This window comes from Pseudomonas sp. S3_A03, from assembly GCF_054668275.1.
This window is the reverse complement of sequence record NZ_CP162753.1, coordinates 3,048,384-3,442,500: the sequence shown is the minus strand read 5'-3', so window position 1 is coordinate 3,442,500 and position 394,117 is coordinate 3,048,384. Positions and strand designations below refer to the sequence as shown.

The window sequence follows — 394,117 nt, the reverse complement described above, 5'->3', positions numbered from 1 at the left end:
GAAGATGTAACGGGGCTCAAACCATACACCGAAGCTACGGGTATCACGTAAGTGATGCGGTAGAGGAGCGTTCTGTAAGCCTGTGAAGGTGAGTTGAGAAGCTTGCTGGAGGTATCAGAAGTGCGAATGCTGACATGAGTAACGACAATGGGTGTGAAAAACACCCACGCCGAAAGACCAAGGTTTCCTGCGCAACGTTAATCGACGCAGGGTTAGTCGGTCCCTAAGGCGAGGCTGAAAAGCGTAGTCGATGGAAAACAGGTTAATATTCCTGTACTTCTGGTTATTGCGATGGAGGGACGGAGAAGGCTAGGCCAGCTTGGCGTTGGTTGTCCAAGTTTAAGGTGGTAGGCTGGAATCTTAGGTAAATCCGGGATTCTAAGGCCGAGAGCTGATGACGAGCTAACTTTTAGTTAGCGAAGTGGTTGATGCCATGCTTCCAAGAAAAGCTTCTAAGCTTCAGGTAACCAGGAACCGTACCCCAAACCGACACAGGTGGTTGGGTAGAGAATACCAAGGCGCTTGAGAGAACTCGGGTGAAGGAACTAGGCAAAATGGCACCGTAACTTCGGGAGAAGGTGCGCCGGTGAGGGTGAAGGACTTGCTCCGTAAGCCCATGCCGGTCGAAGATACCAGGCCGCTGCGACTGTTTATTAAAAACACAGCACTCTGCAAACACGAAAGTGGACGTATAGGGTGTGACGCCTGCCCGGTGCCGGAAGGTTAATTGATGGGGTTAGCTAACGCGAAGCTCTTGATCGAAGCCCCGGTAAACGGCGGCCGTAACTATAACGGTCCTAAGGTAGCGAAATTCCTTGTCGGGTAAGTTCCGACCTGCACGAATGGCGTAACGATGGCGGCGCTGTCTCCACCCGAGACTCAGTGAAATTGAAATCGCTGTGAAGATGCAGTGTATCCGCGGCTAGACGGAAAGACCCCGTGAACCTTTACTATAGCTTTGCACTGGACTTTGAATTTGCTTGTGTAGGATAGGTGGGAGGCTTTGAAGCGTGGACGCCAGTCTGCGTGGAGCCAACCTTGAAATACCACCCTGGCAACTTTGAGGTTCTAACTCAGGTCCGTTATCCGGATCGAGGACAGTGTATGGTGGGTAGTTTGACTGGGGCGGTCTCCTCCTAAAGAGTAACGGAGGAGTACGAAGGTGCGCTCAGACCGGTCGGAAATCGGTCGTAGAGTATAAAGGCAAAAGCGCGCTTGACTGCGAGACAGACACGTCGAGCAGGTACGAAAGTAGGTCTTAGTGATCCGGTGGTTCTGTATGGAAGGGCCATCGCTCAACGGATAAAAGGTACTCCGGGGATAACAGGCTGATACCGCCCAAGAGTTCATATCGACGGCGGTGTTTGGCACCTCGATGTCGGCTCATCACATCCTGGGGCTGAAGCCGGTCCCAAGGGTATGGCTGTTCGCCATTTAAAGTGGTACGCGAGCTGGGTTTAGAACGTCGTGAGACAGTTCGGTCCCTATCTGCCGTGGACGTTTGAGATTTGAGAGGGGCTGCTCCTAGTACGAGAGGACCGGAGTGGACGAACCTCTGGTGTTCCGGTTGTCACGCCAGTGGCATTGCCGGGTAGCTATGTTCGGAATAGATAACCGCTGAAAGCATCTAAGCGGGAAACTAGCCTCAAGATGAGATCTCACTGGAACCTTGAGTTCCCTGAAGGGCCGTCGAAGACTACGACGTTGATAGGTTGGGTGTGTAAGCGCTGTGAGGCGTTGAGCTAACCAATACTAATTGCCCGTGAGGCTTGACCATATAACACCCAAGCAATTTGACTACTCGAAAGAGCATCAGATTGCGGTGTGTGAAGACGAAACGAACCGAAAGTTTGTAACTCACAAAACACCGACTGCTGTCACATACCCAATTTGCTGAAGCGAGGCCATCTGGTCACGAGTCAGTACCCGAATTTCTTGACGACCATAGAGCATTGGAACCACCTGATCCCATCCCGAACTCAGTAGTGAAACGATGCATCGCCGATGGTAGTGTGGGGTTTCCCCATGTGAGAGTAGGTCATCGTCAAGATTAAATTCCAAAACCCCTGTTTGCTAACGCAGACAGGGGTTTTGTTTTGGGCGCTCGGAAAGTGCGAAGAAGCTCATCGCGGCTTGGCGATGTGCGGCCTTTCTATGCAATGCCTGCTCGCATGGCTATCATGCGTGCCTCATTGTGAGGCGATACTTGCATGCTTACGCTGTTAGAACTTCTGAAAGATGGCCGATTCCACTCCGGTGAGGCGCTGGGTGCGGCCTTGGGCGTTAGCCGCAGTGCTGTGTGGAAGCAGCTCCAGCTTCTTGAGGTCGAATTGAATCTACCTATTCATAAGGTGCGTGGTAAGGGGTATCAGTTGGCATCGCCGCTGGTATTTCTGAGTGCGCAAGAAATAGCGCTAAGTGCCCCGTCGTTAGCTTGGCCTATTCATATTTACGATTCCATTGATTCCACTAATGCAGAGGCGTTGCGCCTAGTAAGCACCTCGCACGCAACACCCTTCTTGGTGCTAGCCGAGCAGCAAATGGCCGGGAGGGGGAGGCGCGGCAGAAAATGGATCAGTCCATTCGCCCAAAATATCTATTACAGCCTTGCACTGCGCATTGAGGATGGCCTTCGCCAATTGGAGGGGCTAAGTCTTGTTGTAGGTTTGGCGGTGATTCAAGCCCTGCGTGAGTCGGGCGTGCAGGGGGCGGTTCTTGAAATGGCCGAACGACGTGTTGGTAGGGCAGAAGAAAATTGCCGGGATATTGCTGGAGTTGGTGGGGGATCCTGCTGACATCTGCCACGTTGTCCTCGGTATCGGAATTAATGTGAATATGCAAAAGGCTGATGAGGTTGATCAGCAATGGACTTCTGTGCGGCTTGAAACGGGTTCTGCTGCCAATCGTAACTCTCTGGTAGGGCGGGTCGGCCTGCAGCTCCAGAGCTATCTTGATCGACACAAGGCAGCTGGTTTTTCCGCCCTCCAGGAGGAGTGGGAGCAAAATCATGGCTGGCAGGGCCGGTCGGTGTCGCTCATAGCAGGTGTTAACCGTGTGGATGGCGTGGTGCTCGGTGTTGATCATCAAGGTGCGTTGCGCCTAAGTGTTAATGGCGTTGAGAAAACGTACAGCGGTGGGGAGTTAAGCCTGAGGTTGCGTGATGATTCTTGAGCTCGACTGTGGGAATAGCTTTATCAAGTGGCGTGTACTGGAGGCGGGCAGTGTAAGTGTCGTCGCTGAAGGTGTTGTCGGTTCGAATATCGCTTTGATCGAGAGTCTTCTGGCCGCCCCGGCCTTATTACTGACGCGGTGCCGGTTGGTGAGCGTTCGTGCTCTGGAAGAGACCAACAAGCTGATCGAGGCTTTGGTCGAGGCTTTTGATGTCACCGTTTGCTGCGCAACGTCTGCAGTTGAAATGGCGGGCGTGCGAAATGGTTATGAGGATTTCAAGCGGCTTGGTCTTGATCGCTGGTTGGCGATCCTTGGCGGGTACAAATTGGCATCAGGTGCTTGTCTGGTGCTGGATTTCGGTACTGCGGCGACCGCGGATTTCGTTACTGCGGACGGCGAGCATTTGGGGGGCTTTATTTGCCCTGGTATGCCTCTTATGCGCAACCAGTTGCGAACGCATACCCGCAAGATACGCTACGACGACGCTGCGGCTGGGCGGGCTCTTGAGCGAGTGTTGCCGGGGCGCACAACTGCCGAGGCGGTTGAGCGAGGCTGTATGCTAATGCTGAGAGGGTTTGTGCTAACCCAAGTCGAGCTTGCCAGGAGTTACTGGGGGGATGACTTCATGGTGTTTCTGACCGGTGGAGACGCTGACCTGGTCTCCGATGCCGTTCCGCAGGCGCGGCTCGTTCCTGATCTGGTATTTGTTGGTCTGGCAATGGCGTGTCCTTTGTCTTGAGGTGTTTATGCGTTGGCTGTTCTTGCTTCTACTGATTCTCAACGTTTTCTACTACATATGGCATCAGCAGGAGGCGCCATTGCGCGCCAAGGACGTAACCCCCCTGAGCCTTTATCGAGGTTCCCAGCAGGATATTCGCCTGCTAAGTGAGTCTTCTGAGGCGATGACTCGGCGGGATCGGGCGAAAGCGTCCGATACGTGCCTGTACATTGGTGGATTCGCCGATCAGCGTCAGGCGCAAACTGTCGAACAGCGTCTCACTAGCCTGGATATAAAGGTCAAGGTCCAGTTCTTGAGTGCGCCTGACGTTTCTGGGTACTGGCTTCGAGTGGCTCCTGAAAGCAGGCGCTTGGCCGACGATCTGTCCTTTGAAAACCTTGCCAAGGAATTCAATGAGTTAAAACATAAAATAATGCTGTGCGAAGGCATTGCAACTGCCGATTAGTTTGCATAGAATGGCGCCCGCTTCGCAGTGAAGACCTTTAAGGTCTGCATGGTGAGGCGAGTGTCAATGCAGCTAACCTCATAATTTAAATGAGAAAATGCTTGACAGAAGGTCGGCGTGATGTAAAATGCCGGCTCGCTTAGGAGGGGTTCCCGAGCGGCCAAAGGGATCAGACTGTAAATCTGACGTCTACGACTTCGAAGGTTCGAATCCTTCCCCCTCCACCATTTTAGCGTGAGCTGCAAGCTCCGCGGGTATAGTTTAGTGGTAGAACCTCAGCCTTCCAAGCTGATGATGCGGGTTCGATTCCCGCTACCCGCTCCAAGTTTGCAGGTTGTGCAAGTGTTTTGCTCTTGTAGCTCAGTTGGTAGAGCACACCCTTGGTAAGGGTGAGGTCAGCGGTTCAAATCCGCTCAAGAGCTCCATATGACAAGGCAGATATGAAAATATCTGCCTTTGTTTTAACAGCTGTACCGGCTTGATGGTGTCGCGCCCAGTGTTCTTGGGTGATTTCAAGTGTGTTGGTGGCGGTTGTTGTAAGTCTTTTTCAGGCCTGCATAATGGTCGGCCTGATTTTGTTTTAGGTCAGTAGCTCAATTGGCAGAGCGACGGTCTCCAAAACCGTAGGTTGGGGGTTCGATTCCCTCCTGACCTGCCAGATTCACGTGGTGTGTCTGGCTTTCTTTCACAGGATCTTCATAGATGACTCCTAAGGCTGAAGCTCAAAGCTCTCGTTTCGATCTGGTCAAGTGGCTCGCTGTAGTTGTCTTGGTGGTCGTAGGCGTTGTTGGCAATCAGTACTATTCTGCTTCGCCGATCCTGTACCGTGTGCTCGCTTTGCTTGCCCTTGCTGCTGTGGCTGCCTTTGTGGGCCTGCAGACTGCTAAGGGGAAATCTTTCGCGGTCCTGGTGAAGGAAGCTCGCACCGAGATCCGTAAAGTCGTTTGGCCGACTCGCCAAGAAACCACGCAGACCACGTTGATCGTTGTGGCTGTTGTTCTGGTTATGGCGTTGCTGTTGTGGGGGCTTGATTCCCTGCTCGGCTGGCTTGTTTCCTTGATTGTTGGCTAAGGGTGTCCCGTGGCTAAGCGTTGGTACGTTGTGCATGCTTACTCGGGTTACGAGAAGCATGTTATGCGCTCGTTGCTAGAGCGCGTAAAGCTGGCAGGCATGGAAGATGGCTTCGGCGAAATTCTGGTTCCCACTGAAGAAGTGGTTGAAATGCGGAATGGCCAGAAGCGCAAGAGTGAGCGCAAGTTCTTCCCTGGCTATGTGTTGGTACAGATGGACATGAACGAAGGTACTTGGCACTTGGTCAAGGATACCCCTCGTGTCATGGGCTTCATCGGTGGTACTGCCGATAAGCCTGCTCCTATCACCGACAAAGAGGCGGAAGCAATTCTGCGTCGTGTTGCTGATGGTAGCGACAAGCCTAAGCCGAAGACGCTTTTCGAGCCGGGTGAGGTTGTTCGTGTCACAGATGGTCCGTTCGCAGATTTCAACGGTACTGTCGAAGAAGTTAACTACGAGAAGAGCCGGATCCAAGTGGCAGTGCTCATTTTCGGTCGCTCTACTCCGGTAGAGCTGGAGTTCAGTCAGGTCGAAAAGGTCTAGCTGAGCAAGCATCCCAACCCCGCAGCTTAGGCTGTGGGGTTTTGTCGTCACTGGGATAAACGCGCAAGTAACCGGGGAGCCTTTCGAGGCGCTTGAACCCGTAATTGGAGTGCCTCATGGCCAAGAAAATTACCGCTTACATCAAGCTGCAAGTGAAGGCCGCTCAGGCCAACCCTAGCCCACCCGTCGGTCCAGCTCTGGGTCAGCACGGCGTGAACATCATGGAATTCTGCAAGGCCTTCAACGCCCGTACTCAGGGGCTTGAGCCAGGTCTGCCGACTCCAGTGATCATCACTGTATACAGCGACCGTAGCTTCACTTTCGAAACCAAGTCGACCCCGGCTTCGGTTCTGTTGAAGAAAGCTGCTGGTCTGACTAGCGGCTCCGCTCGTCCTAACACCGTTAAGGTTGGCACCGTGACTCGTGCTCAGCTGGAAGAAATCGCGAAAACCAAAAACGCGGATCTGACTGCAGCTGATATGGATGCAGCCGTGCGTACCATCGCCGGTTCTGCTCGTAGCATGGGCCTTAACGTGGAGGGTGTGTAATGGCTAAGCTGACCAAGCGCCAAAAGGCTATCGCCGGCAAAATCGAAGCGGGCAAGTCCTACAACTTTGTAGACGCTGCTGCTCTGCTGACCGAGCTGTCGACTGTCAAGTTCAGCGAGTCTGTTGACGTTGCTGTGAACCTGGGTGTTGACCCACGTAAATCCGACCAGGTCGTTCGTAGCGCTACTGTGCTGCCACACGGTACTGGTAAGACTGTACGTGTTGCTGTCTTCACCCAAGGCCCTGCAGCTGAAGCTGCTCTGGCTGCCGGCGCTGATCGCGTGGGTATGGACGACCTGGCTGCCGAAATGAAAGGCGGCGACCTGAACTATGACGTCGTTATTGCTTCCCCGGATGCAATGCGTGTTGTAGGTCAGTTGGGTCAGATCCTGGGTCCACGTGGCCTGATGCCTAACCCTAAAGTCGGCACTGTAACGCCAGACGTAGCTACCGCGGTTAAAAACGCCAAGGCTGGTCAGGTTCGTTATCGCACCGACAAAAACGGCATCATTCACACTTCCGTTGGCAAAGTCGGCTTCGATGCCGTCAAGCTGAAGGAAAACGTTGAAGCCCTGATCGCTGATCTGAAGCGTATCAAGCCTGCTTCCTCGAAAGGTATCTACGTCAAGCGCGTTACCCTGAGCACCACTATGGGCCCAGGTCTGGTCATCGACCAAGGCTCGCTGGACGTATAAGACACAAATTGGCGCAAGCGATTGCGCCGATTGGAAAAATTGGGGTCCCTGCCTGGCGGGGGCTATCCAAGACCGTAGGCGACGAAAGTCTTAAACCACAAGCCTACGCAGATGGTGCTCCCGGTTCCTTACCGAATCAGACACCAAAACGACATCCGGCTTCGGCCAGATGAAACGGTAACAAGCAGGAGTTAAACCCGTGGCAATTAATCTCGAAGACAAGAAGGCCATCGTCGCTGAAGTCAACGAGGCTGCCAAAGCTGCTCTGTCCGCTGTCGTGGCTGATGCCCGTGGTGTGACAGTAGGCGCTATGACCGGACTCCGTAAAGAGGCTCGTGAAGCTGGCGTATACGTACGTGTTGTACGTAACACCCTGCTCAAGCGCGCTGTTGCTGACACTGAATACAGTGTCCTCAACGACGTGTTCACTGGCCCGACTCTGATCGCGTTTTCCAAGGAACATCCAGGTGCTGCTGCCCGTTTGTTCAAGGAATTTGCCAAGAGTCAGGATAAGTTCGAGATCAAGGCAGCTGCGTTCGAGGGCAAGTTCCTCGCAGCTAACCAAATCGACGTACTGGCAACACTGCCGACCCGTAACGAAGCTATTTCTCAGCTGATGAGCGTGATTCAAGGCGCTACCAGCAAGTTGGCTCGTACTCTGGCCGCAGTTCGCGAGCAAAAAGAAGCTGCCGCAGCCTAAGGCTGAGCGACTTCTCTCGCGTATTTTTGTTTATTTCGATGGCCGCGTAGGCCGTCCCCCAATTCAGGAAATACAGCAATGTCTATCTCCCAAGACGATATCCTCAACGCCGTAGCTGAAATGTCGGTTCTGCAGGTTGTTGAGCTGATCAAAGCTTTCGAAGAAAAATTCGGCGTTTCCGCTGCCGCTGCTTCCGCTGGTCCAGCTGTTGCTGCTGTCGCTGCTGAAGAGCAAACCGAATTCAACGTCATGCTGCTGGAAGCTGGCGAGAAGAAAGTAAACGTGATCAAGGCAGTACGTGAGCTGACCGGTCTGGGCCTGAAAGAAGCCAAGGCTGTAGTTGACGGCGCTCCTGCCCAGGTTCTGGAAGCAGTGTCGAAAGACGCCGCTGACAAAGCCAAAGCTACTCTGGAAGAAGCAGGCGCTAAAGTCGAGCTGAAGTAAGCATCGACCTTGCGTCTCCAGCCCACGCGTTAAGCTGAAGGCTGATGGCTGGTGGCACTTGCCACCGGCCTTTTTCCGTTCTTGGTTGTCGACTCGGTCGCTACCATTAACGCGCTGTAGCCACCCGATGCGGTGGTGCAAACCATGGGGTTTGCGAGATTTTCTGGCTGCTCCCGTCGGAGGGGCCAAACAAGCAGGTGACCAAGCTGGGGAACGCTGATGGCTTACTCATATACTGAGAAAAAACGTATCCGCAAGGACTTTAGCAAGTTGCCGGACGTCATGGATGTCCCGTACCTTCTGGCTATCCAGCTGGATTCGTATCGTGAATTCTTGCAGGCGGGAGCGACCAAAGATCAGTTCCGCGACGTGGGCCTGCATGCGGCCTTCAAATCCGTTTTCCCGATCATCAGCTACTCCGGCAATGCTGCGCTGGAGTACGTCGGTTATCGCCTGGGCGAACCGGCATTTGATGTCAAAGAATGCGTATTGCGCGGTGTTACGTACGCCGTACCTTTGCGGGTAAAAGTCCGTTTGATCATTTTCGACAAAGAATCGTCGAACAAAGCGATCAAGGACATCAAAGAGCAAGAAGTCTACATGGGCGAAATCCCATTGATGACTGAGAACGGTACCTTCGTTATCAATGGTACCGAACGTGTGATCGTTTCCCAGCTGCACCGTTCGCCGGGCGTGTTCTTCGACCACGACCGCGGCAAGACGCACAGCTCCGGTAAGCTCCTGTACTCCGCGCGGATCATTCCGTACCGCGGTTCGTGGTTGGACTTCGAGTTCGATCCGAAAGACTGCGTGTTCGTGCGTATCGACCGTCGTCGCAAGCTGCCGGCCTCGGTACTGCTGCGCGCGCTCGGCTATACCACTGAGCAAGTGCTGGATGCTTTCTACACCACCAACGTATTCAGCCTGAAGGATGAAACCCTCAGCCTGGAACTGATTGCATCGCGTCTGCGTGGTGAAATTGCCGTTCTGGACATCCAGGATGAAAAAGGCAAGGTCATTGTTGAGGCGGGCCGCCGTATTACTGCGCGCCACATCAACCAGATCGAAAAAGCCGGTATCAAGTCGCTGGACGTGCCTCTGGACTACGTCCTGGGTCGCACGACCGCCAAGGTCATCGTTCATCCGGCTACAGGCGAAATCCTGGCTGAGTGCAACACCGAGCTGAACACCGAGATCCTGGCGAAGATCGCCAAGGCCCAGGTTGTTCGCATCGAGACCCTGTACACCAACGATATCGACTGCGGTCCGTTCATCTCCGACACACTGAAGATCGACTCCACCAGCAACCAATTGGAAGCGCTGGTCGAGATCTATCGCATGATGCGTCCTGGTGAGCCGCCAACCAAAGACGCTGCCGAGACCCTGTTCAACAACCTGTTCTTCAGCCCTGAGCGCTACGACCTGTCTGCGGTCGGCCGGATGAAGTTCAACCGTCGTATCGGTCGCACCGAGATCGAAGGTTCGGGCGTGTTGTGCAAGGAAGACATCGTTGCGGTCCTGAAGACCCTGGTCGACATCCGTAACGGTAAAGGCATCGTCGATGACATCGACCACTTGGGTAACCGTCGTGTTCGCTGCGTAGGCGAGATGGCTGAAAACCAGTTCCGCGTTGGCCTGGTACGTGTTGAGCGTGCGGTCAAAGAGCGTCTGTCGATGGCTGAAAGCGAAGGCCTGATGCCGCAAGACCTGATCAACGCCAAGCCAGTGGCTGCGGCGGTGAAAGAGTTCTTCGGTTCCAGCCAGCTTTCCCAGTTCATGGACCAGAACAACCCGCTCTCCGAGATCACCCACAAGCGCCGTGTATCCGCACTGGGCCCGGGCGGTCTGACGCGTGAGCGTGCAGGCTTTGAAGTTCGTGACGTACACCCGACGCACTACGGTCGTGTTTGCCCGATCGAAACGCCGGAAGGTCCGAACATTGGTCTGATCAACTCCTTGGCCGCTTATGCGCGCACCAACCAGTACGGCTTCCTTGAGAGCCCGTACCGTGTGGTGAAAGACGCTCTGGTCACCGACGAGATCGTTTTCCTGTCCGCCATCGAAGAAGCTGATCACGTGATCGCTCAGGCTTCGGCCACGATGAACGACAAGAAAGTCCTGATCGACGAGCTGGTAGCTGTTCGTCACTTGAACGAGTTCACCGTCAAGGCGCCGGAAGACGTCACCTTGATGGACGTATCGCCCAAGCAGGTAGTTTCTGTTGCGGCGTCGCTGATCCCGTTCCTGGAGCACGATGACGCCAACCGTGCGTTGATGGGTTCCAACATGCAGCGTCAAGCTGTACCGACCCTGCGCGCTGACAAGCCGCTGGTAGGTACCGGCATGGAGCGTAACGTAGCCCGTGACTCCGGCGTTTGCGTCGTGGCTCGTCGTGGCGGCGTGATCGACTCCGTTGATGCAAGCCGTATCGTGGTTCGTGTTGCGGATGATGAAGTTGAAACTGGCGAAGCCGGTGTCGACATCTACAACCTCACCAAATACACCCGCTCGAACCAGAACACCTGCATCAACCAGCGTCCGCTGGTGAGCAAGGGTGATCGCGTCCAGCGTAGCGACATCATGGCCGACGGCCCGTCCACCGATATGGGTGAGCTGGCACTGGGTCAGAACATGCGCATCGCGTTCATGGCATGGAACGGCTTCAACTTCGAAGACTCCATCTGCCTGTCCGAGCGTGTCGTTCAAGAAGACCGCTTCACCACGATCCACATTCAAGAACTGACCTGTGTGGCACGTGACACCAAGCTTGGGCCTGAGGAAATCACTGCAGACATCCCGAACGTGGGTGAAGCTGCACTGAACAAGCTGGATGAAGCCGGTATCGTTTATGTAGGTGCTGAAGTTGGCGCTGGCGACATCCTGGTCGGTAAGGTCACTCCGAAAGGCGAGACCCAACTGACTCCGGAAGAGAAGCTGCTGCGTGCCATCTTCGGTGAAAAAGCCAGCGACGTTAAAGACACTTCCCTGCGTGTACCTACCGGTACCAAGGGTACTGTCATCGACGTACAGGTCTTCACTCGTGACGGCGTTGAGCGTGATGCTCGCGCACTGTCCATCGAGAAGACTCAGCTCGACGAGATCCGTAAGGACCTGAACGAAGAGTTCCGTATCGTTGAAGGCGCGACCTTCGAACGTCTGCGCTCCGCTCTGGTAGGCCACAAGGCCGAAGGCGGCGCAGGCCTGAAGAAAGGTCAAGACATCACCGACGAAATCCTCGACGGTCTTGAACACGGCCAGTGGTTCAAACTGCGCATGGCTGAAGATGCTCTTAACGAGCAGCTCGAGAAGGCCCAGGCTTACATCGTTGATCGTCGCCGTCTGCTGGACGACAAGTTCGAAGACAAGAAGCGCAAACTGCAGCAGGGCGATGACCTGGCTCCAGGCGTGCTGAAAATCGTCAAGGTTTACCTGGCAATCCGTCGCCGCATTCAGCCGGGCGACAAGATGGCCGGTCGTCACGGTAACAAAGGTGTGGTCTCCGTGATCATGCCGGTTGAAGACATGCCGCACGATGCCAATGGCACCCCGGTCGATGTGGTCCTCAACCCGTTGGGCGTACCTTCGCGTATGAACGTTGGTCAGATCCTTGAAACCCACCTGGGCCTCGCGGCCAAAGGTCTGGGCGAAAAGATCAACCGCATGATCGAAGAGCAGCGCAAGGTCGCAGACCTGCGCAAGTTCCTGCACGAGATCTACAACGAGATCGGCGGTCGCAACGAAGAGCTGGACACCTTCTCCGATCAGGAAATCCTGGATCTGGCGAAGAACCTGCGCGGCGGCGTTCCAATGGCTACCCCGGTATTCGACGGTGCCAAGGAAAGCGAAATCAAGGCCATGCTGAAGCTGGCAGACCTGCCGGAAAGCGGCCAGATGCAGCTGTTCGACGGCCGCACCGGCAACAAGTTCGAGCGCCCGGTTACTGTTGGCTACATGTACATGCTGAAGCTGAACCACTTGGTAGACGACAAGATGCACGCTCGTTCTACCGGTTCGTACAGCCTGGTTACCCAGCAGCCGCTGGGTGGTAAGGCTCAGTTCGGTGGTCAGCGTTTCGGGGAGATGGAGGTCTGGGCACTGGAAGCATACGGTGCTGCATACACTCTGCAAGAAATGCTCACAGTGAAGTCGGACGATGTGAACGGTCGTACCAAGATGTACAAAAACATCGTGGACGGCGATCACCGTATGGAGCCGGGCATGCCCGAGTCCTTCAACGTGTTGATCAAAGAAATTCGTTCCCTCGGCATCGATATCGATCTGGAAACCGAATAACACGTGACGCGAATCGAGAGCGAGGCAGTGATGCCCGCTCTCTGCTCCGCCAGGAGGAAAGGCCTTGAAAGACCTACTGAATTTGCTGAAAAACCAGGGTCAAGTCGAAGAGTTCGACGCCATCCGTATTGGGTTGGCATCGCCTGAGATGATCCGTTCGTGGTCGTTCGGTGAAGTTAAAAAGCCGGAAACGATCAACTACCGTACGTTCAAACCTGAACGTGACGGCCTGTTCTGCGCCAAGATCTTTGGCCCGGTAAAGGATTACGAGTGCCTGTGCGGTAAGTACAAGCGCTTGAAGCATCGTGGTGTGATCTGCGAGAAGTGCGGCGTTGAAGTCGCATTGGCCAAGGTTCGTCGTGAGCGCATGGCGCACATCGAACTGGCTTCGCCAGTTGCCCACATCTGGTTCCTGAAATCGCTGCCGTCCCGTATCGGCCTGCTGATGGACATGACCCTGCGTGATATCGAGCGCGTTCTCTACTTCGAGAGCTACGTCGTTATCGATCCAGGCATGACCACCCTTGAAAAAGGTCAGTTGCTGAACGATGAGCAGTATTTTGAGGCGCTGGAAGAGTTCGGTGACGATTTCGATGCCCGCATGGGTGCCGAAGCTGTCCGTGAACTGCTGCACGCTATCGACCTGGAGCACGAGATTGGCCGTCTGCGCGAAGAAATTCCGCAAACCAACTCCGAAACCAAGATCAAGAAACTGTCCAAGCGTCTGAAGTTGATGGAAGCCTTCCAGGGTTCCGGCAACCTGCCAGAGTGGATGGTGCTGACCGTTCTGCCGGTTCTGCCGCCAGACCTGCGTCCGCTGGTGCCGTTGGACGGTGGTCGTTTCGCGACGTCCGACCTCAACGACCTGTACCGCCGCGTGATCAACCGTAACAACCGCTTGAAGCGCCTGCTCGATCTGTCCGCTCCGGACATCATCGTGCGCAACGAAAAGCGTATGTTGCAAGAAGCGGTCGATGCCCTGCTCGACAACGGTCGTCGTGGCCGCGCTATCACCGGTTCCAACAAGCGTCCTCTGAAATCCCTGGCTGACATGATCAAGGGTAAGCAAGGTCGTTTCCGTCAGAACCTGCTCGGTAAGCGTGTTGACTACTCCGGTCGTTCGGTAATTACTGTAGGCCCGACCCTGCGTCTGCACCAGTGCGGTCTGCCTAAGAAGATGGCACTCGAGCTGTTCAAGCCGTTCATCTTCGGCAAGCTGGAAATGCGCGGTCTCGCGACCACTATCAAAGCGGCCAAGAAAATGGTCGAGCGCGAACTGCCAGAGGTTTGGGACGTTCTCGCTGAAGTAATCCGCGAACACCCGGTCCTCCTCAACCGTGCGCCGACCCTTCACCGTCTGGGTATCCAGGCGTTTGAACCGGTTCTGATCGAAGGTAAGGCTATCCAGCTGCACCCTCTGGTCTGCGCCGCGTACAACGCCGACTTCGACGGCGACCAAATGGCCGTGCACGTACCGCTGACACTGGAAGCCCAGTTGGAAGCGCGTGCGTTGATGATGTCGACCAACAACATTCTGTCGCCAGCCAACGGTGAGCCAATCATCGTTCCGTCGCAGGACGTTGTATTGGGTCTGTACTACATGACCCGCGAAGCGATCAACGCCAAAGGCGAAGGTCGAGTATTCGCTGACCTGCAGGAAGTTGACCGTGTGTTCCGTGCCGGCGAAGCCGCACTGCACGCCAAGGTCAAAGTTCGGATCAACGAAACCGTCAACGACCGTGACGGCGGCAGCGTGAGCAACACCCGTATCGTCGACACTACTGTCGGCCGTGCGCTGTTGTACCAAGTTGTGCCAAAAGGTCTGTCGTACGACGTCGTCAACTTGCCGATGAAGAAAAAGGCGATCTCCAAGCTGATCAACCAGTGCTACCGCGTGGTTGGTTTGAAAGAGACCGTGATCTTCGCTGACCAGTTGATGTACACCGGTTTTGCTTACTCGACTATTTCCGGCGTTTCCATCGGCGTTAACGACTTCGTTATCCCGGATGAAAAAGCTCGCATCATCGCGGCTGCTACCGATGAAGTGAAAGAGATCGAAAGCCAGTACGCCTCGGGCCTGGTAACACAGGGCGAGAAGTACAACAAAGTGATCGACCTTTGGTCCAAGGCCAACGACGAAGTCTCCAAGGCGATGATGGCCAACCTCTCGAAAGAGAAGGTTATCGACCGTCACGGCGACGAAGTTGACCAGGAATCCTTCAACTCGATGTACATGATGGCCGACTCGGGCGCACGGGGTTCTGCTGCGCAGATCCGTCAGCTCGCCGGTATGCGTGGCCTGATGGCCAAGCCGGACGGTTCCATCATCGAGACGCCGATTACCGCGAACTTCCGTGAAGGTTTGAGCGTACTCCAATACTTCATCTCAACTCACGGTGCTCGTAAAGGTCTGGCGGATACCGCGTTGAAAACCGCTAACTCCGGTTACCTGACTCGTCGTCTGGTAGACGTTGCACAAGACTTGGTAGTAACCGAGATCGATTGTGGCACCGAGCACGGCCTGCTGATGACTCCGCACATTGAAGGCGGTGACGTTGTAGAGCCGCTGGGTGAGCGCGTATTGGGTCGTGTTATTGCCCGTGACGTATTCAAGCCAGGTACCGAGGAAGTTATCGTTCCTGCCGGCACTCTGGTCGACGAGAAGTGGGTCGAGTTCATCGAGCTCAACAGCATCGACGAAGTGATCGTTCGCTCGCCGATCAGCTGTGAAACCCGCTACGGCATCTGCGCCAAGTGCTACGGCCGTGATTTGGCTCGTGGTCACCAGGTGAACATCGGTGAAGCGGTCGGCGTTATTGCCGCACAGTCCATCGGTGAGCCGGGTACCCAGCTGACCATGCGTACGTTCCACATCGGTGGTGCGGCCAGCCGGACCTCCGCAGCCGACAGCGTTCAGGTGAAGAATGGCGGTACCGTCCGTCTGCACAACCTGAAGCACGTTGAGCGAGTGGATGGCCACTTGGTTGCTGTTTCCCGTTCGGGTGAGCTGGCCATCGCTGATGACTACGGTCGTGAGCGTGAGCGCTACAAGCTGCCGTACGGTGCTGTGATTTCGGTTAAAGAAGGTGACAAGGTCGACGCTGGCGCAATCGTGGCCAAGTGGGATCCGCACACTCACCCAATCGTTACCGAAATGAAAGGTACCGTGACCTACGTGGGCATGGAAGAAGGCATCACGATCAAGCGTCAGACTGACGAATTGACCGGTATGACCAACATTGAAGTACTCGACGCCAAAGATCGTCCAGCTGCCGGTAAGGACATTCGTCCTGCCGTGAAGATGGTCGATGACAACGGCAAGGATCTGTTGCTGCCAGGCACTGACGTAATCGCTCAGTACTTCCTGCCAGCCAACGCCCTGGTCGGTGTAGCGGACGGTGCGAAGATCGCGATCGGTGACGTTATCGCGCGTATCCCGCAAGAAACTTCGAAGACCCGTGACATCACCGGTGGTCTGCCGCGTGTTGCCGACTTGTTCGAAGCTCGTCGTCCGAAAGAAGCGTCGATTCTGGCTGAAGTCAGCGGCACCATCGCGTTTGGTAAAGAGACTAAAGGCAAGCGCCGTCTGGTCATTACCCCGAACGACGGTAGCGATCCGTATGAAGAGCTGATTCCGAAGTGGCGTCACCTGAACGTGTTCGAAGGCGAACAGGTAAACCGCGGCGAAGTTATCTCCGACGGCCCAAGCGATCCACACGACATTCTGCGTCTGCTGGGTGTGAGTGCGCTGGCCAAGTACATCGTTAACGAGATCCAGGACGTTTACCGTCTGCAAGGCGTGAAGATCAACGACAAGCACATCGAGACCATTCTGCGTCAGATGCTGCGTAAAGTTGAAATCGCTGAATCCGGCGATTCCAGTTTCATCAAGGGCGACCAGATGGAACTGACTCACGTACTGGTAGAAAACGAGCGCCTGGCGAACGAAGAGAAATTTGTCTCCAAGTTCACTCGCGTGCTGCTGGGTATCACCAAGGCGTCGTTGTCCACTGAGTCGTTCATCTCGGCGGCCTCCTTCCAGGAGACCACTCGCGTACTGACCGAAGCAGCGGTAACCGGCAAGCGCGATTACCTGCGCGGCCTGAAAGAAAACGTGGTTGTGGGTCGTCTGATCCCAGCCGGTACCGGTTTGGCTTACCACAGCGAGCGTAAGCGCCGCCGTGATGCGGACAAGCCGCTGCGCGTGAGCGCCAGTGAAGTGGAAGCTGCACTGACCGAAGCGCTGAACTCAAGCGGTAACTGAGTTCTGCGATAGATGAGTCTGGGCCCTGGCAGCCCCATTCGTCGGATCGAGGCATTTTTGCCCCGATTCGACGAGAGGGGAGGTCGGGGCCTTGCCTTGACTGGGGGCAAGATCCTCTTTAGACTCTTGTACCCCTAAATTTGGCGGGAATTCGTTCCTGCCATTTTGCTTTTCTTGCAAGACAATAGCGTCGCAAGACAACAGTGGAGCTAGTAGATGGCAACTATCAACCAGCTGGTACGTCAGCCGCGTAAGCGTATCGTCGAGAAATCCGACGTGCCTGCGCTGCAGAACTGCCCGCAACGTCGTGGCGTATGCACTCGTGTGTATACCACCACGCCGAAAAAACCTAACTCGGCACTGCGTAAAGTATGCCGTGTGCGCCTGACCAACGGTTTCGAGGTTTCCTCGTACATCGGTGGTGAAGGTCACAACCTGCAAGAGCACAGCGTGGTACTGATCCGCGGCGGTCGTGTAAAAGACTTGCCAGGTGTTCGTTACCACACCGTACGCGGTTCCTTGGATACTTCCGGCGTTAAAGGTCGTAACCAGGGTCGTTCGAAGTACGGTACCAAGAAGCCTAAGTAGTAGCGGCTTTTTGTAAAACTGAATCATCTTATTTTCTGAGTCGATAAGAGTAAGGTCGGAGGCGTCCCGCAAGGGCACCGATTCCGAACGAACCTGAAGACCGTTTGAGGGCTTATCCATGCCAAGAAGACGCGTAGCAGCCAAGCGCGAAGTGCTTGACGATCCAAAATACGGAAGCCAAATCCTGGCCAAGTTCATGAACCACGTGATGGAAAGCGGCAAGAAAGCCGTTGCCGAGCGTATCGTTTATGGCGCGCTGGAAAAGGTTAAAGAACGCAAGAACAGCGACCCCCTGGAAATCTTCGAGAAAGCTCTCGACGCCATCGCTCCGCTGGTCGAAGTGAAGTCGCGCCGTGTAGGCGGTGCTACTTACCAGGTTCCGGTTGAAGTTCGTCCGTCCCGTCGTAACGCTCTGGCAATGCGCTGGTTGGTAGACTTCGCCCGTAAGCGCGGCGAGAAGTCTATGGCTCTGCGTTTGGCTGGCGAACTGTTGGACGCTGCTGAAGGTAAAGGTGCTGCTGTTAAGAAGCGTGAAGACGTGCACCGTATGGCTGAAGCTAACAAAGCTTTCTCGCACTACCGCTTCTAATCTTAGCTTCACTAATTTTGCGAGGGCTTTATGGCTCGTACTACTCCGATTAGCCGCTACCGTAACATCGGTATCGTTGCTCACGTGGATGCTGGTAAAACCACCACCACTGAGCGCGTACTGTTTTACACCGGCAAAAGTCACAAAATGGGCGAGGTGCATGACGGCGCCGCGACCACAGACTGGATGGTTCAGGAGCAGGAGCGTGGTATTACCATTACTTCTGCTGCTATTACCGCCTTCTGGAAAGGTTCCGAGAAGCAGTACAAAGACGAGCATCGCTTCAACGTAATCGATACCCCGGGCCACGTAGACTTCACCATTGAAGTTGAGCGTTCTCTGCGCGTACTCGACGGCGCTGTCGTTGTGTTCTGCGGTACCTCGGGTGTTGAGCCTCAGTCGGAAACCGTATGGCGTCAAGCCAACAAATACGGCGTTCCACGTCTTGTTTACGTAAACAAGATGGACCGTGCTGGTGCCAACTTCCTGCGCGTGATCGGTCAGATCAAGCAGCGTCTGGGTCACACTCCGGTGCCAATCCAATTGGCGATCGGTTCCGAAGACAACTTCCAGGGTCAGATCGATCTGATCAACATGGAAGCTGTTTACTGGAACGACTCCGACAAAGGTATGGTTCCTGTTCGTAAGCCTATCCCTGCAGAGTTGCAGGAGCTGGCTGACGAGTGGCGTAACAACATGGTTGAGGCTGCTGCCGAAGCCAGCGAAGAGCTGATGAACAAGTACCTCGAAGGTGAAGAACTCACCAACGTGGAAATCAAGGCCGCTCTGCGTCAGCGTACTATTGCTGGCGAAATCGTCCTGGCTGTTTGCGGTTCTTCCTTCAAGAACAAGGGCGTTCCCCTGGTTCTCGACGCCGTTATCGACTACTTGCCTGCTCCAACCGACATTCCTGCTATCAAGGGTTCCAACCCTGATAACGAGGAAGAAGAGATGGAGCGTCACGCCGATGATAGCGAGCCGTTCTCGGCTCTGGCGTTCAAGATCGCTACCGACCCATTCGTGGGTACTTTGACCTTCGTCCGCGTTTACTCGGGCGTGTTGGCCTCCGGCGACGGCGTGATCAACTCGGTTAAAGGCAAGAAAGAGCGTGTGGGTCGTATGGTGCAAATGCACGCAAACGCCCGCGAAGAGATCAAGGAAGTACGCGCTGGTGACATCGCGGCCCTGATCGGCATGAAGGACGTCACCACTGGTGAGACTTTGTGCGACGCTGCCAAGCCAATCATCCTGGTTCGCATGGACTTCCCGGAGCCGGTTATTTCGGTTGCCGTAGAGCCTAAGACCAAGGATGACCAGGAAAAAATGGGTATCGCTCTGGGCAAGCTTGCTCAGGAAGATCCATCTTTCCGTGTCAAGACTGATGAAGAGACTGGTCAAACGATCATCTCCGGCATGGGCGAGCTGCACCTGGACATCCTGGTTGACCGGATGCGCCGTGAGTTCAACGTCGAAGCCAACATCGGTAAGCCTCAGGTTTCCTATCGTGAGCGCATCACGAAGAACTGTGAAATCGAAGGCAAGTTCGTTCGTCAGTCCGGCGGTCGTGGTCAGTTCGGTCACTGCTGGATCCGTTTTGCTCCTGCTGACGAAGGTCAGGAAGGTCTGCAATTCGTGAACGAAGTAGTGGGTGGTGTTGTTCCTAAGGAATACATCCCTGCTATCCAGAAGGGTATCGAAGAGCAGATGAAGAACGGTGTTGTTGCCGGCTATCCGCTGATCGGCCTGAAAGCAACCGTTTTTGACGGTTCTTACCACGACGTCGACTCCAACGAGATGGCGTTCAAGGTGGCTGCTTCCATGGCAACCAAGCAACTGGCCCAGAAGGGCGGTGGTGAGTTGCTTGAGCCAATCATGGCGGTAGAAGTTGTTACACCTGAAGACTATATGGGTGATGTCATGGGCGACCTTAACCGTCGTCGCGGCATGATCTTGGGTATGGAAGACACGGTTTCCGGCAAAGTGATTCGCGCCGAGGTTCCGTTGGGTGAGATGTTCGGTTATGCGACCGACGTTCGCTCCATGTCCCAGGGTCGCGCAAGCTACTCTATGGAATTCAAAAAATACAACACAGCTCCGGCGCACATCGCTGAAACTGTATCCAAAAAACAAGGCTGATTCAGTCCTTTAGGCAAGGAGTTAATTGTCGTGGCTAAAGAAAAATTTGATCGTTCCCTACCGCACGTCAACGTTGGCACCATCGGTCACGTTGACCACGGTAAAACCACTCTGACTGCTGCTCTGACTCGCGTTTGCTCCGAAGTATTCGGTTCTGCAATCGTTGATTTCGATAAAATCGACAGTGCACCAGAAGAAAAAGCTCGTGGTATCACCATCAACACCGCGCACGTTGAATACAACTCGCTGATCCGTCACTACGCTCACGTTGACTGCCCAGGTCACGCTGACTATGTGAAGAACATGATCACCGGTGCTGCCCAGATGGACGGCGCGATCCTGGTTTGCTCGGCCGCTGATGGTCCGATGCCACAAACCCGTGAGCACATCCTGCTGTCCCGTCAGGTAGGTGTTCCGTACATCGTGGTTTACCTGAACAAGGCTGACCTGGTAGACGACGCTGAGCTGCTGGAACTGGTTGAGATGGAAGTGCGCGATCTGCTGAGCACTTACGACTTCCCAGGCGACGACACTCCGATCATCATCGGTTCTGCTCGTATGGCTCTGGAAGGCAAAGATGACAACGAAATGGGCACCACGTCCGTTCGTAAACTGGTTGAAACTCTGGACAGCTACATCCCAGACCCAGTTCGTGTTATCGACAAGCCGTTCCTGATGCCAATCGAAGACGTATTCTCGATCTCTGGTCGCGGTACTGTTGTGACTGGTCGTATCGAGCGCGGTATCGTTAAGGTTCAAGATCCACTGGAAATCGTTGGTCTGCGTGACACTACCGTCACCACCTGCACCGGTGTTGAAATGTTCCGTAAGCTGCTCGACGAAGGTCGTGCTGGCGAGAACTGCGGCGTTCTGCTGCGTGGTACCAAGCGTGACGACGTTGAGCGTGGCCAGGTTCTGGTTAAGCCAGGTTCGGTTAAGCCGCACACCAAGTTCGAAGCTGAAGTGTACGTGCTGAGCAAAGAAGAAGGCGGTCGTCACACTCCGTTCTTCAAAGGCTACCGTCCACAGTTCTACTTCCGTACTACTGACGTGACTGGCAACTGCGAACTGCCGGAAGGCGTTGAGATGGTAATGCCGGGCGACAACATCAAAATGGTTGTTACCTTGATCAAAACCATCGCAATGGAAGACGGTCTGCGTTTCGCTATTCGCGAAGGCGGCCGTACCGTTGGTGCTGGCGTTGTAGCTAAAATCATCGAGTAATTATCTCTTTCGAGATAGCTCTTGGTTTTGAGAAGGCCCCCCGCTTAGCGGGGGCCTTTTTTATTGGGTTGACACCTATCTGGGGCGTCTATAGAATTGCGCCTCCTTTTAACGGGCGTATTGCGCTCGCTGGGAATAGCAGCCGGAGTCTGAAATCCAATGCAAAATCAGCAAATCCGTATCAGGTTGAAGGCTTTTGACCATCGCCTGATCGACCAATCCACCCAGGAAATCGTGGAAACCGCGAAACGTACTGGTGCACAAGTGCGTGGTCCAATTCCACTGCCTACCCGTAAAGAGCGGTTCACCGTTCTGGTCTCCCCGCACGTCAACAAAGACGCGCGTGACCAGTACGAGATCCGTACTCATAAGCGCGTACTGGACATCGTCCAGCCAACGGATAAAACCGTTGATGCACTTATGAAGCTCGATCTGGCGGCCGGTGTGGAAGTACAGATCAGCCTCGGCTAAGACTTGGGTCTTAGTCGTGTAACGCTCTGAAATGGGCGGCCATAGCGGGTGAAAGCCCCGTACACTCATGAGGTTTACAACATGACTATTGGTGTAGTCGGTCGTAAATGCGGTATGACCCGTATTTTCACCGAAGAAGGTGTCTCCATTCCGGTCACGGTCATTGAGATCGAGCCGAATCGCGTCACCCAGTTCAAAACTGAAGAAACCGATGGCTATCGTGCAGTGCAAGTCACTGTAGGCGAGCGTCGTGCTTCGCGTGTGACTGCTGCTCAAGCGGGGCACTTCGCTAAAGCAAACGTTGCAGCTGGTCGCACTGTTATGGAGTTCCGTCTTGAAGACGGCGACTACCAGGCTGGCGATCTGATCAACGCTGAAATCTTCGCCGCTGGTCAACTGGTTGATGTAACCGGTCAGTCCAAGGGTAAAGGCTTCCAGGGTACGATCAAGCGTTGGAATTTCCGTGGCCAAGACAACACTCACGGTAACTCCGTCTCCCACCGCGTCCCGGGCTCTATTGGCCAGTGCCAGACTCCTGGTCGTGTATTCAAGGGCAAAAAAATGTCCGGTCATATGGGCGCTGAGCGCGTGACCGTGCAGTCCCTCGAAGTAGTGCGCGTCGACGCTGAACGCAATCTGTTGTTGGTCAAGGGTGCTGTTCCTGGCGCTACTGGCGGCAACCTGGTTGTACGTCCAGCGGCCAAGGCTCGCGGTTAAGGGGAAGCTGACATGCAATTAAATGTAAATGACGCTCAAGCGATCGAAGTTTCCGAACTGACATTTGGCGGCGAATTCAACGAGACGCTGGTTCACCAAGCAGTCGTGGCCTACATGGCCGGCGGCCGTCAAGGTAGCAAGCAGCAAAAGACCCGTTCCGACGTTCGTGGTGGCGGTAAGCGCCCTTGGCGTCAGAAAGGCACTGGCCGTGCTCGTGCCGGTACTATCCGTAGCCCAATCTGGCGTGGCGGCGGTACCACTTTCGCAGCTCGTCCACAGGATCACTCTCAGAAGCTCAACAAGAAGATGTACCGCGCAGCTCTGCGCTCCATCCTTGCTGAACTCGTGCGTACTGATCGTCTGGTCGTGGTTCAGGACTTCGCTGTTGAAAGTCCAAAAACCAAAGATCTGCTGGGCAAACTGAACAACATGAGCCTGACCGACGTTTTGATCGTGTCTGAAGCTGTTGATCAGAACCTGTACCTGGCTGCTCGCAACCTGCCACACGTTGATGTGCGTGACGTGCAAGGTTCCGATCCAGTTAGTCTGATCGCATACGACAAGGTGTTGATCACCGTGTCGGCCGTGAAGAAATTCGAGGAGCTGCTGGGATGAACCAGGAACGCGTATTTAAAGTTCTGCTTGGCCCGCACGTTTCCGAAAAGGCTACGGTTCTGGCTGACAAGAAAGGCCAGTTCGTTTTCAAGGTTGCAACTGACGCAACCAAGCTGGAAATCAAGAAGGCCGTCGAAAGCCTGTTCAGCGTGAAAGTAGAGCGTGTTACTACCCTGAACGTTCTGGGTAAGAGCAAGCGCACTGCTCGCGGTCTGGGCAAGCGTAATGACTGGAAGAAGGCAGTTATCTCCCTTCAGCCAGGCCAAGATCTCGATTTCAGCAGCAGTGCTGAGTAAGGAAGGGGTGCATCATGGCAATCGTTAAATGCAAACCGACTTCCCCTGGCCGCCGTTTTGTGGTCAAGGTGGTCAACCAGGAGCTGCATAAAGGCGCTCCTCACGCACCGCTGCTCGAGAAAAAATCGAAGACTGGTGGTCGTAACAACAATGGTCGTATTACCACTCGTCACATCGGTGGTGGCCATAAGCAGCATTATCGTCTGGTCGACTTCCGTCGCAACGACAAAGATGGCATCTCTGCCACTGTCGAGCGTATTGAATACGATCCAAACCGTACTGCTCACATCGCTCTGCTGCTGTACGCAGATGGCGAGCGTCGCTACATCATCGCCCCTAAAGGCGTGAGCGCTGGCGACCAGCTGATCGCAGGTGCTCTGGCGCCGATCAAGCCGGGCAACGCTCTGCAACTGCGTAACATTCCAGTTGGTAGCACCGTACACGGCATCGAATTGAAGCCAGGTAAAGGCGCGCAAATCGCTCGTTCCGCTGGTGCTTCGGCTCAGCTGATCGCTCGTGAAGGTGTCTACGTGACCCTGCGTCTGCGTTCTGGTGAGATGCGTAAAGTGCTGGCTGAATGCCGCGCGACCCTGGGTGAAGTCTCGAACTCCGAGCACAGCCTGCGTTCGCTGGGTAAAGCTGGTGCCAAACGCTGGCGTGGCGTTCGCCCAACCGTTCGTGGTGTTGCCATGAACCCGGTTGACCACCCACACGGTGGTGGTGAAGGTCGTACCTCTGGTGGTCGTCATCCGGTATCGCCATGGGGCTTCCCGACTAAGGGCGCGAAGACTCGTGGTAATAAGCGTACCGACAAAATGATCGTCCGTCGTCGCAAGTAAATAGAGGGATACGACAGTGCCACGTTCTCTGAAAAAAGGTCCTTTTATTGATCTTCACCTACTGAAGAAGATCGAAGTGGCGGCGGAAAAGAACGATCGCAAACCGGTGAAAACCTGGTCGCGCCGTTCGATGATCCTGCCACAAATGGTCGGTCTGACCATCGCTGTACACAACGGTCGTCTGCACGTCCCAGTTCTCGTGAACGAAGACATGGTTGGCCACAAACTGGGCGAGTTCGCCGGTACCCGCACTTATCGTGGGCACGTGGCTGACAAGAAAGCCAAGCGTTAAGGGGTTAGGAAATGGAAGTAGCCGCTAAGTTGTCGGGCGCTCGAATCTCCGCCCAGAAAGCCCGCTTGGTCGCCGACCAGATCCGCGGGAAGAAGGTGGGCGAAGCGCTCAACCTGTTGGCTTTCAGCAGTAAGAAAGCCGCCGAGATCATGAAGAAAGTGCTGGAGTCGGCCGTAGCCAACGCCGAGCATAACGAAGGCGCAGACGTTGATGACCTGAAGGTCAGCACCGTTTTCGTCAACGAAGGGCGTTCGCTGAAGCGCATCATGCCACGTGCCAAAGGCCGTGCTGATCGCATCGTCAAGCGGTCTTGCCATATCACTGTCAAGGTTGCTGACAAGTAACGGAGTCGAAGAGATGGGTCAGAAAGTACATCCCATTGGCATTCGCCTGGGAATCGTCAAGGAGCACACCTCCGTCTGGTACGCAGACGGTCGGACTTATGCGGACTACTTGTTCGCTGATCTGAAGGTGCGTGAGTATCTCCAAGACAAACTAAAAAGCGCGTCCGTAAGCCGTATCGATATCCATCGTCCGGCCCAAACTGCACGTATCACCATCCACACCGCTCGTCCAGGTATCGTTATCGGGAAGAAAGGTGAAGATGTTGAGAAACTGCGTCAGGACCTGACCAAGCAAATGGGTGTGCCTGTGCACATCAATATCGAAGAGATCCGTAAGCCGGAACTCGACGGTATGCTGGTTGCGCAGAGCGTAGCTCAGCAGCTGGAGCGTCGCGTAATGTTCCGTCGCGCTATGAAGCGCGCTGTACAGAACGCCATGCGCATTGGTGCCAAAGGCATCAAAATCCAAGTGAGCGGTCGTCTCGGCGGTGCTGAAATCGCACGTACTGAATGGTATCGCGAAGGTCGTGTGCCACTGCACACCCTGCGTGCCGACATCGACTATGCCAACTACGAAGCTCACACCACTTATGGTGTGATCGGTGTAAAGGTTTGGATCTTCAAAGGCGAAGTAATTGGTGGTCGCCAAGAAGAACTGAAACCACAAGCACCAGCGCCTCGTAAAAAAGCTGCTAAGTAAGGGGTACGCCAAATGTTGCAACCAAAGCGTACGAAGTTCCGCAAGCAGATGACAGGCCACAACCGTGGTCTGGCTCAGCGCGGTAGCAAAGTCAGCTTCGGCGAGTTCGCGCTGAAGTCTGTAGCTCGTGGTCGTCTCACCGCTCGTCAGATCGAGTCAGCGCGTCGTGCACTGACCCGTCACGTTAAACGTGGCGGCAAGATCTGGATCCGTGTATTCCCGGACAAGCCGATCTCCAAAAAACCTCTCGAGGTTCGGATGGGTAAAGGTAAGGGTAACGTGGAATACTGGGTAGCCCAGATTCAGCCAGGCAAAGTCCTGTATGAAATCGAGGGTGTAACTGAAGAGCTGGCGCGTGAGGCTTTTGCCCTGGCTGCTGCAAAGCTGCCGCTCGCCACCGCCTTTGTTAAACGGACGGTGATGTGATGAAAGCGAATGAACTTCGTGAAAAATCCGCACAGCAGCTGAACGAGCAACTGCTCGGCCTGCTGCGCGACCAGTTCAATCTGCGTATGCAGAAAGCAACTGGCCAGTTGGGGCAGTCTCATCTGCTCTCGCAAGTTAAGCGTGACATTGCTCGCGTGAAGACTGTGCTCAACCAGCAGGCAGGTAAGTGATCATGGCTGAAGCCGAAAAGACTGTCCGTACGCTGACTGGCCGTGTTGTCAGCGACAAGATGGACAAAACCATCACCGTTCTGATCGAGCGTCGCGTTAAGCACCCGATCTACGGTAAATATGTTAAGCGTTCGACTAAGCTGCACGCGCACGACGAAACCAATCAGTGCCACATCGGCGACAAAGTCACTATTCGTGAAACTCGTCCGATGGCCAAGACCAAGTCTTGGGCGCTGGTTGATGTTCTCGAACGCGCTGTGGAAGTCTAAGGACTAGGGGTCGGAGAAATTATATGATTCAGACTCAATCCATGCTCGATGTGGCCGATAACAGCGGCGCTCGCCGTGTTATGTGCATCAAGGTGCTGGGTGGCTCCCATCGTCGTTACGCTGGTATCGGTGACATCATCAAAGTTACCGTCAAGGAAGCAATTCCTCGCGGTAAAGTGAAAAAAGGCCAAGTGATGACTGCTGTTGTAGTCCGCACTCGTCACGGCGTACGCCGTGCAGATGGCTCCATTATCCGCTTTGATGGCAACGCTGCTGTTCTTCTGAACAACAAGCAAGAGCCGATCGGCACCCGTATCTTTGGGCCAGTGACCCGTGAACTTCGTACTGAGAAGTTCATGAAGATCGTCTCGCTCGCCCCAGAAGTGCTGTAAGGAGATCCGACATGCAAAAGATTCGTCGTGACGACGAGATCATCGTGATCGCCGGCAAAGACAAAGGTAAGCGCGGTAAGGTGCTGAAGGTTCTCGCTGATGACCGTCTGGTCGTTGGTGGTTTGAACCTGGTCAAGCGTCATACCAAGCCTAACCCGATGTCGGGCGTACAGGGCGGTATCGTCGAAAAAGAAGCGCCACTGCACGCTTCTAACGTCGCCATTTTCAACGGCGAAACCAACAAGGCTGATCGTGTTGGTTTCAAAGTAGAAGACGGTAAGAAAATTCGTGTCTTCAAGTCGACCCAAAAAGCGGTTGATGCTTGAACACTGCTAGGTAGATAAGACCATGGCACGACTACAAGAGATTTACCGGAAGGAAATCGCCCCCAAGCTTAAGGAAGAACTTAAGCTCGGGAACGTGATGGAAGTTCCGCGCGTTACCAAAATCACCCTGAACATGGGTCTGGGCGAAGCGATCGGCGACAAAAAAGTCATCGAGCACGCTGTTGCTGACCTGGAAAAGATCACCGGCCAGAAAGTCGTTGTGACCTACGCTCGGAAATCCATCGCTGGCTTTAAAGTCCGTGAAGGTTGGCCGATCGGCGTCAAAGTGACCCTGCGCCGTGAGCGTATGTACGAATTCCTGGATCGTCTGCTGTCGATCTCCCTGCCTCGGGTTCGCGACTTCCGCGGCCTGAATGCCAAGTCCTTCGATGGTCGTGGTAACTACAGCATGGGCGTGAAAGAGCAGATCATCTTCCCGGAAATCGACTACGACAAGATCGATGCTCTCCGCGGTCTGGACATCACCCTGACCACCACTGCCAAGAACGATGATGAAGGTCGCGCCCTGTTGCGTGCTTTCAAATTCCCGTTCCGCAACTGATTGGAGTAGGACCATGGCCAAGATGAGCATGAAAAATCGCGAGCTGAAGCGTCAGCTCACGGTTGCCAAGTACGCCAAAAAGCGTGCAGCACTGAAAGCAATCATCGTTGATCTGAACGCAAGTCCAGAAGCGCGTTGGGAAGCTACAGTTGCCCTGCAGAAGCAGCCACGTGACGCAAGCGCCTCGCGCATGCGTAACCGCTGCCGCCTGACTGGTCGTCCGCACGGCGTTTACCGCAAGTTCGGCCTCGGCCGTAACAAGCTGCGTGAAGCGGCAATGCGTGGTGACGTACCAGGTCTGGTTAAAGCTAGCTGGTAAGTACTTTCAGCGTCCAGGTGGTCTGAATCGAAAGATACTGACCACCGGTGACCTTGAATCTGGAACAAGCCCCTTTTGGGGCTTGTTTCATTTCCGGAGTGTGTCTAGAATACCCGGCTCGCCTGAGCCCGTGTTTTCTATGCTCGGAGATTCTCGGCGACATATGTAGCCGTAAGGCTAATTTTTTTGTATTAGGAGCGTCTAGCCCATGAGTATGCAGGACCCGTTAGCGGACATGCTAACTCGTATCCGTAATGCCCAGATGGCTGAAAAGTCCGTCGTAAGCATGCCATCTTCCAAGTTGAAGGTAGCTGTTGCCAAAGTCCTGAAAGACGAAGGCTACATTGCGGGTTATCAGATCAGCAGCGAAATCAAACCACTGCTGTCCATCGAGCTGAAGTACTTCGAGGGCCGTTCGGTCATCGAGGAAGTTAAGCGCGTTAGCCGTCCAGGCCTGCGTCAGTACAAGTCCGCTGAAGATCTGCCGAAAGTTCGTGGCGGTCTGGGCGTGTCTATCGTCTCCACCAACAAAGGTGTGATGACGGATCGTGCTGCGCGCGCTGCCGGTGTCGGCGGCGAAGTTCTTTGCACTGTGTTCTAAGGGGGGATAAGCATGTCTCGCGTCGCTAAGAACCCCGTTAAGCTGCCAGCCGGTGTCGAAGTCAAATTCGCAGGCCAACAGCTTTCGGTGAAGGGTGCCAAGGGCACTCTTGAACTGAACATCCATTCGTCCGTTGAGATCGTTGAAGAAGCTGGTGAGCTGCGTTTCGCTGCTCGCAATGGCGATCAACAAACTCGCGCAATGGCCGGTACCACGCGTGCGTTGGTAAACAACATGGTCCAAGGCGTAAGCCAAGGCTTCGAGCGTAAGCTCCAGCTGGTCGGTGTTGGTTACAAAGCGCAAGCAAAAGGCACGGTTTTGAACCTGGCCCTTGGCTTCTCGCACCCAGTGGATTACGAACTGCCGGAAGGCATCACCGCTGAGACCCCTAGCCAAACCGATATCCTGATCAAGGGTATTGATAAGCAGCTGGTAGGTCAGGTGGCCGCTGAGATCCGCGACTTCCGTCCACCAGAGCCGTACAAAGGCAAAGGTGTGCGCTACGCGGACGAAGTCGTCCGTCGTAAAGAAGCCAAGAAGAAGTAGGGCATAGCAAATGACCGACAAAAAAGTTACTCGACTGCGTCGCGCTCGCAAAGCACGCCTGAAAATGCACGAACTCGAAGTCGTGCGTCTCTGCGTGTTCCGCTCGTCGCAGCACATCTACGCCCAGGTCATCTCGGCCGACGGCAACAAAGTTCTGGCAAGTGCCTCGACTTTGGATAAAGAACTGCGTGATGGTGCCACTGGCAACATCGACGCGGCCACAAAGGTTGGCCAGCTGGTCGCTACGCGTGCTAAGGCCGCTGGCGTCTCGCAAGTGGCTTTCGACCGCTCTGGCTTCAAGTACCATGGCCGCGTTAAAGCGCTGGCTGATGCTGCTCGTGAAGCTGGGCTGGAGTTCTAAGTTATGTCAAATAACGACCAAAAGCGCGACGAAGGCTACATTGAGAAGCTGGTTCAAGTTAACCGCGTAGCCAAAACCGTTAAAGGCGGCCGTATCTTCACTTTCACCGCGTTGACCGTGGTGGGTGATGGTAAAGGGCGTGTTGGCTTCGGCCGTGGCAAGTCGCGTGAAGTGCCTGCTGCGATCCAGAAGGCAATGGAAGCTGCTCGTCGCAACATGATCCAAGTTGATCTGAACGGCACCACTCTGCAGTACGCAATGAAATCCGCCCATGGCGCTTCGAAGGTGTACATGCAGCCTGCTTCTGAAGGTACCGGTATCATCGCTGGCGGCGCTATGCGTGCTGTTCTCGAAGTTGCTGGCGTTCAGAACGTTCTGGCCAAGTGCTACGGCTCGACTAACCCAGTAAACGTGGTTCACGCCACTTTCAAGGGTTTGAAAGCTATGCAATCTCCTGAATCCATTGCCGCCAAGCGTGGCAAAAGCGTCAAGGAGATCTTCTGATCATGGCTACCGTTAAAGTAACGCTGATCAAAAGCATGACCGGTCGCATCCCTAACCACAAATTGTGCGTTAAGGGTTTGGGTCTGCGTCGCATCGGTCACACTGTAGAAGTCCAGGATACTCCCGAGAATCGCGGGATGATCAACAAGGCTTACTACATGCTGCGTGTCGAGGGTTAATCGATGAAACTCAATGATCTGAGTCCAGCGCCGGGTTCCCGTCGTGAAAAGCATCGTCCGGGCCGTGGTATCGGTAGCGGTTTGGGTAAGACTGGTGGCCGTGGCCACAAAGGTCAAACCTCCCGCTCCGGTGGCACCATTGCTCCAGGCTTTGAAGGCGGTCAACAGCCGCTGCATCGTCGCCTGCCTAAGTTCGGTTTCGTATCCCTGAAAGCCATGGACCGCGCAGAAGTGCGTCTGTCCGAGCTGGCTAAAGTGGAAGGCGACATCGTTACTGTGCAGACCCTGAAAGATGCCAACGTGATCAACGTCAACGTACAACGTGTGAAAATCATGTTGTCCGGTGAAGTGACTCGCGCTGTCACTATCGGCAAGGGAATCGGCGCCACCAAAGGTGCGCGTTCGGCTATCGAAGCAGCTGGCGGCAAGTTCGAGGAATAAATGGCTAAGCAAGGTGCTCTCTCAGCGCTCGGCAAAGGCGGTATGTCTGAACTTTGGGCTCGTCTGCGTTTTCTGTTCCTGGCGATTATCGTCTACCGAATAGGCGCACACATCCCGGTTCCAGGTATCAACCCGGACCGACTCGCAGACCTGTTTCGACAGAATGAGGGGACCATTCTTAGCTTGTTCAACATGTTTTCCGGTGGCGCGCTGGAACGGATGAGCATCTTTGCGTTGGGGATCATGCCGTACATCTCGGCATCGATCATCATGCAGTTGATGACCGCCGTCAGTCCGCAACTGGAGCAGTTGAAGAAGGAAGGTGAAGCTGGTCGTCGCAAGATTAGCCAGTACACCCGCTACGGCACTGTCGTCCTCGCCCTGGTCCAAGCTATCGGCATGTCCGTTGGCTTGGCCGGGCAGGGCGTTGCGTTCACTGGTGACTTTGGCTTCCATTTCGTCGCGGTATCCACGTTTGTGGCTGGTGCGATGTTCATGATGTGGCTGGGTGAGCAGATTACTGAGCGTGGTGTTGGTAACGGTATCTCGATGTTGATTTTCGCAGGTATCGTCGCCGGTCTTCCGAGAGCGATAGGGCAGTCTTTCGAGTCTGCGCGTCAGGGTGATATCAACATTTTCGCCTTGGTTGCCATCGGTTTGCTGGCAGTAGCGATTATCGGTTTTGTGGTGTTCATTGAGCGTGGTCAGCGTCGTATTGCTGTTCACTACGCCAAGCGTCAGCAGGGCCGTAAGGTTTTTGCCGCGCAGACCAGCCACTTGCCGCTGAAAGTGAATATGGCCGGTGTTATTCCGGCAATTTTCGCGAGCAGCATTTTGCTGTTTCCGGCTTCGTTGGGTACCTGGTTTGGTCAGTCTGAAAATATGGGCTGGCTGCAGGACCTCTCTCAGTCGATCGCTCCTGGTCAGCCGTTGAATATTCTGCTGTTTAGTGCAGGGATTATTTTCTTCTGCTTCTTCTATACGGCGTTGATGTTCAATCCGAAAGACGTAGCGGAAAACCTGAAGAAGTCCGGTGCCTTTATTCCGGGCATTCGTCCAGGTGAGCAGTCTGCACGCTACATTGATGGCGTTCTGACCCGTTTAACCCTGTTCGGTGCTCTATATATGACGGCCGTGTGCTTGTTGCCCCAGTTCCTGGTGGTTGCAGCAAACGTTCCGTTCTACCTTGGCGGGACCTCGTTGCTGATCGTCGTCGTGGTTGTGATGGACTTCATGTCCCAAGTACAATCGCACCTCGTTTCGCACCAGTACGAATCCCTGATGAAGAAAGCCAACCTGAAGGGCTACGGCAGCGGCATGTTGCGCTGAGTACCCCATAAGGTTCGAGGAGTTGGTGATGAAAGTTCGTGCATCGGTGAAAAAGCTGTGCCGTAACTGCAAGATTATTCGCCGCGAAGGTGTTGTTCGAGTAATTTGCAGCGCGGAACCGCGTCACAAACAGCGCCAAGGCTGAGTGTGATCCGCTTGAAGCCCGGCAGCTAGTGCGCTGCCGGGTTGATTATTTGTTATTACAGCGATATTATCTCGCGCCCTATTTCTTGGCTTCCGGGGCGTAGGTAGCTGTCAATTGGAGTCCCACTGAATGGCCCGTATTGCAGGCGTTAACATTCCAGATAACAAGCACACTGTTATCTCGCTGACCTACATCTATGGTGTTGGTCGCACTACTGCGCAGAAAATTTGCGCAGTTGCTGGGGTAAACCCAGCCGCTAAGATCAAGGATCTGAGCGACGAGCAGATTGAACAGCTGCGTGGCGAAGTGGCGAAGTTCACCACTGAAGGTGACCTGCGTCGCGAAATCAACATGAAAATCAAGCGTTTGATGGACCTCGGTTGCTATCGCGGTCTGCGTCATCGTCGTGGTCTTCCAGTACGCGGTCAGCGTACCAAGACTAACGCGCGTACCCGTAAAGGTCCGCGTAAGCCGATCCGCAAGTAATCGCCCCAGCGAATCGACAGGAAAATTATCATGGCAAAACCTGCTGCTCGTCCTCGTAAAAAAGTTAAAAAGACAGTGGTTGATGGCATCGCCCACATCCATGCATCTTTTAACAACACCATCGTGACCATCACCGACCGTCAAGGTAACGCGCTTTCTTGGGCTACCTCCGGTGGTTCGGGTTTCCGCGGTTCCCGCAAGTCCACCCCGTTTGCTGCTCAAGTAGCTGCTGAACGTGCTGGTCAAGCTGCGCTGGAATACGGCCTGAAAAACCTCGACGTTAACGTCAAAGGTCCAGGTCCAGGTCGTGAGTCTGCTGTCCGTGCTTTGAACGGCTGTGGCTATAAGATCGCCAGCATCACCGACGTGACGCCAATCCCGCACAACGGGTGCCGTCCGCCGAAGAAGCGCCGCGTGTAATCCAGGAGATTGTAAAGAATGGCTCGTTACATTGGTCCAAAATGCAAACTCGCTCGTCGCGAAGGCACCGATCTCTTCCTGAAGAGCGGCGTGCGCGCGATCGAATCGAAGTGCAACATTGAAGCAGCACCTGGTATCCACGGCCAACGCCGCGGTCGCCAGTCCGATTACGGCACCCAACTGCGTGAAAAGCAGAAGGTCCGTCGTATCTACGGCGTTCTCGAGCGTCAGTTCAGCGGCTACTACAAAGAAGCTGCTGGCAAGAAAGGTGCAACCGGTGAAAACCTGCTGCAACTGCTCGAATGCCGTCTGGACAACGTTGTATACCGTATGGGCTTTGGTTCTACTCGTGCCGAATCCCGTCAGCTGGTATCGCACAAGTCGATCAGCGTTAACGGTCAGACCGTAAACGTTCCGTCCTACCAGGTTCGTGCTGGTGACGTGGTCGCAGTTCGCGAGAAAGCTAAAACCAACTTCGCATTGTCCAAGCTCTCGATCTGTGTGCCCAACGTGGCCGCGTAGAATGGGTAGAAGTAGACACTGAGAAGAAGTCGGGCGTTTTCAAGAACGTTCCAGCTCGCAGTGATCTGTCCGCCGACATCAACGAAAGCCTGATTGTCGAGCTCTACTCCAAGTAAGGGCTAGAAAATAGGTGCATCCATGCAGATTTCGGTAAATGAGTTCCTGACACCCCGCCACATTGATGTGCAGGTTGTCAGTCCAACCCGCGCCAAGATCACTCTCGAGCCTCTCGAGCGTGGTTTTGGCCACACCCTGGGCAACGCGCTGCGCCGCATCCTGTTGTCCTCAATGCCCGGCTGTGCAGTAGTCGAGGCCGAGATTGACGGTGTGCTCCACGAGTACAGCGCCATCGAAGGTGTACAGGAAGACGTAATTGAAATCCTGTTGAACCTTAAAGGTCTGGCTATCAAGCTGCACGGCCGTGACGAAGTTACGCTGACCTTGTCGAAGAAGGGTTCGGGGGTGGTTACCGCTGCCGATATTCAGCTGGATCATGATGTCGAGATCGTTAACCCCGATCACGTAATCGCTAACCTGGCGTCTAACGGCGCCCTGAACATGAAGCTCACTGTAGCTCGTGGTCGTGGTTATGAACCGGCCGACTCGCGTCAGAGCGATGAAGACGAAAGCCGCAGCATTGGTCGCTTGCAGCTTGACTCTTCGTTCAGCCCGGTTCGCCGTATCGCATACGTGGTGGAAAACGCCCGTGTCGAACAGCGTACTAACCTGGACAAGCTGGTTATTGATCTGGAAACCAACGGTACTCTGGATCCTGAAGAGGCTATTCGCCGCGCTGCAACCATTCTGCAACAGCAGTTGGCTGCGTTCGTCGACCTCAAAGGTGACAGCGAACCAGTGGTAATCGAGCAGGAAGACGAGATCGATCCGATCCTGCTTCGCCCGGTTGACGATCTGGAACTGACTGTACGTTCGGCTAACTGCCTTAAGGCGGAAAACATTTACTACATCGGTGACCTGATTCAGCGTACCGAAGTAGAACTGTTGAAGACTCCGAACCTGGGCAAGAAATCCTTGACTGAAATCAAGGACGTTCTGGCCTCCCGCGGTCTGTCCCTCGGCATGCGCCTCGACAACTGGCCGCCTGCAAGTCTTAAGAAGGACGACAAGGCGACTGCCTGATCGTCGTAATCACCGAACGTGAGTTTGGTAAGGAATGAACCATGCGTCATCGTAAAAGTGGTCGTCACCTGAGCCGTACCAGCTCGCACCGCAAGGCCATGTTTCAAAACATGGCGGTGTCGCTGTTCGAGCACGAGCTGATCAAAACTACACTGCCGAAAGCTAAAGAACTGCGTCGCGTTGCTGAGCCGCTGATCACTTTGGCCAAGACAGACAGCCTGGCTAACCGCCGTCTGGCTTTCGACCGTACTCGTTCGAAAGCTATCGTTGGTAAGCTCTTCAACGACCTGGGCAAGCGTTACGCTACCCGTGAGGGTGGCTACCTGCGCATCCTCAAGTGCGGTTTCCGCGCTGGTGACAACGCGCCTATGGCGTACGTTGAGTTGGTTGATCGTGCTACTGCCGGCGAAGCTGTAAGCGCCGAGTAAGACGACAAGCTGTAACGAAGAACCGGGCCTTAGTGCCCGGTTTTTTGTGGGCGATAGAAAAGCCATCTATATTATTCGGGTCGCTACCGGTTCTCTTTTAAGCAGACGCTATTCGCCCTGACGGGTAATTAGTTATTTTCTATCAAAGCCCATAATTTAATGCATTTGATGGTGTCATCTTGATGGTCAATACTCCCTCCAAGCCGATAGCCGGCAGTTAAGCCTGACCTGAGGAAGATTGAGCATGAGCCTGAAAACGCTTACGACCGCCAGTGGCGCTCCCGTTGCTGACAACCAGAACTCCCGCACTGCTGGCCCGCGCGGCCCGTTGCTGCTTGATGACTTTCATCTGATTGAAAAGCTTGCGCACTTCAACCGCGAAAACATTCCTGAGCGTCGTGTGCACGCCAAGGGTTCAGGTGCCTACGGAACGTTCACCGTTACACGCGACATCACTCAATACACACGTGCCAAGTTGTTCGAGACCGTTGGTAAACAAACGCCAACGTTCCTGCGCTTCTCTACCGTGGGTGGTGAGCGTGGTTCGGCAGACACTGCGCGTGACCCGCGGGGCTTCGCTTTGAAGTTCTATACCGAAGAAGGTAACTGGGACATCGTTGGCAATAACACCCCGGTATTCTTCATCCGCGATCCGCTCAAATTTCCCGATTTCATCCACACCCAGAAGCGACTGCCGCAGAGCAACCTTGGCAGTAACCAAGCCAAATGGGACTTCTGGTCACACTCGCCCGAGGCGCTGCATCAGATCACCATTCTGTTTTCGGACCGCGGTATCCCCGACGGCTACCGTCATATGCACGGCTTTGGTAGCCACACCTACAGCCTGATCAACGCTAAGGGTGAGCGTCATTGGGTGAAGTGGCACTACAAAACCAAACAAGGCATCAAGAACCTGGCGCCAGATGTGGCTGCGCGCTTGGCCGGTACCGATCCTGATTACGCTCAACGCGACCTGTTTGCTGCGATTGAGCGCGGCGACTTTCCGAAATGGAGTGTCAATATCCAAATCATGACCGAGGCTCAGGCTGCCGCTCACTATGAGAACCCCTTCGATGTGACCAAGACCTGGTCGCAGCAGGAGTTCCCACTGATCGAAGTCGGCGAGTTGGAGCTGAATCGCAATCCCTTGAATTATTTTGCCGAGGTCGAGCAGGCTACATTTGGCCCAAGCAACATGGTGCCTGGTGTTGGGTTGTCGCCGGATCGCATGCTGCAAGGTCGCGTGTTTGCCTATGCTGATGCACACCGCTATCGCGTAGGGACCAATCACCAGCAACTGCCGGTGAACGCCCCGCGAAGCCCGGTGAACAGCTATCAGCGTGACGGCTCCATGGCATTTGGTAGCAATGGCGCAGCTGCACCAAATTATGAGCCTAACAGTTACGCTGATGCTCCAAAGCAGGCACCCCAGTATGCAGAGCCGCCCCTGCCGTTGAACGGTGCAGCAGACCGGTATGATCAACGTGAAGACACCGATTACTACAGCCATGCAGGTGCGCTGTACCGGTTGATGGATGATGCCCAGAAAGCTCTGCTGGTCAGCAACATCGCCGGTGCGATGGAAGGCGTCACCAGCGCAGTGGTACAGGTCCAACTGCAACACTTCTACAAGGCCGACCCGGCTTATGGAGAAGCAATCGCAAAGGCGCTGGGTGTAACGCTTAGCTGACTCTAAACGAGAAGCAGAACCGCCCTCATTTGGGCGGTTTTTGCGTTATTTCAGCTACTTTTCTCCGGAAATCTGCACTTTTATGCCGTTGATCCCGTGACCTCCGAGTCATGATGGTTCAAACTACAGGCTTTCAAGCAGGGAGATGTAGGGCGATGCAAGGTCACCCCGACGTAATCGATTACCTCAACACGTTGCTGACGGGCGAACTGGCAGCTCGTGACCAATATTTCATCCACTCGCGTATGTACGAAGACTGGGGTTTTACCGAACTCTACGAGCGTATTAACCATGAGATGGAAGAAGAGGCACAGCACGCCGATGCATTGATGCGCCGGATTCTAATGCTCGAAGGCACGCCGCGTATGCGTCCCGACGATCTGGATGTGGGCACCAGCGTACCTGACATGCTTGCAGCTGATCTTCGTCTTGAATACAAGGTGCGTGCCGCACTCTGCAAGGGCATCGAGCTCTGCGAGCAGCACAGCGACTTCGTCACGCGGGAGATTCTGCGGGTGCAGTTGAACGACACCGAAGAAGATCACACCTATTGGCTGGAAAAGCAGTTGGGCCTGATCAAACTGATTGGCCTGGAAAACTACCTGCAATCGCAATTCTGATTTCCGCTTACAAAAAAGCCCCTGTCACCGCAACGTGACAGGGGCTTTTTCTTGGGCCTGAATCACTCAGGCCCGATCGCGTTCCAACAACGGTTTCAAGTAGTAACCGGTGTGGGACTGCTCCATCTCGCTGACCTGCTCCGGCGTACCTACCGCAATGATCTGGCCACCCTTGGAACCGCCTTCCGGCCCCAGATCCACCAGCCAATCCGCGGTCTTGATCACATCAAGGTTGTGCTCGATCACTACCACCGTATTGCCGTGGTCGCGCAACCGGTGCAACACGTCCAACAGTTGCTGGATATCCGCAAAATGCAGCCCCGTGGTCGGTTCGTCGAGGATATACAGAGTCTTGCCGGTATCGCGTTTGGACAGCTCGCGAGACAGCTTGACCCGTTGCGCCTCGCCACCAGACAGCGTGGTCGCCGATTGCCCCAGCTTGATATACGACAGGCCCACATCCATCAACGTTTGCAGCTTGCGCGCCAACGCTGGGACCGCGTCGAAAAACATACGAGCTTCCTCGATAGTCATCTCCAGGGTTTCGTGGATGCTCTTGCCTTTGTATTTGATCTCCAGGGTTTCACGGTTATAGCGTTTGCTCTTGCACACATCGCACGGCACGTAGATGTCCGGCAAAAAGTGCATCTCTACCTTGATCAAGCCATCGCCCTGGCATGCTTCGCATCGCCCGCCCTTGACGTTGAACGAGAACCGACCAGGCCCGTAACCGCGCGAGCGGGACTCCGGTACTCCGGCAAACAGCTCGCGAATCGGCGTAAACAGCCCGGTATAGGTTGCCGGGTTGGAGCGCGGTGTACGGCCGATCGGGCTCTGGTCGATGTCGACCACCTTGTCCAGGTGCTCCAGGCCCTTGATGCTGTCATGCGCAGCGGCTTCCAGGGTAGTCGCGCCGTTCAGGGCAGTGGCGCTCAAAGGGAACAGCGTGTTATTGATCAGCGTCGATTTGCCTGAGCCGGAAACACCGGTCACGCATGTCAGCAGGCCCAACGGAATCTCCAGGTCGACATTGCGCAGGTTGTTACCGCGCGCGCCCTTGAGGTGCAACGCCATCTTTTTGTTACGCGGTGTACGTTTGGCCGGTACTTCGATCTTGACGCGGCCGGACAGGTACTTGCCGGTCAACGAGTCGGGATGCGCCATCACTTCGGCCGGGGTGCCCTCGGCAACGATATGCCCACCATGCACACCGGCGCCCGGGCCGATATCGACTACATAGTCCGCCAGGCGGATCGCGTCTTCATCGTGCTCGACCACGATCACGGTGTTGCCAATATCGCGCAGGTGTTTCAGCGTACCCAGCAGGCGATCATTATCCCGTTGGTGCAAGCCAATCGACGGCTCATCGAGGATATACAACACACCCACCAGGCCGGCACCGATCTGGCTGGCCAGACGAATGCGCTGCGCCTCACCGCCGGACAACGTGTCGGCGCTACGATCCAGCGACAGGTAGTCGAGGCCCACGTTAACCAGGAACTGTAACCGCTCGCGGATTTCCTTGAGGATCTTGTCGGCAATTTCCCCGCGGCGTCCGGTCAGCTTGAGTACGCCAAAGTACTCGCAGGCATCGCCGATGGGCAGGTTGGTCACCGCTGGCAGCGTTTTCTCGCCTACCCACACATGCCGCGCCTCACGACGCAGGCGAGTGCCTCGGCAATCCGGGCAGGGCTGGGTGCTGAGGAATTTCGCCAGCTCTTCGCGCACGCTGGCCGATTCGGTCTCGCGGTAGCGCCGTTCCAGGTTCGGCACGATGCCTTCAAACGGATGCGAGCGCTTAACAATGTCGCCGCGGTCGTTCAAATATTTGAAATCGACATTCTGCGAGCCACTGCCGTGGAGGATGACTTTCTGCTGGTCCGCCGGCAGTTGATTGAAGGGCATTTCCAGGCTGAACTTATAGTGCGACGCCAGCGACCCCAGCATCTGGAAGTAATAGACGTTGCGCCTGTCCCATCCGCGTATCGCACCCTCCGCCAAGGTGAGTTCACCGTTAACCAGGCGCTTGATGTCAAAGAACTGCTTCACACCCAGGCCATCACACGTCGGGCAGGCGCCGGCCGGGTTGTTGAAGGAAAACAGCTTGGGTTCCAGTTCGCTGATGGCATGGCCACAGATCGGGCAGGCGAAGCGCGCGGAGAAGATGATCTCTTCGCCCGGCTCGTCATCCATCGGTGCTACCAGGGCGATGCCGTCCGCCAGCTTCAGCGCTGTCTCGAACGACTCCGCCAGGCGCTGCTGCAGGTCGGCACGTACTTTGAAACGGTCGACCACCACATCAATGGAGTGCTTCTTCTGCTTGTCGAGCTTGGGCGCTTCGTCCAGCTCATAGAGCTTGCCGTTGATGCGCGCGCGCACAAAACCCTGGGCGCGCAGCTCTTCGAAGACGGAAAGGTGTTCGCCCTTGCGCTCGCGAATCACCGGGGCCAGCAGCATCAGCTTGGCGCCTTCCGGCTGGGCCAGCACCAGGTCGACCATCTGGCTGACGGTCTGGGCTTCCAGGGGAATGTCGTGGTCCGGGCAGCGCGGAATACCGACTCGCGCATAGAGCAGGCGCAAGTAGTCGTAGATTTCGGTGATGGTGCCCACGGTGGAGCGCGGGTTATGGGAGGTCGACTTCTGTTCGATGGAAATCGCCGGCGACAGGCCCTCGATGGTGTCGACGTCGGGTTTTTCCATCATCGACAGGAACTGGCGGGCATAGGCCGACAGTGACTCCACATAGCGACGCTGGCCTTCGGCATACAGCGTATCGAACGCCAGGGACGATTTGCCGGAGCCGGACAGGCCGGTGATGACGATCAGTTTGTCCCGGGGCAGGGTCAGGTCGATGTTCTTCAGGTTGTGGGTTCTAGCCCCACGAATCAGGATCTTGTCCAAGATGGCCTCGCACGGCGGGCGTAAATAATGCGGGAGTATACGACGGAAGACTGGATGAATATACACTGTCAAAGTGCCGGGTGCAGCCTTACATGAAAGCTGCGCGGCAAAGCGCCGCATATACCCTCTCAATCGATGGGACTGGTAGAATCGCCGCCGGTTCACACGAGGTTTTTCCATGCACGATCCCCACAGCGAACGCATGAGTAGCGGCGAGACCCGAGCAGCAAGCGGTCTGGCCCTGGTGTTCGCCTTCCGTATGCTGGGCATGTTTATGGTGTTGCCGGTACTGGCGACCTATGGCATGGACCTCGCCGGTGCGACCCCGGCACTGATCGGCCTGGCCATTGGCGCCTATGGTCTGACCCAGGCGATTTTTCAGATTCCGTTCGGGATCATCTCCGACCGCATTGGCCGCCGCCCGGTGATTTACCTGGGGCTGATCGTCTTCGCCCTCGGCAGTGTGCTGGCGGCCCAGGCCGATTCGATCTGGGGCGTGATCGCCGGACGTATCCTGCAAGGCGCCGGCGCGATTTCCGCTGCGGTGATGGCACTGCTGTCGGACCTGACCCGCGAACAGCACCGTACCAAGGCCATGGCCATGATCGGCATGACCATAGGCCTGTCGTTTGCCGTGGCCATGGTGGTGGGCCCGTTGCTGACGCGTGCGTTCGGCTTGCACGGTTTGTTTCTCGCTACCGGTGGTATGGCGCTGATCGGTATCCTCATCGTGGCCTTCATGGTGCCGCGCTCCACCGGCACGTTGCAGCACCGCGAGTCCGGGGTTGCGCGCAAGGCGTTGTTACCGACGCTCAAGCACCCGGACCTGCTGCGCCTGGATTTAGGTATCTTCGTATTGCACGCCATGCTGATGTGCAGCTTCGTCGCCTTGCCTCTGGCACTGGTGCAAAAAGCCGGCCTGCCCAAGGAGCAGCACTGGTGGGTCTACCTCACCGCGCTGTTGATTTCGTTCTTCGCCATGATCCCGTTCATCATCTATGGCGAGAAAAAACGCAAAATGAAACGAGTTTTGCTGGGCGCCGTCGCGACATTGATGCTCACTGAACTATTCTTCTGGCAGTTCGGCGACAGCCTGCGGGCGCTGGTGATCGGCACGGTGGTGTTCTTCACCGCGTTCAACCTCCTGGAGGCTTCGCTGCCTTCGCTGATCAGTAAAGTTTCACCGGCCGGCGGCAAGGGCACGGCGATGGGGGTGTATTCCACCAGCCAGTTCCTGGGCTCCGCGCTCGGCGGCATCATGGGCGGCTGGATGTTCCAGCATGGCGGTTTGTCGGTTGTGTTCCTGGGATGCGCAGGTCTGGCTGCCCTCTGGTTGGCCTTTGCTGTTACCATGCGCGAACCTCCGTATGTGACGAGCCTACGCCTGCCGTTATCGCCTGAAGCGATTCGCGAAGCTGGCTTGGCCGAGCGCCTGAAGGCCGTCGTTGGAGTAACGGACGCAGTAGTGGTCGCAGAAGAAGCTGCGATCTACATCAAATTGGACACCGAATTATTGGACCGCGCGACGCTCGAGCAACTGGTCAACCCAGTGCCGACAGCGCGCCCAGCCTAGGAGAACGTTATGGCCCGTGGGGTTAACAAAGTCATATTGGTCGGTACGTGCGGCCAGGATCCCGAAGTTCGCTACTTGCCTAACGGTAACGCCGTGACCAACCTGAGTCTGGCGACCAGTGAACAGTGGACCGACAAGCAGACCGGTCAGAAGGTCGAAAAGACCGAATGGCACCGTGTTTCGATGTTCGGCAAGGTCGCGGAAATCGCCGGCGAATACCTGCGCAAAGGTTCGCAGGTCTACATCGAAGGCAAGCTGCAAACCCGCGAGTGGGAAAAGGACGGCATCAAGCGTTACACCACTGAAATCGTGGTCGACATGCAAGGCACCATGCAACTGTTGGGCGGTCGTCCACAGGGCGACCAACAGGGCCAGGGTGGCATGTCCAACTCGGCTCCGCGCCCACAGCAGTCGCGTCCACAGCCAAGCCAGCAGCCGCAGCGTGAGTCGCGTCCAGCGCCACAGCAGGCCGCTGCGCAACCGGCTCCTGACTTTGACAGCTTTGATGACGATATCCCGTTCTAAAACGGATAGTCGCAACGGTTGTCAATAACAAATAAAGCCCCTGTGTATTCACCAGGGGCTTTATTTTTGCCCGCGGAATACTGCGCAGGTCTGCACCCCTGCGCGGTCAGGCACGTCAGGGATAGCAGAATGGAACAGGAGTTGAAACGTGAGTACTGATACGTCCGCATCGGATGCGTTGGCCCAAGCCCTCAAGGCCTGCCGAGAGCAAACTCAGGATGCTGAGCAGCGCATCCAGGAAGCCCTCGAGAGGGTTCGCCAGTTGGAAGCGAACCAGGCGGCTCAAATAAGCCATCTGAAGTACGAACTGAGCAAAGAGATTCTAGAGCAGGCCAATGCGCCCATTACCCGGGCGACCCAGGCGCTGACCTTCATCATCTCGGTGGTTGTGGTCGGCGGGTCTGCGCTGACCTATTTCATCAGCAGCAATTTGCAGACGACATTTGAATCCCAGATGAAGCAGCGTGTGGAGTCGTGGCTTTCACTTGAGAACGAATCCTCAGTCGCCAGCAAGACGCTGGATACCTACCGCACCCGAGCATTGCTTGACTCCTACATGATCCAGTTGGCTCGCCGCAAGGCGCGCGGAGAGTCCATGGTTAACCTGGATTTCAGAAAGGGCGACGAAAACCGCCTGCTGTCGATTATCGAGTCGAAAGACTCGGACAGCTCGGATTTTCTCGATGCGCTCAAACTGCTCTCGGTGGCCCGTGGCGGCTGGGCCTTCGGCGCGCGTAACGACTCAATCAGCGTGCGGTTGAGAGCGCTCTTCCAGGATGTTGATTTCGACAACAACCGCAAGCTCTACATCCTCGAAATCATGGACCGCGATGAGGGATTGATGCCCGTGGCGGTCAGTATTCTCAAGCGTGCCGACTCCCCGAAGCCGTTTCGCTTCCAGGCCTTCAAGATGTTGCAGAACGAGCGTCTTGATTCCGAGGGCGGCGCGTTGGCGCACCAATACGCCCTTGAGCGGTTGGACGCCACTCAGGATCCCGACAGCACCGCTGAAGTTGCGCAATATCTGGCAAAGATCGATCCCTTCAACCCCGCACTCACCACGTTTGTGCAGCAGTTGCAAAAGCAGCCCCGAGCAACGCGGATTATCTTGCACACCTCGCTTGCCGCCGGATGGATCAGCTTGCTGCCACACCCGTCGTTTCAGTCAATGGCTGACCTTGACCCAGCGAATCCTCCGGCGGATCGAGCGAAGCTACGACGGATGATTGCCGAGAGTCTCTCTCTGGCCATGGCCGATGGGCTGGGCTTGGGCGTGATTGACAATATTGCCGGGAAACCGGGGCTATCGATGCAGTTCACTCACACCTCCGGCACCATTAATCACGTTGATTTCCCCCTTGATCGGCTGTTCGAAGATTCGCAGCTGCTAAGCGCGTTGTTCGCGCTTGAACAACCGAAAAACCTGGTCGCATTCGCGCGGTTTTTCAATACGGTTCATCAGGATGAGGTGGTTACCAGCCTGCGCTTGGAGGTACCTGCCGAGGCATTTGAGCCGGCGCAGCGACAACACCTGGGCGAGCAGGTCGAGGCCCAACTGAAAGTGTCGCCGCAGGGCTCCGCCTATTACCGGTGGACGGACAAGAACGGCGACGTTCATCAGGAACCACTGCTCCGCTCCTTCCACCCCAACGGCATCAAGGTTATGTTTGAGCGCGACTACCTGATCTTCAAGGCGCCTTACGATACGTGGATGTTTTAGCGCTATGCGCGGCTCCAGTACGGTCCACTACCACCACGGGTTAGAAGGAAAGCGGCAATGACCTGGTCTGCCAAGCAATACACCCTGTTTGAACAACAGCGCACCCGCCCCGTCCGGGACTTGGTTGCCGCCATTCCCGATACCAATGTGCGTACCGCTGTCGACCTGGGCTGCGGGCCCGGCAACTCCACCGAAGTCTTGGCCGAGCGGTTCCCTCAAGCCCGCGTCACCGGCCTGGACAGTTCCGATGACATGCTGGCCGACGCGCGCAAAAGGCTGCCCGCGTTGACTTTCGAACTGGCGGACATTGGTGCGTGGAGCCCCGCGCAACCATTCGACGTGATCCTGGCCAACGCCTCCCTGCAATGGCTGCCGGATCACGCCAAGCTGTACCCGCACCTGGTCAGGCAACTGAACCCCGGCGGCACGCTGGCGGTGCAAACCCCCGACAACCTCGACGAGCCGGCGCACCGCCTGGCTCGGCAAGTCGCGGCGGATGGCCCGTGGGCTGCCAAGGTTGGCACGATCAAACACAACGAGCGACACACCGCGAGCTACTACTACGAACTGCTGAGCCGGCATTGCAGCACTGTCGATGTATGGGGCACCACCTACCAGCATCCCCTGGCCGATCATGCCGCTGTGGTGGAGTGGTTCAAGGGCTCGGCGTTGCGCCCCTATCTCGCACCGCTCACGCAGAGCGAAAAAGTCGCGTTTCTGCAGGATTATCAAGCGCGGATTGCCCAGGCTTATCCTGCCCTGGCCGATGGCACGGTATTGCTGCCATTCCCGCGCCTGTTCGTCATCGCCACCTGCTAAAACCAGTGGTGGTCATGCCGTTGCGCGGGCCTGCACATACTCGTCCGCCGACACCACATTCGCATACCCAAACGCCAGCGCCGCCATATACGCGGCATGCACCTGCGCCGCCGGAATCACCTGCCCGTTGAACTCCAGGTCCAGGGTGGCGCAGGCGTCGTGGATCACCGTGACGGTGTAACCCAGGTCGGCCGCTGCCCGCACCACGGCATCGACGCACATATGGCTCATGCTGCCCACCACCACCAGTTCGGTGATGCTGCGTTTTTCCAGCAGGGTGCGCAGGTTGGTTTCGCGAAATGCATTCACGAAATGTTTAAGCACCACCGGCTCGTTGCCTTCGTTCAGCACTTTTGGATGCAGGTGCGCACCCTTGGACTCGGGTGTGAAGAACGGCGCGTCCTCGGAGGTGAATTCATGACGCACATGAATCACCGCATCCCCGGCCTCGCGGAAAGCCTGCAGCACCTGGGCGGCTTTGTCCGCAGCCGCTTCCACGCCGTCAAGCGGCCACTTGCCTTGGGGGAAGTAGTCGTTCTGGATATCGATTAGGATGAGCGCTTGCTTGGCCATGGGTAATTGCCTCGTGATGGGTTGATGGGCTCAGTATCTTAGCTGGCGCCGGCGCCGGGCATTGGCTGCACCGACAATAACAGGGGGAAAACTGACAATGGCTGTTGTTGAGTTGGGTGTGTTGATTTACCAAGGTGCGCAGTTGGCCGCCGTGCATGGCTTGACCGACCTGTTTGGGGTGGCCAACCGGATTGGCGCCGAGCACCAGTCGGCGCAATTGCCGCTGCTACGCGTCAGCCATTGGCAAGTGCAGGCCGATGGCCTACCGGCAAAAGTATTCGACACTCACCCAGGCCCCGAGCAGCCGCTGATGGCCGTGCTGGTACCGCCTTCGATCGGCGAGTTCACCGAAGCACAGGCGCCGGCGGCGCTGCTGGCATGGATCCGCCAACAACATGCGGCCGGCACCGTCCTCGGCGGCGTGTGCATCGGCTCAATCATGTTGGCGCGTAGCGGTTTATTGGATGGGCGCAGCGCCACCACTCATTGGTCATCCGCCGAATCCTTCGCCGCACGTTACCCGGCGGTGCGCCTGGAAGCGGACAAACCCATCGTCGATGACGGCGACTTGATCACCACGGCCGGGTTGATGGCCTGGTCCGAGCTGGGCTTGCGCCTGGTCGATCGGCTGATGGGGCCAAGCATCGCCGCCGACACGGCGCGCTTTCTGGTGATCGAACACAGCGACAGCGCCAGCCAGTGCGGCAGTAATTTTGCGCCGATCCTCGGCCATGGCGACGCGGCCATTCTCAAGGTTCAGCACTGGTTGCAGGCCAGCGGCGCGGTGGATGTGTCTGTCGCGGCCATGGCGCAGGAAGCGGGCCTGGAAGAACGTACCTTCCTGCGGCGTTTTCGCGGCGCCACCGGTCTGAAGCCCACCGAATACTGCCAGCACCTGCGCGTGGGCAAGGCGCGGCAGATGCTGGAGTTCACCAACGGCACCATCGACCATATCGCCTGGACCGTGGGCTACCAGGACCCCAGTGCCTTTCGTGCCACATTCAAAAAAATCACCGGCCTGGCGCCCAGTGATTACCGCAGCCGCTTTGGCGTGTAAGTCGTGCAGAACGCCGCGCCCTCGCATCGCCGTCGTGCAGAATAAAACAGGCCATCTGCCATCTTTTTTTCCACAACGGATGAAATTCCGGACCCTACGCGTCAATCAGCCTTGGCCTGATCCCTGCAACCCCTTGTTGTACACACACGGTGGGATAGCCAAGGGGGAAGCATGACCCCAAATCAATGTAAAAAACTGGTGGTTGCTCACTCCTCGCGAGCGGGCGCGCCACAGCATGAAGTCGACACCAACCGCGCCTTGGCCCGTTGGCTGGCGCAGGTCCTGGGGCTTGAATTCGGTGGTAGCTACGACCGGCAAAAACACGCAGGCCGCGAACTTTACCTGCTGCCCACCCAAACGTTGGTGGGGCCGGAGCAGGCGCTCGCCCTGAATATCAGAGGCCCGCAAGACTTGTGGGGCGGGTATGTCGAGCACGATTTCATCTGCACCAAAGCCATCAGCCATGGCCTGTTAGGTCCCGAAGCCAAGGCGCCCGAAGGCTGGTCGGCGTTGTTCTGTGAGCGTGTACGCGATGTGGTGCTCGACGGCCTCAGCGTATTTGCCCTGGACGATGCACGGCCCGCCGCCACGCGCTTGCTCTACAGCGGGCCCATTCGGCTGAAACCGGTGCATGCGTGTGCTGGGCGCGGTCAGGAAGTTATCCACAGCCTCGACGAATTCGATGCGCTGCTGGCGCGGCCCGATGCGGCGCAACTGTTCAACCAAGGCGTGGTGCTGGAACAAGACCTGCACGATGTGGTCACCCATAGTGTGGGCCACAGTTGTATCGGCGAGCGTGTGTTCAGCTATTGCGGCGAGCAATACCTCACCGAGGACGGGCAGGGCGAGAAGGTCTATGGCGGCTCCAACCTGCTGGTGGTGCCGGGTGATTACGCGGATTTGCTGAAGCTCGACCTGCCCGACGATGTGCGCCTGGCTATCGAGCAAGCCCAGGTCTTCGATGCCGCCGCGGATGAAGCCTACCCCGGCTTCTACGCCTCGCGGCGCAACTACGACATCGCCCAGGGCCTGGACAGTGATGGCCAGCGCCGCAGTGGCGTGCTTGAACAATCCTGGCGCATGGGCGGGGCCAGCAGCGCGGAAGTCGCGGCGCTGCAGAGCTTTGTCAATCAACCAGGTCTCAAGGCCATTCGTGTGTCCTCGGTAGAGACCTACGTGGAGCAGGCGCTGCCGGCGGACGCCATCGAGGTGTACCGCGGCCCGGCGCAAAACAGCGACTTTCTCCTTAAGTACGTAACGGTTAACTCTTATGACGGCTAGAAGCGAAAGCATTGCGATCGATATCGACGACGAACAGATGAGCGGGACGTTCCTGAGCCCCAAATCCAAAGTGCCGGGCGTGTTGTTCGTACACGGTTGGGGCGGTAGCCAGGAGCGCGACCTTGAGCGCGCCAAAGGCATCGCCGGCCTCGGCTGTGTGTGCCTCACCTTCGACCTGCGCGGCCATGCCGGCACCGGTATTCCGCTATCGCGCGTCACCCGCGAAGACAACCTGCGCGACCTGTTGGCCGCCTACGACCGGCTGCTCTCGCACCCGGCTATCGACACGTCGGCGGTGGCCGTGGTGGGCACCAGTTATGGCGGTTACCTGGCCGCGATCCTGACGTCGTTGCGCCCGGTACGCTGGCTGGCGCTGCGGGTGCCGGCGCTGTATCGCGACCAGGAATGGACCAAGCCCAAGCGTGACCTGGACAAGATGGACTTGATGGATTACCGCAGTACGCTGGTGCATGCGCAAACCAATCGCGCCTTGCAGGCGTGCTCGGCATTTACCGGGGATGTGCTGATCGTCGAATCGGAAACCGACGACCATGTGCCCCACGCCACCATCATGAGCTACCGCGCGGCGTGCCAGCAGACCCATTCCCTGACGCACCGCATCATCGACGGTGCCGACCATGCCTTGAGTGATCCGGTGTCGCAACAGGCTTACACGTCGATCCTGGTGGACTGGATCACCGAGATGGTAGTGGGGGAGCGCTTGAGCATCATCCAGTCCAGGTAATTCGTGTAGGTGGGCGTACCCGCGAAGGCGGTACGCCCGGCAACTCTTCCCTCACGTGGCGGTTTTCTTAACCCGCAACGCCTTCGCCTTGGCCTCCACCGCCAGGTACATCACCAGCGCAATCAGCAGCGGGCAAATAAAGTAGATCGCCCGATAAGCAATCAAGCCGGCCAACAAACTGCCCCGTGATGCTTCATGCTGCAACAAGCCGATGAACACCGCTTCCAGCACGCCGAGCCCGGCCGGGATATGCGTCAACACCCCGGCAATCGCGCTGATCAGCAACACGCCGAGTACCAGTGGATAGTCCAGCTTGGCGGGCAGCAGGGTAAAAATCACCGCGGCCATCAGCGACCAATTCAGCGCACCCAGGGCCAACTGCAAGCAGGCCATGCGCAGCGAGGGCAGGTTGATCTCGATGCCGCGAATCGACCAGGCGCGTTTTTTTGCAAACCGGCACGCCGCCAGGTAACCCAGACTGGCCAGCACCAACAGCACGCCCACCCCCTGCAAGGCGCCGCTGCTCAGCTTCCAGCCCGGCGGCATCGTCACCAGCCCGCTGCTGAACACCGCGCCGGCCAATGCCATGTAGCCAAACCAATTGGTGGCCAGGCTCAAGCCGAGGATCTTGGCGATATTGCCGGTGCTCACCCCCAGGCGCGAGTACAGCCGGTAGCGCATGGCGATGCCGCCGACCCACGCGCTCAGGTTGAGGTTGAACGCGTAGCTGATGATCCCCACCGGCAGGATCTGCTTCCAGCGCAAGGGCTGGCGGATGTAGGTGCGGCCGATCAGGTCGAAGCAGGCGTAGACGATAAAGCTGCATAAGGTCAGCGCGCTGGCGACCAACAACGTGCGCAGTTTGAAATCGCCCAAGGTCTGGACCACTTCGCTCCAGTCGATCCTGCGAGCGAGCAGGGTGAACAGCGCGATCAGCAGCAGGAAGAATGCGACGGTCAGGGGTTTCTTCCAGCGTTTGAAGCGTTCAGACGTCATGGGCCTGGCCCTCGTGTACAAAAGGTTTCAAGCGCGGTTTGTGCGCCGGCAGCCAGCCGGTCAGCGCCGGGAAGTGGCGCATCACATGGAACACCAGGAAACCCACGGTCAATCGCCACAGCCATAGGCGCGGCTTGCGCTTTTGCGGGATGGTCCGGCAGTGATTTTTCGCAAGGGCTTGCAGGCGTTCATACAACTGCTGGTTGAACGCACGGTCGCCAATCAGCACGTTGGCTTCCAGGTTCAGCGCCAGGCTCAACGGGTCCAGGTTGCTGGAGCCCACGGTGCTCCAGGCGTCGTCCACCAGCGCCACTTTGCCGTGCAGCGGGCGCTGGCAGTATTCGTGGATCACCACGCCATCCTTGAGCAGGTAGTCGTAGAGCATGCGCGCCGCCAGCTTGGCCAGCAGCACGTCGGGCTGGCCCTGCATGATCAGTTGCACCTGCACGCCACGGCGTGCGGCATTACGGATCTCGCGCAGCAGGCGGTAGCCGGGAAAGAAATACGCATTGGCGATCACCGCCCGTGTTTGGGCTTTGCTCAGTGCCTGGATATAGGCCTCTTCGATATCGTCGCGGTGTTGCAGGTTGTCGCGGTAAATCAAACGTACCCAGCCATCGCCCTGCTCGGTCGACCAAGGCGCAGGCCGTTGCTGGCGGCGCCGCCAACCGCGTCGCGTGCGCACTTGGCGGCCGCTTTGCGCCAGGGCGAAGTGATGCAGGTCGGCCACTGCCGGGCCAACCACTTGCACGGCGTAATCCTGTTTGGCTTCGGCGCCGAAATCGGCCAGGTGATCGGCCGAAAAATTGATCCCGCCGATAAACCCCACGCTGGCATCCACCACCACGATCTTGCGATGCAGGCGGCGAAACCAGTTGGTGCGGATGCCGAGGGTTTTGGCGGCGGGATCAAACATTTGCACCATCACCCCGGCGTCGGCCAATTCGCTCAGGAACGCCGGGCTCAGTTCGCCACAGCCAAAACCGTCAAGGCTCACCACCACCTTCACGCCACGCTGCGCCGCCGCGATCAGGATGCGTTGCAGCGCGTACCCCACCTTGTCTTCGAAGAGGATGAACGTCTCCAGCAGGATCTCGCGCTGGGCTTGGCGCATGGCCTCGAACACCCGTGGAAAGTAGGCCTCGCCGTTCTCCAGCAACTGGATCTGGTTGCCGCTTTGCCAGCCGTAGTCCAGGTCGCGGGCCTTGGTTTCATCCGGCGGTTGGTCGGTGGGGATGTGCTCTACCGCGACGTTCATAGTTCGACCTCCACCGAGAGCGGCACATGGTCCGACAGATGGGACCAGGGCCGTGTGTTCAGCACTTTCGGGTGATGGGCCTTTAAGTTGCGCACGTAAATGCGGTCCAGCGCGAGCAACGGCAGGCGCGCGGGAAAGGTGCGCGCCGGCTTGCCCAAGGCTTCGACGAACACTTCCTTGAGGCCGCTCTGGCTCAGGTCGGCGCGCTGGCGCCAATCGTTGAAATCCCCGGCCACCACCAACGGCGCATCGGCGGGAATCTCACTGATACGCTGCTCCAGCAGGCGCAGTTGCTGCTGGCGATGGACCTCGCGCAAGCCCAGGTGCATACAGATCGCGTGGACTTCTTGCCCGGTACCCGGCAGGCGCAGCACGCAATGCAGCAGGCCACGGTTTTCGTGCCCGCTTTGGGATATGTCCAGGTTGTCGTGGCGCACGATCTGGAATTTCGACAGCAGTGCATTGCCATGATCGCCATGGGGGTAAACCGCGTTGCGCCCGTAGGCAAACTGCGGCCAGATGCTGTCGGCGAGGAACTCATATTGCGGCATGCTCGGCCAGTCGCTGTAGCGCTGTGGATGGCGTTCATGAGTGCCGTGGATCTCCTGCAAAAACACCATGTCGGCGCCTACGCTGCGCACCGCCTCGCGCAACTCGGGCAGGATGAAACGCCGGTTCAGGGCGGTGAAGCCCTTGTGAATATTCACCGTCAGCACCGTAAAACGTCGGATGGCGGCGGAGGGCGGGGTGGGGATCAGTTCCGGGTGGGTCATGGCAATACCCCCCGGTTGCGGCAGTTGGCCGGGCTCGGTGGCGAGGTGTTTATCCAACCCGAAACGGTGGAGCAATTGGCGCGCGTCGAAGGGCGCCCGCACCTTGATGTCATTGTCGAAAAAACAGAACACATCACGCTGCTTACGCGCATGGGGCGTGTGATGCGGGTCGATCAGGTGAGCGTCCGGCGGTTGTTTGCCGTGGCGCCAGCACTCGATGCGGTCACCCCAGCGCTTGAGCGCCTCGCTCGTATAACCGCTGGCGTACAACTGCTTATCGCCGTGCAGGCGCAGGTACACGAAATCGGCGGTGACGTCTTCCAGATACGGCCACTTGCCGGCGGTGTCCGCCACCACCAAGGCTACGCCGTGCTGCTCAAGCAATTGCACAAAGGCCGGTTCGGCAAAACTTTTATGCCGTATCTCCACCGCATGGCGCAGCACGCGTTTGCCGTGGGCTTGCAGGCTCGCCTTGCCGTTCAGGCGCGGCTCATGCTGGCGGGCGAGGGCGGCGGCCTGTTGGGTGTCGGTGGGTAATTGCTTTAAAAAGCCTTCGAACAACGCGGGATCAAATTTGAAACTGGGCGGGAATTGCCAAAGGATGGCGCCCAGCTTTTCTTTGAGTTCAAGCACGCCGGAGGCAAAGAAATTGGCCATGGCCGCGTGTGCGTCCTTCAAGCGCAGGGTGTGCGTGATGTAGCGCGGCGCCTTGACGCTGAACATGAACGCTTCAGGCGTGTCGGCATACCACTCGGCGTAACGCTGGGGAGTTTGCAAGGCATAGAAGGAGCCGTTGATTTCGATACTGTTGACGGCACGCGAGGCAAACTGCAATTCGCGTTTCTGAGTCAGCCCCTGGGGGTAGAAGCCCCGCGCCAGGGCGTGTAGCGCCAGCCGGAAATGCCGATATGAATCGCCGCCATGGTTGCTCCCGTAGAGATAGGGTCGTTGTGGGATGACTGCGCTATTTGGCTGAAAGTTTCGCTGTTCCTACAGACGGCACATTCCCGGGAACGATCAGAGCGCAAATCCGTCAGTTCCTTACGGACCCGTCTGAAGGAGCTCGGAGTTTTGCTGAACTTAAAAACTGCCTTACTGCTCGGCGTGCTGCTGTGTTGCGGCAACGGCGCGTTGCACGCCGCGGCGACCGCGCCGGAACCGGAGGCGCCGGCCAAACCGGAGTTGCTGGTGGAGGGCGGGCTGCTTGGCGCCATCAGTTCCAGCATTGATGACGTACAGCAGAAGCTGGATCTCAATCAGAACGTCATTGACGAATGGCGCCTGCGTGCCGACCGGGCCGCGAACGAAGTCGGGCGCCTGGTCGACCAGACGGCTGCGCGTTCGCCGTGGAGCGTGGCCGGCGATTTCCTCTTGTTGTCGGGTGTGTGGCTGGGCGCCTTTGCGCTGCTGACGCTGCTGGGGCGACTGCTCGTGCGGCGCCTGAGCCAGCGCGCATTCGTCGAACGGCGCGGGCGCCTGCTGGGCGTGCTTGGCTATGTGCTGCCCTATACGATCCCGGCCCTGATTTGCCTGCCGCTGACCCTGTATGTCAGTCATTTTTTAGCCACTTCGGTCGGCCGCGCACTGGCGCTGTGTTTTGCCTATGCGACCAGCAGCGGCATCTTTACCACCTCGATGCTGCTGTGCGTGATCGTGATGTTCACTGTCGGCCATAAGCGCCGGGCGGTGCGGATTATTCGCGGCTACTGCCCCAAACCGCTGTTCCTGATCGGCTTTCTCGCCGCCCTCAGTGACGCGCTGACCAGCCCGCAAATCGCCCGTCAACTTGGCGGCAATATCACCAGCAGCGTCGCGGTATTTACCGCGCTGTTCGCGACGCTGATTTTCGGCGTGCTGGTGGTGCGCCTGCGCAGGCCTGTCGCGCATTTGATCCGCAACCGGCCACTGGCCCAGCGCCTCAAACACCCGGCTTTGCAGCAATCGCTGCGGATCTTCTCCGGGCTGTGGTACTGGCCGATTTTATTGATGGTGCTGGTCTCGGCGATCAACCTGATCGGCGCCGGTGATGATAATCAAAAGGTCCTGCGCTGCGCACTGTTCACCACCATCCTGCTGATCGGCACGGTATTTCTCAGCACAGTGTTGCAGCACCTGTTCAAATCCCGCAGCCAGGTGGCGATCCAGCGCAGCAGTGCCTACAAAGAGCGCTTCCTCAGCTTGTTGCACGCGGTCTTGCGCATTGTCATGGCCGTGGCTTTTATCGAAATCCTCGGGCGCATCTGGGGCGTGTCATTGTTTGAGTTTGCCGAGCGCAACTCCATAGGTCGCGCCATCAGCAACTCCTTGAGCAGCATCGGGCTGATCCTGCTGGTGACCTGGCTGTTCTGGGTGGTGCTCGACACGGCCATCCAGGAAGCGCTGAAACCACCGGTGAATAAACGCGCCAGCCGCCAACCGAGCACACGGGTCAAAACCATCCTGCCGCTGCTGCGCAATGCGGTGAAGATCATTCTGGTGGTGATCTGCGCGATCACCACCATGGCCAATCTGGGCATCAACGTCGCGCCGCTGCTGGCGGGCGCCGGCGTGGTCGGGCTGGCCATTGGCTTTGGCTCCCAGCAACTGGTGCAGGATGTGATCACCGGGCTGTTCATCATCATCGAAGACACATTGTCCATCGGCGATTGGGTGGTGCTCGACTCCGGCCACGCCGGCACGGTCGAAGGCCTGACCATTCGCACCCTGCGCCTGCGCGACGGCAAGGGCTTTGTCCACTCGGTTCCGTTTGGGCAGATCAAGGCGGTCACCAACCAGTCGCGGCAATTTGCTTATGCGTTCTTCTCGGTGCAGTTCACCTACGACACCGATGTGGACAAGGCCGTGGAGCTGATTCGCGAGGCCGGGCAGTCGATCCGCGACGATGTGTTCCTCAAGTACAACCTGCAAGGCCCGCTGGAAGTGTTTGGCGTCGACAGGATGGACCTCAACGGCGTCGTGCTCACGGCGCAGTTTCGTACCGTCTCGGGCGGGCAATATGCGGTGAGCCGGGCGTTTAACCAGCGCTTGAAAAAGCTTGTGGATAACTGCGCCGAGGTGCACTTCGCACAAATTTATCCACAGCAGGTTTTGTTGCCCCGGCGGATGGCGCAGGTGGATGAGGATAGGCCCGCCTCGGCGGCGCTGACCGAGCAGCCCGGGCAACAAGAATGAGGTTGGCTGCTCTGGCTTGCTCGCAATGACGGCCAACACGTTGCCAGTGCGTACTTTATCCGTGACGGTTGCGCTACAAACCCGCAAAATGCAACGATTCTGGCAAATGCCAACGGCAAGGCTCACGGGCCTGCCGACCATAACCATCGTTCCCAACAGACCGGGCCTGCTCAATCTATGCGAATGCGCCTTATGTTACTGGGCGGCGGGAATGCCCTCGGGCAGGCGCTGATTCGCCTCGGTGCGGAGGAAGACATCGGTTTCCTCGCCCCTAAACCGCCCCAAGACGGCTGGGATGCCGCGAGCCTCACCCAATTGCTCGACGACACCCGTCCCGATGCCTTGATCAACCTCGCCTACTATTTCGACTGGTTCCAGGCCGAAGCGGTCAGCGAAACCCGTTTGGCCGCCCAGGAGTTCGCCATCGAACGCCTGGCCGAACTCTGTCAGCACCACACCATCACCTTGGTGCAACCGTCCAGTTACCGCGTGTTCGATGGCTCCCGCGCCACCGCCTACAGCGAGAAGGACGAGCCGGTGCCCCTGGGCCTGCGCGGCCAGGCGTTGTGGCGTATCGAACAGAGCGTGCGTGCCACGTGCCCGCAGCATGTGCTGCTGCGCTTTGGCTGGTTGCTGGACGACAGTGTCGACGGCACCTTGGGGCGCTTTCTGGCCCAGGCCGAACAACCGGATCAATTGCTGATGGCGGACGACCGTCGCGGCAACCCGACACCGGTGGACGATGCGGCGCGGGTGATCATTTCGGTGCTCAAGCAACTCGATTGCGCGGCGCCGCTATGGGGCACCTACCACTACGCCGGGCATGAGGCGACCACGCCGCTGGCGCTGGGCCAGGCGATACTCACCGAAGCGCGCAGCTACCACGCGCTGGCCATCGAAGCGCCTACCGCCCAGGCCCACGCGGCCCGGCCGGACGCGGCGGACGAACCGCAGCACGCGGTGCTGGCCTGCAAGAAAATCCTGCATACCTTTGGCATCAAGCCACGGGCATGGCGGGCGGGGCTGCCGGCGTTGCTGGACAGGTTCTACCGCCACAGCTGAGCCACCGCAAAGCAAAATGTGGGAGGGAGCAAGCCCCCTCCCACATGGGTTATGCGGTGCCGATTAGAACTTGTAGCCAATACCCACCATGTAAACCATCGGGTCTACGTCCACATTTACCTTGGCGCGAGTGCCCGGCGCGACCGCGTTGTTTTCCACAGTGGCCTTGGTGCTGATGTCGATGTAACGCGCCTGGGCGTTGATCATCCACTTGTCGTTGATCATGTAGTCAGCACCGATCTGCGCGGCCCAACCCCAAGAGTTTTCGGCTTTGAAATTGCTGAAGCCGGCTTCGGAGGCGCGGCTGCCGACGTGTTCGTCGTAGATCCAGGTGTAGTTGATACCGGCGCCGACGTAGGGCTGGAAGGCGGACTTGTTGTCCAGCGGGTAGTACACGACGCTCAGGGTTGGCGGCAGGTGCTTCAGGGTGCCGAGCTTGCCGTTGGCGGCGCCGAGGGCGGTGCCTTTGATCTTCACGTCATGCTCGAAGGGCGTGGCCGCCAGCAGTTCGATACCCACGTGGTTGGTCAGCATATAGGCGAAGTTCAAGCCCAGTTGCGTGTCGCTGCTCATGGTCGCCTTACCGCCCAGGTTGGCGCCGGCCAGTGGGCCCTGGTCAACTTTGACAGTGCTGCTGTCGGCCTTCGGGTTCACGGTGATTGCACCGGCGCGAATCAGAATGTCACCCGCTTCGTGAGCGTGGGCAACGGGGGTGACGAGGGCGAGCGCGAAGAGGGACGCGCCGAGCAGAGACTTGTTCATGGGAGCTCCAAAGGACGTTTAAAAGTTGTACGTCCAATGGTAAAGATCGTTCCGTTCTGTCCGTTGACTCAGCTCAATGAAAGGGCGATCAGCGTTATTCCGGCAGTTCGTACATGTAAATTTTCTCGGCATCCATCTGGTAGCCGGCGTCGGCCAGTTCGCTGGTGGACGGTTTGACCTGCATCGCGCCTTCAATCCAATACGGCTGGTACAGCTCGTCGAGCTTCACGCCGACTTCGCTTTTTACATGCACGATCTGGTTCGACGGCGGCGGCGGCACGTGGATGCACGCGCCGAAATACGGCACCAGCAAGAACTCGGTGGTGCGGCCTTCTTCGCTGACTTCCAGCGGCACGATATAGCCCGGCAAGCGAATATGCTGACCATTGAGGCTTTGCACCACCGGCGCGTTGGGCAAATCCTGCTTGGCGGCCGGCGCGGCTTCCACCGACAAGGCATCGGCCATGTTCGACAGGTTGTGCAGCGGTTTCATATTGGGCACTTCCGGCGGGGCGTCCGGCGGGATCATCTCCTGCCAGGACAAATCCTTGGGCTGATCCTGCGCCCACGCGGGCACGGCCACCAGCAACAACAGCGCAAACAGGGCACGACGCATCGAAACCTTCCTCATAAACGGATGGACAGGCCATCGGCCAAAGACTGGCGGTAGGCGCGCCACGCGGGCACGCTGCCCATCAACAGCGCAGCGCCCAGGATACCGGCGAGCAAGGTCCATTCATATTCGCTCGGCCACGCCATCGGCAGGTCCAGGCCATAGTTGGCCTGCAAATACCCGCGCGAGGCGGCGATGCATACATACAGCAGACCGACGCCTGCGATCACGCCGGACAAGGCCAGGGCGAATGCTTCGAAGATCAGCAACGTAGCGATGTGCCAAGGCCGCGCGCCCACCGAACGCAAAATCGCCATTTCGCGGCGACGTTCGTTGAGGCTGGTGAGGATCGCCGTGAGCATGCCGATCAAACCGGTCAGCACCACGAACAGCGAGATCACGAACAGGGCTTTTTCGGCGGTGCCCATCATGCTCCACAGCTCTTGCAGCGCCACGCCCGGCAGGATCGCCAGCATCGGTTCACCGCGAAATTCGTTGATCTCCCGTTGCAGGGCGAAGGTGGAAATCTTGTTGTTCAGGCCGAGCATGAAGGCGGTGATGGCCTGCGGGGTCAGGTCCATGTTGCGCGCCTGGTCGGCGCTGATGCGGCCTTTGCCCTGGGCCGGCACGCCGTTGTGCCAGTCGATGTGGATGGCTTCCATGCCACCCAGGCTGATGTGCAACGTGCGGTCCACCGGCGTGCCGGTGCGCTTGAGAATGCCGACCACGGTGAACGGTTTGTCATCGTGCTTGACCAGGCTGACCACCGCCACACCGTGGGCCAGTACCAGTTTGTCGCCGAGTTTGTAGTGCAACGCGTCGGCGACTTCGGCGCCGAGTACCACCTCGAACGGGTCGGTGGCGAAGGCGCGGCCGCTGGCCAGTTCGAGGTGTTGTTTGCGCCCGTACTGGTAGTGCGCAAAGTAGGAATCGTTGGTGCCCATCACCCGGTAGCCGCGGTGAGAGTCGCCGAGGGAAATCGGGATCGCCCATTTCACCTGGGGGTTGGCGGCAAAATGCTCGAAGCTGTCCCAGCGGATATTGTTGGTGGCGTTGCCGATGCGAAATACCGAATACAGCAGCAGGTTCACCGAGCCGGAACGCGCACCGACGATCAGGTCGGTGCCGCTGATGGTGCTGGCGAAACTGTTGCGCGCCTCAACGCGTACGCGCTCCACCGCCAGCAACAGGCACACCGACAGGGCGATGGCGAAAGCGGTGAGGATCGCGGTAAAGCGGCGGTTAGCCAGGCTGGCCATGGCTAGACGAAACAAATACATCTCAAACCTCTGCGGGCGTGGCGGCGCGATTGAGTTCGGCCAGCGACAGGTTGCGGTCGAACAACGGCGCCAGGCTCTGGTCATGGCTGACAAACAACAGGCTCGCGCCGGCTTCGCGGCATTCGGCAAATAACAGTTGCAGGAAGGCTTCGCGGGCGTCGTAGTCCAGGGCCGAGGTGGGCTCGTCGGCAATCACCAGTTCCGGTTGGCCGATCAGCGCGCGGGCGGCGGCCACCCGTTGCTGCTGGCCGATGGACAGCGAGTCGGCGCGACGCTCCAGCAGCTCGTTGTCTTTCAACCCCAGGTGCGCAAGCAGGGCGGCGGCGGCCTGGGCCACGCTGCCGTGGCGCTGCCTGGCGCGTTGCGCGCGCAGCTTGGAAAAGTGACAAGGCAACTCGACGTTCTCGCGCACCGACAGAAACGGCAGCAGGTTGAACTGCTGGAAGATATAGCCGGTGTGGTCAACCCGGAAACGGTCGCGGGCGCCGGCCGACAGTGCGGTCAACTCCTGGTCGAGCAGGCGAATGCTGCCCCGGCTGGGTTTTTGCACCCCGCCGAGCAAACCCAGCAAGGTGGTCTTGCCACTCCCGCTGGGGCCTTTGAGAAATAGCGTTTCCCCGCGTTCCAGACGGAACGTGGGGATGTCCAGCAACTGTGGGTGACCGGGCCAGTTGAAGCCCAGGTCAGACAGTTCGATTAAGGCTTGAGTCATTGGGTATCTCAGAACTTCAGGGTGGCTGCCTGGGCCGTCGCATCAACACCCTGCTGGCCGCTTGGGCCGATCAGTTGTACCTGAATTTTCTGGGTGGCGGGGAAGGTCTTGAAGACCTGGCTCAGGTCCAGGTTGCTCAGCGCGGTCGGCGTGGCGCAGGTGAACTGGTAGTGGGCGTGGATTTCGCTGTGGTCGTGGTGATGCTCATGGGCGCCGTCCTTGGCGTCATGGTCATCATCATCGTCGTCGTGGTCGGCCTCGGGTTTGTCGCCGAACAGGGGGCTGTTCAGTTCCTGGCTGCTGACCACGCAACCGGCGGCCTCTGGCAGGTTGAACAGGGCCAGTGGGTTTTCAAGTTGTTTGCGCACGGCGGCGACCTTGGCTTTGTCCGCCGCGCTACTGGCGAGGTGTTCGAAGCCCACCAGGTTCATTGCCGGGCTGTCCAGCTCCAGCTCCAGGGCCTGGCCGTCGAGTGCCGCGTTGAGGCGGCCCACGCCATGTTCGTGGGCACCGAGGCTGCCGTGCTCATGGTCGTGATCATGTTCGTCTGCGGCATGGGCAATGGCCAGTGGCAGCAGGGCAAACGGCAAAGCGAGCAACAGACGGCGCATGAGTACACTCCAGAAGATGAAAGTTTTGTTATGTGATCTTATAACAATATGCCCGAGAGTTTGACCGCCTGCTTGGCGTTGCGCAAGCCGCATGGGAGCATGCCCGTCAGAAAAATGCAGGAGTGAGGACGATGTTGCGAATTCGTGGAACCGTCGGCAACCTGCCGGTGGACTTGACCCTGGAGCTGGACGACGGCGATTGGGCACGGCTGGGCGCGCAGTTGCAGGCGGCGCCCGTGGCCAACACGGCCACCGCGCCGGCGGCACCGGCTAAACACAACGATGAATTATGGCAGAGCGCCCAAGACCTGTTGCGCAACGCCGGGCAGCTCAGCGGCCTGGAACTGCTCGACCGGCTCGAAGGCCTGGCCGGCGACGCCTCGGCGGGTAAGCGCCTGCTCGTGCGCCTGCGCCACAGTGCCAAGGTCAAAGTCGCCAGCGGCGGGGATACGCCGCTGTACAGCTGGGTCGGCGATTAGTACAGCGCAGCGAATAATTTGCGGCGGTATGCAGTGACCAGCGGGTGATCGTTGCCCAGCAACTCGAACACCTGCAGCAAGGTCTTGTGCGGCAGGCCTTCACTGTAGCTGCGGTTGCGGATAAACAATTTGAGCAGTCCTTCCAGCGCCGCGTCGTATTGCTGGCGGGCCAGTTGCTGGATGCTCAGTTGATAGGCGGCTTCATCGTCCTGCGGGTTTTGCGCCAGGCGGCTTTTCAGGTCGGCGGCGTCCGGCAGGTCGGCAGCCTGGCGCAGGAAGGTGATTTGCGCCTTGGCGCCGGCGAGGGCGGCTTTATGGTCATCGCTTTTCACCGCGTCGAGCACGGTCTGGGCTTCACCCAGCTCACCGCGTTCGGCCAGGCAGCGGGCGTACAGAATCAGCGCGGCGGCGTTGCTGTTGTCCTCGCCCAGCAGCGCGACCAGCACGGCTTCGGCATCGCTGATGCGGCCTTCGGCGAACAATGCCTGGGCCTGTTCCAACGGATCTGCCGCCGCGGGCGGTGGCATCTGCACATGCGGCGCGAGCAGCGCGCGCACCGCTGATTCGGGCTGCGCCCCGGCAAAACCGTCGACCGGCTGGCCATCCTTGAACAGCACCACGGTCGGCAGGCTTTGGATGCCAAACCGCGCGACGATATCCTGCTCGGCTTCGCAATCGACCTTGGCCAATAGCAACTCACCCTGATAACTCTCGGCAATCTGCGCCAGCATCGGCATCAACGCCTTGCACGGCGCGCACCACTCGGCCCAGAAATCCACCAATACGGGTTTTTCGAAAGAGTTCTGAATCACGGCCTGGTCGAAGTTGGCGCTGGTGACGTCGAAGATGTACGGCGTGGGCTCACTCATGGGGCGTCTCGAATAAAGCGGGAATGGGGCAACTATAAGGGCTGGCGCCGCGAATGGTACAGGCTCACCTTGCGAAACTCCCAAGGCTCGGCCAGGTCGGGCAGGGTCAGGGCATCCAGGATTTCCAGGCGCTGATAGCTCGGATGCTGGAAGTCTCGCACTCGCGAATCCGCCACCAGCGCTTCGCGGCCACGGGTGAGGAACTGGTCCAGCAGCGGCAGGTTGGCGCGGTCATAGAGCACATCGGCCACCAGGATCAGGTCGAAGCGGTCAGCCTCGGCGAAAAAGTCCGCCGAATAGGTCAATGCCACGTTATTGAGCGCGGCATTTGCGCGGCAAGCGGCTAACGCCAGCGGGTCCAGGTCGCAGGCCACCACTTCCAATGCGCCTGCCTTGACGGCCGCAATCGCAGCCACGCCGGAGCCTGCGCCGAAATCCAGCACGCGTTTGCCGGCGACCCACTCGGGGTTGGCCGCCAGGTAGCGCGCCAATGCCAGGCCGCTCGCCCAGCAAAAGCTCCAGTAGGGCGGTTCGTGCAGGATGCGTCGGGTTTCTTCGGGGCTGAAGGCGCGGTCCATATTGTCGGCATCCAGCAGCCACAACGACAGCTGCGTGCCCGGCAGCGGGCAGGGCACCAAGTGGGCGTCGCCGATCAGCTCGCTCAGCGCGCGCTGCAAGTCCAACGGTGGCGTCATGGTGCCTTGACGAGTTCCAGTGGGCCGGTGGTCTGGGTGATCGCCTGGGTAATGCGCACGGCGGGCAGGTGCAGGATCAACTGGCCAGACTGGCTGGCGCGGCCGCGCAGTTCGACCCGCGCACCGGCCGGGAAGGCCTCGGGGTTGAAGCGCAGGCGGAACGCCAGGGGCTTGCCGTTGCCGGTGAGCACGCTGCTGGCGAGCAATTGTTGTGGGCGTGAACGGTCGTCGATCACCAGCAGGGCCATCTCGACTTCCGCGCCGGCAGGCACGTTGGTCAGGCTGCCATTGATTTCACGCTGGTACGCCGGCAACGGGCCGAGGTCTTCGATCCCTGGGACTTTTTTCTCTTGCGCGGGCACGGGTTGAGGCGTGGACGGTTTGGGGGCTTCGCTGCTGCAGGCGACCAGAACACTGAACAAAGCGAGCAAAACAAAGGGTCGTAACTGCATGTACGGCTCCAAAAAGGACAAAATCCGTGACGTGAAAGGTAACAAACATAATAGCCCGCCTGTATACCGGAAAGGCTATGGCTTGTCTTGCCACGGGGATGCGCTACCATGGCCCTCCCTTTTTTGTTGCCTGCCACCATGCACTGTCCCTTCTGCGGTGCCAACGACACCAAGGTCATTGACTCGCGTCTGGTCGCCGAGGGCGATCAAGTGCGTCGCCGGCGCGAATGCCTGGCCTCTGGCTGCGGTGAACGTTTCACCACCTTCGAAACCGCCGAACTGGTATTGCCGCGCCTGATCAAATCCGACGGCAGCCGCCAGCCCTTCGACGAAGAAAAACTGCGCGCCGGTATGCAGCGCGCCCTGGAAAAACGCCCGGTGAGTGTCGAGCGCCTGGAAGCGGCGCTGGCGCATATCAAGCACAAGCTGCGGGCGACCGGCGAGCGCGAGGTCAAGAGCCTGGTGGTAGGAGAGCTGGTGATGAGCGAGCTGCAAAAGCTCGACGAAGTCGCCTATATCCGTTTCGCTTCGGTGTATCGACGCTTCCAGGACCTCAATGAGTTCCGCGAAGAGATCGACCGCCTGGCCCGTGAGCCTGCCAAACAATGACCTCTGAACAGGCAGTGCTCGACGCCCACTACATGGCCCGCGCCCTAGAATTGGCGCGCAACGGCCTGTACACCACTCACCCCAACCCGCGAGTGGGCTGCGTGATCGTGCGCGATGGGCAGGTGGTCGGTGAAGGTTGGCACGAACGCACCGGCGAACCGCATGCCGAACCCAACGCCCTGCGCGCCGCCGGTGACAAGGCCCGTGGCGCCACGGTGTACGTGACGCTCGAACCGTGCAGCCACCACGGCCACACGCCGCCCTGCGCCGATGCGCTGGTGAGTGCCGGCGTCGCGCGCGTGGTGGCCGGCATGCAGGACCCGAACCCGGAAGTGGCGGGGCGCGGCATGCAGCGTCTGGCCCAGGCCGGGATCGAGGTTCGCAGCGGCGTGCTGGAAGCTCAGGCGCGGGCGTTGAACCCGGGGTTTCTCAAACGTATGGAACATGGCCTGCCGTTTGTGCGGGTCAAGCTGGCGATGAGCCTGGACGGGCGCACCGCCATGGCCAGCGGCGAAAGCCAATGGATCACCGGCCCCGCTGCCCGCGCGGCGGTGCAGCGCCTGCGTGCCGAGGCCAGCGTGGTACTGACCGGCGCCGACACGGTGTTGGCGGACGGCGCCCGCCTGACCGTGCGCGCCGCCGAGCTGGGCCTGGATGCCGCCACCACGGCCCTGGCCATGTCGCGCCCGCCGCTGCGCGTATTGATCGACGGCCGCCTGCGCGTGCCGCTCAATGCGCCATTCTTCAAGGCCGGCCCGGCACTGGTCATTACGTGCGTCACCCCGGAAAACCAGTTTCCCCGTGGCCCCGAGTGCCTGGTGGTGCCCGGCGTGGACGGCCAGGTCGACCTGCGCTCGGCCCTGGTCGCCCTCGCTGCGCGTGGCGTCAACGAGGTGCTGGTGGAAGCCGGCCCAAGCCTGGCAGGCGCATTTGCCCAACAAGGCCTGGTGGACGAATACGTGATTTTCATCGCCGGCAAGTTCCTCGGTTCCGCTGCGCGGCCGTTGCTCGACTGGCCGCTTGAGAAACTGGCCGATGCCCCCCAACTCAAGATCACTGAAGTGCGCGCTGTAGGCGATGACTGGCGAGTCACTGCCATCCCTGTGCCAGCAGCGAGCGTATAATTCCCGGCCTGCGCTTGAGCGTCAGCCCCCGTTTTCAGGAGAACGAAATGTTCACCGGCATTATCGAATCCATCGGCAGCATCCGTGCAATGACCCCCAAAGGCGGCGACGTGCGCCTGCTGGTTGAAACCGGCAAACTCGACCTCGGCGACGTCAAGCTGGGCGACAGCATCGCCGTCAGCGGTGTGTGCCTGACCGTCGTCGAGCTGCCTGGCAACGGCTTTGCCGCCGACGTCAGCCGGGAAACCCTGGACTGCACCGCGATGAACGACCTCAAGGCCGGCAGCCCGGTCAACCTGGAAAAAGCCCTGACCCCCACCACGCGCCTGGGCGGCCACCTGGTCAGCGGCCATGTCGACGGTGTCGGTGAAGTGGTCGCGCGCAGCGAAAACGCGCGCGCCGTGGAATTTCGCATCCGCGCGCCCAAAGAGCTGGCCAAGTACATCGCCCACAAAGGCTCGATCACCGTCGACGGCACCAGCCTGACCGTGAACGCCGTGAATGGCGCCGAATTCGAACTGACCATCATTCCCCACACCCTGAGCGAAACCATCATGGCGTCGTACCAGCCGGGTCGCCGGGTGAACCTGGAAGTCGACTTGCTTGCCCGTTACCTGGAACGCCTGCTGATGGGCGACAAGGCCGCAGAGCCTGCGTCCGGGAACATCACTGAAAGTTTTCTGGCCGCTAACGGCTACCTGAAATCCTGACCAAGGGGGTGCCACGTGGCGCTCAATAGCATCGAAGAACTGGTTGAAGACATCCGCCAAGGCAAGATGGTCATCCTGATGGATGACGAAGACCGCGAGAACGAAGGCGACATCATCATGGCCGCCGAGGCCTGCAAGCCCGAGCACATCAACTTCATGGCCAAGCACGCCCGTGGGCTGATCTGCATGCCCATGAGCCGCGAACGCTGCGAGCTGCTCAAGCTGCCGCTGATGGCGCCGCGCAATGGCTCTGGTTTTGGCACCAAGTTCACCGTATCGATCGAAGCGACCACCGGCGTCACCACCGGTATTTCCGCCGCCGACCGCGCCCGCACCGTGCAAGCCGCGGCCGCGAAGGACGCCAAGGCCGAAGACATCGTCAGCCCCGGCCATATCTTCCCGCTGATGGCCCAGCCGGGCGGCACCCTGGCCCGTGCCGGCCACACCGAAGCCGCCTGTGATTTGGCGCGCATGGCCGGTTTCGAGCCGAGCGGCGTGATCTGTGAAGTGATGAACGACGACGGCACCATGGCCCGTCGCGCCGAACTCGAAGCCTTTGCCGCCGAACATGGCATCAAGATCGGCACCATCGCCGACCTGATTCACTACCGGATGATCCACGAACGTACCGTTCAGCGGATTGCCGAGCAGCCGCTGGACAGCGAACTGGGCCAATTCAACCTGGTGACCTACCGTGATTCGGTGGAAGGCGATGTGCACATGGCACTGACCCTGGGCGCCATCAGCGGTGAAGAACCGACCCTGGTGCGCGTACACAACATGGACCCGCTACGCGACCTGTTGATGGTCAAGCAACCCGGCCGTTGGAGCCTGCGCGCCGCCATGGCTGCGGTGTCCGAGGCCGGCAGCGGCGTGGTGCTGCTGCTGGGCAACCCGGTGGATGGCGACGTGTTGCTGGCGCATATTCGCGAAACTGCCGAGCAGACCCAGGTGAAAACACCGACCACCTACAGCATCGTCGGTGCCGGTTCGCAGATCCTGCGCGACCTCGGGGTGCGCAAAATGCGCCTGATGAGCGCACCGATGAAATTTAATGCGATATCCGGATTCGATCTGGAAGTTGTAGAATACGTGCCCTCCGAATAAAGGCCGGCTATTTTTGCCCCTTGTTCGCGGTTAAATCATCACTGAGGGGCGCACTTTTCGCGTCCCGGCTCTTTAAGAGATTTGTCGAATGACCCTGAAGACCATCGAAGGTACCTTCATCGCCCCCAAAGGCCGCTATGCCCTGGTGGTTGGCCGCTTCAACAGCTTCGTGGTTGAAAGCCTGGTAAGCGGTGCCGTGGATGCCCTGGTTCGCCACGGTGTGAGCGAAAGCGACATCACCCTCATCCGCGCCCCTGGCGCCTTCGAAATTCCACTGGTTGCGCAAAAAGTTGCCCAACAGGGCGAATACGCGGCGATCATCGCCCTGGGCGCGGTCATTCGTGGCGGTACTCCGCACTTCGAATACGTGGCCGGTGAATGCACCAAGGGCCTGGCCCAGGTGTCCATGGAGTTCGGCGTGCCGGTCGCGTTCGGCGTACTGACCGTTGATTCCATCGAGCAAGCCATCGAGCGTTCCGGCACCAAGGCCGGTAACAAAGGCGCTGAAGCTGCCCTGTCCGCCCTGGAAATGGTCAGCCTGCTGTCGCAGTTGGAGGCCAAGTGATTTCCGACGAGAGCGATCAGTTCAACCCTCAGGACCCGCGCCCTGCGGATGCCGGCAAGCCATCCAAGAGCGAAAAGCGTCGTAAAGCGCGTCAGCTCGCGACCCAGGCGCTGTACCAGCGTCACCTGGCAGGCGCTTCGCTGAACGAAATCGAGGCGCAGTTTCGCGTCGATAACGACTTCACCTTCGCCGACCAGAGCTATTTCCACGACATCCTGCACGGTGTGCATGCCAACCTGACCGAGATCGATACAGCCCTGGCGCCCTGCCTGGACCTGACCCTCGAAGAACTCGACCCGGTTGAGCTGTGCGTACTGCGCCTGTCCACCTGGGAGCTGCTCAAGCGCGTCGACGTGCCGTACCGCGTGGTGATCAACGAAGGCATCGAACTGGCGAAAGTCTACGGTTCGACCGACGGCCACAAGTTCGTCAACGGCGTGCTCGACAAGCTGGCCCCGCGCCTGCGTGAAGCCGAAGTGAAGGAACACAAGCGCTAAGTTGCGCTTGAGTCCCGAATGGGTGAGTTTGAGCTGATCCGCACCTACTTCGCCGCCGCGCCCTGTGCGCAGGGTGGCGAAGGCATTGCCCTGGGGATCGGCGACGACTGCGCCTTGCTGGCACTCCCGCCTGGGGAGCAACTGGCAATTTCCACCGATACTCTGGTGGCCGGCGTGCATTTTGCCGACCCCTGCGATCCGTTCCTGCTCGGCCAGCGCTCGCTGGCCGTGGCGGTCAGCGACTTGGCTGCCATGGGCGCCAACCCCCTCGCATTCACCCTTGCCCTGACCACGCCGACGGTCGAAGCCGACTGGCTGCAACGCTATGCCCAAGGGTTGAACGCCATGGCGCAACGCTGCGGTGTGGGCCTGGTGGGCGGCGATACCACGCGCGGGCCGCTCAGCCTGACCCTGACGGTGTTCGGCCGTGTGCCGGCCGGGCAAGCGTTGACGCGGCGCGGTGCGCAACCGGGCGACCTGATGTGTGTCGGCGGCGCCTTGGGCAACGCCGCAGGTGCCTTGCCGCTGGTACTGGGCCAACGCAATGCCGATGCGAGCATTGCCGACCCGCTGCTGGCGCATTACTGGTCGCCGCAACCGCAATTGGCGCTGGGCCTGGCGCTGCGGGGCAGGGCGACAGCCGCCATGGATATTTCGGACGGTTTGTTGGCCGATTGCGGGCATATCGCCAAGGCGTCGGGCGTAAGCCTGTTGATCGAGCGTCAGCGCTTGCCGTTGTCCGAGGCCTTGCTCGCGTTTTTGGGGGATGAGCAGGCCAGGGTGGCCGCGTTAAGCGGCGGCGACGACTATGTGCTGGCGTTCACCCTGCCGCCCGTCGAGTTGGCGCCGTTACTGGCCGCCGGCTGGCCGGTGCATGTTATCGGCCGCGTCGAGGCCGGGCAGGGCGTAACGCTGCTTGATGCCGGCGGGCAAGACATCACTCCCGCTCTGCGTGGTTATCAACATTTTGGCCAGACGCCCTGAATCGGTGTGCTGGGCTACCCTCTATAACGTCATTACCGATGCAAGGCTTTGCAGGAGGTCGTACCGATGCACGTGCGCCGCTGGCTGCTGATACTGCTGTGTGTCGTTTCGACCTGTGGGCGGGCAGAGGATAGCGCGGTGCCTCCCGGCAACGTCATGTTGGCCAGTGAGGCCTGGGACGACTACACCAATGCCGACGGCAGCGGCCTGGCCTGGGACGTATTGCGACGGGTATTCGAACCGGCCGGGATCACCTTGCACACCCGCATCGAGCCCTACACCCGCTCCGTGGGCCTGGCCCAGTGCGGTGAAGTGGACGGCTGGGTCGGTTCTTACCGCGATGAGGTCAAGGGCGTGCTGTACCCGCGCTGGAACTTCGACTCCGACCGGATCTATGCCCTCGGGTTGGCCTCCTCACCGACGCCGAGCGCGGCAACGCTGGGCGACTACCGCCTGGCCTGGATGCGCGGTTACAAGTACGAAGGGTATTTGCCTAACATGCGGCGCTTTAAACAGATCGAGCGACGCGAGGGCATTTTGCCGATGCTCCAGCATGGCCGTGCCGACTTCTACATCGATGCCCTCGCCGAAGCCAACGAGGTTCTCAGCCAGGCGCAAGACCCCGCCACATTCCGGCTTACTCACATCATCGACTTGCCGCTCTACGTAGGTTTTGCCGATACCGAACGCGGGCGGGCATTGCGCACGGTGTTCGACCAGCGCATGGCCGTCCTGGTAAAAAGTGGCGAGCTCAAGCCGATCTTCCAGCGCTGGAAACTGCCGTATCCGTTCTAACCTGCATAGAACCGGGACGAAGGCCAATCAAACCGATTGATCTTTATCAGCGATCATTCAGCTTAAGCGTCTGTAGGAACCTGCTGTTACAATGCCCGCCTCTGTGAAATCTGAAATCAGGAGCACACGGTGCCCGTCGTTTTCGTCGCTGCTTCCAAGCTGCCTACCCCTTTTGCCACGTTCACCATGAATGGCTTTCTCGAAGAAGCCACTGGCCGCGAGCACGTTGTGCTCAGCCTGGGCGATATCGCCGATGGCGCGCCGGTGCTGGGGCGAGTGCACTCCGAGTGCCTGACCGGCGATGCGTTGTTCAGCCAGCGCTGTGACTGCGGCTCGCAACTGGAAGCCGCCATGCGCGCCATCGCCCGTGAAGGCCGTGGTGTGCTGCTGTATTTGCGCCAGGAAGGCCGTGGTATTGGCCTCATGAACAAGATCCGCGCCTACGAGCTGCAAGACGGCGGCGCCGATACCGTCGAGGCCAACGAGCGCCTGGGCTTCGCCGCCGACCAGCGTGACTACGCGATCTGCCTGCCGATGCTGGAACATCTGGGCGTGGAGATCCTGCGCCTGATGACCAACAACCCGCGCAAGGTCAAAGCCTTGACCGAAATGGGCATCACCGTGGCCGAGCGCGTGCCGCTGCACACCGGGCACAACCCGCACAACAAGCTCTACCTGGCCACTAAAGCCAGCAAGCTCGACCACATGATGGGCAATGAGCACCAAGGCGAGGTCGATCGCGCGTGACCCGTGGCCAGGTAAAGCGACGACTGTCCTTCAACTGGTGGCAATACCTGGCCCTCGCGCTGCTGCCATTGTTCGTGATCAACCTGGTGTTCGGCCGCGCCGAAGCCCTGCTGCCGGTGCTGGCCATGCCGTTCTTTATCGCCGGCGTGGCTTCGATGTTTCTCAGCCTGCGCTTCTTTAACGGCTATAAACACGCGTTGATCGCGACCTCCAAAGCCCTCGATACCCCTGAAGAACCGGCGGCCTGGATCACCTTGGCGGCGCGTCGTCGCATGGCGTTGCTGGTGGCGGCGCTCCCGGCCTGGGTCGGTGCGTTGGCGGTGTTTGTCGGCCTGGAGGCGGTACCGCTGTTTTTGCTGGCGCTGTCGACGCTGGTGCTGTTTTACCTCTATCGCATTCCGCGTCAGTTGGGATGATGCGCCACTGGCTGGCGGTTCTGCTGCTGGCATTGGGTACCCAGGCCTCGGCAGCCGAGCGGGTGGTGAGCCTGGCGCCGTCGCTTTCTGAAATGGTGCTGGAGCTGGGGGCCGCCGACCTGCTGGTGGGCGTGCTCGATGGCGGTGAGCGGCCGGCCGCGTTGACGCAGGTGCCGTCGGTGGGCGATTACGGCCAGTTGAATATGGAGCGCCTGCTCAGCCTCAAGCCCGACTTGATCCTGCTATGGCCTGGCAGCCTCGGCCCGGCCCAGCGTGAGCAGCTGCAACGCCTGAATATTCCCGTCTATACCGCTGACCCCCATAACCTTGAACAACTGACCACTCAGGTCGAAGCCATTGCCCAACAGCTGAATCGGGCCGAAGCCGGTCGCCAGTTGGCCGCCCAACTGCGCCAGCGCCTGGCCGAGTTGCGCCGACGTTATCAGCGCGCCGCGCCGTTGCGGGTGTTTTACCAAGTGTGGGACCAGCCGCTCTACACCGTTGGTGGTGGGCAGATCATCAGCGATGCGTTGACGGTCTGCGGTGCGCGCAACGTGTTCGACGACCTCGCGCTGCCTGCGCCGCAGGTCAACCTCGAGTCGGTGTTGCAGCGTGATCCCGAGGTCATCCTGGCCGCAGATCAGCCACAGCTGGATGCCTGGAAGGCCTGGCCCCAAGTGAGCGCGGTTGCGACCGGGCGATTACTGCAGGTGCCGGACAAAGGCCTGGAGCGGCCGAGCGCTCAGATGGTGGAGGCAGTGGCGAAGCTGTGCCAATTGATTGCGCCACAGCGCTAGCCTGAGCCTGGGCATTTTCCGACGGGTTATTAAGACCTGAACGTCGGCTTCACCGACAGGCGCGCCTAAGGCTTCATCACCTGTGCCGAGGCAATCAAAGCGGGTTACCTGAGCGACAACGAACCTATGCGCCAGGTCTATTGAGTCGAGTCGCTACAGGTGGGGCGTCCACGTGAGCCCCAACAGCCAGGTGCGGCCCTCTTCGCGGTAGTCGTGGTTGTTGGAAAAGTCCGCTGCGTCATAGCTGTAGCGGGCCCGCGCATAGCGGCGGTCCAGCAGGTTGTCGACTTTCAACGACACACTGACATCATGATTGATCGCCCAACTGCTGCGCAGACCGAGCAGCGCATAGCCGCCCAGACGGTTGCGGTTGTCTTCGTCGTCATAGCTGCGGCTGATTGCCTGCCAGTTGGCGCCCACCCCGAATCTGTCGAATTGCCGGTCCAGGTCCAGGCTCAACGTGCGCCGTGCGCGGCGGGCCAGGGTATGGCCGCTGTCGCGGTCACGCGGGTCGATGATCGAAAGCCCGAGGTTGCCCTGCCAGCCGAATAACGTCTGCTTGAGCGCCGCTTCAAAGCCATTGATGCGCGCCGACGCCACGTTCTGCGGCTTGCCGGAGCTGTCGAGGATAATCGCATCGCTCAAATCGGTGCGGTACAGCGAGGCTTCCAGCTGCGTGCTATCCGTCAGTTGACTGCGCCATTGCAGCTCGTAGCTTTTTGAGGTTTCGGGCAGCAGGTTGGGGTTGCTGTACTTCGTGTCCGGGTAATACAGGTCATTGAAGGTCGGCGCGCGAAAGCCTTCGCTGTAGGTCAGCAGCAGGTCATTGTCGGGGTTGATTGGCAAGGTCAGGGTGCCGCTCCAGCTGTTCTGGCTACCGAGCTGTTGGTTCTGGTCGCGGCGCAGGCCCAGTTCGGTGGAGAACCACTCGCTGCGGAAGCGGTGCTGCACAAATGCGGCGCGGTTCCAGCGGCTGTTTTCGCTGAAGGTGGTAGAGCCGTGGAAGCGGTCTTCGTACCAGTCGCCTCCAAGGATCAGGCGGTTTTGCTCGTCCAGCGTCAGATCGTTTTGCCAGTTGACCGAGTCGCGGTAGGTGTTGAATACGCTGAATTCATCACTGAGCGTATCGCGCTTGGTGTCGCGGTTTTCGCTGTGGCCCAGTTCCAGGCGCGACTGCCAGCGCTCACTGAGCGTGGCGTCCAGATAGCCGCTGGCGCTGCTCACGGCGTAATCGGTGTAGGGCTTTTGCCCCAACGTCTGCCCGCTGGCGGCGTCATAGCGACCGAAGCTGTTGTCGTATTCCGACTTGCCACGGTTATCCAGCAGGTTGAATCCCGCCTCCAATTCATCGCTGAACGAATGACTGAGGTTCAGGCTGATCGACTGGTTGCGATAGGCATCATGGTCGCCGTCGCTGGGGAAGGATCGGTGGGTTGAGTTGATACCGGCGGTGTCATCCAGGCTCGCCCCGAGGTTGAACCGCGTGCGTGCGTCGCCGCCCGACAGCCCCAGGCTGCGCTCCCAGGTCTGGCGGCTGCCAACACCCAGTTTCAGGCGCGGTTGCAGACCTTGTTCGGCGTTGCGCCGGGTGAACAGCTGGATCACCCCGCCGATTGCATCGCTGCCGTAGATCACCGAACGTGAGCCGCGCAGCACTTCCACACGCTCAATTTGGTCGACATTCAGGTATTGCAGGCCGCTGTCGCCGGACGTGGCGTTGGCGATGCGTTGGCCGTCCACCAGCACCAGGCTCTGGGCGGATTTGGTGCCGCGCAGGTAAATCCCCGGCAGGCTGCCGCGCCCGCCGGTGGGTGCCACTTGTACGCCGGGAACGCGGCTGAGCAGGTCGGCGAGGCTGGTGGGTTGCAGGCGGTCGATGTCGTCGCGGGTGAAGACGGTGTTGGCCGCACTGCTGTCATTGCGCGCCTGGACCTGGCGGTTGGCGCTGATGACCACATCGGGGAGTTTGAGGGCGGCGTCGCGGGTGTCGGCGAGCAGGTCGGGTGCGGGGAGAAGCAGCAGGGGCAGGGCGAGGCGCAGGCGGTTCATGGGTTGTACGTGGCTTTTAAAATTGACACAAAACCAAGGGTGGGAGGGGCAAGCCCCTCCCACCTTTCAGGTCCCGGTTTCTACAGGCCCAGCATCGCCATGCGCTCGCGCACCGAAGCCTCGATCCCTGCTTCATCCAGCCCACATTCCGCCAGCATCTGCGCCGGTTTGGCATGTTCGACATACACATCCGGCAAGCCCAGGTGCAGCACCGACTTGAGGATGTTTTCCCGCGCCAAAAACTCACTGACCGCCGCACCGGCACCGCCCATGATGGCGTTTTCTTCGACGGTCACCAGCAATTCATGGCTGCCGGCAATCTCACGAACCAGGGTTTCATCCAGCGGTTTGACGAAGCGCATGTCGACCACGGTTGCGTCGATCTTCTCGGCGACTTTCAACGCTTCGGCCAATTGCACGCCGAACACCAGGAACGCGACCTTGCTGCCTTGGCGCCGCACGATGCCTTTGCCGATCTCGATTGGCTCCAGGTGTTTTTCGATTACGGCATTCGGGCCGTTGCCGCGCGGGTAGCGCACGGCGGCCGGGCCGTTGTACAGGTGACCGGTGCTGAGCATCTTGCGCAGTTCGTTTTCGTCGCTCGGCGTCATCACCAGCATGCCGGGGATGCAGCGCAGATAAGACAAATCGAAGCTGCCGGCGTGGGTCGGGCCGTCTTCGCCGACTAAACCGGCGCGGTCGATGGCGAACAGCACATCGAGGTTTTGCACCGCGACGTCATGTACCAACTGGTCATAACCGCGCTGCAAGAACGTGGAATAGATCGCCACCACCGGCTTGGCGCCCTCACAGGCCATGCCGGCAGCGAAGGTGACCGCGTGCTGCTCGGCAATGGCCACGTCGAAGTAGCGCAGCGGGAAACGCTCGCTGAACGCCACCAGGTCGGAGCCTTCCTTCATCGCCGGGGTGATGCCGACCAGGCGCGGGTCGGCGGCGGCCATGTCACACAGCCATTCGCCGAACACACCGGAATACTTTGGCCCGCTGGGCTTTTTCGGCGCGGCGGCGGGGGCGTCCAGTGGTTCGAGCTTGGTGATGGCGTGGTAACCAATTGGGTCGACTTCCGCCGGGGCGAAGCCTTTGCCCTTCTTGGTAACGATGTGCAGGAACTGTGGGCCCTTGAGGTCGCGCATATTGCGCAGCGTGGCGATCAGGGTGGGCAGGTCATGACCGTCGATCGGGCCGATGTAGTTCCAGCCCAGCTCCTCGAACAGCGTGCCGGGTACCAGCATGCCCTTGGCATATTCTTCGGTGCGCCGGGCAATTTCCCACGCACCGGGCAGGCGCGACAGCACTTTCTTGCTGCCTTCGCGCATGCTGGCGTAGGTACGGCTGGAGAGAATTTTTGCCAGGTAATTGGACAAGCCACCGACGTTGCGCGAAATCGACATGTCGTTGTCGTTGAGGATCACCAACATGTTGGCGTCCACTTCCGGCGCATGGTTCAGCGCTTCAAACGCCATGCCGGCGGTCAGCGCGCCATCACCGATCACAGCAATCGCCTTGCGATCGCTGTTTTGCAGACGGGCGGCAATGGCCATGCCCAGCGCTGCGCTGATCGAGGTGCTGGAGTGGCCGACGCCAAAGGTGTCGTACTCGCTCTCGGAGCGACGCGGGAAGGCGGCGACGCCGTCCTTCTGGCGCAGGGTGCTCATGCGCTCGCGGCGGCCCGTGAGGATTTTATGCGGATACGCCTGATGACCCACGTCCCACACCAGCCGGTCGTCCGGCGTGTCGAACACGTAATGCAAGGCGATCGTCAGCTCGATGACGCCCAGGCCCGCGCCGAAATGCCCACCGGTCTGGCCGACCGTGTAGAGCAATTCCAGGCGCAGTTCATCGGCCAGGGTTTCCAGCTCGGCTTCACCCAGTCGACGCAGGCCGTCCGGCGTGGCAGCACGGTCGAGCAGGGGCGTGGACGGGCGCTTGCGGGGAATCTCTTGAAACGTCGTGGGCATCAGGCGAATCGTTATAGGTATAAGAAGAGGCGGCAGTTTACCTCAAGCATCGCAAACTGCCCACGCAGAGCACCGAAGTTGGCCGATATGCGGCCTTTATCAGTGGCGGCGTTCGACGATATACCGCGCCAGGTCACGCAATGGCTCGGCTGCCGCGTCGAATGGTCGCAGGGCGTCCAGGGCCTGATCGCGCAGTTCCAGGGCATAGGCCTTGGCGGCTTGCAGGCCGAGCAGTGCCGGATACGTCGGTTTATCCCGTGCGATATCGGCACCCTGGCGTTTGCCCAGGGTTGCGGTGTCACTTTCTACGTCGAGAATGTCGTCCTGCACCTGGAACGCCAGGCCGATGGCTCGGGAATAGGTCTGCAACGCCGCCAATTGGGCCGCGTCGGCACGACCACTGGCCAGGGCGCCCAACTGCACGGCGGCCTCGATCAGCGCGCCGGTCTTGTGGCGGTGCATGTGTTCGAGGGCGGTTTGATCCAACTTGAGGCTGACCGAGCCCATGTCGATCGCCTGCCCCCCGACCATGCCGGCCGGACCGGCGGCCAGGGCCAGGTCGGTGACCATGCGCAGACGGATCTCGGCGTTGACACTGCTCAGGCGCGGGTCCAGCAAGGCACTGAACGCCAGGCTTTGCAGGCCATCGCCGGCCAGAATCGCATAGGCTTCGTCAAAGGCTTTGTGGGTGGTCGGCTGGCCGCGACGCAGATCGTCATCGTCCATCGCCGGCAGATCGTCGTGCACCAGGGAATAGGCGTGGATCAACTCCACCGCACACGCCGCACCATTGGCCTGCTCGGCGGGCGCGCCCAGTGCTTCGCAGGCCGCATACGCCAGCAACGGGCGTACACGCTTGCCGCCATTCATCACGCTGTAGCGCATGGCCTCGTATAAACGCTTCATTTCCGGGCTTGGCGCAACAAACAAGGGCTCCAGCGCCGCATTCACCCGGGCTTGGCTACTGGCCTGGTACGCGTCGATCATTCCGGCTGTTCCGCATCGAAAGGTTCCTCGGCCAACTCGCCGTCACGCTCGAGCAACACCTGCACCTTCTGCTCGGCCTGCGCCAACGCGCTCTGGCAGTCACGGGTCAGGCCGATGCCTTGCTCAAACGCTGTCAGCGAGTCCTCCAGCGACAACTCGCCGTTCTCCAGACGCTCGACCAGGGTTTGCAGATCGGCGAGGGATTGTTCGAAATCGAGTGCAACTTTTTTGCGGGCCATGGCGGCTATTCCGGTAGACGGTAAACCGGCGCGACACTAGCAGACATGGGGGATGGGGGCAAATGAGTGGGGTGTCAGCGGTCCGCTGTATTGATCTGATAACGCGTGCTGCGGCCGCCTCCGGGGAGGCGGATCAGGCAGTTTTTTTGCCGTCATCGAACGGATGCAGCGTGGCAAACCAGAAATGCGCCACCAACGAGGAGCGAACGGAGCCAACATTCAGTTGCTCACCTTCGATCGCAGAAGTAGTCAGGACATTTTGCAGCAACGCATCCAATTCATTTTGCGCACTGACGGCCTGAGGCACGGAACCCAGCATGCCCAGCAGCCGACCTTTAGGGCTTGCCCGTATTCGCGTAATGAAGACGGCCAGTCGATGTGTTGCCAGATCCAGTGTGGATGGTCCATGAACGGACGCCTGGGTGCGTGAGCCGAATAGAGAGGTTATTCGGCTCGTCGGCTATGGCGACGCTTTATCGCAACGAAATAATTGCGGGTCGACGAACGGATGCTCGTAGTAGAAGTTGCTGCGTTTGTAAGAAAAATAATGAATTATCGTCGTTATCTAGAAATAGAAAAAAATCCCAGTTTTTCTGACGATTGCTACTTCGTTTATGTGAATCAGTTTTTTCAATAGGTCAGGGGCCGCTGGTAGGGAGGAGTTTCTTAGCACTTTAAGTGTTCGGACGAGGTCCTTCTGTATGGTGATGTGTTCATCTTCGTAGTTATCGATCATTTTTCCTAAGGCGTTGTTGATGACGTCGAATATGCCTGACTTCTCTAAATTTAGGTGTTCTGAGTCCGTAAGGCGTAAGCACTCTAATAGAGCGGATGGGCATCTATCATTATCGAGTAGTGACATTGCTTCTTCGGTTAGTGGTGTGCAAATTAGTTTCACTGATTGCCTCTTCCTTTTTTAAGACTTGTATGGATGGCTTAAAGTAGCGAGTGCGTCGGTCGATTTTAATATGGCTTATTGCTGTGGTTGTTGGTTTCTTTTAGGGTTTAGTGAGTTTTTTGATGTTTATGGTCTGAGGTGGATGGTATTTTTAATAAGCTTCAGTCTATTTGGTTGCGCGAAAAAGGCGTGTTCTAACACTGTCGTAATCAAGAATGTGCACGTAGAAATAGCTCGCCTAATGTATCAATTGAATGTGCGGTAAAAGTTGAAATAGGAGAGTCCCAGTCATGGTTCTTGACAATCTTTATTTGAAAGCGTCCCTTGGCATCGAATGAAGGAAACCAACCTGCGTCAAGTAAAAAACCATCCGGGTACTCCACCTGAAGCATGTCCTCCTTCAGGATTTGTACTTGATCTTCAATCGCAGAGTCTTCCAGTAATGAAAGCTCATCGTAGGTGATATTGCTTTGTATGAAATCTAACGAAATAATTTGCTAAATTTCCTGAATTCTTGCTTTGAAATAGGGTGGCCGTGAATTGTTTTTTGCGCTTAATCCTATGCGGATCCAGCGGCTCGGAGCCCCCTCGCTTGCGTCGATGCTTTTCGAGTACTCCATGACCTTCCAAGGTTTGCCATTTGTAGTCATCTTGACTTTTTTTATAGGCTTCTCTCTCCAGGCTTTCAATATCTATCCCTAGCCTGCACTTGGCCGGGCCAGATTTTGTCGTTGCCAAAATATCTTTCGGCGGTCCGCGTGGTGTTCGACGATGAGTTTGTCGCCTTGCCAGAAAAACTCCGTGGTGATGCCATCGATGGTTTTGTTGATGCGCCGCCCGAACGGCTCGTCACGGTAACTTGCGGTCTGTCCGTTGGGTTGGGTGATGCCTATCTTACGTGTACTAAATACTCAACGACCAAAGTGTTAGGGTTTTTGTAGAGTTAGTCATATTTTTTCAATACTATAACTGTCTGCAATTACTGTAAAAATACTTTCTATGTGGTCGCTTGTCTTAAAGCAGTAACTTTTCTTGTTTTGTAAGGTGGCAATGCGCTTCACGTTTTGCGAAAAACTAACGTCTTTTTCTTTATAGATGTCGTATATTTCGTGACCGGTCATGTTAACTCCCTTAAAGGCAAGAGGGCTGTGAAAAGTGATCAGTAGGAACTCATCTTGCTGGTTGGTAAAAACGACCAATAATTCGTCACGCTTGCAGGTTACTTGTTGAATGGTTCCCCTAGAGATTTCGAGCGTTTCTGCTCCACGAACTATTTTGTTCAGTGGTTGGTCAGGCTTCCAGAATTTCAAGTCAGAAAAATGTCTTTCTATATCATCCATATCATCATCGCCAAGAGAGTCGTCGAAGTGCTTGGAAATTATCGTTCGGACTTTTGCCAATCGCTGAGTGACGGCGCAATTGTCGATGAAGTCAGTGGTTGCTTTCCGATATTCGTCTAAGGCGCCAGGTTTTTCTCCGTAATAACTGCCCATTTTGTGTAAGGATATTAGTATATATTCAATCTCTTTGAGAGCGTCAAGTGCTTCCTCTCCGGATAGGGTTATTTTTTGATTTTGCTCTAACATTATTTTCTCCTCGTGAACTTAGGGTTGTTTAATATCAGGTTTCCTTTTACGGTTAGCTCCATAGTGTTGTATCTAGGGTTTCTCACGAGTTCTAGTTTTGATTTGAATACGTCTATCTCAATGTAATCTCGGCCCTTGCTTTTGTCGATGTGATATTTGTCTTGTGCGTCTTTAGGGCTCAGTACTTTGTTTTTTGCAGGCTCAAGATAAACTCTGTTGTTATCTTGAGCCAATATCACTCCTTCTTTTTCAATCCCTTTTGAGCCTGCTCTGCTTGTGTAATGCCGTACTCTGACAATGTTGTCTTGTTTTGACGCGGGAGCGGGTAGCGTTGGTTCGCCATCGACAGATTTTGAATGCCTCGTTGGACTCTCAGTGTCGTAGGCTGGTTTACACCCATTTCCTCCTGGGCATTTACTCAAACCTAGCGGATCTACCCACCCCGTCGGGTTGGGCACGTACTGGTAGGCGTTGATCCCACCCGCCAGCTTCACCGGATCCGGCGTCAGGTAACGACCAACATCCTGATTGTAGTAGCGATGGCGGTTGTAGTGCAGTCCGCTTTCCTGGTCGAAGTATTGGCCTTGGAAGCGCAGCGGGTTGTCGACTTTCCCGACTTCGAGTCGGCTGATTTGGCCGTAGGCGCGATAGTGCGCGGACCAGACGATCTCGCCGTCTGGAGCAGTGAGTTCCTGGGGCGTGCCGAGGTGGTCGAGTTGGTAGTGGTAGGGCTTGGTTTCGTTGGGGCCAAACCCTTCCAATAAGGCCAACGGCCGGAAGCTGTCCGGTTCATAGATAAAACTGCGATGGCGATCCGCATGGTGTTCGGCGATCAGTTTGTCGCCTTGCCAGAAAAACTCGGTCGTTATGCCATCAACGGTTTTGCTGATGCGCCGCCCAAACGGGTCGTAGCGGTAACTCGCGGTCTGGCCGTTGGGTTGTGTAATACCGATCAAGCGATGCTGGCAGTCGTAGCGGTACTCGGTAACGAGTTGATGGCCCTTGCCACGCCGTTCACGGATCAGGTTGCCGAAGGCGTCATAGTCGTAGTGCCGGTCGCCCTGAATCATCAACCGATTGCCCGCCACAATGTCCGGGCCGGGGCGGTCGTGCATCAGTAGATTGCCGGCTGGGGTGTGGCCGAAGCGTTCGTGCAGGTCTTGCGAATGGTCGGCGCGGGTGAGGCGGGCTAGTGGGTCGTAGCGGTAGTGGTGTTCGCCTTTGCGGGTGTCGTTGAGGCGGGTGAGGTTGCCGGATTTGTCGTAATCGTAATGGCGTTGGTAGAGGTGGTTTTCCTGTTGGGTGACGGTGTGGGCGTGCAGGCGGTGTTGGTCGTCGTAGTGGTAGTGGCTGAGGAGTTGGCCTTGTTGGCGCTGGTGTTCCTGGCCGGATTTGAAGAGATGCGAGGTCAGTAATGCGCCGTTGAGTTCGACGGTAGCGAGGTCGCCGCCTTTACCGTGGCTAAAAACCAGGCGGTTGTTGTCTGGCAGGCGTAAATGTTGAAGCTGACCGCAGGCGTCATAGCCATAGCGCAAAGTGCCCCAGCCCTGATGCTCGCCGGTGAGGCGGTTTTGCGAGTCGTACTCGTACGCCAGCGCCCAGTGGCCGTCGTCGACGCTGAGGAGGTTGCCCTGGCGGTCGTAGGTGTAATCGACCTTGTTGCCGTCGGGTAGGGTTTTTCGTACGAGTCGGCCGGCGTGGTCGCGCTGGTAAAAGGTAACTAGCTGACTGCTATCGTCGCCGTGTTCGGTTTTTTCCTGCAGGTTGCCGTTGAGGTCGTAGACGTAGGCGGTGCGTTGGCCGTCGAAGCCGATTTCCTGCTGGATCAGGCCGTTGGGGTGGTAGTTGAGCCGGTAGGTTTCGCCGACCTCGTTTTCGATTTCGGTGAGCAACAGCCGAGCGTTGTCGTAGCGGTAGTTGACCTGGCTGCCATCGGCGTTGAGGCGGCGGCTGATCAGGGTGCAGGCCGTCGGCGTATTCGTAGCGGGTGACGTGGCCGAGTTCGTCGCGTTCGGTAGTGATTTTGCCATAGGGGTTGTAGCTGTATTCGCGGGTTGCACCGCCCGGCAACACGATGCGAATCAACCGGCCAACGCTGTCCCACTGATACCCGGTCAGCCCGCCTTGTTCATCCTCGCGGGCAATCTGGCGGCCCAGATCATCGTAGCGATAGCGCTTGGCGCCGCCATTGGGCAGTTGCTCTTCAATGAGCTGGCCGCGTTCGTTCCACACCAGCCGATGACAACTGTGGTCGGGATACCAAACGCCCGTTAGTTGCCCGTACTTGTTGTAGCTGTAGTCCGTCACCTCACCATCGGGATCGGTCCTACGCGTCACGTCGCCCTGGTCGTTACGCTCGTATTTCCAGACCGCCTCACCACGCCGCACCACCCGTACGAAGCCGTTGTCATGCTCGTAGGACGTCGGTTCATCATCTCCCGGAAACAACGCCACCAAGCGTCCGGCATCGTCGTACTGATACGCCGTCACCGCCCCGAGCGGATCCTGCTCGACCGTCAGTCGACCCTTGTCATCGTAGGATTTGAAGTGCTGAGCGCCGTCCGGGTCGATACGCTGCACCAACCGCGCCCGGTCGTCATGCACATACACTTCCTGACTGCCATCGGCGTTATGCACGACCACGCGGCCGTCCTCGCCCCAGGCATACCGCGTATCCATCTGCGAAAAACTGGCCCAGTGCCGGACACAGCGGGCCGCCTTGCCGGAGCGTTCCCATTCCCAGAAGAAACTCGCCCCACCGGCCAAGCCCCGCTCCAGAATGACGTGCTGCTCGTCGTACCGATAAACCTCGCTTTCGCCGACGGCGTTGGTCGCGCAAACCAGTCGGCCCACGTCGTCATAGGCGTAGGAAACAACGTTCTGTTCCGTCACCCATTCGTAAGGCTCATACCCCTTGGCCCGCTGAACCTGGTAATCCACCGCCACAATGCGGCCCAGTTCATAACGCAAAAACAGCGAGCGCCCGACGCCGTTATCCAACCGTGCAATACGCCCCAACACATCCCGCGCAATCCGCAGGCGGTTGTCATACGCATCGCTGATCGAGACCAGCACCCCGTCGCGAAAGTGATAAAACCGTGAGGCCTGGGCCAGCACTAACTCATCCGGCGAAGCCCCCAAATAGATCGCCGCTTCGGCCAGGCTGTTGGTGATCGCCGGTCGCGCCTCGGTAGGCAGCGGAAACTCAGTCGACCGGTTTTCATGGTCGGTCCACACCACCGAATCGCCCGAAACAGAAAGCCGCTGCGCCAGCGAATGACTCCAGCCAAACCCCAGCCCAACATCCACTTCCACCGCGCTGGTGCGGTACAAACGGGTCCACTCAAACGGCAATATCCCGTCCAAAACACCATCGGTGAGGGTGAGCAATTCCTCCCCAGTGACCATCGACACCGGGCAGCCATTGGTCGCTGTTTTGTCCGCCGAAGCCGCCGCATCCCCGTTCGGGTTTTTCCCCGAAACAGGCACATCGTCGACATGCTCTTTTTGCTTCAGCACCGCGTTCTGCCGCGCCCGCCAGCGCATCTGCAGCGTGCCTTGCTTCACTCCACCGACGACCCCGCGCACCGCCACCGCTTTGTAGCGATCCACCGCTTGCATGAACTTCGCAAGAATCGCCAGCACGCTCTGAACAAAACCAACGGCCGCCTTCACAATCTGCGCGCCGTACCTGGCCAGCCGCAGGCTCAGATACGCCACAGCCGCCGCCGGCAATGCGATGGTCAGCACCGCGCCAATCACAAGGTCAATCAGCAGCGACACCACAAACCCAGCGGCCACTTGCGCAATCTCACTGGGCGGCAATGCGTCCAGCCAGATCATCGCCGTGCGCACCAGCAGAAACAGCGCCGCCTCGTCACTGGCGAGCAACATCGCCTGTTCCATGACCTTGGGCGCGTCGGTGGCGATTTGCGCCAATTTGGCGGCCTGATCACCGAGCTCTTCGACGTATTTAAGTGGGTCTTCAAGAACCGCCTGCACCCGCTTGACGCTGTCCCACACGTCCATGATCGCGGCCCAACTGCCCGCCAGCACGCCGCTGCCAATCGCACTCGCGGTGGACTGTTCCCAATAGGGCTTGAAGGTTCGCCACTGCTCGCGAAGCCACTGCTCCAGGTCCGCTGTCAGCCCGGCATAGGAGGTAAACAGTGCATCGACCTGTTCTGCCGACACGCCGCCCTGCACCCGCACTTGATAGCGCCCACCGGCAGCGCAGTGGTGCGAGCCCTTGCCGTGCTCATCCAGCATGACTGGCGTGGAGCTGCCGTCATCCAGCCCGACCACCTCGACCGCAATCCCGCCAATCGGCACGTCATACAGCGACTCGAATTTGCTCTCGATCTTCAGCTCGCCGCCCGCACGGCAGCGGGCCACGGTGGAAAAATCCGCATCGGAAATACTTACCGAACGCTGCGAGTCCCCGACCCGCACCACCCGATCCATCCCCAACAAGGACGGTATATCTGCCGCGTGGCTCACCGAATCCAGCGCCCGCGAATACCAGGCGCCCATCTGCTGGCGATAAATCATCAGGCTCTGATGAAAGCCATCCAGCTCATGTTCGATAGAGGCAATGTGGGAGGCGTGTGTCATCCGTGACGTCTCGGCAGAGGGCAAGGCGTCGGAGTCTGCCGCAGCAAAAAGCGGCTGGATGAACGGTTGGGAAAATCAGAATGGGCTGACGAGCAGGGTGTAAAAGTCGGCGTCAACTTGTGGGCAAGGGCTACTTAAAATAGCGACATTGCGCATAGGAAACAGGGCTTTCCAAGGTGGGAGGAGGGCAGCGTTGTTCGGCTTGCGTTCAGATCTGGGCAAGCCCTTGCACAGATGCGCAAAAAAGCCTGCTTTTCAGGGCAGGCTTATCGCGAATCTCGGCTGACTTACTTCTGATGAGCTGTCAGCGCCGCATACCCATTCATCAAGTTGCGATAGTTGGGAATGCGCTGGGACAACAGGTTGCCCAAGCCTTCGATATCGTTGCGCCAGTCGCGATGCAGCTCACACGCCACCGAGAACCAGTTCATCAACTGCGCACCGGCTTGCGTCATGCGGCTCCACGCGGCTTGCTGCACGGTGGTGTTGAACGTGCCGGAAGCATCCGTCACCACAAACACCTCAAACCCTTCCGCCAGCGCCGACAAGGTCGGGAACGCTACACACACATCGGTAACCACGCCGGCAATGATGATCTGTTTGCGGCCGGTGGCTTTGATCGCCTTGACGAAGTCTTCGTTGTCCCACGCGTTGATCTGGCCAGGGCGAGCGATGTAGGGCGCGTCCGGGAACATCTCTTTCAGCTCTGGTACCAGCGGGCCATTGGGGCCTTGTTCGAAGCTGGTGGTGAGGATCGTCGGCAGGTTGAAAAACTTGGCCAGGTCGGCCAGGGCCAGCACGTTGTTCTTGAACTCGTTGGGCGAGAAGTCCTGCACCAGGGAGATCAGGCCGGTCTGGTGGTCGACCAACAGAACTACGGCGTCGTCTTTGTTCAAGCGGTTATAGGTTGGAGCGCTCATGGTTGAATCCTTTTTTGTTTAGGTTGGTTGGGCGTTGCGTTCAACATGGGCATAGATTAATGGGTGAGCGAAGGGGGATAAATCGGCTGGTAGGTGTCTTACTGTCAACTTAAAAGCGACAATGTGCGTAAGCTGATGGTGTTGGCGTGGGCGAGGTGAATGAGCTGTTGTACAGGCATTGGCATCGATGACCAGTCGCTCCTGCAACGCCAAGCCCGGCCCACTCTTGCAATCAGGCTCCAATCACGCCACTATTGAGAATAGTTTTCATTAGCACGGACGCCTCCCGCTGTGTTTCCTACTCGCTCGGCAAACCAAGATCCCCGCCAGCAGGCGCTCCACCGCTTGTTCGGCGAGCACCACAGCTGGCTGCTCGAACGTCTGCGCCTGCGCCTGCACTGTCGTGAAGATGCTGCCGATATGGCCGCCGAAACCTTTGCCCAGGTTGTGGCGCTGCCGGATCCCCATGCCATTCGCGAGCCTCGGGCGTTGTTGAGCCTCATTGGCAAGCGGCTGATGTTCGCTCGCTGGCGACGCAATGATATCGAACGAGCCTATCTCGACGCCCTTACCTCTTTGCCCGAGCCGACCGTGCCTTCGCCCGAGGAACACTGGGTGGTGATGGAGGCGTTGATGGCGGTCGATCAGTTGCTCGATGGCTTGTCGTCCAAGGCCCGCGCGGCGTTTCTATATAGCCAGATTGATGGCCTGACTTACGCGCGCATCGCCGATGAGCTGGGAGTGTCGGTGACGCGGGTGCATCAGTACGTGGTGCAGGGACTGACTGCATGTTATCGAGCCGTTCCGTGACGACAGTGTCCGCAGCGGCGGCACAGGCGATCGAGTGGTATGCACGGCGTGCTTCGGGCGTGTTCACTGAGCAGGAGCAACAGCAATTGATGCTGTGGCTCGAAGCCGACCCTGGTCATCTGCATGCCTGGCAGACCTTGCAGCGGCAGTTGAGCCGTACGGTGGCACCGTTGGTGCAGCAGCAGGCCGCCGTCCATGCGCTGTGCGATGCCGGGCACAGTCGTCGACGTTTGCTGCGTGGCGCCCTCGGTCTGGGCGCGATGGCTGTCGGTGGGCAGTTGTTGACCATGCCGGGTGGGCCGTTACACGCACGTTTTCGCGCCGACCTGCGCACGTCAACGGCCCAACGCCGTAGTTTCACCCTCGAAGACGGTTCGACCTTGCAACTCAACGCCCAGAGTTCCGTCGACCTGAATTTCAACCCTCTGCAGCGTCACGTCCAGCTGTTGCGCGGCGCGGCCCAGGCCCAGGTGCGAAGTGATCCGGCGCGGCCGTTTGTGCTGGCGTGCCCGTGGGGCGAGGTCTGGCTCGACAGTGGGCAGTGCCTGCTGGCGATGCAGGCCGGCCAGCCACAAGTGTGGGCACTGGAAGGTTCCTTGCAGTTGCGCACGCCCCATGACAGCCAACACCTCGCCGCCGGCGAGGGCCTGGCGTTCGATGGCCACCGCTGGCGGGACCTCCCGTCGCGTTATGTTGACGAGCGCAGTTGGACCAGAGGGATGCTCGAAGTGCATGACCAGTCTCTGGGCCAGGTGGTTGAGCACCTGGCGCCTTACCACCAAGGGCTGCTGCATGTTTCGCCAGCGGCGGCGGTGTTGCGGATTTCCGGGGTGTTCGCCCTGGATGACACGCGTGGCGCGCTGGCCGCGCTTAGGGATGTGCTGCCGTTGCGCATCGATAACTGGCTGGGCGTATGGACGCGAATCGAGCGTGTTTGAGTTTTTTTTCCCACACCCCTGAAAATATCCCGGGCTTGCGTCACATACCTGTTAGACGCGCGTATTCCGCGCACTCGTTTCCGTACTTCTGCGAGCCCGCTCATGCATCCCAACCTCCTTTTGCCGGTGTTTGCCGGCTGCCTGGCCAGCTTTACCCTGCAAGCGGCCGAAACCGTCTATGACTTCAACCTGCCCGCCGGCGCCGTGGGCGCGACTCTGATAGGGATTGGCCAGGTGAGTGGCCAGCAGGTGCTGTTTATTCCGGCTGATGTGGCAGGTCGTCAGGCGCCTGGGGTGCGCGGCCTCCTGAGCGCGCGTGAAGCGGTACGCCAGAGCCTGGTGGGCACCGACCTGAGTGTGCTGGTCACCGCAAGCGGTGCCTTGAGCGTGCAACGAACTGGTGACGGCCTGACCCTGGATGCCACCACCATTAATGCAATCCGTCAGAGCGGGGAAACCGCTGACGCCGGCTATGTGGCTCAACGTTCCTCGGTCGGCACAAAAACCCGCACGGAACTGGTAAAAGTCCCACAATCCGTGTCGGTAGTGACTCGCGAAGAGCTCAACACGCGCAAAAGCGACAACCTCTCCGACGCGCTCAAGTACACCCCCGGGTTCAGCAGCCAGCCCGCCAGTTTCAGCCGCACCGCCGACGACTACACCCTACGCGGCTTCAACGTCGGCGCCGGTACCGGGGGTATCCTGCGCGATGGTATGAAACTGCAATCGAACCCTTACGATGGCAGCGTCGAAGCCTATGGCCTGGAGCGCGTCGAGGTACTCAAGGGCGCCTCGTCCGTGTTGTACGGCCAGCTCTCGCCGGGCGGCATGATCAATACCGTGAGCAAGCGTCCTACCGATACGCCGCTGCACGAAATCGGCCTGGAACTAGGCAATTACGACCGCCGCCAGTACACCATCGACCTCGGCGGCCCGCTGGATGACCAGGGTGAGTTCAGTTACCGCCTGACCGGCCTTTGGCGCGACAGCGGTACCCAGGTTGACCACGTCGATGATGACCGTCGTTACATTGCCCCGGCCGTGACCTGGAAACCCGACGACGATACCTCACTGACCGTCCTCGCCAGCCACCAGGACACCTATACCGGTTTCTCGCCGCCGATGAGCTATGCACTCAGCAGCTACAGCAACACCGCCGGCTATAAGATCGGCCGCAACCAGTTCGTGGGTGAACCCGGCTACGACCACTTCACCAACCGTATGGACACACTCGGCTACCTCTTCGAGCACCGCTTCAACGACAACCTCGCCGTCAACCACAGTCTTCGTTACTTCCAGGCCAATACCAATTGGGACTACCTGATTCCTGTGTCGGTCAGTGGCAGCCGACTGCTGCGCCGCTACAGCGCCCGCGAAGAGCGTTCCACTGGCTGGACCAGCGACAATAACCTCAACTTCACGTTCGACAGCGGGCGCTGGCAGCACGACCTGGTGCTGGGCGTCGACTACTACCACAAGACTTACGATTCGCACCGTTTTATCAGCTCGACCCTGGCCCAACTGGCACCGCCGCTGAACCTGGCCAACCCGCAATACACCGGTGTCGGTGCCAACACCGCCGCCGATACCGGCAGTGACCTGCACAGCAGCCAGGCCGGCATCTACCTGCAAGACCAGATCACCTTTGACGACAAATGGGTACTGCTGCTCGGCGGCCGCCAGGACTGGGCTGAGAGCGTCACCACTACCTTCGCCACTGAGGCTCGTGCCACCCGCAACGACAAAAAAGCCACCGGCCGTGTAGGCCTGGTCTACCTCGCGGACAACGGCCTGGCGCCCTATATCAGCTACAGCCAATCATTCCAGCCGGCCAGCGTCAGCAACCCGGCCTTCGGCAACGCGTTTGCCCCGCTGGAAGGCGAACAATACGAAATCGGTCTGCGCTACCAGCCTCCCGGCACCGATACCCTGCTCAGCGCCGCCGTCTACCAGCTCGACCAGGACAACTCACTGAGCCTCGACAGCCTCACCAACACCTACGTGCAATATGGCAAGACCCGCTCTAAAGGCCTGGAGCTCGAAGCCAAGGGCAACCTCACCGAGAACCTTCAACTCAGTGCCGGCTACGCCTACACCGATACCCACGTACTGGAAGACAAGACCGCGAGTAACGTAGGTAAGCGCATCGAGGGCGTGCCCTACAACACCGCGAGCCTGTGGGCCAGCTACCGCTTGGCGAGCCTTGGTCTTGAGCGCTTGCGCGTGGGTGCTGGCGCCCGCTACATAGGAACTACGCGGACGACACCGAGTGTTTATGACGGGAAAATTCCGGCTTACACGCTGGTAGATGCGCTGGTTAGTTATGATCTGGACAGCCATTGGCAGCTGCAGGCTAAAGCGCAGAACCTGTTTGATAGGAAGTATCTGTATTGCAATACCACGTGCCGGTATGGCGATGAGCGTAGCTTGATTGGTTCGGTTACGTATAAGTGGTGATAGCCCGCAGAGTGGGCATCTGTTGGCGGGTGAGCACGCATTCGCAAATTGCGATATTCCTGACTGGGCAGGTAAGGGGAGCTACGAGAGTGGCTTTCAAAAAGGCATTAAAAAGCCGGCTTGTGGCCGGCTTCTCGGGGACTGCCTCAGCTTGTTTTTGACAAGCCTCACCAGCCTTCAAATCGCTCAGCCCACGTTGCGTCGGGCTGAATAGTAGGGGCATCCGCGGGAACTCCTCCGCTTCGCCGAGCAGGGTGGATAAGCGTTTGCCACCCCCTGCCAAATGTGCGGCGCATAATACCCACATTCATTTCAAATGCCCACCTCCGGATCCGACTTAGAGCCTTCCCAGCCCAAAAGATGCTCATCCAGCGGCACGGGTGGACGGCGGTTGTTGAGGGTGGACCACCAGAATACCCAGCCGACGATAGTGAAGTTCTGTTCGAAGCGTTCCTCGTAGGTGAGGTATTCGTCCGGGTGTTCGCCGGCGTTGTGGCTACGCATGCGAAGGCCACCTCCCGGCCGGTTGTAGAGGTATTTGATGCGCAGCATGCCGTCGTGTTCGACGGCGTAGATTTCACCGTCGATGATTTGGGTGCGGCCTTTGTCGATGGCGAGGGTGGCGCCTTGTTGGATGATGTCGATCATGCTGTTGTCGACCATGTAGGCGCCTAGCGCGCGGTCGGGGTTTACGTTGAGCGCGTCGAGGGTGTGCAGGGCGACGCGGATGCGTTCGGTTGAGGTGAAGGTTTGGTGGAGGGGGATCTCCACGTCGAGTTTTTCTGGAGGGCAGGCAGGGCCTGTGAGGTACTTTCCGCTTCCTTCGCGGGTGGTGGGCAGTCCTTTACGTGTTTCCGGGCCTTCCAGGAGGAAGTTGGCCGGTGGGTGTTTGGGGCCTTCGCCGGTGCGCAGCCAACGGCTGGAGACGCAGAGCAGTTCTGCGAACTCGTTGAGTCGGCCCATGGGCACGCCGCGTTTGAACCAGTTGTTCACGTGTTGAGGCGTGACGCCGCGGTTCTTGGCGAAGTCGGAGGCGGAAAGATGCACTTCCCGTAACAGCGCTTTTAATCGATCACCTGATGTATTCATAAACGCAGAGTTTACTGGCCGAAAAAACCATTCAAATAAACCATGCGTTGAATTGCGCGTGTAGGTTTTTACTTAGTTGTGGCTTGATCTTTCAGTTGTGCAACTTAGGTCAACGTTATGTGTTACGCGTTTAACTGGGAGTTTAATTTTTTTCATAAAAAAGCCCCGAGCAGTCGGGGCTTTTTAACTTGCCTGGGCAAGAGGAGCAGGTATCAGCCTTTATAGGCAGCGACCGACTTCATGATCTCGGCGCGGGCGGCGTCTGCGTTGCCCCAACCGTCGATCTTCACCCATTTGCCTTTTTCGAGGTCTTTGTAGTTTTCAAAGAAGTGCTTGATCTGTTCCAGCAGCAATGGCGGCAGATCGGTGTATTCCTTCACGTCCACGTACAGCTGGGAGAGCTTGTCGTGCGGGACTGCGATCACTTTGGCATCGCCGCCGCCGTCGTCGGTCATGTTCAGGATGCCGACTGGGCGTGCGCGGATAACCGAGCCTGGGGTAACCGGGTAAGGGGTCACCACCAGCACGTCGAGGGGATCACCGTCGTCAGCCAGGGTGTTAGGGATGAAACCGTAGTTGGCCGGATAGAACATCGGGGTGGCCATGAAACGGTCAACGAACAGGCAGTCGCTGTCTTTGTCGATTTCGTATTTGATCGGCGCGTGGTTGGCCGGAATCTCGATGGCGACGTAGATGTCGTTCGGCAGGTCTTTGCCAGCCGGAATCTTGCTGTAGCTCATTGGGCGTTGCCCCCGTAGTTGGCCATATGACATGGCCGGATTGGCCTAAAAGTGGCGGCGATTATAGGCATATTCTGACGCCGATGCCATGCGCCAGACGTCGTACGGTCATTCGTCTTGTGGCTGATAACGTGGGTCGTGCGCCTGCAAATGGTTCAGGCGGGCCAGGGGATCCTGGCGATAAAAGCGGCTGAGCTGGGCGTACACCTGTGGATAACGGTTGACCAGTAAATCCGGGGCACTGAAAAAATATTCACTGGTCACGGCAAAGAACTCCGCCGGGTCTTGCGCCGCATACGGGTCTATGTCGGTTTCGGCATCCGGGTCGGCGTCCAACTGGCGATTGAGATCATCAAACGCGTTTTGCATCACGCTGGCCCACTCCTGCACGCGCATGTCGCTGTGCAGCGGCGGCAAGCCATTGGCGTCGCCGTTGAGCATGTCGAGCTTGTGCGCCAGTTCGTGAATCACCAGGTTGTAGCCTTCCCACTGGCCGCTGGCGAGCACGCCGGGCCAGGCGAGGATCACCGGGCCTTGTTGCCAGGCTTCGCCGCTGTGTTCGCCGTCCCACTCGTGTTCCACGCCGCTGGCATCGCGATGGCGCTGGGGGCTCAGGAAGTCGTCGGGGTACAGCACGATTTCGTGGAAGCCCTGGTACCAATCGAGATCGCCAAGGTGCATCAGCGGCAGTTGCGCCTGGGCGGCGAGCAGCAGGCGTTGCTCCTGGTGCAGCTTGACGCCGAGCAGTGCGGTGAGGTGTTTTTCGGCGAGAAATACTACGCAGGCTTCGCGCAGCCACTGGTCCTGCTCGGCGCTGATGCCGTCGAGGAAGGTCAGGTGGTGGCGCACCCGTTGCCAGGTGTCATCGGCAATCGGGTTCTTGGCCAGCAGTCGCCGGCGACGCCAAGCGCTGAAGGACCACATGGCCGGTTACTGCTGCTTGGCTTCGGAGGAGGTACGGCCAAAGCGGCTGCGCAATACGCTGATGATCATCGGCACCAGCGACAGCAGGATGATGAACACCACCAGCAGCGACAGGTTTTTCTTGATAAACGGCACGTTGCCGAAGAAGTAGCCCAGGGTCACCAGGCCGCCGACCCAGAGGATGGTGCCCAGCACGCTGAAACCGAAGAACCGCGGGTAGGGCATCTTCGCAATGCCGGCAACGAATGGCGCAAAGGTGCGCAGGATCGGCAGGAAACGCGCCAGGGTCACGGTTTTACCGCCGTGCTTGTCGTAGAAGTCGTGGGTTTTTTGCAGGTAGTCGCGGCGGAAGATTTTCGAGTTCGGGTTGTTGAACAGGCGCTCGCCGATGGTTCGCCCGATCACGTAGTTGGTGCTGTCACCGAGGATCGCCGCCAACATCAACAGACCGGCCAGCAACACCGGGTCCATGCCACCACCTGCAGCGACGGCGCCGGCGATAAACAGCAAGGAATCACCCGGCAGGAAGGGCATGACCACCAGGCCGGTTTCGCAAAAGATGACCAGAAACAGGATGGCGTAGATCCACGGACCGTAATTGGTTACCAGCAGGTCGAGGTAAACGTCGAGATGCAGGATAAGGTCGAGCGGGTTGAAATCCATGGATGACACCTGTGTGAACGGCCCGGCTCTGCAGGCCTGTGCGGAAGCTCGGGTAATAAGGCTACACCGGTATGCCGTATTTTCTTACAACCCTGAAAGGTCCGCATTATACGGATTGAACTGTGAAAAGCGTGTGGGTTTTGTAGCGAAGAGTGTCGTGGTGCACGGCGTGGGAACCGCTGGAGACTCAACTGTGGGAGGGGCTTGCTCCCGATTACGGTGGGTCAGTTATAAATAGTCTGACTGGCCCAGCGCAATTGGGAGCAAGCTCTCTCCCACGGGGATATGCGGTGTTTGGTCTGTCGAACTTAATCCTCGCTGATCGGCAGGGTGTAGTTCTTGAACTCCGTGTCTTCGCGAAAACCGATCGACTCATAGGTCTTCTGCGCCACTTCATTGTCACTGCTGGTAGACACCCGCAGCCGCACCGCGTGGGTCTCCTTGGCCATTTTTTTCGCCGTGCGCATCAGGTTGTCCGCCACCAGTTGCCGGCGTGCGTCCTCGGCTACATAGATATCGTTGAGGATCCACACCCGCTTGAGCGACAGCGACGAAAAGCTTGGGTACAGCTGGCAAAAGCCCAGCAGTTTTTTGTCGTCATCATCGGCCAGGGCCAGGTAAATCACCGACTCCTTGCGGCGCAGGCGCTTTTCCAGAAAGGCCCGCGACGAGTCCGGGAAGGGCAAGGCCCCGTAAAATTCACGGTATTTGACGAACAGGGGGGTCAGCAGGTCCAGGTGTTCCAGGGTCGCTTGAGTAATCCGCATGCCAGGCCTCGACTTCCAAAGGGGTATGACCACGCGCGCGGCCGTGACTCGATGCTGCCTAAAGACGCCAAAAAGCGCAATCGTGCCGGGATCAGTCTGCGGGTGGGCTGAGCAGGAAATTACCCTTCATCAGGTCCGGATCGTCGGACTCGATCGTTTGCACCTGCGCCTCGTCCTTGAGATTGACCCCTGATAACTGTCGGCGACATGCCTCGCGCATCAAGTACAGCAAACGATGGGCCGCCATGCCGTAACTCAAGCCTTCCAGGCGTACGTTGGAGATGCAATTGCGGTAGGCATCGGTGAGGCCGACCTTGGGGTTGTAGGTGAAATACAGTCCCAGGCTGTCCGGCGAACTGAGCCCTGGCCGCTCGCCGATCAGGATCACCACCATCTTTGCGCCGAGCAAGTGCCCGATCTCATCGGCCACGGCCACGCGGCCCTGTTCCACCAGTATGACGGGTGATAAGGACCAGCCTTCGGCGTGGGTCTGTTCCTCCATGCGTGTCAGAAACGGCAACGTGTGTTTATGCACCGCCAGCGCAGACAAGCCATCGGCCACCACCACCGCCAAGTCCACGCCGCCAGGGTTGGCCGCCGCATGGTCACGCAGGGTTTGCGCCGATTCATCGCTCAAGCGCCGGCCCAAATCTGGGCGTTGCAGGTAGCTGTGCCGGTCGGCGGCGGCGCTGTGCAGCAACAGGCTGTCGCGGCCGCGCTCGGCCAACTGGCTGCTCAGGCCTGCAGGGTCGAAGGGCAAATGCACGGCATCGCGCGCCTGGGCGTGGGCGAACTGGAAGTCCAACTGGGCGCTGGTTGGGATGCTGGTACCGGTACGGCCCAGGGCGATACGCGCCGGGGTCAGGCGGCGCAGTTCCAACCACGGGTTGTCAGGCAATTCTGGTTGCACGGTCGGCTCCTTCATCCCAATTGCGCCAAGGCGTGGCGAAACGCCGGTGGCAGGCTGTTGCCGAAGCGCACTTTACCGTCGGCTTGCGTGAAGATGCCCATTTTCGCCAGCCACTGTTCGAACTCCGGCGCCGGTTTTAAACCCAGGGTTTGGCGGGCGTATAAGGCGTCGTGGAACGACGTGGTCTGGTAGTTGAGCATGATGTCGTCGGAGCCGGGGATGCCCATGATGAAGTTGATGCCGGCCACGCCGAGCAGGGTCAGCAGGGTGTCCATGTCGTCCTGGTCGGCTTCGGCATGGTTGGTGTAGCAGATGTCGCAGCCCATCGGCACGCCGAGCAACTTGCCGCAGAAGTGGTCTTCGAGGCCGGCGCGGATGATCTGTTTGCCGTTGTACAGGTATTCGGGGCCGATAAACCCGACCACGGTATTGACCAAAAACGGCTTGAAGTGTCGGGCCACCGCATAGGCGCGGGTTTCGCAGGTTTGCTGGTCGACGCCAAAGTGCGCGTTGGCCGACAGGGCACTGCCCTGGCCGGTTTCGAAGTACATCAGGTTCTGGCCCAGGGTGCCGCGGTTCAGGCTCAAGCCCGCATCGTAGCCTTCCTGCAGCACGCTCAGGCTGATGCCGAAACTGGCGTTGGCCGCCTCGGTGCCGGCAATCGACTGGAACACCAGGTCCAGCGGCACGCCACGGTTGATCGCCTCGATGGAGGTGGTGACGTGGGTCAGCACGCAGGCCTGGGTGGGGATTTCGTAGCGCTGGATGATCGCGTCAAGCATCTCGAGCATGGCGCAGATCGAGGCGATGCTGTCGGTGGCCGGGTTGATGCCGATCATGGCGTCGCCGTTGCCATACAGCAGGCCGTCGAGAATGCTCGCGGCGATGCCGGCCGGTTCGTCCGTCGGGTGGTTGGGCTGCAGGCGGGTCGACAGGCGCCCGCGCAAACCCATGGTGCCGCGAAACTGGGTGACCACGCGGATCTTCTGCGCGACCAGCACCAGGTCCTGCACGCGCATGATCTTGGAGACGGCGGCGGCCATTTCCGGCGTCAGGCCGGGCGCCAAGGCGCGCAGGGATTGCTCATCGGCCGCGTCGCTCAGCAGCCAGTCGCGCAACCCGCCGACGGTGAGGTGGCTGACCGGGGTAAACGCCTGTTTATCGTGGGTGTCGATGATCAGCCGAGTGACTTCATCGCTTTCATAGGGGATCAGCGCTTCCTGCAGGAAGTGCTTGAGCGGGATATTCGCCAGCGCCATTTGCGCCGCCACCCGTTCACCGTCGTTTTGCGCGGCCACGCCGGCCAAAAAATCCCCGGAGCGCGCGGGGCTGGCCTTGGCCATCACGTCCTTGAGGCTGTCGAAGCGGTAGGTTTGTGTACCCACCGCGTGGGAAAAGCTTGCCATACAGTGTCTCCTTGGCGACGCGGGCAAGGCGCCCGCGCCGAGGTTTACGGCAGTTAGTGCAAGGCGGCCTCCGCGGCCTGGATCGCCGCGAATTCCTCTTCGGGCGTGCCTGCTACCAAGTGATGCCGGCTGTAGAAAGCAAAGTAAGCAATTAATACTCCATAGATGATCGCGGCGCCAATCACCACCCGTGGGTCCACCAGAAAGCCCGCCACCACGGCCACGCAGGCCAGTACCAGCGCTACGCCGGAAGTAAAGATGCCGCCCGGCGTACGGTAAGGACGTTCCATTTTGGGGCGGCGGATGCGCAGGGTGATGTGTGCGGCCATCATCAGCACGTAGGAAATGGTCGCGCCAAACACCGCCACCAGGATCAGCAAATCACCTTGGCCGGTCAGCGACAGGCCGAAGCCGATGATGCCGGGGATAACCAGCGCCAGCACCGGGGCCTTGCTTTTATTGGTCTGCGACAACTTGCGTGGGAGGTAACCGGCGCGCGACAAGGCAAAGATCTGCCGCGAATAGGCATAGATAATCGAGAAAAAGCTCGCAATCAGCCCGGCCAGGCCCACCAGGTTGACGAAGCTGCCCATCCAGGTCGAGCCGCCGTAGGACAACGCCAGCGCTTCTACCAGCGGGTTACCGGATTTGATCAGCGCATAAGTCCCCGCGCCGCCGGGTGCGATCACCAGGATCAACAGAGCAAAACTGGTCAGCACCACAATGGCGCCGATCAAGCCACGCGGCAGGTCGCGCTTGGGGTTCTTGGTTTCTTCGGCGGCCAGTGGCACCCCTTCTACCGCGAGGAAAAACCAGATGGCATAGGGGATCGCCGCCCACACGCCAACGTAGCCGAAGGGCAGGAAGGTGCTGGCGCCCTTGGCTTCGGTGACTGGGATGTCCAGCAGGTTGGCGACGTTGAAGTGCGGCACCATCGCCACCAGGAACACACCCAGCGCAATCGCGGCGATGGCGGTGATCACAAACATCAGCTTCAAGGCTTCACCGACGCCAAAGATATGGATGCCGATGAAGATGATGTAGAACGCCAGGTAGATCATCCAGCCGCCAATGCCGAACAACGACTCGCAATACGCGCCGATAAACACCGCAATGGCGGCGGGTGCGATGGCGTATTCGATCAGGATCGCGGTGCCGGTGAGGAACCCGCCCCAGGGGCCGAAGGCGCTGCGGGCAAAACCGTAGCCGCCACCGGCGGTGGGGATCATGGAAGACAGTTCGGCCAGGGAAAAACACATGCACAGGTACATGGTGGCCATCAGCAAGGTTGCGAGGAACATCCCGCCCCAGCCACCTTGGGCCAGGCCGAAGTTCCAGCCGGCGTAGTCGCCCGAGATCACATAGGCGACGCCGAGGCCGACCAGCAGCACCCAGCCGGCGGCGCCTTTTTTAAGTTCGCGTTGTTGGAAGTAGTCGGTGCCGACTTTTTCAAAGTCGACGGAAGAGCCAGTGGGTTCGCTAGGCATGGGAAAGTACCTTTCATTGTTATTGTTTTTAACTCGGCATCTTTGTGCCGGATGCACATCGCAAGTACTTATCAATATCCAAACCTGTGGGAGGGGGCTTGCTCCCGATGGCGGTGGGCCAGTGATATAAACATTGGCTGACACAATGCAATCGGGAGCAAGCCCCCTCCCACAGGTTTAACCGCATTTCAAAGTGGGTGGGGTGATGGGTTAGAAGAAGCCCAACGGATTAATGTCGTAACTCACCAGCAAGTTTTTAGTCTGCTGGTAATGGTCCAACATCATCTTGTGCGTTTCACGGCCCACGCCGGACTTCTTGTAACCACCGAACGCAGCATGCGCCGGGTACAGGTGATAGCAGTTGGTCCACACGCGCCCGGCCTTGATCGCCCGGCCCATGCGGTAGGCGCGGTTGATGTCGCGGGTCCACACGCCGGCGCCCAGGCCGAACTCGGTGTCGTTGGCAATCGCCAGGGCTTCGGCTTCGTCCTTGAAGGTGGTGATACTCACCACCGGGCCGAAGATTTCTTCCTGGAATACGCGCATGTCGTTGGTGCCCTTGAGCAGGGTCGGCTGGATGTAATAACCGCCGGCCATGTCGCCGGTGAGTTTTTCCACTTTGCCACCGGTGAGCAGTTGCGCGCCTTCACCCTTGGCGATTTCCAGGTAGGACAGGATCTTGTCGAACTGCTGCTCGGATGCCTGGGCGCCGACCATGGTGTCGGTGTCCAGCGGGTCGCCGCGCTTGATCTGTTCGATTTTCTTCATCACCACTTTCATGAAGTCGTCGTAGATCGACTCTTCCACCAGCGCGCGGGATGGGCAGGTGCACACTTCGCCCTGGTTGAAGAACGCCAGCACCAGGCCTTCAGCGGCTTTTTCGATAAACGACGGCTCGGCTTTCATGATGTCGGCGAAGAAGATGTTCGGCGACTTGCCGCCCAGCTCGACGGTCGACGGAATAATGTTCTCGGCCGCCGCATGCATGATGTGCGAGCCCACCGGGGTGGAGCCGGTGAAGGCGATCTTGGCGATGCGTTTGCTGGTGGCCAGGGCTTCGCCGGCTTCTTTGCCGAAGCCGTGCACGACGTTCAGCACGCCCGGTGGCAGCAAGTCGCCGATCACTTCCATCAGCACGTTGATGCCCAGCGGGGTCTGCTCGGCCGGCTTGAGAACCACGCAGTTACCGGCGGCGAGGGCCGGGGCGAGTTTCCAGGCGGCCATCAGCAGCGGGAAGTTCCACGGGATGATCTGGCCGACCACGCCGAGGGGTTCGTGGAAGTGATAGGACGCGGTGTGCTCGTTGATCTCGGCGCTGGTGCCTTCCTGGGCGCGCAGGCAGCCGGCGAAGTAGCGGAAGTGGTCGGCGGCCAGTGGGATGTCGGCGTTGAGGGTTTCACGCACGGCCTTGCCGTTGTCCCAGGTTTCGGTGATGGCCAGCAGTTCGAGGTTTTGTTCGATGCGGTCGGCGATTTTCAGCAGCACCAGCGAGCGGTCCTGCGCCGAGGTCTTGCCCCAGGCGTCAGCGGCGGCGTGGGCGGCGTCTAGCGCCTTGTCGATGTCTTTGGCAGTGGAGCGCGGGAATTCGGCGATAGGCTTGCCGTTGACCGGCGAGGTGTTGGTGAAGTAATTGCCGTCGACCGGCGCAACGAACTCGCCACCAATGAAGTTGCCGTACTTGGCTTTGAACGAAACGATCGCGCCTTCAGTACCGGGGTGTGCGTAACGCATGGTGGGTATCTCCTGGCTTTTATGTTTATTGGAGTGCAGCGCTCAAGCGCTTGATAAAGCGTAGAGCAAAGGTTGGGCCAGTGCTCTGCGGGTCAGTTAAATCAAGGGCTTGGGGTTTGTTGCAAGGCGTTGTTGTCACGTGCGCGGTACAGGCGCGTGACAGTTTGTGCCATAAACGGTACAGGCTGTGACCGGTGGGTCGGCGCGGGATTGCATCTGCCGCAGGGCTGGGGGATGCTGGGCGCTCTCACGCCGGGAGAATAATAAGAACATGCACAACGATCATTTCAGTCGCCATGCCCAGCAAGTCTTGACCGTGACCCGTGGGCAAGACCTGACCCAGGGCCCCGGCAGCGACCCGTCCATCGCCCGCTCCTGGTTGCGTTGCCTTCAGGACTACCACCTCGACCCTGCGCTGACCATCGCTCCCACCGTGCTTGAACACGCGCGCCTGCTGGAAAGCCGCGAGCGTCTGCAGCACGTGCTGCACATCGCCGGCAGCGAAATGAACAGCCTGCACCAACAACTCTCCGGCGCCGGCCACGCGGTGCTGCTGACCGATGCGCGCGGGGTGATCCTCAACTGTGTCACCGCGCCGTCCGAGCGCAAGATTTTCGAGCGCGCCGGGCTGTGGCTCGGTGCCGATTGGAGTGAAGCCTGCGAAGGTACCAATGGCATCGGCACCTGCCTGGTGGAGCGCCAGTCCCTGACCATCCACCGCGATGAACACTTTCGCGGCCGGCATACCGGGCTGACCTGTTCGGCCAGCCCGGTGTTCGACCCTCACGGTGAGCTGCTGGCGGTGCTGGATGTGTCGTCGGCGCGGGAGGCGGTGTCGCGCCAGAGCCAGTTTCACACCATGGCATTGGTCAATCTCTCCGCGAAGATGATCGAGAGCTGTTACTTCCTGCGTCATTTTGAGAACCACTGGCTGCTGCGGTTCCATTTGCAGGCCGAGTCCGTGGGGTTGTTCAGTGAAGGGCTGTTGGCGTTCGATGGCGAAGGTCGGGTGTGCGCGGTCAACCAAAGTGCGTTGAACCTGCTGGGGCAGGTGCGTGGGGGGTTGCTGGGCCAGCCGGTGGAAGCGTTTTTCGAGTGCTCCCTGGACCAATTGCTCGCTCGCTCCAGCGCCAATGCGACCGCCAGTTGGCCCCTGCGCACCCGTGATGGCCGGCATTTATTTGCGGCGTTGCGGGGGCAGGCACGCAATGTGCCGGTCGCCACCGCCAAGCCCGTGGCGCCGCGCCTTGCAGATATCTGCCTGGGCGACCCGGCCCTGCAAAATGATTTTCGTAAAGCACTGCGCGTATTTGAGCGCGACGTGCCGTTATTGATCAACGGCGAAACCGGCTGCGGTAAAGAAGCTTTTGCCAAGGCCGTGCATCAGGCCAGCTTGCGTGCCGACAAGCCCTTCGTGGCCCTCAACTGCGCCGCCATCCCCGAAAACCTGATTGAAAGTGAGTTGTTCGGTTATCGCGGTGGCAGTTTTACCGGTGCGCTCAAAGAAGGGATGCGCGGCAAGCTGCAACAGGCCGATGGTGGCACGTTGTTTCTCGATGAGATCGGTGACATGCCGTTCGCGTTGCAAACCCGTCTGCTGCGGGTGTTGGAAGATCGAGTGGTGGTGCCCATCGGCGGCGCGCCGCAGGCGGTGGATGTCAGAGTTATCAGCGCCACCCATCGTAACCTGTCAGCACGTGTTGCCAATGGCAGTTTCCGCGAAGATCTTTACTATCGTCTCAACGGCCTTGAAATTGCGGTGCCCCCCTTACGCGAGCGTAGCGACAAAGCACAATTGCTGGCGTTTTTGCTTGCAAATGAAGCTGCAGGACAGGTTGTGTCGCTTGATGAGACGGCGCACCACGCTCTGCTCGAATACGCTTGGCCTGGCAACGTTCGGCAATTGCGCAACGTACTTCGCACGTTGGCAGCGCTGTGCGAGAACGGGCAAATCGGTTTTGAAGACCTGCCGCCAATCATTCGCCAGGCGCGAGCGATGACGGTTGTCGAGTCTGGCCAAGAGCGCGCACTGGACGATGCAGAGCGGGTGGCGTTGCTCAACGCATTGAAGCAGCAACATTGGCACATGTCCCATACGGCAAAGAGCTTAGGGGTAAGCCGGAATACGCTTTACAGGAAGCTGCGCAAACACGGAATCGAACGTTGTTCACAAGTATGATCGCCACCTTGTCGCCACAAAATTTACGAAGCCTGAGGGAGGGGGTAGGGCCGAAATAATTGGATAAGAGTTTTCGAATTTTTTTGAATTACTTGTATGAAATCACACCACTCAGGGTACGAACAGTTACTGAATTTAATCGTACCCGAGTGTGGAAAGATGACGATTTTTGAAGGTGTAAAAGCAACACCGTCCTTTTCGAATAACATGGCGCGCGAATTACCATTGGTTGCCGCCAGGGCGACTAACGATAATGCATTCGTTACCAACCCCCCTCCGCGAAAATACCGGACACCCCCGAAGCGCGAGCTACTGCTGACGCTCAATTGGCCAAGCCCTACGCGATCGCATTGGCGACGCGCTCTTACCACACCTCAATTTCCCCTCCCGATGTTCCAGTTGCTCCCGAGTCGACGCTTGGGCGCTGGCGTACCCAATTGGACAGTGCTTTCAAGAGCCCCGGATTTATATCGTGGGCAAAAGAGCAGGGGCTTGATACCAAAAAACTCAAACTGGATCCGTTCCTCGGGGAGTTGACTGCAATTGTAAATGGCCAGTTGCAAACGTTCTCCCTGACCGACGATTCGGGTTGGTCAGATATTTCTCGAGTGCTGTTATCCATTGCAAAGGCGATCGCCCCAATGTCCGGGCAGGCGTTCGATTATCCCTGGCCCGAAGGGAAGGTGCCGTTGTACACGGTGGGGAGGTTTTATGGCGAACCTATCGACCTCTCGCCTTCACAAGCCGCCTCACACATTAAGCAATTGAAAGAAGGGCGCGCGTTTGAGTTTGCGCCTGTAAAGCAGGCACTGCAGCGATCTGTAGAGGCGCTGGCGGGGCACGAGGAGGCGCTGGGGAATGAAGCAAATCGTCATGCGCTTCTTGCTGCGCTGAGGTCACAGGTAGACGACGCCGAAGGGAAGATCGACCTGAGTAACGTCAGGGTTGCGATTGACCCACGTTCGAGTTTGTTCCTTCGCGAACAGCGCCGGGAAATAAGTGTTGCGCAACTGCTCGAAGAGCAAGGGCAGAAACCACCTGCGAGCAGCGAACTGGCGCATGACTTGGCCAACGCTATGTCCTTTGACCTTGCCCACCGGGTGCCTGGTGCCGATGCTGGGGGTAAGGCATATTGTTGGGCTGCTGAACAAAACCTCATTGCGCAAGATGAAAGCGGTGGTGGATCAGTGGAAGTTGGCGCATGCAAGTCAAGCTGCTGAACCGCAAGTGGGGGCAGGGGCAGGTAGCTTGTTACGTAGCCTGATTAGCACGCTTTCAGCATCTGAGAAGAAGGCAATTGCCGACAATCCTTCATGGGGAGTGGACCAGCTCATTCGGTCGCCCGATGCTCAGGCATTGGGCAGCGCTATACAAACGCGTATCAAACTAGCAGCATCGCCGACCGGTGCGCTTGAGGCCTTGACTGCGGCGCTCTTGCAAGAGCTCGATCCTAACCCAGAGCGGTCACGTTTCAACGTGGCGGGCTATAACCTTTATAAAAGCGAAAATGTGGGTGCCTGCGCTGCTGAAATCGTCAAACGCTTTACTGCTCACCTTGAAAGTAAAGTGGGAGTTGAAGCCGCCCCGCTTGCTGCGCAACTATTGCTATCAGCCGTCGCTCCTGAACTGCTGGTGAAGAACACGCCTGCGAACCTTGTGTATGGATCTCATACGTGGGCGGAGTTCTCTATAGCGGTTGCATTGGTAGAGCATGAGGCACCCGGTGCGTCGGGGAACATGACGTTCAGTCAAGTCATGAGCTATGCGGATGCGCAACTTCGTATTCTTGAAGGGAGGGAGGCGTTAGCCGCAGCGTCAACCGATCCGCTTATTGCGTGGGGCCTCGCTAATCAGGTGATTAAATGCAATCCAAAAGGGCAGTACACGTCCGAAGAGATTGAACAATCATTAAAGGTATTAAAAAAACAGAAAAAGGAATTGGAGTGGGCGCGCGCCGAGCTAATGAAACCAGCGCCTACTCGGCAGGAAGCGGCGTTGGCCGAGTTCAAACGGGTGTTCCCTGAGGTTGATCCGACGAAGGCGACGTTACGGAGTGTTCATGAAGCCGAGTATGTCGTATCGCCCCTGGATGTCTATATGACGAAGCCTCAGCATTTGGATTGGTGGAAGTCGCGAAATGAAAAGGAATTTTCGTGGGAACAGGTGAAAGCTCGCTTTTCTGAGCTTGATGACAATATCGATAAAAAGTTCTCTGATGAGTTTGAAGTGTATACGAAGACTCAAGCAGCTGCCTGGGCTATTCAGTTCAAGTATCAAGTGTCTTTGCTACCATGGGTGGAACAGGAGCGTATAAAAAACTCTGAGGTAACGTTCGTCGGTGTGTCTCGCCCGTTTTTGGGAACGAAGCTAAATAGTCGCGGCGGCCTGTTCCCTGAGCGCATACCACGAACGCCGACTCCGCATGAACTCAAAGAACTAGACGGGGTGTGCGGTTTACTTATGAAAGTGAAGGCAGCGGATGGCAAGGTGGAGTACTACAGTTATTTTCCAGGCCTAGGGAAAATAGTTAAGGAACAGGGCGTGCCGGAAGAACAGTCGAACTTTGACGATAGCAAGTATTTTCCCTCGGACTCAACGCCGCGTGTGCCGGGTACTAATAATGTGTTTACGATAGTTGATGCTGTTGATCCGAACCCAGCCTCGCCTGACGTAGCGGGTGAAGAAAGCGCACCTTATTTTTCTCGACGGACGGGTAGGCTGGCGACCGTCGTGGGTAAATTCTTCACCAAAGATTATGGCGACTTAAAGGCACGGGCTGCCGGTGAAACAATTATTGAAAAGAATAATAGAAAAATTAAGGCGATCAATGATTTTATTCTTTCGCTTGTCCCTTTTTATGACGGCATCAAAGATGCGATCAAGGGTAATGTTGCGGGCTCGGTTTTTAATATCGGGTTTGACCTCTTAGGGTTCTTTCTTCCTGGGGCGCGCGCCGCGAGCAGAGCGGCGAAACTTGGAAAATCAACCGGAAAAATACTCAAAAGCTCTTTCTTTGCTGGCCTTGGCGCTTCTACGGGTGTCACCGATACTATTGAGCTTCCGAAAAACCTCAAGCGGGGGGCAGTAGCATTGGGTCAGGATGCAAGATCGCTGCAAAAACATGCAGATGAGGTGCTCCCTCGATTAAAAGGGAATTATGGATCTTATGAAGTGACTAGGACTTATAAGGAAGGTGATATTGTCAAGGGGTTCTATCAAATAGAATCTGACGGCGTGTATAAGCCCATCGTCGCGATACTTAAAAAGGGGGGTGGTATGCGTACAGTAGTGTCACCAATACCCCGTTTGGCCCTCAGTTAGTGCAATTTGGTACGTTGAGCGCACTGCAGTCCTCGAATAAACCGAAATGATTTGCGGGTGGCTAATTGACTGCTCCTCACACGCTCCAGTGTCAGTGGTCAATGTTGGCGCGTTGTGTGTTAGTGATGAATTTTTAATTTTAATTTGGAACCGTTAAAGCTCTTTTAGTTACACAGTGGATGAAAGAAATGGATGGCTTTCTAATGTAAATCAATCATTAGGTAGGGCATTATGATATTTTCAAATTCAGTGACACGGCGGGTAGCTTTCTCAAAAATTGGGGATGTTTTTAGTGGGGGGTGGACCAGGACCCCCACCCCACCCCCTATCAAGGGGTTTGAACTTACAAAGATAGAAGTCCAGGCCGGGCCCAAGTCTGCAGGCAGCAGCAAGCACGATTTCGATCAGGACTTCGTCGATAAAAAAGTGAGTGGCTTTGAAGGGCCGGGGCACGTCAGTGGCAAGCGCCAGCCAGGGGATACCCCCGATGCAGATACTCCTGATTCTCCAGAAATCACTCAATACAGAGAGGCGAACAGGAAGAAGTGGCAGGCTGAACAAGATGCTAAAGCCCGGGATAAGTTGTTTGATCAGCCGACCCCAGGTCGAGTAGACGGAAGGGAGGCTGAGCCTTTTTCGCAGAGTGGCCTTGAAGACAACACCGAGGCGGTAGTAAAGGCTAAAACTGCGAAAGCGAATCGGGCGCTTCCGCTTGAGGCGCGAAATATAGCCAAGACCGCCGCGATTACGGCGGCGATCACAGCACCCATAACGGCGACCGCGACACTTGCCGCGAACGTCGTTCTGGAATTTCTCAAACCCAAAATCAATCCAGCGCAGACTCCAGCTACAGGGCAGCATGTGATGGAGTCGCGGCTGGTTGATAATGCTCAACGGAACGTATTTCTGTTAGCAAATACGCTGGGTAGTCTTCGTTCGGAAGAGGGCGTCAAACCCAGTGTGGAGTGGTTGGCAAAAACAAATGATGAACGCATGGATTACTTGGATGAGATGCTGGACTACCTTGAAAAGGAGTTTGCTGTAGAAGCGAACTCGCGGGGTATTCAAACTCAGCCTCCGTCAATCGGCGCGCAAGAAGAGGATATCAAGAGCCGGGCCACTGGCATGGAGTCCAGAATGGCATACATCAACGGTCTGTTGGGCGCCATAAAACCCAAGGTGTAGTTAATACGCGCCTCATACACGGTGTAATGGGCGGTTCCGACTGAACCGCTCATAAGCAGTTGCTCACTTAACAGGGGGGCAACTGCTTATCGTGTTGTTCATGCCATAAAGTCACGCTGCGGTTATCGGTGCATGCGTTAACGTTGGCGCATTTTACCAGGCGGCTGACCGTATAAAAGGTGCGATTTGCCCCTCCCTGCGCTAACCTGCCTCGATGTTTAAGAGGTCAACCATGCACATTCATATTCTCGGTATCTGCGGCACATTCATGGGCTCGATGGCCGTTCTGGCCAAGGAACTCGGCCATCACGTGACCGGCTCCGATGCCAATGTTTACCCGCCCATGAGCACGCAACTGGAGGCCCAGGGGATTGAGTTGACCCAGGGTTACGACCCGGCGCAATTCGACCCGGTCCCTGACCTGGTGGTCATCGGCAATGCCATGTCCCGTGGTAACCCTGCTGTTGAATACGTGCTTAACAAAGGTTTGCCTTATGTGTCCGGCCCGCAATGGCTGGCCGATCATGTGCTGCAAGGCCGCTGGGTGCTGGCTGTGGCCGGCACGCATGGCAAGACCACCACCAGCAGCATGCTGGCCTGGGTGCTGGAACACGCGGGCATGAGCCCGGGTTTCCTGATCGGCGGCGTACCGCAGAATTTCTCGGTGTCGGCGCGCCTGGGCGATACGCCGTTCTTCGTGATTGAGGCGGATGAATATGACAGCGCCTTCTTCGACAAGCGTTCCAAATTCGTTCATTACCGTCCGCGCACCGCGATCCTCAATAACCTGGAGTTCGATCACGCCGACATTTTCCCCGATCTACCGGCCATCGAGCGGCAGTTTCACCATTTGGTGCGCACCATTCCCAGCGAAGGCCTGGTGATTCACCCCACGACCGAGCCGGCCTTGCAGCGTGTCATTGACATGGGCTGCTGGACCCCGGTGCAAACCACCGGCGTCGGCGGGCAGTGGCAGGTCAAGTTGCTCAGCGACGACGGCTCGCGCTTTGAAGTGCTGTTCGAAGGCCAGGCCCAGGGCGTCGTCGAGTGGGACATGACCGGTCAGCACAACGTTGCCAATGCCTTGGTCACCTTGGCTGCCGCGCGCCATGTGGGTGTGCTGCCGTCCATGGGCATCGCGGCCTTGAGCGCGTTCAAAAGCGTGAAGCGGCGCATGGAAAAAGTCGCCGATGTGAATGGGATTACCCTCTACGACGACTTTGCCCACCACCCCACGGCGATCGCCACCACCCTTGATGGCCTGCGCAAGCGCGTCGGGGATGCCCAAGTGATCGCGATTGTCGAGCCGCGCTCCAACTCCATGAAGCTCGGCGCGCACCGCGATGGGTTGCCGCAAAGCGTCAATGACGCCGATCGGGTGGTGTGGTACGCCCCGGCCAACCTCGGCTGGGACCTGCCGGCCATTGCCGCGCTGTGCACCGTGCCATCGAAGGTGTGTGATTCCCTCGACGCCATCATCGAAGACGTCAAGCACCACGCCAAGCCCGGCACCCAGGTGGTGATCATGAGCAACGGCGGCTTCGGCGGCCTGCACGGCAAGCTGGCCGAGGCGCTCAAGTGAGCGGGCCGGAACGCGTTACCCTGGCGATGACCGGCGCCTCGGGCGCGCCTTACGGTCTGCGCCTGCTCGATTGTTTGGTGCGTGAAGACCGTGAGGTGCATTTCCTGATCTCCAAAGCGGCGCAATTGGTGCTGGCTACCGAGACGGAGGTGCAGCTGCCGCCCAAGGTGCAGATGATGCAAGCCTTCCTCACCGAATACACCGGTGCGGCGGCGGGGCAGATCAAGGTGTATGGCAAAGAGGACTGGATGTCGCCGGTGGCTTCGGGCTCCGGTGCGCCGGCCGCGATGGTGGTGGTGCCGTGCTCTACCGGCACCTTGTCGGCGATTGCCACGGGGGCCTGCAATAATTTGATCGAGCGCGCGGCGGACGTGACGTTGAAGGAGCGTCGCCAGTTGATCCTGGTACCGCGCGAGGCGCCATATTCGAGTATTCATCTGGAGCACATGCTCAAGCTGTCGAATATGGGCGTGACCATCTTGCCGGCATCGCCAGGCTTTTATCACCAGCCGCAAACCATCGATGACCTGGTGGATTTTGTGGTGGCTCGCATTCTCAACCTGCTGAGCATCCCCCAGGACATGCTGCCGCGTTGGGGCGAGCACCATCTGAGCAGCGATGAATAAGGCGCTGCTGCTGGTGTTGGCGCTGCACCTGAGCGGCTGCGCCACCGCGCGCACGCTGGACGCGGCGCAACCGGGCGCGCCGGTGGTATATGCCGGCACGCGGCTGGACGTGTATGCGATAAATGGTGGCTGCTGCGCCAAGGACCGGTTTGGCGCCGAGGCGCCGAGCTACCCCGGCGTCGACTTGCCGGCCAGTGCGTTGCTCGATACGCTGCTGTTGCCGTTGTCGGTGTTGACGGTGCTGGGAGTTGGATTCAACGCAACCGGCGGACTCTAGCCTGGGTTTTAAAGGCACCACATCACTCATGTGGGAGGGGCTTGCTCCCACAGTTGGATAGGTGCAGGTCTTTAGATCGCATTACTTACCGAGTTTGCGCAGCTCATCCGACTCGACGATCCGCACCCCATCCTGCTCTTCCAGTGCCAGGCGCCACATGGCGCGGGCCAGTTCGCACACTTCGATGCCGTGGTACTTGCCCGGAATCAAGCGCGACAACGGGCCGGCCAGTTGCTCGGCCAGGCGGGGTTCCAACCGTTCCCCCAGTAATAGAGACGGGCGCACGATGGTCAGTTGCGGCCAATCCTGCGCCTTCAGCGCCTGCTCCATTTCGCCTTTGACCCGGTTGTAGAACACCGAGGATTGCGGATCGGCGCCAATCGCACTGATCACGATCAGATGCCGCGCGCCCATTTCCCGTGCGCGCTTGGCGAAGGTCACGACCATGTCCAGGTCGACAGCCCGGAACGCCGCCTCGGAACCGGCCTTCTTGATGGTGGTGCCCAGGCAGCAGAAAGCAATATCCACGCGACCGCTCAGTTGCGCCAGCAATACCGCCGGGTCACCCACCGGGTTTTCCAGGTGCGGGTGTTCGGCCAAGGGCTTGCGGCTGGGCGCGAGTACGCGGGTGACGGTGGGTTCGTTGAGCAGGCGATCGAGCAGGTGTTCGCCGGTAAGGCCAGAGGCGCCAGCGAGCAAAATATGCTGAGGTGTCAGGTACATAGTGTTTCCCCCTTGTTACACGTTACAGCTTAGTTGCCTTTGGCTTCCTTGCTATTCATTGAGACGCTTTCGAGCGCCTTTCGTGCCTGCTGCTTGCGTAATAGTTGCCAGTGAGCGATCACCCCTTTAGGCGCCCACATCTGCGGTTCGGAGGGCTCGAAGTTGTCTGCCTGTTCGCGCTCGGTCACGTGCAGTTGCGCCAGCTTGAAGGCTTGCTGCAGGTCGTCGGTCTGGTTGAAGGCTTGGGCGAAGAGGGCGTCGCCGAAGTAGGTGAAGTCAGCCTCTTCGGAGCAGCCGAAGGACACGCGGTCGGCTCGCGAGGCGGTCATGATCAGCGTGCGATCGTCTTTGAGCGCGGGGATAAACCCTCCGGAGTAGCAGGCGGAAATTACCACGATTTTGTCGCGGTTCTTCAGCGGGGCGAGTACGGCCGCCAGCTCGTCGGCGGGCAGGTCGGCGAGTTCCATGCGCGGTTGGTCCAGGACCAGTTCGTGTTCGTGGGTGCCGTGGCTGGTCAGGTAAATAAACACCAGGTCTTCCGGCCCGGTGCGTTCGGCCAGGGTTTGCACGGCACGGCGCAGGCTTTCACGGGTGGCCAGCGGGCGATCGGCGATATGGTCGCGGTGGTTGACCAGGCGGATCTGCCCGCGCGCGCCGAAGCGTGAGGCGAGCATGTTGCTGACGTAGTCGGCTTCGCGCAGGAACACGCTTTGCTTGCCATCGCCGGCCAGCGCCAGGGTATACAGCTCGACGGCCGGCGTGGAGGTGGGCACGGCGGCGAGTGCCGCATCGAGCAGGCGACCCTGGGCCAATACGCCGATTTCCAGAGGGTCGGGCAGCAGCTTGCCGTCGGCGTCACGCACGCGCATGCCGTTGACCCATGTGCCGGCCTGTACGGTGCCGTCGGTGAGTACCAGGGTGCCCCGGCCTTGATAGTTGTCGCTGTCGAAGCCACCGATGTAGAAGCTGCCGTCCGTGAGGTTCAGGCGGCCTTCGCCGGTGAAGCGCCAGTCGCTGAACTGGCCGACGTAGTGGCTGCCATCCACCCCGATCAACTCGCCCTTGCCGCTGAGCGCGCCCTCCTTGAACTGGCCGATCCACACGTCGCCGTCGGCGTTTTCATAACGGCCCTTGCCGTTGAGTTGGTTCTGTTTGAACTGGCCGACATAGATGTCGCCGTCAGCGCTGTTGAAGGTGCCGTTACCCTCCAACTGGCCATCGACGAAATGGCCGCTGAACTGGTTGCCGCTGTCGTCGTTGCGCTGGCCTTCGCCGTTCGGCTTGCCGTGGGCGAACTGGCCCTGGTATTGGCTGCCGTCGGCCAGCTCCAGGCGGCCGAGGCCGGAATACTGGTCGTCCTTGAATTCGCCGCGATACGTCATCTGCCCCTCTTTGAGGGTGCCTTCGCCGTTGCGCCGGCCGTTGCTGAAACCGCCGACATAGTGGCTGCCCGCCGTGGTCAGGCTGCCCTGGCCGTCGAACAGGCCCTGCTTGAACTGGCCTTTATAGACTTCGCCGTTGCTGCCATGCCATTCGCCCTGGCCGTGCCACTGGCCCTTATCGAACTCACCGGCGTACCAACTGCCATTGGGGTAGTCGACGCGGCCCTGGCCTTGCAGCAAACCATTGACCACATCGCCCCGGTAACGGCCGCCATCGGGCAGGCGCGCATCGGGCGGCAACAGCGATTCGCCGTCTCCGCAAGCGGTGAGCAACAGGGCAAGGGCGAGGGGGGCGAGTGGGCGCATAGCGGGATCCGGATAATTGAGCGCCGAGTATGCCGCAGCTGCAGGTTTCATACATAAATTTACATACCCTGTGGTGAGTTTCAGTGCCTCACCACAGGGAAAACCTTATACGAAGCAGAGTGACAGCGACTCGGCGATGTAAGCCGGTTTTTCCTGGCCCTCGATCTCAAGGGTGGCGGTGGCCTTGAACAGCCACTGGCCAGGTTTTTTCTCGGTGACGCTTGTCAGGGTCACGTTAAGGCGCACCTTGGAGTCGACCTTCACCGGCTGGATAAAGCGCACGCTGTCCAGGCCGTAGTTGATCGCCATCTTCAGGCCTTCGGGCATGATCAGAATGTCTTCCATCAACATGGGCATCAGCGACAGCGACAGGAAACCGTGGGCGATGGTGCTGCCGAACGGGGTTTGCGCGGCCTTGACCGGGTCGACGTGGATGAACTGATGATCGCCGGTGGCCTCTGCGAACAGGTTGATACGGGCCTGGTCGATGGTGAGCCATTCGGAACGTCCCAGTTCCTTGCCGACATAATCGTTGAGCTGCGCTACGGGTACATAGGGCATTGCGTCTCTCCTTGGTCCATCGATGCTGTTTTTAGGGGTTACAGAGAACCAATGTAGATCATCATGGGCACCCGGCCCGGTCAACCCACCATGCTTTTGGCGAATGCCGATGCATAGCGCGGGCGTGCTTATAATGCGGGCGGGTCTTGAGGGGAGAGAGCGGATGCTGTTACGCGGGCTGACATGGCTGGTGTTGTTTCAATTGATCGGCACGGCCATCAATCATTTATTGCTGCCGGTGCTGCCGGGGCCGATCATCGGCCTGCTGCTGATGCTGGGTTATCTGGTGTGGCGTGGCGAAGTCGGCGAGCCCCTGAGCCTGGCGGCCAGCAGCCTGCTGCGTTACCTACCGTTGCTGCTGGTGCCGCCGGCGGTGGGGGTGATGGTGTACGCCAAGGATATCGCCGCCGACTTCTGGGCCATCGTCGGCGCGTTGGTGTTGTCGCTGGTGGTGGCCATGGCCTTTGTCGGTGTGCTGATGCAGCAGATGGTCAAGCGCAAGGAGAAGGACCAATGATGTTCGACTGGCACGGCGCGTGGACGGCGGTGATCCATCACCCGCTGTTCGGCATCGGCATCACCCTCGGCGCCTATCAGCTGGTGCTGGCGGGCTTTGAGAAAACCCGCTGGATCTTCCTGCAACCGGTGCTGGTCTCTATGCTTTTGGTGATCGGGGTGTTGCTCACTTGCGGCTTGAGTTACGCCGAGTACCGCAAGAGCACCGAGATCCTGGGGGTTCTGCTCGGCCCTGCGACAGTGGCCCTGGCCGTGCCGCTTTATCTGAACCTGCGACGGATTCGCCAATTGTTCTGGCCGATTTTTACTACGCTGGTAATAGGCGGGGTGCTGGCCACCGGCCTGTGTGTGCTGCTCGGCTGGTGGTTTGGCGCCGAACACATGATGTTGATGACCATGGCGCCCAAGTCGGTGACCTCGCCGATTGCCATGTTGGTGGCCGAGCAGATTGGCGGCGTGGCGGCCCTGGCGGCCGTGTTCGTACTGATAACCGGTGTGGTGGGCGCGATGGTCGGCCCGGCGCTGCTGACGCTTCTGCGCGTACACGGCCCCGAGGCGCGTGGCATGGCCCTGGGCATGACCGCCCACGCGGTCGGCACCTCGGTGGCCCTGCAGGAAAGCGAAGAGTGCGGTGCCTTTGCGGCGCTGGCCATGAGTCTGATGGGCGTGGCTACGGCGGTCTTCCTACCGCTGGCCGTGTCGGTAATTGTTTAAACCAGGTTTAAGGAAGCCTTTATGAGTCTGGCGCTGTTCCCGCTCAATACCGTGTTGTTCCCCGGTTGCACCCTCGACCTGCAAATATTTGAGGCGCGCTATCTGGATATGATCAGCCGCTGCATGAAAAAGGGCGAAAGCTTCGGCGTGGTCTGCATCCTTGGCGGCAAGGAGGTCGGCATGGCGGCGGATGGCTATGCATTGATTGGCTGCGAAGCGCTGATTCGCGACTTCAAGCAGCAGGACAACGGCCTGCTCGGCATTCGCGTCGAAGGCGGCCGCCGTTTCCGGGTGCGGGAGGCCGGGGTGCAGAAGGACCAACTGCTGGTGGCCGACGTGCAATGGCTTAAAGAGGTGCCGGACCAGCCACTGCACGAAGAAGATGCTGATTTGCTGGCCTTGCTTGAAGCACTGGCGGAGCACCCGATGGTCGCATCGTTGGACATGGACGCCAGTGCCGAAGGCCAGCAAGCCTTGGGCAATCAGTTGGCTTACCTCTTGCCCTTCACCGAAGCCGACAAGATCGACCTGTTGCAACTCGATGACCCGCAGCAGCGCCTGGACGCGATCCAGATGCTGCTCGACGAGTTGCAGGGTGAACTCTTCACTTAGTAGGCATAACGCAACAGTGCGTGGGAAGTGCCGGTGAGTGCGATAAAACTGAACACCGCCACAATCGCCGGCAACAGCAGCCACCAGGTTTTCTTGCGCATTGCCGGCAACGGGCTGCGGTACTGGATAGCGGTCAGGCTGAGCGCACACACGGTCATCGCCAGCAACGTGCCGGCGAGGATGTCGCTGGGCCAGTGCACGCCCAGGTACACGCGGGACAAGGCGATAAACGCGGCGGGAATGCAGCCCAGCAGTATCCAGGTCAGGCGCAGCCGTATCGGTTGGCCGCGACCCGCCAACACCGCCAGCGCCAGGAAAAACGCGAAGGCGCCGGATGCATGGCCGCTTGGCATGCTGAAACTGGTCAGTGGGTCGGTCAGGATTTCGGGGCGGCCACGCGCGAAAAACAGCTTGGTGCCGGTGTTGATGACCGCCGTACCCGCCAATGCTGCGCCGACAAAGATCGCGTGACGCCACTGCCGAGCCAGCAACAGCAGGCCGGTGAACACGGCGCTGGCGATAAACATCTTCTTGAACTCGCCCAGCTGCGTCACCCTCACCATGGTTTCATCCAGCCAAGGGCTGCGATGTTCTTGCACCAGCGCACTCAGGCCCTGGTCGAAGTCGTTCAGGTGCGGGTAGCCGATAAACAGCGCAATCAACAGAACCAGGCTGGCGCAACCGACCCATAAGGTAGCGCGTCGATGTTGGCGCAGGCTGCTGTTGAGGCTCAGGCCCAGCAGCAATGCCAGACACGCCGTGACCACGCCCGCTTCAGGCCAGAAACCTTCAGGCAACGGCAAGCGGAACGCGGCGCCGGTGGCCCAGCCGGGCAGCAGATACGCCACCGTCCAACCGGCTGCGGCGAGCATGCTGACCAGGGCAAAGCGCGGGAATGGCATATCGCACATACCCGCTACCATCGGCAGCATGGGGCGCAATGGGCCAATGAAACGTCCGACCAGCAGGCTGGCAATGCCGTACTTGTGGAAGTAGGTTTCGGCGCCGTTCATCCATTCCGGATGGTGGCGCAGGCCGGGCAGGCGGCGGATGTTCTGATGGAAATGGCGCCCTAAAAAGTAGGAAACCCCGTCGCCCAATAAGCCTCCCAGAAAGCCCATCAGCAAGGTTTCACTCAACGACAGCGCACCGCTGCCGGCCAGCGCGGCGATAGCGAACAACAACACCGTGCCGGGCACGATCAAGCCGGCAATGGCCAGGCACTCCACGCACGCGACGACAAACACCGCCATGGCCAGCCATTGGGGGTTCAGGGTCAGCCAGCCGGTAATGCTATCGAGCCATTGGCTCATACGATCCACTCCATCAATGCGATACAGGCTCTTCAGCGCTGCGGGTATCCATGTGCAGCACGAACAGCTGTGTTCAATTCATCCAATCAAAAAATAGTCGCGGCCTTCGACCTGGCCCCGACGCAGCGGGTTCCGTGTGCAGTAAGGCGCATAGCCAGCATCGACGAAGCGGTACATCAAATGCGCGTCACGCCCGCTGGGAATACCCAGCCGCGTGGTCTGGATAATCTGCGTGGGCACCTGGCCCACATCTTCTACATACAGCAGCTCCTGGTCGAACCGCTTGGCATCCCACATGGGCACTTTCAGCCCCAATGCCTTGCATAGCAGCGTCTGCCCCGCGCATAGCTTTTGCGAGGTGCGCGGGCTGCCGTCGGCGTTTGGGTTGTTCAGCAGCATCTGCGCGAGGCTGGCGGGGCCGGAGACATTATCGACCCACGGGTAGGCCGATTTGATCAGCACCGCATTGCCCGGGCCATGGGCACTGAAGTTCAGGGAGTCGCCGCCACGGGCGTAGTACATGTAGATATGGCCACCATCCAGAAACAAAGCCTTACGCTTTTCTGTGTAGCCGAGTGAGGCGTGGCTGCCTTTTTCGGCCAGGTAATAGGCTTCGGTTTCAATAATTCGCGCCGAAAGCCAGATTTCGCCGACGCGATGGCGTATGACTTTTCCGAGCAATTGGCACGCGAGTATCTGCGCGTCACGGTCGAAGAAGCTGTCGGGCAGGGCGCTGGCGGGGCGTTTGGGCAATGGGCTGGGCATGGTGGTCAGGAGAAATACGGCTAAATGTGACGGAATCATAACAACTCCCACCTTAATTACCGCTGAACCCCAAGTTTTTACAGTTCATTTCGACCATCCGCCCCTCACCGCTGTCAGTCGAGCGGCGTCACGGCTATAATCTGCCGCTTTCCTCTTTGCCAAGACTCCCTGACCATGACTGAGTCCGTTCTTGACTACATGACCCGCCTGGGTCGCGCTGCCCGGCAGGCCTCGCGGTTGATCGCCCGTGCGAGCACGGCGCAGAAGAACCGCGCCTTGCTGGCGGCCGCCGATGCTCTGGATGCTTCGCGCTCCGAGCTCGCCGCCGCCAACGAGCTGGACCTGGCCAACGGCCGCGCCAATGGCTTGGAGCCGGCCCTGCTGGACCGCCTGGCACTGACGCCGGCACGTATCGACGACATGATCGAAGGCCTGCGTCAGGTGGCCAAGCTGCCTGACCCCATCGGTGAAATCCGCGATATGCGCTACCTGCCGTCCGGCATCCAGGTCGGCAAGATGCGCGTGCCCCTGGGCGTGATCGGTATCATCTATGAGTCGCGTCCGAACGTGACCATCGACGCCGCGAGCCTGTGCCTCAAGTCCGGCAACGCCACCATCCTGCGTGGCGGCTCCGAGGCGATCAATTCCAACCGTGCCATTGCCGCCTGCATCCAGCAGGGCCTGGCCGTGGCCGAGTTGCCGGCCGAAGTGGTGCAAGTGGTCGAGACCACCGACCGCGCCGCCGTGGGGGCGCTGATCACCATGCCGGAGTACGTCGATGTGATCGTGCCGCGCGGTGGCAAGAGCCTGATCGAGCGTGTCAGCCGTGATGCCAAGGTGCCTGTCATCAAGCACCTGGACGGTGTATGCCACGTGTTCATCGACATCGCCGCCGACCTCGACAAGGCGATCCGTATCGCCGACAACGCCAAGACCCATCGCTACGCGCCGTGCAACACCATGGAAACCCTGCTGGTGCATGCCGGCATTGCCGAGCGCGTGCTGCCGCCGCTGGCTGCCATCTACCGCGATAAGGGTGTCGAGTTGCGAGGCTGCGAGCGCACCCGTGCGCTGTTGGGCGCGGACGTGATCGAGGCGACCGAGCAGGACTGGTACACCGAATACACGGCGCCGATCCTGTCGATCCGCATCGTTGACGACCTGGACCAAGCCATCGAACACATCAATAAGTACGGTTCCAAGCACACCGACGCCATTGTTTCCGAGCATTTCAGCGATGCGCGACGTTTCCTCAACGAAGTGGATTCCGCTTCGGTGATGGTCAACGCCTCGACGCGTTTTGCCGATGGCTTCGAGTATGGCCTGGGGGCGGAGATCGGTATTTCCACCGACAAGCTCCACGCCCGTGGCCCGGTTGGCCTCGAAGGCCTGACCAGCGAGAAGTACGTGGTGTTTGGCGACGGTCATGTGCGCACTTGATGGCTAAACGCATCGGGCTGCTCGGCGGTACTTTCGACCCCGTGCACATCGGCCATTTGCGCAGTGCCCTGGAAGTCGCGGATGCCCTGGCGCTGGATGAGCTGCGCCTGACCCCCAATTTCCGGCCGCCGCATCGCGACACGCCGCAAGTGTCACCGCAACAACGTTTGCAAATGGTACGCCTGGCCGTAGAGGGCATACCGCCGCTGGTGGTGGACGATCGTGAACTCAAGCGCGATAAACCGTCCTACACTGTCGACACCCTGGAACTGATGCGCGCCGAGTTGGCCGCGGATGACCAGCTGTTTCTGCTTTTGGGCTGGGACGCATTTTGCGGCCTGCCCTCTTGGCATCGCTGGGAGGAACTCCTCCAGCATTGCCACATCCTGGTGCTGCAACGCCCGGATGCCGACAGCGAACCGCCGGATGCCTTGCGCAACCTGCTGGCCGCGCGGTCGGTAAGTGACCCTCGGCCCTGACCGGGCCGAACGGGAATATTGCATTCGTCTGGCAAACCCCGCTTGCGGTGTCTGCCACCCAGATCCGTCAACTGCTGGCCAGCGGGAAGTCGGTACGTTTCCTGGTGCCTGACGCGGTCCTGGCCTACATCGATGCGCACGGGCTTTACCGTGCGTCGAACTGAAAAGGCGCGCTTGAACGCACGAACAGTCGTGCAGCGAGCGCCCGAACATACGAGCAAAACGAGTTTTATATGACGAACAAAGACGTAAGCAAAGTTAAGCGCAAAGGCACCTTCAAAAGCGCCCCGCTGCCGGTCGAAGCCCATGTTGGCCCGGAACTGGCTGGCGAAGAGCTGGTGAAAGTCGCCGTTGCCGCCCTGGAAGACGTGAAGGCCCAGGACATCCAGGTCCTGGACGTACGCGACAAGCAGAGCATCACCGATTTCATGATCATCGCCACCGGTACCTCCAACCGCCAGATCGGCGCGATGCTGGACAAGGTGCGCGAAGCCGTCAAAGCCCAGGGCGTCAAGCCACTGGGTGAAGAAGGCAAGGGCGACAGCGACTGGGTGTTGCTGGACATGGACGACGTGATCGTTCACATGATGACCTCCAACGCCCGCCAGTTCTACGACCTGGAGCGTCTGTGGAAAGGCGCCGAGCAGAGCCGTGCCGCCGATGGCAAGCACCACAGCCCGGAAGTGGGCCACGCACACTTCGACAAGCTCAACAAAGACCAGGAATAAGGAACGGCTGTGCGCCTGCGTCTGATCGCTGTCGGTTCACGCATGCCCAAGTGGGTGGAAGAAGGCTGGCACGAGTATGCCAAGCGTCTGCCCGCCGAGCTGTCGCTTGAGCTGGTGGAAATACCGCTCAATACCCGGGGCAAGAATGCCGACGTGGCGCGTTTTATCCGCCAGGAAGGCGAAGCCATGCTGGCCAAGGTCGGCCCCAACGAGCGCATCGTCACCCTCGAAGTGCACGGCAAGCCCTGGAGCACCGAGCAACTGGCGGTGGAACTGGATCGCTGGCGCCTGGATTCGCGCACGGTCAACTTCATGGTCGGTGGCCCCGAGGGGCTGGCGCCGGAAGTGTGCGCGCGGGCGGATCAGCGCTGGTCGCTCTCGGCGCTGACGCTGCCGCACCCGTTGGTAAGGATTCTGATCGGTGAACAGCTGTATCGCGCCTGGACAGTTCTGTCCGGGCACCCTTACCACAAATAATCTGCGCCCCTCCCGATGACCCAGCCGATCCGCATCAAGGACCATGAGAAAGACGCACGTCTTGTACGTGCGCGCGTGGTGTTTGGCGCGATCATGGTGGTGGCGTTGATTGGGGTGCTGATCGCCCGCCTGTATTTCCTGCAAGTGGTCCAGTACGACTATCACTCCACGCTGTCGGAAAACAATCGGGTGCATGTGCAACCGATTCCACCGACCCGTGGGTTGATCTTCGACCGCAACGGCGTGGTGGTCGCGGATAACCGGCCCAGTTTCAGCCTGAGCATGACCCGCGAACGCTCCGGCGATTGGCAGCAGGTACTCGATGTGATTGTCGAGGTGCTGCAGTTGACCCCGGAAGATCGAGTGGTCTTCGAAAAACGCATGAAGCAGGGGCGACGGCCATTCGAGCCGGTGCCGATCCTGTTCGAGCTGACCGAAGAGCAGATCGCACGTATCGCGGTCAACCAGTTCCGCCTGCCGGGTGTGGAAGTGGTGGCGCAGTTGGTGCGCCACTACCCGCAAGGGCCGCATTTTGCCCACTCGGTCGGCTATATGGGGCGTATCAACGAAAAAGAGCTCAAAAGCCTCGACCCCGTCAATTACAGCGGCACCCATCATATCGGCAAGACCGGCATCGAGCGTTTCTACGAGCCCGAGCTGCACGGCCAGGTGGGTTACGAAGAAGTCGAGACCAACGCCCGCGGCCGCGTATTGCGCGTGCTCAAGCGCACCGATCCGGTGCCCGGCAAAGACATTGTGCTGAGCCTGGACATCAAGTTGCAGGAAGCGGCCGAGATGGCCCTGGGCGGTCGGCGCGGCGCCGTGGTGGCGCTGGACCCGAAGACGGGTGAAGTGCTGGCCATGGTCAGCCAGCCGAGTTTCGACCCCAACCTGTTTGTCACCGGGATCAGCTTCAAGGCGTACGCCGAGTTGCGCGATTCCATCGACCGGCCATTGTTCAACCGCGTGCTGCGCGGCCTCTACCCGCCCGGCTCGACCATCAAGCCGGCCGTGGCGATTGCCGGCCTGGATGCCGGTGTGGTGACCGCATCGAGCCGGGTCTATGACCCCGGCTATTACATGCTGCCCAACTATGATCACAAATACCGTAACTGGAACCGCACCGGTGACGGCTATGTCGATTTGGATACGGCAATCATGCGGTCCAACGACACCTATTTCTACGACCTGGCCCACAAGCTGGGGATCGATCGTCTGTCTGCCTACATGGGCAAGTTCGGCCTTGGTCAGAAAGTTTCCCTGGATATGTTCGAAGAGTCCCCCGGACTGATGCCATCGCGGGAATGGAAGCGTGCCACCCGACGTCAGGCGTGGTTCCCTGGTGAAACGCTGATCCTCGGGATTGGCCAGGGCTATATGCAGGCAACGCCATTGCAACTGGCCCAGGCGACCGCGCTGGTGGCCAACAAAGGCATCTGGAATCGACCGCACCTGGCCAAGACCATCGAAGGCGAAAAGCCGGTGGATGACAATCCGATTCCGGACATCGTGCTGCGTGACCCGTCCGACTGGACCAAGGTCAACCATGGCATGCAGCAAGTGATGCACGGTGCCCGTGGTACCGCGCGCAAAGCGGCGATCGGCGCGCAATACCGCATTGCCGGCAAGAGTGGTACGGCCCAGGTGGTTGCGATCAAGCAGGGCGAGAAATACGACCGCTCCAAGGTCCAGGAACGCCACCGCGACCACGCGTTGTTTGTCGGCTTTGCCCCGGCGGACGACCCTAAAATCGTCGTGGCGGTGATGGTGGAAAACGGCGAGTCCGGCTCCGGCGTCGCCGCGCCCGTGGTGCGCCAGGTGATGGACGCCTGGCTGCTGGGCCCCGACGGCAGGCTCAAGCCCGAATATGGCGGCCCCCCTTCAACCCCCGAGGTTACGGCCAGTGAAGAGTAATTTTGACCGCATCCTCTCCAGCGAAGACGTGATGCGTCGCCGCGCGACGTTGCTGCAGCGCATGCACATTGATGGCCCGTTGTTGATCCTGCTGCTGACCCTGGCCGCCGGCAGCCTGTTCGTGCTGTATTCGGCCAGTGGTAAAAACTGGGACCTGCTGATCAAGCAAGCGTCCTCGTTTGGCCTTGGCCTGTTGTCGATGGTGGTCATCGCCCAGTTGGAGCCGCGCTTTATGGCGCGTTGGGTGCCGCTGGGGTATGTCGCCGGCGTGTTGCTGCTGGTGGTGGTGGATGTCATGGGCCACAACGCGATGGGGGCGACCCGCTGGATCAACATTCCAGGGGTGATTCGCTTCCAGCCGTCGGAATTCATGAAGATCCTGATGCCGGCCACTATTGCCTGGTATTTGTCCAAGCGCACACTACCGCCGCAGCTCAAGCACGTGGGTATCAGCCTGATCCTGATCGGCGTTCCCTTTGTGCTGATTGTGCGTCAGCCGGACCTCGGCACCTCGCTGCTGATCCTGGCCGGTGGTGCGTTCGTACTGTTTATGGGTGGGCTGCGCTGGCGCTGGATCCTCAGCGTGCTGGCCGCCGCGGTACCTGTGGCGGTGGCCATGTGGTTCTTTTTCATGCACGACTACCAGAAGCAGCGGATCCTCACCTTCCTCGACCCGGAAAGCGACCCGCTGGGTACCGGCTGGAACATTATCCAATCCAAGGCCGCCATTGGTTCCGGCGGAGTATTTGGTAAGGGCTGGTTACTGGGCACCCAATCCCATTTGGACTTTTTGCCCGAAAGCCACACCGACTTCATTATTGCGGTGCTGGGCGAAGAGTTCGGCCTGGTGGGCATTTGCGCGTTGTTGCTGATCTATTTGCTGCTGATCGGGCGGGGCCTGGTCATTACCGCCCAGGCGCAGACGCTGTTCGGCAAATTGCTCGCCGGCAGCCTGACCATGACTTTTTTTGTTTACGTTTTCGTCAACATCGGTATGGTCAGTGGCCTGTTGCCGGTGGTTGGGGTGCCGTTGCCGTTCATTAGCTACGGCGGAACTTCGCTGGTGACATTGCTGTCAGCGTTTGGGGTTTTGATGTCGATTCACACGCATCGCAAGTGGATCGCGCAGGTTTGAATAAGGTGAAGATGTCAATGCAAGTAATGCGCGGCTGGGCGACTCGGCATGCGTCCTGGATGAGCCTGATTGGGCTGCTGGGCGCAACGCAAGAGGCGCTGGCCGGTGACTACGATGGTTCACCCCAGGTCGCCGAATTTGTCGGTGAAATGACCCGCGACTACGGTTTCGCCGGTGAACAACTGATGGGCGTGTTCCGCGAAGCCCAGAAAAAGCAGGCGATCCTGGATGCCATTTCCCGTCCCGCCGAGCGCGTGAAGCAGTGGAAAGAATATCGCCCGATGTTCCTCACCGACGCCCGTGTGGCCCGGGGTGTGGACTTCTGGCGCCAGCATGAGGCCGTGCTGGCCCGCGCCGAGCAGGAATATGGCGTGCCAGCCCAGGTGATTGTCGCGATCATCGGCATCGAAACCTTTTACGGGCGCAATACCGGCAGTTACCGGGTGATCGACGCCTTGTCGACCCTGGGCTTCGACTACCCGCCGCGCGCCGACTTCTTTCGCAAGGAACTGCGCGAGTTCCTGCTGTTGGCCCGCGAAGAGCAACTCGACCCACTGACCCTCAAGGGTTCCTACGCCGGTGCGATGGGCTTGCCGCAGTTCATGCCGAGCAGCTTTCGCGCCTATGCGGTGGATTTTGACGGCGACGGCCATATCAATATCTGGAGCAACCCTGACGACGCCATCGGCAGCGTGGCCAGCTACTTCAAGCGCCACGGTTGGGTCGCCGGCGAGCCGGTCGTGATCCGCGCCGAGGTGACCGGGGACCGCGCCGATGAAGGGCTGACCCAGGGTATCGAACCGGCCAAGACGGTCGGGGAGTTGCGGGCGCTGGGCTGGTCGAGTCAGAATGCGCCACGCGATGACATGCCGGTCACGGCGTTCCGCCTGGAAGGCGAAAATGGCCCTGAATACTGGATGGGCCTGAAGAATTTTTACGCAATCACGCGTTATAACCGCAGTGTGATGTACGCCATGGCGGTGCATCAGCTGTCAGACATGCTTATCCAAGCACGGGGCAACAAGTAATGCGGGCATCGCTGTTCAATCAACCGCTCAAGCTGGTGGCGTTCGCCGCGTTGTCCCTGCTGGTCGTCAGTTGCTCCACCAGCCGGGCGCCGACGCAGAAGTCCGGCGGCACGGCAGTGCGTTCACAGCCGGGCCTGGACATCAACCGCGCGCACAAAGACGGCGCGCCGTGGTGGGATGTCGACGTGTCGAAAATCCCGGATGCCACCCCGACCCTGCACACCGGCCCCTATAAGGCCAACCCTTATACGGTGTTGGGCAAGTCCTATTTCCCGTTGCAGGATTCCAAGACCTACGTGCAATCGGGCACGGCGTCCTGGTATGGCACCAAGTTCCATGGCCAGAACACCGCCAACGGTGAAGTGTATGACCTGTATGGCATGAGCGCGGCGCATAAGACGCTGCCGCTGCCCAGCTATGTACGGGTGACCAACCTGGACAACAACCGCACGGTGATCCTGCGGGTCAACGACCGCGGGCCGTTCTATTCGGACCGCATCATCGACTTGTCCTACGCTGCCGCGAAGAAACTCGGCTATGCCGAAACCGGTACCGCGCGGGTCAAGGTCGAAGGTATCGACCCGGCGCAGTATTGGGCCCAGCGTGGCAAGCCGGCACCGTTGATGCTCAACGAACCGCAGACCCCGCAGCCCCAGGTGACCGCGTCGACCGGCAAGATCGAGCAGTGGACGCCGCCACCGCAGCAGCACGCGCCGGACACGGTGGTTGTGCCCCATGCGGCACCGGGCGCCTCGGCAGCGGGTGGGCAGTACTTGCAGGTCGGCGCTTTCGCCAACCCGGATGCGGCAGAGCTGTTAAGGTCCAAGCTCAGCGGCATGGTCAATGCCCCGGTGTTCATCAGCTCTATCGTGCGTAACCAGCAGACCCTGCACCGCGTGCGCATGGGGCCGATCGGTTCGCCGAGCGAAGTCGCCCAGGTACAGAACAGTGTGCGCCTGGCCAACCTGGGGCAACCCAGTGTAGTGACCGCCGAATAAAAAGATTGATGGTGCGGGCGCGTGCGCGTGCCCGAACCCTGGTTGTTGGCTCTTTGAACAATAAAAACCCGAAGGCAAGGGGAGAGCGGGCAACCGAACACGTGACAGTCTGGTAGCGGGCTGTCTGAATAAGTTTTGCCCGCGAGGGCAAGTTTCCATAAGCAATTTCGAGAGACGGATGAACATCACCACCTTAGCCAAACGCACGTGCCTGCTTCTTTCGCTGATCATCACCCCCGCCGCCTGGGCGGTTGAAATGGTGCCGGCTTCACCGCAACTGGCCGCCAAGGCCTGGGTGCTCATGGATGCCGCCAGCGGCAACGTGTTGGTCGAGAGCAACGGTGACCAGCGCCTGCCGCCGGCCAGCCTGACCAAGCTGATGACCGCCTACATTGCCACCCTGGAAATCCGTCGCGGCCAGATCGGTGAAAACGACCCGGTGACCGTCAGCGAAAACGCCTGGCGTACCGGCGGTTCGCGGATGTTCATCAAGGTGGGTTCGCAAGTCACCGTGAGTGACCTGCTGCACGGCATCATCATCCAGTCGGGTAACGATGCCAGCGTCGCCCTGGCCGAGCACATTGCCGGCAGCGAAGACGCGTTCGCCGACATGATGAACAAAACCGTGGCCGACCTGGGCATGACCAACAGCCACTTCATGAACCCGACCGGCCTGCCGAACCCTGAGCATTATTCGTCGGCTCACGACATGGCGATCCTGGCCCGCGCGATCATTCGTGTCGACCCGGTGCATTACGCGATCTACTCCCAGAAAGAGTTCTTCTGGAACAACATCAAACAGCCTAACCGCAACCTGCTGCTGTGGCGCGACAAGACCGTCGATGGTCTGAAAACCGGCCACACCGACGAAGCCGGCTACTGCATGGTGTCGTCCGCCGTGCGTGATGGCCAACGCCTGATCGCCGTAGTCTTCGGCACCAACAGCGAGCAGGCCCGTGCGGCCGAGACGCAAAAACTGCTGACCTACGGTTTCCGCTTCTTCGAAACCCAGACCTTCTACCAGAAGGGTGCAGAGCTTGCGACCGCGCCGGTGTGGAAAGGCGCCACCTCGCAAGTCAAGGCCGGCCTGGCCGAAGACCTGACCCTGACCATGCCTAAAGGCCAGCTGAAAAAGCTCGCTGCCAGCATGACCATGAACCCGCAATTGGTTGCGCCAATCGCCAAGGGCGACGTGATCGGTAAAGTCGAAGTCAAGCTGGACGACAAGGTCGTGCACAGCGCCGACCTGATCGCGCTGGACGCCGTCGACGAAGGTGGTATCTTCCGCCGCGTGTGGGATAGCATCCGTCTATTCTTCTACGGCTTGTTCAACTGATAGTGTGCACCTGCAGAGCCCCGTGTTGATCCGACACGGGGCTTTGCCCGTCGCCACGGCTTACGCTTACGAGGCCGTTACGCCATGACCGATAAAGAAGTAAAGGCGCCAAAGATCGAATTCCCGGTAACCGATTACCCTATCAAGGTGATCAGCGACACCGGTGTGGGCCGCAAAGACCAGATTCTCGACATCGTGCGTAAACACGCCACGATCAACGATAACCGTGTGGATGAGCGATCCAGCTCGACCGGTAAATACACCACGATCCAGTTGCACATCGTTGCGACCGGTCAAGACCAGCTCTACGACATCAACAGCGAACTGCGGGCCACCGGCTTCGTGCACATGGTGCTTTGATGTCACAGGTCCTGGGCTTTCGCGAGCTCGGCCAGATGGCTTACGAGCCGGTCTGGCACGCCATGCAGCGCTTCACCAATGAACGCGGCACGTCGGCCCCCGATGAAATCTGGTTGGTGGAGCACCCTGCGGTGTTCACCCAGGGGCAGGCCGGCAAGGCCGAGCATCTGCTGCTTCCGGGCGATATTCCGGTGGTGCAGGTCGACCGAGGTGGCCAAGTGACTTACCATGGCCCCGGTCAGCTTGTCGCTTATCTGTTGCTGGATGTGCGCAAACTGGGCTTTGGTGTGCGTGAACTGGTGAGCCGCATGGAGGCTTGCCTGATTGAACTGCTGGCCAGTTACGGCGTGACCGCCATGGCCAAGCCGGATGCACCGGGTGTGTACGTCGACGGCGCGAAAATCGCCTCCCTGGGGCTGCGCATTCGTCACGGTTGTTCCTTTCACGGCCTGGCCCTGAATGTGGACATGGACCTGGCGCCGTTCCGGCGGATCAACCCGTGTGGCTATGCCGGGTTGGCGATGACACAGTTGAGCGACCACGCGACACCGATTAAATTTGCCGAGGTAAGTGCCCGGCTGCGCGCGCAGCTCGTCAAACACCTCGACTATGCTGAGCAGACGACCCTTACGGGCGGAATCGACTGACTATGACTACTGATGCAGTGCAAACCATGATCCCGACGCTGGACGTCACCGAGCGTCCGGCTGCGGCCCCGCGTGCCAAGGTGGAAGCCGGCGTCAAGCTGCGCGGCGCCGAGAAGGTTGCACGCATCCCGGTGAAGATCATTCCGACCACCGAACTGCCGAAGAAACCCGACTGGATCCGCGTGCGCATCCCGGTTTCGCCGGAAGTCGACCGTATCAAGGCGCTGCTGCGCAAACACAAGCTGCACAGCGTGTGCGAAGAGGCGTCCTGCCCGAACCTCGGCGAGTGCTTCTCCGGCGGCACCGCGACCTTCATGATCATGGGTGATATCTGCACGCGTCGTTGCCCGTTCTGTGATGTCGGCCACGGCCGGCCGAAGCCACTGGACGTCAACGAGCCAGAAAGCCTGGCCATCGCCATCGCCGACCTCAAACTCAAATACGTGGTGATCACCTCGGTAGACCGCGATGACCTGCGCGACGGCGGTGCCCAGCACTTTGCCGACTGCATCCGCGAAATCCGCAAACTGTCGCCGAACGTGATGCTCGAAACCCTGGTCCCGGACTACCGTGGCCGTATGGACGTGGCGCTGGAAATCACCGCCGCCGAGCCACCGGACGTGTTCAACCACAACCTGGAAACCGTGCCGCGCCTGTACAAGGCCGCGCGTCCGGGTTCGGACTACCAGTGGTCGCTGACCCTGCTGCAGAAATTCAAGCAGATGATGCCGCACATCCCAACCAAGTCCGGGCTGATGCTGGGCCTGGGCGAAACCGACGAAGAAGTCATCGAAGTCATGAAGCGCATGCGCGAGCACGACATCGATATGCTGACCCTGGGCCAGTACCTGCAACCGTCGCGCAGCCACTTGCCGGTGCAGCGTTTCGTGCACCCGGACACCTTCGCCTGGTTCGCCGAGGAAGGCTACAAGATGGGCTTCAAGAACGTCGCTTCTGGCCCGCTGGTGCGTTCTTCGTACCACGCCGACGAACAGGCCAAGCTGGTCAAGGCGAGCCTGGTTTCGTAAAAAATCTGCGCCACACCGCAGATCCAATGTGGGAGGGGGGCTTGCCCCCGATAGCAGGGTGTCAGGCACTTATCTGTCACTGATACACCGCTATCGGGAACAAGCCCCCTCCCACATTTCGTTGCGCGTTAATTAGGGAGAGTTGTGTATGACCGCCGCCGTTCCAGCCCTTCGTGCTGAAGGCACCATCGCACTGATCGCGCCCGCCGGCCCCGCCGCGCTGGACGTTGAAAAGGCCGGGCAATGGATGCGCGCCCGCGGCTACGACCTGCATATCTTTCCTGGCGTCTACGAGCGCGACGGGTATCTTGCCGGCAGCGATGCAGTGCGCCTGCGCGACCTGCATGCCGCTTTCGCCAATCCCGATATCGATGCGATCTTCTGCCTGCGTGGTGGCTACGGCACGCCACGGCTGCTCGACGCGTTGGATTTCGACCTGCTGCGCGCCAACCCCAAACCATTGGTGGGCTACAGCGACATCACCGCCTTGCACCTGGCGATCAACCGCTACGCCGGGTTCGTGACCTTTCACGGCCCGATGCTTAATGCCGATCTGCTGGGCAACAAACAGCCCCCCACCGAGTCATCCCTGTTCAGCCTGCTACGCGGTGACCTTGGCGCCGGTAGTGTGCTCGCGCACCCGGTTGCCTACCCGTTGACCACCCTTGAGCCGGGCATCGCCTGTGGGCGCTTGCGGGGTGGCAACTTGTCGATGATTGCGGCCGTCATGGGCACGCCTTACGAAATCGACGCTGAAGGCATCATTCTGTTTATCGAAGACGTTAACGAGCCGATCTACCGCATCGACCGCTTGCTGACGCATCTGCGCCTGTCGGGCAAGCTCGCTCAGATCGCCGGTGTGCTGGTGGGGGATGTAGCCGGTGTGGATAACGCCGCGTTGCAGCAGCTGCTGAAACAGACCTTCGCACCGCTGCGCATTCCGGTGTTGTCCGGCTGGCGCAGCGGGCATTGTGATCCGAACCTGACGTTGCCGCTGGGCGCGCTGGTGCGGTTGGATGCGGGGGAGCAGCGGGTGGTGTTGGAGCAGGACGTGGTCGTGAGGTCCTGAATCGGTTGCTGACTGCTGAACCGCATCGGGGGCAAGCCCCCTGCCGCATGGACGCGCGCACTGTGGATGCGGTCAATGTGGGAGGGGGCTTGCTCCCGATAGCAGTAGGCGTCATAAGCCAATCTATCGGCCCTGCAACGACTCCAGCAATTTCACCGTTGGATACCCGTCCGCCGGCCAGCCCAGTGCCTGCTGCGCCGCACGAATCGCCTTACGCGTATTGGCGCCGATAATCCCGTCCGGGTTACCCGCGTCGTAGCCGTTGGCGCTGAGCGCCGTTTGCAAATCGATACGCTGGGAGCGGCTCAGCGGCAGCTCATCCTTGGGCCAATCGCCGCGAATCACACCACCGCCACCAAACCGCTCCGACAGCAGGCCAACGGCCAGCGCATAGGACGACGAGTTGTTGTACTTGAGGATTGCCCGGAAGTTATCCAATACCAGGAACGCCGGGCCACGGTAGCCCGCAGGCAGCAGCAGGGCGGCCGACAGTTGGTCGACGTTGGGCGGCAGGCTGGCCCCGGCTGGCAACTGGATGCCCAGTTTCAGCCATTCGCCTACGCTTTTGCGCACGCCACCGTCGGCCAGTGCGTAATCGAAGTTCGCTGGCAGTTGTTGCACCTCGAAGCCCCACGGCTGGCCTTTCTGCCAGCCGGAGCTTTGCAGGTAGTGCGCGGTAGACGCGAGGGCGTCGGCTGGGCTGTTCCAGATGTCGCGGCGGCCGTCGCCGTCGAAATCCACGGCGTGGGTGTTGTAAGTGGTCGGGATAAATTGCGTCTGGCCCATCGCACCGGCCCAGGAGCCTTTCATCTGGTCGGCCTGGATGTCGCCGTGCTGGATGATCTGCAGCGCCGCCAGCAGTTGCGCCTGGGCAAATGCCGGGCGACGGCCTTCATAGGCCAGGGTCGCCAGCGATCGGATCACTGAGTTATTGCCCTGGAACTGACCGAAGTTGCTCTCCATGCCCCATACCGACACCAGCGCCTGGCGGTCCACGCCATAACGTTGCTCGATGCTTTGCAGGATATCGGCGTACTTGATCAGCAGTGCCTGGCCGTTACGCACACGCACTGGCGACAGGGCGCCGTCGAGGTATTGCCACACAGGGCGGGAAAATTCCGGTTGGCTGCGGTCGGCACGAATCACCGCCATGTCCGGGGTGACGTTGGCGAAGGCGTTATCGAAGACGGCTGGGGTAATCCCGGCTTTCAGCGCATCCACGCGAAAGCCTGCCTGCCATTCGGCGAAAGTCTGGGTCGGTTGGATATCGAGATTGTCCACGGCCAGCGGGGCTACGACAGCGGGTGCTACCACCGGGGCGGCCTGGAGCTTGGGGAGTGGTTGGGCGTCGGCGGCGGTGGGTTTTTCGGCGCAGGCGACAAGCAGAATGAGGCTGGAGGCAGCGATCAGTTGGCGAAGGTGCCAACGACGAGAAAGACTAGAGGGCATGCACAGGTCCAGGGATTACAAATCAGGTACAGACCTTATCATGCCAGAGGGGCGCTTGCCTTCAGGCAGCCAGAAAGTAAGAAGCCTCCCAGCTATTAGACTGGAAGGCTTCGCGGCGGTAGCTGCCTTTGCCCTTGCCGGCGCGTTCCTGACGGCTGCGGAACAGTGGCTGGGCGATGATGGATTTGGCCTTGTTGGGGCCATGCTTGGATGGCTTTTTGCTCATGCTGATTACTCTCATGGGGTGTTTGAACGGCGCAAATAATCTGCCTAAGTCAGGTCGCTGTAAAGCCCATGAATGGTAAACACAATCAAAAATGTAGAAGGGGCAGTTGTCTTGAGGTTACTCGGCAGGCAGTGCCAGGCGCTGACCGGCCATCAGCAGCGACAAACGGCTGAGGCTCATCCATGGCGAACCGGCCGCCTGGCCCTTGATCTGCGCATCAATGCGCTGAGCCTCCAGCAAGAGCTGCGCCCAGCGTTGCGCCGATTGCCGTTGCAGGGCTTTGCTCATCAAGGGTTTGCGCTTGTCCCATACCGGCGGCCTGGCCTGGCTGAAGCACTTGTCGAGCGGCGTTCCCTGGCTGTATTGCAGGGAAATATTGGCCAGCACCCGTAACTCGCGCGCCAAGGCCCAGAGAATCACCGGTGGCTCCACGCCTTCGCCGCGCAGGCCTTCGAGCATGCGCAGGGCATGCGCGGGTTCGCCGTTAAGGATCGCATCCACCAACCCGAACACGTCAAAACGCGCACTGTCTGCCACGGCGCCCTGGACGGTTTCGACAGTAATCTGCCCATCTTCGGCCATCAGCTTGAGCTTTTCGATTTCCTGGGCGGCGGCAAGCAGGTTGCCTTCGACCCGGGCCGCGATCAGCTCGACCGCGTCTTGAGTCGCGGACAGCCCCGATTGCGACAGGCGCTGGCGAATCCATTGCGGTAACTGATTGCTGTCCACCGGCCAGATCTGGATGAACTGGGTCTGTGTCCCTTCCACCAGGGCCTTGCCCCACTTGGTTTTCTGCGCGCTGCCGTCGAGCTTGGGCAGGCTGATCAGCAGCACTGTGTCGTCCGCGGGGCGTGCGCAGTATTCCATCAAGGCCGCCGCGCCTTTGTCACCGGGCTTGCCCGAAGGCAGGCGCAGTTCCAGCAGGCGCTTTTCGGCAAACAGCGACATGCTCGCGCCGGCTTGCAGCAGCGTGCCCCAGTCGAAACTGGCGTCGGCGCTGAACACCTGGCGTTCATCAAAGCCTTGTTGGCGGGTGGCAAGGCGGATGGCGTCCGCGGCTTCCTGGCACAGCAGCGGGTCATCTCCGCTGACAATGTAGACGGGCGCAAGGCCACCTTGCAGGTGTTTGGCGAGTTGGGCGGGTGCGAGTTTCATAGGCAGGGCGAACGGGGCGCCTGTGGCGCCCCGTCTGGCTTACTCGACAGGGACTTCAACAGGCGATTGTTTCGGCGTGTTGTCTTCGTACTCTTTGGCGGCCTTCAACGCGTCGGCATCAGCCTTGGCCTTGTTGTCAGCCGCTTGCTGCAAGGTTTCGAGTTGTTCCGGGGTCAGCATCGACAGGCGCAGGACCAGGCGTTGCACCAGCTCGCGACGCATTTCCTTGCGAACCTGGGTGACTTCGGAATCCGAACCCACCAGGTTGTTACCGTCGTGGCTGACGATTTTTTGTATCTGGATCTTGTCACCCATCAATGGCTGATGGTCGCGGCCCTGGATCTCGAAGTTCAGTTCGGTGCTCACTTCGACATCGGACGCACGCCCGGCGCTGGCGTAGCTCAGGTTACGCTGGGTTTCTTTCTCGTTGGCCAGGAACAGCTTGTAGGTCGCGCCGGTGTAGACGTGCACGCCGCTGCTTTTTAGGACCTGGCGCAATTGGGTGACAGTCTCGCTGTAGGCGTCGCGGGCGCTGACGTCCAGTTCCTTGATCGTCAGGTCGGTAGTGCCGGTGCCGCGCAGCTGGAAGCCGCAAGCGCTCAGCAGTACGGCCAGGCCCATAACCAGCAGGTTGCGTTTGATCATTTTGTTGCTCCCCTTGAAACCATGTGGGCCTTATCGAGGCCCTGAAGGCTTTGTTCGGCGCAGGGCTCAAGCCCTGCGCCCGATCCGATTAGCTAGCGACGATATTGACCAGTTTGCCAGGCACCACGATCACTTTGCGGATCGTCAGGCCTTCGGTGAAGCGCAGCACGTTCTCGTTGCAGCGTGCGGCCGCTTCGACTTCTTCGCGGCTGGCGCTGGCCGGCATGTCGATATGGCCACGCAATTTACCGTTGACCTGGATAACCAGTTGCAGCGTGTCCTGTACCAGGGCGCTGTCATCCTGTACCGGCCAGCGCGCATCGATAACCGCGTCGCTGTGGCCCAGGCGGTTCCACAGTTCGTGACTGATGTGCGGCGTGATCGGCGCCAGTAGCAGGGTGACTGTTTCCAGGCCTTCCTGTACCAGTGCGCGGTCTTGTTCGGTGACCTGCGGGGCTTTTTCCAGCACGTTCATCAGGGTCATCACCTGGGCGATGGCGGTGTTGAACTTGTGGTTCTGGCCCACGTCCTGGCTGGCTTGCTTGATGGCCAGGTGAGTGCTGCGGCGAATGGCTTTCTGCTCGTCGTTCAGGGCCGCCACGTCCAGCTTGGCCGGCAGGCCCTGGCTGACATGGGCGTGCGCCAGGCGCCAGACGCGCTTGAGGAAACGGTGCGAACCTTCGACGCCGGAGTCGGACCATTCGGCGCTCATGTCGGGCGGCGAGGCGAACATCATGAACAGGCGGCAAGTGTCGGCACCGAACTGATCGATCATCGACTGCGGATCGACGCCGTTGTTCTTCGACTTGGCCATCTTCTCGGTGCCGCCGATTTCCACCGGCAGGCCGTCGGCGATCAGCTTGGCGCTGATGACCTTGGCTTTGCTGTCGCGCTCAAGTTGGACATCCGCCGGGTTGAACCAGGTGTAGGCGCCATTGGCTTCGCGGCGATAGTAAGTCTCGGCGATCACCATGCCCTGGGTCAGCAGGTTCTTGAACGGTTCGTTGGAGGTCACCAGGCCTTCGTCACGCATCAGCTTGTGGAAGAAGCGCGCGTACAGCAGGTGGAGGATGGCGTGTTCGATACCGCCGATGTACTGATCCACCGGCAGCCAATGGTCGGCCGCGGATTTCTCGACTAGGCCACCCTCGTAGTGCGGCGAGGCGTAGCGCGCGTAGTACCACGACGACTCGACGAAGGTGTCCATCGTGTCGGTTTCACGCTTGGCCGGCGCGCCGCATTTCGGGCAACTGCACTCGTAGAACTCAGGCATGCGCGCCAGTGGCGAACCGGCGCCGTCCGGCACCACGTCTTCCGGCAGCACGACCGGCAGTTGGTCTTCCGGTACCGGCACGTCGCCGCAGGTGTCGCAGTGGATGATCGGGATCGGGCAGCCCCAGTAGCGTTGGCGGCTGATACCCCAGTCGCGCAGGCGGAACTGGGTGCGCGAGGCACCGAGGTTTTTCTTGATCAGCGCCACTTCGATGGCGTCGAAGGCACCTTGGAAGTCCAGGCCGTCGAACTCGCCGGAGTTGATCAAAGTGCCGTGCTCGCCGTAGGCGTCCTGCCACGGGGCCGGGTTGGTGTCGCCCGAGCTGGTACGCACTACCGATTTGATCGGCAGGTTGTACTGGGTGGCGAATTCGAAGTCGCGCTCGTCGTGGGCCGGTACGGCCATGACGGCGCCATCGCCGTAGTGCATCAGCACGTAGTTGGCGACCCATACCGGCAGTTTCTCCGCCGTCAATGGGTGCTCGACGAACAGCCCGGTCGGCAGGCCTTTTTTCGCTTGGGTGGCGACGTCGGCTTCGGCCACGCTGCCGCCTTTGCATTCGGCGATGAACGCCGCAAGCTCAGGGTTGTTCTGTGCGGCTTGGGTGGCCAGCGGGTGTTCGGCGGCCACGGCGACGTAGGTCGCGCCCATCAGGGTATCCGGGCGGGTGGTGAAGACCTTGAGGGCACCGGCCTCGCCGATCGAGTCGACGTTGTACGGGAACTGTACTTCCATGCCCTTGGATTTGCCGATCCAGTTGCGCTGCATGGTCTTGACCTGTTCAGGCCAGCCCGGCAGGTCATCGAGGCCCGACAAGAGCTCATCGGCGTAGGCGGTGATCTTGAAGTAGTACATGGGGATCTGGCGCTTTTCGATCACCGCGCCGGAACGCCAGCCGCGACCGTCGATCACCTGTTCGTTGGCCAGTACGGTCTGGTCGACCGGGTCCCAGTTCACGGTGCCGTTCTTGCGATAGATCACGCCTTTTTCGAACAGGCGTGTGAACAGCCATTGCTCCCAGCGGTAGTAGTCCGGCTTGCAGGTGGTCACTTCGCGGGACCAGTCCACCGCCAGGCCCAGGCTGCGCAGTTGGGTCTTCATGTAGGCGATGTTCTCGTAGGTCCACTTGGCGGGAGCTACGTTGTTTTTCATCGCGGCGTTTTCCGCCGGCATGCCGAAGGCGTCCCAACCCATGGGTTGCAGGACATTCTTGCCTTGCATGCGCTGGTAACGGGAAATCACGTCACCGATGGTGTAGTTGCGCACGTGCCCCATGTGTAGCTTGCCGCTGGGGTAAGGGAACATCGATAGGCAGTAGTAAGTCTCCTTGCCCGGCTGTTCACTGACTTCAAAGGACTTTTGCTCGTCCCAGAAGGTTTGGGCGGCATTTTCTATTTCACGGGGCTGATATTGTTCGTGCATGGCTACTTTTGAACTGAATAGGGGTGGCCTAATCCTCTTCGGAGCATTGTCCAGGTAGATCGACACCAAAAAGCGGCGCGTCCGTGCCCAAACCTTGCGGGAAGTGGAGTTACAGGAAGCGCCGTAGCATACATGACCCCACTCTATCGAGGGAAACCCTGATTGCGCGGTCGAGGCCGTCTGTCGCGGCGCCAGGCAGGCGCAGCCACGGGGACTACGCTGTTTATTGGGGAGCAAGTCTTTCTTCAATGAGGTGAGGGGATGGTTGAATCGCAGCGAACCGCAACGAAACCGGAAATCTACGAAGGATTGATCGACCGATTGGGTCGTGCATTGGATGCAGCGAGGACTGCGGGCCGATTGCGTGATGAGCGGCCTGTGGAGTTGGAACTGCGCGGGTTGAGCCGCGCGGAGCTGGAGTTGATCAAGGCTTATCTGGAACGCAACAAGCGCAGTGCGCCTCCCTGGGTGGCAACCCCGCCAGCCAAAGAGCCCACGCACTCTGCCAAGGTGGTGTGGCTCAAGGACTTGCCGGCCGGCCGTGGCCCGGAAACACTCCGGTCCGCCCGCTACAAGTAATTCACTCCCCGCGCAGCCGCACCCGCGTGTATGTCACTGTAAAGATTGTCGCTAAACCCCGTTACACCTTAGGCTTCGGGCATCTTTGGAGATGCCCGATGCCTATTCGTTACTTCATCAAACAACTGCTCCTGCCGCCCGGCATTCTTTTGCTGCTGCTGGCGTTTGCCTGGTGGTTTCGCCGCAGTCGCCCACGGTTGGCGGGCTGTTGCTTCGCCTTGGGCCTGGGCGGCATGTGGTTGGTCAGTTTGCCGGTGATGGTGGAGTGGGGCGCGCGTGCCCTGGAGACCGAGCCGCCATTGGCGCCCGAGCAGTGGGCGACACTGGCGCAGCGTGCCGACGCCATTGTGGTGCTGGGGTCGGGGCGCGAGCGTGGGGACCCGGCGTGGGGCAGCGACCAGCCTACCGGTGTCGGCCTGGAGCGCCAGCGCTATGCCGCGCGACTGGCCAAGGCCTCCGGGTTGCCGGTGCTCACCACAGGCGGCTTGCATTACGGTACGCCGCCCAGCGAGGCGCAGTTGATGGCGGTGTCGATGCAGGACGATTTCGGCGTGAGCGTGCGCTGGAAGGAAGAGCGCAGCCGCACCACCTGGGAAAACGCGCAGATGAGCGCTGAAATCCTATTGCCGGCGGGCGTCAAGCGCGTGGTGGTTGTGTCTCAGGCCTGGCACATGTCGCGGGCGGTTTGGAGTTTTGAAAAGGCTGGCCTCACCGTGGTGCCGGCGCCTGTGGGGTTCCTGGGCGTGGACAACGCCCGGCCGCTGGGCGGCTGGATGCCGGAGTTCAAGGCGGTGTGGCAGAGCGGGCAGTTGATCAACGAGGCGGTGGGGCAGGTGGGTTATCGGTTGTTCTATCGCTGACCCTACTGATTAAAATGCAAAAAATGTGGGAGGGGGTTTGCCCCCTCCCACATTGAGTCAGACAGTTTTGGCCATCCGGGCCGCCAGCAGCGCCCAGCCAAACAGCACCAGGCACACAATAATCAACGGCCACGAACGCCATTGCAGGTACGGCGTGAGGTCGTGCATCGGCACTACTTCGCCATACAGGATGCCGCGTTCGAACTGCGGGATCTGCGCCGTGATCTGCCCAAACGGGTTGATCAGCCCGGTCACGCCATTATTGGTGGCGCGGATCATCCAGCGGCCGGCCTCCAGCGCGCGCATCTGCGCCATTTGCAAATGTTGCAACGGACCGATCGAGCGGCCGAACCAGGTGTCGTTGCTGATGGTCAGCAGCAGGTCGCTCTGGGCCGAGAGGCTGGCGGCGAATTCCGGGTACACCACTTCGTAGCAAATGAACGGCGCGATCTGATAGCCCTTGGCCTGCAACATGGCCTGGTCAGCGGGGCCGCGGGCGAAGTCCGACATCGGCAGATCGAAGAAGGCGATCAGCCCGCGCAGCATGTCCTGCAGCGGTACGTACTCACCGAAAGGCACCAGTTTCTGCTTCAAGTAGGTGCCGTCGCCTTCACCCACCACGGTGATGCCGTTGAAGTAGCGCTTCTGATGATGCACTTCCTGGCGAATGGGTACCCCGGTGATCAGCGCGGTATGCCGGTCGGCGGCGAACTTGCCCATCATGCCCAGGTAGCCCTCTACCGATTCCTTGAGCACCGGCACGGCGGTTTCCGGCCAAACCAGCAGGTCGACGGGCTTGGACGTGAAGCTCATGTCGCGGTACAGGGCCAATTGCGCGTTGAGCTGCTGCGGGTCCCATTTCATGCTTTGTTCGACGTTGCCCTGAATGGCCGCCACGGTGAGTGGGGCGCCGGAAGGGCTGGTCCAGGCGTGATGCTTGAGGGCCAAGCCGATAGCCCACGGCGCAACCAACAGCACCAGGCCCGCACCGATAAAAGCATTGCGCTTGGCGGCCAGCAGGCGCGGCAGGTTGCACAGCAAGGCGGCCGTGAGTGCCAGGGCAAAGGAAATCAGCCACATGCCGCCCACGGGCGCCAGGCCGGTGAGCGGGCCATCGAGTTGGCTGTAACCGGAATACAACCACGGGAAACCGGTGAGGAACCAACCGCGAAAGGCTTCCTGGCCCACCCATAACGCGGCGAACGTCAGCGCATCCGCCAACGGCGCTTCATTGCGACGTAACCAGCGTGCCCATAACCAGGCTGGCAGGGCGAAGAACCAGGCGATGGCGGCGGTAAACAACAGCATCAAAAAGCCAGCCAGCAGCACCGAAGCGCCACCGAAGTGGTGAATGCTGTAGTAGATCCAACTGGTGCCGGCGCCAAACAGGCCGAAACCGAAACACCAGCCACGGCCAAGCGCCTGACGCGGGGTGAGTTCCCGCAAGCCCACGTAGAACAATCCCGCCGCCACCAGTGCAAACGGCCACAGATCGAACGGCGCCAGCGCCAGGGTGGTGATGGCGCCGGCCACCACGGCCAGCAAGTTACCGGGCCAGCCGGGTGCGATCAAACGGCGCATGTCAGTCCTTAGCGGGCAATAGGTGTCAGGCGAATCAAATGGATCCTGCGGCTGTCCGCATTCAGGATGCGGAAGCGATAGGCGCCGATCTCGGTGGTTTCGTTACGCTTGGGCAGATGGCCAAACGCATTCATCACCAGGCCGCCAACGGTGTCGAACTCATCGTCGGAGAATTCGCTGTCGAAGAACTCGTTGAAGTTCTCGATCGGCGTCAGCGCCTTGATCAGGAAGTCACCGCTGGGCAGCGGCTTGATGTAGCTGTCTTCTTCGACGTCGTGTTCGTCTTCGATGTCGCCGACGATCTGTTCCAGCACGTCTTCGATGGTCACCAGGCCCGCCACGCCGCCGTATTCGTCGATCACAATGGCCATGTGATTGTGGTTGGCGCGAAATTCGCGCAGCAGCACATTCAGGCGCTTGGATTCGGGGACGAACGTGGCCGGACGCAGCAGGTCCTTGATGTTGAAGCTGTCACCGTTCTCCTTGAGGATCAGCGGCAGCAGGTCCTTGGCCAGCAGGACACCCATGACGTCGTCATGGCTTTCACCAATGACCGGGTAGCGCGAGTGCGCCGAGTCGATCACGGCCGGGAGGAACTCCCGTGGAGTCTGGGTCGCCTTGATGCTGATCATCTGCGAGCGCGGGACCATGATGTCACGCACTTGCAGGTCAGCCACCTGGATGGCGCCTTCGACGATGGCCAGCGCTTCGCTGTCCAGCAACTTGTTCTGATGGGCCTCGCGCAGCAGCTCCAGCAGCTCCTGGCGGTTTTTCGGCTCGTGGGCAAAAGCCTGGGTCAGTTTACCCAGCCACGACTTCTGCCCGTTGCTCGATCGGTCTTCGCTCATAGCGATTACTCTGAATCCTTTATCGTTACAGTTAGTAGGTGATGTTCAAGCTTCGTCAGCTGCATACGGGTCGGGATGACCCAGTTCTGCAAGCAACGTTCGTTCCAGTGCTTCCATTTCCTCGGCTTCCTCATCGTCTATATGGTCGTAACCCAAGAGATGCAAGCAACCGTGAATGACTAGATGAGCCCAGTGGGCTTCAAGTTCCTTGTTTTGCTCCTTCGCCTCACGCTCGACGACCGCGACGCAGATCACCAGATCGCCCAGCAAGGGAATGTCCAGTAACTCATCGGGTACGTCGGCGGGGAAGGACAGCACGTTGGTCGCGTAGTCCTTCTGGCGCCAGGTGTGGTTCAGTTCGCGGCCTTCGGGCTCGTCCACCAGGCGGATGGTCAGTTCCGAGTCGGCGCTGCGCTGGCGCAGGGCCAGCTCGCACCATTGGCGAAACTGCGCTTCGCTGGGGGCGGGCTTTGTGCTTTCAAGCTGCAGGTCTAGCTCAAGCATCGCGGCGAACGTCCTTTGACAGCCCGTCATCACGGTGTTCGAAGCGCTCGTAGGCCTCGACGATGCGCTGCACCAACGGGTGGCGCACCACGTCCTTGGGCATGAAGTGCGTAAAGCTGATGCCCGGCACGTCCTTGAGCACCTCGATCACCTGGCCCAGGCCCGACTTGGTGCCCTTGGGCAGGTCGACCTGGGTGATGTCGCCAGTGATCACGGCAGTGGAGCCGAAACCGATGCGGGTCAGGAACATCTTCATCTGCTCGACGGTGGTGTTCTGGCTTTCGTCGAGGATGATGAAGCTGTTGTTCAGCGTACGGCCGCGCATGTAGGCGAGCGGGGCGATCTCGATCACCTGGCGCTCGATCAGCTTGGCCACGTATTCGAAGCCGAGCATCTCGTAGAGCGCGTCGTAGAGCGGGCGCAGGTACGGGTCGATCTTCTGGGCCAGGTCGCCGGGCAGGAAACCGAGCTTTTCACCGGCTTCAACCGCTGGGCGCACCAGCAGGATGCGGCGTACTTGCTCGCGCTCCAGGGCATCGACCGCGCAGGCCACGGCCAAGTAGGTCTTGCCGGTACCGGCCGGGCCGATGCCGAAGTTGATGTCGTTGCCGAGGATTTCCTTGACGTAGCGCTGCTGATTCAAGCCGCGAGGGCGAATCATGCCTTTTTTGGTGCGCAGGGCCACGCTGGCTTCGGCCACGGGATTGTTGGCCAGGTCTTCCACGGCGGACTCTTGCAGGTACAAGTGCACCGTTTCCGGCGACAGTTCACTGCCTTTGGTCTCGCGATAGAGACGACGCAGCAGGTTCTCTGCGGACGTGGTGTGTTGGGGTTCACCAATAAGCTCGAACTGATTGCCGCGGTTGCGGATCTCGATGCTCAGGCGTTGTTCGATCAGACGCAGGTGCTCGTCGAACTGTCCGCACAGATTGGCGAAACGGCGAGCCTCAAACGGCTCGAGGAGAAAACGATGGGGTTCTACTATGGGTGCGTTCAAGGTCGCTTTTAGCCGCCCTTTGGCTGTTGATGTGAAAGAGAGAATAACGCCAGTGGCGCGGGTGCGAAAGCACTTACGTCATCGCAATGCTGCACGGTTCCAATGTGGGGGCTTGCTCCCGATAGCAATGGGTCAGTCAGTACATTTGATACTGACACACCGCTATCGGGAGCAAGCCCCCTGCCACACTGGATCACATTTATTGCACCAGCGAGCCGCGCAACGAGTGCGGTTGCGCCGCATCGATATGCACATCGGCAAACTGGCCGATCAAGGTCGGGTTGTCGCAGCGGAAATTGACGATGCGATTGTTCTCGGTGCGGCCCTGCAATTCACCGGGGTCTTTTTTGGAGTAATCGGTCACCAGAATGCGCTGGATCGAACCGACCATTTGTCGGCTGATCTCGAAGCCCTGCTGGTTCAAGCGATGTTGCAGCGCATTTAGCCGTTCCTTCTTCAGCGCCTCCGGTGTTTCGTCCAGCAGGTCGGCCGCCGGTGTGCCTGGGCGCTGGCTGTAGACGAACGAGTAGGAAAAGTCGAAACCAACGTCTTCGATCAGCTTCATGGTTTGCTGGAAGTCTTTCTCGGTTTCGCCGGGGAAGCCGACGATAAAGTCCGAACTGATGCAGATGCCCGGCACCGCTGCGCGTAACTTGCGCAGTTTGGATTTGTATTCCAAGGCCGTGTGGTTGCGCTTCATCGCCGACAGAATGCGGTCCGAACCCGATTGCACCGGCAAGTGCAGGTGTTTGACCAGTTCCGGTACCTCGGCGTGAGCCTGGATCAGGCTGTCGGAGAACTCCAGCGGGTGCGAGGTGGTGTAGCGAATGCGTTCGATACCGTCCACCGCCGCCACCACGCGGATCAGTTCCGCCAGGTCGGCCAGGCGCCCGTCATGGGTCTGGCCGCGATAGCCGTTGACGTTCTGGCCGAGCAGGGTCACCTCGCGCACGCCGTTTTCGGCCAGGTGGATGATTTCCGACAGCACGTCGTCAAACGGCCGGCTGACTTCTTCGCCACGGGTGTAGGGCACCACGCAGAACGTGCAGTACTTGCTGCAACCTTCCATGACCGACACATAGGCGCTTGGCCCGTCGATGCGTGGCTCGGGCAAATGGTCGAATTTTTCGATTTCGGGGAACGAGACGTCAACCTGCGGCAGCTTGGTAACGCGGGCGGCGTCGATCATTTCCGGCAGGCGGTGCAGGGTTTGCGGGCCGAACACCACATCTACGTAGGGCGCGCGATCGCGGATGGCGGCGCCTTCCTGGCTGGCCACGCAACCGCCGACAGCGATCACCATGTCCGGGTTGGCCAGTTTCAGTTCACGCCAGCGACCCAGTTGCGAGTACACACGGTCCTGGGCCCGTTCGCGGATCGAGCAGGTATTGAGCAGGATCACGTCGGCATCTTCGGCGCGGGCGGTGACTTCCAGGGCCTGGTGTTCGCCCAGCAGATCAACCATGCGCGAGCTGTCGTACTCGTTCATTTGGCAACCGTGGGTTTCGATATAAAGCTTCTTGGCCATGGGAATCGTCAACTGGTGGTAAAGAACCGCGCATTATAGGGGGCATGCCCATTGGTTCCTAGCGTTGTGCATCGGGTGCCATGCTATAGTTCGCGCCCTCTTTTATATCCCCGATGTGTTATTCGCCCACCATGACCAAACGTGAAGCTCCAATCTACAAGGTGATTTTCCTCAACCAGGGCCAGGTGTTCGAAATGTACGCCAAGCAGATCTATCAAAGTGATCTGTGGGGCTTCCTGGAGGTGGAAGAGTTCGTCTTTGGCGAGCGCACCCAGTTGGTCGTCGACCCGGGCGAAGAAAAGCTCAAGGCTCAGTTCGAAGGCGTTGTGCGCAGTTTTGTGCCGATGCATTCAATTGTGCGCATCGACGAAGTGGAGCGCCTGGGCACGCCGAAAATCAGCGAGGCGCGGGGCGTGAGCAATGTCATGCCGTTTCCGATGCCGATGCCTGAGAAGTAAGGCTGGTGGGTCAGGGCAGGGGCGAGAAGGGCGAGCGCCCATCGGCGCTCTGCAATTCCTGCAGGTAGTTGCGGAAAATCTGCCCCAGCACCTGGGTCGCCACTTCCAGTTCATCGCGTTGCATGTGCTCGGCGACCTCGTCGGCGGTGTCCAGCGCGTCTTCGGCGCCGTTGACCGCGGCCATTTTCAGCACGATGTACGCCTGAACGTTATTGGCCGGTACGCCTTCACCTTTGAAGAACATGGTGCCGAGCTGGAACTGTGCCTGAGCGTGGCCCTGCAACGAGGCTTTCTCGAAGTAACTCAAGGCCTTGTTAAGGTCACGGGCGGGGTTTTTGCTGTCGTGGTAGTACTCGCCCAACTCGTATTGCGCCTGCGCATCCCCACCGTCGGCCTGCTTCTGGCACGCGCTCAGGGCTTCGGCCTGGCTGTCCGGCTGGGTATTGAGGGTGCAACGACCCATCGCTGGGATTAACAACGAGTTGCCGCCTGCTTGTGCATGTGCCAGCAGCGGCTGAAGGAGCAACAGGCAGCCCAGAACCAGGGTGCGGCCGGTGCGTTTCATGGGAATCGACTTACCTCTGACGGGGCACGCGGACCCTCGTAGGGTCCAATAAGCGCGCATTATGAAATAAGCAGGCCCCTGCTTACAAAGTCTTTACTCGTTTTTCTGCTGGTCAGGCAAGTTATCTGCCGGATTACAGGTGAATTCTCAGACAAATAGGGAAATATCTGTAAGCAAGGTAGCAAATTTGACACCGCATGGGCGGTGTCAAACCTGCGCGGCTGTTTATTTCAGGGCTGCGAACGCGCGTTCAGCGGCATCCAGAGTCAGTTTCAACTCGGCATCACCATGGGCGATTGACGTAAAGCCTGCTTCAAAGGCGCTTGGTGCCAGGTACACACCGCCTTCCAGCATCAGGTGGAAGAAGCGCTTGAACAGGCCGGCGTCGCTGGCCATTACGTCATCGAACGTGACGATATCGTCGGCGCCGCTGAAGTACAGGCCGAACATACCGCCGGCCTGGGTCGTGACGAACGGGATACCGGCTGCATCCGCACGTAGTTGCAGGCCGTCGAGCAGGCGCGTGGTGTAGTCGGTCAGCTCGGCATGGAAGCCCGGGCGGCTGATCAGGCGCAGGGTGGTCAGGCCGGCGGCCATGGCCAACGGGTTACCGGACAGGGTGCCGGCCTGGTAGACCGGGCCCAGCGGCGCGATGTGCTGCATGATGTCGCGCTTGCCGCCGAAGCAGCCGACCGGCATGCCGCCGCCGATGATCTTGCCGAAGGTGCTCAGGTCCGGCGTGACGCCGTAGTGCGCCTGGGCGCCGCCGAGGGCAACACGAAAACCGGTCATCACTTCGTCGAAAATCAGCACCACGCCATACTTGTCGCACTGCGCGCGCAGGCCTTCGAGGAAGCCCGGCGCCGGCGGTACGCAGTTCATGTTGCCGGCTACCGGCTCGACGATGATGCACGCCACCTCCTGGCCCACTTCGCTGAGCATCTGCTCGACGGCGCCGATGTCGTTGAAGGGCAGGGTCAGGGTGTGTTTGGCGAACGCCGCCGGCACGCCGGCCGAGCTTGGCACGCCCTGCGTCAGCGCGCCGGAGCCGGCTTTGACCAGCAGGCTGTCGGAGTGACCGTGGTAGCAGCCTTCGAACTTGATGATGCTGTCGCGGCCGGTGAAACCGCGCGCCAGGCGGATCGCGCTCATGGTGGCTTCGGTGCCGGAGCTGACCATGCGCACCATTTCCATCGACGGCACGATTGAGCACACCAGGTCAGCCATTTCGGTTTCCATGGCAGTCGGCGCGCCATAGGACAAACCGTGTTCCAACTGTTTGCGCACCGCATCGAGCACGTCCGGGTGGCTGTGGCCCAGGATCATCGGGCCCCAGGAACCCACGTAGTCCACATAGCGTTTGTCGTCTTCGTCGGTGACGTAGGCGCCTTCGGCATGTTTGAAGAACAACGGCGTGCCGCCGACGCTTTTGAACGCACGCACGGGCGAGTTCACACCGCCGGGGATGTGCTTCTGGGCATTGGCAAACAGGGTTTCGGAACGTGACATGTGCGGGCTCTCTAAACTGAATATTTAAGAAGGTCGTTAAAGGCGCGGGCGCGGCGCGTCACTTCCTGGGTGGTGTCGGCACCGAATAGGCCGTGCACCACCGCGAGCAGGTCGGCGCCGTGGGCCACCAGGGGTTCGGCGTTCTCCAGGGTGACGCCGCCGATCACGCAGATCGGCAGGTGCAGGCGCTTGCGCGCATCGGCCAGCATTTCAACGGTGGCGGCCGGGGCGCCGGGCTTGGTCGTGGAATTGAAGAAGCGACCGAAGGCGACATAACTGGCGCCTTCCTGTGCGGCCTGCTCGGCCAGTTCGATCCGGCTATGACAGGTGGCACCAATGATCGCCTTGGACCCGAGCAGCGCACGGGCTGGCGTCAATGGGCCGTCGGTCTGGCCCAGATGCACGCCGACGCCCAGGCGCGCGGCCAATTCGGCGTCGTCGTTGATGATCAGCTGGGTTTTATAGCGCGCGCACAACTCCTTGAGCTTTTGCGCTTCACGCAGGCGCCGGGCGTCATCGCTGCTTTTGTCGCGGTATTGCAGCAGGGTCACGCCACCTTCCAGCGCCGCTTCGACGTAGGCGAGGAATTTGCCGGCCAACAGTTGGCTGTCGGTAATGGCGTAAAGGCCACGTAATTTCATCGTGCAGGCCTCTCGGTATCAGGAGCAGAAATCCAGTGGCAGGCGGCGCGGTACAAATTGGCCCTGCCCGAGTTGCTCGGCGTCACGCAGGGTGCGCCAAGTGTAGTTGAGCGCCGATTGCACCGCGCTGGCCAGGCTTTCGCCCTGGGCGATCCGCCCGGCCAGGGCGCTGGCCAACGTGCAGCCCGAACCGTGATAGCTGCCCGGCAGGCGCTGGCAGGTAAAGGTCTGGCGCGTGCCATCGCGGCTGTACAAGCGGTTATGCACTTCATGCTCATCGCCATGGCCACCGGTGATCAACAGGTGCTTGATAAACGGCAGCAGCTTGTCGGCGCATTCGTCCGCCGTGCCGTGCGGCAGTTCGGCAAGGATGCGCGCTTCGGGCAGGTTGGGCGTGGCGATCAGCGACAAGGGCAGCAGCCGCTCGCGCATGGCGTAACCCACTTCATCCTTGCCCAGGCTGCCGCCGCCGCCGGCCCGCAGCACTGGGTCGCATACCACCGGCAGGTGCGGGTGCGCCTGCAGCAGTTCGACCACGGTGTCGACCATCGCGGTGGAGCCGAGCATGCCCAGCTTGACCGCCGCCACTTCGGAGTCGCCCAGCACGGCATTGGCCTGGGCCAGCACCCACTCGCGGTCGAGCACGCGGAAATCGCTGACATTGACGGTGTTCTGCACGGTCAGCGCGGTGACGGCCGGAGCCGCGTGGCAACCCTGCGCGAGCAGGGCTTCGATATCTGCCTGCAAGCCGGCGCCACCACTGGGATCATGGCCGGAGAGACAGAGAACAACAGGGCGAGAGCTGTAGATATTCATGGTGCGCGAGCTTACCACCAAACGCTTTTTGCGTGGCTGTCGGGCGAAGGGGGATTTTTGACGGGAAATAGTGCTTTTGGATGCGCAATTAATCGTTACAGCGCTCTGTAAGCCTTGTACTAGAGCCTTTGTGGGAAATCTTCAATGGTGTCCAATGGCCTTTACCGGCTATGCTAGAGTGGATCCAAACAACTTAACTGTATTGCCGGTGTACGTCTGCTCAAAAGGAATGGGGGCTTTTGACACGACCGGACAGGCCACGCTGGGGCTCTATGCGCTATTTGCTGATTTTATTGTTGTGCGGGCTACCGATGCTCGCCAGCGCCATCGAGTTCAACCAGGACACGCGCAGCCTGCCGCTGGGCCGAGCCATGCAAGTGCTCGAAGACCCGACCGATGCCCTCACCATTGCCCAGGTCAGCGCACCTTCCGCCGCCCGGCAGTTCAAGCCCCACGATAAAGACACGCTCAACGCCGGCTACTCGCGCTCGGTGTTCTGGCTCAAGGTCGACCTGCACTACCTGCCTCAGAACCGCGAGGCCCAGCGCACCTGGTTGCTGGAACTGGCTTACCCGCCGCTGGACCACCTCGACCTGTACCAGCCCGACAGCACCGGCACCTATCGCCTGGCCGGGCGCACCGGGGATGCGTTGCCGTTTTCGGCTCGTGAGATTCGCCAGAACAACTACCTGTTCAAGCTCGACTTCACCCCCGGCGAGGCGAAAACCGTTTACCTGCGCCTGCAAAGCGAAGGCTCGATCCAGGCGCCGCTGACCCTCTGGTCCAGCACGGCGTACCTTGAGCAACAGCCGTTGCGCCTTTACGTCCTGGGCCTGATCTATGGCGTGCTGCTGGGAATGCTGGTGTACAACCTGTTTATCTACCTCAGCGTGCGCGACATCAGCTACCTCTATTACATCTTCTATATCGCCTCGTTCGGCATGTACCAGTTGTCGGTCAACGGCGCGGCGGTGGAGTACTTCTGGCCGAACAACCCCTGGTGGGCGAATGCCGCGACGCCTTTTCTGATCGGTGCATCGGCGCTGTTTGGCAGCCTGTTTGCGCGCAGTTTCCTGCACACCGCGCAACACAGTCGCTGGATCAACCGCCTGCTGCTGGCGCTGGTGGCCTGCGGCGCGGTGGTGATGTTGCTGTCGCTAATGACCAGCTACGCACTGGCGCTGCGCCTGGCTACGGGCCTGGCGCTGGTCTTCACCCTGAGCATTTTTGTGGCCGCCATCAATGCCTGGTACTGCGGCCAGCGGGTGGCGCGCTATTTCATCATCGCCTGGTCGGCGTTCCTGCTGGGCGGGGTGGTGAACACACTGATGGTGCTGGGCTACCTGCCTAATGTGTTCCTGACGATGTACGCCAGCCAGATCGGCTCGGCGATTGAAGTGGCGCTGCTTTCCCTGGCCCTGGCCGACCGCATCAACGCAATGCGTGAACAACAGGCGCAGATTCTGCTCGACGCGAGCCAGAAGCTCGAAGTGCTCAACCAACAGTTGGCGCGCAGCAACCGGCTCAAGGATGAATTCCTCGCCACCCTGACCCACGAACTGCGCACGCCGATGAACGGGGTGATCGGCTCGTTGGAGCTGATGCAAACCGTGCCCCTGGACAGCGACCTGGCGCAGTACCAGCAAACCGCCGCCGGTTCGGCGCGGGACATGATGCGCATGGTCAACGGCATCCTCACCCTGACCGAATTGCAGGCCGGGCGCTTGAGTGCCCAGCCTCAGGTGTTCAGCCTGCGCGGCGTGCTCGACAGCCTGCGCCAGCAATTCAATGCCAGCGCCCAGAGCAAAGGCCTGGCGTTTTCCATCGACGTGGCCGATGAACTGCCGGACCGCGTGCGCGGTGACGCCGACAAGCTGCTTCAGTGTCTGGACTGCCTGCTGGACAACGCCTTCAAGTTCACCCACCAAGGTGCCGTGCGCCTGCGTGTGGTGGGCGTGCCGGAGAGTGATGGCGGCTTGCGCCTGAGCTTTATCGTCACGGACACCGGTATCGGTTTTGCCTTTCTCGACGAGGCCACGCTGTATCAGCGCTTCTTCCAGCTTGATGGTTCCACTACCCGCGAATACGGTGGCCTAGGCATCGGCCTGGCCATCTGCCGGCAACTGATCGAGTTGTTGGGCGGGCGGCTCACCCATCACTCCGAACCGCGCAAAGGCAGCCGGTTCCAGTTGGACCTGTGCGTCAGCCCGGTGGCGTCCGAGCCTAAACCCGCGCCCGATCACCAGCGCTCGCCCCAGGAGTGCACGGTGCTGTTGGTAGATGACAACAGTGTCGGGCAACTGGTGGTGCGCGGCATGTTGCTCAAGCTTGGTTACCGGGTGAAAACCGTGGACAGCGGCCCGAGTGCTTTAGGGGCGTTGCAGGCGGGCAATTTCGACGGCGTGCTGTTGGATATGCCTGAAGGTGATTTCTCGTTGTGCTGCCAGATCCGTGCACTGCCGGGCTGCGGCGAGCTGCCGGTGATCGCTGTGAGCCCATCGCTGAACGTGGCTGAGCGTGAGCACTGCGAGGGCATCGGCATCTCCGAGCGCCTCGCCAAACCCGTACGCTTCGACGCGTTGCAGAGGGTATTGGAGCGCCGGGTTCTGGCTGTAATGGAGGGTGAAAGCGCCGTCAATTCGGCAGGTATGCCACTTTTTTAAGCCAGGTTACGGTGCTTAACTGACCTTCAGGCCCCATCCAAACGCGGCCTTTTTTCCAGGAGGCCCGTCATGCACCCGCACCCGTTTGCCGAAACCCACGACGTCACCAACCAGCCGCCGTCCCTGGACGGCACCAACCTGTACCGCATCGATCTGCCCTTGCAAGACTGGTCGCGCCGCTTTGGTGCCGGCTGGGCAGAGCCACGCATCAATGCCTACGGTGCACTGGCCGGTGGGCCGTTGATGGCGGCCGGGTTCCTGGCGAATCAGTACAAGCCGGTGTTCAGCAGCCATGACCGCTATGGCCATCGCATTGACCTGGTGGAGTTTCATCCGGCCTACCACGAGCTGATGCGCACCGCCGTCGAACACGGCCTGCCGTCGCTGCCCTGGGCCCATCCGCAATCCGGCGCCCACGTGGCTCGCGCCGCCCTGACGTATCTGCACAGCCAGGCCGAAGCCGGCACCGGTTGCCCGCTGACCATGACCTTCGCCTGCGTCCCGGCGCTGCGCCTGCAACCGGACCTGGCGAAGACCTGGCTGCCAAAAGTCCTCAGCACCGAATACGACCCGCGCAACGTCGGCATCGCCCACAAACCGGGCGCCACCATCGGCATGGCCATGACCGAGAAACAGGGCGGTACCGACGTGCGCGCCAACACCACCCGCGCCTATCCGGTAGGCGCGAGCGGCCCTGGGCAAGCCTATGAACTGGTTGGCCATAAGTGGTTTTGCTCGGCGCCGATGTGCGATGCGTTCCTGACCCTGGCGCAGACCGACAAGGGCCTTACCTGTTTCCTACTGCCCAGGCAGCGTCCGGATGACACTCGCAACGAGTTCTACATCCAACGCCTGAAAAACAAGCTCGGCAATTGCTCCAATGCTTCCAGCGAGGTGGAATTGCGTGGCGCACTGGCCTGGATGGTGGGTGAAGAAGGCCGTGGCGTACCCACCATCATCGAGATGGTCGCCATGACCCGCTTCGATTGCATGGTCGGCTCCAGCGCCTTGATGCGCCAGGCGTTGACCCAGGCCAGCCATCATTGTGCCCATCGCTCGGTCAGCGGGCGCGTGCTCAGCGAACAACCGCTGATGCAAAACGTGCTCGCCGACCTGGCGTTGGAAAGCGAGGCCTCGCTGGCCTTGAGCATGCGCATGGGGCGCGCCCTGGACCACTTGGGCGATGAGCGGGAAGCCAAGTTCGCCCGGTTGGTGACGGCGGTGGGCAAGTATTGGATCTGCAAGCGCGCGCCGGCGATGATCAACGAAGCTGCCGAATGCATGGGCGGTGCCGGCTACGTGGAGGACAGCATCCTGCCGCGCCTCTACCGTGAGGCGCCGGTGAATTCCACGTGGGAAGGTTCCGGCAATGTGCAGTGCCTGGACGTGTTGCGTGCGCTGTCGAAAGAGCCGGGCGTGCTGGAGGTGTTGTTTGTCGAGCTTGGTGATGGACACGGCGACAGGCAACTGGCGCGGCGTATCGAGCAGCTCAAGTCGGCGTTTATGGACACTCAGGATATTCAATACCGTGCACGCCAACTGACCGAGGATATTGCCGTGGCGTTGCAGGCCAAGTTGTTGCTGGAAGCCGGGAATGCGGCGGTCAGTGATGGGTTTAGTGCCAGTCGGTTGGGCGAGTCGTCCGGGCGGGTGTATGGGGCGTTGCCGCGTGGTGTGGATGTGGCAGCCATCGTCGCCCGCTCAACCCCTCATTCACCTATGTAAACACGGTCCACATTGGATTGCATTCCAACTCTGCTGTTTCGGTGAGCCCTGGATACAGGCAAGATAAAGGCCTGCACGTCAGAACACAGGATGCTTACCGTGACCGAAGCTTTTGTTGTCGTTCAAACCGCCGAAGAAGCCGTGGACCGGCTGGCCGCTCTGCATGAGCGGGCCACCGGCGCGCTCAACCAGGCCCTCAAGCAATATCTCAAGGACCGCGTCGAACCCGACGCCGCGCAACGCGCACTGTTTCGCTACCCGGAACTGCGTTTGACCTACCACTGCCACGGCGAAGTCCCACAGACCACCCGGGCATATGCCAAGGTGCAATTGCCGGGCACCTACAGCGTTACCGTCACCCATCCGTCGGCGTTCCGTAAATATTTGCTGGAGCAACTGGTGCCATTGATGCACGACTTCACCGTGACGGTCGAAGTGGGCGTCAGCCAGCAGAACATTCCCTACCCGTACGTGGTGGAGCAGGGCGACGAACTGGCCGGTTCCGGCGTGACCGCTGCGACCCTGGCCCGCGTGTTCCCCAGCACCGACTTGTCGGCCGCCACCGATGGCATCGCCGATGGCCTCTATGACTGGGAAAACACCGACCCCCTGCCGCTGGCGTTGTTCGATGCGGCGCGCGTGGACTTTTCCCTGCGCCGCCTGGTGCACTACACCGGCAGCGACTGGCGCCATGTGCAACCGTGGATCCTGCTGACCAACTACCACCGCTATGTCGACCAGTTCATCCTGCATGGCCTGGAGCAACTGCGCAGCGACCCGCGGTTTATCCGCATGGTGTTGCCGGGCAACGTGGTGATCGACAAGAGCATGGACCACGGCGAAGCGTCGGCCATCGCCGCCGGCGTGGTCTGGCACCGCTACCAAATGCCGGCCTATCACCTGCAGGCCACTGATGGCCACGGCGTGACCCTGGTGAACATCGGCGTAGGCCCGTCCAACGCCAAGAACATCACCGACCACCTCGCCGTGCTGCGCCCACATTGCTGGCTGATGATCGGCCACTGTGGCGGCCTGCGCCAATCCCAGACCATCGGTGACTACGTACTGGCCCACGCTTATATGCGCCGCGACGGAATCCTCGACCGCGTGGTGCCGCCGAACATTCCGATCCCGGCCCTGGCCGAAGTGCAGATGGCGTTGCAGCAGGCGGCGGCGAATGTCACCGGCGAAAAAGGTGAAGAGCTGAAAAAACGTCTGCGCACCGGCACCGTGCTGACCTACGACGACCGCAATTGGGAACTGCGCTGGGCCCAGGAACGGCCGCTGATCAACCTGTCCCGCGCCGTGGCCGTGGACATGGAAAGCGGCACCATCGCCGCGCAGGGCTATCGTTTGCGTGTGCCGTACGGCACGTTGCTGTGTGTCTCGGATAAACCGTTGCACAGCGAGATCAAGCTGCCGGGTTCGGCCAACGCGTTCTATGAGCGTGCGGTGAGCCAGCACTTGAAGATCGGCATTGAAGCGGTGGACCTGTTGCGCACCGAACTCAACTCGCTGCATTCGCGCAAACTGCGCAGCTTCGACGAGCCCCCGTTCCGCTAAGCGGTTGGGATGGTTATTTAACGGTCAGGCCACTAGCATTGTCGGCCCTGACCGTTAGATGTTCCTTTGCCATGTCCCGTCCTGCTCGCCCTGATTCGCGCCGCCCTGGCGTGAAACCTCCGCACTCCGCTGCCCGTCGTGTCGCCAAGGCGCCGCCGGCCGAGCCCAAGCTGATCCTGTTCAACAAGCCTTTCGATGTGCTGACCCAGTTCAGCGACGAAGGCGGGCGGGCGACTCTCAAGGATTTCATCGATATTCCCGGCATCTACCCGGCGGGCCGTCTGGACCGTGACAGTGAAGGCCTGTTGTTGCTGACCAACGATGGCCAGTTGCAGGCGCGTATTGCCGACCCCAAGCACAAGTTGGCGAAAACCTACTGGGTGCAAGTCGAGGGCGAGCCGACGGAAGAACAATTGCAACGCCTGCGCGACGGCGTGCAGCTCAATGACGGCATGACCTTGCCCGCCGAAGCGTGGCCATTGGAAGAGCCCCAGTTATGGCCGCGCAACCCGCCGGTGCGCTTTCGTAAAAGCGTGCCGACCCATTGGCTGGAGCTGGTGATTCGCGAGGGGCGCAACCGTCAGGTGCGGCGTATGACGGCGGCGGTAGGGTTGCCGACGTTACGCCTGGTGCGCGTGCGCATTGGCGATTGGTCGATCGAAGGCCTCGATCAGGGCCAATGGAAAGCCGTGCCGGCGCGCTTATAAGGCGCCGGACTCGATCAGGCCGATCACCACGCTCTTGATGATAAACGCGGCCACGCCCAGCCCCAGCACAAAAAACAGGATGAACGAACCAAAGCGCCCGGCCTTGGACTTCTTCGCCAGGTCCCAGACGATAAAACCCATGAAAATGATCAGGATCGTGACCAGGCCGGTCATCATCCATTCTTCGAAGAGGGCGGGGTCGATGTTGTCCATGGGCTATTCCGTTGGGGCAGGCGGCAAGTATAGGGCAGCGCTACAGGCGCAACATTGATCTGGATCGAAGCGCAATCCAAATGTGGGAGGGGCAAGCCCCTCCCACATTTGACCTTCACTGATCTTAGGTGCGCAGGTGGGTCAGGGGAAGCTCGGTACTGTTGAGCACCTGGTTGAGCACAAAGCTCGACCGCACGCTGGTCACGCCCTCAATCCGCGTGAGGTGTCCCAGCAGCAGTTTCTGGTAGTGATCCATGTCCGGGACCACCACCTTCAGTTGATAGTCCGCATCCATGCCGGTCACCAGGCTGCACTCCAACACCTGGGGCAGGGTGCGGATGGCCGCTTCGAAGTTCTCGAAACGCTCGGGAGTGTGCCGGTCCATGCCGATCAGCACATAAGCCGTGAGGCTCAGGCCGAGCATCTTGCGGTCGAGCAGGGCGACCTGGCGGGCGATGTAGCCGTCGTCCTCCAGTTGCTTGACCCGGCGCGAGCAGGGCGACGGTGACAGGCCGATGCGTTCGGCCAACTCCTGGTTGGAGATCCTCGCGTCGCGCTGCAATTCCGCCAAAATACTCAGATCGTATCGGTCAAGCTTGCTCATTGGGTTAGCCTTTGTCGTAACTATTGCGATGAATTATCCATGAAGGGTTAAAAATTGCGCAAGCACTGTTTATTGACGCAATCTTCGCAATCCTCTGTCGGGCGCGGGCGGGTATCTTTATCAACAGAATCACCGCCTGGACAACAGTCCACGCAGCGCGCCCAATCAGGCCTGCTGCGGCCGCCACCCCAGCAGGGTTGAGCCGGCCTCCAGGCTGCACACTGTCCACCAGACGGCGTGAGGTGAGCCAACGTCAAAAGCGTTGAGCATGGACGAAGTTCTCAAGGGGTGGCCGACGGGTCGCCCCTTTTCTTTTTGCCTTTGTCCCGTCCTGAATAAGGTTTACACCTTCTGATCTGCTTTTCAGGAGGACGTAATGGAATCAGTAAAAAGGCGCAGTCAGCGAGACTACACGTTGACCTTCAAATTATCGGTCGTCGATCAGGTCGAAAAAGGCGAGCTGAGTTATAAAGAGGCTCAGGAGCGCTACGGGATTCAAGGCAAAACGACCGTTCTGACCTGGTTACGCAAGCACGGTCGGCAGGATTGGAGCCCGGGCACATACATTGGCTCGCCGAGGATGGGGTCTATGCCCGACAAAAACCGACCATTAACGCCAGAGCAACGCATCAAAGAGCTTGAAGAGCAGTTGGCGCTGTCCAATCAGAAAGCGCAGTTTTTTGAGGCAGTCGTGGATGTCTTGAAAAATGACTACGGTCTCTCTGTCGTAAAAAAGCGTCCCGGCAAGTCCTCGCCCAAAAACGAATCCAAAACCTGAGCATCAGCAGGGCTTGCCAGTTCATGGGGATAAGCCGCCAGGCTTACTACAAACGCAATCGCGCCGATGCGGCACGTCTCGCTCTGGATCAGAAAGTTGCCGATTTCGTTCAGCAAAAACGTCAGCGGCAGCCACGTTTGGGCACCCGAAAGCTGCATTACTTGCTGCAGTGCCAACCTCAGCTTGAGCTGCAAGTGGGTCGAGATCGCCTGTTTTCGATTCTGCGTGAACGGCGTTTATTGGTAGCCCGCAAGCGGGCGTATCACAAGACAACCGACAGCCATCACCGCTTTCGGCGTCATCCAAACCTGCTCAAACCCGGCCCTGATCAAGTTATTCCCAGCGGCCCGGAACAAGTCTGGGTGGCTGACATCACCTATCTGCCCACTCAGGAAGGTGTGGCCTATTTGAGCCTTGTGACGGATGCTTTTTCACGAAAGATCGTGGGCTATCACGTCCATGAAAGCCTGCACACCGAGTCGGTCGCGCAGGCGCTGCGCCGAGCGGTGAAATATCGTCGAACGGAGCAGCCGCTGGTGCATCACTCAGATAGAGGCAGCCAATATTGCTCGGGAATGTATCAGGAGTTGCATGCGAAGCACGGCATCAGGTGTTCGATGACGGATGGCTATGACTGCTACCAAAACGCCTTGGCAGAGCGGGTCAACGGGATATTGAAGACAGAGCTTTTGCTCCAGCGGCCACAGGATTTAACGCAGGCGAAGAAGATGGTCAGCGAGTCGGTATCGATCTACAACCGTGAGCGTCCACACCTGTCTTTGAAATACAAAACGCCCGATGCGATGCATCGGGCGTTAGGGTGAAACAGGTGTAAACCTATTTCAGGACTAGACACTTAAGAAAATACTTCTCGTGACTGATAACCTGTCTCAGAACCGGGCGAGGCTTTTCCAGTCTCATCTGTAAGCCCTAACCCGCAGTGAGGAAAAGCATGAAGCGCATCTGGCGTATGGCAGGTGTTGGTTTGCTGGTGGTCAGCGTCGGCGCGCAGGTAATGGCCGATGAGCGCGATAACGCACCTCGCGAGGGCCAAGGGCCGCAGGGCCAGCATGAGCGAGGTCCCGAAGGCGGGCGACGGCCGGAAAACGCGCCGCCGCGCCCCGAGAACAATCAGCCACGCCCGCAGAACCCTCACGGTGAACGCGCCGGCCAGTGGCAAGGTCGCCCGCAAGGCAATGAGCCGAGCCGGCCGGCACCGCAACCGCAACCGTCGAACAACCTGCCGATCCAGAGCCGGCCCGACACCGTGCGTCAGACCCAGGAGCCGCGCCAGGGTTACTACCGCGACATCCCCCGGCGCAATGACGACAACCGACATTGGGAGGCTGGCGGCCCTGGCCAGCGCCCCGGCAATAACGGCGGCGGTTTCAACAATGGCCGCCCCGATGACCATCGCTGGCCCGGTCGCCCCGACGGTCATGGCAATGGCTGGGGGCCGGGCCCGCAGTATCGGCCCGGCTATGTGGTGGATCGTTTCCCCGAGCGCAATTTCCGCGTGCCGTATCGCGGGCAGGACTACTTTTTTTCCGGGGGCTACTGGTACCGTCCACAGGGGCCGCGCTACGTCGTAGTGGCGCCGCCCTATGGCATCCGCGTGCATTACCTGCCGGACTATGCGCGTGAAGTGTGGGTGGGGGGCTCGTTGTTGTTTCTTGCCGCGGGTGCCTACTACGCCTACGAAGAAAGCTCCCAGCAATACGTGGTGGTGCAACCGCCGGCGCAAGTGCCGTCGGCACCGCCCGCGCCGCAAGGCAACGGCTATGACGTGGTGGCTTATCCCGCCAACGGCCAGTCACCGGCCCAAGTGCAGCAGGACGGTTACGACTGTTATCGCTGGGCCGTGCAGCAAAGCGGTTTCGACCCGCAGGCCGCCACGTACGCCCCGGACCCGGCGGTGGTGCAAACCTACCGCCAGGCCCAGGGTAACTGCCTGAGCAGTCGCGGTTACCAGGTGCAGTATTAAGCCTTGTTGCCGGTGACCACTTCCCGTGGGTCGGCGTGTACCAGCACTTCGGCGCGCGGGTAGGCGTTGTGAATGGCATCGGCGGCCTGGTCGCTGATGCCATGGGCCACAGACAGCGTCAACTCGCCCGGCAACTCCAGGTGCAGTTGCACAAACCAATGGTTGCCCGACACGCGCGTGCGCAAGTCATGGGCACCCAATACCCCCGGCACGCCACGGGCCAGTTCGAGCATGTGCTGGCTTACGTCCGGCGGCAGTTCCTCATCCATCAGCACCGCGAAGCTTTCCTTGGCGATGTGGATCGCGCTCCACAAAATATAAGCCGCGATGCCCAGGCCGAACCAGGCGTCCACCTGATGCAAACCGATGGCGGCCAGTACCAGCGCCACCAGGATGCTGCCGTTGAGCAGCAGGTCCGAGCGATAGTGCAGCGAGTCCGCGCGCACGGCGTTGGAACCGGTTTCGCGGATTACCCGGTGTTGCAGCATCAGCAGCGCAACGGTCAGCACCAGCGAAAATACGATCACCCCGATGCTCAACCACGGCGCACCGACCGGTTGCGGGTTGTGCAACCGCTCGTAGGCTTGCAGCGCGATCAACACCGCACTGCCACCAATAAACAACGCCTGGGCCATGCCCGCCAGTGACTCCGCCTTGCCGTGGCCATAGCGGTGGTCATCGTCCGCCGGGCGTAGCGCGTAATGCACCGCCAGCAGGTTCAGCAACGAGGTCACGCCATCGAGCAGCGAGTCGGTCAGCCCGGCGAGCATGCTCACCGAGCCGCTGAACCACCAGGCGATCGCCTTGGTAATGATCAGCACACAGGCCACACCGACAGAGGCGCGGGTGGCCAGGCGCAGGAGCCTGGCGTGTTCGGGACTGCTGGTCATAAGCAGTCCTTACGCGGCAGGTTGCAGGCCCAGGGCGGCGAGTTGCTGCACGCTGCCCTTGAACTGGATCAGGCGCGGGTCGTCCAGCGGCAAGCTGTGGCCGGTTTCTTTCTGGATGATCGATTGCAGCTTGGCGTTGTCGACCTGGCCGTCGGCGCCGATGGCTTCGTGGAGTTTTTCCGGCGCGACTTGGGCGGTCTTGCCCGGCTCGAAATAAATCGCGCCGGTGGCGAAGTCGACGCCAAACGCAATCAGGCCTGGGATCACATAAAACAGCAGGCCTACGGCATCGAGCACGGCGATGGTCGGGTCGATTTTGCCTTCGATCTGGCCACGGCGGTCCGGGTAGAAAATCGAACCGCAGGCGGTGAGTTGGCTCAACAGGGTGACGGCTAAAACACCGCCGATAACACGGGAAGCGATACGCATGGAAACTCTCCTGAACTCGGTTGGTACGCGACTATATAACACTGACCTTGAGACCAGCGTCGGCATGCGGCAGTTCGCCGTTATACTCGCGGCTCTGCTTTGGAGCCAGTATGAATTCGTTGCCCATTGATGATGTTTTACCCGCCCTGCGTGACGCCTTGGCGAACCGCCATGAAGCCGTGCTGGAAGCACCGCCCGGCGCCGGTAAAACCACCCGCGTGCCCTTGGCATTGTTAAATGAGCCCTGGCTGGCCGGGCAAACCATCCTGATGCTCGAACCGCGCCGCCTGGCTGCCCGCGCCGCCGCTGAACGCCTGGCCAGCGAACTGGGGGAAAAAGTCGGTGAGACAGTGGGTTATCGCATCCGCCTGGATAGCAAAGTCGGCCCCAACACGCGGATCGAGGTGGTCACCGAAGGCATCCTCACCCGCCGCCTGCAGGACGACCCGGCGCTGGACGGCGTGGGGCTTTTGATCTTCGACGAATTCCACGAACGCAGCCTCGACGCCGACCTGGCGCTGGCCCTGAGCCTGAACGGCCGCGAGCTGTTTCGCGATGAACAACCGCTGAAAATCTTGCTGATGTCCGCCACCCTCGAAGGCGAGCGCCTGGCCAGCCTGCTGGATGACGCACCGATCCTGCGCAGCGAAGGGCGTATGTTCCCGGTGCAGATGCGCTGGGGCCGGCCGTACCAGCCGGGCGAATTCATTGAGCCTCGGGTGGTGCAGACCCTCCTCGAAGCCTTGCAAGACCAGACCGGCAGCGTGCTGGTGTTTTTGCCGGGGCAGGCCGAGATCCGCCGCGTCCATCAGCAACTGGCCGACGCGCTGGGTGATCGCCAGGATGTGCTGCTGTGCCCGCTGCACGGTGAACTGGACCTCAACGCCCAACGCGCCGCCATCGACCCGGCGCCGGCCGGCAAGCGCAAAGTAGTGCTCGCCACCAACATCGCCGAGACCAGCCTGACCATCAACGGCGTGCGCGTGGTGATCGACGCCGGGCTGGCGCGGGTACCGCGTTTCGACCCCGGCAGCGGCATGACCCGCCTCGACACCCAACGCATCTCCCGCGCCAGCGCCACCCAGCGTGCCGGCCGGGCAGGGCGTTTGGAGCCGGGGGTGTGTTATCGCTTGTGGTCCGAGGACCAGCACGAAGGGCTCGCCGCCTATGGCAGTGCCGAAATCCTCGCCGCCGACCTCGCAGGCCTGGCCTTGCAACTGGCGCGCTGGGGCGTCACGCCCGCGCAACTGGTGTGGCTGGATGTGCCGCCGGCCGCCGCGTATGCCCAGGCCCAGGATCTGCTGGTGCGCCTTGGCGCGTTGAATGAGGAAAAACTCACCGCCCATGGGCACAAAATGGCCGAACTGCCGGCGCACCCGCGTATCGCGCATCTACTGCTGCGCGGGCAGGCTTTGGGGCTGGCGGCAACGGCCTGTGACGTCGCCGCGTTGTTGGGCGAGCGCGATATTTTGCGCGGTGGCGGTGCGGATTTGCACAGCCGTCTGGCGCTGTTGTCTGGTGAAGAACGCGCACGCGCCACTCAAAGTGGCGTGCAACGGGCCAAGCAACTGGCGCGGCAATATCGCGGTTATTTGCGGGGCCAGGCCGTGCAGCCCGTGGCCGATCCTGACCACCCACGCTGGCTGGGCGCCTTGCTGGCACTGGCCTACCCGGACCGCGTCGCCCAGCAACGTCGTCCCGGTGGCGCCGAATATCGCTTGGCCAACGGCCGCGCGGCGCTGTTCGCCGAAGCCGACAGCCTGATGAAACAACCCTGGCTGGTGATCGCCGACCTCGGCAGCCGCCAGGGCCAGCGCGAAGAACGCATCTACCTCGCGGCGGATTTTGACCCGGCGTTGTTTGATACGGTACTCGCCGAGCAAGTGCGCAACGTCGATCAGCTCGATTGGGATGAGCGTGAAGGCGTGCTGCGCGCCGAGCGCCAGCGCAAAGTCGGCGAACTGGTACTCAGCCGCGAACCCCTTACCGGCCTCGACGAAAACGCCCGCAGCCAGGCGCTGGTCAACCTGGTGCGCCGCAAAGGCCTGGAACTGCTGCCCTGGACCCCCGAACTGCGCCAATGGCAGGCCCGCGTGATGCTGCTGCGCCAATTGGACGCGGGTAAAACCAGCGAATGGCCGGACGTCAGCGACAAGGCGTTGCTCGCCGGCCTGGAGCATTGGCTGATGCCCTACCTGGGCAAAGTTTCGCGCCTGAGCCATTTCGCCCACCTGGATATTTCCAGCTACTTGCACAACCTGCTGCCCTGGCCGCTGCCCCAGCGCCTGGACGAACTGGCGCCGCAGCATGTGAAAGTGCCGTCGGGGTCATCGGTGCGGGTGGACTACAGCGAACAGCCGCCGATCCTGGCGGTGCGCCTACAGGAACTGTTCGGGCTGGCGGATACTCCGCGCATTGCCGGTGGGCGCCAGGTGGTGAAGCTGCACCTGCTGTCGCCGGCGCGGCGGCCGGTGCAGGTTACCCAGGATCTGGCGAACTTCTGGCGCAGTACCTACGCTGAAGTGAAGAAGGATCTGAAGGGGCGGTACCCGAAACATTATTGGCCGGATGATCCGCTGATCGCAGAGCCGACTGCCAGGATCAAACCCCGAAAGCCGTAACGCCAAAGATCCAAAAGTGGGAGGGGGCTTGCTCCCAATAGCGGTGTATCAGTCACTGTATTGTTGACTGAACCATTGCTATCGGGAGCAAGCCCCTCCCACTTTTGGTTGTGTGTTGTTTGCTATTGCGCGGCGGGCAACAGGAACCGGGCAATCACCGGCAGATGGTTGGAGATACGCAAGGTATCCTCCTGCCGCACCTTGGTGTCCACCCGTTTGATCCGCGGGCTGTAGAACAGGTAATCCAAGGTGCGATCCGGGCCATCCAGGCTTGGGTCATTGGGGAAGTGCGTCAGCCATTTTTCGCGATCGATACCGCTGGACTGGCTGTTGCTCGGGATCATCGGGTATTTATCCCACAGCAGGTGCAGCTCGCTGTCCGGCGAATACTGCCCGCGTTTGCTGGCGTCCAACCGCAGGAATTGGCCCAGGGGCAGCAGGTTGAAATCGCCGCCGATCAGCCAGGGCGTACCGCGGCCTTCGAATTTATCCAGCAGCTTGACCGTGGTTTTCACCTGTTCCTGCACCGCGCTGCGCCCCGGCGCGCCAGCGTCCAAACGGGTGTTGAGCACCGCCAGTTGGCCGCCGTCGCTCAGCGGCAGGTAGGTCAGCAGCAAGGCCGGCTTGGGTTGGAATTGGCGGCTGATCAGGTTGGCCTCCGGTGCCGGCAATTGCAGGCGCTCGGCGTGTTCGATCTGGTAACGGCTCAGGGTCGCGAGTTTGCGTCCGACGCTGCCGAAGATATGCAGGTCGGGCACAAAATCGGCCTTCCAGTCGAACGCCTGGGCGCTGCAGGGGTAGAGGTCGACCAGGCGCTCTTGCAACAGGGCAAGCTGGTCCTGGTAGTGGGAGGGCTTGGCGTTTTCGTCGAGTTCCTGCAACAGCAGAATGTCGGGCTGTTCGTCGCGGATCACCCGTGCCACTTCGTCCAGGCTCACGGCCATGTCTTCCACGGTGGGGCGATCATCGGGGCCGCTGCCGTCGGCGGTGTCGTACCAAAACACATAGTTCTTGCCGGCCAGATATTGCACGTTCCACGTCATCACCTTGAGCGCCTGCCCCGGCAGCAGGGTCGGCGCACGCGGCGCGACGCAGCTTACCGGCAAGGTCTCCTTGGCGGCGGGGCGCCAGGTCAGGCTGTAGATAAGGGCGGTGAGCAGGCCTGCGATGATCAACAGGCCCAGCAAGGTGATGCGCAATAAACGGGTCATCGGCTCGGCTTATGGCGTTTCAGGAATGGCACGGAGCATATCACCGTGCGTCGGCATCGCCACCGATCAACATGAATAAACGGAACAACACCACACTGGTAAACAATTGCAGGAAGCTGTGGGCGCTATCCATCAACAGGCCCAGCCATGGCGCCGGGTTGGGATAGGCCGCGACGCTGGCGCCCTTGAGCAGCCACAGCGGGGTCATCACGCACAGCAGGCACACCAGGATTCGCCAGAAATGCCCGCGTGTCAGGCGAAAGCTTTCCTTCATCGCCTCCAGCGCCGACAGGCCGCGCAGCACCAGTAAATACTCGGCAAACGCCAGCACCACCATCAGCCACAGGCCCGGCAGCAAATACATCGACAAGCCCAGCAGGATCAGCAGGGTGCTCATGGCCGTCAACACCGCAAAACGCGGCCACAGCGTGAGCGCCATGGCCCATACGTCTTTGGTACGCGGCGACTCGCCACGGGTGCGCGCGTCGAGGAACAGGATCAAGGCGCCGGTGTACAGCGGGTACACCAATAACCCCACCACCACGCTGTAACCCGGGAAGGCATCCGGGCCGAGCGTGTGGTCGAGTACCTGTTGCAACAGGGCCTCGAGGATCACCAGCGGCAGGCACAACTGCACGATGGCGCCCAGGTTATGCCGGGTAAAACGGAAGGAGTCGCGCAATACATCTAACGGATTCATCGGGTTCATCGCTGGCTTAAAAGCAAGGGCGACACTTTAACCGATCAGGGTCTGTAGGGCGCAAACGTAAACCTTGCGTAAAGACCATTGAAACAACTCGTAACACCCCCATAACTAGAGCGCACCTGGCCTGATCACAGGCAGGACCACGATTTTTACCGGCAATCTAACGAGGTCGCCATGAACAGCGAAGAGCAAACCCTGATCGATGGACTGTTTTCACGGTTGCAGCAAGCCGAAACGGACTCAGCCCCCCGCGACGCCCAGGCCGAAGCGCGGATCAAGGAGCACATGACTCGCCAACCCGCCGCCGGGTACTACATGACCCAGTCGATCCTGGTGCAGGAACACGCACTCAAAAGCCTCGACGCGCAGAACAAGCAACAGGCGCAACAGATCGAGCAATTGCAGCAGGAGCTGCAGCGCGCCAGATCCCCGCAGGCGGCCGCGCCAAGCGGTGGCGGTTTTTTGTCGAGCATCTTTGGCGGTGGCTCGCGAGAGGCGCAACCTGCGCCGAGCAACGCGGGAGGTGGCTGGCGTGAACCGGCGCGGCCGGCATTCAGCCAACCCGCACCGCAGCAGAACTATCAGCAACCGCCGCAACAACCGGCCGCCGCCGCGCCCGTGGGCAGCGGTTTCCTCGGCGGTGCGATGAAAACCGCCGCCGGTGTGGCCGGCGGTGTGTTGCTGGCCGAAGGCATCAGCAGCCTGTTCCATCACAACCAGCAGCCGCAGGTGGTGGAAGAAATCATCGAACAACCGGCACCGGCCAGCGACCAGGGTGGCTGGGGCAATGACGACCAGAAGTTCGCCGGTAATGACAGCTGGGGCGCCAACAACTCGGACAGCTTCGCCGACAGCGACTATTCCGACGACTCATCCTCCTTTGGCGACGACGATTCCTTCGTCTGACCCTCCCCACGCCCGGTGCGCTTCGTCGCGCCGGGCTGATTTTTCCCGGAAACCTTCTCGCGGCTGGCATACTGGCACCCTTTCCGGGCGCTGGCGCCTGGCTGTCATGGGGAAGTGCGGTGAAAAAAATTGCAGTGTTCGCCGATGTGCAAAACCTCTATTACACCGTGCGCCAGGCCTATGGCTGCCACTTCAATTACGCGGCCCTGTGGGCTGACATCAGCGCACGCGGGCAAATCGTCGAGGCGTACGCCTATGCCATCGACCGAGGCGACAGCAAGCAGCAGCAATTCCAGCAGATCCTGCGCAACCTGGGCTTTACGGTAAAACTCAAACCGTATATCCAGCGTGCCGACGGCTCGGCCAAGGGCGACTGGGACGTGGGCATCACGCTTGACATCATGGACGCCGCCGACCATGTCGACGAAGTGGTGCTGGCCTCCGGCGACGGTGATTTCGACATGCTGCTCGAACGCATCATCCAAAAGCATGGCGTACACGCCGTGGCCTACGGCGTGCCGGGGCTCACGGCCAATTCATTGATACGCGCCGCCAGCCGCTACGTGCCGATCGAAGGCGCGCTGCTGCTCAAGTAAGCGCTGCGGCTCAATCAATCGTTAACGGAGTTGAAACAGGTTTGGAACGTATAGCGGTCATCGACTTTGAAACCACCGGCATCACCCCGAGCAGCCACTGCCGGGCCACGGAAATTGGCGTGGTCATCCTTGAGCGCGGGCAAATCGTTGATCGCTACCAGAGCCTCATGAATGCCGGCGTACGCGTGCCGGGCTTTATCGAACAACTCACCGGCATCAGCAACGCCATGCTGCGCAGCGCGCCGTCGGCCGAGCGGGTGATGAACGAGGTCAACGAATTCGTCGGCACCACGCCGCTGATGGCGCATAACGCCGCGTTCGACCAGAAGTTCTGGGACTTTGAGCTGGGCCTGATCCGCCGCACCCGCCTGCAAAAATTTGCCTGCTCGCTGCTGCTGGCCCGGCGCCTCATGCCGGCGGCACCGAACCACAAACTCGGCACTCTCAACACCTACGCCAAACTGCCCCACACCGGCCAGGCTCACCGGGCGCTGGCGGATGCGGAAATGGCCGCCAACCTCACCGCGCACCTGGCCCGGGAACTGCGCCAGACCCACGGCCTGCGCGAGTTGTCCCATGATTTGCTATGTACCTTGCAGAAAGTGCCGGCGGCGAAGATCAATGAGCATTTGAAGAAACATCGCGGGTTCTAAGCCAGCCACGACCTCAAGAACACTGGAGGTCCAAATGTGGGAGGGGCTTGCTCCCGATAGCAGTGTGTCAGGCAATGTATTTGTCACTGACCCACCGCCATCGGGAGCAAGCCCCCTCCCACATTAAGTTATGCGGCGCCTATCGAGGCTGCACACAGCCCAAGGCTTGGTCCACCACGCCTTTGGCCATCTCCACCAAATGCATCACCGCCCGCTGCGGCGCCTTCATCACTTCACCCGAGGCATGCGCCGCCTCCACCGCGCAATGCAGCAAATCCGCCGCATGGGCGAGGGCGTCTTCCAGGCTCAGGTTGTCATTCAGGATGAAGGTCGGCGCATCCGGGGCGCACGCTTTGCGGTAATAGTCGATGGCACGGCGATGGAGCAGGGCGTCTTCGCTGGGGAAGTCGGCGTTGGGCTTGGGTGGATCGGGGGTGATTTTGACCATGTTGAAACTTCTCCGTCAGTTAAGAAGCTGCAACCGTTCGCTTGCACACGAATTAGGGTGGCAGCAGTACGCGGGTGTGCAAGACCGAGACGGAGTCCGGTAGATCCGAAGACCTCCCGCGTACAGCTGCCATGACACTTAGCGCCTGAGATAAACCCAGGCGTAGAGAGTTAAGGCTATGCGTATTACCGTCGTCGGACTTGCACGTCCGATCACCGAAAACTCGATGACGGAGCGAGACTAGCTACCGAATCCGACGGAAACAAGGCCGTGGAATTCTCTCGGAAACGTCCCGCAAATGAAAGGGATTGGTCTTGCTGGCCATCGAAACACTGCGCGGTGGATGGCTTTTTTATGTGTCGTCAGAACAGTCAGTAGGTTAAGTCCTGCACTGCTATCGGAGCCTTCCGTTTTTTTAATCGAGGGCGATTTCAACAGACCTTTTGAAGGAGTTCACAAGTGTGGGAGGGGGCTTGCTCCCGATCGCGATCGCTCAGCCACCACTTTTCCCATTGCCCTCCATGTAGTGGTCTAATGAAACCGGACACCCATTTAGGCGAGAATGCTCGCCAGATCGAGGTGTCAGATGACCAAACAACGCCGCTCCTTTACTCCTGAATTCAAACGCGAGGCTGCCGACCTCGTGCTCAAACAAAACTACAGCTACATCGAAGCCAGCCGTTCACTCGGCATTGGTGAGTCGGCATTGCGCCGCTGGGTTGACCAGATTCAGAAAGAACATAAAGGCATCACCCCGCAGAGCAAGGCTCTGACTCCGGAACAGCAAAAAATTCAGGAGCTGGAAGCCCGGATTGCTCGGCTTGAGCGAGAGAAATCAATACTAAAAAAGGCTACCGCGCTCTTGATGTCGGAAGATCACGAGCGTTCGCGCTGATTGACCAGTTGAGTGCACATGAGCCGGTTGATTGGCTGTGCAAGGTGTTTGACGTCACGCGCTCGTGTTACTACGCCCAGCGCCTGCGGCGCCGCACGCCCGATGTTGAACGGCTTCGATTGCGAAGTCGCGTCAGTGAGCTGTTCTCGCAAAGTCGCAGCTCTGCGGGCAGTCGCAGCATCTTGTCGCTGATGCGTGAAGACGGTGAGCAACTCGGTCGATTCAAAGTGCGTAGCTTGATGCGCGAGCTTGATTTAGTCAGCAAACAACCTGGCTCCCATGCCTACAAACGAGCAACAGTAGAAAGACTGGATATCCCGAACACATTGAACCGCGAGTTCGACGTGCCAGCGCCCAATCAAGTCTGGTGCGGCGATATCACCTACATTTGGGCGCAAGGAAAGTGGCATTACCTGGCTGTCGTCCTGGATCTTTGTACGCGTCGGATCGTGGGCTGGGCGCTGTCGGAAAAGCCAGACGCTGAGCTGGTGATCAAAGCGCTGGATATGGCTTACGAGCAGCGTGGCAGGCCTTCGGATCTGCTATTCCACTCGGACCAGGGATCGCAATATGCAAGCCGACTCTTTCGCCAGCGGTTGTGGCGATACCGCATGCGCCAGAGCATGAGCCGACGAGGAAACTGCTGGGATAACGCACCGATGGAGCGCGTATTTCGCAGCTTGAAAACAGAATGGATACCGACCGTGGGCTATCGAACTGCGCAGGAAGCACAGCGCGATATCAGCCATTTTTTGATGCATCGCTACAACTGGATTAGGCCTCATCAATTCAACGATGGGTTGGCCCCAGCGCGGGCCGAGGAAAAACTTAACGTCGTGTCCGGGATTAGTTGACCACTACACCAACTGCCCCAACGGCACGCGCCGTTCTATCGCGCTCGACAAAATAATCGAAGTTTTGCTGAAGCCGAACTTGGCTATCCGGTTGATCAAATTCTCAAGCTCAGGCATCGAGCCCACCGCGGCTTGCATGATCACGCACGGGTCGCCGGTTACCCGGTGGCATTCGGTCAGTTCGGGGATTTCGGCGAGGGCGTCGTAGACCTTTTGGCTGCCATGATTGGTCAGCCGCAGTTCAATCACGCATTGAATCGGCAACCCCACTTTGGATAAGTCCACCTTGGCCTGGTACCCGGTGATCACCCCACTGGCCTCCAGCTTGGCCACGCGCTCGGCCACGGCGGGGGCGGAGAGGTTTACCGTGCGGGCCAGTTGCGCATAGGAGGCGCGGCCGTCTTCGAGCAGGGCGCTGAGGAGCATACGATCGTATTTGTCCATAATAAGGCTCCAATTGCGCGTGGCTTTCGAAAGCACGGGTTATAGCCTTCATAACCATGCTTTGAAAAGTGTATGGGCGGTTTAAACAGGTTTTGTAACTTATGTTTATTCTCCTTCGTTTCTAGAATAAGCCTCCCACTCCTGCCATAGAGCCGCCCAATGCCTGGCCCACGTCGCTTTCCCTTACCGTTGATCGCCGCCTTTTTTGCGCTGTATGTGATCTGGGGTTCCACCTACCTGGTGATTCGCATCGGCGTGGAATACTGGCCGCCGCTGTTGCTAGCGGGTATCCGGTTCTGCACGGCGGGGGCGTTGATGTACGGCTACCTCAGGTGGCGCGGGGTGCCGGCGCCGACCTGGGCGCAATGGAAGGCAGCCGCGATGATCGGCATCTTGCTGCTCACCTTCGGTAATGGCGCGGTCAGCGTGGCCGAACACACGGGCGTGTCATCCGGGGTGGCCGCGCTAGCGGTGGCGACGGTGCCGCTGTTCACCTTGCTGTGCGGGTACTTCTGGGGCGCGCGTAATACGCGCCTGGAATGGGCCGGGGTGATCCTGGGCATTGTCGGCATTGCCATGCTCAACATGGGCAGCACCTTGCAATCGAGCCCGATGGGCGCCGCGTTGCTGTTGTTCGCGGCGGCCTCCTGGGCGTTCGGCTCGGTATGGAGCCGGCATTTGCCGCTGCCCCAGGGCGCCATGGCCAGCGCGGCGGAGATGCTGGTGGCCGGTGTGGCACTGTTGATCGGCAGCGCGGTGTCCGGTGAACACCTGCAGGCCATGCCGCCGCTGGAAGGCTGGCTGGCGCTGGCCTACTTGACGGTGTTCGGTTCGATCATCGCCTTCAACGCCTATATGTACCTGCTCAAGCACGTGCGCCCGGCGGCGGCGACCAGCTATGCCTATGTGAACCCGGCGGTGGCAGTGTTGCTGGGGATCGTGTTCGTGGGCGAAACCATCGGCGTGGAAGAAGCCCTGGCGATGCTGGTGATCATCAGCGCGGTGCTGCTGATCAGCCTGCCGCAGTGGCGCAAGCCGAAGCCGGAAATAAGGTAAACTGCGGCGCAATTGCGACCTTGCGCTGAATTTTCCTACGGTAACTACATGACTTTCGCCACCCTTGGCCTGATCGAACCCTTGCTGCGCGCCCTTGAGACGCTTGGCTACCAGACCCCGACGCCGGTGCAGGCGCAAGCCATTCCGGCGGTGCTGGCCGGTCGCGACCTGATGGCCGCGGCCCAGACCGGCACCGGCAAGACCGCCGGTTTCGCCTTGCCGCTGCTGCAACTGCTGACCATGGAAGGGCCGAAAGTCGCCGCTAACTCGGCGCGCGCGTTAATCCTCTGCCCCACCCGGGAGCTGGCCGAGCAAGTACACGCCAGCGTCGCCGAATACGCGCAACACCTGCCGCTGACCACCTACGCGGTGTACGGCGGCGTGAGCATCAACCCGCAGATGATGAAGCTGCGCAAGGGCGTCGACATTTTGGTCGCCACGCCTGGCCGCCTGATCGACCTGTTCCGCCAGAACGCGCTGAAACTCAACCAGCTGCAAACCCTGGTGCTGGATGAAGCCGACCGCATGCTCGACCTGGGCTTTTCCGAAGAGCTGGCGAACATCTATCGCATGCTGCCGAAAAAGCGCCAGACCCTGCTGTTCTCCGCGACCTTCTCCGACGACATCCGCCTGCTGGCCGGGCAGATGCTCAACGACCCGCTGAGCATCGAAGTCAGCCCGCGCAACGTCGCCGCCAACACCGTGAAGCAATGGGTGGTGCCGGTGGACAAGAAGCGCAAGCCGGAGTTGTTCGTCCACCTGATGCGCAAAGGTCGCTGGAAGCAGGTGCTGGTGTTCGCCAAGACCCGCAACGGCGTGGATGCGCTGGTGGACAAGTTACAGGGCTTGGGCATCAACGCCGACGGCATCCATGGCGACAAACCTCAAGCGACCCGCCAGCGTGCCCTGGACCGTTTCAAAGCCAGCGAAGTGCAGATCCTGGTAGCCACCGACGTAGCCGCCCGTGGCCTGGATATCGAAGACCTGCCGCTGGTGGTCAATTTCGACCTGCCGATCGTCGCCGAAGACTACATCCACCGCATCGGCCGTACCGGTCGTGCGGGTAACACCGGTGAGGCGATTTCCCTGGTGTGCGCTGATGAAGTGAATATGCTGTCGGCCATCGAGATGCTCACTCGTCAGACCCTGACCCGCAAAATGGAAGCCGACTTCGAACCGGAACACCGCGTGCCGGACACCGATGCCAGCGGGCAAGTGGTGAAGAAGCCGAAAAAACCGAAGAAGCCTAAAACCTCCGGTGGCGGCGGTAAGCGCAACCTGGGCAAGTGGGTGGACAGTGGGGACGCCGCGCCGGTGGAGCCGTCGATCAAGCCGGTGCGCAAGGTGCCAGTGTTTAACACGGGGCCGCGTAAGAAGAAGTGAAGCAGTTATAAGCCGCAAGCTGCAAGTCGGCGCCGTGGTGCCTTTACTTGTAGCTTGTCGCTTATAGCTTGTGGCTGCTTCTAAGCCACTCCAACATCCCCCGTCCAGCCGCCCGCCCGCTGGCAAAGCACCCCGTCAGCAAATACCCCCCAGTCGGCGCCTCCCAATCCAGCATCTCCCCCGCACAAAACACCCCCGGCAATTGCTTGAGCATCAACCGCTCATCCAGCGCCTCAAACGGCACGCCACCGGCGGTACTGATCGCCTCATCTATCGGCCGCGTCTTCACCAGCCTCAACGGCAACGCCTTGATATCCACCGCCAACTGCGCCGGATCGTTGAAGTGCTCAGCCGGCGTCAGTTCGCGCAACAACGCGGCCTTGACCCCATCCAACCCCAACTGGCTGTGCAAATGCTTGCTCATCGACCGCGAGCCACGCGGCTTGGCCAGGGCGGCCCGGACCTTGTCCAACGGTTTGCTCGGCAACAAATCGATATGCACCGTCGCCGAACCGTCGCGGTTGATCGTCTCGCGAATCGGCGCCGACAGCGCATAGATCAGGCTGCCTTCGATGCCCGTGGCGGTGATGACACACTCGCCCAGTCGAGGGCGCGTCGTCCCCCAGGCCGATGGCGACGTTCTTCAACGGCGCGCCGGCGAATTTGCTGACCATCAGTTCGCTCCAGGCCGACACGTCGAAGCCGCAATTGCTCGGCTGCAGGCGAACATAGGGCACGCCTTTGCCCTCCAGCAGGTTAAGCCACGCCCCGTCGGAGCCCAGGCGCGACCAGCTGCCACCGCCCAACGCCAACAGCACGGCAGCGCTGTGGACAACTTTTCGCCGTCCGGGCTGTGGATAAGTAAACCGCCCTCGGCATTCCAGCCCACCCAGCGATGCCGGGTGTGGATAACCACGCCCTGGTCGCGCAGGCGTTTGAGCCAGGCACGCAACAGCGGGGCGGCTTTCATATCGGTAGGAAATACGCGGCCGGAAGTGCCGACAAAGGTTTGGATGCCCAGACCATGGATCCATTCGCACAATGCCTGGGCACCAAACCCAAGCAGCAACGGCGCCATCTGCGGTGCGCGTTCGGCGTAGCGCGACACAAAAGCCGGGTACGCCTCGGAGTGGGTGATGTTCATGCCGCCCACGCCGGCCAGCAGGAACTTGCGCCCCACCGAAGGCATGCCGTCGTACAGGTCCACGCGCACCCCGGCCTGGCTCAAGACTTCGGCGGCCATCAGCCCGGCTGGGCCGCCGCCGATAATAGTGACGTGTGGAGGTGCGGTGTGAGGCATGGGCAAGGCTACACGGGCTGTGAATAAGCCGAGCATTCTACCGGACGGAGCGGCGGCTGCCTGATCAAAAAAATGTACACTTTCCTACAAGCCTTATGGCGGCTCGCTCTCAGCCGCTTACGCTCAAGTTATCCACAGGCCGTTCCACAGCCATTGTGGGTAACGCTCACAGCTCAATGACAACCTGATGACGTCCACACCCGTTGCGCGCTGTGGTGCAGGATGCCGTGGCGGCGCGCCAGGGCGGGGCGATCCTTGCTGTAGCCGCCGCCGATCACGCCCATCACCGGAATGTCGCGGCCCAGGCAATGGCGCATCACGCTTTCATCGCGGGCGGCCACGCCGGCGTCTGTCAGTTTGAGGTAGCCCAGGGCGTCGTCTTTATGCACATCCACACCGGCGTCGTACAGCACCAGGTCGGGCTGGTAGAGCGGCAGCAGGTAGTTGAGGGCATCGTCGACCACCTTGAGGTAGTCGGCGTCGCCCATGCCCATGGGCAACGGGATGTCCCAGTCGCTGTGGGCCTTGCGTGCCGGGAAGTTCTTTTCGCAGTGCAGCGACACGGTGATCGCCTCCGGCGTGTCGTGCAGGATGCGTGCGGTGCCGTCCCCTTGATGCACGTCGCAGTCGAAGATCAGCACGCGGTTGACCCGGCCGCTGGCCAGCAGGTAGCGGCTGATCACCGCGAGGTCATTGAAGATGCAAAAGCCCGCCGGGTAATCGTAATGCGCGTGATGGGTACCGCCCGCCAGGTGACAGGCCAGGCCGTGTTCCAGCGCCTGCTCGGCGGCCAGTATCGAACCGCCCACCGCCCGTACGGTGCGCCGGGCCAGGGCTTCGCTCCAGGGCAGGCCGAGGCGGCGCTGGTCTTCGCGGGACAACTCGCCGCTCATGTAGCGCTCGATATACCCAGGTTCATGGGCCAGGGCCAGAATGTCCGCCGGGCATAGCGGCGGGCGCAGCAGTTGGCTGTCCTGGGTCAGGCCGCTGTCCACCAGGTGGTCGCGCAACAGGCGAAATTTGTCCATGGGGAACCGGTGGTCCGGCGGGAACTCGGGGCTGTAGTCGTCGTGGTAGATCAATGGCAAAGGCATGGGATTTTCTGACGGGAAACTGCGAAGGATCTTACCAGCGCTGTACACTCACGCACATGGCAAGGGGAGGGGACCCATGGAGCCGATACTCGAATTGGAAAGCGCGCGTCTGGTGCTGCGCCCATGGCGCGACACCGACTTGCCGGAGTTTGCGCGCATGTGCGCCGACCCGCAGGTGATGCGCTATTTCCCGGCCAAACTCAGCCACCTGGAAAGCGCTGCGCTGATAGGGCGGATCCGCGGCCACTTCGCCGAATACGGCTTTGGCTTTTGGGCGTTGCAGCGTAAGGACACTGGTGAGTTCATCGGCCTGACCGGTTTGCAGAACGTCAACTTTGAAGCCGGTTTTACCCCGGCAGTGGAAATTGGCTGGCGCCTGGCTCGCGAGCATTGGGGCCTGGGTTACGCCAGTGAGGCGGCCTGGACCGCACTGCGCTGTGGTTTCGACCGTTTGCAGTTGGATGAAATTGTCGCCTTTACCACGGAGGCCAATCAGCCCTCACAAAAAGTCATGCAGGCCATCGGTATGCATTACGATCCGCAGGCAGATTTTGCACACCCCAAGGTCGCAGTCGATGACCCGCTGCGCCCGCATGTTTTGTACCGCATCACCCGCGCCCAATGGTTGGACACGCTGCACGGATAAGCAGCCCGGAATGCCCCATAGATTGTAGGAGTTGCTCTATGAGCCAAGTATTGGAAGATCTGGTGGACTTGCTGACCCTGGAGCCGATCGAGGAAAACCTCTTTCGCGGCCGCAGCCAGGACCTGGGTTTTCGTCAACTGTTCGGCGGCCAGGTGCTCGGCCAGTCGTTGTCGGCGGCCAGCCAGACCGTCGAAGAAGCACGCCACGTGCATTCGTTGCACGGTTATTTCCTGCGCCCCGGCGATGCGGCGTTGCCGGTGGTGTACTCGGTGGACCGCGTGCGCGATGGCGGCAGTTTCAGCACGCGCCGCGTCACGGCGATCCAGAAGGGCCACCCGATCTTCACCTGCAGCGCATCGTTCCAGTACGACGAAAAAGGCTTTGAGCATCAAACCACCATGCCCGTGGTGGTCGGCCCGGAAAACCTGCCGTCGGAGCTTGAGCTGACCCAGCAGCGCGCGCACCTGATCCCCGAGCACATGCGCGAAAAGCTGCTGTGCCCCAAGCCGATCGAAGTGCGCCCGGTCACCGAAAAAGACCCGTTCAACCCGCAGCCGTCCGACCCGGTCAAATACGTGTGGTTTCGCGCCGACGGTGCGCTGGCCGACACGCCGGCGCTGCATAAATACCTGTTGGCGTACGCCTCGGACTTCGGCCTGTTGACCACCTCGCTACTGCCGCATGGCAAGACCGTGTGGCAAAAAGACATGCAGGTCGCCAGCCTCGACCATGCGCTGTGGTTCCACGCCGACCTGCGCGCCGATGACTGGTTGCTGTATGCCATGGACAGCCCGTGGGCCGGCAATTCCCGCGGATTCTCGCGTGGCAGTGTGTACAACCGCGCCGGCCAACTGGTGGCATCGGTGACCCAGGAAGGGTTGATTCGCCATCGCAAGGATTGGGCATGAGCCTGAGCGACGTTAAGCACTGGGTATTTGATATGGACGGCACCCTCACGGTGGCCGTGCATGACTTTGCGGCCATCCGCGTGGCGCTGGAGATACCGCCCGAGGACGACATCCTCACCCATCTGGCCGCATTGCCCGCCGATGTCGCGGCGGCCAAGCATGCCTGGTTGCTGGAGCATGAGCGTGAGTTGGCGCTGGGCTCGGTGGCGGCCACTGGCGCGGTGGAGTTGGTGCGCGAATTGGCCAGTCGTGGGTATCGCCTGGGGATTCTGACGCGCAATGCGCAGGCATTGGCGCATGTGACGCTGGAAGCGATTGGCCTGGCAGAGTGTTTTGCCATCGACGACATACTCGGCAGAGAGGATGCGCCGCCCAAGCCCGACCCGGGTGGGTTGTTGAAACTGGCGGCCGCGTGGGACGTGGCGCCGAGTGAGTTGGTGATGGTCGGCGATTACCGTTTTGACCTGGATTGCGGTCGGGCGGCGGGCGCCCGCACGGTGCTGGTCAACCTGCCGGACAACCCCTGGCCGGAGTTGGCGGATTGGCATGCACCAGACTGCACGGTACTGCGCCGAATGATTTAGCCCAGTCAATAAAGATCAAATGTGGGGGCAAGCCCCTCCCACATTTTGAGCCGGTTTCTTCAGGGGTTATTGGGGAACAGCGCCTTTTGCCCCTCCGGCGAGGTAAACATCCTATCCCCGTCATGCCCCACCCCCGGCACTTCCACCAGCTTCTGGCGCAGTTGCGGATGGCGCAGCGTGAGATAGTCAAAGTAGTGGTGTCCGCGAATCAATCGATACGCGCCCTGGGTCTCGGCTTCGCAGCCTTTGTCCAGCGCCGGGTGGTTGGGGTTGGTGTCTTGCTGGCCCAGCAGGTAGGTGATGTCCCGTGACACATAGACCTGTTCCAGATGTTGCGGGCTCTGGCCATGGGCGTAGGCGGGCAGGTGCTGCATGCCGTACTTCCAGTCGTTGAAACCCGGGCACAGGGTTGCGTCGAACTGGACCGGGCGTTGCGGGCTGAAGTAGGCGTAGGACGAAGGGTTGGCCACCACATAGCGCAGGCGGATGCCTTCGGCTTGCAGAGTCGGGTGGTCGTGACCGGTGAGGGCGAAGCGCTGGACGACTTGCCCGCCGCCGGAATGCCCGGCCACTACGATTTCCTTGAGCGCCGGGAACAGTGTGCGGTTGCCCAGGTGCTTGATGAGTTGGTCCAGCACGCCGTAAGAACTGAGTTGGCCAGGGCCGACCGACGGCTCGCCAGCCATCCAGCTGTTGCCGTTCCAGCGCAATACCTGTTGACCCAACGCGTGGCGCCTCACATCGGCGTTGTTGAGAAACTGCGGTGCAATCACCAGGGTCGCGGCGCCAACCCCCGCGTGTTCAGCGGCCTCCTTGCCGCTTTGCAGGTAGGTCTGCGCATTGCGCAAGCGGCCATGCACGATGATCAACGCGCGGGTCACGCGGGGCAGCGGCTGGCGCCAGTCCTGGCTCAGGCCCAGGCTGAGGTCGCCGGCCTGCAGGTGGAACCGCTCGGGGCTGACCACCGCGACGCCATGCTCGGCGGCCAGGGTTGAACACGAGACCAGAACCCCCAGCAGCACACCCCATGGTTTATTCATTCAAAGGCTCTTGGCGGCAAACGTATCGCATTGAGTGATCTGGCCCTGGGCGAAGCCGGTCTTGAACCAGCGCACCCGCTGCGCCGAAGTGCCGTGGGTAAACGAGTCCGGCACCACGCGGCCCTGACCCTGCTGTTGCAAATGGTCATCGCCAATGGCGTTGGCCGCGTTCAGGGCTTCTTCGATGTCGCCGGGCTCCAGCCAGTTCAAGCGTTTTTGCGCGCGGTTGGCCCACACGCCGGCAAAGCAGTCGGCTTGCAGTTCCTGGCGTACCAATAGGCCGCCGTCGCCTTGCATCTGTCGGCCTTGCTGGCGCGCGGCCTGGATCTTGGACGAGATGCCCAGCAGGGTCTGCACGTGGTGCCCCACTTCGTGAGCGATCACGTAAGCCTGGGCAAAGTCGCCGGCGGCCTGGAAGCGTTGCGACATTTCCCGGAAGAAGTCCAGGTCCAGGTACACCTGTTGATCCGCCGGGCAATAAAACGGGCCAGTGGCCGAGGTGGCGCCACCGCAGGCGGAATTGACCCGGCCACGGAACAGGATCAGTTTCGGGTTCTTGTAGGCCAGGCCGTTTTCCTGGAACACCTGGGCCCAGGTGTCTTCAGTGTCGCCCAGCACCGCACGCACGAAATCGGCCTGCTCATCGTTGGCCGGCGGCGCCTGGCGCGTCTGTGTGCTGACCGACGGCGCCTGTTCCATCTGGCCGGTCAACTGGCCGAGGATCTGCAGCGGGTCCTGGCCGGTCAGCCAGCCGATGCCGACGATCAGCACAATCGCCGTGAGGCTCAGGCCCTTGCCGCCACCAAAGCGCATGCCGCCACCACCGCCGCCACTGTCATCCCGCGCATCCACCACGTTGTCGCTGCGTCGGCCTTTTTCCATAGCATGGGGCAATCCTCTTGATGAACGGTCCTACAAAGTTATGGGTGGAGTATGGCCGTTATTAGCGGCAATACCCTTCACCGGTGTTCACGATCAAACAGTCTTTTTTATCGGCCAGCCACTTCAGGCCGGTGGCTTCGCCGTCGCCGGCCCGCAGCAGTTGTGGGCCGTCCGGGCGTACGAAGGCGATGCCCTCTTCATTGGCTTCACCCTTGAAGGTGCCGCTGTCGGTGGCGTCGAGGCCGTATTGCATGGTGAGCCGATAATGGCCACGGCCGATGGCGTCGTCCTTGGCGATGGTCAGGTTCAGGCCTTCGACGCCAACCCATTGGCCGACCCACTTATCGGTGGGCGGGTGTTCCGGTACCAGGGTGGCTTGTACCGACGCCGGCGCGGGTTTTGGCGCGTCCTTGGCTTGCTCGTTACAGGCGGTAAGCAGGGCAAGGGCAGACACAACAAAGAAGATTTTTTTCATAGCAAAGCCTTGGTTGAAAAGTGTGCAGCGCGGGGGCGGGCGTGCAGGGTTGGACTCGAATCCGCTGATTTAGTGCGCTGTTCGCCCGGTGTTTGGTTATGCTCTTGGGGCAGACTCCGGCCCGGCTGCTAGATTACCGGGTTAGCGCTACCTCGTTCAGTGCTCAGTGTTCCGCTCGCCACGCAAGAGAATTCCATGACTGTCAGTACCCCACTTTCCGGCGTCAACCACCCCTTTAAAGGCATCCTGCTGATTGTGCTGGCGACGTTCCTGTTTTCCAGCCACGACGCCTTGTCCAAATACCTGGCCGGGTTCTACCCGATCGTGATGGTGGTGTGGGCGCGGTATGTGGTGCACACCTTGCTGATGGCCGGCATCTTCCTGCCGCAATCGGGCCTGCGCGTGCTGCGCAGCAAACGGCCCGGTATGCAGGTGGTGCGGGCGTTGTGCCTGTTGGGCACCAGTCTGTTTTTTACCAGCGCCTTGCATTACATCCCCCTGGCGGAAGCCACGGCGGTGAACTTCCTCGCACCGATCCTGGTGACGGCTCTCTCGGTGCCGCTGCTGGGCGAACACGTCACGCGCGGCCAATGGCTGGCGGTGATCTGCGGGTTTGTCGGCGTGCTGGTGATCATCCATCCCGGCGGCGAGCTGTTCACCCCGGCGGTGCTGCTGCCATTGTGTTCGGCGATGTTCTTCTGCTTTTACCAGTTGCTCACACGCATCCTCAGCCAATACGACACGCCCACTACCAGCAACTTCTTTGCCGGGCTGTGCAATACCCTGGTGATGAGTGCGATGGTGCCGTTCTTCTGGCAGGTGCCGACGCTGTGGCACGGCGTGTTGATGCTGGCGCTGGGCACGTGCGGGATGACCGCGCACTTGATGCTGACCCAGGCGTTCCGCTTTGCGGCGCCGGCCTTGCTGGCGCCGTTCGGCTATTGCCAGATCGTGTTTGCGGGGTTGTTGGGCTGGCTGGTATTCAGCCATACCCCCGACATGACCACGGTGGCCGGTATCGGGGTGATCTGCATGAGCGGGTTGGCCGCTGCCTGGCAGCAGCGGCGTCGTTGAATTACACGTCTACCGTAGGAATCTTGCGCGGCGCCATGAAGTACATCCACGTCAGCGCAATGAAGTACATCGCCGGAATCAGGGTGAACAACACGGTGTAGTTGTTGTTGGTCACGGTGAGGATATGGCCGACGATCTGGGTCATGAACATGCCGCCGATGGCCGCGCACATGCCGCCGAAGCCGAACACCGTGCTCATCATGTGCTTGGGCGTGTAGTCCATCACCAGGCTCCAGATGTTGGCCGTCCAGGCCTGATGCGCGCCGATGGCCAGGGAGATCGCAAATACCGCGACCCACAGTTGGCTGGAACCGGCCGCCATGATCACGCCCACGATGCAGCAGGCAAACAGCAGCATCGATAGCAGCCGCGCCTTGATTGGGTTCATCCCGCGGCCGATCAGGAATGACGACAGGATGCCACCGCCCACACTGCCGAAGTCGGCGGTCAGGTAGATGATGATCAGCGGGATGCCCATTTGGGTCACGTTGATGCCCAGGTTGTATTGCTGGTTCAGGAACGGCGGCAGCCAATACAGGTAGAACCAGAACACCGGCGCGGTCAGCGCATAGGCGATGGCGAACGCCCAGGTGCCGCGCATGCGCAGGATGCGGCTGAACGGGACGCCGGGTTGTTCCGGCTCGGCGTGCTGTTGCACGTAGTCCAGTTCCGATTGTTTGACGGTTGGGTGCTCTTCCGGGTTGTAGTATTTCAGCCCCCAGAACACCAGCCAGATCGCGCCGAGCGATGCCATGCACAAGAACGCCGCCTGCCAGCCCCACACATGCAGGATCAACGGCAGCAGCATCGGCGTCATCATCGCGCCGACGTTGGTGCCGGCGTTGAAGATACCGGTGGCCACCGCGCGCTCACCCGCCGGGAACCACAGGCGTGTGGTCTTGACGCAGGCCGGGTAGTTGGCGGCCTCGGTCAGCCCGAGGATAAAGCGGCACACCATAAAGCCGACGGCCGAGGTGGCCAGGCCGTGGGCGCCGGTGGCCAGGCTCCACAGCAGCACCGCGCAAAAGAACACGCGTTTCACGCCGACGCGGTCGATCAAGCGGCCTTGCAGCACAAAGCCGATCGCATAACCCACCTGGAACCAGAAGTTGATGTTGGCGTAGTCCATCGCCGTCCAGCTCATTTCTTTGGCGAGGATAGGTTGCATCACGCCCAACGCGGCGCGGTCGATGTAGTTGAGGGTGGTGGCGAAAAACACCAGGGCCAGCATGCCCCAGCGGGTTTTGCCTACGGCCATGGCGCCGCGGATCTTGTCGCCGATGCCGGCGTGCGGGGTGCCGGGGCGCGAGGCCAGGGCGGAGTTTTGCAGAGGCATGTGGTTGTACCCGTTTTTTGAAATTTTTATGGTGTGTTCTGGGTCTTTTTCTTACAGGTAGAAGCGAAGTCGATGGTGCGCAGTGGCTAAAAAATCGTCAATTCGCTATGGGGCATTGTGTTCGATAATCGCACTGAAAACTAACCGGTTCGTACATTTTAATTGCTGCGCGTAGGCTGGCGGCGAATAATTTGCCACAAACAACAATTGCCGGGAGTCGCCCATGCAACGTTCCATCGCCACTGTGTCCTTGAGCGGCACCCTGCCGGAAAAGCTCGAAGCCATTGCCGCCGCCGGGTTTGATGGGGTCGAGATCTTTGAAAACGACTTGTTGTATTACGACGGCAGCCCGCGCGAAGTTAAACAAATGTGCGCCGACCTGGGTATCGCTATCACGCTGTTCCAGCCGTTCCGCGACTTTGAAGGCTGCCGACGCGACCGCCTGGCGCGCAACCTGGAGCGCGCCGAGCGCAAGTTCGACCTGATGCAGGAACTGGGCACCGACCTGGTGCTGGTGTGCAGCAACGCCGCGGCGGATTCGGTGGGCGATGAACGTATTCTGCTCGACGACCTCAGCCTGTTGGCCGAACATGCCGGCCGCCGAGGTTTGCGCATCGGCTATGAAGCGCTGGCCTGGGGCAGGCATGTGAACACCTGGCAGCAGGTGTGGAACCTGGTGCGTCAGGTCGATCACCCCAGCCTGGGCGTGTTGCTCGACAGTTTCCACACCTTGTCGCTCAAGGGCGACCCGAGTGCCATCGCCCAGATCCCCGGCGATAAGATCTTCTTCGTGCAAATGGCCGACGCGCCGATCCTGGCCATGGACGTGCTGGAGTGGAGCCGGCATTTTCGCTGCTTCCCTGGCCAGGGTGAATTTGACCTGGCGGGCTTCCTCGCGCCGATCATCAAGAGTGGCTACACCGGGCCGTTGTCCCTGGAAATTTTCAACGATGGCTTCCGCGCCGCGCCGAACCGCGCGAATGCCGCCGATGGCCTGCGATCGCTGCTGTACCTGGAAGAGAAAACCCGCGAACGGCTGGCCGAGGAGCAGCCCGCCGCGCCGCTGGATATTCTCTTCGAAACCCCGGCGGCCAGCGAGTACGACGGCATTGAGTTTCTTGAGTTCGCCGTGGATGAAAACCTTGGCGCCAAGCTGACCCATTGGCTGGAGCGTCTGGGTTTCGTCAAGGCCGGGCAGCACCGTTCCAAGAGCGTGAGCCTGTTGCGCCAGGGCGATATCAACTTGATCCTCAATTGCGAGCCCTATTCCTTCGCGCATAATTTTTTCGAAGCCCATGGGCCGTCGTTGTGCGCCACCGCCATCCGGGTCAAGGACAGTGCCAAGGCCCTGGAACGAGCGGTGGCCTACAAGGGCCAGCCCTATCGTGGCCTGGTCGGGCCCAACGAACTGGAACTTGCGGCCGTGCGCGCGCCGGATGGCAGCCTGATTTACCTGGTAGACCAAGGCGAAGGCGGGCTGTACGACACCGATTTCAACCTGCAACCGGCCGCGACCGATGGCGGTGGCCTGCTGCGCATCGACCATATGGCCATGGCCTTGCCGGCCGACAGCCTCGACAGTTGGGTGCTGTTCTACAAGAGCCTGCTGGATTTCGAAGCCGATGACGAAGTGGTGCTGCCCGACCCGTATGGCCTGGTTAAAAGCCGCGCATTGCGTAGCCGCTGCAGCTCGATTCGCCTGCCCCTGAACATCTCCGAGAACCGCAACACCGCCATTTCCCACGCGCTGTCGAGCTATCGCGGCTCTGGCGTGCACCATATTGCCTTCGACTGTGCGGATATTTTCGCCGAGGTGCGCCGCGCCAAAGAGGCCGGCGTACCGCTGCTGGACATCCCGCTCAACTACTACGACGACCTGGCGGCGCGTTTCGACTTTGACGATGAGTTCCTCAGCGAACTGGCGTACTACAACGTGTTGTACGACCGTGACGCCCAGGGCGGTGAGTTATTTCACGTGTACACCGAACCGTTCGAAGGGCGGTTTTTCTTCGAAATCATCCAGCGCAAGCACGGCTATGCCGGCTACGGAGCGGCCAACGTGGCCGTGCGTCTGGCGGCGATGGCCAAATCGCGCAGCGGTGCCTTGCGCCAGGCGCGTTTATAACGGCGAGTCGAGCGCTTCCTTCGGCAGGCGCCGCGGCCCATAATCAGCGCCTGCACAACAATGGCCGTGAGCGCACCATGACCTCGAGTCCCGAACTCCCTGCGGTGTCAGACGCACCGCGCAAGAGTCGTAAGAACAACCCGGAAAAGACCCGCGAAAACATACTCCAGGAGGCTATTGCGGAGTTTGTCCAGCAGGGCCTTTCCGGGGCTCGAGGTGGACGCCATCGCCGAGCGCATTCACACCTCCAAGCGCATGATCTATTACTACTTCGGTAGCAAGGAGCAGCTGTACGTCGAGGTGCTGGAGAAGCTCTACGGCGATATCCGCAATACCGAAACGCGCATGAACCTCACCGCGCTTGAACCGCGTGAGGCGATCCGGCGGTTGGTGGAATTCACCTTTGATCACCATGACCAGAACGTGGATTTTGTGCGGATCGTCAGCATCGAAAATATCCACAATGCCGAGTACGTGAAGCGCACCGACACGATCAAGGCGATGAACAGCAAGATCCTGGAAGGGCTGGGGGAGACCTTGCGCCGCGGGGCTGAAATGGGCGTATTCCGGGAAGGGCTGGAGCCGTTGGATGTGCACTTGCTGATCAACTCATTCAGCTTTTACCGGGTGTCCAACCGCCACACGTTCAGTGAGATCTTTCAGATCGAGCTGTCGGATGAGGCGGTTAAACAACGGCATCGCGAGATGATCTGTGAGTCGGTGTTGCGGTACCTGCAGGCCTGAATTCACCGCAGAACCTCATGTGAAAACTGGCTCAAAATGTGGGAGGGAGCAAGCCCCCTCCCACATTTGGATTTGGTTTCTACAGTCAGGTATTCATGCTCTTGAAGTGCGCCAACATCCGTTGCGCATCCGCCACCTCGCCACTGAACAACTCAAACGCCTTCACCGCCTGGAACACCGCCATGTTGCCGCCATCCAGCGTGCGGCAACCCAGGGCGCGGGCGTTGCGCAGCAGTTCGGTTTCGAGTGGGAAATACACGATTTCCGCAACCCACAATTGCGCCCGCAAGAAGGCTGCCGGCACCGGCATACCGGGCAGTTTGGCCATGCCCATTGGCGTGGTGTTGACCAGGCCATCCGCCTCGGCCAGGGCGTTTTCCAAATCCTGACCCACTTGCGCGCGGCCGCTGCCGAAACGCTGGGCGAGGTTATCCACAAGCTCGCGGGCACGCTGGGCATCCACGTCAAAAATACTCAAGTGCTCCACGCCTTCGGCCAGCAGTGCATGGGCCACCGCAGCGCCCGCGCCACCGGCGCCCATCTGCACCACGCGCCGGCGCGGCGCATCACTCAGGTTGCGTCGAAACCCTTCAGCAAACCCCAGGCAATCGGTGTTGTGGCCGATGCGTTTGCCGTCTTTGAACACCACCGTATTCACCGCGCCAATGCCCCTGGCTTCGTCGGACAGTTCATCGAGCAACGGCAGGATCGCCTGTTTGCACGGGTAGGTAATGTTCAGCCCGGTAAAGTGCATCTGCTCGGCGGCGCGTAGGAGGTCGGGCAGGGCGTTGATGTCCAGGCCCAGGGGCTCAAGGTCGATGAGACGGTACAGGTAACGCAAGCCTTGGGCGTCGCCTTCCTGTTCATGCAGGGCTGGGGTGCGGGAGGCTTGGATACCGGCGCCGATCAGGCCGGCGAGGATGCGCGATTTCATTGAGCTGAACCCTTGAGCAACCGGCTGAAATGTTCCAGGGCCAGGTGGTAACCATGGCTGCCAAAGCCTGCGAGCACTGCCTTGGCGATGGGCGACACGAACGAGTGATGACGAAACGCCTCACGTGCATGCACGTTGGATAAATGCACTTCGATCACCGGCACTTCACTGGCCACCAGCGCATCGCGGATCGCTACCGAGGTGTGGGTCCAGGCCGCCGGGTTGATCACGATGCCGGCGCAACGTTCGCGGGCGCCGTGGATCCACTCGAGCAATTCACCTTCGTGGTTGGTCTGGCGAAATTCGATCTTCAGCCCGAGTTTCTCGGCGCTGCGCCCGCACAGGGCGGCGACGTCGGCCAGGGTTTCGTGGCCATAGGTGGCGGGCTCGCGGGTGCCGAGCAGGTTGAGGTTGGGGCCGTTGAGCACCAGCACGATAGGCGGCATCAGATGTATCTCCACAGGTCTTGTTCGTTGTGGGGATAAAATGTACTGAATGGTTAATTTGGTCAATTAAAGGCGGCGGATGTGTTCGATTATCGAACCTTTAATCAGCCGCCGGAACAGCGCCGCTCTCACATGTCGGGCGGCGGTGTGCGTCGGGTTTATCGCCGGGTCAGCAACACCCCGGATTCCATATGGTGCGTCCATGGGAACTGGTCAAACAGCGCACAGCGGGTAATGCGGTGCGTGTCATGCAGTTGCGCGATGTTCGCCGCCAAGGTTTGCGGGTTGCAGGAGATGTACAGGATGTTGTCGAAGCGTCGGGTCAGTTCGCAGGTGTCCGGGTCCATGCCGGCGCGTGGCGGGTCGACGAATACGCTACCGAACTCGTAACTCTTCAGGTCGATGCCGTGCAAGCGCCGGAAGGGGCGCACGTCGTTGAGCGCTTCGGTGAGTTCTTCGGCGGAGAGGCGCACCAGGTTGACGTTACCCACCGCGTTTTCATCGAGGTTGCTCAAGGCTGCGTTGACCGAAGTCTTGCTGATTTCGGTGGCCAGCACTTTGCGTACGCGGGTCGCCAGCGGCAGGGTGAAGTTGCCGTTGCCGCAATACAGCTCCAGCAAGTCATCCGGGCGCTCGCCCAACGCTTCGTAGGCCCAGTTGAGCATCTTCTGGTTTACCGTGCCGTTGGGCTGGGTGAACGCGCCTTCAGGTTGGCGGTAGCTGAAGGTGCGCCCGCCAACCTCGAGTTTTTCCACCACGTAGTCGTGGCCGATCACATCGCGCTTGCCCTTGGAGCGGCCGATGATGCTCACGTTCAGGTCGGCCGCGAGTTTGTTCGCCGCCGTGTGCCAATGCTCATCCAGCGGGCGGTGATAGCACAGGGTGATCATTGCGTCGCCCGCCAGTGTGGTGAGGAACTCCACCTGGAACAGCTTGTGGCTCAGGGCGGCGCTGGCCTGCCAGGCGGCCTTGAGCTGCGGCATCAATTGGTTGATGCGCTGGCTGGCGATGGGGAACTCTTCGATCAGGATCGGCGTGCGCTTGTCGTCCTGGGAAAACATCGCGTAGTGGCGCTCGCCGGCTTCGCGCCACAGGCGGAACTCCGCCCGCAGGCGAAAGTGCTGCAGGGGCGAGTCGAATACCTGCGGTTCGGGCGCGTCGAACGGTGCCAGCAGGTCACGCAGGCGCGTGACCTTGTCTTGCAGTTGCGCGGTGTAGTGTGCGGCGTCAAAAGTCATGCGTTGAACCAGCCCAGCTTGATCACAAACAGAATCGACAGAATCACCAGCGCCGGGTTCAGCTCACGGTAGCGGCCCGAAAGCAGCTTGATGGCGGTCCAGGCGATGAAACCGAAGGCGATGCCGTTGGCGATGGAGTAAGTGAAGGGCATCGCCAGGGCGGTGATCACCACCGGCGCGGCCACAGTAATGTCATCCCAGTCGATTTCGGCCAGGCCCTGGGTCATCAGCACCGCCACGAACAGCAGCGCCGGCGCGGTGGCGAAGGCCGGTACGCTGGCGGCCAGCGGCGAGAAGAACAACGCCAGCAGGAACAGGATCGCGACCACGATGGCCGTCAGGCCGGTTCGGCCACCGGCACTCACGCCCGCGGCGGATTCGATGTAACTGGTGGTGGTCGAGGTGCCCAGCAGCGAGCCGGCCATGGCGGCGGTGCTGTCGGCGATCAGCGCACGGCCCATTTTCGGCATGTGGCCGTCCTTGCTCATCAGGCCGGCGCGCTTGGCGACGCCGATCAGGGTGCCGGAGTTGTCGAACAGGTCGACGAACAGGAAGGCGAAGATCACGCTGACCAGGCCGATATCCAGCGCGCCCTTGATATCCAGCTGCAGGAAGGTCGGGGCCAGGGAGGGTGGCATCGAGGTCACGCCGCCGAACGGGGTCACGCCCAATACGATGGAGGCGATGGTGACCGCGAGAATACCGATCAACACCGCACCGCGCACGGCCAAGGCTTCCAGTGCGACGATCAGCACGAAACCGAGGGTGGCGAGGATGGGGGCGGCTTTTGTCAGGTCGCCCAGGCCAACCATGGTGGCCGGGTTGCTGACCACGATCTGCGCGTTGTGCAGTGCGATCAACGCGAGGAACAGGCCGATACCGGCGGCAATCGCCGAGCGCAGGGGCAGGGGGATGGCGTTGATGATCCACTCACGGATACGGAAGATCGACAGCAGGAAGAACAGCACCGCCGAAATAAAGACCGCCCCCAACGCCACCTGCCAGGTGTGGCCCATGTGCAGCACCACGGTGTAGGTAAAGAAGGCGTTGAGGCCCATGCCCGGCGCGAGCGCAATCGGGTAGTTGGCGATCAGGCCCATCACGGTGGAACCGATGGCGGCCGCCAGGCAAGTCGCGACGAACACCGCGCCCTTGTCCATGCCGGTTTCGCCGAGGATGCTCGGGTTCACGAACAGGATGTAGGCCATGGCCAGGAATGTCGTGATACCCGCGAGGATCTCGGTGCGCACGTTGGTGTTGTGTGCCTTGAGTTGAAACAGCTTTTCCAGCATGCCGGCTCCCTGTGACGCTATTTTGCGTCGTGATTTGTTGACCTCTAAGTCAAAGCACAAACTGCGCCAAGCGCCTGTGGTTTCAGAGAGGATCGGAAAAAGCGGCGCATCATACCAGCAGCCGAGGCTGTGTGGCGCATGGCCTTGAGGCATACTGCGCCGACGTTCAACAGCGGGTCATCGACAGCATGAAAAAAGCCAACGCGTGGAGTCTAGCCCTGATCCCTTGTCTCGGCCTGTGGCTGGGCGCGGCACCAGCGTGGAGCGCGACTGCACCGGCCTTGAGCGAGGTGCGCGTGTTCAAGGTCGAATCGGCGCGGTGCACGGAAACCATCCCGGAGCGCGCCGGCAGCACCCAGATGTGTACCCACCGTGGGCCCACCAAGGTGTCGGTGATGGAGGTGGGCCTGGGCAACAACCCGGTCGGCCTGTTCAACGGCGCGGTACTCAACGGCCAGCGCACGGCGGTGTGCCAGGTCGGTAACATCAGCCAGGCCTGCAATGGCGCGGGCACCTTGATGGGCTACATCTATGTGTTTGACCTGGACGTCGAGGCCCAGGGCTGGTTCGAATACAGCAACTCCTCGATCAACCCCCCGCGCAACACCCTGAAAACCCAGCTCAATATCCACTGATCAATCAGCTTGAACGCTCAAAACCCCGGGAAGTCGTACCCCTTGAGACGGCGGTTTCCCTGAACGCCGCGGACGTACACCAACCGTGAGGTGTTTATGAGCGCGACCCCCAATGGCGCGGCGGCCCAACCGTTCGTCGCCCACTCGATACGCTTGAGCTTGAATGGCCAGGATCGCCAATTGGACGTCCTGCCCTGGACCACCTTGCTCGACCTGCTGCGCGAACAACTCGACCTGGTCGGCAGTAAAAAGGGCTGCGATCACGGCCAATGTGGCGCCTGCACCGTGTTGCGCGACGGCAAGCGCATCAATGCCTGCCTGACCCTGGCGGTGATGTGCGATGGCGCCGAGCTGACCACCATCGAAGGCCTGGCCAACGGCGACCAACTGCACCCGATGCAGCAAGCCTTCATCAAGCATGACGCCTTCCAATGTGGCTACTGCACCCCCGGCCAGATCTGCTCCGCCGTCGGCCTGGCCAATGAAGGCCGTGCCCACGACACGGCGCAAATCCAGGAATTGATGAGCGGCAACCTGTGCCGCTGCGGCGCCTATTCCAATATCCGCGATGCCATTGAAGATGCCCTGGGAGGTGAGCGATGAATCCCTTCCATTACAGCAAGCCCGTTAATGTGCAGGAAGCTGTGCACCTGAGCAGCGGTGTGTCGCGCTTCATCGCCGGCGGCACCAACCTGCTGGACCTGATGAAAGAGAACATCAGCCACCCTGAGCACCTGATCGACATCACTGGCCTGCCGCTGCATGACATCCAGCAAACCGCCGACGGCGGCCTGCGCATCGGCGCGCTGGTGAGCAATGCCGACCTGGCCTGGCACCCCTTGATCGAACAGCGTTACCCCTTGCTGTCCCAGGCCATCCTGGCCGGGGCGTCGCCGCAACTGCGCAATATGGCCAGTACCGGTGGCAACCTGTTGCAACGCACCCGTTGCTATTACTTCTATGACGCCACGGTGCCCTGCAATAAGCGCGAGCCCGGCAGCGGCTGCCCGGCGCGCAGCGGTTTGAACCGCATCCATGCGATCCTCGGTGCCAGCGAGCAGTGTGTGGCCACTCACCCATCGGACATGTGCGTGGCCCTGGCGGCGCTGGAGGCGCGAGTGCATGTCGAAGGCCGCGCCGGCGCCAGGGTGATCGAGTTCGCCGACTTCCACCGCTTGCCCGGCGATGCACCGCAACGCGACAACCAATTGGCCGACGATGAACTGATCACCGCCATTGAACTGCCCGCCGATCAGTTGGCGCGGCACAGCCATTACCTCAAGGTCCGCGATCGCGCCTCCTATGCCTTCGCCTTGGTTTCCGTCGCCGCCGCGCTTGAACTGAACGGCGATGTGATCACCGATGCGCGCCTGGCCCTCGGCGGCGTGGCCCACAAACCCTGGCGTGACCGCGCAGTGGAAACCGCGTTGATCGGCCAGGCCGTCAGCCGCGAAACCTTCAGCAACGCCGCTGATGCCTTATTGCAAGACGCCGAGCCGCTGGAACACAACGGCTTCAAGATCAAGCTGGCGCGCCGTGCAATTATTCGCGCCTTGAGCGACGCCGCTGTCGCAGGAGAACAGCCATGAGTGCCATCGGCAAACCCCTGGACCGTGTCGACGGTGTGCTCAAGGTCACGGGCCAGGCGCGTTATGCAGCGGAATTTCCCGAAGACGGCCTGCTGCATGGCAGCGTGGTGTCCAGCAGCATTGCCAAAGGCCGGGTAACCCGTATCGATGCTTCAAAAGCCCTGGCACTGCCGGGTGTGGTGGACGTTATCCATCACCTCAACCGGCCGACAATCGCCAGCTACGACGACGCTTTTGCCGACGCCGATGCCGCCGATGGCTCGCCGTTTCGCCCGCTCTACAACGACCGCGTGCTCTACAGCGGGCAGCCGTTGGCCCTGGTGGTGGCAGACAACCTGGAACTGGCCCGGCATGCGGGCTCCCTGGTCGAAATCGAGTACGACCGCGACGCCTTCGAGACGGACCTGCTCACCCAGCAGGAGCGGGCCCACCCCTCACCGCAAACGCCGCCCGCGCCGCGCGGCGACTTCCAGGCCGAGTGGGCCGGCGCGGCCATCAGCCTCGATCTGCACTACAGCACGCCCATCGAACACCACAACCCCATGGAACCCCATGCCAGTACCGTGCTGTATCAGCCGGACGGCACGTTGCATATCCATGAAAAAACCCAGGGGCCGCAGAACTGCCAGGCCTATGTGCAAAAAGTCTTCGGCCTGGATAAAAGCCAGGTGCGCGTCTTCGCCGCGTTTGTCGGTGGTGCGTTCGGCTCGGGCCTGCGCCCGCAGTACCAACTGCCGCTGGCGGTGATGGCCGCGCTGGCGCTCAAGCGTTCGGTGCGTGTCACCCTCACGCGCCAGCAGATGTTCACCTTCGGCTACCGCCCACGCACCTTGCAGCGCCTGCAAATGGGCGCGGCGGCCAACGGTCGGTTGCTGGCGCTGGGGCGCACGGCGATTGGCCAGACCTCGCGCTTCGAAGACTTCAGCGAGCACGTGGTGGAGTGGAGCGGCATGCTCTACCACTGCGACAACGTGCAACTGACCTACAAACTGGTGCCGCTGGACGTGTTCACGCCGCTGGACATGCGCGCACCCGGCGCCGCCCTGGGGTTGATCGGCCTGGAATGCGCCATGGATGAACTGGCCTGCGCCCTGGCCATCGACCCGGTGCAACTGCGGCTGATCAACTATGCAGAGCGCAACGGCAACGAAGACAAACCCTGGTCGAGCAAAGCCCTGCGCGAATGCTACCGCGAGGGCGCCGAGCGGTTCGGCTGGAAGCAGCGCAACCCGGAACCGCGCAGCATGCGCGATGGCCGCCAGTTGATCGGCTGGGGCATGGCCGGCGGCGTGTGGGAGGCCATGCAAATGAAGGCCAGCGCCAAGGCGCGTATCGACACTGAAGGCAAACTGACGGTCAGCAGCGCGACCACGGATATCGGCACCGGTACCTACACGGTGATGACCCAGATTGCGGCGCAAGCCAGCGGTGTGGCCATGGGTGATGTGAGCTTCCTGCTCGGCGATTCCTCACTGCCCCCCGCGCCGCTGCAGGGCGGCTCGTTTACCGTGTCGTCGGTGGGCACCGCCGTGCAGCAAGCCTGCGAAGCGTTGACGGCCAAACTGCTGGGCATCGCTCGGCAGACGTACCCGGTATTCAAGGAGGCCGAGTCCGTGCGCTTTGAAGACGGCCAACTGCATACCGGTGATGTGAGTGTGTCGCTGGCGCAACTGGTCAAGGACAGTGGTCAAGCGACGCTGGAGGCACAGGTGGACAGCCAGCCCGACAAAAAACGCGAGGGCTATGCCACCGCCACTCATTCGGCGGTTTTTGTGGAAGTTCGCGTCGACGAAGACCTGGGCACTATCAAGGTCAGCCGGGTGGTCAGCGCGATTGCCGCCGGGCGGGTGGTCAATCCGAAAATGGCGCGCAGCCAGATCCTCGGCGGCGTGGTGTGGGGCATCGGCATGGCGTTGCATGAAGAAACCCAGGTCGACCACCGGTTGGGGCGCTACATGAACCACAGCCTGGCCGAGTATCACATCCCGGTGAATGCCGATATCGGCGAGATTGACGTGGTGTTTGTTCAAGAGCACGACGAGATCGTCAACGCCCTGGGGTCCAAGGGCGTGGGGGAGATCGGCATTGTCGGCGTGGCGGCGGCGGTGGCGAATGCGATCTACCACGCCACCGGCAAGCGGGTGCGGGAGTTTCCGATCACGTTGGATAAGGTGCTCTGAAAACACCGCACAACCCTTGTGGGAGGGGGCTTATTACCCAATAAGGTCGCGTGGTGACGCTCAGACTTTGGCTTCTTCCACCGGCACATGCATCCGGTCCCGATTCGCCAGCGTCGGAAACAGTTTGATCCACACCCCGGTCACCACCAGCGTACCGATGCCGCCCATCACCACCGCCGGCACGGTGCCGAACCAGTGCGCGGTGATGCCGGATTCGAACTCGCCCAATTGATTGGAGGCGCCGATAAACAGGCCGTTGACCGCACTGACCCGCCCGCGCATTTCGTCCGGTGTTTCCAGTTGCACGAACGACGCACGGATAACCATGCTGATCATGTCCGCCGCGCCCAGCACCACCAGCACCGCGAGGGAAAACCAGAACGAGGTGGACAGGCCGAAGGCAATGGTCGCCACGCCGAACACGCCGACGGCGGTGAACATCACGCGGCCCACCTGGCGGTCGACCGAGAAGCGCGCCAGCCACAATGACATCAACAACGCGCCCACCGCCGGTGCCGAACGCAACAGGCCCAGGCCCCAGGCGCCGGTCAGCAGGATGTCCTTGGCGAACACCGGCAGCAGCGCGGTGGCGCCGCCCAGCAGCACGGCGAACAGGTCGAGGGAAATCGCCCCGAGGATGTCGGGGCGGCTGCGGATAAAACGGATGCCGGCCAGCAGCGAATCCAGGGTCGCCTTGCCTTTGTTCAGCGGGGTCTGGCGGGCGGGCAGGTTGAGGGTCAGCAGGCAGGCGATGAGGTACAGCGCCACCGTGGGGCCATACACCCAGACGCTGCCGAACGCATAAAGCAAACCGCCGAGGGCCGGGGCCACGATGGTTGCCAGTTGCTGGGCTGATTGCGACGAAGCCACGGCCCTGGGGAACAGCGCGCTGGGCACAATGCTCGGCAGCAGCGCCTGGGTGGTGGGCATTTCGAACGAGCGTGCGGCGCCGAGCACGAAGGCCAGGATAAAAATCATCTCGCGGGTCACATTGCCGGTCAGGCCGCCGATGGCCAGGGACAGCGCGATCAACGCCTGCACGGTCTGGCAGATGGCCGCGACTTTGCGTCGCTCATAGCGATCGGCCACATGCCCGGTGTGCAGCATGAACAACACGCGGGGCACAAATTCCACCAGGCCGACCAAGCCTAGGTCCAGCACGTTGCCGGTCAGTTGGTAAAGGTTCCAGCCGATGGCCACGGTTAGCATCTGGAAGCCGCTGGCGGTGAAGATCCGCGCCAGCCAGAACGCGATGAAAGGGCGGTGGTGACGCAACAGCAACGCGGGTTCACTAGGCATCGGGAGTTCAGGTCAAGGCGGGAGGGAATGGCCAGATTAGCATCAAGCTGTAACAAATAGTTGCAAAGACTGATTCGATGAAAGCCCCCATGAGGCAAGCTGTCACGCGGCAAAAGACCACATAACTGCACACACAAAATGGGACTACTCTTTGAGCAATGCTTGATCCAGATCAAAACCTTCAGAGGAACTGATCGGGCGGCCGCAAGGCCAGAATCCCTACGTGGCTGGTTTAAAAAAGAAACGAATTGAAATTCGCCACACTCCATATCCGTGGGGGCAGTGGGTGCAGGCTCCCGCCAGCAGCCGGTATTACCTGACAGAGGAAAACTTATGTTCGGTTTGGAGGCGCTAGATCTCGCCCGAATTCAATTTGCGTTCACCATCTCGTTTCACATCCTGTTCCCGGCGATCACTATCGGCCTGGCCAGTTACCTCGCGGTGCTGGAAGGGTTGTGGCTCAAGACCCGCAACGACACCTACCGTGACCTCTACCATTTCTGGTCGAAGATATTTGCCGTCAACTTTGGCATGGGCGTGGTCTCGGGCCTGGTCATGGCCTATCAGTTCGGCACCAACTGGAGTCGCTTCTCGGACTTTGCCGGCGCTGTCACGGGGCCACTGCTTACCTATGAAGTGCTGACGGCCTTCTTCCTCGAGGCCGGTTTCCTTGGCGTGATGCTGTTCGGCTGGAACAAGGTGGGGCGCAAGCTGCACTTCTTCTCCACTGTGATGGTGGCTGTCGGTACGTTGATTTCCACGTTCTGGATCCTCGCGTCCAACAGCTGGATGCAGACGCCGCAAGGTTTCGAAATCATCGACGGCCGGGTGATTCCTACCGATTGGCTGGCGGTGATCTTCAACCCGTCGTTCCCCTACCGCCTGATGCACATGGCCACGGCCGCTTTTGTGGCCACCGCGTTCTTTGTCGGTTCCTCGGCGGCCTGGCACTTGCTGCGCGGCAAGGACAACCCGGCGATCCGCAAAATGCTCTCGATGGCGATGTGGATGGCCCTGATCGTGGCGCCTATCCAGGCCGTGATCGGTGACTTCCACGGCCTCAATACCCTTGAGCACCAGCCGGCGAAAATCGCGGCGATTGAAGGTCACTGGGAAAACAAAGGCAATGAGCCCACGCCGCTGATCCTGTTCGGCTGGCCGGACATGCAGGCCGAAAAAACCAAATACGCGGTGGAAATCCCGTACCTGGGCAGCCTGATCCTGACCCACTCGCTGGACAAACAGGTGCCGGCGCTCAAGGAGTTCCCGCCTGAGGATCGCCCGAACTCGACCGTTGTGTTCTGGTCGTTCCGGGTCATGGTCGGCCTGGGCTTGCTGATGATCTTCACCGGGCTGTTCAGCTTGTGGCTGCGTCGGGGCGACAAGATGTACACGTCCAAACCGTTCCTGTACCTGGCGTTGTGGATGGGGCCGTCCGGCCTGATCGCGATTCTTGCCGGTTGGTTCACCACCGAAATCGGCCGCCAGCCGTGGGTGGTCTACGGGCTGATGCGCACAGCGGATGCGTCCTCCGGGCATAGCCTGGCGCAGATGACCATCACCCTGGTGTTGTTCGTGGTGGTGTACTTCGCGCTGTTCGGCGCCGGCTTGGGCTACATGATGCGCCTGGTGCGCAAAGGCCCGGTGATTCACGAAGGCAGCGAGTCGACCCACGGTGGCCCTGGCCAGAAACGCACACCGGCGCGTCCGTTGTCGGCTGCCGACGATGGCACCGACCAAGACCACGACCACATCCAGCACAAGGGGCATTGAGATGGGTATTGATCTTCCGCTGATCTGGGCTGTGATCATCATCTTCGGGATCATGATGTACGTGGTCATGGACGGCTTCGACCTGGGCATCGGCATCCTGTTTCCATTCGTGAAGGGCAAGACCGACCGCGACGTGATGATGAACACCGTGGCGCCCGTATGGGACGGCAACGAAACCTGGCTGGTATTGGGCGGCGCGGGGTTGTTCGGCGCGTTCCCGCTGGCCTACTCGGTGGTGTTGTCGGCGCTGTACCTGCCGTTGATCCTGATGTTGATCGGGCTGATCTTCCGGGGTGTGGCGTTCGAGTTCCGCTTCAAGGCCAAGGACCACAAGCGGCACCTGTGGGACAAGGCGTTTATCGGCGGCTCGATTGCCGCCACCTTCTTCCAGGGCGTGGCGCTGGGGGCGTTCATTGACGGCTTCCCGGTGGTCAACCGGCAGTTCGCCGGCGGCTCGCTGGACTGGTTCACACCGTTCACGATGTTCTGCGGCGTGGCGCTGATCGTGGCGTATGCCTTGCTCGGCTGCACCTGGCTGATCATGAAGACCGAAGGCAAGTTGCAAGAGCAGATGCACAACCTGGCGCGGCCGTTGGCCTTCGTGGTGTTGGCGGTGATCGGCATCGTCAGTATCTGGACCCCGTTGTCGCACCCGGAAATCGCTTCGCGCTGGTTCACCCTGCCGAACCTGTTCTGGTTCCTGCCGGTGCCGCTCCTGGTGCTGGTGACCATGTACGGGCTGGTTCGCGCCGTGGCGCGCAATGCGCACTACACGCCGTTCCTGCTGACGTTGGTGCTGATCTTCCTCGGCTACAGCGGGCTGGGCATCAGCCTGTGGCCGAACATCATTCCGCCTTCAGTGTCGATCTGGGACGCCGCCGCGCCGCCGCAAAGCCAGGGCTTCATGCTGGTGGGCACCTTGTTCATCATCCCGTTCATCCTGGGCTACACCTTCTGGAGCTACTACGTGTTCCGCGGCAAGGTCACCCATGAAGACGGTTATCACTAGGAGGGTCGTCGCATGTCCGGCAAACCTTCGTTGCACGATATCGAACAGGCCGAGAAACAGCCGTTGTGGCGGCGCCTGGGGTGGCTCGCGATGATCTGGACCGGCAGTGTGCTGGCCCTGTTTATGGTCGCCAGCCTGATGCGCATGTTTATGAATGCGGCCGGCCTGACCACGCATTGACATCCCGATCCGGGCCTCGCGGCCCGGTTTTCCAACCCTGCCGTTCGCGAGATCGGCAGGGTTTTTTTATTTGCGTGCCTTGAGGATGACGAATTTCGGCGTCGCGGCCACCTGCTCGACACCCCGGAACAGGCGCGCCAGCTTGCTGTGATAACCCAGGTGACGGTTGCCGACGATATACAGCGCGCCTCCGACCACCAGCGCTTCGCGGGCTTGCTGGAACATGCGCCAGGCAAGGAAGTCACCCACTACCTGCTGCTGGTGGAACGGTGGGTTGCACAGCACCACGTCCAGGGACTGCGGTTCCTGGCCGGCCAGGCCATCGCCGGCGCGGACCGTCACCGCGCGGTCGCCCAGCGCGGCCTGCCAGTTCTCGGCGGCGGACTGCACGGCCATATACGACTCGTCCAGCAAGGTGTACTGCGCGTCAGGGTTGTACAGCGCGCTGGCAATCGCCAACACGCCGTTGCCGCAGCCCAGGTCCGCCACGCGCGCGTTGCCCAGGCCCTTGGGCAGGTGCGGCAGGAACGCGCGGGTGCCGATGTCCAGGCCTTCGCGGCAGAACACGTTGGCGTGGTTGAGCAGTTCGATGGCGGGGGTTTCCAGGGTATAGCGCGTCGGGTAGGGCGAGACCGCCGCCGGCCGATCCGCAAGGGTCGCGATCAGCAGTCGTGCTTTCTTCACGGCCAATGAAGCATGCATCGGCCCGATATAGCGCTCCAGCAATTCACCGGCCGCCCGTGGCAGATGCTTGACCATTGCCCCGGCAATCACTTCGGCGCCCGGTGCCAGTTGGCCTTGCAGGCGGATCAGTTGCTCCTCCAACAACGCCAGGGTCTTGGGCACACGGACCAGCACGCGGTCGAAAGGGCCGGTGGGGGTTTGGCTGGCAGGTACGAACGTCACGGCATCAAACGTCTTGCCGTTGCGTACCAGGTTTTTCTCCAGCCCTTGCGCGGCGAGGAATGAGTCGCCACTGGACGTCACCTGCACCCGGCCTGCCAGGCTGGCGGCCAGGGCGCCGAAGCTGTCGTTGAGCACCAGCACGCGGGTTGCCGCATCAGGCTGTTGTTCGGCCAAGTGGCTGAGCAAGTACTCATCGGCGGCATCGAAGGCTTGCAGCGGATCGTTATGCTGTTCGGGCTGGCGGATCAGATCGAGCTGGGCGAAGGGGCTTTCGAGCAGGGGCATGGCGGGGGAAACTCTGGGTAATCGAACCATCCGGGGGAACGGCGGCGCGAGATTGCTAACTGCGTCATCACCCGGAACTGGTCGAGAATGTTACGTTTTTTCCGCAAGGATTACATGAGGCGTTTAAAGAAACCCGGCCTTCGCTGCCACCATGACGGCGGCGATCTTATTATTGACGCCCAGCTTTCGCATCGAACTGCAGTTGTGAAAACCGACGGTACGTTCAGACAAACACAAAATCTTGGCGATCTCGCCCGCGGTCTTGCCCAATGCCGACCAACGGAGCACTTCGATCTCACGCGGCGTCAAGTTACCGCAGGGCTTATCAGCGGGTTCGTTCGTGTATTTGTGCGCTACAACGGTGTGCATTGCGTGGCACAGCCACAGGGCATTGCCGGCTTTTTCGTAAAGCTCCTCCGGGGTGATCTCACGTTTACTTCGGCCCAGCGTCAGCATACTGAACACGCCCCTTGGCCCGTGCAGCGGTTGGGTCCACCCCAAGTGCACACCATGGGTCTTGGCCAATGCCCACAGATTAGGAGCGCCGTTGAAAGAGGTTTCGTGCCAGACGAAAGGCAGTACGGAGCGCTGGCAGTGGGCTACAACCGGGTCGTCGTCAGAGAAGGCTGCTTGTTTATAAAGGTGGTTCCACTCATCTGGATAGTTGTTTTTTTCAAACAGATTTTTTGGGTGCGTAAGTTGATGGGTACTCATCTTAAAGGAACAGAATTGGAAGCCGAGTGCGAATGTCTCGTTGATAACCATTTCAAAAACATCGGTGATCTGGTCTTCCTCTTCCTGTCTTGGGAGCCGTGTGTTGCGCCAGTTGACCATCTATAACTCTCCATGAATGTCTGTGTGACTTGGGTACGTCCTGAATCCCAACGAAGCACGGAAATGATTGTAGGATAACGGCTACTTGTTGGTGGGAAAAAAGTTTATCTCCCCGCAGTATTTAAAAAATCTGATTTTGTACAAGGTGTTTTGTTTTGTATAAGAGGGTTTAGGCATCAGTAAAAATTTTATTTAATTTAAGGCGTTGTAAGTGATGCCAAATTGATGGCTAGTTAAATCATTTACGTCATCTGGCGGTATAGGCCGGCCCATTAATAGCGAAATGATTAGTTGATTTTAAACAAGGTTTTTGCGGTGAATTCCCGCAAAAAAATAAAGGTTTTTACAACGTATCAGCGCGTAAAAGATGCGGGGCCGCAATACCGCACAAATCACCGGTGTTAGCCGGTGCGACTTTGAGGGACACTAGGGCTCTGTGCAAAACGGAGTTCCCCATGACGGCCAGTGCTGAAAAATTCACCCGCCAGACATTGCTCGATGTGCAATCGCTGACCCCCAGCCTGTTTACCCTGCGTACCACCCGCGATCCGGGTTTTCGGTTTACCGCCGGCCAGTTCGTGCGCCTGGGTGTGACCAAGGCCGACGGCACTACGGTGTGGCGCGCCTATTCCGTGGTGTCTTCACCCTTTGATGAACATTTGGATTTCTTCTCGATTGTGGTTCCAGGAGGCGAGTTCACCAGTGAGCTGAGTCGCCTGCGGGTAGGCGACACGCTGATGGTGGAACGCCAGGCCACGGGCTTCCTGACCCTGAACCGCTTCGTGGACGGCCGCGACTTGTGGCTGCTGGGCACCGGCACCGGGGTAGCGCCATTTCTTTCGATCCTGCAGGACTTCGAGGCCTGGGAAAAATTCGAGCGCATCATTCTGGTGTACAGCGCCCGGGAAGCCAAAGAGCTGGCCTATCAATCGTTGATCAACGAGCTGGGGCAGCGTGAGTACCTGGCCGAATACGCACATAAGTTGACCTACCTACCGATTGTCACCCGTGAACAGCATCCGGGCGCGCTGAATGGGCGCATTACCGCGTTGATTGAAAATGGCGAACTGGAACGCGCAGCCGGCGTTGAACTGACCCCTGAGCATTCCCGCGTGCTGATTTGCGGTAACCCGCAAATGGTCGATGACACCCGCCAGTTGCTCAAACAACGTGACCTGCAACTGAGCCTGAGCCGCCGCCCAGGGCAAGTGGCGGTGGAAAACTACTGGTAATAAAAAAGGCGCCTGCAAACAGGCGCCTTTTTTGCTAGCTCAGGCGGATTAAAGCGGTTTGTCGTTCTGTGCCTTGAGCAGGTCGCGAATCTCGCCCAGCAGCACCTCTTCCTTGCTCGGCGTCGGCGGCAGGCTTGGCGCCACGGCTTCTTCGCGCTTGAGGCGGTTGATGGCCTTCACGCCCATAAGAGATCGCAAACGCGACAATCACGAAGTCGATCACGCTCTGGATAAACTTGCCGTACGCCAGCACCACGGCGGGCGCATCGCCCTGGGCCGCTTTGAGCGTCACCGCCAGGTCACCGAAATCCACGCCGCCGATCAACAGGCCAATCGGGGGCATCACCACGTCGCCTACGAACGAGGAAACAATTTTGCCGAAGGCGGCGCCGATGATGATACCGACGGCCATGTCGACCACATTACCTTTGACCGCGAAGGCCTTGAACTCACTGATCACGCCCATAGGTTATTCCTTGTTACAGATGAGAAGGGTGGAGCCCAGTGTAAGTCAGACGTAGCAGGCTTGCCCGACACAACTGTTAACACTGTTAGTTTTTATCGACACATTAAATCGCAAATAGTTTGCAAAGTGCCATCAATCGCGCGCGGAATACCCGTCATTTCAGTGGGTTACTACACTATTTTCTCAATCGCCCTGGTGGGCTATTTCTATTTATCTTCTGACTCGCGGGTCACTAGCCTCTGGCAAGCACAACTGAATGTGCATTAAAAAAACCAGAGGAAACCTCGATGAACAAGTCAATGAGCCGCGGGCCGTTGCTGGCGCGTCACGTAGTGGCGCTGGCGACCGCCAGCCTGCTTTCCCTGTCGGTGCAGGCCGCCAACCTGACCCGCGATAACGGCGCCGCGGTAGGCGACAACCAGAACTCGCAAACCGCCGGCGCCAACGGCCCGGTGCTGCTGCAAGACGTGCAGTTGATCCAGAAACTGCAGCGCTTTGACCGCGAGCGTATCCCGGAGCGCGTGGTGCACGCACGTGGCACCGGTGCCCACGGTACCTTCACCGTCACCGATAACCTCAGCGACCTGACCAAGGCCAAAGTCTTTGCCGCCGGCGAAGCGACCCCGGTATTCGTGCGCTTCTCGGCCGTGGTGCATGGCAACCACTCGCCGGAAACACTGCGTGATCCACGCGGCTTCGCCACCAAGTTCTACACCGCCGAGGGTAATTGGGACTTAGTGGGTAATAACTTCCCGACGTTCTTTATCCGCGACGCCATCAAGTTCCCGGACATGGTCCACGCCTTTAAACCGGACCCCCGCACTAACCTGGATGACGACTCCCGCCGTTTTGACTTCTTCTCCCATGTTCCCGAGTCCACGCGTACGCTCACCGAGTTGTATTCCGATGCCGGCACGCCTGCCAGTTATCGGGAAATGGACGGCAACGGCGTACATGCCTACAAGTTGATTAACGCCAAGGGCGAAGTGCACTACGTCAAGTTCCATTGGAAGAGCCTGCAGGGCATCAAGAACCTTGACCCAAAACAAGTCACCGAGGTACAGGGCCGTGACTACAGCCATATGACTAACGACTTGGTCACGCACATCAACAAGGGCGACTTCCCCAAGTGGGATCTGTATGTGCAAGTGCTCAAACCTGAAGACTTGGCCAAGTTCGACTTCGACCCGCTGGACGCGACCAAGATCTGGCCGAATGTGCCCGAGCGCAAAGTCGGGCAAATGGTGCTGAACCGCAACCCGGCGAATGTGTTCCAGGAAACCGAGCAAGTAGCCATGGCCCCCGCCAACCTGGTGCCGGGTATCGAGCCGTCGGAAGACCGCCTGCTGCAAGGCCGGGTGTTCTCCTACGCCGACACGCAGATGTACCGCCTGGGTGCCAACGCGTTGCAATTGCCGATCAACGCCCCACGGGCCACCGTCAACAACGGTAACCAGGATGGCGCGATGAACGTCGGCAAAACCACCACGGGTGTGAATTACCAGCCAAGCCGCCTGATGCCGCGCGAAGAGCCGCAAGCCGCGCGATACAGCCAGTCGGCGCTGGTGGGCAGTACCCAGCAGGCGAAGATCCAGCGCGAGCAGAACTTCAAGCAGGCCGGTGACCTGTACCGCTCCTACAACCAGAAGGAGCGCCAGGACTTGATCGACAACTTCGGCGGCTCCCTGGCCACCACCGATGACGAGAGCAAGCACATCATCCTGTCGTTCCTCTACAAGGCAGACCCGGAGTACGGCACGGGCGTGACCAAGGTTGCCAAGGGTGACCTGGCGCGCGTGAAGGCGCTGGCTGAAAAACTGACGGACTGACCCGTTGGTTCCGGTCGACGCCCAAGGGGGCGTCGACCTCTGACAGGAGAACCCTATGCGTATTTCTATCGGTTTATTGATGGCCATGCTGGCCCTTGTCGCCCATGCCGAGCCACCCGAGCCAGCGGCACTCAAGGCACAGCTGCAGGATTATTACTTCGACGCCGCCCGCCGTGGCGACGTCGACATGCTCAATACCTTTATCGAGGCCGGCTACAGCCTCAACGCCCAGGACGACAAGGGTTATACCGCCCTGATCCTCGCCGCGTACCACGGTGAAGGCGCCTATGTGGACCGCCTGCTCGCCGCCGGCGCCGATGCCTGCGTGCAGGACAATCGCGGCAATACGGCGTTGATGGGCGCAATCTTCAAGGGCGAGCTGAAAATCGCCCAGCGCCTGCTGGCCACTGACTGCAACCCCGACCAACGCAACGGTGCCGGGCAGACGGCAGCCATGTACGCCGGCTTGTTCAAGCGCGTGGAGTTGCTCGACGCCTTGAAAGCCAAGGGCGCTGACCTGAATGCCGAAGACCCGGTCGGCAACAGTGCTTCACGATTGGCCGGCGGTGAAATCCGGACCCCGGCGTCGCGCTGAGCTATCATCGCGGTTTTTCGGTTGGAGGTTCTCAAATGGCAAAGGCCAAGCGCATGTACGGCTGCACCGAGTGCGGCGCGACCTTTCCCAAGTGGGCCGGCCAGTGCGGCGAGTGTGGGGCCTGGAACACGCTCACCGAAACCATGATCGAGAGCGGCGGCGCGGCAGCCCCTACCGGCCGTGCCGGCTGGACCGGGCAACAGGCGCAGATCAAGACCCTGGCCGAAGTCAGCGTCGAAGAGATCCCAAGGTTTTCCACCGCCTCCGGCGAGCTGGACCGGGTGTTGGGCGGCGGCCTGGTGGACGGTTCGGTGGTACTGATCGGCGGCGACCCCGGTATCGGCAAATCCACCATCCTGCTGCAAACCCTGTGCAGCATCGCCAGCCGCATGCCGGCGCTGTACGTCACCGGCGAAGAGTCTCAGCAGCAAGTGGCCATGCGCGCGCGCCGCCTGGGCTTGCCCCAGGATCAACTGCGGGTCATGACCGAAACCTGCATCGAAAGCATCATCGCCACGGCCCGCATCGAAAAACCCAAGGTCATGGTGATCGACTCGATCCAGACGATTTTCACCGAGCAACTGCAATCGGCGCCCGGCGGCGTGTCCCAGGTGCGCGAGAGTGCGGCGCTGCTGGTGCGTTATGCCAAGCAGAGCGGCACGGCGATCTTCCTCGTCGGCCATGTGACCAAGGAGGGCGCGTTGGCCGGGCCACGGGTGTTGGAGCATATGGTCGATACCGTGCTGTATTTCGAAGGCGAATCCGACGGCCGCTTGCGCTTGCTGCGGGCGGTGAAGAACCGCTTCGGCGCCGTGAACGAGTTGGGCGTATTCGCCATGACCGACCGGGGGCTGAAAGAAGTCTCCAACCCGTCGGCGATTTTTCTGACCCGTGCCCAGGAAGAAGTCCCGGGGAGCGTGGTGATGGCAACGTGGGAAGGTACCCGGCCGATGCTGGTGGAAGTGCAGGCGCTGGTGGATGACAGTCACCTGGCCAACCCTCGCCGGGTAACGCTTGGCCTGGATCAGAACCGACTGGCAATGTTGCTGGCGGTATTGCACCGGCACGGCGGCATTCCTACCCACGACCAGGATGTATTCCTCAACGTGGTGGGCGGGGTCAAAGTGCTGGAAACCGCTTCCGACCTGGCCTTGATGGCAGCGGTGATGTCCAGCCTGCGTAACCGGCCGTTGCCCCACGACTTGCTGGTGTTTGGCGAGGTTGGCCTGTCCGGCGAAGTACGCCCGGTACCCAGCGGCCAGGAACGCCTCAAGGAGGCCGCCAAGCACGGCTTCAAGCGCGCCATCGTGCCCAAGGGCAATGCGCCGAAGGAGGCGCCGGCGGGCTTGCAGATTATTGCGGTAACACGCCTGGAGCAGGCATTGGATGCACTTTTCGAATGAATCAGGAAGGCACGCTATGCAACGTTTGAACTACCGGGCAATCGCTGCCCTGTGTGTCGCCCTGGCCGTATCGCCGGCCATGGCGTGGGCGGCTGAACTGCCCGCGGGTTATCGCCTGGCGCAAAAACTGTCGATGGAAGATGGCAGCGCGTTGCAAGTGCTGGAAGACCAGCGCATCAGCGCGCAGATGCATAAAGACAGCTGGGGCAGCGGGCTGGATGCGGACTCGTTCGACGACACCGCCGATCTGCTGGAGAACCCGCTGCTTGAGGCGCAAGTGCGCCTGGTATCGCCTGCCGGTGATGTGATCGCACACCAGAACCTGGGCTATCCGTTGGCCAAGGTCAAGAAAGCGCCGCTTAAAGGGCAGCCTGAACCTGTGTATTTTCTGACCATCGACCAGACCGCGCCGATGGGCAGTTACAGCGGGCCTGCCACCCAATTGCTGCTGCCGGCCAAACAGCAACTCAAACCGGTGAATTACACCGGCGCCGACGGCAAGGTCGAGCCCTTGACCCTGGCGCGTACCGGCAAGGCCGAGTGGAAGGTCGTGAGCGCCAGCGGCGGCGCGGATGAACTGTTGCAGGTGTCGTCCTTCATGGACGGCGAGGGCGAGGACGATTTTGCCACCCGATACGAGACCTATCGTTTTGTCGATGGGCAATGGCGGGGCGTGTCCAGCCAGAAAAAAGGCTATTGGGACACGGAAAGCGAGTTTCCCGCGCGTAAGGCGTTTCCCTGAGCCATCACACGTGCAGCAACGCGCCGAGTTCCCGCTCTAGTTCTTGCTGATCACCCAGGTTCAACTCGACCAGCCGCCGCAGGTGGCTGATCGAGTCCAGATCGATTTCCTTGCACTCAAAGCCTAATTGGCCGTGGTCGTCGTGGGTCAGTTTTACCCGCATCTTTATATGCGCCTTCGGGTCCAGGCGGATGTCGACTTCGAAGGGGAGTGCGTTATTGCCTTTCCAGGACTCGGGCCGTTTTATCGCCAAGCCTTTCAGCGACAGATCCAGCAATTTAACCGGCCATTCCTGGCCGTTTTGTCGAACTTCGGTCTTGGCGTCAATCGCAATCCGGCGGAAACAGCGGCGGTCGGACGGGTGATCGGTCATGGTGAAACCCTCGATGGATAGAAGCAGTGTAGCCCTGCGCCATCACTTAGCCTTTATTTCGGCTTTTTTTGCCGTTGCAAGGCTCTAGACCAACGTAGGGGGGTGGCCTTTAAAGCCAACAGCGCTAAACTCCGGATGCTGTCCTTTCTGTCCACCCTGGCTGGAATATAAAAATGAAAAATAATAATAGCCTGCTACGCCACCTACCCTGGCTGGTGCTGGCAATCGTAGGAGCGTGCGCCCTTGGCGTAGTGGCATTGCGCCGCGGCGAGGCGATCAACGCCTTGTGGATTGTGGTTGCCGCAGTGGCCATCTACCTGGTTGCTTATCGCTACTACAGCCTGTTCATCGCGAATAACGTGATGCAACTCGACCCACGGCGGGCCACCCCCGCAGTGATCAATAACGACGGTCTGGACTATGTGCCGACCAACAAACACATTCTGTTCGGTCACCACTTTGCGGCGATTGCCGGCGCAGGCCCGTTGGTCGGCCCGGTACTGGCGGCGCAAATGGGCTACCTGCCCGGCACGCTCTGGCTGATCGCCGGCGTGGTGCTGGCCGGTGCGGTGCAGGACTTCATGATCCTGTTCCTGTCCACCCGTCGCAACGGCCGTTCCCTGGGGGACATGGTTCGCGAAGAGATGGGCCGCATTCCGGGCACCATCGCGCTGTTTGGCTGCTTCCTGATCATGATCATCATCCTCGCGGTGCTGGCGCTGATCGTGGTCAAGGCCCTGGCCGAGAGCCCATGGGGCATTTTCACGGTGATGGCGACCATCCCGATCGCGATGTTCATGGGCATTTACATGCGCTACATCCGCCCGGGCCGCATCGGTGAAATTTCGGTCATCGGCGTGGCGTTGCTGCTGGGTTCGATCTGGCTGGGCGGGCAGATTGCCGCTGACCCGGTCTGGGCCAAGGCGTTCAGCTTCACCGGGATCCAGATCACCTGGATGCTGATCGGCTACGGTTTCGTCGCGGCAGTGCTGCCGGTCTGGCTGATTCTGGCACCGCGTGACTACCTCTCCACGTTCCTGAAAATCGGCACCATCATTGCCCTGGCAATCGGCATCCTGGTGACCATGCCCGACCTGAAAATGCCGGCGCTGACCCAGTTCATCGATGGCACTGGCCCGGTGTGGAAGGGCGGCCTGTTCCCATTCCTGTTCATCACCATCGCCTGCGGCGCGGTCTCGGGCTTCCACGCGCTGATCTCCTCGGGCACCACGCCCAAGTTGCTGGCCAGTGAAAGCCATGCCCGCTATATCGGTTATGGCGGCATGTTGATGGAGTCGTTCGTCGCCATCATGGCGATGGTTGCCGCGTCGGTGATCGAGCCTGGCGTGTACTTCGCCATGAACAGCCCTGCGGCGATTGTCGGGACCGACGTGGTGACCGTGGCGCAGACCGTCAGCAACTGGGGCTTTGCAATTACCCCTGAGGCGTTGTCGGCCGTGGCCCATGACATCGGTGAAACCACCATCCTGGCACGTGCCGGCGGTGCGCCGACATTGGCCGTGGGTATCGCGCAGATCCTGCACAGTGTGCTGCCGGGTGAAAACACCATGGCGTTCTGGTACCACTTTGCGATCCTGTTCGAAGCGCTGTTCATCCTGACCGCGGTTGACGCCGGCACCCGTGCCGGTCGCTTCATGTTGCAGGACCTGCTGGGTTCCTTCGTGCCGGCGCTCAAGCGCACCGAATCCTGGACCGCCAACCTGATCGCAACGGCCGGTTGCGTGGCGATGTGGGGCTACCTGCTGTACCAAGGCGTGATCGACCCACTGGGCGGCATCAACACCTTGTGGCCGCTGTTCGGTATCTCCAACCAGATGCTGGCGGGTATCGCGCTGATGCTGGCGACCGTTGTGCTGATCAAAATGAAGCGCCAACGCTACATCTGGGTGACCATGCTGCCGGCGGTCTGGCTGCTGATCTGCACCACCACAGCGGGCTTCATCAAGCTGTTCGACGCTAACCCGGCGATCGGCTTCCTGTCGCTGGCCAAGAAGTACAGCGATGCCCTGGCAGGCGGCCAGATCCTGGCGCCGGCCAAGAGCATCGACCAGATGCAGCACGTGATCTGGAACGCCTACACCAACGCAACGCTGACGGCGCTGTTCCTGTTCGTGGTATTCAGCATCCTGTTCTATGCGCTCAAGGTCGGTGTCGCCGCCTGGGGCAACAAAGAACGCACGGATAAAGAAGCCCCGTTCCAGGCCGTACCGGACGCTTGATCGAGGATTGCAGCGATGTTCAATGACATCAGTCGCCTCGGTAAATACCTCGGTCAGGCCGCGCGCCTGATGGTCGGCATGCCCGACTACGACACTTACGTCGAGCATATGCAGACCAAACACCCGGACAAACCGGTGATGGACTACAAGGCGTTCTTCCGGGAACGCCAGGAAGCCCGTTACGGTGGCAAGGGTGGGCCCAAGTGCTGCTGACCCGATAGTTCGGGCCAGTGGTGATCTATTGTGGGAGGGGGCTTGCTCCCGATAGCGGTGTGTCAGTGACAGATAACTGCCTGACACACTGCTATCGGGAGCAGGCCCTCTCCCACATTTGTTTTGTGTTTCTTCAGTCATAAGGAGAACTGTCTTTGTCCTCTCCCATCCCCGTCACCGTCCTCAGTGGCTTCCTCGGCGCCGGCAAGACCACCTTGCTGCGCCACCTGCTCAAAGCCGAGCACGGCCTTAAAATCGCCGTGATCGAAAACGAATTCAGCGACGCCGGCATCGACACCCAACTGTTGGGCGCAGAACCGGTGCAAGTCATGACCCTGTCCAACGGTTGCGTGTGCTGCACCATCCACACCGACCTGACCAAAGCCCTTTACCTGCTGCTGGAGCGCCTGGACAGCGGTGAAATTGCCTTCGACCGCCTGGTCATCGAATGCACCGGCCTGGCTGACCCCGCTCCCGTGGCCCAGACCTTTTTCATCGATGAAGACCTGCGCGAGCGTTACATCCTCGACGGCATCATCACCCTGGTCGATGCGGCCCACGCCGAGCATCACCTGACCCAAACCATCGCCCAGGCGCAGATCGGTTTCGCCGACCGCCTGCTGGTCAGCAAACGTGATCTGGTAGACGACGCGACCTTCGACGCCCTCAGCGAACGCCTGACGCGTATCAACCGTCGCGCGCCGATCCGTGTGGTAAACCACGGCAACATCGACCTCGCCGAGTTGCTCGATGTGCGCGGCTTCAACCTCAACGCCGGCATGAGCCTGCGCCCGGTGAGCAAGGCGCCGTCCATCGACCGTATCTCCAGCCTGGTGCTGCGCACCAACCAACCGCTGGATATCGACCGCCTCAGTGAATTCATGAACGAGTTGTTGGAAGACCACGGCAAGCAACTGCTGCGCTACAAGGGCGTGCTGAACATTGCCGGGGAGGATCGGCGCATGGTGTTCCAGGGGGTGTTGAAGCTCTATGGCTTCGACTGGGATACCGAATGGGCCGAAGGCGAGACGCGGGAAAGTGTGATTGTGTTTATTGCCGATGAGTTGCCGGAAGACAAGATTCGCCAAGGCTTTGCCAAGGTCTACCAGTCCTGATTTGGGGATTGCATTTCAAACGGGCATAAATAAAAAAGCCCGGCTCAAGAGCCGGGCTTCTTATTCAGGCAGCTACTATCAAGCGCCGTACACCGGCAGCTTTTTGCAAATGGCCTTGACCTTCTCACGGACCGCGTCGATCACGGCTTCGTTGTTCAGGTCTGCCAGGATGTCGCAGATCCAGCCGGCCAGTTCCTTGCACTCTGTTTCCTTGAAGCCACGAGTGGTCACGGCCGGGGTGCCGAAGCGCAGGCCCGAGGTGACGAACGGCGAGCGTGGGTCGTTTGGCACGGAGTTCTTGTTCACGGTGATGAAGGCTTTGCCCAGGGCAGCGTCCGCATCTTTACCGGAAATGTCCTGCTTGATCAGCGACAGCAGGAACAGGTGGTTCTCGGTACCGCCGGACACGACATCAAAGCCGCGCTCGATAAACACGCCGGCCATGGCCTTGGCGTTCTTCACCACTTGTTGCTGGTAGGTCTTGAACTCAGGCTGCAGGGCTTCCTTGAAGCAGATCGCTTTAGCGGCGATCACGTGCTCCAGCGGGCCACCCTGGGCGCCAGGGAATACGGCGGAGTTCAGCTTCTTCTCGATCTCGGCGTTGGCGCGCGCCAGGATCAGGCCGCCACGTGGACCGCGCAGGGTCTTGTGCGTGGTGGTGGTGACCACGTCAGCGAAAGGCACCGGGTTCGGGTAGACGCCAGCGGCGACCAGACCGGCCACGTGGGCCATGTCGACGAACAGGTAGGCGCCGACTTTGTCGGCGATTGCGCGAAAGCGCGGGAAATCCAGGATCTGCGAGTAGGCCGAGAAACCGGCCACGATCATTTTTGGCTTGTGCTCGACCGCCAGGCGCTCGACTTCGTCGTAGTCGATCAGGCCGTTGGCATCGATACCGTATTGAACGGCGTTGTACAGCTTGCCGGAGGAGGAAACGCTGGCGCCGTGGGTCAGGTGACCGCCGTGGGCCAGGCTCATGCCCAGGATGGTGTCGCCGCCTTGCAGCAGGGCCAGGTACACCGCGCTGTTGGCTTGGGAGCCGGCGTGCGGCTGGACGTTGGCGTAATCGGCGCCGAACAGCTCTTTTGCACGGTCGATGGCCAACTGCTCAACCACGTCGACGTACTCGCAACCGCCGTAGTAGCGCTTGCCTGGGTAGCCTTCGGCGTACTTGTTGGTCAGAACCGAACCTTGAGCCTCCATGACCGCAGGGCTGGTGTAGTTTTCCGAAGCGATCAGCTCGATGTGCTCTTCCTGGCGCACGGCTTCTTGCTCCATGGCGGCGAAGAGATCGGCGTCGTACTTGGCAATGGTCAAATCACGGCTGAACATGGCGGTCCTCAAGGATCGGGGGCAGAAAAGGAGGGCATTCTAACCCAATGGGTTTTAGATGGCATATGAAAGGACATCATGTCGCGGACAAGTGGGGCTCATCTGGGGGTGGGCGGTGTCTGTGCCGGCCTCATCGGGAGCAAGCCCCACCACAGCAGCATGTCAGTCGAACATGAACAGCGCGTCATTGCTGAACTGCGCCTCGAACCGATTCGCCGGCATCGGTCGCCCAAACAGGTAGCCCTGTACTTCATCGCAGCCATGCTCGCGCAGGAAGTCCAGTTGTTCATGGGTTTCCACACCCTCGGCGATCACCGCCAGGTTCAGGCTGTGGGCCATGGCGATAATCGCGCGGGCGATCTGCGCGTCCTGCTCGCCGGACGGCAGGCCGTCGACGAAGGTACGGTCGATCTTCAAGACGTCGATAGGGAACTGCTTGAGGTAGTTGAGCGAGGAATAACCGGTGCCGAAGTCGTCCACCGCGATGCTCAGGCCCAGGTTTTTCAGGCTGTCGAGGATGTGCATGGCTTCGTTGACTTCGCGCATCAGGATGCTTTCGGTCAGCTCCAGTTCCAGGCACGCCGGCGGCAGGCCGGTGTCTTTGAGGATAGTGGCGATGCGCGTGCCCAGTTGCCCGTCGGAGAACTGCCGCGCCGAGATGTTCACCGACACTTTCGGCACGCGGACCTTGTTCTGATGCCAGGTCTTGAGCTGGCGACAGGCTTCGCTGATCACCCAGTCGCCGACATCCACGACCAGGCCCAATTCTTCCAGCACCGGGATAAAGTCCCCCGGCGGCACCAGCCCGCGACGTGGATGGCGCCAGCGCAGCAAAGCCTCGGCGCCGGTGAGGCGTTTGCCGTCGCCGCTGAACTGCGGTTGGTAATAAAGCACGAATTCGTTCTGGTCCAGGGCGTGGCGCAGGTCGCTTTCCAGCTCCAGGCGTTCCAGGGCGCTGGCGTTCATGTCGGCCTGGTAGAACTGGAAGTTGTTCTTGCCGCGCTCCTTGGCGTGATACATCGCGGTGTCGGCGTTTTTCATCAGTTGGCTCAGCTCGTTGCCGTCCTGGGGGCTGAGGGCGATGCCGATACTGGCGGTCACGAAGAATTCGCGGCCTTCGAGCACGAAGGGTTTTACCAGGCTGGCGAGGATCTGCTCGGCCACGTGAATCGCACGGTTCAGCGCCATCTCGCGGCTCAGGCGCGGTTGCAGCAGCAAGGTAAACTCGTCACCCCCCATGCGCGCCACCGTATCGTCTTCGGCCACGCAGCCGAGCAGGCGGGTGGCCATTTCCTTGAGCATGCGGTCGCCGGCGGCGTGGCCCAGGGAGTCGTTGATCGGCTTGAAACGGTCGAGGTCGAGGAACATCAGCACCACCCACGACTTCTGCCGCTCTGCCGACTGCAACGCGGTGTGCAGGCGGTCCTGGAACAGTGTGCGGTTGGGCAGGTGGGTCAGGGCGTCGTAATACGCCAGGCGGTGGATGCGTTGTTCGCTGGCCTTGCGCTCGCTGATATCACTGAAAAAGCACACGTAGCTGGCCAAATCGCCTTCATCGTCGAACACGGCGGTAATGCCGACCCAGGCAGGGTAGTGCTCGCCATTGCGGCGCTTGAGCCACACTTCGCCTTCCCAGGTGCTGTGCTGGTGCAGTTGTTTGAGCACGTAGCGCAAGTGCGCTTCCTGTTGCTCGTCAACGGTGAGCATGTTCGGCAATTGGTCGAGTACGTCACTCACCTCATAGCCGCTGACCCGGCTGAACGCCTCGTTGGCCTGCACGATATAGCCCGCCGGGTCGGTGATCAGGATCGCCGACGTGGAGTGCTCGAATACCGTGGCCGCCATGCGCAGGTCTTTTTCGGCCCGGCGTTGCTGGCTGATATCGCGGCCTACCCCCAGGATGCCCTCGAAGGCGCCGTGTTCATCCCACACCAGCACCAGGCGCAACTCGATCGGTACTTTACGACCGTCGGCGCGCAAGCAATCGAACAGGAACAGTTGGGTCTGCACGTCATCGCGCAGCTTGTTCAGCGCCTCGGTATCGCCCAGCGCACGGCTGACTTGCTCCACCAGGCTATAAATGCCGGCCAGTTGCTTTGGGTTGGCGATGATCGACTGCCAGCCGTTCTTGAACACCCAGTCCACGTCGTACCCCAGCACGGCATTCACCGACGGGCTGATGTAGTTGAGCGCCAACTGGCTGTCGGTGGAGCAGATCACGTCGCTGATGCTTTCGGCCAGCATGCGGTAACGCTGTTCACTGTCGCGCAGGGATTCGCTGGCTTCGATCTGGTCGGTGATGTCCTTGGCCACGCCGATGATGCGCGTGACTTGGGTGGTCGTGTCCCGCGCCAGGGCCTGTTCGCGAATATCGAAGCGTCGCCATTGATTGTTGCGATGGCGAAAGCGCAACTGGCATTGCAGTTGGGCGCTATAGCCGGCCTGGCGCTGTTGCAGGCGCAAATCGTGGTAGTGCTCGGCATCTTCGGGGTGCAGCAGGATTTCCCAGAAGTACTCGCCCATTTGCTGCAGTTCGGCCTTTGTGTAGCCGAGGGTGTGCCCGAGGTGGTGGTTGCTGAAAATCATGCGCTGGCTGATCACATCCTGTACGTACAGGTGGTCGGGCACTGTGCGTACGACGTCCGACCAGAAACCTTCACGCTCGACCAGCGACAGTTCGATCAGCTTGCGGCTGGTGATATCGCTGATGCTGAGGATCACCGCATTGAAGTCGTCTTGCTGCTCCGGCAGGCGCATGACCAGCCACAGGTATTGCTCGTTGCCGGCGATGTCCTTGCACTGGATTTCCAGCTCCAGCTGGTTCTGGTGAGTGCGCACCGCTTCGAGTATCTGATGACCGATGGACGTGGCGTTGTCCGGGCAATCATTGATAAGCCGTTCCCAGGCGTCTTCGCAGGACGACACGTTCAGCAGGCGCACCGCCACCTGGTTGACCTCGGTGATGCGCAATTCCTTGAGCAATTGCTTATGCCCATCGGGATGGTCCTGCAACCACAGACGCAGTTGCTCACGGGTCTGCATGTACGGCTTGTCAAAAAAGCTGTTCAGGCCCGAGAGGTCAAGTACACAGAGGGCGACGCCGGTGCCTTCGAAAATATCCTGGTAGCGCCGGCGGCCTTCGTGCACTTGGCGTTGGCGGCGGCGCATGTTCAGCAGCACGATCACCGGGATCAGCGAAAAAGCCAGGCCTAGCAGGCACTTGCCGATAAACGCCGGCAACAGTTGCTCCAGCACGGCCGTACGGTCGAACATCCCGCGCAGTTGCCAGTCGCTTTTGCTTAACGGGGTGACCAGCACGCTTTTATTCAGGTCGTCCGGGGTCAGGGCCCCGTCCCATTGCATCGGCATGCCGCTGTCACGGCTGACTACGCGGTGGTTCAGGCGGTTCTCGATGGCCCACATCGGCCGCTGGCCCTGACTGTCCTGGCGGGTCAGGTTGGCCAGGTAGGCGGGTGCCAGGCGCAGCGCCCAGTACACCCGCGAGCCGCCGCTGGGCTGGTGCAGGAGCAGATAAATGAGGGTGCCGTCGTCGTTGTTGCTCAGGTAATAGGACTGGCCGTGGCTGCGTTGAACCAAGTTTTCGAGCCAGGCGCCGTCCTGGCTGTCGGTGGCGCTGTCGCTGATGATCGCGCCGCTGGGGGCGAGCAGGGCGATACTGCGCAGCTCCGGCAGCGAGCGCTGCAAGGTGCGCATCAAGGCTTGTTGCTGTTCGTTGTCGCGCGGCGGTTCGAGCATCGGGAGCAGGTTGAGGGCGATTTTTGCGCTCAGGGCCATATTCAGGCTGATCTGCTCCGCCAGGTCGGCGCTGTAGTCGATGGTGTATTGCTGCTGGTTTTTCTGGTTTTGCTGCAGTTGATCCAGCAGTTGCCAGAACAATAACGCGAGCAGCATGAGGACGAGCGTCGCCAACGCGCCTTTGAGGGTGCCGTGCAGGGGTGCTCCCGGCGCTATATGAGCGGCGCGCAGAGGAGTGGGCGGCGTGACTTTGGACAAGCTGTGATCCTGCGGTTTGGCTGGATTGGCGCGCGACGTGCACTATAAGCCGGACGCCCAAAGGGCGGCTAGCATGCCTTGAGTTGTGGCAAAGTGCCAGTCCCGCTCGGCTGGACTGACCAAGCGCATTCAGGTAGCTTTGCCGGTTACGCGGGGCGTTCCAGCCCCAAACATTCAGGCCTTTTCCGCTCGCTGGCATTGATGATAGTCAAAGGCCCGCGCGGCGCATGGTCTGGCACGGGCTTCGCCCGCTCAATTCATCAGTCACTGACGCTAGGTTCACCATGGCTCAATACGTCTTCACCATGCATCGGCTGGGCAAAGTTGTCCCACCGAAGCGGGAAATCCTGAAAAACATTTCATTGTCCTTCTTCCCCGGCGCCAAGATCGGTGTGCTCGGCCTCAACGGTTCGGGTAAGTCCACGCTGCTGAAAATCATGGCCGGCGTCGACACCGAGTTCGAAGGCGAAGCCCGTCCGATGCCCGAACTGAACATCGGCTACCTGCCCCAGGAGCCGCAGCTGGATCCGGCCAAGACCGTGCGTGAAGTGGTCGAAGAGGCCGTCAGCGTGATCAAGGACGCCCAGGCTCGCCTGGATGAGGTCTACGCCGCCTACGCCGAGCCGGATGCCGATTTCGACAAGCTGGCCGCCGAACAAGCCAAGCTCGAAGCCATCCTGCAGGCCGGCGACGGTCATAACCTGGAGCGCCAGCTGGAAGTTGCCGCCGACGCGCTGCGCCTGCCGGCGTGGGACGCCAAGGTCGAACACCTGTCCGGTGGTGAAAAACGTCGCGTGGCCCTGTGCCGCCTGCTGCTGTCGGCTCCCGATATGTTGCTGCTCGACGAACCGACCAACCACTTGGACGCCGATTCCGTCGCGTGGCTGGAACATTTCCTTCACGACTTCCCAGGCACCGTGGTTGCGATCACGCACGACCGCTACTTCCTGGACAACGTTGCCGGCTGGATCCTCGAACTCGACCGCGGCGCCGGTATCCCTTACGAGGGCAACTACTCCGGTTGGCTGGAAGCCAAGTCCGACCGTCTGGCCGCCGAATCCAAGCAGCAATCGGCCCACGAAAAAGCCATGAAGGAAGAACTGGAATGGGTGCGCAAAGGCGCCAAGGCCCGCCAGTCCAAATCCAAGGCCCGTCTGCAGCGCTTTGAAGAAATGCAGTCGCAGGAATTCCAGAAACGCAGCGAAACCAACGAGATCTACATCCCGGCCGGCCCGCGCCTGGGTGACAAGGTCATCGAATTCAAAAACGTGTGCAAAGGCTATGGCGACCGCGTGTTGATCGACAACCTGTCGTTCTCCATGCCAAAAGGCGCGATCGTCGGCGTTATCGGCGGTAACGGTGCGGGTAAGTCCACGCTGTTCCGCATGCTGATGGGCAAGGAAACGCCGGACTCCGGCAGCATCGAGATCGGCGAAACCGTGCAACTGGCCTGTGTGGACCAGAGCCGCGACGACCTCGACGGCAGCAAGACCGTGTTCCAGCAGATCTCCGATGGCTCCGACCAGATCCGCATCGGCAACTATGAAATCCCGTCGCGCACCTACGTCGGCCGTTTCAACTTCAAGGGCGGCGACCAACAGAAGTTCGTCAAGGACCTGTCCGGCGGTGAGCGCGGCCGCTTGCACCTGGCGCTGACGCTGAAAGAGGGCGGCAACGTGTTGCTGCTCGACGAACCGTCCAACGACCTCGACGTGGAAACCCTGCGTTCCCTGGAAGAAGCCCTGCTGGACTTCCCGGGCGCCGCCATTGTGATCTCTCACGATCGGTGGTTCCTTGACCGCGTCGCGACCCACATCCTGGCGTACGAAGACGACTCCCAAGCGGTGTTCTTCGAAGGCAACTACACCGAGTACGAAGCCGACCGTAAGAAGCGCCTGGGCGAAGCGGCTGCCCAGCCGCACCGCGTACGCCACAAAAAACTGGCCTGATCCGGCTGGTTTGAAACAAGCGGAGCCTTCGGGCTCCGTTTTTTTTGGGTGTTTTCAGGAATACCGCGTTCAATTCATTCGCGAGCAAGCCCCACATTTGATCGCGTTCCAACCTTGAAATGCAGTCGAATGCGGGAGGGGGCTTGCCCCCGATAGCGATCTACCTGTTGGTGCATCCCTCAGATTTTAAATCCTCTTTTAAGTGCATAAACCGCCAAAAAACTGGATACAGTTATATCCAATGCACCATTTAAATTCACAAAAGCGACATTTTGCCCTGTCGCGGTGCGACATGAATTGATAAAGTCCGGCCCAATCTCACTTAAAAACAATCAATTTGCCGAGACTGTTCATGACCGAATCCGTCGAATCCTTCCTCGCCCGCCTCAAGAAACGCGACCCAGACCAGCCGGAATTCCACCAGGCTGTTGAAGAAGTCCTACGCAGCCTGTGGCCGTTTCTCGAAGCCAATCCGCATTACCTGACCTCGGGCATTCTGGAACGCATCTGCGAGCCGGAACGCGCAATCACCTTCCGAGTGTCATGGGTGGATGACCACGGCAAGGTCCAGGTCAATCGCGGTTTCCGGATCCAGATGAACAGCGCCATTGGCCCGTACAAGGGCGGCCTGCGTTTCCACCCGTCGGTGAACCTGGGGGTGCTGAAATTCCTCGCGTTCGAGCAGACCTTCAAAAATTCCCTGACCTCGCTGCCCATGGGCGGCGGCAAAGGCGGCTCGGACTTTGATCCAAAAGTAAAAGCGATGCCGAAGTCATGCGCTTCTGCCAGGCGTTCATGAGCGAGTTGTACCGCCATATCGGCGCAGACGTGGACGTACCCGCCGGTGATATCGGCGTGGGCGCTCGCGAAATCGGCTTTCTGTTCGGCCAGTACAAGCGCTTGAGCAACCAGTTCACGTCTGTGCTCACCGGCAAAGGCATGACCTACGGCGGCAGCCTGATCCGTCCGGAGGCCACCGGGTTTGGTTGCGTGTACTTCGCCGAAGAGATGCTCAAGCGCAACGGCCAGCGCGTTGAAGGCAAGCGCGTGGCGGTGTCCGGCTCCGGCAACGTGGCGCAGTATGCCGCACGCAAGGTCATGGACCTGGGCGGCAAAGTGGTTTCACTGTCTGACTCCGAAGGGACGCTGTACGCCGAAAGTGGTTTGACCGAAGAGCAATGGTCGGCCCTGCTGGCACTGAAAAACGTACAGCGCGGCCGCATCAGCGAACTGGCCGAGCGTTTCGGCCTGGAATTTCGCAAAGGCCAAACGCCTTGGGAGTTGGCGTGCGATATCGCACTGCCGTGCGCTACCCAGAACGAGCTGGACGCCGACGCCGCCCGCACGCTGTTGCGCAACGGCTGCATCTGCGTGGCCGAAGGCGCCAACATGCCGACCACGCTTGAGGCTGTGGATATCTTTATCGAGGCGGGCATTCTGTTCGCACCGGGCAAGGCGTCCAATGCCGGTGGTGTGGCCGTCAGTGGCCTGGAAATGTCGCAGAACGCCATGCGTTTGCTGTGGACCGCCGGGGAGGTGGACAGCAAGCTGCATAACATCATGCAATCCATCCACCACGCCTGCGTGCACTACGGCGAAGAAAACGGCCGGATCAATTATGTGAAGGGCGCCAACATCGCAGGCTTCGTGAAAGTGGCCGATGCAATGCTGGCCCAAGGCATCGTCTAGGCTTCGGCGTCGATGCGCAGCACTTCGATCAACTGATCGCCGACGGGGCGCTTCCACAGCACCTCGTCACCGACCTGGGCGCCCAGCAAGGCGCGACCCAGGGGCGAACCCCAATTGATCAGGCCGGCGCTGGCGTCCGCCTGGTCTTCACCGACCAACTGGATGCGCTGCTGCTCATCCTGCTCGTTGGCAAAGCTCACCCAACTGCCAATCCGGACCTTGTCGGTGGCGGTGGCCGGCGCGACTACCTGGGCGCTCTGCACCCGCTGGTTGAAATAGCGCAGGTCCCGCTCAAGGTCGGCCTGGCGCTGTTTATCGGCCTGCTCGCCCTTGGCGGATTCGGCGCCGTATTCAGACTGCAGTTGCGCAACCTTGGCCTGCAACTGCGCCAAACCCTGCGCGGTCAGGCGATTGGGTTGCTCACTGACCTGGCGCTCCACCGGCTGATCGGCCTGAGCGGCGGCGTTGTCTTCATTCACAAAAGCTCGGCTCATGGTGTTCTCCCTCTCTGGAGCTTGGGCCATGGTCGCCGTGCTTTAGTTTCGATGAATGTCTGAAAGCGACCTATTGCGAGCGATAGGCCCGCGCCGCATCGCGATCCTTCTCTTGCTGCCAGGCGCGTTCGCGGTCATCCCAGTGGTTGTTCTTGTAGTCGCGCAGTTCCTCGTTTTCGCGCATGGCCTTGCACTGGCGGAAACCGTCCTCCCAGCCTTCGGCGTATAGCCGGTCCTTCAGGTAACGCGGCACGTTCTTGCGAAACGTCCCGCTAATCACCCCGGCAGCCTGGCGACCGCTGCTGCAACCGTCGTCAAAGCCATCGGCAAAAGCGGGTGGATAACCGCGGGCGAGTAATTCCTGATGGGTGGACTGGCAACCCGACAATCCCACCACCGCACACAGCAATACCGCATACCGCCACATGACATACTCCCTGGCCGTTTCACGGCTGATAAGGGAAGTTTAGAAGGGGATTTGTCGGGAGGGTGTGAAGGCGAGGTGATAACGGTGTCGGGGTAACGCTCAATTCAACGTCAACGGGCTACCTAGGGGGTGTCAGTGCCGCATGCTCAGCCAACTCCTGCTGGATAAACGCTGCAATCATCGCCCGATACACCTGTTCGGTAACGTCCGGATTGGCGCCCAGCGTGTGCGACAAGTCCCGCACCTTGGCGATCACCTGTTCGACCCGCTGCGGCGCCTTGACGCCATCGGTGTCCTTTTTGAAGCGGGCGGCTTGGGATACGTAGTGGCCACGCTCAGCCAGCAGGCTGACGATTTGCTGGTCGAGTCGGTCGATATTGTCGCGGACTTCTTCGAGACTGCTGCAGTTAACGGCCATGTTGGTTGAACTCCTTGAGATAAAGCTGAATAAATGCAGGCCAAATGTGGGAGGGGCAAGCCCTCCCACATTTTGGGTCCTGGTCTGGCTGTGGTCAGTAGTGATACCACTTCACTTCAAGCATCACCTCATTGACTGGCGTCGATAAGTGGCTGTACTCGCGCTGTGCGCTCAGGCGCAGGCCCAGGTTGCGGGACAATTCCCATTGTTGGTTCAGGCTGATGCTGCGGCGCACTTCGCCATTGGTGAAGAAGTCGCCCTTGGCTTCCAGGCTCAGGTTGCCCAGCGGGTTTTTCCACAGCACGCCAGTGTTGAAGCCAGCAGCGGGGGAGATGGCTTCGCTGAAGTCATTGTTGTGCTCCACCCGCACGGTGCCGAGGGCGAAGCCGAGCATGTCGTCGCTCAGTTGCCAGGTGCCGCCGGCGCCGCCATTGACGTGCGCCACCAGGGTTTCGTCGTCGTGTTTGCCCGGTACGCGTTCCAGGCCGCCGGTGACTTGCCATGACCAGGGTTGCAACAGGGCGTTGCGTGGCGTCAGGGAGCGGATGGTGGCCAGGTCCAGTTGTTGCAGTTGCCAGTGGTTGCCTTCGTACTGGCGCAACTTCATTTGCAGGATTTCGATCTGCGCACCGAGGGGGAAGCCTTCGGCGTTGTCGTTGAGGTCGTGATAGGCCATGCGCAGGCCGTATTCGCCAAAGGTTTTGTCGCCCCGGGTGCCGATGCCGGCTTGCCAGGTACGGGATTCATGGCCGTTTTCCGGCAGGCCGGGGGGCGTGATCTCAAGGTCCGGCGCGGGGTTTTGGTTGATCGCGCGTAAGAGTTCGAAGCTGCGCTGGGAGCGTGCGGTGTCGCGTTCCAGGCCATTGGCGCGGTAGCGGCCCAGGCGATAGGCGGCGTCGATGATCAGCGCCTGGCGGTCGCGAGGCAGGGCTTTGAATGCGGGCTCTTGCAATTGGTTCTGGTCGTCGCTGACCTTCAATACCCATTGTTGCTCGTCGCTGTCCAGCGGTTTGGCGCGCTCCAGCAGTTCGCGCTCGCGGGAAGGCCGGTAGTCGATTTTCTCGACCAGCCCCGCATCTTTAACGGCTTTGACCGTGTCGGTAGGAATGGCGGTCAGCGGGAACTGTTCGGTCAGGCGCAGGCCTGGGCGGGCCACTTGCAGCAGCTCCAGCAGGCGGTAGGAGCAGTTTTCGTCGAAGAAGAAGTAGTCGAACTGGATTTGCTTGAGCTCCCACACGTGCTCGACCATGCGCTCGGTTTCGACTTGGGTGAGGTTGAGGCGGTATTCCCACAGGTCGCGGTTTTCGAGGCTACGGTATTCGGAGAGTTTTTCCTGGTAGGGCACCAGCGCGAACAGGCCGGGATAGCCGCCCATCAGGCCTTTCCAGGCGTAGAGGATGCTGTTGTCCGAGCCTTCAATGTACGCGCCGAAGTTGATCGCGTAGCTGAGCAGCGCCGTATTGTTGCTTTGCACGTCGGCCTGGTCGATACGCAGCAGGGTGTGGCCGAACATCGATGACGGGCTGTTGAGGTAGGCCGCCGGGAAGATCATCACCGCGCTGTGGGGGGCGACGTCCTTGAACCATTGCTTGAATTCCTTGCAGTCCACGGCCGGCAGGTCGGCCAGGTGCAACTGGTCCTTGAGCCAGCGGGTACGTGCGGGGTAGACGCATTGGGCATGTTTTTCACCCAGGCTGGCCGGCGCATAGAGGGCGTCAACGGTAGCCTTGAGCTCCGCATCCGGGTGGTGGGCACCATCGGCTGCGAGGAAGAATTTCTGCTCGCTGACATAACTGCGCCAGCCTTTTAGCTTGCCGGCTTCGTAATGGCCCAGCGACAGCCAGAACGGATCATTGGCCAGTTGCTGCAAACGTTGATCATCAAGATGCGGTGCCGCGTACAGCGGGGCGCAGGCGAAGAGTGCCATCCAGGCAAAGCGTTTGAGCATAGGGGCAACTTAAGTCGGATATTTAGACAGACCCAAAGGGGAGGCGGGCCCAAAAATAAAACCCGCGCCTCGGGAGGCGCGGGCAGGTCGAGCTTAAGCCTGGGTAGCGTATTTCGCCAGGCGGGCATCGCCTTTGAGTACAGCCAGTGTGTTGTTGTGCACGTCTTCAGCGGTCACGTCGGCCTTGCTGAAGATTTGCTGGAAGTGTTCGTGCGCCACGGCCGCGAAGTGCGCGCGATCTTCCGGTGCAACGCCCAGTACCACGGCGTAGGTGGTCAGTGCTTCGCCATTACCCTTGGCCATGTCTTCGGACAGCTCGTTCATCATGCCATTCATGGCAATCCAGGACTTGCCGCCGTAGGTCAGCGCGCTGTTGGTGCTGCAACCGTTGGTGCCCGAGGTCATGCCGAAGGTGGCGTTACCCGAAGTGCCGTTGGTGGTGGAAGCCAGGAAGTGAGCCGGAGTACCGCGCTGGCCTTCGAACAACATGTTGCCCCAACCGCAGTTCGGGCCACCTGGTGATTCTGCCATTGCATTGAGGGAGACAACGGTGAAGAGAGTACCGAGAAGGATCCGTTTCATAGCTTTGTTCTCTTTGTGTGCAAACCAATGGACAAGGGTTCAGGCACTTCATAGCGCCCTAGGGATCGGTTATTAGTCCAACCCGCGCAGTTTGGAGTTTAGGCAGGTTCCAAGGGTTCCGTGGGTTTTTATAAAACAATCAGCATTGTCGCGATTTTTTGTAGGACGCGTCCCGTACCTGTGCTTTCCCTACGGCGCGCCTTGCCAGAGCGCGCAAGGGGGAGCCAGAATGCCGTCATCTGCCCCGCCTGATGTAAGGAAGCCCGATGCCCTGATCCTGTTGCTGCCAGCTTGCGCCTAGCGCCCGAAGCGCTGACTCGCCCTTTCTCCGCTGAACAGTTCAGCTTCTCGACCACCAATGAATTGGAGCCCTTTCGCGGTGTGCTTGGCCAGGAACGCGCGGTTGAAGCGTTGCAGTTCGGTGTGGCGATGCCACGCCCCGGTTACAACGTGTTTGTCATGGGCGAGCCGGGCACTGGCCGCTTTTCGTTCGTCAAACGTTACCTGAAGGCCGAAGGCAAGCGCCTGCAGACCCCGGCGGACTGGGTCTACGTGAATAATTTCGATGAGCCTCGCGAACCCCGCGCCCTGGAATTGCCTGGCGGCGCGGCGGCGGCGTTCATCGCAGATATCAATGGCCTGGTCGACAACCTGGTGGCGACGTTCCCGGCTGCCTTCGAGCACCCGACCTATCAACAGCGCAAAAGCGCCATCGACCGTGCCTTCAACCAGCGTTACGACAAGGCCCTGGACGTGATCGAACGGCTGGCCCTGGAAAAAGACGTGGCGCTGTACCGTGACAGTTCCAACATCGCGTTCACGCCGATGCTCGACGGCAAGGCGCTGGACGAGGCTGAGTTCTCGCAGCTGCCGGAAGTGGATCGCGAACGTTTCCACACGGACATCTCCGAGCTGGAAGAGCGCCTCAACGAAGAGTTGGCCAGCCTGCCGCAGTGGAAGCGCGAGTCCAACAACCAACTGCGCCAGTTCAACGAAGAAACCATCACCCTGGCCCTGCAACCTTTGCTGGCGCCGCTGTCGGAAAAATACGCGGAAAACGCCGCAGTCTGCGGTTATCTGCAAGCCATGCAGGTGTACCTGCTCAAAACCGTGGTCGAGCAATTGGTGGACGACGCCAAGACCGACGCCCAGGCGCGCAAGCTGCTTGAAGAGCAATACTGCCCGAGCCTGGTGGTGGGCCATGCGGTCAACGGCGGCGCACCGGTGGTGTTCGAACCGCACCCGACCTACGACAACCTGTTCGGCCGTATCGAGTACAGCACCGACCAGGGCGCGCTCTACACCACATACCGTCAGTTGCGCCCGGGCGCCCTGCACCGTGCCAATGGCGGTTTTCTGATTCTTGAAGCCGAAAAAATGCTCAGCGAACCGTTTGTATGGGACGCGCTCAAGCGCTCCCTGCAATCGCGCAAGCTGAAGATGGAATCGCCCCTGGGCGAGCTGGGCCGCCTGGCCACCGTCACCCTCAACCCGCAAATGATTCCGTTGCAGGTCAAGGTGATCATCATCGGTTCGCGCCAGTTGTATTACGCATTGCAGGACGCCGATCCGGACTTCCAGGAGATGTTCCGGGTGCTGGTGGACTTCGACGAAGACATCCCGATGGTGGACGAGAGCCTGGAGCAGTTCGCCCAGTTGCTTAAAACCCGCACCTCGGAAGAAGGCATGGCGCCGCTGACTTCGGACGCAGTGGCGCGGTTGGCCACCTACAGCGCCCGGCTGGCCGAGCACCAGGGGCGCTTGTCGGCACGCATTGGCGACCTGTTCCAACTGGTCAGCGAGGCGGACTTTATCCGCCACCTGGCGGGCGATGACATGACCGACGCCGGCCACATCGAGCGCGCGCTCAAGGCCAAGGCCACGCGGACCGGGCGCGTGTCGGCACGGATTCTCGATGACATGCTCGCCGGGGTGATCCTGATCGATACCGCGGGTGCGGCCGTCGGCAAATGCAACGGGCTGACGGTACTGGAGGTGGGCGATTCGGCGTTCGGCGTGCCGGCACGCATTTCCGCCACGGTGTACCCCGGCGGCAGCGGTATTGTCGACATCGAGCGCGAGGTTAACCTCGGCCAGCCGATTCACTCCAAGGGCGTGATGATCCTCACCGGTTACCTGGGCAGCCGTTATGCCCAGGAATTCCCGTTGGCGATTTCGGCGAGTATCGCGCTGGAGCAGTCCTACGGGTATGTGGATGGTGACAGTGCGTCCTTGGGCGAAGCCTGCACGCTGATCTCGGCGCTGTCGAAAACGCCGCTCAAGCAGTGTTTTGCCATCACCGGCTCGATCAACCAGTTTGGTGAAGTGCAGGCGGTGGGTGGGGTCAACGAGAAAATCGAAGGCTTCTTCCGCCTCTGCGAAGCGCGCGGCTTGACCGGCGAGCAAGGGGCGATCATCCCCCAGGCCAACGTCGCCACGCTGATGCTCGATGAGAAGGTGTTGCAGGCCGTACGCGCCGGGCAATTCCACATCTACGCGGTACGCCAGGCGGACGAGGCCTTGAGCCTGCTGGTGGGTGAACCTGCCGGCGAGCCGGATGCCGAGGGGCAATTCCCCGAAGGCAGCGTCAACGCGCGGGTGGTTGAGCGTTTGCGTGCGATTGCCGAGATGATCAGCGAGGAAGACTTGAAGGAGGCGGAGAAGGAGTTGGCGCAGCAGGCGTTGGCTGAGGCCAAGCCGAGCTGACGTGTGGTAAGTAGGATCTGTAGAACGAAGCAGATCCCAATGTGGGAGGGGCTTGCTCCCGATGGCGGTGGGTCAGCCAGCTTATGGGTAGCTGGTACACCGCTATCGGGAGCAAGCCCCCTCCCCACAATGGATGTCAGTGCCTTCAGACCTGTGGCCGCCATAAAATTGACTCGATTCCGGTGGCCGCCACCGTTGGTCTCTAGCGCCTTGGTTTGTCGTGTTTTTCTTCTATTCTCTGTTTTAGGGATATCCACAGGAGTCGCTGGATAGAAACAGCCTCGCCATTGGCCGGGGTTGAACACCGATCTACCGAGGGGCGCCGCCATGTCGCGCAACCTTTGCCTTACCCGCCAGTGCTTTGGCCTGGTCACCCGTATCGAATGTTCCATTCGCCCGCTCGCGGGGGATACCGGCATGTGGACCTTATTGTTTGCCGCCGGCATGTCCGGTGAACAGCCGTCCACCATCAAGTCCCAAGGCCCGTTTCATGGGCCGATTGCGGCGCAGACCATTCTGGAATCAATCGTCGACAGCCTGACCCTGCATGGCTACGAGCTGGCGGGCGATCCGCAGATCTGGTGCCTGCACATGCAGGCCCACCTGCGACAGCTCAACGGCAACCATGAGCAGCTTGCGCTGTAGGCCGGGTCATTTGCCCTCGGGCTTGTCCAGCTTGACCTCGAAGCCGTATTGCACGGTCGTCAGGTCGGTGCGCTGGTAGCTTTCCAGCGCCGTCGGCTTGCCATAGAAATAATGCACGTCAAACATCGCCGTGCCGTACTCCTGCGCACGGTGGCTGACGCCGAGGATTTCCTTGAGGTAATGGCCGCTGGCGTCCTTGGCGTAGAAGCGCCAGCTGTCGGCGGGGAATGCCTTCTGGTCGACGATCAGCGCGTTGTCCTTGAGCAACAGGCCCTTGGGCAGCTTGGCCACGTCAATCTCGCCTTTCTCGATGGTCGCCAGGAACAGCGGGATCGAGCCCACCACGAACGCCGGGTTTTCCGGGAACAGGTTGAGGTCGTAGGTGAGCGTGCCGCGCGCCGGGGTCAGCTCGTAGGCTTCGCTGGGCAATTCGATGGGCTCGCCGCGTTCGCCCTTGTCGTCGGCGGTAAAGAACGTCACTGGCGATTCGCTGCTGTTGCGCTCGGCGCCCACCAATTCGTCGTTGAAGGTGAAGGGGTGATCGAAGGTGATATGCGCGGCACTGGCGTCTTCGACGGACTGAGTGATCGTCACGCTGTTTTTCAGTTGTTCCTCGCTGAGCGTGGCGCCCTTGAGCCAGTTGGCGGCGCCGTCGTCGTACACGGTGACTGGCATCGGCAAGGCTTGTACGGTTTTTTGCAGGCTGTTCTTGTCGAAACGCAGTATCGGCAGGTCGAGGTCCTTGCGGGTGACGGAGGCTGTGGAAAAGTCCAGCACGTTGACCTGCACGCTATCGATCAGGCCATTGAAATATACCTTGGCGTAATGGCTGCCCTGTTTGTGCTCGAAGGCTTTTTGTTCGTCGATAAGCTGTTTTTCGAAGGCTTCGGACCAAGTGTTCTGTTTTTGCATCTCGGCCAATTGTTTCTGGTAAAACGCCACCTGCGCGGCGCTTTCATTGATCGAGCCCGAACGTGTGAGGAATTGCCCGGTGCTATCGCGTGCCTGTACCAGCAACGGGTTCGGCGAATCGTCGCCCACTTGCGGAGCGAGCGGCTGGCTGTTGGTCAGTTCGATTTCGGCGTAGTTTTTTTCCAGGAGCAGCAGGTTGACGGTGATATTGCCCTCGGTGCGCTTATGGCCCACGTCTTTTTTCGACAGGTCGAACGTCAACACCCTGCCCGGCGCGATCACTTCCACGCGGCCCTTGAGGCTCACAGGCTGAGGCTGGCTCTTGTTTTCGGTTTCGAGGCCATCGATGAACGGATAGGTCACCGTCAGGTCATCGGGGTTGGTCAGGTTGGAGCTGCTGGGGCTCAGTTGGATACCTGGGTCGGTTTCCGACCATTCCGGCTGGAAGGGGATGACTTTGTTGTTGCTCAACGTGACCGATTGCCACTCCAGGCCATGTGGGAAGGGGAATTGGTCGGGCATGTTGAAGCTGAACGGGAAGACCGGCTGCAAATCCGTCAGGTAGTCGGAGTGAGAGGTCTTGCGCAGCACGAACAGGCCATTGATGTAGGTGTCCACCAGCGCTTGCGGCGTGGGGTAGTGCTTGAGCAGGGCCAGGGTGTCGTCGCCGTACTCGGCCTCAATGGGCTTGGTGGCGAGCTTGGCCTGGGCCCGCTCCAGCAATAACAGCGAGCCGCCGAGGTCGGCGATGGCGTCGCGCAGCTTGGGGTCCTGGATGCTGTCGAGGGATTGTTCGAACTTGGCGGTTTTCTCTTCGAGGGTCGTCTGTTTCTGCTCATCACTGGGGGAGCAACCGCTGCCCATCAGCAACGCCGCACACAGGCCAACACCGGCCAAGGGGGAGCGCACATCCATCATCTGAGTTTTTCCTGTCCGACGTCATCGAGCCGAGTTGATGGGCTCGACACTAGCAGAAAAATTCTCTTACAGAAGCCGCCTGGGTCAGTTTTCTCGCGGTTACAGGTGACTTGTGGCGGCTGGTATACTCGCCGCCATTTCTAGCCAAGCTGTGTGAGACCCCCATGGAACGCTTTATCGAAAATACTATGTACGCTTCACGCTGGCTGTTGGCGCCGATCTACCTCGGCTTGTCCCTGGGCCTGCTGATCCTGGCATTGAAATTCTTTCAGGAAATCATCCACGTTCTGCCGAATGTGTTCAGCATGCTGGAGGCGGACGTCATCTTGCTGCTGCTGTCGTTGATCGACATGGCGCTGGTCGGTGGCTTGCTGGTGATGGTGATGATTTCCGGCTACGAGAACTTCGTCTCGCAGCTGGATATCGATGACAACAAAGAGAAACTCAACTGGCTGGGCACCATGGACTCTTCGTCGCTGAAGATGAAAGTGGCGGCCTCCATCGTGGCGATTTCCTCGATCCACTTGCTGCGCATCTTCATGGATGCCAAGAACGTCGATCCGCAGCACCTGATGTGGTACGTGATCATCCACATGACCTTCGTGATCTCCGCGTTCGCGATGGGCTACCTGGACAAACTCACCAAGCACTGATGCCTTGCGCCGGCCCTACTGCTCGACGAAGTAGTAGGGCTGGCGGTTGATCGCCATGTGTTTGATCACCTTCACCTGGGGATTCAAGCCGTTGGTGTGGTCCAGCAGCGCAACGTTGCCGGGCTTGGCCGCCAGGTAACGGTGCAGCTCGGGTTCTGTCTGCAGCATCTTCAAATAGCCCTGCATGTAGAACACGCCGGCGCCGGCGATGCGTTCATTGGGCTGGAACAATACGACTTCTTTGCCTTCGGCTTGCAGTGCCTGGATCTGGCGGATGACCGGCACGAATGACTGGCGCACATCAGCCTTGGGCGCAAACCAGAAGGCAGCGATCAGGTAGCTGGCAATGGCCAGGGTGAACACGCCGCCCACCAGAGGTCGGTGGTGTTTATACAGGGCGGGTTTGTGCTCTTTGAGCCATTGCAGCAGTACCCGTGCATATTCGGCGGCCAACACGGCGGCGGCCGGGGCCAGCGTCATCAGGTACACCGTGCGCTTACTGGACGCCAGGGTCAGCAAGGTGAATTGCGCCACCAGCCATACGCTGAAAAACAGGTGATAGCGATTGCGCGCCAGGCTTTTACGCAAATGCCACAGCCCCAGGTACACCAGGATGTTCCAGGGCAGGAACGCCTCCGGCAGTTTGGCGATGTAGTAGTAGAACGGCTCGTAATGCCCGGCTTCGACAAACGAGCCGCTGAACCGGCCGACGCTGTTGGTCCACAGTACTTCGCCTACAGCCTGCATGCCGCCACGTTGGTACAGGAAGCACAGCCATATCAGCAGCGGCACCAATGCCAATAGGGTGCACAGCGCGGGTTTGAGCCAGTTGCCGATGCGCAGGCGTTTGTCCATCACGCTGGTAGCGGCCAGGTACACAAAAATCACAATGCCCGGCATGGCCAGCCCCAGCACACCTTTGCTTAGCGTGGCGATCGCCATCCCGACGGTAAACAGCGCCCAATGGCCCATGTTGGGGCCTTCGCGGTCCGGCCGCACCGCCTGATAGAACGCCAGCAGCGCAGTGGTCACGCCGAGGCTGAGCAACGAGTCCTCACCCACGCCGCGCACGTTGCTCCAGTAACTGGCCATGGTCGCCAGGATCAAGGCTGCGCTGAACGCCAATGTCTGCGGCCGGCCGAACCTGCGCAGCATTGCGTAGAGCAGCATTACGCTGAACAACCCGGCAAACGCCGACGCCAGGCGCACAGCCCAGGTGGTGCCGCCAAACAGGCGAATCGCCCCGGCATCCAGCCACAGGCTCAAGGGCGGCTTTTCCAAAAAAGGCTCGCGAAATAACTGTGGCACCACCCAGTTATTGTCCAGATGCATGGCCATGGCGATCCCGGCGACGCGGGCTTCGGTGGAGCCTTGCAGGTCGTGGCTACCTAGGGCGAAAAAAAATAAAAAGACCGGCGAGCAGAAACAATAAAGAGGCGGGGCGTGTCATGGGTTGTGGCTACCGAGGCAGTGGGCCGCTCGGGGGAGCGGCCGTGGCATTCGGCTAGTATCTGTCGGCGTTTCTGAATGTTTCGTGAACGAGTGTAGGGTTTTTGTATTCAGGTATTCACGGCGCCTTCAAGCTGGGCAGCGCGGCTTTACCCTCGGCTGTCAACACGGCTGCCAATTGCTCCCAGGTAAAGCTCAGTTCGTTGTCGCACCCGTCACCGTTGGCGGGTGTCGACAGCTGCAATCCTTGGGTGTTGAAGCTCAGGTCGAACGTGGAATAGCTGTTGATCGCCGGGCATCCCTCGTCGGTGGTGGTTTGTTTGGCCAGCCATGTCTTGAACGGGGTCGACAGCTTCACTTCGCCGGAATAGGCGTCATACCACTGCTGGTGCCCGCCCAGCCACGTCCAGGGGTCAACCGCTTCGCCGGTCTGCAGGTTCCAGGAATGCTGCCCCCAACTGATGCCCCGGGCGCCCATGCCCGCGGTCCAGCGGTAGAACTTCACGGTGATCCACTGCGACGACCAATACGTCGGCTCAACCGTGATTTCACTGGTGAGGGCCGAGCCGTTTCGTCCCAGATACTCGCGACGCTCGCGCAAATAGTCGGCCTGATCGTCGTCGTTGACCGCCAGCGCCGCGAGTTGCCGATTGATTTTCTGCACCGCCGGGCCATCACCCTCAAGCTTGAGCGTGACTCGGGCGCCTTGGGTCTTGAGCACGTAGCGGTGACCGCCGAAGGATTTTTCCTGCGTCTTGACCGGCAGCGGCGCCGCTTCCAGGGCGGCGTTATAGGCATCGCTGCCGCAGCCGTCGTTTGGCGTACCGACGCGTTTCAGGGTGATCGGCAGCGGTTTGCCGCCTTGCGTTTTACGCCAAGCGCCCGCCAGCGTATCGCCGGAGCGATTGTCCAGCGTCCAGAACCCGGTATCGCCTTCCTCCGCCCACGGCGCGCTGTCGCTGGCTTGGGTCAGTTGAATGGGGGTGAGGATGCGTTGGTAGTAATAACTGCCGTGCTCCCCGTCAGCTCCGTTGAAACAGGCGGTAATGGCGGATTTGCCCAGCGTGCCGGTCCAGACGCCGGCGAGGTCGGCGGCGTTGGCGAGCAAAGGTGTGCAGGCAAGAGCGATAGCAGCGACGGGCTTGAACACGGGTATCTGACTTCCGGTTGTCTGATGGGGCGCTCAGGGTAATGGGAAGTCGGGTGGAGTCCAAGTGGTTGCGCCTGCGTGGCGGTCAGTGCGCGCCGGTTAACACCTTAGGCTTTGACTTTAAAACGCCCCAACCCCTGCTGCATTGCATTGGCCCGCTCTGACAGGTTCCTGGCCGCGATCGCGCATTGCTGGGAGTTGGCCTGGTTTTGCTGGGTGACCTCGTCGATCTGCTCCAGCCCAATACTCGCCTGTTGCAAGCCGGACGCCTGTTCGCTGGACGCCTGATAGATCAGTGACACCAGACTTGAGACGGTGCCGGTGCCGGTGACAATGTTGCGCAGCGAGTCGGCGGTGCGGCCGGCGATGATCATGCCGCGTTGCGTCTTGGTCGACGAGTCGGCAATCAGCGCTGCGGTCTGTTGTGCCGCCTCGGCACTGCGTGCCGCGAGGCTGCGCACTTCATCGGCCACCACGGCAAAGCCGCGGCCCAGCTCCCCGGCACGTGCGGCTTCGATCGCGGCGTTCAACGCCAGCAGGTTGGTCTGCGCGGCAATGTTGTCGATGGTGGTGATGATGGCGGTAATGTCTTTGCCCGAATTATCGATCTCGGCCATGGCCGCGATCAGTTCGCTCATCAGCTTGTCACTTTCCCCCGCGTCGGCGCGCGCCGCCTGGGATTGTTCGTCGGCCTTTTTGGCATTGGCGGCGTTGTCGGTGGTCTGCGCCGCCATTTGGGTCATGACGGCACTGATTTCAGTGATCGACGACGCCGAATTGGATGCGCCGTCGGACAGCGACTGGCTCAACTGCGTGACCTGTGCAGAGCTGCCGGTGATTTGCGTGGCGCTGGCCTGCACCTGGGAAATCAAGGTGTTCAGGTTGCCGACCATTTTTTCCAAGGATTTGCCCAGCGTGTCATTGGGCGAGGACAGACGTACCTCCAGGTCCAGATCACCCTCGGAAATGCGTTCGGCCACGCGCACCTGGCGTTGCAGGCTTTCCGACATATCGTTCAGGGCAAAGGACAATTGGCCGACCTCATCTTCAGATGTTTGCACCAGCCGACGCGAAAAGTCGCCCAGGCTGATGTTAGCGGCCAGGTGGGCGGCTTCACGAATCGGGCCGACGATTTTGGCGGTAGCCAACCACAGGGTAAGCAAAGCCAATATGGAGATGACTATGCCGACTGCGACCTGCCAGATGCTGCTGTTGACGCCGCGCGATTGAAGTTCTTGTTCCAGGGCCAGGGCCTGGCTCATGACAACCGCCTTCGGCAGGTGAATCACGATTGCCCAAGGCTTGCCGGTGCGGCCCAGGTTGATGGGCATCTGCACCTCGATTTCCTGGGTGCCCTGGTTGATTTGGCTGTCGCCCTGGCCTTTTTGAACATTGGCCAACACCTTCTCCCAAGCGTCGGGCAGCAAGGCTTTGAGCGGCTGGCCGATCAGTTCCGGCCGTTTGCTGTCGGCCACCACCAGCCCTTGATGGCTGAGGATCGATACGGAGCCGTTGCCGCCATAAAGGTCGGCGGACATCTGCTCGCTGAGTTTCTGGATAAACGAGATATCGAAGTCAGCACCGACCACGCCGTAGAACTTGCCATTGGCGGTGATCGGCACCGACAGGGTGGTCAGCCATACATTCTTGCCTTGCACCACGTAGGGGAGGGGGTCGAGTACGCTTTCTTTCAGGGTATCCCGGGGGCCGGAGTACCAGCCGCCCTTCAACACACCGTTGGGGTGGCGGGCATCGGAGTCATATTCGACCAGTGGTTGCACGGCGATATGACCGTCTGAACTGCGTGTCCAATAAGGGGTGAAGCGGCCAGTCAAGGGGTTGTTACCGCCCTCGTTATTACGAAAGGCTTGATCCTGGCCGTCCAGTGCGTCGGGCTCCCAGCAGGAGTACGTGCCGTTGAAGTCGGGGTTGTCCTTGAGCACGCTGAGCAACATTGTATTGATTGAGTCCCGACCCAATACCAGCGGGCTTTGGGCGCTTTTGCCCGCGCCCAGCGTATTGGCCAGTGTGCGTGCCGAGTCCAGCGCGTTTTGCAGCTTCGCCTGGATGGCGGTAGCACGAGACTCTGCCAGATTCTGCACTTCGCGGATGGTGGCGGTTTCAATCAATGCCGATACTTGCGCGCCCACATAGGCTTCGTTGGCCTTTGAGGAATACAGCCCATATAACACCAGACTTGCGCAGGAAATAAACAGGCAGAGTCCGGCCGTAAAACAGATTCGAGTCTGCAATGATTTGAATTTCATGATGTTTTCGCCCACGCTCATAACGACCAAAATAATCGGATGTCGACATTCCAGTGTCTTTGTATTCGCACGGCTTATTGGATCATCGGCTGCTTTGGCATTGGCATGCTGTACAGCGCTGTAAGTTGCTTAACGCGTTTTGGGTGCGGCGTCGTCGAGCCATAAACGCTCGGTATTTTTGAAACCATAACGTTGCGGCGCTACCCGCGCAATAATACGATCGTGTTGGTTGGGGGTGCCCAGGTCTATTATTTGGTAGGGGATAGAGACATTTAAAGCCGGCAGGAAAAACACTTTGATTTTTGGCGTCAATAATGAGTCGGCATGTTGTTCTATCACTACACCGATACCGCCGCTTTGCAATTGAACGATAGAACCGACGGGGTAAATACCCACGGACTTTAAAAACGCGCGGAATACGTCATCGTCAAAATGCCCTTCCCATGTCGACATTTGTTGAATAGCCACGGCAGGGTCCCAGCCCTGGTTGTACGAACGGTCCGAGGTAATTGCGTCGTAGACATCGCAGACCGCGGCCATCCGAGCCACAAGGCTGATCTGGTCGCCAGCCAACTGATGGGGGTAGCCGGTGCCGTCGATTTTCTCGTGGTGATGCAGGCATACATCCACGACCATCTCGCATACTTGCGCGGTGGCCAGCAATGTTTTTTCCCCTTCAAGCGGATGCGTTCGCACCACCTGTAATTCGTCATCGCTCAAGCGGCCGGGCTTGTTGAGAATGGCACCGGGAATCGCCATTTTGCCGATGTCGTGCAGCAGTCCGGCCAGCCCGACCTTGCGAATCAGGGCGGTGGGCAGGCCTAACTGATTGCCCAGGGCGATCATCAACGCACACACCGCGACCGAATGCATGTAGGTGTAGTCATCGATGCTTTTCAGACGTGCCAGGCTGATAAAAGCATTGGGATGGCGTGCAATGGAGCTTGAAATATCGTCGACCAATGCGCCGATATGCTCCAACTCCAACGCCCGGCCCATGCGGGCATGGCCGAACATTTCGACCACCGCGGACTTGGCGCGACCACAAATCGCCTGCGCGGCGATCAGTTCGTCTTTCATGGACGTTAGAGGAGCCAAGGTGGCCGGTTCTGCCGGGTCAGAGGCGGGTTGAACATCGCACTCCTGGATACACGGTGCCTCCACGCGATCTCGCCAAAATGGCTTCGCCTCGCCGGCAGCCCGATCATTGGGTCCATTGCACTTCAACATGGTATGCCCTCTGCTGATGGTCTTCTTATTACGCGTCTAGAAGAGGATGCGCGCGCCTCGAATATTGGTGACTCCACAAATATCGTTATTAGACTTTGGTAGTAGAGAGAATGTGGGGCAACGAATAACCTCCCAGGCCTGCTTAAACAGCACTGATATCGTAATGACATTAGCATGGGTGTGGGTATTTGAAATGCATTTGAAAACAAAATAACGAGGGGGTTTATCGTTAAAGCAATGGGTGGTTTGTGTTTGTCTATCCAGTTGATGGGGTGGAATAGATAGTTCGCTAACTTGCTATTTGGGATGTTGAGAATGATTAAGGTTGAAAGGGGGTTGTAATAAGTTTGCGAGGGGGCGTTTTTTGTGGTTCGCAATGCGCCATGTTCTGGACTTTATGGCGCTAAGGAGCTTGCTGAGCATAGGCACTGTGATATCCGCGAATGGTGTGGTTTTCAAGCGGGGAAAACATGCAGAGTGAGTGAGACACCAAATGTCTTCGGTGCGGGCTGGGGTGACGGCGTTTTTTCAACTTGAACCCGGTCGTGGCGACATTCTCGAATCTGTCTTCGGCCTCCGACAGACTGGCTTGCCTCGGCGCCTCGCGGTGAGGTTTGGGAGCAGTGCGTTGCACCAGCGGTCCACATGCCCAAAATGGGACGCCAAAATGCTTAGAGTTTAAAAAACCTAGAAAGCTCCCATAAGCGCTGAAGCCCCTGTATTTATTGGATTTCAGGCACCAAAAAAGACGTCCGTGGACGTCTTTAGAGCCGGGGTAAGTTGAACGCGCTACTTAATTTAATGATTGTAATAGATTTCTTCAGTTTAGAAATTTCACTGGAACACTCTTTGGAATACCCACCCAGCGCGTTTGCCCGGCAGGGTGATTGGCGAGACCGGGTACAACGCTGAGTCGTCCCAACCATTTTAATCTACCGCCTTCCGCCAGTGTTTACGTGGGGTACGGTACAGTCATAACGCCACCAACACCTTTCACCGAGCGGCGGGGGTAGGGCAACGGCCACGTGCACTGCAGCTGAGCTGCGCGCGCCGTATTTCGCGTTTTATGGATACCGCGCCAATGTTTTGCAGTGCAACTGATCGAGGTTTGTATCAAAAATCTAGACGAATCAACCGCAGTTGCTTAGGGTGTGGCCATTCAATATCGCGCTTTCAGGGAATGAAAATGGAATTGAGCGTCGACGAGGTCGTAGGCGCTTTGGAGCGAGCGGGCTTCCGGCTGATCCCTTGACCGGCAACAATGTATTCCGCTTGACCCATTCAGTACACACTAAGCCCCTCTGTGTAAAGCGAGGTGTTGGCTAAAGCGGCACTGTTTCGGCGCCCAATTCTAAAAGGGATTTTCGATGGCTCAGTTGGCAGTTAACCATCTACCAGCCAAAGCATGGCTGACCGAATTTCTGTTCACTCGCGTCTTGTTCACAGGGCCTACTGGTCAGCCGCTCTATAGCTACCATGTCACGGAGGACGAATATACCGGGCTGGCAGCCATGCTGAAAATGGCGCTTACAGCTAATAGCCCGACGCAGGAGCTGTATGTGGCGGCTTGTTTTTGTCTATTCGTCAGCGAAAATTACCGTCGCCATTACGACGGCAATTGGTCGTGGCAGGGGGCTGAGTCTCGTATAGGCATAACCCTCACACCGGCGCAGCACGCCAGCCTGACCGGAAAGGGCTTAGGTTACTGGAAGCGGAAAGTGCGCATCCGAGACCAAGGTCGGGATTGGCTGGGCACATTGTTTACGGAGGGTGGACTGCCTTGGCCGCTGCTCAGCAGCGAGTCCCACGGGTTTGGCCGAGCGGTGCGCCGTGGTATCAAGCACTTTTACCGTACCGAGGGGCACCGGCGCACCACCGCTGATCTGCTGGCCGACTTTGAAGATGGGCTGCCGCTGTCGTTCCGCAATCTGGAAACACGCACGTTGCTGGCTGGAATCGTCGATCAACTGATGACGCTGGTTGATCGTTACCCTATCAAGGACGAGGTTGATCCGGCGGCCTATCTGGATCGAGTTGATCCCCATTGGCACGAAGCCTTTCCCATACCGTTGGACGAGACCAACGCCCGTCATCTACTCAACGAGTGGCTACGTGACGCAGGCATTAAAAGGCAGGAACGCAAAGAGGCGTTAGCCAAAGCACGAGCGTTTACCTGCGAACACATTCAGCAGGGACAGTTACCGCACTGGACAATCTTGACCGAGCTTAATCTGCCCCCAGAGACTTTACTGCCGATCAATCCATCCTCACTTCGTAATACCCGCCTCGAGCTGGCTTATTTCGAAGGTGAAACCCTGCTTGAGCGGGGGCCTGCTGTTTATGCCCAGCTGGCGGAGAAAGCAGTAAAGATCCGCTTTGCCAATGTGCAGGTCTCCCTGCGGCGTCGATATCTGAACAAACCTGTGAGTTTGCGGGTTATGGAAAGCGGTAGCACCATCCACACCCTCCTATTCGAGAACAGCGCTCTGGATTATCAGGATGTACCGCTGGTGTTCGAGTGCCGAGCGGATCGTTGGCATCTAGTAGGGACATCCAGCTGCAAGCTCGCCAGCAGCAAGGTTAGGGTACGAGTGCCCGAGCGTTTTACCTTCAGTGATGCACTGGAGTCGACCGTACCGGTGCTAACTGACGTCGAGTCCGGGCAATGGATCGAAACCACTGGCAACCTGATTCTCAAGGATGATGCTGAGCGCTACGAGATATGCCTTTCGCAGCCTGGCGGCGATGTTGCGCCTTTAATGTTGACGGGGGTTTACGCGCTGTTCGAATGCTCGCCATCTACCGTTTATCTGGGCTGGCCCACCTTGGAGTTGGCCGAAGGTAGCACCTGGCGAAGGGATGAATTGATCGAATTCGCCAACGGCCGGCCACTCGATCGACGCAACGCTCTAGTGTTCGGCGCAATCAACTATATCGTTCGCAGCCGTAAAGGAGAAACGCTGCTACGGCGCCGATTTGGTGTGTTGCCCCGCGGCTTCGAGCTGGGGCTATACCCTGCTTACGGCCGCCGTCCGGCCAGGTTACAGGTCAAGAACGCCGATAACCTGTCTTTGCATGTAGCGGGTGAGGGATTGCTGTGCTCGGTCAGTCAGGGCAGCTACCAGATGGAGCTGAGCGGCCAGCATTGTCCGCAGGCGTTTACGTTGCAGATCGGCCCCGCAGCGGGTCTATTGCACCTGCGATTGCCCTTTCCTTATCAGGGTGCACGCCTGCTTGGTGTCGACGGCCAGCATACTGCAGTGAAGACTTTGAACCTTGCCGAGCTGACTGGGCACCGGTTGCAGCTAAGCTCCGGTCTGCCACAAGGACAGATGTTCTATCTGCAATTCGAACTTATGTGCCGAGAGCAGTCTCACCCCAAAAGGGTCTTCGCGGTACGCGTTGGTCAGATGCCGATGGTCCTCAATCTCTTCAGCTATGTCGCTGACCTGCAAACTATGCTAGCTGCAGTTGATGAGCAAGATGCCTATGTACACTTGACGGTAGAAACCGAACAGTTACTGATGCAATTGGACATCAGAAGATACGGTGGTCGAGTGTTGATGGAGGAGGCCAGCGCTTTTTACGTATGCGGAGTCGATGGCACCGATATCCTTGATGACGCGCGTGCCGAAGCCATGCTGCTGTCGGACCCTAAGCAAGCTCCGTTGCAATTGGTTGAAAACACCACGGAAGGGGTCGGAACGGATCGCTTCGCTATCCCTCAATCGATGCTGATTGATGGCCCTTGGTTGATCTACCCAGGCAAGGAATCACCGATTCAATTCCGCCCCCAGCTATACTTGCCTGCGTCTATGAGCGTGCCCGTCGATTTGCAAGTGCGTTCATTGCACCGTGCCGCACAAGTGTTCCATCCGATCCACCGTCCGGACGTCATCGAAGAGCAGATCCGCGCGATGGCGAATGATTTCGCTCACAGTGGTTGGCAATACCTCGCGGACTTGAAGCGCCAATACGCTCACTTGCCATTGTCTTCATTCGAAGCCTGGAAAGCCTTGGCTAAAAATCCTCAGGCATTAGGGCTGGCGGTATTCCGACTGGAAATGGACGAAGCCTTTTGCGCTCGCATTGCCGATGAGCTGGCGCTGATGTGGGAAACCATACCGTTGCCCATGTGGGCCTCTGCTTACCAGATATTTGCTGAGGGGCTCAAGTTGACAGGCCTGCCGTCTGAGCATGTCGAGCGGCTGGTGAAAGATCGTGCGATTGTATTGCGCTACATCGTTTCCGGCTTTGACTATGTAGGCAATTATCTGGGTACCGGTGATTGTTGTGAACTCAGGCGCTTGTCGGCCGAAGATATCTTGCCAATGTGGTATCAGGACCTGCGCCGTCTTCATGCGGCTAACCTGGACTGGCCGAACGTCCTTGGAGAGGCATTGGCCCATTGGGTGGCCGAGCAACCGTTGCCACTCCGCGTTAAGGCTATGAGCCTGGCCGAGTTTACCGACGCAGTGACCTATCTGCCTATCTTCATGGCTTACGTAACGGCCGGCAAAGCCTCGGTCAACGACCTCGGCATACCGACGGCCTATTTCAAGTTTGCCGCGCGTTGGCTAGCTGATTTTGATCGGCATGGCTGGTTCAACCCTGTTCATGCACTTACCGTTTCCTACCTGCTTGCTGCCCATACAGATCGCTAAGGAATAGCCATGCGTAACTTCTCTGAGCTTGTCGAGCAAACCCTGGATCGTACGCGCGAAGCAACCCTCGGCGTATTGGGAATCAGCGATGGAGGTCTGCGGCGTCATTTGCACCAGAGCCTGTGCAACGAACTAGGTGCCGATGGCTGCATGCTGGCCCCGCCCGTGTTCGAGCATACTTTTGGCTGGCACGAAGCCAACCTGCAGCTGCAGGATCTGCAAGCAGAGAAGCTTCTCAGCGCTGAGCTACTTGAAACTCTGGCGACGGCGCCTGCTTATGTTTTTCCAAAAACAGCGCGGCCCTACGTCCATCAGGTGCAGGCTTGGCGTTCACTCCTCAATGAGAAACCTCGTTCGGCAATCGTTACCACGGGCACTGGTTCTGGTAAAACCGAGTGCTTCATGGTGCCAATCCTGGAGGACTTGATTTGTGAATATCAGCGCAGTCAGCAAGCGTTGGTTGGCGTGCGCGCGCTATTTCTCTACCCGCTCAATGCCCTCATCAATTCACAGCAGGAGCGTCTGGACGCCTGGACCCAGCGCTATGGCGATAACATCCGCTTTTGTTTGTATAACGGCAAAACTGCGGAAAAGGCGTCGTCCAAACGCAATGAGCAAAAGCTCAAGCCGAACCAAATCCTCTCTCGCGAATTGCTTCGCCGCGAGCCTGCGCCAATTCTGATGACCAATGCGACCATGTTGGAGTACATGCTGGTCCGTCAGGTTGACAGCCCCATATTGGAGATCTCGCGCGCGAGCCAATCGTTGCGCTGGATCGTCTTGGACGAGGCACATACCTATGTGGGTTCGCAGGCCGCGGAGCTTTCGATGTTGTTGCGTCGGGTGGTGCACGCTTTCGGCCGAAGCCCGGAGCAGCTGCGCTTTGTTGCCACATCTGCAACCATTGCCGGGGCTGAAGCCACCGACCGGCTGCGCCGTTACCTGGCTCGTCTGGCTGGGGTTGCGGAAGAGCAAGTGGATGTCATTGATGGTTCGCGTAAATGGCCCGACTTGCCTGAGGCTGGCAGCCAGCAAACTTTGAGTCTCGCTGGGCTGCAGGCCATGCAGCCTGCAGAGGAGACTTCCAGCGAGCGCTATCAGGCGTTGTGCGCACATCCGATAGCCCGGCAACTGCGCCACGCCGTGGTCAGCTCAGGAAAACCGCTCGGGCTCAATGACCTCGTGGCCGAAGTTGCCGATCAGCTCGAGAGCAAGGAGCGCGTTGGGCAGCAGCGTGAAGTGTTGCAGTGGCTGGATGTGCTGACTGGTACACGGCCGGCTGCCAAGCAGCCTCCCTTTCTCAAGTTACGTATCCACATGTACCAGCGCATGCTGCACGGGCTCTGGTCATGTATCGATCCGCAATGCAGCAGCAAGTCCGAGCATCTGCGTGACTGGCCTTTCGGCAACGTATATGTGTCGCAAAAGACAAGATGCGCATGCGAGGCCCCTGTCTACGAGATAGGCTTCTGCGAGGAGTGCAAGGCGCCGCACCTCTTGGCTGAGGACCGGAATGGAGAGCTGTTGCAGCCGCGGGCTTACGCTGGCGACGAGTTTGCGCTGAACGACGATGACGCTGGCGCTGATGATGGCGACGCAGGTGGTACTGGCCCTTCGAAACGAGTACGAACTGCTGCGCAACGCGTTGTAATTGCTGGGGGTAGTACGCTTGCCAAGCCGTTTCACCGCCAGCCGCTGGATCTTGTCAGCCTTAAACTGGGGACGGTCAATGCTCAGCGACCTTTGTCCATCGCGTTTGCGCTGGAAGGGCGTGAGCCAAAGGGCGGCGAGCCGGAACATTTCTCCTGCTGCAGCGTTTGCGAACACGCAAAGTCGGGCACCAGTCGTTTTCTGCGAGGCGCCTATCTAGGCGCCCCGTTCTATGTGGCTAACGCCGTCCCCACCTTACTGGAGTTTTGCCCGGATCCGGAAAAAGCTGACTCGGAGGGGCGCTCCCCTGAAGAGCTGCCGGGCCGTGGTCGTAAGCTGATTACCTTTACCGACAGCCGCCAAGGCACAGCGCGCATGGCGGTACGCATGCAGCAGGAAGCAGAGCGTTCGCGGCTGCGCGGCCTGGTGTTCGAGACCTTGAGAAACGCCCAGGCGAAAGCTGATGCACAGCCGCAGGACGTGCCAACTGCCACCGCGGAAGAGTTGCTGACTAAAGCTATCGAGCTTGAAGGTTTCGGTTTGGCTGCCGCGGCTGTGGACCTTCGGCAAATGGCTGCAAAGATGCAAAGCGGCGTTGCTGCGGCGTCATCTTCCGTTTCCCTGACGTGGTCTCAAATTATTCATGAGTTGGCTTCCGCCAAGGATATCGACCCTTTCATCATCAAGTACAATCGCCACGCCAACCCGGCATTGTTCGATGGCCATGAGGGCGGCCTGACCATGGCGCGGCTGTTGATGAGCCGTGAGTTTTCCAGAAGGCCGAAGTATCAGAACAGTTCCGAGACCCTGGGCCTTATCAAAGTGGGCTATACGGGCTTGGAAAAGGTCGCCACTACGCCATCACACTGGACGACTACGCAGGCTTACGCTGCCACTGGTCAGACCGAGGCGCCCCGCACTGCCTTGACCCTGCAAGACTGGCGCGACTTTCTGCATGTGGCGCTGGACTTCTTTGTGAGGGAAAACACGTTCATTCCCATGGAAAACAAGCTGCGTCGCTGGATGGGCAGTCGGCTCAGTCCGAAGTCACTCTATGCACCCACCAGTGATGTGCAGGAAAGCAGCAACATCAAGAAATGGCCACAGGTCAAATTGCACAGCGCACACAGGCTAGTCAAATTACTGGAAGCCGCTACGGGACTGGACCGTCGCCACCCTGGCGATGCCGATACGATGAGCTGCTGGTTGGAGGGTACATGGGCTGCGTTGGTGGGAGCGCAGATTCTTGAAGGCTCCGACACCGGCCACCGGTTGAAATTGGAAACTCTCAACTTTTCACTACCCACCAACGCCTGGCTTTGCCCTGTTACCCATAGGCTGCTGGAAACTACGTTCCGGGGGCTCACCCCTTACTTACCACGAACCATGGGTACGCGTAGTTATCGCTGCACGCGGGTCGACATGCCAAGGTTCGCTATGTTGGGCGCCGGCGCCAGTGCTCAGTCGAAGCAACAGCAAGTTCGCAAGCTAGTCAACGCCGACGCCACCGTTGCTGACTTGCGTGAGCAAGGACTATGGAGCGACATTTGCGATCGCACGCTGGAGGGCGGTTTCTACTACCGCGTTGCCGAGCACTCAGCGCAACAGCCAGCTGAATTATTGGACAAATATGTCGAATGGTTCAAACGTGGCGATATCAATGTGCTGAACTGTTCGACCACCATGGAAATGGGTGTGGACATTGGCGGTATCTCAGCAGTGGTGATGAATAACCTCCCGCCTCATCCCGCCAATTACCTGCAGCGAGCTGGTCGAGCTGGCCGTCGCGACGAAGCGCGAGCCATTGCCTACACCCTGTGCAAAGCCGACCCGCATAACCAGCGTGCATTTGCCAATCCCAAATGGCCTTTCGTGACCGCAATTCCTGCACCGGCAATTACCTTGAGTTCGACCCGCATCGTGCAGCGCCATGTCAACTCACTACTGCTGGGCATTTTTCTGCGAGCACACAGCAGCGCCGACGGCGATCGCACCAAACTGACCTTGCATTGGTTTTTCGGCACAGACGACTCGCCCTGCCAAATCATGGCGGGCTGGCTGCGGGCATGCCCGGAGGAGTTCACCCAGGCCGTTCGACATCTCGTGGCGGGTACGAGCCTCGCTGGGCGGGCAATGATCTATGTGGTGGAGAGCACGCTAGGCGCGCTCAAGGCTTTGGAGCATCGCTGGCTGGACGAATACCGCAACCTCAACGAAAAAATTCAAGGCGCCAAGGACGAGGCCTACAAGCGTGCGCTCACTCTCGAGAAGCAGCGCCATGAAGGTGAGTACTTGTTACGTGACCTCGCTTCGCGGGCCTTCCTGCCAGGTTATGGCTTCCCGACCGATGTGGTCACGCTCAAGACCTACAACATCGAGGACTTCGTGCAAAAGCGCAACGAGAAAAAGGAAAGCCGCGAGGACAGTTTGGCCAGCAGTCGGGAAATGCCATCTCGCGGGTTGAACATCGCTATTCGCGAATACGCACCAGGCGCGCAAATCGTAATCGATGGACGAGTGTTCCGCTCGGCCGGAATAAGCCTGCAATGGCATGCTAACGGCGAGATCAACGAGGCACAGAAATTCGATCTGGCCTGGCGCTGCCCGGAGTGCGGGAACAGCGGCATGATCGAAAACGCTTATGCCAACAGTGACAACGTGCGCTGCACCTACTGCAGTACCTTGATATCGGCCGATCTACGTCGCCGCGTGCTGCGTCCCGCGGGTTTCGTAACCGATTTTTATGAAGAAACCACCAATGACGTCAGCTCACAGAAATTCATCCGCGTTGAGGACCCACGTATCCAGCTGAGTGGGGAGAGCTGTGCATTACCCGATCCTCGTTGCGGATTCTTCCACTTCGGTCACGACGGCACCGTATTCCACCATTCCTCTGGCGAGCACGAGCAAGGGTATGCCGTGTGTCTGAGTTGCGGGCGGGCAGGGTCAATGCTTCCGGGAGCGGAGGTGCCGCCTGGTTTGCGCGCTGATCAAATGCATCGACCGGTCGGCGGTCTGGCGGGCAGTCGCAAGGACAAGGATTGCTCCGGCGCGGCGGTCACTCACCACGTACATCTCGGCTACCAAATTCATACCGACGTACTTGAGCTTTATCTGCGTAATCCATTGACCGGCCACTGGTTGCCCGACTCGGCTGATGGCCGCGTCATCGCCTCGACTCTGGGCGCAGCGCTGCGAGATGTTATCGCAGATCAACTGGGAATCGTCAGTACGGAAATGGGTTTCAGCCATCGAGTCGATCGCGACCGCGAAAGCCGTCAGGGCAGAGCCGTGATTCAACTGTACGACGAGGTCAGCGGCGGCGCAGGCTTTGTTCTTGAGGGGCTCAACGACATTACCAGCCTGCTGAAAAAAGCCATGCAGCGCCTTCATTGCCCTGCCGATTGCGAAACGGTGTGCTCGCATTGCCTCGCCGGCCAGGACAGCCGAGTCGAACGGGAGGAGCTTGATCGGCGTCTTGCCCTACAGTGGCTGCAGGATGCCGCCTTGATCGACCATCTAGGTCTGCCCTCTGTGTTCGATCCAATCCCCGGCGCGCGCTATTGCCCGGTCGGGCCCTTGCGCTATCTTGCCAGTGCACTCAACAGCCATGAGCAGGGCGCCGCCCCCGCTCGGTTGCTGCTGTGTCTGCAGGGCGATCCACAGGAATGGGACTTGGATAACCCGCGTTTCAGGCAGCAGGTACTCACTTGGGCAATTTCCGATGGGCTCAAAGTGACCTTGGGCATAGCTGTGGACTGTGCGCTGCACTCCGACCAGAAAAGCGTACTGCTGCAACTGGCGCGAATGGGCATAGACCTTGCCGTACTGCCCAGAAGCGACGTGCCAACTCGTTCGCTTCTGCTTGCTCAGCTGGAGACTTGCAACCTTTGCCACAGCGTCTACGCGAGCGGACAGTCCGCAGCACTACCGGGGGCCGGTTGGCTGAGCGGCCAAGGCGACATCACCTGGGTTGCTACCAGCGCGGAGTCAGCAATACAAGGGCAGCCCCTCAGCACCAGCAGATGGCAGAGCGACAACCAGGCGGCACGCATCGTTGAAGTCACCGCTGAACTTGATGGGCCGGTCAACACGTTGAGCAAGCGTCTGGCCGTCTTGATTGAAGACAAAATGCCAGAGCTGGCGCAGTTGCTGGCAAGCGATCACGCGATGAGCATCAGCTACTCCGATCGTTACCTTAAATCGCCATGGTCGTTGATGTTGTTTACTGGTTTTCTGAAGTTGTTCGAGGGGCCGGAGCTCAAGACTATCTCTTTGGCCACTCTGGCCGTCGGTAATGGCCCAGCCAGCACGTTGATGCACCATGATTGGCAACGAGCCGAGGATCAGAAGGCGCTCATGGTTGATTGGTTGTCAGAGCTGGTCGGTATCGAACCCCAACTTACCTTGGAGCGTAATAGCCGTGACGTGCTGCACGGCAGAGCCTTGACGGTTACATGGCAATCGGGACGGGTCAGCCAGATTCTATTTGATCAGGGCATGGGCTATTGGCGGCCACGCATGCCTTACCGCGATGAGCTGGAGTTTGATTTCCAGGCGCCTGCGCAGCGGCAGATGGATGATATGAGCGAGAAGTATTCTCGGGCGCAAATGCAACAAGGTGGGGAGTGGCCGACCTTTATGAGCTGGAAGAATAACGTCTAGGAGGGGGCGTCACCTGAGTCTGGGGTGGCGTTCTAGTTATTGGGGCTATGGGTGGAAAAGATTATCTGTCAGGCGTATTGATCCAGTCGGCTATCGCCCGGCGAAGAGCGTTTTTTGGAATCTCTGGAAAATCATGAATAGTAGCTCTGTAAGTGGGAACCATCTATACCTCGCCCTCCGAGCCCAAGGGAAAGTTTTCGTGGACGTGCAGGCCCTTGAGGACTCGATCTTAAATGGCGAGGCGGGGTCATCGCTGTATCAGCTCATGGCGATTTTACCAGGAGCGCGAATAATTGCTGCGTAAACCTGCTTCTCATGGATGATGCTTGTTGAGCTCAGTCTCTATCAGGATTCGAGATCGAAGTGTAGCCGACGGCTTTTGCTAACTACGATCATCCCTGATTTTAAGGTACGTAGGAGCGACACCCAGTTGCGCTCAGGTGTTTGGGCTGCAACGTCGGCTCAGCCGAGTGATTCGTCAAAGTAATCGCTGTCGAGCCTGGGCACCTTGTAAAGCTGCGAGCTGATGCCCACCTCGTGGTCGAGCATCAGATTGACCAGGCGTTTGCCGTCGACCAGCACCAGCCCCTCGACCGAGCGCGCGAAGTCAACGGCCTGCGCGGTGAAGCCGGAAGTGGTGATGAATACACCGCGTTTGGCTTTCTGCCCGGCCAGAGCGCCATAGAACGCCTGCAAATCGGGGCGGCCGACGGTGTTCTGCCAGCGCTTGGCCTGCACATAGACTTTCTCCAGCCCTAGCGCGTCGAGTGAGATCACGCCGTCAATGCCACCGTCGCCACTACCGCCGACTTGCTGCAGCGCCTGACGGTTCGCGCCGTAGCCCAAGCTGTGCAAAACGTCGAGAACAATGTGCTCGAAGCGCGTCGGGCTCGCTTGCAGCAGGCTGTCCAGCAGGTCGCCCGCGACGCTGGTACGCAGCTCAAGGATGGCTTGGTTCAAGCGCTCCTGCGGGCTGCTAGTGGCGAGGTCGGTTTTGGCAATTGACGTCGAAGTGTCGTTGTTTTCATCCAATGAGGCCGCATCCGGTGCTGTCTTCAGCTTCACGCTCATGAAGTTCACGGCTAGATGCTCGACCTGCTCTGCGCTCAACGGGGCCGGGTTGGCCTGGGCGAAGATGCGGCCGGTGTCGGTCAGCTGCCAGTAGCCACGCTTGGCGCTGCTGGAATAGCCGGCGCGCTTGAGGCGGTCATGCGCCCAACCGGAGCGGTTCTTGTAAGTTGCCTGGCCGCTGGCGATGGTCTCCTGCCTCTGTGCCTCGCTAAGGCCTAATGTCTGTGCGGCCGCTTCGTGGGTTTCACCCGCCGTAGCGCCATCCGGGTGGGCCGCGAGAAAATGCAGAATCGGCTCGATGAACTTGTCGTAGGTCGGGACAGACATGGTTCGTTTTCTTCCTGATGTAAGGGCTTAGCTTAGCTGAGCGGCCTTGCGACCACGCCTGGCTTTGGGCGCGGTGGCGCGTTGGGCCTTGATGCGCACCAATAGCACGCTGGCTGGTTCGTCGTTCGGGGCCTGGGGCTCTAGTTCGCCACGGAACGCCTTGGCTAGGATGCTTTGGGTCAGGCGGTCGATACGGTTTTGGGCCGAAGCGACCTTTGCTTCCAGTTGATCAGCTATGGCGAAGAGCTGTTCAACGCGGCTGACGATTTCGTTCTGCTCAGGAAGTGGAGGCATAGTGAATATCAGTGACTTAATCTCTTCACTGTTGATATTGTTGACGCCACTTGTAGATCTTGCAGTCATTTCGACGATCTGTCGAACTGCAGGTGATTTAAGCCAGTAGTTAATATATCCAGCAATGGCTTTTTCAGCGTTCGGACGTACGCGAATCAAGTAGCCAGCAAAAAGTAATCCTTCTTCTCTAGAGACCTACTACTGCTGATTTTCCGACTAGCTCGACACTGCCATTAGAACGAATTAGTAGAATATCCCCTTTTTTTAGGGATAATTTATTGGTTTCGGCTGGGGAAAAGTTTGAAGATTTTAGGTCGTTAAGTCTTATGCCGTTGTCGCCAATATTAGGGATCCGCAGTACACCTGTTTCTCCTCCATTGTAATCACATTTTTGAGCGGTCCCATACCTTAGGTCACTCACTACGGTGGAAAACTTTACTAGCTGCCATCCTGGTGGCAGATCAGAGCCGTCTATGTTTTTCGTCAATCGTCCTGAAACTGCTGCAGCCAATACCGATTGGCGGAAGCGCTTGAGCAGCGCAGGAATAGCATCGATGCGGGCTTTCAGGGTGTCGACTTGAGTAAGCAGTTTGTCGAGCTTGGCGGCGATGCGGGTTTGTTCTGCGAGCGGCGGCAGATGCATACGAACATTTCTCAGCGCCTGCTGAGAAATGTTGCGCATCGACAATTGATTTCCCGTTGCCGAGCTTTCGATTTCCTTCCGGCCAAACTGTGAGCGCAGGCAGACCAGTAGCCACGGTTTTGCCTCGTCGGGAAGCACAAGGCGTAATACCTTGTCACTAAGATAGAGATTCTTCGAGATTTTCTTAACAATTACGCAGGAGCCAACTAATTCAAGCGTATTGGCTCGCGAGATCAGGAAATCACCGAGTTGAATTTTTTCCTCCGGTTTGAGATGCGATGAGTCGAACAGTGTCTTGCTTTCCTGCTCATCAAACTCTCCCCAAGTAACTGCACTGATCTTCACAAGCCCATTTTCCAATCCTTGCGGCGGTCGCTCGTCACACTTGACACTTTTACCCGTCTCGATGCGCTCGACAAGATCCCCGAGTGTGCAAGCAGCCCAGCCAGCCGGCAGTTCCCTAATCATTCTCCCGTCTCCACCGCCAACCCCATCACCTCAGCCATCAACTGCTTCTGCGCCATCACCTCATCCCCCGCCCCCAAAGCCTTCATCAGCTCTTCCAGCTCACGCAGTGCCTCGGTCAGTTCAGCCATGGCCTCACCCGCCAGCACTTCCGGGGCGGGCAGATCGGCGGCATCCAAGCTGCTTTCGTCCTTCAGCCAGCTGAGATCCAGCGAGTCACCACGTTCATTGCGAATGTAATCGCGGGTAAAACAGCGGAAGCGGCTAGTCTCACCAATACCCTCGACGTTCTCGGCGCGTGGGCTTTCTCCGTCGGGGGTGTCGCCATAGGCGTCCTCGAACGGTTTGAGGTGCGTAGAGCCGAAGGGAGTACGCTTGCCGAAGCTAGGCATATTGCTGCGCAGGTCATAGATCCACACGCGCTTGGTGCAACCTTCCTCCTGGCGTGGGTTTTCCATGGTGCCCTTCTGAAAGAACAGTACGTTGGTCTTCACGCCCTGGGCATAGAAGATGCCGGTTGGCAGACGCAGGATGGTGTGCAGGTTGCACTTGTTCATCAGGTCGCGGCGTACATCAGTGCCGACGCCGGCCTCAAATAGCACGTTGTCCGGCAACACCACAGCGGCGCGGCCACCGGGCTTGAGGCCACGGTAGATGTGTTGGAGAAAGGCCAACTGCTTGTTACTGGTGCGGTACGTAAGGTCATCACGAGTCGGGCCACCGCCACCCTTGGCAGTGCCGAACGGTGGGTTGGAGAGGATGACGTCGACCTTGGGCAAGTTAGCTCCGGTCTGACCTAGTGCGTTACCCAGATGTACCACGCCTTCTTCGTCGCCTTCCATGCCATGCAGCAGTGTGTTCATTAGCGCCAGACGACGAGTGCCGGGCACCAGTTCTACGCCAACAAAGGCGCGATTGCGCTGGAATGCCTGGGCTCTGGCGTCGAGGTCGTAGTAATCGTCGGTTTGACTTTTGATATAGGCGTCAGCAGCGATCAAAAAGCCCGCAGTACCGGCGGCCGGGTCTTGTATGGTCTCGCCCGGCTGCGGCTTGATGCAGCGGATGATGCTGTCGATCAGCGAGCGCGGGGTGAAGTACTGGCCGGCGCCGGACTTGGTCTCGCTGGCGTTCTTTTCCAGCAGGCCTTCATAAAGATCGCCGAGGCCGTCTTGGCGGGCGCTGAACCAGTCGATACCGTCGAGGCTCTTGATCAACTGCTCGAGGTGGCGCGGTTCCTTGAGGCGAGTCTGGGCGTCGGCGTAGATGGCGGCAATCAGCGGGTCAGGGTTTTTGCCAAGGTCCAGCAGCATCTGCCGGTAGTGATCGAGCAGGTTAACGCCGGACTTGCCAGCCAGGTCTGGCCAGCGCGCGCCTTCGGGCAGCTTGTGGCCGAAGCTGTCGTTGTTTTGCACCTGTTCGAATTCCATCTTGATGAACAGCAGCAGCACGAGCTCGGTGACGTAGTCGCTGTAGTTGATGCCATCGTCGCGCAGGACGTCGCAAAGGTTCCAGAGTTTTTGGACGATATCGGAGTTGGTCATGTGGTACCTGTGGCGAAGTGTTTAAAGCACCAGATCGCGCTGGCGCAAAGAAATGATTGTCTGGGCTCAGTCGTCTGAGGAGCGTTGTTCGGCCTTTAGCGCTCGGCCCGTCGCAGTAAGGCGATAGCGTTGCTTGCTGCTGTTGGGCTTGTCTGGAATGGTCATCTCGACAACGCCAAGCCTCAGTAGTGGGGTCAAAACCTGCTCGCGGAACTTGCTGCGGTTGCTGCGCCCGACGAAGGTCATTAGCTCTGGCGCAGTGTGATCGCCTGTCATCTTGCGCAGCAGCGTTATCTGCTCTTGCTGCAAAGACAGGCGAGTTTCGGCTTGTTCTTCTTCGACAGCGGACTCAGTCCCTACTTGGTCCCTACTTGGTCCCGACTTAGTCCCTACTTGGTCCCCACTTGGGCCCGAAAGAGGCCCTTTTTCAACGGCGCGCTGAATCACCACCTTGAACTGATTACTTTGCCGGTCGTCCTCCAGCCGGATCATTGGCCAAGCATCGATAGCGCGCGGGATGCCGGTGCCCAAACCGCGATAGGGGAGAATGTGCACAGCATGGGAGGTGAGCGTCGGGTTACGACGGTTGGACAGGCCGAATCGAATTTTCTCGGTATCGAGCACGTCAGGCAGGTGCCCGGGGCTGATCAGTTCGATGCGATCGGCGAAGATCATGATCCGGATGGAGGCGCTGACAAAGTAATCGCGGTGGATCAGGGCATTGACCAGCAGTTCTTCAAACACCTCCTCCGGCACTTCCAGTTGGCCGAGGGTATTGAAGCCCTGCTGGCGCTGCACGTGGTGTAGGTTGCGCTTTATGAAGGCAAGGCTGCGTCGGTACTGCTCCTGCAGATTACCGTCGATATCTTCGCTGTCTAGATAGTGGCGGTCATGCAGAACCGTGCCCGGAAACGCCACGGCCTTGATATCGAACGCCGGGCACAGGCGTTGTGGCGCCTGGCCGAAGAGCAGCAAACCGGCCAAATTGGGTGTGTCGCCACTGGCGAGGCCAAGATTTTCCAGGATGCGGGTGGTTTCCAAACCTGTCTGTTCGGGGCTTTGCCGAAAGCGTCTTTGAAAGTACTCGCCGAGCGCCTTGGCATCGATATCCGCCACGCTGCTGCCCGCGACCGGTACCGCATCGGCGCACACCAGCCCGGCCTGCTGGAACAAACGCTGCAGTTCTTCACGGGCCGTGACCCGACGCTTGTCGGCGCCGTTCTTTACCCAGATGCGACCCTGGTTGTCGACGTAGGGTTTATTCAGCCCTTGTTCGACTGTCACCACCATGACCAGCCCGTGCTCGGTCTGAAGGTTGCTGGACAATGGATTGATCGCCGGACGGACATTTTGTGAGGCCGCGTTGGAGAGCAGTTGATTGAGTCGCGAAATGTCGGCGCTACTCAACCCGCTCACCGTGCCGGAGTCGTCTACGCCAATCAGCAAGTAGCCACCGCACGTATTGGCAAACGCCACCAACTCGGCTGCCAAGGCATCGATATTGCTGAAATCGCGCTTGAACTGATGGCGGCTGTCTTCACCACGGGCAAGGATCTGATGAAGCTCAGCAGGGGTCATGAGGCATCTCTAAGTAGCGCGGCGATAAGTCGTAGTGCCGGGGCATTATCCCTTATGAACGAGCACGCTGGCCAATCCGGCGTTCCAGATCGGTCTCATCCCGTTTGTGCCCAAAGGTTGTCATTCAGGGCATCCAGCACCACGCCCAGGTTGCCGCCGAGCATTTTGTCCAGCCGCGTGCTGCCGCCATCGTTCTTGAACGCTTCACCAATCTGTTTCTTGTCAATAACGACTTCGTGAACCAGCTGCTTAGCCAGGCGATCCAGCCACTTACGCTGGACTTGAGTCCAAGGCTGCAAGGTGTAAATCGTCCCCATTGCCTTGGTTACGCGCTGCTCGAATGGCAGCAGCGCCTCTCCGAGGGCAGCGCGGCGGATGAAGCCGACGATACTGGCAGCGATTTCCTGGTTCGTCTGGTTGCGCCAGGCGCTTTGCAGGTTCACCTCACTGTAGCCATGCCCGTCGAGCAGCAGGCGTACTTCGCGCAATTGTTCACGGGTCAGGTCTTGCGGGCGGTTGACCACTACGCCGAGGGCCACTGACTGGTTCAACTGATTCTTAATGAAGTCGTTGAAGCTTTCCAGATAGTCCGCGGGCTTTTGGTAATCGCCGTAGTTCTGCTCACGGACCATCAGTTCGTCCGTGTGAGTGGAGATCACCGGGTAGTTCAGCGATCCCAGCAGGGCATTAACCGTGGCGAGCTGATCGAGCAGTTGGGCATGCTGTTGGATGAACTGGGCAGCTTGCTGTGGGCCGAGCTGGTGCAGGTGCTGATGCAGTTTGTCCGGGGCTACACCCCAGGTGTTCTCCAGTTCGGCGAGCTTGGCCTTTAGGGTTGGCTTTTGCTCGGCCTTATGGCTGGCCTTGCGCAGAATACGCATAACCCGCTGGCTGAGCTGGTCCAGGACGTCGTGGGCATGGCTAGTGTCTGGCTGGCTACCAGGAGCATCGAGGCTGGCTGGGTTGGTTAGCTCGCTGACCAGTTGTTCGAGGCTGATGCTTGGGTCTTTCACTAGCGGCTTCATTGTATCTACTGGTTCGAGGGCAGCGTACAGGTCAACTGGGTCGTAGATCTTAAATACCGTCTTGCCGATTTCATCGCAGCGGCGAGTCGCGCGGCCCTTCATCTGTTCGTAGAGGATGCGCGAACGCACCCGGCGCATGAACACCAAGTGGCAAATGCGCGGTACGTCGATACCGGTGGTCAACAGGTCAACCGTGATGGCAATGCTCGGGTAGCGCTCGTTCTTGTACTGGCGGATCAGTTGTTTGACCTTGTCACTTTGCCCGGTGATGATCTGTACAGCCGCCTGGTTGTAATCTTCGCCGTGAACGTCCTTGAAGGTTTCGTCGAGGAGGTTTTTGACCCGCTCGGCATGGGCTTGGTTAACGCAGAAGATCATCGTTTTTTCGTCGCCCGACGGGTCGAGTTCGTGTGCCAGTTGCTCGCAGATGACCCTGTCGAAGCCGGGCGTAATCACGCGGCGATTGAAGGACTCGATTTCGAAGTCGAGTTCGTCCTCGAGCTCGGCGACATCTACTTCGCCGGTGCTCGTATCGATGACGCTGACACTCTCGCCCTTGGCAAAGTGGATGCCATTCTGGCTCAGCAGGGTTTGGTAGCGGATTGGAGGTTCGTGATCAATCAGCCAGTCGTCAGCAACGGCCTCACGGTAGCTGTAGGTGTATATCGGAGCCCCGAAGACCTCGCTGGTGTGCTTGGCTGGGGTAGCGGTGAGCCCGACGCGGCAGGCGTCGAAATAGTCGAGCACGCGACGATACTGCGATAGATACTGGTTGAAGTCGCGCACTGCCAGCTCGCCTTCAGTCATTTCCTGATCGAGGGTGTAACCGCGGTGGGCTTCGTCGACGATGATGCAGTCGAAGGCATCGATGGGGGGCGGAGTGTCCGACTGGAAGATGCGCTTGACCATGGCCTGCACAGTGGCGACCTGAACCCGTGTTTCAGCTTCGGCAGCCATGTCACCTAGTTCTTTGACATCGTAGATCTGCGCCAGCGTGTGGTTCTGTTCCAGCGTCGCCTCATTGAAGGCTTCGATGGCCTGTTCCCCCAAGGCGCTGCGATCGACCAGGAAAAGAATACGGCGAAAGCGCTCGGCCTTCAGCAGGCGGTACATCAAGCCAATGATAGTGCGCGTTTTACCGGTTCCGGTCGCCATGGCCAGCAGACAGTTGCGGCGATTTGCGGCTAGGGCCTGTTCGACGGCGCGGATGGCGTTTTCCTGATAGTCACGCAGCTTGAGATAGGCGAAGCCTTCTTGCTGTAGTTTCGCCTCGGCGTCCTCACGGCTGCGTTTGAGCAGGTCGAGTAGGCCGCCCGGCGTGTGGAAGTCCTGCAGCGGCCGGCGCAGGTTGGCCGGGCTGCGCAAGTCACGAAACCAGATGCCAGAAAGCTCGGCGAGCTGCTTAATGAAGGGCCGGCCATTGCAGGCAAAGGCAAACGGGACTTTGAAGTGGCCGCCCTGGCCATCCGCCCAGCCCGTGTTCTGCCCGGCCGGTTGCAGATTATCGGTAACGATCAGTTGGCGTGAATAGCGCTCGGCTTGGGGAATGCGGTCCGCTATGTTGACGCGCTTGCGCTTGGCTTCGACGATGGCGACTGGGATTAGGCCGGCGAACAGCACGTAATCAGCGTTTTCTTTCGGCTTGCTGGTTGGCCATTCGGCGATGGCCTTGTTCTTGCCCTTTTCGGGCCGAGCGCCCTTGCTGTAGGTAAGATCGAGCGAATCGGCTTCCCAGCCGGTATCGTTCAACTGTTGATCGATGAGAATACGGGTGAGGTCTTCATTGAGGTCGAACTGGCTGCTTGCCTGCTGAGTTTTACGCGTGACCTGCTGGGCAGCTTGCGGCTGATCTTCAAGCTGTTGTTGCAGCACTTTCAGCCGTGCCTCGAAATCGACTCGGGCCTTCGATAGTTCTGCCTCGCGTTCAAGGGCAATCTGCTCGTAGACGCGAGCTTCCTCGTTCATCTGCCCAACAAGACTGGCTTGCTCATGCTTTTCTTGCGCCAGTAGCTCGGCTAATTGGTGGTTGTTCTCCAATTGCTGGCGACTGTCGCCCAGCTCTGCGCGAAGTTTTTCGATCTGCCCCTGCAGCTCACGTAGAGGCTCACTCGGATCGGCCGGAACCATGAAAGGCCCAGGTTTGAAGGTGCTACCGCCCGTGCCAAATGACTGGTGATACCAGATCGCCAAGGCGCGTGCGACCCTCAGTCCGTCCAGTGCCTCACGATGCTGGGTGCGGAATTCGTGGGTAGCCTTATTGCCTTCGATGCGCAGCGTATGGAGCAGGTTGCGGATGTTGCCGTCGAGCTGGATTTCACGGCTTAGGCGGAATAGCAGATCAGCTTGGGAAGTAGTGGCGTCGAACTCAATGCCTGCTCTTACCGCCAGATCCTGGGCGAGCGCTTCGCCCAACTGGCGCAGTTTGATCAGCGTCGTGTTGGGGTCGCTGGAAAATACTCGCTCGGCCGCATTGGCAAGTTGGAAAAAAACCGGATCGTGTTCTTTGAAAAAGGCGAAGTTGCTGTTCTCTGCCATGTTCCATCCCTTGAGTTCGTCACCAGCCATCCCGAGAATGGTGGCGCTATAAGGGCATAATGCCAGACGAAGCGTGGTGCGTGTATAACCATATGCCGTCGGTCCAGCGTGATCAGCTACTGGCCGAGGGCGAGACGTTACGCTTGTATGCGGCGCGATTTGCGCATAACCGGGCTGACTTTAAAAGTCATGATTTCCTCAGCACTGAGGAGGTTGCTAATAGGCGCGTCGACGCCGTGATTTTCCGAGGCGGTGGCGAATACCGATGGTTAGGAACGGGAGCTCCACTCAACGCTTAAAAACCCATGGCCTTTCCAGGCGTCGTGCGAGCAGTTGGACAGTAAGCAAATAGTAATACTGTGTTGCCTCACTGCGGCCGGTGAGGGAATGTTCAAGAAACCAAACCAAATGCTTTCGCTGCCAGGCCCAAGGAGTTGAACGCTGCCAGCGTTTTGCGATTTCAGATTGGATGATTCTTGCCTGCCGCAAATGCCGGTGCCGCGTCGCATGCGACCCTGTCAGCACGGCACTCAAAAACAACTCCATATCAAACGCCTTAGTCATACCCTGCCCCCTATGTAGGCAGCGACCACCTCAATCCGTCCATGCCCCAGCTCATTGCTGATCTGCATGCGAGCCTCAAGATCTAGGCGCCGGTCTATGGCGTAGCACTGACCACCATTTACAGGCGCATGGTGATGTGTGATCTGTTCATAGCGCTCACATGCAAACGCCGCCCGAAGTTCGTGAAAGCCTTTGAGGTCGTGTGCTTTCAGGACCTCTCTCGCTGGCCGGGCTATTTCCTGCAGAACGTTCAGATAGCTCTCGTTTGGAGCAATCAGGTTGCGGCTATCCGCGGGGGATACTTGCAATGCAAATCTAAGTGCGCCACGAATATGGTCATCCACCTTAATCCAGCGGGGTGCAGATGCACCGGCGCGGCCGCCTTTGGTGCCATCCTGGATATTGATTTTGCCGTAGAGCGCGGCTTCACGGCTCAGCCGTGACAGGTCAGCCAGGATGGCCTCGCGCAAACGCATCCCCGTGGCTCGCGTCAACTGAACTATCGCTGCTGCCCGCATCTGATCACGGCTACAAAGCGTCTCGACGATCTGCTGTATCTGTTCGCGGTCTTGGCCTTGCGGCACCGATTGACGGACCCCGGTGCGCTGCATACCTAACGCCTTGCTCGGACTTGGCAATTTCACGTATTGATCACCGCGAAGCGCTGCCATGGTTCTGTTAACGCTGGATAGCCGGTTTTGTGCAGTGCTGATTGCTAGGTCTCCGTGCTCAACCAGGCCGCGAAGGTATGCGGCATAGTCCGACAACACCTGGCGATCAATCTGCCGCGCATCATTGACCCCGGGCCCCGCTTCAGACCGATACCACTTCACGAATGCCAACCACCGATCAGAGTGCGCCTTGACCGTGCCGTAGTGGCCTCCGCCGAACATGTCTTTCAGCGCCTGCGGCCCTGCGTAGCTCAATTGCCTGCCGTAGCCAAAATTGCGGCCTTCTCGCCTGCCTACTAATACCATTTCGGTTCCCTCGCCTAATTCACCAGGTCTTCGTCCCACGTCATCCCGCCAAGAATGCTGAGTGTTATCAGGGATCAAGGCCCCTGCGGCCTGTGGGATGTCCACTTACGCGGGACTGGCGGCTCCTTACGGCCGAGAGCTTGGGCATCTCATGATCTGGCCCCCCTGAGCACCGAAACCGGTGGGCGGGTGGAGGCTGCGTTGGGTGACGAAACCATCGCCGCGAGATCCTGAGTCGGTTGAAGGCAACGACGCGATGACAGGGGCGTGCCTGGCTGTCAGCCAGGCGCAGTCCAGTTAAGGTCTGCGGCGCCATCATCTACATCGTTGTTGTAGGTGGCTTCGGCGTTTGTCACGCCGATTGTCACGAGGAGGATTGTGGCAAAGCCACGTATTACCTTGCCGGCAGCGGTGGTATGTGCGCCCGTCTCTTTCCTTAGAAAGAGACGGGCAAAGGGATGGCGCATATGAAATGGCGATGCGAATGGGTTGCTACAAGGCAGCAAGAGGGTAGGGTGGTTGCCGCATGGGCAACGAAGTGAAGTGGGCATCCATCACGAGGGTAGTGACCGTACGAGCTGCCGGACGCGAATCGTACTTAGGTTGAGCCACCGCGTTAGCGGCATGACCTTGAAGGCTCTGGCCATCTGGGGTGCTGCCAACGGCAGCGTTTGGAAGCTTCGTTTTAATGGCGATGGGGGTATGGGTCAATGGCGAAACGCGCCTGGAATTGCGCCAATTGAAAGCGTTGGCGTGGAGTGGAAATCGGTGGCATTCAGTAGCGGCGCGGCCGCTCGTCGCTTTTATAGTGTTAGCCCCTGGGTATGGGGATGCGAAGCCTCCCCATACCCAGGGGCTGGGCCGGAGAAGCTTAGAGCAAAGTGAGTTGGCCACTGCCGCCGGTGAGTCTGACGGCGCGTTTTCTGCCACCGATGCCGCAGCGCTACCGGATCGGCACCACGATGCGATCACGCGTCACGTTGATCGCGGTTGCCAAAAGGTTGCCCGTCGCCGCTTTCTGAATGTATTCACTCCACCACGCCATCATCGGCCGTCGGCGCTCGATATAATCCGCACGGTTGTACGCACTGCGCACTTCATCCTTGTCCACATGCGCCAGCGCGACCTCGATCAACTCGGGGTCCCAGCCATGCTCGTTAAGAATGGTGCTGGCCATCGAGCGCAGACCGTGGCTGACCAGGCGGTCTTGGAAGCCCATCCTCTTGAGCGCCATATTCGCGGTCTGGCTATTGGCGTGGGTGCGGGGATTGCGGTCAGAGGGAAATACATATTCACGATTGCCGCTGTGCGGCCTAACCGTGGCAAGCAGTGCGAGCGCCTGCTCGGTGAGGGGGACCGCGTGGGGGCGGCGCTTCTTCATGCGCTCGGCGGGGATCACCCATAACGCTTTATCGAAGTCGATATCGACCCATCGAGTGGTGGCCGCTTCGGCGGGGCGGGTCATGGTGTGCAGTTGCCATTCGAGCAGGCAGCGGGTGATGCGCTTAATACTGGCGTTGGCGATTTCCATCATAAGCTCGGGAAGCTCTTCGGGCGGAAGCGCGGCCATGTTTTCTTTCTTGGGCTTTTTGAACACTGCGCGAATGCCACTGAGCGGGTTGGCGAAGATCAGCCCGGAGTTAACGCCGTAGGTCATGATCTCGTTGAGCCGCTGGGTCAAGCGTTTCACCGTTTCCAAGCTGCCTTTGGCTTCGAGCGGGCGAAGCAGCTCGATCACCATCGGGGCAGTGATTTTCACCAGTGGCGTGATTCTCATACTCGGCAGCACGTGCAGCGTGAGCGAGCGCCAAATATCTTCGGCGTAGGCCGGGGTGACCGAGTCTTTTTTGAGCTCGAACCAGGCGAGAGCGACGTTCTCGAAGGTGTGTTCAGTTTCGGCTCGCCTGGTTTCATTTAGCATGTTGCGCTGCACTTTGGGGTCGATGCCTTGCGCGAGCAGTTCGCGCGCTTCGACAGCCTTCTTTCGTGCATTCGCTAGTGACAGCTCGGGGTAGGTCCCGAAGCCCATGTTGATGCGTTTTTTGGTCACCGGTTCGCGGTAATTGAAATTCCACAGCAACGAGCCGTTGCTGCGTACGCGGAGCTGCAAACCGTCGCCGTCGGTGAGGACGTAATCCTTGGACGCCGGTTTGACTCCCTTGAGTTGTCGGTCGGAGAGACGGAGGGCTGGAGCAGGCATGAGATCTACCTCAGGCGCTGTTTGGGTATTCCAGAGATTAACCCCGGAGGGGCTGGAATACCACTTGGAATACCTGAACGGTCAGAACTCGGCGGATGCCAAAAAACCTAAGAAGCGCTGAAACCCTTGATTTCACTAAGTTTCAGGCACAAAAAAAGACGTCCGTGGACGTCTTTAGATGATGAAGTGGTGGAGCCGGGGGGATTTGAACCCCCGTCCGCCAGTACTCCGCTGTCGGTACTACATGCTTAGCCGTGTCTATTAAGTTAACCCTCAGCGACCCGACTGGCAGGGTGCTTTGGGCGAGTTGTGTAAGTTTTAGCCGCTTCGTCCACAACGTACTGCACGGCGATTCTGTTCTATATGACAATCACTTTGGGTTTACAGACATCCCCTGGTGATTGCTGGACCCGAAGGTACCAGAAGCTCAGGTCTAAGGCTGCTTACGCAGCGATAGCGAATTCCTGGCCGTAGTTTTCGTCATTGGCAACTATAAGTAGTTGCAACAGTGGATTTACGAGTTCTGTTACCAACTCGGCATGCACCTAAAGTTTCGCGACCGGCGTCGAATCCTAAACGGCCCCGTGCTTGTAACTCGTTGTTTCCAGTGAGTGACAAGCCTGTGCAGTGTACGCCAAATGCTCACGGAAGGCCAACCCGTAGGTTGGCCCATCGTTTACTGACCGCCTTTCTCGTTGTTCTGCAAATCTTGCAGGGCTTTGGACGTGATCTCGATGCACTTCTTGTCGTCACCGGCGGCGTGGGCGGCTTTGGCCTGGGAGACGGCGGTGTCGATTTCGCCGCTTTTGCCCGTGGTGTCGGTCGCGAGCAGCGCCTTGCCGTTGTTGATTTTATCCAGGTTGATCTTGCACAGATCGGGCTCGCCCGCCGCGAAAACAGGGGAGGCCAGCATTGCCGCGGTAATGAACAAGCCAGCAAGAGCGGAACGCTTCATAGGGTATCTCCTTGCGCAAAAGGGCTCGACGCTGCTGGCGTTCAAGTGCTGCCAGCGACATCACTGATGGGCCTCGTTCGCCGAGGCCTATGCAGATGACTGCGCCGGAGCGCAGGGGTTCTGTTTTTTTGCAGGATTAGTGGAGGGCGCGGGCCTGGGTAACGCGGTCCACGAGGTATACCAACCCGTGGTAGTCGATGCCGCCATGTTGGCTCAGGCCGATCTCGCAGGTGCGGCTGGTGGAGATACCTTCGCTGCAATGTTGCACCGCGTCTTTGAGGGAGCGCAGCGAGTGGGCGTTGAGTTCCGGCGTGGTGAAGCCTTTGTCACCGGCAAAGCCACAGCAGTGGATGCCTTCCGGGATCACTACGGTTTTAGCGCAGCGCCGGGCCAGGTCGATCAATGCCTGGCTCTCGCCAAGGTGCTGGGTGCTGCAGGTGACGTGCACGGCGATTGGCGCATCCTGAGGTGTGAAATCAAGGCGGTCGATCAGGTGCGTGCGGATAAAACGCACGGGGTCGTAGAGGTCCAGCCGCGTTTCGCCGAGGTCTTGCACCAGGCGCAGGGTGCAGGGGCTGGTGTCGCAATAGATGGGGTCAAGGCCACCACGGCTGGCGTGGAGCAGGGCGCCGATCAGTTCCTGGCGTTTGTGTTCGGCCTGTTCGGTGTAGCCTTTGGAGGCGAACGGCTGGCCGCAGCACAAGCTGTCCTGGTTGTCGGGAAGTACCACCTGGTAACCGGCTTTTTCCAGCAGGCCACGAGTTTTGTCGTACAGCGACATTTGCTCTTTATCATCGGCAGCCGGGCCCATGGCACGTGACACGCAAGCCGCGAGGTAGACCACGCGAGGGCGTTCGTCCATCACCGGCGGGCTGAAGCGAATGGCTTTTTCCGGCTGAGGCATGGCGTTGGTCCACTGCGGGATTTGCCCGTTGGACAGTTTGGTCACCTTAGCCGATAGCTTCGCCAGGCGAGGTGCGCCCAGCAGCATGCGTGCGCCATTAGCCACGTGCAGGGTAAAGCGTGCTCCCTGCAATGCGGTGGCGAAATGGGTGGCAAGCCATTCGGCCGTTTTCGTACGGTCGGCGTTACGGCTGCGCAACTTTTTCACCAGATCGCCGGTATTTATTCCCACAGGACAGCGTTGGGCACACAGCCCGGTAGCCGCGCAGGTGTCGATGCCTTGATAGTGGTAGGCCTCTTCCAGTTTTGCGGTATCGATGCCGGCGCGTTTCTTCGCCTGGATATCACGCCAGATCACGATGCGCTGGCGCGGGCTCAAGGTCAGCCCCTTGGATGGGCAGACCGGCTCGCAGAACCCGCACTCGATGCATTTGTCCACCAGTTCATCGGCGGCAGGCAGCGGTTTGAGGTGCTTGAGGTGAATCTGCGGGTCTTCGCTGAGCACCACATCCGGGTTGAGGATGCCGCTGGGGTCGAGCAGGCGCTTGAGCTGCCACATCAACTGGTAAGCCTCGCTGCCCCATTCCAACTCCACGAAAGGCGCCATATTGCGGCCGGTGCCGTGCTCGGCTTTCAATGAGCCGCCGAACTCCACGGCTACCAACTGTGCGACGTCGTCCATGAACGCTTGATAGCGTGCGACTTCTTGCGCGCTGTTGAAGCCTTGGGTGAACACGAAGTGCAGATTGCCTTCCAGGGCGTGTCCGAAAAGGATGGCTTCGTCGTAGTGATGTTTGTCGAACAGCTCGATCAAACGGTTCACGCCGATGGCCAGTTGTTCGACCGGGAAGGTCACGTCTTCGATAATTACCGTGGTGCCGGTTTTGCGCACCGCGCCGACGGCGGGGAAGGTGTCTTTGCGGATTGCCCACAGCCGCGCGTTTTCTGTGGAGTCTTCGGTGAAATCGACCTGTTTCTCAACCGGAAAAACGGCCAGGGACGCCATGATCAGCGCCAGTTGTTCGTGCAGCAGGGAGGGCGACGCAGCGCGGGACTCGATGAGCAGGGCGCAGGCATTTTCCGAAAGGTGCTGTACGAAAGGCGGCATGCCCGGTTTGTCCTGCACCGAGCGCATGCTGCGTCGATCCAATAATTCTACGGCTGAGACTGGTTGGGTTTTCAGAACGGTCACTGCGTTGCAGCAGGTTTCAACGTCCGGAAACACGATTAATGCCGACGCCTTGTTCGGGTGATCGACCACAGTGTCGTAGGTGATGGCGCTGATAAACCCCAAGGTCCCTTCGGAACCTACCAGCAGATGGCTGAGAATATCCAGCGGCTCGTCAAAATCGACCAGGGCGTTGAGTGACAGGCCGGTGGTATTTTTCAGGCGATATTTGTGGCGGATTTTCGCAGCCAGTTCGGCATTTGCCCGCGTCTCGCGCCCCAATGTCGCCAGGCGCTCAAGCAGAGCGCCGTGCTGTTCGCGAAAGGCACTGACGCTGGCCGCGTCTTCGGTGTCCAGGCGACTGCCGTCGGCCAGCACCAGGCGGATGCCGGCGAGGGTGTGATAGGTGTTTTGAGCGGTACCACAACACATGCCGCTGGCATTGTTGGCGGCGATTCCGCCGATCTTGCAGGCATTGATCGACGCCGGGTCCGGCCCGATCTTGCGCCCGAACGGTGCCAGCCACGCATTGGCCTGGGCGCCGATCACGCCGGGCTGCAAGCGGATCTGCGTGCCTTGCCCGCGAATTTCGCGGCCGTTCCAGTTATCCCCCAGCACGATCAGCACCGAGTCGCTTATCGCTTGCCCGGACAGGCTGGTGCCGGCTGCGCGAAAAGTCACCGGCACGCGGTCGCGCTGGGCCAGTTGCAGCAGAGCGACCACTTCGTCTTCCGACTCCACGCGGATAACCAGTTGTGGGATCAGTCGGTAAAAGCTGGCGTCTGTGCCGAATGCGAGGGTGGAAAGCGGGTCGTCAAAGCACCGCTGTTTCGGAATCAGCTGTGCGACGTCAGCAAGGAAAGCGGCAGGCAGGCTCATGGGTCCTCCAGAAGTAGCTGACGCCGGTATAAGGGACCGGCGTCGGTTCTTACCCTATTACGTGCAGGTCTCAGTGCACCAGCATGCCGGTAAACCAGTAGGCCTGGGCCAGCGTGATCAGCCCGACGATCGTGGCGAAAAACAGGCTGTGCTTGAGGGTGAAGCGGAACAGGTCGGATTCTTTGCCGACCAGCCCGGTGGCGGCGCAGGCCACGGCGATTGATTGTGGTGAGATCATTTTGCCGGTCACGCCGCCGCTGGTGTTCGCGGCCACCAGCAGCGTGTCGTTGACGCCGATCTGGTGCGCGGTGGTGGCTTGCAGCGAGCTGAACAAGGCGTTGGAGGATGTGTCGGAGCCTGTCAGGAAAACCCCCAGCCAGCCAAGGAACGGCGAGAAGAACGGGAAGGCTGCGCCGGTGCCGGCCAATACCAAGGCCATGGTCGAGGACATGCCGGAGTAGTTGGTGACAAAGGCGAATGCCAACACCATGCCGATAGACAAGATTGGCCAGCGCAGTTCGTAAAAGGTCTCTTTAAAAGTGGTAAGACCAGTTTTTATGTCGATCTTCAGGACCAGCATTGAGATCAGGGCAGAGAAGAAGATCGCGGTGCCGGTCGCTGAAATCGGGTCCAGCTTGAAGACGGCCGCAACGGCGGTCGGGGCGGTGACGATCGGCGCGACTTTGACCACCAATTGGTCCAGATGTGGGATCGCGAAGTTGAACACCCAGCTGTACATCGACCCGCCGGCGGCGAACATCGCCTTGAACGGTTTGAGGGTCCAGATGGTGACGAGTACGGTGAGGATCAGGAACGGCGACCAGGCTTTGAAGATCTGGCCCAAGCTGTAAGGCGAGGCGACGGTGCTGCGGGGTAAGCCGAAGCCGCCGGCGCTGGCGGTGATCGCTACGCCGGAGGTGGCGCCGGCAATCTGCGCGCCTGCGGTGCGCTTGGGTTGCCAGACTTTCAGAAATAGGGTGAGGGAAATCAGGCTGGCCAGGGCCGAGGTGATGTCCGGCAGTTCGGGGCCGATGAAGTTGGAGGTGAAGTATTGGGTGATAGCAAAGCTCAAGCCTGCCACCAGTGCTGCCGGCCAGGTTTCGCGCACGCCGCGCAGGCCGTCCATCATGAACACTAGCCAGAACGGCACGAACAGTGACAGCAGGGGCAGTTGCCGGCCTGTCATGGCGCCAATCTTGAACGCATCGATGCCGGTCACTTGGCCGGCAACGATGATCGGGATGCCCAGGGCGCCGAAGGCAACGGGCGCGGTGTTGGCAATCAGGCACAGCCCGGCTGCGTACAGCGGGTTGAAACCCAGGCCTACCAGCAATGCGGCGGTGATCGCCACGGGAGCGCCGAAGCCGGCGGCACCTTCGAGGAAGGCCCCGAAGCAGAAGCCGATCAGCAGGACTTGCAGGCGCTGGTCGTCAGTGATCGACAGGACTGAGCTGCGAATGATCTCGAACTGGCCGCTCTTGACGGTGAGTTTGTAGAGGAACACGGCCGCGACGATGATCCACGCGATAGGCCAGAGGCCATAGGCGAAGCCATAACCGGCGGCTGCGAACGCCATGTCCACCGGCATCTGGAAGGCAAAGATTGCGACCAGGATCGACAGCGCGAGCGTGATGCTGCCAGCTACATGGCCTTTGAGGCGGAACACGGCCAGGGCCAGGAAGAAGAATACGATCGGAATGACGGCGGCCAATGCGGACAGGCCGAGGCTGCCGAGTGGGCTGTAGAGCTGTTGCCAGGTTTGCATATGGGGTGGCCCCTGATTGTTGTTGTTTGGTCAGCTTGGGTAATTGGTAATACCAATTTACAATCGCTGTCGGCTAGGTTAAAAGCCTTCGGAAGATGTGTCAATTTGCCGCCTGCGAAACTTTGGTCGTAGGTCGCTGCTGGAAGCCTCTGATCGGGTAAAACGAAGGTGTTCTGATAGGTGCTGGAAGTTTGGCGATAGGCCAGAATAAAGGGCCCGGCGAGTGGTCGGGATGGTGGAGAGCGAGTTATGGGGTTTGATCAGGTGCGTCAGCGCCGTTTGTCTGACGATATTGTCGAGCAACTTGAGGGCATGATTCTCGAGGGCACGTTGAAGTCGGGCGAGCGCTTGCCGGCCGAGCGCGCCTTGGCTGAGCGGTTTGGCGTATCGCGCCCATCGTTGCGGGAGGCTATCCAGAAGCTGGCGGCCAAAGGGCTGTTGGTGAGTCGTCAGGGCGGCGGCAATTATGTCGCAGAGTCCCTGGGGTCGACCTTCAGCGATCCGCTGCTGCACTTGCTGGAAAACAACCCTGAAGCGCAGCGCGACCTGCTGGAGTTTCGTCAGACGCTTGAAGCGTCCTGTGCCTATTACGCCGCGTTGCGTGCGACCGAAGTCGATCGCGAGCGGCTGACCGCTGCGTTTGATGCCCTTCAGGATTGCTACACCCGTGTCGACGAAGTGAGCCGGGCCGAGGAGGGGGTGGCGGATGCGAGGTTCCACTTGGCAATTGCCGAGGCCAGCCATAATGCGGTGTTGCTGCACACCATTCGCGGTTTGTTCGACCTGCTCAAGCGTAACGTGGTGACCAACATTGGTGGCATGTACCAGCAGCGTACGGAAACCCGCGACATGCTGATCAGTCAGCACCGGGATTTGTACCTGGCGATTATCGAAGGGCGGGCCGAGCAGGCGCGAGAAGTCTCAACGCGTCATTTGGAGTATGTGCAGGAGGTGTTGGAGGAAGTGCGTCAGGAGGTTCAGCGGGTAGCGCGTGCGGAGCGGCGTAAAGGAATGTAGCCGAGGGGTTACCCAGGGCTACATCGTGGCAACGGCTATTCTTCCTTGCCTTTGTTGCGTACCGCGCGGTGCAGCTCGCGGTTGGAATCGCGCTCGCGCTCGGTATCACGCTTGTCGTATTCCTTCTTGCCCTTGCCCAGGGCGATCTCGCACTTGACCAGATGCTTGCTCCAATACCAGGACAGGCAGATGCAGGCATAGCCCTTCTGCTGTACGGCGGCAGCGAGTTTTTCCAGTTCGCGGGCATTGAGCAATAGCTTGCGCGTGCGCACCGGGTCGGCAATCACGTGGGTGCTCGCGGTGGTCAGCGGGGTGATATGACTGCCGAGCAGCCATGCCTCGCCATCTTTGAGCAGTACGTAGCTGTCGACCAGTTGCAGCTTGCTGGCGCGCAGACTTTTTACTTCCCAGCCGGCCAGGACCAGACCAGCCTCGAAACGATGTTCGATGAAGTAATCGTGTCGCGCCTTTTTATTTTGCGCGATGGTCCCTGTGGGGTGTTTCTTTTGTTTAGCCATAGGGGCGGCATTATAGGGAGTTGCGAGCGTATCGGCTACGGTCAACCTGCGTGCTTGAGCGTGTTGGACGAATCCCGGACAATGCGGGCAGTTCTTTGGTTTTTTTCTCTCGCGAATCGGCCTGTTCTTTCGCGATGTTTGCTGCTCAGCTGTGGAAATAACGCACACATGACGACGCATATTCAACGCTCGGCCCTGCTGCCTTACCCGGCGCAGGCGCTATATGACCTGGTCAACGACGTGGCGCGTTACCCGGAATTCTTGCCGTGGTGCTCCACCGCCGAAGTGTTGGAAGGCAGTGAGGAGCACATGGTCGCCAGTGTCGGGGTGGCCAAGGGTGGCCTTAGCCAGCATTTTGTGACGCGCAATGTGCTGGTGCCGGGCAAGTCCATTGAAATGAATCTGCAGGAAGGGCCATTTACCCAACTGCACGGCGTGTGGGTGTTCAAGGCGCTGACCGACAAGGCTTGCAAGATCAGTCTGGACCTCTCGTTCGATTACGCGGGGCCGATTGTGCGCGCGACGTTGGGGCCTTTGTTCAATCAGGCGGCCAACACCTTGGTCGATGCATTCTGCCAGCGAGCCAAGCAACTGCATGGTTGAGATTGAGGTGGTGTACGCCGCTGTTGATCGTCAGGTTCTGTTGGCGGTTGCGGTGGCGCCGGGAACCAGTCTGCGAGCCGCGGTGCTGGCGTCGGGGATGGCGGCGCAATTTCCTGGAGTGGACCTGGCGGGCTGCCCTTTGGGGGTCTTCGGCAAGGTAGTCGCAGACGCTGATGCGCGCGCTGTGCAAGCGGGGGATCGTATTGAAATCTACCGCCCCTTGCTGGTAGACCCTAAGGAAGTCCGCAGGCTACGTGCGGCCAAGGCGGCGCTGGCCAAGCAGCAGTCTTTATAAAGTCGCCAAACCACAGGCAACAAAAAGCCCGGCATGCCGGGCTTTTTGTTGAGCACCACGAAGTTACTGCGGGCTGGTGTCCAGAGGCTGAGGCGTCGGGACTGGAACGGTTTCGACCCCGTCGACGTCCTTCTGGATCTTGTCGAGCAAGGACCCAGGCTTGGCCGGTACTTCGGACTTCGGCTTCTCGCTTTCCTGCGCTGGCGCGGTCACGTTAGTGCCGTTGTCCTTGCCGAGCAGGGCTTCGTCACGGCTTACGCCAGGCATGAAGTCGCCGGACAGGCTGACGAGCTGGTCATTGCCATTGAAAATGACGCTGACGCGCTCCTGTTGGCGTTCACCGCCACCAGGCTGGAGGCTATAGAGATAATCCCAGCGATCGGCATGGAAAGTGTCGGTCAGCAGGGGATTGCCCATGATAAACCTTACTTGCCGTCGGGTCATTCCCGGGCGTAACTGGTCTATCATGTCCTGCGTGACGACATTGCCCTGCTGGATGTCGATTTTGTAAACCCCGGGGAATGAACAACCGGCGAGTGCGAGCAGTCCCACAAAGGTGAAACTGGTTAGCAAGAGCTTGGTGTTTTGCATCGGTGGGCGACTTCCACTATCTTGGCTGGGACAACGTAAACGCCGATCATACCCGTATTAAGAGAAGCTGCGAAGCAGCATCCGCGAGAAAGCTAACCATGGTTGAAAATAGCGAACTACGCAAAGCCGGTCTTAAAGTGACTCTGCCACGAGTCAAGATTCTACAAATGCTCGATTCTGCTGAGCAGCGTCACATGAGTGCCGAGGATGTTTACAAGGCGCTGATGGAGTCTAACGAGGATGTCGGCCTGGCCACGGTTTACCGTGTACTGACCCAGTTTGAAGCCGCAGGGCTGGTGGTTCGTCATAATTTCGACGGCGGTCATGCGGTGTTCGAATTGGCTGACGGTGGTCATCACGATCACATGGTTGACCTGGATACCAACGAGGTTATCGAGTTCACCAGCCCCGAAATCGAAGCGCTGCAGCATAAGATTGCTGAAGAGCATGGCTTCGATCTGGTCGACCACAATCTGGTGTTGTACATCCGTAAGAAAAAGTAAAAACGACGCAGAATTGCTCTGCGAAACGATCGAAGGCGACCTTAGGGTCGCCTTCGTGCTTTCTATAGGAGAGGTATTCAGGCCTTGGCGGCTACAACCATTTTTTTGGCGTGAGCCAAAGACTCTTTGGTCAAGTCTATCCCGCCGAGCATTCGCGCCACTTCTTCCACTCGCTCCGACTTGTTCAGCTTGGATACCGCAGTATGTGTCGCATCGCTGCCTCTTACCTTGTGCACAAACAAGTGCTGGTGCCCTTGGGCTGCCACTTGTGGCAGGTGCGTGACCGTAAGCACCTGGCCCCGGTCCCCCAGGCGGCGCAACAGCTGGCCAACAATTTCCGCAGTCGGCCCGCCGATACCGACGTCAACTTCGTCGAATACCAATGTCGGTACCCGTGAGGTTTGCGCGGTAATCACCTGGATCGCCAGGCTGATTCGCGACAGCTCGCCACCAGACGCCACTTTTGCCAGTGCCTTGAGCGGTTGGCCTGGGTTGGCGCTGACCAGTAGTTCTACCTGTTCCAGTCCGTGGGGCTGCAGCTCATGGCCGGCGTTGGCGCGCAGCTCAATGGTGAAGCGCCCACCCGGCATGCCCAGGCGCTGAATTTCCTGCTCTACGGCGCTGGCCAGGCTTGTGGCGGCCTGTTGGCGCAGGTCGCTCAGTTCCCGGGCTTTCTCTTGATAGTGGCGGGCAAAAGAGGTGAGCTCTTCGCCCAGTCGCTCAATGGATTCGTCATTGGCATTCAACGTCTCGATTTCATCGAGCAGTTTTTGCTGCATCGTTGCCACTTCAGTGGGCTGGATTCGATGTTTGCGCGCCAGGGTATAGATGGTGTCCAGGCGCTCTTCTATTTCTTGCAGGCGCGCCGGGTCGGCATCGAAGTGGTCCAGAAAACGATTCAGTTCGCCCACAGCCTCCTCGACTTGTATTTGCGCACTGGTCAGCAGCGTGGTCGCCTCGCTTAGCGACCCCGAGGCGCTATTTACGCTGGATAGCCGATTGAGGCTGGCGGTAAGTGCGTTGAGCACATTGCCAGAATCGCTTTCGCTGCATTGCTCCACCACCTGGCGGCAGATACCCAGCAGGGTTTCGGCATTGGTCAGGTTTTTGTGTTCCTGCTCCAGTTGCTCCAGCTCCGTCTCGCCAAGACCCAGGCTTTCCAATTCTTCAAGCTGGTAGCTGAGAAGTTGATGCCGAGCACGTTGTTCATCGCCCGAGTTGGAGAGGCGTTCCAGCTCTTGGCGCGTTTGGCGCCAGCGTTGGGCAGCCAACTGGACTTGGCGCGCAAGGTCAGTGGCGCCTGCGTATTCATCGAGCAGCCGGCGATGGGTATCGGTTTTGAGCAGTGACTGGTGTTCGTGCTGGCTGTGGATGTCGATCAACAACTCGCCCAGGGCTTTCAAATCGCCAAGAGGGCAGGGGGTGCCGTTGATGTAGCCGCGGGAGCGCCCTTCGGCGGTGATGACCCGGCGCAGAATGCAGGGGCCTTCATTATTGAGGTCGCGCTCGGTCAGCCAGGTTTCGGCTTCGGGAATGTCTGATAGATCGAAGGTGGCGAGGATGTCGGCCTTTTCTGCACCGGGGCGCACTACGCCACTGTCGGCGCGGTCGCCCAGGGTCAGGCCCAGGGCGTCGAGCATGATCGACTTGCCGGCGCCGGTTTCGCCTGTGATTACGCTCATCCCGCGATCCAGTTCGAGATCCAGATGTTCAACGATGGCGTAGTTATGTACAGACAGGTGCACGAGCATGACGGCCGCTCCCAGATGTTAGGTCTGGTTATTTATACAGTGTTTTGTCTGGAGCTGACAATCCTCGCGCTTAGCTCGATTCGTTTGATGTGAACGTTTTTTAAGCGCGACGGGGAATGTAAGGAGCAGGAATTGATCCTGGGCACCGGAAAGACTTTTGCTGACGTTCGCGCTCTTGAACCTGGAAATTGTGACCCCATATACCGGAACAGAAGCGCGAGTTGAGCTCGTGCATGATTTTGAAAGGAGAAAACTATGGCTGACGAACAGACGCAGGATACGCAAGCTCCAGACGCCAATTCGGCCGTCGGTGATGAACTGGCAACTCGCGTGCAAGTGCTCGAAGAGCAGTTGGTCGCTGCGCAGGATCAGTCTTTGCGTGTTGCCGCCGATCTGCAGAACGTCCGCCGCCGTGCCGAGCAGGATGTAGAAAAAGCGCACAAGTTCGCGCTGGAAAAATTTGCCAGTGATTTGCTGCCGATCATCGACAGCCTGGAGCGTGGTCTTGAGCTGTCCAACCCGGACGACGAAAACATCCGTCCGATGCGCGAAGGGATCGAGCTGACGCTGAAAATGTTCCAGGACACCCTGAAGCGTTATCAGTTGGAAGCCATCGATCCGCAAGGCGGCGAGCCATTCAATGCTGAACATCACCAGGCAATGGCCATGCAGGAAAGCCATGACCTTGAGCCAAACAGCGTGTTGAAAGTGTTCCAGAAGGGTTATCTGCTCAACGGCCGCTTGCTGCGCCCGGCGATGGTAGTGGTGAGCAAGGCTCCTGCACCCGTTTCGCCTTCTATTGATGAGCAGGCTTGAAATCTGCCGCAAGGCCCCCATTTATAAGTCAAGCGTTTAAGTGCTACCGCAGTTAGCCACCACTGCTGCGGCAACCAAATTCAAGTTTCGGGAGAGTAAATCATGGGCAAAATCATCGGTATCGACCTGGGGACCACCAACTCCTGCGTCTCCGTCATGGAAAACGGCAAAGCCAAAGTTATCGAAAACGCCGAAGGTGCGCGTACTACGCCGTCGATCATTGCTTACGCCAACGATGGCGAGATCCTCGTTGGTCAGTCGGCCAAGCGTCAGGCTGTCACCAACCCGCACAACACCCTGTACGCGGTAAAGCGTCTGATCGGTCGTAAGTTCGACGAAGAAGTCGTACAAAAAGACATCAAGATGGTGCCGTACAAAATCGCCAAGGCTGACAATGGTGACGCCTGGGTTGAAGTAAACGGCAACAAAATGTCTGCACCGCAGATCTCGGCTGAAGTCTTGAAAAAGATGAAGAAGACAGCCGAAGACTATCTGGGCGAAGCCGTCACCGAGGCGGTGATCACCGTTCCGGCCTATTTTAACGACAGCCAGCGCCAGGCGACCAAAGACGCCGGCCGCATCGCGGGCCTGGACGTAAAACGTATCATCAACGAACCTACCGCGGCTGCTCTGGCCTACGGCATGGACAAGGCCAAGGGCGATCACACCGTGATCGTTTATGACCTGGGTGGCGGTACCTTCGACGTTTCCGTGATCGAGATCGCTGAAGTGGACGGCGAGCACCAGTTCGAAGTGTTGGCCACCAACGGTGACACCTTCCTGGGTGGCGAGGACTTTGACATTCGTCTGATCGACTACCTCGTTGACGAATTCAAGAAAGAAAGCGGCATGAACCTCAAGGGCGACCCGCTGGCGATGCAGCGCCTGAAAGAAGCTGCCGAGAAAGCCAAGATCGAACTGTCTTCCGCTCAGTCGACCGACGTGAACCTGCCGTACATCACTGCAGACGCCACGGGTCCTAAGCACTTGAACGTGAAAATTTCCCGCGCCAAGCTGGAAGCGCTCGTTGAAGACTTGGTGCAGCGCACCATCGAGCCTTGCCGTATCGCACTGAAAGACGCCGGTATCGACGTTGGCTCCATCAATGACGTCATCCTCGTTGGTGGTCAGACTCGTATGCCGCTGGTGCAGCAGAAAGTCACCGAGTTCTTCGGTAAAGAAGCGCGTAAAGATGTGAACCCGGACGAAGCAGTTGCCATGGGTGCTGCCATCCAGGGCGCGGTATTGGCCGGTGACGTGAAAGACGTGCTGCTGCTGGACGTCAGCCCGCTGACCCTGGGTATCGAAACCATGGGCGGCGTGATGACTGCGCTGATCGAGAAAAACACCACGATTCCTACCAAGAAATCCCAGGTGTTCTCGACGGCTGATGACAACCAGGGCGCTGTGACCATCCACGTGCTGCAAGGTGAGCGTAAGCAGGCTGCGCAGAACAAGTCCCTGGGCAAGTTCGACTTGGCCGAGATTCCACCGGCTCCACGTGGCGTGCCGCAAATCGAAGTGACCTTCGACATCGATGCCAACGGCATCCTGCACGTCGGCGCGAAAGACAAGGCGACCGGCAAAGAGCAGAAGATCACCATCAAGGCCAACTCCGGTCTGTCTGATGAAGAAATTCAACAGATGATTCGTGATGCTGAAGCCAACGCCGAAGCGGATGCCAAGTTCGCAGAGCTGGCCGGTGCGCGTAACCAGGGTGATGCGCTTGTTCACTCGACGCGCAAAATGGTTGCGGATGCTGGCGACAAAGTGACCGCTGAAGAGAAGACCGCGATTGAAGCTGCCGTGGTTGCCCTGGAAGCTGCCATCAAGGGCGACGACAAGGCCGCCATCGAAGCCAAGGTCGAGGAGTTGTCGAAAGTCTCCGCGCCGGTTGCCCAAAAGATGTACGCCGAGCAAGGCCAGCCGGCTGAAGGTGCTGCGCAGCAAGCAGAGCCTGAAGCCAAGCATGATGACGTTGTCGATGCTGAGTTTGAAGAAGTCAAAGACCACAAGTAAGTTGGTCGCCCGGTTGACCGCTGTCCAGCGGTGACTGGTAGGATGTCGCCGCGCGGGAGCTTGCTCCCGCGTTGGTGTGTCTGGGGTATGCGAATTTTTACAGCATGCGACAACGTTCGGATGCTGGCGGTGTGATCGGGAATGCTCCTGCTTTCCGAGCAATAAATACCGCTTTTTTGGCCGGGTCCCTGGCTAAAAGCAGTAATGTCCAGGATCGTTGAATTGACGTGAGTTGGGTCCGGGCCTGTATTGGGGCTCAACGAGTTTGGCGAGGCTCAGGAGGGTCTGGCTGAACGTCCTTAAGAGTGCAAAGACTTATGGCAAAGCGTGACTATTACGAAGTATTGGGTGTGGAGCGTGGCTCCAGCGAGGCGGACCTGAAAAAGGCTTACCGTCGCCTGGCGATGAAGCATCACCCAGACCGTAATCCGGATAGCAAAGAATCCGAAGAAATGTTCAAGGAGGCCAACGAGGCCTACGAATGCCTGTCTGATCCCAACAAACGTGCGGCCTACGACCAGTATGGCCATGCTGGTGTCGATCCAAGCATGGGCGGCGGCGGTGCCGGTTTTGGTGGTCAGAATTTCTCCGATATTTTTGGCGATGTATTCAGCGACTTCTTCGGTGGTGGTCGGGGTGGCCAGCGTGGTGGCGCCCAGCGTGGCAGCGACTTGCGCTACACCCTTGAGCTGAACCTGGAAGAAGCCGTGCGCGGTACCAGCGTCAATATCCGTGTGCCGACGCTGGTGAACTGCAAGCCGTGCGACGGTTCGGGTGCCAAAAAAGGCTCCGCGCCGATTACGTGTCCGACCTGTGGCGGTATTGGCCAGGTGCGGATGCAGCAGGGCTTCTTCTCGGTGCAGCAGACCTGCCCGCGCTGCCATGGCCAGGGCAAAATCATTTCCGATCCGTGCGACTCCTGCCACGGCGAAGGTCGTGTCGAAGAGTACAAGACGTTGTCGGTGAAAGTGCCGGCCGGCGTGGATACCGGGGATCGTATTCGTCTGTCGGGCGAAGGCGAGGCGGGTGCTCAGGGTGGCCCAACGGGCGACCTGTACGTGGTGATCAATGTGCGCGAGCATTCGATCTTCCAGCGCGACGGCAAGCACCTGTTCTGTGAAGTGCCAATCAGCTTTGTCGATGCGGCCTTGGGTGGCGAGCTGGAGATCCCGACTCTTGATGGTCGCGTGAAGCTCAAGATCCCTGAGGGGACGCAGACCGGCAAGCAGTTCCGTATTCGCGGCAAGGGCGTTGCCCCGGTGCGTGGCGGCGGTGCTGGCGACCTGATGTGTCGGGTGGCGGTGGAGACACCGGTCAATCTGAATCGCCGTCAACGCGAGCTGCTTGAGGAGTTTCGCAGTTCGCTGGAAGGCGACGACACCCATTCGCCGAAAACCACTGGCTTCTTCGAAGGCGTGAAGCGCTTCTTCGGCGACCTGTAAGGAAGTGAGTATGCGACGTATAGCCGTAATGGGTGCCGCCGGGCGCATGGGCAAAACATTGGTCGAGGCGGTGCAGCAGCGCTCGCCGGCCTCGGGGCTGACAGCGGCCATTGTTCGCCCTGGCAGCACGTTGATCGGTGCGGACGCCGGTGAGTTGGCCTCGTTGGGTCGTATCGGGGTGTCGATGTCCGGCAGTCTTGAGCAGGTGGTTGAGGAGTTCGACGTACTGATCGATTTCACCTTGCCCGACGTCATGCTCAAAAATCTTGCATTCTGCCGCAAGGCAGGCAAGGCCATGGTCATTGGTACCACCGGCTTGACGGCTGAGCAAAAGCAATTGCTGGTGGAGGCGGGCAAGGATATCCCTGTCGTCTTCGCCGCCAACTTCAGTGTCGGCGTGAACCTGTCGCTCAAGTTGCTGGATATGGCGGCTCGTGTGCTTGGGGATGAAGCGGATATCGAGATCATCGAAACTCATCACCGTCACAAGATCGATGCCCCGTCCGGGACTGCGCTGCGTATGGGAGAAGCGATTGCCGATGCGCTGGGTCGCGACCTGTCGAAGGTGGCGGTGTACGGTCGTGAAGGTCATACCGGCGCACGTGCGCGTGACACCATTGGTTTTGCAACTGTTCGCGGTGGTGATGTGGTGGGTGACCATACCGTGCTGTTCGCCACAGAAGGCGAGCGGCTGGAAATCACTCATAAGGCCTCCAGCCGCATGACATTTGCCAAGGGCGCGGTGCGTGCGGCGCTCTGGTTGGAAGGTCGCGAACCTGGCCTGTACGACATGCGCGATGTGCTGGATTTGCACTAATCAGTAGCTAAAACAGGGCCTCGGGATTATCCTGAGGCCCCGTTTTTACCCGCTAAGCGACGCCCTGTCGCATTCTCCTGCCTTTAAGGCTCTTTAGCGGTGGACCAAAAAACCCTTTTTCTGTAAGCTACAGCTTTAGTGTGTCCACTAAAAGCGCGCAGAATAATTCAGTGAAGAAGCGGGGTGACGTGTCCATACGTCACTCCGCTTTTTTACAACCTGCGATCGCCCTTTCAGGCTTTATTTACGGGAGGTCTTCTTGACTAAGCCAGCCATACTCGCCCTTGCTGATGGCAGCATTTTTCGCGGCGAAGCCATTGGAGCCGACGGTCAGACCGTTGGAGAGGTGGTGTTTAACACCGCCATGACCGGCTATCAGGAAATCCTTACCGATCCTTCCTACGCCCAACAGATTGTTACCCTGACCTATCCGCACATCGGCAACACCGGTACTACGCCGGAAGACGTCGAGTCTGATCGTGTCTGGTCGGCCGGCCTGGTGATCCGTGACTTGCCGCTGGTTGCAAGCAACTGGCGTAACACGATGTCGCTGTCGGACTACCTGAAAGCCAACAACGTTGTGGCGATTGCCGGTATCGATACGCGCCGCCTCACGCGCATCCTGCGTGAAAAAGGCTCGCAGAACGGCTGCATCATGGTCGGCGACGATATTTCCGAAGAGGCGGCGATTGCCGCGGCGCAAGGCTTCCCTGGCCTGAAAGGCATGGACCTGGCGAAAGTCGTCAGCACCAAGGAACAGTACGAGTGGCGCTCCACCGTCTGGGATCTGAAGACTGACAGCCACGCGACCATCGAGTCCGCGGACCTGCCTTACCACGTTGTCGCTTATGACTACGGTGTGAAGTACAACATCCTGCGCATGCTGGTCGAGCGTGGCTGTCGCGTTACCGTGGTGCCGGCGCAAACGCCTGCCAGCGACGTACTGGCCCTGCAGCCGGACGGTGTGTTCCTGTCCAACGGGCCGGGTGACCCGGAACCTTGCGACTATGCCATCCAGGCAATCAAGGAAGTGCTGGATACCGAGATTCCGGTATTCGGTATCTGCCTCGGCCACCAGTTGCTGGCCCTGGCCTCCGGCGCCAAAACCCTGAAAATGGGTCACGGCCATCATGGTGCCAACCATCCCGTGCAAGACCTGGACACCGGCGTTGTAATGATCACCAGCCAGAACCACGGTTTTGCGGTGGATGAGGCGACTTTGCCGGGCAACGTCCGCGCCATTCACAAGTCGCTGTTCGACGGCTCCCTGCAAGGCATCGAGCGCACCGACAAGAGCGCGTTCAGCTTCCAGGGCCACCCTGAAGCCAGCCCGGGCCCGAACGACGTCGCGCCGCTGTTCGACCGTTTCATCAATGAGATGGCCAAGCGACGCTGAGTGAGCGGCCTGCGGGCGGCCCCGAACCTCGGTGGCCCCCGCTGGCTCTTCAAAGATTGTTCAAGACGGCTTGCCGACTGACCTGCGGATTTGAGTGACAAACCCATGCCAAAACGTACAGACATAAAAAGCATCCTGATTCTCGGCGCTGGCCCGATTGTGATCGGCCAGGCCTGCGAATTCGACTACTCCGGCGCCCAGGCCTGTAAAGCCCTGCGCGAAGAGGGCTACCGCGTCATCCTGGTGAACTCCAACCCGGCCACCATCATGACCGACCCGGACATGGCCGACGCCACCTACATCGAACCGATCAAATGGCAGACCGTTGCCAAGATCATCGAAAAAGAGCGCCCGGACGCGTTGTTGCCAACCATGGGTGGCCAGACTGCCCTGAACTGCGCCCTGGACCTGGAGCGCGAAGGCGTCCTGGAGAAGTTTGGCGTAGAGATGATCGGCGCCAACGCCGATACCATCGACAAAGCTGAAGACCGCTCGCGTTTCGACAAAGCCATGAAGTCCATCGGCCTTGACTGCCCGCGTTCCGGAATCGCCCACAGCATGGAAGAGGCCAACGCGGTTCTCGAAAAACTGGGCTTCCCGTGCATTATCCGTCCGTCCTTCACCATGGGCGGCACCGGCGGTGGCATTGCTTACAACCGTGAAGAGTTCGAAGAAATCTGCGCCCGTGGTCTGGATCTGTCGCCGACCAAAGAGCTGCTGATCGACGAGTCCCTGATCGGCTGGAAAGAGTATGAGATGGAGGTTGTCCGCGACAAAAAGGACAACTGCATCATCGTCTGCTCCATCGAAAACTTCGACCCGATGGGTGTGCACACCGGCGATTCGATCACCGTTGCTCCGGCGCAGACCCTGACGGACAAGGAATACCAGATCATGCGTAACGCCTCGCTGGCGGTATTGCGTGAGATCGGCGTTGAAACCGGTGGTTCCAACGTTCAGTTTGGCATCTGCCCGGATACCGGCCGCATGGTCGTGATCGAGATGAACCCGCGTGTATCGCGTTCTTCGGCGCTTGCCTCGAAAGCTACTGGCTTCCCGATTGCGCGTATCGCTGCCAAGCTGGCTATCGGCTATACCCTGGACGAGCTGCAAAACGAAATCACGGGCGGCGCTACGCCGGCCTCTTTCGAGCCGTCCATCGACTACGTTGTGACCAAGCTGCCGCGCTTTGCCTTCGAGAAATTCGCCAAGGCTGACGCGCGCCTGACCACCCAGATGAAGTCTGTGGGTGAAGTCATGGCCATCGGCCGCACTTTCCAGGAATCCCTGCAGAAAGCCCTGCGTGGCCTGGAAGTGGGCGTTTGCGGTCTGGACGAGAAGCTTGACCTGAGCAACCCGGAGAGCATGAGCGTGCTCAAGCGCGAGCTGACCGTGCCGGGTGCCGAGCGTATCTGGTACGTGGCTGACGCCTTCCGTGCGGGCATGACCGTCGAAGATATCTTTGGCATGAACATGATTGACCCTTGGTTCCTGGTGCAGATCGAAGATCTGATCAAGGAAGAAGAGAAGGTCAAGACCCTAGGTCTGTCGTCTATCGACCGCGACCTGATGTTCCGCCTCAAGCGCAAAGGCTTCTCCGACCAGCGCCTGGCCAAATTGCTGGGTGTGACCGAGAAAAACCTGCGCACGCATCGCCATAAGCTGGATATCTTTCCGGTCTACAAGCGCGTTGACACCTGCGCCGCCGAATTTGCCACCGACACTGCGTACCTTTACTCCACCTACGAGGAAGAGTGCGAAGCCGCACCGTCGGGCCGCGACAAGATCATTATCCTGGGCGGCGGTCCGAACCGTATCGGCCAGGGCATCGAGTTCGACTATTGCTGCGTACACGCCGCGCTTGCGCTGCGCGAAGACGGGTACGAGACCATCATGGTCAACTGCAACCCGGAAACTGTTTCAACTGACTACGACACGTCCGACCGTTTGTATTTCGAGCCGGTAACGCTGGAAGACGTGCTGGAAATCTGTCGCGTCGAGAAGCCTAAAGGCGTGATCGTCCAGTATGGCGGCCAGACACCGCTGAAACTGGCGCGTGCCCTTGAGGCCGCCGGCGTGCCGATCATCGGTACCAGCCCGGATGCAATCGACCGTGCCGAAGACCGTGAGCGCTTCCAGCAGATGGTTGAGCGCCTGAACCTGCGTCAGCCGCCGAACGCCACCGTGCGCAGCGAAGACGAAGCCATCCGTGCAGCCAGCAAGATCGGCTACCCGTTGGTGGTGCGCCCGTCCTACGTACTGGGCGGTCGTGCGATGGAAATCGTCTACGAGGAAGAAGAGCTCAAGCGTTACCTGCGTGATGCGGTGAAAGTATCCAACGACAGCCCGGTGCTGCTGGATCACTTCCTCAACTGTGCTATCGAAATGGACGTAGATGCGGTCTGCGACGGTACCGACGTGGTGATCGGCGCGATCATGCAGCACATCGAGCAGGCCGGTGTTCACTCCGGTGACTCCGCGTGCTCGCTGCCACCTTACTCGCTGCCGCTGCATATCCAGGACGAGATGCGTGAACAGGTCAAGAAGATGGCGCTGGAGTTGGGCGTGGTCGGCCTGATGAACGTACAGTTGGCGCTGCAAGGCGAAGACATCTACGTCATCGAAGTCAACCCGCGCGCTTCGCGTACCGTGCCGTTCGTTTCCAAGTGCATCGGTGTGTCCCTGGCCATGATCGCTGCCCGCGTGATGGCTGGTAAGACCTTGAAGGAAATCGGCTTCACCAAGGAAATCATCCCGAACTTCTACAGCGTGAAAGAGGCGGTGTTCCCATTCGCCAAATTCCCTGGCGTGGACCCGATCCTGGGCCCAGAGATGAAGTCCACCGGTGAAGTGATGGGCGTGGGCGATACCTTTGGCGAGGCGTTCGCCAAGGCTCAGATGGGCGCAAGCGAAGTGCTGCCGACCGGCGGTACCGCGTTCATCAGCGTGCGTGATGACGACAAGCCACTGGTTGCAGGTGTGGCGCGTGATCTGATCAACTTGGGCTTCGAAGTCGTCGCCACTGCCGGGACCGCCAAGCTGATCGAAGCTGCCGGTCTGAAAGTGCGTCGCGTGAACAAGGTAACGGAAGGCCGTCCGCATGTGGTCGACATGATCAAGAATGACGAAGTCACCCTGATCATCAACACCACCGAAGGTCGCCAGTCGATCGCGGACTCCTACTCCATTCGTCGTAACGCCCTGCAGCACAAGATTTACTGCACCACCACCATTGCTGCTGGCGAAGCTATCTGCGAAGCGCTCAAGTTCGGTCCGGAAAAGACCGTGCGTCGCTTGCAGGATCTACACGCAGGATTGAAGGCATGACCAAATACCCAATGACAGTCCAGGGCTTCAAGGCGCTGGAAGAGGAGCACGCCCATCTGACCAAGGTCGTACGTCCAAAGCTGAGCCAGGACATCGGTACGGCCCGCGAGCTGGGTGACTTAAAGGAAAACGCCGAATACCACGCTGCTCGCGAGCAGCAAGGTATGGTCGAGGCGCGGATCCGTGACATCGAAGGCCGCCTGCAAAATTCGGTGGTGATTGATGTGACGACCATTCCTCGCACCGGCAAGGTGATTTTCGGTACTACCGTGGAAATCGCCAACGTTGAGACTGACGAAAGCGTTGTCTGCCACATCGTTGGAGAGGATGAAGCTGACTTCAAGCTCGGCAAGATCTCTGTGGGTTCACCGCTGGCCCGCGCCTTGATTGCCAAGGAAGAGGGTGATGTGGTGGCCGTCAAGACGCCTGGCGGCGTGATCGAGTACGAGATCGTTGAAGTTCGTCACATCTGAAAGGCGGCGCCCGCTTCGTGCGGGCGCCATGCTTTGGCAGCTTGTCCAGATGTTGTGGGTGGGCGGCCTTTGGCTGTTGCACATCGGTGTATTGCCGGCGCTGGGTCTGATAGGCCTGGCTCCGCTGCTCATCGATGAAATCGATGGATTGCTGAGCGGGTTGCTGGTGGGTTTTTCGGCGGCGTGCGTGACGATCCAGGCATTGGTGCTGGTCAAGGCTGAAGGCTTGGGGAGTTTATGGCGGGATATTCGCGGCCAACTGCTGTTGATGGCGCTGTATGCATGCGCATTGTTTTGCGTATTGCATGTGTGGCTGCCGGAAGCGTTGCGCTGGCAGTTATTCAGCTATCTTGTGCTAGGGTTCTCTGGCTTGGTGCTGATTATGCAGCCTGCACCGGGGTGGAGTGGCGGGGCGCGCGAAGCACGCCCTTGACCCTTTTCATCACTTGAAGCGATGGACGTTCGACAATTGCTTATTGGCGCTGAAATTCTTGCGATACAGCAGCGCCATCTTGCCGATGACTTGAACCAAGTCTGCCTTGCCCACCTTGCACAGTTCTGCAACGGCGGCCAGGCGCGCTTCGCGATCAAGGATATTGACCTTGATCTTGATCAGTTCATGATCATTGAGTGCGCGTTCAAATTCGGCTAACACACCTTCAGTCAAACCGTTGTCTGCCACAATCAGAACTGGTTTCAGATGGTGGCCAATGGATTTGTACTGTTTCTTCTGCTCTTGAGTGAGCGGCATAATCTGACCCCTGCGTCTGATCTTGTAAAAAGCGGCGGCCAGTTTACCCGAGCGAGTCCGGGACCGCCCAGTTAATCACGACCCGTTTTATTTTCGAGGTGGCCCGTGGCCCGTTCCAAAACCAGCCTTAAGTGGCTACAAGAGCATTTCAACGATCCTTACGTCAAAAAGGCGCAAAAGGATGGTTACCGTTCCCGGGCCAGCTACAAGCTGCTGGAGCTGCAGGACAAGGACAAATTGTTTCGCCCCGGCATGAGCGTGATAGACCTGGGCGCTGCGCCGGGTGGCTGGTCCCAGGTGGCCAGTCGTCTGATTGGTGGGCAAGGTCGGTTGATCGCTTCCGATATCCTGGAGATGGACAGCATCCCCGATGTGACCTTCGTGCACGGCGATTTTACCCAGGATGCCGTTCTGGCCGAGATCCTGGAGGCTGTGGGAAATTCACAGGTTGACCTTGTGATTTCCGACATGGCCCCCAATATGAGTGGATTACCGGCTGTTGATATGCCGCGAGCCATGTTCCTTTGCGAGCTGGCGCTGGACCTGGCCGGGCGGGTATTGCGTCCGGGTGGGGATTTCCTGGTCAAGGTCTTCCAAGGGGAAGGCTTCGACGAATATCACAAGAACATCCGCAAGCTGTTCGACAAGGTTCAGATGCGTAAGCCGGACTCTTCCCGAGACCGCTCGCGCGAGCAATACCTGTTGGCGCGGGGGTACCGCGGCATCGAAGGTGCCGCCAGTGATGAGCGTCTTTGAAGGTTTGAAGGGAGTCGATAGGTTTTTTTACATCGCTTTCGTCACGAAGCTTTACGAATATTGTGTAGTCAAAGTTTCACAAAGGGTTACAGACGGCGCCTGCCAGAGTTGTAGGTAATGTAGTAAGTTAGGCCGGTGAATATCATGCGAAGCACGCGCCAGTAGCGGAGCTTGCTTCAGAGGGTAGTTAATTGAACGATATGGCAAAGAATCTGATCCTGTGGTTGATCATCGCGGCTGTCCTTGTGACGGTGATGAACAACTTCTCCAGCCCTAACGAGCCACAGACCCTCAACTATTCCGACTTCATCCAGCAAGTCAAGGATGGCAAGGTAGAGCGCGTGACGGTCGATGGCGCGGTTATCACCGGCAAGCGCAACGATGGCGATGGCTTCAAGACCATTCGCCCGAATATCCCAGACAATGGCTTGATCGGCGACCTGGTGGATAACCACGTGGTTGTCGAGGGCAAGCAGCCTGAGCAGCAGAGCATCTGGACTCAACTGCTTGTAGCCAGCTTTCCTATCCTGGTGATTATTGCTGTGTTCATGTTCTTCATGCGCCAGATGCAAGGCGGTGCTGGAGGCAAGGGCGGGCCGATGAGCTTTGGCAAGAGTAAGGCGCGCCTGCTCTCCGAAGATCAGGTAAAGACTACCCTGGCGGACGTTGCCGGTTGCGACGAAGCCAAGGAGGAAGTCGGCGAACTGGTCGAGTTCCTGCGCGATCCAGGCAAGTTCCAGCGTCTGGGCGGTCGTATTCCCCGTGGCGTACTGATGGTTGGACCTCCGGGTACCGGTAAAACCTTGCTGGCCAAGGCGATTGCCGGCGAGGCCAAGGTGCCGTTCTTCACTATTTCCGGTTCTGACTTCGTAGAAATGTTTGTCGGTGTGGGCGCCAGCCGTGTTCGCGATATGTTCGAGCAGGCCAAGAAGCATGCTCCCTGCATCATTTTTATCGACGAAATCGATGCCGTAGGTCGCCATCGTGGCGCCGGCATGGGTGGCGGTCATGATGAGCGTGAGCAGACTCTCAACCAGTTGCTGGTCGAGATGGATGGCTTCGAAATGAATGACGGCATCATCGTTATTGCCGCAACCAACCGACCAGACGTACTGGACCCGGCGTTGCTGCGTCCAGGCCGTTTCGACCGGCAGGTCGTGGTGGGCTTGCCAGATATTCGTGGGCGTGAGCAGATTTTGAAAGTGCACATGCGCAAAGTGCCAATGGGTGATGACGTAGCCCCAGCGGTGATTGCGCGGGGTACGCCAGGCTTCTCTGGTGCTGACCTGGCCAACCTGGTGAACGAAGCGTCGCTGTTTGCTGCCCGTACCGGCAAGCGCATCGTTGAGATGAAGGAGTTCGAGCTGGCTAAAGACAAGATCATGATGGGCGCTGAGCGTAAATCCATGGTCATGTCTGAAAAAGAGAAGCAGAACACTGCTTATCATGAGGCGGGTCATGCCATTGTCGGTCGCGTAGTGCCTGAGCACGATCCGGTCTACAAAGTGTCGATCATTCCTCGTGGTCGGGCGCTGGGTGTCACCATGTTTCTGCCGGAAGAAGATCGTTACAGCCTCTCCAAGCGTGCGCTGATCAGCCAAATCTGTTCTTTGTATGGCGGTCGTATCGCTGAAGAGATGACCTTGGGTTTCGACGGCGTAACCACCGGCGCTTCCAACGACATCATGCGGGCCAGTCAGATTGCACGAAATATGGTGACGAAATGGGGCTTGTCGGAAAAGCTGGGCCCTCTGATGTATGCCGAGGAAGAAGGTGAAGTGTTCTTGGGGCGTGGCGGTGGCGGTCAGAGTGCCAGCTTCTCCGGTGAAACAGCCAAGCTGATCGACTCCGAAGTGCGCAGCATCATTGACCAGTGCTATGGCACGGCCAAGCAGATCCTGACCGATAACCGCGACAAGCTGGACGCAATGGCTGATGCGCTGATGAAGTACGAAACCATAGATGCCGATCAGATCGATGACATCATGGCGGGTCGCGAGCCTCGTGAGCCTCGCGATTGGGAAGGCGGTTCGGGCACTTCTGGCACCCCGCCAGTCGTTCAGAATGAGCGGCCTGAAACCCCTATCGGCGGCCCTGCAGCTGATCACTAAGGTTTGAAATGACTTCTGTGTTGTCCTCCACCCGGTTGCCTTGCGGCAACCGGGTTCTTGATTTGGCCCATACGCATGTCATGGGCATTCTCAATGTCACCCCCGATTCCTTTTCCGATGGTGGCCGCTTCAGCCAGTTGGATGCCGCGTTACGTCATGCCGAGGCGATGATGAACGCTGGCGCGACCTTGATTGATGTCGGTGGTGAGTCCACCCGGCCGGGCGCTCGCGTAGTTTCTCCTGTGGAGGAGCTTGAGCGAGTGGCTCCAATAGTAGAGCTTATCGCCCGTGAGCTGGATGTGATCATCTCGGTTGATACATCGACGCCTGCCGTGATGCGCGAAACGGCGCGTCTGGGGGCGGGGCTGATCAATGATGTGCGTTCCCTTCAGCGTGACGGCGCCTTGGATGCGGCTGCGGCTACCGGCTTGCCCGTGTGCCTTATGCATATGCTGGGAGAGCCCGGCAATATGCAGGACAGTCCGCACTATGATGATCTCGTTGGTGAAGTAAGTGGGTTTCTTGCTGAAAGGATGACTCAATGTGCCAGCGTAGGAATTGCGCCGGAGAAAATCATCCTTGATCCCGGATTTGGTTTCGCCAAGACCCTGCAACATAACTTAAGCCTGTTCAAGCATATGGAATCCCTGCATGCCCTTGGTCGGCCTTTGTTGGTCGGTGTTTCGCGCAAGAGCATGATAGGGCTCGCGTTGAATCGCCCGGTGGGTGAGCGGCTGTACGGTGGTCTTGCACTGGCAGCGCTTGCGATGACCAAGGGCGCGCGTATTTTGCGTGTACATGACGTCGCCGAAACCGTGGATGTGGTGCGCATGCTTGCCGCAGTAGAATCAGCCGAATAAGAATGATGGAGCACTTATGACTAAAAAATACTTTGGCACCGACGGTATCCGTGGTCGGGTCGGCGAATTTCCGATTACTCCTGATTTTATGCTCAAGCTGGGTTGGGCGGCAGGCATGGCGTTCCGCAGCATGGGCGCTTGCCGCATCCTGGTGGGCAAGGACACCCGAATTTCGGGATACATGTTTGAGTCCGCGCTGGAGGCTGGTCTGTCTGCCGCAGGTGCTGATGTGATGTTGCTGGGGCCAATGCCGACACCGGCGATCGCTTACCTGACGCGTACCTTTCACGCTGAAGCCGGTATCGTGATCAGCGCCTCGCACAACCCCCATGATGACAATGGCATCAAGTTCTTCTCGGGGCAGGGCACCAAGCTGCCGGACGAAATCGAGCTGATGATCGAAGAGCTGCTGGATGCGCCGATGACGGTGGTTGAGTCCAGTAAATTGGGCAAGGTGTCGCGTATTAATGACGCGTCCGGCCGCTATATCGAATTCTGCAAGAGCAGTGTGCCAACCAGCACCAACTTCGCAGGCCTGAAAGTCGTGGTGGACTGTGCTCATGGCGCCACCTACAAAGTGGCGCCAAGCGTATTCAGAGAATTGGGTGCGGATGTGACGGTGCTGTCGGCCCAGCCAAACGGGTTGAACATCAACGAAAACTGCGGTTCCACCCATATGGAGCAGTTGCAGGCAGCCGTGCTTGCTGAGCATGCCGATCTGGGTATCGCCTTCGATGGTGACGGTGATCGTGTCTTGATGGTCGATCATACGGGTGCAGTGGTCGATGGGGACGACCTGTTGTTTATCATTGCTCGCGATTTGCATGAGCGTAACAAGCTGCAAGGTGGTGTCGTCGGGACGCTGATGAGCAATCTCGGTCTCGAGTTGGCGCTGGCAGACCTGGGTATTCCCTTTGTGCGCGCCAATGTCGGTGACCGTTATGTCATTGCCGAACTGTTGGAGCGTAACTGGCAAGTAGGTGGTGAGAACTCCGGGCATGTCGTGTGCTTCCAGCACACCACCACGGGCGATGCGATTATTGCGGCATTGCAGGTGTTGCTGGCCTTGCGTCGTCGAGACGAGAGCCTGGCCCAGGCGCGTCAGGCGCTGCGTAAATGCCCTCAAGTCTTGCTTAATGTGCGTTTTGCGGGCGGTGAAAACCCGATTGAGCACCCAGCTGTCAAAGAAGCGTGCGAGCGTGTGACCCTGGCAATGGCGGGGCGTGGCCGGGTGCTGTTGCGCAAGTCCGGCACAGAGCCTTTGGTGCGCGTTATGGTCGAGGGTGACGATGAAATACAGGTTCGTGGCCATGCCGAAGACTTGGCAAAACTAGTAACTGAAGTTTGCGTCTGAATTCGGCTTGCCAGTGATGATGTGGTTGGGTAACATCTGCGCCCACTTTGACCGACGAGGTACAGCATGCGTCGCACTATGGTAGCTGGTAACTGGAAGATGCACGGTACCCGCGCCAGTGTCGCTGAGCTGATCAACGGCCTTCGTCACTTGGCCTTGCCTAGCGGTGTTGATATCGCGGTTTTCCCGCCTTGCTTGCATATCACCCAAGTGGTTGATGGCTTGAAAGGTAAGTCGATCCAGGTCGGCGCGCAGAATTCTGCGGTGGAAGCCATGCAAGGTGCCTTGACCGGTGAGATTGCACCGAGTCAGCTGGTTGATGCGGGTTGTTCCTATGTGCTTGTCGGGCACTCCGAACGCCGTCAGATGATGGGCGAGCGTGATGGGACACTCAATCGCAAGTTCGCAGCGGCACAGGCTTGTGGCTTGATTCCGGTGTTGTGCATAGGGGAAACCCTTGAGCAGCGCGAATCGGGCAAAACTCTTGAGGTTGTCTCGCGTCAGCTTGGCAGCATTATCGAGGAGCTGGGTGTTGGTGCGTTTGCAAAGGCAGTAATTGCTTACGAGCCGGTCTGGGCCATTGGTACCGGGCTGACTGCTACACCACAACAAGCGCAGGATGTGCATGCAGCCATTCGCGCTCAGTTGGCGGCAGAGAATTCTGAAGTCGCACAAGGTGTGCGTCTTCTATACGGCGGCAGCGTGAAGGCGGCCAATGCGGTCGAACTGTTCGGCATGCCGGATATCGATGGGGGGCTCATTGGTGGAGCCTCCCTGAATGCAGATGAGTTCGGTGCGATCTGTCGCGCCGCGGGAAACTGAAAAAATGCTGGAAACAGTCGTAGTCGTTTTTCATCTGTTGGCTGCCCTGGGCGTAGTTGCCCTGGTTTTGTTGCAACAGGGTAAAGGTGCGGATGCTGGTGCGTCTTTCGGTGCAGGTGCTTCAAATACTGTGTTCGGAAGCCAAGGTTCCTCTACCTTTCTTAGTAAGTTTACTGCTATACTTGCCGCCGGTTTCTTCATAACCAGCTTAGGGTTAGGTTACTTTGCTAAAGAGAAAGCTCATGTGCTGACTCAGGCAGGTTTGCCAAACCCGGCAGTGTTGGAAGTACCAAAAGCAAAACCGGCTTCTGATGATGTCCCGGTGCTTCAAGAGCAAAAGTCGGCTACTCCAGCGACTGACGTGCCTCCAGCTCAAGAGCAGAAGTAAGAAGGGTTGTAAACGCTGTATTGCCGAGGTGGTGGAATTGGTAGACACGCAACCTTGAGGTGGTTGTGCCCATAGGGTGTAGGGGTTCGAGTCCCCTTCTCGGTACCAATTATCAGGAGAGCCCGCTGTTGCGGGCTTTCTTGTAGGTGGAAGGTTACATTGACCCTGTAAGGGATCGGTCGTATACTTCCGCCCCAGCTTTGTCGCGGGGTGGAGCAGTCTGGTAGCTCGTCGGGCTCATAACCCGAAGGTCGTCGGTTCAAATCCGGCCCCCGCAACCAGTTTTAGCGGAGCCCCTTTTAAGGGGCTTTTTGTTAGCTGGACACTTTCAACGCCGCTATTCGACGGCGTTTCAAGGATGGGCGTTTCGCCCATTTTTTTATTTTGCACAGCATGCACATACATGCACGAGGGGGTTCAGGTGTCGAGCAAGCTAGAAGAGTTGCAGGCCTTGTTGGCCCCGGTGGTCGTGGCCCTAGGCTATGAATGCTGGGGTATTGAGTTTTCGGCTCAAGGTCGCCACTCAATGTTGCGCGTTTATATCGATAAAGAGGGCGGCGTGCTGGTGGACGATTGTGCCATTGTCAGCCGTCAGATCAGCGGTGTCCTGGATGTTGAAGATCCGATCGCCGTTGAGTACACCCTCGAAGTTTCCTCGCCAGGCATGGAACGCCCACTGTTCACTATTGATCAGTTTGCAAAATTTGCCGGTGAACAAGTGAAGATCAAGCTGCGATCTCCCTTTGAGGGGCGACGCAACTTTCAGGGCCTTCTGCGTGGTGTAGAAGAGCAGGATGTCGTGGTGCAGGTAGAAGACCATGAGTTCCTGTTGCCGATCGATATGATCGACAAGGCCAACATTATTCCCAGTTTTGACTGAGACGCGGATCCCGCGGATCCAATGGCTTGCGAAAGGCGAGGCGTACGATGAGCAAAGAAGTACTGCTGGTTGTTGAGTCGGTATCCAATGAAAAGGGCGTACCGGCAAGCGTGATTTTTGAAGCGTTGGAGCTGGCCCTGGCCACTGCTACCAAGAAACGTTTTGAAGACGAAGTAGATCTGCGTGTGGAAATCAACCGTCACACGGGTGCCTATGAGACTTTCCGTCGTTGGACGGTGGTTGAAGAGGACGATCTTGATGATCCGGCGATCGAGACCTGGCCGAGCAAGGTTGCGCAAACGCACCCGGGCGCCAAGGTGGGGGACGTCGTCGAAGAAAAGATCGAGTCGATCGAATTCGGCCGTATTGCTGCACAGACCGCCAAGCAGGTGATCGTGCAAAAGGTTCGCGAAGCCGAGCGCGCTCAAGTCGTTGACGCCTATCGCGAACGCCTGGGTGAAATCATCTCCGGCACCGTGAAAAAAGTAACTCGCGACAACGTGATCGTTGACCTGGGCAACAACGCTGAGGCGCTGCTGGCTCGCGAAGACATCATCTCTCGCGAAACTTTCCGAGTTGGCGTGCGTCTGCGTGCGCTGCTCAAGGAAATCCGCACCGAGAACCGTGGCCCTCAGTTGATCCTGTCGCGCACTGCGCCGGAAATGCTGATCGAGCTGTTCCGTATCGAAGTGCCGGAAATCGCCGAAGGCCTGATCGAAGTCATGGCTGCGTCCCGCGACCCGGGTTCGCGCGCCAAGATCGCGGTTCGCTCCAAGGACAAACGCATCGACCCGCAAGGCGCGTGCATTGGTATGCGCGGTTCGCGCGTCCAGGCCGTGTCGGGCGAGTTGGGTGGTGAGCGTGTGGACATCGTCCTGTGGGACGATAACCCGGCGCAGTTCGTGATCAACGCCATGTCGCCAGCTGAAGTGGCGGCAATTATCGTTGACGAAGATGCCCATGCAATGGACATCGCCGTTGGCGCAGACAATCTGGCTCAGGCCATTGGTCGTGGTGGTCAGAACGTGCGTCTGGCCAGCCAACTGACCGGTTGGACCCTGAACGTGATGACCGAATCGGACATCCAGGCTAAGCAGCAAGCTGAAACCGGCGACATCCTGCGCAACTTTATCGAAGAGCTTGAAGTCGATGAAGAACTGGCACAGGTGCTGGTGGACGAAGGCTTTACCAGCCTGGAAGAGATTGCCTACGTACCGGTGGAGGAAATGCTCAACATCGACGGCTTTGACGAGGATATCGTCAACGAGCTTCGCGCTCGGGCCAAGGATCGTTTGTTGACCAAAGCCATCGCTACTGAGGAAAAGCTGGCAGACGCCCATCCGGCCGAAGACCTGCTCTCGCTTGAGGGTATGGACAAGGATTTGGCGATGGAACTGGCGGTGCGCGGCGTAATTACCCGCGAAGACCTGGCCGAGCAGTCTATTGACGATCTGCTCGACATCGACGGCATTGACGATGATCGTGCCGGCAAGTTGATCATGGCCGCCCGAGCCCATTGGTTCGAGTAATTAGGCGCGGCCTGAGGAGAGAAGTGCATGACGCAAGTCACGGTGAAACAACTGGCCGATGAGGTCAAAACACCGGTAGAGCGCCTGTTGCAGCAGATGCGTGAGGCAGGTCTGCCGCACACCGCCGCCGATGAAGGTGTGAGCGATAGTGAGAAGCAGTCTTTGCTGACTCACTTGAAGAGCAGCCACAAGGCGAAAGTGGAAGAACCGCGCAAGATTACATTGCAGCGCAAAACCACCAGCACCCTGCGTGTTGCTGGTAGCAAAAGCATCAGCGTTGAAGTACGCAAGAAGAAAGTCTTCGTACAGCGCAGCCCGGAAGAAATCGAAGCCGAGCGCAAACGCGAACTGGAAGAACGTCGCGCAGTAGAAAATGCTGCTCGTCAGAAGGCTGAAGAAGAAGCCAAGCGTCGCGCCGAAGAAGAAGCGCGTCGCCAGCCTGCTGCTGCGCAACCTGCTTCCACTGGAAGCGGTCGCCGCGCCCGGCGCTCCTGCAGAGGCTGTACGCGAGGCCGCTCCGGTTGCCGCTGCGCCGGCACCTGCTGCCGATGCGCGCAAGCGCGACGAACCTCGTCGCCCGGACAAACCACGTGCCGACGATAACAATCGTCGTGGCGGTGGTGGCGATGGCGAGCGCAAAAACGCTCCGCATCGTGCGTCGGTCAAAGAAAAAGCGCCCGCACCACGCGTTGCTCCACGTACTACCGACGAAGAAAGCGATGGCTTCCGTCGTGGTGGTCGCGGCAAGGCCAAACTGAAAAAGCGCAACGCCCACGGTTTCCAGAGCCCAACCGGCCCTGTCGTGCGTGATGTGCAGATCGGCGAGACCATCACGGTTGGCGACCTCGCCAACCAGATGTCGGTCAAGGCTGCTGAAATCATCAAGTTCATGTTCAAACTGGGTACTCCAGCGACCATCAACCAGGTGCTTGATCAGGAAACTGCTCAACTGGTAGCCGAAGAGCTGGGCCACAAAGTGACCCTGGTCAGCGACACGGCCCTGGAAGACTCCCTGGCCGAGTCCCTGAAGTTTGAAGGCGAGACGTTCTCTCGTGCGCCAGTTGTGACCGTAATGGGTCACGTTGACCATGGTAAGACATCGCTGCTCGACTATATCCGTCGTGCCAAGGTAGCTGCGGGCGAAGCCGGCGGCATCACCCAGCACATCGGTGCCTACCACGTTGAAACCGAGCGCGGCATGGTCACCTTCCTCGACACCCCAGGTCACGCCGCGTTTACCGCGATGCGTGCCCGTGGTGCCAAGGCGACTGACATTGTGATCCTGGTAGTTGCAGCGGACGACGGCGTGATGCCGCAGACCATTGAAGCTGTCCAGCATGCCAAGGCCGCAGGTGTTCCATTGGTTGTTGCCGTGAACAAGATCGACAAGCCGGGCGCCGATCTGGATCGCATCCGTAGCGAACTGTCGGTTCACGGTGTGACCTCTGAGGAGTGGGGCGGTGATACGCCGTTCGTTTCGGTCTCGGCCAAAGTCGGTACCGGCGTAGACGAACTGCTCGAAGCGGTCCTGCTGCAAGCTGAAGTACTCGAACTCAAGGCAACCCCATCGGCCCCAGGCCGCGGTGTTGTGGTTGAATCGCGTCTCGACAAAGGTCGTGGCCCGGTTGCTACCGTACTGGTTCAAGACGGTACCCTGCGCCAAGGCGACATGGTTCTGGTCGGTTCGAACTACGGCCGTGTACGTGCCATGCTCGACGAAAACGGTAAGCCGATCAAAGAGGCCGGTCCTTCCATCCCTGTCGAGATCCTCGGCCTGGACGGTACCCCGGACGCTGGCGACGAGATGAGCGTGGTTGCGGACGAGAAGAAAGCCCGTGAAGTGGCTCTGTTCCGTCAAGGCAAGTTCCGCGAAGTCAAACTGGCTCGTGCTCACGCCGGCAAGCTGGAAAATATCTTCGAGAACATGGGTCAGGCAGAGAAGAAGACGCTCAATATCGTCCTCAAATCTGACGTCCGCGGTTCTCTCGAAGCGTTGAACGGCGCCTTGAATGGCCTGGGTAACGACGAAGTGCAAGTGCGTGTGGTGGGTGGCGGTGTCGGTGGTATCACCGAATCCGACGCCAACCTGGCACTGGCTTCGAACGCTGTACTGTTCGGCTTCAACGTGCGTGCCGATGCCGGCGCTCGCAAGATCGTCGAGCAGGAAGGCCTGGACATGCGTTACTACAACGTCATCTACGACATCATCGAAGACGTCAAGAAAGCCCTCACCGGTATGCTTGGCAGCGACGTTCGGGAAAATATCCTGGGTGTTGCCGAGGTGCGTGATGTGTTCCGTTCGCCGAAGTTCGGCGCGATCGCCGGTTGCATGGTTATCGAAGGTGTTGTGCACCGTAACCGTCCAATCCGTGTACTGCGTGAAGACATCGTTATTTTTGAAGGCGAGCTGGAATCCCTGCGCCGCTTCAAGGATGACGCTTCCGAAGTGCGTGCCGGTATGGAATGCGGTATTGGCGTCAAGAGCTACAACGACGTCAAAGCTGGCGACAAGATCGAAGTGTACGAGAAGGTCCAGGTTGCTCGCAGCCTCTAACTCGCGCACTTCAGGAGCCACGCAGCGTGTGGGCATGCACATGCCCCGCGCCGTGTCAGGACTCTAAACGCAACGCCCGGTCTGGCTTTTGTCAGGCCGGGCGTTTGCCGCTTTCAGACCCCATGGGTTTCACCATGTGGCAGTAACAGGTAACAAGACATGGCAAAAGAATACAGCCGCACCCAACGTATCGGCGATCAGATGCAGCGTGAGCTGGCCCAACTGATCCGTCGCGAAGTCAAAGACCCGCGCGTTGGCCTGGTCACCATCACCGCCGTTGAAGTGAGCCGTGACGTGGGTCACGCCAAAATCTTCATCACCGTGATGGGCCAGGACAACAGCGAAGAAATCGCGCAAAGCATCAAGGTGCTCAACTCGGCTGCAGGCTTCCTGCGCATGCAGTTGGCCCGTGAAATGAAGCTGCGCAGCGTGCCTCAGTTGCACTTCCACTACGACGAAAGCGTCGTGCGGGGGGCGCACCTGTCGGCACTGATCGAGCGTGCGGTGGCTGAAGACAGCCAACATCCGTCCACACCTGAAGACGCCAAGGAGTAAGCGGTGGCTCAGGTCAAACGTATCCGTCGCAACGTCAGCGGCATTATTCTGCTCGACAAGCCCATTGGCTTTACCTCCAATGCCGCTTTGCAGAAGGTTCGCTGGCTGCTCAATGCCGAGAAGGCCGGGCACACCGGCAGCCTCGACCCCCTGGCCACCGGTGTGTTGCCGTTGTGCTTTGGCGAAGCTACCAAGTTCTCGCAATACCTGCTCGATTCCGACAAGGGTTACGAAACCCTGATGCAACTGGGCAAGACCACCACCACGGCCGATGCTGAAGGTGACGTCTTGCAGGTTCGCGACGTGACCGTTGGTCGCGCTGATATCGAAGCGGCTTTACCCGCTTTTCGTGGGCAAATCAGCCAGATACCGCCGATGTACTCGGCTCTCAAGCGCGACGGGCAGCCTCTTTACAAGCTGGCACGTGCAGGCGAAGTGGTGGAGCGTGAACCGCGTTCTGTTACTATTGCCCGGCTGGAATTGCTCGCCTGTGAGGGTGACACTGCCCGATTGGCGGTGGACTGCAGCAAAGGCACCTATATCCGTACCCTGGTAGAGGATATTGGTGAGCAACTGGGCTGCGGCGCATACGTTGCCGAACTGCGACGTACACAAGCCGGTCCTTTCACCTTGGCCCAGACGGTCACGCTGGAAGAGTTGGAAGCGGTACACGCCGAAGGCGGCAACGAAGCGGTTGATCGCTTCCTGATGCCTTCGGACAGCGGTTTGCTCGATTGGCCATTGCTGCACTTCTCGGAGCACAGCGCGTTCTACTGGCTCAACGGCCAGCCGGTACGCGCCCCGGATGCCCCGAAGTTCGGCATGGTGCGAGTACAGGATCACAACGGTCGCTTTATCGGTATCGGTGAAGTGAGCGAAGACGGGCGTATCGCGCCGCGTCGACTGATTCGGTCAGAATGACCGAACGAGTGTGGCTGTTAACAGGCACGGTCACTACTCATTTTTAGATACAGGGATTTGTCCCTGGCCTGTTGAAACTGCCCTTTGGGTGGTTTCCTGAAAAAAGGATTGCCTCATGGCTCTCGACGTTCAAGAAAAAGCACAAATCGTAGCTGACTATCAGCAAGCTGTTGGTGACACTGGTTCGCCAGAAGTGCAAGTTGCACTGCTGACCCACAACATCAACAAACTGCAAGGTCACTTCAAGGCCAACGGTAAAGACCACCACTCCCGTCGTGGTCTGATCCGCATGGTAAACCAGCGCCGTAAGCTGCTGGACTACCTGAAAGGCAAGGATCTGGGTCGTTATCAGACTCTGATCGGTCGCCTGGGTCTGCGTCGCTAATCAGCGATTGCGCTAGAGGTTGGTTGTCTGCCGTGTGTCATCGGGATTCCCGTTGGCCCATGGTAGGCTCCCAGCCTCAAGTTTTATCTGGATGCATGTTTTACCCCTGGACAAGGGTTGGGCCGATTCCCGACATTGCCCAAGAATTTCGCAAGAAGACACGTTCCCCCAAGAGCCACAAAGAAGGTAGGACACCGTGAACCCGGTTATCAAAAAATTCCAGTTCGGTCAGTCGACCGTTACCCTCGAGACAGGCCGTATCGCCCGTCAAGCCTCCGGCGCAGTGCTGGTTACCGTTGACGATGACGTGACCGTATTGGTGACCGTTGTTGGCGCCAAGACCGCTGACCCGAGCAAGGGCTTCTTCCCTCTGTCCGTTCACTACCAGGAAAAGACTTACGCTGCCGGTAAGATCCCTGGCGGTTTCTTCAAGCGCGAAGGCCGTCCTTCCGAGAAAGAAACCCTGACTTCCCGACTGATCGACCGTCCGATCCGTCCGCTGTTCCCAGAAGGCTTCATGAACGAAGTGCAGGTTGTCTGCACCGTCGTTTCCACCAGCAAGAAGACTGATCCGGACATCGCTGCGATGATCGGTACTTCGGCGGCCCTGGCCATCTCCGGCATTCCTTTCGATGGCCCGATTGGCGCTGCCCGCGTTGCGTTCCACGAAAGCACTGGTTACCTGCTGAACCCGACTTACGAGCAACTGAAAGCATCGAGCCTGGACATGGTCGTTGCCGGTACCTCGGAAGCCGTCCTGATGGTTGAATCGGAAGCCAAAGAGCTGACCGAAGACCAGATGCTGGGCGCCGTACTGTTTGCCCATGACGAGTTCCAAGCGGTTATCAAGGCTGTCACCGAGCTGGCTGCCGAAGCTGCCAAGCCAACCTGGACCTGGGCTGCTGCCCCGGAAGCCACCGAACTGCTGGGCGCTATCCGCTCCGAGTTCGGCGCTGCCATCTCCGATGCCTACACCATCACCGTCAAGGCCGACCGTTATGCTCGCCTGGGCGAGTTGAAAGACCAGGTTGTAGCCAAACTGTCCGGTGAAGAAGGTCAGCCTTCGGCCAGCGACGTTAAAGCTGCATTCGGTGAAATCGAATACCGCACCGTTCGCGAGAACATCGTTAACGGCAAGCCACGTATCGACGGTCGCGACACCCGCACCGTACGTCCGCTGAACATCGAAGTCGGCGTTCTGCCGAAAACTCACGGTTCGGCACTGTTCACCCGTGGCGAAACTCAGGCTCTGGTAGTTGCGACCCTGGGTACTGCCCGTGACGCACAGCTGCTGGACACCCTGGAAGGCGAGAAAAAAGACCCGTTCATGCTGCACTACAACTTCCCTCCGTTCTCGGTGGGCGAGTGTGGTCGCATGGGCGGTGCTGGTCGTCGCGAAATCGGTCACGGCCGTTTGGCGCGTCGTTCGGTCCAGGCCATGCTGCCTGCCGCTGACGTGTTCCCGTACACCATCCGTGTTGTGTCGGAAATCACCGAGTCCAACGGTTCCAGCTCCATGGCTTCCGTTTGCGGTGCTTCCCTGGCCCTGATGGATGCCGGTGTGCCGATGAAGGCACCGGTTGCCGGTATCGCCATGGGCCTGGTTAAAGAAGGCGAGAAGTTCGCCATCCTGACCGACATCCTGGGTGACGAAGACCACCTGGGCGACATGGACTTCAAAGTAGCCGGTACCGCTAAAGGTGTTACCGCGCTGCAGATGGACATCAAGATCAAGGGCATCACCGAAGAAATCATGGAGATCGCCCTGGGCCAAGCCCTGGAAGCGCGCCTGAACATCCTCGGTCAGATGAACCAGATCATTGGTCAGTCGCGTACCGAGCTGTCGGAAAATGCTCCGACCATGATCGCGATGAAAATCGACACCGACAAAATCCGCGATGTTATCGGTAAAGGCGGCGCGACCATTCGTGCGATCTGTGAAGAGACCAAGGCTTCGATCGACATCGAAGACGACGGCTCGATCAAGATCTTCGGCGAAACCAAGGAAGCGGCTGAAGCAGCACGTCAGCGCGTTCTGGGCATCACCGCTGAAGCCGAAATCGGCAAGATCTACGTTGGTAAGGTTGAGCGCATCGTCGACTTCGGCGCATTCGTCAACATCCTGCCTGGCAAAGACGGTCTGGTTCACATCTCCATGCTGAGCGACGCTCGCGTTGAGAAAGTGACCGACATTCTGAAAGAAGGCCAGGAAGTGGAAGTGCTGGTACTGGACGTGGACAACCGCGGTCGTATCAAGCTGTCCATCAAGGACGTAGCAGCAGCCAAGGCTTCGGGCGTTTAATCACCCCACAGCTCAAGCTGAAAAAAGGACTCTTCGGAGTCCTTTTTTTATGGGGACCGGAAAGTGCCTAAAAATCAGTCGCTTAATACACTGCAAAACCCGCAACTTGCATGCAGGCGCGATCCACTTCATGCAAGTTGCACGATTTCAAAAAGCACATGTTTTTGTAACCTGTTGATTTAAAAGGTTTTTATGGGTGGTTGGGAGTTGGCACAGTGCCTGCAATATCCCTGTTAACGCTGCAGCATCAAGGTTCACACACTGCAGACTTTTAATAAAACAGGAGTTACTCGTATGAAGAAGTTCGCTCTCGCTACCGCAACTGCTACTGCCCTGACCCTGGCCATGGCTAACGCCGCCTTTGCTCAGCCTACCCAAGCGCCAATGACCCTGGCCGCTGGCGAAATGACCAAAGCCAAAGAGTCCACTTCGGATACCTGGATCACCACCAAAGTCAAAGCCGACCTGCTGACTGAAAAAGGCATCCCAGGTTCGGACATCAAGGTTGAGACCAACAAAGGTGTGGTTTCCCTGTCGTCGGACGTAGCTATCTCGGACGCGCAGAAAGCGACTGCTGTAGCGATCACCAAAAAAATCAAAGGTGTGACTGCCGTATCCGCTGATGGCCTGCTGGCTGGCGGCGCTACCAAAGCAGACGGCATCGACAAAACCAAAGGCGCAGCCCATGACGCCAAAGAGACCACCAGCGACACCTGGATTACCACCAAAGTGAAAGCTGACTTGGTGACCGAGAAGGGTATTCCTGGCACCGACATCAAGGTCGAGACCAATAAAGGCGTGGTTTCCCTGTCGTCCGCCACTGCCGTGACGGAGTCGCAGAAAGCCACCGCTGTAGCGATCACCAAGAAAATCAAAGGCGTTAAAGCTGTATCGGCTGACGGTCTGAAAGCCGAGTAACGCCTGACACTGAGTTTGAACTAAACAGCGGCGGCGGCGCGTGAGTTAGATATCCACTCAATGCACCTCTGAGGTTCATGCGACCGACCACACGGATGTGGTCATTACAGGCCCCGGCACTTTGTGTCGGGGCCTGTTCTATTGCGGGGCGGTTATTCGGCGTCCAGGTGCAGCGGCGTGACCACCCGGCCGTCTTTCTCTGCCTGGCCCAGGTTGGCATCGATGAAGTACACCCGGTCATCTTCCAGTTGGCCCTTGTCGACCAGGTAGTCTTTGATGGTGCTGGCACGGTCCTGGCCGAGTTGGCGCAGCAGCACATCGCTGCCGCTCCAGAACTTGATCACACCTTCACGCAGCTTGGCGGCGCGGTCGTCACGGCTCAGGTCCTTCCACTCGGCCGGGGGCTGTTGTTTCACGCGGGTCCGGAAGATACCTTCGAGCAACGGTGCTTTTTCGCTTTCCGGAACTTCCAGCAACGAGGCCTGGGCCGGAACCTTGTCGCCGCGACGCTGGAGCATCTTGTAATAGTTGTATTGGTATTCACGTTCCAGTCGCTGGGCGGCCAGGAAGGGGCCATCGCTGCTGGCAGCGGCCGTGCCTTCGATTTCCAGGCGCAGGGCAGGACGTTCCTTGAGCGCCTTGGCCAGCGTGTTAAGAGCGCCTTCGGCATCTTTGTTCAATTCGCTGGACCCGGCGGCGAATGACACGTTGCCAAGGTCCTCCGCGCCGCCGCCGGTGACCAGCCCGCCGATAAACTTGAACGGCGCGGTGGCCGCGCGTGCCACCAGGTTGCGCAGGGTCTGCCACACAATCGGCATCACGCTGAATTGCGGGTTATTCAGGTCGCCGCTCACCGGCAGTTCGATGGAGATCTTGCCGTCAGTGTCCTTGAGCAGGGCGATTGCCAGGCGAATCGGCAAATCCACGGCATCGGCGCTGTCGACTTTCTCACCCAGTTGCAGCTGCTCGATCACCACTTTGTTTTCGGCCTTCAGCTGGCCCTTGGTGATCACGTAGTGCAGGTCGAGGTTGAGACGGCCCTTGCGGATACGGAAGCCGGCGAATTTGCCGGAGTAAGGCGTCAGTGTGGTCAGCTCTACGCGCTTGAAGCTGGTGGCGATATCCAGCGCGGCCATAGGATCAAACGGATTCACGCTGCCTTTGATGGTCACCGGGGCATAGCGATCCACCTTGCCCTTGATATCGACGCTGGCCGGTTTGTTCTGGCGACTGTCAATGGTGCCGATCTGGCCGTTGAGCTGTTGAATCGCCGTGGCAAAGTTGGGCGTGAGGCTGAAGTCGGCAAAGTTGGCCGAACCGTCGTTGATCGCAACCTGCCCGATATGAATGCCCAGGGGCTTCTCTTTGCTCGCGGGGGCTTTGCTCGACGACTTGGCGCCACTGTCGGCCGGCTGCGGAATCAGCAAGTCGTCAACGTTGGTGGTGCGGTCGTCGTTGATCATGAAGCGCGCATAAGGTTGCAACAGGTTGACCTTGTCGATCGACAGGCTGTCCCCGTGTTGATAGTTCAGGCCCTCGATGACCAACCGCTGCCATTTGAGAAAATCACGGGTCTTGAGCGTATCAAGGGTGTGCAGTTGGTCGACCTGCGCACGGCCGGTGATCTGCAAGGCCAGTGGCGCGGTGCTTTTCAGGTTCACGTCGAGGTCGCTGCCGAGCATACCGCTACGCAGTTCCAGGCGGATAAACGGGCTGATGTAGGACTGCGCAACCCGCAGGTCGATGTCTTTGGTATTGACCTTCAGTTTGGCGCTGACTGGGTTGAGGTTGACCACGCCGGCGGCCTGGAGCTTGCCTTGCTTGCCCACGCCGCTGTCGATCTTGAGTGTGAAGGGGTTCTGGTTGAGGCTATCGAAGTTCTGCACATCGACGTTCAATGGGCCCAACTCCAGTGCCACAGCGGGCTTAGCCTGGCGGTCAGCCAAGTGCACTTGATAGTTGCGCAGCTGTACGTCCTTGAGCAGTACTTGCCAGGGTTTGCTTGGCGCAGCGGGCTCGGGCTTTGGCGAGTCAGCGGTGGCGGGGGCCGTCGCCGGCTCCGGCGCCTTGGCGGGTTTGCTCGGTTGGCTGGCGAACAGTTTTTGCCAATCCAGTTGACCATCGGCTTCAAGGGCGGCCCAGGTTTCCAGCTTATTGCTGCGAATCTTGCCGACTAGCACCTGCTGCTTGGCCAGGTCTACGGAGGCTTCGCTGACGTCCAGACGCTCCAGGCGTACCAGCGGACGGCCATCCGGTGCCTTGATGGCGAATGGCGCGATGCTGGCGGCGGTGTTGGTCAGGTTCAGTTCGGTTTGTTTGGCCAGGCTGAATTTATACTCGGTGCTGAAATTGAGCACGCCGTCTTCCAGTACCAGAGGCAGTGCGTCGCGCACGTAGGGCCACCAGGCTTTCATCTTGCCGCCGGTGACTTTCAAGGTGCCTTCGGAGGTGATCGGCACCAGGCTGAAGTTGCCCTTCCAGTCGATCTGCCCGCCTTCAGGGCCTGCCGCCACGAGGGTCATGTCGGCATTGTCTTCGGGCAGGGTGCTGAGGTTCTTCAGTTCGAAGTCGAGTGTGTCGTAGAGGAACTCGATGGGCTCGCTGGGGCGCAGGTCTTCGAAATGCACGTAGCCGCCGGCCAGCTTGATGCTGTCGATGCGCAGCGGGAACGGCTTGGCATCGGGGTCAGTCGGCGTTGGTTCGCTTGGTGGCAGTTTGAACAGCTGCGCCAGGTTCAACTTCCCGCTCTTGTCGAACAACAGCTCGGTCTTGGGTTTGTCCAGTTGCACGTCAGCCAGGTGCAGGGCGCGGGTCCACAGGCTGTCGATCTGCAGGTTGGCATAGAGCCGTTCGAAACCCACCTGCTCCTTGCCGGGTTCGCCGATTTTCAGGCCCCAGAGCGTCAGTTCCAGGCTGAATGGGTTGAGTTCGATACGCTCGATGCGTGCAGGTGTCGTGGCGTAATGGGCCAACTGTTGGTTGGCAACGCGAAGGGCGATGCCGGGCAGAATCAAAAAGCCCAGCAAGCTGTACAGAGCAAGGGCAGTCAACAAGGCGCCAGTGGCGCGGATCAATCCTTTGGGCATGGGGCGGCGCCATCTATGTCGAACAAGAGTGCCTTGGAGTATGGCACGGGTTTTCGGTTCCGAAGAACCGAGCCTATGGGAAGAGTCCTACAGCTGAAGTATCAGAGTTTTCAGGGGAGGCTGCTGGTCCAGTGAAGGAAAATCCGCCCCCGGCGTCATGATTTTCCAGTCACGTACCGGTCGCCCGGCTTTTTCCGCGCAACGCAGGACCTGTTCGCGCCACTCGTGCATGCTGACTTTTGCCAGGTTGTTGCAGCAGATCAGCACGCCGTTGTCGGCAGTGGCGAGCAGGGCGGGCTTGAGCAGGCTCTGGTAGTCGCGCAACAGGTCGACGGTGCCGAATGCACTCTTGGCCCAGGCGGGTGGGTCGAGCAGCACCAGGTCGTATTGGCGTTGTTCCAGGCGCGGATAGCTCGGCAGTTTCTGCCCTCGACGCTGGGTGATCGGCAAGCCGGCCAACTGGCGAATCGCCGGGAAGTAGTCCGATTGCACGAACTCCATGGCCGGCAACTGCGGGTTGAGCAGGCCGTTCTCACGGCCGACCGCCAGGTTGCTTTCGGCGAAGTCCAGGTTGCACACCTCGCGTGCGCCCCCGGCGGCTGCGCTCAGGCCCACGCCGCAGGTGTAGGCGAACAGGTTCAGCACGCTTTTGCCGGCGCTGTGGGCTTTGACCCAGCCGCGGGTGTTGCGCAGGTCCAGAAACAGCAGCGGGTCTTGCCCGACATGGCGCCCACGTACGCGGTAATTCAGGCCCCATTCGTGACCGACCAGGTCTTGCAGCGCGGCGGGTTCTGCGCGGTACACCGAGTCTTCGCGATCGATCCGCGAGTTGCCGCGGGAGCGGTCGTTGTACACCAACAGTAATTCCAAACCCATGTACTGGTTGATCAGTTGGTGCAGGTCCAGCAGCTCTGCGGTTTCCAGCGACTGGTGAAAGCTTTGCACCAGCAACTGCGGGCCATAGCGGTCGATGGTCAGGCCGCCGGCGCCTTCCTGGCTGCCGTGGAACAGGCGATAACAATCGGTACCCTGGGCGTGCAGTTCGCTGATCAGGTCTTGGCGATGATCGAGGGCGGCGCGCAGCGCCTGATTCAAGGAAGACATGGAGCGCGCCTTGCTAAGTAAGGGGGGGCAGTGAGGGCGCGGAGTTTAACAGCTATGGGGCCTTGGCTACATCAACCCCATCCGTCGGTGTGCCCGTTGCACCGAACCATTGCGCATTGCCCAGCGCAACAATGGCGCGCTGCGCTTGACCCCGGCACGAATCAGATGGCGCTGCAGCGGGCTTTGGTGCTGGTCGAGCAGGGCGCTGGCCCAGTCCGGCAGCAGGTCGATACCGGCTTGCATCATTAATGCGCCAAACGGCTTGGCCAGCGGACTTGGCGCGGGCGCATTCAATAGCAGGCGCAGCACTTCGCGGCTGCGCTCGTCGCACAGCAATTGCGGGCGGATGCGTGCCAGGTAAGTGGAAACTTCCTGCCGTGAGTGCGGTACTTGCCGTGCGCCCAAGCGTTCCGCCACCAGGGCGATTTCACTGTAGTAACGGTCTTGGTCGCGCCCCGAAAGCCCGGGGTTGCGGTAGCGCAGGTGAGCGGCCAGAAAGTTGCTCACTTCGGCAACATGCACCCAGGTCAGCAGTTCCGGGTCGCTTGCCGCATATGGCCGCCCGTCCGGTGCATGGCCGACGACCTGCAAGTGAATGGTGCGCACCTTTTCGATCAGCCAGTCGGCGTCCTTGCGCGAACCGAAGGTGGTGCCGGAAATGAACTGTGATGTGCGCCGCAAGCGCCCAAGCATGTCCTGCCGAAAGTTCGAATGGTCCCACACGCCCGCCAGGGCCAGCGGGTGCAAGGCTTGCAGCATCAAGGCGCTGATGCCGCCGATGAGCATGCTGCTGAAGTCGCCATGCACTTGCCAACTGACCGAATCCGGTCCGAACAGGCCGGGGTCGCCCTTGGGGTTTTCCAGGTCCAGTTGGCCCAGTGACAAACCGGTAAGGCTCATCAACTGGGTTTCGATACGGCTGCGGATAAATTCCATGGCGACTCGGGGTGTCTCCTAGCGGTTCAGGCGTTTGTCGATAAGACCGTCCACCACGCTGGGGTCGGCCAGGGTTGAGGTATCACCGAGGCTGTCCAGTTCGTTGCAGGCGATCTTGCGCAGAATCCTGCGCATGATCTTGCCGGAGCGGGTTTTCGGCAAGGCCGGTGCCCATTGAATCAGTTCCGGTTTGGCAAAGCTGCCGATTTCCTTGCTGACCAGTTCCAGCAGGTGTTTTTTCAGCGCTTCGCTGGGCTCCACGCCATTCATCGGGGTGACGAAGGCGTAGATGCCCTGGCCTTTGACATCGTGGGGGTAGCCGACCACGGCGGCCTCGGCGACCTGGTCGTGCAGCACCAGTGCGCTTTCCACCTCGGCCGTGCCGATACGGTGGCCGGACACGTTGATCACATCATCGATGCGTCCGGTGATCCAGTAGTCGCCGTCCTCGTCGCGGCGCGCGCCATCGCCGGTGAAGTAATAGCCGGGGTAGGGTTTGAAATAAGTGTCGACCATGCGCTGCGGGTCACCATAGACGCTGCGGATCTGCCCCGGCCAGCTGGCTTTGATGACGAGTACGCCGCTGCCGGCGCCGCTGATTGCTTTGCCGTGCTCATCCAGCAGCACAGGCTGTACGCCAAACATCGGTTGGGTCGCGCAACCCGGTTTGATCCGTTGGGCGCTGACCAGTGGGCTGAGCATGATGCCGCCGGTTTCGGTCTGCCACCAGGTGTCCACAATCGGGCAGCGCTGTTCGCCTACCGCATTGAAATACCAGTCCCAGGCCTCCGGGTTGATCGGCTCACCCACACTGCCGAGCAGCCGCAGGCTGGCGCGGGAGGTGTTCTCCAGCGGGCCGTGGCCCTCACGCATCAAGGCGCGCAGGGCGGTGGGCGCGGTGTAGAAGATATTCACCTGATGTTTATCGATCACCTGCCAGAAGCGCGAATTGTCCGGGTAGCTCGGCACGCCTTCGAACATCAGCGAGGTCGCGCCATTGGCCAGCGGGCCGTAGACGATATAGCTGTGGCCGGTGACCCATCCCACATCCGCCGTACACCAGAACACTTCGCCATCACGGTAATCGAGTACGTACTTGAAGGTCATCGCGGCCTGCAGCAGATAGCCGCCGGTGGTATGCAGCACGCCCTTGGGTTTACCGGTGCTACCCGAGGTGTACAGGATGAACAGCGGGTCTTCGGCGCCCATCGGCTCGGGGGGGCAGTCATCGCTGGCGGCATCCAGGGCTTGCTGGTACTTGAGGTCGCGGCCTTCGCTCCAGTCCAAGGGCGCACCGGTACGCTCCACTATCAGCACGGTATTGACCCCCGGGCAGCTTGCCAGGGCCTTGTCGACGTTCTTTTTCAAGGCCACTGGCTTACCGCCGCGCACGCCTTCATCGGCGGTGATCACGGTGCGGCAGTCGGCATCGAGGATGCGGTCGCGCAGGGCATCCGGCGAGAAGCCCCCGAACACCACCGAATGCACCGCGCCAATCCGCGTGCAGGCCAGCATGGCGTAGGCCGCTTCCGGGATCATCGGCATGTAGATGCACACGCGGTCGCCTTTCTTCACGCCACGGCTTTTCAGCACATTGGCCAGGCGGCAAACGTTTTGGTGCAGTTGGCGGTAGGTGATTTTGGCAGACTTTGTCGGATCGTCGCCCTCCCAGATGAAGGCCACTTGATCGGCGCGTTGCGCCAGGTGACGGTCGATGCAGTTGTAGCTGACGTTCAGTTGGCCGCCGGCAAACCATTGGGCTGCGCCGGTGTGGATATCCGAGTGTTGAACGGTGTGCCAGGGGGTTATCCAGTCGAGAAAGCCCTTGGCCTGTTCGCCCCAGAAGGTATCGGGTTGCTCGATGGATTGACGATAGAGGCGCTGGTAGTCCTCTTGACTGAGTTGCGCAGCCCGGCGGACGGCATCGGCGGTTGGAAACGTGCTGATATCGAACATGAGCGATCCTTATTCTTGTTTTTGCGACAAGTGATAAAGATGCACCCTGTGGGAGGAGGGTTCAAGGCCAACGTCCAAACGGATGTTGGCCTTGCGTTACCTGCATCAGCCGCGGTGACGACCGCGGAAGTAGTTGATCAGGCCCTGGGTCGAGGCATCCTCGGCTGAGGTTTCTTCAGCGCCGGTCAGGCGGTTGTACACGCCCTTGCCCAGCTCTTTGCCCAGCTCAACGCCCCATTGGTCGAAGGCATTGATGCCCCAGATCACGCTCTGCACGAACACCTTGTGCTCATACATTGCCACCAGCGCGCCCAGGCGACGTGGGCTGATGCGCTCTACCACCAGGGTGTTGCTTGGACGGTTGCCCGGGATCACCTTGTGCGGGGCGAGCTTCTGCACGTCGTCTTCGGCGATGCCCTTGTCGCGCAGCTCGGCTTCGGCTTCGCTGCGGGTCTTGCCGAGCATCAGCGCCTGGCTTTGCGACAGGCAGTTGGCGTACAGCCACTGATGGTGGTCGGACACCGGGTTGAAGCTGACGATCGGCACGATGAAGTCGGCCGGGATCAGTTGGGTGCCTTGGTGCAGCAGTTGGTGGTACGCGTGCTGACCGTTGCAGCCCACGCCCCCCCAGATCACCGGGCCGGTGTCGGTGGACACCGGTTTACCGTCCTGGCGCACGCTCTTGCCGTTGGATTCCATGTCCAACTGTTGCAAGTGTTTGGTGATGTTACGCAGGTAGTGGTCGTACGGCAGGATCGCATGGCTCTGCGCGCCCCAGAAGTTGCCGTACCAGACACCCAGCAGGCCCAGCAACACGGGCATGTTTTGCTCGAACGGCGCGTTCTGGAAATGCTGGTCCATGGTGTAGGCACCGGACAGCAGTTCCTTGAAGTTGGACATGCCAATGGCCAGGGCGATTGGCAAGCCGATGGCCGACCACAGCGAGTAGCGGCCGCCGACCCAGTCCCACATCGGGAAGATGTTTTCTTCACGGATGCCGAACGCCACGGCTGCCGCGTTGTTGCTCGATACGGCGATAAAGTGGCGGTACAACTCGGCTTCCGAGCCACCCTGGGCCAGATACCAGGCGCGGGCGGCCTGGGCGTTTTTCAGGGTTTCCAGGGTGTTGAAGGATTTCGACGAGACGATAAACAGCGTGGTCTCGGCGCGCAGCTTCATGGTCAGCTCGTGGAACTCGCTGCCGTCGATGTTCGCCAGGTAGTGGCAGCGCACGCCTTTATGGGCGTAGGACAACAGCGCTTCAGAGACCAGCTCCGGGCCGAGGAACGAACCACCAATGCCGATGTTCACCACGTCGGTAATCGGCTTTTCGGTGTAGCCACGCCACAGACCATCGTGGATGCGGCCGACCAGATCGGTGATCTGGTTCAGCACCTTATGCACGTCCGGCATGATGTTCACGCCGTTTACCGACAGCTTGTCGCCCACCGGGCGGCGCAGGGCGGTGTGTAGGGCAGGGCGGCCTTCGGACGAGTTGACCGGCTCGCCGGCGTACAGCGAATCGATCGCGTCTTTCAGACCGACTTCCTTGGCCAAACCCACCAGCAGGTCGCGGGTTTCGCTGGTAATCAGGTTTTTTGAGTAATCGAGGAAAAGTCCGCAGCTGCTCAAGGTGAACTGGGAGAAGCGCTGGGGATCGGCATTGAACGCTTCGCGCATGCTGAAATCCTGCATGGCTTGGCGGTGTTGGTTAAGCGCTTGCCAGGCGGGCAGAGCGGTAACGTCATGAGGGGTGCGGTAGTACGCCATCGCTGCGGGTTTCCTTTTATTACGGGGACTGCCTTTAGGACACTTCAAAGTCCGGAACATCCAGTCTTTCTATCAATGATTGGGTTCCAGACAGCGCTAACCTTAGCGCCGGGCGATTACATTAAACCTAGCGTGTCGATATGTCTTGGCTTTGTCTGCGCTGTGGCCGGTACTTTTTTATACCGGCGCAGCATTCAGGGCAACAGGCGAGCTGTTCGGAGGGGGTCAGTTGAGGTTCAGGTGCAAGTTGTCGATGAGGCGGGTCGTACCCAGAAAGGCCGCGACCAGAATCACAATGTCCCGATCTTCAGGCGTGGCGGGGCGCAGGTGCAGGCCTTGGCGAACTTCCAGGTAGTCCAGGCGCAGTCCGGCGGCTTGGATCTGTTGTACCTGTTGCGCGCGCAATTTGGCGAAATCGAGGTCACCGTCCTTGATGGCGGCGGCAATCTGGCTGAGGCTGCGAAACAGCACCGGCGCAATCGCACGTTGCTCTTCGCTGAGAAAGCCATTGCGTGAAGACAGCGCGAGGCCGTCGTCGGCGCGCACGGTAGGTTCGCCGATGATCTGGATCGGCATGTTCAGGTCGTGGACCATGGCGCGGATCACCGCCAGTTGCTGGTAGTCCTTTTGGCCAAACACCGCGATGTCCGGCTGCACCATGTTGAACAGCTTGCTGACCACCGTGGCCACGCCTTCGAAGTGCCCGGGACGGCTGGCGCCGCACAAGCCTTCGGACAATTGCGGAACGCTGACGCGGGTCTGGCCGGTCATGCCGCCGGGGTACATTTCTTCGACGGTGGGCGCGAACAGCAGGTTGCACCCGGCTTGCAGGAGTTTTTCCTGGTCGGCGGCGAGGGTGCGGGGGTATTTGTCCAAGTCTTCGCCGGCGCCAAATTGCAGCGGGTTGACGAAGATGCTCGCGACGACAAAGTCGGCCTGCTGCACCGCCTTGTTCACCAGGGTCGCATGGCCGCTGTGCAGGTTGCCCATGGTGGGCACGAAGCCGATGCGTTTGCCGGCTTTGCGGGCGTGGGCGACGGCAGCGCGTAGTTCGCGTACGGTTTTTACGGTGTTCATGCAGAGAATCCGTGTTCGGCGCCTGGGAAGGTCACGCCTTTGACTTCAGCGACGTAAGCACTCAACGCAGCATGGATGCTGTCCTGGCCGGTCATGAAGTTCTTTACGAACTTCGGCACGCGGCCGGTGATCGACAGGCCGAGCATGTCGTGCAATACCAGCACCTGGCCATCCGTTGCCGAGCCTGCGCCAATACCGATCACCGGCACCTTAACGGCCTGGGTGATTTCCGCGGCCAATTCGCTGGGCACACATTCAAGCAGGATCATCGCCACGCCCGCTTGCTCCAGGGCGATGGCATCGGCACGCATCTGGCGCGCCTGGGCTTCATTGCGACCTTGCACTTTATAGCCGCCGAGGATGTTCACCGACTGCGGCGTAAGGCCCATGTGCGCACACACCGGCACGCCGCGTTCAGCCAGCAGGCGGATCGATTCGGCAAGCCATACGGCACCTTCCACCTTGATCATGTGTGCGCCGGCCTGCATGAGTTTGCCGGCGTTCAGGAGGGTCTGTTCAAGCGTGGCATAGCCCATGAACGGCAGGTCGGCGATGATGAACGCGCCCTCATTGCCGCGCTTGACGCTGGCGGTGTGGTAGGCGAGTTCATCGGTGGTCACGGGCAGGGTGCTGTCATTCCCTTGAAGAACCATGCCCAGGGAGTCGCCTACCAATAACACTTCAACCCCAGCCTGGCAGCAGGCGTTGGCGAAGGTGGCGTCATAGCAGGTCAGCATGGTGATTTTTTCACCTTTGAGCTTGAGGCTCTGCAAGGTGGTCAGGGTAATGTCTGGCATGAAAAGGGTCCTCGTTCAGGCGCTTGGAAACAGCGAGTAACGCGCGTGAGTCTTCGTTTATACAGGCGCACCGTCTTGAGAGCAGTGCTTATAAGGCCTGGATTGCGCCCTTTAGCGCCGGGTTGGCGGCAGCGGGACGCCTATAGTCGTGAGGAGGACACGGGAAGTCAATTGGATGTGTTACCGCATTGTTACGACGGGGGTGTTACCGCTGTTACTGATGCGATTCAGCAGCGCGAAGGCGTTCCAGGCCGACAAACGGGCAGGCTTCAAGCAGGGCACCGAGGCATGTGCCATCCGGCAGTTGCAATGCCGCGGGCGCCAGTTCGGCCAGCGGATACAACACAAACGCACGCAGGTGCATCTGGTAGTGGGGCACCTTCAGGCGCGGTTCATCGATCAGGCGATCGCCAAACAGCAGAATGTCCAAGTCAAGCGTGCGTGGGCCCCAGCGCTCCAGGCGCTCGCGGCCTTGGTCGTTTTCGATGGCTTGCAGCGCATCCAGCAAGTCGAGAGGCGCAAGGCTGCTGTCCAGGGCGGCAACCGCGTTGGTGTAGCGCGGTTGGCCAGGGAGCAGGGAGTCACTTTGGTAAAAGGCGGACACACCCGCGACGCAAGTGCCTGGCAACTGAGCCAGCGCTTGGATAGCGCTGCGCAATTGCTGGTCCGGGGCGGCCAGGTTGCTGCCCATGCCGATGTAGATGCGTTCCACGGTTATTCGCCTGCGGCGCCCGAGGCATCGGCTGCGCTGCGCTTGCGCTTGGTACCGCTGCGCCGGCGCTTCTTCGGCCCTTCGCCGGTTGCTTCACCTTTGCTGCCCAGCTCGCGAATCATCTCGCGACGCTCGCTGTCATTGGCGTCCTGGTAATCGGTCCACCATTCGCCCAGGCCGTCGGTCTGTTCGCCGGCGCTTTCGCGCAGCAGCAGGAAATCGTAGCCGGCGCGGAAGCGTGGGTTGTCCAACAGCAGGTCGGCGCGTTTTCCGCTGCGGCGCGGCAGGCGCTCCTGCATGTCCCAAATCTCTCGGATCGGCATGGTGAAGCGCTTTGGAATGGCGATGCGCTGGCACTGTTCGGCAATCAGTTCGTGAGCGGCTTCCTGCATGGCCGGAATCGGCGGCATGCCACGGTCCTGCAAACGCAGTACACGTTTTGGCAGGGCTGGCCACAACAGGGCGGCAAACAGGAACGCCGGGGTGACCGGTTTGTTCTGCTTGATGCGCAGGTCGGTGTTGATCAGCGCTTCGCTGATCAGCGTGTGGGTATAGGTTGGGTTGTATTCCAATGCTTCGGCGCTGGCCGGGAACAGAGGGTCGAACAACTGCAGGTCGACGAGCATCTCGAACGTGTCGGCGGCGTAGCCCGAGAGGAACAGCTTGAGCACTTCTTCGAACAGACGTGCCGAGGGAATTTCCCGCAGCATGGGCGCCAGTTCGCGAATCGGCGCAGCGGTATGCTTCTCGATGCCGAAGTTGAGCTTGGCGGCAAAGCGCACGGCCCGCAGCATACGTACCGGGTCTTCCTGGTAGCGTTGCGTCGGGTCGCCGATGAGGCGGATCAGGTTGTTGCGGATGTCGTGTACGCCGTTGGCGTAATCGAGGATGCGTTCGCTGACCGGGTCGTAGTAAAGGGCATTGATGGTGAAGTCGCGGCGTTGCGCGTCTTCTTCCAGGGTGCCATAAACGTTGTCACGCAGGATGCGACCGCTCTCGTTGCGGGAGGACTGATTGGTGTCTTCCTCTTCATCGTTTTGCGGGTGGCCGGCGCGGAACGTTGCGACTTCGATGATTTCGCGCCCGAAATGGATGTGCACCAGCTTAAAGCGGCGGCCGATGATGCGCGCATTGCGAAACTCGGCGCGCACCTGTTCAGGCGTGGCACTGGTGGCGACGTCGAAATCCTTGGGCGTGATATTAAGTAGCATGTCGCGTACGCAACCGCCGACCAGATAGGCCTGGTAACCGGCGTTCTGCAAACGTTCGACGATATTCACCGCATAACGGCTGAACTGAGCGCGTTGCAGCGAATGTTGGCTGCTATTGAGCACTTCAGGCGTGCTGCGTTTGTGTTGCGTACGACGCAAGGGAGAACGGAATGACTGGAACAACTTCTTCAGCATGGGATGCACTGTTTGAAGGAATGTTCGGCCATAACGAAGAATGACCGCATGATGGGCGGGGATTCTAGCATTTAGTCGGGGGATGGTGTAGGAACAAGCTGCAGGCTTTGCGCCAGAAGCCTTTGAGCGTCGAATTCGTAGCTATTTACCAGAAACTACAAGGGGAGCCGAAGCTCCCCCAGAAGTAGTTGCGTGCTCTATTTTTATTATTGGTTTCGGGCTTCTTGTTTTTGTTGATCGCCCTCGCCATGAAGCTTCACCTTCATGACACTCCCAATCGGGAGTCAAGAGCAAACGGATTGCTTTGGTCGCTGTGTTGCTGATCTATGATCCAACCAGTTCAGGCTCTGCCTTAGGGCAGTTTTTGTTGTTCTCGGCCTGGTTGCGGGGCAAGCCCCAAATGCAACGCCTCTCCAAAAGAATCAGTTAGCTGCGCCTCCGCCGTGTTGTTTTTGTTATGCGTGAGTCGATTCGTCTTATTTTTATTGTCTTGTACAAAGCTTGTTATTGTTTTTGTACTAAGCATATAGCAGGGTGCGTGCCAACTTTTTTCGCCGCCTAACAAAACCGGGGGTTTGAGGGGTTTTTGGGTTTTTGACGGGCCAAAAAAAGCCGGGGCTTCGTTACCGTAAGCCCCGGCTTTTGTTACGCAAAAAATCAGCGGTAACAGTTTTTTCACATCTGTGGGTGTTACCTAAGGGCGCGCGCCCTCAACTTTCGCTGGCCACACCGGTCTTGCGCCGTGGGATGCCCAGGCGCTGGCGCCGCTCCCACAGGCATTTACGGCTCACGCCCAGTTTGCGCGCCAGTTCGGTTTCGGTCATATGGTCCTGATGTTCCAGAACAAAATGCTGGAAGTAATCTTCCAGTGACAAATCTTCGGTTGGCTCATGGCTGGTATTGCTACCGCCCTGTTGCGGGGCCAGGCCGATGAAATCGTCATCCTCCAGGTCGCTGAGTTCGATATCGATGCCCAGCAGCTCGGCGGAAATTTCCGGGCTCTCGGACAGGATCACCGCGCGCTCGACCGCATTCTCCAGTTCCCGCACGTTACCCGGCCACGAGTAGTGCCTGATCGCCTGCTCGGCATCCGGCGCAAACCTCAGGTCGGTACGGTTGATGCGCGCACTCTGGCGCAGCAGGAACGCGTTGGCGATCTCGTTGACGTCGGCACCACGCTCGCGCAAGGCCGGCAGCTTGAGCGCGATCACATGCAGGCGGTAATACAAGTCTTCACGGAACTGGCCGATCTTGGCCAGGCTCTTGAGGTCACGGTGGGTGGCCGCGATCAGGCGAACATCGACCTTCTGCGACTGCACCGAACCCACGCGGCGGATCTCGCCTTCCTGCAGCACGCGCAGCAATCGCGCCTGTGCTTCCAATGGCAACTCGCCAATTTCGTCGAGGAACAATGTACCGCCGTCCGCCGCTTCCACCAGGCCCGCACGCCCGGCGCTGGCACCGGTAAACGCGCCTTTTTCGTGGCCGAACAATTCGGACTCGATCAGGGATTCGGGGATTGCCGCGCAGTTCACCGAGATCATCGGTGCCTTGGCGCGCTTGGACAGGTTGTGCAGGGCGCGAGCCACCAGTTCCTTACCGGTGCCCGACTCGCCCTGGATCAGCACATTGGAGTCGGTAGGCGCCACTTTGCGGATCTTGCCGTACAGGTCCTGCATCGGTGGGCAGGAGCCGATGATGCCGATCTCGCCATTACTGTTGTCGACGCCCGGTTTGTCGGCGCCGCCGGCGGCTTTGCCGGTGGGGCGTTGTTCGGCCGGTGCGCTGCTGGCCGACTGACGGTCGCGCAGGATGCGCGCCACGGCCTGGAGCATTTCATCGTGATCGAAAGGCTTGGCAATGTAGTCCACCGCGCCCATCTTCATCGAGTCTACCGCCGAGCGCAGGCTCGCGTAGCTGGTCATGATCAGCACCGGGGTGCCTTGGCCAAGCTTGATCAACTCGGTGCCAGGTGCGCCAGGCAGGCGCAGGTCGCTGACAATCAGGTCGAACGTGGGGATGCTGAAACGCTCTTGTGCTTCCTGCACCGAGCCGGCTTCGCTGACCTGGTACTGATTGCGTTCAAGCAGGCGACGCAAGGCAGAGCGGATAATGGTTTCGTCTTCGACGATCAAAATGTGCGGCATTGATTCAATTCTCTCGACGGTCTCAGTTCACAGCGGACGTCGCTTCGACATGACGCGGCAAGGTCACCCGAATACGGGTGCCGCGTTGGCTTTCGGTGTCAGCCGGGCTGTCGATGGTGATTTGTCCATAATGCTCTTCAACGATGGAATAGACCAGTGCAAGGCCCAGACCGGTGCCTTCACCCGGATCCTTGGTGGTGAAGAAGGGTTCGAACAATCGGTCCATGATGTTCTGTGGAATGCCGCTGCCTTCGTCCTCCACGATCAGGTCGACCGTGTGCTCGAAAGCCTCACTCTTGACCCGTACTGCGCCACCGGCGGGCGTCGCATCGCGGGCGTTTGACAGCAGGTTGATCAACACTTGGGCCAAGCGTTGTGAGTCGCCGTCGACCCAATGGTCCGGGTCGCACAGGTTGAAAAACTGTACTTCGAAATTGCGCCGGTTCAAGGCCAGCAGCCCAATGGCGTCCTGTGCCACTTCGGCCAGGCACACGGCCTCATCAAGGTTCTGATGGGCGCCGGCGTGGGCAAAACTCATCAGCGACTGCACGATGCGTGACACGCGTTTGGTCTGTTCGAGGATCTGCCCGCTGATTTCGATGATTTCGCCATCTTCCTCGCGTTCTTCGCGCAGGTTTTGCGCCAGGCAGGCAATCCCGGTAATCGGGTTGCCGATCTCGTGGGCCACGCCCGCCGCCAGCCGCCCGATGCTGGCCAAACGTTCGGAGTGTACCAGTTTGTCTTCGAGCATCTGGGTTTCGGTCAGGTCCTCGACCAGCAGCACCAAGCCGCTGTTACCGGGGGCCAGGGGCTCGTCGATGGCCGCTTTGTGCAGGTTGAGCCAGCGGGTCTGGCCATCGAGGGCCAGGTGCTGCTTGTGCAAATGCTCATCGGGCACGTCGATAAAGCCTTGCAGCAGTTCTTTCCACGGCTCGCCCAGGGTGTTCAGGCGCGACCCCACGACCCGTTGCGCGGCGATACCGGTGAGTTCTTCCATGGCTTTGTTCCACATCAGGATCTCTTGATCCTTGGCCAGTGAGCACACGCCCATCGGCAGTTCCTGCAGGGTCTGGCGGTGGTAGCGGCGCAAGGCGTCGAGTTCGGCGGCAAGGCCGGTAAGGCGTGAGTGGTAATCCTCCAGCCGGCTCTCGATGAAGTGGATGTCTTCGGTGACATAGTTTTCGCCGCCAGCCTTGTAGGGCAGGAAGGTTTCCACCATGTCCTGGGACACGCTGGGGCCCATCAGGCCGGACAAGTTGGCCTCGATCCTGTCGCGCAAGCGGCGCAGCGCATAGGGGCGCCGCTCGTCGAACGGCAGGTACAGATCGCGCAGCGCCTGCTCGACTTCCTTTTGTGCGGCCTTGGCGCCCAGTGGCTTGGCCAACTGCGTGGCGAACTCCTGGGGCGAGGCGGCGTGCAATTCGCGACGTTGCGGGCGACGCACGTTATCCACGGCGCAGGCTTCGGCGGCGCTGGTTTCCTCGGGGCTGGCATTGGTGAACAGCGAGATCAGGGTGAACATCAGTACGTTGGCGGCCAACGAAGCAATCGCGGCCATGTGCCAACTGGTGTCGTCCAGCACATAGATCATATTCAGCAGCGGGATGTAGAAGCCCTGCAGGTTCCCGACCAGCGGTAGCAGCATGGTCACGACCCAGACCAGAATCCCGGCGAGCAGACCGGCGATAAACCCACGGCGATTGGCGGTCGGCCAGTACAGCACCGACAACACGCCCGGCAAGAACTGCAGGGTGGCGACAAACGCAACGATGCCAAGGTTGGCGAGGTCTTGCCCGGCGCCCAGCAACAGGTAGAAGCCGTAGCCGGCCATGATGATCGCGACAATCAGCGCGCGACGCGTCCACTTCAGCCAACGGTAGATATTGCCTTCGGCGGGTGGCTGGTACAGCGGCAGCACCAGGTGGTTAAGCGCCATGCCCGACAGCGCCAGGGTGGTGACGATGATCAAGCCGCTGGCGGCCGACAAACCACCTACATACGCGAGCAGGGCCAGCGCGGGACTATTGGCGGCAATGCCGATGCCGAGCGTGAAATATTCGGGGTTGGTGGTGGCGCCCAGCTTGAGGCCCGCCCACAGAATCAACGGCACCGCCAGGCTCATCAGCAGCAGGAACAGCGGCAAGCCCCAACTGGCGCTGACCAGCGAGCGTGGGTTGAGGTTCTCGGTAAATGTCATGTGGTACATGTGCGGCATCACGATTGCCGAGGCGAAGAACACCAGCAGCAGCGTACGCCAAGGGCCCTCCTGCAATGGCGTGTGCAGGGCGGCGAGGGCGGTCTGGTTTTGCAGCAGCCACAGTTCCAGCTGTTGGGGACCATCGAATACGCCGTAAAGCGCATAGAGGCCCACGCCGCCGATGGCGATCAGCTTGATCACCGACTCGAAGGCAATCGCAAATACCAGGCCTTCGTGCTTCTCGCGGGTGGCGATATGGCGCGAGCCGAAGAAAATCGTAAACAGGCTGATCAGTGCACAGAAGGCCAGGGCAACCACATGTTGCACCGGTGCGCGGGTGAGGATGCTGATGGAGTCCGCCACGGCCTGGATTTGCAAGGCCAGCAAGGGCAATACGCCAATCAGCATGAACACGGTTGTCAATGCGCCGGCCCAGGTGCTGCGAAAGCGGAAGGCAAACAGGTCGGCCAGGGACGACAGTTGGTAGGTGCGGGTGATCTTCAGGATCGGGTACAGCAGCACCGGCGCCAGCAAAAAGGCGCCGGATACGCCGAGGTAGCTGGACAGGAAACCGTAGCCGTACTGATAGGCCAGACCGACCGTGCCATAAAACGCCCAGGCGCTGGCGTACACGCCAAGGGACAAGGTGTAGGTCAACGGATGGCGAATGATCGCCCGCGGGATCATTCCGCGCTCACTGATCCAGGCGACGCCGAACAGCGCGGCCAGGTAGGCGGCGCTGATCAGCAACATCTGGGTGAGGCTAAAGCTCATCGGCATCTTTTTGGCTCTGCAGGATGAAAGTCACGACGATCAGGATCAGCCACAGCAGATAGGGGCGATACCAGGCGCCCGTGGCGTCGATCCACCAATCCATGATGGCGGGGGAAAACAGGTAGATCCCGACGACCAGCAGCAGGACCAATCGATAGATGTACATGTTGGCCTCTGATTAAAAAACTGCGGCGATGGTAACGGATGCCGGGCAAGCTGCAAGCGCCTTCAGCTCAATTGCGCCTCGGCCAGCGTCAGTGTGCGTGGGATCAGTGTGGCATCCCAGTGCTCGATGCCCCAGTCGAGCAGCTCCCGCGGGCTGGCATGAAGCAGTTCGGCCGCCGGTTGCTGGCCGAGCGCGCGCAAGGCCCTGACCAGCAAGGGGGTGGCCTGGCCTGGCGTCAACGGCGGTGAACGGTAGGACTTGCCCAGCTTGTTACCGTCCGGCTGGACGATCAATGGCACGTGCAAATAGCGTGGTTGGCGCAGGCCCAGCAGCTCTTGCAGGTACAGCTGGCGCGGGGTGGAATCGAGCAGGTCGGCGCCGCGCACGATATCGGTAACGCCTTGCCAGGCATCATCCAGCACCACGGCCAGTTGGTAGGCGTAGAGACCGTCACGGCGACGGATAACGAAGTCTCCTGCATCGCGGCCCAAGTGTTGTCGGAATTCGCCTTGCACGCGGTCGGTAAAGTGGTATTCCAGCTCAGGAACACGCAAGCGGATGGCCGCATTCTGCTGCTCATGGCCGGCATTGCGGCACAGGCCGGGATAGATCCCGTTATAGGGTTCCAGCTGTTTGCGCGAGCAGGTGCAGGCGTAGGCCAAGCCATGGTTGAACAGGTCGTTCAATACCTTGGCGTAGGCATCATGCCGCTCGCTTTGTCGGACCAGTTCACCGTCCCATTCGAAACCATAGCTTTCCAATGCATGAAGAATCGCAGCCTGTGCGCCGGGCTCTTCGCGGGGAGGGTCAAGGTCTTCCATGCGCATCAGCCAACGGCCTTTGTGGGCGCGGGCGTCAAGGTAAGAAGCGAGGGCGGCGACCAGTGAGCCGAAATGCAAATGGCCGCTGGGCGTGGGGGCAAAACGCCCGATATAGGTAGAGGCTGTCATGGGCCGGATACTACTGGAAAATCGGTAAACGCCAGAAACAAAAATGGGGCGTTCGCACGCCCCATTCGTTCAGCCCGGCAGGATTACTTGCCGACCTGTTTTTCCTTGATTTCGGCCAAGGTCTTGCAGTCTACGCACAGGTCCGCAGTCGGGCGGGCTTCCAGGCGGCGAATGCCGATCTCGACGCCGCAGGATTCGCACCAGCCGTATTCTTCGTCCTTGATCAGTTGCAGGGTCTTGTCGATCTTCTTGATCAGCTTGCGCTCGCGGTCACGGGCGCGCAGTTCGAGGGCAAATTCTTCCTCCTGGCTGGCACGGTCGGCCGGGTCAGGAAAATTGGCTGCTTCGTCCTTCATGTGGTCAACGGTGCGGTCAACTTCCTGCATCAAGTCCTGTTTCCACTTGTTCAGGATCTTGGTGAAATGCGCGCGCATGGGCTCGCCCATGTACTCCTCACCTTTCTTTTCTACGTAAGGTTCGAAGCCGCTGATGTTTTGCTTGTCTTGGGTGGACATGAATAGACCGCCTCTCACTCTTCTAATCCATTGCGCAGGATTGCAACGTCACCGACACCTGCCGGCCCTGCGGCTGCAAGCGGGCGAACTTACCAGATAGATTCGGGGTGCGCCACTCCCGGTTGTCGAGGCCCGTCGCGCAGAGGTTGCAAACTGCAATCGCCTGTCGTGGCTGGGTATGTCTCGGCTCGGATGTTGATTTTAGTCGTTTTGTACGCGCTTGCCCGGACCACACTGGCGGCCGAACAGGCAATAGAGCATGTTTTAGCGCCAGGGTTCGGTAGAATCCGGATTTTGTCCTCACCGTTAAGGAAGGCTAATGGCTCAGCCCTACAGTGCGCGCAGTCGCGCCATCGAACCTTTTCATGTCATGGCATTGCTGGCGCGGGCCAATGAGCTGCAGGCTGCTGGCCATGATGTGATCCACCTGGAAATCGGCGAGCCGGATTTCACTACCGCCGAGCCGATTATCCAGGCCGGCCAGGCGGCGCTGGCCAATGGCAAGACCCGTTACACGGCCGCTCGTGGCTTGCCGGAGTTGCGCGAAGCCATCAGCGGGTTTTACCAGCAGCGTTACGGATTGTGCGTAGACCCCGAGCGCATTCTGATCACGCCTGGCGGTTCCGGCGCGTTGTTGTTGGCCAGCAGCCTGCTGGTCGATCCGGGTAAGCACTGGCTGCTGGCAGATCCCGGTTACCCCTGTAACCGGCACTTTCTGCGGCTGGTTGAAGGTGCCGCCCAACTGGTGCCCGTGGGCCCTGAAGTGCGCTACCAGTTGACTGCCGACCTGGTCGCCAAGCACTGGGACCAGGACAGCGTAGGCGCGCTGGTCGCCTCTCCGGCCAACCCTACCGGGACGATGCTCACGCGGGACGAGTTGGCTGGGCTTTCGAGCGCGATCAAGGCACGTGACGGCCATCTGGTGGTGGACGAGATCTATCACGGTCTGACTTACGGCACAGACGCCGCGAGTGTGCTGGAAGTCGACGACGATGCCTTCGTGCTCAATAGTTTTTCCAAGTATTTCGGTATGACCGGCTGGCGCCTGGGGTGGCTGGTAGCCCCGCCGGCGGCGGTAAGTGAACTGGAAAAACTGGCGCAGAACCTCTATATCAGCGCACCCAGCATGGCTCAGCATGCGGCGCTGGCCTGCTTTACCCCGCAAACCCTGAGCATTCTGGAAGAGCGCCGCACCGAATTTGGCCGCCGTCGCGACTTTCTATTGCCGGCCCTGCGCGAACTGGGTTTCGGCATCGCGATAGAGCCGCAAGGTGCATTCTATTTGTACGCCGATATCAGCGCGTTCGGCGGTGATGCCTTCGCGTTTTGTCGTCACTTCCTGGAAACCGAACACGTCGCCTTTACCCCCGGATTGGATTTTGGTCGCTATCAAGCCGGCCACCACGTGCGTTTTGCCTACACCCAAAACCTTGAGCGCCTACAGGAAGCCGTAGAGCGAATTGCCCGTGGTCTGCGGAGTTGGCAAGGCTGATGCGTTTTTATCCTCCCCTCGAAGAGGGTCGGCTGATCCGGCGCTACAAGCGCTTTCTCACCGATATCGAAACCGTTACCGGCGAGTTGCTCACCATTCACTGTCCAAACACCGGTTCCATGCTCAATTGCATGGTCGAAGGCGGGCAGGTCTGGTTCAGCCGTTCCAGTGACCCCAAGCGTAAATTGCCTGGTACCTGGGAAATTGCCGAAACACCGCAAGGGCGCCTGGCATGTGTGAACACGGCGCGCGCCAATCAGTTGGTGGAGGAAGCGTTGCGCGCGGGCGTGATCACGGAACTCAACGGCTTCACCGCATTGAAGCGTGAAGTGCCCTACGGTCAGGAGAAAAGTCGGATCGACTTCCGGCTGGAATACCCGGACGGCGCGGCCTACGTGGAAGTTAAAAGCGTCACCCTAGGCTTTGACGACAGCAGGGTTGCCGCTTTCCCCGATGCGGTGACCCAGCGTGGCGCCAAGCATCTGCGCGAGCTGGCGCACCTGGCGCGGCAGGGTGTGCGGGCGGTGCAGTTGTATTGCGTCAACCTGTCGGGCATTGATGCGGTGCGCCCGGCGGTGGAAATCGACGCCATCTACGCTGCGGCCCTGCGCGAAGCCAAGGCGGCCGGCGTGGAAGTGCTGGCCTATGGCGTACGGGTGACATCCGAGGAAATTGGCGTGGACCGCCGATTGGACGTGCTGCTCGACTAGACGTCTACCCACAGGCCTTGTTCGTCTTCACGGCCGGGCAGCGCAATGAGACTCTTGCCGGCGCACGGGCCTGCGATGCATTCGCCGCTCTCGATCAGGAACAGTGCACCGTGGGTGGCGCACTGGATCAGGCTGGCGCTGTCGTCGAGGAAGCGATCAGGGTGCCATTCCAGGGGGATGCCTCGATGGGGGCAGCGGTTGATATAGAAGTAGGCAATGCCCTCCCGGCGCACCGCCAATAGCTTGCAGCCGTCGATATCAAACCCGCGGCTGCTGTCTGGCGCTAGCTCATCAGAGGGGCAGAGAAACTTCATTACAATCCTTAAGTGCCTTGACGTTCAAATGCAAACAATTATCAAATGCGGGCTTCGCCCGTTTGCTGACTGAGTACTCGGTTCGATGCCTGGCAGGGATTATCTGTCACATTCGTGAGCGCTCAAGAGGCCCTGCTTCTGGAAGGAAACCCTGTTATGCGCCTGAGTGCCAGCGCTATTGCGCTTGTTGTCGGACTGCTGGTCAACCCCGGGGCGCAAGCCTCTGAGCCGCCACAACGCTGGGTGAGTGCCGGTGGGGCGCTGTCTGAATGGGTGACGGCGTTGGGCGGCGAGTCGAAACTGGTGGGGGTGGATACCACCAGTCAGCATCCTGAATCGCTCAAGGCCCTACCCAGCATTGGTTATCAGCGGCAGTTGTCGGCCGAAGGTATTCTCAGCCTGCGCCCCCAGGTGTTGGTGGGTACCGAAGAGATGGGGCCGCCGCCGGTGCTGGCGCAGATTCGCAACGCAGGTGTCCAGGTCGAAATGTTCTCCGCGCAGCCAGATCTGCCGAGCTTGAACGGCAATCTTCAACACCTGGGCAAATTACTCGGGGACGAAACCAAGGCCCGCGAATTGTTTGCCGAATATGAACAGGCGCTGGTTCAGCAAAAAAACTGGGTTGCCAAGGCCCGGTCCACGCAAAAGGCGCCGGGTGTGTTGTTGCTGATCGGCCATGCCGGGGGCAAGCCGTTGATCGCCGGTAAAGACACGGCGGGCGATTGGGTGCTGCGGCAGGCGGGTGGGCATAACTTGGCCACCCATAGTGGTTACAAACCGTTTTCCGTGGAGTCGCTGGCAGGGTTGAGCCCGGATGTACTGGTATTTGCTGACCGTGCCCTTACGGGGGATGCGGCACGCGCGGCGTTGTTCAAGGAAAATCCGATCCTGGCTTCAACGCCTGCCGCAAAGAATGGGCGAGTATTTGAATTGGATCCGACGCTGTTGGTGGGCGGGCTTGGGCCGCGCCTGCCGCAAAGCCTGGTGCATTTATCCAGCGGCTTTTATCCGCCTCAGGCCAAGCCTTCCCCATGACCTCTCTGGTTAAACCGAAAACACTGTTTGTCGGGCTGTCGCTGTTGTGTGTGTTAGCGACCTGGCTCTCGTTGGCACTGGGGCCGGTGAGTTTGCCGTTGCTGGATACGCTCAAGGCGGCGTTGCGGTTGGTCGGCGTGCCGATCGAAGCGCAAGGTTTGGAGCAGGCTGAACTGATCCTGGGGCAGATTCGTCTGCCGCGAACCTTGCTGGGCCTGGCGGTGGGTGGCGTATTGGCCTTGTCGGGCGTGGCGATGCAGGGGCTGTTTCGCAACCCGCTGGCAGATCCGGGTTTGGTGGGCGTTTCCAGTGGCGCGGCGCTGGGGGCGGCTATCGCGATTGTCGGCGGTTCGCTGTTGGGTGGGCTGCCGGATGCACTCGGGCCCTACTTGCTGTCGTTGTGCGCTTTTTTGGGCGGGTTGGGCGTTACCGCGCTGGTCTATCGCCTGGGGCGGCATAACGGCCAGACCAATGTCGCGACGATGCTGCTCGCGGGTATCGCCCTTACGGCGTTGGCCGGTTCGGCGGTAGGCCTGTTCACCTACCTGGCGGATGACGCCACTCTGCGCACTCTGGCGTTCTGGAATCTGGGCAGTCTCAACGGTGCCAGTTATTCGCGGTTGTGGCCGTTGCTGCTGGTCAGCGCTGGGGTGGCGCTGTGGTTGCCGCGCCGGGCGAAAGCACTGAATGCATTGTTGCTGGGTGAATCCGAGGCCAATCATCTTGGAATTGACGTTGAAAGGCTCAAGCGTGAATTGGTGTTTTGCACTGCCTTGGGGGTAGGGGCTGCGGTGGCGGCGGCGGGCATGATTGGTTTTGTCGGGCTGGTAGTGCCGCATTTGGTGCGGTTGCTGGCGGGGCCTGATCACCGGGTGTTGTTGCCGGCTTCGGTATTGGCGGGCGCGAGTTTGCTGTTGTTTGCCGATCTGGTCGCGCGGCTGGCCTTGGCACCGGCTGAACTGCCCATCGGTATCGTGACCGCGTTCATTGGCGCGCCGTTTTTTCTTTACCTGTTGTTGCGGGGGCGTGCCTGATGTTGAGTGTGCAAGACCTGCAGATTCGTCGCGGCGGCAAGACTGTGCTGGCGGATATCACCCTGGACCTGCTGCCGCGCGAAGTGCTCGGCGTGCTGGGCCCCAACGGCGCCGGGAAAAGTACGCTGCTCGGTGCGTTATGCGGTGAGTTACGCCCCAATCAGGGCAAGGTGTGGCTGGATCAGCAAGCGCTGGAAAACTGGAGCGGATCGCAGCGTGCACAGCGACTGGCGGTGTTGCCGCAAACCTCGACCCTGGATTTTGCGTTCCGTGTCGAAGAGGTGGTCGGCATGGGCCGTCTACCTCATCAAACCGGCCGCGTACGCGATGACGAGATCATCCAGGCGGCCTTGCAGGCGGCGGATGTCGCGCACTTGAAGGGCCGCAGTTACCTGGCGTTATCCGGCGGGGAGCGTCAACGCGTGCACCTGGCGCGCGTGCTGGCGCAGCTATGGCCTGGAGAGGCGGGGCAGACCTTGTTGCTGGATGAGCCCACATCAATGCTTGATCCTCTACACCAACACACGACCTTGCAGGCTATTCGGGCGTTTGCCGATCGCGGGGCGGCGGTGCTGGTAATCCTTCACGACTTGAACCTGGCCGCGCGTTACTGTGACCGCATTTTGCTGCTGGAGAAGGGGCGCCCGCATACTCTGGATATGCCGGCACAGGTGATGCGGCCCGAGCCGCTTAAAGCGGTGTTTGGGCTGGATGTGTTGGTGCAGCCGCATCCGGAACGTGGGCATCCGTTGATTATCACGCGGTGATGCCAGCTTTCGCGCAGGCAAAAAAAGACCCGGCAAGAGCCGGGTCAAATAACCGTGATTAGCCTGATGAGGAGATAATCTGAGAGTCCGAACCAATGGTCTTTCAGTTATCGGCTGATCTCGCGACCAGTTGTGATAATCATAACGATTCTCATTTGTGAGTCAACAGTTGTTTTTGCCTGCTTTTGGTTTTTTCTCAAACATCTGTTCGAAACCCGCGTAGACCTTGGGTTTGCCGGCCATTTTAAATTTTCTGGCGCGCTGCAATCGCCTCCAGTTGCCGGTTCAATGCTTCCTTGCGCTCCGCAGGAATGTCGTTCCAGTGCACATCCATCAAGGCGCCTTCAATGGCGTACAACAAAACCTTGGAGGCCCGGAAGCCACGGGTCCTTACGGCTCGATACGCATCGACCGCCCCCAGGCGACGCAAGTCCGATGCACTGTGGATGCCCACCGCATGCAGCCATTGTGCTGATGTCTTGCCGAGGTTCTTCAGGTGTTGCAGCTCATCGTTCATCAAGCCTCCTTGCAACGGCCGAATGGTGCGGTGGGTATCGTGACCAGGCAAGCCTGAAAGGGAGTGTAGCGCTCAGTAGGAAAAGCGTGGTTCTTTGGTCCGAAACGGCCCAAAAGCTTATAAGAATGGCGCGGGGATTTTGACGGCGGGCAGGGTAAAGCGCCCGCTACGCATTGCGCGTAGTCGGGCCTTGGGCGGATGTATTACTTGGTGCGATAGCGCAGGCGGGTGCCGAAGTTGACCGACATAAGGATTTCGTCGGCGGTCAACTCAGGCGGGAAGTAGGTGCCCGAAATCTGTGCATGGGCCAGGCTGGCGCCCTCCAGCGAGCAGTGACGCAAATCCAGGCCGCGCAGATCGGCGGAGCGGAAGTACGCATCAGTGAAATCCACGTCATCCGCGTGCAGGTCGCGTAAGTCCAGCCCACGGAAGTCGCCACCGCGCATGTCGATGACGCCTTCTTTCGGGCGTTGATGATTGAAGCCTCGAATATCGTCTTTATGCAGGAGCGCGTAGAGCGGGGTATCAAGAAGCTTAGGCTGACTCATGAGGGCACCTCCTGTTGGATTTATGACGCCATTATAGTGCCACTATTGCTGGGGCGTGCGCCCAAGAAGACGACACGCCCAAGAAATTTTTCTTACAGACCAGGCAGGCGTTGACGAATTTGTGCAACCAACGCATCGAGGGTTCCGCTTTGGTTGGTCTCGACACATTTGCTCAGCAGCAGCTCTTCAGCGGTCAGCGGGTCACGGTTGGCCTGCTGTTCTTCAATAACGGCCAGCGTAGCGTCAGACGGATCATTTTTATCTGTCTGACGTTGTGCCAGCCAACTGGCGATAACAGCTGATGGCGCGTTGCAATCCAGGATCAGGAAGGGAGCGCCAGTGGCTTCGGCAACCTTGGCGGCTGCGTCGCGCTGCTCGCGCTTGAGGAAAGTGGCATCCAGCACCACCGGGAAACCGGCGCGTAGCACGGTGTCGGCGATTTCATTCAGGCGAGCGTAGGTCTTGGCGCTGGCATCTGTGGTGTAAATACCCGCCTGCGGGGTGTTTTCTACCTGCTGCTCGCCGAACAGGCGCTTGCGCTCCACGTCCGACCGCAAGCGTATGGCCCCCAGTGCTTCTACCAGGCGCATGGCGACGTGGCTTTTGCCCACTGCGGACACGCCGTGGGTAATCGCCAGGAAACGCGACGGAATGGTGCTGTAGCTTTCCGCCAGGTTGGCGTAGTTGCGGTATTGACGCAGGGTGGTGGCGCGCTGCACCGGGCTTGCCTCGCTCGGCATACTGAACAGCGACACCTTGGCGCGTACCAGTGCGCGGTAGGCTTTGTAGAAATTCAGCAGTTCAAGGCCCTGATAATCGCCGGTCAGCTCCAGGTATTGGCTGATGAAGCGGCGAGCGAGGGACTTGAGGCCGCGGTCTTCCAGGTCCATGGCCAGGAACGCGGTGTCGGCGTACACGTCGGTAAAACGGAACGGTTCGTTGAACTCGATGCAGTCGAAGATCACTACGTGGCCATCGATCAAGGTGGCGTTACCCAGGTGAATGTCACCGTGGCACTCGCGAGTGAAACCGTCGATTTTGCGCTGTGCCAGCAGGGGTCTAAGGCGTTCGAAGCTGCTTTCGGCCCAGGCTTGGAGCGCTTCCAGTTGGGCCAGGTCGGCTTTATCGCTGAGAAACGGGCGAATCTGATCGAAGTTCTGCCGAACCGGTGCCATCACTTCGTTCGCGGTACCGGCGGGGTGTTCCTGCGGGACCTTTGGTGCGGTGAGATGAAAGTGCGCAATTTGTTTGGCCATCTCATCGATGTGTACGCTGGTCAGCTCGCCGTTGGCCTGCAAAGTGCTGAGCAATTGGCTTTGCGGGAACTGACGCATCTTCAGTGCGTACTCGATCACCGGCCCTTCACCGCCCAATCGAGGTGCGTCGGCCGTACCGGTAATCGGCAGCACGTCCAGATACAAATCCTGGGTCAAGCGTTGGTTGAGGCGCAGTTCTTCGTTGCAAAAGTGGCCGCGTTTTTCCAGATCGGTGAAATCCAGAAAGCCGAAGTTCATCGGCTTCTTCAATTTATAAGCGTAAGGCCCCGTGAGCACTACCCACGAAATATGGGTTTCGATGACGTGGAACGCTTCAACCGGATGCGGGTATAAAGCCGGGTTTTGCAGGGCAGCGATCAGTGTTTGGCTCACGGGCGATCCTTCAGAGTCTGGGGGAAATCATGGCGGGCATTATGGCCGCTACGGGCGGTCGTGCAAACCGCTGTCGGGCTCATGTTGAACATCAATAAAGTGCGTATAATCCGCCGCCATGACTCGAACCCGATCTCCCCGTTCCCGTAAAAACCTCCTTCCAGTGGCCTGCGTCCGTGGCTCGGCTGGGCGCTCAAGCTCGGCCTTGTGGGCCTTGTGGTGCTCGCAGGCGTCGCGGTGTACCTCGACGCCGTGGTCCAGGAGAAGTTCTCCGGCAAGCGCTGGACCATTCCGGCCAAGGTGTACGCGCGCCCGCTGGAGCTGTTCACTGGCCAGAAGCTGAGCAAGGATGACTTCCTCACTGAGCTCGATGCCCTGGGCTACCGTCGTGAACCCGTGAGCAACGGGCCGGGCGCGGCGGCTGTCAGCGGTAATACGGTCGACCTGAATACCCGCGGCTTTCAATTCTATGAAGGCCTGGAAAAAGCCCAGCCGGTACGCGTGCGTTTTTCCGGTGACTATGTGGCGGAGCTGTCATCGCTCAACGGCTCTAAGCTACCGGTGGTGCGCCTCGAACCACTGATGATCGGTGGGATTTACCCGAAGAACCTTGAAGATCGCATCTTGATCAAGCTTGATCAGGTGCCGCCGTATCTGCTTGAAACCCTGGTTGCCGTCGAGGACCGCGACTTTTATAGCCACTGGGGCGTCTCGCCGAAGTCGATTGCCCGCGCGATCTGGATCAACACCTCCGGCGGCAAGATGACTCAGGGCGGCAGTACGCTGACCCAGCAGTTGGTCAAGAACTTCTACCTGACCAGCGAGCGCAGCCTGACCCGCAAACTCACCGAAGCCATGATGGCGATGCTGCTTGAGCTGCACTACAGCAAGCAGGAAATCCTCGAGGCGTACCTCAACGAGGTCTTCGTCGGCCAGGATGGCCAGCGTGCGGTACACGGTTTCGGTCTGGCCAGCCAGTTCTTCTTCGGTCAGCCGCTGTCCGAGCTGAAGTTGCATCAGGTCGCCTTGTTGGTGGGCATGGTCAAGGGCCCGTCCTACTACAACCCGCGCCGCAACCCTGAGCGTGCGTTGGAGCGTCGCAACCTGGTGCTTGATGTGTTGGAGCAGCAGGGTGTGGCCACCGCTGAGCAAGTTGCAGCAGCGAAGAAAATGCCATTGGGTGTGACCACTCGTGGCAAATTGGCGGACAGCTCTTTCCCCGGCTTCATCGATTTGGTTAAACGCCAGTTACGTGAAGATTACCGCGACGAAGACTTGACCGAAGAAGGCCTGCGGATCTTTACCAGTTTTGACCCGATCCTGCAGATGAAAGCGGAAGCGTCGGTCAACGACACCTTCAAGCGTCTGACGGGCCGTAAAGGTTCCGATGAAGTAGAAGCGGCGATGGTGGTGACCAACCCGGAAACGGGTGAAGTCCAGGCCATGATCGGCAGTCGCCAGGCCAGCTTTGCCGGCTTCAACCGTGCTCTGGATGCGGTGCGGCCGATCGGCTCGCTGGTCAAGCCGGCGGTCTACCTGACGGCGTTGGAAAAACCGAGCAAATACACCCTGACCAGTTGGCTGTCGGATGACCCATTGTCGGTCAAAGGCGGGGATGGCCAGGTGTGGACGCCGCAGAACTTCGATCGCCGCTCCCATGGCACCGTATTCCTGTACCAGGGGCTGGCGCATTCCTACAACATTTCCACTTCGCGCCTGGGCCTTGAAGTGGGCGTGCCGAATGTTCTCAAGACCCTGGCGCGACTGGGTATTACCCGTGAGTTCCCGGCCTTTCCGTCGATCCTGCTGGGTGCTGGCGCAATGACGCCGATGGAAGTCGCGACCATGTATCAGACCCTCGCCAACGGCGGTTTCAATACCCCTATGCGCGGGATTCGCAGTGTGCTGACCGCTGAAGGTGAGCCGCTCAAGCGCTACCCGTTCCAGATCCAGCAGCGTTTCGATGCGGGTTCGATCTACCTGATCCAGAACGCGATGCAGCGCGTGATGCGCGAAGGTACCGGCAGTTCTGTCTATAAAGTGCTGCCGTCCAACCTCACGTTGGCGGGCAAGACCGGTACCAGTAACGACTCACGTGACAGTTGGTTCGCCGGTTTTGGTCAGGACGTGCTGGCGGTGGTGTGGCTGGGTCGTGACGATAATGGCAAGACGCCGTTTACCGGTGCGACCGGTGCGCTGCAGGTCTGGACCAGTTTCATGCGCAAGGCCGACCCGCTGCCGTTAAACATGCCGCAGCCGGATAACATCGTGCAGGCCTGGATTGATCCGCACACAGGTCAAGGCTCCGATGCCAACTGCCCGGGCGCGGTGCAGATGCCGTATATTCGCGGCAGCGAACCACCTCCTGGAGCTGCGTGCGGTGGCGGTGCCCCCGCTGACGCGGAATCGGTGATGGACTGGGTCAAGGGCTGGATGAATTAAGCAAAGAGGGTTTCAAGTGAACAAGTGGTGTATTCCAGCGATTACAGTTCTGGCTTTGCTCGGCGGCTGTTCCAGCGTGCAGCGCGGCTCCATTCCCGTGGTGGACTCGAGCACGGCCGTTTCCAATAACGACCGCATCTCGGCCAATGGCGGTTTCCGCCAGACCGTGACCAACCGTCCGGCGCAAGCCAAGCCGCAGGCCATGCCTCAGGATTCGGGCGTTGTAGTGATGGTGCCGGGCGGCGGTGCTGCCACGTCGGCGCCGATCAGTGCGGAGCCGTGGACGCCAGGGCCAAGCACTTCCGGGCCGATCGACGCTGCGCCGATTCAGGCGGCGCCGGTCAACCAAGGCACCTACACGATGCCGTCGACGCCGAGTGGCATTCCTTCGTCTTCCAATGCGGGCGGCCTGTCGGCTGATGAGCAGTTGGATGGCCCGGTGCTGGCGCTGCTGACCACTGCGCAGCAACAACAGGCGGGGGGCGATTTGAACGGTGCGTCGTCCAGCCTTGAGCGCGCGCAACGCGTTGCGCCTCGCGAGCCGCAAGTGCTGTACCGCCTGGCACAGGTCCGCATGGCCCAGGGGGATGCGCCGCAAGCCGAGCAGTTCGCTCGTCGTGGGCTCTCGCTGGCCAATGGTCGTCCCGACCTGCAAGCCAGCCTGTGGGCTCTGATTGGTGATGCACGTGCTGCGCAAGGCGATGCCGCCGGCGCTGCGCAGGCCCGTCAAAAAGCCAAGGTCAACCTCTGATGGATGCACGGTTTCCCGCGATAGCCGAACAGTTATTGCTGATCGAGCGCGAGTTGCGCGTGCAGGGCTGGTGGGACGAAGTGTCCCCCAGTGCGCAGGCGCTCAGCAGCGTCGAGCCGTTTTCGGTGGACACACTGGATTTCCATCAGTGGCTGCAGTGGATCTTCCTGGCACGTATGAAGCAGATCCTCGAACAGGACCTGCCGTTGCCCAATGCCTCGGGCATCCTCGAAATGGCAGAGATGGTTTACGCCGATCGGCCACGCGAGAGCCTTGGATTGCGCAATGCGCTGAAAAAGTTCGATCAATTGATCGTCGACGCTCGTTAATTGCCTGACTGCCGGGTTTTTCGGCAGTCTTGCGCATATTTCTACCGCTTGACGACATTCAGGCGAGTTTTATCCCTCCTCAAAGGCCTTTCTTCTACGTTCTCATGCGCTTAGTTGGAAAAAAGCGCAATTATTGCTTGACTTGAAGGGCCTGAAACACAAGAATCCAAAGTCCGCTGTATCGGGACTGCCAGAAGCAGGCCCGCTCGGCAGATCATGAGGCGCACATCCGCGCCGACCTGTTACACCCGCAACGCGTTACCTCGCGCTGGGTGGGAAAAGCCCGCAACACTTGGGACGATCCCAATACTTGCTCAGTCAGTGCTGACGTAGTCGGCGACCACCGTCGCTCATGCTCTGTTGAGAAGTAAACCTATTAAGACCCGTCGGTTTTCAACGGACGGTATTCTGGCGTTTTAGAGGTGAACAACGTGGAGCTTTTATCTGGCGGTGAGATGCTCGTCCGCTTTTTGCGTGACGAAGGCGTCGACTATATCTACGGGTACCCAGGTGGTGCTCTGCTGCATGTTTACGACGCACTGTTCAAGGAGCCGGCTGTTACCCACATCCTGGTTCGCCACGAACAGGCCGCGACCCATATGGCTGACGGTTATGCCCGTGCCACCGGTAAAGCCGGTGTGGTACTGGTGACCTCTGGCCCAGGCGCAACCAATGCCATTACCGGCATCGCGACTGCGTATATGGACTCTATCCCGATGGTGATCATCTCTGGCCAGGTGCCTAGCACCATGGTCGGTACCGATGCATTCCAGGAAACCGACATGATCGGTATCTCCCGGCCGATCGTGAAACACAGCTTCATGATCAAGCATGCGTCGGAAATCCCGGAAGTCATGAAAAAGGCCTTCTACCTCGCTCAGTCCGGTCGTCCGGGTCCTGTAGTGGTCGATATCCCGAAAGACATGACCAACCCGGCTGAAAAATTCGAATACGTTTTCCCGAAGAAAGCCAAGCTGCGCTCCTACAGCCCGGCCGTGCGTGGGCACTCTGGGCAAATCCGCAAGGCAGCAGAAATGCTTCTGGCGGCCAAGCGCCCAGTGCTGTACTCGGGCGGTGGCGTGATTCTGGGCGGCGGTTCCGCACCGTTGACCGAACTGGCCAAGATGCTCAACCTGCCGGTCACGAATACCCTGATGGGCCTCGGCGCATTTCCAGGCACGGATCGTCAGTTTGTCGGCATGCTCGGCATGCACGGCAGCTACACCGCCAACCTGACCATGCACCACGCCGACGTGATCCTGGCGGTGGGCGCACGGTTTGATGACCGTGTGATCAACGGCGCGAGCAAGTTCTGCCCGAATGCCAAGATCATTCACATCGACATCGACCCGGCGTCCATTTCCAAGACCATCAAGGCCGACGTGCCGATCGTTGGGCCGGTGGAAAGCGTGTTGACAGAAATGGTCGCCGCGCTCAAGGACATCGGCGAGACGCCGAACAAGGAATCCGTTGCCAGTTGGTGGAAGCAGATCGATGAATGGCGCGGCGATCGCGGCTTGTTCCCTTACGACAAGGGCGACGGCAGCATCATCAAGCCACAAACCGTGATTGAGACCCTGTGCGAAGTGACCAAGGGCGATGCCTTTGTGACCTCCGACGTAGGCCAGCACCAAATGTTCGCCGCGCAGTATTACAAGTTCGACAAGCCCAACCGCTGGATCAACTCCGGTGGCCTGGGCACGATGGGCTTCGGTTTTCCCGCGGCCATGGGGGTGAAACTGAGCTTCCCGGATGCCGACGTTGCCTGCGTCACCGGCGAAGGCAGCATCCAGATGAACATCCAGGAGTTGTCGACGTGCCTGCAGTACGGCCTTCCGGTGAAGATCGTCTGCTTGAACAATGGCGTACTGGGCATGGTTCGTCAGTGGCAGGACATGAGCTACGGTAGCCGTCACTCCCATTCCTACATGGAATCGTTGCCGGATTTCATCAAGTTGGTTGAAGCCTATGGCCATGTCGGCATTCGCATCACTGATTTGAAAGATCTAAAGCCGAAGATGGAAGAAGCGTTCGCCATGAAAGACCGCCTGGTGTTCATCGATATTCAGGTGGATACCAGCGAGCACGTCTATCCGATGCAGATCAAAGACGGCTCTATGCGCGACATGTGGCTGAACAAGACGGAGCGTACTTAATCATGCGGCATATTATCTCCCTGCTTCTGGAGAACGAACCCGGCGCTCTGTCTCGTGTTGTCGGCCTGTTTTCGCAACGCAACTACAACATCGAAAGCCTCACCGTGGCCCCGACCGAAGACCCGACCCTGTCGCGCCTGACGTTGACCACCGTGGGTCATGATGAAGTGATCGAACAGATCACCAAGAACCTCAACAAGCTGATCGAAGTGGTCAAGCTGGTCGACCTGTCGGAAAGTGCCCACATCGAGCGCGAGCTGATGCTGGTTAAAGTCAAGGCCACGGGTGCTCAACGTGCCGAGATCAAGCGCACTACCGACATCTATCGCGGGCAGATCGTCGATGTGAGTGCCAGCGTTTATACCGTTCAACTGACCGGTACAAGCGACAAGCTGGACAGCTTCATCCAGTCGATCGGGACGGCCTCGATTCTGGAAACGGTACGCAGTGGTGTCACCGGGATTGCCCGTGGCGACAAAGTACTCAGCATCTAACCCAAATTAGTGAATGGCCTTACGGCCTGGATATATAGAGGAACCTCATGAAAGTTTATTACGATAAAGATTGTGACCTGTCGATCATCCAGGGCAAGAAAGTCGCCATCATCGGCTACGGCTCCCAAGGTCACGCGCAAGCCTGCAACCTGAAAGATTCCGGCGTTGACGTGACTGTTGGCCTGCGTAAAGGCTCGGCCACTGTTGCCAAGGCTGAAGCTCACGGCCTGAAAGTGACTGACGTTGCTTCCGCTGTTGCGGCTGCCGACCTGGTCATGATCCTGACTCCGGACGAGTTCCAGTCCTCGCTGTACAAAAACGAAATCGAGCCGAACATCAAGAAAGGCGCCACCCTGGCCTTTTCCCACGGCTTCGCGATTCACTACAACCAGGTTGTGCCGCGCGCTGACCTGGACGTGATCATGATCGCGCCAAAAGCGCCAGGTCACACCGTACGTTCCGAGTTCGTGAAAGGCGGCGGTATTCCAGACCTGATCGCTATCTACCAGGACGCCTCCGGCAACGCCAAGAACGTTGCGTTGTCCTACGCTGCCGGCGTGGGTGGCGGTCGTACCGGCATCATCGAAACTACCTTCAAGGACGAGACCGAAACCGACCTGTTCGGCGAGCAAGCCGTTCTGTGTGGCGGTACCGTTGAGCTGGTCAAAGCAGGTTTCGAAACCCTGGTTGAAGCTGGCTATGCGCCGGAAATGGCCTACTTCGAATGCCTGCACGAACTGAAGCTGATCGTTGACCTCATGTACGAAGGCGGTATCGCCAACATGAACTACTCGATCTCCAACAACGCCGAATACGGCGAGTACGTGACTGGCCCGGAAGTGATCAACGCCGAGTCCCGTCAGGCCATGCGCAACGCCCTGAAACGTATTCAGGACGGCGAGTACGCCAAAATGTTCATCAGCGAAGGCGCTACCGGCTACCCTTCGATGACCGCCAAGCGTCGTAACAACGCTGCTCACGGTATCGAAGTGATCGGCGAGCAACTACGCTCGATGATGCCGTGGATCGGTGCCAACAAGATCGTCGACAAAGCCAAAAACTAAGTCGAGCGCATCAAGAGAAAACGCGGCCTAGGCCGCGTTTTTTCGTTTGAGAGGCTGGTTCTGGTATAAAGCTGCATCGTTTGCGTGCGAACACTCGCCGCGAGTATTTGTCGAATTTTTTCACACCGTTGCAAGGTAAAGTCCATGAGCGAACGTCCCGAAGAGCCAAGCCAGGCTTCTGACGCCGAAAGCCTGCTGCCGATCGATGAGCATGTCGAAGAAGGGCATGACGCGGAAGGCCGCAAGGTCCGGCATCGTGGCATCTATCTTTTGCCCAACCTGTTCACCACGGCGAACCTGTTCGCCGGGTTCTATTCCATTATCAACTCCATGAGTGCTCAGAGCGCGCTGGCGGCGGGTGATGCTGCGAGTGCCAGCAAGTATTTCGGCTTTGCTGCCATTGCGATCTTTGTCGCCATGGTGCTCGACGGCCTGGATGGTCGCGTGGCGCGTATGACCAATACTCAAAGTGCCTTCGGTGCCGAGTACGACTCGCTCTCGGACATGGTTGCCTTTGGTGTCGCTCCGGCGCTTTTGGCATTCGCCTGGGCGCTGGGTGATATGGGCAAGGTGGGGTGGATGGTTGCCTTTATTTATGTCGCGGGCGCGGCGTTGCGTCTGGCACGCTTCAATACCCAGGTAGGAACTGCCGACAAGCGTTACTTCATCGGCCTGGCCAGTCCGGCGGCGGCGGGTGTAGTGGCGGGGATCGTCTGGGCGTTTAGTGACTATGGCATCCAGGGATCGAAAATGTCGTTCCTGGTGGCCTTGATGGTCGCTGCGGCCGGGATGTTGATGGTCAGTAACATCAAGTACAACAGCTTCAAGGAGCTGGACCTTAAGGGGCGCGTTCCCTTCGTGGCTATCCTGGTGGTCGTGCTGGCGTTCGCCGTGGTCTTCAGTGATCCGCCGCGTATCCTGCTGTTGGCATTTCTGGTTTATGCCGTCTCGGGGCCGATTCAGTACCTGCTGCATCTGCGTCGGGACAAAACGTTGCCTTAATGTAATTTCCCCCATACTCCGCAGTCTATTGGTGCATCAGTCCTCCAATGCTGCGGAGTTGCCATGTTAATCAAATTGTCTAAAGCGTCCGATTGTCATGAATCGGATGTCACGCCTGAATCTTTTTATCTCTCTCGCCGCAGCTTGCTCGGTGGTGCGTTGGCGGGTATTGCCGCCAGCAGCTTGCCGCGTTGGGCCAGTGCCGAGGATGCTGCGCGTTATGCCGACGTTGAACCGGGCAAAGCGCCTGATTGGTTTGCCGAGAAACTGCCGGCTACCAAATGGCAGGCAGTGACGGTTAAAGACGAAGCCATTACGCCATTCAAGGATGCCACCCACTACAACAACTTCTATGAGTTCGGCACAGATAAGGGCGACCCTGCGAACAATGCAGGCTCACTCAAGACCGAGCCCTGGAGCGTGGTGATTGATGGTGAGGTTGCAAAACCGGGGCGTTATGCCTTGGAAGACTTCATGAAACCCTATCAATTGGAAGAGCGGATCTATCGTTTGCGCTGTGTGGAAGCTTGGTCGATGGTCATTCCATGGATAGGCTTTCCAATCTCTGCCTTGCTCAAGCAGGTTGAGCCAACTTCCAAGGCCAAATACATTCGTTTCGAAACCCTTCAGGATCCCAAGAGCATGCCTGGGCAGCGTTCGAGTTTCGGCTTGATCGACTGGCCGTATGTAGAAGGGTTGCGTCTGGATGAAGCAATGAATCCCTTGGCGATTCTTGCTGTTGGTATGTATGGGCGGGAGCTGCCGAATCAGAACGGCGCGCCGTTGCGTCTGGTTGTGCCGTGGAAGTACGGTTTCAAGAGCGTGAAGTCAATCGTGCGGATCAGCTTGGTAAGCGAGCAGCCGAAAACCACCTGGCAGAGCATTGCGGCGGATGAGTATGGGTTTTATGCAAATGTGAACCCGACAGTCGATCATCCTCGTTGGACCCAAGCGCGCGAGCGTCGCTTGCCGAGTGGCCTGTTCAGTCCCAATGTGCGTGAAACGCAGATGTTCAATGGCTACTCAGAGGAGGTTGCTTCTCTTTATAGCGGTCTCGATCTCGCGGAAGAACTACTGATGCGTTACCCCATCTGGCGCATTGGCATCTTTATCGCTGCGGCGGTGTGGCCGTTGTTATGGCTATATCAAGCGTGGAGCTTTGCGCTGGGGCCGGATCCGGGCAAGGTATTGGTTGATCGACTCGGCTTGGGTACGTTGATCCTGTTGTTGGTTACCCTGGGTATGACGCCACTGCAGAAGCTCAGTGGTTGGGCGGGGTGGATTGCTGTGCGCCGCCAGCTTGGTTTGTGGTGCTTCGCTTATGTCGTGCTGCACCTGGCTGCCTATTGTGTGTTTGTCCTGGGCCTTGATTGGTCACAGTTGGGCGTGGAGTTACGTAAGCGGCCTTACATTATTGTCGGGGCGTTGGGCTTCTTGGCGTTGTTGGTGTTGGCGGTAACGTCCAATCGCTATAGCCAGCGTCGGCTGGGTAGCCGCTGGAAGAAATTGCATCGCCTTGTTTATGTGATTCTGGGGCTTGGCCTACTGCATATGTTGTGGATTGTGCGGGCTGATCTGAAGGAGTGGGCTATCTATGCTTCTATAGGTACGCTGCTCCTCGTATTACGGATTCCGCCCTTGATGCGTCGAATCCCTCGCCTTATTGCAAAAAAGCACCTTCTGCAACGAAAGTGTAATTAACGCTTGACCGCAGATTCTGGAAGCCTATAATTCTCCCCACTTCCGGCGCAGTCGAAACTGAAAACTCCTTGGTAAACAATGAGTTACGCAGTTTTCGACAGCAAGTTGCTTCAGTTTATCGAAGCCAAAAGGAAGTTGAAAAAAGAGGTGTTGACAGCAGCGTGTAACGCTGTAGAATTCGCCTCCCGCTGACGAGAGATCGGAAGCGCAAGTGGTTGAAGTTGTTGAAGAAATCTTCGAAAGCTTCTGAAAATAACCGCTTGACAGCAAATGAGGCTGCTGTAGAATGCGCGCCTCGGTTGAGACGAAAGCTCTTAACCAACCGCTCTTTAACAACTGAATCAAGCAATTCGTGTGGGTGCTTGTGGAGTCAGACTGATAGTCAACAAGATTATCAGCATCACAAGTTACTCCGCGAGAAATCAAAGATGTAACCAACGATTGCTGAGCCAAGTTTAGGGTTTCTTAAAAACCCAAAGATGTTTGAACTGAAGAGTTTGATCATGGCTCAGATTGAACGCTGGCGGCAGGCCTAACACATGCAAGTCGAGCGGTAGAGAGAAGCTTGCTTCTCTTGAGAGCGGCGGACGGGTGAGTAATGCCTAGGAATCTGCCTGGTAGTGGGGGATAACGTTCGGAAACGGACGCTAATACCGCATACGTCCTACGGGAGAAAGCAGGGGACCTTCGGGCCTTGCGCTATCAGATGAGCCTAGGTCGGATTAGCTAGTTGGTGAGGTAATGGCTCACCAAGGCGACGATCCGTAACTGGTCTGAGAGGATGATCAGTCACACTGGAACTGAGACACGGTCCAGACTCCTACGGGAGGCAGCAGTGGGGAATATTGGACAATGGGCGAAAGCCTGATCCAGCCATGCCGCGTGTGTGAAGAAGGTCTTCGGATTGTAAAGCACTTTAAGTTGGGAGGAAGGGCAGTTACCTAATACGTGATTGTTTTGACGTTACCGACAGAATAAGCACCGGCTAACTCTGTGCCAGCAGCCGCGGTAATACAGAGGGTGCAAGCGTTAATCGGAATTACTGGGCGTAAAGCGCGCGTAGGTGGTTTGTTAAGTTGGATGTGAAATCCCCGGGCTCAACCTGGGAACTGCATTCAAAACTGACTGACTAGAGTATGGTAGAGGGTGGTGGAATTTCCTGTGTAGCGGTGAAATGCGTAGATATAGGAAGGAACACCAGTGGCGAAGGCGACCACCTGGACTGATACTGACACTGAGGTGCGAAAGCGTGGGGAGCAAACAGGATTAGATACCCTGGTAGTCCACGCCGTAAACGATGTCAACTAGCCGTTGGGAGCCTTGAGCTCTTAGTGGCGCAGCTAACGCATTAAGTTGACCGCCTGGGGAGTACGGCCGCAAGGTTAAAACTCAAATGAATTGACGGGGGCCCGCACAAGCGGTGGAGCATGTGGTTTAATTCGAAGCAACGCGAAGAACCTTACCAGGCCTTGACATCCAATGAACTTTCTAGAGATAGATTGGTGCCTTCGGGAACATTGAGACAGGTGCTGCATGGCTGTCGTCAGCTCGTGTCGTGAGATGTTGGGTTAAGTCCCGTAACGAGCGCAACCCTTGTCCTTAGTTACCAGCACGTCATGGTGGGCACTCTAAGGAGACTGCCGGTGACAAACCGGAGGAAGGTGGGGATGACGTCAAGTCATCATGGCCCTTACGGCCTGGGCTACACACGTGCTACAATGGTCGGTACAGAGGGTTGCCAAGCCGCGAGGTGGAGCTAATCCCATAAAACCGATCGTAGTCCGGATCGCAGTCTGCAACTCGACTGCGTGAAGTCGGAATCGCTAGTAATCGCGAATCAGAATGTCGCGGTGAATACGTTCCCGGGCCTTGTACACACCGCCCGTCACACCATGGGAGTGGGTTGCACCAGAAGTAGCTAGTCTAACCTTCGGGAGGACGGTTACCACGGTGTGATTCATGACTGGGGTGAAGTCGTAACAAGGTAGCCGTAGGGGAACCTGCGGCTGGATCACCTCCTTAATCGACGACATCAGCTGCTCCATAAGTTCCCACACGAATTGCTTGATTCATTGAAGAAGACGATAAGAAGCAGCCCGAAATTGGGTCTGTAGCTCAGTTGGTTAGAGCGCACCCCTGATAAGGGTGAGGTCGGCAGTTCGAATCTGCCCAGACCCACCAATTTTGTGTGGGAAACGCCTGTAGAAATATGGGGCCATAGCTCAGCTGGGAGAGCGCCTGCCTTGCACGCAGGAGGTCAACGGTTCGATCCCGTTTGGCTCCACCACTACTGCTTCTGACGTATGAAAGCTTAGAAATGAGCATTCCATCCTGGCGATGGTGAATGTTGATTTCTAGTCTTTGATTAGATCGTTCTTTAAAAATTTGGGTATGTGATAGAAAGATAGACTGAACGTTACTTTCACTGGTAACGGATCAGGCTAAGGTAAAATTTGTGAGTGATTACAGATTTTCGGCGAATGTCGTCTTCACAGTATAACCAGATTGCTTGGGGTTATATGGTCAAGTGAAGAAGCGCATACGGTGGATGCCTTGGCAGTCAGAGGCGATGAAAGACGTGGTAGCCTGCGAAAAGCTTCGGGGAGTCGGCAAACAGACTTTGATCCGGAGATGTCTGAATGGGGGAACCCAGCCATCATAAGATGGTTATCTTGTACTGAATACATAGGTGCAAGAGGCGAACCAGGGGAACTGAAACATCTAAGTACCCTGAGGAAAAGAAATCAACCGAGATTCCCTTAGTAGTGGCGAGCGAACGGGGACTAGCCCTTAAGTGGCTTTGAGATTAGCGGAACGCTCTGGAAAGTGCGGCCATAGTGGGTGATAGCCCTGTACGCGAAAGTCTCTTAGTCATGAAATCGAGTAGGACGGAGCACGAGAAACTTTGTCTGAATATGGGGGGACCATCCTCCAAGGCTAAATACTACTGACTGACCGATAGTGAACTAGTACCGTGAGGGAAAGGCGAAAAGAACCCCGGAGAGGGGAGTGAAATAGATCCTGAAACCGTATGCGTACAAGCAGTGGGAGCCCACTTTGTTGGGTGACTGCGTACCTTTTGTATAATGGGTCAGCGACTTATTTTCAGTGGCGAGCTTAACCGAATAGGGGAGGCGTAGCGAAAGCGAGTCTTAATAGGGCGTCTAGTCGCTGGGAATAGACCCGAAACCGGGCGATCTATCCATGGGCAGGTTGAAGGTTGGGTAACACTAACTGGAGGACCGAACCGACTACCGTTGAAAAGTTAGCGGATGACCTGTGGATCGGAGTGAAAGGCTAATCAAGCTCGGAGATAGCTGGTTCTCCTCGAAAGCTATTTAGGTAGCGCCTCATGTATCACTGTAGGGGGTAGAGCACTGTTTCGGCTAGGGGGTCATCCCGACTTACCAAACCGATGCAAACTCCGAATACCTACAAGTGCCGAGCATGGGAGACACACGGCGGGTGCTAACGTCCGTCGTGAAAAGGGAAACAACCCAGACCGTCAGCTAAGGTCCCAAAGTTATGGTTAAGTGGGAAACGATGTGGGAAGGCTTAGACAGCTAGGAGGTTGGCTTAGAAGCAGCCACCCTTTAAAGAAAGCGTAATAGCTCACTAGTCGAGTCGGCCTGCGCGGAAGATGTAACGGGGCTCAAACCATACACCGAAGCTACGGGTATCACGTAAGTGATGCGGTAGAGGAGCGTTCTGTAAGCCTGTGAAGGTGAGTTGAGAAGCTTGCTGGAGGTATCAGAAGTGCGAATGCTGACATGAGTAACGACAATGGGTGTGAAAAACACCCACGCCGAAAGACCAAGGTTTCCTGCGCAACGTTAATCGACGCAGGGTTAGTCGGTCCCTAAGGCGAGGCTGAAAAGCGTAGTCGATGGAAAACAGGTTAATATTCCTGTACTTCTGGTTATTGCGATGGAGGGACGGAGAAGGCTAGGCCAGCTTGGCGTTGGTTGTCCAAGTTTAAGGTGGTAGGCTGGAATCTTAGGTAAATCCGGGATTCTAAGGCCGAGAGCTGATGACGAGCTAACTTTTAGTTAGCGAAGTGGTTGATGCCATGCTTCCAAGAAAAGCTTCTAAGCTTCAGGTAACCAGGAACCGTACCCCAAACCGACACAGGTGGTTGGGTAGAGAATACCAAGGCGCTTGAGAGAACTCGGGTGAAGGAACTAGGCAAAATGGCACCGTAACTTCGGGAGAAGGTGCGCCGGTGAGGGTGAAGGACTTGCTCCGTAAGCCCATGCCGGTCGAAGATACCAGGCCGCTGCGACTGTTTATTAAAAACACAGCACTCTGCAAACACGAAAGTGGACGTATAGGGTGTGACGCCTGCCCGGTGCCGGAAGGTTAATTGATGGGGTTAGCTAACGCGAAGCTCTTGATCGAAGCCCCGGTAAACGGCGGCCGTAACTATAACGGTCCTAAGGTAGCGAAATTCCTTGTCGGGTAAGTTCCGACCTGCACGAATGGCGTAACGATGGCGGCGCTGTCTCCACCCGAGACTCAGTGAAATTGAAATCGCTGTGAAGATGCAGTGTATCCGCGGCTAGACGGAAAGACCCCGTGAACCTTTACTATAGCTTTGCACTGGACTTTGAATTTGCTTGTGTAGGATAGGTGGGAGGCTTTGAAGCGTGGACGCCAGTCTGCGTGGAGCCAACCTTGAAATACCACCCTGGCAACTTTGAGGTTCTAACTCAGGTCCGTTATCCGGATCGAGGACAGTGTATGGTGGGTAGTTTGACTGGGGCGGTCTCCTCCTAAAGAGTAACGGAGGAGTACGAAGGTGCGCTCAGACCGGTCGGAAATCGGTCGTAGAGTATAAAGGCAAAAGCGCGCTTGACTGCGAGACAGACACGTCGAGCAGGTACGAAAGTAGGTCTTAGTGATCCGGTGGTTCTGTATGGAAGGGCCATCGCTCAACGGATAAAAGGTACTCCGGGGATAACAGGCTGATACCGCCCAAGAGTTCATATCGACGGCGGTGTTTGGCACCTCGATGTCGGCTCATCACATCCTGGGGCTGAAGCCGGTCCCAAGGGTATGGCTGTTCGCCATTTAAAGTGGTACGCGAGCTGGGTTTAGAACGTCGTGAGACAGTTCGGTCCCTATCTGCCGTGGACGTTTGAGATTTGAGAGGGGCTGCTCCTAGTACGAGAGGACCGGAGTGGACGAACCTCTGGTGTTCCGGTTGTCACGCCAGTGGCATTGCCGGGTAGCTATGTTCGGAATAGATAACCGCTGAAAGCATCTAAGCGGGAAACTAGCCTCAAGATGAGATCTCACTGGAACCTTGAGTTCCCTGAAGGGCCGTCGAAGACTACGACGTTGATAGGTTGGGTGTGTAAGCGCTGTGAGGCGTTGAGCTAACCAATACTAATTGCCCGTGAGGCTTGACCATATAACACCCAAGCAATTTGACTACTCGAAAGAGCATCAGATTGCGGTGTGTGAAGACGAAACGAACCGAAAGTTTGTAACTCACAAAACACCGACTGCTGTCACATACCCAATTTGCTGAAGCGAGGCCATCTGGTCACGAGTCAGTACCCGAATTTCTTGACGACCATAGAGCATTGGAACCACCTGATCCCATCCCGAACTCAGTAGTGAAACGATGCATCGCCGATGGTAGTGTGGGGTTTCCCCATGTGAGAGTAGGTCATCGTCAAGATTAAATTCCGAAACCCCATTTGCGAAAGCAGATGGGGTTTTGTTTTGGGCGCTCGGAAAGTGCGAAGAAGCTCATCAGAGCGACCTTCAATGCTAAAGTCCTTTCCTCGATTTAGCTTTTCCCAAGGAAGCCGTTATGCCGGATGCGACGTCACTCAGCGCTGGATTCATGGTGGTTCACGGCAATCGCCTGGACGAACTGCGCAGCTTGGTGGTGAGTTGGATGCGCCGTTACCCTCTGGCGCCCCTGGAAAACGAAATCGCGTTGGTACAAAGCAACGGCATTGCTCAATGGCTCAAGTTGGCCCTGGCGGAAGACCCGCAAGAGGACGATATGGGCGGCTGCGGCATCGCCGCCGCCATCGACGTGCAACTTCCCGGCAGCTTCATGTGGCAGCTCTATCGCATGGTCTTGGGACGTGACGAAATCCCCCCCAAGTCTCTGCTCGATAAAGCTCCACTCACATGGCGCTTGATGCGCTTGCTTCCGGAACTCATCGATCGACCGCATTTCGAGCCATTACAACGCTTTTTGACCCACGACACGGATCTACGTAAACGCTACCAACTGGCGGAGCGCCTGGCCGACTTGTTCGACCAATATCAGGTCTACCGCGCCGACTGGCTGGAAGACTGGGCTGCCGGTCGCCACCAATTGCGCAACGGTCGAGGCGAACCCAAGCCACTCAACCCCTCCAACTGCTGGCAAGCTGAGTTATGGCGCGCATTGCTACTGGATGTAGGGGCAGAGGGCATGGCCCAAAGCCGGGCCGGTGTTCATCAGCGCTTCATCGAACGCATCAATGCCCTTGCGCAAGCACCTAATGGGCTGCCTTCGCGGGTGATCGTTTTCGGGATTTCTTCCCTGCCTGCCCAAGCGCTCGAAGCCCTTGCCGGACTCGCCCGTTTCAGCCAAGTCCTGCTGTGCGTGCACAACCCTTGTCGCCATCATTGGTCCGACATCGTTGCCGACAAAGACCTACTGCGTAACGAATACAAACGCCAAGCGCGCAAAGCTGGCATGCCGCTCACGCTCGATTCACAGACCCTGCACCAGCACGCCCACCCGTTACTCGCTGCCTGGGGCAAGCAAGGCCGCGACTACATCAGCCTGCTGGACAGTTATGACGACCCCAACAGTTACCGCGCAGCCTTCCACGACGGTCGCATCGACCTGTTCAGCGACAGCGTCCCCACCACACTGCTCAACCAACTCCAGGACGATATCCTCGAGCTACGCCCACTCAATGAAACGCGTGAGCGATGGGCTGCTGTCGATCTGCAACGTGATACGTCAATCCGCTTCCACATTGCCCACAGCGCTCAACGCGAAGTGGAAATTCTCCACGACCAATTGCTTCAACGCTTCAGCGACGATCCGTCACTGCGCCCCCGTGACATCATCGTCATGGTCCCCGATGTCGACAGCTACGCGCCGCATATTCGCGCCGTGTTCGGCCAGTTGGAAAGAAGCGACTCCCGCTTCATCCCCTTCACCCTTACCGATCAAGGCCAGCGTGGCCGCGACCCGCTGCTGATCGCCGTTGAACACCTGCTCAAACTCCCTGACAGCCGCTTCCCCGTCAGCGAAATTCTTGACCTGCTCGACGTTCCCGCGCTGCGCGAACGTTTCGCCATCAAGGAGCGCGACCTGCCCACGCTGCACCGCTGGATCGAAGGCGCCGGCATTCGTTGGGGCCTCAACGCCGAACAACGTGCCGGCCTCGGTCTGCCGGTAGACCTGGAGCAGAACAGCTGGCGATTTGGCCTGCGTCGTATGCTGTTGGGGTACGCCGTCGGCACCGGTGCCGCTTGCAACGGCATTGAACCCTACGATGAAATCGGTGGCCTCGACGCGGCGTTGATTGGCCCCTTGGTCGCTCTGCTCGACGCATTGCATGACGCGCATCAAACGCTCTCCCAACCGGCCGCGCCCCAAGAGTGGGGCGAACGTCTACGACGATTGATGCAACTTTTCTTCCTGCCCAGCAGCGAGCACGACGACTACCTGCTCGGCCAACTCGAACAACTCCGGGAAACGTGGCTGGAAACCTGCGAGTCCGTTGGCCTGCAGGACCAATTACCTCTCACTGTAGTGCGCGAAGCCTGGCTGGCCGGTCTCGATCAAGGCCGCTTGTCCCAGCGTTTCCTCGCCGGTGCTGTCAATTTTTGTACCCTGATGCCTATGCGAGCGATCCCGTTCAAGCTCGTTTGCCTGCTCGGCATGAACGACGGCGACTACCCTCGCGCGCAACCGCCGCTGGATTTCGACCTGATGGGCAGCGACTACCGCCCCGGTGATCGTTCACGCCGCGAAGACGACCGCTACCTGCTACTCGAAGCCTTGCTGTCCGCCCGCGATCAGCTCTATATCAGTTGGGTGGGCCGCAGCATCCGCGACAATAGCGAGCGCCCCGCATCAGTACTGATCGGCCAACTGCGCGATCATATCGCCAGCGGCTGGCATAACGCACAAGCAACCCCCCTAGTGGAGGCGATGACCCAGGAACACCCTCTTCAACCTTTCAGCGCCCGCTATTTCCACGAAGACGACCCGCTGTTCAGTTATGCCCGCGAGTGGCAATTGCTCCACCAAACGGCCGACGCCGTGGTTAATGCAGATGAGCTGGCGCAGCACCACCAGGAGGAACCGCTGAGCCTTGGCCAGCTACAAGACTTCCTGCGCAACCCGGTCAAACACTTCTTCAGCCAGCGCCTCAAGGTATTTTTCGAAGCTGCCGAAGTGCCTTTGGCTGATGAAGAACCCTTCGTCCTCGATGCATTGCAACGCTACAGCTTGAGTGACAGCCTGTTGAACGCCGCGCTGTCACAGCCGGCTCAGCTCGACCAAGCCCTCAACGCCCAGGCCTTGCGTTTGCAAGGCAGCGGTCTGTTGCCCATGGTCGGTTTCGGCGAGTGCCTGCGCAACGAACTGATCGAGCCTTTGCCCGACCTGCTACAGCGCTACCACCAATTACTGGCCCTCTGGCCAACCCCGCATCCCGGTGCCGAACCGATCAGTTTCGAGCATCAAGGCATTGCGCTGGAGGGCTGGATCAGTGGGCTGCATCGACGCAGTGATGGCGGGTTGCTAAGCATCACCACCATCCCCAACAGCATTGGCTCGGTCAAAACGCGCAAGTGGCATCGCCTGATCCGTCCGTGGGTCAATCACCTGGTGGCGTGTGCCTGCGGTCTGCCGCTGAGCACCGGTCTGGTGGCCAGCGACGACACCTTGCTGCTGGCCCCGCTGGATAAAGCCGCCGCCCGGGAAACCCTCGGCGAACTGCTGCTGGCCTGGCGCTACGGCATGCAAAAACCACTTGCGGTAGCCGTTAAAACTGCCTTCGCCTGGCTCAGCCAAACCGACCCGGACAAGGCCCACGCCGCAGCGCGCAAAGCCTACGAAGGCGACGGCTTGACCTCCGACGGCGAGCGCCGCGAAACCCCCGCGCTCACCCGACAATTCCCCGATTACAGCGCCTTGATCGCGAATGAAGAATTCGAAGGTTGGTGCGAAACCCTCTATCGCCCACTGCTCAATGCTCCCTGGCGATCACTTACAGGCGAGGAGGTCGGCACATGAACAACAAACCCTTGGCCCTGGCCTTCCCGCTAAAAGGCAGCCAACTGATTGAAGCCAGCGCCGGTACCGGCAAAACCTTCACCATCTCCGCGTTGTACCTGCGCCTGGTGCTTGGCCACGGCGGTCAAGAGTCCGGCTTTGGCCGCGAACTGCTGCCGCCGCAAATCCTGGTGGTGACCTTCACGGATGCGGCAACGAAAGAGTTGCGTGAACGTATCCGCATTCGCCTGGCTGAAGCCGCGCGGTTTTTTCGCGACGAAATCGATCAGCCCGATGCCCTGATCGCAGAGCTGCGCGAAGAATACCCACCCGAGCAATGGCCCGGCTGCGCCAACCGCTTGGACATTGCCGCGCAGTGGATGGACGAGGCCGCCGTTTCGACCATTCATAGTTGGTGCCAGCGCATGCTGCGCGAACATGCGTTCGACAGCGGCAGCCTGTTTACCCAGACCCTGGAGACCGACCACAGCGACCTGCTGGGCCAAGTGCTGCGCGATTACTGGCGGTTGTTCTGCTACCCCATGCACGACGACGCCCTCAACTGGGTGCGCAGCAACTGGGGTGGCCCCGCTGCGTTGATGCCACGCGTGCGCGCACTGTTCGGCAGCGAACGGCCGACAGATGAAAACCGCGAACCCGCCGAGTTGATCAGCGCTTGCCTGCAAGAACGCCGCGAAGCGTTGATCAACATCAAAGCTCCCTGGCAACAATGGGCCGCTGAGCTACGCGATATCTGCCTGCAAGCGGTGGCCGCCAAAGCGGTCGACGGCCGCAAGATGCAAGCTCGCTACTTTGAGCCCTGGTTCGAGAAGATCAGCGCCTGGGCCGCAGACGACACCCTGGAACAACTGGACATCGGCACCGGTTTTACCCGGCTCACCCCCGACGGTATAGCCGAAGCCTGGAAGGGCGACCCACCGCAGCATCCCGGCATTGACGCCATGGCCAGCCTTAAAGCCAGCCTTGACGCCCTGCCTACCCCCGATGCCGCCGTGTTGCAACACGCCGCCGGCTGGGTGAGCAAGCGCTTCGAAGAAGAAAAACGCCGCCGCGCCGAAATGGGCTTCGACGACATGCTGATCCGCCTCAACGCGGCCTTGCAAGCCGACGGCGGCGAGCGCCTGGCTAACGTGATTCGTGAGCAGTTCCCGGTAGCCCTGATCGATGAATTCCAAGACACCGACCCCGTGCAATACAACATCTTCGACAGCATTTACCGCATCGAAGAAAACCACCCCGACAGCGGCTTGTTCCTGATCGGCGACCCCAAGCAGGCGATCTACGCCTTCCGTGGTGCCGATATCTATACCTACTTGCGTGCGCGGCAGTCCACCACCGGACGGCACCACACCTTGGGCACCAACTTCCGCTCCAGCCATGCGATGGTCGAGGCGGTAAACCATGTATTCCAGCGCGCGGAAACAGGTCGCGGTGCGTTCTTGTTCCGTGAACCCAATGGTGATAACCCGGTGCCGTTCCAGCCGGTGCTGTCCCAAGGACGCAAGGAAAAACTCCAGGTCGATGGCCAAACGCTGCCGGCGATGAACCTCTGGCACCTGCCTACCGACCAACCCGTATCCAACGCGGTGTACCGCCAGCAATTGGCCGGCGCGTGCGCCACGCAGATTGTCGCGTTGCTCAACGGCGGCCAGCAGGGCACGGCCGGCTTCCTACACTCAGATGACAGCTACAAAGGCGTACTACCGTCAGACATCGCCATCCTCGTGCGCGACGGTAAAGAAGCCCAGGCCGTGCGCGCCGAGTTGGCTGCTCGTGGTGTGCGTAGCGTGTACCTGTCCGATAAGGACTCGGTGTTCGCCGCCCAAGAAGCCCACGACCTGCTGGCCTGGCTCAAGGCCTGCGCAGAGCCCGACGTCGAGCGCCCGCTGCGCGCCGCGCTGGCCTGCGTCACGCTCAACCTTTCCCTGCCGGAACTGGAGCGTCTGAACCAGGACGAACTGGCGTGGGAAACCCGTGTGATGCAATTTCGTGGCTATCGCGCGATCTGGCGTACCCAAGGCGTGCTGCCGATGCTGCGTCGCCTGCTCCACGATTTCAAACTGCCACAAACCCTGATCGCCCGCAGCGACGGCGAGCGCGTGTTGACCAACCTGCTGCACCTGAGTGAACTGCTGCAACAGGCCGCTTCGGAGCTGGATGGCGAACAGGCGCTGATCCGCCATCTGGCCGAACACCTGGCGTCGTCCGGCCAGGCCGGCGAAGAGCAGATCCTGCGGCTGGAAAGTGATGAGCAATTGGTCAAGGTAGTGACCATCCACAAATCCAAGGGCCTGGAGTACGACTTGGTGTTCCTGCCGTTCATTTGTTCGGCCAAACCGGTAGACGGCAGCCGATTGCCGCTGCACTACCACGACGAACACGGTAAATCCCAGGTCAGCCTGCGCCCAACCGCCGAGTTGATTGCCCAGGCCGATGACGAGCGTCTGGCCGAAGACCTGCGTCTGTTCTACGTAGCCCTGACGCGCGCCAAACATGCCTGCTGGCTTGGCGTTGCCGACCTCAAGCGCGGCAACAGCGCCAGTTCGGTATTGCACCTGTCGGCGCTGGGCTATTTGCTCGCCGGCGGGGCCTCGTTGGCGGAATCGGCAGGCCTGGCGCGTTGGCTGCTGGACCTGCAGCAAGGCTGCCCGGCCATCCACTACGCCCACGTACCCGAAGCGCAAGAAAGCCTGTTTCACCCACCGCGCAACCAGGCCACCTTGCTCGCGCCGTTATTGCCCAAGCGCAAGGCCGCCGAAAACTGGTGGATCGCGTCCTACAGCGCCTTGCGCATTGGCGACAGCATGAGCGTCGCCAATCTCGAGGCACCAGAAAGCCCGCAAGCGCAAAAGCTGTTCGATGACGAACGCCTCGACCCCGACGCACCGCGTGAAGTGGCGGTGTCCGGCGGCGACATACACCGTTTCCCACGCGGCCCCAACCCCGGCACCTTCCTCCACGGCTTGCTGGAGTGGGCCGGCGAAGAAGGCTTCAACGTGTCACCGCAGGCCATCGAAAACGCCGTAGGCGCCCGTTGCAATCGCCGCAACTGGGAAGGCTGGATCATCACCCTCAGCGGTTGGCTGGGCCATTTGCTGCAAACGCCGCTGCCGGTGGATAACGCTCACGTTACCCTCAGCAGCCTGCAGCAATACCAGATCGAAATGGAGTTCTGGTTCGCCAGCCATAAAGTCGACGTGCTCGCCCTCGATAAGCTGGTGTGCCAGTACACCCACAACGGTGTCGCGCGGGTAGCCGCCGAGCCGGTGCTGCTCAACGGTATGTTCAAGGGCTTTATCGACCTGACTTTCGAACATGACGGCCGCTATTACGTGGCCGACTATAAATCCAACTGGCTCGGCCCAGACGATTCGGCCTACACCCTCGATGCCATGGAGCGTTCGATCCTTGAGCATCGGTATGACTTGCAATACGTGCTTTACCTGCTGGCCCTGCACCGCCAACTGAAGGCTCGTCTGCCGGACTATGACTACGACCGTCACGTCGGTGGTGCGCTGTATGTGTTTCTGCGCGGCACCCAGTCCGCGAGCCGGGGCGCGTATTTCACCCGGCCGCCACGAGAACTGATCGAAGGCCTGGACCTGTTGTTCCAGGGCAAGCCCATCCCGCCCAAGGTTGAGCCCGCCTGGGAACAAGGAGTGTTGTTATGAGCCTGTCGCCGTTACCGCTTGAAGCGCTGGAGCCCCTGGGCCGCGCCGCCGACCTGGTGCAGTTGCTTGAGCGATGGGTTGACCGTGGTTGGCTGCGGGCGTTGGACAAGGCCTTTGTCGGTTTCCTGCATGAACTCGACCCGCAGGCCGACCCCTTGGTGCTGCTGGCGGCGGCCTTGACCAGCCATCAATTGGGCCACGGTCACGTGTGCCTCGACCTGTTTGAAACCCTCAAGGCGCCGGATTTCGCCTTGTCCTTGCCGCCCGAAGGCGACCTGCAAACCGGTGCCATGCTACTGCCGTCGCAATTGCTTGATGGTCTCGACGGTGCCCATTGGTGCCATGCCCTGGCCGCGAGCCCGCTGGTCGCCCTGGCGTTGGACGCCAGCGAAGCCGCGCAAAGCCGTCCGCTGGTGCTGTCCGGCAAACGCTTGTACCTGCGCCGCTACTGGGCCTACGAGCGCCGCATCGACAGCGCTCTACGCCAGCGGCTGGCGAGCGAAGAAGCGGTCGCCGCCGATTTGCCCGAACGCCTCAACGGTCTGTTTGACCAGCCGGCGCCCGATGGCGTCATCGACTGGCAAAAGCTCGCCTGCGCCCTGGCTACCCGAGGTGCCTTCAGCATCGTCACCGGCGGCCCCGGTACCGGCAAGACCACCACCGTGGTGCGCTTGCTCGCCTTGTTGCAGGCGCCTGCCGTCGAGGCCGGCAGCCCGTTGCGCATCCGTCTTGCCGCGCCCACCGGTAAAGCCGCCGCGCGCCTTACCGAGTCCATCAGCCAGCAAGTGCTGTCGCTGAAAGTGCCGCAAAGCGTGAAGGAAAAGATCCCGACCCAAGTCACCACTGTTCACCGTTTACTGGGCAGTCGCCCCGGCACCCGGCACTTCCGTCATCACCTGGGCAACCCATTGCCATTGGATGTGCTGGTGGTGGACGAAGCCTCGATGATCGACCTGGAGATGATGGCCAACCTGTTGGACGCGTTGCCGCCCCATGCGCGCCTGGTGCTGTTGGGCGACAAGGACCAACTCGCCTCGGTGGAGGCCGGCGCCGTACTCGGCGACTTGTGCCGCGACGCCGAAGCCGGCTGGTACAGCCCCCAGACCCGCCAATGGCTGCAAACCGTCAGCGGCGAAGACCTCAGCGCCGGCGGCCTGCGCGAAGACCTCGACGGTAGCCATCCCCTGGCCCAGCAAGTGGTGATGCTGCGTTACTCGCGACGTTTCGGCGAAGGCAGCGGCATCGGCCAACTGGCACGCTGGGTTAACCAGCAGAACGCCGAAGAGGCGCGCAAACTGCTGGCCGCGCGCAGCCACCGCGACCTGTTCTGCGTAGGCCTTAAGGGTGAGCACGACCACGCCTTGGAACGTCTGGTTTTGGACGGGCAGGGTGAGGGTGCCGAGGGCTATCGCTATTACCTCAAGCTGCTGCACAGCGCCCGTCCGTCCCTCGACACCCCGCGTGAAGACGCCGCCTGGACCCACTGGGCGCAGCAATTGTTGCAAGCCTTCGATGCGTTTCAGCTGCTCTGCGCGGTGCGCAAGGGCCCGTGGGGCGTGGAAGGGCTGAACCTGCGCATCACCGCGGCCTTGCGCAAAGTTCGGCTGATCGAGGGCGAAGAGCAATGGTATGAAGGCCGCCCGGTACTCATGACCCGTAATGACTATGGCCTGGGCCTGATGAACGGCGACATCGGCATCGCCCTCAAACTCCCCGAAAGCAACGGCGGCCCCCACGTGTTGCGCGTGGCGTTCCCACGTAACGACGGCCAGGGCGGCGTGCGATTTGTGCTGCCCAGCCGGCTTAACGATGTGGAAACCGTGTACGCCATGACCGTGCACAAATCCCAGGGCTCGGAGTTCACTCACACGGCATTGATCCTGCCAGACGCCTTGAACCCGGTATTGACCAAGGAGCTGATCTACACCGGCATTACCCGCGCCAAGCGCTGGTTCAGCCTGATCGAACCGCGTGGCGGGGTGTTTGAGGAGGCCGTACGGCGCAAGGTCAAGCGCTTGAGTGGGTTGATGCTGGAGCTGGGCCAGGAAGCAGACAAAACTGACTGAACGGTTATTTAATCTTTCTGGTTGAGTTGTAGGTGTTTTCTGAAAAAATAGCAGGACCCTTCGAGGTGGCACCCTCACGGGGTTTTCCTGCCGTGTGCTATCGTTGCGGCATCATCCCAACAAGACCAAAGAGAATCGCTGCATGAACGTGGCTGTCTCGCCCATAGGCCGTAGCTTGAGCTGGAGACGCGTGTGGTTGGTGGCGATTCTCTGCCTGCTGGCACCGTGCGCGTTTGCCGAGGCGCCGAGCGCAGCGGACCAGCGTGCCCAGGCGGTCACCCAGGTGGTGCTCGGTATTCTCAGCTATGCCCGCTGGCCGGTAGAACCCACCCAACTGCACCTGTGCATTGTCGGCCCGACCCAATACACCGATGACCTGATCAAAGGCACCACCCAAGCCACCGGGCGCCCGGTGGAGGTGCGGCGCTTGTTGGCCGACCATCCCGATATCGTCAATGCCTGTGACGCGGTGTACATCGGCAAGCTCAGCAATGACGAACGCAGCCGCCTGTTTACCTCCTTGATCGGCCACCCGGTGCTCAGCATCAGCGAAGGCGGCGACCAATGCACCGTGGGCAGTTTGTTCTGCCTGCGAGTGGGCGATGAGCAGGTGTCGTTTGAGGTCAACCTCGACTCGGTGGCGCGCAGCGGCGTGCGCATTCATCCCAGTGTGCTGCAACTGTCACGTCGTCGGGCACCCGGTTCATGACAGCCGTGAAAGCGCGACCGACCCTGCGTTCCGTCATCGGTCGAGGGCACTTGATCCTGGCTCTGGTGGCAGTGACCCTGGCCAGTGTGTCGCTGACCCTGCTCGGCGTATTGGCGCTTAGGGTCTACGCCGAACACAACCTGCACCTGATCGCTCGCTCCATCAACTACACCGTGGAAGCCGCCGTGGTGTTCAACGACCGCGCCGCTGCCACCGAGGCGCTCAGCCTGATTGCGTCTACCGAGGAAGTGGCCGAGGCCCAAGTGCTGGATGCCAACGGCAAGTCACTGGCGAACTGGGAACGCCCGGAAACCGGCATGCTCTCGCGGCTGGAACTGGCGCTGGCGCACACCCTGCTCGAACAGCCCATCAGCCAGCCGATACTGCACCAGGGGCGTACCATCGGCAGCATCCACCTGAGCGGCCACGGCGGCAGCCTGTTGCGCTTTTTGCTCAGCGGCCTGGCCGGCATTCTGGTGTGTACCGCCCTCAGCGCCTGGGTGGCCCTGCACTTGGCGCGGCGCCTGCTGCGGGGCATCACCGAGCCGCTGCAAAGCCTTGCCGCCGTGGCCCACGCCGCACGCAGCGAGCGCGATTTTAACCGCCGCGTGCCGCCGGCGCGCATCGCCGAACTCGACAGCCTGGGCAGCGACTTCAATGCCTTGCTGGGCGAAATGCAAGCCTGGCAAAACCACCTGCAAAGCGAAAACGAAACCCTGGCGCACCAGGCCAATCACGACAGCCTCACCGGCCTGCCCAACCGCGCGTTCTTCGAAGGCCGGCTGATCCGCGCCCTGCGCAGCGCCGCGAAGCTCGACGAAAAAGTGGCGGTGCTGTTCCTCGACAGCGACCGTTTCAAAGAAATCAACGACAGCTTTGGCCACGCCGCCGGCGATACCGTCCTCGTCGCCGTGGCCAACCGCGTGCGTGCGCAGCTGCGTGAAGACGACCTGGTGGCGCGTCTGGGCGGTGATGAGTTCGCCATCCTGCTGGCACCCTTGCACACGGTCGAGGATGCCCAAGGCATCGCCGACAAGATCATCGCCAGCATGGATTTACCCATCGTTGTACCTGGCGACGCCCAGGTGCTGACCTCACTGAGCATCGGTATCGCGATCTATCCCGACCATGGCGCGACACCCGGCGCCTTACTCAATGCCGCCGACACGGCGATGTACCAGGCCAAACGGTTTTTCCAGGGCGGCCATCAAACGGCAGAGTCGGAGCACTCCGCCGTCAATGTTCAACACAGGAGTTGATCCCTTGTTTTCGACTGCACGCGTTATGTTCTTCATGTTATGGGTGGCGCTGCTGGCCCTCGGCGGCTGTCAGACACCACCCCCCAAAGGCCTGACCCCGGCGCAGGTGGCGGTCCTCAAACAACAAGGTTTCGAACTCACCGACGAAGGCTGGGCATTCGGCTTGTCGGGCAAAGTGCTGTTTGGCAGCGACGTCGAAACCCTCAACCCACCCAGCACCGAGATCGTCCAACGCATCGGCAAGGCCCTGCTGGGCGTCGGCATCGAACGTGTGCGCATCGACGGCCATACCGACACCTCGGGCAAGGAAATCTACAACCAACAACTCTCCTTGCGCCGCGCCAAAAGCGTGGCCACGGTGTTGACGGGCGTAGGCATGAAAGAAGAAAACGTCCAACTGCGCGGGTTGGGCAGCAGCGAGCCGGTGGCATCCAACGACACCGCAGCAGGGCGTACCGAGAATCGGCGGGTGTCGATCGTGGTGATTGCCGACTGAGCGCACTCGCCAGTTCTTATCTGAAATGCAATCAACTGTGGGAGGGGGCTTGCTCCCGATAGCAATGCATCAGTCACTACCTCCAGTGACTGACACACTGCTATCGGCGGCAAGCCCCTCCCACATTTCAACCGCCGAATGCTGGCCTTCAATCTGCAAACCTCATCTCCCGCGTCTCCCCCATCAACAACCCCTGGTTCTGCTCCGTCACCTCGCGGATGTAATCCCACAGCAACGTAATGCGCTTCAACTTCCTCAGATCCTCGCGGCAATACATCCAAAACTGTCTGGTAATCGCAATCTGCTCCCCCAGCACCGGCAATAACCGCGGGTCCTGCGCCGCCAGAAAGCACGGCAGTATCGCCATCGACCGGCCCTGCTGCGCCGCCACGTATTGCGCGATTACGCTGGTACTGCGCAGGCTGGCGCTGGCGCCGGGCACCACGTTCGCCAGGTACAGCAACTCCGAGCTGAACGCCAAGTCGTCCACGTAGCTGATAAACGGATGCTCGGCCAAATCCGCCGGGCGTTGGATGGGGGGATGTTGGTCGAGGTAGCCCTGGGTGGCGTACAACTGCAATTTGTAGTCGCACAGTTTGCAGCACACATAGGGCCCGTGTTCCGGGCGTTCCAGGGCGATGACGATGTCGGCTTCGCGCTTGGACAGGCTGATGAAGTGGGGCAGGGGCAGGATGTCTACCGAAATCGCCGGGTAGGTGTCGACGAAGTGGCTCAACTGCGGGGTAACAAAGAAACTGCCGAAGCCCTCGGTGCACCCCATGCGCACATGCCCGGACAGCGCCACGCCAGAGCCGGAGACTTGCTCGCAGGCCATGTGCAGGGTGCTTTCGATGGACTCGGCGTAGCCCAGCAAACGCTGGCCTTCGGCGGTGAGCACGAAGCCGTTGGTCCGGGATTTTTCGAACAGCAGCGTGCCGAGCGACACTTCCAGTGAACTGATGCGCCGCGACACGGTGGTGTAGTCCACCGCCAGGCGCTTGGCGGCGACGCTGGCCTTGCGGGTGCGCGCCACTTCGAGGAAAAACTTCAGGTCATCCCAGTTCAGGGAACCCAGTGATGTGATGTTTTTTTGCATATTGGACCGGCTTTTATGTGCGTTCTTATTAGAGATTTGCACATCTATACTCCAAAAACAGTCCGAACGCCTCATTCTTCAAGGCGATTCAAGCGCCTTGTCTCTAGATAAATATAAGAGTTGGAGACCCCATGAACGCATCTGCCGATATTTCCGTACAACAGGTCAAATTGCTGATCAATGGCGAGTGGGTCGAGTCCAAGACCACCCACTGGCAAGACATCGTCAACCCGGCCACCCAGCAGGTACTGGCCAAAGTCCCGTTTGCCACGGCCGAGGAAGTCAACGCCGCCATCGACGCCGCCCATCGCGCCTTCCAGACCTGGAAGCTCACGCCGATCGGCGCACGCATGCGCATCATGCTCAAGCTGCAAGCCTTGATCCGTGAACATTCCAAACGTATCGCCGTCGTCCTCAGCGCCGAGCAGGGCAAGACTATTGCCGACGCCGAGGGCGATATTTTCCGTGGCCTGGAAGTGGTGGAACACGCCTGTTCCATTGGCACCCTGCAAATGGGCGAGTTCGCCGAGAACGTCGCGGGCGGGGTCGACACCTATACCCTGCGCCAGCCCATCGGCGTGTGCGCCGGCATCACCCCGTTCAACTTCCCGGCGATGATCCCGCTGTGGATGTTCCCGATGGCCATCGCCTGCGGTAACACCTTCGTCCTCAAGCCATCCGAGCAGGACCCGCTGTCGACCCTGCTGCTGGTGGAGCTGGCGCTGGAAGCCGGTGTACCGGCCGGCGTGCTCAACGTGGTGCATGGCGGCAAGGACGTGGTGGATGCGCTCTGTACCCACAAAGACATCAAGGCCGTCTCCTTCGTCGGTTCGACGGCGGTCGGCACTCACGTCTATGACCTGGCCGGCAAACACGGCAAGCGCGTGCAGTCGATGATGGGCGCGAAGAACCACGCGGTGGTGCTGCCGGATGCCAATCGCGAACACACGCTCAACGCCTTGGTGGGAGCCGGTTTCGGCGCGGCGGGCCAGCGCTGCATGGCCACCTCGGTGGTGGTGCTGGTGGGCGCCGCCAAGCAATGGCTGCCGGACCTCAAGGCGCTGGCGCAGAAACTCAAGGTCAACGCGGGCAGCGAAGCCGGCACCGATGTGGGCCCGGTGATCTCCAAGCGCGCCAAAGCGCGCATCCTGGAGCTGATCGAAAGCGGCGTCAAAGAAGGCGCCAAGCTGGAGCTGGACGGCCGTGACATTCAAGTGCCGGGCTTCGAGCAAGGCAACTTCGTCGGCCCGACCCTGTTCTCGGGCGTGACCACGGACATGCAGATCTACACCCAGGAAATCTTCGGCCCGGTGCTGGTGGTGCTGGAAGTCGACACCCTCGACCAGGCCATTGCGCTGGTCAACGCCAACCCGTTCGGCAACGGCACCGGTCTGTTCACCCAGAGTGGGGCGGCGGCGCGCAAGTTCCAGAGCGAGATCGACGTAGGCCAGGTCGGCATCAACATTCCGATCCCGGTGCCGGTGCCGTTCTTCAGCTTTACCGGCTCGCGTGGCTCCAAGCTCGGCGACCTCGGCCCTTACGGCAAGCAAGTGGTGCAGTTCTATACCCAGACCAAAACCGTCACCAGCCGCTGGTTCGATGACGACACGGTCAACGATGGCGTCAACACCACCATCAACCTGCGCTGATTTTGGAGACGACCATGAAAATTGCATTTATCGGCCTGGGCAACATGGGCGCGCCCATGGCCCGCAACCTGATCAAGGCCGGCCATGCGCTGAACCTGTTCGACCTGAACCAGGCCGTGCTCAAGGAACTCGCCGAACTGGGCGGCCGCATCAGCGACTCACCGCGTGATGCGGCCAGTGGCGCCGAGCTGGTCATTACCATGCTGCCGGCCGCCGCCCATGTGCGCAGCGTCTGGTTGAACGAAGATGGCGTACTCGCCGGTATCGGCAAGGGCGTGCCGGCGGTGGATTGCAGCACCATCGACCCGCAAACCGCGCGCGAGGTGGCGGCGGCTGCCGCCAAACACGGTGTAGTGATGGCCGACGCACCGGTCTCCGGCGGTACCGGCGGGGCACAAGCCGGCACCCTGACCTTCATGGTCGGCGCCACCCCGGAACTGTTCGCCACCCTGCAACCGGTGCTGGCGCAGATGGGTCGTAACATCGTGCATTGCGGTGATGTGGGCACCGGGCAGATCGCCAAGATCTGCAACAACCTGCTGCTGGGCATCAGCATGGTCGGCGTCAGCGAAGCCATGGCGCTGGGCGACGCGCTGGGTATCGACACCCAGGTGCTGGCCGGCATCATCAACAGCTCCACCGGGCGTTGCTGGAGCTCCGACACCTACAACCCATGGCCGGGCGTGATTGAAACCGCGCCGTCATCGCGCGGCTATACCGGCGGGTTCGGCGCGGACTTGATGCTCAAGGACCTGGGGCTGGCCACCGAAGCGGCGCGCCAAGCCAGGCAACCGGTGATTCTCGGCGCGGTGGCCCAGCAGTTGTATCAATCGATGAGCCAGCGCGGGGAGGGGGGCAAGGACTTCTCGGCGATCATCAACAGCTATCGCAAGCCCAAATAACCCGTTGTGGTGAGCGGGCTTGCGGTGGCAAGCCCGCTCACTACAAAACAGCTTCAGGCAAACACAAAATACTTACGCACCGTTTCGACCACTTCCCACGTTCCCTTCATCCCCGGCTCCACCACAAAGATATCCCCAGCCCGCAGGTGGATCGGCGCCATCCCTTCAGGGGTGATGATGCAGTAGCCTTCCTGGAAGTGGCAGTATTCCCACTTCACGTAGTCCACATACCACTTGCCCGGGGTGCAGATCCACGTGCCCATGATCTTGCTGCCGTCTTCGCTGGTGTAGGCATTGAGGTTGACGGTGTGCGGGTCGCCTTCGAGCTTTTCCCATTTGCAGGCGTCCAGGACCGGCAGGGGATGGGTGTCGCGCAATACAGTGATGGGCTTGGGCATGATGACTCCGAGGCAGGGAATTAAAAGAAGCACCCTAAAGCCTTGGGCGCGGGGCCGGTGGTCTGAACTCGACACTGGGATACCCAGAAGCGCAGGCGCATACGGTTCTACTGGCACAGCGAGGACAATGTGGGGGCTTTGGTGGCAGCTCCCCTGTGGTTGGGCGGCACTTTCGAGCGTAAACCAGGCATTTCCTCGCAGTAACTGCGAAAGATTTCCCGCTCTGCGCCAGAATTCGCAAGAAAATTCACGACAGGCCCTCGTATCATTCACTTCAGTAACCGCCGAGAGCCTGCAAATGAACCCAATAAAAACGTGGTGGGATATCAGCCCGCCCTTGAGTACGGCGACCCCGACGTGGCCGGGTGATACGCCGTTCCAGGAAGAACGCGTGTGGCAGTTCGGCCCCGAGTGCCCGGTGAATGTAGGGCGCATTACCCTGTCGCCGCACACCGGCGCCCATGTGGATGCGCCGCTGCATTACAGCGCCGACGGTGCGCCGATCGGCGAAGTGTCGCTGGATGTGTACATGGGGCCTTGTCGCGTGCTGCATTGCCTGGACAGCGGCGCGCTGGTGCAGCCGCATCAGTTGCAAGGGCGTGTGGATAACTTGCCGGAACGTGTGCTGTTGCGCACTTATCCACAAGCGCCGCTGACCGAGTGGGATTCAAACTTCACCGCCATCGCGCCGCAAACCATCGAGCTGCTCGCCAGCCTGGGCGTGCGCTTGATCGGCATCGATACCCCGTCCCTGGACCCGCAGCAGTCCAAGACCATGGATTCCCACAACGCCGTGGCCCGTCATGGCATGGCGATTCTTGAAGGCATCGTGCTTGATGACGTGCCGGAGGGCGACTACGAGTTGATCGCCCTGCCGCTGCGCTTTGCCAACCTCGACGCCAGCCCCGTCCGCGCAATCCTGCGCCCGCTTCTGGAGCCCACGCGATGAGCCAATGTCCCTTCTCTGCCGATTACCAACCCCCGGAAGAATGGCATAACGCCGAACTGAATTTTTCCGAGTCCATGAGCTATGGCGACTATCTGGACCTGGGCAAAGTGCTCAGTGCCCAGCACCCGCTGTCGCCGGACCACAACGAAATGCTCTTCATCATCCAGCACCAGACCTCCGAGCTGTGGATGAAACTGATGCTCCACGAACTCAAGGCCGCCCGCGAACATGTGCGCCTGGGCGAGTTGCCGCCGGCGTTCAAGATGCTGGCGCGGGTCTCGCGCATCTTTGATCAATTGGTACATGCCTGGGCGGTGCTGGCGACCATGACGCCGTCCGAGTACAAGGCGATCCGCCCGTTCCTGGGGCAGTCGTCGGGGTTCCAGTCGTTCCAGTACCGCGAGATCGAATTTATCCTCGGTAACAAAAGCCCAGCGCTGCTGCGTCCGCACGCCCATCGCCCGGAGCTGCTGCAACAGCTGCAAGTGGCGATTGCCACGCCGTCGCTGTATGACGAGGCGATCAACCTGATGATCAAGGCGGGCCTGGCGATTGATCCGAAGCGTGCCGAGCGCGACCCGACGGCGGCCACGGTGCATGATGAGTCGGTGGAGGCGGCGTGGCGCGAGGTGTATCGCGATCCGAACCGGTATTGGGATTTGTATCAGTTGGCCGAGAAGTTTATCGACCTGGAAGATTCGTTCCGCCAGTGGCGTTTTCGGCATGTGACCACGGTGGAGCGGATTATTGGCTTCCAGCCAGGCACCGGTGGTACCGAAGGCGTGGGGTATCTGCGCAAGATGCTCGACACGGTGTTGTTCCCCGAACTGTGGCGAGTACGCTCTACTCTGTAAACGCAATCAAATGTGGGAGGGAGCAAGCCCCCTCCCACATGGGTATTACTGCGCTGCGGCTACCGCTTTCGCCTTATTCGTGCGCAACCGGTAGGCCATATAGATAACCCCCACCCAAATCGGCATCGCATACACCGACTCGCGGATGCCCGGGATCGCCAGCATCACGCTGATGATCATCAGCATGAACGCCAGGCACAGGTAGTTGCTGAACGGGAACCAGAAGGTCTTGAACGACGGCGTCACGCCTTGCTCGCCCATGGCCTTGCGGAACTTGATGTGGGTGATGCTGATCAGCGCCCAGTTGATCATCAGTGAGGCAACCACCAGCGCAAACAGCAATTCCAGGGCGCTTTGCGGCGCGACGTAGTTGACCACCACGCACAGCATCGTCACCAATGCCGAAATCGCCAGCGCCCGCAGCGGTACGCCCTGCTTGTTGAGCTTCATCAGTGCCTTGGGCGCATCGCCCTGTTCGGCCAGGCCGAACAGCATGCGGCTATTGCAGTACACGCCGCTGTTGTACACCGACAGCGCCGCGGTCAGCACCACGAAGTTGAGGATGTGCGCGGCGGTGTCGTTGCCGATCAGCGAGAAGATCTGCACAAACGGGCTGCCGCTGTAGGCGTCGCCCGAGGCGCCGAGGGTTTGCAGCAGTTGGTCCCATGGGTACAGCGACAGCAGCACGGTCAGGGCACCGACGTAGAAAATCAGGATCCGGTACACCACCTGGTTGATCGCCTTGGGGATCACCTTGCGCGGTTCGCTGGCTTCGGCGGCGGTGATGCCCACCAGCTCCAGGCCACCGAACGAGAACATGATGAACGCCATCGACATCAACAGCCCCATGCCGCCATTGGGGAAGAACCCGCCGTGGCTCCACAGGTTGCTGATGGACGCCTGCGGGCCGCCGGTACCGCTGAACAGCAGGTAGCAGCCGAGCACGATCATGCCGACGATCGCCACGACCTTGATGATCGCGAACCAGAACTCGGTCTCGCCGAAGAACTTCACATTCAGCGTGTTGATCAGGTTCACCGCGACAAAGAACACCAGCGCGCTGACCCAGGTCGGGATTTCAGGCCACCAGAACTGGATGTATTTGCCCACGGCCGTCAATTCGGCCATGCCCACCAGCACGTACAGCACCCAGTAGTTCCAGCCCGCCAGAAAGCCCGCGTAGCCGCCCCAATATTTATGCGCGAAATGGCTGAAGGACCCGGCCACCGGCTCTTCGACGATCATCTCACCGAGCTGGCGCATGATCAGGAACGCAATGAAACCGGCAATCGCGTAACCGAGGATCATCGACGGCCCCGCCGACTTGAGTACCCCGGCCGAGCCGAGGAACAACCCCGTACCAATCGCCCCTCCCAAGGCGATCAACTGAATATGCCGGTTCTTCAGGCCACGCTTGAGGCCCACCGGGTTAACCATGTCATCCGCCATTAAGGTTCCCTTTTACTTTGTTTTTCTTGGGGTTGATTGCACGCCACACCAGCCCCTCAGTGCTGAGGGGTCAGATATTACTCTGCGTAAACTTTTCGTAATACAGCTGAACGCTATCAAGTGCCTGATCCGCCAACCATTGTTGGATGGATTCAACCATCGGCGGGGGGCCGCACACGTACATATCCGCCGAACTGTCGCGCAAGGGAGCCAGGTCAACATGTTCGGTGAGGTAACCGCGCTTGCCGGCCCACTCGGGTGAGGCGTCGCTGAGCACCTCGGTGTAGCGAAAACCCGCCAGTGTCGAGGCGTAGGCGGCGATGCGCGCGGCCTCGCATAAGTCCTCGGCGCCGCGTACGCCGTAATAGAGGTGCACAGGTTGCTCGCAGCCTGAGGCGACCAGTTCGTCGAGCATGCCCAGCATTGCCGACAAGCCGGTGCCGCCGGCCACCAGCACCAACGGCTGAGTGACGTGGCGCAGGTAGAACGCACCCAAAGGCGCCTCCATCAGCAGCTCGTCGCCGACCTGGCAACGTTCACGCAGATAGTTGCTCATGACCCCGTCCGGCAGCAGGCGGATCAGGAATTGCACTTGATTACCCGGCCGATTGGCGAAGGAGTACGAGCGCCAACTGGATGTGCCCGGCACCGCCAGCCGCGCATATTGGCCCGGCAGAAAATCCAGCGGTGCGTCCAATTGCACCTGCAGGATCGCGGTACTGGCCGATACCAACTGCATTGCGCTCAACGTGCCGCGCACCTGCGCCGGCCCAGGCGCGTTGCACAGGCTCGAATCAAAGTCGAAGTAGAACGTGGCGTCGGACTTCACCCGGGTCTGGCAACTGAGCATTTTGCGCTGTTGCAGGTCGAGGCTGGAAAGCGCTTCGTCGTCCACGTAATCCTGGGTGTATTCGCCGGATTCGCAACGGCCCTGACAGGTGCCGCATACGCCCTCGCGGCAGTCCAGCGGGATCTTGATGCCGTTGCGCAGTGCGGCATCCAGCAGGATCTCATTGGCGCCCACCGGGAAAAACAGGGTCTTGCCGTCGGCAAAACTGAAGGCAACTTTGTGATTCATGGGTTGAACTCCGTACAAACGTGCAACAGCCGCGGTCAGAGGTGATAGAAATCCAGCACCGAATTGATGGTGTCGTTGAGCAGCAAGGCATGCTTGCGCGTGATCAACCAGCTGTCGCCATCGGGCTTTAATGTGTAAGTGGCCTGCCCGTAAAACTGCTCCGAGGTCGCCAGCCGATAGAACAACGTGTGCCAGTTCAGCTTCACTTCCAGCGTGCCGCCGGCTTGCTCGGCGATGCGCACGTTGTTGATCAGGTGCACCGTGCGTGGCATCGGCGTGGCCGACGCGGCCTTGCCGGTGCGCAAGCGAAACACGCGATCTTCCAGGCCGGAACGGTTGGCGTAATAGATCAATGACATCTCGCGCTTGGGGTCACGGGTGTACGCGTGTTCCGAGTCCCACTGCGGCAGGTGGAACTCGCTCAGCGGGTCGAACAGCTGCACATAGGCGTCCCAGTCCTGGGCGTCGCACAGCTCGGATTTACGATAAAAAAACTGCTCGATCCGGTATTGCAACTCGGCGTTCATCATTCCACCTCCCGCAGTGTCAGCGCTTGTTTGTCCAGGCCCTTGAGCAGGAACTGTTGCCAGTTGCGGTGCTGGTTGACGTACAGCCCTTCGTGGGTGAATTCGGTGCCGGTCATGGCCGGTTGAATACCGATGGCTTCGCTGTTGGGCGTCGGCCCGGTGGCCCAACGGTGGCTGCCGCGCGAGATGTCGCTCCAGCGCTCCAGGCGGCCCTGGAAACCGCGCTGGGCTTCACGAAATTCCACCAGGTCATCCGGCGTGCCCATGCCCGAGACGTTGAAGAAATCTTCGAACTGGCGAATCCGGTTTTCGCGGTCGGCGTCCGACTCGTTCTTCACCCCCAGGCACTGGCTGATGATCTCGGTCTTGTTCCACGCCACCGGGCGGATGATGCGCAGCTGCGAGCTGATCTGGTCGAGAAAAAACAAGCTGGGGTAGATGTTCAGGTTGCGCAGGCGGTGCATCATCCATTCGGCTTTTTGCTGGCCGTGTTCTTCCACCAGGCGCGGCATGATGGTGGCGTAGCCGGAGCGCACGCTGGGGTTGGGCATGTCGCTGAACAGCACACTGTGGCCATTGTTGAAGGCGAACCAGCCGTCGTCGGTATTCGCATCGCCCGCGCCGAGTTTGCTGTAGTCCAACGTGGTGCCCGAGGCCGTGCCGTTCTCGGTATTCACCTGTTGGCGATGCTGCACCGTGGCCACGTAGTTGTAGTGCACGGTGCTGACGTGATAACCGTCCAGGCCGTTTTCGTTCTGCAGCTTCCAGTTGCCGTCGTAGGTGTAGGCGGATTTACCCGGCAGCACTTCCAGCTCGCCAGTGGCGGACTGCGCGACCATCATGTCGAAGAACACTTTGGCGTCGCCGAGGAAGTCTTCCAGGCTGTCGGTGCCGTTCACGTCCAGGCTGATGAACACAAAGCCCTTGTAGCTCTCGATGCGCGCCTTTTTCAGGCCGCGCGTGGCCTTGTCGAAGCCTTCCGGGTATTCCCCCGGCGCCTTGACCTTCACCAGCCGGCCATCGCTCTTGTAGCACCAGGCATGGAAGGGGCAGGTGAAGGTGGACTGGTTGCCCTTGCCGACGCGGGTGAGGGTGGTGCCGCGATGCTGGCAGGCGTTGATCAACGCATTCAGGCGGCCCTCGCCGTCGCGGGTGATGATCATCGGCTGGCGCCCGGCGCGCATTGTCACAAAGTCATGGTTATTGGCCAGTTCGCTTTCGTGGCAGGCGTAGATCCAGTTCTTCTCGAAGATCAATTCCATCTCCAGGTCAAACAGCGCAGGCTCGGTGAACATGTCGCGGGCGATGCGGAACACCTCATCGGCCGGACGAAAATCCAGGCAGCTTTCGATAAAGCTCTTCCACTGCTCGACGCTTCTTGCACCACTCATGGGAGGCACCTTTATTTGATAGGGGCTGATCGGGTGGGGTATTAGAGGCAGCCGGGCAGGGCGCGGGCTATCCGCTTAATGGGGGAAGATGGGCCGCAAAGTTGGGCAGCAAATACTCATAACGGTGCGGCGCGGTGACGCAATGCGCTACCGTCCCGCTGGGCGATTGTGGGAAACGTCTGTGTTTTATCCACATAGTCGGCCGTTGCTATCCACCTGGTTGCCCCCGCGCCGCGTGGCGTGGAACTTGCTGTCCAACAACCATGACGCGCCGCCAGAGCGCGCAAACGCCTAACCGCCGTGGGTGCCCCCTGATGAGTAGCCAGACACGCGATATCAGTATTCAACGCTTCGACCTTGAAGGCGCTTGCCGCTGGATGTCCGGCATCTGCGGGCCGCACCGCCTGGCGACAAGTACGCCGGAACGCCTGCGTTTTCATCACAGCGCCAACGTATTCAAGTCCCGCGCGACCACCCTGGGCGTGATCGAATACGGCACCGACGTGACCATCGACATCGAAGACGCCGAGCACTTCAGCAGCTACAGCCTGAGCCTGCCGCTGGTGGGCGAGCAGGAACTCTGCAAGAACGGCGAGCGCCTCAGTTCCAACCGCGATCAAGGGGTCATCATCGCGCCCAACGAGCACCAGGTGCTGGCGATTTCCGGTGACTGTCGCAAGCTGCAAGTGGTGATCACCCGGGCGGCGATGAGTGAATCCCTGGAAGGTCTGCTGCAACGGCCCATCGATGCGCCGCTGCGCTTTGAACCGGTGATGGATGCGGTGGACGGCGCGCCGGCCTCGTGGTGGCGCATGGCGCGCTACTTCATCGCCGAGCTGGAACGCAGCAGCGAGTTATACGAACAGGCCGCGTTTACCCGCGACCTGGAAAGCTCGCTGATCAAGGGCCTGATCCTGGCCCAGCCGAACAACTATTCCGAAGAACTGCGCGCTGTCCTCGGCGTGAAACTGCCGCATTACTTGATTCGGGCGCGCCAATACATTCACGACAACGCCCGCGAGCCGGTGCATCTGGAAGACCTGGAAGCGGCTGCGGGCGTGTCGCGGTTCAAGTTGTTCGATGCGTTCCGCAAGTACTTCGCGCTGTCGCCCATGGCCTACGTGAAGAAATACCGACTGGTGGGGGTGCGCCAGGACATTCTTGAACAGGGCTGCACGAGCACCATCTCCGAGATCGCCCTGGGCTGGGGGTTTACCCACCTGGGGCGGTTTTCGGCAGAGTACAGAAAGCTGTTCGATGAATCCCCCAGCCAGACGTTGCAGCGCAAGCGCCTGCGCAGTCTTTGAAAGCAATGAAGATCAAAATGTGGGAGGGGGCTTGGCGTTTGAATGAACTCAGATCAGCTCTTCAACCAACTGCAAACAATGCCTCACCCCCGGCGACTGATCATTCACCCTTCGGCTCAGAATAATCGGCGACGTCGCCGTGGCCTCCACCACGGGCGTGTAGCCGATATCCGCCCGATGCAGCACCTGCACCGACGCGGGCACCAGCGTTACGCCCATGCCCGCGCCGACCAGGCCGATGGCGGTTTGCAGTTCGTTGGTCCACTGCGCCACCTTGAGGCTCAAGCCATGGGCGTCGAACAGTGCGATCACGTGGTCGGCATAGCTGGGGCGCGGATTGCCGGGGTACAGCACGAACGGCTCGGCGGCCAATTGGGCGAGGGTGGCGGGCGCGGCGAGCAACGGGTGACCGGCGGGCAACACGGCCACCAACCGGTCCTCCACCAGCACGCGTTGCACGATGGCCGGGTCGTCGATGCGGATCCGCCCAAAACCCACATCGATGCGCCCGGCCTTGAGTGCGTCGACCTGCTGCAACGTGGTCATTTCCGACAGGCCCAACTCCAACTCCAGCGCCTCGTGGGTACGCAGCCGTCGGATCAGCTCGGGCAGCACGCCATACAGCGTCGACGGCGCAAAACCGATGCCCAGCCAGGTTTTTTCGCCCTGGCCGATACGCCGCGTGCTGTCGCAGATTTTGTTCAACTGTTCGAGCAACACATTGGCATGCTCATAGAAGAATCGCCCGGCCTCGGTCAGCCGCAAGGGCCGGCCACGTTCCAGCAGGACCACGCCCAGTTCCTCTTCCAATTGCTGGATCTGCCGGCTCAACGGCGGCTGGGCGATATGCAGGCGTTCGGCGGCGCGGGTGAAGTTGAGGGTTTCGCCCAACACCTGGAAGTAGCGCAGGTGACGCAGTTCCATGACGGCTCCTTTGATACCTTAAAAGTATTGTTCGAGACTAATTCTATATTGGCTGCTTGGAAAGCACGGGCACAGAATCAGCGCAGACCTATAAAGAACCCAACGGGTATTGCCATGCCGATTTGCGCCATCGAGTCGATCGAGACGATTATCGTCGACCTCCCCACCATCCGCCCGCACAAGCTGGCGATGCACACCCTGCAAAACCAGACGCTGGTGATCATCCGCATTCGCTGCGCCGATGGCATCGAAGGCATCGGCGAGTCCACCACCATTGGTGGCCTGAGCTACGGCAACGAAAGCCCCGACAGCATCAAGATCAACATCGACCGGCACTTTGCACCGCTGTTGGTCGGCCAGGACGCCAGCAATATCAACGCCGCCATGTTGCGCTTGGAGCGCAGTATCCGCGGCAATACCTTTGCCAAGTCCGGCGTGGAAAGCGCCTTGCTCGACGCATTGGGCAAACGCCTGAATCTTCCCGTGAGCGAACTGCTCGGCGGCCGTGTGCGAGACGCCTTGCCGGTGGCCTGGACCCTGGCCAGCGGCAATACCGAACAAGACATCGCCGAAGCCGAGAAGATGCTCGACCTGCGCCGCCACCGTATCTTCAAACTGAAGATCGGTGCCGGTGAAGTGAGCCGCGACCTGGCCCACGTCATCGCGATCAAGAAGGCCCTGGGCGAGCGCGCCAGTGTGCGCGTCGACGTCAACCAGGCCTGGGACGAAGCCGTGGCGCTGCGGGCGTGCAAGGTGCTGGGCGATAACGGCATCGACCTGATCGAGCAGCCGATCTCGCGCAACAACCGTGGCGGCATGGCGCGGCTGAACCTGTCGAGCCCGGCGCCGATCATGGCCGATGAGTCCATCGAGTGTGTCGAAGATGCCTTCAACCTGGCCCGTGACGGTGCGGCCTCGGTGTTTGCGCTCAAGATCGCCAAGAATGGCGGCCCGCGTGCCGTATTGCGCACGGCGGCCATTGCCGAAGCGGCGGGTATCGGCCTGTACGGCGGCACCATGCTGGAGGGCGGTATCGGCACCCTGGCCTCGGCCCACGCCTTCCTGACCCTGAACAAACTGGCTTGGGATACCGAGCTGTTCGGCCCGCTTTTGCTCACCGAAGACATCCTCACCGAGCCGCTGGTGTACCGCGATTTCCATCTGCATGTCTCCACCGCGCCGGGCCTGGGCCTGGCCATCGACGAAGAGCGCCTGGCGTTCTTCCGCCGTGATAAACACTAAGAGGCGCCCGCCATGCTGTTCCACGTAAAAATGACTGTGAACCTGCCCGTCGACATGAACCCCGAGCGCGCCGCCCACCTCAAGGCCGACGAAAAAGCGCTTGCCCAGCGGTTGCAACAGGAGGGCAAATGGCGCCACCTGTGGCGCATTGCCGGGCTTTACGCCAACTACAGCGTGTTCGATGTCGATAGCGTGCAGGAACTGCATGACCTGCTGATGCAACTGCCGCTTTACCCTTACATGGCCATCGAAGTGAACGCCCTGTGCCGCCACCCTTCGTCGATCCATGAGGACGACCGTTAAGCCGGTCCTACACCTGATAACTACAAGATGAGGAGTGCACCATGTCCATTCGACTGTCCCAGACTGCCCATGCCCAACAGTTTCTCGAAGAAGCCAGCGGCAACCTTAATGACGGCGGTAACCCGCGCACCAAGGCGCTGATCTACCGCATATTGCGCGACACCGTGAACATCATCGAAGACCTGGAGGTGACGCCCGAAGAGTTCTGGAAGGCAGTCAACTACCTCAACGAACTGGGCAAGAACCAAGAGGCCGGGCTACTCGTCGCCGGGCTGGGCCTGGAGCATTACCTGGACATGTTGATGGATGCCGCCGATGAAGAGGCCGGCAAGACCGGCGGCACTCCGCGCACCATCGAAGGCCCGCTGTACGTAGCCGGCGCGCCACTCTCCCAGTACGAAGCGCGCTTGGATGATGGGACCGACGCCGCAGTGCCGCTGTTCATGCGCGGCCAGGTGCGCGATACCAATGGCAAACCGTTGGCCGGCGCGATTGTCGATGTGTGGCAGGCCAATACCGGCGGCACTTATTCCTGGTTCGATGGCACTCAATCGGAGTTCAACCTGCGCCGCCGTATCCAGACCGATGCCCAGGGCAACTACCGTTTTCGCAGCATCGTGCCGTCGGGCTACGGCTGCCCGCCGACCGGTCCGACCCAGCAGTTGCTCGACCAACTGGGGCGCCATGGGCAGCGGCCGGCGCATATCCACTTCTTCATCTCGGCGCCGGGCTATCGGCACCTGACCACGCAGATCAACCTGTCGGACGACCCCTACCTGCACGACGACTTTGCGTATGCGACACGCGATGAATTGATCGCCGAGATCCGCTTCAGTGACGACCAGCAACTGGCGCGGGAGTTTGGGGTGCAAGGGCGCCTCGCGCAGATTGATTTTGATTTTGAGCTGCAGGTGGCTGATGCACCGCTGGAACAGAAACGCATGCAGCGAGTGCGAGCCCTCGAAGACTGATAAGCGCGGTCAAAATGTGGGAGGGGCGGTGCGACGATTCGACTTGCTCCCGATAGCAGCGTGTCAGTCACTTAAATGTCTACTGATCCGCCGTTATCGGGAGCAAGCCCCACACACATTTGATCTTTGTTGCTGTCGCTATTTGCGTACGACCAGATCCAGCACCTCATCGCGATCCTTGATCTTCTGCAACACGATCTCCGACCGTATATCCATCACCCCCGCCGTGCGGTTCAGGTGGTTCACGATAAAGTCCGAAAAATGCTTGAGGTTCCTCGCCTGCACCCGCAGCACGTAGTTGCTCGCGCCGGTGATCACATAGGCGCTGGCCACCTCCGGCCAGCCTTGCACTTTCTTGATGAACGTTTCGTGCCAGTCCTCGACATCCTGGCGTAACGACAGGTGCACGATGGCTTCCAGCTCGATGCCCAGTTGCTCGGCATTCAACACCGCGCGGTAACCGCTGATGACTCCCTCGCTCTCCAGCAGGCGCAAACGGCGCAGGCAGGCGGAGGGAGACAGCGCGACTTTTTCCGCCAGTTCCTGGTTGCTGATACGGCCATCCTGTTGCAGGAAATGCAGGAGGCGCAGGTCGGTGGCGTCGAGAATCATGGTTAGAATAAATCCGCGTGTTTAGGTGTTAAATTCGAATTTCCTACAGCTTAATTAGCTTGTTGCCCACCACTTTGCACGAAAATTCTGCAAATCTTCGTTCATTATTTGCTTCGTCTTCACTGATAAGAACCAGGACCTGTCATGACCTCCCGAAGCCATTGCCAAACCCTCGACGCCCAGGACCCGCTGGCGCCTCTGCGCGATCAGTTCGCGCTGCCGGCGGGGGTGATCTACCTCGACGGTAACTCCCTCGGCGCGCGCCCGGTGGCCTCGCTGGCGCGGGCGCAACAGGTGATCGCCGAGGAGTGGGGCAATGGCTTGATCCGCAGTTGGAACAGCGCCGGCTGGGCCGACCTGTCGCTGCGCCTGGGCAATCGCCTGGCCCCCCTGATCGGCGCGGGTGCGGGCGAAGTGGCGATCACCGATACCACGTCGATCAACCTGTTCAAAGTACTCAGCGCCGCCTTGACCGTGCAGCGCGAACGCGAACCCGCGCGCAAGGTGATCGTCAGCGAAGCGAGCAACTTTCCCACCGACCTGTACATCGCCGAAGGCCTGGCCGAGCTGCTGCAACAGGGCTATTGCCTGCGTCTGGTGAACAGCCCGGACGAACTGCCCCAGGCGATCGACGCCGACGTGGCGGTGGTGATGCTTACCCACGTCAACTACAAAACCGGCTACATGTACGACATGCAGGCGCTCACTGCCCTGAGCCATGAGTGCGGCGCCCTGAGCATCTGGGACCTGGCGCATTCGGCTGGCGCGGTGCCTATCGACCTGCGCGCCGCCGGGGCGGATTACGCCATTGGCTGTACCTACAAATACCTCAACGGCGGGCCCGGTTCCCAGGCGTTCGTATGGGTCAACCCGGCGTTGGTCGACCAGGTGCGTCAGCCGCTGTCGGGCTGGTTCGGGCATACCCGGCAGTTCGCCATGGAGTCCAACTACGCGCCGAGTGCCGGCATCGCCCGCTACCTGTGCGGTACCCAGCCGATCACTTCGCTGGCCATGGTCGAGTGCGGGCTGCAGATTTTTGAACAGACCGACATGGCCAGCCTGCGCCGTAAATCCCTGGCGTTGACGGACCTGTTTATCGCGTTGGTCGAAGCGCGTTGCGCCGCCCATGGTCTTGTGCTGATCACCCCGCGTGAACACGCCCGGCGCGGCAGCCATGTGAGCTTCGAACATCCTGAAGGTTATGCGGTGATCCAGGCGCTGATCGCGCGCGGGGTGATCGGCGATTACCGCGAGCCGCGCATCATGCGCTTTGGGTTTACGCCGCTCTACACCCGTTTCAGTGAGGTGTGGGACGCGGTGGAAATCCTCGGTGAAATCCTCGATGAAAGCACCTGGGACCAACCGCAGTTCAAAGTGCGCCACAGCGTCACCTGAATTAGACACAGGGGATCGGCGCCAATATCCAAACAGTGCAATCACAATAATAAAGAGGCACACCAACGTGACCACGCCAGACCAAGGCTTTGCAGAAATCACCCACCGCGAACTGGGCCTGAGGCGCCAGCTCACTTCTGGCCAGATGAGCATGATCGCCATCGGTGGCGCCATCGGCACCGGGCTGTTCATGGGCAGTGCCTATGCCATCGGCTATGCCGGGCCCAGCGTGCTGGTGAGCTACGCCATCGGCGCATTGATCACCTTGCTATTGATGGGCTGCCTGGCGGAGATGACGGTGGCGCATTCCACCTCGGGGTCGTTTGGCGCGTACGCCGAGTTCTACATAAGCCCACTCGCCGGGTTCCTGGTGCGTTATGCGTACTGGGCGGCGATTGTGCTGGCGGTGGGCGCCGAGGTCACGGCGGTGGCGATGTACATGAAGTACTGGTTCGCCAACGTGCCGGAGTGGGTGTGGATCGTGGCGTTTTCCAGTGTGCTGATTGTGCTCAACGCCATCAGCGTGAAGACCTTCGGCAATTTTGAATACTGGTTCTCCACCATCAAGATCAGCGCGATTGTCGGCTTCATCATCCTGGCGGTGTACGTGGTGTTCGGTTCCGGCAACCCGGAATACGGCGTGCATCACTACACGGCTCACGGCGGTTTTTTCCCGCATGGGTTGAGCGGCATGTGGATCGCGGTGATCGTATCGATCTTCAGCTACCTCAGCGTCGAAATGATTGCCGTGGCCGCCGGTGAAGCCGCCGACCCGGAGCAGGCCGTGAAGAAGGCCTTTCGCGCCACCATCGTGCGCCTGGTGGTGTTTTACCTGCTGACCCTGGCGCTGATGCTGGCCATCGTGCCGTGGAACCAGGCCGGTCAGGCCCAGAGCCCGTTCGTCACGGTGATGCAGACCATCGGCATTCCCGGCGCTACCGGGGTGATGAACTTCGTGATCCTGATTGCCGCGTTGTCGGCGATGAACAGCCAGCTCTACATCACCACGCGCATGATGTTCAGCTTGTCCCGCGCCGGCTTTGCGCCCAAGTCCATGGGCGCCCTGACCAAGAGCGGCATCCCGTTGAACGCGTTGCTGCTGTCCAGCTCGGGCATTGCGCTGGCGACCTTGCTCAACGTGCTGTACCCGCAAAGCTCGTTCACCCTGATGATGGCGATCTCGATGTTTGGCGCGATCTTCACCTGGTTCATGATCTTTCTCACGCACCTGTTCTTCCGCCGCTATCGCAAGCGCCATGGCGGGGCGAAGTTGTCCTTCGAGCTGCGCCTGTTTCCCTACAGTACGCTGCTGGGCCTGGTGCTGATGGGCGCGGTGATGATCACCACGTATTTCACCGACGCGTTCAGGATGACCTTGGTCTTTGGCGTGCCGTTCCTGTTGATTCTGAGCGCGGTGTATTACGGGTTTTTCCGCAAGGGCAGGGCCAAGGCCTCGAACAAGGCTTTGGCGTAACCCGGCAACTGCTCGAACGAACGCGCGCAGAGCAACAACTGGCGGCAGGCCCAGCCTTCTTGCAGAGGCTGGGCCGTGAAGGCGCGTTGCAACGGCCAGCGGTCCAGTGCCGCCTGGGGCACGATGCCCAGGCCCGCGCCCCGGGCGACCATGCGAATCACCCCCTCAAACCCCTCGGCACGGACGCGCGTCTGCAAGCGAAAGCCGGCGTGCAGCGCTTGTTCCTCCAGGTACGACGCGAGTGCACTGTGGGCGGCCAGGCCGACGTAATCGTGTGACAGGCTGTCGATAAAACTCACCGTTTTATTCGCCAGGGGATGCTCCAGGGGCAGGATCAGCACCAGCGGGTCATCGCGAAAGGGCAATGTCTGCAAGCCATGGGTGTCGACGGCGTCGGAAATAATCCCCAGGTCCGCCGTGCCCTGGCGCAGGGCCTGGGTGATACGCAGGCTGGGCAACTCCTGCAGGTCGATCTCAAGGTTGGGGTGTTCGCACAGAAAGTCCGCCAGCAGTTCCGGCAGGTATTCCGTCAGCGCCGTGGTGTTGCACAGCAGGCGCACCTGGCCTTTGATGCCCTTGGCGTACTCGGCCAGGTCCTGTTGCAAATGGTCGGCCTGTTGCAGCAGCAGACGCGCGTGGCGGGCCAGCGCCTTGCCCGCGGCGGTTGGCGTGACGCCACGGCGACCGCGCGCCAGCAACTCGATGCCCAGCGACGCTTCCATGGCGCGAATGCGGGCGCTGGCGGCGGCCAGGGATAAATGGCTGCGGCCGGCGCCGGCGGTGATATTGCCGGTGTCGAGGGTGTGCAGGTATAGGCGCAGGTCGATCAGGTCAAAGTGCATGGCTGGGGTTCTCGAATGGCGTTACTGGCCTCATCGGGGGCAAGCCCCTTCCCACATGTTGATTTGCGAATACATTCAAATGTGGGAGGGGGGCTTGCCCCCGATGAGGCCCTCAGCCTCACATAAAACAAGAGGCTGCCTCAGTATATGGCGAATATCCAGCCCAGCTCCAAACCCGCACAATCGCCCCATGAATACCTTCCTCGCGCTCTACCAAAACCTCGGCCCCGCCCTGACTTTGCTGGTGATCGGCACCTTCCTGCTGGCCGGCACCGTCAAGGGTGTGATCGGCCTGGGCTTGCCGACCGTCGCAATGGGCCTGCTCGGCCTGGCTATGCTGCCGGCGCAGGCTGCGGCGTTGCTGATCATTCCGTCAACGGTGACCAACCTGTGGCAACTGGCATTCGGCGGCCACCTGAGTGGCTTGCTCAAGCGGCTGTGGCCAATGCTCGTGCTGATTTTCCTCGGCACGGGGCTTGGCACGGTGTGGCTGGGCATGGATGGCGGGCGTTGGGTGGTGCGGGCGCTGGGCGGGGCACTGCTGTTGTACGCGCTGAGCGGGTTGTTCCTGCCCGCCTTCAGGGTCAAGCCTGAAACCGAGCGCTGGCTGGCCCCGCTGTGTGGGCTGGTCACTGGCGTGATCACCTCAACGACCGGGGTGTTTGTGATTCCTGCGGTGCCGTACCTGCAAGCGCTGGGCTTGAATCGCGATCAACTGGTGCAGGCGTTGGGGCTGTCGTTCAGCGTGTCGACGCTGGCGCTGGCGGCGGGGTTGGCCTGGCGCGGCATGCTGGGCACGGGTGAAATCAGCGCCTCGCTGCTGGCGCTGGTGCCGGCGCTGTTGGGCATGTGGCTGGGCCAGGCACTGCGCCAGCGCATCAGTGCGGTGCTGTTCAAGCGCCTGTTTTTTATCGGCATGGCACTGTTGGGCGGGCATCTGCTGATCAGCGGTTAACAATGCGCTGGGTATTCGTGCTTTTTGGTCAAAGGTATTTTGCCGCGTGGCGGCTTATTCCCAGGGGCTGAGGTCGATAGTCTGCGTCCAGACATTTCAACCTTCTGGATGCCCTCCCATGAAAAAAGTACTCCTGCTCAACGGCGGCAAAAAGTTCGCCCACTCCGATGGCCGCTACAACAACACCCTGCATGATGCCGCGTTGGCCGTGCTGGACCGTGGCGGCGTCGACGTCAAGGTCACGCACATCGACCAGGGCTACGACGTGGCTGAAGAGGTCGCCAAGTTTCTCTGGGCCGACGTGATCATCTACCAGATGCCCGGCTGGTGGATGGGCGCACCGTGGATCGTCAAGAAATACATCGACGAAGTCTTCACCGAAGGCCACGGCAGCCTGTATGCCAGCGACGGTCGTACGCGTTCCGATGCCTCGCAGAAGTACGGCAGTGGCGGTCTTATTCAGGGCAAGCAGTACATGCTCTCGCTGACCTGGAATGCACCGCAGCAAGCCTTCGACGATCCGAGCGATTTCTTCGAGGCCAAGGGCGTGGATGCGGTGTACTTCCCGTTCCACAAGGCCAATGAGTTCCTCGGCATGCGCCGCCTGCCGACCTTCCTCTGCGTGGACGTGATGAAACGCCCGGCGATCGAGGCCGACGTGGCGCGCTACGAGCAGCATCTGGCGCAGGTGTTCAGCCTCTCGGTGTAAGCTGCGCGCAACCGACACCGAGGACCGCCCATGAAAGCCCGATCCGATGAGCTACAGACCTTCGTCAGCGTGATCGAGTGCGGCTCGATTTCCGCTGCGGCGGAGCAGGTCGGGCAGACGCCCTCGGCGGTCAGCCGCACGTTGTCGCGTCTGGAAGCCAAGCTCGACACCACGCTGATCAACCGCACCACACGGCGCATGGACCTGACCGAGGAGGGCAAGTACTTTTTCGAGCAGGCCAAGCTGATCCTGGCGCAGATGGATGAGCTGCAAGAGCGCATGTCATCGCGCCGCCAGAACCCCGCCGGGCGCTTGCGCATCAACGCTGCCGTGCCATTCATGCTGCATGGGATCGTGCCGTACATCGCCGAGTTTCGCAGCCTCTACCCGGATATCCAGCTGGAGCTGAACAGCGATGACCTGATCATCGACCTGCTTGAGCAAAGCACCGACATCGCCATTCGCATCGGTGCCCTGGCGGATTCCACCCTGCACGCACGCTCACTTGGCTGCACCCCGTTGCACATCCTCGCCAGCCCCGGTTACCTCAAGCAGTACGGCGCACCGCAGGCCGTTGCCGAACTGGCGGAACACACGTTGCTTGGCTTCACCCACACCGAAACCCTCAACCACTGGCCGTTGCGCCATGGGGAGGGCGACCGCTGGCTGATCGAACCGGGTATTGCTGCGTCCAGCGGTGAAACCCTGCGTCAGTTGGCGCTGGAAGGGCAGGGCATTTGTTGCCTGTCGAACTTCATGACCAGCGCCGACATCGACGCCGGGCGCCTGGTGCCGGTGCTGGAGGCGTTCAACAGTGGCTATCGCCAGCCGATCCATGCGGTGTTCTATCGCAACTCGCAGTTGGCGTTGCGGATCCAGTGCTTCCTGGACTTTATCCAGGCCAAGTTGGCGCGGTATGCCTGCTGAATGGGCGGCTACCGGGTTCATCTGTTGTTACACATTACTGGCCCCACCCGCTGCAATTTCGTACCATTCCCCGCCTAATCCCCCGCAATTCCCTGGTACCTCATGAACCTCACCCGTCTGCGCGCCGATGCCCTGGCCGGCCTCACCACGTCTTTCGCGCTGCTGCCCGAGTGCATCGCCTTTGCGTTGGTCGCTCACCTCAACCCGCTGATGGGGCTGTATGGCGCCTTTATCATCTGCACCCTCACCGCGTTGTTCGGTGGGCGCCCGGGCATGGTCTCGGGCGCGGCGGGGTCGATGGCGGTGGTGATCGTCGCGCTGGTGGTGCAGCACGGCGTGGGCTACCTGCTCGCCACGGTGCTGCTGGGCGGGTTGATCATGCTCACGTTCGGCCTGTTGCGCCTGGGCAAACTGGTGCGCATGGTGCCGCATCCGGTGATGCTGGGTTTCGTCAACGGCTTGGCGATCATCATCGCGCTGGCGCAGTTGGAGCATTTCAAGAGCGGCGAGCACTGGCTCAGCGGGACGCCGTTGTATGTGATGAGCGGGCTGGTCGTGGCGACCATGGCCATCGTCTACGTGCTGCCACGCATCACCCGCGCGGTGCCACCGGCGCTGGTGGCGATCCTCGGCGTAGGCCTGGCGGTGTATCTGCTGGGGTTGCCGACCCGCACCCTCGGCGACATGGCGCACATCGCCGGCGGCCTGCCGGGCTTCGCGCTGCCGCAGGTGCCCTGGACCCTGGAAACCCTGGGCATCATTGCGCCTTATGCGTTCCTGATGGCCATGGTCGGCCTGCTGGAAACCCTGCTGACCCTCAACCTCACCGACGAAATCACCGAGACCCGTGGCTACCCGGACCGCGAAAGCGTGGCCCTGGGCGCGGCGAATATGGTGTCGGGCCTGTTCGGCGGCATGGGCGGTTGCGCGATGATCGGGCAAACCGTGATCAACCTCAGTTCCGGCGGGCGCGGGCGTTTCTCCGGGGTGTTTGCCGGGGTGATGATCCTACTGTTCATTCTGTTTCTGTCGCCGCTGATCGAGCGCATCCCGCTGGCGGCGCTGGTGGGGGTGATGTTCGTGGTATCCCAGCAGACGTTCGCCTGGGCGTCGCTGCGGGTGATCAACAAAGTACCGGCCAATGACGTGCTGGTGATTATTGCGGTAACGGTGATCACGGTATTCACCGACCTGGCAACCGCCGTGCTGTGCGGGATCGTCATCGCAGCGTTGAACTTTGCCTGGCAACAGGCCCGTGAGCTGTACGCCGATGAACATCTGGAGGCTGATGGCAGCAAGCTCTATCGCCTGCACGGCACGTTGTTCTTTGCCTCTACCACCGGGTTTTTGAACCAGTTCGATCCTGCCAACGACCCGGCGCAGGTCACACTGGATTGCCGCCACCTGAGCTTTGTCGACTACTCGGCAATTGCCGCGCTGATGACCCTGCGCGAGCGGTACACCAAGGCCGGCAAGCATTTACGCGTGCTGCACTTGTCGGAGCGCTGCAAGAAGCTGCTCAAGCGCGCTCGCGTTCATCCTGAATAAGTGATCACGGCCCGACCAGGTCTTCCAGTTCCTGGGCGCGTGCCTGGGTCATGTCCAGCACGCAGCCGGTGCCATTGACCTGATCGATGGTGCCGCCGGTGGCCGAGCCGATAAATTGGCAATTGGCATCGCGGTACTTTATCCACAGGCGCTGCACGTCTTGCAGTTGCTGCCGGCGGTTGCCTTCCTGCGCCGCGAGTGCGGTTGTGTAGGCGGTGTTCAGGCGCGTGTCCTGCACTTTGGTTTCCTTGATATTGCACGTGACCATCTCGGCGGTGGTGTTGGCGCCGTCCATGCATTTTTTCAGGGCCGGGTTCTCGGCGGCGGTGGCAGTAGTACCGCACAGGGCGAGCAGCAAGATACTGGCGGCGAATGGCGTACGAATCATCTGCGTTTTTCCTGGGCATCAAGGGATGTGAGTTTTATGACTCAAGCGCGTCCGTTGAGTTTCCAGCCGTGTGATCTTCATGTAAGAACGCCCCGCGAATTTTCATCCGCGGGTGTCGCGCATATCCCGACGCGACAGCACTTATCCGTGGGCGAAACTTACTTTCATAAAAATTGAAAACCCTCCTCGGTAATGATTTATGAGTTTCACAACCTATTCGACGTGACCCTTTTACGAGGAGTACCGCATGGCCGCATCACCGGGCTTCGGGCTACTGGCATATGCTGCCATCGCCATCATTGCTTTGATCGTGCTGATCGCACGCTACCGGCTCAACCCATTTATCGTCATCACCCTGGTGTCCATCGGCCTGGCGCTGATGGCCGGGATGCCGGCGGACACCATCATGGGCTCCTATGAAGCGGGCGTGGGCAAGACCCTGGGGCACATTGCCCTGGTGGTGGCGCTGGGCACCATGCTCGGCAAGATGATGGCCGAGTCCGGTGGCGCCGAGCAGGTGGCGCGCACCTTGATCAACCGTTTCGGTGAGCGCAATGCCCATTGGGCGATGGTCTGCATCGCGTTCCTGGTGGGGCTGCCGCTGTTTTTCGAAGTGGGTTTTGTGTTGCTGGTGCCGATCGCCTTTACCGTGGCGCGGCGCGTCGGTGTGTCGATCCTGATGGTCGGCTTGCCGATGGTCGCCGGCCTGTCGGTGGTGCATGCGCTGGTGCCGCCGCACCCGGCCGCGATGATGGCGGTGCTGGCGTATAACGCGTCGGTGGGGCAGACCGTGTTGTACGCGATCTTGATCGGCATCCCTACGGCGATCATCGCCGGCCCGGTGTATGCCAAGTTCATCGTGCCGCGCATTCAACTGCCGGCGGAAAACCCGCTGGAGCGCCAGTTTATCGAGCGTGAACCGCGCACCCGTCTACCGAGTTTTGCCCTGACCATGGGCACTATCCTGTTGCCGGTGGTGCTGATGATGATCGGCGGTTGGGCCAACGTGATCTCAGCGCCGGGCACGGGCTTTAACCAGTTCCTGGCCTTTATCGGCAACTCGGTGATCGCGCTGTTGCTGGCGACCCTGGTGAGTTTCTGGACCCTGGGCCTGGCCCAGGGCTTGAACCGCGAATCGATCCTCAAATTCACCAATGAATGCCTGGCACCGACCGCCAGCATTACCTTGCTGGTGGGCGCGGGCGGCGGGTTGAACCGCATTCTGGTGGATGCCGGCGTGACCCACGAAATTCTTGGCCTGGCCCATGCCTTCCAGCTGTCGCCGCTGGTGATGGGCTGGCTGTTCGCGGCCTTGATGCGCATCGCCACCGGCTCGGCCACCGTGGCGATGACGACGGCGTCCGGCGTGGTCGCGCCGGTCGCCCTGGGCCTGGGTTATCCACACCCGGAATTGCTGGTGTTGGCCACGGGCGCAGGCTCGGTGATTTTTTCCCACGTCAATGACGGCGGCTTCTGGCTGATCAAGGAATACTTCAATATGACGGTGATCCAAACCTTCAAGACCTGGACCGTATTGGAGACGCTGATTTCGGTGGTTGCCTTCGCTCTGACCTACGGCCTGTCTTGCCTTCTGTAACCCGGAGCCTCGATGGACATCCTCTACCAGATCCGCGCCCGCCAAGCCTCGTTCAGCGCTGGCGAAGGGCGTATTGCCCAACTGATGCTGGAGGACGTGGGCTTTGCCGCGTCCGCCAGCCTGGAAGAACTGTCCCAGCGGGCCGAGGTGAGCACGGCGACGTTGTCGCGCTTTGCCCGCAGCGTGGGATGTCGGGATTTACGCGATCTGCGCCTGCAACTGGCCCAGGCCAGCGGCGTCGGCAGCCGCTTCCTGGACCCGGCGGGGTTGCCCGAGCAGTCGGCGTTCCATCGGCAGATTCTCGGCGATATCGAGGCGACGTTGCGTCAGCACCTGTCTGGGTTCAGTCAGGCGAGCTTTGCCGATGCGGTCAGCCTGTTGGGCAAGGCGCGGATGATCCATGCGTTCGGCATGGGCGGCCCATCGAGCCTGTGCAGCGATGAATTGCAAGTGCGCCTGGTGCGCCTGGGCTATCCGATTGCAGCCTGTCATGACCCGGTGATGATGCGCGTCACCGCCGCCACCTTGGGCGCGGAGCACGCGCTGATCGTGTGTTCCCTCACCGGCCTCACCCCCGAGTTACTGGCGGTGACGGAGCTGGCGCGCAACTACGATGTGCGCATCCTCGCCATCACCCTGGCCGACTCGCCCCTGGCACGCTTGGCAGACGTTGTGCTGGCGCTGCAACCGGCCGAAACCAGCTTTATCTACAAACCCACGGCGGCGCGCTACGGCATGCTGCTGGCCATTGACCTGCTCGCCACCGAGCTGGCGCTGGCCCTACCCGACGCCAACCAGGAACGCCTGCGCCGAATCAAGCTGGCCCTGGACGATTACCGTGGCGGCCCCGATAGCCTGCCGCTTGGAGACTGATATGAAGTACGACACGCTGATTCGCCAGGCGATGGTCATTGATGGCAGCAACACGCCTGGCTACGTCGCCGATGTGGGGCTGCGCGAGGGGCGTATCGAGGCGATCGGTGACTTGTCCACCGCCGTGGCCGCGCATGATATCGACGCCCGTGACCGCGTATTGGCGCCAGGTTTTATCGACGTGCATACCCACGACGACACTGTAGTGATCCGCCAGCCGCAGATGTTGCCCAAGCTCAGCCAGGGAGTGACCACGGTGATCGTCGGCAACTGCGGCATCAGTGCCTCGCCGGTCAGTTTGCGCCGTGATCCGCCAGACCCGATGAACCTGCTGGGCACGCGTAAGGCGTTCACCTATCCGCGTTTCGCCGACTACCGCGCCGCGGTGCAACGCGCCCACCCAGCCGTCAACGTTGCGGCGCTGGTCGGCCACACGGCGCTGCGCAGCAACCATATGGACGACCTGCACCGTACCGCCACGGCGGAGGAAATTACCGCCATGCGCGTGCAGTTGCGACAGAGCCTTGAAGCTGGCGCGCTGGGTTTATCCACAGGGCTTGCCTACGCCAGCGCGTTTAATGCCAAGACCGATGAGGTGCTGCAACTCAGTGAAGAGCTGACCGCCAGCGGCGCGGTGTACACCACCCATTTGCGCAGCGAATTCGAACCGGTGCTGGAGGCCATGGGCGAGGCGTTCTTGATTGGCCGGCATGCCAGGGCGCCGGTGATTATTTCCCACCTCAAATGTGCCGGCGCGGGGAACTGGGGGCGTAGCCCGCAGCTGTTGGCGGCGTTGGAACATGCCGCGAAAAGCCATCCGGTGGGCTGCGATTGTTATCCCTATGCGGCCAGCTCTTCGACCCTGGACCTCAAGCAAGTGACCGATGCGTTTCGCATCACCATCACCTGGTCCACGCCGCACCCTGACATGGGCGGGCGTGATCTGCAGGCTATCGCGGCAGAGTGGGGCGTTTCGCTGATGAACGCCGCGCGTCGCCTGCAACCGGCGGGCGCGGTGTATTACGGCATGGACGAGGCGGATGTACGACGCATCCTGGCGCATCCATTGTCGATGGTGGGCTCTGATGGCTTGCCGGAAGATCCGTTTCCGCACCCGCGATTGTGGGGCGCGTTTCCACGCGTGTTGGGGCATTTCAGCCGGGATGTGGGGTTGTTCCCGTTGCACACGGCGGTGCACAAAATGACCGGCTTGTCGGCCGCGCGTTTCGGGTTGTCGGAGCGCGGCGAAATTCGTGTAGGGCACCGGGCGGATCTGGTGTTGTTTGATCCCTTGCGGGTGCGCGATGTAGCGGATTTCAAAACGCCGCAGCGTGCGGCGCAGGGCATTGATGAGGTGTGGGTCAACGGCGTTCTGAGCTACCACGAAGGTCAGGCAAACGGGCAGCGGGGCGGGGTTTTCCTGGCGCGTTCCGGCAATTTGAACGCGGGTTTCCAGTAGGTTTCACGGCCGTTGTCGGCGCGGTTGAAACGCGCGTGCAGAGCTGGATATCGGGCTAATGAGCGCTTACAAAGGCCCGTTGCCCCTGAAAGGGCACTGCTTATGATGCAGGCCCTTTCATGGAGAACCTGTATGCGAGCACCCCTGGCTGAAATGCGTTGCTTCAACAAAGATTATGCGAGCCACCTTCCCCGTCGCGCCGCTGCGCCCACCAAGTCGGCCCCAACGCCCCTCGCTGAAGGCATGGGGGCATTTCCTTTTCCTCGCGACACGATCAAGGCCTGGATCCAGGACAAAGTCTTCGCTGCCACCGGCCAGCGAATTGATCCGGACAAAACCTACCTGCATCAGTTTTCCAGCACTCATACCGTAGCGTCCGGCGGCACGTCTACGGGTTGGCAGCACAACGGCCGCCCCGAAAAAACCATGACGCTGACCGACGCTGTCGCCAGTGATTTCTTTTCGGCGGAGCGTTATGGCGCAATCGGCGAAGCCCAGGCGGTGACGCATTTTCTGTCGTCCAATGTCAGTCCGTTCTCCATCTTCCACAGCGAAAGCGTGTCGGATTTCTTCAGTCGCCTGGGGCGAACGATCTTTGATAGAACCGGGCCTGGTTATATCTATTCGAAAATCCATGACGATGTGCCGCAACTGACGGAAAGCTGGCGTGATCTGGATGCCGCCTATGGCCTCTATCTGGATGGCCCGGAAAAGGGCCGTTATGACGCCGACAACGAATTGCGCCTCAAGCCCAGCGAACTGTTGAACATCGTGCGCGAGGGCGACCTGCAAAAGAAGGTGCTGGCCAAGCTCGATGCGTTTTGGTCAGGGCACATGCCGCAATGGCGAGCCATGGCCAAGGGGCAATTCGTCAAGGAGGCCAAGGCGGCCTTGGCGCTTCACCAGGCAAACCCTGCTGAAGGCCTGAGCCCGCAGGATTATCAAAGCGTGATGAGGGCGGCGGCTGCGAATGTGCCACTGGAGGGGCCGGCGACCCCGGCACAGTGTCTGGCGCTGGCGGCCCCTGATCCGGATAGCAAAGTGTTGGGTTTTGACATCAATGGGTACGTCGCCAGCGATATTCTGCGGTTTGTCTCTAGGGACGGCTCCGAGGTGTTGTATGTACCCGGCGCGACGCCTGCGCTCCTCAAATTCAATGACCGCGCGGCGTTGAACCGCTGGGTGGCGGAGCAAGGCAAGGACCCGGCCAAGGCCATGTCGCTGGCCCAGCACTTCTCCCTCAAGGATCGCCAGCAAGGTATTTTCGGGGCTCTGAGTGTCAACGGCGTCGACAGCGCGCTACAGAAAATAGGCGCCGGGACCATGGCGGCGAACGGTAACCACATCAACAGCCGCAACTACCCGATTGCCGAGGACGTGTTTTCGGTGATGGCCAGGCAAACGCGAGAGCGGATTGCCAGCGACACCGACACTGAAATGAAATCCAACGCAGAGGTCTACAAGGACAACGCGCTGGGCATGCTACAGGCGGGGAATGCGCTGCTTTCCATTCCCTTGGCGTTACTGGGGCCTATCGGCCTCGCCATCGGCGGCGCGGCACTCGGCGCCCAGGTGGGGATGGAAGTCGACAAAGCCTTAGAGGGTGATACCCAGGCCGAGCGGCAGGCCGGGTTGCAGGGGGCGGTCATGGACGTTGCCACGCTTGCGTTCTTTCATGCGGCGGGCAAAGCAGGGGCTTCGTTGGGTGCCGCCCGGGCGCCTGCTGAACGGGTTTCTGCCGGCATGAATAGTGGGGGTGCCAAGCCGTTCTTCAATTACAGGCGGGTCAACGGGCAGGTCGGCGTATTGATGAGCCCGACCCGGCCGCATGCGCTGGCGCTGCCCGAGCCCGAGTTGAACCCGGCCTGGGATCCGACCATGGAGGTTTACCTTGAGCCAGGCCGCAGGCGCGCCGCTTCCGGCCCTCGTGTTGATGAAGAGCAGGCAGGCTCCGGAAAAAGGCTGAAACTGCACGAGCCGCAGGCGCAGTCGCCGGCCTCGCCTGACTCGCCTGACTCGCCGGATTCTGTGGCATCCGACGCCACATCATCGGCGGACTACAGGCCCTACGATGATAGCGATGTCATACGGGAAAACCCGTTCCAGGCCAATGTCCAGTTGCCGGCCGGTGGGTATTTCAACAGTCGGGGCATGATCGAACGCACCGACTTGCCCAAGGTTTATCGCGTAGAGAAGGCCGAGCGTGTAGAGCGCCGTGGCGACCCCGAGCATTACGGTTTCATGAACTCCAACTATTTTGCCGGAGCGGAAAAAATGCGCGACGGCAATGTGCTGGTCACGTCGCGTTCCATGGAGGGCGCCATGCAATTCGGGGACAGCGAATTCGGTGGCAACTACAACCTCTATGAAATCGACAGCCAGGGCATTCCGGCCGTTTCCTTGAATGAAAATATCGACCTCAACCCGCAATTTTATGAGCTTCGCGAGCACATGGATCCGGGTGAGATCGCACACGCGCGTGCGAATGGAGGGCTCAAAGGGTTCTCCGAAGGGGCCTTTGATTTTGATGAGGTCCATCTGGATAACGACTTGGTGGGCAGCAGCAGGATCCGCCGCATTCGCCAGCGGTAGGCGCGCCTGGCCTGACGTTCACACACGCCTGTTTCTCGGTTAGTGTGGCGGTCCATCAATAGGGAGTACTGACGTCATGGAGCAGCCTGTGCAGTGCGGGAAAGTCGTTCCGATTTTGCGCATATTCGACGAAGCCAAGGCGCTGGAGTTCTACGTGGACTTCCTCGGGTTCAAGGTTGATTGGCAGCATCGTTTCGAGGCGAACTTCCCGTTGTATCTGCAGGTGTCGTTGGGGGAGTGCGTGCTGCATCTGTCCGAACACCATGGCGATGCCTCACCGGGTGCGGCGGTGCGGATTCAGGCGCAAGGCGTGGATGTGTACCAGCAGCAATTGCAGGGCAAGAGCTACCGTTACGCCAAGCCCGGGGTTGAGCAAACGCCCTGGGGCTCGCGGGAGATGAGCATCAAGGACCCATTTGGCAATCGGGTGGTGTTTGTCGAGGAAGGCGAGGGCTGAGCGGCAGGTAATGCCGGTCAGTTAACGGCGGTGGCGAGGGAACAAGCTCCCTCGCCACGGTGATTGGCCGGGTTTAAACGCGGAAGTGGCTGACCATCTGCTGCAACTGGCTACCCAAGCGTGCCAGTTCCACACTCGACTTGGCGGTCTCATCACTCGCCGTGGCCGTCTGCTCCGACACATCGCGCACATTCACGATGCTGCGGCTGATCTCTTCGGCCACGGCACTTTGCTGTTCGGCCGCGGCGGCGATCTGCTGGTTCATTGACTGGATGTTCGAGACGGTACGGGTGATGTTCTCCAGCGATACACCGGCCTTGCGCGTCAGCTCAACGCTACTGTCGGTGAGGCTGCGGCTGTTGTTCATCACGTTGGCCACTTGCTGGGTGCCGTTCTGCAAACCGGCGACCAGGCCTTCGATTTCTTCGGTGGACTTCTGCGTGCGCTGCGCCAGGCCCCGCACTTCGTCGGCCACTACCGCAAACCCACGGCCGGCTTCACCGGCACGCGCCGCTTCGATCGCCGCATTGAGCGCCAGCAGGTTGGTCTGTTCGGCCACGGCCTTGATCACATCCATCACGCTGCCGATCTTATTGCTCTCTTGTTGCAGATGGCTCATGGCGTCTGTGGAGCGCGCCACTTCGGCGGCCAGGCGCTCGATCTGGGCGATCGCTTCGGCCACCACCTTGTCGCCTGCACGCGCTTGGCCGTCGGCATCCGCCGCCGCCAGCGAAGCCTGTTCGGCGTTGCGCGCTACTTCCTGCACCGTGGCGGTCATTTCATGCATCGCGGTGGCGACTTGATCGGTCTCGATCTTCTGGCTGTTGACGCCGGCGCTGGTTTGCTCGGTCACGGCCGATAACTCTTCGGCGGCGCTGGCGATTTGCGTCACGCCGTCGCGAATCCCGCTGATCAGTTCACGCAAGGTGCTGCCCATGCGCTGGATGCCTTGTTGCAACACACCCAGTTCATCGCGGCGGGTGACTTGGATGTTGTGGCTCAGATCGCCCGAGGCAATACGCTCGACCACGGCCAGGGTGTCTTGCAATGGGCGGGTGATTTGGCGGGTGATAACCAGGGCAGCGATGATGCCAACCAGCAGGGCCAGCAAGGTACTGGTCAATTGCAGGCTGCGGGCCTGGGCGCTTTCGGCGTCGCGGCGGTTGAGCTGGATCTCGTAGAGCTTGTCGCTGATGGTGACGATATCTGCGCCTTGAGTGGTCATTTCGGCACGGGCGGCGACGATGTTGGCGTTGGCCGCCTTGTAGTTCTGCACGGCGGTGCGGTACGCGCCCAGGGCGGTTTCCAACGCGCTCAGTGCGCTTTGCTGGCTGGCACCGAAGGCGCTGCCGAGGTCTTTCAGGCCAGTGATGGTTTTTTCGATCTGCGCGGCAGCGCGGGCTTCGGTGTCGGGGTTGACGTTAGCGGTATAGCCACGCACTTCGTAGCGGGCCGACAGGAATTCGAATTTGGCATTGGTCACGGCCTGGAACTGAGCGAAGCGTTCCGGGCTGTCTGGCATCTGCTGCACCGTGGCATCCAGTGCATTGATCTGGGCGTTGGCGATGTCGGCCTTGTCGCCCATCACCTGGCGAGAGGCGTTGCCGTTACGGTAAGCCTCGCGCATTTTGTTCAGGGACTGCTGGTAGGCGGTGATGATCGCTTTCTGTTCGTTGAGCAGCTTGACGTTTTCCGGGCTCTTGAAACTGTCGAGCAGTTTCTGTTGCTGGGCGGCGAAGGCGTCTAGGCTGGTCTGTACGTTTTGGGCCACGGCTTCGTCGCCGTTGGCCAGCATGTATTGCAAGCGCACGATACGCAGTTTGGTCAGCGACGCATTGAGCTGGGTGATGTCGCTCATCCAGTTGCTGCGGTCGATCAGGCCGCCCAGGCTGGTCCAGCCGGTAAGGGCCAGGATCGAGGTGAGGACGAGCACCAGGCCAAAACCCAGGCCCAGTTTGAGGTTGACGCTGATGTTACCGAACCAGCTGTTCATTACTATGCCTCCAGGCACGCAGTCGATTTGTTTTCTGGAGCTGGAAGTTTTTGTTCTTGATGCCAGCACACAAAGGTGTACGCCCGTATCGGCCGCAAAATCTTGAGCTGTAGTAATTTTTTAGCCGCGCAGGGGTGGCCCCCGACGAATGGGTAAGATTGCCTCCGGGTGGAGGCAATCAATGAGGGGCGGTTACGGTGCGGGTGTCAGTTGTATGACGAACCTCAGTGCATAAATCAGGCTGTCCTGCGACAGGAAGCGCTGATCTTTGAGCGCCTCCCAGCGGTCAATGAAAAAGTGCCCGGTGTCATCCATCTGGATGGGCGTGGAGACCACCTGACCGCTGTTGGATTTGTGCAGAAGGTTGGTTTGCTCAGGCGTGGGGCGCTCGATCAGGAAATGGCCGGTATCCCTCAGCCGCGAGCGGTCCAACGGCACGAACGGCTCAGGGGCTTTTATACGCTCAAAGCCCATATTCAGTACGAAGTCACTGCGCAAGGCACGCCATTTGGTTTCGCTGAATACCTGCCAACTACCCGGCTCAATACCTTTTGCGAGGTGGGTGGCGCTGTCGCGTATGTGCAAACTCAATACGCCGTGTATCGGCGCCAGGCCCGGGATGCCGAGGTAAGTATCGGTATGCGCGGAGCCCACGAACGCCACCCACTTGTGCGCACCGCGCGCGGCCTGGTCGGCCGCTATCACGCGCGATGCGAAGTAGCTGAACATCACGTTGCGTAGGGCATCCGGGTCGCCGAGTGGCGCCGAGGTGCGTTTGAGCCCTTTGAGGTTATAGCTCGCCGCGCAGTCAATGGCCTGCACGCGAATCCCGTACTTGTTGGCCGCCTGCAGCACGTTGGTGTAGGTGTACGGGCCGGTGTAGTTGACGGTCTTGCCATCGTAAAAACGCATCTGCCCCAGGTCTTGGCTTTGCACAAATGCTTTGAGGCTGTCGGCCAGTGTTGCTGTCTGGTTGAAGGCGCTGAGCTCGAGCTGGTGCAAATCGGTTTGCAAGTGCTCGAAGTAGAGGGTTTGAACGCCCTGTTTTTTCAGGTCGGCCATGTGCTCTATGAAGAATTTCTTGGCCGCTTCCGAAGAATGGGCTTCGCCGATCACCAAGCCCGAAGAATAAGCGTACGCCTGCTCGATAAAGTCTTTTTCCATGCGCAGCAACGTTGGGTCGGGTAGCGAGGGCCTGGCAGGCGCCGTGTAATCACTGAAGAACTCATCGGCGGTGGTGAGAAGGCGCCGCCGGGTTTCGATAAAGGCGGTGTAAGCCGCTTGCGCTTCAGGAAGCGCCAGCGTGTAGTTTGAGTCCAGGCCTCTGCGCATCATCTGCAGTTTGCGCAGTTGTTCCCTGAGGGCTGGGGCAACATCGAATGTGTTGAAGTGGGCCGGCTCGGGTAACGCAGCCACGGTCGGCACAAGGGGCGGCGGCAGCGTCGGCGAAGGGGGGCGGGCGGCCGGTTGGTAAGTGGTTTTCAGCGTCAGCCTGAAATCCACCGGGTCGCTCCAGATGCCCACTGCCGAGTCCGTGGCGACGTCGTCGATACGCAGGCCAATGGCGTTGTTCAAATCGGCCAGCCCGGGGATTTGCTCCGAGGTGCGTACACGGCTGTGTTCCACCAGCGCCACCCAGCGTGTTCCCGGCTGGTCGGCCAGATCGGCGCTGATCGCTTTATGTGAATAGAAATTGCGCAGGGCGTTGGCGCGTGGCGGGGCCTTGGCGTTTTCGATGATATGGAAGGCGTGGGTCAAGTCATAAGAGGTCGCGGCGTCGAGGGCCTTGAGTTCAATGCCGTGCTTGCGGGCCGTTTTCATCAGGTTCAGGTAGGACGGCGCAGACCCGCCGGCGAGGTTGAAGGTACGGTCCACGCTGCCCAGGTGTTTTTCGATATGCCGGGATGAACCCTTGGTGTTGAGTTTATGCAGCTTCTCGCGGAACACGTCGTTAGGCAGGTGTTCGATGTACAGGCGCTTGACGCCCTGACGGGCCAGCACGCCCATGTTATCGATCAGGAACTGCTTGCTGGCGATCGACTCGCTCACCTCGCCGAGCACCAACCCGTCGCTGTGTTTGAACAGCGCATCAAGGATCTGCGGGTGCGCGGCGTCGCTGGCCAGTGGCGGCAATGAAGGGCGCGCAACGCTGGGCCTGGAGGCGGAGAAAAACGCTTCGGCGTCTCGGCTCAACGTGTCGACCTGCTTGAGGTACGCCTGATGAATGGGTGCCATGTGTTCACGATGTTTGTCGACGAAATACAGGCGTGGAAGCACCGGGTCATCGCTGATCAGTGAGCGCCTGAAGTCCGGCTTGAGCAGGCGCTCGACATCCCGCCAATGGTGCGCATCGATTTCATAAGGCTTGAGTGCGTTGTATGTGTCGGGCAGTTTTTCATATTTGGGCGCGCCCCCCACGACGCCTGAACGTCGCCAACCGTCTGTGGTTTTTTCCACCAGTCGTGCGGTTGAACGCAACTGGCCGCTGGCGGGGTCAAGGCGAAACAGCAGGAAGCGCCCCAACGGATCGGGCGTGGCGGGCGCCCAGTACCAATCGCCACGGAACAGCACAGGCTGCATGTGTTCGCGTGATGGGAGTGGGGTTTGCAGAGAACGCGTCTGCGCGATGGCCTGGCTGGCAGGCGTACCTTGCAAGCTTGGGCGTATGCGCTTGCTGAACGCCTTGATCGAGCCGAGGGCGGGGCGCAGGTCGGTGAACAAGGCGCCGCCTGCGTTGAGCAAGTAACCGATCAGGTGTTGCAGGGCGGCATCGTTATCGCCTTGAACGTAAGCCTCCAGTGCCAACATGGCGTCCTTGAAGGCCAGCAGCAGGCCCGTGCCCAGGCTCAGGACTGGAAAGGGCGCGGTCGCGACCGCCACGACCCATTCAACGCAGGTCCACACAATCCCCATGATCATCTGTGTGCGGTTATGGGTGGTGGCGAACACATCATCAATGCGGCGTTGCAGCTTCATGTTGTACAGCTCGTGGCGCAAGTCCATGAGCGGGGCGACGCGTTCGAGGCTGTCGTAGCGCGGCGCGCTGGGGGTGGTTCTATTGATGTGCTCGGGCAACTGCTCGCGGGCGTTTTTAAGAAATTGCCCGACGCGAGCCTGGGACTGGATGGGCGCGCGCTCGGTCAGGTAGCCCACCATCCCACTGATCGTTTTCAGTGTGTGGTTGAACAGGCGTGCTTCGCGAAACACGATGTGATCGGGGGCTTTTGGGGTGTAGAGCAGCACCGGGTTATCCGCGTGGCTGAACAGCAAAGTGTCGATGATCCAGTCACCGTCTATCACCAGGCGATGGATCTTGTACTGCTGGCGAACGGCTGCCGATTTATCGCCCATGCTTTGAATGGAGGCTTCAAGCCAAGCCAGATCCATGCTGCTGATATGGCCATTGAGCTGGCATTCCAGGGCGGCATTGCGCATTTGCAGTTGCGTGATTGCCAGGGTCGCCTCGCGGCGTTTGTCGTAGCCGGGGCTGTTGGCGTTTTGCAGCTTGGCACGCACTTGGTTGATATAGCGTTCGCCGATCCAGGTACCGCGCACCGACGCCGCGACCTTTTGCGCAGTCAGTGGGCTCAGGTCGATACCTTCCGGGCCTTTGAAGGATGCGGATTCAGCGAATGCCTCGTTCAGAAAACCGATGCTGTCGTCATACCCATCGCGGTACAGCGTGGTGTAGTTGACCGGCGCCGGTGTCGAGGTCACAAAGTGCTTGGGGTAATAGGCCCACACCTTGTCCGGGTCGACATCGTTTTGTCGACGCCCAAGCAATCGGTTAAGGGCGGTTTTCGCCTGTTGATGCACATAGGCCTTGAAGCCGGCAAAGGCGTTGTCCGATTGCGGGTCGGCGTTGTAGGTGCGCAGCGCGCCTTCGGCGTCGTCGGCCAGTGTCAGCAACTTGCTGCGGTTGGCCGCGGTCGTCGATCGGTACCACGGCGCAGTGCTGGAGTCGTGGTCGTCCAACTGGGTGGCGATGAAATGTGCGGCCATGCTTGCAAGGCAATCGGCATGGCTGCAGGGGGGGGGCGAATGTGACTTCTTTGTATTCCTGTTCGTGGGGCGTGAAGCTCAGGCCCATCAAGGTTTTTGCCATGGCCTCGCGAAACCGTAGGGCAACGCGTTCCAGCAGGTAATCGCTCATGGTTTTGCCGGCAGCGGAGCCGCTGTTTCGGCTCCAGCTCAGCACGTGGGTCTGACAGGCGATCTCACTGTCGAACGCCATGAATTGTTCTGGCCTGGGCGCGGAGGGCGTACACAGCAACAGGCGAATGGGCTTGCCGTTGCTGTCGACCTGGCGCAGTACCCACAGGTCCTGGAGTTGGGCCCCATGCAGCGAGAGGGTCGATGCACTCAGGCGCGGATCGTTGCCCAGGCGCAGGTTCTGGATCAGTTGGTAGTCCGGCTCGCTGATGTGCTGTTGCAGCAGGGCGGCGTAGGCCAGGCAATTGATGCGTTGATCCAGCATGTGCTGGATGGCCTCCTTGAGCCCGGGCCTGCCATGAATTTCACGCTGGAGCTGGGTGAACGCCATGCGGGGCTGCACGGTTTTGAGCAGTTGCGCCAGATAGCGCGGCGTCAGGTCTTGGTAACGCTCGGGCAGTGGGGCGCCAGCGTAACTGAGCGTGGTTTTTTCGAGAAAGGCCGAGCCGGGATTTTCGTCGCCGGTATGCAGGCCGCGAAGGGCCAGGTCGGTCAGGGACTTTTTATGCTCGTAGGCACCGACCTGCGGCACGTGGCGTTGCGTGGTAACTATCAGTTGATCGGGGTCCAAGTCCTGGATGTCGAGATCGACATCCAACTGTTCGATCAGTTGATAGTGTGCCAGCGCCTGCGGTGAGGCGGCGGGGCCAAAAAACTCGGCCAGTGCCTGGCGGGCCTGGTTGTAGTGCTGAACATGCTCGGCGAGCGAGGTGCGCCTGGCTGTATCGGCGCTGCGGTACCAGTCCGGTGCGCTGTAGCGCAGGCTGCGTTCCAACAAGGCTTGGGCGCGCATCTCAAGACGCTGGTCGTAGGTGGGCAGGGCGGCGCCGACGGCTTTGTCCAGGTATTGATAGAGCTGCCTTGCGCTGTGCTCGGGGTTGTCGATAAGGCTCAGTGCCCGTTCGATGTCCTGCGTGCGCTTGCTGATGCGGGCGTTGTAGAGGTGTTCAAAAAGGGGCGCGTCGTCGATTTTTTCCAAGGCCAGGGGCCAGATTCCTGCCACGCTGAGCGCTTGGTACTGCTGCGCCAGGCAGTCGGCGAATGCTGGGCGCAGGCTGGCGCTGTGAACGGCGTGTTGTAGCCAGGTATCGAGTTGCGCCAACGAATCGAAGGCTTCCAGGCCGCGGGAAGGCAGGAACAGCAGGAGGGGGCCAACGTTGGCGTCGCCGCTCAGGTTTGTAACCACGGGTGTGGGTTTTTCAGTCAGCACAAAGGCGCCGGCGACTTCGACACGTGTGTCCTGGTAGGTGAAGGTCAGTGCATACAGGCCGGGGCGCGCGTCGGGGCCCAGGGATATGTTCTGGATCGTTGTGCTCCAGTCCGGATGAAGCAGACGATCCTTGGCGAGCAGCTTGGCCTCGTGTTCCAGGGCCAAAATGCCGGCCTCGAAGGTGAGGTAGGTCTTGCGACTTTTGTTCTCGATCTGGGTGCGCTCGTCCAGCTCCTTGAGTGCTGGGTTCAGCTCAGCCTTCAGCCGGGTGATCAGTGCCTTACCCTGCGCCGTCTGCAGGTCGCTGTTTTCAACGGGTTGATACAGGGCGCGGGCACTGTGCAGCAGGGTCTGGTTATGGGGTTTGAGGGCCTGGTTCAGGCGCTCCAACTCAACGAGTTCCTCAGGTTTGGCCTGAGCCTTGATCAGGGCGCCCTGCAACAGGTAATCACTGATCTGTCCCAGGTCGTTGCGTATCTCCTGGAACGTCGGTGGGCGGTCAAGTGGGGTGGGGGTCATGTCTGAAGCTCCTTGATATTGAGGGGCTCAGCTTGTCGCCCGGTACCCGGGGCTCGGTAGTAGATACATAGCCGCCAGACGCGGGGCTCATCAGGAAGGGGGCTTGTGTGCTAGTCTGCGGGCCCTTTTAGTTTTGGATGGCGCGGGAAATCGTGTCGTCCTACAGCGGAGCCTCTTCATGTCCGAAGTTAATCTGTCCACCGACGAAACCCGCGTCAGCTACGGTATTGGCCGTCAATTGGGCGACCAACTGCGCGACAACCCGCCACCGGGTGTGAGCCTGGACGCGATCCTGGCCGGCCTGACCGACGCGTTCGCAGGCAAGCCAAGCCGTGTTGACCAAGAGCAAATGGCGGCCAGCTTCAAGGTTATCCGCGAAGTCATGCAAGCCGAAGCAGCTGCCAAGGCTGAAGCGGCGGCTGGCGCCGGTCTGGCGTTCCTGGCTGAAAACGCCAAGCGTGATGGCATCACCACCCTGGCTTCCGGCCTGCAATTTGAGGTGTTGACTGCCGGTGACGGCGCCAAGCCGACCCGTGAAGACCAAGTGCGTACCCACTACCACGGCACCCTGATCGACGGCACTGTGTTCGACAGCTCCTACGAGCGCGGCCAGCCTGCAGAATTCCCGGTAGGCGGCGTGATCGCCGGCTGGACCGAAGCCCTGCAACTGATGAATGCCGGGAGCAAATGGCGCCTGTACGTGCCGAGCGAACTGGCCTACGGCGCTCAAGGCGTTGGCAGCATCCCGCCGCACAGTGTTCTGGTGTTCGACGTCGAGCTGCTCGACGTTCTGTAAGACCTGCTGAAGCGGTGGGAGCGAGCCCGCTCGTTCCCACCGTTGTTGGCTGGTTTTTTCATGGATGGAATTTGCCATTCAGCTCTGTCGCCGGGCGCAACGCACGGGCATAGCAGAACAGAAACAGATTACGCACCACCTCTTTCAACACACTCGGTTCACTCGAACTCAGGCCATTGACGTCCAGGTCGCCCTGGTCCTGTAGCTCATTCAGCGCTTCTTCTTCCAGCACCGCACAGACTTCACCGGTTTCCCGATGCAGGATGCGCAGGTAAGGGTGTGGACGGTCCAGCCAGGCATCGATCAAATAAGTCATGGGGCGCATCTCCTTGATGGGTTTCAATGAGAATAATTCTTATTCGTGGAATAGCAAGAGCCTATTGGCGGTTTCCGGTTTTTTTCTGTGTGGATATTGAGAAGGGTCAACGGAGAGGGCAAAACGCCATCCCGCGGCGGGCGCGGGATGGAAGCAACGTATTCAGACTTTGCGCACGAATTCGGACTTGAGCTTCATCGGGCCGATACCGTCGATCTTGCAATCGATATCGTGGTCACCGTCACACAAGCGGATGTTCTTGACCTTGGTGCCGACTTTCACGACCAGAGACGTGCCCTTGACCTTGAGGTCTTTGATCACGGTAATGGTGTCGCCGTCCTGCAGGACGTTGCCCACAGAGTCTTTCTTCACGGTTTCATCGCCGGCCACTTCGGCCTCGCCGTTGGCGGACCACTCATGGGCGCATTCCGGGCAGATCAGTTGGGCGCCGTCTTCGTAGGTGAATTCGGAATTGCATTTCGGGCAGGGTGGCAACGTGCTCACTAAAGCTCCTCGGGAGTCAGGGATGGCTAAAAGTCGCACATTATATAGGGTTTTGTGCGCTGGGCGGTCTGGAATTGGCAATACACACTAAATGTGGGAGGGGGGCTTGCTCCCGATGGCGGTGTGTCAGCCAGCAGATCCGGTGACTGACATACCGCCATCGGGAGCAAACCCCTCCTACATGCAACTATTTTAGTGCGTACGCGCCACCGCAAATTCACTCAGCTCAACCAGGGCATCCCGGTATTCGCTGGCCGGCAGGGCTTGCAGGCATTTGATTGCGCGGGCCACGTAGTCACGCGCCAGTTGCGCGGTGTAGTCCAGCGAGCCCGAGGCTTCCACGGCAGCGCGGATGCTTTCCAGGTCTTCGATGCCGCCTTTCTGGATCGCCTTGCGCACCAGGGCGGCCTGTTCCGGCGTGCCTTCGCGCATGGTGTAGATCAGCGGCAGGGTCGGCTTGCCTTCTGCCAGGTCGTCACCGACGTTCTTGCCCAGGGTTTCGGCGTCGCCACGGTAGTCGAGCAGGTCGTCCACCAGTTGGAACGCCACGCCCAGGTGATCACCAAAGGTGCGCAGGGCTTCGGCCTGTTCGACGGTGGCGCCACACAGCGCGGCGGCGCTGTGGGTGGAGGCTTCGAAGAGCATGGCGGTCTTGCCGCGAATGACTTCCATATAGGTTTCTTCGGTGGTGCTGGCGTCACGCACCTTCGACAGTTGCAAGACTTCGCCTTCGGCGATGATGCGCGTGGCCTGGGAGAGAATCTTCATCACCGGCATCGAGCCCAGCTCGACCATCATTTCGAACGAGCGCGAGTACAGGAAGTCGCCCACCAGCACGCTCGGGGCGTTGCCCCACATCGCGTTGGCGGTCTCGCGGCCACGGCGCATGCCGGACATGTCGACCACGTCGTCATGCAGCAGGGTGGCGGTGTGCAGGAATTCGATGGTGGCGGCGAGCAGGCGCAGGTCATCGCCTTCACGGCCCAGGGCCTTGCCACACAGCAACACTAATAAAGGACGCAGGCGTTTACCGCCCGCCGACGTAATGTAGTCGCCAATTTTGGAGACCAGCGGCACTTTAGACGTCAGCTGCTGCTTGATGATGCCGTCGACGGCGCTAAAATCGTCCGCGACCGCGCGGTAGAAAGCTTGGGGTTGCATCAGCGACAGTCGCTCCAGAAGGGTTGCGCGGCATGCTAGGACCCTGACCCCGCAGTGTCAAGGCGCGATAGACGGCCACTTGCAAGGCCTCAATAGCTTGCGTACAATCGCGCACCCTGAACTTCCTGGGCAGCACCTGCCTTACGCAATTGCATTCGGGACGTCCATCCCATGCAGCCATGCCAGCCAATACCTCTTCTTATAAAGAGCTGGGTGAGCAGGATTATCGGAGAAATACCATGTCGTACGCAGTAATTGTTACTGGTGGCAAGCAATACAAGGTCGCCCCAGGTGAATACCTGAAGATCGAAAAACTGGAACTCGCTACTGGCGACTCCGTGACATTTGATCGCGTTCTGTTGGTCGCCAATGGCGATGACGTGAACATCGGCGCTCCAGTTGTTGCTGGCGCTACCGTTGTGGCTGAAGTGATCTCCCAAGGTCGTCACGATAAAGTCCGCATCATCAAGTTCCGTCGTCGTAAGCACCACATGAAGCGTATGGGCCACCGCCAGTGGTACACCGAGATCAAAATCACCGGTATTCAGGCTTAATTTCAGCCTAATTCCTCACTAGGAGAATTGACTCATGGCACACAAAAAAGCTGGTGGTAGTACCCGTAACGGTCGCGACTCAGAAGCCAAACGCCTTGGCGTTAAGATGTATGGCGGCCAGAAAATCATTCCGGGCAACATCATCGTGCGTCAGCGCGGCACCCAATTCCACGCCGGTTACGGTGTAGGCATGGGTAAAGATCACACCCTCTTCGCGAAAATCGAAGGCGTGATCAAGTTTGAAGTAAAAGGCGCGTTCAACCGCCGTTACGTGAGCGTTGTCGCAGCTTAATTGCGAGATCGCTGGAAAAGCCCTGTCTTGCGACGGGGCTTTTTCGTTTGTGGAGTGAGTCTCTTGCAAAGCTGTTTGTAATGGGCTCAGGCGCTGGATAGGCGGTCGCTGTTTGAGGTCGCTGCGCTCATTTTTGCAAGAGTCTTATGTCTTGGTTTTTTAAGCTCGTCCGTGCGGCGAGAGGCGTTTTGTTATGAAGTTCGTTGATGAAGTTTCCATCCGAGTAAAAGCAGGCGACGGCGGTAACGGTTGCATGAGTTTCCGTCGCGAAAAATTCATCGAAAACGGTGGCCCCAACGGCGGTGACGGCGGTGACGGCGGTTCCATCTACATGATGGCCGACGAAAACCTCAACACCCTGGTCGACTACCGTTACACCCGGCACTTCGATGCCGAGCGTGGCTCCAACGGCGGCAGCACCGATTGCACCGGTAAAAAAGGTGAAGACCTGGTACTGCGCGTACCGGTCGGCACCACGATCATCGACTCCGCGACCCAGGAAGTGATCGGTGACCTGACCAAGGCCGGCCAGAAGCTGATGGTGGTGCAGGGCGGCTGGCACGGTCTGGGTAACACCCGATTCAAATCCAGTACCAACCGTGCGCCACGCCAGACCACGCCGGGCAAGCCGGGCGAGCAGCGTGACCTCAAGCTGGAAATGAAAGTACTGGCGGACGTTGGCCTGTTGGGCCTGCCGAACGCCGGCAAAAGTACCTTCATTCGCTCGGTCTCGGCCGCCAAGCCGAAAGTCGCCGACTACCCGTTCACCACCCTGGTGCCAAACCTGGGCGTGGTCAGCGTCGACCGCTGGAAAAGCTTTGTGATCGCCGATATTCCCGGCCTGATCGAAGGTGCTTCCGATGGCGCGGGCCTGGGGATTCGCTTCCTCAAGCACTTGTCGCGCACGCGTTTGCTGCTGCACCTCGTCGACATGGCGCCGCTGGATGAAACCAGCGCAGCGGATGCGGCCGAAGTGATCGTCAGCGAACTAACCAAGTTCAGCCCGGCTCTGGCCGAGCGTGATCGTTGGCTGGTGCTGAACAAGTGCGACCAGATCCTCGAAGAAGAGCACGAGGAGCGCGTCAAGGAAATCGTCGACCGCCTGGAGTGGACGGGTCCGGTCTACGTGATCTCGGCCATTGCCAAAGAAGGCACCGAACGCCTGACCCGCGACATCATGCGCTACCTGGAAGACCGCGCCGACCGCCTGGCGGCCGACCCGGTGTACAAGGCCGAACTCGCCGAACTCGACCAGCAGATCGAAGACGAAGCCCGCGCCCAGTTGCAAGCCCTGGACGACCAGCGTGCCCTGCGCCGCAGCGGCGTGAAGTCGGTCCATGACATCGGCGACGACGATTGGGACGAAGAAGACGTGGATGATGAAGACGGTCCGGAAATCATTTACGTGCGCGACTGATTCGTTGCAGTAAACTTAAGCGCCGCTCACATGAGCGGCGTTTTGGTATCTGGGTATACGTAGTCACTAATAACGTTATGGGGCGCGCTGGGTCGCGCGGCCCTCACTCTAAGGTTGAAGATGATGCGGAGCAAAGTGACAGGTGCGCAGCGCTGGGTCGTAAAGATCGGCAGTGCATTGCTGACGGCAGATGGCAAGGGCCTGGATCGGGCAGCCATGAGCGTCTGGGTTGAACAGATGGTGGCCTTGCATGAAGCGGGCGTGGAGTTGGTGCTGGTGTCGTCCGGAGCGGTTGCCGCCGGGATGAGCCGCCTCGGCTGGACCGCGCGACCCAGCGCGATGCACGAACTGCAAGCCGCCGCCGCCATCGGCCAGATGGGCCTGGTGCAAGCCTGGGAATCGAGCTTCGCCGAGCACGGCCGCCACACGGCGCAGATCCTGCTGACTCACGACGACCTGTCCGACCGCAAGCGCTACCTCAACGCCCGCAGCACCTTGCGCGCGTTGGTGGAGCTCAAGGTGATTCCGGTGATCAACGAGAACGACACGGTGGTCACCGACGAAATCCGCTTCGGCGACAACGACACCCTGGCCGCCCTGGTGGCCAACCTGGTGGAAGCCGACCTGCTGGTGATCCTCACCGACCGCGACGGCATGTACGACGCCGACCCGCGCAACAACCCCGATGCCCAGCTTATCTATGAAGCGCGTGCCGATGACCCGGCGCTGGACGCCGTGGCCGGCAGCGTCGGCGGTGCCCTGGGCCGTGGCGGCATGCAGACCAAGCTGCGCGCCGCGCGCCTGGCCGCGCGTTCCGGTGCCCACACCATCATCGTCGGTGGCCGCCTGGCGCGCGTACTGGACCGTCTCAAGGCCGGTGAGCGCATTGGCACGCTGCTGTCACCGGAGCGCGGCATGCTGGCGGCGCGCAAGCAGTGGCTGGCCGGGCATCTGCAGACCCGTGGCACCCTGGTGCTGGACGATGGTGCGGTCTCGGCACTTTCCCAGGGCAACAAAAGCCTGCTGCCGGTGGGCGTCAAGCTGGTGCAGGGCAGCTTCCGCCGTGGCGAAATGGTGGTGTGTGTCGCGCCGGACGGTCGCGAGATCGCCCGTGGCCTGGCCAACTACAGCGCCCTGGAAGCGCAGAAAATTATTGGGCAATCGTCTGACGCCATTGTCGGGCTTTTGGGGTATATGGCCGAACCGGAACTGGTTCACCGCGACAACCTGATCCTGGTTTAACCATAGGAAGTACACGATGCGCGTGATGAAGGGATTACTCGGCCTGCTGTTGGCCATGCCGCTGCTGGCCTCGGCCGAAGAGATTGGCCAGGTGTCGACGGTGTTCAAGTTTGTCGGCCCCAATGACCGGATCGTCGTTGAAGCCTTTGACGACCCCAAGGTCGAAGGCGTGACGTGCTACCTGTCGCGCGCCAAGACCGGCGGGGTCAAAGGCGGCCTGGGCCTGGCCGAAGACCGTGCCGAAGCCTCGATCGCCTGCCGTCAGGTGGGGCCGATCCGCTTCAAGGGCGAACTCAAGGACGGCGACGAAGTGTTCAAAGAGCGCACCTCGCTGGTGTTCAAGACCATGCAAGTGGTGCGTTTCCTCGACAAGAAGCGCAACACCCTGGTGTACCTGGTCTACAGCGATCGCCTCATCGAAGGCAGCCCGCAGAACGCCGTCACCGCGATTCCGATTTTGCCGTGGGCGACCGCTCAGTAACCCGCAGGCGAGTTTTGTAATCGGCGTCTATGATTGCAGGCTTGCGGGTTGTAATCTCGAATCACTGCAATGCAAAGACCTGGAATATCTGGAGTTCGTCATGAGTGCTTTCCACGACCTTAAACTCAAAGCTTTAGACGGACAGGAACTGCCGCTGGCGCCCTTCAAGGGGCAAGTCGTGCTGGTGGTCAATGTGGCGTCCAAGTGTGGCTTGACCCCGCAATATGCGGCGTTGGAAAACCTCTATCAGCAATACAAGGACCAGGGGTTTACCGTGCTGGGCCTTCCCTGCAACCAATTTGCAGGCCAGGAGCCGGGTACCGAGCAAGAGATTCAGGCGTTCTGCAGCCGGAACTACGGCGTGACCTTCCCCCTGGGCAGCAAACTCGACGTCAACGGCCCTGATCGTCACCAACTGTACCGCTTGCTGGCAGGCGAGGGCGCCGAGTTTCCAGGGGATATCACCTGGAACTTCGAGAAATTCCTGCTCGGCAAAGACGGTCGCGTACTCGCGCGTTTCTCGCCACGCACGGCGCCGGATGATCCCACAGTCATCCAGGCCATCGAAAAAGCCCTGATCTGACCCTTCCCACTGGGCTTTTGGGGTGAGCGGGCTTGCCCGCGTTGGGCTGCGCAGCAGCCCCGTCTAACCTTTGCCGCTTTTACCCTTTAATCACCCAGATCAATAGTGCTACTCAGCACCGGGCACGGCCCATATTATCCGCGTCATAAACCTCGTCTTTCGTGGAGTGCCCGCATGCCTGTCCAAGCCCTGTTCAAACCCTTCCAGCTCGGTGCACTGCAGCTGTCGACCCGTGTGGTCATGGCGCCGATGACGCGCTCGTTTTCTCCTGGCGGCGTTCCCAATTCCAACGTCATCGAGTACTACCGTCGCCGCGCGGCGGCCGGCGTAGGCCTGATCATCACCGAAGGCACCGTGGTCGGTCACCAGGCCTCCAATGGGTACCCGAATGTGCCGCATTTTTACGGCGAGGCTGCGTTGGCCGGTTGGAAGAAGGTGGTGGATGCCGTCCACGCCGAGGGTGGCAAGATCGTCCCGCAACTCTGGCACGTGGGCAGCGTGCGGCGTATCGGCACCGAGCCGGATGCCAGCGTGCCGGCTTATGGCCCGATGGAAAAACTCAAAGATGGCACGGTGGTCGTCCACGGCATGAGCGCCCAGGACATCAAGGACGTGATCAATGCCTTCGCTCAAGCCGCCAAGGATGCACAAAGCATCGGCATGGACGGTGTAGAGATCCACGGCGCCCACGGCTATCTGGTGGACCAGTTCTTCTGGGAAGGCAGCAACCAGCGTACCGACGAATATGGCGGCAGCCTGGCCAACCGTTCGCGGTTTGCCATCGAATTGATCCAGGCCACGCGCGCAGCCGTCGGCCCGGACTTCCCTATCATCTTCCGTTTCTCCCAGTGGAAGCAGCAGGATTACACCGCACGCCTGGTGCAAACCCCTGAAGCGCTGGGTGAGTTCCTGAAGCCGTTGTCCGACGCGGGCGTGGATATTTTCCACTGCTCCACCCGCCGTTTTTGGGAGCCGGAATTCGAAGGCTCCGACCTCAACCTGGCCGGCTGGACCCGCCAACTCACCGGCAAACCGACCATTACGGTGGGCAGCGTCGGCCTGGATGGCGAATTCCTGCAGTTCATGGTCAACACCGACAAAGTTGCGCAGCCAGCCAGCCTGGAGAAACTGCTGGAGCGCCTGAACAACGATGAGTTCGATCTGGTTGCCGTGGGCCGTGCGCTGCTGGTTGATCCGGAGTGGGCGTTGAAGGTACGGGAAGGTCGCGAGGGCGATATTCTGCCGTTCAGTCGTGAGGCGTTGACGACCCTGGTCTAAGCGGCGCCAGCGATCTGACAAGCCTCACGCGTGTCAGATCAGGCGCGAGGCCCCCGCAAG

General features: G+C 59.6%; 327 protein-coding genes, 8 tRNA genes, 5 rRNA genes, 1 other RNA gene and 20 pseudogenes (2 of these 361 only partly in view). 221 read left to right on the top strand and 140 right to left on the bottom strand.

Going from position 1 to position 394,117, the window contains the following annotated elements; all coding sequences use genetic code 11:
* The 51 genes and pseudogenes from AB4O25_RS15725 to bfr all read left to right on the top strand — a co-directional run.
* Window positions 1–1,777: ribosomal RNA gene (locus AB4O25_RS15725) — 23S ribosomal RNA — on the top strand (it extends 1,115 nt beyond the left edge of the window).
* 157 nt (window positions 1,778–1,934) lie between these two features.
* A 5S ribosomal RNA gene (gene rrf, locus AB4O25_RS15720) occupies window positions 1,935–2,050 on the top strand.
* A gap of 160 nt (window positions 2,051–2,210) precedes the next feature.
* Window positions 2,211–3,171, top strand: a pseudogene (gene birA, locus AB4O25_RS15715) (bifunctional biotin--[acetyl-CoA-carboxylase] ligase/biotin operon repressor BirA).
* Entirely contained in the window at window positions 3,161–3,910 is a 750-nt protein-coding gene (locus AB4O25_RS15710; protein WP_460149747.1) for a pantothenate kinase, read from the top strand. Before birA ends, AB4O25_RS15710 begins: the two are co-directional and overlap by 11 nt.
* A 7-nt stretch (window positions 3,911–3,917) precedes the next feature.
* Entirely contained in the window at window positions 3,918–4,355 is a 438-nt protein-coding gene (locus AB4O25_RS15705) for a hypothetical protein (protein ID WP_017525954.1), read from the top strand.
* Window positions 4,356–4,497: 142 nt separating this feature from the next.
* A tRNA-Tyr gene (locus AB4O25_RS15700) sits at window positions 4,498–4,582 on the top strand.
* 23 nt (window positions 4,583–4,605) lie between these two features.
* A tRNA-Gly gene (locus AB4O25_RS15695) sits at window positions 4,606–4,679 on the top strand.
* 25 nt (window positions 4,680–4,704) lie between these two features.
* A tRNA-Thr gene (locus tag AB4O25_RS15690) sits at window positions 4,705–4,780 on the top strand.
* A 157-nt stretch (window positions 4,781–4,937) separates the two neighbouring features.
* Window positions 4,938–5,013 (top strand) — tRNA-Trp (locus AB4O25_RS15685).
* Between the two features lie 44 nt (window positions 5,014–5,057).
* Window positions 5,058–5,426: a preprotein translocase subunit SecE gene (gene secE / locus AB4O25_RS15680; protein ID WP_016969478.1), complete on the top strand. Its 369-nt coding sequence runs from the start codon at window positions 5,058–5,060 to the stop codon at window positions 5,424–5,426.
* Window positions 5,427–5,435: 9 nt separating this feature from the next.
* Entirely contained in the window at window positions 5,436–5,969 is a 534-nt protein-coding gene (gene nusG / locus AB4O25_RS15675; RefSeq protein ID WP_003176436.1) for a transcription termination/antitermination protein NusG, read from the top strand.
* 116 nt (window positions 5,970–6,085) lie between these two features.
* Entirely contained in the window at window positions 6,086–6,517 is a 432-nt protein-coding gene (rplK, locus tag AB4O25_RS15670; RefSeq protein ID WP_003176435.1) for a 50S ribosomal protein L11, read from the top strand.
* Window positions 6,517–7,212, top strand: a complete 696-nt coding sequence (gene rplA / locus AB4O25_RS15665; protein ID WP_003176434.1) for a 50S ribosomal protein L1 — start codon at window positions 6,517–6,519, stop codon at window positions 7,210–7,212. The genes rplK and rplA overlap by 1 nt, the downstream gene beginning before the upstream one ends.
* A gap of 199 nt (window positions 7,213–7,411) precedes the next feature.
* Window positions 7,412–7,912 (top strand): 50S ribosomal protein L10, encoded by a 501-nt coding sequence (rplJ, locus tag AB4O25_RS15660; RefSeq protein ID WP_010174464.1) that lies wholly within the window; start codon window positions 7,412–7,414, stop codon window positions 7,910–7,912.
* Window positions 7,913–7,990: 78 nt separating this feature from the next.
* Window positions 7,991–8,356 (top strand): 50S ribosomal protein L7/L12, encoded by a 366-nt coding sequence (gene rplL / locus AB4O25_RS15655; protein ID WP_003176432.1) that lies wholly within the window; start codon window positions 7,991–7,993, stop codon window positions 8,354–8,356.
* 219 nt (window positions 8,357–8,575) lie between these two features.
* Window positions 8,576–12,649, top strand: coding sequence for a DNA-directed RNA polymerase subunit beta (rpoB, locus tag AB4O25_RS15650; protein ID WP_017525955.1), 4,074 nt, complete (start codon window positions 8,576–8,578; stop codon window positions 12,647–12,649).
* Between the two features lie 64 nt (window positions 12,650–12,713).
* The gene (gene rpoC / locus AB4O25_RS15645; protein WP_017525956.1) at window positions 12,714–16,913 is read left to right on the top strand and encodes a DNA-directed RNA polymerase subunit beta'; all 4,200 of its coding nucleotides are present in this window, start codon (window positions 12,714–12,716) and stop codon (window positions 16,911–16,913) included.
* A gap of 216 nt (window positions 16,914–17,129) precedes the next feature.
* On the top strand, window positions 17,130–17,501 hold the full coding sequence (gene rpsL / locus AB4O25_RS15640; RefSeq protein ID WP_002555494.1) for a 30S ribosomal protein S12: 372 nt from the start codon (window positions 17,130–17,132) through the stop codon (window positions 17,499–17,501).
* Between the two features lie 118 nt (window positions 17,502–17,619).
* Window positions 17,620–18,090: a 30S ribosomal protein S7 gene (rpsG, locus tag AB4O25_RS15635; RefSeq protein WP_002555493.1), complete on the top strand. Its 471-nt coding sequence runs from the start codon at window positions 17,620–17,622 to the stop codon at window positions 18,088–18,090.
* A 30-nt stretch (window positions 18,091–18,120) separates the two neighbouring features.
* Window positions 18,121–20,226 carry an elongation factor G gene (gene fusA, locus AB4O25_RS15630; protein WP_017525957.1) on the top strand — a complete coding sequence of 702 codons (2,106 nt, stop codon included), beginning with the start codon at window positions 18,121–18,123 and terminating at the stop codon, window positions 20,224–20,226.
* Between the two features lie 30 nt (window positions 20,227–20,256).
* Window positions 20,257–21,450, top strand: a complete 1,194-nt coding sequence (gene tuf / locus AB4O25_RS15625; RefSeq protein ID WP_003176426.1) for an elongation factor Tu — start codon at window positions 20,257–20,259, stop codon at window positions 21,448–21,450.
* Between the two features lie 159 nt (window positions 21,451–21,609).
* Window positions 21,610–21,921, top strand: a complete 312-nt coding sequence (rpsJ, locus tag AB4O25_RS15620) for a 30S ribosomal protein S10 (protein WP_003186070.1) — start codon at window positions 21,610–21,612, stop codon at window positions 21,919–21,921.
* Between the two features lie 81 nt (window positions 21,922–22,002).
* A complete protein-coding gene (gene rplC / locus AB4O25_RS15615) occupies window positions 22,003–22,638 on the top strand; it encodes a 50S ribosomal protein L3 (RefSeq protein WP_003194649.1) in 636 nt (211 codons plus the stop codon).
* 12 nt (window positions 22,639–22,650) lie between these two features.
* Window positions 22,651–23,253 carry a 50S ribosomal protein L4 gene (gene rplD, locus AB4O25_RS15610; RefSeq protein WP_003176424.1) on the top strand — a complete coding sequence of 201 codons (603 nt, stop codon included), beginning with the start codon at window positions 22,651–22,653 and terminating at the stop codon, window positions 23,251–23,253.
* The gene (gene rplW / locus AB4O25_RS15605; RefSeq protein WP_002555488.1) at window positions 23,250–23,549 is read left to right on the top strand and encodes a 50S ribosomal protein L23; all 300 of its coding nucleotides are present in this window, start codon (window positions 23,250–23,252) and stop codon (window positions 23,547–23,549) included. The genes rplD and rplW overlap by 4 nt, the downstream gene beginning before the upstream one ends.
* Window positions 23,550–23,563: 14 nt before the next feature.
* On the top strand, window positions 23,564–24,388 hold the full coding sequence (gene rplB / locus AB4O25_RS15600) for a 50S ribosomal protein L2 (protein WP_003176423.1): 825 nt from the start codon (window positions 23,564–23,566) through the stop codon (window positions 24,386–24,388).
* Window positions 24,389–24,404: 16 nt separating this feature from the next.
* A complete protein-coding gene (rpsS, locus tag AB4O25_RS15595) occupies window positions 24,405–24,680 on the top strand; it encodes a 30S ribosomal protein S19 (protein ID WP_003232420.1) in 276 nt (91 codons plus the stop codon).
* Between the two features lie 11 nt (window positions 24,681–24,691).
* Window positions 24,692–25,024 (top strand): 50S ribosomal protein L22, encoded by a 333-nt coding sequence (rplV, locus tag AB4O25_RS15590; protein WP_003103908.1) that lies wholly within the window; start codon window positions 24,692–24,694, stop codon window positions 25,022–25,024.
* Window positions 25,025–25,037: 13 nt separating this feature from the next.
* Complete coding sequence (gene rpsC, locus AB4O25_RS15585; RefSeq protein ID WP_003176422.1) at window positions 25,038–25,724, top strand: 30S ribosomal protein S3; 687 nt, start codon at window positions 25,038–25,040, stop codon at window positions 25,722–25,724.
* A 12-nt stretch (window positions 25,725–25,736) separates the two neighbouring features.
* A complete protein-coding gene (rplP, locus tag AB4O25_RS15580; protein WP_003232424.1) occupies window positions 25,737–26,150 on the top strand; it encodes a 50S ribosomal protein L16 in 414 nt (137 codons plus the stop codon).
* Window positions 26,150–26,341 (top strand): 50S ribosomal protein L29, encoded by a 192-nt coding sequence (gene rpmC, locus AB4O25_RS15575; RefSeq protein WP_002555481.1) that lies wholly within the window; start codon window positions 26,150–26,152, stop codon window positions 26,339–26,341. The genes rplP and rpmC overlap by 1 nt, the downstream gene beginning before the upstream one ends.
* Before the next feature lie 2 nt (window positions 26,342–26,343).
* Entirely contained in the window at window positions 26,344–26,610 is a 267-nt protein-coding gene (gene rpsQ, locus AB4O25_RS15570) for a 30S ribosomal protein S17 (protein ID WP_003194644.1), read from the top strand.
* Between the two features lie 23 nt (window positions 26,611–26,633).
* Window positions 26,634–27,002, top strand: a complete 369-nt coding sequence (gene rplN, locus AB4O25_RS15565) for a 50S ribosomal protein L14 (protein WP_002555479.1) — start codon at window positions 26,634–26,636, stop codon at window positions 27,000–27,002.
* Between the two features lie 11 nt (window positions 27,003–27,013).
* Entirely contained in the window at window positions 27,014–27,328 is a 315-nt protein-coding gene (rplX, locus tag AB4O25_RS15560) for a 50S ribosomal protein L24 (protein WP_007896770.1), read from the top strand.
* Between the two features lie 22 nt (window positions 27,329–27,350).
* Window positions 27,351–27,890: a 50S ribosomal protein L5 gene (gene rplE, locus AB4O25_RS15555; RefSeq protein WP_003194642.1), complete on the top strand. Its 540-nt coding sequence runs from the start codon at window positions 27,351–27,353 to the stop codon at window positions 27,888–27,890.
* Window positions 27,891–27,903: 13 nt separating this feature from the next.
* Entirely contained in the window at window positions 27,904–28,209 is a 306-nt protein-coding gene (gene rpsN, locus AB4O25_RS15550; RefSeq protein ID WP_003176414.1) for a 30S ribosomal protein S14, read from the top strand.
* Between the two features lie 208 nt (window positions 28,210–28,417).
* On the top strand, window positions 28,418–28,810 hold the full coding sequence (gene rpsH, locus AB4O25_RS15545) for a 30S ribosomal protein S8 (RefSeq protein ID WP_003176413.1): 393 nt from the start codon (window positions 28,418–28,420) through the stop codon (window positions 28,808–28,810).
* A gap of 12 nt (window positions 28,811–28,822) precedes the next feature.
* On the top strand, window positions 28,823–29,356 hold the full coding sequence (gene rplF, locus AB4O25_RS15540; protein WP_003176412.1) for a 50S ribosomal protein L6: 534 nt from the start codon (window positions 28,823–28,825) through the stop codon (window positions 29,354–29,356).
* 10 nt (window positions 29,357–29,366) lie between these two features.
* Window positions 29,367–29,717, top strand: coding sequence for a 50S ribosomal protein L18 (rplR, locus tag AB4O25_RS15535; RefSeq protein WP_003186037.1), 351 nt, complete (start codon window positions 29,367–29,369; stop codon window positions 29,715–29,717).
* Between the two features lie 3 nt (window positions 29,718–29,720).
* Window positions 29,721–30,221: a 30S ribosomal protein S5 gene (gene rpsE, locus AB4O25_RS15530; RefSeq protein WP_003186035.1), complete on the top strand. Its 501-nt coding sequence runs from the start codon at window positions 29,721–29,723 to the stop codon at window positions 30,219–30,221.
* 2 nt (window positions 30,222–30,223) lie between these two features.
* Window positions 30,224–30,400, top strand: coding sequence for a 50S ribosomal protein L30 (gene rpmD, locus AB4O25_RS15525; RefSeq protein ID WP_003176408.1), 177 nt, complete (start codon window positions 30,224–30,226; stop codon window positions 30,398–30,400).
* A 3-nt stretch (window positions 30,401–30,403) separates the two neighbouring features.
* Window positions 30,404–30,841, top strand: a complete 438-nt coding sequence (rplO, locus tag AB4O25_RS15520; RefSeq protein WP_003176407.1) for a 50S ribosomal protein L15 — start codon at window positions 30,404–30,406, stop codon at window positions 30,839–30,841.
* A complete protein-coding gene (gene secY / locus AB4O25_RS15515) occupies window positions 30,842–32,170 on the top strand; it encodes a preprotein translocase subunit SecY (protein ID WP_003194637.1) in 1,329 nt (442 codons plus the stop codon).
* A gap of 28 nt (window positions 32,171–32,198) precedes the next feature.
* A complete protein-coding gene (rpmJ, locus tag AB4O25_RS15510; protein ID WP_002555468.1) occupies window positions 32,199–32,315 on the top strand; it encodes a 50S ribosomal protein L36 in 117 nt (38 codons plus the stop codon).
* 129 nt (window positions 32,316–32,444) lie between these two features.
* Complete coding sequence (rpsM, locus tag AB4O25_RS15505; protein ID WP_003194635.1) at window positions 32,445–32,801, top strand: 30S ribosomal protein S13; 357 nt, start codon at window positions 32,445–32,447, stop codon at window positions 32,799–32,801.
* Between the two features lie 30 nt (window positions 32,802–32,831).
* On the top strand, window positions 32,832–33,221 hold the full coding sequence (gene rpsK, locus AB4O25_RS15500; RefSeq protein WP_002555466.1) for a 30S ribosomal protein S11: 390 nt from the start codon (window positions 32,832–32,834) through the stop codon (window positions 33,219–33,221).
* An 18-nt stretch (window positions 33,222–33,239) separates the two neighbouring features.
* A pseudogene (gene rpsD / locus AB4O25_RS15495) lies at window positions 33,240–33,859 on the top strand (30S ribosomal protein S4).
* A gap of 22 nt (window positions 33,860–33,881) precedes the next feature.
* Complete coding sequence (locus AB4O25_RS15490; protein WP_003176403.1) at window positions 33,882–34,883, top strand: DNA-directed RNA polymerase subunit alpha; 1,002 nt, start codon at window positions 33,882–33,884, stop codon at window positions 34,881–34,883.
* A 41-nt stretch (window positions 34,884–34,924) separates the two neighbouring features.
* A complete protein-coding gene (gene rplQ / locus AB4O25_RS15485; protein ID WP_003176402.1) occupies window positions 34,925–35,311 on the top strand; it encodes a 50S ribosomal protein L17 in 387 nt (128 codons plus the stop codon).
* A 244-nt stretch (window positions 35,312–35,555) separates the two neighbouring features.
* Window positions 35,556–37,001 carry a catalase gene (locus AB4O25_RS15480; protein WP_068931681.1) on the top strand — a complete coding sequence of 482 codons (1,446 nt, stop codon included), beginning with the start codon at window positions 35,556–35,558 and terminating at the stop codon, window positions 36,999–37,001.
* Between the two features lie 155 nt (window positions 37,002–37,156).
* Window positions 37,157–37,621: a bacterioferritin gene (gene bfr / locus AB4O25_RS15475; RefSeq protein ID WP_017525959.1), complete on the top strand. Its 465-nt coding sequence runs from the start codon at window positions 37,157–37,159 to the stop codon at window positions 37,619–37,621.
* A gap of 66 nt (window positions 37,622–37,687) precedes the next feature.
* On the opposite strand, the gene uvrA is transcribed toward bfr, so the two are convergent.
* Window positions 37,688–40,522 carry an excinuclease ABC subunit UvrA gene (gene uvrA / locus AB4O25_RS15470; RefSeq protein ID WP_116079178.1) on the bottom strand — a complete coding sequence of 945 codons (2,835 nt, stop codon included), beginning with the start codon at window positions 40,520–40,522 and terminating at the stop codon, window positions 37,688–37,690.
* A 178-nt stretch (window positions 40,523–40,700) separates the two neighbouring features.
* On the opposite strand from uvrA, the gene AB4O25_RS15465 reads away from it, so the two are divergent.
* The 4 genes from AB4O25_RS15465 to tam all read left to right on the top strand — a co-directional run bounded on the left by AB4O25_RS15465 (window position 40,701) and on the right by tam (window position 45,159).
* Window positions 40,701–42,095: an MFS transporter gene (locus tag AB4O25_RS15465; protein WP_017525961.1), complete on the top strand. Its 1,395-nt coding sequence runs from the start codon at window positions 40,701–40,703 to the stop codon at window positions 42,093–42,095.
* Window positions 42,096–42,104: 9 nt separating this feature from the next.
* The gene (locus tag AB4O25_RS15460; protein WP_003176397.1) at window positions 42,105–42,620 is read left to right on the top strand and encodes a single-stranded DNA-binding protein; all 516 of its coding nucleotides are present in this window, start codon (window positions 42,105–42,107) and stop codon (window positions 42,618–42,620) included.
* A gap of 148 nt (window positions 42,621–42,768) precedes the next feature.
* A complete protein-coding gene (locus AB4O25_RS15455) occupies window positions 42,769–44,340 on the top strand; it encodes a hypothetical protein (RefSeq protein ID WP_068934157.1) in 1,572 nt (523 codons plus the stop codon).
* Window positions 44,341–44,397: 57 nt separating this feature from the next.
* Window positions 44,398–45,159 (top strand): trans-aconitate 2-methyltransferase, encoded by a 762-nt coding sequence (gene tam, locus AB4O25_RS15450; protein ID WP_065879153.1) that lies wholly within the window; start codon window positions 44,398–44,400, stop codon window positions 45,157–45,159.
* A gap of 12 nt (window positions 45,160–45,171) precedes the next feature.
* Here tam and AB4O25_RS15445 read toward each other — a convergent pair whose 3' ends face one another.
* A complete protein-coding gene (locus AB4O25_RS15445; protein ID WP_065879154.1) occupies window positions 45,172–45,732 on the bottom strand; it encodes a cysteine hydrolase family protein in 561 nt (186 codons plus the stop codon).
* Window positions 45,733–45,829: 97 nt separating this feature from the next.
* On the opposite strand from AB4O25_RS15445, the gene AB4O25_RS15440 reads away from it, so the two are divergent.
* From AB4O25_RS15440 to AB4O25_RS15430, 3 genes are all read left to right on the top strand, one after another.
* Entirely contained in the window at window positions 45,830–46,789 is a 960-nt protein-coding gene (locus tag AB4O25_RS15440) for a GlxA family transcriptional regulator (RefSeq protein WP_026067109.1), read from the top strand.
* Window positions 46,790–46,960: 171 nt separating this feature from the next.
* Window positions 46,961–48,070 (top strand): DUF3182 family protein, encoded by a 1,110-nt coding sequence (locus AB4O25_RS15435; protein ID WP_460149744.1) that lies wholly within the window; start codon window positions 46,961–46,963, stop codon window positions 48,068–48,070.
* On the top strand, window positions 48,060–48,815 hold the full coding sequence (locus tag AB4O25_RS15430) for an alpha/beta hydrolase family protein (protein ID WP_017525968.1): 756 nt from the start codon (window positions 48,060–48,062) through the stop codon (window positions 48,813–48,815). Before AB4O25_RS15435 ends, AB4O25_RS15430 begins: the two co-directional genes overlap by 11 nt.
* A gap of 51 nt (window positions 48,816–48,866) precedes the next feature.
* Here the strand turns inward: AB4O25_RS15430 and AB4O25_RS15425 are convergent, their stop codons facing one another.
* From AB4O25_RS15425 to AB4O25_RS15410, 4 genes and pseudogenes are all read right to left on the bottom strand, one after another.
* Window positions 48,867–49,811: a lysylphosphatidylglycerol synthase domain-containing protein gene (locus tag AB4O25_RS15425; protein WP_068934167.1), complete on the bottom strand. Its 945-nt coding sequence runs from the start codon at window positions 49,809–49,811 to the stop codon at window positions 48,867–48,869.
* Window positions 49,801–51,069, bottom strand: a complete 1,269-nt coding sequence (gene clsB, locus AB4O25_RS15420; protein WP_135196959.1) for a cardiolipin synthase ClsB — start codon at window positions 51,067–51,069, stop codon at window positions 49,801–49,803. Before clsB ends, AB4O25_RS15425 begins: the two co-directional genes overlap by 11 nt.
* Window positions 51,066–51,842, bottom strand: coding sequence for an endonuclease/exonuclease/phosphatase family protein (locus tag AB4O25_RS15415; RefSeq protein WP_017525971.1), 777 nt, complete (start codon window positions 51,840–51,842; stop codon window positions 51,066–51,068). The genes clsB and AB4O25_RS15415 overlap by 4 nt, the downstream gene beginning before the upstream one ends.
* Before the next feature lie 9 nt (window positions 51,843–51,851).
* Window positions 51,852–52,765, bottom strand: a pseudogene (locus AB4O25_RS15410) (DUF72 domain-containing protein); the annotation flags it as partial.
* A gap of 148 nt (window positions 52,766–52,913) precedes the next feature.
* Between AB4O25_RS15410 and AB4O25_RS15405 the strand changes: the two are divergent.
* Window positions 52,914–55,013 (top strand): mechanosensitive ion channel family protein, encoded by a 2,100-nt coding sequence (locus AB4O25_RS15405; RefSeq protein ID WP_460149742.1) that lies wholly within the window; start codon window positions 52,914–52,916, stop codon window positions 55,011–55,013.
* A gap of 177 nt (window positions 55,014–55,190) precedes the next feature.
* On the top strand, window positions 55,191–56,075 hold the full coding sequence (locus AB4O25_RS15400) for a sugar nucleotide-binding protein (RefSeq protein WP_017525974.1): 885 nt from the start codon (window positions 55,191–55,193) through the stop codon (window positions 56,073–56,075).
* 63 nt (window positions 56,076–56,138) lie between these two features.
* Here AB4O25_RS15400 and AB4O25_RS15395 read toward each other — a convergent pair whose 3' ends face one another.
* The 5 genes from AB4O25_RS15395 to AB4O25_RS15375 form a co-directional block, all read right to left on the bottom strand.
* The gene (locus AB4O25_RS15395) at window positions 56,139–56,837 is read right to left on the bottom strand and encodes an OmpW/AlkL family protein (protein ID WP_460149741.1); all 699 of its coding nucleotides are present in this window, start codon (window positions 56,835–56,837) and stop codon (window positions 56,139–56,141) included.
* A 94-nt stretch (window positions 56,838–56,931) separates the two neighbouring features.
* Window positions 56,932–57,453, bottom strand: a complete 522-nt coding sequence (locus AB4O25_RS15390; RefSeq protein WP_065879161.1) for a DUF3299 domain-containing protein — start codon at window positions 57,451–57,453, stop codon at window positions 56,932–56,934.
* Between the two features lie 11 nt (window positions 57,454–57,464).
* Window positions 57,465–58,730 (bottom strand): ABC transporter permease, encoded by a 1,266-nt coding sequence (locus tag AB4O25_RS15385; protein ID WP_065879162.1) that lies wholly within the window; start codon window positions 58,728–58,730, stop codon window positions 57,465–57,467.
* Window position 58,731: 1 nt separating this feature from the next.
* Complete coding sequence (locus tag AB4O25_RS15380) at window positions 58,732–59,442, bottom strand: ABC transporter ATP-binding protein (protein ID WP_068934173.1); 711 nt, start codon at window positions 59,440–59,442, stop codon at window positions 58,732–58,734.
* Between the two features lie 8 nt (window positions 59,443–59,450).
* Window positions 59,451–60,053, bottom strand: coding sequence for a DUF2796 domain-containing protein (locus AB4O25_RS15375; RefSeq protein WP_065879163.1), 603 nt, complete (start codon window positions 60,051–60,053; stop codon window positions 59,451–59,453).
* 131 nt (window positions 60,054–60,184) lie between these two features.
* Between AB4O25_RS15375 and AB4O25_RS15370 the strand changes: the two genes are divergently transcribed.
* On the top strand, window positions 60,185–60,532 hold the full coding sequence (locus tag AB4O25_RS15370; RefSeq protein WP_065879164.1) for a hypothetical protein: 348 nt from the start codon (window positions 60,185–60,187) through the stop codon (window positions 60,530–60,532).
* On the opposite strand, the gene trxA is transcribed toward AB4O25_RS15370, so the two are convergent.
* Genes trxA through AB4O25_RS15355 form a run of 3 tightly spaced genes read right to left on the bottom strand, consistent with a single transcriptional unit; the run spans window position 60,529 to window position 62,548 of the window.
* Window positions 60,529–61,401: a thioredoxin gene (gene trxA, locus AB4O25_RS15365; RefSeq protein ID WP_017525981.1), complete on the bottom strand. Its 873-nt coding sequence runs from the start codon at window positions 61,399–61,401 to the stop codon at window positions 60,529–60,531. The two genes, AB4O25_RS15370 and trxA, sit on opposite strands and share 4 nt — an antisense overlap.
* 32 nt (window positions 61,402–61,433) lie before the next feature.
* Complete coding sequence (locus AB4O25_RS15360) at window positions 61,434–62,096, bottom strand: class I SAM-dependent methyltransferase (RefSeq protein WP_065879165.1); 663 nt, start codon at window positions 62,094–62,096, stop codon at window positions 61,434–61,436.
* Complete coding sequence (locus AB4O25_RS15355) at window positions 62,093–62,548, bottom strand: YbaY family lipoprotein (protein WP_017525983.1); 456 nt, start codon at window positions 62,546–62,548, stop codon at window positions 62,093–62,095. The genes AB4O25_RS15360 and AB4O25_RS15355 overlap by 4 nt, the downstream gene beginning before the upstream one ends.
* A 138-nt stretch (window positions 62,549–62,686) precedes the next feature.
* On the opposite strand from AB4O25_RS15355, the gene nrdR reads away from it, so the two are divergent.
* From nrdR to AB4O25_RS15300, 11 genes are all read left to right on the top strand, one after another.
* Complete coding sequence (gene nrdR, locus AB4O25_RS15350) at window positions 62,687–63,157, top strand: transcriptional regulator NrdR (RefSeq protein ID WP_026067112.1); 471 nt, start codon at window positions 62,687–62,689, stop codon at window positions 63,155–63,157.
* Window positions 63,154–64,281, top strand: coding sequence for a bifunctional diaminohydroxyphosphoribosylaminopyrimidine deaminase/5-amino-6-(5-phosphoribosylamino)uracil reductase RibD (gene ribD, locus AB4O25_RS15345; protein ID WP_116079165.1), 1,128 nt, complete (start codon window positions 63,154–63,156; stop codon window positions 64,279–64,281). The genes nrdR and ribD overlap by 4 nt, the downstream gene beginning before the upstream one ends.
* A gap of 47 nt (window positions 64,282–64,328) precedes the next feature.
* Entirely contained in the window at window positions 64,329–64,991 is a 663-nt protein-coding gene (locus AB4O25_RS15340) for a riboflavin synthase (RefSeq protein ID WP_017525986.1), read from the top strand.
* Window positions 64,992–65,006: 15 nt separating this feature from the next.
* A complete protein-coding gene (ribBA, locus tag AB4O25_RS15335) occupies window positions 65,007–66,098 on the top strand; it encodes a bifunctional 3,4-dihydroxy-2-butanone-4-phosphate synthase/GTP cyclohydrolase II (RefSeq protein ID WP_017525987.1) in 1,092 nt (363 codons plus the stop codon).
* An 88-nt stretch (window positions 66,099–66,186) separates the two neighbouring features.
* Complete coding sequence (gene ribH / locus AB4O25_RS15330; RefSeq protein WP_003194576.1) at window positions 66,187–66,663, top strand: 6,7-dimethyl-8-ribityllumazine synthase; 477 nt, start codon at window positions 66,187–66,189, stop codon at window positions 66,661–66,663.
* Window positions 66,660–67,160 carry a transcription antitermination factor NusB gene (gene nusB / locus AB4O25_RS15325; RefSeq protein ID WP_017525988.1) on the top strand — a complete coding sequence of 167 codons (501 nt, stop codon included), beginning with the start codon at window positions 66,660–66,662 and terminating at the stop codon, window positions 67,158–67,160. The genes ribH and nusB overlap by 4 nt, the downstream gene beginning before the upstream one ends.
* 18 nt (window positions 67,161–67,178) lie before the next feature.
* On the top strand, window positions 67,179–68,144 hold the full coding sequence (thiL, locus tag AB4O25_RS15320; protein ID WP_065879167.1) for a thiamine-phosphate kinase: 966 nt from the start codon (window positions 67,179–67,181) through the stop codon (window positions 68,142–68,144).
* A gap of 66 nt (window positions 68,145–68,210) precedes the next feature.
* Window positions 68,211–68,939 carry a substrate-binding periplasmic protein gene (locus AB4O25_RS15315; protein ID WP_065879168.1) on the top strand — a complete coding sequence of 243 codons (729 nt, stop codon included), beginning with the start codon at window positions 68,211–68,213 and terminating at the stop codon, window positions 68,937–68,939.
* 129 nt (window positions 68,940–69,068) lie between these two features.
* Window positions 69,069–69,686, top strand: coding sequence for a GTP cyclohydrolase II (ribA, locus tag AB4O25_RS15310; protein ID WP_460149740.1), 618 nt, complete (start codon window positions 69,069–69,071; stop codon window positions 69,684–69,686).
* Window positions 69,683–70,102: an MFS transporter gene (locus tag AB4O25_RS15305; protein ID WP_460149738.1), complete on the top strand. Its 420-nt coding sequence runs from the start codon at window positions 69,683–69,685 to the stop codon at window positions 70,100–70,102. Before ribA ends, AB4O25_RS15305 begins: the two co-directional genes overlap by 4 nt.
* Window positions 70,099–70,899 (top strand): cobalamin-binding protein, encoded by an 801-nt coding sequence (locus AB4O25_RS15300; RefSeq protein ID WP_460149736.1) that lies wholly within the window; start codon window positions 70,099–70,101, stop codon window positions 70,897–70,899. The genes AB4O25_RS15305 and AB4O25_RS15300 overlap by 4 nt, the downstream gene beginning before the upstream one ends.
* 153 nt (window positions 70,900–71,052) lie before the next feature.
* Here AB4O25_RS15300 and AB4O25_RS15295 read toward each other — a convergent pair whose 3' ends face one another.
* The 8 genes and pseudogenes from AB4O25_RS15295 to ycaC form a co-directional block, all read right to left on the bottom strand.
* Window positions 71,053–72,948, bottom strand: coding sequence for a TonB-dependent receptor plug domain-containing protein (locus tag AB4O25_RS15295; RefSeq protein ID WP_460149734.1), 1,896 nt, complete (start codon window positions 72,946–72,948; stop codon window positions 71,053–71,055).
* Window positions 72,949–73,028: 80 nt separating this feature from the next.
* On the bottom strand, window positions 73,029–74,927 hold the full coding sequence (dxs, locus tag AB4O25_RS15290; protein WP_065879172.1) for a 1-deoxy-D-xylulose-5-phosphate synthase: 1,899 nt from the start codon (window positions 74,925–74,927) through the stop codon (window positions 73,029–73,031).
* Between the two features lie 99 nt (window positions 74,928–75,026).
* The gene (gene ispA / locus AB4O25_RS15285) at window positions 75,027–75,914 is read right to left on the bottom strand and encodes a (2E,6E)-farnesyl diphosphate synthase (protein WP_017525996.1); all 888 of its coding nucleotides are present in this window, start codon (window positions 75,912–75,914) and stop codon (window positions 75,027–75,029) included.
* Window positions 75,911–76,153, bottom strand: a complete 243-nt coding sequence (locus AB4O25_RS15280) for an exodeoxyribonuclease VII small subunit (RefSeq protein WP_003176346.1) — start codon at window positions 76,151–76,153, stop codon at window positions 75,911–75,913. Before AB4O25_RS15280 ends, ispA begins: the two co-directional genes overlap by 4 nt.
* A 193-nt stretch (window positions 76,154–76,346) precedes the next feature.
* A pseudogene (locus AB4O25_RS15275) lies at window positions 76,347–76,561 on the bottom strand (DUF4172 domain-containing protein); the annotation flags it as partial.
* Window positions 76,562–77,998: 1,437 nt separating this feature from the next.
* Window positions 77,999–78,637: a hypothetical protein gene (locus tag AB4O25_RS15270; protein ID WP_460149732.1), complete on the bottom strand. Its 639-nt coding sequence runs from the start codon at window positions 78,635–78,637 to the stop codon at window positions 77,999–78,001.
* Window positions 78,637–83,251: pseudogene (locus AB4O25_RS15265) on the bottom strand (RHS repeat-associated core domain-containing protein). The gene AB4O25_RS15270 and the pseudogene AB4O25_RS15265 overlap by 1 nt, the downstream one beginning before the upstream one ends.
* A 287-nt stretch (window positions 83,252–83,538) precedes the next feature.
* A complete protein-coding gene (ycaC, locus tag AB4O25_RS15260) occupies window positions 83,539–84,171 on the bottom strand; it encodes an isochorismate family cysteine hydrolase YcaC (protein WP_017528971.1) in 633 nt (210 codons plus the stop codon).
* A 345-nt stretch (window positions 84,172–84,516) separates the two neighbouring features.
* Here ycaC and AB4O25_RS15255 point away from each other — a divergent pair, with 345 nt between their 5' ends.
* From AB4O25_RS15255 to AB4O25_RS15245, 3 genes are all read left to right on the top strand, one after another.
* Window positions 84,517–84,981, top strand: a complete 465-nt coding sequence (locus tag AB4O25_RS15255; protein ID WP_241665023.1) for a sigma factor-like helix-turn-helix DNA-binding protein — start codon at window positions 84,517–84,519, stop codon at window positions 84,979–84,981.
* Window positions 84,978–85,919 carry a FecR domain-containing protein gene (locus AB4O25_RS15250; RefSeq protein WP_223496187.1) on the top strand — a complete coding sequence of 314 codons (942 nt, stop codon included), beginning with the start codon at window positions 84,978–84,980 and terminating at the stop codon, window positions 85,917–85,919. The genes AB4O25_RS15255 and AB4O25_RS15250 overlap by 4 nt, the downstream gene beginning before the upstream one ends.
* Before the next feature lie 102 nt (window positions 85,920–86,021).
* Entirely contained in the window at window positions 86,022–88,376 is a 2,355-nt protein-coding gene (locus AB4O25_RS15245) for a TonB-dependent siderophore receptor (protein WP_460149730.1), read from the top strand.
* Between the two features lie 312 nt (window positions 88,377–88,688).
* Here AB4O25_RS15245 and AB4O25_RS15240 read toward each other — a convergent pair whose 3' ends face one another.
* From AB4O25_RS15240 to exaC, 9 genes are all read right to left on the bottom strand, one after another.
* A complete protein-coding gene (locus tag AB4O25_RS15240; protein WP_065876724.1) occupies window positions 88,689–89,465 on the bottom strand; it encodes a LexA family transcriptional regulator in 777 nt (258 codons plus the stop codon).
* Between the two features lie 212 nt (window positions 89,466–89,677).
* Window positions 89,678–90,205: an inorganic diphosphatase gene (ppa, locus tag AB4O25_RS15235; RefSeq protein ID WP_003176323.1), complete on the bottom strand. Its 528-nt coding sequence runs from the start codon at window positions 90,203–90,205 to the stop codon at window positions 89,678–89,680.
* A 108-nt stretch (window positions 90,206–90,313) separates the two neighbouring features.
* Window positions 90,314–91,129, bottom strand: a complete 816-nt coding sequence (locus AB4O25_RS15230; protein WP_460149729.1) for a M90 family metallopeptidase — start codon at window positions 91,127–91,129, stop codon at window positions 90,314–90,316.
* A gap of 6 nt (window positions 91,130–91,135) precedes the next feature.
* Window positions 91,136–91,792 carry a DedA family protein gene (locus AB4O25_RS15225; protein WP_017528965.1) on the bottom strand — a complete coding sequence of 219 codons (657 nt, stop codon included), beginning with the start codon at window positions 91,790–91,792 and terminating at the stop codon, window positions 91,136–91,138.
* Between the two features lie 308 nt (window positions 91,793–92,100).
* Window positions 92,101–92,559 (bottom strand): GNAT family N-acetyltransferase, encoded by a 459-nt coding sequence (locus AB4O25_RS15220; protein WP_017528964.1) that lies wholly within the window; start codon window positions 92,557–92,559, stop codon window positions 92,101–92,103.
* A 91-nt stretch (window positions 92,560–92,650) separates the two neighbouring features.
* Window positions 92,651–93,484 carry an ethanolamine ammonia-lyase subunit EutC gene (eutC, locus tag AB4O25_RS15215; protein WP_017528963.1) on the bottom strand — a complete coding sequence of 278 codons (834 nt, stop codon included), beginning with the start codon at window positions 93,482–93,484 and terminating at the stop codon, window positions 92,651–92,653.
* A complete protein-coding gene (locus AB4O25_RS15210) occupies window positions 93,481–94,875 on the bottom strand; it encodes an ethanolamine ammonia-lyase subunit EutB (protein WP_017528962.1) in 1,395 nt (464 codons plus the stop codon). Before AB4O25_RS15210 ends, eutC begins: the two co-directional genes overlap by 4 nt.
* 53 nt (window positions 94,876–94,928) lie before the next feature.
* On the bottom strand, window positions 94,929–96,362 hold the full coding sequence (eat, locus tag AB4O25_RS15205) for an ethanolamine permease (RefSeq protein ID WP_460149728.1): 1,434 nt from the start codon (window positions 96,360–96,362) through the stop codon (window positions 94,929–94,931).
* Between the two features lie 210 nt (window positions 96,363–96,572).
* A complete protein-coding gene (gene exaC / locus AB4O25_RS15200) occupies window positions 96,573–98,093 on the bottom strand; it encodes an acetaldehyde dehydrogenase ExaC (RefSeq protein ID WP_017528960.1) in 1,521 nt (506 codons plus the stop codon).
* 271 nt (window positions 98,094–98,364) lie between these two features.
* Between exaC and AB4O25_RS15195 the strand changes: the two genes are divergently transcribed.
* The 6 genes from AB4O25_RS15195 (at window position 98,365) to AB4O25_RS15170 (ending at window position 107,263) form a co-directional block, all read left to right on the top strand.
* Entirely contained in the window at window positions 98,365–100,272 is a 1,908-nt protein-coding gene (locus tag AB4O25_RS15195; RefSeq protein WP_460149727.1) for a sigma-54-dependent Fis family transcriptional regulator, read from the top strand.
* A 1,083-nt stretch (window positions 100,273–101,355) separates the two neighbouring features.
* The gene (locus tag AB4O25_RS15190; RefSeq protein ID WP_460149726.1) at window positions 101,356–103,593 is read left to right on the top strand and encodes a hypothetical protein; all 2,238 of its coding nucleotides are present in this window, start codon (window positions 101,356–101,358) and stop codon (window positions 103,591–103,593) included.
* 231 nt (window positions 103,594–103,824) lie between these two features.
* A complete protein-coding gene (locus AB4O25_RS15185; RefSeq protein WP_460149724.1) occupies window positions 103,825–104,778 on the top strand; it encodes a hypothetical protein in 954 nt (317 codons plus the stop codon).
* 232 nt (window positions 104,779–105,010) lie between these two features.
* A complete protein-coding gene (mpl, locus tag AB4O25_RS15180; RefSeq protein WP_068936648.1) occupies window positions 105,011–106,360 on the top strand; it encodes a UDP-N-acetylmuramate:L-alanyl-gamma-D-glutamyl-meso-diaminopimelate ligase in 1,350 nt (449 codons plus the stop codon).
* Window positions 106,357–106,986 carry a flavin prenyltransferase UbiX gene (ubiX, locus tag AB4O25_RS15175; RefSeq protein ID WP_017528953.1) on the top strand — a complete coding sequence of 210 codons (630 nt, stop codon included), beginning with the start codon at window positions 106,357–106,359 and terminating at the stop codon, window positions 106,984–106,986. The genes mpl and ubiX overlap by 4 nt, the downstream gene beginning before the upstream one ends.
* Complete coding sequence (locus AB4O25_RS15170; protein ID WP_017528952.1) at window positions 106,979–107,263, top strand: YceK/YidQ family lipoprotein; 285 nt, start codon at window positions 106,979–106,981, stop codon at window positions 107,261–107,263. Before ubiX ends, AB4O25_RS15170 begins: the two co-directional genes overlap by 8 nt.
* Window positions 107,264–107,344: 81 nt before the next feature.
* Here the strand turns inward: AB4O25_RS15170 and AB4O25_RS15165 are convergent, their stop codons facing one another.
* The 3 genes from AB4O25_RS15165 to AB4O25_RS15155 all read right to left on the bottom strand — a co-directional run bounded on the left by AB4O25_RS15165 (window position 107,345) and on the right by AB4O25_RS15155 (window position 110,295).
* A complete protein-coding gene (locus AB4O25_RS15165) occupies window positions 107,345–107,986 on the bottom strand; it encodes an oxidoreductase (RefSeq protein WP_017528951.1) in 642 nt (213 codons plus the stop codon).
* A gap of 29 nt (window positions 107,987–108,015) precedes the next feature.
* Window positions 108,016–109,734, bottom strand: coding sequence for a C13 family peptidase (locus tag AB4O25_RS15160; protein WP_017528950.1), 1,719 nt, complete (start codon window positions 109,732–109,734; stop codon window positions 108,016–108,018).
* Between the two features lie 105 nt (window positions 109,735–109,839).
* The gene (locus tag AB4O25_RS15155) at window positions 109,840–110,295 is read right to left on the bottom strand and encodes a MaoC family dehydratase (RefSeq protein WP_017528949.1); all 456 of its coding nucleotides are present in this window, start codon (window positions 110,293–110,295) and stop codon (window positions 109,840–109,842) included.
* Between the two features lie 163 nt (window positions 110,296–110,458).
* Between AB4O25_RS15155 and AB4O25_RS15150 the strand changes: the two genes are divergently transcribed.
* From AB4O25_RS15150 to AB4O25_RS15140, 3 genes are read left to right on the top strand one after another with little or no spacing between them, the layout of a single operon-like run.
* Window positions 110,459–110,812 carry a CidA/LrgA family protein gene (locus AB4O25_RS15150; protein ID WP_017528948.1) on the top strand — a complete coding sequence of 118 codons (354 nt, stop codon included), beginning with the start codon at window positions 110,459–110,461 and terminating at the stop codon, window positions 110,810–110,812.
* Window positions 110,809–111,525, top strand: a complete 717-nt coding sequence (locus AB4O25_RS15145; protein WP_017528947.1) for an LrgB family protein — start codon at window positions 110,809–110,811, stop codon at window positions 111,523–111,525. The genes AB4O25_RS15150 and AB4O25_RS15145 overlap by 4 nt, the downstream gene beginning before the upstream one ends.
* A gap of 21 nt (window positions 111,526–111,546) precedes the next feature.
* Window positions 111,547–112,137, top strand: coding sequence for an LON peptidase substrate-binding domain-containing protein (locus tag AB4O25_RS15140; RefSeq protein ID WP_017528946.1), 591 nt, complete (start codon window positions 111,547–111,549; stop codon window positions 112,135–112,137).
* On the opposite strand, the gene AB4O25_RS15135 is transcribed toward AB4O25_RS15140, so the two are convergent.
* On the bottom strand, window positions 112,134–113,450 hold the full coding sequence (locus tag AB4O25_RS15135; protein WP_017528945.1) for a bifunctional DedA family/phosphatase PAP2 family protein: 1,317 nt from the start codon (window positions 113,448–113,450) through the stop codon (window positions 112,134–112,136). The two genes, AB4O25_RS15140 and AB4O25_RS15135, sit on opposite strands and share 4 nt — an antisense overlap.
* Window positions 113,451–113,528: 78 nt before the next feature.
* Window positions 113,529–114,215 carry a DNA-3-methyladenine glycosylase gene (locus AB4O25_RS15130; RefSeq protein ID WP_065876802.1) on the bottom strand — a complete coding sequence of 229 codons (687 nt, stop codon included), beginning with the start codon at window positions 114,213–114,215 and terminating at the stop codon, window positions 113,529–113,531.
* Window positions 114,216–114,389: 174 nt separating this feature from the next.
* On the opposite strand from AB4O25_RS15130, the gene AB4O25_RS15125 reads away from it, so the two are divergent.
* From AB4O25_RS15125 to AB4O25_RS15065, 13 genes and pseudogenes are all read left to right on the top strand, one after another.
* Entirely contained in the window at window positions 114,390–115,655 is a 1,266-nt protein-coding gene (locus tag AB4O25_RS15125) for a glutamate-5-semialdehyde dehydrogenase (RefSeq protein WP_017528943.1), read from the top strand.
* Window positions 115,655–116,298 (top strand): annotated as a pseudogene (nadD, locus tag AB4O25_RS15120) (nicotinate-nucleotide adenylyltransferase). Before AB4O25_RS15125 ends, nadD begins: the two are co-directional and overlap by 1 nt.
* A 69-nt stretch (window positions 116,299–116,367) precedes the next feature.
* Window positions 116,368–116,862 carry a ribosome silencing factor gene (gene rsfS / locus AB4O25_RS15115; protein WP_003176298.1) on the top strand — a complete coding sequence of 165 codons (495 nt, stop codon included), beginning with the start codon at window positions 116,368–116,370 and terminating at the stop codon, window positions 116,860–116,862.
* A 9-nt stretch (window positions 116,863–116,871) separates the two neighbouring features.
* The gene (gene rlmH, locus AB4O25_RS15110) at window positions 116,872–117,339 is read left to right on the top strand and encodes a 23S rRNA (pseudouridine(1915)-N(3))-methyltransferase RlmH (RefSeq protein WP_003176297.1); all 468 of its coding nucleotides are present in this window, start codon (window positions 116,872–116,874) and stop codon (window positions 117,337–117,339) included.
* Window positions 117,340–117,354: 15 nt separating this feature from the next.
* Window positions 117,355–119,253 (top strand): penicillin-binding protein 2, encoded by a 1,899-nt coding sequence (gene mrdA, locus AB4O25_RS15105; protein ID WP_017528941.1) that lies wholly within the window; start codon window positions 117,355–117,357, stop codon window positions 119,251–119,253.
* 31 nt (window positions 119,254–119,284) lie between these two features.
* Entirely contained in the window at window positions 119,285–120,388 is a 1,104-nt protein-coding gene (rodA, locus tag AB4O25_RS15100; protein WP_050554003.1) for a rod shape-determining protein RodA, read from the top strand.
* A 17-nt stretch (window positions 120,389–120,405) separates the two neighbouring features.
* Window positions 120,406–121,416 carry a lytic murein transglycosylase B gene (mltB, locus tag AB4O25_RS15095; protein ID WP_017528939.1) on the top strand — a complete coding sequence of 337 codons (1,011 nt, stop codon included), beginning with the start codon at window positions 120,406–120,408 and terminating at the stop codon, window positions 121,414–121,416.
* A complete protein-coding gene (locus tag AB4O25_RS15090; RefSeq protein ID WP_017528938.1) occupies window positions 121,416–122,414 on the top strand; it encodes a septal ring lytic transglycosylase RlpA family protein in 999 nt (332 codons plus the stop codon). The genes mltB and AB4O25_RS15090 overlap by 1 nt, the downstream gene beginning before the upstream one ends.
* Window positions 122,415–122,592: 178 nt before the next feature.
* The gene (locus AB4O25_RS15085; RefSeq protein ID WP_017528937.1) at window positions 122,593–123,750 is read left to right on the top strand and encodes a D-alanyl-D-alanine carboxypeptidase family protein; all 1,158 of its coding nucleotides are present in this window, start codon (window positions 122,593–122,595) and stop codon (window positions 123,748–123,750) included.
* Between the two features lie 84 nt (window positions 123,751–123,834).
* The gene (locus AB4O25_RS15080; RefSeq protein ID WP_017528936.1) at window positions 123,835–124,110 is read left to right on the top strand and encodes a DUF493 domain-containing protein; all 276 of its coding nucleotides are present in this window, start codon (window positions 123,835–123,837) and stop codon (window positions 124,108–124,110) included.
* Entirely contained in the window at window positions 124,110–124,757 is a 648-nt protein-coding gene (gene lipB / locus AB4O25_RS15075) for a lipoyl(octanoyl) transferase LipB (RefSeq protein ID WP_017528935.1), read from the top strand. The genes AB4O25_RS15080 and lipB overlap by 1 nt, the downstream gene beginning before the upstream one ends.
* A 26-nt stretch (window positions 124,758–124,783) precedes the next feature.
* Window positions 124,784–125,785: a lipoyl synthase gene (lipA, locus tag AB4O25_RS15070; protein WP_161979900.1), complete on the top strand. Its 1,002-nt coding sequence runs from the start codon at window positions 124,784–124,786 to the stop codon at window positions 125,783–125,785.
* 148 nt (window positions 125,786–125,933) lie between these two features.
* Complete coding sequence (locus AB4O25_RS15065) at window positions 125,934–126,854, top strand: S66 peptidase family protein (RefSeq protein ID WP_460149722.1); 921 nt, start codon at window positions 125,934–125,936, stop codon at window positions 126,852–126,854.
* A 123-nt stretch (window positions 126,855–126,977) separates the two neighbouring features.
* Here AB4O25_RS15065 and AB4O25_RS15060 read toward each other — a convergent pair whose 3' ends face one another.
* The 5 genes from AB4O25_RS15060 to leuS all read right to left on the bottom strand — a co-directional run bounded on the left by AB4O25_RS15060 (window position 126,978) and on the right by leuS (window position 133,024).
* On the bottom strand, window positions 126,978–128,303 hold the full coding sequence (locus AB4O25_RS15060) for a lytic murein transglycosylase (protein WP_460149721.1): 1,326 nt from the start codon (window positions 128,301–128,303) through the stop codon (window positions 126,978–126,980).
* A gap of 61 nt (window positions 128,304–128,364) precedes the next feature.
* A complete protein-coding gene (arfA, locus tag AB4O25_RS15055; RefSeq protein ID WP_003176285.1) occupies window positions 128,365–128,529 on the bottom strand; it encodes an alternative ribosome rescue factor ArfA in 165 nt (54 codons plus the stop codon).
* Between the two features lie 117 nt (window positions 128,530–128,646).
* Complete coding sequence (gene holA / locus AB4O25_RS15050; RefSeq protein WP_460149720.1) at window positions 128,647–129,684, bottom strand: DNA polymerase III subunit delta; 1,038 nt, start codon at window positions 129,682–129,684, stop codon at window positions 128,647–128,649.
* A 39-nt stretch (window positions 129,685–129,723) separates the two neighbouring features.
* Window positions 129,724–130,329 (bottom strand): LPS-assembly lipoprotein LptE, encoded by a 606-nt coding sequence (locus AB4O25_RS15045; RefSeq protein WP_017528930.1) that lies wholly within the window; start codon window positions 130,327–130,329, stop codon window positions 129,724–129,726.
* 88 nt (window positions 130,330–130,417) lie between these two features.
* The gene (leuS, locus tag AB4O25_RS15040) at window positions 130,418–133,024 is read right to left on the bottom strand and encodes a leucine--tRNA ligase (protein WP_068936658.1); all 2,607 of its coding nucleotides are present in this window, start codon (window positions 133,022–133,024) and stop codon (window positions 130,418–130,420) included.
* A 261-nt stretch (window positions 133,025–133,285) separates the two neighbouring features.
* On the opposite strand from leuS, the gene AB4O25_RS15035 reads away from it, so the two are divergent.
* Window positions 133,286–133,603, top strand: coding sequence for a hypothetical protein (locus AB4O25_RS15035; RefSeq protein ID WP_017528928.1), 318 nt, complete (start codon window positions 133,286–133,288; stop codon window positions 133,601–133,603).
* A gap of 98 nt (window positions 133,604–133,701) precedes the next feature.
* Window positions 133,702–134,463, top strand: coding sequence for a YdcF family protein (locus tag AB4O25_RS15030; protein WP_065876737.1), 762 nt, complete (start codon window positions 133,702–133,704; stop codon window positions 134,461–134,463).
* Between the two features lie 57 nt (window positions 134,464–134,520).
* Here the strand turns inward: AB4O25_RS15030 and lnt are convergent, their stop codons facing one another.
* From lnt to miaB, 5 genes are all read right to left on the bottom strand, one after another.
* Entirely contained in the window at window positions 134,521–136,044 is a 1,524-nt protein-coding gene (gene lnt, locus AB4O25_RS15025; protein WP_017528926.1) for an apolipoprotein N-acyltransferase, read from the bottom strand.
* An 8-nt stretch (window positions 136,045–136,052) separates the two neighbouring features.
* Complete coding sequence (locus tag AB4O25_RS15020; RefSeq protein WP_017528925.1) at window positions 136,053–136,892, bottom strand: HlyC/CorC family transporter; 840 nt, start codon at window positions 136,890–136,892, stop codon at window positions 136,053–136,055.
* A gap of 45 nt (window positions 136,893–136,937) precedes the next feature.
* On the bottom strand, window positions 136,938–137,396 hold the full coding sequence (ybeY, locus tag AB4O25_RS15015) for an rRNA maturation RNase YbeY (protein ID WP_460148802.1): 459 nt from the start codon (window positions 137,394–137,396) through the stop codon (window positions 136,938–136,940).
* Window positions 137,389–138,393, bottom strand: coding sequence for a PhoH family protein (locus AB4O25_RS15010; protein ID WP_003176276.1), 1,005 nt, complete (start codon window positions 138,391–138,393; stop codon window positions 137,389–137,391). The genes ybeY and AB4O25_RS15010 overlap by 8 nt, the downstream gene beginning before the upstream one ends.
* Before the next feature lie 199 nt (window positions 138,394–138,592).
* Window positions 138,593–139,921 carry a tRNA (N6-isopentenyl adenosine(37)-C2)-methylthiotransferase MiaB gene (miaB, locus tag AB4O25_RS15005; protein WP_017528923.1) on the bottom strand — a complete coding sequence of 443 codons (1,329 nt, stop codon included), beginning with the start codon at window positions 139,919–139,921 and terminating at the stop codon, window positions 138,593–138,595.
* Window positions 139,922–140,052: 131 nt separating this feature from the next.
* Here miaB and AB4O25_RS15000 point away from each other — a divergent pair, with 131 nt between their 5' ends.
* Window positions 140,053–140,379 (top strand): DUF1820 family protein, encoded by a 327-nt coding sequence (locus tag AB4O25_RS15000; RefSeq protein ID WP_003236992.1) that lies wholly within the window; start codon window positions 140,053–140,055, stop codon window positions 140,377–140,379.
* A 10-nt stretch (window positions 140,380–140,389) separates the two neighbouring features.
* Here the strand turns inward: AB4O25_RS15000 and AB4O25_RS14995 are convergent, their stop codons facing one another.
* The 4 genes from AB4O25_RS14995 to AB4O25_RS14980 all read right to left on the bottom strand — a co-directional run bounded on the left by AB4O25_RS14995 (window position 140,390) and on the right by AB4O25_RS14980 (window position 143,910).
* Complete coding sequence (locus AB4O25_RS14995; protein ID WP_017528921.1) at window positions 140,390–140,944, bottom strand: tetratricopeptide repeat protein; 555 nt, start codon at window positions 140,942–140,944, stop codon at window positions 140,390–140,392.
* Window positions 140,945–141,169: 225 nt separating this feature from the next.
* Window positions 141,170–142,453: a glutamate-1-semialdehyde 2,1-aminomutase gene (hemL, locus tag AB4O25_RS14990; RefSeq protein ID WP_065876738.1), complete on the bottom strand. Its 1,284-nt coding sequence runs from the start codon at window positions 142,451–142,453 to the stop codon at window positions 141,170–141,172.
* An 11-nt stretch (window positions 142,454–142,464) separates the two neighbouring features.
* The gene (thiE, locus tag AB4O25_RS14985; RefSeq protein WP_017528919.1) at window positions 142,465–143,094 is read right to left on the bottom strand and encodes a thiamine phosphate synthase; all 630 of its coding nucleotides are present in this window, start codon (window positions 143,092–143,094) and stop codon (window positions 142,465–142,467) included.
* An 18-nt stretch (window positions 143,095–143,112) separates the two neighbouring features.
* The gene (locus AB4O25_RS14980; protein WP_017528918.1) at window positions 143,113–143,910 is read right to left on the bottom strand and encodes a hydroxymethylpyrimidine/phosphomethylpyrimidine kinase; all 798 of its coding nucleotides are present in this window, start codon (window positions 143,908–143,910) and stop codon (window positions 143,113–143,115) included.
* Between the two features lie 272 nt (window positions 143,911–144,182).
* Here AB4O25_RS14980 and AB4O25_RS14975 point away from each other — a divergent pair, with 272 nt between their 5' ends.
* From AB4O25_RS14975 to AB4O25_RS14960, 4 genes are all read left to right on the top strand, one after another.
* Complete coding sequence (locus tag AB4O25_RS14975; RefSeq protein WP_460149719.1) at window positions 144,183–146,573, top strand: hybrid sensor histidine kinase/response regulator; 2,391 nt, start codon at window positions 144,183–144,185, stop codon at window positions 146,571–146,573.
* Between the two features lie 69 nt (window positions 146,574–146,642).
* Window positions 146,643–148,298 (top strand): acyl-CoA dehydrogenase family protein, encoded by a 1,656-nt coding sequence (locus AB4O25_RS14970; RefSeq protein WP_017528916.1) that lies wholly within the window; start codon window positions 146,643–146,645, stop codon window positions 148,296–148,298.
* Window positions 148,299–148,388: 90 nt separating this feature from the next.
* Window positions 148,389–149,861: an AMP nucleosidase gene (gene amn / locus AB4O25_RS14965; protein WP_003176267.1), complete on the top strand. Its 1,473-nt coding sequence runs from the start codon at window positions 148,389–148,391 to the stop codon at window positions 149,859–149,861.
* 71 nt (window positions 149,862–149,932) lie between these two features.
* Window positions 149,933–150,568 carry a pseudouridine synthase gene (locus tag AB4O25_RS14960; RefSeq protein ID WP_460149717.1) on the top strand — a complete coding sequence of 212 codons (636 nt, stop codon included), beginning with the start codon at window positions 149,933–149,935 and terminating at the stop codon, window positions 150,566–150,568.
* Here AB4O25_RS14960 and AB4O25_RS14955 read toward each other — a convergent pair.
* Together AB4O25_RS14955 and AB4O25_RS14950 are read right to left on the bottom strand one after the other, a co-directional pair.
* Window positions 150,563–150,772 carry a DUF2788 domain-containing protein gene (locus AB4O25_RS14955; RefSeq protein WP_025999909.1) on the bottom strand — a complete coding sequence of 70 codons (210 nt, stop codon included), beginning with the start codon at window positions 150,770–150,772 and terminating at the stop codon, window positions 150,563–150,565. The two genes, AB4O25_RS14960 and AB4O25_RS14955, sit on opposite strands and share 6 nt — an antisense overlap.
* Before the next feature lie 133 nt (window positions 150,773–150,905).
* Window positions 150,906–151,385 (bottom strand): Lrp/AsnC family transcriptional regulator, encoded by a 480-nt coding sequence (locus tag AB4O25_RS14950; protein ID WP_003194418.1) that lies wholly within the window; start codon window positions 151,383–151,385, stop codon window positions 150,906–150,908.
* Window positions 151,386–151,761: 376 nt separating this feature from the next.
* On the opposite strand from AB4O25_RS14950, the pseudogene AB4O25_RS14945 reads away from it, so the two are divergent.
* A pseudogene (locus tag AB4O25_RS14945) lies at window positions 151,762–153,015 on the top strand (IS3 family transposase).
* A gap of 100 nt (window positions 153,016–153,115) precedes the next feature.
* A complete protein-coding gene (locus AB4O25_RS14940) occupies window positions 153,116–154,147 on the top strand; it encodes a DUF6515 family protein (RefSeq protein ID WP_065876743.1) in 1,032 nt (343 codons plus the stop codon).
* Here AB4O25_RS14940 and AB4O25_RS14935 read toward each other — a convergent pair.
* On the bottom strand, window positions 154,144–155,037 hold the full coding sequence (locus AB4O25_RS14935; protein WP_017528911.1) for a cation diffusion facilitator family transporter: 894 nt from the start codon (window positions 155,035–155,037) through the stop codon (window positions 154,144–154,146). The genes AB4O25_RS14940 and AB4O25_RS14935 overlap by 4 nt on opposite strands.
* Window positions 155,038–155,046: 9 nt before the next feature.
* On the bottom strand, window positions 155,047–155,466 hold the full coding sequence (locus tag AB4O25_RS14930) for a polyribonucleotide nucleotidyltransferase (protein ID WP_065876745.1): 420 nt from the start codon (window positions 155,464–155,466) through the stop codon (window positions 155,047–155,049).
* A 110-nt stretch (window positions 155,467–155,576) separates the two neighbouring features.
* Between AB4O25_RS14930 and hrpB the strand changes: the two genes are divergently transcribed.
* On the top strand, window positions 155,577–158,087 hold the full coding sequence (gene hrpB / locus AB4O25_RS14925) for an ATP-dependent helicase HrpB (protein WP_460149715.1): 2,511 nt from the start codon (window positions 155,577–155,579) through the stop codon (window positions 158,085–158,087).
* Between the two features lie 122 nt (window positions 158,088–158,209).
* On the opposite strand, the gene AB4O25_RS14920 is transcribed toward hrpB, so the two are convergent.
* Together AB4O25_RS14920 and AB4O25_RS14915 are read right to left on the bottom strand one after the other, a co-directional pair.
* A complete protein-coding gene (locus AB4O25_RS14920) occupies window positions 158,210–159,298 on the bottom strand; it encodes an endonuclease/exonuclease/phosphatase family protein (protein WP_017528908.1) in 1,089 nt (362 codons plus the stop codon).
* A gap of 40 nt (window positions 159,299–159,338) precedes the next feature.
* The gene (locus tag AB4O25_RS14915) at window positions 159,339–159,998 is read right to left on the bottom strand and encodes a YciC family protein (protein ID WP_017528907.1); all 660 of its coding nucleotides are present in this window, start codon (window positions 159,996–159,998) and stop codon (window positions 159,339–159,341) included.
* Between the two features lie 180 nt (window positions 159,999–160,178).
* Here AB4O25_RS14915 and AB4O25_RS14910 point away from each other — a divergent pair, with 180 nt between their 5' ends.
* From AB4O25_RS14910 to AB4O25_RS14900, 3 genes are all read left to right on the top strand, one after another.
* Complete coding sequence (locus AB4O25_RS14910; RefSeq protein ID WP_065876747.1) at window positions 160,179–160,910, top strand: DUF2076 domain-containing protein; 732 nt, start codon at window positions 160,179–160,181, stop codon at window positions 160,908–160,910.
* Window positions 160,911–161,029: 119 nt separating this feature from the next.
* Window positions 161,030–161,506: a LabA-like NYN domain-containing protein gene (locus AB4O25_RS14905; RefSeq protein WP_017528905.1), complete on the top strand. Its 477-nt coding sequence runs from the start codon at window positions 161,030–161,032 to the stop codon at window positions 161,504–161,506.
* Window positions 161,507–161,547: 41 nt separating this feature from the next.
* On the top strand, window positions 161,548–162,159 hold the full coding sequence (locus AB4O25_RS14900) for a 3'-5' exonuclease (protein WP_017528904.1): 612 nt from the start codon (window positions 161,548–161,550) through the stop codon (window positions 162,157–162,159).
* 139 nt (window positions 162,160–162,298) lie between these two features.
* Here the strand turns inward: AB4O25_RS14900 and AB4O25_RS14895 are convergent, their stop codons facing one another.
* Window positions 162,299–162,607: a DUF3077 domain-containing protein gene (locus tag AB4O25_RS14895; RefSeq protein ID WP_460148808.1), complete on the bottom strand. Its 309-nt coding sequence runs from the start codon at window positions 162,605–162,607 to the stop codon at window positions 162,299–162,301.
* A 586-nt stretch (window positions 162,608–163,193) separates the two neighbouring features.
* On the opposite strand from AB4O25_RS14895, the gene AB4O25_RS14890 reads away from it, so the two are divergent.
* Window positions 163,194–164,356 (top strand): IS3 family transposase gene (locus AB4O25_RS14890; RefSeq protein ID WP_139129458.1). Its coding sequence is split into 2 segments (ribosomal slippage): window positions 163,194–163,449 and window positions 163,449–164,356, totalling 1,164 coding nucleotides; the frame shifts between segments, so codons are not numbered across the junction.
* Between the two features lie 3 nt (window positions 164,357–164,359).
* Here the strand turns inward: AB4O25_RS14890 and AB4O25_RS14885 are convergent.
* On the bottom strand, window positions 164,360–164,800 hold the full coding sequence (locus AB4O25_RS14885; protein ID WP_460149714.1) for an Lrp/AsnC family transcriptional regulator: 441 nt from the start codon (window positions 164,798–164,800) through the stop codon (window positions 164,360–164,362).
* Window positions 164,801–164,959: 159 nt separating this feature from the next.
* Here AB4O25_RS14885 and yedA point away from each other — a divergent pair, with 159 nt between their 5' ends.
* Window positions 164,960–165,856, top strand: coding sequence for a drug/metabolite exporter YedA (yedA, locus tag AB4O25_RS14880; protein ID WP_068935236.1), 897 nt, complete (start codon window positions 164,960–164,962; stop codon window positions 165,854–165,856).
* Window positions 165,857–165,904: 48 nt separating this feature from the next.
* Complete coding sequence (locus AB4O25_RS14875) at window positions 165,905–167,239, top strand: DEAD/DEAH box helicase (RefSeq protein ID WP_017528900.1); 1,335 nt, start codon at window positions 165,905–165,907, stop codon at window positions 167,237–167,239.
* Between the two features lie 61 nt (window positions 167,240–167,300).
* Here AB4O25_RS14875 and AB4O25_RS14870 read toward each other — a convergent pair.
* Both AB4O25_RS14870 and AB4O25_RS14865 read right to left on the bottom strand, forming a co-directional pair.
* Window positions 167,301–168,539: pseudogene (locus AB4O25_RS14870) on the bottom strand (TIGR03862 family flavoprotein).
* 173 nt (window positions 168,540–168,712) lie between these two features.
* Window positions 168,713–169,633, bottom strand: coding sequence for a histone deacetylase family protein (locus tag AB4O25_RS14865; RefSeq protein ID WP_017528898.1), 921 nt, complete (start codon window positions 169,631–169,633; stop codon window positions 168,713–168,715).
* Window positions 169,634–169,709: 76 nt separating this feature from the next.
* Here AB4O25_RS14865 and AB4O25_RS14860 point away from each other — a divergent pair, with 76 nt between their 5' ends.
* From AB4O25_RS14860 to AB4O25_RS14850, 3 genes are read left to right on the top strand one after another with little or no spacing between them, the layout of a single operon-like run.
* Window positions 169,710–170,279: a GNAT family N-acetyltransferase gene (locus tag AB4O25_RS14860; protein ID WP_460149712.1), complete on the top strand. Its 570-nt coding sequence runs from the start codon at window positions 169,710–169,712 to the stop codon at window positions 170,277–170,279.
* Between the two features lie 38 nt (window positions 170,280–170,317).
* Window positions 170,318–171,187: an acyl-CoA thioesterase II gene (gene tesB / locus AB4O25_RS14855; RefSeq protein ID WP_017528896.1), complete on the top strand. Its 870-nt coding sequence runs from the start codon at window positions 170,318–170,320 to the stop codon at window positions 171,185–171,187.
* Window positions 171,184–171,771: an HAD family hydrolase gene (locus AB4O25_RS14850; protein WP_065876751.1), complete on the top strand. Its 588-nt coding sequence runs from the start codon at window positions 171,184–171,186 to the stop codon at window positions 171,769–171,771. The genes tesB and AB4O25_RS14850 overlap by 4 nt, the downstream gene beginning before the upstream one ends.
* Before the next feature lie 59 nt (window positions 171,772–171,830).
* Here AB4O25_RS14850 and AB4O25_RS14845 read toward each other — a convergent pair whose 3' ends face one another.
* The 3 genes and pseudogenes from AB4O25_RS14845 to AB4O25_RS14835 all read right to left on the bottom strand — a co-directional run bounded on the left by AB4O25_RS14845 (window position 171,831) and on the right by AB4O25_RS14835 (window position 174,168).
* Window positions 171,831–172,811, bottom strand: coding sequence for a hypothetical protein (locus AB4O25_RS14845; RefSeq protein ID WP_017528894.1), 981 nt, complete (start codon window positions 172,809–172,811; stop codon window positions 171,831–171,833).
* Window positions 172,812–173,698: pseudogene (gene ypfJ, locus AB4O25_RS14840) on the bottom strand (KPN_02809 family neutral zinc metallopeptidase).
* Between the two features lie 56 nt (window positions 173,699–173,754).
* Window positions 173,755–174,168 carry a membrane lipoprotein lipid attachment site-containing protein gene (locus tag AB4O25_RS14835; protein ID WP_017528892.1) on the bottom strand — a complete coding sequence of 138 codons (414 nt, stop codon included), beginning with the start codon at window positions 174,166–174,168 and terminating at the stop codon, window positions 173,755–173,757.
* A 195-nt stretch (window positions 174,169–174,363) separates the two neighbouring features.
* On the opposite strand from AB4O25_RS14835, the gene AB4O25_RS14830 reads away from it, so the two are divergent.
* Complete coding sequence (locus tag AB4O25_RS14830; protein WP_017528891.1) at window positions 174,364–175,242, top strand: DMT family transporter; 879 nt, start codon at window positions 174,364–174,366, stop codon at window positions 175,240–175,242.
* Window position 175,243: 1 nt separating this feature from the next.
* Here the strand turns inward: AB4O25_RS14830 and AB4O25_RS14825 are convergent, their stop codons facing one another.
* Entirely contained in the window at window positions 175,244–176,578 is a 1,335-nt protein-coding gene (locus AB4O25_RS14825; protein ID WP_065876753.1) for an MFS transporter, read from the bottom strand.
* A gap of 223 nt (window positions 176,579–176,801) precedes the next feature.
* Between AB4O25_RS14825 and quiC the strand changes: the two genes are divergently transcribed.
* Both quiC and AB4O25_RS14815 read left to right on the top strand, forming a co-directional pair.
* Window positions 176,802–178,703, top strand: a complete 1,902-nt coding sequence (quiC, locus tag AB4O25_RS14820; protein WP_460149711.1) for a 3-dehydroshikimate dehydratase QuiC — start codon at window positions 176,802–176,804, stop codon at window positions 178,701–178,703.
* Between the two features lie 77 nt (window positions 178,704–178,780).
* Window positions 178,781–179,447 (top strand): annotated as a pseudogene (locus AB4O25_RS14815) (TetR/AcrR family transcriptional regulator).
* Between the two features lie 85 nt (window positions 179,448–179,532).
* Here the strand turns inward: AB4O25_RS14815 and AB4O25_RS14810 are convergent.
* The 4 genes from AB4O25_RS14810 to AB4O25_RS14795 form a co-directional block, all read right to left on the bottom strand.
* Window positions 179,533–180,381, bottom strand: a complete 849-nt coding sequence (locus AB4O25_RS14810; protein ID WP_065876755.1) for a shikimate dehydrogenase — start codon at window positions 180,379–180,381, stop codon at window positions 179,533–179,535.
* Window positions 180,378–180,827: a type II 3-dehydroquinate dehydratase gene (gene aroQ / locus AB4O25_RS14805; protein WP_017528886.1), complete on the bottom strand. Its 450-nt coding sequence runs from the start codon at window positions 180,825–180,827 to the stop codon at window positions 180,378–180,380. The genes AB4O25_RS14810 and aroQ overlap by 4 nt, the downstream gene beginning before the upstream one ends.
* Before the next feature lie 158 nt (window positions 180,828–180,985).
* A complete protein-coding gene (trmA, locus tag AB4O25_RS14800) occupies window positions 180,986–182,065 on the bottom strand; it encodes a tRNA (uridine(54)-C5)-methyltransferase TrmA (protein ID WP_017528885.1) in 1,080 nt (359 codons plus the stop codon).
* The gene (locus tag AB4O25_RS14795; RefSeq protein ID WP_017528884.1) at window positions 182,062–183,357 is read right to left on the bottom strand and encodes an NCS2 family permease; all 1,296 of its coding nucleotides are present in this window, start codon (window positions 183,355–183,357) and stop codon (window positions 182,062–182,064) included. The genes trmA and AB4O25_RS14795 overlap by 4 nt, the downstream gene beginning before the upstream one ends.
* Window positions 183,358–183,545: 188 nt before the next feature.
* Here AB4O25_RS14795 and AB4O25_RS14790 point away from each other — a divergent pair, with 188 nt between their 5' ends.
* From AB4O25_RS14790 to AB4O25_RS14775, 4 genes are all read left to right on the top strand, one after another.
* On the top strand, window positions 183,546–183,992 hold the full coding sequence (locus AB4O25_RS14790; RefSeq protein ID WP_116079184.1) for a DUF4879 domain-containing protein: 447 nt from the start codon (window positions 183,546–183,548) through the stop codon (window positions 183,990–183,992).
* A 96-nt stretch (window positions 183,993–184,088) separates the two neighbouring features.
* A complete protein-coding gene (locus AB4O25_RS14785; protein ID WP_017528882.1) occupies window positions 184,089–184,595 on the top strand; it encodes a (2Fe-2S)-binding protein in 507 nt (168 codons plus the stop codon).
* The gene (locus AB4O25_RS14780; RefSeq protein ID WP_068935223.1) at window positions 184,592–185,581 is read left to right on the top strand and encodes an FAD binding domain-containing protein; all 990 of its coding nucleotides are present in this window, start codon (window positions 184,592–184,594) and stop codon (window positions 185,579–185,581) included. Before AB4O25_RS14785 ends, AB4O25_RS14780 begins: the two co-directional genes overlap by 4 nt.
* Entirely contained in the window at window positions 185,578–187,761 is a 2,184-nt protein-coding gene (locus AB4O25_RS14775) for a xanthine dehydrogenase family protein molybdopterin-binding subunit (RefSeq protein ID WP_460149709.1), read from the top strand. The genes AB4O25_RS14780 and AB4O25_RS14775 overlap by 4 nt, the downstream gene beginning before the upstream one ends.
* Window positions 187,762–187,821: 60 nt before the next feature.
* Here the strand turns inward: AB4O25_RS14775 and AB4O25_RS14770 are convergent, their stop codons facing one another.
* The gene (locus AB4O25_RS14770; RefSeq protein ID WP_017528879.1) at window positions 187,822–189,060 is read right to left on the bottom strand and encodes an MFS transporter; all 1,239 of its coding nucleotides are present in this window, start codon (window positions 189,058–189,060) and stop codon (window positions 187,822–187,824) included.
* Between the two features lie 333 nt (window positions 189,061–189,393).
* On the opposite strand from AB4O25_RS14770, the gene AB4O25_RS14765 reads away from it, so the two are divergent.
* From AB4O25_RS14765 to AB4O25_RS14755, 3 genes are read left to right on the top strand one after another with little or no spacing between them, the layout of a single operon-like run.
* Window positions 189,394–190,833 carry a cytochrome ubiquinol oxidase subunit I gene (locus tag AB4O25_RS14765; protein WP_065876759.1) on the top strand — a complete coding sequence of 480 codons (1,440 nt, stop codon included), beginning with the start codon at window positions 189,394–189,396 and terminating at the stop codon, window positions 190,831–190,833.
* Window position 190,834: 1 nt separating this feature from the next.
* Complete coding sequence (cydB, locus tag AB4O25_RS14760) at window positions 190,835–191,842, top strand: cytochrome d ubiquinol oxidase subunit II (protein ID WP_017528877.1); 1,008 nt, start codon at window positions 190,835–190,837, stop codon at window positions 191,840–191,842.
* Between the two features lie 12 nt (window positions 191,843–191,854).
* Window positions 191,855–192,022 (top strand): DUF2474 domain-containing protein, encoded by a 168-nt coding sequence (locus tag AB4O25_RS14755; RefSeq protein WP_460149708.1) that lies wholly within the window; start codon window positions 191,855–191,857, stop codon window positions 192,020–192,022.
* 66 nt (window positions 192,023–192,088) lie between these two features.
* Here AB4O25_RS14755 and AB4O25_RS14750 read toward each other — a convergent pair whose 3' ends face one another.
* Together AB4O25_RS14750 and AB4O25_RS14745 are read right to left on the bottom strand one after the other, a co-directional pair.
* Entirely contained in the window at window positions 192,089–193,213 is a 1,125-nt protein-coding gene (locus AB4O25_RS14750; protein ID WP_017528875.1) for a methyltransferase, read from the bottom strand.
* A gap of 123 nt (window positions 193,214–193,336) precedes the next feature.
* Window positions 193,337–194,047, bottom strand: a complete 711-nt coding sequence (locus AB4O25_RS14745) for a helix-turn-helix transcriptional regulator (protein ID WP_017528874.1) — start codon at window positions 194,045–194,047, stop codon at window positions 193,337–193,339.
* 455 nt (window positions 194,048–194,502) lie between these two features.
* On the opposite strand from AB4O25_RS14745, the gene AB4O25_RS14740 reads away from it, so the two are divergent.
* A complete protein-coding gene (locus tag AB4O25_RS14740) occupies window positions 194,503–195,279 on the top strand; it encodes a ferredoxin--NADP reductase (RefSeq protein ID WP_065876762.1) in 777 nt (258 codons plus the stop codon).
* Window positions 195,280–195,327: 48 nt separating this feature from the next.
* Here AB4O25_RS14740 and mscL read toward each other — a convergent pair.
* Window positions 195,328–195,745 (bottom strand): annotated as a pseudogene (gene mscL / locus AB4O25_RS14735) (large-conductance mechanosensitive channel protein MscL).
* A gap of 287 nt (window positions 195,746–196,032) precedes the next feature.
* Between mscL and katB the strand changes: the two are divergent.
* Genes katB through AB4O25_RS14715 form a run of 4 tightly spaced genes read left to right on the top strand, consistent with a single transcriptional unit; the run spans window position 196,033 to window position 200,314 of the window.
* The gene (katB, locus tag AB4O25_RS14730) at window positions 196,033–197,574 is read left to right on the top strand and encodes a catalase KatB (protein ID WP_065876763.1); all 1,542 of its coding nucleotides are present in this window, start codon (window positions 196,033–196,035) and stop codon (window positions 197,572–197,574) included.
* Window positions 197,575–197,629: 55 nt separating this feature from the next.
* Window positions 197,630–198,169: an ankyrin repeat domain-containing protein gene (locus AB4O25_RS14725; RefSeq protein WP_135196728.1), complete on the top strand. Its 540-nt coding sequence runs from the start codon at window positions 197,630–197,632 to the stop codon at window positions 198,167–198,169.
* Window positions 198,170–198,204: 35 nt separating this feature from the next.
* Window positions 198,205–199,572 (top strand): DNA repair protein RadA, encoded by a 1,368-nt coding sequence (radA, locus tag AB4O25_RS14720; protein WP_017528869.1) that lies wholly within the window; start codon window positions 198,205–198,207, stop codon window positions 199,570–199,572.
* 16 nt (window positions 199,573–199,588) lie between these two features.
* Window positions 199,589–200,314: a hypothetical protein gene (locus AB4O25_RS14715; RefSeq protein ID WP_083221644.1), complete on the top strand. Its 726-nt coding sequence runs from the start codon at window positions 199,589–199,591 to the stop codon at window positions 200,312–200,314.
* A 4-nt stretch (window positions 200,315–200,318) separates the two neighbouring features.
* Here the strand turns inward: AB4O25_RS14715 and AB4O25_RS14710 are convergent, their stop codons facing one another.
* Entirely contained in the window at window positions 200,319–200,687 is a 369-nt protein-coding gene (locus tag AB4O25_RS14710; RefSeq protein ID WP_017528867.1) for a PilZ domain-containing protein, read from the bottom strand.
* A gap of 173 nt (window positions 200,688–200,860) precedes the next feature.
* On the opposite strand from AB4O25_RS14710, the gene AB4O25_RS14705 reads away from it, so the two are divergent.
* The 3 genes from AB4O25_RS14705 (at window position 200,861) to yjiA (ending at window position 204,255) form a co-directional block, all read left to right on the top strand.
* A complete protein-coding gene (locus AB4O25_RS14705) occupies window positions 200,861–202,927 on the top strand; it encodes a carbon starvation CstA family protein (RefSeq protein WP_017528866.1) in 2,067 nt (688 codons plus the stop codon).
* Window positions 202,928–202,942: 15 nt separating this feature from the next.
* Window positions 202,943–203,140: a YbdD/YjiX family protein gene (locus AB4O25_RS14700; RefSeq protein WP_003194308.1), complete on the top strand. Its 198-nt coding sequence runs from the start codon at window positions 202,943–202,945 to the stop codon at window positions 203,138–203,140.
* A 155-nt stretch (window positions 203,141–203,295) separates the two neighbouring features.
* Window positions 203,296–204,255 (top strand): GTPase, encoded by a 960-nt coding sequence (yjiA, locus tag AB4O25_RS14695; RefSeq protein WP_017528865.1) that lies wholly within the window; start codon window positions 203,296–203,298, stop codon window positions 204,253–204,255.
* 78 nt (window positions 204,256–204,333) lie between these two features.
* On the opposite strand, the gene glyA is transcribed toward yjiA, so the two are convergent.
* Entirely contained in the window at window positions 204,334–205,587 is a 1,254-nt protein-coding gene (gene glyA / locus AB4O25_RS14690; RefSeq protein WP_460149706.1) for a serine hydroxymethyltransferase, read from the bottom strand.
* A gap of 162 nt (window positions 205,588–205,749) precedes the next feature.
* Window positions 205,750–209,601 carry a bifunctional diguanylate cyclase/phosphodiesterase gene (locus tag AB4O25_RS14685; RefSeq protein ID WP_116079115.1) on the bottom strand — a complete coding sequence of 1,284 codons (3,852 nt, stop codon included), beginning with the start codon at window positions 209,599–209,601 and terminating at the stop codon, window positions 205,750–205,752.
* Window positions 209,602–209,885: 284 nt separating this feature from the next.
* On the opposite strand from AB4O25_RS14685, the gene ettA reads away from it, so the two are divergent.
* Complete coding sequence (gene ettA / locus AB4O25_RS14680) at window positions 209,886–211,550, top strand: energy-dependent translational throttle protein EttA (RefSeq protein ID WP_017528862.1); 1,665 nt, start codon at window positions 209,886–209,888, stop codon at window positions 211,548–211,550.
* Window positions 211,551–211,902: 352 nt separating this feature from the next.
* Window positions 211,903–213,239 (top strand): annotated as a pseudogene (gdhA, locus tag AB4O25_RS14675) (NADP-specific glutamate dehydrogenase).
* Here gdhA and AB4O25_RS14670 read toward each other — a convergent pair.
* The 5 genes from AB4O25_RS14670 to AB4O25_RS14650 all read right to left on the bottom strand — a co-directional run bounded on the left by AB4O25_RS14670 (window position 213,236) and on the right by AB4O25_RS14650 (window position 217,108).
* Entirely contained in the window at window positions 213,236–213,733 is a 498-nt protein-coding gene (locus tag AB4O25_RS14670; protein WP_460149705.1) for a GreA/GreB family elongation factor, read from the bottom strand. The pseudogene gdhA and the gene AB4O25_RS14670 overlap by 4 nt on opposite strands.
* 70 nt (window positions 213,734–213,803) lie before the next feature.
* Window positions 213,804–214,160, bottom strand: a complete 357-nt coding sequence (locus tag AB4O25_RS14665; RefSeq protein ID WP_017528859.1) for a hypothetical protein — start codon at window positions 214,158–214,160, stop codon at window positions 213,804–213,806.
* A 118-nt stretch (window positions 214,161–214,278) separates the two neighbouring features.
* Window positions 214,279–214,578 carry a chorismate mutase gene (locus AB4O25_RS14660; protein WP_017528858.1) on the bottom strand — a complete coding sequence of 100 codons (300 nt, stop codon included), beginning with the start codon at window positions 214,576–214,578 and terminating at the stop codon, window positions 214,279–214,281.
* Window positions 214,579–214,672: 94 nt separating this feature from the next.
* Window positions 214,673–216,526: an Lnb N-terminal periplasmic domain-containing protein gene (locus tag AB4O25_RS14655; RefSeq protein ID WP_116079111.1), complete on the bottom strand. Its 1,854-nt coding sequence runs from the start codon at window positions 216,524–216,526 to the stop codon at window positions 214,673–214,675.
* Between the two features lie 93 nt (window positions 216,527–216,619).
* The gene (locus AB4O25_RS14650; protein ID WP_017528856.1) at window positions 216,620–217,108 is read right to left on the bottom strand and encodes a DUF3015 domain-containing protein; all 489 of its coding nucleotides are present in this window, start codon (window positions 217,106–217,108) and stop codon (window positions 216,620–216,622) included.
* A gap of 291 nt (window positions 217,109–217,399) precedes the next feature.
* Here AB4O25_RS14650 and AB4O25_RS14645 point away from each other — a divergent pair, with 291 nt between their 5' ends.
* Window positions 217,400–219,814 carry a Lon protease family protein gene (locus AB4O25_RS14645; protein ID WP_460149704.1) on the top strand — a complete coding sequence of 805 codons (2,415 nt, stop codon included), beginning with the start codon at window positions 217,400–217,402 and terminating at the stop codon, window positions 219,812–219,814.
* Between the two features lie 327 nt (window positions 219,815–220,141).
* Window positions 220,142–220,459: a PA4575 family protein gene (locus AB4O25_RS14640; RefSeq protein WP_017528854.1), complete on the top strand. Its 318-nt coding sequence runs from the start codon at window positions 220,142–220,144 to the stop codon at window positions 220,457–220,459.
* 6 nt (window positions 220,460–220,465) lie between these two features.
* Here AB4O25_RS14640 and AB4O25_RS14635 read toward each other — a convergent pair whose 3' ends face one another.
* Window positions 220,466–222,289 carry a hypothetical protein gene (locus tag AB4O25_RS14635; RefSeq protein ID WP_460149703.1) on the bottom strand — a complete coding sequence of 608 codons (1,824 nt, stop codon included), beginning with the start codon at window positions 222,287–222,289 and terminating at the stop codon, window positions 220,466–220,468.
* 164 nt (window positions 222,290–222,453) lie between these two features.
* Between AB4O25_RS14635 and AB4O25_RS14630 the strand changes: the two genes are divergently transcribed.
* Entirely contained in the window at window positions 222,454–222,942 is a 489-nt protein-coding gene (locus tag AB4O25_RS14630; protein WP_003176188.1) for a TIGR00645 family protein, read from the top strand.
* A 15-nt stretch (window positions 222,943–222,957) separates the two neighbouring features.
* On the opposite strand, the pseudogene AB4O25_RS14625 reads toward AB4O25_RS14630, so the two are convergent.
* From AB4O25_RS14625 to AB4O25_RS14605, 5 genes and pseudogenes are all read right to left on the bottom strand, one after another.
* Window positions 222,958–224,392 (bottom strand): annotated as a pseudogene (locus AB4O25_RS14625) (ArnT family glycosyltransferase).
* Between the two features lie 117 nt (window positions 224,393–224,509).
* A complete protein-coding gene (locus AB4O25_RS14620; RefSeq protein ID WP_116079106.1) occupies window positions 224,510–225,541 on the bottom strand; it encodes a hypothetical protein in 1,032 nt (343 codons plus the stop codon).
* 107 nt (window positions 225,542–225,648) lie between these two features.
* A pseudogene (locus AB4O25_RS14615) lies at window positions 225,649–226,167 on the bottom strand (methyl-accepting chemotaxis protein); the annotation flags it as partial.
* A 426-nt stretch (window positions 226,168–226,593) separates the two neighbouring features.
* Window positions 226,594–227,496: pseudogene (locus AB4O25_RS14610) on the bottom strand (PDC sensor domain-containing protein); the annotation flags it as partial.
* 441 nt (window positions 227,497–227,937) lie between these two features.
* On the bottom strand, window positions 227,938–228,888 hold the full coding sequence (locus AB4O25_RS14605) for an HD-GYP domain-containing protein (RefSeq protein ID WP_460149702.1): 951 nt from the start codon (window positions 228,886–228,888) through the stop codon (window positions 227,938–227,940).
* Window positions 228,889–230,405: 1,517 nt separating this feature from the next.
* Here AB4O25_RS14605 and AB4O25_RS14600 point away from each other — a divergent pair.
* Both AB4O25_RS14600 and AB4O25_RS14595 read left to right on the top strand, forming a co-directional pair.
* Entirely contained in the window at window positions 230,406–233,702 is a 3,297-nt protein-coding gene (locus AB4O25_RS14600; protein WP_460149701.1) for an STY4851/ECs_5259 family protein, read from the top strand.
* A gap of 9 nt (window positions 233,703–233,711) precedes the next feature.
* Window positions 233,712–240,017: a DEAD/DEAH box helicase gene (locus AB4O25_RS14595; protein ID WP_460149700.1), complete on the top strand. Its 6,306-nt coding sequence runs from the start codon at window positions 233,712–233,714 to the stop codon at window positions 240,015–240,017.
* Between the two features lie 462 nt (window positions 240,018–240,479).
* Here AB4O25_RS14595 and AB4O25_RS14590 read toward each other — a convergent pair whose 3' ends face one another.
* The 13 genes from AB4O25_RS14590 to AB4O25_RS14530 form a co-directional block, all read right to left on the bottom strand.
* Entirely contained in the window at window positions 240,480–241,415 is a 936-nt protein-coding gene (locus AB4O25_RS14590; protein ID WP_460149698.1) for a restriction endonuclease, read from the bottom strand.
* Between the two features lie 27 nt (window positions 241,416–241,442).
* Window positions 241,443–241,868, bottom strand: coding sequence for a restriction endonuclease subunit S (locus AB4O25_RS14585; RefSeq protein WP_460149697.1), 426 nt, complete (start codon window positions 241,866–241,868; stop codon window positions 241,443–241,445).
* A gap of 28 nt (window positions 241,869–241,896) precedes the next feature.
* Complete coding sequence (locus AB4O25_RS14580; RefSeq protein WP_460149696.1) at window positions 241,897–242,820, bottom strand: restriction endonuclease subunit S; 924 nt, start codon at window positions 242,818–242,820, stop codon at window positions 241,897–241,899.
* Window positions 242,817–244,358, bottom strand: coding sequence for a class I SAM-dependent DNA methyltransferase (locus AB4O25_RS14575; protein ID WP_460149694.1), 1,542 nt, complete (start codon window positions 244,356–244,358; stop codon window positions 242,817–242,819). The genes AB4O25_RS14580 and AB4O25_RS14575 overlap by 4 nt, the downstream gene beginning before the upstream one ends.
* A gap of 66 nt (window positions 244,359–244,424) precedes the next feature.
* Window positions 244,425–245,936, bottom strand: a complete 1,512-nt coding sequence (locus AB4O25_RS14570; protein ID WP_460149693.1) for an RNA-binding domain-containing protein — start codon at window positions 245,934–245,936, stop codon at window positions 244,425–244,427.
* A 95-nt stretch (window positions 245,937–246,031) separates the two neighbouring features.
* Window positions 246,032–249,496, bottom strand: a complete 3,465-nt coding sequence (hsdR, locus tag AB4O25_RS14565) for a type I restriction-modification system endonuclease (protein WP_460149691.1) — start codon at window positions 249,494–249,496, stop codon at window positions 246,032–246,034.
* A 288-nt stretch (window positions 249,497–249,784) separates the two neighbouring features.
* Entirely contained in the window at window positions 249,785–250,060 is a 276-nt protein-coding gene (locus tag AB4O25_RS14560; protein ID WP_336347146.1) for a hypothetical protein, read from the bottom strand.
* A complete protein-coding gene (locus tag AB4O25_RS14555; RefSeq protein WP_460149690.1) occupies window positions 250,057–251,037 on the bottom strand; it encodes an integrase domain-containing protein in 981 nt (326 codons plus the stop codon). The genes AB4O25_RS14560 and AB4O25_RS14555 overlap by 4 nt, the downstream gene beginning before the upstream one ends.
* A 943-nt stretch (window positions 251,038–251,980) precedes the next feature.
* Window positions 251,981–253,237, bottom strand: a complete 1,257-nt coding sequence (locus AB4O25_RS14550) for an integrase domain-containing protein (protein ID WP_460149689.1) — start codon at window positions 253,235–253,237, stop codon at window positions 251,981–251,983.
* A gap of 187 nt (window positions 253,238–253,424) precedes the next feature.
* Window positions 253,425–253,821, bottom strand: a transfer-messenger RNA (tmRNA) gene (gene ssrA, locus AB4O25_RS14545).
* A gap of 92 nt (window positions 253,822–253,913) precedes the next feature.
* Window positions 253,914–254,192 (bottom strand): hypothetical protein, encoded by a 279-nt coding sequence (locus AB4O25_RS14540; RefSeq protein ID WP_017528811.1) that lies wholly within the window; start codon window positions 254,190–254,192, stop codon window positions 253,914–253,916.
* Between the two features lie 136 nt (window positions 254,193–254,328).
* Window positions 254,329–257,142 (bottom strand): FAD-binding and (Fe-S)-binding domain-containing protein, encoded by a 2,814-nt coding sequence (locus tag AB4O25_RS14535; RefSeq protein WP_460149688.1) that lies wholly within the window; start codon window positions 257,140–257,142, stop codon window positions 254,329–254,331.
* A gap of 70 nt (window positions 257,143–257,212) precedes the next feature.
* Window positions 257,213–258,907 (bottom strand): lactate permease LctP family transporter, encoded by a 1,695-nt coding sequence (locus AB4O25_RS14530; RefSeq protein ID WP_017528809.1) that lies wholly within the window; start codon window positions 258,905–258,907, stop codon window positions 257,213–257,215.
* 249 nt (window positions 258,908–259,156) lie between these two features.
* Between AB4O25_RS14530 and AB4O25_RS14525 the strand changes: the two genes are divergently transcribed.
* Window positions 259,157–259,924 carry an FCD domain-containing protein gene (locus AB4O25_RS14525; protein WP_017528808.1) on the top strand — a complete coding sequence of 256 codons (768 nt, stop codon included), beginning with the start codon at window positions 259,157–259,159 and terminating at the stop codon, window positions 259,922–259,924.
* Window positions 259,925–259,959: 35 nt separating this feature from the next.
* Here AB4O25_RS14525 and smpB read toward each other — a convergent pair whose 3' ends face one another.
* Window positions 259,960–260,442: an SsrA-binding protein SmpB gene (gene smpB, locus AB4O25_RS14520; protein ID WP_003176160.1), complete on the bottom strand. Its 483-nt coding sequence runs from the start codon at window positions 260,440–260,442 to the stop codon at window positions 259,960–259,962.
* Between the two features lie 168 nt (window positions 260,443–260,610).
* On the opposite strand from smpB, the gene AB4O25_RS14515 reads away from it, so the two are divergent.
* Window positions 260,611–261,045: a type II toxin-antitoxin system RatA family toxin gene (locus AB4O25_RS14515; RefSeq protein ID WP_017528807.1), complete on the top strand. Its 435-nt coding sequence runs from the start codon at window positions 260,611–260,613 to the stop codon at window positions 261,043–261,045.
* Window positions 261,038–261,340: an RnfH family protein gene (locus AB4O25_RS14510; RefSeq protein WP_267864373.1), complete on the top strand. Its 303-nt coding sequence runs from the start codon at window positions 261,038–261,040 to the stop codon at window positions 261,338–261,340. Before AB4O25_RS14515 ends, AB4O25_RS14510 begins: the two co-directional genes overlap by 8 nt.
* A 63-nt stretch (window positions 261,341–261,403) precedes the next feature.
* Here AB4O25_RS14510 and AB4O25_RS14505 read toward each other — a convergent pair whose 3' ends face one another.
* Window positions 261,404–261,931 carry an outer membrane protein assembly factor BamE gene (locus tag AB4O25_RS14505; protein ID WP_017528805.1) on the bottom strand — a complete coding sequence of 176 codons (528 nt, stop codon included), beginning with the start codon at window positions 261,929–261,931 and terminating at the stop codon, window positions 261,404–261,406.
* A 98-nt stretch (window positions 261,932–262,029) separates the two neighbouring features.
* Here AB4O25_RS14505 and fur point away from each other — a divergent pair, with 98 nt between their 5' ends.
* Entirely contained in the window at window positions 262,030–262,434 is a 405-nt protein-coding gene (gene fur / locus AB4O25_RS14500) for a ferric iron uptake transcriptional regulator (protein ID WP_003194220.1), read from the top strand.
* A 77-nt stretch (window positions 262,435–262,511) separates the two neighbouring features.
* Here the strand turns inward: fur and recN are convergent, their stop codons facing one another.
* Window positions 262,512–264,185: a DNA repair protein RecN gene (gene recN / locus AB4O25_RS14495; RefSeq protein ID WP_017528804.1), complete on the bottom strand. Its 1,674-nt coding sequence runs from the start codon at window positions 264,183–264,185 to the stop codon at window positions 262,512–262,514.
* A 255-nt stretch (window positions 264,186–264,440) separates the two neighbouring features.
* On the opposite strand from recN, the gene grpE reads away from it, so the two are divergent.
* The 8 genes from grpE (at window position 264,441) to AB4O25_RS14455 (ending at window position 274,908) form a co-directional block, all read left to right on the top strand.
* A complete protein-coding gene (gene grpE, locus AB4O25_RS14490) occupies window positions 264,441–265,001 on the top strand; it encodes a nucleotide exchange factor GrpE (protein WP_065876784.1) in 561 nt (186 codons plus the stop codon).
* Between the two features lie 102 nt (window positions 265,002–265,103).
* Window positions 265,104–267,020: a molecular chaperone DnaK gene (dnaK, locus tag AB4O25_RS14485; RefSeq protein WP_017528802.1), complete on the top strand. Its 1,917-nt coding sequence runs from the start codon at window positions 265,104–265,106 to the stop codon at window positions 267,018–267,020.
* Window positions 267,021–267,337: 317 nt separating this feature from the next.
* Window positions 267,338–268,462 (top strand): molecular chaperone DnaJ, encoded by a 1,125-nt coding sequence (gene dnaJ, locus AB4O25_RS14480; protein WP_017528801.1) that lies wholly within the window; start codon window positions 267,338–267,340, stop codon window positions 268,460–268,462.
* A gap of 10 nt (window positions 268,463–268,472) precedes the next feature.
* Window positions 268,473–269,279, top strand: coding sequence for a 4-hydroxy-tetrahydrodipicolinate reductase (gene dapB, locus AB4O25_RS14475; protein WP_017528800.1), 807 nt, complete (start codon window positions 268,473–268,475; stop codon window positions 269,277–269,279).
* A gap of 259 nt (window positions 269,280–269,538) precedes the next feature.
* Entirely contained in the window at window positions 269,539–270,675 is a 1,137-nt protein-coding gene (gene carA / locus AB4O25_RS14470) for a glutamine-hydrolyzing carbamoyl-phosphate synthase small subunit (protein WP_017528799.1), read from the top strand.
* Between the two features lie 105 nt (window positions 270,676–270,780).
* On the top strand, window positions 270,781–274,002 hold the full coding sequence (carB, locus tag AB4O25_RS14465; RefSeq protein WP_017528798.1) for a carbamoyl-phosphate synthase large subunit: 3,222 nt from the start codon (window positions 270,781–270,783) through the stop codon (window positions 274,000–274,002).
* Window positions 273,999–274,475, top strand: coding sequence for a transcription elongation factor GreA (gene greA / locus AB4O25_RS14460; RefSeq protein ID WP_460149687.1), 477 nt, complete (start codon window positions 273,999–274,001; stop codon window positions 274,473–274,475). Before carB ends, greA begins: the two co-directional genes overlap by 4 nt.
* A gap of 28 nt (window positions 274,476–274,503) precedes the next feature.
* On the top strand, window positions 274,504–274,908 hold the full coding sequence (locus AB4O25_RS14455) for a hypothetical protein (protein ID WP_017528796.1): 405 nt from the start codon (window positions 274,504–274,506) through the stop codon (window positions 274,906–274,908).
* Between the two features lie 9 nt (window positions 274,909–274,917).
* Here AB4O25_RS14455 and yhbY read toward each other — a convergent pair whose 3' ends face one another.
* Window positions 274,918–275,226, bottom strand: coding sequence for a ribosome assembly RNA-binding protein YhbY (yhbY, locus tag AB4O25_RS14450; protein ID WP_017528795.1), 309 nt, complete (start codon window positions 275,224–275,226; stop codon window positions 274,918–274,920).
* Window positions 275,227–275,331: 105 nt separating this feature from the next.
* On the opposite strand from yhbY, the gene rlmE reads away from it, so the two are divergent.
* From rlmE to AB4O25_RS14370, 16 genes and pseudogenes are all read left to right on the top strand, one after another.
* A complete protein-coding gene (gene rlmE / locus AB4O25_RS14445; protein WP_017528794.1) occupies window positions 275,332–275,982 on the top strand; it encodes a 23S rRNA (uridine(2552)-2'-O)-methyltransferase RlmE in 651 nt (216 codons plus the stop codon).
* Window positions 275,983–276,182: 200 nt separating this feature from the next.
* A complete protein-coding gene (gene ftsH, locus AB4O25_RS14440) occupies window positions 276,183–278,093 on the top strand; it encodes an ATP-dependent zinc metalloprotease FtsH (protein WP_032883474.1) in 1,911 nt (636 codons plus the stop codon).
* 8 nt (window positions 278,094–278,101) lie between these two features.
* On the top strand, window positions 278,102–278,953 hold the full coding sequence (folP, locus tag AB4O25_RS14435; protein WP_137220329.1) for a dihydropteroate synthase: 852 nt from the start codon (window positions 278,102–278,104) through the stop codon (window positions 278,951–278,953).
* A 16-nt stretch (window positions 278,954–278,969) separates the two neighbouring features.
* Window positions 278,970–280,307 (top strand): phosphoglucosamine mutase, encoded by a 1,338-nt coding sequence (glmM, locus tag AB4O25_RS14430; protein WP_017528791.1) that lies wholly within the window; start codon window positions 278,970–278,972, stop codon window positions 280,305–280,307.
* A 66-nt stretch (window positions 280,308–280,373) separates the two neighbouring features.
* Window positions 280,374–281,129: a triose-phosphate isomerase gene (gene tpiA, locus AB4O25_RS14425; protein WP_015885920.1), complete on the top strand. Its 756-nt coding sequence runs from the start codon at window positions 280,374–280,376 to the stop codon at window positions 281,127–281,129.
* Between the two features lie 4 nt (window positions 281,130–281,133).
* Complete coding sequence (gene secG, locus AB4O25_RS14420) at window positions 281,134–281,517, top strand: preprotein translocase subunit SecG (RefSeq protein ID WP_003235031.1); 384 nt, start codon at window positions 281,134–281,136, stop codon at window positions 281,515–281,517.
* Window positions 281,518–281,539: 22 nt separating this feature from the next.
* A tRNA-Leu gene (locus tag AB4O25_RS14415) sits at window positions 281,540–281,625 on the top strand.
* Between the two features lie 96 nt (window positions 281,626–281,721).
* Window positions 281,722–281,798, top strand: a tRNA-Met gene (locus tag AB4O25_RS14410).
* 140 nt (window positions 281,799–281,938) lie between these two features.
* On the top strand, window positions 281,939–282,397 hold the full coding sequence (gene rimP / locus AB4O25_RS14405; RefSeq protein WP_032865935.1) for a ribosome maturation factor RimP: 459 nt from the start codon (window positions 281,939–281,941) through the stop codon (window positions 282,395–282,397).
* A gap of 47 nt (window positions 282,398–282,444) precedes the next feature.
* A complete protein-coding gene (gene nusA / locus AB4O25_RS14400) occupies window positions 282,445–283,926 on the top strand; it encodes a transcription termination factor NusA (RefSeq protein ID WP_017528790.1) in 1,482 nt (493 codons plus the stop codon).
* A 27-nt stretch (window positions 283,927–283,953) separates the two neighbouring features.
* Window positions 283,954–286,480 (top strand): annotated as a pseudogene (gene infB, locus AB4O25_RS14395) (translation initiation factor IF-2).
* A gap of 159 nt (window positions 286,481–286,639) precedes the next feature.
* Window positions 286,640–287,035: a 30S ribosome-binding factor RbfA gene (gene rbfA / locus AB4O25_RS14390; protein WP_003176137.1), complete on the top strand. Its 396-nt coding sequence runs from the start codon at window positions 286,640–286,642 to the stop codon at window positions 287,033–287,035.
* A gap of 3 nt (window positions 287,036–287,038) precedes the next feature.
* A complete protein-coding gene (truB, locus tag AB4O25_RS14385) occupies window positions 287,039–287,956 on the top strand; it encodes a tRNA pseudouridine(55) synthase TruB (protein ID WP_003176136.1) in 918 nt (305 codons plus the stop codon).
* A 115-nt stretch (window positions 287,957–288,071) separates the two neighbouring features.
* Window positions 288,072–288,341 (top strand): 30S ribosomal protein S15, encoded by a 270-nt coding sequence (rpsO, locus tag AB4O25_RS14380; protein WP_003177875.1) that lies wholly within the window; start codon window positions 288,072–288,074, stop codon window positions 288,339–288,341.
* A gap of 196 nt (window positions 288,342–288,537) precedes the next feature.
* On the top strand, window positions 288,538–290,643 hold the full coding sequence (gene pnp, locus AB4O25_RS14375; RefSeq protein WP_017528788.1) for a polyribonucleotide nucleotidyltransferase: 2,106 nt from the start codon (window positions 288,538–288,540) through the stop codon (window positions 290,641–290,643).
* A 294-nt stretch (window positions 290,644–290,937) separates the two neighbouring features.
* Window positions 290,938–291,561 (top strand): BON domain-containing protein, encoded by a 624-nt coding sequence (locus tag AB4O25_RS14370; protein ID WP_017528787.1) that lies wholly within the window; start codon window positions 290,938–290,940, stop codon window positions 291,559–291,561.
* 152 nt (window positions 291,562–291,713) lie between these two features.
* Here AB4O25_RS14370 and AB4O25_RS14365 read toward each other — a convergent pair whose 3' ends face one another.
* The 15 genes from AB4O25_RS14365 to dksA all read right to left on the bottom strand — a co-directional run bounded on the left by AB4O25_RS14365 (window position 291,714) and on the right by dksA (window position 311,154).
* Window positions 291,714–294,647 (bottom strand): DUF748 domain-containing protein, encoded by a 2,934-nt coding sequence (locus tag AB4O25_RS14365; protein ID WP_460149686.1) that lies wholly within the window; start codon window positions 294,645–294,647, stop codon window positions 291,714–291,716.
* A gap of 87 nt (window positions 294,648–294,734) precedes the next feature.
* Window positions 294,735–295,751, bottom strand: coding sequence for a class I SAM-dependent rRNA methyltransferase (locus AB4O25_RS14360; protein ID WP_065876791.1), 1,017 nt, complete (start codon window positions 295,749–295,751; stop codon window positions 294,735–294,737).
* 66 nt (window positions 295,752–295,817) lie between these two features.
* Window positions 295,818–296,687 carry an oxygenase MpaB family protein gene (locus AB4O25_RS14355; protein WP_017528784.1) on the bottom strand — a complete coding sequence of 290 codons (870 nt, stop codon included), beginning with the start codon at window positions 296,685–296,687 and terminating at the stop codon, window positions 295,818–295,820.
* 18 nt (window positions 296,688–296,705) lie between these two features.
* Entirely contained in the window at window positions 296,706–298,643 is a 1,938-nt protein-coding gene (gene acs, locus AB4O25_RS14350) for an acetate--CoA ligase (protein WP_460149685.1), read from the bottom strand.
* A gap of 105 nt (window positions 298,644–298,748) precedes the next feature.
* Window positions 298,749–300,413, bottom strand: coding sequence for a glucose-6-phosphate isomerase (gene pgi, locus AB4O25_RS14345; protein ID WP_017528783.1), 1,665 nt, complete (start codon window positions 300,411–300,413; stop codon window positions 298,749–298,751).
* A gap of 225 nt (window positions 300,414–300,638) precedes the next feature.
* Window positions 300,639–301,490, bottom strand: coding sequence for a pantoate--beta-alanine ligase (panC, locus tag AB4O25_RS14340; RefSeq protein ID WP_017528782.1), 852 nt, complete (start codon window positions 301,488–301,490; stop codon window positions 300,639–300,641).
* On the bottom strand, window positions 301,487–302,287 hold the full coding sequence (gene panB / locus AB4O25_RS14335; protein WP_460149684.1) for a 3-methyl-2-oxobutanoate hydroxymethyltransferase: 801 nt from the start codon (window positions 302,285–302,287) through the stop codon (window positions 301,487–301,489). The genes panC and panB overlap by 4 nt, the downstream gene beginning before the upstream one ends.
* Window positions 302,288–302,501: 214 nt before the next feature.
* Window positions 302,502–302,999, bottom strand: coding sequence for a 2-amino-4-hydroxy-6-hydroxymethyldihydropteridine diphosphokinase (folK, locus tag AB4O25_RS14330; protein ID WP_017528780.1), 498 nt, complete (start codon window positions 302,997–302,999; stop codon window positions 302,502–302,504).
* A gap of 2 nt (window positions 303,000–303,001) precedes the next feature.
* On the bottom strand, window positions 303,002–304,405 hold the full coding sequence (locus tag AB4O25_RS14325) for a polynucleotide adenylyltransferase PcnB (protein ID WP_017528779.1): 1,404 nt from the start codon (window positions 304,403–304,405) through the stop codon (window positions 303,002–303,004).
* Between the two features lie 352 nt (window positions 304,406–304,757).
* Window positions 304,758–305,084, bottom strand: coding sequence for a hypothetical protein (locus AB4O25_RS14320; protein WP_460149683.1), 327 nt, complete (start codon window positions 305,082–305,084; stop codon window positions 304,758–304,760).
* A 31-nt stretch (window positions 305,085–305,115) separates the two neighbouring features.
* Window positions 305,116–306,552, bottom strand: coding sequence for a sigma-54-dependent transcriptional regulator (locus AB4O25_RS14315; protein ID WP_017528778.1), 1,437 nt, complete (start codon window positions 306,550–306,552; stop codon window positions 305,116–305,118).
* Between the two features lie 22 nt (window positions 306,553–306,574).
* The gene (locus AB4O25_RS14310) at window positions 306,575–309,529 is read right to left on the bottom strand and encodes a sensor histidine kinase (RefSeq protein WP_017528777.1); all 2,955 of its coding nucleotides are present in this window, start codon (window positions 309,527–309,529) and stop codon (window positions 306,575–306,577) included.
* Entirely contained in the window at window positions 309,513–309,689 is a 177-nt protein-coding gene (locus tag AB4O25_RS14305) for a hypothetical protein (RefSeq protein ID WP_003176118.1), read from the bottom strand. Before AB4O25_RS14305 ends, AB4O25_RS14310 begins: the two co-directional genes overlap by 17 nt.
* 62 nt (window positions 309,690–309,751) lie before the next feature.
* Entirely contained in the window at window positions 309,752–310,639 is an 888-nt protein-coding gene (gene gluQRS / locus AB4O25_RS14300; protein WP_017528776.1) for a tRNA glutamyl-Q(34) synthetase GluQRS, read from the bottom strand.
* Between the two features lie 83 nt (window positions 310,640–310,722).
* A complete protein-coding gene (gene dksA, locus AB4O25_RS14295) occupies window positions 310,723–311,154 on the bottom strand; it encodes an RNA polymerase-binding protein DksA (protein WP_065876794.1) in 432 nt (143 codons plus the stop codon).
* A 319-nt stretch (window positions 311,155–311,473) separates the two neighbouring features.
* Between dksA and AB4O25_RS14290 the strand changes: the two genes are divergently transcribed.
* The gene (locus tag AB4O25_RS14290) at window positions 311,474–312,646 is read left to right on the top strand and encodes a pyridoxal phosphate-dependent aminotransferase (protein ID WP_017528774.1); all 1,173 of its coding nucleotides are present in this window, start codon (window positions 311,474–311,476) and stop codon (window positions 312,644–312,646) included.
* Complete coding sequence (sfsA, locus tag AB4O25_RS14285) at window positions 312,646–313,356, top strand: DNA/RNA nuclease SfsA (RefSeq protein ID WP_017528773.1); 711 nt, start codon at window positions 312,646–312,648, stop codon at window positions 313,354–313,356. The genes AB4O25_RS14290 and sfsA overlap by 1 nt, the downstream gene beginning before the upstream one ends.
* On the opposite strand, the gene AB4O25_RS14280 is transcribed toward sfsA, so the two are convergent.
* Window positions 313,353–313,670, bottom strand: a complete 318-nt coding sequence (locus AB4O25_RS14280) for a Rieske (2Fe-2S) protein (RefSeq protein WP_017528772.1) — start codon at window positions 313,668–313,670, stop codon at window positions 313,353–313,355. The genes sfsA and AB4O25_RS14280 overlap by 4 nt on opposite strands.
* Window positions 313,671–313,826: 156 nt before the next feature.
* On the opposite strand from AB4O25_RS14280, the gene AB4O25_RS14275 reads away from it, so the two are divergent.
* From AB4O25_RS14275 to AB4O25_RS14265, 3 genes are read left to right on the top strand one after another with little or no spacing between them, the layout of a single operon-like run.
* Entirely contained in the window at window positions 313,827–314,705 is an 879-nt protein-coding gene (locus AB4O25_RS14275) for a heme/hemin ABC transporter substrate-binding protein (protein WP_460149682.1), read from the top strand.
* Between the two features lie 50 nt (window positions 314,706–314,755).
* The gene (locus AB4O25_RS14270) at window positions 314,756–315,739 is read left to right on the top strand and encodes a FecCD family ABC transporter permease (RefSeq protein WP_175404173.1); all 984 of its coding nucleotides are present in this window, start codon (window positions 314,756–314,758) and stop codon (window positions 315,737–315,739) included.
* Complete coding sequence (locus tag AB4O25_RS14265; protein WP_017528769.1) at window positions 315,739–316,506, top strand: heme ABC transporter ATP-binding protein; 768 nt, start codon at window positions 315,739–315,741, stop codon at window positions 316,504–316,506. Before AB4O25_RS14270 ends, AB4O25_RS14265 begins: the two co-directional genes overlap by 1 nt.
* A 244-nt stretch (window positions 316,507–316,750) precedes the next feature.
* Here the strand turns inward: AB4O25_RS14265 and AB4O25_RS14260 are convergent, their stop codons facing one another.
* From AB4O25_RS14260 to AB4O25_RS14250, 3 genes are all read right to left on the bottom strand, one after another.
* On the bottom strand, window positions 316,751–317,023 hold the full coding sequence (locus AB4O25_RS14260; protein WP_017528768.1) for a TfoX/Sxy family protein: 273 nt from the start codon (window positions 317,021–317,023) through the stop codon (window positions 316,751–316,753).
* Between the two features lie 203 nt (window positions 317,024–317,226).
* On the bottom strand, window positions 317,227–317,571 hold the full coding sequence (locus AB4O25_RS14255) for a pentapeptide repeat-containing protein (protein ID WP_017528767.1): 345 nt from the start codon (window positions 317,569–317,571) through the stop codon (window positions 317,227–317,229).
* 92 nt (window positions 317,572–317,663) lie between these two features.
* Complete coding sequence (locus AB4O25_RS14250) at window positions 317,664–319,220, bottom strand: bifunctional aminoglycoside phosphotransferase/ATP-binding protein (protein WP_135196738.1); 1,557 nt, start codon at window positions 319,218–319,220, stop codon at window positions 317,664–317,666.
* A gap of 118 nt (window positions 319,221–319,338) precedes the next feature.
* Here AB4O25_RS14250 and mrcB point away from each other — a divergent pair.
* The 20 genes and pseudogenes from mrcB (at window position 319,339) to AB4O25_RS14150 (ending at window position 346,631) form a co-directional block, all read left to right on the top strand.
* Window positions 319,339–321,662, top strand: a pseudogene (gene mrcB, locus AB4O25_RS14245) (penicillin-binding protein 1B).
* A gap of 16 nt (window positions 321,663–321,678) precedes the next feature.
* On the top strand, window positions 321,679–322,413 hold the full coding sequence (locus AB4O25_RS14240) for a tetratricopeptide repeat protein (RefSeq protein ID WP_017528764.1): 735 nt from the start codon (window positions 321,679–321,681) through the stop codon (window positions 322,411–322,413).
* Window positions 322,413–322,742, top strand: a complete 330-nt coding sequence (locus AB4O25_RS14235) for a YqcC family protein (protein WP_017528763.1) — start codon at window positions 322,413–322,415, stop codon at window positions 322,740–322,742. The genes AB4O25_RS14240 and AB4O25_RS14235 overlap by 1 nt, the downstream gene beginning before the upstream one ends.
* A gap of 431 nt (window positions 322,743–323,173) precedes the next feature.
* Window positions 323,174–324,898 (top strand): acetolactate synthase 3 large subunit, encoded by a 1,725-nt coding sequence (locus AB4O25_RS14230; protein ID WP_026067331.1) that lies wholly within the window; start codon window positions 323,174–323,176, stop codon window positions 324,896–324,898.
* A gap of 2 nt (window positions 324,899–324,900) precedes the next feature.
* On the top strand, window positions 324,901–325,392 hold the full coding sequence (ilvN, locus tag AB4O25_RS14225; RefSeq protein WP_003176102.1) for an acetolactate synthase small subunit: 492 nt from the start codon (window positions 324,901–324,903) through the stop codon (window positions 325,390–325,392).
* 47 nt (window positions 325,393–325,439) lie between these two features.
* Entirely contained in the window at window positions 325,440–326,456 is a 1,017-nt protein-coding gene (gene ilvC, locus AB4O25_RS14220; protein ID WP_003194132.1) for a ketol-acid reductoisomerase, read from the top strand.
* 144 nt (window positions 326,457–326,600) lie between these two features.
* Window positions 326,601–327,458, top strand: coding sequence for a CDP-diacylglycerol--serine O-phosphatidyltransferase (gene pssA, locus AB4O25_RS14215; RefSeq protein ID WP_065876800.1), 858 nt, complete (start codon window positions 326,601–326,603; stop codon window positions 327,456–327,458).
* Window positions 327,459–327,521: 63 nt separating this feature from the next.
* Window positions 327,522–328,536: pseudogene (gene msrP, locus AB4O25_RS14210) on the top strand (protein-methionine-sulfoxide reductase catalytic subunit MsrP).
* Window positions 328,536–329,159, top strand: coding sequence for a protein-methionine-sulfoxide reductase heme-binding subunit MsrQ (msrQ, locus tag AB4O25_RS14205; RefSeq protein ID WP_460149681.1), 624 nt, complete (start codon window positions 328,536–328,538; stop codon window positions 329,157–329,159). The pseudogene msrP and the gene msrQ overlap by 1 nt, the downstream one beginning before the upstream one ends.
* 485 nt (window positions 329,160–329,644) lie before the next feature.
* A 16S ribosomal RNA gene (locus tag AB4O25_RS14200) occupies window positions 329,645–331,181 on the top strand.
* Between the two features lie 82 nt (window positions 331,182–331,263).
* A tRNA-Ile gene (locus tag AB4O25_RS14195) sits at window positions 331,264–331,340 on the top strand.
* A 30-nt stretch (window positions 331,341–331,370) separates the two neighbouring features.
* A tRNA-Ala gene (locus AB4O25_RS14190) sits at window positions 331,371–331,446 on the top strand.
* Between the two features lie 234 nt (window positions 331,447–331,680).
* A 23S ribosomal RNA gene (locus AB4O25_RS14185) occupies window positions 331,681–334,572 on the top strand.
* Window positions 334,573–334,729: 157 nt separating this feature from the next.
* Window positions 334,730–334,845: ribosomal RNA gene (rrf, locus tag AB4O25_RS14180) — 5S ribosomal RNA — on the top strand.
* Together the 16S, 23S and 5S rRNA genes with 2 tRNA genes alongside form the textbook arrangement of a ribosomal RNA operon.
* Window positions 334,846–334,980: 135 nt before the next feature.
* A complete protein-coding gene (gene recC / locus AB4O25_RS14175; protein WP_460149680.1) occupies window positions 334,981–338,430 on the top strand; it encodes an exodeoxyribonuclease V subunit gamma in 3,450 nt (1,149 codons plus the stop codon).
* On the top strand, window positions 338,427–342,101 hold the full coding sequence (recB, locus tag AB4O25_RS14170; RefSeq protein ID WP_460149679.1) for an exodeoxyribonuclease V subunit beta: 3,675 nt from the start codon (window positions 338,427–338,429) through the stop codon (window positions 342,099–342,101). Before recC ends, recB begins: the two co-directional genes overlap by 4 nt.
* Window positions 342,098–344,167, top strand: coding sequence for an exodeoxyribonuclease V subunit alpha (gene recD, locus AB4O25_RS14165; protein ID WP_223496612.1), 2,070 nt, complete (start codon window positions 342,098–342,100; stop codon window positions 344,165–344,167). Before recB ends, recD begins: the two co-directional genes overlap by 4 nt.
* A gap of 142 nt (window positions 344,168–344,309) precedes the next feature.
* On the top strand, window positions 344,310–344,876 hold the full coding sequence (locus AB4O25_RS14160) for a YfiR family protein (RefSeq protein ID WP_017530723.1): 567 nt from the start codon (window positions 344,310–344,312) through the stop codon (window positions 344,874–344,876).
* Window positions 344,873–346,135, top strand: coding sequence for a diguanylate cyclase domain-containing protein (locus AB4O25_RS14155; protein WP_460149678.1), 1,263 nt, complete (start codon window positions 344,873–344,875; stop codon window positions 346,133–346,135). Before AB4O25_RS14160 ends, AB4O25_RS14155 begins: the two co-directional genes overlap by 4 nt.
* 4 nt (window positions 346,136–346,139) lie before the next feature.
* Window positions 346,140–346,631, top strand: a complete 492-nt coding sequence (locus AB4O25_RS14150; protein ID WP_065876582.1) for an OmpA family protein — start codon at window positions 346,140–346,142, stop codon at window positions 346,629–346,631.
* Between the two features lie 148 nt (window positions 346,632–346,779).
* Here AB4O25_RS14150 and AB4O25_RS14145 read toward each other — a convergent pair whose 3' ends face one another.
* Window positions 346,780–347,727 (bottom strand): LysR family transcriptional regulator, encoded by a 948-nt coding sequence (locus tag AB4O25_RS14145; RefSeq protein ID WP_017531082.1) that lies wholly within the window; start codon window positions 347,725–347,727, stop codon window positions 346,780–346,782.
* 131 nt (window positions 347,728–347,858) lie between these two features.
* Here AB4O25_RS14145 and AB4O25_RS14140 point away from each other — a divergent pair, with 131 nt between their 5' ends.
* Both AB4O25_RS14140 and mmsB read left to right on the top strand, forming a co-directional pair.
* Complete coding sequence (locus AB4O25_RS14140) at window positions 347,859–349,376, top strand: CoA-acylating methylmalonate-semialdehyde dehydrogenase (protein ID WP_017531081.1); 1,518 nt, start codon at window positions 347,859–347,861, stop codon at window positions 349,374–349,376.
* Window positions 349,377–349,390: 14 nt separating this feature from the next.
* On the top strand, window positions 349,391–350,278 hold the full coding sequence (gene mmsB / locus AB4O25_RS14135) for a 3-hydroxyisobutyrate dehydrogenase (RefSeq protein ID WP_017531080.1): 888 nt from the start codon (window positions 349,391–349,393) through the stop codon (window positions 350,276–350,278).
* Window positions 350,279–350,331: 53 nt separating this feature from the next.
* Here mmsB and AB4O25_RS14130 read toward each other — a convergent pair whose 3' ends face one another.
* Complete coding sequence (locus tag AB4O25_RS14130; RefSeq protein ID WP_017531079.1) at window positions 350,332–350,676, bottom strand: cupin domain-containing protein; 345 nt, start codon at window positions 350,674–350,676, stop codon at window positions 350,332–350,334.
* 298 nt (window positions 350,677–350,974) lie between these two features.
* On the opposite strand from AB4O25_RS14130, the gene kynB reads away from it, so the two are divergent.
* Together kynB and kynA are read left to right on the top strand one after the other, a co-directional pair.
* On the top strand, window positions 350,975–351,625 hold the full coding sequence (gene kynB / locus AB4O25_RS14125; protein WP_065876581.1) for an arylformamidase: 651 nt from the start codon (window positions 350,975–350,977) through the stop codon (window positions 351,623–351,625).
* Window positions 351,622–352,479 (top strand): tryptophan 2,3-dioxygenase, encoded by an 858-nt coding sequence (gene kynA, locus AB4O25_RS14120; protein ID WP_017531077.1) that lies wholly within the window; start codon window positions 351,622–351,624, stop codon window positions 352,477–352,479. The genes kynB and kynA overlap by 4 nt, the downstream gene beginning before the upstream one ends.
* A 45-nt stretch (window positions 352,480–352,524) precedes the next feature.
* On the opposite strand, the gene AB4O25_RS14115 is transcribed toward kynA, so the two are convergent.
* From AB4O25_RS14115 to antA, 4 genes are all read right to left on the bottom strand, one after another.
* A complete protein-coding gene (locus AB4O25_RS14115; protein WP_065876579.1) occupies window positions 352,525–353,928 on the bottom strand; it encodes an amino acid permease in 1,404 nt (467 codons plus the stop codon).
* 70 nt (window positions 353,929–353,998) lie between these two features.
* Window positions 353,999–355,006, bottom strand: a complete 1,008-nt coding sequence (antC, locus tag AB4O25_RS14110; RefSeq protein ID WP_460149677.1) for an anthranilate 1,2-dioxygenase electron transfer component AntC — start codon at window positions 355,004–355,006, stop codon at window positions 353,999–354,001.
* Between the two features lie 35 nt (window positions 355,007–355,041).
* Window positions 355,042–355,533: an anthranilate 1,2-dioxygenase small subunit gene (gene antB / locus AB4O25_RS14105; protein ID WP_460149676.1), complete on the bottom strand. Its 492-nt coding sequence runs from the start codon at window positions 355,531–355,533 to the stop codon at window positions 355,042–355,044.
* On the bottom strand, window positions 355,533–356,924 hold the full coding sequence (antA, locus tag AB4O25_RS14100) for an anthranilate 1,2-dioxygenase large subunit (protein WP_017531073.1): 1,392 nt from the start codon (window positions 356,922–356,924) through the stop codon (window positions 355,533–355,535). Before antA ends, antB begins: the two co-directional genes overlap by 1 nt.
* Before the next feature lie 314 nt (window positions 356,925–357,238).
* On the opposite strand from antA, the gene AB4O25_RS14095 reads away from it, so the two are divergent.
* A complete protein-coding gene (locus AB4O25_RS14095) occupies window positions 357,239–358,231 on the top strand; it encodes an AraC family transcriptional regulator (RefSeq protein ID WP_460149675.1) in 993 nt (330 codons plus the stop codon).
* Between the two features lie 48 nt (window positions 358,232–358,279).
* On the opposite strand, the gene AB4O25_RS14090 is transcribed toward AB4O25_RS14095, so the two are convergent.
* Window positions 358,280–359,155 (bottom strand): LysR family transcriptional regulator, encoded by an 876-nt coding sequence (locus AB4O25_RS14090; RefSeq protein WP_065876578.1) that lies wholly within the window; start codon window positions 359,153–359,155, stop codon window positions 358,280–358,282.
* 114 nt (window positions 359,156–359,269) lie between these two features.
* On the opposite strand from AB4O25_RS14090, the gene AB4O25_RS14085 reads away from it, so the two are divergent.
* From AB4O25_RS14085 to catA, 3 genes are read left to right on the top strand one after another with little or no spacing between them, the layout of a single operon-like run.
* A complete protein-coding gene (locus tag AB4O25_RS14085; protein WP_017531070.1) occupies window positions 359,270–360,397 on the top strand; it encodes a muconate cycloisomerase family protein in 1,128 nt (375 codons plus the stop codon).
* A 12-nt stretch (window positions 360,398–360,409) separates the two neighbouring features.
* Entirely contained in the window at window positions 360,410–360,700 is a 291-nt protein-coding gene (gene catC, locus AB4O25_RS14080; protein WP_017531069.1) for a muconolactone Delta-isomerase, read from the top strand.
* A gap of 41 nt (window positions 360,701–360,741) precedes the next feature.
* Window positions 360,742–361,671: a catechol 1,2-dioxygenase gene (gene catA, locus AB4O25_RS14075; RefSeq protein WP_017531068.1), complete on the top strand. Its 930-nt coding sequence runs from the start codon at window positions 360,742–360,744 to the stop codon at window positions 361,669–361,671.
* Window positions 361,672–361,809: 138 nt separating this feature from the next.
* On the opposite strand, the gene AB4O25_RS14070 is transcribed toward catA, so the two are convergent.
* Complete coding sequence (locus AB4O25_RS14070) at window positions 361,810–362,283, bottom strand: Lrp/AsnC family transcriptional regulator (RefSeq protein WP_017531067.1); 474 nt, start codon at window positions 362,281–362,283, stop codon at window positions 361,810–361,812.
* Between the two features lie 144 nt (window positions 362,284–362,427).
* Between AB4O25_RS14070 and kynU the strand changes: the two genes are divergently transcribed.
* Window positions 362,428–363,678: a kynureninase gene (kynU, locus tag AB4O25_RS14065; RefSeq protein WP_223496617.1), complete on the top strand. Its 1,251-nt coding sequence runs from the start codon at window positions 362,428–362,430 to the stop codon at window positions 363,676–363,678.
* Window positions 363,679–363,745: 67 nt separating this feature from the next.
* Window positions 363,746–365,152 carry an amino acid permease gene (locus AB4O25_RS14060; RefSeq protein WP_065876576.1) on the top strand — a complete coding sequence of 469 codons (1,407 nt, stop codon included), beginning with the start codon at window positions 363,746–363,748 and terminating at the stop codon, window positions 365,150–365,152.
* Here the strand turns inward: AB4O25_RS14060 and AB4O25_RS14055 are convergent.
* Complete coding sequence (locus AB4O25_RS14055) at window positions 365,098–365,994, bottom strand: LysR family transcriptional regulator (protein ID WP_017531064.1); 897 nt, start codon at window positions 365,992–365,994, stop codon at window positions 365,098–365,100. The genes AB4O25_RS14060 and AB4O25_RS14055 overlap by 55 nt on opposite strands.
* 190 nt (window positions 365,995–366,184) lie before the next feature.
* On the opposite strand from AB4O25_RS14055, the gene AB4O25_RS14050 reads away from it, so the two are divergent.
* The 4 genes from AB4O25_RS14050 to AB4O25_RS14035 all read left to right on the top strand — a co-directional run bounded on the left by AB4O25_RS14050 (window position 366,185) and on the right by AB4O25_RS14035 (window position 370,133).
* Window positions 366,185–366,949 (top strand): sulfite exporter TauE/SafE family protein, encoded by a 765-nt coding sequence (locus tag AB4O25_RS14050; protein ID WP_068933582.1) that lies wholly within the window; start codon window positions 366,185–366,187, stop codon window positions 366,947–366,949.
* A gap of 118 nt (window positions 366,950–367,067) precedes the next feature.
* The gene (locus AB4O25_RS14045) at window positions 367,068–367,658 is read left to right on the top strand and encodes an NADPH:quinone oxidoreductase MdaB (protein WP_017531142.1); all 591 of its coding nucleotides are present in this window, start codon (window positions 367,068–367,070) and stop codon (window positions 367,656–367,658) included.
* A gap of 30 nt (window positions 367,659–367,688) precedes the next feature.
* Window positions 367,689–368,585 carry a LysR family transcriptional regulator gene (locus tag AB4O25_RS14040; RefSeq protein ID WP_017531141.1) on the top strand — a complete coding sequence of 299 codons (897 nt, stop codon included), beginning with the start codon at window positions 367,689–367,691 and terminating at the stop codon, window positions 368,583–368,585.
* A gap of 102 nt (window positions 368,586–368,687) precedes the next feature.
* Window positions 368,688–370,133, top strand: coding sequence for a SulP family inorganic anion transporter (locus AB4O25_RS14035; protein ID WP_065876575.1), 1,446 nt, complete (start codon window positions 368,688–368,690; stop codon window positions 370,131–370,133).
* 4 nt (window positions 370,134–370,137) lie between these two features.
* Here AB4O25_RS14035 and AB4O25_RS14030 read toward each other — a convergent pair whose 3' ends face one another.
* Window positions 370,138–370,521, bottom strand: a complete 384-nt coding sequence (locus tag AB4O25_RS14030; RefSeq protein ID WP_017531139.1) for a lysozyme inhibitor LprI family protein — start codon at window positions 370,519–370,521, stop codon at window positions 370,138–370,140.
* A gap of 247 nt (window positions 370,522–370,768) precedes the next feature.
* Between AB4O25_RS14030 and AB4O25_RS14025 the strand changes: the two genes are divergently transcribed.
* The 5 genes from AB4O25_RS14025 (at window position 370,769) to AB4O25_RS14005 (ending at window position 377,499) form a co-directional block, all read left to right on the top strand.
* On the top strand, window positions 370,769–372,118 hold the full coding sequence (locus AB4O25_RS14025) for a GntT/GntP/DsdX family permease (RefSeq protein ID WP_017531138.1): 1,350 nt from the start codon (window positions 370,769–370,771) through the stop codon (window positions 372,116–372,118).
* 12 nt (window positions 372,119–372,130) lie between these two features.
* Complete coding sequence (locus tag AB4O25_RS14020) at window positions 372,131–372,991, top strand: MurR/RpiR family transcriptional regulator (protein WP_017531137.1); 861 nt, start codon at window positions 372,131–372,133, stop codon at window positions 372,989–372,991.
* Window position 372,992: 1 nt separating this feature from the next.
* A complete protein-coding gene (locus tag AB4O25_RS14015) occupies window positions 372,993–374,450 on the top strand; it encodes an N-acyl-D-amino-acid deacylase family protein (RefSeq protein ID WP_460149674.1) in 1,458 nt (485 codons plus the stop codon).
* A 102-nt stretch (window positions 374,451–374,552) separates the two neighbouring features.
* Window positions 374,553–377,042: a dermonecrotic toxin domain-containing protein gene (locus AB4O25_RS14010; RefSeq protein ID WP_460149673.1), complete on the top strand. Its 2,490-nt coding sequence runs from the start codon at window positions 374,553–374,555 to the stop codon at window positions 377,040–377,042.
* 88 nt (window positions 377,043–377,130) lie between these two features.
* On the top strand, window positions 377,131–377,499 hold the full coding sequence (locus AB4O25_RS14005; RefSeq protein WP_116079762.1) for a glyoxalase superfamily protein: 369 nt from the start codon (window positions 377,131–377,133) through the stop codon (window positions 377,497–377,499).
* A gap of 73 nt (window positions 377,500–377,572) precedes the next feature.
* On the opposite strand, the pseudogene AB4O25_RS14000 reads toward AB4O25_RS14005, so the two are convergent.
* From AB4O25_RS14000 to AB4O25_RS13985, 4 genes and pseudogenes are all read right to left on the bottom strand, one after another.
* Window positions 377,573–378,166: pseudogene (locus tag AB4O25_RS14000) on the bottom strand (methyl-accepting chemotaxis protein); the annotation flags it as partial.
* Between the two features lie 309 nt (window positions 378,167–378,475).
* Window positions 378,476–379,492: pseudogene (locus AB4O25_RS13995) on the bottom strand (methyl-accepting chemotaxis protein); the annotation flags it as partial.
* A 192-nt stretch (window positions 379,493–379,684) separates the two neighbouring features.
* Window positions 379,685–383,047 (bottom strand): dermonecrotic toxin domain-containing protein, encoded by a 3,363-nt coding sequence (locus AB4O25_RS13990; protein ID WP_460150974.1) that lies wholly within the window; start codon window positions 383,045–383,047, stop codon window positions 379,685–379,687.
* Window positions 383,048–383,279: 232 nt separating this feature from the next.
* Window positions 383,280–385,433 carry a dermonecrotic toxin domain-containing protein gene (locus AB4O25_RS13985; protein WP_460149672.1) on the bottom strand — a complete coding sequence of 718 codons (2,154 nt, stop codon included), beginning with the start codon at window positions 385,431–385,433 and terminating at the stop codon, window positions 383,280–383,282.
* Window positions 385,434–385,611: 178 nt separating this feature from the next.
* Here AB4O25_RS13985 and AB4O25_RS13980 point away from each other — a divergent pair, with 178 nt between their 5' ends.
* Entirely contained in the window at window positions 385,612–386,229 is a 618-nt protein-coding gene (locus tag AB4O25_RS13980) for an FKBP-type peptidyl-prolyl cis-trans isomerase (protein WP_017531131.1), read from the top strand.
* Between the two features lie 58 nt (window positions 386,230–386,287).
* Here AB4O25_RS13980 and AB4O25_RS13975 read toward each other — a convergent pair whose 3' ends face one another.
* From AB4O25_RS13975 to AB4O25_RS13965, 3 genes are all read right to left on the bottom strand, one after another.
* Window positions 386,288–386,545 (bottom strand): PA4570 family protein, encoded by a 258-nt coding sequence (locus AB4O25_RS13975; protein WP_017531130.1) that lies wholly within the window; start codon window positions 386,543–386,545, stop codon window positions 386,288–386,290.
* Between the two features lie 162 nt (window positions 386,546–386,707).
* The gene (locus AB4O25_RS13970; RefSeq protein ID WP_017531129.1) at window positions 386,708–387,049 is read right to left on the bottom strand and encodes a zinc ribbon domain-containing protein YjdM; all 342 of its coding nucleotides are present in this window, start codon (window positions 387,047–387,049) and stop codon (window positions 386,708–386,710) included.
* A 192-nt stretch (window positions 387,050–387,241) separates the two neighbouring features.
* A complete protein-coding gene (locus AB4O25_RS13965) occupies window positions 387,242–388,210 on the bottom strand; it encodes a polyprenyl synthetase family protein (RefSeq protein WP_017531128.1) in 969 nt (322 codons plus the stop codon).
* 239 nt (window positions 388,211–388,449) lie between these two features.
* Between AB4O25_RS13965 and rplU the strand changes: the two genes are divergently transcribed.
* From rplU to AB4O25_RS13930, 7 genes are all read left to right on the top strand, one after another.
* The gene (gene rplU / locus AB4O25_RS13960; protein WP_017847748.1) at window positions 388,450–388,764 is read left to right on the top strand and encodes a 50S ribosomal protein L21; all 315 of its coding nucleotides are present in this window, start codon (window positions 388,450–388,452) and stop codon (window positions 388,762–388,764) included.
* Between the two features lie 34 nt (window positions 388,765–388,798).
* Window positions 388,799–389,056: a 50S ribosomal protein L27 gene (gene rpmA / locus AB4O25_RS13955; protein ID WP_003176049.1), complete on the top strand. Its 258-nt coding sequence runs from the start codon at window positions 388,799–388,801 to the stop codon at window positions 389,054–389,056.
* 193 nt (window positions 389,057–389,249) lie between these two features.
* Window positions 389,250–390,473 (top strand): Obg family GTPase CgtA, encoded by a 1,224-nt coding sequence (gene cgtA, locus AB4O25_RS13950; RefSeq protein ID WP_003176048.1) that lies wholly within the window; start codon window positions 389,250–389,252, stop codon window positions 390,471–390,473.
* 123 nt (window positions 390,474–390,596) lie between these two features.
* Window positions 390,597–391,715, top strand: coding sequence for a glutamate 5-kinase (gene proB / locus AB4O25_RS13945; RefSeq protein ID WP_026067516.1), 1,119 nt, complete (start codon window positions 390,597–390,599; stop codon window positions 391,713–391,715).
* Between the two features lie 16 nt (window positions 391,716–391,731).
* Entirely contained in the window at window positions 391,732–392,196 is a 465-nt protein-coding gene (locus AB4O25_RS13940; protein WP_017531125.1) for a CreA family protein, read from the top strand.
* Between the two features lie 100 nt (window positions 392,197–392,296).
* Window positions 392,297–392,779 (top strand): glutathione peroxidase, encoded by a 483-nt coding sequence (locus AB4O25_RS13935; protein WP_065876569.1) that lies wholly within the window; start codon window positions 392,297–392,299, stop codon window positions 392,777–392,779.
* 174 nt (window positions 392,780–392,953) lie between these two features.
* The gene (locus AB4O25_RS13930; RefSeq protein WP_460149671.1) at window positions 392,954–394,057 is read left to right on the top strand and encodes an NADH:flavin oxidoreductase; all 1,104 of its coding nucleotides are present in this window, start codon (window positions 392,954–392,956) and stop codon (window positions 394,055–394,057) included.
* Between the two features lie 33 nt (window positions 394,058–394,090).
* On the opposite strand, the gene AB4O25_RS13925 is transcribed toward AB4O25_RS13930, so the two are convergent.
* A protein-coding gene (locus AB4O25_RS13925; protein ID WP_017531122.1) for a glycosyltransferase family 4 protein crosses the window boundary here: on the bottom strand, window positions 394,091–394,117 show its 3' portion. It continues 1,152 nt past the right edge of the window; the window shows 27 of its 1,179 coding nt (coding positions 1,153–1,179); its start codon lies off the right edge, out of view — the gene reads right to left on this strand; its stop codon occupies window positions 394,091–394,093.

What these genes read in the sequence shown, in the direction of transcription:
- AB4O25_RS15710 (WP_460149747.1), top strand. Translation starts at nt 3,161, where the DNA reads ATGATTCTTGAGCTCGACTGTGGGAATAGCTTTATCAAGTGGCGTGTA.
- AB4O25_RS15705 (WP_017525954.1), top strand. Translation starts at nt 3,918, where the DNA reads ATGCGTTGGCTGTTCTTGCTTCTACTGATTCTCAACGTTTTCTACTAC.
- secE (WP_016969478.1), top strand. Translation starts at nt 5,058, where the DNA reads ATGACTCCTAAGGCTGAAGCTCAAAGCTCTCGTTTCGATCTGGTCAAG.
- rplK (WP_003176435.1), top strand. Translation starts at nt 6,086, where the DNA reads ATGGCCAAGAAAATTACCGCTTACATCAAGCTGCAAGTGAAGGCCGCT.
- rplA (WP_003176434.1), top strand. Translation starts at nt 6,517, where the DNA reads ATGGCTAAGCTGACCAAGCGCCAAAAGGCTATCGCCGGCAAAATCGAA.
- rplL (WP_003176432.1), top strand. Translation starts at nt 7,991, where the DNA reads ATGTCTATCTCCCAAGACGATATCCTCAACGCCGTAGCTGAAATGTCG.
- rpoB (WP_017525955.1), top strand. Translation starts at nt 8,576, where the DNA reads ATGGCTTACTCATATACTGAGAAAAAACGTATCCGCAAGGACTTTAGC.
- rpsL (WP_002555494.1), top strand. Translation starts at nt 17,130, where the DNA reads ATGGCAACTATCAACCAGCTGGTACGTCAGCCGCGTAAGCGTATCGTC.
- rpsG (WP_002555493.1), top strand. Translation starts at nt 17,620, where the DNA reads ATGCCAAGAAGACGCGTAGCAGCCAAGCGCGAAGTGCTTGACGATCCA.
- fusA (WP_017525957.1), top strand. Translation starts at nt 18,121, where the DNA reads ATGGCTCGTACTACTCCGATTAGCCGCTACCGTAACATCGGTATCGTT.
- rpsJ (WP_003186070.1), top strand. Translation starts at nt 21,610, where the DNA reads ATGCAAAATCAGCAAATCCGTATCAGGTTGAAGGCTTTTGACCATCGC.
- rplC (WP_003194649.1), top strand. Translation starts at nt 22,003, where the DNA reads ATGACTATTGGTGTAGTCGGTCGTAAATGCGGTATGACCCGTATTTTC.
- rplD (WP_003176424.1), top strand. Translation starts at nt 22,651, where the DNA reads ATGCAATTAAATGTAAATGACGCTCAAGCGATCGAAGTTTCCGAACTG.
- rplW (WP_002555488.1), top strand. Translation starts at nt 23,250, where the DNA reads ATGAACCAGGAACGCGTATTTAAAGTTCTGCTTGGCCCGCACGTTTCC.
- rplB (WP_003176423.1), top strand. Translation starts at nt 23,564, where the DNA reads ATGGCAATCGTTAAATGCAAACCGACTTCCCCTGGCCGCCGTTTTGTG.
- rplV (WP_003103908.1), top strand. Translation starts at nt 24,692, where the DNA reads ATGGAAGTAGCCGCTAAGTTGTCGGGCGCTCGAATCTCCGCCCAGAAA.
- rpsC (WP_003176422.1), top strand. Translation starts at nt 25,038, where the DNA reads ATGGGTCAGAAAGTACATCCCATTGGCATTCGCCTGGGAATCGTCAAG.
- rplP (WP_003232424.1), top strand. Translation starts at nt 25,737, where the DNA reads ATGTTGCAACCAAAGCGTACGAAGTTCCGCAAGCAGATGACAGGCCAC.
- rpmC (WP_002555481.1), top strand. Translation starts at nt 26,150, where the DNA reads ATGAAAGCGAATGAACTTCGTGAAAAATCCGCACAGCAGCTGAACGAG.
- rpsQ (WP_003194644.1), top strand. Translation starts at nt 26,344, where the DNA reads ATGGCTGAAGCCGAAAAGACTGTCCGTACGCTGACTGGCCGTGTTGTC.
- rplN (WP_002555479.1), top strand. Translation starts at nt 26,634, where the DNA reads ATGATTCAGACTCAATCCATGCTCGATGTGGCCGATAACAGCGGCGCT.
- rplX (WP_007896770.1), top strand. Translation starts at nt 27,014, where the DNA reads ATGCAAAAGATTCGTCGTGACGACGAGATCATCGTGATCGCCGGCAAA.
- rplE (WP_003194642.1), top strand. Translation starts at nt 27,351, where the DNA reads ATGGCACGACTACAAGAGATTTACCGGAAGGAAATCGCCCCCAAGCTT.
- rpsN (WP_003176414.1), top strand. Translation starts at nt 27,904, where the DNA reads ATGGCCAAGATGAGCATGAAAAATCGCGAGCTGAAGCGTCAGCTCACG.
- rpsH (WP_003176413.1), top strand. Translation starts at nt 28,418, where the DNA reads ATGAGTATGCAGGACCCGTTAGCGGACATGCTAACTCGTATCCGTAAT.
- rplF (WP_003176412.1), top strand. Translation starts at nt 28,823, where the DNA reads ATGTCTCGCGTCGCTAAGAACCCCGTTAAGCTGCCAGCCGGTGTCGAA.
- rplR (WP_003186037.1), top strand. Translation starts at nt 29,367, where the DNA reads ATGACCGACAAAAAAGTTACTCGACTGCGTCGCGCTCGCAAAGCACGC.
- rpsE (WP_003186035.1), top strand. Translation starts at nt 29,721, where the DNA reads ATGTCAAATAACGACCAAAAGCGCGACGAAGGCTACATTGAGAAGCTG.
- rpmD (WP_003176408.1), top strand. Translation starts at nt 30,224, where the DNA reads ATGGCTACCGTTAAAGTAACGCTGATCAAAAGCATGACCGGTCGCATC.
- rplO (WP_003176407.1), top strand. Translation starts at nt 30,404, where the DNA reads ATGAAACTCAATGATCTGAGTCCAGCGCCGGGTTCCCGTCGTGAAAAG.
- secY (WP_003194637.1), top strand. Translation starts at nt 30,842, where the DNA reads ATGGCTAAGCAAGGTGCTCTCTCAGCGCTCGGCAAAGGCGGTATGTCT.
- rpmJ (WP_002555468.1), top strand. Translation starts at nt 32,199, where the DNA reads ATGAAAGTTCGTGCATCGGTGAAAAAGCTGTGCCGTAACTGCAAGATT.
- rpsM (WP_003194635.1), top strand. Translation starts at nt 32,445, where the DNA reads ATGGCCCGTATTGCAGGCGTTAACATTCCAGATAACAAGCACACTGTT.
- rpsK (WP_002555466.1), top strand. Translation starts at nt 32,832, where the DNA reads ATGGCAAAACCTGCTGCTCGTCCTCGTAAAAAAGTTAAAAAGACAGTG.
- AB4O25_RS15490 (WP_003176403.1), top strand. Translation starts at nt 33,882, where the DNA reads ATGCAGATTTCGGTAAATGAGTTCCTGACACCCCGCCACATTGATGTG.
- rplQ (WP_003176402.1), top strand. Translation starts at nt 34,925, where the DNA reads ATGCGTCATCGTAAAAGTGGTCGTCACCTGAGCCGTACCAGCTCGCAC.
- AB4O25_RS15480 (WP_068931681.1), top strand. Translation starts at nt 35,556, where the DNA reads ATGAGCCTGAAAACGCTTACGACCGCCAGTGGCGCTCCCGTTGCTGAC.
- bfr (WP_017525959.1), top strand. Translation starts at nt 37,157, where the DNA reads ATGCAAGGTCACCCCGACGTAATCGATTACCTCAACACGTTGCTGACG.
- AB4O25_RS15465 (WP_017525961.1), top strand. Translation starts at nt 40,701, where the DNA reads ATGCACGATCCCCACAGCGAACGCATGAGTAGCGGCGAGACCCGAGCA.
- AB4O25_RS15460 (WP_003176397.1), top strand. Translation starts at nt 42,105, where the DNA reads ATGGCCCGTGGGGTTAACAAAGTCATATTGGTCGGTACGTGCGGCCAG.
- tam (WP_065879153.1), top strand. Translation starts at nt 44,398, where the DNA reads ATGACCTGGTCTGCCAAGCAATACACCCTGTTTGAACAACAGCGCACC.
- AB4O25_RS15445 (WP_065879154.1), bottom strand. Translation starts at nt 45,732, where the DNA reads ATGGCCAAGCAAGCGCTCATCCTAATCGATATCCAGAACGACTACTTC.
- AB4O25_RS15440 (WP_026067109.1), top strand. Translation starts at nt 45,830, where the DNA reads ATGGCTGTTGTTGAGTTGGGTGTGTTGATTTACCAAGGTGCGCAGTTG.
- AB4O25_RS15435 (WP_460149744.1), top strand. Translation starts at nt 46,961, where the DNA reads ATGACCCCAAATCAATGTAAAAAACTGGTGGTTGCTCACTCCTCGCGA.
- AB4O25_RS15430 (WP_017525968.1), top strand. Translation starts at nt 48,060, where the DNA reads ATGACGGCTAGAAGCGAAAGCATTGCGATCGATATCGACGACGAACAG.
- AB4O25_RS15425 (WP_068934167.1), bottom strand. Translation starts at nt 49,811, where the DNA reads ATGACGTCTGAACGCTTCAAACGCTGGAAGAAACCCCTGACCGTCGCA.
- clsB (WP_135196959.1), bottom strand. Translation starts at nt 51,069, where the DNA reads ATGAACGTCGCGGTAGAGCACATCCCCACCGACCAACCGCCGGATGAA.
- AB4O25_RS15415 (WP_017525971.1), bottom strand. Translation starts at nt 51,842, where the DNA reads ATGACCCACCCGGAACTGATCCCCACCCCGCCCTCCGCCGCCATCCGA.
- AB4O25_RS15400 (WP_017525974.1), top strand. Translation starts at nt 55,191, where the DNA reads ATGCGAATGCGCCTTATGTTACTGGGCGGCGGGAATGCCCTCGGGCAG.
- AB4O25_RS15395 (WP_460149741.1), bottom strand. Translation starts at nt 56,837, where the DNA reads ATGAACAAGTCTCTGCTCGGCGCGTCCCTCTTCGCGCTCGCCCTCGTC.
- AB4O25_RS15390 (WP_065879161.1), bottom strand. Translation starts at nt 57,453, where the DNA reads ATGCGTCGTGCCCTGTTTGCGCTGTTGTTGCTGGTGGCCGTGCCCGCG.
- AB4O25_RS15385 (WP_065879162.1), bottom strand. Translation starts at nt 58,730, where the DNA reads ATGTATTTGTTTCGTCTAGCCATGGCCAGCCTGGCTAACCGCCGCTTT.
- AB4O25_RS15380 (WP_068934173.1), bottom strand. Translation starts at nt 59,442, where the DNA reads ATGACTCAAGCCTTAATCGAACTGTCTGACCTGGGCTTCAACTGGCCC.
- AB4O25_RS15375 (WP_065879163.1), bottom strand. Translation starts at nt 60,053, where the DNA reads ATGCGCCGTCTGTTGCTCGCTTTGCCGTTTGCCCTGCTGCCACTGGCC.
- AB4O25_RS15370 (WP_065879164.1), top strand. Translation starts at nt 60,185, where the DNA reads ATGTTGCGAATTCGTGGAACCGTCGGCAACCTGCCGGTGGACTTGACC.
- trxA (WP_017525981.1), bottom strand. Translation starts at nt 61,401, where the DNA reads ATGAGTGAGCCCACGCCGTACATCTTCGACGTCACCAGCGCCAACTTC.
- AB4O25_RS15360 (WP_065879165.1), bottom strand. Translation starts at nt 62,096, where the DNA reads ATGACGCCACCGTTGGACTTGCAGCGCGCGCTGAGCGAGCTGATCGGC.
- AB4O25_RS15355 (WP_017525983.1), bottom strand. Translation starts at nt 62,548, where the DNA reads ATGCAGTTACGACCCTTTGTTTTGCTCGCTTTGTTCAGTGTTCTGGTC.
- nrdR (WP_026067112.1), top strand. Translation starts at nt 62,687, where the DNA reads ATGCACTGTCCCTTCTGCGGTGCCAACGACACCAAGGTCATTGACTCG.
- ribD (WP_116079165.1), top strand. Translation starts at nt 63,154, where the DNA reads ATGACCTCTGAACAGGCAGTGCTCGACGCCCACTACATGGCCCGCGCC.
- AB4O25_RS15340 (WP_017525986.1), top strand. Translation starts at nt 64,329, where the DNA reads ATGTTCACCGGCATTATCGAATCCATCGGCAGCATCCGTGCAATGACC.
- ribH (WP_003194576.1), top strand. Translation starts at nt 66,187, where the DNA reads ATGACCCTGAAGACCATCGAAGGTACCTTCATCGCCCCCAAAGGCCGC.
- thiL (WP_065879167.1), top strand. Translation starts at nt 67,179, where the DNA reads ATGGGTGAGTTTGAGCTGATCCGCACCTACTTCGCCGCCGCGCCCTGT.
- AB4O25_RS15315 (WP_065879168.1), top strand. Translation starts at nt 68,211, where the DNA reads ATGCACGTGCGCCGCTGGCTGCTGATACTGCTGTGTGTCGTTTCGACC.
- AB4O25_RS15300 (WP_460149736.1), top strand. Translation starts at nt 70,099, where the DNA reads ATGATGCGCCACTGGCTGGCGGTTCTGCTGCTGGCATTGGGTACCCAG.
- AB4O25_RS15295 (WP_460149734.1), bottom strand. Translation starts at nt 72,948, where the DNA reads ATGAACCGCCTGCGCCTCGCCCTGCCCCTGCTGCTTCTCCCCGCACCC.
- dxs (WP_065879172.1), bottom strand. Translation starts at nt 74,927, where the DNA reads ATGCCCACGACGTTTCAAGAGATTCCCCGCAAGCGCCCGTCCACGCCC.
- ispA (WP_017525996.1), bottom strand. Translation starts at nt 75,914, where the DNA reads ATGATCGACGCGTACCAGGCCAGTAGCCAAGCCCGGGTGAATGCGGCG.
- AB4O25_RS15280 (WP_003176346.1), bottom strand. Translation starts at nt 76,153, where the DNA reads ATGGCCCGCAAAAAAGTTGCACTCGATTTCGAACAATCCCTCGCCGAT.
- AB4O25_RS15270 (WP_460149732.1), bottom strand. Translation starts at nt 78,637, where the DNA reads ATGTTAGAGCAAAATCAAAAAATAACCCTATCCGGAGAGGAAGCACTT.
- ycaC (WP_017528971.1), bottom strand. Translation starts at nt 84,171, where the DNA reads ATGAGCGCTCCAACCTATAACCGCTTGAACAAAGACGACGCCGTAGTT.
- AB4O25_RS15245 (WP_460149730.1), top strand. Translation starts at nt 86,022, where the DNA reads ATGCATCCCAACCTCCTTTTGCCGGTGTTTGCCGGCTGCCTGGCCAGC.
- AB4O25_RS15240 (WP_065876724.1), bottom strand. Translation starts at nt 89,465, where the DNA reads ATGAATACATCAGGTGATCGATTAAAAGCGCTGTTACGGGAAGTGCAT.
- ppa (WP_003176323.1), bottom strand. Translation starts at nt 90,205, where the DNA reads ATGAGCTACAGCAAGATTCCGGCTGGCAAAGACCTGCCGAACGACATC.
- AB4O25_RS15230 (WP_460149729.1), bottom strand. Translation starts at nt 91,129, where the DNA reads ATGTGGTCCTTCAGCGCTTGGCGTCGCCGGCGACTGCTGGCCAAGAAC.
- AB4O25_RS15225 (WP_017528965.1), bottom strand. Translation starts at nt 91,792, where the DNA reads ATGGATTTCAACCCGCTCGACCTTATCCTGCATCTCGACGTTTACCTC.
- AB4O25_RS15220 (WP_017528964.1), bottom strand. Translation starts at nt 92,559, where the DNA reads ATGCGGATTACTCAAGCGACCCTGGAACACCTGGACCTGCTGACCCCC.
- eutC (WP_017528963.1), bottom strand. Translation starts at nt 93,484, where the DNA reads ATGAAGGAGCCGACCGTGCAACCAGAATTGCCTGACAACCCGTGGTTG.
- AB4O25_RS15210 (WP_017528962.1), bottom strand. Translation starts at nt 94,875, where the DNA reads ATGGCAAGCTTTTCCCACGCGGTGGGTACACAAACCTACCGCTTCGAC.
- eat (WP_460149728.1), bottom strand. Translation starts at nt 96,362, where the DNA reads ATGCCTAGCGAACCCACTGGCTCTTCCGTCGACTTTGAAAAAGTCGGC.
- exaC (WP_017528960.1), bottom strand. Translation starts at nt 98,093, where the DNA reads ATGCGTTACGCACACCCCGGTACTGAAGGCGCGATCGTTTCGTTCAAA.
- AB4O25_RS15195 (WP_460149727.1), top strand. Translation starts at nt 98,365, where the DNA reads ATGCACAACGATCATTTCAGTCGCCATGCCCAGCAAGTCTTGACCGTG.
- AB4O25_RS15185 (WP_460149724.1), top strand. Translation starts at nt 103,825, where the DNA reads ATGATATTTTCAAATTCAGTGACACGGCGGGTAGCTTTCTCAAAAATT.
- mpl (WP_068936648.1), top strand. Translation starts at nt 105,011, where the DNA reads ATGCACATTCATATTCTCGGTATCTGCGGCACATTCATGGGCTCGATG.
- AB4O25_RS15170 (WP_017528952.1), top strand. Translation starts at nt 106,979, where the DNA reads ATGAATAAGGCGCTGCTGCTGGTGTTGGCGCTGCACCTGAGCGGCTGC.
- AB4O25_RS15165 (WP_017528951.1), bottom strand. Translation starts at nt 107,986, where the DNA reads ATGTACCTGACACCTCAGCATATTTTGCTCGCTGGCGCCTCTGGCCTT.
- AB4O25_RS15160 (WP_017528950.1), bottom strand. Translation starts at nt 109,734, where the DNA reads ATGCGCCCACTCGCCCCCCTCGCCCTTGCCCTGTTGCTCACCGCTTGC.
- AB4O25_RS15155 (WP_017528949.1), bottom strand. Translation starts at nt 110,295, where the DNA reads ATGCCCTATGTACCCGTAGCGCAGCTCAACGATTATGTCGGCAAGGAA.
- AB4O25_RS15150 (WP_017528948.1), top strand. Translation starts at nt 110,459, where the DNA reads ATGCTGTTACGCGGGCTGACATGGCTGGTGTTGTTTCAATTGATCGGC.
- AB4O25_RS15145 (WP_017528947.1), top strand. Translation starts at nt 110,809, where the DNA reads ATGATGTTCGACTGGCACGGCGCGTGGACGGCGGTGATCCATCACCCG.
- AB4O25_RS15140 (WP_017528946.1), top strand. Translation starts at nt 111,547, where the DNA reads ATGAGTCTGGCGCTGTTCCCGCTCAATACCGTGTTGTTCCCCGGTTGC.
- AB4O25_RS15135 (WP_017528945.1), bottom strand. Translation starts at nt 113,450, where the DNA reads ATGAGCCAATGGCTCGATAGCATTACCGGCTGGCTGACCCTGAACCCC.
- AB4O25_RS15130 (WP_065876802.1), bottom strand. Translation starts at nt 114,215, where the DNA reads ATGCCCAGCCCATTGCCCAAACGCCCCGCCAGCGCCCTGCCCGACAGC.
- AB4O25_RS15125 (WP_017528943.1), top strand. Translation starts at nt 114,390, where the DNA reads ATGACTGAGTCCGTTCTTGACTACATGACCCGCCTGGGTCGCGCTGCC.
- rsfS (WP_003176298.1), top strand. Translation starts at nt 116,368, where the DNA reads ATGACGAACAAAGACGTAAGCAAAGTTAAGCGCAAAGGCACCTTCAAA.
- mrdA (WP_017528941.1), top strand. Translation starts at nt 117,355, where the DNA reads ATGACCCAGCCGATCCGCATCAAGGACCATGAGAAAGACGCACGTCTT.
- rodA (WP_050554003.1), top strand. Translation starts at nt 119,285, where the DNA reads ATGCGTCGCCGCGCGACGTTGCTGCAGCGCATGCACATTGATGGCCCG.
- mltB (WP_017528939.1), top strand. Translation starts at nt 120,406, where the DNA reads ATGCAAGTAATGCGCGGCTGGGCGACTCGGCATGCGTCCTGGATGAGC.
- AB4O25_RS15090 (WP_017528938.1), top strand. Translation starts at nt 121,416, where the DNA reads ATGCGGGCATCGCTGTTCAATCAACCGCTCAAGCTGGTGGCGTTCGCC.
- AB4O25_RS15085 (WP_017528937.1), top strand. Translation starts at nt 122,593, where the DNA reads ATGAACATCACCACCTTAGCCAAACGCACGTGCCTGCTTCTTTCGCTG.
- AB4O25_RS15080 (WP_017528936.1), top strand. Translation starts at nt 123,835, where the DNA reads ATGACCGATAAAGAAGTAAAGGCGCCAAAGATCGAATTCCCGGTAACC.
- lipB (WP_017528935.1), top strand. Translation starts at nt 124,110, where the DNA reads ATGTCACAGGTCCTGGGCTTTCGCGAGCTCGGCCAGATGGCTTACGAG.
- lipA (WP_161979900.1), top strand. Translation starts at nt 124,784, where the DNA reads ATGATCCCGACGCTGGACGTCACCGAGCGTCCGGCTGCGGCCCCGCGT.
- AB4O25_RS15065 (WP_460149722.1), top strand. Translation starts at nt 125,934, where the DNA reads ATGACCGCCGCCGTTCCAGCCCTTCGTGCTGAAGGCACCATCGCACTG.
- AB4O25_RS15060 (WP_460149721.1), bottom strand. Translation starts at nt 128,303, where the DNA reads ATGCCCTCTAGTCTTTCTCGTCGTTGGCACCTTCGCCAACTGATCGCT.
- arfA (WP_003176285.1), bottom strand. Translation starts at nt 128,529, where the DNA reads ATGAGCAAAAAGCCATCCAAGCATGGCCCCAACAAGGCCAAATCCATC.
- holA (WP_460149720.1), bottom strand. Translation starts at nt 129,684, where the DNA reads ATGAAACTCGCACCCGCCCAACTCGCCAAACACCTGCAAGGTGGCCTT.
- AB4O25_RS15045 (WP_017528930.1), bottom strand. Translation starts at nt 130,329, where the DNA reads ATGATCAAACGCAACCTGCTGGTTATGGGCCTGGCCGTACTGCTGAGC.
- leuS (WP_068936658.1), bottom strand. Translation starts at nt 133,024, where the DNA reads ATGCACGAACAATATCAGCCCCGTGAAATAGAAAATGCCGCCCAAACC.
- AB4O25_RS15035 (WP_017528928.1), top strand. Translation starts at nt 133,286, where the DNA reads ATGGTTGAATCGCAGCGAACCGCAACGAAACCGGAAATCTACGAAGGA.
- AB4O25_RS15030 (WP_065876737.1), top strand. Translation starts at nt 133,702, where the DNA reads ATGCCTATTCGTTACTTCATCAAACAACTGCTCCTGCCGCCCGGCATT.
- lnt (WP_017528926.1), bottom strand. Translation starts at nt 136,044, where the DNA reads ATGCGCCGTTTGATCGCACCCGGCTGGCCCGGTAACTTGCTGGCCGTG.
- AB4O25_RS15020 (WP_017528925.1), bottom strand. Translation starts at nt 136,892, where the DNA reads ATGAGCGAAGACCGATCGAGCAACGGGCAGAAGTCGTGGCTGGGTAAA.
- ybeY (WP_460148802.1), bottom strand. Translation starts at nt 137,396, where the DNA reads ATGCTTGAGCTAGACCTGCAGCTTGAAAGCACAAAGCCCGCCCCCAGC.
- miaB (WP_017528923.1), bottom strand. Translation starts at nt 139,921, where the DNA reads ATGGCCAAGAAGCTTTATATCGAAACCCACGGTTGCCAAATGAACGAG.
- AB4O25_RS15000 (WP_003236992.1), top strand. Translation starts at nt 140,053, where the DNA reads ATGACCAAACGTGAAGCTCCAATCTACAAGGTGATTTTCCTCAACCAG.
- AB4O25_RS14995 (WP_017528921.1), bottom strand. Translation starts at nt 140,944, where the DNA reads ATGAAACGCACCGGCCGCACCCTGGTTCTGGGCTGCCTGTTGCTCCTT.
- hemL (WP_065876738.1), bottom strand. Translation starts at nt 142,453, where the DNA reads ATGTCACGTTCCGAAACCCTGTTTGCCAATGCCCAGAAGCACATCCCC.
- thiE (WP_017528919.1), bottom strand. Translation starts at nt 143,094, where the DNA reads ATGAAATTACGTGGCCTTTACGCCATTACCGACAGCCAACTGTTGGCC.
- AB4O25_RS14980 (WP_017528918.1), bottom strand. Translation starts at nt 143,910, where the DNA reads ATGAATATCTACAGCTCTCGCCCTGTTGTTCTCTGTCTCTCCGGCCAT.
- AB4O25_RS14975 (WP_460149719.1), top strand. Translation starts at nt 144,183, where the DNA reads ATGCGCTATTTGCTGATTTTATTGTTGTGCGGGCTACCGATGCTCGCC.
- AB4O25_RS14970 (WP_017528916.1), top strand. Translation starts at nt 146,643, where the DNA reads ATGCACCCGCACCCGTTTGCCGAAACCCACGACGTCACCAACCAGCCG.
- amn (WP_003176267.1), top strand. Translation starts at nt 148,389, where the DNA reads ATGCTTACCGTGACCGAAGCTTTTGTTGTCGTTCAAACCGCCGAAGAA.
- AB4O25_RS14960 (WP_460149717.1), top strand. Translation starts at nt 149,933, where the DNA reads ATGTCCCGTCCTGCTCGCCCTGATTCGCGCCGCCCTGGCGTGAAACCT.
- AB4O25_RS14950 (WP_003194418.1), bottom strand. Translation starts at nt 151,385, where the DNA reads ATGAGCAAGCTTGACCGATACGATCTGAGTATTTTGGCGGAATTGCAG.
- AB4O25_RS14940 (WP_065876743.1), top strand. Translation starts at nt 153,116, where the DNA reads ATGAAGCGCATCTGGCGTATGGCAGGTGTTGGTTTGCTGGTGGTCAGC.
- AB4O25_RS14935 (WP_017528911.1), bottom strand. Translation starts at nt 155,037, where the DNA reads ATGACCAGCAGTCCCGAACACGCCAGGCTCCTGCGCCTGGCCACCCGC.
- AB4O25_RS14930 (WP_065876745.1), bottom strand. Translation starts at nt 155,466, where the DNA reads ATGCGTATCGCTTCCCGTGTTATCGGCGGTGTTTTAGCCGTCACCCTG.
- hrpB (WP_460149715.1), top strand. Translation starts at nt 155,577, where the DNA reads ATGAATTCGTTGCCCATTGATGATGTTTTACCCGCCCTGCGTGACGCC.
- AB4O25_RS14920 (WP_017528908.1), bottom strand. Translation starts at nt 159,298, where the DNA reads ATGACCCGTTTATTGCGCATCACCTTGCTGGGCCTGTTGATCATCGCA.
- AB4O25_RS14915 (WP_017528907.1), bottom strand. Translation starts at nt 159,998, where the DNA reads ATGAATCCGTTAGATGTATTGCGCGACTCCTTCCGTTTTACCCGGCAT.
- AB4O25_RS14910 (WP_065876747.1), top strand. Translation starts at nt 160,179, where the DNA reads ATGAACAGCGAAGAGCAAACCCTGATCGATGGACTGTTTTCACGGTTG.
- AB4O25_RS14895 (WP_460148808.1), bottom strand. Translation starts at nt 162,607, where the DNA reads ATGGTCAAAATCACCCCCGATCCACCCAAGCCCAACGCCGACTTCCCC.
- AB4O25_RS14885 (WP_460149714.1), bottom strand. Translation starts at nt 164,800, where the DNA reads ATGGACAAATACGATCGTATGCTCCTCAGCGCCCTGCTCGAAGACGGC.
- yedA (WP_068935236.1), top strand. Translation starts at nt 164,960, where the DNA reads ATGCCTGGCCCACGTCGCTTTCCCTTACCGTTGATCGCCGCCTTTTTT.
- AB4O25_RS14875 (WP_017528900.1), top strand. Translation starts at nt 165,905, where the DNA reads ATGACTTTCGCCACCCTTGGCCTGATCGAACCCTTGCTGCGCGCCCTT.
- AB4O25_RS14865 (WP_017528898.1), bottom strand. Translation starts at nt 169,633, where the DNA reads ATGCCTTTGCCATTGATCTACCACGACGACTACAGCCCCGAGTTCCCG.
- AB4O25_RS14860 (WP_460149712.1), top strand. Translation starts at nt 169,710, where the DNA reads ATGGAGCCGATACTCGAATTGGAAAGCGCGCGTCTGGTGCTGCGCCCA.
- tesB (WP_017528896.1), top strand. Translation starts at nt 170,318, where the DNA reads ATGAGCCAAGTATTGGAAGATCTGGTGGACTTGCTGACCCTGGAGCCG.
- AB4O25_RS14850 (WP_065876751.1), top strand. Translation starts at nt 171,184, where the DNA reads ATGAGCCTGAGCGACGTTAAGCACTGGGTATTTGATATGGACGGCACC.
- AB4O25_RS14845 (WP_017528894.1), bottom strand. Translation starts at nt 172,811, where the DNA reads ATGAATAAACCATGGGGTGTGCTGCTGGGGGTTCTGGTCTCGTGTTCA.
- AB4O25_RS14835 (WP_017528892.1), bottom strand. Translation starts at nt 174,168, where the DNA reads ATGAAAAAAATCTTCTTTGTTGTGTCTGCCCTTGCCCTGCTTACCGCC.
- AB4O25_RS14830 (WP_017528891.1), top strand. Translation starts at nt 174,364, where the DNA reads ATGACTGTCAGTACCCCACTTTCCGGCGTCAACCACCCCTTTAAAGGC.
- AB4O25_RS14825 (WP_065876753.1), bottom strand. Translation starts at nt 176,578, where the DNA reads ATGCCTCTGCAAAACTCCGCCCTGGCCTCGCGCCCCGGCACCCCGCAC.
- quiC (WP_460149711.1), top strand. Translation starts at nt 176,802, where the DNA reads ATGCAACGTTCCATCGCCACTGTGTCCTTGAGCGGCACCCTGCCGGAA.
- AB4O25_RS14810 (WP_065876755.1), bottom strand. Translation starts at nt 180,381, where the DNA reads ATGAAATCGCGCATCCTCGCCGGCCTGATCGGCGCCGGTATCCAAGCC.
- aroQ (WP_017528886.1), bottom strand. Translation starts at nt 180,827, where the DNA reads ATGCCGCCTATCGTGCTGGTGCTCAACGGCCCCAACCTCAACCTGCTC.
- trmA (WP_017528885.1), bottom strand. Translation starts at nt 182,065, where the DNA reads ATGACTTTTGACGCCGCACACTACACCGCGCAACTGCAAGACAAGGTC.
- AB4O25_RS14795 (WP_017528884.1), bottom strand. Translation starts at nt 183,357, where the DNA reads ATGCTGGAAAAGCTGTTTCAACTCAAGGCACACAACACCAACGTGCGC.
- AB4O25_RS14790 (WP_116079184.1), top strand. Translation starts at nt 183,546, where the DNA reads ATGAAAAAAGCCAACGCGTGGAGTCTAGCCCTGATCCCTTGTCTCGGC.
- AB4O25_RS14785 (WP_017528882.1), top strand. Translation starts at nt 184,089, where the DNA reads ATGAGCGCGACCCCCAATGGCGCGGCGGCCCAACCGTTCGTCGCCCAC.
- AB4O25_RS14780 (WP_068935223.1), top strand. Translation starts at nt 184,592, where the DNA reads ATGAATCCCTTCCATTACAGCAAGCCCGTTAATGTGCAGGAAGCTGTG.
- AB4O25_RS14775 (WP_460149709.1), top strand. Translation starts at nt 185,578, where the DNA reads ATGAGTGCCATCGGCAAACCCCTGGACCGTGTCGACGGTGTGCTCAAG.
- AB4O25_RS14770 (WP_017528879.1), bottom strand. Translation starts at nt 189,060, where the DNA reads ATGCCTAGTGAACCCGCGTTGCTGTTGCGTCACCACCGCCCTTTCATC.
- AB4O25_RS14765 (WP_065876759.1), top strand. Translation starts at nt 189,394, where the DNA reads ATGTTCGGTTTGGAGGCGCTAGATCTCGCCCGAATTCAATTTGCGTTC.
- cydB (WP_017528877.1), top strand. Translation starts at nt 190,835, where the DNA reads ATGGGTATTGATCTTCCGCTGATCTGGGCTGTGATCATCATCTTCGGG.
- AB4O25_RS14755 (WP_460149708.1), top strand. Translation starts at nt 191,855, where the DNA reads ATGTCCGGCAAACCTTCGTTGCACGATATCGAACAGGCCGAGAAACAG.
- AB4O25_RS14750 (WP_017528875.1), bottom strand. Translation starts at nt 193,213, where the DNA reads ATGCCCCTGCTCGAAAGCCCCTTCGCCCAGCTCGATCTGATCCGCCAG.
- AB4O25_RS14745 (WP_017528874.1), bottom strand. Translation starts at nt 194,047, where the DNA reads ATGGTCAACTGGCGCAACACACGGCTCCCAAGACAGGAAGAGGAAGAC.
- AB4O25_RS14740 (WP_065876762.1), top strand. Translation starts at nt 194,503, where the DNA reads ATGACGGCCAGTGCTGAAAAATTCACCCGCCAGACATTGCTCGATGTG.
- katB (WP_065876763.1), top strand. Translation starts at nt 196,033, where the DNA reads ATGAACAAGTCAATGAGCCGCGGGCCGTTGCTGGCGCGTCACGTAGTG.
- AB4O25_RS14725 (WP_135196728.1), top strand. Translation starts at nt 197,630, where the DNA reads ATGCGTATTTCTATCGGTTTATTGATGGCCATGCTGGCCCTTGTCGCC.
- radA (WP_017528869.1), top strand. Translation starts at nt 198,205, where the DNA reads ATGGCAAAGGCCAAGCGCATGTACGGCTGCACCGAGTGCGGCGCGACC.
- AB4O25_RS14715 (WP_083221644.1), top strand. Translation starts at nt 199,589, where the DNA reads ATGCAACGTTTGAACTACCGGGCAATCGCTGCCCTGTGTGTCGCCCTG.
- AB4O25_RS14710 (WP_017528867.1), bottom strand. Translation starts at nt 200,687, where the DNA reads ATGACCGATCACCCGTCCGACCGCCGCTGTTTCCGCCGGATTGCGATT.
- AB4O25_RS14705 (WP_017528866.1), top strand. Translation starts at nt 200,861, where the DNA reads ATGAAAAATAATAATAGCCTGCTACGCCACCTACCCTGGCTGGTGCTG.
- AB4O25_RS14700 (WP_003194308.1), top strand. Translation starts at nt 202,943, where the DNA reads ATGTTCAATGACATCAGTCGCCTCGGTAAATACCTCGGTCAGGCCGCG.
- glyA (WP_460149706.1), bottom strand. Translation starts at nt 205,587, where the DNA reads ATGTTCAGCCGTGATTTGACCATTGCCAAGTACGACGCCGATCTCTTC.
- ettA (WP_017528862.1), top strand. Translation starts at nt 209,886, where the DNA reads ATGGCTCAATACGTCTTCACCATGCATCGGCTGGGCAAAGTTGTCCCA.
- AB4O25_RS14670 (WP_460149705.1), bottom strand. Translation starts at nt 213,733, where the DNA reads ATGAGCCGAGCTTTTGTGAATGAAGACAACGCCGCCGCTCAGGCCGAT.
- AB4O25_RS14665 (WP_017528859.1), bottom strand. Translation starts at nt 214,160, where the DNA reads ATGTGGCGGTATGCGGTATTGCTGTGTGCGGTGGTGGGATTGTCGGGT.
- AB4O25_RS14660 (WP_017528858.1), bottom strand. Translation starts at nt 214,578, where the DNA reads ATGGCCGTTAACTGCAGCAGTCTCGAAGAAGTCCGCGACAATATCGAC.
- AB4O25_RS14655 (WP_116079111.1), bottom strand. Translation starts at nt 216,526, where the DNA reads ATGCTCAAACGCTTTGCCTGGATGGCACTCTTCGCCTGCGCCCCGCTG.
- AB4O25_RS14650 (WP_017528856.1), bottom strand. Translation starts at nt 217,108, where the DNA reads ATGAAACGGATCCTTCTCGGTACTCTCTTCACCGTTGTCTCCCTCAAT.
- AB4O25_RS14640 (WP_017528854.1), top strand. Translation starts at nt 220,142, where the DNA reads ATGTCGCGCAACCTTTGCCTTACCCGCCAGTGCTTTGGCCTGGTCACC.
- AB4O25_RS14635 (WP_460149703.1), bottom strand. Translation starts at nt 222,289, where the DNA reads ATGATGGATGTGCGCTCCCCCTTGGCCGGTGTTGGCCTGTGTGCGGCG.
- AB4O25_RS14630 (WP_003176188.1), top strand. Translation starts at nt 222,454, where the DNA reads ATGGAACGCTTTATCGAAAATACTATGTACGCTTCACGCTGGCTGTTG.
- AB4O25_RS14605 (WP_460149702.1), bottom strand. Translation starts at nt 228,888, where the DNA reads ATGAAAGACGAACTGATCGCCGCGCAGGCGATTTGTGGTCGCGCCAAG.
- AB4O25_RS14600 (WP_460149701.1), top strand. Translation starts at nt 230,406, where the DNA reads ATGGCTCAGTTGGCAGTTAACCATCTACCAGCCAAAGCATGGCTGACC.
- AB4O25_RS14595 (WP_460149700.1), top strand. Translation starts at nt 233,712, where the DNA reads ATGCGTAACTTCTCTGAGCTTGTCGAGCAAACCCTGGATCGTACGCGC.
- AB4O25_RS14590 (WP_460149698.1), bottom strand. Translation starts at nt 241,415, where the DNA reads ATGTCTGTCCCGACCTACGACAAGTTCATCGAGCCGATTCTGCATTTT.
- AB4O25_RS14580 (WP_460149696.1), bottom strand. Translation starts at nt 242,820, where the DNA reads ATGATTAGGGAACTGCCGGCTGGCTGGGCTGCTTGCACACTCGGGGAT.
- AB4O25_RS14575 (WP_460149694.1), bottom strand. Translation starts at nt 244,358, where the DNA reads ATGACCAACTCCGATATCGTCCAAAAACTCTGGAACCTTTGCGACGTC.
- AB4O25_RS14570 (WP_460149693.1), bottom strand. Translation starts at nt 245,936, where the DNA reads ATGACCCCTGCTGAGCTTCATCAGATCCTTGCCCGTGGTGAAGACAGC.
- hsdR (WP_460149691.1), bottom strand. Translation starts at nt 249,496, where the DNA reads ATGGCAGAGAACAGCAACTTCGCCTTTTTCAAAGAACACGATCCGGTT.
- AB4O25_RS14560 (WP_336347146.1), bottom strand. Translation starts at nt 250,060, where the DNA reads ATGACTAAGGCGTTTGATATGGAGTTGTTTTTGAGTGCCGTGCTGACA.
- AB4O25_RS14555 (WP_460149690.1), bottom strand. Translation starts at nt 251,037, where the DNA reads ATGGTATTAGTAGGCAGGCGAGAAGGCCGCAATTTTGGCTACGGCAGG.
- AB4O25_RS14550 (WP_460149689.1), bottom strand. Translation starts at nt 253,237, where the DNA reads ATGCCTGCTCCAGCCCTCCGTCTCTCCGACCGACAACTCAAGGGAGTC.
- AB4O25_RS14540 (WP_017528811.1), bottom strand. Translation starts at nt 254,192, where the DNA reads ATGAAGCGTTCCGCTCTTGCTGGCTTGTTCATTACCGCGGCAATGCTG.
- AB4O25_RS14535 (WP_460149688.1), bottom strand. Translation starts at nt 257,142, where the DNA reads ATGAGCCTGCCTGCCGCTTTCCTTGCTGACGTCGCACAGCTGATTCCG.
- AB4O25_RS14530 (WP_017528809.1), bottom strand. Translation starts at nt 258,907, where the DNA reads ATGCAAACCTGGCAACAGCTCTACAGCCCACTCGGCAGCCTCGGCCTG.
- AB4O25_RS14525 (WP_017528808.1), top strand. Translation starts at nt 259,157, where the DNA reads ATGGGGTTTGATCAGGTGCGTCAGCGCCGTTTGTCTGACGATATTGTC.
- smpB (WP_003176160.1), bottom strand. Translation starts at nt 260,442, where the DNA reads ATGGCTAAACAAAAGAAACACCCCACAGGGACCATCGCGCAAAATAAA.
- AB4O25_RS14515 (WP_017528807.1), top strand. Translation starts at nt 260,611, where the DNA reads ATGACGACGCATATTCAACGCTCGGCCCTGCTGCCTTACCCGGCGCAG.
- AB4O25_RS14510 (WP_267864373.1), top strand. Translation starts at nt 261,038, where the DNA reads ATGGTTGAGATTGAGGTGGTGTACGCCGCTGTTGATCGTCAGGTTCTG.
- AB4O25_RS14505 (WP_017528805.1), bottom strand. Translation starts at nt 261,931, where the DNA reads ATGCAAAACACCAAGCTCTTGCTAACCAGTTTCACCTTTGTGGGACTG.
- fur (WP_003194220.1), top strand. Translation starts at nt 262,030, where the DNA reads ATGGTTGAAAATAGCGAACTACGCAAAGCCGGTCTTAAAGTGACTCTG.
- recN (WP_017528804.1), bottom strand. Translation starts at nt 264,185, where the DNA reads ATGCTCGTGCACCTGTCTGTACATAACTACGCCATCGTTGAACATCTG.
- grpE (WP_065876784.1), top strand. Translation starts at nt 264,441, where the DNA reads ATGGCTGACGAACAGACGCAGGATACGCAAGCTCCAGACGCCAATTCG.
- dnaK (WP_017528802.1), top strand. Translation starts at nt 265,104, where the DNA reads ATGGGCAAAATCATCGGTATCGACCTGGGGACCACCAACTCCTGCGTC.
- dnaJ (WP_017528801.1), top strand. Translation starts at nt 267,338, where the DNA reads ATGGCAAAGCGTGACTATTACGAAGTATTGGGTGTGGAGCGTGGCTCC.
- dapB (WP_017528800.1), top strand. Translation starts at nt 268,473, where the DNA reads ATGCGACGTATAGCCGTAATGGGTGCCGCCGGGCGCATGGGCAAAACA.
- carB (WP_017528798.1), top strand. Translation starts at nt 270,781, where the DNA reads ATGCCAAAACGTACAGACATAAAAAGCATCCTGATTCTCGGCGCTGGC.
- greA (WP_460149687.1), top strand. Translation starts at nt 273,999, where the DNA reads ATGACCAAATACCCAATGACAGTCCAGGGCTTCAAGGCGCTGGAAGAG.
- AB4O25_RS14455 (WP_017528796.1), top strand. Translation starts at nt 274,504, where the DNA reads ATGCTTTGGCAGCTTGTCCAGATGTTGTGGGTGGGCGGCCTTTGGCTG.
- yhbY (WP_017528795.1), bottom strand. Translation starts at nt 275,226, where the DNA reads ATGCCGCTCACTCAAGAGCAGAAGAAACAGTACAAATCCATTGGCCAC.
- ftsH (WP_032883474.1), top strand. Translation starts at nt 276,183, where the DNA reads ATGGCAAAGAATCTGATCCTGTGGTTGATCATCGCGGCTGTCCTTGTG.
- folP (WP_137220329.1), top strand. Translation starts at nt 278,102, where the DNA reads ATGACTTCTGTGTTGTCCTCCACCCGGTTGCCTTGCGGCAACCGGGTT.
- glmM (WP_017528791.1), top strand. Translation starts at nt 278,970, where the DNA reads ATGACTAAAAAATACTTTGGCACCGACGGTATCCGTGGTCGGGTCGGC.
- tpiA (WP_015885920.1), top strand. Translation starts at nt 280,374, where the DNA reads ATGCGTCGCACTATGGTAGCTGGTAACTGGAAGATGCACGGTACCCGC.
- secG (WP_003235031.1), top strand. Translation starts at nt 281,134, where the DNA reads ATGCTGGAAACAGTCGTAGTCGTTTTTCATCTGTTGGCTGCCCTGGGC.
- nusA (WP_017528790.1), top strand. Translation starts at nt 282,445, where the DNA reads ATGAGCAAAGAAGTACTGCTGGTTGTTGAGTCGGTATCCAATGAAAAG.
- rbfA (WP_003176137.1), top strand. Translation starts at nt 286,640, where the DNA reads ATGGCAAAAGAATACAGCCGCACCCAACGTATCGGCGATCAGATGCAG.
- rpsO (WP_003177875.1), top strand. Translation starts at nt 288,072, where the DNA reads ATGGCTCTCGACGTTCAAGAAAAAGCACAAATCGTAGCTGACTATCAG.
- AB4O25_RS14370 (WP_017528787.1), top strand. Translation starts at nt 290,938, where the DNA reads ATGAAGAAGTTCGCTCTCGCTACCGCAACTGCTACTGCCCTGACCCTG.
- AB4O25_RS14365 (WP_460149686.1), bottom strand. Translation starts at nt 294,647, where the DNA reads ATGCCCAAAGGATTGATCCGCGCCACTGGCGCCTTGTTGACTGCCCTT.
- AB4O25_RS14360 (WP_065876791.1), bottom strand. Translation starts at nt 295,751, where the DNA reads ATGTCTTCCTTGAATCAGGCGCTGCGCGCCGCCCTCGATCATCGCCAA.
- AB4O25_RS14355 (WP_017528784.1), bottom strand. Translation starts at nt 296,687, where the DNA reads ATGGAATTTATCCGCAGCCGTATCGAAACCCAGTTGATGAGCCTTACC.
- acs (WP_460149685.1), bottom strand. Translation starts at nt 298,643, where the DNA reads ATGTTCGATATCAGCACGTTTCCAACCGCCGATGCCGTCCGCCGGGCT.
- pgi (WP_017528783.1), bottom strand. Translation starts at nt 300,413, where the DNA reads ATGGCGTACTACCGCACCCCTCATGACGTTACCGCTCTGCCCGCCTGG.
- panC (WP_017528782.1), bottom strand. Translation starts at nt 301,490, where the DNA reads ATGAACACCGTAAAAACCGTACGCGAACTACGCGCTGCCGTCGCCCAC.
- panB (WP_460149684.1), bottom strand. Translation starts at nt 302,287, where the DNA reads ATGCCAGACATTACCCTGACCACCTTGCAGAGCCTCAAGCTCAAAGGT.
- AB4O25_RS14325 (WP_017528779.1), bottom strand. Translation starts at nt 304,405, where the DNA reads ATGCTGAAGAAGTTGTTCCAGTCATTCCGTTCTCCCTTGCGTCGTACG.
- AB4O25_RS14315 (WP_017528778.1), bottom strand. Translation starts at nt 306,552, where the DNA reads ATGCCGCACATTTTGATCGTCGAAGACGAAACCATTATCCGCTCTGCC.
- AB4O25_RS14310 (WP_017528777.1), bottom strand. Translation starts at nt 309,529, where the DNA reads ATGCCGATGAGCTTTAGCCTCACCCAGATGTTGCTGATCAGCGCCGCC.
- AB4O25_RS14305 (WP_003176118.1), bottom strand. Translation starts at nt 309,689, where the DNA reads ATGTACATCTATCGATTGGTCCTGCTGCTGGTCGTCGGGATCTACCTG.
- gluQRS (WP_017528776.1), bottom strand. Translation starts at nt 310,639, where the DNA reads ATGACAGCCTCTACCTATATCGGGCGTTTTGCCCCCACGCCCAGCGGC.
- dksA (WP_065876794.1), bottom strand. Translation starts at nt 311,154, where the DNA reads ATGTCCACCCAAGACAAGCAAAACATCAGCGGCTTCGAACCTTACGTA.
- AB4O25_RS14290 (WP_017528774.1), top strand. Translation starts at nt 311,474, where the DNA reads ATGGCTCAGCCCTACAGTGCGCGCAGTCGCGCCATCGAACCTTTTCAT.
- sfsA (WP_017528773.1), top strand. Translation starts at nt 312,646, where the DNA reads ATGCGTTTTTATCCTCCCCTCGAAGAGGGTCGGCTGATCCGGCGCTAC.
- AB4O25_RS14280 (WP_017528772.1), bottom strand. Translation starts at nt 313,670, where the DNA reads ATGAAGTTTCTCTGCCCCTCTGATGAGCTAGCGCCAGACAGCAGCCGC.
- AB4O25_RS14275 (WP_460149682.1), top strand. Translation starts at nt 313,827, where the DNA reads ATGCGCCTGAGTGCCAGCGCTATTGCGCTTGTTGTCGGACTGCTGGTC.
- AB4O25_RS14265 (WP_017528769.1), top strand. Translation starts at nt 315,739, where the DNA reads ATGTTGAGTGTGCAAGACCTGCAGATTCGTCGCGGCGGCAAGACTGTG.
- AB4O25_RS14260 (WP_017528768.1), bottom strand. Translation starts at nt 317,023, where the DNA reads ATGAACGATGAGCTGCAACACCTGAAGAACCTCGGCAAGACATCAGCA.
- AB4O25_RS14255 (WP_017528767.1), bottom strand. Translation starts at nt 317,571, where the DNA reads ATGAGTCAGCCTAAGCTTCTTGATACCCCGCTCTACGCGCTCCTGCAT.
- AB4O25_RS14235 (WP_017528763.1), top strand. Translation starts at nt 322,413, where the DNA reads ATGGATGCACGGTTTCCCGCGATAGCCGAACAGTTATTGCTGATCGAG.
- ilvN (WP_003176102.1), top strand. Translation starts at nt 324,901, where the DNA reads ATGCGGCATATTATCTCCCTGCTTCTGGAGAACGAACCCGGCGCTCTG.
- ilvC (WP_003194132.1), top strand. Translation starts at nt 325,440, where the DNA reads ATGAAAGTTTATTACGATAAAGATTGTGACCTGTCGATCATCCAGGGC.
- pssA (WP_065876800.1), top strand. Translation starts at nt 326,601, where the DNA reads ATGAGCGAACGTCCCGAAGAGCCAAGCCAGGCTTCTGACGCCGAAAGC.
- msrQ (WP_460149681.1), top strand. Translation starts at nt 328,536, where the DNA reads ATGCGTTACCCCATCTGGCGCATTGGCATCTTTATCGCTGCGGCGGTG.
- recC (WP_460149680.1), top strand. Translation starts at nt 334,981, where the DNA reads ATGCCGGATGCGACGTCACTCAGCGCTGGATTCATGGTGGTTCACGGC.
- recB (WP_460149679.1), top strand. Translation starts at nt 338,427, where the DNA reads ATGAACAACAAACCCTTGGCCCTGGCCTTCCCGCTAAAAGGCAGCCAA.
- recD (WP_223496612.1), top strand. Translation starts at nt 342,098, where the DNA reads ATGAGCCTGTCGCCGTTACCGCTTGAAGCGCTGGAGCCCCTGGGCCGC.
- AB4O25_RS14160 (WP_017530723.1), top strand. Translation starts at nt 344,310, where the DNA reads ATGAACGTGGCTGTCTCGCCCATAGGCCGTAGCTTGAGCTGGAGACGC.
- AB4O25_RS14155 (WP_460149678.1), top strand. Translation starts at nt 344,873, where the DNA reads ATGACAGCCGTGAAAGCGCGACCGACCCTGCGTTCCGTCATCGGTCGA.
- AB4O25_RS14145 (WP_017531082.1), bottom strand. Translation starts at nt 347,727, where the DNA reads ATGCAAAAAAACATCACATCACTGGGTTCCCTGAACTGGGATGACCTG.
- AB4O25_RS14140 (WP_017531081.1), top strand. Translation starts at nt 347,859, where the DNA reads ATGAACGCATCTGCCGATATTTCCGTACAACAGGTCAAATTGCTGATC.
- mmsB (WP_017531080.1), top strand. Translation starts at nt 349,391, where the DNA reads ATGAAAATTGCATTTATCGGCCTGGGCAACATGGGCGCGCCCATGGCC.
- AB4O25_RS14130 (WP_017531079.1), bottom strand. Translation starts at nt 350,676, where the DNA reads ATGCCCAAGCCCATCACTGTATTGCGCGACACCCATCCCCTGCCGGTC.
- kynB (WP_065876581.1), top strand. Translation starts at nt 350,975, where the DNA reads ATGAACCCAATAAAAACGTGGTGGGATATCAGCCCGCCCTTGAGTACG.
- kynA (WP_017531077.1), top strand. Translation starts at nt 351,622, where the DNA reads ATGAGCCAATGTCCCTTCTCTGCCGATTACCAACCCCCGGAAGAATGG.
- AB4O25_RS14115 (WP_065876579.1), bottom strand. Translation starts at nt 353,928, where the DNA reads ATGGCGGATGACATGGTTAACCCGGTGGGCCTCAAGCGTGGCCTGAAG.
- antC (WP_460149677.1), bottom strand. Translation starts at nt 355,006, where the DNA reads ATGAATCACAAAGTTGCCTTCAGTTTTGCCGACGGCAAGACCCTGTTT.
- antB (WP_460149676.1), bottom strand. Translation starts at nt 355,533, where the DNA reads ATGAACGCCGAGTTGCAATACCGGATCGAGCAGTTTTTTTATCGTAAA.
- antA (WP_017531073.1), bottom strand. Translation starts at nt 356,924, where the DNA reads ATGAGTGGTGCAAGAAGCGTCGAGCAGTGGAAGAGCTTTATCGAAAGC.
- AB4O25_RS14095 (WP_460149675.1), top strand. Translation starts at nt 357,239, where the DNA reads ATGAGTAGCCAGACACGCGATATCAGTATTCAACGCTTCGACCTTGAA.
- AB4O25_RS14090 (WP_065876578.1), bottom strand. Translation starts at nt 359,155, where the DNA reads ATGGAACTGCGTCACCTGCGCTACTTCCAGGTGTTGGGCGAAACCCTC.
- AB4O25_RS14085 (WP_017531070.1), top strand. Translation starts at nt 359,270, where the DNA reads ATGCCGATTTGCGCCATCGAGTCGATCGAGACGATTATCGTCGACCTC.
- catC (WP_017531069.1), top strand. Translation starts at nt 360,410, where the DNA reads ATGCTGTTCCACGTAAAAATGACTGTGAACCTGCCCGTCGACATGAAC.
- catA (WP_017531068.1), top strand. Translation starts at nt 360,742, where the DNA reads ATGTCCATTCGACTGTCCCAGACTGCCCATGCCCAACAGTTTCTCGAA.
- AB4O25_RS14070 (WP_017531067.1), bottom strand. Translation starts at nt 362,283, where the DNA reads ATGATTCTCGACGCCACCGACCTGCGCCTCCTGCATTTCCTGCAACAG.
- kynU (WP_223496617.1), top strand. Translation starts at nt 362,428, where the DNA reads ATGACCTCCCGAAGCCATTGCCAAACCCTCGACGCCCAGGACCCGCTG.
- AB4O25_RS14055 (WP_017531064.1), bottom strand. Translation starts at nt 365,994, where the DNA reads ATGCACTTTGACCTGATCGACCTGCGCCTATACCTGCACACCCTCGAC.
- AB4O25_RS14050 (WP_068933582.1), top strand. Translation starts at nt 366,185, where the DNA reads ATGAATACCTTCCTCGCGCTCTACCAAAACCTCGGCCCCGCCCTGACT.
- AB4O25_RS14045 (WP_017531142.1), top strand. Translation starts at nt 367,068, where the DNA reads ATGAAAAAAGTACTCCTGCTCAACGGCGGCAAAAAGTTCGCCCACTCC.
- AB4O25_RS14040 (WP_017531141.1), top strand. Translation starts at nt 367,689, where the DNA reads ATGAAAGCCCGATCCGATGAGCTACAGACCTTCGTCAGCGTGATCGAG.
- AB4O25_RS14035 (WP_065876575.1), top strand. Translation starts at nt 368,688, where the DNA reads ATGAACCTCACCCGTCTGCGCGCCGATGCCCTGGCCGGCCTCACCACG.
- AB4O25_RS14030 (WP_017531139.1), bottom strand. Translation starts at nt 370,521, where the DNA reads ATGATTCGTACGCCATTCGCCGCCAGTATCTTGCTGCTCGCCCTGTGC.
- AB4O25_RS14025 (WP_017531138.1), top strand. Translation starts at nt 370,769, where the DNA reads ATGGCCGCATCACCGGGCTTCGGGCTACTGGCATATGCTGCCATCGCC.
- AB4O25_RS14020 (WP_017531137.1), top strand. Translation starts at nt 372,131, where the DNA reads ATGGACATCCTCTACCAGATCCGCGCCCGCCAAGCCTCGTTCAGCGCT.
- AB4O25_RS14015 (WP_460149674.1), top strand. Translation starts at nt 372,993, where the DNA reads ATGAAGTACGACACGCTGATTCGCCAGGCGATGGTCATTGATGGCAGC.
- AB4O25_RS14010 (WP_460149673.1), top strand. Translation starts at nt 374,553, where the DNA reads ATGATGCAGGCCCTTTCATGGAGAACCTGTATGCGAGCACCCCTGGCT.
- AB4O25_RS13985 (WP_460149672.1), bottom strand. Translation starts at nt 385,433, where the DNA reads ATGACCCCCACCCCACTTGACCGCCCACCGACGTTCCAGGAGATACGC.
- AB4O25_RS13980 (WP_017531131.1), top strand. Translation starts at nt 385,612, where the DNA reads ATGTCCGAAGTTAATCTGTCCACCGACGAAACCCGCGTCAGCTACGGT.
- AB4O25_RS13975 (WP_017531130.1), bottom strand. Translation starts at nt 386,545, where the DNA reads ATGACTTATTTGATCGATGCCTGGCTGGACCGTCCACACCCTTACCTG.
- AB4O25_RS13965 (WP_017531128.1), bottom strand. Translation starts at nt 388,210, where the DNA reads ATGCAACCCCAAGCTTTCTACCGCGCGGTCGCGGACGATTTTAGCGCC.
- rplU (WP_017847748.1), top strand. Translation starts at nt 388,450, where the DNA reads ATGTCGTACGCAGTAATTGTTACTGGTGGCAAGCAATACAAGGTCGCC.
- rpmA (WP_003176049.1), top strand. Translation starts at nt 388,799, where the DNA reads ATGGCACACAAAAAAGCTGGTGGTAGTACCCGTAACGGTCGCGACTCA.
- cgtA (WP_003176048.1), top strand. Translation starts at nt 389,250, where the DNA reads ATGAAGTTCGTTGATGAAGTTTCCATCCGAGTAAAAGCAGGCGACGGC.
- proB (WP_026067516.1), top strand. Translation starts at nt 390,597, where the DNA reads ATGCGGAGCAAAGTGACAGGTGCGCAGCGCTGGGTCGTAAAGATCGGC.
- AB4O25_RS13940 (WP_017531125.1), top strand. Translation starts at nt 391,732, where the DNA reads ATGCGCGTGATGAAGGGATTACTCGGCCTGCTGTTGGCCATGCCGCTG.
- AB4O25_RS13935 (WP_065876569.1), top strand. Translation starts at nt 392,297, where the DNA reads ATGAGTGCTTTCCACGACCTTAAACTCAAAGCTTTAGACGGACAGGAA.
- AB4O25_RS13930 (WP_460149671.1), top strand. Translation starts at nt 392,954, where the DNA reads ATGCCTGTCCAAGCCCTGTTCAAACCCTTCCAGCTCGGTGCACTGCAG.